Annotated in this window: 390 protein-coding genes, 3 tRNA genes and 7 pseudogenes (1 of these 400 cut by a window edge); 205 read left to right on the top strand and 195 right to left on the bottom strand. The window is 64.2% G+C overall.

Features of this window, described 5'->3' with window-relative positions; translation table 11 throughout:
* Window positions 1-76: 76 nt before the first annotated feature.
* A complete protein-coding gene (gene pssA, locus AC1RCO_RS04460) occupies window positions 77-1,420 on the bottom strand; it encodes a CDP-diacylglycerol--serine O-phosphatidyltransferase (RefSeq protein ID WP_011061543.1) in 1,344 nt (447 codons plus the stop codon).
* Between the two features lie 274 nt (window positions 1,421-1,694).
* Here pssA and AC1RCO_RS04455 point away from each other — a divergent pair, with 274 nt between their 5' ends.
* Together AC1RCO_RS04455 and AC1RCO_RS04450 are read left to right on the top strand one after the other, a co-directional pair.
* On the top strand, window positions 1,695-2,258 hold the full coding sequence (locus tag AC1RCO_RS04455; protein ID WP_183000336.1) for a TetR/AcrR family transcriptional regulator: 564 nt from the start codon (window positions 1,695-1,697) through the stop codon (window positions 2,256-2,258).
* Between the two features lie 58 nt (window positions 2,259-2,316).
* The gene (locus AC1RCO_RS04450) at window positions 2,317-2,796 is read left to right on the top strand and encodes a nuclear transport factor 2 family protein (RefSeq protein WP_011061545.1); all 480 of its coding nucleotides are present in this window, start codon (window positions 2,317-2,319) and stop codon (window positions 2,794-2,796) included.
* Between the two features lie 313 nt (window positions 2,797-3,109).
* Here AC1RCO_RS04450 and sfnG read toward each other — a convergent pair whose 3' ends face one another.
* Window positions 3,110-4,204: a dimethylsulfone monooxygenase SfnG gene (gene sfnG, locus AC1RCO_RS04445; protein ID WP_011061546.1), complete on the bottom strand. Its 1,095-nt coding sequence runs from the start codon at window positions 4,202-4,204 to the stop codon at window positions 3,110-3,112.
* A 334-nt stretch (window positions 4,205-4,538) separates the two neighbouring features.
* Between sfnG and AC1RCO_RS04440 the strand changes: the two genes are divergently transcribed.
* Window positions 4,539-5,774, top strand: coding sequence for an acyl-CoA dehydrogenase family protein (locus AC1RCO_RS04440; protein WP_220222730.1), 1,236 nt, complete (start codon window positions 4,539-4,541; stop codon window positions 5,772-5,774).
* Window positions 5,775-6,062: 288 nt separating this feature from the next.
* Entirely contained in the window at window positions 6,063-6,842 is a 780-nt protein-coding gene (locus AC1RCO_RS04435) for a TSUP family transporter (protein ID WP_011061548.1), read from the top strand.
* On the opposite strand, the gene nudC is transcribed toward AC1RCO_RS04435, so the two are convergent.
* From nudC to AC1RCO_RS04410, 5 genes are all read right to left on the bottom strand, one after another.
* On the bottom strand, window positions 6,810-7,640 hold the full coding sequence (gene nudC / locus AC1RCO_RS04430) for an NAD(+) diphosphatase (protein WP_011061549.1): 831 nt from the start codon (window positions 7,638-7,640) through the stop codon (window positions 6,810-6,812). The two genes, AC1RCO_RS04435 and nudC, sit on opposite strands and share 33 nt — an antisense overlap.
* A gap of 6 nt (window positions 7,641-7,646) precedes the next feature.
* Window positions 7,647-8,459: a crotonase/enoyl-CoA hydratase family protein gene (locus AC1RCO_RS04425; RefSeq protein WP_015635797.1), complete on the bottom strand. Its 813-nt coding sequence runs from the start codon at window positions 8,457-8,459 to the stop codon at window positions 7,647-7,649.
* Window positions 8,460-8,673: 214 nt separating this feature from the next.
* Window positions 8,674-9,450, bottom strand: coding sequence for a class I SAM-dependent methyltransferase (locus AC1RCO_RS04420; protein ID WP_015635798.1), 777 nt, complete (start codon window positions 9,448-9,450; stop codon window positions 8,674-8,676).
* Window positions 9,451-9,726: 276 nt separating this feature from the next.
* Window positions 9,727-11,031 (bottom strand): ATP-binding protein, encoded by a 1,305-nt coding sequence (locus AC1RCO_RS04415; RefSeq protein WP_011061551.1) that lies wholly within the window; start codon window positions 11,029-11,031, stop codon window positions 9,727-9,729.
* Window positions 11,032-11,035: 4 nt separating this feature from the next.
* A complete protein-coding gene (locus AC1RCO_RS04410; protein WP_011061552.1) occupies window positions 11,036-11,737 on the bottom strand; it encodes a response regulator in 702 nt (233 codons plus the stop codon).
* 202 nt (window positions 11,738-11,939) lie between these two features.
* Between AC1RCO_RS04410 and AC1RCO_RS04405 the strand changes: the two genes are divergently transcribed.
* On the top strand, window positions 11,940-13,094 hold the full coding sequence (locus AC1RCO_RS04405) for an efflux RND transporter periplasmic adaptor subunit (RefSeq protein ID WP_011061553.1): 1,155 nt from the start codon (window positions 11,940-11,942) through the stop codon (window positions 13,092-13,094).
* Window positions 13,095-13,103: 9 nt separating this feature from the next.
* The gene (locus tag AC1RCO_RS04400; protein WP_015635799.1) at window positions 13,104-16,202 is read left to right on the top strand and encodes a multidrug efflux RND transporter permease subunit; all 3,099 of its coding nucleotides are present in this window, start codon (window positions 13,104-13,106) and stop codon (window positions 16,200-16,202) included.
* Window positions 16,203-16,262: 60 nt separating this feature from the next.
* Here the strand turns inward: AC1RCO_RS04400 and AC1RCO_RS04395 are convergent, their stop codons facing one another.
* From AC1RCO_RS04395 to AC1RCO_RS04360, 8 genes are all read right to left on the bottom strand, one after another.
* Window positions 16,263-16,523 (bottom strand): hypothetical protein, encoded by a 261-nt coding sequence (locus tag AC1RCO_RS04395; protein ID WP_041118453.1) that lies wholly within the window; start codon window positions 16,521-16,523, stop codon window positions 16,263-16,265.
* Window positions 16,520-16,699 (bottom strand): hypothetical protein, encoded by a 180-nt coding sequence (locus AC1RCO_RS04390; protein WP_041118455.1) that lies wholly within the window; start codon window positions 16,697-16,699, stop codon window positions 16,520-16,522. The genes AC1RCO_RS04395 and AC1RCO_RS04390 overlap by 4 nt, the downstream gene beginning before the upstream one ends.
* A 112-nt stretch (window positions 16,700-16,811) precedes the next feature.
* Window positions 16,812-16,934, bottom strand: coding sequence for a hypothetical protein (locus tag AC1RCO_RS04385; protein WP_492617610.1), 123 nt, complete (start codon window positions 16,932-16,934; stop codon window positions 16,812-16,814).
* A gap of 199 nt (window positions 16,935-17,133) precedes the next feature.
* On the bottom strand, window positions 17,134-17,313 hold the full coding sequence (locus AC1RCO_RS04380; RefSeq protein WP_015635803.1) for a hypothetical protein: 180 nt from the start codon (window positions 17,311-17,313) through the stop codon (window positions 17,134-17,136).
* A 155-nt stretch (window positions 17,314-17,468) separates the two neighbouring features.
* Window positions 17,469-18,647, bottom strand: coding sequence for a lactonase family protein (locus AC1RCO_RS04375; protein WP_019094608.1), 1,179 nt, complete (start codon window positions 18,645-18,647; stop codon window positions 17,469-17,471).
* On the bottom strand, window positions 18,634-18,927 hold the full coding sequence (locus AC1RCO_RS04370; RefSeq protein WP_011061560.1) for a DUF5629 family protein: 294 nt from the start codon (window positions 18,925-18,927) through the stop codon (window positions 18,634-18,636). Before AC1RCO_RS04370 ends, AC1RCO_RS04375 begins: the two co-directional genes overlap by 14 nt.
* Window positions 18,928-19,141: 214 nt before the next feature.
* Window positions 19,142-21,517, bottom strand: a complete 2,376-nt coding sequence (locus tag AC1RCO_RS04365) for an efflux RND transporter permease subunit (RefSeq protein WP_011061561.1) — start codon at window positions 21,515-21,517, stop codon at window positions 19,142-19,144.
* Window positions 21,518-21,549: 32 nt separating this feature from the next.
* A complete protein-coding gene (locus tag AC1RCO_RS04360) occupies window positions 21,550-22,599 on the bottom strand; it encodes a WD40/YVTN/BNR-like repeat-containing protein (RefSeq protein WP_011061562.1) in 1,050 nt (349 codons plus the stop codon).
* 346 nt (window positions 22,600-22,945) lie between these two features.
* Here AC1RCO_RS04360 and AC1RCO_RS04355 point away from each other — a divergent pair, with 346 nt between their 5' ends.
* Window positions 22,946-24,610, top strand: a complete 1,665-nt coding sequence (locus AC1RCO_RS04355; protein ID WP_492617431.1) for a SulP family inorganic anion transporter — start codon at window positions 22,946-22,948, stop codon at window positions 24,608-24,610.
* A gap of 43 nt (window positions 24,611-24,653) precedes the next feature.
* Here the strand turns inward: AC1RCO_RS04355 and pepN are convergent, their stop codons facing one another.
* Genes pepN through AC1RCO_RS04325 form a run of 6 tightly spaced genes read right to left on the bottom strand, consistent with a single transcriptional unit; the run spans window position 24,654 to window position 31,151 of the window.
* Window positions 24,654-27,311 carry an aminopeptidase N gene (gene pepN / locus AC1RCO_RS04350; protein WP_492617430.1) on the bottom strand — a complete coding sequence of 886 codons (2,658 nt, stop codon included), beginning with the start codon at window positions 27,309-27,311 and terminating at the stop codon, window positions 24,654-24,656.
* A 12-nt stretch (window positions 27,312-27,323) separates the two neighbouring features.
* Window positions 27,324-28,154 (bottom strand): DUF2797 domain-containing protein, encoded by an 831-nt coding sequence (locus AC1RCO_RS04345; protein ID WP_401260145.1) that lies wholly within the window; start codon window positions 28,152-28,154, stop codon window positions 27,324-27,326.
* The gene (locus tag AC1RCO_RS04340) at window positions 28,151-28,411 is read right to left on the bottom strand and encodes a YeaC family protein (protein ID WP_011061566.1); all 261 of its coding nucleotides are present in this window, start codon (window positions 28,409-28,411) and stop codon (window positions 28,151-28,153) included. The genes AC1RCO_RS04345 and AC1RCO_RS04340 overlap by 4 nt, the downstream gene beginning before the upstream one ends.
* Window positions 28,412-28,426: 15 nt before the next feature.
* Window positions 28,427-29,293 (bottom strand): rhomboid family intramembrane serine protease, encoded by an 867-nt coding sequence (locus AC1RCO_RS04335; protein WP_041118467.1) that lies wholly within the window; start codon window positions 29,291-29,293, stop codon window positions 28,427-28,429.
* Window positions 29,290-30,264 (bottom strand): metallophosphoesterase, encoded by a 975-nt coding sequence (locus tag AC1RCO_RS04330; protein WP_169891843.1) that lies wholly within the window; start codon window positions 30,262-30,264, stop codon window positions 29,290-29,292. Before AC1RCO_RS04330 ends, AC1RCO_RS04335 begins: the two co-directional genes overlap by 4 nt.
* Window positions 30,261-31,151, bottom strand: coding sequence for an NAD(+) kinase (locus tag AC1RCO_RS04325; RefSeq protein ID WP_007920913.1), 891 nt, complete (start codon window positions 31,149-31,151; stop codon window positions 30,261-30,263). The genes AC1RCO_RS04330 and AC1RCO_RS04325 overlap by 4 nt, the downstream gene beginning before the upstream one ends.
* 162 nt (window positions 31,152-31,313) lie before the next feature.
* Here AC1RCO_RS04325 and AC1RCO_RS04320 point away from each other — a divergent pair, with 162 nt between their 5' ends.
* Window positions 31,314-32,267, top strand: a complete 954-nt coding sequence (locus AC1RCO_RS04320; RefSeq protein WP_492617429.1) for a DUF1853 family protein — start codon at window positions 31,314-31,316, stop codon at window positions 32,265-32,267.
* A gap of 58 nt (window positions 32,268-32,325) precedes the next feature.
* On the opposite strand, the gene AC1RCO_RS04315 is transcribed toward AC1RCO_RS04320, so the two are convergent.
* A complete protein-coding gene (locus AC1RCO_RS04315) occupies window positions 32,326-33,612 on the bottom strand; it encodes an arsenic transporter (RefSeq protein ID WP_011061570.1) in 1,287 nt (428 codons plus the stop codon).
* Between the two features lie 116 nt (window positions 33,613-33,728).
* Entirely contained in the window at window positions 33,729-34,286 is a 558-nt protein-coding gene (locus AC1RCO_RS04310) for an NADPH-dependent FMN reductase (RefSeq protein WP_011061571.1), read from the bottom strand.
* Window positions 34,287-34,514: 228 nt separating this feature from the next.
* On the opposite strand from AC1RCO_RS04310, the gene AC1RCO_RS04305 reads away from it, so the two are divergent.
* Complete coding sequence (locus tag AC1RCO_RS04305; protein WP_011061572.1) at window positions 34,515-34,751, top strand: hypothetical protein; 237 nt, start codon at window positions 34,515-34,517, stop codon at window positions 34,749-34,751.
* A gap of 93 nt (window positions 34,752-34,844) precedes the next feature.
* Complete coding sequence (locus tag AC1RCO_RS04300) at window positions 34,845-35,738, top strand: LysR family transcriptional regulator (RefSeq protein ID WP_011061573.1); 894 nt, start codon at window positions 34,845-34,847, stop codon at window positions 35,736-35,738.
* Here the strand turns inward: AC1RCO_RS04300 and AC1RCO_RS04295 are convergent.
* From AC1RCO_RS04295 to dnaQ, 3 genes are all read right to left on the bottom strand, one after another.
* Window positions 35,735-36,322: a GNAT family N-acetyltransferase gene (locus tag AC1RCO_RS04295; RefSeq protein ID WP_236203159.1), complete on the bottom strand. Its 588-nt coding sequence runs from the start codon at window positions 36,320-36,322 to the stop codon at window positions 35,735-35,737. The genes AC1RCO_RS04300 and AC1RCO_RS04295 overlap by 4 nt on opposite strands.
* 14 nt (window positions 36,323-36,336) lie before the next feature.
* A complete protein-coding gene (locus tag AC1RCO_RS04290; protein ID WP_015635813.1) occupies window positions 36,337-38,592 on the bottom strand; it encodes an Orn/Lys/Arg family decarboxylase in 2,256 nt (751 codons plus the stop codon).
* Window positions 38,593-38,904: 312 nt separating this feature from the next.
* On the bottom strand, window positions 38,905-39,654 hold the full coding sequence (gene dnaQ / locus AC1RCO_RS04285; protein ID WP_011061576.1) for a DNA polymerase III subunit epsilon: 750 nt from the start codon (window positions 39,652-39,654) through the stop codon (window positions 38,905-38,907).
* Window positions 39,655-39,850: 196 nt separating this feature from the next.
* On the opposite strand from dnaQ, the gene AC1RCO_RS04280 reads away from it, so the two are divergent.
* Window positions 39,851-40,174: a DUF2388 domain-containing protein gene (locus AC1RCO_RS04280; protein ID WP_011061577.1), complete on the top strand. Its 324-nt coding sequence runs from the start codon at window positions 39,851-39,853 to the stop codon at window positions 40,172-40,174.
* A gap of 146 nt (window positions 40,175-40,320) precedes the next feature.
* A complete protein-coding gene (locus AC1RCO_RS04275; protein WP_404672609.1) occupies window positions 40,321-41,271 on the top strand; it encodes a glycerophosphodiester phosphodiesterase family protein in 951 nt (316 codons plus the stop codon).
* Window positions 41,272-41,287: 16 nt separating this feature from the next.
* Here the strand turns inward: AC1RCO_RS04275 and rnhA are convergent, their stop codons facing one another.
* Both rnhA and AC1RCO_RS04265 read right to left on the bottom strand, forming a co-directional pair.
* Window positions 41,288-41,740, bottom strand: a complete 453-nt coding sequence (gene rnhA / locus AC1RCO_RS04270; RefSeq protein ID WP_019092917.1) for a ribonuclease HI — start codon at window positions 41,738-41,740, stop codon at window positions 41,288-41,290.
* 109 nt (window positions 41,741-41,849) lie between these two features.
* Window positions 41,850-42,608: a methyltransferase domain-containing protein gene (locus AC1RCO_RS04265; RefSeq protein WP_015635818.1), complete on the bottom strand. Its 759-nt coding sequence runs from the start codon at window positions 42,606-42,608 to the stop codon at window positions 41,850-41,852.
* 65 nt (window positions 42,609-42,673) lie between these two features.
* Between AC1RCO_RS04265 and gloB the strand changes: the two genes are divergently transcribed.
* The 9 genes from gloB to AC1RCO_RS04220 all read left to right on the top strand — a co-directional run bounded on the left by gloB (window position 42,674) and on the right by AC1RCO_RS04220 (window position 54,090).
* Window positions 42,674-43,441, top strand: coding sequence for a hydroxyacylglutathione hydrolase (gloB, locus tag AC1RCO_RS04260; protein ID WP_492617428.1), 768 nt, complete (start codon window positions 42,674-42,676; stop codon window positions 43,439-43,441).
* Window positions 43,442-43,540: 99 nt separating this feature from the next.
* Window positions 43,541-44,968 carry a transglycosylase SLT domain-containing protein gene (locus AC1RCO_RS04255; protein ID WP_011061582.1) on the top strand — a complete coding sequence of 476 codons (1,428 nt, stop codon included), beginning with the start codon at window positions 43,541-43,543 and terminating at the stop codon, window positions 44,966-44,968.
* 171 nt (window positions 44,969-45,139) lie between these two features.
* Window positions 45,140-46,969 (top strand): extracellular solute-binding protein, encoded by a 1,830-nt coding sequence (locus tag AC1RCO_RS04250; protein WP_011061583.1) that lies wholly within the window; start codon window positions 45,140-45,142, stop codon window positions 46,967-46,969.
* Window positions 46,966-48,819, top strand: a complete 1,854-nt coding sequence (locus AC1RCO_RS04245) for an extracellular solute-binding protein (protein WP_492617427.1) — start codon at window positions 46,966-46,968, stop codon at window positions 48,817-48,819. Before AC1RCO_RS04250 ends, AC1RCO_RS04245 begins: the two co-directional genes overlap by 4 nt.
* A gap of 2 nt (window positions 48,820-48,821) precedes the next feature.
* Complete coding sequence (locus AC1RCO_RS04240; protein WP_011061585.1) at window positions 48,822-49,895, top strand: microcin C ABC transporter permease YejB; 1,074 nt, start codon at window positions 48,822-48,824, stop codon at window positions 49,893-49,895.
* 1 nt (window position 49,896) lies between these two features.
* Window positions 49,897-50,916 carry an ABC transporter permease gene (locus AC1RCO_RS04235; RefSeq protein ID WP_011061586.1) on the top strand — a complete coding sequence of 340 codons (1,020 nt, stop codon included), beginning with the start codon at window positions 49,897-49,899 and terminating at the stop codon, window positions 50,914-50,916.
* 1 nt (window position 50,917) lies between these two features.
* Window positions 50,918-52,528 carry an ABC transporter ATP-binding protein gene (locus AC1RCO_RS04230; RefSeq protein ID WP_072441657.1) on the top strand — a complete coding sequence of 537 codons (1,611 nt, stop codon included), beginning with the start codon at window positions 50,918-50,920 and terminating at the stop codon, window positions 52,526-52,528.
* Between the two features lie 22 nt (window positions 52,529-52,550).
* Window positions 52,551-53,345, top strand: a complete 795-nt coding sequence (fabI, locus tag AC1RCO_RS04225; RefSeq protein WP_011061588.1) for an enoyl-ACP reductase FabI — start codon at window positions 52,551-52,553, stop codon at window positions 53,343-53,345.
* Between the two features lie 70 nt (window positions 53,346-53,415).
* On the top strand, window positions 53,416-54,090 hold the full coding sequence (locus AC1RCO_RS04220) for a hypothetical protein (RefSeq protein ID WP_492617426.1): 675 nt from the start codon (window positions 53,416-53,418) through the stop codon (window positions 54,088-54,090).
* 263 nt (window positions 54,091-54,353) lie between these two features.
* Here AC1RCO_RS04220 and AC1RCO_RS04215 read toward each other — a convergent pair whose 3' ends face one another.
* The 3 genes from AC1RCO_RS04215 to AC1RCO_RS04205 form a co-directional block, all read right to left on the bottom strand.
* Window positions 54,354-55,322, bottom strand: a complete 969-nt coding sequence (locus AC1RCO_RS04215; RefSeq protein ID WP_011061590.1) for a sensor domain-containing diguanylate cyclase — start codon at window positions 55,320-55,322, stop codon at window positions 54,354-54,356.
* A gap of 98 nt (window positions 55,323-55,420) precedes the next feature.
* Window positions 55,421-56,593 (bottom strand): NnrS family protein, encoded by a 1,173-nt coding sequence (locus AC1RCO_RS04210; protein WP_492617425.1) that lies wholly within the window; start codon window positions 56,591-56,593, stop codon window positions 55,421-55,423.
* A complete protein-coding gene (locus AC1RCO_RS04205) occupies window positions 56,580-56,837 on the bottom strand; it encodes a hypothetical protein (RefSeq protein WP_041118491.1) in 258 nt (85 codons plus the stop codon). The genes AC1RCO_RS04210 and AC1RCO_RS04205 overlap by 14 nt, the downstream gene beginning before the upstream one ends.
* Before the next feature lie 335 nt (window positions 56,838-57,172).
* Between AC1RCO_RS04205 and AC1RCO_RS04200 the strand changes: the two genes are divergently transcribed.
* Window positions 57,173-59,617: a hypothetical protein gene (locus tag AC1RCO_RS04200; protein ID WP_492617424.1), complete on the top strand. Its 2,445-nt coding sequence runs from the start codon at window positions 57,173-57,175 to the stop codon at window positions 59,615-59,617.
* A 9-nt stretch (window positions 59,618-59,626) separates the two neighbouring features.
* On the opposite strand, the gene AC1RCO_RS04195 is transcribed toward AC1RCO_RS04200, so the two are convergent.
* Window positions 59,627-61,714 carry an EAL domain-containing protein gene (locus AC1RCO_RS04195; protein ID WP_011061594.1) on the bottom strand — a complete coding sequence of 696 codons (2,088 nt, stop codon included), beginning with the start codon at window positions 61,712-61,714 and terminating at the stop codon, window positions 59,627-59,629.
* A gap of 324 nt (window positions 61,715-62,038) precedes the next feature.
* Here AC1RCO_RS04195 and AC1RCO_RS04190 point away from each other — a divergent pair, with 324 nt between their 5' ends.
* The 5 genes from AC1RCO_RS04190 to AC1RCO_RS04170 all read left to right on the top strand — a co-directional run bounded on the left by AC1RCO_RS04190 (window position 62,039) and on the right by AC1RCO_RS04170 (window position 67,614).
* On the top strand, window positions 62,039-62,572 hold the full coding sequence (locus AC1RCO_RS04190) for a sigma-70 family RNA polymerase sigma factor (protein ID WP_065364181.1): 534 nt from the start codon (window positions 62,039-62,041) through the stop codon (window positions 62,570-62,572).
* A gap of 3 nt (window positions 62,573-62,575) precedes the next feature.
* Window positions 62,576-63,547, top strand: coding sequence for a FecR domain-containing protein (locus AC1RCO_RS04185; protein WP_401018367.1), 972 nt, complete (start codon window positions 62,576-62,578; stop codon window positions 63,545-63,547).
* Between the two features lie 99 nt (window positions 63,548-63,646).
* Window positions 63,647-66,121 carry a TonB-dependent siderophore receptor gene (locus AC1RCO_RS04180; RefSeq protein WP_492617423.1) on the top strand — a complete coding sequence of 825 codons (2,475 nt, stop codon included), beginning with the start codon at window positions 63,647-63,649 and terminating at the stop codon, window positions 66,119-66,121.
* Between the two features lie 85 nt (window positions 66,122-66,206).
* The gene (locus AC1RCO_RS04175; protein ID WP_492617422.1) at window positions 66,207-66,710 is read left to right on the top strand and encodes a VOC family protein; all 504 of its coding nucleotides are present in this window, start codon (window positions 66,207-66,209) and stop codon (window positions 66,708-66,710) included.
* A gap of 25 nt (window positions 66,711-66,735) precedes the next feature.
* Window positions 66,736-67,614, top strand: a complete 879-nt coding sequence (locus AC1RCO_RS04170) for an AraC family transcriptional regulator (RefSeq protein ID WP_065364184.1) — start codon at window positions 66,736-66,738, stop codon at window positions 67,612-67,614.
* 13 nt (window positions 67,615-67,627) lie between these two features.
* On the opposite strand, the gene AC1RCO_RS04165 is transcribed toward AC1RCO_RS04170, so the two are convergent.
* The 3 genes and pseudogenes from AC1RCO_RS04165 to AC1RCO_RS04155 all read right to left on the bottom strand — a co-directional run.
* Window positions 67,628-68,212, bottom strand: a complete 585-nt coding sequence (locus AC1RCO_RS04165; RefSeq protein WP_011061600.1) for a LysE family translocator — start codon at window positions 68,210-68,212, stop codon at window positions 67,628-67,630.
* A gap of 143 nt (window positions 68,213-68,355) precedes the next feature.
* Window positions 68,356-69,429, bottom strand: coding sequence for a methyl-accepting chemotaxis protein (locus AC1RCO_RS04160; protein WP_455906609.1), 1,074 nt, complete (start codon window positions 69,427-69,429; stop codon window positions 68,356-68,358).
* A gap of 168 nt (window positions 69,430-69,597) precedes the next feature.
* Window positions 69,598-69,921, bottom strand: a pseudogene (locus AC1RCO_RS04155) (PAS domain-containing protein); the annotation flags it as partial.
* A gap of 348 nt (window positions 69,922-70,269) precedes the next feature.
* Here AC1RCO_RS04155 and AC1RCO_RS04150 point away from each other — a divergent pair.
* Together AC1RCO_RS04150 and dapA are read left to right on the top strand one after the other, a co-directional pair.
* A complete protein-coding gene (locus tag AC1RCO_RS04150) occupies window positions 70,270-70,809 on the top strand; it encodes a GNAT family N-acetyltransferase (RefSeq protein WP_492617421.1) in 540 nt (179 codons plus the stop codon).
* A gap of 343 nt (window positions 70,810-71,152) precedes the next feature.
* Window positions 71,153-72,001, top strand: coding sequence for a 4-hydroxy-tetrahydrodipicolinate synthase (gene dapA / locus AC1RCO_RS04145; RefSeq protein WP_011061603.1), 849 nt, complete (start codon window positions 71,153-71,155; stop codon window positions 71,999-72,001).
* 114 nt (window positions 72,002-72,115) lie between these two features.
* Here dapA and AC1RCO_RS04140 read toward each other — a convergent pair whose 3' ends face one another.
* From AC1RCO_RS04140 to nosR, 3 genes are all read right to left on the bottom strand, one after another.
* Complete coding sequence (locus AC1RCO_RS04140; protein WP_011061604.1) at window positions 72,116-72,772, bottom strand: ribonuclease T2 family protein; 657 nt, start codon at window positions 72,770-72,772, stop codon at window positions 72,116-72,118.
* Window positions 72,773-72,943: 171 nt separating this feature from the next.
* Entirely contained in the window at window positions 72,944-73,579 is a 636-nt protein-coding gene (locus tag AC1RCO_RS04135) for a LysE family translocator (protein ID WP_011061605.1), read from the bottom strand.
* A gap of 129 nt (window positions 73,580-73,708) precedes the next feature.
* Window positions 73,709-75,040 (bottom strand): response regulator c-di-GMP phosphodiesterase, NosR family, encoded by a 1,332-nt coding sequence (gene nosR / locus AC1RCO_RS04130; protein WP_041118501.1) that lies wholly within the window; start codon window positions 75,038-75,040, stop codon window positions 73,709-73,711.
* Window positions 75,041-75,241: 201 nt separating this feature from the next.
* Here nosR and AC1RCO_RS04125 point away from each other — a divergent pair, with 201 nt between their 5' ends.
* The 5 genes from AC1RCO_RS04125 to AC1RCO_RS04105 are packed head-to-tail and all read left to right on the top strand — an operon-like array spanning window position 75,242 to window position 82,829.
* Window positions 75,242-77,167, top strand: coding sequence for a GGDEF/EAL domain-containing response regulator (locus tag AC1RCO_RS04125; RefSeq protein WP_194237737.1), 1,926 nt, complete (start codon window positions 75,242-75,244; stop codon window positions 77,165-77,167).
* Window positions 77,157-78,152, top strand: coding sequence for a cytochrome-c peroxidase (locus AC1RCO_RS04120; protein ID WP_065364187.1), 996 nt, complete (start codon window positions 77,157-77,159; stop codon window positions 78,150-78,152). The genes AC1RCO_RS04125 and AC1RCO_RS04120 overlap by 11 nt, the downstream gene beginning before the upstream one ends.
* Complete coding sequence (locus tag AC1RCO_RS04115) at window positions 78,149-79,954, top strand: DAHL domain-containing protein (protein ID WP_125062379.1); 1,806 nt, start codon at window positions 78,149-78,151, stop codon at window positions 79,952-79,954. The genes AC1RCO_RS04120 and AC1RCO_RS04115 overlap by 4 nt, the downstream gene beginning before the upstream one ends.
* Window positions 79,954-81,372, top strand: a complete 1,419-nt coding sequence (locus AC1RCO_RS04110) for an ATP-binding protein (protein ID WP_011061610.1) — start codon at window positions 79,954-79,956, stop codon at window positions 81,370-81,372. Before AC1RCO_RS04115 ends, AC1RCO_RS04110 begins: the two co-directional genes overlap by 1 nt.
* Before the next feature lie 44 nt (window positions 81,373-81,416).
* Entirely contained in the window at window positions 81,417-82,829 is a 1,413-nt protein-coding gene (locus tag AC1RCO_RS04105) for a DUF2252 domain-containing protein (RefSeq protein ID WP_011061611.1), read from the top strand.
* A 9-nt stretch (window positions 82,830-82,838) separates the two neighbouring features.
* On the opposite strand, the gene AC1RCO_RS04100 is transcribed toward AC1RCO_RS04105, so the two are convergent.
* From AC1RCO_RS04100 to AC1RCO_RS04070, 7 genes are all read right to left on the bottom strand, one after another.
* A complete protein-coding gene (locus AC1RCO_RS04100) occupies window positions 82,839-85,406 on the bottom strand; it encodes a bifunctional diguanylate cyclase/phosphodiesterase (RefSeq protein WP_065364189.1) in 2,568 nt (855 codons plus the stop codon).
* 192 nt (window positions 85,407-85,598) lie between these two features.
* A complete protein-coding gene (nudK, locus tag AC1RCO_RS04095) occupies window positions 85,599-86,552 on the bottom strand; it encodes a GDP-mannose pyrophosphatase NudK (protein ID WP_065364190.1) in 954 nt (317 codons plus the stop codon).
* On the bottom strand, window positions 86,549-87,538 hold the full coding sequence (locus AC1RCO_RS04090) for an SMI1/KNR4 family protein (RefSeq protein WP_492617420.1): 990 nt from the start codon (window positions 87,536-87,538) through the stop codon (window positions 86,549-86,551). Before AC1RCO_RS04090 ends, nudK begins: the two co-directional genes overlap by 4 nt.
* A 67-nt stretch (window positions 87,539-87,605) precedes the next feature.
* Complete coding sequence (locus AC1RCO_RS04085; RefSeq protein WP_011061615.1) at window positions 87,606-87,917, bottom strand: AzlD domain-containing protein; 312 nt, start codon at window positions 87,915-87,917, stop codon at window positions 87,606-87,608.
* Window positions 87,917-88,615 (bottom strand): AzlC family ABC transporter permease, encoded by a 699-nt coding sequence (locus AC1RCO_RS04080; RefSeq protein ID WP_011061616.1) that lies wholly within the window; start codon window positions 88,613-88,615, stop codon window positions 87,917-87,919. The genes AC1RCO_RS04085 and AC1RCO_RS04080 overlap by 1 nt, the downstream gene beginning before the upstream one ends.
* 243 nt (window positions 88,616-88,858) lie before the next feature.
* A complete protein-coding gene (gene fabV, locus AC1RCO_RS04075) occupies window positions 88,859-90,055 on the bottom strand; it encodes an enoyl-ACP reductase FabV (RefSeq protein WP_011061617.1) in 1,197 nt (398 codons plus the stop codon).
* Window positions 90,056-90,331: 276 nt separating this feature from the next.
* Window positions 90,332-91,363, bottom strand: coding sequence for a lysozyme inhibitor LprI family protein (locus AC1RCO_RS04070; protein ID WP_492617419.1), 1,032 nt, complete (start codon window positions 91,361-91,363; stop codon window positions 90,332-90,334).
* Between the two features lie 185 nt (window positions 91,364-91,548).
* Here AC1RCO_RS04070 and AC1RCO_RS04065 point away from each other — a divergent pair, with 185 nt between their 5' ends.
* The 4 genes from AC1RCO_RS04065 (at window position 91,549) to AC1RCO_RS04050 (ending at window position 94,109) form a co-directional block, all read left to right on the top strand.
* Window positions 91,549-92,286 (top strand): substrate-binding periplasmic protein, encoded by a 738-nt coding sequence (locus AC1RCO_RS04065; protein WP_026020254.1) that lies wholly within the window; start codon window positions 91,549-91,551, stop codon window positions 92,284-92,286.
* 7 nt (window positions 92,287-92,293) lie between these two features.
* Complete coding sequence (locus AC1RCO_RS04060; protein WP_019095487.1) at window positions 92,294-92,887, top strand: hypothetical protein; 594 nt, start codon at window positions 92,294-92,296, stop codon at window positions 92,885-92,887.
* A 23-nt stretch (window positions 92,888-92,910) separates the two neighbouring features.
* Window positions 92,911-93,180: a hypothetical protein gene (locus AC1RCO_RS04055; RefSeq protein ID WP_053151940.1), complete on the top strand. Its 270-nt coding sequence runs from the start codon at window positions 92,911-92,913 to the stop codon at window positions 93,178-93,180.
* Between the two features lie 116 nt (window positions 93,181-93,296).
* The gene (locus AC1RCO_RS04050; protein WP_492617418.1) at window positions 93,297-94,109 is read left to right on the top strand and encodes a DeoR/GlpR family DNA-binding transcription regulator; all 813 of its coding nucleotides are present in this window, start codon (window positions 93,297-93,299) and stop codon (window positions 94,107-94,109) included.
* A gap of 76 nt (window positions 94,110-94,185) precedes the next feature.
* On the opposite strand, the gene AC1RCO_RS04045 is transcribed toward AC1RCO_RS04050, so the two are convergent.
* The 6 genes from AC1RCO_RS04045 to ltnD all read right to left on the bottom strand — a co-directional run bounded on the left by AC1RCO_RS04045 (window position 94,186) and on the right by ltnD (window position 100,780).
* On the bottom strand, window positions 94,186-95,253 hold the full coding sequence (locus tag AC1RCO_RS04045; protein ID WP_053158897.1) for an alpha/beta fold hydrolase: 1,068 nt from the start codon (window positions 95,251-95,253) through the stop codon (window positions 94,186-94,188).
* Window positions 95,254-95,482: 229 nt separating this feature from the next.
* A complete protein-coding gene (otnI, locus tag AC1RCO_RS04040; RefSeq protein WP_011061624.1) occupies window positions 95,483-96,265 on the bottom strand; it encodes a 2-oxo-tetronate isomerase in 783 nt (260 codons plus the stop codon).
* Between the two features lie 21 nt (window positions 96,266-96,286).
* Complete coding sequence (locus AC1RCO_RS04035; RefSeq protein ID WP_011061625.1) at window positions 96,287-97,750, bottom strand: GntP family transporter; 1,464 nt, start codon at window positions 97,748-97,750, stop codon at window positions 96,287-96,289.
* A gap of 186 nt (window positions 97,751-97,936) precedes the next feature.
* Window positions 97,937-98,575, bottom strand: a complete 639-nt coding sequence (otnC, locus tag AC1RCO_RS04030; protein ID WP_011061626.1) for a 3-oxo-tetronate 4-phosphate decarboxylase — start codon at window positions 98,573-98,575, stop codon at window positions 97,937-97,939.
* The gene (gene otnK / locus AC1RCO_RS04025) at window positions 98,572-99,864 is read right to left on the bottom strand and encodes a 3-oxo-tetronate kinase (RefSeq protein ID WP_011061627.1); all 1,293 of its coding nucleotides are present in this window, start codon (window positions 99,862-99,864) and stop codon (window positions 98,572-98,574) included. The genes otnC and otnK overlap by 4 nt, the downstream gene beginning before the upstream one ends.
* 10 nt (window positions 99,865-99,874) lie before the next feature.
* Window positions 99,875-100,780, bottom strand: a complete 906-nt coding sequence (gene ltnD / locus AC1RCO_RS04020) for an L-threonate dehydrogenase (RefSeq protein ID WP_011061628.1) — start codon at window positions 100,778-100,780, stop codon at window positions 99,875-99,877.
* A 546-nt stretch (window positions 100,781-101,326) separates the two neighbouring features.
* Between ltnD and AC1RCO_RS04015 the strand changes: the two genes are divergently transcribed.
* The 7 genes from AC1RCO_RS04015 to AC1RCO_RS03985 all read left to right on the top strand — a co-directional run bounded on the left by AC1RCO_RS04015 (window position 101,327) and on the right by AC1RCO_RS03985 (window position 108,630).
* Window positions 101,327-101,677: a hypothetical protein gene (locus tag AC1RCO_RS04015; protein WP_011061629.1), complete on the top strand. Its 351-nt coding sequence runs from the start codon at window positions 101,327-101,329 to the stop codon at window positions 101,675-101,677.
* Between the two features lie 410 nt (window positions 101,678-102,087).
* A complete protein-coding gene (locus AC1RCO_RS04010; RefSeq protein WP_492617417.1) occupies window positions 102,088-102,378 on the top strand; it encodes a hypothetical protein in 291 nt (96 codons plus the stop codon).
* 283 nt (window positions 102,379-102,661) lie between these two features.
* Entirely contained in the window at window positions 102,662-105,373 is a 2,712-nt protein-coding gene (mgtA, locus tag AC1RCO_RS04005; protein ID WP_047287087.1) for a magnesium-translocating P-type ATPase, read from the top strand.
* A 124-nt stretch (window positions 105,374-105,497) separates the two neighbouring features.
* The gene (locus tag AC1RCO_RS04000) at window positions 105,498-105,698 is read left to right on the top strand and encodes a hypothetical protein (protein ID WP_015635857.1); all 201 of its coding nucleotides are present in this window, start codon (window positions 105,498-105,500) and stop codon (window positions 105,696-105,698) included.
* A 28-nt stretch (window positions 105,699-105,726) separates the two neighbouring features.
* Entirely contained in the window at window positions 105,727-107,430 is a 1,704-nt protein-coding gene (locus AC1RCO_RS03995) for a Na/Pi cotransporter family protein (protein ID WP_011061633.1), read from the top strand.
* Window positions 107,418-107,768 (top strand): DUF2493 domain-containing protein, encoded by a 351-nt coding sequence (locus AC1RCO_RS03990; RefSeq protein ID WP_041752297.1) that lies wholly within the window; start codon window positions 107,418-107,420, stop codon window positions 107,766-107,768. The genes AC1RCO_RS03995 and AC1RCO_RS03990 overlap by 13 nt, the downstream gene beginning before the upstream one ends.
* 76 nt (window positions 107,769-107,844) lie before the next feature.
* Window positions 107,845-108,630 (top strand): PA4824 family protein, encoded by a 786-nt coding sequence (locus AC1RCO_RS03985; protein WP_492617416.1) that lies wholly within the window; start codon window positions 107,845-107,847, stop codon window positions 108,628-108,630.
* Between the two features lie 210 nt (window positions 108,631-108,840).
* Here the strand turns inward: AC1RCO_RS03985 and AC1RCO_RS03980 are convergent, their stop codons facing one another.
* The 3 genes and pseudogenes from AC1RCO_RS03980 to AC1RCO_RS03970 all read right to left on the bottom strand — a co-directional run.
* Window positions 108,841-110,019: a pyridoxal phosphate-dependent aminotransferase gene (locus AC1RCO_RS03980; protein WP_492617415.1), complete on the bottom strand. Its 1,179-nt coding sequence runs from the start codon at window positions 110,017-110,019 to the stop codon at window positions 108,841-108,843.
* Window positions 110,020-110,103: 84 nt separating this feature from the next.
* The gene (locus tag AC1RCO_RS03975; RefSeq protein ID WP_370059506.1) at window positions 110,104-110,967 is read right to left on the bottom strand and encodes a methyl-accepting chemotaxis protein; all 864 of its coding nucleotides are present in this window, start codon (window positions 110,965-110,967) and stop codon (window positions 110,104-110,106) included.
* Window positions 110,962-111,729: pseudogene (locus AC1RCO_RS03970) on the bottom strand (MCP four helix bundle domain-containing protein); the annotation flags it as partial. The gene AC1RCO_RS03975 and the pseudogene AC1RCO_RS03970, both read right to left, overlap by 6 nt.
* A 379-nt stretch (window positions 111,730-112,108) precedes the next feature.
* Between AC1RCO_RS03970 and hpaB the strand changes: the two are divergent.
* From hpaB to AC1RCO_RS03940, 6 genes are all read left to right on the top strand, one after another.
* Window positions 112,109-113,671 (top strand): 4-hydroxyphenylacetate 3-monooxygenase, oxygenase component, encoded by a 1,563-nt coding sequence (gene hpaB / locus AC1RCO_RS03965; protein WP_015635861.1) that lies wholly within the window; start codon window positions 112,109-112,111, stop codon window positions 113,669-113,671.
* A 187-nt stretch (window positions 113,672-113,858) separates the two neighbouring features.
* Window positions 113,859-114,371 (top strand): 4-hydroxyphenylacetate 3-monooxygenase, reductase component, encoded by a 513-nt coding sequence (gene hpaC, locus AC1RCO_RS03960; protein WP_011061639.1) that lies wholly within the window; start codon window positions 113,859-113,861, stop codon window positions 114,369-114,371.
* A 203-nt stretch (window positions 114,372-114,574) separates the two neighbouring features.
* On the top strand, window positions 114,575-115,552 hold the full coding sequence (locus AC1RCO_RS03955; RefSeq protein ID WP_011061640.1) for a helix-turn-helix transcriptional regulator: 978 nt from the start codon (window positions 114,575-114,577) through the stop codon (window positions 115,550-115,552).
* A 135-nt stretch (window positions 115,553-115,687) separates the two neighbouring features.
* On the top strand, window positions 115,688-116,560 hold the full coding sequence (locus AC1RCO_RS03950) for a transporter (protein ID WP_015635863.1): 873 nt from the start codon (window positions 115,688-115,690) through the stop codon (window positions 116,558-116,560).
* A gap of 24 nt (window positions 116,561-116,584) precedes the next feature.
* A complete protein-coding gene (locus AC1RCO_RS03945) occupies window positions 116,585-117,748 on the top strand; it encodes an MFS transporter (RefSeq protein ID WP_072450166.1) in 1,164 nt (387 codons plus the stop codon).
* 89 nt (window positions 117,749-117,837) lie between these two features.
* The gene (locus tag AC1RCO_RS03940; RefSeq protein WP_026020252.1) at window positions 117,838-118,959 is read left to right on the top strand and encodes a class II histone deacetylase; all 1,122 of its coding nucleotides are present in this window, start codon (window positions 117,838-117,840) and stop codon (window positions 118,957-118,959) included.
* 168 nt (window positions 118,960-119,127) lie between these two features.
* Here AC1RCO_RS03940 and AC1RCO_RS03935 read toward each other — a convergent pair whose 3' ends face one another.
* Window positions 119,128-120,174, bottom strand: coding sequence for a helix-turn-helix domain-containing protein (locus AC1RCO_RS03935; RefSeq protein ID WP_065364198.1), 1,047 nt, complete (start codon window positions 120,172-120,174; stop codon window positions 119,128-119,130).
* A 326-nt stretch (window positions 120,175-120,500) separates the two neighbouring features.
* Between AC1RCO_RS03935 and AC1RCO_RS03930 the strand changes: the two genes are divergently transcribed.
* From AC1RCO_RS03930 to AC1RCO_RS03910, 5 genes are read left to right on the top strand one after another with little or no spacing between them, the layout of a single operon-like run.
* Complete coding sequence (locus AC1RCO_RS03930; RefSeq protein ID WP_019095476.1) at window positions 120,501-121,034, top strand: 2,4'-dihydroxyacetophenone dioxygenase family protein; 534 nt, start codon at window positions 120,501-120,503, stop codon at window positions 121,032-121,034.
* 34 nt (window positions 121,035-121,068) lie between these two features.
* Window positions 121,069-122,349: an MFS transporter gene (locus AC1RCO_RS03925; RefSeq protein ID WP_015635866.1), complete on the top strand. Its 1,281-nt coding sequence runs from the start codon at window positions 121,069-121,071 to the stop codon at window positions 122,347-122,349.
* Complete coding sequence (locus tag AC1RCO_RS03920; protein WP_492617604.1) at window positions 122,349-123,413, top strand: 2,3-butanediol dehydrogenase; 1,065 nt, start codon at window positions 122,349-122,351, stop codon at window positions 123,411-123,413. Before AC1RCO_RS03925 ends, AC1RCO_RS03920 begins: the two co-directional genes overlap by 1 nt.
* A gap of 56 nt (window positions 123,414-123,469) precedes the next feature.
* Window positions 123,470-124,771, top strand: a complete 1,302-nt coding sequence (locus AC1RCO_RS03915) for a carbohydrate porin (protein ID WP_370059219.1) — start codon at window positions 123,470-123,472, stop codon at window positions 124,769-124,771.
* 35 nt (window positions 124,772-124,806) lie between these two features.
* Complete coding sequence (locus AC1RCO_RS03910; protein WP_492617414.1) at window positions 124,807-126,468, top strand: GMC family oxidoreductase; 1,662 nt, start codon at window positions 124,807-124,809, stop codon at window positions 126,466-126,468.
* A 9-nt stretch (window positions 126,469-126,477) separates the two neighbouring features.
* Here AC1RCO_RS03910 and AC1RCO_RS03905 read toward each other — a convergent pair whose 3' ends face one another.
* Complete coding sequence (locus tag AC1RCO_RS03905) at window positions 126,478-127,569, bottom strand: DUF1176 domain-containing protein (protein ID WP_492617413.1); 1,092 nt, start codon at window positions 127,567-127,569, stop codon at window positions 126,478-126,480.
* Between the two features lie 114 nt (window positions 127,570-127,683).
* Window positions 127,684-128,613: a 4-hydroxyphenylacetate catabolism regulatory protein HpaA gene (gene hpaA, locus AC1RCO_RS03900; protein WP_011061651.1), complete on the bottom strand. Its 930-nt coding sequence runs from the start codon at window positions 128,611-128,613 to the stop codon at window positions 127,684-127,686.
* Window positions 128,614-128,811: 198 nt separating this feature from the next.
* Between hpaA and AC1RCO_RS03895 the strand changes: the two genes are divergently transcribed.
* The 8 genes from AC1RCO_RS03895 to hpaI all read left to right on the top strand — a co-directional run bounded on the left by AC1RCO_RS03895 (window position 128,812) and on the right by hpaI (window position 136,169).
* Window positions 128,812-129,471 (top strand): fumarylacetoacetate hydrolase family protein, encoded by a 660-nt coding sequence (locus tag AC1RCO_RS03895; RefSeq protein WP_053158921.1) that lies wholly within the window; start codon window positions 128,812-128,814, stop codon window positions 129,469-129,471.
* A 9-nt stretch (window positions 129,472-129,480) separates the two neighbouring features.
* The gene (locus tag AC1RCO_RS03890; RefSeq protein ID WP_492617412.1) at window positions 129,481-130,281 is read left to right on the top strand and encodes a fumarylacetoacetate hydrolase family protein; all 801 of its coding nucleotides are present in this window, start codon (window positions 129,481-129,483) and stop codon (window positions 130,279-130,281) included.
* A complete protein-coding gene (gene hpaE / locus AC1RCO_RS03885) occupies window positions 130,282-131,742 on the top strand; it encodes a 5-carboxymethyl-2-hydroxymuconate semialdehyde dehydrogenase (RefSeq protein ID WP_041118525.1) in 1,461 nt (486 codons plus the stop codon).
* Between the two features lie 54 nt (window positions 131,743-131,796).
* Window positions 131,797-132,654, top strand: a complete 858-nt coding sequence (gene hpaD / locus AC1RCO_RS03880) for a 3,4-dihydroxyphenylacetate 2,3-dioxygenase (protein WP_011061655.1) — start codon at window positions 131,797-131,799, stop codon at window positions 132,652-132,654.
* Between the two features lie 65 nt (window positions 132,655-132,719).
* Complete coding sequence (locus AC1RCO_RS03875; RefSeq protein WP_011061656.1) at window positions 132,720-133,109, top strand: 5-carboxymethyl-2-hydroxymuconate Delta-isomerase; 390 nt, start codon at window positions 132,720-132,722, stop codon at window positions 133,107-133,109.
* A 135-nt stretch (window positions 133,110-133,244) separates the two neighbouring features.
* Window positions 133,245-134,552 carry an MFS transporter gene (locus AC1RCO_RS03870; protein WP_011061657.1) on the top strand — a complete coding sequence of 436 codons (1,308 nt, stop codon included), beginning with the start codon at window positions 133,245-133,247 and terminating at the stop codon, window positions 134,550-134,552.
* A gap of 2 nt (window positions 134,553-134,554) precedes the next feature.
* The gene (gene hpaH, locus AC1RCO_RS03865; RefSeq protein ID WP_015635875.1) at window positions 134,555-135,358 is read left to right on the top strand and encodes a 2-oxo-hept-4-ene-1,7-dioate hydratase; all 804 of its coding nucleotides are present in this window, start codon (window positions 134,555-134,557) and stop codon (window positions 135,356-135,358) included.
* A gap of 10 nt (window positions 135,359-135,368) precedes the next feature.
* A complete protein-coding gene (hpaI, locus tag AC1RCO_RS03860) occupies window positions 135,369-136,169 on the top strand; it encodes a 4-hydroxy-2-oxoheptanedioate aldolase (protein ID WP_053158925.1) in 801 nt (266 codons plus the stop codon).
* Between the two features lie 99 nt (window positions 136,170-136,268).
* Here the strand turns inward: hpaI and AC1RCO_RS03855 are convergent, their stop codons facing one another.
* On the bottom strand, window positions 136,269-137,408 hold the full coding sequence (locus AC1RCO_RS03855; RefSeq protein WP_492617411.1) for a glycerate kinase: 1,140 nt from the start codon (window positions 137,406-137,408) through the stop codon (window positions 136,269-136,271).
* Window positions 137,409-137,877: 469 nt separating this feature from the next.
* Window positions 137,878-138,999 (bottom strand): sugar diacid recognition domain-containing protein, encoded by a 1,122-nt coding sequence (locus AC1RCO_RS03850; RefSeq protein WP_011061661.1) that lies wholly within the window; start codon window positions 138,997-138,999, stop codon window positions 137,878-137,880.
* Window positions 139,000-139,190: 191 nt separating this feature from the next.
* On the opposite strand from AC1RCO_RS03850, the gene AC1RCO_RS03845 reads away from it, so the two are divergent.
* A complete protein-coding gene (locus AC1RCO_RS03845; RefSeq protein ID WP_011061662.1) occupies window positions 139,191-140,501 on the top strand; it encodes an MFS transporter in 1,311 nt (436 codons plus the stop codon).
* 78 nt (window positions 140,502-140,579) lie between these two features.
* Here the strand turns inward: AC1RCO_RS03845 and AC1RCO_RS03840 are convergent, their stop codons facing one another.
* Together AC1RCO_RS03840 and AC1RCO_RS03835 are read right to left on the bottom strand one after the other, a co-directional pair.
* Window positions 140,580-140,990: a VOC family protein gene (locus AC1RCO_RS03840; protein ID WP_011061663.1), complete on the bottom strand. Its 411-nt coding sequence runs from the start codon at window positions 140,988-140,990 to the stop codon at window positions 140,580-140,582.
* Entirely contained in the window at window positions 140,987-141,718 is a 732-nt protein-coding gene (locus AC1RCO_RS03835) for an SDR family oxidoreductase (RefSeq protein ID WP_011061664.1), read from the bottom strand. Before AC1RCO_RS03835 ends, AC1RCO_RS03840 begins: the two co-directional genes overlap by 4 nt.
* Before the next feature lie 100 nt (window positions 141,719-141,818).
* On the opposite strand from AC1RCO_RS03835, the gene AC1RCO_RS03830 reads away from it, so the two are divergent.
* The 3 genes from AC1RCO_RS03830 to rarD all read left to right on the top strand — a co-directional run bounded on the left by AC1RCO_RS03830 (window position 141,819) and on the right by rarD (window position 145,045).
* On the top strand, window positions 141,819-142,718 hold the full coding sequence (locus AC1RCO_RS03830) for a LysR family transcriptional regulator (RefSeq protein ID WP_492617410.1): 900 nt from the start codon (window positions 141,819-141,821) through the stop codon (window positions 142,716-142,718).
* Window positions 142,719-142,945: 227 nt separating this feature from the next.
* Window positions 142,946-143,959 carry an aldo/keto reductase gene (locus AC1RCO_RS03825; RefSeq protein ID WP_492617409.1) on the top strand — a complete coding sequence of 338 codons (1,014 nt, stop codon included), beginning with the start codon at window positions 142,946-142,948 and terminating at the stop codon, window positions 143,957-143,959.
* A gap of 204 nt (window positions 143,960-144,163) precedes the next feature.
* Window positions 144,164-145,045, top strand: a complete 882-nt coding sequence (gene rarD / locus AC1RCO_RS03820) for an EamA family transporter RarD (protein ID WP_015635880.1) — start codon at window positions 144,164-144,166, stop codon at window positions 145,043-145,045.
* A gap of 48 nt (window positions 145,046-145,093) precedes the next feature.
* Here the strand turns inward: rarD and hpaR are convergent, their stop codons facing one another.
* The 3 genes from hpaR to AC1RCO_RS03805 form a co-directional block, all read right to left on the bottom strand.
* A complete protein-coding gene (gene hpaR / locus AC1RCO_RS03815) occupies window positions 145,094-145,516 on the bottom strand; it encodes a homoprotocatechuate degradation operon regulator HpaR (protein WP_220222764.1) in 423 nt (140 codons plus the stop codon).
* 128 nt (window positions 145,517-145,644) lie between these two features.
* A complete protein-coding gene (hppD, locus tag AC1RCO_RS03810; protein ID WP_011061669.1) occupies window positions 145,645-146,721 on the bottom strand; it encodes a 4-hydroxyphenylpyruvate dioxygenase in 1,077 nt (358 codons plus the stop codon).
* 251 nt (window positions 146,722-146,972) lie between these two features.
* Entirely contained in the window at window positions 146,973-147,929 is a 957-nt protein-coding gene (locus AC1RCO_RS03805; protein WP_077934244.1) for a DMT family transporter, read from the bottom strand.
* Window positions 147,930-148,014: 85 nt separating this feature from the next.
* On the opposite strand from AC1RCO_RS03805, the gene AC1RCO_RS03800 reads away from it, so the two are divergent.
* From AC1RCO_RS03800 to AC1RCO_RS03790, 3 genes are all read left to right on the top strand, one after another.
* Window positions 148,015-148,887, top strand: coding sequence for a LysR family transcriptional regulator (locus tag AC1RCO_RS03800; protein ID WP_401400329.1), 873 nt, complete (start codon window positions 148,015-148,017; stop codon window positions 148,885-148,887).
* An 89-nt stretch (window positions 148,888-148,976) separates the two neighbouring features.
* On the top strand, window positions 148,977-150,515 hold the full coding sequence (locus AC1RCO_RS03795; protein ID WP_072441587.1) for an EAL domain-containing protein: 1,539 nt from the start codon (window positions 148,977-148,979) through the stop codon (window positions 150,513-150,515).
* 243 nt (window positions 150,516-150,758) lie between these two features.
* Window positions 150,759-151,124 carry a histone-like nucleoid-structuring protein, MvaT/MvaU family gene (locus tag AC1RCO_RS03790; protein ID WP_011061673.1) on the top strand — a complete coding sequence of 122 codons (366 nt, stop codon included), beginning with the start codon at window positions 150,759-150,761 and terminating at the stop codon, window positions 151,122-151,124.
* Between the two features lie 230 nt (window positions 151,125-151,354).
* Here AC1RCO_RS03790 and AC1RCO_RS03785 read toward each other — a convergent pair whose 3' ends face one another.
* On the bottom strand, window positions 151,355-151,882 hold the full coding sequence (locus AC1RCO_RS03785) for a DUF4946 domain-containing protein (RefSeq protein WP_011061674.1): 528 nt from the start codon (window positions 151,880-151,882) through the stop codon (window positions 151,355-151,357).
* Between the two features lie 198 nt (window positions 151,883-152,080).
* On the opposite strand from AC1RCO_RS03785, the gene gloA reads away from it, so the two are divergent.
* Window positions 152,081-152,602 carry a lactoylglutathione lyase gene (gene gloA, locus AC1RCO_RS03780; RefSeq protein WP_011061675.1) on the top strand — a complete coding sequence of 174 codons (522 nt, stop codon included), beginning with the start codon at window positions 152,081-152,083 and terminating at the stop codon, window positions 152,600-152,602.
* A 172-nt stretch (window positions 152,603-152,774) separates the two neighbouring features.
* Here gloA and ahpF read toward each other — a convergent pair whose 3' ends face one another.
* From ahpF to AC1RCO_RS03765, 3 genes are all read right to left on the bottom strand, one after another.
* Window positions 152,775-154,340, bottom strand: coding sequence for an alkyl hydroperoxide reductase subunit F (gene ahpF / locus AC1RCO_RS03775; RefSeq protein ID WP_492617408.1), 1,566 nt, complete (start codon window positions 154,338-154,340; stop codon window positions 152,775-152,777).
* Between the two features lie 124 nt (window positions 154,341-154,464).
* Complete coding sequence (gene ahpC / locus AC1RCO_RS03770) at window positions 154,465-155,028, bottom strand: alkyl hydroperoxide reductase subunit C (RefSeq protein WP_011061677.1); 564 nt, start codon at window positions 155,026-155,028, stop codon at window positions 154,465-154,467.
* A 151-nt stretch (window positions 155,029-155,179) separates the two neighbouring features.
* Complete coding sequence (locus AC1RCO_RS03765; RefSeq protein WP_011061678.1) at window positions 155,180-156,118, bottom strand: site-specific integrase; 939 nt, start codon at window positions 156,116-156,118, stop codon at window positions 155,180-155,182.
* Between the two features lie 180 nt (window positions 156,119-156,298).
* Here AC1RCO_RS03765 and AC1RCO_RS03760 point away from each other — a divergent pair, with 180 nt between their 5' ends.
* Window positions 156,299-157,306 (top strand): DNA-binding protein, encoded by a 1,008-nt coding sequence (locus tag AC1RCO_RS03760; RefSeq protein ID WP_492617407.1) that lies wholly within the window; start codon window positions 156,299-156,301, stop codon window positions 157,304-157,306.
* On the opposite strand, the gene gorA is transcribed toward AC1RCO_RS03760, so the two are convergent.
* On the bottom strand, window positions 157,307-158,665 hold the full coding sequence (gene gorA / locus AC1RCO_RS03755) for a glutathione-disulfide reductase (protein WP_041118540.1): 1,359 nt from the start codon (window positions 158,663-158,665) through the stop codon (window positions 157,307-157,309). It lies immediately after the preceding gene.
* 130 nt (window positions 158,666-158,795) lie between these two features.
* Window positions 158,796-159,635 (bottom strand): UTP--glucose-1-phosphate uridylyltransferase GalU, encoded by an 840-nt coding sequence (gene galU, locus AC1RCO_RS03750; protein WP_011061681.1) that lies wholly within the window; start codon window positions 159,633-159,635, stop codon window positions 158,796-158,798.
* 465 nt (window positions 159,636-160,100) lie between these two features.
* Between galU and AC1RCO_RS03745 the strand changes: the two genes are divergently transcribed.
* Window positions 160,101-160,382: a hypothetical protein gene (locus AC1RCO_RS03745; RefSeq protein WP_011061682.1), complete on the top strand. Its 282-nt coding sequence runs from the start codon at window positions 160,101-160,103 to the stop codon at window positions 160,380-160,382.
* Window positions 160,383-160,396: 14 nt separating this feature from the next.
* On the opposite strand, the gene AC1RCO_RS03740 is transcribed toward AC1RCO_RS03745, so the two are convergent.
* From AC1RCO_RS03740 to AC1RCO_RS03725, 4 genes are all read right to left on the bottom strand, one after another.
* Window positions 160,397-160,627 carry a hypothetical protein gene (locus AC1RCO_RS03740; protein WP_011061683.1) on the bottom strand — a complete coding sequence of 77 codons (231 nt, stop codon included), beginning with the start codon at window positions 160,625-160,627 and terminating at the stop codon, window positions 160,397-160,399.
* Window positions 160,628-160,696: 69 nt separating this feature from the next.
* Window positions 160,697-161,548, bottom strand: coding sequence for a c-type cytochrome (locus AC1RCO_RS03735; protein WP_255313436.1), 852 nt, complete (start codon window positions 161,546-161,548; stop codon window positions 160,697-160,699).
* 65 nt (window positions 161,549-161,613) lie between these two features.
* The gene (locus AC1RCO_RS03730; RefSeq protein WP_492617406.1) at window positions 161,614-162,264 is read right to left on the bottom strand and encodes a c-type cytochrome; all 651 of its coding nucleotides are present in this window, start codon (window positions 162,262-162,264) and stop codon (window positions 161,614-161,616) included.
* Window positions 162,265-162,561: 297 nt separating this feature from the next.
* Complete coding sequence (locus tag AC1RCO_RS03725) at window positions 162,562-162,912, bottom strand: hypothetical protein (RefSeq protein ID WP_011061686.1); 351 nt, start codon at window positions 162,910-162,912, stop codon at window positions 162,562-162,564.
* Window positions 162,913-163,123: 211 nt separating this feature from the next.
* On the opposite strand from AC1RCO_RS03725, the gene AC1RCO_RS03720 reads away from it, so the two are divergent.
* From AC1RCO_RS03720 to ada, 5 genes are all read left to right on the top strand, one after another.
* Complete coding sequence (locus AC1RCO_RS03720; RefSeq protein ID WP_011061687.1) at window positions 163,124-163,426, top strand: DUF1883 domain-containing protein; 303 nt, start codon at window positions 163,124-163,126, stop codon at window positions 163,424-163,426.
* Between the two features lie 29 nt (window positions 163,427-163,455).
* On the top strand, window positions 163,456-163,626 hold the full coding sequence (locus tag AC1RCO_RS03715) for a hypothetical protein (protein ID WP_015635890.1): 171 nt from the start codon (window positions 163,456-163,458) through the stop codon (window positions 163,624-163,626).
* 103 nt (window positions 163,627-163,729) lie between these two features.
* Entirely contained in the window at window positions 163,730-164,446 is a 717-nt protein-coding gene (locus AC1RCO_RS03710; protein ID WP_492617405.1) for a 2OG-Fe(II) oxygenase, read from the top strand.
* Window positions 164,436-165,116: a DNA oxidative demethylase AlkB gene (gene alkB / locus AC1RCO_RS03705; protein WP_492617404.1), complete on the top strand. Its 681-nt coding sequence runs from the start codon at window positions 164,436-164,438 to the stop codon at window positions 165,114-165,116. Before AC1RCO_RS03710 ends, alkB begins: the two co-directional genes overlap by 11 nt.
* A gap of 85 nt (window positions 165,117-165,201) precedes the next feature.
* Window positions 165,202-166,287 carry a bifunctional DNA-binding transcriptional regulator/O6-methylguanine-DNA methyltransferase Ada gene (ada, locus tag AC1RCO_RS03700; protein ID WP_492617403.1) on the top strand — a complete coding sequence of 362 codons (1,086 nt, stop codon included), beginning with the start codon at window positions 165,202-165,204 and terminating at the stop codon, window positions 166,285-166,287.
* Here the strand turns inward: ada and AC1RCO_RS03695 are convergent.
* On the bottom strand, window positions 166,239-166,727 hold the full coding sequence (locus AC1RCO_RS03695) for a GyrI-like domain-containing protein (RefSeq protein WP_011061692.1): 489 nt from the start codon (window positions 166,725-166,727) through the stop codon (window positions 166,239-166,241). The two genes, ada and AC1RCO_RS03695, sit on opposite strands and share 49 nt — an antisense overlap.
* A 214-nt stretch (window positions 166,728-166,941) precedes the next feature.
* Here AC1RCO_RS03695 and AC1RCO_RS03690 point away from each other — a divergent pair, with 214 nt between their 5' ends.
* The 7 genes from AC1RCO_RS03690 (at window position 166,942) to AC1RCO_RS03660 (ending at window position 174,134) form a co-directional block, all read left to right on the top strand.
* Window positions 166,942-168,006 carry an NAD(P)H-dependent flavin oxidoreductase gene (locus AC1RCO_RS03690; RefSeq protein WP_370059226.1) on the top strand — a complete coding sequence of 355 codons (1,065 nt, stop codon included), beginning with the start codon at window positions 166,942-166,944 and terminating at the stop codon, window positions 168,004-168,006.
* 174 nt (window positions 168,007-168,180) lie between these two features.
* Window positions 168,181-168,948, top strand: coding sequence for a molybdate ABC transporter substrate-binding protein (gene modA / locus AC1RCO_RS03685; protein ID WP_011061694.1), 768 nt, complete (start codon window positions 168,181-168,183; stop codon window positions 168,946-168,948).
* Window positions 168,949-169,629, top strand: coding sequence for a molybdate ABC transporter permease subunit (gene modB / locus AC1RCO_RS03680; RefSeq protein WP_015635894.1), 681 nt, complete (start codon window positions 168,949-168,951; stop codon window positions 169,627-169,629). It begins immediately after the preceding gene.
* Window positions 169,630-169,633: 4 nt separating this feature from the next.
* Window positions 169,634-170,716 (top strand): molybdenum ABC transporter ATP-binding protein, encoded by a 1,083-nt coding sequence (gene modC, locus AC1RCO_RS03675; RefSeq protein WP_492617402.1) that lies wholly within the window; start codon window positions 169,634-169,636, stop codon window positions 170,714-170,716.
* An 80-nt stretch (window positions 170,717-170,796) separates the two neighbouring features.
* Window positions 170,797-171,834 (top strand): DNA topoisomerase IB, encoded by a 1,038-nt coding sequence (locus AC1RCO_RS03670; protein ID WP_492617401.1) that lies wholly within the window; start codon window positions 170,797-170,799, stop codon window positions 171,832-171,834.
* A 178-nt stretch (window positions 171,835-172,012) separates the two neighbouring features.
* Window positions 172,013-173,653: an ABC-F family ATP-binding cassette domain-containing protein gene (locus AC1RCO_RS03665; RefSeq protein WP_492617400.1), complete on the top strand. Its 1,641-nt coding sequence runs from the start codon at window positions 172,013-172,015 to the stop codon at window positions 173,651-173,653.
* A gap of 88 nt (window positions 173,654-173,741) precedes the next feature.
* Complete coding sequence (locus AC1RCO_RS03660; protein ID WP_019094154.1) at window positions 173,742-174,134, top strand: VOC family protein; 393 nt, start codon at window positions 173,742-173,744, stop codon at window positions 174,132-174,134.
* A gap of 20 nt (window positions 174,135-174,154) precedes the next feature.
* Here the strand turns inward: AC1RCO_RS03660 and AC1RCO_RS03655 are convergent, their stop codons facing one another.
* Both AC1RCO_RS03655 and AC1RCO_RS03650 read right to left on the bottom strand, forming a co-directional pair.
* Window positions 174,155-174,475 (bottom strand): YbjQ family protein, encoded by a 321-nt coding sequence (locus tag AC1RCO_RS03655; protein ID WP_011061700.1) that lies wholly within the window; start codon window positions 174,473-174,475, stop codon window positions 174,155-174,157.
* Window positions 174,476-174,598: 123 nt separating this feature from the next.
* Window positions 174,599-174,757 (bottom strand): hypothetical protein, encoded by a 159-nt coding sequence (locus AC1RCO_RS03650; protein ID WP_011061701.1) that lies wholly within the window; start codon window positions 174,755-174,757, stop codon window positions 174,599-174,601.
* 179 nt (window positions 174,758-174,936) lie between these two features.
* Here AC1RCO_RS03650 and AC1RCO_RS03645 point away from each other — a divergent pair, with 179 nt between their 5' ends.
* Window positions 174,937-175,221 (top strand): hypothetical protein, encoded by a 285-nt coding sequence (locus AC1RCO_RS03645; protein WP_015635899.1) that lies wholly within the window; start codon window positions 174,937-174,939, stop codon window positions 175,219-175,221.
* Window positions 175,222-175,414: 193 nt separating this feature from the next.
* Here AC1RCO_RS03645 and AC1RCO_RS03640 read toward each other — a convergent pair whose 3' ends face one another.
* Window positions 175,415-175,801, bottom strand: a complete 387-nt coding sequence (locus tag AC1RCO_RS03640) for an MliC family protein (protein ID WP_019094152.1) — start codon at window positions 175,799-175,801, stop codon at window positions 175,415-175,417.
* Between the two features lie 269 nt (window positions 175,802-176,070).
* On the opposite strand from AC1RCO_RS03640, the gene AC1RCO_RS03635 reads away from it, so the two are divergent.
* On the top strand, window positions 176,071-176,745 hold the full coding sequence (locus AC1RCO_RS03635; protein ID WP_053158956.1) for a polysaccharide lyase family 7 protein: 675 nt from the start codon (window positions 176,071-176,073) through the stop codon (window positions 176,743-176,745).
* A gap of 60 nt (window positions 176,746-176,805) precedes the next feature.
* On the opposite strand, the gene AC1RCO_RS03630 is transcribed toward AC1RCO_RS03635, so the two are convergent.
* Window positions 176,806-177,405 carry a GNAT family N-acetyltransferase gene (locus tag AC1RCO_RS03630; RefSeq protein ID WP_220222770.1) on the bottom strand — a complete coding sequence of 200 codons (600 nt, stop codon included), beginning with the start codon at window positions 177,403-177,405 and terminating at the stop codon, window positions 176,806-176,808.
* Window positions 177,406-177,622: 217 nt separating this feature from the next.
* Between AC1RCO_RS03630 and AC1RCO_RS03625 the strand changes: the two genes are divergently transcribed.
* Window positions 177,623-178,570 carry a hypothetical protein gene (locus AC1RCO_RS03625; RefSeq protein ID WP_041774280.1) on the top strand — a complete coding sequence of 316 codons (948 nt, stop codon included), beginning with the start codon at window positions 177,623-177,625 and terminating at the stop codon, window positions 178,568-178,570.
* Window positions 178,571-178,641: 71 nt separating this feature from the next.
* Here AC1RCO_RS03625 and AC1RCO_RS03620 read toward each other — a convergent pair whose 3' ends face one another.
* The 6 genes from AC1RCO_RS03620 to AC1RCO_RS03595 all read right to left on the bottom strand — a co-directional run bounded on the left by AC1RCO_RS03620 (window position 178,642) and on the right by AC1RCO_RS03595 (window position 182,538).
* Complete coding sequence (locus AC1RCO_RS03620; RefSeq protein WP_072441558.1) at window positions 178,642-179,025, bottom strand: c-type cytochrome; 384 nt, start codon at window positions 179,023-179,025, stop codon at window positions 178,642-178,644.
* A 484-nt stretch (window positions 179,026-179,509) separates the two neighbouring features.
* A complete protein-coding gene (locus AC1RCO_RS03615; protein WP_041752305.1) occupies window positions 179,510-179,830 on the bottom strand; it encodes a hypothetical protein in 321 nt (106 codons plus the stop codon).
* Window positions 179,831-180,095: 265 nt separating this feature from the next.
* The gene (locus tag AC1RCO_RS03610; RefSeq protein ID WP_492617399.1) at window positions 180,096-180,728 is read right to left on the bottom strand and encodes a hypothetical protein; all 633 of its coding nucleotides are present in this window, start codon (window positions 180,726-180,728) and stop codon (window positions 180,096-180,098) included.
* A gap of 634 nt (window positions 180,729-181,362) precedes the next feature.
* Window positions 181,363-181,449: transfer RNA gene (locus tag AC1RCO_RS03605), tRNA-Leu, on the bottom strand.
* A 356-nt stretch (window positions 181,450-181,805) separates the two neighbouring features.
* Entirely contained in the window at window positions 181,806-182,006 is a 201-nt protein-coding gene (locus tag AC1RCO_RS03600; RefSeq protein WP_015635906.1) for a hypothetical protein, read from the bottom strand.
* Between the two features lie 268 nt (window positions 182,007-182,274).
* Window positions 182,275-182,538 carry a DUF1652 domain-containing protein gene (locus tag AC1RCO_RS03595; RefSeq protein ID WP_015635907.1) on the bottom strand — a complete coding sequence of 88 codons (264 nt, stop codon included), beginning with the start codon at window positions 182,536-182,538 and terminating at the stop codon, window positions 182,275-182,277.
* Between the two features lie 352 nt (window positions 182,539-182,890).
* Between AC1RCO_RS03595 and AC1RCO_RS03590 the strand changes: the two genes are divergently transcribed.
* A complete protein-coding gene (locus AC1RCO_RS03590; RefSeq protein ID WP_015635908.1) occupies window positions 182,891-183,379 on the top strand; it encodes a P-loop nucleotide/nucleoside kinase family protein in 489 nt (162 codons plus the stop codon).
* 606 nt (window positions 183,380-183,985) lie between these two features.
* Here the strand turns inward: AC1RCO_RS03590 and AC1RCO_RS03585 are convergent.
* A complete protein-coding gene (locus AC1RCO_RS03585; protein WP_077934276.1) occupies window positions 183,986-184,594 on the bottom strand; it encodes an NAD(P)H-dependent oxidoreductase in 609 nt (202 codons plus the stop codon).
* A 93-nt stretch (window positions 184,595-184,687) separates the two neighbouring features.
* On the opposite strand from AC1RCO_RS03585, the gene AC1RCO_RS03580 reads away from it, so the two are divergent.
* From AC1RCO_RS03580 to AC1RCO_RS03570, 3 genes are all read left to right on the top strand, one after another.
* Window positions 184,688-185,329, top strand: a complete 642-nt coding sequence (locus AC1RCO_RS03580; protein WP_492617398.1) for a TetR/AcrR family transcriptional regulator — start codon at window positions 184,688-184,690, stop codon at window positions 185,327-185,329.
* A 54-nt stretch (window positions 185,330-185,383) separates the two neighbouring features.
* A complete protein-coding gene (locus tag AC1RCO_RS03575; protein ID WP_492617397.1) occupies window positions 185,384-185,920 on the top strand; it encodes an HD domain-containing protein in 537 nt (178 codons plus the stop codon).
* A 95-nt stretch (window positions 185,921-186,015) separates the two neighbouring features.
* Window positions 186,016-186,750, top strand: a complete 735-nt coding sequence (locus AC1RCO_RS03570; RefSeq protein WP_093403562.1) for an HAD family hydrolase — start codon at window positions 186,016-186,018, stop codon at window positions 186,748-186,750.
* Between the two features lie 125 nt (window positions 186,751-186,875).
* Here AC1RCO_RS03570 and AC1RCO_RS03565 read toward each other — a convergent pair whose 3' ends face one another.
* A complete protein-coding gene (locus AC1RCO_RS03565; RefSeq protein ID WP_011061714.1) occupies window positions 186,876-187,361 on the bottom strand; it encodes a winged helix-turn-helix transcriptional regulator in 486 nt (161 codons plus the stop codon).
* Window positions 187,362-187,477: 116 nt separating this feature from the next.
* On the opposite strand from AC1RCO_RS03565, the gene fabF reads away from it, so the two are divergent.
* Window positions 187,478-188,746 carry a beta-ketoacyl-ACP synthase II gene (gene fabF, locus AC1RCO_RS03560; RefSeq protein ID WP_011061715.1) on the top strand — a complete coding sequence of 423 codons (1,269 nt, stop codon included), beginning with the start codon at window positions 187,478-187,480 and terminating at the stop codon, window positions 188,744-188,746.
* A 64-nt stretch (window positions 188,747-188,810) separates the two neighbouring features.
* On the opposite strand, the gene AC1RCO_RS03555 is transcribed toward fabF, so the two are convergent.
* From AC1RCO_RS03555 to AC1RCO_RS03545, 3 genes are all read right to left on the bottom strand, one after another.
* A complete protein-coding gene (locus tag AC1RCO_RS03555) occupies window positions 188,811-189,278 on the bottom strand; it encodes an anti-virulence regulator CigR family protein (RefSeq protein ID WP_065364229.1) in 468 nt (155 codons plus the stop codon).
* A 132-nt stretch (window positions 189,279-189,410) separates the two neighbouring features.
* A complete protein-coding gene (locus AC1RCO_RS03550) occupies window positions 189,411-189,644 on the bottom strand; it encodes a YceK/YidQ family lipoprotein (protein WP_011061717.1) in 234 nt (77 codons plus the stop codon).
* Window positions 189,645-189,713: 69 nt separating this feature from the next.
* Window positions 189,714-190,217, bottom strand: coding sequence for a hypothetical protein (locus tag AC1RCO_RS03545; protein WP_053152533.1), 504 nt, complete (start codon window positions 190,215-190,217; stop codon window positions 189,714-189,716).
* 196 nt (window positions 190,218-190,413) lie between these two features.
* Here AC1RCO_RS03545 and AC1RCO_RS03540 point away from each other — a divergent pair, with 196 nt between their 5' ends.
* Both AC1RCO_RS03540 and AC1RCO_RS03535 read left to right on the top strand, forming a co-directional pair.
* The gene (locus AC1RCO_RS03540) at window positions 190,414-190,659 is read left to right on the top strand and encodes a hypothetical protein (RefSeq protein ID WP_011061719.1); all 246 of its coding nucleotides are present in this window, start codon (window positions 190,414-190,416) and stop codon (window positions 190,657-190,659) included.
* A gap of 103 nt (window positions 190,660-190,762) precedes the next feature.
* On the top strand, window positions 190,763-191,404 hold the full coding sequence (locus AC1RCO_RS03535; RefSeq protein ID WP_492617396.1) for a hypothetical protein: 642 nt from the start codon (window positions 190,763-190,765) through the stop codon (window positions 191,402-191,404).
* Window positions 191,405-191,538: 134 nt separating this feature from the next.
* Here AC1RCO_RS03535 and AC1RCO_RS03530 read toward each other — a convergent pair whose 3' ends face one another.
* The gene (locus AC1RCO_RS03530; RefSeq protein WP_492617395.1) at window positions 191,539-192,507 is read right to left on the bottom strand and encodes a threonine ammonia-lyase; all 969 of its coding nucleotides are present in this window, start codon (window positions 192,505-192,507) and stop codon (window positions 191,539-191,541) included.
* Between the two features lie 226 nt (window positions 192,508-192,733).
* Between AC1RCO_RS03530 and AC1RCO_RS03525 the strand changes: the two genes are divergently transcribed.
* Window positions 192,734-193,207, top strand: a complete 474-nt coding sequence (locus tag AC1RCO_RS03525) for a hypothetical protein (RefSeq protein WP_015635917.1) — start codon at window positions 192,734-192,736, stop codon at window positions 193,205-193,207.
* A gap of 90 nt (window positions 193,208-193,297) precedes the next feature.
* Here the strand turns inward: AC1RCO_RS03525 and AC1RCO_RS03520 are convergent, their stop codons facing one another.
* Window positions 193,298-193,435 (bottom strand): PA0050 family protein, encoded by a 138-nt coding sequence (locus tag AC1RCO_RS03520; protein ID WP_011061723.1) that lies wholly within the window; start codon window positions 193,433-193,435, stop codon window positions 193,298-193,300.
* Window positions 193,436-193,496: 61 nt separating this feature from the next.
* A complete protein-coding gene (locus AC1RCO_RS03515) occupies window positions 193,497-193,637 on the bottom strand; it encodes a PA0050 family protein (protein WP_003083582.1) in 141 nt (46 codons plus the stop codon).
* Window positions 193,638-193,928: 291 nt separating this feature from the next.
* Here AC1RCO_RS03515 and AC1RCO_RS03510 point away from each other — a divergent pair, with 291 nt between their 5' ends.
* The 4 genes from AC1RCO_RS03510 to AC1RCO_RS03495 all read left to right on the top strand — a co-directional run bounded on the left by AC1RCO_RS03510 (window position 193,929) and on the right by AC1RCO_RS03495 (window position 196,113).
* The gene (locus AC1RCO_RS03510) at window positions 193,929-194,402 is read left to right on the top strand and encodes a hypothetical protein (RefSeq protein ID WP_015635918.1); all 474 of its coding nucleotides are present in this window, start codon (window positions 193,929-193,931) and stop codon (window positions 194,400-194,402) included.
* A gap of 120 nt (window positions 194,403-194,522) precedes the next feature.
* Window positions 194,523-194,684, top strand: a complete 162-nt coding sequence (locus AC1RCO_RS03505) for a DUF2986 domain-containing protein (protein WP_019093064.1) — start codon at window positions 194,523-194,525, stop codon at window positions 194,682-194,684.
* A gap of 444 nt (window positions 194,685-195,128) precedes the next feature.
* Window positions 195,129-195,692: a hypothetical protein gene (locus tag AC1RCO_RS03500; protein ID WP_011061726.1), complete on the top strand. Its 564-nt coding sequence runs from the start codon at window positions 195,129-195,131 to the stop codon at window positions 195,690-195,692.
* Window positions 195,693-195,717: 25 nt separating this feature from the next.
* Complete coding sequence (locus AC1RCO_RS03495) at window positions 195,718-196,113, top strand: hypothetical protein (RefSeq protein ID WP_011061727.1); 396 nt, start codon at window positions 195,718-195,720, stop codon at window positions 196,111-196,113.
* Between the two features lie 201 nt (window positions 196,114-196,314).
* Here the strand turns inward: AC1RCO_RS03495 and AC1RCO_RS03490 are convergent, their stop codons facing one another.
* On the bottom strand, window positions 196,315-197,808 hold the full coding sequence (locus AC1RCO_RS03490) for a DUF1254 domain-containing protein (protein ID WP_103290130.1): 1,494 nt from the start codon (window positions 197,806-197,808) through the stop codon (window positions 196,315-196,317).
* Between the two features lie 35 nt (window positions 197,809-197,843).
* Window positions 197,844-199,298 (bottom strand): DUF1254 domain-containing protein, encoded by a 1,455-nt coding sequence (locus AC1RCO_RS03485; protein WP_492617394.1) that lies wholly within the window; start codon window positions 199,296-199,298, stop codon window positions 197,844-197,846.
* 327 nt (window positions 199,299-199,625) lie between these two features.
* On the opposite strand from AC1RCO_RS03485, the gene AC1RCO_RS03480 reads away from it, so the two are divergent.
* Both AC1RCO_RS03480 and AC1RCO_RS03475 read left to right on the top strand, forming a co-directional pair.
* Entirely contained in the window at window positions 199,626-200,669 is a 1,044-nt protein-coding gene (locus AC1RCO_RS03480; protein WP_011061732.1) for a hypothetical protein, read from the top strand.
* 154 nt (window positions 200,670-200,823) lie between these two features.
* Window positions 200,824-201,204, top strand: a complete 381-nt coding sequence (locus AC1RCO_RS03475) for a hypothetical protein (protein WP_262212041.1) — start codon at window positions 200,824-200,826, stop codon at window positions 201,202-201,204.
* A 27-nt stretch (window positions 201,205-201,231) separates the two neighbouring features.
* Here the strand turns inward: AC1RCO_RS03475 and AC1RCO_RS03470 are convergent, their stop codons facing one another.
* Both AC1RCO_RS03470 and AC1RCO_RS03465 read right to left on the bottom strand, forming a co-directional pair.
* Window positions 201,232-202,464, bottom strand: coding sequence for an NADH:flavin oxidoreductase/NADH oxidase family protein (locus AC1RCO_RS03470; RefSeq protein WP_262212042.1), 1,233 nt, complete (start codon window positions 202,462-202,464; stop codon window positions 201,232-201,234).
* Window positions 202,465-202,553: 89 nt separating this feature from the next.
* Window positions 202,554-203,633 carry a saccharopine dehydrogenase family protein gene (locus AC1RCO_RS03465; RefSeq protein WP_492617393.1) on the bottom strand — a complete coding sequence of 360 codons (1,080 nt, stop codon included), beginning with the start codon at window positions 203,631-203,633 and terminating at the stop codon, window positions 202,554-202,556.
* Between the two features lie 194 nt (window positions 203,634-203,827).
* Between AC1RCO_RS03465 and AC1RCO_RS03460 the strand changes: the two genes are divergently transcribed.
* Together AC1RCO_RS03460 and AC1RCO_RS03455 are read left to right on the top strand one after the other, a co-directional pair.
* A complete protein-coding gene (locus AC1RCO_RS03460) occupies window positions 203,828-204,658 on the top strand; it encodes a type 1 glutamine amidotransferase domain-containing protein (protein ID WP_019095840.1) in 831 nt (276 codons plus the stop codon).
* An 88-nt stretch (window positions 204,659-204,746) separates the two neighbouring features.
* Window positions 204,747-205,673 (top strand): acetoacetate decarboxylase (ADC), encoded by a 927-nt coding sequence (locus AC1RCO_RS03455; RefSeq protein ID WP_492617392.1) that lies wholly within the window; start codon window positions 204,747-204,749, stop codon window positions 205,671-205,673.
* 15 nt (window positions 205,674-205,688) lie between these two features.
* Here the strand turns inward: AC1RCO_RS03455 and AC1RCO_RS03450 are convergent, their stop codons facing one another.
* A complete protein-coding gene (locus AC1RCO_RS03450) occupies window positions 205,689-206,168 on the bottom strand; it encodes a MerR family transcriptional regulator (protein WP_019092743.1) in 480 nt (159 codons plus the stop codon).
* A gap of 235 nt (window positions 206,169-206,403) precedes the next feature.
* On the opposite strand from AC1RCO_RS03450, the gene AC1RCO_RS03445 reads away from it, so the two are divergent.
* Window positions 206,404-207,234 carry an alpha/beta fold hydrolase gene (locus AC1RCO_RS03445; RefSeq protein ID WP_065364234.1) on the top strand — a complete coding sequence of 277 codons (831 nt, stop codon included), beginning with the start codon at window positions 206,404-206,406 and terminating at the stop codon, window positions 207,232-207,234.
* Window positions 207,235-207,509: 275 nt separating this feature from the next.
* Here the strand turns inward: AC1RCO_RS03445 and AC1RCO_RS03440 are convergent, their stop codons facing one another.
* A complete protein-coding gene (locus AC1RCO_RS03440) occupies window positions 207,510-207,869 on the bottom strand; it encodes a hypothetical protein (RefSeq protein ID WP_401400391.1) in 360 nt (119 codons plus the stop codon).
* 293 nt (window positions 207,870-208,162) lie between these two features.
* Here AC1RCO_RS03440 and AC1RCO_RS03435 point away from each other — a divergent pair, with 293 nt between their 5' ends.
* Complete coding sequence (locus tag AC1RCO_RS03435; RefSeq protein ID WP_342403142.1) at window positions 208,163-208,645, top strand: hypothetical protein; 483 nt, start codon at window positions 208,163-208,165, stop codon at window positions 208,643-208,645.
* A gap of 142 nt (window positions 208,646-208,787) precedes the next feature.
* Window positions 208,788-209,750: a bifunctional GNAT family N-acetyltransferase/nucleoside diphosphate kinase regulator gene (locus AC1RCO_RS03430; protein ID WP_080644459.1), complete on the top strand. Its 963-nt coding sequence runs from the start codon at window positions 208,788-208,790 to the stop codon at window positions 209,748-209,750.
* A gap of 145 nt (window positions 209,751-209,895) precedes the next feature.
* Here AC1RCO_RS03430 and AC1RCO_RS03425 read toward each other — a convergent pair whose 3' ends face one another.
* The 3 genes from AC1RCO_RS03425 to AC1RCO_RS03415 all read right to left on the bottom strand — a co-directional run bounded on the left by AC1RCO_RS03425 (window position 209,896) and on the right by AC1RCO_RS03415 (window position 212,800).
* A complete protein-coding gene (locus AC1RCO_RS03425; protein ID WP_011061741.1) occupies window positions 209,896-210,279 on the bottom strand; it encodes a hypothetical protein in 384 nt (127 codons plus the stop codon).
* Window positions 210,280-210,346: 67 nt separating this feature from the next.
* Window positions 210,347-211,324, bottom strand: a complete 978-nt coding sequence (locus AC1RCO_RS03420; RefSeq protein WP_053152175.1) for a carbon-nitrogen hydrolase family protein — start codon at window positions 211,322-211,324, stop codon at window positions 210,347-210,349.
* A gap of 39 nt (window positions 211,325-211,363) precedes the next feature.
* Window positions 211,364-212,800, bottom strand: a complete 1,437-nt coding sequence (locus AC1RCO_RS03415; RefSeq protein WP_072441521.1) for a purine-cytosine permease family protein — start codon at window positions 212,798-212,800, stop codon at window positions 211,364-211,366.
* Window positions 212,801-213,078: 278 nt separating this feature from the next.
* Here AC1RCO_RS03415 and AC1RCO_RS03410 point away from each other — a divergent pair, with 278 nt between their 5' ends.
* Window positions 213,079-214,008 (top strand): LysR family transcriptional regulator, encoded by a 930-nt coding sequence (locus tag AC1RCO_RS03410; protein WP_210711719.1) that lies wholly within the window; start codon window positions 213,079-213,081, stop codon window positions 214,006-214,008.
* Window positions 214,009-214,448: 440 nt separating this feature from the next.
* On the opposite strand, the pseudogene gpJ reads toward AC1RCO_RS03410, so the two are convergent.
* Both gpJ and AC1RCO_RS03400 read right to left on the bottom strand, forming a co-directional pair.
* Window positions 214,449-214,898 (bottom strand): annotated as a pseudogene (gpJ, locus tag AC1RCO_RS03405) (TipJ family phage tail tip protein); the annotation flags it as partial.
* Window positions 214,899-214,977: 79 nt separating this feature from the next.
* Window positions 214,978-215,505: an NADPH-dependent FMN reductase gene (locus AC1RCO_RS03400; RefSeq protein ID WP_019095841.1), complete on the bottom strand. Its 528-nt coding sequence runs from the start codon at window positions 215,503-215,505 to the stop codon at window positions 214,978-214,980.
* Window positions 215,506-215,622: 117 nt separating this feature from the next.
* Between AC1RCO_RS03400 and AC1RCO_RS03395 the strand changes: the two are divergent.
* The 4 genes and pseudogenes from AC1RCO_RS03395 to AC1RCO_RS03380 form a co-directional block, all read left to right on the top strand.
* A pseudogene (locus AC1RCO_RS03395) lies at window positions 215,623-215,874 on the top strand (DNA cytosine methyltransferase); the annotation flags it as partial.
* A gap of 124 nt (window positions 215,875-215,998) precedes the next feature.
* Window positions 215,999-216,826, top strand: a pseudogene (locus tag AC1RCO_RS03390) (phage integrase); the annotation flags it as partial.
* 723 nt (window positions 216,827-217,549) lie between these two features.
* Window positions 217,550-218,164 carry a hypothetical protein gene (locus AC1RCO_RS03385; protein ID WP_492617391.1) on the top strand — a complete coding sequence of 205 codons (615 nt, stop codon included), beginning with the start codon at window positions 217,550-217,552 and terminating at the stop codon, window positions 218,162-218,164.
* A 230-nt stretch (window positions 218,165-218,394) separates the two neighbouring features.
* The gene (locus AC1RCO_RS03380) at window positions 218,395-220,038 is read left to right on the top strand and encodes a hypothetical protein (protein ID WP_492617390.1); all 1,644 of its coding nucleotides are present in this window, start codon (window positions 218,395-218,397) and stop codon (window positions 220,036-220,038) included.
* Between the two features lie 237 nt (window positions 220,039-220,275).
* Here AC1RCO_RS03380 and umuC read toward each other — a convergent pair whose 3' ends face one another.
* On the bottom strand, window positions 220,276-221,595 hold the full coding sequence (umuC, locus tag AC1RCO_RS03375) for a translesion error-prone DNA polymerase V subunit UmuC (protein ID WP_492617389.1): 1,320 nt from the start codon (window positions 221,593-221,595) through the stop codon (window positions 220,276-220,278).
* Between umuC and AC1RCO_RS03370 the strand changes: the two are divergent.
* Window positions 221,549-221,725, top strand: a pseudogene (locus AC1RCO_RS03370) (tyrosine-type recombinase/integrase); the annotation flags it as partial. The gene umuC and the pseudogene AC1RCO_RS03370 overlap by 47 nt on opposite strands.
* A gap of 18 nt (window positions 221,726-221,743) precedes the next feature.
* Here the strand turns inward: AC1RCO_RS03370 and AC1RCO_RS03365 are convergent.
* The 3 genes from AC1RCO_RS03365 to AC1RCO_RS03355 all read right to left on the bottom strand — a co-directional run bounded on the left by AC1RCO_RS03365 (window position 221,744) and on the right by AC1RCO_RS03355 (window position 223,325).
* On the bottom strand, window positions 221,744-222,352 hold the full coding sequence (locus AC1RCO_RS03365; protein ID WP_492617388.1) for a hypothetical protein: 609 nt from the start codon (window positions 222,350-222,352) through the stop codon (window positions 221,744-221,746).
* Complete coding sequence (locus AC1RCO_RS03360; protein WP_492617387.1) at window positions 222,349-223,023, bottom strand: DUF6610 family protein; 675 nt, start codon at window positions 223,021-223,023, stop codon at window positions 222,349-222,351. The genes AC1RCO_RS03365 and AC1RCO_RS03360 overlap by 4 nt, the downstream gene beginning before the upstream one ends.
* A gap of 228 nt (window positions 223,024-223,251) precedes the next feature.
* Window positions 223,252-223,325, bottom strand: a tRNA-Cys gene (locus AC1RCO_RS03355).
* A gap of 405 nt (window positions 223,326-223,730) precedes the next feature.
* On the opposite strand from AC1RCO_RS03355, the gene AC1RCO_RS03350 reads away from it, so the two are divergent.
* The 3 genes from AC1RCO_RS03350 to AC1RCO_RS03340 all read left to right on the top strand — a co-directional run bounded on the left by AC1RCO_RS03350 (window position 223,731) and on the right by AC1RCO_RS03340 (window position 227,261).
* Window positions 223,731-224,831: a polyamine ABC transporter substrate-binding protein gene (locus AC1RCO_RS03350; protein WP_103408302.1), complete on the top strand. Its 1,101-nt coding sequence runs from the start codon at window positions 223,731-223,733 to the stop codon at window positions 224,829-224,831.
* Window positions 224,832-224,886: 55 nt separating this feature from the next.
* Entirely contained in the window at window positions 224,887-226,305 is a 1,419-nt protein-coding gene (locus AC1RCO_RS03345) for an aminotransferase (RefSeq protein ID WP_011061747.1), read from the top strand.
* Between the two features lie 74 nt (window positions 226,306-226,379).
* The gene (locus tag AC1RCO_RS03340) at window positions 226,380-227,261 is read left to right on the top strand and encodes a helix-turn-helix transcriptional regulator (RefSeq protein ID WP_072450108.1); all 882 of its coding nucleotides are present in this window, start codon (window positions 226,380-226,382) and stop codon (window positions 227,259-227,261) included.
* 105 nt (window positions 227,262-227,366) lie between these two features.
* On the opposite strand, the gene AC1RCO_RS03335 is transcribed toward AC1RCO_RS03340, so the two are convergent.
* On the bottom strand, window positions 227,367-228,407 hold the full coding sequence (locus AC1RCO_RS03335) for an ABC transporter substrate-binding protein (protein ID WP_492617386.1): 1,041 nt from the start codon (window positions 228,405-228,407) through the stop codon (window positions 227,367-227,369).
* A gap of 514 nt (window positions 228,408-228,921) precedes the next feature.
* Here AC1RCO_RS03335 and AC1RCO_RS03330 point away from each other — a divergent pair.
* The 3 genes from AC1RCO_RS03330 to AC1RCO_RS03320 all read left to right on the top strand — a co-directional run bounded on the left by AC1RCO_RS03330 (window position 228,922) and on the right by AC1RCO_RS03320 (window position 232,413).
* Window positions 228,922-230,070, top strand: coding sequence for a MalY/PatB family protein (locus AC1RCO_RS03330; RefSeq protein WP_011061750.1), 1,149 nt, complete (start codon window positions 228,922-228,924; stop codon window positions 230,068-230,070).
* 278 nt (window positions 230,071-230,348) lie between these two features.
* Window positions 230,349-231,407, top strand: a complete 1,059-nt coding sequence (locus AC1RCO_RS03325) for a Rieske 2Fe-2S domain-containing protein (RefSeq protein WP_401332466.1) — start codon at window positions 230,349-230,351, stop codon at window positions 231,405-231,407.
* Between the two features lie 55 nt (window positions 231,408-231,462).
* On the top strand, window positions 231,463-232,413 hold the full coding sequence (locus tag AC1RCO_RS03320; protein ID WP_065364243.1) for a PDR/VanB family oxidoreductase: 951 nt from the start codon (window positions 231,463-231,465) through the stop codon (window positions 232,411-232,413).
* Window positions 232,414-232,417: 4 nt separating this feature from the next.
* Here the strand turns inward: AC1RCO_RS03320 and AC1RCO_RS03315 are convergent, their stop codons facing one another.
* The 6 genes from AC1RCO_RS03315 to mdlC all read right to left on the bottom strand — a co-directional run bounded on the left by AC1RCO_RS03315 (window position 232,418) and on the right by mdlC (window position 240,416).
* The gene (locus AC1RCO_RS03315) at window positions 232,418-233,131 is read right to left on the bottom strand and encodes a GntR family transcriptional regulator (RefSeq protein ID WP_011061753.1); all 714 of its coding nucleotides are present in this window, start codon (window positions 233,129-233,131) and stop codon (window positions 232,418-232,420) included.
* Between the two features lie 267 nt (window positions 233,132-233,398).
* On the bottom strand, window positions 233,399-234,637 hold the full coding sequence (locus tag AC1RCO_RS03310; RefSeq protein WP_405046088.1) for an OprD family porin: 1,239 nt from the start codon (window positions 234,635-234,637) through the stop codon (window positions 233,399-233,401).
* A gap of 138 nt (window positions 234,638-234,775) precedes the next feature.
* Window positions 234,776-236,251: an aldehyde dehydrogenase family protein gene (locus AC1RCO_RS03305; RefSeq protein WP_011061755.1), complete on the bottom strand. Its 1,476-nt coding sequence runs from the start codon at window positions 236,249-236,251 to the stop codon at window positions 234,776-234,778.
* Window positions 236,252-236,389: 138 nt separating this feature from the next.
* Window positions 236,390-237,313, bottom strand: coding sequence for a ketopantoate reductase family protein (locus AC1RCO_RS03300; RefSeq protein ID WP_041118691.1), 924 nt, complete (start codon window positions 237,311-237,313; stop codon window positions 236,390-236,392).
* Between the two features lie 43 nt (window positions 237,314-237,356).
* Window positions 237,357-238,748 (bottom strand): MFS transporter, encoded by a 1,392-nt coding sequence (locus AC1RCO_RS03295; RefSeq protein ID WP_015635941.1) that lies wholly within the window; start codon window positions 238,746-238,748, stop codon window positions 237,357-237,359.
* 81 nt (window positions 238,749-238,829) lie between these two features.
* Window positions 238,830-240,416, bottom strand: coding sequence for a benzoylformate decarboxylase (gene mdlC, locus AC1RCO_RS03290; RefSeq protein WP_125063016.1), 1,587 nt, complete (start codon window positions 240,414-240,416; stop codon window positions 238,830-238,832).
* 115 nt (window positions 240,417-240,531) lie between these two features.
* Between mdlC and AC1RCO_RS03285 the strand changes: the two genes are divergently transcribed.
* Together AC1RCO_RS03285 and AC1RCO_RS03280 are read left to right on the top strand one after the other, a co-directional pair.
* Window positions 240,532-241,428, top strand: coding sequence for a LysR family transcriptional regulator (locus AC1RCO_RS03285; protein WP_401154099.1), 897 nt, complete (start codon window positions 240,532-240,534; stop codon window positions 241,426-241,428).
* 109 nt (window positions 241,429-241,537) lie between these two features.
* Window positions 241,538-242,119: a hypothetical protein gene (locus AC1RCO_RS03280; protein WP_401154097.1), complete on the top strand. Its 582-nt coding sequence runs from the start codon at window positions 241,538-241,540 to the stop codon at window positions 242,117-242,119.
* Window positions 242,120-242,136: 17 nt separating this feature from the next.
* Here the strand turns inward: AC1RCO_RS03280 and AC1RCO_RS03275 are convergent, their stop codons facing one another.
* The 3 genes from AC1RCO_RS03275 to AC1RCO_RS03265 form a co-directional block, all read right to left on the bottom strand.
* Complete coding sequence (locus AC1RCO_RS03275) at window positions 242,137-243,462, bottom strand: MFS transporter (RefSeq protein WP_072441488.1); 1,326 nt, start codon at window positions 243,460-243,462, stop codon at window positions 242,137-242,139.
* Window positions 243,463-243,918: 456 nt separating this feature from the next.
* Window positions 243,919-244,926, bottom strand: coding sequence for a zinc-dependent alcohol dehydrogenase family protein (locus AC1RCO_RS03270; RefSeq protein ID WP_492617385.1), 1,008 nt, complete (start codon window positions 244,924-244,926; stop codon window positions 243,919-243,921).
* 216 nt (window positions 244,927-245,142) lie between these two features.
* Window positions 245,143-246,114 (bottom strand): bifunctional helix-turn-helix transcriptional regulator/GNAT family N-acetyltransferase, encoded by a 972-nt coding sequence (locus AC1RCO_RS03265; RefSeq protein WP_492617384.1) that lies wholly within the window; start codon window positions 246,112-246,114, stop codon window positions 245,143-245,145.
* 200 nt (window positions 246,115-246,314) lie between these two features.
* Here AC1RCO_RS03265 and AC1RCO_RS03260 point away from each other — a divergent pair, with 200 nt between their 5' ends.
* A complete protein-coding gene (locus AC1RCO_RS03260) occupies window positions 246,315-247,256 on the top strand; it encodes an alpha/beta hydrolase (protein WP_047287379.1) in 942 nt (313 codons plus the stop codon).
* Between the two features lie 175 nt (window positions 247,257-247,431).
* Here the strand turns inward: AC1RCO_RS03260 and AC1RCO_RS03255 are convergent, their stop codons facing one another.
* Genes AC1RCO_RS03255 through AC1RCO_RS03215 form a run of 9 tightly spaced genes read right to left on the bottom strand, consistent with a single transcriptional unit; the run spans window position 247,432 to window position 265,141 of the window.
* Complete coding sequence (locus AC1RCO_RS03255) at window positions 247,432-248,865, bottom strand: isochorismate synthase (RefSeq protein ID WP_492617383.1); 1,434 nt, start codon at window positions 248,863-248,865, stop codon at window positions 247,432-247,434.
* Entirely contained in the window at window positions 248,858-249,181 is a 324-nt protein-coding gene (locus tag AC1RCO_RS03250) for an isochorismate lyase (protein WP_026020138.1), read from the bottom strand. The genes AC1RCO_RS03255 and AC1RCO_RS03250 overlap by 8 nt, the downstream gene beginning before the upstream one ends.
* A 23-nt stretch (window positions 249,182-249,204) precedes the next feature.
* The gene (locus AC1RCO_RS03245; protein WP_492617382.1) at window positions 249,205-249,984 is read right to left on the bottom strand and encodes a thioesterase II family protein; all 780 of its coding nucleotides are present in this window, start codon (window positions 249,982-249,984) and stop codon (window positions 249,205-249,207) included.
* Window positions 249,981-251,096: a saccharopine dehydrogenase NADP-binding domain-containing protein gene (locus tag AC1RCO_RS03240; RefSeq protein WP_236203827.1), complete on the bottom strand. Its 1,116-nt coding sequence runs from the start codon at window positions 251,094-251,096 to the stop codon at window positions 249,981-249,983. The genes AC1RCO_RS03245 and AC1RCO_RS03240 overlap by 4 nt, the downstream gene beginning before the upstream one ends.
* Window positions 251,093-256,516, bottom strand: coding sequence for a non-ribosomal peptide synthetase (locus AC1RCO_RS03235; protein WP_492617381.1), 5,424 nt, complete (start codon window positions 256,514-256,516; stop codon window positions 251,093-251,095). Before AC1RCO_RS03235 ends, AC1RCO_RS03240 begins: the two co-directional genes overlap by 4 nt.
* A complete protein-coding gene (locus AC1RCO_RS03230) occupies window positions 256,513-259,983 on the bottom strand; it encodes a non-ribosomal peptide synthetase (protein WP_492617380.1) in 3,471 nt (1,156 codons plus the stop codon). The genes AC1RCO_RS03235 and AC1RCO_RS03230 overlap by 4 nt, the downstream gene beginning before the upstream one ends.
* The gene (locus AC1RCO_RS03225) at window positions 259,973-261,739 is read right to left on the bottom strand and encodes an ABC transporter ATP-binding protein (RefSeq protein ID WP_492617379.1); all 1,767 of its coding nucleotides are present in this window, start codon (window positions 261,737-261,739) and stop codon (window positions 259,973-259,975) included. The genes AC1RCO_RS03230 and AC1RCO_RS03225 overlap by 11 nt, the downstream gene beginning before the upstream one ends.
* Entirely contained in the window at window positions 261,736-263,481 is a 1,746-nt protein-coding gene (locus AC1RCO_RS03220) for an ABC transporter ATP-binding protein (protein ID WP_492617378.1), read from the bottom strand. Before AC1RCO_RS03220 ends, AC1RCO_RS03225 begins: the two co-directional genes overlap by 4 nt.
* Window positions 263,474-265,141 carry a (2,3-dihydroxybenzoyl)adenylate synthase gene (locus tag AC1RCO_RS03215; RefSeq protein ID WP_077934359.1) on the bottom strand — a complete coding sequence of 556 codons (1,668 nt, stop codon included), beginning with the start codon at window positions 265,139-265,141 and terminating at the stop codon, window positions 263,474-263,476. The genes AC1RCO_RS03220 and AC1RCO_RS03215 overlap by 8 nt, the downstream gene beginning before the upstream one ends.
* Before the next feature lie 375 nt (window positions 265,142-265,516).
* On the opposite strand from AC1RCO_RS03215, the gene AC1RCO_RS03210 reads away from it, so the two are divergent.
* The 7 genes from AC1RCO_RS03210 to AC1RCO_RS03180 all read left to right on the top strand — a co-directional run bounded on the left by AC1RCO_RS03210 (window position 265,517) and on the right by AC1RCO_RS03180 (window position 273,946).
* Window positions 265,517-266,419: an AraC family transcriptional regulator gene (locus AC1RCO_RS03210; RefSeq protein ID WP_011061777.1), complete on the top strand. Its 903-nt coding sequence runs from the start codon at window positions 265,517-265,519 to the stop codon at window positions 266,417-266,419.
* 177 nt (window positions 266,420-266,596) lie between these two features.
* Complete coding sequence (locus AC1RCO_RS03205; RefSeq protein ID WP_492617377.1) at window positions 266,597-268,828, top strand: TonB-dependent siderophore receptor; 2,232 nt, start codon at window positions 266,597-266,599, stop codon at window positions 268,826-268,828.
* Between the two features lie 16 nt (window positions 268,829-268,844).
* Window positions 268,845-269,717 carry a PepSY domain-containing protein gene (locus AC1RCO_RS03200; protein WP_492617376.1) on the top strand — a complete coding sequence of 291 codons (873 nt, stop codon included), beginning with the start codon at window positions 268,845-268,847 and terminating at the stop codon, window positions 269,715-269,717.
* A complete protein-coding gene (locus tag AC1RCO_RS03195; protein WP_342403119.1) occupies window positions 269,704-270,837 on the top strand; it encodes an ABC transporter substrate-binding protein in 1,134 nt (377 codons plus the stop codon). Before AC1RCO_RS03200 ends, AC1RCO_RS03195 begins: the two co-directional genes overlap by 14 nt.
* Entirely contained in the window at window positions 270,834-271,901 is a 1,068-nt protein-coding gene (locus AC1RCO_RS03190) for a FecCD family ABC transporter permease (RefSeq protein ID WP_011061781.1), read from the top strand. The genes AC1RCO_RS03195 and AC1RCO_RS03190 overlap by 4 nt, the downstream gene beginning before the upstream one ends.
* Window positions 271,902-271,909: 8 nt before the next feature.
* The gene (locus AC1RCO_RS03185) at window positions 271,910-272,728 is read left to right on the top strand and encodes an ABC transporter ATP-binding protein (RefSeq protein WP_444434560.1); all 819 of its coding nucleotides are present in this window, start codon (window positions 271,910-271,912) and stop codon (window positions 272,726-272,728) included.
* 3 nt (window positions 272,729-272,731) lie between these two features.
* A complete protein-coding gene (locus AC1RCO_RS03180; protein WP_019094505.1) occupies window positions 272,732-273,946 on the top strand; it encodes an MFS transporter in 1,215 nt (404 codons plus the stop codon).
* A gap of 242 nt (window positions 273,947-274,188) precedes the next feature.
* Here the strand turns inward: AC1RCO_RS03180 and AC1RCO_RS03175 are convergent, their stop codons facing one another.
* The 5 genes from AC1RCO_RS03175 to AC1RCO_RS03155 all read right to left on the bottom strand — a co-directional run bounded on the left by AC1RCO_RS03175 (window position 274,189) and on the right by AC1RCO_RS03155 (window position 280,149).
* On the bottom strand, window positions 274,189-275,367 hold the full coding sequence (locus tag AC1RCO_RS03175) for a sugar transporter (protein WP_492617375.1): 1,179 nt from the start codon (window positions 275,365-275,367) through the stop codon (window positions 274,189-274,191).
* Window positions 275,368-275,499: 132 nt separating this feature from the next.
* The gene (locus tag AC1RCO_RS03170; RefSeq protein ID WP_011061785.1) at window positions 275,500-276,099 is read right to left on the bottom strand and encodes a TetR/AcrR family transcriptional regulator; all 600 of its coding nucleotides are present in this window, start codon (window positions 276,097-276,099) and stop codon (window positions 275,500-275,502) included.
* Window positions 276,100-276,243: 144 nt separating this feature from the next.
* Complete coding sequence (locus AC1RCO_RS03165) at window positions 276,244-277,131, bottom strand: alpha/beta fold hydrolase (protein WP_236203819.1); 888 nt, start codon at window positions 277,129-277,131, stop codon at window positions 276,244-276,246.
* A 20-nt stretch (window positions 277,132-277,151) separates the two neighbouring features.
* Window positions 277,152-278,207: a sugar phosphate isomerase/epimerase family protein gene (locus AC1RCO_RS03160; RefSeq protein ID WP_492617374.1), complete on the bottom strand. Its 1,056-nt coding sequence runs from the start codon at window positions 278,205-278,207 to the stop codon at window positions 277,152-277,154.
* A 202-nt stretch (window positions 278,208-278,409) separates the two neighbouring features.
* Window positions 278,410-280,149 carry an amidohydrolase gene (locus tag AC1RCO_RS03155; protein ID WP_262212142.1) on the bottom strand — a complete coding sequence of 580 codons (1,740 nt, stop codon included), beginning with the start codon at window positions 280,147-280,149 and terminating at the stop codon, window positions 278,410-278,412.
* Window positions 280,150-280,255: 106 nt separating this feature from the next.
* On the opposite strand from AC1RCO_RS03155, the gene AC1RCO_RS03150 reads away from it, so the two are divergent.
* The 4 genes from AC1RCO_RS03150 to AC1RCO_RS03135 all read left to right on the top strand — a co-directional run bounded on the left by AC1RCO_RS03150 (window position 280,256) and on the right by AC1RCO_RS03135 (window position 284,185).
* On the top strand, window positions 280,256-281,170 hold the full coding sequence (locus tag AC1RCO_RS03150; protein ID WP_011061789.1) for a LysR family transcriptional regulator: 915 nt from the start codon (window positions 280,256-280,258) through the stop codon (window positions 281,168-281,170).
* Between the two features lie 353 nt (window positions 281,171-281,523).
* Window positions 281,524-282,507, top strand: coding sequence for a DUF1852 domain-containing protein (locus AC1RCO_RS03145; RefSeq protein ID WP_015635975.1), 984 nt, complete (start codon window positions 281,524-281,526; stop codon window positions 282,505-282,507).
* A gap of 27 nt (window positions 282,508-282,534) precedes the next feature.
* Window positions 282,535-283,569 (top strand): methionine synthase, encoded by a 1,035-nt coding sequence (locus tag AC1RCO_RS03140; RefSeq protein WP_026020140.1) that lies wholly within the window; start codon window positions 282,535-282,537, stop codon window positions 283,567-283,569.
* Window positions 283,570-283,675: 106 nt separating this feature from the next.
* Entirely contained in the window at window positions 283,676-284,185 is a 510-nt protein-coding gene (locus tag AC1RCO_RS03135; RefSeq protein WP_011061792.1) for a flavin reductase family protein, read from the top strand.
* A gap of 87 nt (window positions 284,186-284,272) precedes the next feature.
* Here the strand turns inward: AC1RCO_RS03135 and AC1RCO_RS03130 are convergent, their stop codons facing one another.
* Entirely contained in the window at window positions 284,273-284,743 is a 471-nt protein-coding gene (locus tag AC1RCO_RS03130; protein ID WP_011061793.1) for an Lrp/AsnC family transcriptional regulator, read from the bottom strand.
* 124 nt (window positions 284,744-284,867) lie between these two features.
* Here AC1RCO_RS03130 and AC1RCO_RS03125 point away from each other — a divergent pair, with 124 nt between their 5' ends.
* The 7 genes from AC1RCO_RS03125 to AC1RCO_RS03095 all read left to right on the top strand — a co-directional run bounded on the left by AC1RCO_RS03125 (window position 284,868) and on the right by AC1RCO_RS03095 (window position 294,669).
* Window positions 284,868-286,121, top strand: a complete 1,254-nt coding sequence (locus tag AC1RCO_RS03125; RefSeq protein ID WP_015635977.1) for a methionine gamma-lyase — start codon at window positions 284,868-284,870, stop codon at window positions 286,119-286,121.
* A gap of 121 nt (window positions 286,122-286,242) precedes the next feature.
* Window positions 286,243-287,376: a branched-chain amino acid ABC transporter substrate-binding protein gene (locus AC1RCO_RS03120; RefSeq protein WP_011061795.1), complete on the top strand. Its 1,134-nt coding sequence runs from the start codon at window positions 286,243-286,245 to the stop codon at window positions 287,374-287,376.
* Between the two features lie 724 nt (window positions 287,377-288,100).
* Window positions 288,101-288,646 carry a phage tail protein gene (locus tag AC1RCO_RS03115; RefSeq protein WP_492617373.1) on the top strand — a complete coding sequence of 182 codons (546 nt, stop codon included), beginning with the start codon at window positions 288,101-288,103 and terminating at the stop codon, window positions 288,644-288,646.
* Window positions 288,647-288,663: 17 nt separating this feature from the next.
* Entirely contained in the window at window positions 288,664-289,239 is a 576-nt protein-coding gene (locus AC1RCO_RS03110; protein ID WP_492617372.1) for a phage tail protein, read from the top strand.
* Between the two features lie 28 nt (window positions 289,240-289,267).
* Window positions 289,268-289,825 (top strand): phage tail protein, encoded by a 558-nt coding sequence (locus tag AC1RCO_RS03105; RefSeq protein WP_492617371.1) that lies wholly within the window; start codon window positions 289,268-289,270, stop codon window positions 289,823-289,825.
* Entirely contained in the window at window positions 289,822-290,367 is a 546-nt protein-coding gene (locus tag AC1RCO_RS03100; protein ID WP_053152325.1) for a GNAT family N-acetyltransferase, read from the top strand. The genes AC1RCO_RS03105 and AC1RCO_RS03100 overlap by 4 nt, the downstream gene beginning before the upstream one ends.
* Window positions 290,368-290,493: 126 nt before the next feature.
* Window positions 290,494-294,669, top strand: coding sequence for a putative Ig domain-containing protein (locus AC1RCO_RS03095; protein ID WP_492617370.1), 4,176 nt, complete (start codon window positions 290,494-290,496; stop codon window positions 294,667-294,669).
* 139 nt (window positions 294,670-294,808) lie between these two features.
* Here AC1RCO_RS03095 and AC1RCO_RS03090 read toward each other — a convergent pair whose 3' ends face one another.
* The 8 genes from AC1RCO_RS03090 to AC1RCO_RS03055 all read right to left on the bottom strand — a co-directional run bounded on the left by AC1RCO_RS03090 (window position 294,809) and on the right by AC1RCO_RS03055 (window position 305,251).
* A complete protein-coding gene (locus tag AC1RCO_RS03090) occupies window positions 294,809-296,221 on the bottom strand; it encodes an aspartate aminotransferase family protein (protein WP_210711683.1) in 1,413 nt (470 codons plus the stop codon).
* A gap of 2 nt (window positions 296,222-296,223) precedes the next feature.
* Complete coding sequence (locus tag AC1RCO_RS03085; RefSeq protein WP_492617369.1) at window positions 296,224-297,672, bottom strand: APC family permease; 1,449 nt, start codon at window positions 297,670-297,672, stop codon at window positions 296,224-296,226.
* 93 nt (window positions 297,673-297,765) lie between these two features.
* Entirely contained in the window at window positions 297,766-299,256 is a 1,491-nt protein-coding gene (locus AC1RCO_RS03080; protein ID WP_123473560.1) for an aldehyde dehydrogenase, read from the bottom strand.
* A gap of 230 nt (window positions 299,257-299,486) precedes the next feature.
* Window positions 299,487-300,650 carry an acetylornithine deacetylase gene (argE, locus tag AC1RCO_RS03075; protein WP_011061804.1) on the bottom strand — a complete coding sequence of 388 codons (1,164 nt, stop codon included), beginning with the start codon at window positions 300,648-300,650 and terminating at the stop codon, window positions 299,487-299,489.
* The gene (locus AC1RCO_RS03070; protein ID WP_011061805.1) at window positions 300,643-301,320 is read right to left on the bottom strand and encodes a DUF1028 domain-containing protein; all 678 of its coding nucleotides are present in this window, start codon (window positions 301,318-301,320) and stop codon (window positions 300,643-300,645) included. Before AC1RCO_RS03070 ends, argE begins: the two co-directional genes overlap by 8 nt.
* Before the next feature lie 70 nt (window positions 301,321-301,390).
* Entirely contained in the window at window positions 301,391-301,801 is a 411-nt protein-coding gene (locus tag AC1RCO_RS03065; RefSeq protein WP_011061806.1) for a RidA family protein, read from the bottom strand.
* Entirely contained in the window at window positions 301,801-303,117 is a 1,317-nt protein-coding gene (locus tag AC1RCO_RS03060; RefSeq protein ID WP_019094861.1) for a flavin-containing monooxygenase, read from the bottom strand. The genes AC1RCO_RS03065 and AC1RCO_RS03060 overlap by 1 nt, the downstream gene beginning before the upstream one ends.
* A gap of 238 nt (window positions 303,118-303,355) precedes the next feature.
* Window positions 303,356-305,251 (bottom strand): acyl-CoA synthetase, encoded by a 1,896-nt coding sequence (locus AC1RCO_RS03055; RefSeq protein ID WP_125063033.1) that lies wholly within the window; start codon window positions 305,249-305,251, stop codon window positions 303,356-303,358.
* Window positions 305,252-305,354: 103 nt separating this feature from the next.
* Here AC1RCO_RS03055 and AC1RCO_RS03050 point away from each other — a divergent pair, with 103 nt between their 5' ends.
* The gene (locus AC1RCO_RS03050) at window positions 305,355-306,374 is read left to right on the top strand and encodes an AraC family transcriptional regulator (protein ID WP_492617368.1); all 1,020 of its coding nucleotides are present in this window, start codon (window positions 305,355-305,357) and stop codon (window positions 306,372-306,374) included.
* Window positions 306,375-306,549: 175 nt separating this feature from the next.
* Here AC1RCO_RS03050 and AC1RCO_RS03045 read toward each other — a convergent pair whose 3' ends face one another.
* Window positions 306,550-307,506, bottom strand: coding sequence for a LysR family transcriptional regulator (locus tag AC1RCO_RS03045; protein WP_019094857.1), 957 nt, complete (start codon window positions 307,504-307,506; stop codon window positions 306,550-306,552).
* A 126-nt stretch (window positions 307,507-307,632) separates the two neighbouring features.
* On the opposite strand from AC1RCO_RS03045, the gene AC1RCO_RS03040 reads away from it, so the two are divergent.
* The 5 genes from AC1RCO_RS03040 (at window position 307,633) to AC1RCO_RS03020 (ending at window position 314,946) form a co-directional block, all read left to right on the top strand.
* Window positions 307,633-309,384 carry a DUF1302 domain-containing protein gene (locus tag AC1RCO_RS03040; protein WP_169893568.1) on the top strand — a complete coding sequence of 584 codons (1,752 nt, stop codon included), beginning with the start codon at window positions 307,633-307,635 and terminating at the stop codon, window positions 309,382-309,384.
* A 34-nt stretch (window positions 309,385-309,418) separates the two neighbouring features.
* The gene (locus AC1RCO_RS03035) at window positions 309,419-310,780 is read left to right on the top strand and encodes a DUF1329 domain-containing protein (RefSeq protein WP_401018027.1); all 1,362 of its coding nucleotides are present in this window, start codon (window positions 309,419-309,421) and stop codon (window positions 310,778-310,780) included.
* Between the two features lie 110 nt (window positions 310,781-310,890).
* Complete coding sequence (locus tag AC1RCO_RS03030; protein ID WP_015635991.1) at window positions 310,891-312,195, top strand: MFS transporter; 1,305 nt, start codon at window positions 310,891-310,893, stop codon at window positions 312,193-312,195.
* 50 nt (window positions 312,196-312,245) lie between these two features.
* Window positions 312,246-313,418 (top strand): amidohydrolase, encoded by a 1,173-nt coding sequence (locus AC1RCO_RS03025; RefSeq protein WP_492617367.1) that lies wholly within the window; start codon window positions 312,246-312,248, stop codon window positions 313,416-313,418.
* 88 nt (window positions 313,419-313,506) lie between these two features.
* Entirely contained in the window at window positions 313,507-314,946 is a 1,440-nt protein-coding gene (locus AC1RCO_RS03020) for an amidase (RefSeq protein ID WP_492617366.1), read from the top strand.
* 29 nt (window positions 314,947-314,975) lie between these two features.
* On the opposite strand, the gene AC1RCO_RS03015 is transcribed toward AC1RCO_RS03020, so the two are convergent.
* Window positions 314,976-316,904, bottom strand: a complete 1,929-nt coding sequence (locus tag AC1RCO_RS03015) for a hybrid sensor histidine kinase/response regulator (protein ID WP_492617365.1) — start codon at window positions 316,902-316,904, stop codon at window positions 314,976-314,978.
* A gap of 242 nt (window positions 316,905-317,146) precedes the next feature.
* Between AC1RCO_RS03015 and AC1RCO_RS03010 the strand changes: the two genes are divergently transcribed.
* The 3 genes from AC1RCO_RS03010 (at window position 317,147) to AC1RCO_RS03000 (ending at window position 321,459) form a co-directional block, all read left to right on the top strand.
* On the top strand, window positions 317,147-318,244 hold the full coding sequence (locus AC1RCO_RS03010; RefSeq protein ID WP_011061817.1) for a carboxynorspermidine decarboxylase: 1,098 nt from the start codon (window positions 317,147-317,149) through the stop codon (window positions 318,242-318,244).
* A 30-nt stretch (window positions 318,245-318,274) separates the two neighbouring features.
* Entirely contained in the window at window positions 318,275-319,519 is a 1,245-nt protein-coding gene (locus tag AC1RCO_RS03005) for a saccharopine dehydrogenase family protein (protein ID WP_011061818.1), read from the top strand.
* Between the two features lie 200 nt (window positions 319,520-319,719).
* Entirely contained in the window at window positions 319,720-321,459 is a 1,740-nt protein-coding gene (locus AC1RCO_RS03000; protein ID WP_492617364.1) for a dipeptidase, read from the top strand.
* A 55-nt stretch (window positions 321,460-321,514) separates the two neighbouring features.
* On the opposite strand, the gene AC1RCO_RS02995 is transcribed toward AC1RCO_RS03000, so the two are convergent.
* From AC1RCO_RS02995 to AC1RCO_RS02935, 13 genes and pseudogenes are all read right to left on the bottom strand, one after another.
* Window positions 321,515-322,480 (bottom strand): fatty acid desaturase family protein, encoded by a 966-nt coding sequence (locus AC1RCO_RS02995; protein WP_492617363.1) that lies wholly within the window; start codon window positions 322,478-322,480, stop codon window positions 321,515-321,517.
* The gene (locus tag AC1RCO_RS02990) at window positions 322,467-323,090 is read right to left on the bottom strand and encodes a phosphatase PAP2 family protein (RefSeq protein WP_053152341.1); all 624 of its coding nucleotides are present in this window, start codon (window positions 323,088-323,090) and stop codon (window positions 322,467-322,469) included. Before AC1RCO_RS02990 ends, AC1RCO_RS02995 begins: the two co-directional genes overlap by 14 nt.
* Window positions 323,091-323,141: 51 nt before the next feature.
* Window positions 323,142-324,233: a glycosyltransferase family protein gene (locus tag AC1RCO_RS02985; protein ID WP_492617362.1), complete on the bottom strand. Its 1,092-nt coding sequence runs from the start codon at window positions 324,231-324,233 to the stop codon at window positions 323,142-323,144.
* On the bottom strand, window positions 324,230-324,964 hold the full coding sequence (locus tag AC1RCO_RS02980; RefSeq protein ID WP_492617361.1) for a diiron oxygenase: 735 nt from the start codon (window positions 324,962-324,964) through the stop codon (window positions 324,230-324,232). The genes AC1RCO_RS02985 and AC1RCO_RS02980 overlap by 4 nt, the downstream gene beginning before the upstream one ends.
* Window positions 324,961-325,983, bottom strand: coding sequence for a hypothetical protein (locus AC1RCO_RS02975; protein WP_492617360.1), 1,023 nt, complete (start codon window positions 325,981-325,983; stop codon window positions 324,961-324,963). Before AC1RCO_RS02975 ends, AC1RCO_RS02980 begins: the two co-directional genes overlap by 4 nt.
* Window positions 325,984-326,036: 53 nt before the next feature.
* The gene (locus AC1RCO_RS02970) at window positions 326,037-327,098 is read right to left on the bottom strand and encodes a glycosyltransferase family 2 protein (RefSeq protein WP_492617359.1); all 1,062 of its coding nucleotides are present in this window, start codon (window positions 327,096-327,098) and stop codon (window positions 326,037-326,039) included.
* Window positions 327,099-327,330: 232 nt separating this feature from the next.
* A complete protein-coding gene (locus AC1RCO_RS02965) occupies window positions 327,331-328,335 on the bottom strand; it encodes an Ldh family oxidoreductase (protein WP_404672547.1) in 1,005 nt (334 codons plus the stop codon).
* Window positions 328,336-328,393: 58 nt separating this feature from the next.
* On the bottom strand, window positions 328,394-329,245 hold the full coding sequence (locus tag AC1RCO_RS02960; protein WP_220222817.1) for a substrate-binding periplasmic protein: 852 nt from the start codon (window positions 329,243-329,245) through the stop codon (window positions 328,394-328,396).
* Between the two features lie 60 nt (window positions 329,246-329,305).
* Window positions 329,306-329,968 (bottom strand): amino acid ABC transporter permease, encoded by a 663-nt coding sequence (locus AC1RCO_RS02955; protein WP_019094845.1) that lies wholly within the window; start codon window positions 329,966-329,968, stop codon window positions 329,306-329,308.
* Window positions 329,965-330,605 (bottom strand): annotated as a pseudogene (locus tag AC1RCO_RS02950) (amino acid ABC transporter permease). Before AC1RCO_RS02950 ends, AC1RCO_RS02955 begins: the two are co-directional and overlap by 4 nt.
* Window positions 330,605-331,414, bottom strand: a complete 810-nt coding sequence (locus AC1RCO_RS02945) for an amino acid ABC transporter ATP-binding protein (RefSeq protein ID WP_011061830.1) — start codon at window positions 331,412-331,414, stop codon at window positions 330,605-330,607. The pseudogene AC1RCO_RS02950 and the gene AC1RCO_RS02945 overlap by 1 nt, the downstream one beginning before the upstream one ends.
* A 57-nt stretch (window positions 331,415-331,471) precedes the next feature.
* On the bottom strand, window positions 331,472-332,779 hold the full coding sequence (locus AC1RCO_RS02940; RefSeq protein ID WP_210458482.1) for a M24 family metallopeptidase: 1,308 nt from the start codon (window positions 332,777-332,779) through the stop codon (window positions 331,472-331,474).
* 133 nt (window positions 332,780-332,912) lie between these two features.
* Window positions 332,913-334,949: an NADH:flavin oxidoreductase gene (locus tag AC1RCO_RS02935; protein WP_011061832.1), complete on the bottom strand. Its 2,037-nt coding sequence runs from the start codon at window positions 334,947-334,949 to the stop codon at window positions 332,913-332,915.
* A 126-nt stretch (window positions 334,950-335,075) separates the two neighbouring features.
* Here AC1RCO_RS02935 and AC1RCO_RS02930 point away from each other — a divergent pair, with 126 nt between their 5' ends.
* From AC1RCO_RS02930 to AC1RCO_RS02915, 4 genes are all read left to right on the top strand, one after another.
* Window positions 335,076-335,717, top strand: coding sequence for a TetR/AcrR family transcriptional regulator (locus AC1RCO_RS02930; RefSeq protein WP_011061833.1), 642 nt, complete (start codon window positions 335,076-335,078; stop codon window positions 335,715-335,717).
* A gap of 348 nt (window positions 335,718-336,065) precedes the next feature.
* A complete protein-coding gene (locus AC1RCO_RS02925) occupies window positions 336,066-336,875 on the top strand; it encodes an amidohydrolase family protein (RefSeq protein WP_492617358.1) in 810 nt (269 codons plus the stop codon).
* A gap of 47 nt (window positions 336,876-336,922) precedes the next feature.
* Entirely contained in the window at window positions 336,923-338,152 is a 1,230-nt protein-coding gene (locus AC1RCO_RS02920; protein WP_011061835.1) for an MFS transporter, read from the top strand.
* A gap of 98 nt (window positions 338,153-338,250) precedes the next feature.
* Window positions 338,251-339,861, top strand: coding sequence for an amidohydrolase family protein (locus AC1RCO_RS02915; protein WP_015636006.1), 1,611 nt, complete (start codon window positions 338,251-338,253; stop codon window positions 339,859-339,861).
* 103 nt (window positions 339,862-339,964) lie between these two features.
* Here AC1RCO_RS02915 and ydiJ read toward each other — a convergent pair whose 3' ends face one another.
* Complete coding sequence (gene ydiJ / locus AC1RCO_RS02910; protein WP_492617357.1) at window positions 339,965-343,033, bottom strand: D-2-hydroxyglutarate dehydrogenase YdiJ; 3,069 nt, start codon at window positions 343,031-343,033, stop codon at window positions 339,965-339,967.
* A 160-nt stretch (window positions 343,034-343,193) separates the two neighbouring features.
* Between ydiJ and AC1RCO_RS02905 the strand changes: the two genes are divergently transcribed.
* Entirely contained in the window at window positions 343,194-344,099 is a 906-nt protein-coding gene (locus AC1RCO_RS02905) for a LysR substrate-binding domain-containing protein (protein ID WP_015636008.1), read from the top strand.
* A gap of 209 nt (window positions 344,100-344,308) precedes the next feature.
* On the opposite strand, the gene AC1RCO_RS02900 is transcribed toward AC1RCO_RS02905, so the two are convergent.
* From AC1RCO_RS02900 to AC1RCO_RS02880, 5 genes are all read right to left on the bottom strand, one after another.
* A tRNA-Gly gene (locus AC1RCO_RS02900) sits at window positions 344,309-344,384 on the bottom strand.
* A 65-nt stretch (window positions 344,385-344,449) separates the two neighbouring features.
* Window positions 344,450-345,010 (bottom strand): CDP-diacylglycerol--glycerol-3-phosphate 3-phosphatidyltransferase, encoded by a 561-nt coding sequence (gene pgsA, locus AC1RCO_RS02895; RefSeq protein ID WP_011061839.1) that lies wholly within the window; start codon window positions 345,008-345,010, stop codon window positions 344,450-344,452.
* Window positions 345,011-345,042: 32 nt separating this feature from the next.
* Window positions 345,043-346,866, bottom strand: coding sequence for an excinuclease ABC subunit UvrC (uvrC, locus tag AC1RCO_RS02890; protein WP_041118779.1), 1,824 nt, complete (start codon window positions 346,864-346,866; stop codon window positions 345,043-345,045).
* Between the two features lies 1 nt (window position 346,867).
* Window positions 346,868-347,509, bottom strand: coding sequence for a response regulator transcription factor GacA (gene gacA / locus AC1RCO_RS02885; protein ID WP_011061841.1), 642 nt, complete (start codon window positions 347,507-347,509; stop codon window positions 346,868-346,870).
* Between the two features lie 147 nt (window positions 347,510-347,656).
* Window positions 347,657-348,019, bottom strand: a complete 363-nt coding sequence (locus AC1RCO_RS02880) for a helix-turn-helix domain-containing protein (RefSeq protein WP_011061842.1) — start codon at window positions 348,017-348,019, stop codon at window positions 347,657-347,659.
* Window positions 348,020-348,101: 82 nt separating this feature from the next.
* Here AC1RCO_RS02880 and AC1RCO_RS02875 point away from each other — a divergent pair, with 82 nt between their 5' ends.
* Window positions 348,102-348,332 (top strand): DNA-binding protein, encoded by a 231-nt coding sequence (locus tag AC1RCO_RS02875; protein WP_011061843.1) that lies wholly within the window; start codon window positions 348,102-348,104, stop codon window positions 348,330-348,332.
* A 22-nt stretch (window positions 348,333-348,354) separates the two neighbouring features.
* On the opposite strand, the gene AC1RCO_RS02870 is transcribed toward AC1RCO_RS02875, so the two are convergent.
* Together AC1RCO_RS02870 and AC1RCO_RS02865 are read right to left on the bottom strand one after the other, a co-directional pair.
* Window positions 348,355-348,816, bottom strand: coding sequence for a GNAT family N-acetyltransferase (locus AC1RCO_RS02870; protein ID WP_492617356.1), 462 nt, complete (start codon window positions 348,814-348,816; stop codon window positions 348,355-348,357).
* Entirely contained in the window at window positions 348,816-349,571 is a 756-nt protein-coding gene (locus tag AC1RCO_RS02865; RefSeq protein ID WP_492617355.1) for a carbon-nitrogen hydrolase family protein, read from the bottom strand. Before AC1RCO_RS02865 ends, AC1RCO_RS02870 begins: the two co-directional genes overlap by 1 nt.
* Window positions 349,572-350,209: 638 nt before the next feature.
* On the opposite strand from AC1RCO_RS02865, the gene AC1RCO_RS02860 reads away from it, so the two are divergent.
* The 12 genes from AC1RCO_RS02860 to AC1RCO_RS02805 all read left to right on the top strand — a co-directional run bounded on the left by AC1RCO_RS02860 (window position 350,210) and on the right by AC1RCO_RS02805 (window position 366,797).
* Window positions 350,210-351,301 (top strand): 3-deoxy-7-phosphoheptulonate synthase, encoded by a 1,092-nt coding sequence (locus AC1RCO_RS02860; RefSeq protein WP_041118781.1) that lies wholly within the window; start codon window positions 350,210-350,212, stop codon window positions 351,299-351,301.
* 214 nt (window positions 351,302-351,515) lie between these two features.
* Complete coding sequence (locus AC1RCO_RS02855; protein ID WP_007924449.1) at window positions 351,516-351,797, top strand: peptidylprolyl isomerase; 282 nt, start codon at window positions 351,516-351,518, stop codon at window positions 351,795-351,797.
* 152 nt (window positions 351,798-351,949) lie between these two features.
* Window positions 351,950-353,812, top strand: coding sequence for an extracellular solute-binding protein (locus AC1RCO_RS02850; RefSeq protein WP_053152398.1), 1,863 nt, complete (start codon window positions 351,950-351,952; stop codon window positions 353,810-353,812).
* Window positions 353,812-354,876, top strand: a complete 1,065-nt coding sequence (locus tag AC1RCO_RS02845; protein ID WP_011061848.1) for a microcin C ABC transporter permease YejB — start codon at window positions 353,812-353,814, stop codon at window positions 354,874-354,876. Before AC1RCO_RS02850 ends, AC1RCO_RS02845 begins: the two co-directional genes overlap by 1 nt.
* Window positions 354,876-355,898, top strand: coding sequence for an ABC transporter permease (locus AC1RCO_RS02840; protein WP_220222823.1), 1,023 nt, complete (start codon window positions 354,876-354,878; stop codon window positions 355,896-355,898). The genes AC1RCO_RS02845 and AC1RCO_RS02840 overlap by 1 nt, the downstream gene beginning before the upstream one ends.
* A gap of 14 nt (window positions 355,899-355,912) precedes the next feature.
* Window positions 355,913-357,487 (top strand): ABC transporter ATP-binding protein, encoded by a 1,575-nt coding sequence (locus AC1RCO_RS02835; protein ID WP_125063055.1) that lies wholly within the window; start codon window positions 355,913-355,915, stop codon window positions 357,485-357,487.
* A gap of 184 nt (window positions 357,488-357,671) precedes the next feature.
* Window positions 357,672-359,090, top strand: a complete 1,419-nt coding sequence (locus AC1RCO_RS02830) for a sigma-54 interaction domain-containing protein (RefSeq protein ID WP_103407368.1) — start codon at window positions 357,672-357,674, stop codon at window positions 359,088-359,090.
* Window positions 359,091-359,375: 285 nt separating this feature from the next.
* Window positions 359,376-360,767 carry a GntP family permease gene (locus tag AC1RCO_RS02825; protein ID WP_492617354.1) on the top strand — a complete coding sequence of 464 codons (1,392 nt, stop codon included), beginning with the start codon at window positions 359,376-359,378 and terminating at the stop codon, window positions 360,765-360,767.
* Between the two features lie 7 nt (window positions 360,768-360,774).
* Window positions 360,775-361,548: a 3-hydroxybutyrate dehydrogenase gene (hbdH, locus tag AC1RCO_RS02820; protein WP_015636019.1), complete on the top strand. Its 774-nt coding sequence runs from the start codon at window positions 360,775-360,777 to the stop codon at window positions 361,546-361,548.
* A 126-nt stretch (window positions 361,549-361,674) separates the two neighbouring features.
* Window positions 361,675-363,630: an acetoacetate--CoA ligase gene (locus AC1RCO_RS02815; RefSeq protein ID WP_492617353.1), complete on the top strand. Its 1,956-nt coding sequence runs from the start codon at window positions 361,675-361,677 to the stop codon at window positions 363,628-363,630.
* Window positions 363,631-363,929: 299 nt separating this feature from the next.
* The gene (locus AC1RCO_RS02810; RefSeq protein ID WP_492617352.1) at window positions 363,930-366,470 is read left to right on the top strand and encodes a hybrid sensor histidine kinase/response regulator; all 2,541 of its coding nucleotides are present in this window, start codon (window positions 363,930-363,932) and stop codon (window positions 366,468-366,470) included.
* Between the two features lie 51 nt (window positions 366,471-366,521).
* Window positions 366,522-366,797 (top strand): peptidylprolyl isomerase, encoded by a 276-nt coding sequence (locus AC1RCO_RS02805; protein WP_011061856.1) that lies wholly within the window; start codon window positions 366,522-366,524, stop codon window positions 366,795-366,797.
* A gap of 157 nt (window positions 366,798-366,954) precedes the next feature.
* On the opposite strand, the gene AC1RCO_RS02800 is transcribed toward AC1RCO_RS02805, so the two are convergent.
* From AC1RCO_RS02800 to AC1RCO_RS02775, 6 genes are all read right to left on the bottom strand, one after another.
* A complete protein-coding gene (locus AC1RCO_RS02800; protein ID WP_492617351.1) occupies window positions 366,955-367,863 on the bottom strand; it encodes a sugar kinase in 909 nt (302 codons plus the stop codon).
* A 354-nt stretch (window positions 367,864-368,217) separates the two neighbouring features.
* A complete protein-coding gene (locus tag AC1RCO_RS02795) occupies window positions 368,218-369,435 on the bottom strand; it encodes an amino acid deaminase (RefSeq protein WP_492617350.1) in 1,218 nt (405 codons plus the stop codon).
* 47 nt (window positions 369,436-369,482) lie between these two features.
* Window positions 369,483-370,247, bottom strand: a complete 765-nt coding sequence (locus AC1RCO_RS02790) for an IclR family transcriptional regulator (protein ID WP_011061859.1) — start codon at window positions 370,245-370,247, stop codon at window positions 369,483-369,485.
* Between the two features lie 130 nt (window positions 370,248-370,377).
* A complete protein-coding gene (locus AC1RCO_RS02785; protein WP_011061860.1) occupies window positions 370,378-370,767 on the bottom strand; it encodes a RidA family protein in 390 nt (129 codons plus the stop codon).
* A gap of 255 nt (window positions 370,768-371,022) precedes the next feature.
* Entirely contained in the window at window positions 371,023-372,456 is a 1,434-nt protein-coding gene (locus tag AC1RCO_RS02780; RefSeq protein ID WP_019095389.1) for an RtcB family protein, read from the bottom strand.
* Window positions 372,457-372,893: 437 nt separating this feature from the next.
* On the bottom strand, window positions 372,894-373,910 hold the full coding sequence (locus AC1RCO_RS02775; RefSeq protein WP_492617349.1) for a fimbrial protein: 1,017 nt from the start codon (window positions 373,908-373,910) through the stop codon (window positions 372,894-372,896).
* Between the two features lie 305 nt (window positions 373,911-374,215).
* On the opposite strand from AC1RCO_RS02775, the gene AC1RCO_RS02770 reads away from it, so the two are divergent.
* A complete protein-coding gene (locus tag AC1RCO_RS02770) occupies window positions 374,216-374,788 on the top strand; it encodes a type 1 glutamine amidotransferase family protein (protein ID WP_342402972.1) in 573 nt (190 codons plus the stop codon).
* Window positions 374,789-374,904: 116 nt separating this feature from the next.
* Here the strand turns inward: AC1RCO_RS02770 and AC1RCO_RS02765 are convergent, their stop codons facing one another.
* The 5 genes from AC1RCO_RS02765 to AC1RCO_RS02745 all read right to left on the bottom strand — a co-directional run bounded on the left by AC1RCO_RS02765 (window position 374,905) and on the right by AC1RCO_RS02745 (window position 379,766).
* Entirely contained in the window at window positions 374,905-375,372 is a 468-nt protein-coding gene (locus AC1RCO_RS02765; RefSeq protein WP_492617348.1) for a DUF6368 family protein, read from the bottom strand.
* 151 nt (window positions 375,373-375,523) lie between these two features.
* Window positions 375,524-375,919 carry a hypothetical protein gene (locus AC1RCO_RS02760; RefSeq protein ID WP_065364310.1) on the bottom strand — a complete coding sequence of 132 codons (396 nt, stop codon included), beginning with the start codon at window positions 375,917-375,919 and terminating at the stop codon, window positions 375,524-375,526.
* A 132-nt stretch (window positions 375,920-376,051) separates the two neighbouring features.
* Window positions 376,052-377,314 carry an NAD(P)/FAD-dependent oxidoreductase gene (locus AC1RCO_RS02755; protein WP_492617347.1) on the bottom strand — a complete coding sequence of 421 codons (1,263 nt, stop codon included), beginning with the start codon at window positions 377,312-377,314 and terminating at the stop codon, window positions 376,052-376,054.
* 10 nt (window positions 377,315-377,324) lie between these two features.
* Window positions 377,325-378,413 carry a polyamine ABC transporter substrate-binding protein gene (locus AC1RCO_RS02750; protein ID WP_015636031.1) on the bottom strand — a complete coding sequence of 363 codons (1,089 nt, stop codon included), beginning with the start codon at window positions 378,411-378,413 and terminating at the stop codon, window positions 377,325-377,327.
* Window positions 378,414-378,464: 51 nt separating this feature from the next.
* Window positions 378,465-379,766, bottom strand: coding sequence for an NAD(P)/FAD-dependent oxidoreductase (locus AC1RCO_RS02745; protein ID WP_015636032.1), 1,302 nt, complete (start codon window positions 379,764-379,766; stop codon window positions 378,465-378,467).
* Window positions 379,767-379,902: 136 nt separating this feature from the next.
* On the opposite strand from AC1RCO_RS02745, the gene AC1RCO_RS02740 reads away from it, so the two are divergent.
* The 3 genes from AC1RCO_RS02740 (at window position 379,903) to AC1RCO_RS02730 (ending at window position 383,940) form a co-directional block, all read left to right on the top strand.
* Window positions 379,903-380,880, top strand: coding sequence for a LysR substrate-binding domain-containing protein (locus AC1RCO_RS02740; RefSeq protein ID WP_315868954.1), 978 nt, complete (start codon window positions 379,903-379,905; stop codon window positions 380,878-380,880).
* Between the two features lie 567 nt (window positions 380,881-381,447).
* Window positions 381,448-382,599 carry a non-hydrolyzing UDP-N-acetylglucosamine 2-epimerase gene (wecB, locus tag AC1RCO_RS02735; protein ID WP_492617346.1) on the top strand — a complete coding sequence of 384 codons (1,152 nt, stop codon included), beginning with the start codon at window positions 381,448-381,450 and terminating at the stop codon, window positions 382,597-382,599.
* Between the two features lie 240 nt (window positions 382,600-382,839).
* Window positions 382,840-383,940 (top strand): GGDEF domain-containing protein, encoded by a 1,101-nt coding sequence (locus AC1RCO_RS02730; RefSeq protein WP_065364316.1) that lies wholly within the window; start codon window positions 382,840-382,842, stop codon window positions 383,938-383,940.
* Window positions 383,941-383,971: 31 nt separating this feature from the next.
* Here AC1RCO_RS02730 and AC1RCO_RS02725 read toward each other — a convergent pair whose 3' ends face one another.
* From AC1RCO_RS02725 to AC1RCO_RS02715, 3 genes are all read right to left on the bottom strand, one after another.
* Complete coding sequence (locus AC1RCO_RS02725) at window positions 383,972-385,534, bottom strand: TerC family protein (protein ID WP_011061874.1); 1,563 nt, start codon at window positions 385,532-385,534, stop codon at window positions 383,972-383,974.
* A 356-nt stretch (window positions 385,535-385,890) separates the two neighbouring features.
* Window positions 385,891-386,268: a VOC family protein gene (locus AC1RCO_RS02720; RefSeq protein WP_011061875.1), complete on the bottom strand. Its 378-nt coding sequence runs from the start codon at window positions 386,266-386,268 to the stop codon at window positions 385,891-385,893.
* A 75-nt stretch (window positions 386,269-386,343) separates the two neighbouring features.
* Window positions 386,344-387,225: a LysR family transcriptional regulator gene (locus AC1RCO_RS02715; protein ID WP_011061876.1), complete on the bottom strand. Its 882-nt coding sequence runs from the start codon at window positions 387,223-387,225 to the stop codon at window positions 386,344-386,346.
* 104 nt (window positions 387,226-387,329) lie between these two features.
* Between AC1RCO_RS02715 and AC1RCO_RS02710 the strand changes: the two genes are divergently transcribed.
* The 18 genes from AC1RCO_RS02710 to AC1RCO_RS02625 all read left to right on the top strand — a co-directional run bounded on the left by AC1RCO_RS02710 (window position 387,330) and on the right by AC1RCO_RS02625 (window position 413,441).
* Window positions 387,330-387,827, top strand: a complete 498-nt coding sequence (locus AC1RCO_RS02710) for a GlcG/HbpS family heme-binding protein (protein WP_019094372.1) — start codon at window positions 387,330-387,332, stop codon at window positions 387,825-387,827.
* Complete coding sequence (locus AC1RCO_RS02705) at window positions 387,824-389,365, top strand: MFS transporter (RefSeq protein ID WP_492617345.1); 1,542 nt, start codon at window positions 387,824-387,826, stop codon at window positions 389,363-389,365. The genes AC1RCO_RS02710 and AC1RCO_RS02705 overlap by 4 nt, the downstream gene beginning before the upstream one ends.
* Window positions 389,366-389,517: 152 nt before the next feature.
* The gene (locus AC1RCO_RS02700; RefSeq protein ID WP_236204239.1) at window positions 389,518-390,582 is read left to right on the top strand and encodes an NAD(P)/FAD-dependent oxidoreductase; all 1,065 of its coding nucleotides are present in this window, start codon (window positions 389,518-389,520) and stop codon (window positions 390,580-390,582) included.
* A gap of 118 nt (window positions 390,583-390,700) precedes the next feature.
* A complete protein-coding gene (poxB, locus tag AC1RCO_RS02695) occupies window positions 390,701-392,446 on the top strand; it encodes a ubiquinone-dependent pyruvate dehydrogenase (protein WP_019094369.1) in 1,746 nt (581 codons plus the stop codon).
* Window positions 392,447-392,963: 517 nt separating this feature from the next.
* Entirely contained in the window at window positions 392,964-394,577 is a 1,614-nt protein-coding gene (gene prnA / locus AC1RCO_RS02690) for a tryptophan 7-halogenase PrnA (protein ID WP_065364320.1), read from the top strand.
* Window positions 394,577-395,662: a monodechloroaminopyrrolnitrin synthase PrnB gene (gene prnB / locus AC1RCO_RS02685; protein WP_053159249.1), complete on the top strand. Its 1,086-nt coding sequence runs from the start codon at window positions 394,577-394,579 to the stop codon at window positions 395,660-395,662. The genes prnA and prnB overlap by 1 nt, the downstream gene beginning before the upstream one ends.
* Window positions 395,663-395,704: 42 nt before the next feature.
* Window positions 395,705-397,408 (top strand): monodechloroaminopyrrolnitrin halogenase PrnC, encoded by a 1,704-nt coding sequence (gene prnC / locus AC1RCO_RS02680; RefSeq protein ID WP_011061883.1) that lies wholly within the window; start codon window positions 395,705-395,707, stop codon window positions 397,406-397,408.
* A 24-nt stretch (window positions 397,409-397,432) separates the two neighbouring features.
* Complete coding sequence (prnD, locus tag AC1RCO_RS02675; protein WP_492617344.1) at window positions 397,433-398,524, top strand: aminopyrrolnitrin oxygenase PrnD; 1,092 nt, start codon at window positions 397,433-397,435, stop codon at window positions 398,522-398,524.
* Between the two features lie 154 nt (window positions 398,525-398,678).
* A complete protein-coding gene (locus AC1RCO_RS02670) occupies window positions 398,679-399,914 on the top strand; it encodes a cation:proton antiporter (RefSeq protein ID WP_123397347.1) in 1,236 nt (411 codons plus the stop codon).
* Window positions 399,915-399,938: 24 nt separating this feature from the next.
* Window positions 399,939-400,499 (top strand): flavin reductase family protein, encoded by a 561-nt coding sequence (locus AC1RCO_RS02665; RefSeq protein WP_123397346.1) that lies wholly within the window; start codon window positions 399,939-399,941, stop codon window positions 400,497-400,499.
* A gap of 423 nt (window positions 400,500-400,922) precedes the next feature.
* On the top strand, window positions 400,923-401,441 hold the full coding sequence (locus AC1RCO_RS02660) for a sigma-70 family RNA polymerase sigma factor (RefSeq protein ID WP_011061887.1): 519 nt from the start codon (window positions 400,923-400,925) through the stop codon (window positions 401,439-401,441).
* Window positions 401,434-402,432 carry a FecR family protein gene (locus AC1RCO_RS02655; RefSeq protein WP_492617343.1) on the top strand — a complete coding sequence of 333 codons (999 nt, stop codon included), beginning with the start codon at window positions 401,434-401,436 and terminating at the stop codon, window positions 402,430-402,432. Before AC1RCO_RS02660 ends, AC1RCO_RS02655 begins: the two co-directional genes overlap by 8 nt.
* Before the next feature lie 119 nt (window positions 402,433-402,551).
* Entirely contained in the window at window positions 402,552-405,347 is a 2,796-nt protein-coding gene (locus tag AC1RCO_RS02650; RefSeq protein ID WP_011061889.1) for a TonB-dependent receptor, read from the top strand.
* 1 nt (window position 405,348) lies between these two features.
* The gene (locus tag AC1RCO_RS02645; protein WP_492617342.1) at window positions 405,349-406,449 is read left to right on the top strand and encodes a cytochrome-c peroxidase; all 1,101 of its coding nucleotides are present in this window, start codon (window positions 405,349-405,351) and stop codon (window positions 406,447-406,449) included.
* Between the two features lie 252 nt (window positions 406,450-406,701).
* On the top strand, window positions 406,702-407,151 hold the full coding sequence (locus AC1RCO_RS02640) for a PTS sugar transporter subunit IIA (RefSeq protein WP_015636047.1): 450 nt from the start codon (window positions 406,702-406,704) through the stop codon (window positions 407,149-407,151).
* A gap of 246 nt (window positions 407,152-407,397) precedes the next feature.
* Window positions 407,398-409,146: an efflux transporter outer membrane subunit gene (locus AC1RCO_RS02635; protein WP_492617341.1), complete on the top strand. Its 1,749-nt coding sequence runs from the start codon at window positions 407,398-407,400 to the stop codon at window positions 409,144-409,146.
* Between the two features lie 12 nt (window positions 409,147-409,158).
* A complete protein-coding gene (locus tag AC1RCO_RS02630; protein WP_019094356.1) occupies window positions 409,159-410,355 on the top strand; it encodes an efflux RND transporter periplasmic adaptor subunit in 1,197 nt (398 codons plus the stop codon).
* A gap of 8 nt (window positions 410,356-410,363) precedes the next feature.
* The gene (locus tag AC1RCO_RS02625) at window positions 410,364-413,441 is read left to right on the top strand and encodes an efflux RND transporter permease subunit (protein WP_123397342.1); all 3,078 of its coding nucleotides are present in this window, start codon (window positions 410,364-410,366) and stop codon (window positions 413,439-413,441) included.
* Between the two features lie 28 nt (window positions 413,442-413,469).
* On the opposite strand, the gene AC1RCO_RS02620 is transcribed toward AC1RCO_RS02625, so the two are convergent.
* The 3 genes from AC1RCO_RS02620 to AC1RCO_RS02610 form a co-directional block, all read right to left on the bottom strand.
* Entirely contained in the window at window positions 413,470-413,898 is a 429-nt protein-coding gene (locus tag AC1RCO_RS02620) for a TOBE domain-containing protein (RefSeq protein WP_015636050.1), read from the bottom strand.
* 119 nt (window positions 413,899-414,017) lie between these two features.
* A complete protein-coding gene (locus tag AC1RCO_RS02615; RefSeq protein WP_093403948.1) occupies window positions 414,018-415,328 on the bottom strand; it encodes an NtaA/DmoA family FMN-dependent monooxygenase in 1,311 nt (436 codons plus the stop codon).
* Between the two features lie 76 nt (window positions 415,329-415,404).
* The gene (locus tag AC1RCO_RS02610) at window positions 415,405-417,498 is read right to left on the bottom strand and encodes a TonB-dependent receptor (protein ID WP_026020119.1); all 2,094 of its coding nucleotides are present in this window, start codon (window positions 417,496-417,498) and stop codon (window positions 415,405-415,407) included.
* Between the two features lie 270 nt (window positions 417,499-417,768).
* Between AC1RCO_RS02610 and AC1RCO_RS02605 the strand changes: the two genes are divergently transcribed.
* Entirely contained in the window at window positions 417,769-418,554 is a 786-nt protein-coding gene (locus tag AC1RCO_RS02605; RefSeq protein WP_169893601.1) for an IclR family transcriptional regulator, read from the top strand.
* 9 nt (window positions 418,555-418,563) lie between these two features.
* Here AC1RCO_RS02605 and AC1RCO_RS02600 read toward each other — a convergent pair whose 3' ends face one another.
* Window positions 418,564-419,355 carry an ABC transporter ATP-binding protein gene (locus tag AC1RCO_RS02600; RefSeq protein ID WP_011061899.1) on the bottom strand — a complete coding sequence of 264 codons (792 nt, stop codon included), beginning with the start codon at window positions 419,353-419,355 and terminating at the stop codon, window positions 418,564-418,566.
* 147 nt (window positions 419,356-419,502) lie between these two features.
* On the opposite strand from AC1RCO_RS02600, the gene fepB reads away from it, so the two are divergent.
* The 3 genes from fepB to AC1RCO_RS02585 are packed head-to-tail and all read left to right on the top strand — an operon-like array spanning window position 419,503 to window position 422,480.
* Complete coding sequence (gene fepB / locus AC1RCO_RS02595; protein ID WP_011061900.1) at window positions 419,503-420,408, top strand: Fe2+-enterobactin ABC transporter substrate-binding protein; 906 nt, start codon at window positions 419,503-419,505, stop codon at window positions 420,406-420,408.
* A gap of 3 nt (window positions 420,409-420,411) precedes the next feature.
* Complete coding sequence (locus AC1RCO_RS02590; RefSeq protein ID WP_011061901.1) at window positions 420,412-421,452, top strand: FecCD family ABC transporter permease; 1,041 nt, start codon at window positions 420,412-420,414, stop codon at window positions 421,450-421,452.
* Window positions 421,449-422,480 carry a FecCD family ABC transporter permease gene (locus AC1RCO_RS02585; protein ID WP_220222843.1) on the top strand — a complete coding sequence of 344 codons (1,032 nt, stop codon included), beginning with the start codon at window positions 421,449-421,451 and terminating at the stop codon, window positions 422,478-422,480. Before AC1RCO_RS02590 ends, AC1RCO_RS02585 begins: the two co-directional genes overlap by 4 nt.
* A gap of 79 nt (window positions 422,481-422,559) precedes the next feature.
* On the opposite strand, the gene AC1RCO_RS02580 is transcribed toward AC1RCO_RS02585, so the two are convergent.
* Entirely contained in the window at window positions 422,560-423,114 is a 555-nt protein-coding gene (locus AC1RCO_RS02580; RefSeq protein ID WP_019094352.1) for a hypothetical protein, read from the bottom strand.
* Window positions 423,115-423,616: 502 nt separating this feature from the next.
* Between AC1RCO_RS02580 and AC1RCO_RS02575 the strand changes: the two genes are divergently transcribed.
* The gene (locus tag AC1RCO_RS02575; protein WP_492617340.1) at window positions 423,617-424,339 is read left to right on the top strand and encodes a helix-turn-helix transcriptional regulator; all 723 of its coding nucleotides are present in this window, start codon (window positions 423,617-423,619) and stop codon (window positions 424,337-424,339) included.
* A gap of 34 nt (window positions 424,340-424,373) precedes the next feature.
* On the opposite strand, the gene AC1RCO_RS02570 is transcribed toward AC1RCO_RS02575, so the two are convergent.
* Window positions 424,374-425,993, bottom strand: coding sequence for a serine hydrolase domain-containing protein (locus AC1RCO_RS02570; RefSeq protein ID WP_492617339.1), 1,620 nt, complete (start codon window positions 425,991-425,993; stop codon window positions 424,374-424,376).
* A gap of 232 nt (window positions 425,994-426,225) precedes the next feature.
* Between AC1RCO_RS02570 and AC1RCO_RS02565 the strand changes: the two genes are divergently transcribed.
* Entirely contained in the window at window positions 426,226-427,008 is a 783-nt protein-coding gene (locus tag AC1RCO_RS02565; RefSeq protein ID WP_019094349.1) for an ATP-grasp domain-containing protein, read from the top strand.
* An 8-nt stretch (window positions 427,009-427,016) separates the two neighbouring features.
* Here the strand turns inward: AC1RCO_RS02565 and AC1RCO_RS02560 are convergent, their stop codons facing one another.
* From AC1RCO_RS02560 to AC1RCO_RS02550, 3 genes are all read right to left on the bottom strand, one after another.
* The gene (locus AC1RCO_RS02560; RefSeq protein WP_015636058.1) at window positions 427,017-427,559 is read right to left on the bottom strand and encodes a TetR/AcrR family transcriptional regulator; all 543 of its coding nucleotides are present in this window, start codon (window positions 427,557-427,559) and stop codon (window positions 427,017-427,019) included.
* Window positions 427,552-428,100: a dihydrofolate reductase family protein gene (locus AC1RCO_RS02555; RefSeq protein WP_019096132.1), complete on the bottom strand. Its 549-nt coding sequence runs from the start codon at window positions 428,098-428,100 to the stop codon at window positions 427,552-427,554. Before AC1RCO_RS02555 ends, AC1RCO_RS02560 begins: the two co-directional genes overlap by 8 nt.
* An 87-nt stretch (window positions 428,101-428,187) precedes the next feature.
* The gene (locus AC1RCO_RS02550) at window positions 428,188-429,093 is read right to left on the bottom strand and encodes a LysR family transcriptional regulator (protein ID WP_492617338.1); all 906 of its coding nucleotides are present in this window, start codon (window positions 429,091-429,093) and stop codon (window positions 428,188-428,190) included.
* A gap of 92 nt (window positions 429,094-429,185) precedes the next feature.
* Between AC1RCO_RS02550 and AC1RCO_RS02545 the strand changes: the two genes are divergently transcribed.
* On the top strand, window positions 429,186-430,148 hold the full coding sequence (locus tag AC1RCO_RS02545) for an SDR family oxidoreductase (protein WP_492617337.1): 963 nt from the start codon (window positions 429,186-429,188) through the stop codon (window positions 430,146-430,148).
* Here AC1RCO_RS02545 and AC1RCO_RS02540 read toward each other — a convergent pair.
* Entirely contained in the window at window positions 430,130-433,147 is a 3,018-nt protein-coding gene (locus AC1RCO_RS02540; protein WP_207239371.1) for an autotransporter outer membrane beta-barrel domain-containing protein, read from the bottom strand. The genes AC1RCO_RS02545 and AC1RCO_RS02540 overlap by 19 nt on opposite strands.
* A 249-nt stretch (window positions 433,148-433,396) precedes the next feature.
* Between AC1RCO_RS02540 and AC1RCO_RS02535 the strand changes: the two genes are divergently transcribed.
* The 4 genes from AC1RCO_RS02535 to AC1RCO_RS02520 are packed head-to-tail and all read left to right on the top strand — an operon-like array spanning window position 433,397 to window position 441,380.
* Complete coding sequence (locus tag AC1RCO_RS02535; RefSeq protein ID WP_019094345.1) at window positions 433,397-436,234, top strand: hybrid sensor histidine kinase/response regulator; 2,838 nt, start codon at window positions 433,397-433,399, stop codon at window positions 436,232-436,234.
* Window positions 436,235-436,236: 2 nt separating this feature from the next.
* On the top strand, window positions 436,237-437,511 hold the full coding sequence (locus tag AC1RCO_RS02530; protein WP_011061912.1) for an EAL domain-containing response regulator: 1,275 nt from the start codon (window positions 436,237-436,239) through the stop codon (window positions 437,509-437,511).
* Window positions 437,512-437,516: 5 nt separating this feature from the next.
* Window positions 437,517-440,669: a hybrid sensor histidine kinase/response regulator gene (locus AC1RCO_RS02525; RefSeq protein ID WP_258028580.1), complete on the top strand. Its 3,153-nt coding sequence runs from the start codon at window positions 437,517-437,519 to the stop codon at window positions 440,667-440,669.
* A 57-nt stretch (window positions 440,670-440,726) separates the two neighbouring features.
* Window positions 440,727-441,380, top strand: coding sequence for a response regulator (locus AC1RCO_RS02520; protein WP_011061914.1), 654 nt, complete (start codon window positions 440,727-440,729; stop codon window positions 441,378-441,380).
* A gap of 172 nt (window positions 441,381-441,552) precedes the next feature.
* Here AC1RCO_RS02520 and AC1RCO_RS02515 read toward each other — a convergent pair whose 3' ends face one another.
* Window positions 441,553-442,041, bottom strand: a complete 489-nt coding sequence (locus tag AC1RCO_RS02515) for an Lrp/AsnC family transcriptional regulator (RefSeq protein ID WP_202602947.1) — start codon at window positions 442,039-442,041, stop codon at window positions 441,553-441,555.
* A gap of 133 nt (window positions 442,042-442,174) precedes the next feature.
* Here AC1RCO_RS02515 and AC1RCO_RS02510 point away from each other — a divergent pair, with 133 nt between their 5' ends.
* The 4 genes from AC1RCO_RS02510 to AC1RCO_RS02495 all read left to right on the top strand — a co-directional run bounded on the left by AC1RCO_RS02510 (window position 442,175) and on the right by AC1RCO_RS02495 (window position 447,174).
* Complete coding sequence (locus AC1RCO_RS02510; protein ID WP_181000774.1) at window positions 442,175-443,203, top strand: histone deacetylase family protein; 1,029 nt, start codon at window positions 442,175-442,177, stop codon at window positions 443,201-443,203.
* 58 nt (window positions 443,204-443,261) lie between these two features.
* On the top strand, window positions 443,262-444,323 hold the full coding sequence (gene ocd, locus AC1RCO_RS02505) for an ornithine cyclodeaminase (RefSeq protein WP_015636066.1): 1,062 nt from the start codon (window positions 443,262-443,264) through the stop codon (window positions 444,321-444,323).
* Window positions 444,324-444,483: 160 nt separating this feature from the next.
* On the top strand, window positions 444,484-445,896 hold the full coding sequence (locus tag AC1RCO_RS02500; protein WP_015636067.1) for an amino acid permease: 1,413 nt from the start codon (window positions 444,484-444,486) through the stop codon (window positions 445,894-445,896).
* Between the two features lie 117 nt (window positions 445,897-446,013).
* A complete protein-coding gene (locus AC1RCO_RS02495) occupies window positions 446,014-447,174 on the top strand; it encodes a hypothetical protein (protein ID WP_065364338.1) in 1,161 nt (386 codons plus the stop codon).
* A gap of 3 nt (window positions 447,175-447,177) precedes the next feature.
* On the opposite strand, the gene AC1RCO_RS02490 is transcribed toward AC1RCO_RS02495, so the two are convergent.
* The 6 genes from AC1RCO_RS02490 to AC1RCO_RS02465 all read right to left on the bottom strand — a co-directional run.
* On the bottom strand, window positions 447,178-448,353 hold the full coding sequence (locus AC1RCO_RS02490) for an acetyl-CoA acetyltransferase (protein WP_207239374.1): 1,176 nt from the start codon (window positions 448,351-448,353) through the stop codon (window positions 447,178-447,180).
* Window positions 448,354-448,462: 109 nt separating this feature from the next.
* A complete protein-coding gene (locus tag AC1RCO_RS02485) occupies window positions 448,463-448,975 on the bottom strand; it encodes a hypothetical protein (RefSeq protein WP_207239375.1) in 513 nt (170 codons plus the stop codon).
* An 81-nt stretch (window positions 448,976-449,056) separates the two neighbouring features.
* On the bottom strand, window positions 449,057-450,031 hold the full coding sequence (locus AC1RCO_RS02480) for a cyclase family protein (RefSeq protein WP_053159283.1): 975 nt from the start codon (window positions 450,029-450,031) through the stop codon (window positions 449,057-449,059).
* Between the two features lie 193 nt (window positions 450,032-450,224).
* Window positions 450,225-450,983 (bottom strand): SDR family oxidoreductase, encoded by a 759-nt coding sequence (locus AC1RCO_RS02475; RefSeq protein WP_207239376.1) that lies wholly within the window; start codon window positions 450,981-450,983, stop codon window positions 450,225-450,227.
* Window positions 450,984-451,031: 48 nt separating this feature from the next.
* Window positions 451,032-452,480, bottom strand: a complete 1,449-nt coding sequence (locus AC1RCO_RS02470) for an aldehyde dehydrogenase family protein (protein WP_207239383.1) — start codon at window positions 452,478-452,480, stop codon at window positions 451,032-451,034.
* Between the two features lie 4 nt (window positions 452,481-452,484).
* On the bottom strand, window positions 452,485-453,392 hold the 3' portion of the coding sequence (locus tag AC1RCO_RS02465) for a tartrate dehydrogenase (RefSeq protein ID WP_011061925.1). The gene runs 205 nt beyond the window's last position; only the last 908 of its 1,113 coding nucleotides appear in the window; the start codon falls outside the window, past its right edge; it ends in the stop codon at window positions 452,485-452,487.

Raw genomic sequence — 453,392 nt, 5'->3', positions numbered from 1 at the left:
GGCTGCGAATGGCTGCGAAGCAGACGCCGCTCTTGAGATTGCTGAAGGTCCTGTGGACCTCGGCGGCGGCTATGGGTTAAAGCATGCGGTAGAGCAAGCGCTCGATGCGCACGCGGCTGACCCGGCGCAGGAACTTGCCCACGGCCTCGGGATAGTCCACCAGGCTGTCCAGGTACTGAAAGTGCTCGATGCGGCGGGTATGGCGATAGATCTCGGCCTGTTCGGCGTTGCGCGCCTGCAGCAGCTCGCCCTTGGGGTCGTCCAGCAACAGGGCGTTTTCCAGGTCCAGGCGGAAGGCCCGCGGGTTGAGGTTGTTGCCGGTGAGCAAGGTATAGCGCTCATCGACCCACATGCCCTTGAGGTGGTAGGTGTTGTCACCGTCACGCCACAGGTGCAGGTTCAACTGGCCGTTGTCGATCACTTTCTGATGCCGCTTGGCAAAACGCCGCAGGCTGATTTCATACAGATAAGGCAGCGCGGCGATCACCTTGAACGGCTCGCTGGGCGGGATATAGAAGTCGTTGGCGGTCTTGTCGCCGACGATGATGTCGATCTTCACTCCGCGCTCCAGGGCCCGGTTGATCTCCCGGGTCACCGGCAGTGGCAGGTTGAAATACGGGGTGCAGATGGTCAGCTGGCGCTGGGCGCCGGCAATCAGCTCGCAGATCACCCGGTTCAACGGGTTGCCCTTGCCCACCCCGAGCAACGGGCTGACCGACAGCCCGCTCTTGTCCAGGCCACCGGCAGTGGTGTCGTAGGTGGCGTGCTTGAGGCGGCTGCGCAGATCGCCGATGTCGTTGCGCAGGCTGCGGGTGGTGGGCAGGTTCGGCAGGTCCAGGCGGTGCACTGCCCGCGACTCCACCAGGCCGTGCTGCACCAGGTGGTGCATGGAGTCGGCCAGGGCCTGGTTGTGCAGCAGGTGGTAACGGTCGAAGCGGTACTTGTCGAACTTGTGCAGGTACACGTTGTTCAGGCTGGCGCCGCTGTAGAGCACGCAGTCGTCGATGATGAAACCCTTGAGGTGCAGCACCCCGAACAGCTCGCGGGTCTGAACCGGCACGCCGTAGATCGGCACCTCGCTGGCGTGAGTGCGGGTCATTTGCTGGTACCAGGCCGAGTTGCCCGGCTGCTTGCCGGCACCGATCAGGCCGCGCTGGGCCCGCAACCAGTCAACCACGACCACCACTTCCAGCTCGGGGCGGGCGGCCTTGGCGGCGTGCAGGGCATCGAGGATTTCCTGGCCGGCTTCATCCTGTTGCAGGTACAGCGCGACGATGTAGATGCGCCGGCGTGCCTGGGCAATCTGCTCCAGCAGCGTGCGACGAAACTGCGCAGCGCCGGTCAGCGTGGTGAAAGCCTCGGCGGCCAGTGGGAAGCTGCGCAGCTTGGGCAGCAGGGAACGTTTGAAAAGCGACGGCATTAGGGCTCGCAGTGGCTCAAATCCAAAGAGCGCAAGAGCTTACACCATGGACCGGCCGGAGTCCCCTGCCTGGCATGTATAACGCCCTCCCTCAGCAAAGCAACCGCCCGCTGTGCGCAGGAGCCGGCTTGCCGGCGAATGGGCCCCCAGCCCTGCGCAAGGCGCAATGACACCTTCGCTGGCAAGCCAGCTCCTACAAAGGGTAATGGCCAGTTTCGAAGAAAAACAAAAAATATAATTGACCAAGGAGAACGATCGTTCTACTGTTCGCCACATGAACGAAATCATGCACTCTGAAACCCGAGACATCATCCTCGATGTCACCGAGAAACTGATCTACCAGAACGGCATTGCCGCCACCGGCATGGATCTTCTGGTGAAGACCGCCGGCGTCTCGCGCAAGAGCGTCTACCGCTATTTCACCAACAAGGACGAGCTGGTGGTGGCCGCCCTGGAGCGTCGCGATCAGCGCTGGATGCACTGGTTCTGCAGCGCGGTGAACCAGGCCGCGACCCCGGCCCTGCGCCTGCTGGCGCTGTTCGACGTGCTCAAGGACTGGTTCGCAACCCCCGGTTTTCGCGGCTGCGCCTTTATCAACACCAGTGGCGAAACCGGCGACCCGCAAGACCCGGTGCGCCAAGTAGCAAAACGGCACAAGCAGAACCTGCTCGACTACGTGACCGAGCTTTGCCAGGAACATGGCGTGCAACATCCTGAGGAACTGGCAGCGCAACTGCTGATCCTGATCGATGGCGCCATTACCGTTGCCCTTGTGATGGGCAATCACAGTGCTGCTGATAATGCGCAATGCATGGCGCAAAAGTTATTGGACCTCTGATTGTTTTAAACAAGAGCAGCCTCTTTGTTTGAACAGCAACTTTCATTGGAGACAGATCATGTCGTCTAACGCTCAAGTGCGCCCGCCCCTTCCGCCTTTCACTCGCGAGTCGGCGATTGAAAAGATCCGCCTGGCCGAAGATGGCTGGAACTCCCGGGACCCGGAGCGGGTATCCCTGGCCTATACCCTGGATACCCAATGGCGCAACCGCGCCGAGTTCGCCCACAACCGCGAAGAGGCCAAGGCGTTCCTGACCCGCAAATGGGCCAAGGAACTGGATTACCGCCTGATCAAGGAACTGTGGGCCTTTACCGACAACCGTATTGCCGTGCGCTACGCCTACGAATGGCACGACGACTCGGGCAACTGGTTCCGTTCCTACGGCAACGAAAACTGGGAGTTTGACGAACAGGGTTTGATGGCCCGGCGCTTTGCCTGCATCAACGACATGCCGATCAAGGCCCAGGAGCGCAAGTTCCACTGGCCCCTGGGCCGCCGGCCCGACGATCACCCGGGCCTGAGCGAACTGGGCCTGTAATCACCACCGCCTCTGCCCTTGTAGGAGCTGGCTTGCCAGCGAAAGCGCCCTCAAGCCCGGCACAAGGCTCCGAGGCCCGTTCGCCGGCAAGCCGGCTCCTACGAAAAAACACACCTCCTCTGCCCCCGTAGGAGCTGGCTTGCCAGCGAAAGCGCCCCCTAGCCCGGCACAAGGCTGCGAGGCCCATTCGCCGGCAAGCCGGCTCCTACGAAAAAACACACCTCCTCTGCCCCCCGTAGGAGCTGGCTTGCCAGCGAAAGCGCCCTCTAGCCCGGCACAAGGCTCCGAGACCCATTCGCCGGCAAGGGGCGGTTCAGGCGGCGGCTTCCTGTTCCTTGGACCGCGCCCGGGCCTCCAGCTCGCGTACCAGGGGCAGCACGCGCTGGCCGAAATACTCCACCTCTTCCTGGAAATGCAGGAACCCGGCCAGTACCAGGTCCACACCCACCGCCTTCAACTCCACGATGCGCTGGGCAATCTGCTGTGGCGTGCCGATCAGGTTGGTCTTGAACCCGTCGTTGTACTGCACCAGGTCCTCGAAACTCGACTTGGCCCAGTTGCCCTCGCCTTCGGGGGACGCCTTGCCGGCCTGCCGGGCGGCGTCACCGAAGGCATTCACCGCCTCCGGGTCGGCCTGATCGATGATTTGCTGCAACACCGCCCGCGCCTCCTCTTCGGTGTCCCGGGCGATCACGAAGGCGTTCACTCCGATCTTCACCGAGTGCTGGTTGGCCGCGGCCTTGGCGCGGATGTCGTCAACCTGGGCCTTGATCCCCTCGACACTGTTGCCGTTGGTGAAGTACCAGTCCGAAACCCGGGCCGCCATGTCCCGGGCAGCCCGCGAGCTGCCGCCCTGGAAGATCTCCGGCTGGCCCAGGGGCTTGGGCTTGAGGCTGTAGTGGTCGAAGCGATAGAAATCGCCCCTGAAGGTGAAGGCATCCTGGCTCCAGACCCCGCGCAGGCAGCGAATGAATTCCTCGGACCGGCGATAGCGCTCGTCGTGCTCCAGCCAATGCTCGCCAATGGCCTGGAACTCACCCTTGAACCAACCGCTGACGATGTTCACCGCAATACGGCCATTGGTCAGTTGGTCGATGGTCGCCAGTTGCTTGGCCGCCAGGGCCGGCTGCCAGGGCCCGGGCAGGATCGCCGCAATCACCTTGAGCTTGTCGGTGGCCGCCAGCAGTGCGTGGCTGAAAGCCACCGACTCGTGCTGGTACTCGGCGCCATAGCCGGCGGTGAAGCGGATCTGCGTCAGGGCGTATTCGAAGCCGGCCTGCTCGGCGATCTGCGCCAGCTTGCGGTTGTAGTCGATGCCCCAATGGGTGCGTTGCTCGATCTTGCTGACCACCAGCCCACCGCTGACGTTGGGCACCCAGTAGGCAAATTTCACGGCTTGCTGACTCATGGTTCGGTCCTCGGGACTTGGGAAAGTACCCCGGAGCAGAGCAGCAAGCGTGCCAGGGCCTGGAAGCCCTCGGCGCGTAGGCCGCCAGACGCCGTGTGGAGCCTCAAGCACGCCCTCTCCCGGGCAATGGCTGAGGCTCGCTGCCTGCGGCGGCGCGGGGCCGGCCAACCCTGGAAACGGGCTGTTTTGTTGATGAACTGTTGGCGGAGCAACAGTTGCAGGCGCTCTGCCGGAGCCCTTGCCCCGGCAAACCGGCGTTTGCGGCTTCGGCATGGTGTGTGCAATCGGCCTGGACCCTGCAGCGCTTTTTTCTGCCGAACCCAGGAGCTACACCATGACTGAACACCAGGTAATCAATCCGCTGTCCGTGGGGGTCGACTACGAGACCCTGGCCGCAGGCTTTCGCCCGATCTTCCAGCGCATCGCCAGTGGCGCGGTGGAACGGGAACAGCAACGCAAACTGCCCTACGAGCCCATCCAGTGGCTCAAGGAATCCGGATTCGGCGCGGTACGGGTGCCGCTGGAATATGGCGGTGGCGGCGCTTCCCTGCCCCAGCTGTTCCAGCTGCTGATCGAGCTGGCCGAGGCCGACGCCAACGTGCCCCAGGCCCTGCGCGGGCACTTTGCCTTTGTCGAGGATCGGCTCAATGCCACGACCGGACCGGGCCGGGACCTGTGGTTCAAGCGCTTTGTCGAAGGCGATATCGTCGGCTGCGCCTGGACCGAAATCGGCGCCGTGGACATCGGCCAGGTCATCACCAAAGTCTCTCCGGATGGCGAAAAATGGCGCCTCAACGGCGAAAAGTTCTACAGCACCGGGAGCATTTTCTCTGACTGGATTGATGTCTATGCCCAGCGCACGGACACCGGCGGCGACGTGATTGCCGCGGTGCGCACCCGCCAGCCGGGCATCGAGCAGAGCGACGATTGGGACGGCTTCGGCCAGCGCACCACCGGCAGCGGCACCTCGCGCTTCCAGGACGCTGAAGTGGACGCCGAGAACATCATCGACTTCGCAACCCGCTTCAAATACCAGACTGCTTTCTACCAGCTGGTGCTGCTGGCGACCCTGGCCGGCATCGGCCGCGCGGCGCTACGTGATGTGGCCCACGAAGTGCGGGTGCGCAAGCGCATCTATAGCCACGGCAACGCGCCCCAGGCCAGCGCCGATGCCCAGGTGCAGCAGGTGGTGGGCGAGATCGCGGCCCTGGTGTATGCCGCCGAAGCCGCCGCCCTGCGTGCTGCAGCCCCTGCGCAACAGGCCTACCTGGCGCGCTTTGCCGGGGATCCGGCCCAGGAGCGCGCGGCCAATGTGGCGGCGGAAATCGAATCGGCCACGGCCCAGGTGGTGGTCACCGAACTGGTCCAGCGCGCCACCAGCGAGCTGTTCAATGCCCTGGGGGCTTCGGACATTCGCCAGGGCAAGGCCCTGGACCGGCACTGGCGCAATGCGCGCACCGTGTCTTCGCACAACCCGGTGATCTACAAGGCGCGGATCGTCGGCGACTGGAAGATCAACGGCAGCGAGCCACCCTTTGTCTGGCAGATTGGCAACGGCCCCCAGCGCTGACCTCAGGCACCGCCCCCCGTAGGAGCTGGCTTGCCAGCGAAGGCGTCATCCAGGCGAGCGCTCGGCCCAGCGGCCTCTTCGCCGCCAAGCCGGCTCCTGCAGCGAAATCTCGGCGCACCGCCCCGTAGGAGCTGGCTTGCCAGCGAAGGCGTCATCCAGGCGGGCGCTCGGTTCAGGGAGAGGCATCCGACCAAGGTCGAGGCGGTCGCGCGGCGGGCTGGGTTGCAGGTAATATGGCGGACTTTCGCGCAGCCCCCTTTGCGCTTCTCGCCGAAATAAGCCGACCCCATGCCCTTCGAACTCAGCGTAGACCTGACCACCCTCGCCATTCTCGCCCTCGTGGCCTTCATCGCCGGTTTCATCGACGCCATTGCCGGCGGCGGCGGCCTGCTCACCACCCCGGCCCTGCTCACCGCCGGCCTGCCGCCGCATCTGGTGCTGGGCACCAACAAACTCAGCTCGACCTTCGGCTCGGCCACCGCCAGCTTCACCTTCTATCGGCGCAAGCTGTTCCACCCCAGGCAATGGACCCACGCCATTGTCGGCACCCTGGTGGGCGCCCTGACCGGGGCCATCGTCGCTCACTACCTGCCGGCGGAATGGCTGAACAAGATGCTGCCGGTGATCGTCTTCGCCTGCGGCCTGTACCTGCTGTTCGGCGGCACGCCCAAGGCGCCACTGGACAGCGACGCACCGATCAAGAAGAAGTGGCAATCGAGCCAGGGCTTCAGCCTGGGCTTCTATGACGGCGTGGCCGGCCCCGGCACCGGGGCCTTCTGGACCGTGAGCAGCCTGCTGCTCTACCCCATCGACCTGGTCAAGGCCAGCGGCGTGGCCCGCAGCATGAACTTCGTCAGCAACATCGCGGCGCTGTCGGTGTTCGTGTTTTCCGGGCAGGTGGACTGGATCATCGGCCTGTGCATGGGCCTGTCGGTGATGGTCGGGGCCTTCTTCGGCGCACGCACCGCCATCAGCGGTGGTGCCAAGTTCATTCGCCCGGTGTTCATCACCGTGGTCCTTGGGCTGACCGTGCGCCTAGCCTGGCAGCACTGGTTCAGCGTGGCCTAGGCGGCGCGCCACATAGAGATCGATCAGGTAGCGGGCAATCGAGCGCGAGGCCGGCAACGGCGGTAGCGCATGGACGCTGAACCACTGGGCGTCCTCGATCTCGTCTTCCTGGGGAATGATCTCGCCGCCGGCGTATTCGGCGTGAAAGCCCAGCATCATCGAATGGGGGAACGGCCAGCATTGGCTGCCCACGTACTGGATGTTCCTGACTTCAATGCTCACCTCTTCGCGCACCTCGCGAATCAGACAGTCCTCCGCCGACTCGCCCGGCTCGGCAAAGCCTGCCAGGGTGCTGTAGACCCCGGTGACGAAGCGCGGCGAACGAGCCAGGAGGATTTCGTCACCGCGGGTGATCAGCACGATCATGCTCGGTGAAATGCGCGGGTAGCTGCGCAGGTCGCAAGGCTGGCAATACATCGCCCGCTCCCCCGGCACCTGGGCCATGGGCCGCCCGCAACTGCCGCAGTACCGGTGCTCCCGGGCCCAGGTGCCGATCTGCGCGGCATAGCCCAGGACCTTGTACAGGGTGTGATCGCCCTCCAGCATGAAGGCCCGCAGGCCTTTCCAGCCGCAGCCCGGCACTTCGGCGCGGGCGCTCAGTTCCAGCAGGTACACCGGCTCGCCATCGAGATGGCCGATGCCGTGTTCCGCCAGCAGCGGCAGGTCCTGGCCCTTGAGCCAGTGCCGGGGGAACAGCGCGCCGTTGTCGTCGTAGAGAAAGCCGTCCGGGCCGCGGGCCACGGCCCAGCCGCCGGGAAGGTCGGTGTCGAGTACTGCGGTGGTCCAGCGTTCAATCATCGTCAATCAATCCAGAAATTCGGGTTTCTGTTTGCTCATGTGGGCGGCGATGGCCACGCGCAAGTCGTTGGACTGCAACATGGCAGCGTTCCAGGTGGCGACATATTCCAGGCCGTCATCAATACGGTGGTCACGCATGTAGCTGAGCATTTCCTTGGTGCCGCTGACCGCGATCGGCGACTTGGCGGCGATCTCCCGGGCAATTCCCATGACCCCGTCCAGCAGGCTTGCGGCATCGCTGTAGGTCCGGTTGACCAGGCCAATGCTGCGTGCTTCCTCGGCACCGAAGGTGCGCCCAGTGTAGGCCAGCTCGCGCAGGATGCCGTCGCCGATGATACGTGGCAAACGTTGCAGTGTGCCGACATCCGCAGCCATGCCGATATCGATTTCCTTGATCGAGAATTGCGCATCGTCCGCGGCGTAACGCATGTCGCAGGCGCTGATCAGGTCGATGGCGCCCCCCAGGCAATAGCCCTGGATCGCCGCCAGCACCGGCTTGCGGCAGTTGTCCACGGCGTTGAACGAGGCTTGCAGCTGGAAGATCTTGCGCCGCAGCAGGCGCGCGTTGCGGCCCACATCCTTGCCCAGTTCGTTGGCCACCCCGGCCAGCATCATCAGGTCGATGCCCGAAGAGAAATGCTTGCCGGCACCGCTGAGCACCACCACGCGCACTGCGTCGGTGTCGTCGATCCAGCGGAAGATCTCGACGATCTCGCTCCAGAACGCGGCGTTCATGGCGTTGATCTTTTCCGGGCGGTTGATCTGCACATGGGCGATGTTGTCAGCGAGTTCGACGCGAAAGGCTTGGTATTCGGACATGGCAGTGATCCTTTACTGGGCAGAAAATGAGGGCCGAACTATAGCAAGGGCCGGCGGCGGGCCGTAAGGCAGCGCATCGGCCAAAAGCGGGACTGGCCACCGCCCCTGCAGGCGCCGGCTTGCCGGCGAAGAGGCCCCTGAGCCGGGCCCCGTCCGGATAACGCCTTCGCTGGCAAGCCAGCGCCTACATGGGGGCGATGTGGGGGTGATGAGCTCAGCCTTGCCGGGTGCAATAGAAGGCGGCGGTCGTGTAAGGCACGGTGACCTGGGCCTTGCCCCGCAGCTGCGGCTCGCTGTCGATCAGGGCGGCGATCTGCCGGTCCACGGCCTCGCGTTCGGCCTGGGGCAAGGCGGCGATGAAGCTGGTGGAGCGCACACGGTTGAAGATCACGTCCTCCGGCGTGCCGCTGTGGCCCTGGGTGAAATGCTGTTCCTGCAGAGGCCCGAAACCCGGGTGGGGAAAGGCCTGGCGCCAGGCACCGGTGTAATAGCGCGGGGTATCGGCCTGCAAGGCATTGACGATGGCGTCCAGGCGCGCCACCCAGGGCACCCGGGCATCCCGCAGGTTCCACACCAGGGCCAGCTTGCCGCCGGGCTTGAGCACGCGATGGATTTCCTCCAGTGCCGCGCGGTGGGCAAACCAGTGAAAGGCCTGGGCACAGACCAGCACATCCACCGAGGCATCCTTGAGCGGCAGCGCCTCGGCGCTGCCCTCCAGTACCTGGGCCTCGGGCTGGGCCGCCGCCAGCCTGGCGCGCATTTGCTCGACCGGCTCCACCGCGATCACCTGGGCCCCCGTGGCCAGCAAGCGGCCGGTGAACTTGCCGGTGCCGGCGCCCAGGTCCACCACCACCCTGCCCGGCCCGAGGCCCAGCGTCTCCCGCAGCCAGGGCTCAAGGGCTGGCGGATAGTCCGGCCGGCCCCGCACATAGGTATCGGCGGCCTGTTGGTAGCCGTCGGCCGCAGCATGATGAATCGCCTGATCGTTCATGGATGAACCTCCTCATTGCGGGTGAGTACGAACAGGATAAACCGTGCCCGACAACAGACAGCATGAAACTCCTGTCAGTTGCACCCCCGTTGCAGGAGCAGGCTGTAGGAGCTGGCTTGCCAGCGAAGGCGTTATCCGCAGGGGCGCTCGGCTCAGGGGCCTCTTCGCCGCCAAGCCGGCTCCTCCAACGAATCCGCGCCGCACCGCCTGGTAGGCGGCCTTGAGACAAGCGCTGGGCTCTGCGGCCCTTTCACCGCCAAGCCGGCTCCTACGGATTCAGGCCCTGGGCGGGGGCGGCAGGCTCAGGCGAAAACGCGCGCCGCCCAGGGGCGAGGCTTCCACGGTCAGGGTGCCGTCCTGGGCTTCCAGGGCCCGGCGGCTGATGGCCAGGCCCAGACCGAAGCCGCCGGTGGCGCGGTCGCGGCTGCGGTCCAGGCGGTAGAACGGCTCGAACACCCGCTCGCGCTCGTCGTCGGGAATGCCGATGCCGTCATCGTCGACCCAGATCTCGCAGCCGTCGTCGCTGACCAGCACCCCCACCTGGATGCGTTTCTCGCAATAACGGGTGGCATTGCGCAGCAGGTTCTGCAAGGCCCGGGCGGTCAGCCGCGGGTCCAGGGTGAAACGTTCCAGGGCACCGTGCAGCAGGACGTCGATGACGATATCCGACTCCAGCTCATCGTCGACACTGCCCAGGATGCTGTCGATGAACTCGTCCAGGGACACCTCGATCTGCTCCGGCAGGCACGCCGGGTTCTGCAGGCGGCTGTAGGACAGCAGCTCCAGGACCAGTTCATCCAGTTCGCGAATGTGCGCCACCAGCCCTTGCAGGCGCTCGCGGCTGGCCGCCGGCAAATCGTCGGAGAGCGCCAGGGCCAGGCCGAAATCCAGCCGGGTCAGGGGCGTGCGCAGTTCGTGGGACACCGCGTTGAGCAGGTCACGCTGCTGGTTCAGGAGTTTTTCGATATCCCCGGCCATGGTGTCGAAGACATTGGCCAGGCTGCCGATGTTGGAACTGGCGGGCAGCTGGGTGCGCTCGCCCAGATGGCCCTTGCCGAAGCGTTCGGCGGTGCGCTTGAGGCGCTCCAGGTCACGCCAGTGCGGGCGCACCCAGAGCAGCAGGCAGGCCAGCAGCACGGCGACGATCAGGACATTGATGCTCCAGTACAGCAGGTTGACGTCCAGCGGGTCCGGCGGCACCACCAGCTTCACCGCCAGTTGTTCATCCAGCGGCGACACCGCCAGGGTGCGCCAGCCCCAATCGCCCAGGCGCACCACTTTCTCGCCGCGTTGCAGGCGCTCGCGCTCGTAATCGCTGAAATCCGGGTCGTCGATGCGCACCAGGGCCACCTGCAGCGGGTGGAACTCCTCGTCCATCTCCTTGACCAGGGTCGGCCACTGCTGCGCCGGCAAGGCGCGGAACTGCTTGACGATCAGGCTCTGCAGGCCCCGGGACTGGTCCAGGTTGTAGTCCAGGAAACGCTCGTGGAAAACCTTGATCACCAGGTCCGGGATCAGGTAGATCGCGGCGCTGAAGGCAATGATGGTGATCAGGTACAGACGGACCAGGATGCGCAGCATGGAATCAGCATTCCCACTCGGAACGACTGAACAGGTAACCCTTGCCCCACACGGTCTTGATCTTGCGCGCCTCGCCGGCGTGATCGTCGAACTTGCGCCGCAGCTTGGAGATCGCCACGTCCACCGAACGATCGGTGCCGTTGAACTCGATGCCCCGCAGGCGCTGCAGGATCTGGTCGCGGCTCAGCACTTCACCGGCATGCCGGGCCAGCACCACCAGCAGGTTGTACTCGCCGCTGGACAGCTCCACCAACTGCTCGCGCCAGGTCACGGTGCGCTCCGACAGGTCGATGCACAGGTTGCCCATGAGGATCTGGTCGCTGGCGCTCTGCGGCTCGCTGAGGCTGCTGCGGCGCAACAGGGTACGGACCCGGGCCAGTAGCACTCGCGGTTCGCAAGGTTTTGTCACATAGTCGTCGGCGCCCATTTCCAGACCCAGCACCTGATCATGGCTATCATCCCGCGCGGTCAGCATCAGGATCGGCAGGGTCGCCGAGTCGGCGCGCAACAGGCGGCAGACTTGCAGGCCATCCAGGCCCGGCAGCATCAGGTCGAGGATCACCAGGTCCGGGGGGCTGGCCTTGGCCCGCTCCCGCACCTGGTCACCACGGCTGATCACGCTGACCTGATAGCCATTGCGTTCCAGGTAGCTGGCGATCAGTTCGGACAGCGCGGTGTCGTCTTCGACAAGAAGAATATTGGGCATGGAGAGCGATCTTTATTGAAGAAATACAGAATACCGGCGTTCTTTATAAGGCACCGGGCAAAACCAGCAAGGCGCCAAGGATATACAACCCTGGCCGCACCGGTGCGCAGGCTTCACACTTTTTCACACAGCACCTACACAGCTTCACAGCGGGCCTTGACCCATGCCCTTAGCATGCCGAGGTCATTATTGGGGTATCAGCATGTCGAATAAACTCTTTGCGCCATTCTGCCTGGTCGTTCTGGCAGCGGCGCTGAGCGCGTGTGGCAAGACCGAAGGCGAGCAGACGCCGCCACCGGCCAAGGTACGAATCGAAACCGTACAGAGCCAGGCCCTGTCCATCACCAGCGAACTGAGCGGGCGCATCGCCGCGCCACGGATCGCCGAAGTCCGCGCCCGGGTGGCCGGGGTGGTGCTGCAACGGACCTTCCGCGAAGGCTCCGACGTCAAGCAGGGCGAGGTCTTGTTCCGCATCGACCCGGCCCCGTTCAAGGCTGACCTGGACAGCGCCCAGGCCAGCCTGCGCAAGGCCGAGGCCACCGCCTTCCAGGCGCAGTTGCAGGAGCAGCGCTATTCCAAGCTGGTCGCCGACCAGGCCATCAGCGGCCAGGAATACGACAATGCCCGGGCTGCGGCACGCCAGGCCAGCGCCGACGTCGCCGCCAACCAGGCCGCGGTGCAGCGGGCCAAGCTCAACCTCGGCTATGCCACCGTCACCGCGCCGATTTCCGGCCGGGTCGGCCGCGCCCTGGTCACCGAAGGCGCCCTGGTGGGCCAGAACGAGACCACGCCGCTGGCGCTGATCCAGCAACTGGACCCGATCCACGCCGACCTGACCCAGTCCACCCGTGAACTCAACGACCTGCGCCGGGCCTTCCGCGCCGGCCAGTTGCAGCAGGTGGGCAAGGACCAGGCCAAGGCGACCCTGATCCAGGACGACGGCAGCCTCTACCCGTTGCCGGGCAAGCTGTTGTTCGCCGATATCAGCGTTGACCCGAGTACCGGGCAGATCATCCTGCGCAGCGAGTTCCCCAACCCGGACCTCGACCTGCTGCCCGGCAGTTTCGTGCGCGTGCGCCTGGAACAGGCGGTCAACCAGCAAGGCATCAGCGTGCCGCAGCGGGCCATCCAGCGCGACAGCGCCGGCATCGCCCAGGTGCTGCTGGTGGATGCGCAAAACAACGTGGTGCAGCACCCGGTGCAACTGGGTGGAGTGCAGAACGATCGCTGGATCGTCACCGAGGGCCTCAAGCCCGGTGACCGGGTGATTGTCGAAGGCCTGCAACACGCCCGCCCCGGCGAGCCGGTGGAAATCGACGCCAGCCCCCTTGCGCACGTCCAGAACCCTGGCCAGTAGGTAGTACACATGCCGCAATTCTTTATTGACCGCCCGGTATTCGCCTGGGTGGTCGCCTTCTTCATCCTGTTGGCCGGCGCCCTGGCGATCCCCCAACTGCCGGTGGCGCAATACCCCACCGTGGCCCCGCCGCAGATCGAGATCTACGCCGCCTACCCGGGCGCCTCGGCGCAGACCCTAGACGAATCGGTGGTCAGCCTGATCGAGCAGGAGCTCAACGGTGCCGACCACCTGCTGTACTTCTCGTCCCAGAGCAGCCTCGGCAGCGCCACCATCACCGCCACCTTCCAGCCGGGTACCAACCCGGAACTGGCCCAGGTGGACGTGCAGAACCGTCTCAAGGCAGTGGAACCGCGCCTGCCCCAGGCGGTGACCCAGCAGGGCCTGCAGGTGGAGAAAGTCTCCGCCGGCTTCCTCTTGCTGATCACCCTGACCTCCAGTGACGGCCGCCTGAACGATGTCGCCCTCAGCGACTACCTGGCGCGCAACGTGATGAACGAGATCCGCCGCCTCGATGGCGTCGGCAAGGCCCAGTTGTACGGTGCCGAGCGGGCCATGCGGATCTGGCTCGACCCGCAGAAACTGATCGGTTTCAACCTGACCCCGGCCGACGTCAACGCCGCGGTGGCGGCGCAGAACGCCCAGGTTCCGGCCGGCAGCATCGGCGACCTGCCCAACCCCGCCAGCCAAGAAATCACCGCGACCATCCTGGTCAAGGGCCAGCTTTCCAGCCCTGAAGAGTTTGCCGATATCGTCCTGCGGGCCAACCCCGACGGCTCCACGGTACGCATCGGCGATGTGGCTCGGGTGGAAGTCGGTAGCCAGGAATACCAGTACGGCACCCGCCTGAACGGCAAGCCGTCCACCGCGGTGGGCGTGCAGTTGTCCCCCGGGGCCAACGCGTTGAATACCGCGACCTTGATCCGCGCCAAGATGGACGAGCTGTCGCGCTATTTCCCGGCCGGCGTGGAATACAAGATCCCCTACGACACCTCGCCCTTCGTCAAGGTCTCGATCACCAAGGTGCTCTACACCCTGGCCGAAGCCATGGTGCTGGTGTTCCTGGTGATGTTCCTGTTCCTGCAGAACATCCGCTACACCCTGATCCCTACCCTGGTGGTGCCCGTGGCCCTGATGGGCACCTTCGCCACCATGCTGGCCCTGGGGTTCTCGATCAACGTGCTGACCATGTTCGGCATGGTGCTGGCCATCGGCATCCTGGTGGACGATGCCATCGTGGTGGTGGAGAACGTCGAGCGGATCATGGCCTCCGAAGGCCTGTCGCCCAAGGAAGCCACGCGCAAGGCGATGCAGCAGATCACCGGGGCCATCATCGGCATCACCCTGGTGCTGGTGGCGGTGTTCATCCCCATGGCCTTCATGCCCGGCTCGGTGGGGGTGATCTACCAGCAGTTCTCGCTGTCCATGGCCACCTCGATCCTGTTCTCGGCGTTCCTCGCCCTGACCCTGACCCCGGCCCTGTGCGCCACCCTGCTCAAGCCCATCGCGGCGGGCGAACACCATGAACGCACGGGGTTCTTCGGCTGGTTCAACCGGCGCTTCGAACGCCTGAGCGACAGCTATCAGGGCGGCGTGACCTATGCCCTCAAGCGTACCGGCCGCTACCTGCTGATCTACCTGGCGCTGCTGGCGATCATGGCGCTGCTGTTCAGCCGCCTGCCCTCCTCCTTCCTGCCAGTGGAGGACCAGGGCTACACCATCACCGACATCCAGCTGCCACCTGGTGCCAGCCAGAACCGCACGATCAAGGTGGTGGAGCAGATCGAAGCGCACAACGCCAGCGAACCGGGAGTCGGCGACAGCACCATCATTCTCGGCTTCAGCTTCTCGGGTAACGGGCAGAACGCCGCGCTGGCCTTCACCACGCTCAAGGACTGGTCGCAACGGGGCAGCGAGGATTCGGCGATGTCCATCGCCGACCGCGCCAACGCCGCCCTCGGCGCGATCAAGGATGCCGTGGTGTACGCCGTGCTGCCGCCGCCGATCGATGGCCTGGGCACCTCCAGCGGCTTCGAGTTCCGCCTGCAGGACCGTGGCGGCGTCGGCCACGCGGCCCTGATGCAGGCCCGGGACGAGCTGCTCAAGGCCACGGAAAAGAGCCCGATCCTGGCCAACGTCCGGGAAAGTGCCCTGGCCGAAGCGCCGCAGGTGCAACTGGAGGTCGACCGCAAGCAGGCCAACGCCCTGGGCGTGTCCTTTGCCGATATCGGCAGCCTGCTGTCCACCGCCCTGGGGTCGTCCTACGTCAACGACTTCCCCAACCAGGGGCGGATGCAGCGGGTGGTGATCCAGGCCGAAGGCGACCAGCGCAGCCAGGTCGAAGACTTGCTGCGCCTGAACGTGCGCAACAGCGCCGGCAAGATGGTGCCGCTGTCGGCCTTCGTCCGCGCCAGCTGGAGCCTGGGCCCGGCGCAACTGACCCGCTACAACGGCTACCCGGCCATTGCCGTCTCCGGCGAGCCGGCCCCTGGCCACAGTACCGGTGAAGCCATGCAGGAAATCGAACGGCTGGTGGCGCAGTTGCCCACCGGGCTGGGCCTGGAATGGACCGGCCTGTCACTCCAGGAACGGCTGTCCGGCAGCCAGGCGCCGATGCTGCTGGGCCTGTCGCTGCTGATCGTGTTCCTGTGCCTGGCGGCGCTCTACGAGAGCTGGTCGATTCCCACTTCGGTGCTGCTGGTGGTGCCCCTGGGGGTACTGGGCGCAGTGCTGGCGGTGAGCCTGCGCGGCATGCCCAACGACGTGTTCTTCAAGGTCGGCCTGATCACCATCATCGGCCTGTCGGCGAAGAACGCGATCCTGATCATCGAGTTCGCCAAGAGCCTGTACGACGAAGGCCACGACCTGATCGATGCCACGGTGCAGGCTGCACGCCTGCGCCTGCGCCCCATCGTCATGACCTCGCTGGCGTTCATCCTCGGCGTGGTGCCCCTGGCCATCGCCACCGGCGCCAGCTCCGCCAGCCAGCAGGCGATCGGTACCGGGGTGATCGGCGGCATGATCACCGCGACCCTGGCAGTGATCTTCGTGCCGGTGTTCTTCGTGGTGGTGATGAAACTGGTGAAACGCGGTTCGTCCAAGGACTGACATCGCTGCATGGGGCCCCGGTTCCGGGGCCCCTTCTTCTCTTGCCCGCCTCTTCTCGTCTCAGGCCGCCATGGCCGGGCATACCCGTGCCTGTGGGCAATCCAGGGCGAAAGGCCCGGGAAAGGCCGCAGCGGATTTGCCCGGTGGATTGCCCGCCAGCAGCGCCGGAGCCTTGGCCGCCTGGCTGTGATGGGCGATCTGGTGATTGCATTCGATGGCCCGCGCCAATGCTCCGGCCGAGCCCTGGCCCAGCCCCAGCAGGCTGGTGCCATTGGTGAAGAACGCGAGGAAGGCGGTGATCATCAGACGGCGCCCTTTCATGGCCGTCTCCCCGCTTCGGCATGGAGTACCGGGCCCTGGCCGCTTGCCGCGCCGGAATCAATCAACGCAGCGCTCGGCAGGCCCGCAGCCAGGCTGGCCCAGAGCATCAGAAGCAGATAAAGCCCCAGCGCCAGGTAGGCGCCGTGCTTGGCGGAACTGAGGATCGAACGGGCCATGGTGATCTCCTGAGGCGTTTTCGTGCCCAGAGGATCTATCAATCAAACGCCAGTAAAAAGACGTTTATATCCATAGCCATCATCAATTTTCTTGATGCTTTAAACTCGCGTCTCAGTCCTGCAACAGTCTGGTCAGACGCTCGCGGGAAGTCTCCGGCTCGCCTTCGACAGGCTGGGCAGAGGACAGGATGGGAGTGGAGTAGAGCAACAGCAGAACCACGGTCAGACGCATCACCATGCTATCGATCCTTGCTCGGGAAAGAGTCAATAATTCAGCGTCAAATTTAAACACATGGCTATATGACACTACCAAGCAAAATTTGCCTGGCGGGAAGAATAAGTCGCAAACAGGTGATGCAGGAGCGACATCACTGCTTCAGTGACGTCGCTCCTGCATACCTTGGGTTTGCTGCTTGCGGGGTGATCCGGAGCGCTCATTGCTGGGCTTTGTGATCCAGGGCGGCGTAGAAGTTGGCGCTTTGTTGCAGGTACTTCTGGGTGTAGGTGTTGGTGCTGGATTTCTTCTGGCTGATTTCCACGCTGGCGCTGGCAGGCAGTGCCACGGTGGCGGAAATGGCGGAGGCTGCGATCACGGAGAAGAGATTGAAGTTCATGGCGGTAACCCTCGTATTCAGTTGGCTTGCTTGCCCGTGTGGGCCGTGAAGCAAACTTACTCCCGAGGGTTGGCGGGAAAAAATTCTTTGCGGCAGTAGCCATTATCAGCGTCGTTAATAGAAGGAGTCAGGCCCCGGATGCCGGGGCCTGCGGTCTATTGACGCACCAGGAATTTGATATCGCTGGGGGAATCGAACGGCAGTTTCTGCACGGTCTTGCCCAGGAAACCGGTCTTGGCGTCGCGCTCGATCACCACGATCTCGTTGCTTTTCTGGTTGCCGATCAGCACATAGCGGTTGCTCGGGTCGAGGCTGAACTCCCGTGGGTGATCGCCTTCCACCGAACGCCGCTGGATTTCCTTGAGCTGGCCATTGGCCGGGTCGATGGCAAACACCAGCAACTGGTTGGCGGTGCCCCGGTTGCTGACATACAGGTACTGGCCGTCCTTGGAAGCATGCAAGGCCGCGGCGGCCTTTTTCTCCTTGGAGCCGTTGGCCGCCAGGTCGAGCATCTGACGCTGAGTCAGCTTGCCGTCCTGGTAGTCGAACACCGCCAGTTGAGCGCTCATTTCCATGGTCAGGTAGGCATGCTTGCCATCGGCGCTGAACAGCAGGTGCCGCGGGCCGCTGCCCGGCGGCAGCTGGACGAAGGCCGGGTCGGCCGGGCTCAGCGGGTGTTCCGCATTGGCCTTGGGGTCATAGCGATAGACGAAGATCTTGTCCGCACCCAGGTCGTTGGCGAACAGGAACTTGCCGTCCGGGGACGGCACCGACGAATGCACGTGGGCCGATTGTTGGCGCTCGGGGTCGACCCGGCTGGCCGGATGACTGGTGAGCTGCACCACCGGCGACAGATGACCGTCATCGCTGACCGGCACCACCGCCAGGCTGCCGCCCGGATCCACATCCACCGAATAGTTGCTGACGAACAGGTAGTTGCCGTCGGCACTCAGGCTGGAATGGGTGGGCTCGTTACCCTGGCTCTGCACCTGGTTGATCAGGCTCAGTTGATGGGTTTTCGGCGCAAGGCTGTAGCTGCTGACACGACCGATGGGGTCGGCCTGCCCCGGGCTGTTCTCATTCACCGCGAAGACGAACTTGAGGTCCTTGGACAAGGTCAGCCAGGACGGGTTGGAGCTCTTCACCACCTGCAGCGGCTTGGGGTCGATCTGCCCGGTGCGCTCATTGAATTGCAGGCGGTACAGACCCTGGCTCTGGCCCTGGGTATAGGACCCCACCAGCAGCTCATGGGTTTCGGTGGCCGGCGCGGCCTGGACCGCCATGGCACCGACACTGCCGGCCATCAGCAGGGGCCAGAAATTACGCATCTTCATGTTCACCTTCCTCTTCGTCGCGGGCACTGAACGCGCTCATGCACACCAGGCGGTGCTCACCGGAGTCGCCTGCCAGGGTCCAGCTCTGCAAGTCCTGGTCGAAGGTCGCGGCCTGGACCTGGGCCAGGGTAAAGCTCCAGCGCTTGGCCGCGCGGCCGTCCATGCACTCGATCAGCAGGCGCTGCTCGTCGAGGGTGAAATCGAAAGCGTGCAGGCCGTCGATTTCCAGCATGTCGCAGGCTTCAAGGGCGCAGATCAAGGTGTCGGTAGCAGCGGTCATAGCGATCAGTCATCAGATGGAAAGGCGCAATGATAGCTGATTGGCGCTGCCGGGTTGGGCCAGCATTGCGCCGCGCAGGCGACTGTCCCAAGGACACCCTCCGACAGGCTCCGCCAGGGCCGCCCGGTTCTTCAGCACCACCCGCTTTCCCCTCGGAACACCGGGCATGAAAAAGCCGCACCCGAGGGTGCGGCTGAGTACTCATGCAACGGGATCAGTGGGCGAACAGCGAGTTGCCCTTCTGCCCCGCCAGCTTCTCCGGCTTGATCAGGAACCGCGCCAGGGCCGGCAGCAGCCACAGGGCACCGAACATGTTCCACAGCAGCATGAAGGTCAGCATCAGGCCCATGTCGGCCTGGAACTTGATGGCCGAGAAGATCCAGGTGCACACGCCGATGGCCAGGCACAGGCCGGTGAACAGCACGGCCTTGCCGGTGGAGCGCAGGGTCTGGTAGTAGGCCTCCTGCAGCGGCAGGCCGGCCCGCAGGAAGCTCTCCAGGCGGCTGTAGATATAGATGCCGTAGTCCACGCCGATGCCCACCCCCAGCGCCACCACCGGCAGGGTCGCCACCTTGACCCCGATGCCCATGAAGGCCATCAGCGCGTTGCCCAGCACCGACGTCAGCACCAGTGGCAGGACGATGCACAGGGTCGCCGCCCAGGAGCGGAAGGTGATCATGCACATGCCGGCCACGCAGATGTAGACCAGGATCAGGATGGTCAGCTCGGACTCCTTGATCACCTCGTTGGTCGCGGCCTCGATCCCGGCGTTGCCGGCAGCGAGAATGAACTCCAGGCCGTCCTTGTTGTGCTGCGTGGCGAACTCCTGCACCGCATGTACCGCACGGTCCAGGGTCGCGGCCTTGTGGTCGTTGAGGAACACCAGCACCGGCGCCAGGGAGCAGTTGTTGTTGTACAGACCGTCGGCCCGGGCAATGGAGTTGTTCAGCACGTCAGGGTTGCGCGACAGGGTTTCCCACTTCAGGTTGCCCTCGTTCATGCCCTTGATCATCTGCTTGGAGACGGTCACCAGGGAAATCGCCGACTGCACGCCCTCGGTGTTCTGCATCTTCCACATCAACTCGTCGATCGGCGCCATGGCCTCATAGCGCGAGCAGCCTTCGGCCGCGGTCTTGACCATCACCACCAGCACGTCGGAACTGGTGGAGTAGTTGCTGATGATGAAGTTGTTGTCCTTGTTGTAGCGCGAATCGGGACGCAGCTCCGGGGCGCCCTGGTCGAGGTCGCCGATCTTCAGGTTCTGGCTGTACCAGAGGCCGCCGGCAAAGGCCACCAGGGCCAGGGCGATGGAAATCGGCGCGACTTTGGGGCTGGCGAAATTGGACAGCAGGCGCCAGAACGGATGCTCGCGGGAAGCGTCCTTCTTGCTGCGCTCGATGGCGCGCTTGCTGATGCCGACGTAGGAAATCGCCACCGGCAGCAGAATCAGGTTGGTGAACACGATCACCGCCACACCGATGGAGGCACCGATGGCCAGCTCGCGGATCACCCCGATATCGATGATCAGCAAGGTGATGAAGCCCACGGCGTCGGCGAGGATCGCGATCATCCCCGGCAGGAACAGCTGGCGGAAGGTGCGCCGCGCCGCGGTCAGGGCATTGTCGGCATCACTGGACTGCAAGGCGATGCCGTTGATCTTCTGCACTCCGTGGGAAATGCCGATGGCGAAGATCAGGAACGGCACCAGCATCGAATACGGGTCCAGGCCGAAGCCGAAGGCGTGCATCAGGCCCAGTTGCCAGACCACCGCCACCAGGGTGGTGATCAATACCGCGATGGTGCTGCGGATGCACCAGGTGAACCAGTACAGCAGCACCAGGGTGATGATGAAGGCCACGCCGAAGAACATCACCACCATGATCAGGCCGTCGATCAGGTCGCCGACCTTCTTGGCGAAGCCGACGATGTGGATCTTCACATTGGGGTTCTGCGCCTCGAACTTGTCGCGGATCTTCTCTTCCAGCTGGTGGGAGAATTTCTGGTAGTCCAGGGCCAGCAGCTTGCCCTGGTCCTGCGGGTCCGGGTAGGACTCCAACAGCGGGATATCGACGATGCTGGACTTGAAGTCGTTGGCCACCAGGCGCCCGACCTGGCCGGACTTGAGCACGTTGTTGCGCAACTGTTCGAGGCTGTCGGCCGAACCGTTGTAGCTCTGGGGAATCACCTCGCCGCCGGCGAAGCCCTCTTCGGTCACTTCGGTCCAGCGCACGCTGGGGCTCCACAGCGACTTGAGCCCGGAGCGATCGACGCCGGAGATGTAGAACACCTCGTCGTTGATCTGCCGCAGGGTTTCCATGTAGTCCTTGGTGAAGATGTCGCCGTCGCGGGCCTCCACCGAGATGCGCACGGTGTTGCCCAGGTTCGCCAGGTCGTTGCGGTGCTCCATCATCCGCTCGATGAACGGGTGCTTGAGCGGGATCATCTTCTCGAAGCTGGTGGACGGCCGGATCAGGGTCGCCTGCCAGAACAGGAAAGCGCTGACCAGCAAGCAGATGAAGATCACTGCCGGGCGGTTATTGAAAATCAGGCGCTCAAGAAAGTTCGCCTTGTCCTGGTGATGACTGCTCATGGAATTCCCCACCTTCTTATTATGTGCCCGGCTTATTGGCCGAGTTCAGCGCCCGTTGCTGCAGAAACCCGTACACCGCCCTGCCCGGCCAGGATCAGGTCGCCGTTGCCGGCAGCGGTGACCGCCGACAGCGAGATGCGGTCCGCACGGTTGAATACGCTGAAGGTCTGGCCGTGGTCGGTGCTGCGGATCACGCTGCCGCCGTTGCCGACGATCACCAGCGAGCCATCGTCCAGCAGGGTCGCCCCCGACAGGCCGAACTCCAGGGCGCCACGGGCGGCGTTCAACTCCACCTGTTCCCAGGTGCTGCCGAAATCCGTGGAGCGGTAGAGATTGCCGCGCAGGCCATAGACCAGCAGAGTGGCCGGCTGGCCGGTGCCGATCACGCCGAACAACGAGCCTTCATAAGGGCCTTCGAGGCGCTCCCAGGTCTGCCCGTCATCGGCGGAGCGGAACATGCTGCCCTGCTCGCCGACAATGAACAGCCCGGAATCCTTGACCTGGGCAATGGCGTTGAGGTGGAACTGGTCCTCGTTGTCGAGGCGGTCGCTGACGTCCTCCCAATGCTGGCCGCCATCGCTGGTTTCCAGCAGGGCCCCGTAGGCGCCCACGGCGTAGCCGGTCTGGGTGTCCTTGAACCATACATCGAGCAAGGGTGCCTCGCGCTTGAGGTCCTGGAACTGCCGGGTCCAGGTGGCACCGCCGTCGCTGCTGGCCAGGACCTGGGCATCGTGGCCCACCGCCCAGCCGCGCTTGTCATCGACGAAGTACACCGCCGTCAGCAGTTGCCGGGTCGGCACCTTGGCCTGGACCCAGGTCTGGCCCTGGTCGTCGGAATAGAGAATGTGCCCGCGATCGCCCACCGCCACCAGGCGCTTGCCGGCGTGGACCACATCGAGCATCAGGCTTTTCGCCGCCTTGGGCGATTCGATGGAATAGACAGAATCCGCTGCAGTGGCAGCGGCCAGGACTGGCGTCGACAGCGTCACGACGCCCAACAGCGAGAGCGCTGTAGCCAACAGTGCGAACGTGCGCAGCGCCGGCGGGCGGCCAACAACCACACCCATGACAGGCTCACTCATAGACCATTCCCCCATTATTATTGTCAGGTCATTCAACCTCTCAGGGCGCCTTGAGGGGGCTGCGCAGGCCTGGGCGATCATGACGATCGTCCTGGAAACTGCAATCTAGAGCCCCTTCGGCTGCGGGCTATCCTATCGGGCTTTGGAAAGGTCTGACAATCGACGCCACGTTATCTTTTGTTAACCATCAGCCCCTGCCGAAACCCTGCATGATCGGCCATTCGCAAGACTGATGGATGTGTCTAGGCCGCGTCTGCGCGACAGTGGGACAAAGCCTGATCCAGGACAGGGGCCGACACTCCCCGGCCGGGGCTATGATGAGCCGGACAGACTTCAGGACAGAGCCATGATTGCCATACGCGAGGCGTGGAAAGCCGGATTGCTGGGACGTGCGCACTGGGGCCGCAACCTGGTGTCCGGGGTGATTGTCGCAGTGGTGGCGCTGCCCCTGGCCATGGCCTTCGCCATCGCCTCCGGGGTCAAGCCCGAACAGGGCATCTACACCGCCATCGTCGGCGGCCTGCTGGTGTCGCTGTTCGGCGGCAGCCGGGTGCAGATCGCCGGGCCCACCGGGGCCTTTATCGTGATCCTTGCCGGGGTCACCGCCCAATACGGGGTCGGCGGCCTGCAACTGGCGACCCTGATGGCCGGGTTGATCCTGTTCCTGCTGGGCATCAGCCGCCTGGGCGCCCTGATCAAGTTCATCCCGGACCCGGTGATCCTGGGCTTCACCGCCGGTATCGGGGTAATCATCTGGGTCAGCCAGTGGAAGGATTTCTTCGGCCTGCCCGCGGTCGGCGGCGAGCACTTTCATCAGAAACTCTGGCACCTGCTGCAAGCCCTGCCCCAACTGCACCTGACCACCACCCTGCTGGCCCTGCTGAGCCTGGCGCTGCTGCTATGGGTGCCGCGCATCCCCCAGCTCAAGCGTTTGCCGGCCCCCCTGCTGGCCATGACCCTGGCCACGGCCTTGCAGTCGCTGTTCCAGTTCCAGGGCGTGGCCACCATTGGCAGTGCCTTCGGTGGCATTCCCCAGGGCTTGCCGGCGTTGCAGTTTCCAGAGGTCAGCCTGCCGCGGGTCCTGGACCTGATCGGCCCGGCCTTCGCCATCGCCATGCTCGGGGCCATCGAATCGCTGCTGTCGGCGGTGGTGGCCGATGGCATGGCTGGCACCCGCCATGATTCCAACCAGGAACTGATGGGCCAGGGCATCGCCAACCTGGTCACCCCGCTGTTCGGCGGTTTCGCCGCCACCGGCGCCATTGCCCGTACCGCCACCAATATCCGCAACGGCGGCAGCAGCCCGCTGGCGGGTATCGTCCATGCCCTGGTGCTGCTGCTGATCATCCTGTTCCTGGCGCCGCTGGCAGCGAACATTCCGCTGTGCGCCCTGGCGGCGATCCTGTTCGTGGTGGCCTACAACATGAGCGAGCTGCACCACTTCAAGCGCATGCTGCAACGGGCCCCCCGGGCCGATGTGGCGATCCTGCTGTGCACCTTTGTGCTGACCGTGTTCAGCGACCTGGTGATCGCGGTGAACATCGGCGTGGTCCTGGCCATGCTGCATTTTCTGCGGCGCATGGCCTCCTCGGTGGAAGTGCAACAAGTGGTGGAACAGGATCTGCAGCAGGAACTGCACCGCAGTGGCCAGCAGCACCTGCCACCGGGCGTACTGATCTACACCATCGAAGGGCCGTTGTTCTTTGGCGCCGCGGAGACCTTCGAACGGGCCCTGGCCCAGACCCACAGCGACCCGCAAGTGCTGATCATCCGCCTCAAGCATGTGCCGTTCATGGACATTACCGGGCTGCAGACCCTGGAAGAAGTGATAGGCCAGCTGCACAAGCGCGCGATTGTGGTGAAGCTGTGCGAAGCCAACCTCAAGGTGCACGGCAAGCTGGAGCGGGTCGGCATCCTGCACGCCATCGGCGCGCAGAACTATCACCGCGACTTGAGCGAAGCGCTACAGAGCCAAATCCCCCCTGCCTCCCCACCACCACCGCTCGCGTAGGAGCTGGCTTGCCAGCGAAGGGATGCCGGGGGCGATACAAGCCTCAGGCGAGGCTTTTGCTCACCACCTCGAACACATCGCTGGACAGCTCGCCGGAGGCGCGGATGCGCTCCAGTTCGCCTTTCATCAGTGCCTGGCGGGCACTGTCGTATTTGCGCCAGCGGGTCAGCGGCGCCAGTTGCCGCGAGGCAATCTGCGGGTTGAAGCCGTTGAGCTGGATCACCAGGTCCGCCAGGAAGCGATAGCCCGAACCATCGGCGGCGTGGAAGTTGATCAGGTTCTGCCCGGCAAACGCCCCCACCAGCGCCCGCACCTTGTTCGGGTTCTTGATGTTGAACGCCGGGTGCTGCATCAGTGCCTTGACCCGCTCCAGGCCACCGGGCAACGGGCTGCCGGCCTGCACGCTGAACCACTGGTCCATGACCAGGGCGTTGTCCTTGAAGTTCTCGGCGAACACGGCAAGGGCCTTGGCCTTCTCGGCCTCGAACGGCGAATTGACCAGCACTGCCAGGGCGGTCAGGCGCTCGGTCATGTTGTCGGCGCTGTCGAACTGTTCGATGGCCGCAGCCAGTACCTCGGGCTTGTGGGTCAGCATCAGGTACGACAGGGCGATGTTCTGCAGCGCGCGACGGGCAAAATGCTCGGACTCGGCCACGTAGGCGGTGGCCTTGGACACCTGCCGATTGGCCTGATAGCGCTTCCACAGGGCATCGAACAGACTGTCAGCCAGCTGCTGACGGGCAAACTCGCGAGCCGCGTGGATCGCCTCGACATCCGCCACTTCGCTGATCTCGGTGAGGTAGGCCTCGCCCGGCAGGGACAGCATTTCGGCGACCATGGCTTGATCCAGGCTGTCATCGGCGAGCACAGTGCCCAGGGCAGCCACCAGACGTTCGTCCATCACCAGCGCCCTGCCCTGTTGGTGCTGGGCGATCAGTTCCTGCAACACCTGCACCGACAATTGCTGGCCGGCGTCCCAGCGGTTGAAACCGTCGCTGTCGTGCTGCATGAGGAACATCAGCTGGTCACGGTTGTAGGGGAAGCTCAGCTTCACCGGAGCCGAGAACCCCCGCAGCAGCGAGGGCAGCGGATGTTCGGCGATGTCGACGAAGGTAAAGGTCTGCTCGGCCTCGGTCACCGACAACACGCGGGACGAGCCCTGGGCGGCGGCTTCACCCGCCAGGCGCAAGGCCATGTCGGCACCGGTGCTATCGAGCAGGCCCAGGGCCACCGGAATCACGAACGGCAGTTTCTCGACCTTGTCCGGGGTTTGCGGGCAGCTCTGGCGGAAGGTCAGGCTGTAGGTTTTCGCCGCTGCGTCGTAGGACTCGCTCACCGCCAGCCGCGGCGTACCGGCCTGGCTGTACCAGCGCTTGAACTGGGTCAGATCGACGCCGTTGGCGTCTTCCATGGCCTTGACGAAGTCGTCGCAGGTCACGGCCTGGCCGTCATGGCGCTCAAAGTACAGGTCGCTGCCCTTACGGAAGCCTTCGGCGCCGAGCAAGGTGTGGATCATGCCGACAACTTCCGAACCCTTTTCGTACACGGTCAGGGTGTAGAAGTTGGAGATCTCGATAAAGCTTTCCGGACGCACGGCGTGGGCCATGGGGCCGGCGTCTTCGGCGAACTGGTGGGTCCGCAGGTACGCCACGTCCTGGATGCGCTTGACCGTGGCCGAGTTCATGTCCGCGGAGAAACCGGCGTCGCGGAACACTGTGAAACCTTCCTTGAGCGACAGCTGGAACCAGTCGCGGCAGGTCACCCGGTTGCCCGACCAGTTATGGAAGTATTCGTGGGCAACGATGGCCTCGACCCGCTGGTGCGCGGCGTCGGTGGCGGTTTCGGCACGGGCCAGCACGGCGCTGGAGTTGAAGATGTTCAGGCCCTTGTTTTCCATGGCGCCCATGTTGAAGTCGTTGACCGCGACGATCATGAAGATGTCCAGGTCGTACTCGCGGCCATAGGTCTCTTCGTCCCAGCGCATGGACTTCTTCAGGCTGTTCATCGCGTGCTGGCACTTGTCGATGTTTTCCGGCTCGACATAGATGCGCAGCGCCACGTCGCGACCGCTCTGGGTGCGGAAGCTGTCTTCCACGCACCACAGGTCTCCGGCCACCAGGGCGAACAGGTAGGCTGGTTTCATGAACGGGTCTTCCCAGGTCGCCCAGTGCCGGCCGTCTTCTCCCGGGCCGCTGGCGATCGGGTTGCCGTTGGACAGCAGCACCGGGTAGCTGTGCTGCTCGGCGACCACGGTGGTGGTGAACTTGCTCATCACGTCCGGGCGGTCGAGGTAATAGGTGATCTTGCGAAAGCCCTCGGCCTCGCACTGGGTGCAGAACATGCCACTGGACTTGTACAGGCCTTCCAGGGCGGTGTTGCTTTCCGGATGGATGCGCACGCTGGTGTCCAGGGTGAAGCTGGCGCTGGTGGGGTGCAGGGTCAGGTGGCTGTCGTCCAGCTGGTAGTCGTCAACACTCAGCGGCTGATCGGCGAGGCTCACCGACAGCAGTTCCAGTTGCTGGCCGTCCAGCACCAGGGGCGGCAGGCCGGCGCCCCGGGCCGGGTTGCGACGCATCACCAGCTGCGCATGGACCAGGCTGTGGTCCTCGAACAACTCGAAGGTCAGGTGGGTCTCGTCGATCAGGTACTCGGGGGCCTGATAGTCCTTCAGGTAGATCATCTTCGGTTGGTCGGTGCGCATGGCGAATTCCTTCTACTGATGCACGGCGAGCTGGTACGCCGTGTATTTGCGAATGTTGATCACGCCGGTGTCGAAGATCAGGTACTGGCCCTTGATCCCCAGCAACGTACCTTCGGCGATCGGATTCTTGTCCAGGTTGAAGCTGACGATCTTGGTCGGGTACTCCACGACCGGATAGCGGATTTCCAGAGGCTCGATGTCGGTCACCGGCTGGATCGCCTGCAGGCCGAAACGCTCCTGCAGGGCCAACAGGCCCTCGGCGCAGGCGGCGAACAGCTGCTCGCGCACTGCCACCAGGTCCACTGCCTGGGCATCCCCCTTGAGCAAGGCGCGCCAGTTGGTCTTGTCGGCCACCTGGGAACGGAACAGGTCTTCGACGAAGCCCGATTGCTGGCGGGTCGCTACGCGCATGATCGGCAGCGCCTGGCTGGCCCCCTGGTCGAGCCAGCGGGTCGGCAGTTGGGTGGCGCGGGTGATGCCGACCTTGATCCCCGACGAGTTGGCCAGGTAGACCACGTGGTCGGTCATGCAGAACTGCTCGCCCCATGACGGATCGCGGCAAGTACCGGCGTCGTAGTGGCAGCGTTCCGGGCTCATGATGCAGATATCGCACTGGGCCAGCTTGGTCATGCACGGGTAGCAGTAGCCCTGGCTGAAGCTGGTCTTGGTCTTGCGCCCGCAATGGCTGCAATGGATCGCACCCAGGTATTCCAGGCGCACTGTGGTGCCGATCAAGGGGTTGACCGGCACCTCGGTGTCGCCCAGGCGAAAAGCGTACTGAACATTCGGCCCGTCCAGGCGTGCCGACATTTTACTGATGGAACCGCGGCCAATCTCGATCAATGGATGGCATCCGACTTGAACAGGATGTTCGGCACCGGCGCCGACTTCGAGGCGCATTCCTGCGGGCCCATGTAGCCGGTACGTTGATCCTCGGGCAGATTTTGCATTTCCCAGGCGATCATCGCCTGCAGGGACAGTTCACGCTGTTCGGCGGTGAGCTTGCGGCCATCGGACCATTTGCCGATCTCTACCGCCAGTTTCAGGCTCTGGTAGATCTCGGGGGTGATGTTTTCGATCATTTCAACAAAGGACGACATACAAGACTCCAGCGTTTAAAGGGCCCGTCTGCGGCTGTACAAGCCGCCCAACAGGCCGGTGAGGCATCCGATAAGCAACCCGCCAACGTGGGCGGCGTTGGCGATTTCACCGAAACCGATCATCGAGACCAGCCCGGACAGGCACAGCAGCAGCCACACCAGCATCATCACCAGCACGCCCCGGGGCAGGCGGTAGATGGGGTTGGGGGCCAGCAATTGATAGATCCAGCAATGCCCGAGCAGGCCGTAGAGCACCCCGGACAGGCCGCCGAACAGGGTCGGCCCGCTGAAGTAGTACTGCGCGTAATTCGACACCAGGCTGAACAGCAGGGTCAGGCCCAGCAGGTTGATGCCGCCCTGGCGCATTTCGATGCGCCGCCCCAGCTCCCAGTACCACATGCCGTTCATGGCGATATGCAGGAAGCCGAAGTGGATCAGCATCGGCGTCACCAGGCGCCACCACTGCCCCGCTGCCAGGCTGTCGGCCAGGGAGCTGAACTGGATGTAGTCGCCAACCACGCGGAACTCGAGGAAGGTGAACCAGCTCAGGGTCTGCAGGTTGTCGCCGAGCAAGGTGATACCGCATACCGCCAGGCTCAAGAGCAGGATCAGCGCGGTGACCGGGCTGCTGCGCAGTTGCTGGACGAAGCCGGGGCGCGCCGGGGCACTGGCCTGGGGAATGTCCAGTTGCTGATCGGGGTCGCCCTGGGGAAAGCGCTGGTACAGGCCACGCACGTCCTCGCTGATGGATTCCGGCACCCAGAGCACCTGCTCCCCCGCCTCCTCGCTGACCCGGTGAGGCACCTGCATGCGTTGCAGCAGCTTGACAAAGCCGCTCAGGTCCGTCGCCAGGGGCAGGCGCAATACCGCTACCGCACTCATCGCACTACCTCGGGCCGTTCAACGTCGACCCAGACAAATTTATTCGGATCCAGGCGGGTTTCCTGGTCCAGCCGATACGCGGCGAGCTTGCCGTAGAGCACCGCGCTGTAGTCCAGGCACGCCAGGTTGGGACGGATCGGCGCCGGCTTGCCGCTGCGCCAGTAGTGCCCGACGAACAGCATCGGCTCCTCGGCGCCATAACGCAGCAGGCTGTTCTTCTCGGCCGGGGACAACGGCGTGCGGGCCACAGGCTCGGGCAAGGCATCGGGCTGGAACACGATGTCGCCGTAGGTCTGCGGGTCGTCTTCCCAGAACTTGGTACGGAAGAAGGCGCGGGTCAGGCCGTCGCCGCTGGTCATGGTCAGGCCATGGGGCAGGCGCATGTCGGTGCCCCGTAGCAAACGGTCGAAGGCGGTACAGGCAAAGCTGTCGGGAACGGCCGCGGACTGCAGGAACTCGCGGTCGATGCAGCCGTTGGGGTACTGCTGGCGCAGCGGCGCGATCAGGCCGGCATCCCAGCAGGCGTGCACCACGCGAAAGCGCCCGGCGTCGACGAACAGCGGCAACTCATAGAACCACTGCAGGAAATCGTGCCAGTCACCCGGGTGCTGTTCGAACTGGGTCAGGGTCTCGTGGATCAGCCGGGCATGGCGCGGGGTGTGCTCGCGCACGAACTGCTTGCCGCTGCCTTCGGCCGCCGGAGTGCTCCAGCCCAGGGCATTGAACTCGTGGTTGCCCATGATGCACAGGGCCTGACCGGCCTCGACCATGTCGTGGACGATGTGCAGGGACTCACGGATACGCGGGCCGCGGTCGATGATATCGCCGAGGAACACCGCCATGCGCGACGGGTGCCGCCAGACGCCGGCCTGCTTGTGATAACCGAGCCGATCCAGCAAGTGCTCCAGGGTCAGGGCGCAACCGTGCACGTCACCGATCAGGTCGTAGCTACGCGCGGGATCGAGCATCAGTCGCCTCCACCGCCCAGCCGGCTGCCCCAGCCGAGTTTGGTCCGGCAGACCTCGTAGTAGTTGTGGTCCAGCGGGTGGATCAGGCGCAGTTTCTGCGCCTTCTTGCTGACCGTGATGGTGTCGCCCGGGGCACAGGTGAAATGGTTCTGCCCGTCACAGGAAACTTGCGGATAGATCTGCATATCTTTGGACACGACGATTTTCAGCTCGCTGTTGCCATCGACCACGATCGGTCTTCCCGACAAGGTATGGGGGTACATCGGCACAATCACAATGGCATCCAGCTTGGGATGCATGATCGGCCCGCCGGCGGACAGGGCGTAGGCCGTGGAACCGGTGGGCGTGGCGACGATCAGGCCGTCGGCCTTCTGGCTGCAGACGAACTGGCCGTCGATGTAGATCTCGAACTCGATCATCCGCGTCGACTTGCCCGGGTGCAGCACCACATCGTTCAGCGCATCGCCCTGGCCGATGGCCTCGGCATGGCGGCGCACCTCGGCCTGCAGCAGGAAGCGGTTCTCTACCAGGTAGTGGCCGTCCAGCACCTCGGCGACCTTGACCTCCAGCTCGTCGGGGCGGATGTCGGTGAGAAAGCCCAGGCTGCCGCGGTTGATCCCCAGCACCGGGATGTTGTGCCGCGCCAGGGCCCGGGCGGCGCCCAGCAGGCTGCCGTCGCCACCGACCACGATGACCATGTCGCAGACCTCGCCCAGCAACTTGCGCGAGGAAGTCTGCAGGCCGTGGCCGGGCAGCACTTCGGCGATGGTGTCCTCAAGGATCACGTGCAGGTGCCGCGCCAGCAGAAACTTCTTCAGTCGGCGAACTGTGTCCAGCACCTGGGAACTGCCCAGGCGACCGATAATGCCGATATTGCGAAACTGCTCCATGGGGCTCCTGCGGAATTCGGGTACGGGCGAAACGGAGGATTATGGGCGAAACCCGGCGTTAGACAAAATCCTTTCAGCCACACGGGCTTAGCCAGCCCTGCCGCAACTGCGAGTGGCACGCATTTATCGCGATCGGCCCGGGTTTGCGTCTATGCTCGCAAGATGCTCCTGTTCCCTGATCTGCTCGGCCTTCCCCGCCAGTTGCGTCAACCTGAAGTCCGCGACCTCGCCTGGGTCATCCTCGCGCCGCCGATGCTCAGCCACACGCCCTGGCCACAGCGCCACCCGCTCGCCGGCAGCGACTGGGTCCAGGCGCCGCAACTGCTGGCCCACTGGCTGCGCTGCCAGGACCTGGACAGCCGCGCCCTGCGCCAATGGCTGGCCGAGGGCCCGACCCGGCGCCTGGGCCTGTATTACGAACGCCTCTGGCAATTTGCCGTCCGCCACGCCCCCGGGGTCGAGCTGCTGGCGGCCAACCTGCCAATCCGCCGCGGCGGCCACACCCTGGGCGAACTGGACATGCTGCTGCGCGACCGTGACGGCGTGCACCACCTGGAACTGGCGATCAAGCTGTACCTGGGCCCCCAGGCCGGCAATGGCCAGGACAGCGCCCAATGGCTGGGCCCCGGCTGCCATGACCGCCTGGACCGCAAGCTGGCGCACCTGGATGGGCACCAACTGCCGATTTCCGCCCGGGACGAAAGCCGCGAAGCCCTGGCGGCACTGGATATCCACCAGTTCAGCGCGCACCTGTGGCTGGGGGGCTACCTGCTGTACCCCTGGCCGGGTCGCGCCGAACCGCCCCAGGGCGCCCACCCGCAACACCTGTGCGGGCGCTGGCTGCATCAGCGCGACTGGCCGGCATTTTTCGCCCAGAGCGCCCCGGGGCGCTGGCAGCCCCTGCCCCGCCACGCCTGGCTGGCGCCGGCCCACTACCCGGCCGAGCAGGCCTGGACCGCCACGCAACTGCAGCAATGGCTGGCGGAACTTGCCCACCAGGCCCCGGCGCAGTTGCTGGTACGCCTGGAGCAAACCCCTGAAGGCGGCTGGGAAGAAGCCGAACGCCTGTTCCTGGTGGCCGATCTCTGGCCCCACGTCCCCCCGCAGCCCTCCTGACAATCTGCCGCAGGAGCGGACTTGCCGGCGAAGACGCCCCTATGCGGCAAGCCGGCGCCTACATCAGAGACAGGCGCAGCGCCAGGGCCGCCAGGGTCGCCAGCAACACCGGCAGCGTCAGCACGATGCCGACCCGGAAGTAGTACCCCCAGCCAATGTGAATACCCTTGCGCTCCAGTACATGCAGCCAGAGCAGGGTCGCCAGGCTGCCGATGGGGGTGATCTTCGGCCCCAGGTCGCTGCCGATGACGTTGGCGTAGATCATCGCGTCCTTGACCACCCCCGTGGCCTGGCTGGCATCGATGGACAAGGCGCCGATCAGCACTGTCGGCAGATTGTTCATCAGCGATGACAAGCCCGCCGTGAGCAACCCGGTGCCCAGGGCCGCGCCCCAGATCCCGCCGCCGGCAAAGGCATCCAGCCAGCCGGCCAGGTACGCCGTGAGCCCGGCATTGCGCAGGCCGTACACTACCAGGTACATGCCCAGGGAAAAAATCACGATCTGCCAGGGCGCTTCCCTGAGCACCTTGCGCGTGGAGATCCGGTGCCCGCGGGCGGCAATCGCCAGCAGCAGCGCCGCGCACACCGCGGAAATAGCGCTGATGGGAATGCCCAGCGGCTCCAGGGCAAAACAGCCCAGCAGCAGGATCAGCAACACCCACCAGCCGGCCATGAAGGTCGCCCGGTCATGGATGGCGCTGGCGGGCTCGGCCAGTTGTCGGGGGTCGTAATCCAGCGGGATGTCGCGGCGGAAGAACCACAGCAGCACCACCAGGGTGGCGGCCACGCTCACCAGGTTGACCGGCAGCATCACCAGCGCATAACGGTTGAAGCCAATCTTGAAGAAGTCCGCGGAGACGATGTTCACCAGGTTCGAAACCACCAGCGGCAGGCTCGCGGTGTCGGCAATGAACCCCGCGCCCATGACGAAGGCCAGGGTCGTGGCCGGTGAAAAGCGCAAGGCCAGGAGCATGGAAATGACGATGGGGGTCAGGATCAGCGCGGCGCCGTCATTGGCGAACAGCGCCGAGACCAGCGCCCCCAGCAATACCATGAAGGCAAACAGCCGCCTGCCCCGCCCTCGCCCCCAGCGCGCCACATGCAGCGCGGCCCAGGCAAAGAACCCGGCCTCGTCCAGCAGCAGGCTGATGATGATCAGCGCGACAAAGGTACCGGTGGCATTCCAGATGATCTGCCAGACCACCGGGATATCCGCCCATTGCACCACCCCGAACAACAGCGCCAGGGTCGCCCCGAACACGGCGCTCCAGCCAACGCCCAGGCCCTTGGGCTGCCAGATCACCAAGGTAATGGTCAGCAGGAAAATCGATACGGCAATCAACATGAGAGTGGGTCTTGAGTATGCAGGAGCCGGCTTGCCGGCGAAGGTGCCCCACGGGACTCAAGGGCCTCTTCGCCGGCAAGCCGGCTCCTGCGACAGCAGGGAATGATGGTGGGGAATCAGGCCTTGCGTTGCTGCTCGACCCACTGCCCGTAAGCGTTGATGAAGCCCTGCAGGAACGGCCGGGTTGCTTCGGACAGTTTGCCGGCCTCGTCGAATGCCGAGCCGGCGCCACCCAGGTAGGCCTCGGGCTGCTGCATGCAGGGCACATTGAGGAACACCAGGGACTGGCGCAGGTGGTGGTTGGCGCCAAAACCGCCAATGGCCCCCGGAGAAACGCTGATCACCGCCCCCGGCTTGCCGCTCCAGGCACTTTTACCGTAGGGCCGCGAGCCGACGTCGATGGCATTTTTCAGCGCCGCCGGTACCGAGCGGTTGTATTCCGGGGTAACGAACAGCACCGCGTCGGCGCCGCTGATCTGTTCGCGAAAACGGGTGTAGGCCGCCGGTGGCGTGGCATCGATGTCTTCGTTGTAGAGCGGCAGGTCACCGATCTCGACGATGTCCAGCTGGAGGCTGGCAGGCGCCAGCTCGGCCAGGGCCAGGGCGACCTTGCGGTTCAGGGACTGCTTTCTCAGGCTGCCGACCAGTACTGCGACCTTGTAGACATTGCTCATGGGAGTTTCCAACCGTTGGCGTAAAGAAGGTGTTAGTTATAGATGACCCGAGGTGATGTCTGCTACCCCACCCCGATAATTCCCAAGCCATGGCCTGTTGCCAGCGAGCCCGCGATAACGAGGCTGGCACCGGTAGCGGATTATTTTTTTCCCGGGGTAAAACTTCCCCTGGGGACACCGGGTCTACACCACCGAATTTGCGTGTTTTATCTCCAGAGGCTCTAAAGAATGGCAGCAGTACTTGTCGGACAATTCCATGCAAGAGATGCCGAGGGACGGGTGTACTCAGTGCACGAATTCCAGGAATCCATGCCCCCGGAGGACGGCGCGGCCGGATCGGAGCCCGTGACCACCTACCGCCTGGCCATCGGCGACCGGGTCAAGAAACTCGATGACAACCAGTTCCTGCTGGTGCAGTCGGATGTAACCATCGTGCGCGAGCCCGAGACCTATGTAGCTCAGTGATTCTTCGCGAGCATCATCGCCAGCTGTTGTGTCGCCACACTTGGGTTAGGATTCGTTGCTTGACCCCTCGACGGCTGGAGATGGACTTCAAGCATGCGTTTACGTCATATCGAAGTGATTCAGGCGCTCCTGCAAACCGCTCACCTGGGCACTGCCGCCGAACTGCTGCAACTTTCGGTGGCCGAGGTCGAGGCCCTGCTGCGCGACGCCGAGAGCCAATTGGGCTTCATGCTGTTCGCCAGTGTTCGCGGCCGTTTGCAGGCCACCCGTGAAGCCCGGGAGCTGCAGGGAGCCATCACCCGGGTGTATGACGCTTTCGAGCCCGTGCAGCGCCTGGCCGACAGCCTGAGGTTCCACCAGGCGCCACCGCTGCGCCTCGTCGGCACCCCGCCGCTGGTTCAGCAACTGCTACCCCAGTGCATCGCCGCCCTGCGCCGGCGCTTCGCCGACACCCCTTGCAGCCTGCTCGGCCAGAGCACCCGGGACATGGTCCACAGCCTGCTGCTGCGTGACTGCGATCTGGGCCTGAGCCTGCACGATCCGCAGCACCCGGACATCCACAGCCAGGCCCTGGCCCAGGGCAAGCTGTTTCTCCTGGCGCCCCACGGCTGGCTGCAACCCAAGCAGAAATACGTCGCCCTGCAGGATCTGGCCGGCCAGGCCATGGTCGGCCTGGAGGGCCAGGACCCGCTGAGCGTGATGCTTGCCAGCAAATTGCAGAACCTGCGCCCCAGCCCGGTGATCCAGACCCGGGTGCAGACCTATCAGATGATGCGCAGCCTGGTGGAAGCTGGCGAAGGTCTGGCCATCGTCGACCCCTTCACCGCCGTCGGCGCCCGCAGCGCCGGGCTCGATGTGTGCCCGCTGTCGCCCCCCATCAGCGTCACGCTGTACGCCTTGCGGCGCCACGGCAGCGACAGCTCGCCGCTGACCACAGCCCTGCTGGAGCTGCTCACGGAACAGGCCGAGGCCCTGCTGGCAGGTTAAAGCGCCAGCCCCTCCAGCTCATTGGCGAACAGCCGGTACCAGAAGATCGCCACCTCGGCGGTCTGCGGGTCGATACCGCGGTAACGCAGGTGGTCCACGCCCCCTACCACATAGCCGCATTGCTCGTAGAGACGGCAGGCCCCCAGGTTGTTGTTCTGGGTTTCCAGCATCATCCCCGGCAGTTTTTTCCTGCGGCTCCAGAACTGCGCCACATCCAGCAGCGCCCTGGCTACCCCGTGGCGCCGGGCCGGCGCATGCACCGCCAGCTCATCGATATGGGCGTAACCGTTCCAGTTGGTGCTGACCACCACATGGCCCACCGGCTGGTCGTCCAGATAGGCCATGAAGATCTCGCTGTCCGCGGCATTGCGGTAGCTGCTGAACTCCTCCGGGTCGATGCCATAGCATTTGCGATAGGGCACGATCCGTCGCAGGGCCCAGTCCGCCACCGGCACTTCGCGTTCGGCCACGGCATAGGCGCTGACCTCGAAGCTGAAGTCGCTGCCCCAGATATAAGCGGCAAAGCCCTCATCGGCGACTCGCACCGCCAGGCCCGGATAACGGGGATTCACAACAGGTTGCATGGCCGGGAAACTCCTCATGCCTTGATGCAATCGACGGTGTACTGGCGCCCGTCGCCCAGATCGTCATGCTGCAGCCCGTGCACATCGGCGACAAACCCCGGGAAGCTGCTGTCAAAGGCCCGGGCGAAGGCCAGGTAATCGATGATCGAACGGGTGGAATCGGTGAAACGCTCGCCCGGCATGATCAGCGGAATGCCCGGCGGATAGGGCACCAGCATCACCGCAGCGATACGCCCCTGCAACTGATCGATGGAAACCGCCTCGACCTCGCCCCGCACCAGATGGTCATAGGCATCGGCAGGCTTCATGGCCACCTCCGGCAGCACCGTGTACATGCGCTTGAGGTGCTTGGCCGTGGCGTTGCTGCGGTAGCAGGCGTGCAACTGGTCGCACAGGTCCTGCAGGCCCATGCCCTGGTAGCGCTGCGGGTCCTGCCCGGCCACGCTGGGCAGGCAGCTGGCCAGGCTGACATTGGCGTCGTAGTTGCGCTTGAACTCCAGCAGTTCGGTGAGCAGCGTGCTCCACTTGCCCTTGGTGATGCCCATGGAGAACAGCACCAGGAACGAATAGAGCCCGGTCTTTTCCACCACCAGCCCGCGCTCCCAGAGAAACTTGCTGACCACCGCCGCCGGGATCCCGTGCTCGCTCAGGGCGCCGCCCGCGGTCAGGCCGGGCATGACCAGGGTCACCTTGATCGGGTCCAGCAGCACATAGTCATCGGTGACCCCGGCAAAACCGTGCCACTCGCCCTCAGGTTCCAGCAGCCAGTCCTCGGTGCGCACCTGGTCGATGCCCTCGACCCGCTCCGGTTGCCACACCGAGAACCACCAGTCATCGGCGGCGATGTTCTGCCGCAGGTTGGCCAGGGCCCGGCGAAAGCTCAGGGCCTCGTCGAACATTTCCTGCAGCAGCGAGCGCCCTGCCGGCCCTTCCATCATCGCCGAAGCCACGTCCAGCGAGGCGATGATGCTGTACTGCGGCGAGGTGGAGATATGCATCATGAAGGCTTCGTTGAAGCGGTCGCGGTCCAGTTGCCGGGCGCCGCCATCCTGCACGTGAATCATCGAGGCCTGGCTGAAGGCCGCCAGCAGCTTGTGGGTGGAATGGGTGGTGAACACCAGCGGGCTGTCGGCGCTGCGGGACGTGCCCATGCCGTAGCGCCCGGCGAAGAACTCATGAAAGGCCGCATAGGCGTACCAGGCTTCGTCGAAGTGCAGCACCTCGACACTGTTGCCCAGGCTCTGCTTGATCAGCTCGGCGTTGTAGCACAGGCCGTCATAAGTGGAGTTGGTGACCACCGCCAGCTTGACCCTGGGCGGCCGGCCGCGGGTCAGCGGGCTGGCATCGATCTTGGCCTGGATCGACTCGGCGCTGAACTCGCTCAGGGGAATCGGCCCGATGATCCCCAGTTCGTTGCGCTCCGGGCACAGGTACAGGGGAATGGCCCCGGTCATGATGATCGAGTGCAGCACCGACTTGTGGCAGTTGCGGTCCACCAGCACCAGGTCATCGCGACCGACCATGGAATGCCAGACGATCTTGTTGGCGGTGGAGGTGCCATTGATCACGAAAAAAGTGTGATCGGCGCCAAAGTTGCGCGCGGCACGGGCCTCGGCTTCCGCCAGCGGGCCGGTGTGATCCAGCAGCGAACCCAGCTCCGGGACCGACACCGACAGGTCCGAACGCAAGGTATTCTCGCCAAAGAACTGGTGAAACGCCTGCCCCACCGGGCTCTTGCGATAGGCCACGCCACCGCCGTGCCCCGGGGTGTGCCAGGAATAGTTGGAGTCGGCGGTGTGCTGTACCAGGGCCTTGAAGAACGGTGGCAGCAAGCCATCCAGGTAGCCCCGCGCGGCCCGGGCCACTTGCCGGGCCAGGAACGGCACCGTGTCCTCGAACAGGTAGAGAATGCCCCGCAGCTGGTTGAGTTCGCTCATGGCGTCGGCGGGGGCGTTTTCCAGGGTCACCTGCTCGCCCAGGGCAAAGATCGGCAGCAGCGGCGCACGTACCCGCGCCAGGCGGATCAGTTCCACCATGTTCTGCAACAGGTGCTTGTTTTCCCCGGCCCCTTCGGCGGCGATCAACATGCAGGCCAGGCCGTGATGGGTCGAAGCCACCAGCCGCCCTTCGGCATAGTCCACCGCGGAAAAGATGCTGAACCCGTCCTTTTCCAGTTCCCGGGCGATCCCCCTGACCCGGTCCCCCGCGACCGTATCGGCCTTGATGTCGCGATGCACGATCAGGATCGGAAACTGCAGGTCTTTATACATGGGGCTCAGTGTCCTGAAACGGCGGGCAGGCCCCGCCAATCAACTCAGGGTAGAAGCTGCGCACGCTTCGTGTCACCCCAGGCATGGGCTGGGTGTAACAAAACGTCGCTCTGGAACAATTGCCGGTCCATTCCCAGCCACGCCTATAGCCGCTGCTGGGCCCGCGAAGCTGCGAAAAGGAACGAAGGGCCTTGCCTGGCGATCTCCCGCCAGGCCCCTGCGGTCCTCAATATCGCGGCGCCTCCTACGGCGCCGTTCGCCGCCTGCGGCAGCGGCAGCGGCAGCGGCAGCGGCAGCGGCCACAGCAAAGGCTTACTGCTGGGTTTCGAGCAACTGGGTCCAGAGCGCCGGGGCACCGGCGGACTTGGCGATGATTTCCAGGCGCACCTGGTGCTCGGCCAGTTCGGCGTCGCTGGCCTGGATGATCCGCCCGCGCGGGCGATCGGCCGGCAAGCGGCGGATTTCCGAAGCCTGGCCGGCTCCCTCGCCAGAGCCGTTGCCGTCCGAGGCATTGCCGGCCAGCGACAGGCTGGTCTGGCCACCGGTCATGGTCAGGTAGACGTCGGCCAGGATCTCCGAGTCGAGCAAGGCGCCGTGCAGTTCACGGCCGGAGTTGTCGACGCCGTAGCGTTTGCACAGGGCGTCGAGGCTGTTGCGCTGCCCCGGGTGCCGCTCGCGGGCCATCATCAGGGTGTCGAGGATGGTGCAGTGCTGGGTGATGTCGGCCCGTTCGTGCTGGCCCATCAAGGCGAATTCGTTGTTGATGAAGCCAACGTCGAACGCCGCGTTGTGGATGATCAGCTGCGCGCCCTGGATGAAGTCGAAGAACTCGTCGGCGACTTCGGCGAAACGCGGCTTGCCCACCAGGAATTCGTTGGTGATGCCGTGGACGCCGATGGCGCCCTCATCGCTCTCGCGATCCGGTTGCAGGTAAACGTGGAAGTGCCGGCCGGTCAGGCGCCGACCGATCAACTCGACGCAACCGATTTCAATGATCCGGTGGCCGTCGGTCACCGGCATGCCGGTGGTTTCGGTATCGAGTACAACAGATCTGTTGGCCATCAGGGGTCAGTTCTCAACGGTGGAAGTGTTTCAAAGCGCGGGATTTTAGCACGCTCTGGCGGCAGGACACCCATGGCGGATTCATCAGCCCCCAGCCTGTGCAGTTTTTAACAATCCTTAGCAAAGCTGCTGCAGTTCGCTGCAACGCAAAGCGCTAGGGTGCCCGACGATATTTTCCGCCGGACCCAGCCCTGCCATGACCCCCAGCAAAACCCGACTGGCCTGCGCGCTCTGCGCCTGCCTGTTCGCCGACCTCGTCCAGGCCAGCGCCCTGGTGATCAGCACCGACATCAGCATGAGCCTGACCCTGAGCTCAACCGAGGGCAGCTCCAAAGCCAGCAGCTCATTCAAGGACGACAAACTTGTGCTCGCCGCCCAGAGCGATGCCGCGGCCTTCGTGGCCAGCGCCGGCGAGATCCGTGGCGCCCGGTTGGAAGCCGCCCTGATGCACATTCGCCAGGTGCTCGGCGCCCCGCCCTGTAGCGACCTGCAACTGGCCAGCGCCATGCTTGCGCTCTGAGCCCCCAGGCGCATCCGCAGCTAATTCATCGCGCGCCCCAGCCGTTCCTTTATGCGAACAAGGCTATTGCGTTACCGTGCGGCCTCACCCAGGCGCGCGGGTGCTGATACCCGGCGCTGCACTCACTCCACAGGAACCGCCCTCCCATGCTCAAGACTCGACAGATGCTCCCACTGCTGCTGGCCTTGGCCTGCTTCAGTGGCTGCTCTTCCCTTGCGCACACCGACAGCGACAGCCGACAACGGCCGCTGATCGTTGCCCATCGCGGCGGCGCCGCGGACTTTCCCGAGAACACCCTGCTGGCCATCGACAATGCCCTGCGCAATAACGTCGACATGCTCTGGCTGACAGTGCAACTCAGCCGCGATGGCGTACCGGTGCTGTACCGACCGGCCGACCTGAGCGCCAATACCCAGGCCACAGGCGCAGTCAACCAGCACACCCTGGCGCAGTTGCAGGCACTCAATGCCGGGTGGAATTTCAAGCAGACAGCAGCCGATGGCCAGGTGAGCTTTCCCTATCGCGCCCAGCCGGTGAGCCTGCCGTCGTTGCGTCAGGCGCTGATGGCGATCCCCGAGTCGGTGCCGGTGATTCTCGACATGAAGGCCCTGCCGGCTGCCCCCCAGGCCCAGGCCGTCGCCCGCTTGCTGGAACAGCTGCACGCCTGGAACCGGGTGCTGATCTACTCCACCGATGCCGGCTACCAGCAGGCTTTCGCGCCCTATCCCCAGGCCCGGCTGTTCGAATCCAGGGACAGTACCCGGGACCGGCTGGCCAGCGTCGCCCTCGCCCACCACTGCAACGCACCACCTGCACCCGGCAGTTGGGTGGCTTTCGAGTACCGGCGCCCGGTGCAACTGGTCGAGACCTTTACCCTGGGCGAGGCGCGCTCCCAGGTCGATGCCCGGCTGTGGACGCCCGCTGCGGTGGATTGCTTTCAGTCACGGGGCAAGGTGCGGATGCTGGCGATCGGCATCAATACGGCCGAGGACTACCAGGCGGCCACTTGCCTGAAGATGGATGCGGTGCTGGTGGATTCGCCCCGTGCGATGGGGGAAATGAAGCAGCGGCTCGAACGGCCGCTGCCTTGTCGCTGATTGGCCGCTCAGGGCATCAGGACTGCTTGTAGCCGCGGACCTCGTCGACACCGCGGTTGGCCAACTGGTCGGCCCGCTCGTTGCCGTGATGGCCGGTGTGGCCGCGCACCCATTTCCAGGTGACGTTGTGGCGGTTGACCTGTTCGTCGAGCTGCTGCCACAGGTCGGCATTCTTCACCGGCTCCTTGGCGGCGGTCTTCCAGCCGCGCTTCTTCCAGTTGGCCATCCACTCGTTGATGCCCTTCATCACATACTGCGAGTCGGTGACCAGCTGCACATCGCACTGGCGCTTGAGCTCTTCCAGGCCGCGGATCGCCGCCATCAGCTCCATGCGGTTGTTGGTGGTGTTGGCTTCGCCGCCCCAGAGCTCCTTTTCGACGCCCTTGCACACCAGCAGCGCGCCCCAGCCACCGGGGCCGGGATTGCCCTTGCAGGCACCGTCGGTAAAGATTTCTACGCTATCGCTCATTCACGCCTTCCATCAGAAAATTGCCATTGGCCCGCCGACCGCGATCGACCGGGCCCAGGGCCGGGCTACGCCGGCCGGGAGTGTATAAAAAGAGGGTTTCAACAGTTCATCAAGGCTCGCTGTTGCGGCGGTTGACCTTGGCCATGGGCAGCGGTACCAGCTTGCCCATCGGCTCGCGCCGCACCTGGCGCACCGGGCGCAGGCCCACGGCGATCTTGCGCGCCACCAACAGGTAGAAGCCGCCGCCGGACAGTTGCCAGTGCCCGGCCCTGCGCTCCCAGCCGGCCAGCCGCGCCTGCCATGCCGTTGAAGCAAGCGGCGGACGATAGCACCCGAAGCGGCGTTTCTCCAGCGCGAAGCCCAGCAGGTTGAGCCAGTCGCCGACCCGCGACGGGGAGATGCAGCGGGCCAGGCGCAACGCATCATGGGCGAACACATGGCGCAGGCCCCAGGTGCTCCAGGGGTTGATGCCGACAATCAGCAGATGCCCCCCAGGGCGCACGCTGCTGGCCGCCTCGCGCAGCAGGCCATGGGGCGACAGGCAGAAATCCAGGCCGTGCTGCAGCACCACCACATCGGCGGCGTGCTCGCTCAGGGGCCAGGCCTGCTCCTCGCAGACGATCTCCACCCCGGGCAAGGGCGCGCCAAGACGCACGTTGCGTTGCACCTGGGGCGCCGCCGGCGGGGTTTGCGCCGAGGGCCCGTAGTGCACCAGGTAGCCACCGAAGAAACGCCCCAGTTCCTCTTCGAGCATGCGCCGCTCTTCATCCAGCAGAAATTGCCCCAGGGGGCCGGACAGCCACTCCCGGGCCGCACTGATCAGGGCCAGCCAGTCGGGATCTGCCTGAGCGAAGGCTTTATCGGTCATTGCATTCTCCAACACGCCAAGAAGCTCTAAGATGCGCCATTGTTTTCCGCTTGGCGAATCCGAAGATGATACAGATCAGTGCCCTGCCCGCCTTCACCGATAACTACATCTGGTTGTTACAAGATCATCGCAGCCAGCGCTGCGCAGTCGTCGATCCGGGGGATGCGGCGCCGGTACTGGCCTGGCTGGAACAGCACCCGGGCTGGGTGCTCAGCGACATCCTGATCACCCACCATCACCACGATCACGTCGGCGGCGTCGAACGCCTCAAGCAGCACAGCGCGGCCACGGTCTATGGCCCGGCCCGGGAAAAGATCCCGGCCCGCGACATCGGCCTCGAAGACAACCAGCGGGTCAGCATCCTCGGCTGGGAGTTCGAGGTGTTCGCCGTGCCCGGCCACACCCTGGGGCATATCGCCTACTACCACCATGGCCTGCTGTTCTGTGGCGATACCCTGTTCGCGGCCGGTTGTGGCCGGCTGTTCGAGGGCACCCCGGAGCAGATGCACCACTCCCTCGGCCGCCTCGCCGCGCTGCCGGACGACACCCTGGTCTACTGCACCCACGAATACACCCTGAGCAACCTGCGCTTCGCCCAGGCGGTGGAACCGGCCAACCCGGACATCGCCGAACGCCTGGCGAAGGTCACGCAGATGCGTGAGCAAGGGCGCATGACCCTGCCCTCGACCCTGGCCCTGGAGAAATTGACCAACCCGTTCCTGCGTACCGGTGAAACATCCGTTAAACAAAAAGCGGACGAACGGAATGGCCAGGATAACCAGTCGCAGAGTGCGGTCTTTGCGGCTCTGAGGGCTTGGAAAGATAAGTTCTAAGCAGGCTATCGATTGGTACAAAAATTCTGAATGGTTGACCGCACCCCGGGTGCTTTCTAGAATCGCCCGACATTTTTGCCCGGAACTTACTTCCAGCCAATGTCGTCATCTATTCGTTATTCCATCAGTTCAGACGCATTGACGCGCTTGGCCCAGGCCATCGCGGTAGCTGTGTCAGCGACTCTTGCGGGCTGCCAAAGCACCGGCCATGCCCCGCAGAGCGACGCGACACACACACAGAATTTCAACGCCCGCATCAAGCAGAAACCCATCTGGCTGAGCAACCAGCCCAGCCCGCAAGTACCCCAGGACGTCTGGGAACGCATGCGCCAGGGGTTCCAATTGCAAGAAGGCCTGGGCGTCAACCCGCGTATTGAACAGCAGCGCCTGTGGTTCGCCAGCAACCCTTCCTTCCTGGAAAATGCCGGCGAGCGCGGCAGCCTTTATATCCACTACATCGTCGAGCGTCTCGAAGAGCGCAACATGCCGCTGGAACTGGCCCTGCTGCCGGTCATCGAAAGCGCCTACAACCCCCTGGCCTATTCCCGGGCCGATGCGGTGGGGCTGTGGCAGTTCGTCCCGGCCACCGGGCGCTACTTCAACCTGCGCCAGACCCGCTTCTACGATGGCCGCCGCGACATCACCGCGTCCACCACCGCGGCCATGGACTACCTGAGCCGCCTGCACGACATGTTCAACGGCGACTGGCTGCTGGCACTGGCCGCCTACAACGCCGGTGAAGGCACGGTGAGCCGGGCCATCGAGCGCAATGAAAAGCTCGGCCTGCCCACCGACTACTGGAACCTGCCGCTGCCGGCCGAGACCCAAGCCTATGTGCCCAAGCTGCTGGCCCTGTCCCAGGTGGTGCTGGCCCCGCAGGCCTACGGCGTGAACCTCAACCCGATCGCCAACGAACCCTACTTCCAGGTGGTGGAGATCAACCAGCGCATGGACCTGTCCAAGGTCGCGGCGGTGGCCAACATCGACGAGGACGAGCTGTTCCAGCTCAACCCGGCGTTCAAGCAGCGCACCACCATCGACGGCCCCCAGCACCTGCTGGTGCCGACTTCCAAGGCACAGTTGCTGACCACCAGCCTGTCCACCATGAAACCCGAAGAACTGATCAGCAAGCGCTCCCTCAAACCGGTCTTCGACCGCGACGAAGGGCGTGATTCGCTGCGGGCCAAGCGCATCTACCGGGTCAAGAATGGCGACAACCTGACCCTCATTGCCAAGGCCAACAAGGTCGACGTCCAGGACCTGCAGCGCTGGAACAAGCTCAGCGGCAAGAACCTCAAGGTCGGCCAGACGCTGGTGATGCAGGACACCCGCAAGGTGGCCAGCAAGAAAACCAGCCTGGCCAGCAACAAGAAGAAGTCGACTCAGTACAAGGTCAAGCAGGGCGACTCGCTGTACATGGTGGCCAAGCGCTTCAATGTCGAGATGCAGCACCTCAAGCGCTGGAACCCCCGCGCGGCCCAGGCCCTCAAGCCCGGCCAGATGCTGACGGTGTACCTGCCGCACTGAAATCTCCCCTGTAGGAGCCGGCTTGCCGGCGAACAGCCTTCGCCGGCAAGCCGGCTCCTACAGGAAATTTCAATTGCACGAAGCGCGCGCCAGCGAGCTTTTTCCTGCTGATACAAGCTGTTACTGTACGGAGCACAAAGCCCAAGCCGCCTGGATCGGATCTCTGTCTCGATGCGTCCCCTGCTCCTGCTCTTCATCAGCCTGGCCTTGAGCTTTCCCGCAAGCGCGACGATCACCGAAAGTCACGGTTACGCGCAGTTTGGCACGCTCAAATACCCGGCAAAGTTCACCCATTTCGATTGGGTCAACCCCGCTGCGCCCAAAGGCGGCACCTTGCGGGTCATGGCCTTTGGCACCTTCGACACCCTCAACCCCTACACCTTCAAGGGTACCAGCCCGGTCGCCACGCCGAATTTCCTGCAATACGGGGTCAACGAGCTCAACGAACCCTTGATGGTGGGCACCGGCCTGTATGCGCCTTCCGGTGATGAGCCGACTTCCAGCTACGGCCTGATCGCCCGCTCGGTGGAATACGCCGAGGACCGCAGTTGGGTGGTGTTCAACCTGCGCCCCGAAGCACGCTTTCACGATGGCAAGCCGATCACCGCCTACGATGTGGCGTTCTCCTATCGCCTGCTGCTCAAGGAAGGCCACCCGCAATACCGCACCAACCTGCAGGAAGTGCAGCGGGTGGATATCCTCGGCCCGCAGCGCATCCGCTTCGTGTTCAAGCGTGCCGGCAACCCCTTGCTGATCCTGCGCCTGGGCGAACTGCCGGTGCTGCCCCAGCATTACTGGAAGGATCGCGACTTCAAGGCCACCACCTTCACCCCGCCCCTGGGCAGCGGCCCGTACCGCATCACCCAGGTACAGCCCGGGCGCCAGCTGGTGTTCGAACGGGTCAAGGACTACTGGGGCAAGGACCTGCCAGTCAACCGCGGCTTCAACAACTTCGACCGGGTCGAAGTGGAGTTCTACCGGGACAGCGACGTGGCCTTCGAAGCCTTCAAGGCCGGCGAGTTCGACATCTATATCGAGCACCAGGCCAAGAACTGGGCCAACGGCTACAACTTCCCGGCGGTCAACCGCGGTGAGGTGATCAAGGCCCAGGTGGCGCACCAGATCCCGACCCAGACCCAGGGCCTGTTCATGAACACCCGCCGCGCCACTTTCGCCGACGTGCGGGTGCGCGAGGCGCTGGGCATGATGTTCGACTTCGAGTGGACCAACCGCACTCTTTTCAGCGGCGCCTACCAGCGCGCCCTGAGCTACTACCCCAACAGCGAGTTTTCCGCCACCGGGGTACCGCAGGGCCATGAATGGCTGCTGCTCTCGCCCTACCGCGAGCAATTGCCCGCCAGCCTGTTCAGCCAGGCCTTCAGCCTGCCGCGCACCGACGGCCGCGGCATCCCTCGTGACACCCTGCGCAAGGCCCTGGGGCTGCTCGGCGAGGCGGGCTGGAAACTCAATGGCCAGCGCCTGCAGAACAGTGCCGGGCAGCCGCTGCGCTTCGAACTGATGCTGGTCAACCCCAACCTGGAACGGATTCTCCAGCCCTACGTGGAGAACCTCGCGAGCATCGGCATCGACGCCCGCCTGCGCACCGTGGACCGGGCGCAATACAAGCAGCGCCTGGACCAGTTCGACTACGACATGATCCTCATGACCCTCAACCAGACCCTGAGCCCGGGCCTGGAGCAATGGCAGTACTTCCACTCCAGCCAGGTCTCGGTCAAGGGCAGCAAGAACTACGCAGGCATCAACAACCCGGTGGTCGATCACCTGCTGGAACAGCTGCTGGCCGCCCAGACCCGCGACGACCAACTGGCCGCGGGCCGGGCCCTGGACCGGGTGCTGCTGTGGCAGCACTACATGATTCCCAACTGGTACCTCAACTATCACCGCCTGGCCTACCGTAACCGGTTCGCCTTCGTCACCACGCCGCCCTATACCCTGGGCCTCGGCGCCTGGTGGCTGAAGTCCATGGAGAACGCCCAATGATGCCCCTGCGTGCCCTGCTCCTGCGCACTAGCGGCCTGTTGTTCAGCGCCATCGCCTGCTATGCCCAGGCTGCGCCGCAACACGCCGTGACCCTGTACAACGAAGCGCCGAAATACCCGGCGAACTTCCAGCACTTCGACTTCGTCAATCCCGACGCGCCCAAGGGCGGCACCTTCCGCATGGCCGGCTTCGGCAGCTTCGACAGCCTCAACCCGTTCATCAGCAAGGGCGTGCCGGAGCTGAACATCGGCCTGGTCTACGACACCCTGATGGCCCAGAGCCTGGATGAGCCGTTCACCGAGTACGGCCTGGTGGCCAGCAAGATCGAGAAGGCCCCGGACAACAGCTGGGTGCGCTTCTATCTGCGCCCCGAGGCGCGCTTCAACGACGGCCAGCCGATCCACGCCGAAGACGTGGTGTTCAGCTTCCAGACCCTGATGAGCGCCGGCTCGCCGCTGTACCGCGGCTACTACGCTGACGTCGACCAGGTGATCGCCGAAGACCCGCAGCGGGTGCTGTTCAAGTTCAAGCACACCAACAACCGCGAGCTGCCGCTGATCCTCGGCCAGCTGACGATCCTGCCCAAGCACTGGTGGCAAAGCCGCGACTTTGCCAAGAGCAACCTGGAGATTCCCCTGGGCAGCGGCCCTTACAAGGTCACCGAGGTCAAGGCCGGGCGCTCGATCCGCTACGAGCGGGTCAAGGACTATTGGGCCAAGGACCTGCCGGTCAACCGCGGCTTCTACAATTTCGACGTGATCACCAGCGACTACTACCGCGACAACACCGTGGCCCTGGAAGCGCTCAAGGCCGGCCAGTTCGACTACTGGCTGGAAATGAGCGCGAAGAACTGGGCCAACGCCTACAACATTCCGGCCGTGGCCCAGGGCCGCCTGATCAAGGAGCAGATCGCCAACGGCAACCCCACCGGCATGCAGGGTTTTGTCTTCAACACCCGCCGGCCGATGTTCCAGGACGTGCGGGTGCGTCACGCGCTGAGCCTGCTGCTGGACTTCGAGTGGAGCAACAAGCAGCTGTTCAACGGTGCCTACACCCGCACCCGCAGCTACTTCGAGAACTCGGAAATGGCCGCCACCGGCCTGCCGGGGCCCGAGGAACTGGCCATCCTCGAACCGCTGCGGGGCAAGATCCCCCCGCAGGTATTCGACCAGACCTTCTCCCCTTCGGTGTGCGACGGCAGCGGGATGATCCGCGCCCAGCAGCGCCAGGCCTACCAGCTGTTGCAGGAAGCCGGCTGGCGCATCGTCGACGACAAGATGGTCGACGCCCAGGGCAAGCCGGTGGTGATCGAGTTCCTGCTGGCCCAGACCGAGTTCGAGCGCGTGCTGCTGCCGTTCAAGCGCAACCTGGCCGACCTGGGCATCGACCTGGTGATCCGCCGGGTCGACGTGTCCCAGTACATCACCCGGGTGCGCTCGCGGGACTTCGACATGATCGTCGGCAGCTTCCCCCAGTCCAACTCCCCGGGTAACGAGCAACGCGAGTTCTGGATGTCCTCCAGCGCCGACAAGCCCGGCAGCCGCAACTACATCGGCCTCAAGGACCCGGCCATCGACAGCCTGGTGGAAAACCTGATCAACGCCGATTCCCGCGCCAGCCTGGTGGCCCACGCCAAGGCCCTGGACCGGGTCCTGCAATGGGGCTACTACGTGATTCCCAACTGGCACATCAAGACCTGGCGCGTGGCCTACTGGGACCATATCGGCCACCCCAAGGTCGCGCCCAAGTACGACATCGGCGTCAACACCTGGTGGATCAAGCCCGGCGCCAAGCCGGCCGTTGAACCGACCCCGGACAACCAGGCGGCCCCGGCCGAAGCGGTGTACTGACCATGCTGGCCTATATCTTTCGCCGCCTGCTGCTGATCATCCCCACGCTGCTGGGCATCCTGCTGATCAACTTCGTGATCATCCAGGCCGCGCCCGGCGGCCCGGTGGAGCAGATGATCGCCAAGCTCGAAGGCTTCGACGGCGCCACCAGCCGCATCGCCGGCGGCGGCGCCGAAGTCTCGGTGGCCGGTTCCAGCTACCGCGGCGCCCAGGGCCTGGACCCGGCGCTGATCAAGGAAATCGAGCACATGTACGGCTTCGACAAGTCGGCGCCGGAACGCCTGTGGATCATGATCAAGAACTACGCCACCCTGGATTTCGGCAACAGCTTCTTCCGTGACGCCAAGGTGGTGGACCTGATCAAGGAGAAGATGCCGGTGTCCATCTCCCTCGGGTTGTGGAGCACCCTGATCATGTACCTGGTGTCGATCCCCCTGGGGATCGCCAAGGCCACCCGCCACGGCAGCCACTTCGATGTCTGGACCAGTTCGGCGATCATCGTCGGCTACGCGATCCCGGCCTTCCTGTTCGCCATCCTGCTGATCGTGGTGTTCGCAGGCGGCAGCTATTTCAACTGGTTCCCCCTGCGCGGCCTGACCTCCAACGACTTCGACCAGCTGAGCTGGGGCGGCAAGATCCTCGACTACTTCTGGCACCTGGCGCTGCCGGTCACCGCCCTGGTGATCGGCCACTTCGCCACCATGACCCTGCTGACCAAGAACAGCTTCCTCGACGAGATCAACAAGCAGTACGTGGTCACCGCCAAGGCCAAGGGCCTGACCCAGCGCCGGGTGCTCTACGGCCATGTGTTCCGCAACGCCATGCTGCTGGTGATCGCCGGCTTCCCCTCGGCCTTCATCGGCATCTTCTTCACCGGCTCCCTGCTGGTGGAAGTGATCTTCTCCCTCGACGGCCTGGGCCTGATGAGCTTCGAGGCAGCGATCAACCGCGACTACCCGGTGGTGTTCGGCACCCTGTTCATCTTCACCCTGCTGGGGCTGGTGGTGAAACTGATCGGCGACCTGACCTACACCCTGGTCGACCCTCGCATCGACTTCGACAGCCGGGAGCATTGAGATGAACCTGTCCCCCCTCAATCGCCGGCGCTTCGAGCGCTTCAAGGCCAACAAGCGCGGCTGGTGGTCGCTGTGGCTGTTCCTGGTGCTGTTCGTCCTCAGCCTGGGCGCCGAGCTGATCGCCAACGACAAGCCGCTGGTGGTGCACTACGAAGGCGGCTGGTACTTCCCGGCCCTCAAGCGCTACCCGGAAACCACCTTCGGCGGCGAATTCCCCCTGGAAGCCAACTACAAGAGCCCCTACATCCGCGAACTGCTGGCGCAGAAGGATGCCTGGGTACTCTGGGCACCGATCCCCTTCAGCTACCAGAGCATCAACTACGACCTGCGGGTGCCGGCCCCCGCGCCGCCTTCGGCGGACAACCTGCTGGGCACCGACGACCAGGGCCGCGACGTGCTGGCCCGGGTCATCTACGGGTTCCGGGTGTCGGTGCTGTTCGCCCTGACCCTGACCATTCTCAGCTCCATCATCGGCGTCATCGCCGGCGCCCTGCAGGGCTTCTACGGCGGCTGGGTGGACCTGGTGGGCCAGCGCTTCCTGGAGATCTGGTCCGGCCTGCCGGTGCTCTACCTGCTGATCATCCTCGCCAGCTTCGTGCAGCCCAATTTCTGGTGGCTGCTGGGGATCATGCTGCTGTTCTCCTGGATGAGCCTGGTGGACGTGGTGCGGGCCGAGTTCCTGCGCGGGCGCAACCTGGAGTACGTGCGCGCGGCCCGGGCCCTGGGCATGCAGAACGGCGCCATCATGTTCCGCCACATCCTGCCCAACGCCATGGTCTCCACCATGACCTTCATGCCCTTTATCCTCACCGGCGCCATCGGCACCCTCACCGCCCTGGACTTCCTCGGTTTCGGCCTGCCGCCGGGGGCGCCATCCCTCGGCGAGCTGGTGGCCCAGGGCAAGTCCAACCTGCAGGCGCCCTGGCTGGGCATGAGCGCCTTCGCCGTGCTGGCGATCATGCTCAGCCTGCTGGTGTTCATCGGCGAATCCGCCCGCGATGCCTTCGACCCGAGGAAATGACATGACCCAGGACAACCTGATCGAAGTCCGCGACCTGGCGGTGGAGTTCGTTACCGGCGAGCACCGCCAGCGGGTGGTGCAAGGCGTCAGCTTCGACATCAAGCGCGGCGAGACCCTGGCCCTGGTGGGCGAAAGCGGCTCGGGCAAATCGGTCACCGCCCACTCCATCCTGCGGCTGCTGCCCTACCCTCTGGCGCACCACCCCAGCGGCACCATCCAGTATGCCGGGCACGACCTGCTGACCCTGAAAGAGAAGACCATCCGCCATATCCGCGGCAACCGCATCGCGATGATCTTCCAGGAGCCCATGACCTCGCTGAACCCGCTGCACAGCATCGAGAAGCAGATCAACGAAGTGCTGGGCATCCACAAGGGCCTGACCGGCAAGGTCGCCACCCGGCGCACCCTGGAACTGCTGGAGCTGGTGGGCATCCCCGAACCGCACAAGCGTCTCAAGGCCCTGCCCCACGAGCTTTCCGGCGGCCAGCGGCAACGGGTGATGATCGCCATGGCCCTGGCCAACGAGCCGGAACTGCTGATCGCCGACGAGCCCACCACAGCCCTGGATGTCACCGTGCAGCTGAAGATCCTCGAGCTGCTCAAGGAACTGCAGGCGCGCCTGGGCATGGCGCTGCTGCTGATCAGCCACGACCTGAACCTGGTGCGGCGCATTGCCCACCGGGTCTGTGTCATGCAGAAGGGTTGCATCGTCGAACAGGCATCCTGCGAAGATCTGTTCCGCGCGCCGCAGCATCCCTACACCCGGGAACTGCTGGCCGCAGAACCCAGCGGCCTGCCGGCGGCCAACGAGATTGGCCCGCCGCTGCTGGAGGTTGACAACCTCAAGGTCTGGTTCCCGATCAAGAAAGGCCTGCTGCGCAGCACCGTGGATCACGTCAAGGCAGTGGACGGCATCCACTTCAGCCTGCCCCAGGGCCAGACCCTGGGCATCGTTGGGGAAAGCGGCTCGGGCAAGTCGACCCTGGGCCTGGCGATCCTGCGCCTGATTGCCAGCCAGGGCGGCATTCGCTTCGAGGGCCAGCAACTGGACAGCCTGACCCAGCAACAGGTTCGGCCGCTGCGGCGGGAAATGCAGGTGGTGTTCCAGGACCCTTTCGGCAGCCTCAGCCCGCGCATGAGCGTGAGCCAGATCGTCGGCGAGGGCCTGCGCATCCACAAGATAGGCAGTGAGCAGGAGCAGGAACAGGCCATCATCGAAGCCCTCAAGGAGGTCGGCCTGGACCCGGACACGCGGCACCGCTACCCCCATGAGTTCTCCGGCGGGCAGCGCCAGCGCATCGCCATCGCCCGGGCCCTGGTGCTCAAGCCGCGGCTGATCCTGCTGGACGAACCGACTTCGGCCCTGGACCGCACGGTGCAGCGCCAGGTGGTGGAACTGCTGCGCACACTGCAAAGCAAGTACAACCTGACCTACTTGTTCATCAGCCACGACCTGGCGGTGGTCAAGGCCCTGAGCCACCAGTTGATGGTGATCAAGCACGGCCAGGTGGTGGAACAGGGGGACGCCGGGGGCATCTTCGACGCCCCGCAACACCCTTACACACGGCAACTGCTGGAAGCCGCCTTCCTGGCTCCGGCAAGCGCCGAATAACCTGAAACAGGAGTAGCAACATATGGGTTTTCTCGCTGGGAAGCGTGTCCTGATCGTCGGTGTCGCCAGCAAGCTGTCGATCGCCTCCGGCATCGCTGCCGCCATGCATCGTGAAGGCGCCGAGCTGGCCTTCACTTATCAGAACGAAAAACTCAAGGGCCGGGTCGAGGAATTCGCCACAGGCTGGGGCTCCAGCGCCGAGCTGTGCTTCCCTTGCGATGTGGCCAGTGACGAGCAGATCGCCCAGGTCTTCACCGCGCTGGGTAAAAAATGGGACGGACTGGACTGCATCGTCCACTCCGTGGGCTTCGCCCCTGGCGACCAGCTCGAAGGCGACTTCACCGACGCCACCACCCGCGAGGGCTTTCGCATTGCCCACGACATCAGCGCCTACAGCTTCGTGGCCCTGGCCAAGGCCGGTCGGGAAATGATGAAGGGCCGCAACGGCAGCCTGCTGACCCTGTCCTACCTGGGCGCCGAACGCACCATGCCCAACTACAACGTGATGGGCATGGCCAAGGCCTCCCTGGAAGCCGGCGTGCGCTACCTGGCCGGCTCCCTGGGCCCGGAGGGCACCCGGGTCAACGCCGTTTCCGCCGGCCCGATCCGCACCCTGGCAGCCTCGGGGATCAAGAACTTCCGCAAGATGCTGGCGGCCAACGAGGCGCAAACCCCGCTGCGGCGCAACGTCACCATCGAAGAAGTCGGCAACGCCGGCGCCTTCCTCTGCTCGGACCTGGCCTCGGGCATCAGCGGCGAGATCATGTACGTGGACGGGGGTTTCAACACCACCGCCATGGGCAACCTCGACGAGTGATCTGCGGCGGTGGCGAGGGGGCTTGCGCCCTCGCCACCCTGCCCCTTCCTGCTCATTGGAAAGGCCAAACATGAAGCTGTGCTATCTGTTGCTCGTGCTGTTTCTAGCCGGCTGCGACAACACCCAAGATACCGCCTCGAATAAAACCCGGAGCAGCGTCGCACGCCTGCACATCCCCTTGGACACACCGGTTGCCGAGTTCCTGGAAAAGAGCCCGGTGAGCTTTACCGCCGACTGCCTGGATGCGGTCCACCTATGTTGGTATGAGGCGGATCGTCAGGGAGCACTCCTTGACCTGAGCCTGGCACAGCCCGAGGGCACGCTTGAACTGGATCAGGTGGCCGGACTGCTGATTACCGTTGATGGCAATACCTCAAACACCATCCAGGAATTGAACATCGACCTTCGCGGGCTGCCGGACAACAGCACTCACAAGGCCAACAAGGCGCTTGTCTATAACCTTCTCAGGACGTTGAAGAACGCTGGATGGCAAAAATACTACTTCCCTTCCGACCCCCGAATAGCCGCTGGCGAGTTGCACAAGCTGGACTGGAAGGAAAGCCTCCTGGGTACCCAGCCACTCAGCCACCCGCTGTTCGATGCCAACCATGAGATGAGCCTTGAGCAGTGGCTGGGCAACAACATGTTCTATGACTGGTATCTCTATCACGGCAACTACATTGCGCATGTCCGAGCCCTGCGCTACGACTCGAAAATCGCCCCCTGCAAAGCGCTGTCTACCTGATAAGCCTGAACCTGATGTCCCTGGACACGTTCTGGACCCGCGACTTTGCAGAGGCACAAAGAGCCCAATGGAGAACCCTGTTCCCTGCGCATTTGAAAGAACGGCTGCAACGTCGCTCAGAAGTTCAAAGCCGGGCCAGGGCGGCCGGGGTCGACATCGAGGAAAGCTATAGCCCACCGCTGATGGAGCGCGGCCAATAGCGCCCTGCCACTGACGCCCTTCCCTACCCCGCGTCACCGGGCAGGGCTTGGCGGCAGCAACCCTCAGCGAGCCCGCTTGCTCGCCTGCTTGTGCAGGTACATGGCCTTGTCGGCGTCCGCCAGCAACGCCTCGATGTCGGGATGGCGTTCGGCGTCGTATTCGATCTGGCCGACGCTGAAGCGGATGTCATAACCCCGCTTCAAGGTGGCATTGCGCTCGTCGAGAATCTCCCGCAGGCGCGCCATGATCGCCGAAGTCTCGACATGGTCGGCAGCGGTCAGCAGGGCCACGAATTCATCGCCCCCCAGGCGGCCGATCACGTCGCTCTCGCGAAAGGCGATGCGCAGCACGTCGGCGAAGGTCTTCAGGGCGCCGTCGCCTTCGGCATGGCCGTAGGTGTCATTGATCTGCTTGAAGTCGTTGAGGTCGAAGAACAGCAAGGTCGCCGGTTTTTCCAGGCGCTTGCACACCCCCAGGGCATGCCGGGCCAGGGCCTCGAATCCGCGGCGATTGGACAGCAGGGTCAGCTCGTCCATGCTGGCCATCTGCACTGCCGCCAGTTCCTGCTCGGCCATGCGCGCCAGGTCCCGTAGCAGTGCCCGATCCTCGTCGTCCAGGTCGCGGGGCTTGATGTCGATCAGGCACAGAGTGCCGAGCTTGCTGCCATTGGTCACCGTCAGCGGGCAACCGGCATAGAAGCGGATGCCCGGCGCGCCCACCACCAGCGGGTTGTCGTGGAAGCGTTCGTCCAGGCCGGCGTCGGGCACGGTGAGGATCTGGTCACCGAGGATCGCGTGGCCACAGAAGGAAATGTCCCGCGAGGTTTCGCTGACGTCGAGCCCCACGCAGGACTTGAACCATTGGCGGTCGGCATCCACCAGGCTGACCAGGGCAATGGGCACGTTGAACAGACGCTTGGCCAGCCGGGTCAGGCGGTCGAAACGCTCCTCCGGTGAGGTGTCGAGCACATTCAGCTCCCGCAGGGTCTGGATTCTCAAGGCCTCATTGTTGGGTTTGCTGGGATACAACATCGCTGACTCCATTCGCGGCTAAGATTCCAAGCGTAGTCCAGAATAACGACGGCTTATCATCTAAAGCGGCGCGGCAGGAGCCAGTGAACAGGTGGCCCTCACAACCGGGGGGCCAACAGAACCCTCCCGTAGCCAGCCACGAACACGGCAAACGCCAGGCCTGCCAGCAGCGCTGAAAGGCCCAGCCCCAGGCTGCTGAACGGCACCAGCAGGACCCGGCACAGGGCCGCCAGGAACAGCAGCGCAAAGCCACCGGCCATGGCCCGCGAAGCCTGCAGGGGCCGGCCACTGTGGCCGAGGCTGACCCGCGCCACCATGCCCAGCACCAGCCCGCCCAGGCCACCCACCGCCAGGGCATGGGTCACCAGGCTCTGGGGTATCGACCAGCCCAGGTGCCAGAGGGCCATGCCCAGGGTTGCCAGGGCCAGCCACCCGTAGGCCAGGTACAGCGACCAGAGCAGCGGCACCCGCCACAGCCCCGGCCGGTGCCAGCGCCACAAGCGCCAGCCTTGCAGCCCCGCCAGCAGGGCGAACAGCGGCGCCAGCCACCCGCGGGGAGCGTCACCGCCGCCCAGGGCCATGGACAACGCGGCCAGCAGGCTGCCCACCAGCAACACCCGGGTCGGCCAGGGCGATGTCGGCGCCTGGGGGGGCAGTTGCAGCCCGCGCTGGATGAAGAAGGGAATCACCCGGCCGCCGATCACCGTCATCAGGGTCGCCACCAGCCACAAGGCGCCCAGTTCGCCGCGCCGCTGCCAGCTGTCCTGGTGTTCCAACAGGCCCCACAGGGTCAGCCCCTGAAACAGCGCCAGCAGCCCCAGGACCAGGACCATGGGGTAGTTCTCGCGCTTGCCGGCGCACCACAGCTCGCGCCCGATCACCGCCGCCAGCAACGGCATGAACGCCAGTTGCACCACAACGAACAGCGGGCCCGGCAGCGGCAGCCACCAGGCCAGGCGCCCCGCCAGCCACAGCAGCCACAGCAACAGCAACGGCGTACGGCTCAGGCCCGGGCGGCCGGTCCAGTTGGCCACCGCCGTCAGCAGGAAGCCGGCAACGATCGCCACGGCAAAGCCGAAGAGCATTTCGTGACGGTGCCAGGCCAGCATCCCGGCCACCGGTTGCAGGCCCACCAGCGCACCATGCAGCCACAGGCCCCAACCCACCAGGGCAAGGCAGGCAAAGCCGGCGCCGGCGAGGAAGAACGGGCGGAACCCCAGGCTCCAGAGGGGCTGGCCGGTCCAGCGGTGCCAGGCTTCAGGCAAAGACACAGGCAGCCCTCCCCTGGCACTGGGCCATGCGCCGCTGGGCCAGCAGGCGCATGACATAACCGATCTTCAACAGGGTCGGCCCGATAATCACCAGGCTGTGCATCAGCACCAGGGTGGCGATAGGCAAATGGCCGGAATGGACATAGGCGGCGTACACCCCCAGGCCCAGCAACAGGCTGCCCGACCACAGCAGCGCATTGGACAGGTGCAGTACATGCAGCGGCGAATCGAAGTAACGGCTCATGTCGACAACTCCTCGAACACACAATGGCATGACTGGCCTTTCACGTTTCATGCCAGCGCGCAGAGCCCGTAAAACCGGGCCCCTGCCACCTCAAGAGTCTTTATGACCAGATAAAGAAGAAGTCATAAAGACCGCCAACGCAGTCAATATGACTGTATTTTTCCCCGCTGCCCTTTTTCGCCGGCAAGGGCAGATTGCCCCTCTTGAGCCAATCCCCCCTCTGCAGGAGCGAGCTTGCTCGCGATGCATCGGAAAACGCCGCGCACTTCCTGTAGACCCGCGTTATCGTTGACGCCCATCGCGAGCTCGCTCGCTCCCATACAAGGATGTCGCCGATGCCCGAAGCTTCCTCCCCCGCATCCGAAAAGAGCCTGTCACGCCTGTTGCTGGAGTTGCTCTGGCAGTTGGCCGCCCTGCTCATCCCGATCTTCTTCGTCACCCTGCTGCCGCCCCCGGCGGCCCTGGGGGTGTTGCTCGGCTGCGCAGCGGCGATGACCCTGGCGGCGCGCCTGGGCTGGCCTAAAACCGCCCGCGGCCTGGCGCGGCTGATGATCAGCGCCGCGTTCGGCCTGGGCTTCAGCCTGGGCCGGGCCCTGCCGGCCTACTGGGATATCGCCGCCGCCGTCACCAGCATCTTTGCCGGGCTGGCAGCGGTCAGCCACCTGGAGCGCCGCCTGGGGCTGGTGCAGCCGAACCCCACACCGATCAGCGCCTGGGGCGGCAACGAACCGCAACAGACCCCGGAGGGCCAGCCGATCCGGGTGTTCAACCACGGCGAGATCGCCATGGGCGGGCCCACCTATTGCGACTACCTGTTCCCCGATGGGGTGCTGCTGCAAGGGCTGGGGTCCTCGGCGCGGTTTTCCAGTGACGGGCGCTACTTCGCCGCGCCGCTGCCTTCCAGGCAACACTGGGGGCTGGCCATCCTCGACCGTGAACAGCGCCGCCTGTACCGCTGCAACCGGGAACACTTCTGGGAGCTGGATGCCTTCAGCGCCGACACCCTCAGCGGCCGCCACAGCCCGCTGGTGGACAACGGCCAGCACCAGGCCAGCCTGAACAGCCTGCTGCAGGAGGCCGAATGCGTCGAACTGGTAGCGGTAGCCGATCTCTGGCTGGAGCCGGGCCAGTGGCTGGAGGCCCTGGCTCGCCAGGATTTCGAAGAAAGCGCACCCCACGGCAGCCACCGGCTGCACGCCAGCCTGGCGCTGCCGGCCAGCCTCAGGGCCCTGGAGCAACCCCTGGAACCCCTGCGCACGCCGCCCTATCGCATAAGTATCGACGGCCAGCCCAGCGGCTTGCTGCTGCGGGCGGACGCACCCCGCATCTGGCGCGACGACGGCCGGGCCCTGGCCTGCATCGCCCACGAGCAGGCGCAGCCTGAGGCCGCGTGCTGCTGGCTGTGGCAGGCCGACAAGGGCTGGCGGGCATTGCCCGCGCCCTGGGTCGCCAGCCATGCAGAACCATCCTTCTACCCTGGCCCGCTGCTCAGCCTGGACCGCCACTGGCTGGGCTACAGCGCATACCTGGACCTGGCCGAGGCGGACCAGGGGCGCTACGGCTATCGCTTGCACAGTACCCACAGCGACAGCGAAACCGGCGTCGGCCATGACCGGCAAGGCTGCCTGCAAGTGGCGCCACTGCCGCTGACCCGCACCCAGTTGCTGCAGCCCCTGGACGGCAGCGGGGCCCGGGGCGAAAGCCGGATCCAGTCCCAGCCCCTGCTGGGCGAGCAGCGCGCGCTGTTCAGCTGGCTGACGGACAACCCCCGGGGCCTGGGTGCCTACCGATGCCAGATCGGCACCTGGCAACTGCCCGGGTGCTGGTTGCTGGACCATCGGGTTTCCGATTGCCAGCGCTACCTGGCCCTGCTGCCCTGGAGCGAGACCCTGGATCTGGCCCCCCAGGTGGTGGTGGCGGACCTGCAACAGCAGCGCCTGATCTACAGCCCGGCACTGCTGGCGGCGCGCCTGCTGGACTTTCGCCAGGGCCGCCTGAGCCTGGCCGTGCTGGTCGGGCGCCTCGACCCGGACCACGCCAGCAGCCCGTTGCAACGCTTCAACCGGCCGGCGCCCGCACCTGAACACGCCGCGGCATTCTGCACCGAAGGCCCGGCCTCGCAGCCCTGCTATGAGCGCCAGGACTGGCAGGTGATCGATGACCAATTGCAGCCCGTGGCGCCCTGGCGCCTGGTGGATCGGCCTCAGGCCGCGGTCGCCGAGGGTGACTTTATCCAGCCTGCCCCCGCTGGCCGCGACGCCGCGTGGCTGTTTGGCAGCGAAACCGAGTACGCCGACAGCTGGCTGCGGGAAACCAGCCCGCGGCTCGGCGGCAACCTGCTCACCGCCTCCGGCTGTGCAGTAGGCGATCTGGCCCCGTCGCTGATCTGGTCCACCGACGCCCGCTACCTGGCCTTGACCCGGCTCCGGCTCGGCGCCGGCGACCCGCAGCAGGGCTACCGCGCCTGGCAGTTGCTGCTGCTCGATGTGCAGGAACGCAGCCTGCGCATCGCCCCCGACTGGCTGCGCCACCGCCCGCTGTTCCAGCACTTCGATGCCCGGGGCCTGGCGCTGCAGCTGTTCGAGCGGGATTGGCAGGCGGCGGACGATCCCGATCCGGGCCACAGCCTGGAGTGGGCACTGGAGGACCTGTTGCGCCTGCCTGCCGAACCCTTGCGTGAACACCAGGGGCTGTGGCTGAGCGCCACCGACTGGCCCCAGGCCCGGGCGTGGCAGGCGCTGCGCCGCCCGGCGCACCCGGCCTTCCGCGCCGGGGCTTGAGCCCCGGGGTCAATCGGCCTTCAGTGCCTGGGCGTCCCGCGCGCGCTGGCTGACGAAACCGGGGATCTGCTCCCCGGGCAGGGATTTGCTGTAGTACCAGCCCTGGATGGTCAGCTCGGCACTCGATTGCAGGAAATCCAGCTGCTCGCGGGTTTCCACCCCTTCCACCACCACTTTGAGCTTGAGGGTTTCGCAAAAACGCAGCAGGCCGTTCAACACCTGGGCGCCCTTGGGTTCACGCTGGGCGAGGACAAAGCTGCGGTCGATCTTGATCCCGTCCACCGGGAACTGGTGCAGGTAGCTCAGGGCGGAAAAGCCGGTGCCGAAGTCATCGATATAGACCCGGGCGCCCAGCGCATGGAGCTTGCCGATCCATTGCTGGGTCAGCAGCGCATCGCCCACCAGGGCATCCTCGGTAATCTCCACCGACACCTGGCCCTGGGCCCGGGCCAGAATCTCCAGCAGGCGCTGGCCATGTTCCCGGGAAGCCAGGGTGGCGCTGGAGATATTGATGGTGATGGGCAGCTCGAAGCCGACCTTGCGCCACGCCAGGTGCTGGCGCACCGCCTGGGACGCCACCCAGAAATCCACCTCGGGCATCAGCTTGGCCTGGCCCAGCCACTGCAGCAGTTCCCAGGGCGACTGCACCTTGCCCTCGCGGTCACGGGCGCGGATCAGCGCTTCGCAACCGCTGCACAAGCCGCTGTCCTTGATCACCTGGGGCTGATACTCCAGGTGGAAGTCGTAGTCGCTCAACTGCTGGATACGGGCCAGTTGCAAGGACTGCTGGGCGGCCTGCTGGTAGGACGCCACCATCGGGTCCAGCTCGAACAGCCGGCCCCGCTCCTCAAGGCCATGGAAGGTGGTGTCGAAGGTTTTCAGGTAGACCTGGGCACTTTGCTCGCCCTGGCGCTGGATACTGCGCACATAGGGCATGTAGATCAGGATGCCGACCCCCAGCAGCAGCCCTTGCAGCAGCACCGCGCCCCAGTCGCCCTGGGTGCTGAGGTAGGCATTGAGCAGCACCGGCGAGGTAAAGGGCAGGCTCACCAGCGCCGGGCTCACCCACCCCAGTTGCACCACCAGCAGCGCCAGGCAGGCATTGACCATCGGCACCAGCATGAACGGTACCAGCAGGCGCGGGTTGAGGATGATCGGCACACCGAACAGCAGCAGTTCGTTGACGTTGAACAGCGACAGCGCCAGGCTCGCCAAGGCCAGCAGACGCATGGAACGGTTGCGCGAGAAACCGAGGATCGCCAGCACCAGCGCCAGGGAACCGCCAGAGCCGCCAATGAAGGCAAAGCAGCCCAGCAGGCCGCTGTTCAAGGCATAGCGCAATGGCCGGCCAGCGGCCTGATCCGCGGCGTTGAGCGTCACGGCCTGGTCCATCACATCCATCAGCGGCTGCATGGCATGGGCGCCATGAATGCCGAAGAACCACAGCAGCGAATTGGTCGAGGTCAGGAAGATCGCGTTGAGGTAGGGGTTGTCCAGGTCGTCGATATCGATCGGCCGCTCGACGTAGGCAAAATCATGGAACTGCAGCAGCAGTTGCAACACGCAGACCAGCACCAAAGAGGTCACCATCCCCGGCAGCACCATGTTGATGGTGCCCTTGAGGTTGTGCCCCACCAGCCCCTCGTCCACCAGCCGGGTCCAGCGCTGGCGGTGCAGCCGGGCCATCAGCGGCACATTGACCAGGGGCGAGGCGATGGCGATGAACAGCACGAAGGTCGCCGCCGCCCGCGGGTAGTCGCGCAGCAGGTAGATGGCGATCACCACATGGGACAGGCAGAGGAAGGCCACCGGCAGTTGGGGCAGGCGGTATTTGATTGCCAGCATGTAGCCGATGGACGCCGCCACCAGCAGGGGAATGATCGAACTGATGCGGTTGTGCAGGCCGGTCAGCAGCTCCACCAATGCTGGCGGCGCACCCAGCGCCTGGGCGCACTGGCCGAGGATCAGCAGCAGCGCCGAGACCAGCAGGCATGGCAGCAGCCACAACAGGCCTTCGCGGATCGAGCGTAAAGACTCGGCACCCGCCAGGAGTGCCAGACGATGGGTGAAAAACAGCTTGAACCCCACGTTTCGCATAAGCCCCGCCCCTTTGCCGCTGCGCGCCCGATACCCCCCGGACGTTGCCGCCCGCCCCATGGATACGCAATGCAGCGCCAGGCCATGACAAGCGAATACCGGCGAAGATACCACTGAAGAAACCCCATTCAGCAAGCACTGAATGGCCCCGATCCCAGTCTTTTATCGTCCTGTTCACGCCAGGCTTGACTGCCTGCGCGGCCACCCGCTCAAGCACGGTCGATTGCGCCAGGGCGCGGCGATATCGTTTGCAGGGGCCGATGGCTTTTGCTTTAATCGCGATCAATTCCCATTTACAACCAGATCGCCAGCGGACACGCCTCCTTGCCCTCCACGCCTCTCGCCAGCCCGGACTCGGTCCACAGCCTCTACGACGCCCATCACCGCTGGCTCTACGAGTTGTTGCGCCGGCGCCTGAATCACGCCTGGGACGCCGCCGACCTGGCCCACGACATCTTTGTCCGGGTGCTCAAGCGCCCGCCGGTGCTGCTTGACGAGGTCCACCAGCGTTCCTACCTGGCCACCGTGGCCCGGGGCTTGTGCATCGACCACTGGCGGCGCCGGCAACTGGAGCAGGCCTGGCTGCAGGCGCTGGCTGCACGCCCGCAGGCGGTGCAACCCTCGGCGGAGCAGCAGGCAATCATTGTCGAGACCCTGTACGAAGTGGACGCCATGCTCAGCCGCCTGCCGGCCAAGGTGCGCACGGCCTTCATCCTCGCTCAACTGCACGGCCGGCCCTACCAGGCCATCGCCGATGAGCTGGGGGTATCGGAGCGCATGGTGAAGAAGTACCTGGCCCAGGCCCTGCTGCATTGCGCACTGCTGGAGGCCGAACTCGACGGCCTGCTGGTGGACTGAACCATGGACCCTCGACCCGGCGGCCGGCTCAGCCACGCCTGCCTGCAACAGGCCGCGCACTGGTACGTGCAACTGCAGGACCAGGGCAGCAGCGACGAACAGCGTCGCCAGTGGCAGGACTGGTTCGAGCAGAGCGCGGAACACCGCCAGGCCTGGAGCTATGTCGAGCGGGTCAGCCAGCGCCTGCTGCCATTGCAGGAGGCCAACACCCGCCCATCCGCCAGCCGCGCCCTGAGCGCCGCCCGACGTCCGGCCCTGGCACGGCGCCAGGTGCTCGGTGCACTGCTGCTGGCTGGCCTGGGCTGGGGCACCTGGCGCAACAGCCCGTTGCCCCAGGCCCTGAGCCGCTGGCGTGCCGACTACGCCACCGGCACCGGGGAAGTCCGCGACACGCTGCTCAGCGACGGTACGCGCCTGTGGCTCAATGCCCTGAGCGCGGTGGATGTGCGCTACAGCACCGAGCAACGGCTGCTGGCGTTGCACCTGGGGGAAATCCTCATCGACACCGCCAAGGACCCGCGCCGGCCATTCCTGGTGCAGACCGAACACGGCCGCCTGCGTGCCCTGGGCACGCGCTTCAGCGTGCGCTGCGGCGCCAGCGACAGCCTGCTCAACGTCTACGCCGGCGCGGTGGAGGTACGCAGCGCCAGTGGCTTGCAGGTGGTGAATGCCGGCCAGCAGCTGCGCTTCGATGGCCGCACCCTGGGGCCGCTGCAGGCCGCCAGTGCCGCCCGCGAAGCCTGGAGCCACGGCCTGCTGCTGGCCGACAACCTGCCCCTGGAGCAACTGCTGGAGGAACTGGGGCGCTATCGCAACGGCCACCTGGGTTGCGACCCGGCCATCGCCCAACTGCCGGTGATGGGCTCTTTCCCCTTGCACGACTCCGACCAGGCCCTGGCCCTGCTGGAAGCGGCGTTGCCGGTGCGGGTCAAGCGCCTGGCGTCCTGGTGGGTGACCCTGGAGCCACGTACCTGAAGCCGGAAAACTTTTTTTCACCTGGCAGGTTCCCTTTTTCCGACGCCCTTCGGTTAACCCGGTAACAGTCCTCACATTGCCGACCCACAAGGGAACCCCATGCCATCACCCCGTCGTTCGCGCCTGCCCTTTCATACCCTGCCCCTGTGCACCGCACTGCTGTGCGGCGCCGCGCCCTGGGCCCACGCCGCTGCCGATGCGGGCCAGAACCAGCCCCAGGCTGAACGGCGCAGCTACAGCATCGGCCCCGGGCCGCTGGTCACGGTGCTCAACCGCTTCGCCGAGCAGAGCGCGGTGTTCATTGCCGGGCACAACGACCTGGCCGTCGGCAAGCAGAGCCCCGGCCTGAACGGCCGCTACAGCGTCGCAGAGGCTCTGCAACTGCTGCTGGCGAACTCCGGGCTGCAAGCCCAGGCGGTCAGTGGCGGCTATGTGCTCAAGGCACTTCCCGCCACCAGCGGCCCGCTGCAACTGGGCACCACGCAGATTTCCGCCCAGGGCCTGGGCAGCGTCACCGAAGGCAGCCAGAGCTACACCACCGGGGCCAGCGCCTCGGCCACCGGCCTCAACCTGTCGCTGCGCGAAACCCCGCAAACGGTGACGGTGATCACCCGCCAACAGATGGACGACCAGGGCGCCACCAGCATCGCCGACACCCTGCGCCGGGCCCCCGGGGTCAGCGTGCAGAACTACGACAGCGAGCGCTGGGAGTTCTCCAGCCGCGGCTTGCCCATCACCAATTTCCAGTACGACGGGGTCAACGCCACCTACGACGGGGTCTACGACTACGGCACCACCAGCACCGACATGGCGACCTTCGACCGGGTGGAAATCATCAAGGGCGCCACCGGCCTGATGACCGGCTCCGGTGACCCGTCGGCCACCGTCAACCTGATCCGCAAGCGGCCGACCAAGGCGTTCAAGGCCTCGGTCACCGGCACCGTCGGTTCCTGGGACAACTACCGCAGCGAAGGGGACATTTCCGGCCCGCTGACCGAAACCGGCAACCTGCGCGGGCGCTTTGTCGGGGTCTACCAGGACCGCAGCTCCTACCTCGACCACTACCAGAACACCAAGGACATCGCCTACGGCGTGCTGGAGGCCGACCTGACCCCCGACACTCTGCTGACCCTCGGCCTGGACCAGCAGAACACCCGCTCCCGGGGCGCCACCTGGACCGGCTTCCCGATGTACTTCAGCAACGGCTCGCGGACCCACTTCTCCCGCTCGTTCAATCCGGCCACCGACTGGAGCCGCCGCGACTTCAAGAACCAGACCCTGTTCACCTCCCTGGAACAGCAACTGGCCAATGACTGGACCCTGAAGGTCAGCTACGACCACCTGCGCCGCCAGCACGACACCCTGCTGGGCTCGGCCAGCGGCGGCAACCCGGACCAGGCCAGCGGCGACGGCATGTTCATGTACATGGGCAAGTTCAAGGGCGACCAGCGCCAGGACAACCTCGACATCAACCTGCACGGCCCCTTCAGCCTGTTCGGCCGCGAGCACGAGCTGATCGCCGGCTTCATGCTGATGAACGCCAGACAGGACATCCCGGTCCACGGTTCGGTGTACCCGCCAGTGGGCGGCAGCATCTACGACTGGCGCGGCGAGTTCGCCAAGCCGGACATCCCGAAGATCGGCGACAACGACATCCTCCAGCGCCAGACCGGCGCCTACCTGGCCACCCGCCTCAAGCCCACCGACGACCTGGCGGTGATCCTCGGCACCCGGGTCAGCGACTTCAAGGGCATCGACAACACCCGCTACCTCGACCCCAGCAGCCCCGACGCACGCCAGCGCTACCAGCAGACCGGCGTGGTCACCCCCTATGCCGGGCTGGTCTACGACCTCAACGACAGCTACTCGCTGTACACCAGCTACACCAGCATCTACCAGCCGCAGATGAGCAAGGACGTCGACGGCAAGATCCTCGACCCGGTGCAGGGCGACAGCTACGAAGCCGGGATCAAGGCCGAGTACCTGGATGGCCGGGTCAACGCCAGCTTCGCGGTGTTCCACACCGAGCAGGACAACGTCGCGCAACTGGTGGACGGCTGGGGCATCGACGCCATCTACCGCCCGACCAAAGGCGCGACCACCAAGGGTTTCGAGGTGGAGGTGGCTGGCGAGCTTAGCGAAGGCTGGAACCTGTCGGCCGGCTACAGCTACAACCACACCCGCGACGCCAATCACGACTACGTCTACGGCTCGGTGCTGCAGAGCACCGAACCGCAGCAGGTGGCTCGGCTGTTCAGCACCTACCGCCTGCCCGGCGCCTGGGACCGCCTGACGGTGGGCGGCGGGGTCAACTGGCAGAGCCAGTTCTTCGGCAAGGTGTACCAGCCCGACCCGAGCGATACGGTCAATGGCGGGCATGACTCGCGCATCACCCAGGACGGCTACTTCCTGGTAGATGCCATGGCCCGCTACCAGTTCAGCCAGCACCTGAGCTCGACCCTGAACGTGAAGAACCTCTTCGACAAGAAGTACTACACCGGTATCGGCAACTTCAGCACCGGCTTCTACGGCGAGCCGCGCAGCCTGCAACTGGCCACCCGCTGGGACTTCTAGCCCCGCGCCGATCCACGGTAGCCCGCTCCGGCTGCGGGTTGACTACGCTTGTGCGAGCGTGCTCAACCCGCAGAGGAGCGCCCCCATGCAACGCATCCAGACCATCACCCCGTGCCTGTGGTTCGACCATCAGGCCCACGGGGCCGCACAGTTCTACTGCTCGATCTTCGAGCACTCGCGCATCACCCACGTCAGCCACTACGGCAAGGCCGGCTTCGAGTTCCATGGCCGCGCCGAAGGCTCGGTGATGAACGTGGCGTTCGAGCTTGACGGCCAGGGCTTCAGTGCCCTCAACGGCGGCCCGGCGTTTACCTTCAACGAAGCGGTGTCGCTGCAAGTGCACTGCCGCACCCAGGCCGAACTCGACCACTACTGGAATGCCCTGGGGTTTGGCGGCCCGAAACAGGCCCAGCAATGCGGCTGGCTCAAGGACCGCTTCGGGCTGTCCTGGCAGATCGTGCCGCAGACGCTCGCGCAGATGATGTGCGACCCCGACCCGGCCCGTTCCGAGCGAGTGATGCAGGCCCTGCTGGGGATGAAAAAACTCGATATCGCGACGCTGCAACGCGCCTTCGACGCGCGAAGCTAATACACTCGTGGCCGGTCCTTGAGCGATGGATATGGCCTTGACGAAAACCGCCCCGCCCTCTGCAGACGCCCCCCTCTTCTGGCGCGATGCGGCCCTGCCCTTCATCGAGGCCCGCTCCATCGCCGACGGGCGCAAGGTCTGCTATTGCGCTCATGCCCATGAGCAGTTCTCCATCGGCTGCATCACCGCAGGGGTCAGTACCTACGTCAGCGAGCAGACGCAAAGGCAGGTGGGCGCCGGCACCGTGGTGCTGATGAACCCCGGGGTGGTCCACGCCTGCAACCCCATCGACGACCAGCCCTGGTCGTACCGCATGCTGTACGTCGACACGCCCTGGCTGACCCGCCTGCAACATGAACTGGGCGTGAGCCCCGAGTTGCAGTTCCAGCCCTTCGAGGAAACCAGCAGCGACGACCCGCAACTCTTCGCCGACCTCGAGCAGCTGTACCACGCCCTCGTGGACCCACAGGCGGAGACGCTGCACAAGCACAGCTGCGTGGTGGCGTTCTTCAGCGAGCTGCAACAGCGCCTGAACCCGGCCAAGGCCCTACCCCGGGAGAACAACCACAAGCTTGAGCGGGCCGCGCAGTTCATCCGCCAGCACTGTACCGAGCCCCTGGACCTGGAACAGATCTGCCAGGCTGCGCAGCTTTCGGCCTCCTACCTGATCCGCGCCTTCAAGCAGCAGTACGGCATGGCGCCCCATGCCTACCTGGTCAACCGGCGGGTGCAGTTCGCCCAGGCCCGCCTGCGCCAGGGCGCGCCGATCGCCGAGGTGGCGCAGGCCGCGGGCTTCGCCGATCAGGCGCACTTGCAGCGCGCGTTCAAGCAGCATCTGGGGGCCACCCCGGGCCAGTACCAGGGGCCGCGACGGGCCAGGCGCGGCGAACCCCAGGCCCACTGACGCCCAGCTGCATTCAAAGCAGCAGGCAGGCCGCGCTGACTGCCAGCAAGGCGGCCATGGCCCGGTTGAACAGGCGCATGCCCGCCGGGTTGCCCAGGTAATGGCGCAAAAAACTGCCGGCATAGGCCCAACAGGCCACCGACAGGTAGCAGATGACCAGGTACACCGCCGCGAACAGCCACACCAGCCGCGCCTCGCCATCGGCGGCGAAGGCCCCCATGCCGGCCACGCAAGCCAGCCAGGCCTTGGGGTTGAGCCACTGCATCAGGGCGCCATACCAGGCCGACGGCGCCCGAGGCTGGCCCTCGGTATCCAGCCGGCCATCGTCCCGGGCCAGCTTCCAGGCCATGTACAGCAGGAAGGCCACGCCGGACAGGCGGATGCCCTGGGTCAGGGCCGGCCACTGGCGCAGCAGTTCGTGCAGCCCCAGGCCGACCAGCACCAGCAACAGGACAAACCCCAGGGTGGCCCCGGCCACATGGCGCAGGCTGGCCCGGAAGCCGAACCGCGCACCGCTGCCCAGGGCGACGATGTTCACCGGCCCCGGGGTAATGGAGGCCGCCAGGGCAAAGGCCGCCATGGAAAACACTACGCTCATCACTTGCCTCTTTGTCTCTGTGGGTTGGAGCCGCACAGACTACGAGGCCGGGGTGAGGCGGTATTGAACAAAACTACCCTGCCGGTGACGGGCTGTCGTGACACCGCGCAGGCCGCGACGAACTTGTGGATCGCGCCCGGCAATCAACTATTGAATCGGGTCACCAGTGCATTGAGTTCATGGGCGGTGGACTCAAGGTCGCCACCAATGCTGCAGGAGTGCACGGCAATATCGGCATTCTGGTCCGAGACCCGGGCGATATTGCTGATCTGCTCGGAGATTTCCTCGGCCACATGGGCCTGCTGCTCCGACGCCGCGGCCATCTGCTGGCTCATCTGGTGAATGCGCTCCACCGCCGAGTTGATGCCGTCCAGCGCCTGCTGGGTGCTGACTACCTGGGCCACCCCGGAGCGCGCCTCCACGCTGCCCTGGCGCGCCACTTCCACGGCCTGGCCCGCCACCTGCTGCAGGCTCTGGATGATGCGCTGGATGCTCTGGGTCGATTCCCGGGTCTTCGACGCCAGGGCCCGCACCTCATCGGCGACCACGGCGAACCCCCGGCCCTGCTCGCCGGCCCTCGCCGCCTCGATGGCTGCGTTCAAGGCCAGCAGGTTGGTCTGCTCAGCGATCGAATGGATCATGTTCGCCGCCACCTGGATCGACTGGGTTTCCTGCGCCAGGCCTTCCACCGACTGGCTGACCGCATCCACCGTATCCGCCAGTTTCTCGATCACCACCCGGGAACGGCGCGCCTCCTGGGAGCCCACCTGGGTCAGCTCGTTGACCTGGTCGGCCGCGGCGGCGGTGTCATGGATGTGCACTGAAACCTCGGCGATCGACGAAGCCATCTGGTTCATCGCCGTGGCCGCCATGTCGGCTTCGTCGCGCTGCTTGCCCAGGGCCGACTCGGCCTGGCGCGACAGGTTCTGGCTGGTGGAAGCCAGTGACGCCGCCTGGTTGGCGTAGTCCCCCAGGCGGCTGAGGGCGGTACGAATCTTCGCCGCCTCGCTGATCAGGATCATCTGCAGGCGTGCCACCGGGCCTCGCTCATCGGTATAGGTGCGGGCAATCAGCTCGCTGTCGAAACTGCCCAGGGACACCGCGCTGATGCGCCCCAGCAACTGCCCGGTGCGGTAGGCGCCGTGGGCCTGCACGGCAAAGAGCCCGAGCAGCGCCACTCCCAGCCCGGCCCAGGGCCCGGCCAGCCAGCCGACCATGGCGCTGGCCAGTACCGCCAGCAGCGGCGGCAGCACAAACACCCCGGCGCCCAGCAGCCGATGGCGCCAGGGCGTGGCCAGGCGGGTGCTGCGCAGGTGCGAGTACAGGGCGGCGGCGCGCTCCACCTGCTGGCGCTCGGGCTTGACCCGCACCGATTCGTAGCCGGCAATCACGCCCTGGCTGAATATCGGTGTGACATAGGCGTTGACCCAGTAATGATCACCGTTCTGGCAACGGTTCTTGACGATACCCATCCAGCTCTTGCCGTCCTTGAGGTAGGACCACATATGGCCGAACACCGCTTCGGGCATGTCCGGATGGCGCACGATGTTGTGCGGGCTGCCAATCAGCTGTTCGCGGCTGAAACCGCTGACCGCAACGAACTCGTCATTGCAGTAAGTGATCTTGCCATGGGTATCGGTGGCGGAAATAAGCCGTTGTTCGGCAGGAAACACCCGCTCACGCTGAGTCACCGGGAGATTGTTTTTCATTTGAAAAACCTCGCAGGAAGTCTGGTAATTGCTCGTCATGATCAAACAGCAACTGGCGCATCCTGCGATTACCCGAAGACTTCTTCTGCGTACCTGCAGAACTTTCCCGAGCCTGATGAGCAATCCACTACAACAACTGCCCAGCGCCCGACCGAATCGAGTTTAGATAGCACTTTTAATCGCGCTATTGCCTCCAGGGAAATAACTTCCCTGGCAACGGAACTAGATTCAACACTCTTGACCTGGATCAATACTTAGCCTGGCAAGCAATGCCCCGGCCGCCCCTGGTTGAGGACCGATGGCCCATCACCTACCTTCTCCAGGCCCCTAAGCCATAGAGCCGCGCCAATGCCTGCCTCCTGCCAAGAAACTGCCCGCCTGCTACTGCGCGCCCCGACCCTGGACGACCTGCCCCAGGCCTGTGCCATCCATGGCGACCCGCAGACCAACCGCTTCAACCCCAACGGCCCGATCAACGCTGCCGCCTGCGCCGACAAGCTGCACGGCTGGATCGAACACTGGCAGCAGCACGGTTTCGGCTACTGGGCCATTGCCCTGCGCAGCGACCCGCAACGACTGATCGGCTTCGGCGGGATCATGCAGGGCTTCTTCGGCCACGAGCCGGGGCTGAACCTGTACTTTCGCTTGCGCCCCGAGGCCTGGGGCCAGGGCTATGCCGCGGAAATGGCCCGGACCGCCCTGCACCTGGCCTTCAGCGAACTGCATGCACCGCGGGTCACCGGCCTGGTGCGCCCCGACAACCTGCCCTCGCGGCGCGCCCTGGAGCGCCTGGGGCTGAGCCTGGACGGCGAACTGGATGATTTTCCCGGCCAGGCGCCGAGCCTGCTGTACCGCATCAGCGCGCCGGACAACCCAGGCCCGGGCTAAGCCTCAGGGCAGGCACCCTGGCAGCCTGCGCGGCGGATTCAACGGATTCGAGGATTGACAAAGCGGTCGCCGGCTTTTAAAACTGGGCGCCTGATTCTTGAGCCTGCAGCGACCATGTCCCCAGCCACGCCCTTCATCCTTCGCACCATTGGCCTGTCGGCCAAGGTCGAGGCGCGCGTGGCCTGCAGCTCTAAATCGAAGAAACAGTCGCTCATGTGACCGGGGCGCTGTGTCCCGTCAGATGAGCTGACAGGACCTCAAGCGCTACGGACACCCTCCCCCTGCTTACCGCCCTTCTACTCTTCTGACGACGACCCGACGGTCAACCATCAGGAGAACACGCATGTCATCGTTTCAAGGTATCTGGGTCCCTATCGTCACCCCTTTCATCGACGGCGCCGTCGATTTCGCCGCCCTGGGGCGCTTGACCACTCACCTGCTGGAAAGCGGCGTAGCCGGGCTGGTGGTTTGCGGCACCACCGGCGAGGCCGCGGCCCTGGACAAGGACGAGCAGTTGGCGGTGCTCGATGCGGTGCTGGAGCGAGCCCCCGCCGGGAAGGTGATCATGGGGCTGGCGGGCAATAACCTGAAGTCGCTGCTGAGCCTGCAGGAACAGATCCTCGAGCGTGCGGTGGCCGCCTTGCTGGTACCCGCGCCCTACTACATCCGGCCGTCGCAAGCAGCCCTGGAGAGCTTCTTCGCCACCGTGGCCGACGCCTCCAGCGTGCCGCTGATTGTCTACGACATTCCCTACCGCACCGGGGTGAGCCTGGACACCGCTACTTTGCTGAACATCGTGGCCCATCCACGGATCGCGGCAGTCAAGGACTGTGGCGGCAACCTGGAAAAGACCCTGGCGCTACTGGCCTGCGGGCAGATCGAAGTGCTGTGCGGCGAGGACCTGCAACTGTTCAACGCCTTGTGCCTGGGCGCCCATGGGGCCATTGCGGCCTCGGCGCATATCCACCCGCAACGGTTCGTCGCCTTGCTGCAACAGGTCCGGGCACAGCAACTGGACGCGGCCCGGAGCACCTTCATGCAACTGGTGCCGCTGATCAAGGCGCTGTTCGCCGAGCCCAACCCGGCGCCGGTCAAGGCACTGCTGGCCCACCAGGGGTTGATCGGAACGCAGTTGCGAGCACCGATGCACGATTGCAGCGCCGCCCTGCAAACCCTGCTCCGCACCCTGTAGGAGCGGGCTTGCCGGCGAAGAAGCCGCCACGGCTTGCACCCGCCCCAGGTAGGCTTTCGCCGGCAAGCCAGCTCCTACAGCGATGCGACATCGGTGGGGTTCTTGCAGGTGCCTTCAGCGGATGGGCGGAATGCGGATCTGCCCGGCACGGCACTGGTTCTTCACGCCTTTGCCGCAGGCGCCGAACTCCAGGTCCTTGGTCAGGCAAACACGAACTTCGGACAGCTCGGGGCCGCTGCACAGAATGGCGATGCCGTTCTCGGCGATCCCCGGGTTGCTCTGGCGAAACTGCTGGGCAATCTGGCTGGCCTCGAAATAGCGCACCGTGGTCGAAGGCTGCAGCGCCTCGGGAATCTGTACCCTGGCCAGGGCCTTGTCCGCGGCATCCAGGTACCCCATGGCCCCCAGGCCGCTGCAGGTGCCGTGCTTGCTCCATTCATGATTCATCAGCTTGGCGGTGGGAAACAGGGTCAGGCCCTTGGCCCGTTCCTGGGCATTGAGCTGGGTCAGGGGTGGGCAGGACTCGGGCCAGCCACCCTTGGCGTATTGCGGCCACAGGCCGTGCAGGACAAAACCGTAGCCCTTGCCGGTGCACTGCTCGTTTTCCGGGTGCATCAGGCAGAAGGTCGGCGACCAGGACAGGGTCAGCAGGTAGTAGTCGAAGGTACCCGCCACCGAATCGCGCTGCTGCTTGGGCTGACGTGCGTCGCTGATGCCCACCATCCCCAGGGTCAGCACCAGGGCTGCCATCAGGGTAAAAAACTTTCTCATCGTGACCTTCTCCTTGGGAAAGCGCATCGTCCTGGCCCCGCCATCGGGGTGGAACGGATTGAAAACAACCTGATCTTTCTGGCAGGCCGGCGTTGCCGGAACATGACAGCAATTGCCCGGTGTCCCGCAGAAGCCGGTCAGGCAGCGGCCCGGAGAATACCCGCCAATGCCCTAGGCGGCAGCGCCCTCACTGCGCCGATACAGGCCGACACCCAGCGCCAGCACCGCCAGCAGGCCGGCACAACTGCGGTTGATCCAGCCCATGACCCGGGCGGAAAAGCGCGCCATGGCCCGCCGGCCACCCACGGCATAGAGGCTCATCATCAGGCAGTCCACCAGGGCGCTGACCACGGCCAGGATCAGGTACTGCTCGGCCACCGGCTGCTCCGGGCGCACGAACTGCGGCACGAAGGCGGAGAAAAACAGCAGGCCCTTGGGGTTTGACAGCCCCACCAGCAACGCCCGGCGAAACGCCGACCAGCCGCTGGCCGAGGCCCCGCCCACCGTACAGGCCAGGGCACGGGTAGGCGCTCGCCACAAGCCCCAGGCCAGATACAGCAGATAGGCCGCGCCGCAGCTCTTGACCACCACGAACAGCTCTTGCGAGGCCTGCAGCAACGCCCCCAGGCCGCAGCCCACCGCGCCGATCAGCAGCAGGTCGGACAACGCCGCGCCGGCGATGCCCCAGCCAGCCACCCGCATGCCATGCACCGCGCCATTGTTCAAGGCCAGCAACATCGAGGGACCGGGGGTAATCATCACCGCGCTGACGGTGACGATGTACAGCAGCAGGGTTGGTATATCCATGGGTTCGCTCCAGGGTCATCCGCCGCGATCCGAAATCGCCCGGAGCACCTCAGGGCGCCCACTACGCGGGGGGCAAAATATGACGGATCACTGCGGCACCGGGCAAGCACGACGGACCGCACACGCCACTCAGGCGTCGGGAACGCTGACGAAGATGCTGTAGCGGGCCCCTTCCATGGCTTCGAAGGCGATCAGTTTCTGCACCAGCGGTTCGCTGAGCACCTTGCCGGCATTGAGCAGCAACATGCCGTTGTCGGCATTCAGGTTGCGCCGCAGGACCATCCCGGCCTGCAGCTCCCGGGTTCCCAGGACCTTGACCGTCGGATCATCGACGGTGACATCGCTCTGGTAGGCGGCACAGACCTGGACAAAGTCTTCCACCAGATTCGGGTCGTACAGGCGGCCCGCGTACTTGCGAATGAACAGCAGGGCTTCATCGCTGTTCATGTGCCGTTCCAGAATCAGCCCGCACTGCAACTCGATGAAATCCACCGCCAGCTTCAACAGCCGGGAGCCCCAGGGAATCGCCTCGCCCTTGAGGCGCTGGGGAAAGCCGCTGCCGTCCCAGCGCTCCTGGTGATGAAGGATCAGCCGCGCGGCATCCTGCATCGGTTCCAGTGCCATCAGCACCGATTCGCTCTGCTCGGGATAGGCGCGGTAGCGCGCCTGATCGGTATGGCGCAACAAGTCCGCCGGCGCCAGCAGCATGGCATCGCTCCAGCTCAACTTGCCGATGTTGTACAGGGCCGCCGCCATGGTCAGGTCGCGGCTGCTGGCCTCGTCCAGGCCGTGCCTTTTGCAGCAGGCACGCACCAGTTCGATGATCTTGCGGTTGGTTTGCTTGTCCGCGGGCAGCCGCAGGTTGGCCAGCAGCGAAAACACCTCGGTGGCGGTCACATAGCTGTGCTTGAGTTCTTCGTAGGCCAGGTCGAGCATGTCGGCAGTCTGCTGCAGCTCCGCGGTCCGCGAAGCCACATGCCGTTCCAGGCTGGCGTTGCTGGCCTTGAGTTGCTGGTTCTGCTCCAGGACCAACTGCTGCAAACGCTTGAGCTCACGCTCGGCGAGCTGGTGCTCCAGGGTCTGGCGCAGAATCAGCAGCAGCTCTTCGTCATTCCAGGGCTTGCTCAGGTACTGGTGGATCTGCCCATCGTTGACGGCCTTGATGATGGTGTTCAGATCGGCATAACCGGTGAGCAGGATTCGCCGCACCGCCGGGTACTTCTCCCGCACCCGGGCCAGCAGGGCCGCGCCGTCCATGCCGGGCATGCGCGCGTCGCTCATCACCAGGTCGACGGGGCCTTCGGCGAGGATCTCCAGCGCTCTGGCGCCGCTGTTGGCCAGCAGCACTTCATAGGGCTCGGGACGCAGCAGGCGCTTGAGACTGTTGAGAATCGACTCCTCGTCGTCCACCAGCAACACACGTGGACGCCTACCTGGCTCAACCGGCTGCGGATCTTCCATGGGGTTCTCCCTGTGCGGCATAGGCTGCCCCGCTCCGTGCTCACGGACGGCTCGGCAGCGGCGGTTTTTCCCAGACAATCCTAGATGAGTTTTTTATTTTCACGCCATTGCCCCCCGCGAAATAAATTCGTCAGCCGCGGCACTGCGCAATGACTATGCTGACAACGTTGCAAGGCGGGCTCAGGGTACTAGGGAAGGTCTATGGACGCTGGCAGTGACGCACAGACAAAGGCACAAGAAGCCTCGGACCAGCCCCCAGGGCGGGCCAACCGACGGATCCTGATTGTCGATGACAGCCCGGCAATCCATGAGGATTTCCACAAGATCCTGGCCCCGCGCCAGGCCCCGGACCTGAGCCTGGCCGAGCAACAGTTGTTCGGCCACGCCACGATGCCAGCGCAGCAAGCGCCCTTCTGCCTCGATTCGGCGTTCCAGGGCCAAGAGGCCCTGGCCCGGGTCGAAGCGTCCCTGGCCATGGGCCTGCCCTATGCCATGGCGTTCATCGACATGCGCATGCCCCCCGGCTGGGATGGGCTGGAAACCATCGAGCGCTTGTGGAACGCCGACCCGGACCTGCAGATCGCCCTGTGCACCGCCTATTCCGACTATTCCTGGGAAGCCATGGCGCAACGCCTGGCATTCGGCGACCAGTTGCTGATCTTGAAAAAGCCCTTCGACAGCCTGGAAATCCGCCAGATGGCCAGCGCGCTGACCTGGAAGTGGCAGATGGCACAGGACGCCCGGCAGAAACTCGACGACCTGCAACAGACCATCGAAAGACGGGTGGCCGAACTGCTCAAGGTCTCCCACCTGCTGCACTACGACGTGCTCACCGGCCTGCCCTCCAGCACCTTGCTGGGGGACCGCCTGGGCCAGGCCATGGCACGGGCCCGCCGTTATGAGCAGCGGCTGGCGGTGATGTTCCTCGGCCTGGACCGGTTCAAGCGGATCAACCATGCCCTGGGATACCCGGCCGGGGACGAGTTGCTCAAGAGAATCGCCCGGCGCCTGGAACAAGGCATGCGCGAGTCGGACTCGCTGTTTCGCTACGGCTCCGACGAGTTCGTGGTGGTGCTCCATGACCAGCAGCATCCGGCGCAGATACGCGCGCTTGCGCAAAAGCTGCTGGCCACCGTGAGCCAGTTCGATGACATCGCCGGGCACGACCTGCAGGTGACGGCCAGCCTGGGCATCAGCCTGTACCCCGAGGATGGCCAGGATGCCCTGGCGCTGATCAAGAAAGCCGAGATGGCCATGCGCACCAGCAAGGAGCAGGCACCGGGCAGCTACTGTTTCTTCACCGATGACATGACGCACCGGGCCCGGGAGCAGCAATACCTGGAGTCGGGGATTCTCCAGGCCCTGGAACGCCGGGAGTTCCACCTGCATTACCAGCCGAAAATCCACCTGGCCTCGGGCAATGTGGTAGGCGCTGAAGCGCTAATTCGCTGGCAACGCCCGCAACAGGGCTGGATCAGCCCCGAGCTGTTCATTCCAGTGGCCGAAGACAGCGGCTTGATCACCCGCATCAGCCAATGGGTCCTGGGGGAAGCCACTCGCCAGTGCCGGGCCTGGCAGAACGCCGGCCTGCCCCCTGTGCCGTTGTCCATCAACCTGTCGGCGGCTGACTTCAGGCAGCCGCAACTGCTCCAGCAACTGCGCGACGCGCTCAGCGACAACGCCCTGGACCCGGCCTGGCTGGAACTGGAAATCACCGAAGGCGTACTGCTGCAGAACGTCGAGGTCACGCTGGCTACCCTGCTGGCGATCAAGGCCCTGGGCGTGCGCCTGGCCGTCGATGATTTCGGTACCGGCTATTCGAGCCTGAGCTACCTGCGCAAGTTTCCCGTGGATGTGCTCAAGATCGACCAATCCTTCATCCACGGCCTGAGCCACGAACACAAGGACGCCGTACTGGTCAGCGCCATCATCAACCTGGGGCGCAGCCTGAACCTGAAGGTCATCGCCGAAGGGGTGGAGACGCACCAGCAACTGACCTTTCTCCAGCAGCAAGGCTGCGAGGAAGCCCAGGGCTACTACTTCAGCAAGGCGCTGCCCGCCGAAGACTTCGCTCGCCTGCTGGGCAAGCACAGGCCGCAGTTCCAGGTGACGGACCATGACCACTGAACAACCGCGCCAGCCGCCGAGCCGCCGCGCACGGGTACTGCTCCTGCTGCTCTGGGCAGGGCTGGGCGCCAGCAGCCCGAGCGCTTTTGCCGCGCCCCTGGACGAACCGCTCAAGCCGTTGCCCGCACCGCCGGCACTCGACCCCCAGCGGGTCGAGCTCGGGCGCCAGCTGTTCAACGAACCGCGCCTGTCCCAGGACCACAGCCTGTCCTGTGCCAGCTGCCACCGGCTGGACCAGGGCGGGGCCGACTCCCAGGCAAAATCGCCGGGTTTCAAGGGGCAACCCACCCGGGTCAACACCCCCAGCGTGTTCAATGCCGCGCTGAATTTCCGGCAGTTCTGGGACGGGCGCGTCGAATCCCTGGAAGCGCAGATCGACAGCGTCGTGCAAAGCCCCAGCGAGATGGGCAACACCTGGCCGGCGCTGATCCGCACCTTGAGCGATGACAGCGCCTACCAGAAGTCCTTCGGTGCCCTGTACCCGGACGGCATCACCGCAGCCAACGTGCAAAATGCCCTGGCCACCTATGAAAAGACCTTGCTCAGCGCCAACTCGCGGTTCGACCAGTACCTGCAAGGCAATACCGACATCCTCAGCCTGGAAGAAAAATACGGTTACCAGCGCTTCAAGGATTACGGCTGCATCGCCTGCCACCAGGGGGTCAATATCGGCGGCAACATGTTTCAGAAGTTCGGCGTGATGGGCGACTACTTCGCTGCCCGGGGCAACCCCACCGACGCCGACCTGGGGCGCTTCCTGGTCACCGGCGACGAACAGGACCGCAACGTGTTCAAGGTGCCCAGCCTGCGCAATGTCGCAGTGACTGCGCCCTACTTCCACGACGGTTCGGCGCCGACCCTGGAGCAGGCTGTGGAAGTCATGTTCAAGTATCAGCTGGGGCGCCCGCCCAATACCCAGGACATCAGCCTGATCGTCAAGTTTCTCAAGACCCTGACCGGCGAATGGCAGGGCAAGCCCTTATGAAGCTGTCCCGACGCGTGCCGATCATGCTGCTGTCGCTACTGACCCTGAGCCTGGTGCTGGGGCTGGCCTTTCTCTACTTCAAGACGGTGATCGGCCAGCCCTCGAACTACGTACTGGCGCGGGACCTGATCAGCCATATCAAGCAGTTGAATGCCCAATGGGAAACCGAGGTGCTCAAGGCTCGGATCGCCATCACCCACGACTACGATCCACTGGTCATGCCGGTGCAAGAGATCAACCAGCTGTGGAACCGCTTCGATCAGCTTTCACAACAGAACCACAATGACCCGGCCGCCTGGACGGCCGGCCACCAGGCGTTCATCGAGGCCTTCCAGGAAAAGGCCGGCCTGGTGGAGCGTTTCAAGACCCACAACGCGGTGCTGCGCAACTCCCTGGCCTTCCTGCCCACTGCCGAAGACGATATCCAGCGCCGCCTGGCCGGCCTTGACGACCAGGCTCGGCTGTCAGAGCAGACCATTGCCATCGATACCTATGACCTGCTGCTCAGCAGCCTGGAGTTCGCCCAGGTTTCCAGCGACGACCGGGCCGCAGACATCCTGGTGGGGCTGAACAAACTGGCGGTCAACAAGGAGCGCCTGCCCGAACCCATGCATGAGCCGGTGGAGATCCTCAGCAACCACGTCTCGGTGATTCTGCGGGAGCAGCCGGTGGTCAACGACCTGCTGGAGCGCATCACCTCGATCCCCATCGCCCAGCGCCTGGACGACATCACTCATCTGCTCAACGCCGATCAGTTGCAGGCCGACCTGCAGGACCAGAAGGCCCACCAGTACCTGCTGCTCTTTGCCGCCTTGCTGGTGATACTGATTCTCTACCTGGCCGTCAGGCTGGTACGCAGCTACGCGGTCATCCGCCGGGTGAACACGGCCCTGCAGAGCGCCAACGAGCACCTGGAACACCGGGTCGAGGAACGCACCCGGGAGCTCAAGGAAGCCCAGAGCGAACTCATGGACAGCGCCCGCCAGGCGGGCATGGCGGAAATTGCGACCAACGTCCTGCACAACGTGGGCAACGTGCTCAACAGCGTGAATATCTGCAGCGAAATGCTCAGCCGCACCCTGCGCTCCAGCAAGGCACAAGGGCTGGGCAAGGCCATGCAGTTGATCAACCAGCACCAGGATGACCTGGGGCGTTTTTTCACCGAAGACGACAAAGGCAAGCTGCTCCCCGGCTACCTCAATCAATTGGTCGAAGCCATAGCCACCGAACAGCAGGGCATGGGCGAAGAACTGGCTCAGTTGGCCCGCAGCGTCGACCACATCAAGGAAATCGTCGCCACCCAGCAATCCTATGCCGGAGCCTCACGGCTGATAGAACCCCTGCGGGTCGCCGAGCTGATCGAAGACGCCCTGCGCATGAACTCCGGCGCCCTGGCCCGGCATCAGGTCACGGTGGTCAAGGACTATGGCCCGTTGCCCCCGGTGATGGGCGACAAGCACCGCATGCTGCTGATCCTGATCAACCTGATCAGCAACGCCAAGTACGCCATGTCCAACCTCGATGATCATTCGCGGACCCTGACCCTGAGCGCCAGAGTGCTGGACGGCCAGACCCTGAGCATCAGCGTCAAGGATGAAGGCGAAGGCATCCCCGCGGAGAACCTGACGCGGATTTTTTCCCACGGCTTCACCACCCGCAAGGACGGCCATGGCTTCGGCTTGCATAGCTGCGCCCTGGCGGCCATGGAGATGGGTGGACAATTGAATGTGCACAGTGATGGCCCCGGCCTGGGCGCCACCTTCACTCTGGACATCCCGCTGATCAGCGCAGAGGACCCATGATGGACCAGTTGAACAATCGCCGGATCCTGCTGATCGACGATACCCCGTCGATCCACGAGGACTTTCGCAAGATCCTCACCCCGCCCGAGGCAGACGACAACGGCCTGGATGACCTGGAGGCACAGCTGTTCGGCGCCACGGCCAAGCCCCGGCAACAGCCTTTCGAACTGGATTCGGCCTACGGCGGCGAGGAAGGCCTGGCCATGGTCTGCCAGGCCCAGGAGCGGCAGCGTCCCTATGCCCTGGCGTTTGTCGACATGCGCATGCCCCAGGGCTGGGACGGCGCGCAGACCATCGAACGCCTCTGGCAACAGGACCCGCGGCTACAGGTGGTGGTGTGCACCGCCTACTCCGACTATTCCTGGGAAGAGCTGCTGGAGCGCCTGCAGGGTCATCACCGCCTGCTGATCCTGAAGAAGCCCTTTGACAACATCGAAGTCCAGCAGATGGCCAACACCCTGACCAGCAAGTGGGAAATGACCGCCCGCGCGCTTTTGCAAATGCATCACCTGGAGCACCTGGTGCAGCAGCGCACCGAAGACCTGAGGCAGGCCGGGGCGGCGCTGCAACTGGAGATCGACGAACGCAAGCAGTTGGAAAACCAGCTGGTGCAATCGGAAAAACTGGCCTCCCTCGGGCAACTGGCCGCCGGGGTCGCCCACGAAATCAACAACCCCATCGGTTTCGTGTCCTCCAACCTCGGCAGCCTGGCAGGCTACCTGCAGCAGCTCGACCAGATGCTCAGCGCCTATCGCCAGGCCGAAGAAGCCATCGCCGCGCCGGAACTGCGCAAGCACCTGCAGAGCCTGCGCGAGAGCATCGACCTGGACTTCCTCCAGCAGGACATTCCGGTACTGATCAGGGAGTCCAAGGAAGGCATCGGCCGGGTGGCGCAGATCGTCAAGGACCTGAAGAACTTCTCCCGGGTCGACAGCGACCAGCAATGGCAGCTGGCGAGCCTGCAACAGGGCATCGACTCGACCCTGAACATCGTGGCCAACGAACTCAAGTACAAGGCCGACCTGGTCACCGACTACCAGCCGTTGCCGGAAATCGAATGCCTGCCCTCCCAACTCAATCAAGTGGTGATGAACCTGGTGGTCAACGCGGCGCAGGCCATAGGCCCCGAGCGCGGCACCATTACCCTGCGCAACGGCGTGGACGGCGAGCGGGTCTGGCTGGAGGTCAGCGACAGCGGCTGCGGCATCGACCAGGAGCACCTGGCCAAGATCTTCGACCCCTTCTTCACCACCAAGCCGGTGGGCCAGGGGACCGGCCTGGGCCTGTCGCTGTCCTACGGCATCGTCAAGAAGCACGGCGGGCAGATCAGCGTGCAGAGCCAGCCGGGCGTCGGCAGCACCTTTCGCGTGGAACTGCCGATCCGGCAGGCGCGTCAGGAGTTGCCCGCACAACCCTAGCCAAACCTCCCCCCTACCGCTAAGGCCTGGTACAGGAGCTGTCCATGAACCGCCCCGACGATTCGATCAAGCTCGGCAAGCAAGCCCGCAAGGACTGCCCCCGCAGCTCCCATTCCGATCCCGGGCAGATCAAGCGCGACCCCTTGCCGTTGATCGAGGCCTCCAGCCAGGGCCGGGTCCAGTCCCTGGTGGCACTGCGCTACGGGCGCATGCTGGTGTCGCCCTTCACCTTCTACCGTGGCAACGCCCTGCTCCAGGCCCACGACCTGGCCAGCACCCCGGACATGGGCCTGCGCTCGACCATCTGTGGCGACTGCCACCTGATGAACTTCGGCGGCTTTGCCACCCCCGAGCGCAACCTGCTGTTCAGCGTCAACGACTTCGACGAGGTCCATCCCGGCCCCTGGGAGTGGGACCTCAAGCGCCTGGTGGCGAGCTTCCTGATTGCCGCCCGGCACCTGCGCCACGGCCCGGGGGTCGAAGAGGCCCTGTGCCGCGAACTGGTGGGCGCCTATCAGCGCAGCATGGCCACCTGCGCCGGGCAAAGCGCCCTGGAGATCTGGTACGACGCCCTGACCTACGAAGACCTGCTGCACCAGGCGCGCTCCAACAGCGACACCCTGGAGCATGTGCAACGGGCCATCGACAAGGCCGCCCGGCGCACCCATGCCGAGCTCCTGCCCAAGATCAGCGAACGCGACGCCCGGGGCCGCCTGCTGATTCGCGACGACCTGCCGGAAATCTTCCACCTGCACAACACCACCAGCCTGCTGGACCCCGACGATGACTGGATGCGCCTGGAAGACTGGCGGCCGCTGTACGACACCTTTATGCGCGACTACCGCGGCACCCTGCAGGCCGACCGCCGCGACCTGCTGGCACGGTTCCAGCCCAGCGACCTGGCCTTCAAGGTGGTGGGGGTTGGCAGCGTCGGCACCCGCTGCCTGGTGGCGCTGCTCACCGACGCCCAGCAGCGGCCACTGTTCCTGCAATTCAAGGAAGCCCGGCGCTCGGTGCTCGCCGACTATGTGCGCGAACGCTCAAAGCCAAGGCACAACGGCCAGCGGGTGGTGGAAGGCCAGCGCCTGATGCAGTCCGCCAGCGATCTGTTCCTGGGCTGGACCACCGGCCCCAACGGCCGTCATTTCTATGTGCGCCAACTGCGCGACATGAAGGTCTCGGCGGAACTTGAGACCTTCGACGAGGACACCTTCGCCGCCTATGCCAGGATCTGCGGCCGGGCCCTGGCCCGGGCCCACGCCAAGGCCTCGGGCCAGGCCGCGCGGATCAGCGGCTACATCGGCAAGAGCGAAACCCTGGCCGAAGCCCTGTGGCACTACGCCCAGGCCTATGCCACGCAGAACGAACGGGATTTCGAGCGCTTCCAGCAGGCCTGCCGCAAAGGCCGCCTGCAAGCGCGCTCGGAGGCCGACTTCGCCGCCGACCACCTGCCCTGAAACACAGGCTCAGGTGATCGGGCGCGAGGCCCGGGCGGCTTCGCCATAGAGCTTCAGCAGGGCCTCCTGGTCCAGCGGCGGGCTCAGGTGCGGGCCCTGCACCTCATCGCACTGAATGTCGCGCAAGACCCCGAACTGCGCCGCGGTCTGCACCCCCTCGGCGACCACCCGCAAGGACAATGCATGCCCCAGGTCGACAATCGCCTCGACAATGGAGCGCCCGGCATCGTTGTGGTTGAGCCGGGCGATGAAGCTGCTGTCGATCTTCAGGCCATCCAGGGGGAAGGTCTGCAGGTACTGCAGCGCCGAGTAGCCGGTGCCGAAATCGTCGATCAGCAACTGCACCCCCAGCGCCTTGAGCCCCTGCATGATGGTGAGCACGTGGCGGCTGTCATCCAGCAGCACCTTGTCGGTCATTTCCAGCTCTAGGCGTGACGGCTCCAGGCCGCTCTGCTTGAGCACCGCCGCGATCCGCGCCACCAGCTGGCCGCGCAGAAATTCCGCCGGCGACAGCTTGACCGCCAGCAGTCGGCCTTCCGGCCAGGCTCGCGCCGCACGACAGGCTGCGTGCAGTACCCAGTTGCTCAGCGGCAGGATCAACCCGGTGTCCTCGGCAATCGGCACGAACACGTCCGGCCCCAGCAAGCCATGCTGGGGGTGCTGCCAGCGCACCAGGGCCTCGGCGCCCATCAACTGGCCATCGAGCACGCGGTAGCGCGGCTGGAAATGCAGGAGCAGCTGGTCCTGCTCGATGGCATGGCGCAGGTCACGCTCCAGGCGCCGCCGTTCGATGATCCGCACATTCATGTAGGGCGCATAGAAACGCCAGGTGCTGCGCCCCGCCGCTTTCGCCTCGTACAGGGCGATGTCGGCAAAGCGCAGCAGCTCTTCGGCCTGGGAGGCGTCGCCCGGGGCCCGGGCAATGCCGATGCTGGCGCTGATGAAGACCTCGTGCCCGGCGATATAGAACGGTTCCTCGATCCGCTCGATCAGGCGCCGGCACAAGCCTTCGATCTCGTGGCCAGCCACCTGGCCGGTGACCACCAGGACAAACTCGTCGCCGCCGACCCGGGCCACCAGGTCCTCGCTGCGCAGGCATTGGGCCAGGCGCTGGGACACCTCGTGCAGCACCTGGTCGCCAGCGGCGTGCCCCAGCAGGTCGTTCACCGGTTTGAAACGGTCCAGGTCGACGCTGAGCATCAGCAGGGGTTCCTGCAGGGTCGGCGGGGCCTGCAGCCGACCTTCGAGAAACTCCTGCATGCGGGTGCGGTTGGCAAGGCCGGTCAAGGCATCGTGCTGGGACAGGTACTCGACCCGCCTTCGAGCCGCGACCTCCTCGGTGATATCACTGGCGGTGCCGCGAAAGCCCCCGGCGGCCATGGCCCGCACCGACAGGCGACAGACTCGCGACTGCCCCTGGCCATCCCGGTACAGGCACTGCTGGATCGCCTGGGAACGCCGCTCCGGGGCCGCCAGCCACTGGCCCAGCGAACCCTGTTCGCAGCTCAGCAGCTCGGTCATCGGCCGCCCCAGGGTCGACTCCCGGGTCAACCCGGTGACCGCCTCGAAACGTTCGGACAGGTAGGTAAAGCACAGCTGCCCGTCGACTTCCCAGATCCAGTCGGACGCAGCTTCAGCCACATCGCGAAAGCGCTCCTCGCTCGCGGCCAGGGCCCATCGGTTGGCGCGCAGCGCCTGGACCTGCCGGTCCATGACCTGCGCTGCAGCATCGGCGCGGCGCAACAGGAACACCGCCATCAGGCCCACCAGCAGGCCGGCCAGCAGCAACAGCGGCATCACCAGCACCAGCAACTGGTGCCCGGGGCGCGCCGGCCGCCATTGCAGGGTTCCGGCGCCGTCGGGCAAGTCCAGGGTTGGCAAACTCTGGTCCGTGGCGGCACGGGCCACCTGCAGATGCTCGATGTCCATGCCTTGGCCCAGGGCCAGTAACCGCGGCGGGTCGAAACGGGCGACGAAGACCAGCACCGACTGCGGCCCGGCATCAGGGCGCACTTGCGGGTCGTTGCCCGGGCCTATGACAGCGGCGAGCACCAGCGCCGGCGTGCCGGCAATCGACTGGTAACGGTCCACCACCTTGCCGCCGGCCTCGCGCGCTGCGCTGACCAGGGGCGGCAACGCCTCGCCCAGCCAGTCGCGGGCATCCATCTCGCTGAGGTCGCCGGCCACCAGGGAGTACACGGTGTGGCCGGCCGGGTTGATCACGAACACCCCGTCAAAGCCCAGGTCGCGGTACAGCGTGGGGCCGAAATTCTGCCGGTTGAAGGCCCAGTCCAGGTCGACCTTAAGGTGCAGGTGCTGGTAGGCATCGCCCCAGAGGGCGTAGTCCTTGAGGGTGGTGCGGGCATTGCCGGCAAAGGATTGCAGGGCCTTGTCGATGTCCAGGCGGTTGTGCTGCTCGGCCTCGAGGTTCTGGTCGAGGGCGATGTATACCAGCAACACACCGGTGAAGAGAAACAGCGCCAGCAGCAGCCCCGAGCAACCCAGCAAGGTGGCGCGGGTCAGCGCCTGATTGGAGGTGCTGCGCCCTTGAGACGGATCAAGACCGAAGTTTTCCATAGTGCTCCAGGCGCCATAACGACAAACCGACCGGTGCGACCCTGCCTCACGCGGCCTTCGACGAAGCTCCCGCTTGCCTATTGACGATAGACAGTTTTTCCCCGCAGGGCCTGAAGAAAAGCCCCTGGCGGGGCCTGTGCGGGTATTCCCCCGGCGCCGATTGCCGGCGCCGGGGCATCCTGGAGCGGCGCGTCAGCCAATGCCGCCGGGCACCACCGGCAGTTGCTCCACCCGGTGATAGAGGGCCAGGCCCAGGCGCTGGCCAATCTCGACCATGGCATCGCAGCCCGCCGACGGCCCGCCGATGCGCAGCACCGCATCGCAGCGTTCCAGCAGGCGCTCGGCGTAGGCATGAAAGCGCTGGTTGTAGATCTCGTCGCCCACCGCCCGGGAACCCGCCAGCCGGGTCATGGGCAACGCCACCCATTCCCCCAGTACCGGAAAGTGCCCCGCCGCCAGGACCTGCGCCGCGCAGTGCTCCATGGCCTCGACATTGCGCGCCAGCAGCGCCGGGTCATCGTCGGTACCAGAGCGATAAGGGCCGGCCACCAGCACCATCAGGCTGCGGGGCTTGAGCACATGCAGTTGCAGGTATTGCAGGAGCATGATGGTCTTGCCGTCGGCGATCTCCCCGCTCTTGATCATGCCCAGGGCCTGGTCGATATCCAGTTCCAGGACCTCGATGTCCTCGCCCTCGTGCTCCAGCCCGCCGCCTGCGTCGATCCGGTCTTCGGCCTGGTAATGGCCAATGAAGAAATGCACCCGCTCGGTCACCGAACCCGGGCTCATGAAGGCATCGAAGACCTTCTGCACCTCGCCGACCCGGTAGCCGGTTTCCTCCTGGGCTTCCTGGCGGATGCGCACCTCGGGGCTGGCGTTGTCCAGGAGCCCGGCAGCGGTCTCGATCAGGTAGCCGCTGTGGCCGTTGACGAAGGCCGGCATGCGGAACTGCCGGGTCAGCAGCACCGTGCGCCGTTGCAGGTTGTACAGCAGGATGGTTGCGCCATTGCCCCGGTCGTAGACCTCGCGGTCCTGGGCCTGCCAGCTGCCGTCGCGGCGGCGCAGCTCGAAGCTGTACTTCTTCAGCACGTACCAGTTGTCGGAGAGGGTCTGTTCGGCGGTGATGCGGATGGTTTCCTCGCTCATGGCTGCTCCTGGGCGTGAAGGGGTGCGGGGCGAAACCCGGCCAGTTGTTCCAGCAATTGCGCCTGGTAGGCCGGGGCCAGGGCGAACCCGCCCGCCGCCTGCCGCAGCTGGCCGCCTGCCAGGCGGTTACGGAACCAGTCGCGGATGAAATCCGGGGCGTAGCCGCCGGTGCCGAAGCCCCTGGCGAAGGCGATCATGTCCTGATAGACCTGCAGGTACGCCTCTTTGTCGGGGACCGGGTAGCGATTCTGGTACAGCCAGAACTGCAGGTCATAGAGCAGTTGCGACAGTGGATCGGCATGCAGGGCGAAGAAGCGCTTCTCATGGACGATGCGCAAGGCGATCTGGCGGATCAGCGGCCCCAGGTCGGGGACTGCGCTGAAATGGCCGAGCAGTTCCTCCAGCAGGGGCGAGAACGACGCGTGGGCGACCTTGTCCAGATCATCCAGGTAATCCTGTTCCGAGGTGTCGTAGACCTCGGGCGACACCAGCCCGCGGACAAAGGCCTCGAAATCCGCTGCCAGCACTGTCACCGCGTAGTCGGCCTCCTGGTCCACATGCACCACCCGCGGCTCGCCCTCGGGCCCGCACTCGCTGTAGTCCAGGGCAACCATGTCATGGCCGGCGGAGGGGCAATCGCAGATGTACACCCCCAGGTCCGGGTAGCCCCACTCCTCGATCATGAAACGGCTGCCCAGGCCACCGCCCAGGGAATAGTCGCCATCGCAGCCGATGCTCAGAAAGCTGTCGATCGCGCAGTGGTCCTCGGCCCAGGAGGTGCCCTGCTCGGTGGGGAAACAGCTGAGGTGCGGGCGCCCGCCGTTGTAGCGGTTCATGAAGGCCACGTAGGACAGCGGCAGGCGATAGCCCAGTTGCGCCTGCAACTGGGCTATGACGCCAGGGCTGGCGGGGGGCTGGTTGATCTTGCTGCTGGTGGCCCGGTCCCAGAACGCGTCCAGGTCGATATCGTGGGGAAATTCGCTCATCCGATGCATCCGTTGCGGTTGAAGGTCGGCCTGTGCCGAAAGCTGCACAGGCTACCGCAAACGGCCCTCAGAACCACCAGCGCAGGAGGAAAAAGAACCCCATGCTCAACAGCATGCTGAGCAGGGTGTTGCGGGTGTAGATCACCAGCGCAATGGCCACCAGGGAGCTGAGCAGGTAGGGGTTGCTCCAGTGCAGGTTCAGCTCGTGGTCGGGCATGAACACGATGGGGCCGCAGATCGCCGTGAGCATGCCCGGCACCGCAAAACCGAGGAACTGCCGGGCATTGCTGCTCAAGCGCAACGGCAGGCGCGGTTCGAGAAACACATAGCGATTGAGAAAGACCAACAGGCCCATGCCGAAGATGACTGCCCAGACCATCATGCTTGCCCCCGATAGAGTTTGTTGCAGACAAATCCTGCGGTCATGCCCGCCAGCCCCGACAGCACCAGCGCCGATCCCCAGTGCCAGTAGCTGAACAGCACCGAGCAGAACAGCGATACGGCAACGCAGACCACGGTGGGCACATTGCGCACCAGTGGCGTGATCAGGGCGATGAAGGTGGCGGCGATGGAGAAGTCCAGGCCCAGGTGCTCAAGGCCGGGAATGCTCTTGCCCAGCACGATGCCCAGCAGGGTGAAGAGGTTCCAGGCCACGTAGAAGGTCAGGCCCACGCCCAGGGCGTACCAGCGGTCGAACTGCTGCTTGTCGTGGGCGCTGGTCAAGGCGAACAGCTCGTCGGTGAGCAGAAAGCCCAGGCCCACCCGCCAGCGGCCCGGCAAGGGTGAAATCACCGAGCGCATGCTCATGCCGTAGAGCAAATGCTGGGACGTGAGCAGCAAGGTGGTGAGCAGGATCGAGAAGATCCCCGCCCCGCCCTTGAGCATGCCGATGGCCACCAATTGCGCGGCACCGGCGAAAACGATGCTCGACAGGCCCTGGCCCTGCAGCGGCGTGAGATTGGCCTCGATGGCCATGGAACCGGCCAGCAGCCCCCAGGGCGCGGTGGCCAGGGACAGCGGCATGATGGCGATGGCGCCACGGATGAACGCGGCACGGGGTAGGAGAACGCTGGACATAAAACCCTGCACACAAGTAACGGACGCTGACTGTGCCATCTGCCGGCGCCCCTGGCTTGAACGATCTTGCGCAATTGCCCCGCCCCGCCCTCGTAGGAGCTGGCTTGCCAGCGAAGGCGTCTCCAAGACCAGCACAAGACCTGCGGGCCTCTTCGCCAGCAAGCTGGCTCCTACGGGAAATAGGGGGATGCAAACGACAGCGCCCCTCACGAGGGAGGGGCGCTGGCTGATGCTACGAGCGGATTACAGCTGGATCAGGTTGCTGATCTTCACGTCCGGATCGACGTCGGCTTCGTAGTCAACACCTTCGATCTCGAAACCGAACAGGCGCAGGAACTCTTGCTTGTAACCGACGAAATCGGTCATCTCGTAGAGGTTCTCGCTGGTCACCTGGTCCCACAGCTGCTTGACCCGGTCCTGGACCGCCGGTTGCAGTTCCTTGTAGTCGGCACGCAGGCGGCCTTCCTGGTCGATCACCGGCTCGCTGTTGTACAGGCTGTCCTTGTACAGGCCGTAGACCTGTTCGATGCAACCTTCGTGGCTGCCCTGCTCCTTCATCACCTTGAACAGCAGCGACAGGTACAGCGGCATGATCGGGATCGCCGAGCTGGCCTGGGTCACCACGGCCTTGAGCACCGACACCCGGGCGTCGCCGCCCAGGCCGGCCAGTTGCTGGCGCATGCCGATGACTTTCTGGTCCAGGTCCTTCTTGGCTTCGCCAATGGAACCGTTCCAGTAGATGTCGTGGGTCAGCTTCTCGCCCAGGTAGGTGAAGGCGGTGGTCTTGGCGCCTTCGGCCAGGACACCGGCTTCGTGCAGCGCGTCGATCCACATCTGCCAGTCTTCGCCGCCCATCACCGCCACGGTGCCGTCGATCTCTTCCTGGGTCGCCGGCTGCAGGGTGGTTTCCTTGACGATTTCCTTGTCGGTGTCGACACCGCGCAGGGTCACGGACTTGCCCAGGGGCTTGAGGGTCGAGCTCAGCACTTCACCGGTCTTGGGGTGGGTGCGGCGCGGTGCGGCCAGGCTGTAGACCACCAGGTCGATCTTGCCCAGGTCGCGCTTGATGGTCTCGATGGTCTCGGCCTTGACCGCATCGGAGAAGGCATCGCCGTTGATGCTCTTGGCGTACAGGCCCTTTTCTTCGGCGAACTTGTGGAACGCCGCGGTGTTGTACCAGCCGGCGGTGCCCAGCTTGCCGTCAACGCTGCCGCGCTCGAAGAACACCCCGAGGGTGTTGGCGCCACAGCCGAACGCTGCGGTGATCCGCGCTGCCAGGCCGTAGCCGGTGGAAGCGCCGAGTACCAGTACGTTCTTCGGCCCTGCGTCGATGGCGCCCTGCTGGGTGACGTAATCGATCTGTTGCTTGACGTTGGCTTCGCAACCCACCGGGTGGGTCGTCACACAGATAAAGCCGCGAACGCGGGGTTTGATGACCATACATACTCTCCCAATTTCAAAGTGCCAGGCGCCGATGACGGCGGCGGCAGTGTCACTTGCACTAGTCGTAGACGCTCATATTCGCTTCGCGTCACCAACCTGAGGAATTTGCCCGTCAGGCCCCGGTTCCAGGGGGCACGGCGGTGGTGTTGCGCGCCCGCCAAGCGCGATTGCGCACAGCCCGGGGCGAGACTCTAGCAGGTGCGCCGACGCTGTTGCCTGTCCGTCCGGCGAAATCTCTTGCGCGCCCTGCCCCTGGCCGCTCGCCGCGCCGGCTTAGGGCATCATGTCCAGCGGCAGCTGCTTGTCCTTGCTGCGCGCTTCACACCAGCTCTGCACCACATCCGGCAGGCTGTGCTTCCACTCAGGCTCGGTGGTGTAGTAACGCACCCGCACTTCATCCTTGGGCCCTGCCACCACCAACAGCGCGACCCACAACTGGCCCTGGGTACCGCGCACGAAAATCGCCGCATTGGTGGTGGCCAGGCCCGGCAGCCACATATCGGTGACCTCGGCGCCCTTGAGTTCGGCCGAGGTATCCGCGGAGAACGACGAGCCACTGTCGAGCAGGGTCTGATAGTCCTTCTTCAGCAGTTGCCGGGCGCGCCGGTCTTCTTCCTCGGTGCGCACCAGCGCCGTGGACAGCAGGTCGTAATGGCTCTCCAGGGCTTGCTTGGAAGCCACATAGAGCCCGTCGTAATACACCCCTGAACCGGCGCCGCAGGCAAAGGAGTCGCCCTCCTGGCTCACCTGCAACAGGCCGTTGCGCTGCGTGAAGCGCAGGTTGCAGCCCTCGACGCTGTAGCTGGCCTCACCGCCCTTGATCTGCGCCTTGCCCGCGAGCGAGCCGGAGTTGGCGCCGCCCATGGCCGACAGATCGAAGCTCAGGCGATCCTCGCCAGTGCGCCGGATCACCAGATCACCGGCGTAGAACGGGCTGACCGAGACCCGCTGCCAGGTTCCCTGCCACTCGAACGGCACATTCACATAACGCAACGCGACCAGGCGGCTCAGGTATTTGCTGCGCAGGCAACCCAGGTCGGCTGCGCACTGATCCCGCTCCTTGAGCCATTCACGCTGGTCCAGGCGCAGCGCCTTGGGGTCCTTGGCCTTGGCCAGGGTCGCCTTCCAGGCCTTGCCCAGCTGGCTGTCCAGCGAGGCGGTATAGGGGTCGGCACACAGGGCCTTTTCACTGCTGCTGGCGGCCTTGGCGCAGTCGAAACTGCTGGCCTGCACGCCCTGGGAACAGGCCAGGACCGCGAACAGCAAGCCAGTGGCTCGCAAGGGACGAACAAGGGGAGCGAACATGGGTCGATTCCATTCTGAAAAGGCGGCGCAAGAATAACTGCAGTGGAGTGTTTTCAGCGACATCCCGACGAAAAAAGCCCCCGGGCAACCCCCTCTGAAGCCTGGCACGGAGCCGGCAGCTTTTATCGCGACAGGCGGCAACCAGTCGTACTAAGCTCTGCGTTTTCAAACTCCAAGGGCACTGCATGAAATGGATGCTGCAGGCACTGTTGCCGCTATTGAGCCTTGCGGCCCACGCTGGCGAGTTGCGCATGCTGACCGACAACCACCCGCCGCTGCACTTCCAGCAGGGCGAGCGGATGGTGGGGTTTGGTGTCGATGTGGTGCAGGCCCTGGCGCAGCGCAGCGGCGACACGGTGAACGTGCAGCTGCGGCCGATGCTGCGGGCCCTGCGCGATGCCGGAAGCGATGACGACACGGCGGTGTTCACCATACTGCGCACCGCCGAGCGCGAGTCGCGCTACCAGTGGGTAGGCCCGTTGATGCGCACCGAAACCGCCCTCTATACCCGCAATGGCGACAGCACGCCGGTCACCGACCTGCACCAGACCCGGGGCCAGATTGCCGTGCCGCGCAAATGGCTGGTCTACAGCTACCTCAAGCAGCAGGGGCTGGACAACCTGTGGGGCGTCGACAGCCCGGAAATCATGATGCGCCTGCTGCAGGTCGGCCGCGTGCAATACGTGGTGGCCGACACCATGAGCGTCGGCACCTTCGCCGCCGAAGAGGGCCTGGCCCTCGACCAGTTGCGCTACCAGATGCCACTGATGCACCAGGACGCCTACATCGCCTTTTCGCCCAAGGTCGATGCGGCCCAGGTGGCCCGCTGGCAGCAGGCCCTGGACGGCATGAAGCGCGATGGCAGCCTGCAGCAGCTCAAGCAACGCTGGCATATCGACCAGGCCACGCCACAGGTAGATTGATTCACCCATGACCAGCCTTGCCCCCTGGAGCCCCATGCCCCATCAGTTGGCGCTCAGTTGCCCGCAGTGCGCAGGCCAGGCCTGCTTCGACTTCGTCGTGGCCAGGCCCATCGAACGCAAGGCCGATGTGCCGTTCTTCCAGGCCCACCCGCTGCTGGAGTACTGGAAAGAGCAGGACAACTGCGGCCACTATCACCACTACGCCCTGTACTTTCCCGGCCTGCATGGCGACCCGATGCAGAGCCTGGGTCCGTTGCCCGATGGCTACAGCCCCAGCCACTGGCAGCGTTCAGCCTACTGGTACCGCGATCACGGCCTGGACCTGGGGTCGGTACGCTGCGAGCACTGCCACTACGCGGCGCGCCACCATCTGAACTGGCCAGGCGAAGCCTATTTTTCCGTACTCTACAAAGGCCAGATGCTCTGGGCCTTCAACCGCGAATCGGCCCTGGCCCTGCATGATTACCTGGGTTCCGCGGAGCGCAATCCCGGTGGCTACCCCTGGCGCAGTTTCCTGCGGCACATCCCGGGGCCGTTCAAGAGCCGCAAGGCACGCCAGCCGCTGACCCGCTCGCTCAAGCGCCTGTTGACCCCGGGCTGAGGCCCCTGATCTGGAGTTCCCCTATGCCGACCTTTACCCCTGCCCGCCCTTTGTATCGCCTCAATTGCACCGGCTGCGGCTGGGACCTGGCAGTACTCGGCCAGAACGATGCCACCGTGCGCAAATGCCCCTGGTGCGGCTGCAATGAATTCAGCGAGCAACAGCCGAACCGCAGCGGCGCCGGGCAGATCCTGGAATGCAGGCACCATGGCCCGGTGGTGGTACAGGTGCTGGACGCCAACATCGACAGCCAGGACTTTCTCGACAATCTGTATTGCCCCTTCTGCCCCTGACCGATGGCCATGCTTTCCTGACCTGCACACGGCACTAAATCTCGTCCGCGGCGGCTACTTTCGCTACTATGGCGTGCCGATTCCTGCCTTTGCCGACCCGCCAGACCGGAGCTTCAATGCCTACCCCCAAGGACCTTGCCAGTGACAGCGGCGCACCGATGATTCCCGAGCAGCGCCGCGAGCAGATCCTGCGCCAGCTGCGCAAGCACCAGGTGCTCAGCGTGCATCAGTTGATGGAGATGTTCGACTGCTCGCACATGACCGTGCGCCGGGATATCGCCCTGCTGGAGCAGGAAGGCCGCGCCCACTCGGTAACCGGCGGGGTGCGCATCGCCAGCCAGTTGCACAGCGAGCCCAGCCATCAGTCCAAGGCCGTGGTGGAGCTGCCGCAGAAGCAGGCCATAGCCAAGCTGGCGGCGAGCCTGCTGCACGCGGACATGACCGTGTACCTGGACGCCGGCACCAGCACCCTGGAAATCGTGCCCTACATCAAGGCGCTGTCGGGGATGACCGTGGTGACCAACGATTTCGGCGTGGCCCAGGCCCTGATGGACGCGCCCCAGGTGACGGTGATCCATACCGGCGGGCAATTGGACCACTCCAACCACTCCTGTGTCGGCGGGCTGGCGGTGGCCACCCTGCGCCAGGTGGTGACCGACGTGGCCTTTATCTCCACCAGTTCCTGGGACCTACGCCGGGGCATCACCACGCCATCGGCGCTGAAGGTCGAGGTCAAGCAGGTGGCGATGCAGTCGGCGACCCAGGTGGTGCTGGTGGCCAGCAGCTCCAAGTACGGCACCTTCAGCATGTACAAGATCGCCGGGCTGGAACAGTTCGACATCATCATCAGCGACGCCGCACTGGCCCCTGCGGCGGCGGACGGGATCCGCAAGCACGGTGTGGAACTGCTGCTGCCGGCACAATCCTGAGCCAGCGATAGCCCCGGCCCACAGCAGCCCGTGGCGCAGGACTTGCTCCCGGGCGACGAAGAGACCGCAGTAGCCACTAGCGGTTTTTTTCAGTCTCGGCCATGAACTGCCCCAGTTCGCGGGCGTAGAACCGGGCCATGCCGGTGGTGCCGTGGCCACGGGTTTCGGCGCTGGCGGGAATCAGCAGCAGGCGGGCATTTTTCACCTGTTTGAGCGCCGCTTGCAGGGTGCCGGTTTCCGGCGGGTTGCGCTCGTCGTCCGCGGCGTTGATCACCAGCACCGGCGCCTGGATCCTGCCCAGCCCCGGCATGGCGTTGTAGTCCGCCGAGGACTGCCACTGGTAGATGAAGTCATTGGCATCGGCGCCCTGGCTGGCCTTGAGGCGCTCCTGCACCAGCTGATCAGCCTGGGCCCGGGTCGGCGCCAGGGCCTGATAGGCCAGGGTGCCGCCGCTGGTGCCGGTGGCGAACAGCGCGTTGGCCAGGCGCAGCGACGGCGGCTGTTGCCGGTAGTTGCCCTGCTCCCAGGCCGGGTCCTGCTTGATCGACTCCACCAGCAGGCGGCGCATCATCCAGTTGCGCGAAGACATTTCCCCCGGCTGGGAGGCCATGGGCACCAGGGCGTCCATCATCTGCGGCCACTTCTGGCCCCAGATCCAGGCCTGCATGCCGCCCATGGAATTGCCGATGATCAGCCGCAGGTGCTTGACCCCCAGCCCTTCGGTCAGCAGCCGGTACTGGGCCTGGACCATGTCCTCGTAGTTGTACTGGGGGAACCGCGCCCGCAGGCCGTCCGAAGGCTTGCTCGACTGGCCGACGCCGATGCCGTCGGTGGCGATGATGTAGTACTTGCTGGCATCCAGGGGTTGCCCGGGGCCGAACAGTTCACCGCCAAAATCCTTGCTCAACAGGTCGCTGGCCGGCCGATAGGTGCCATGCAGATAGAGGATCGCCGGGTGCTTGGGGTCCCCCAGGGTGATGTAGTGCAGCTTCAGGTTGGCCAGCTGCTCACCGTTGTGGAAGGTGAATTGCGGGGCCACCCAATCGCCCTCGGTGGCCGGCGGCAAGCTCGCGGCCGCGGCCAGGGACATACCGCCCAGGGACAAAATCAGGCCGAGCGCGGCCCGGCAGGCAAAACGCTGCATGGGAAAACTCCTGTGTTTATCGCTACGTATCATCTGTAGCCGCTGCCGCAGGCTGCGCAAGGCACCGCAGGGGCCTCGACGGCCGGGGAGTCGCTGCGAGCCTGCGGCTCGTTCGCAGCCTGCGGCAGCGGCTACATAAAGCGATGCGCGAAGGCCCCCAGGGCCTTGCGCGACGCTCCCCAGATACCTTTTGCTTCGCAACCTGCAGTGGCGGCTGCACCGCCGAGCCTTAGCGCGCCTGCCAGTCCCGCAGCCACTGCAGGCCGGCGGAGGTGTTGCCGCGCGGGCGGTATTCACAACCGACCCAGCCGTCGTAGCCAAGGTCGTCCATCAGCTGGAACAGGTAGGGATAGTTCAGTTCGCCCAGGTCCGGCTCGTGACGATCCGGCACCCCGGCGATCTGGATGTGGCCGATCCCGGCCAGGTCGCGGCGCAGTTTCACCGCCAGGTCACCTTCGACGATCTGGCAGTGATAGCAGTCGAACTGCACCTTGAGGTTGGCCGCGCCGACTTCCTTGCAGATGGCCTGGGCCTGGTCCTGGCGGTTGAGGAAGAACCCCGGCATGTCCCGGGTGTTGATCGGCTCCAGCAGCACCGTGACCCCGACCTTGGCCGCCTGGGCCGTGGCGTGGGCCAGGTTCTCCAGGTAGACGCCGTGGTGCCGCGGGCGATCGTTCTCGGACGGCAACAGGCCGGCCATCACGTGGACCCGCGAGTTGCCCAGCACCGCGGCGTATTCCAGGGCTTTGTCGAACCCCTGGCGGAACTCCTGCTCGCGCCCGGGCAGGGAAACGATGCCCCGCTCCCCCGCCGCCCAGTCGCCGGGCGGAGCGTTGAACAAGGCCTGTTGCAGGCCGTGGTCGTCCAGGCGCTGTTTCAGCTCCTGGGGGCTGTAGTCGTAGGGAAACAGATACTCCACGGCCGTGAAGCCGTCGGCCGCCGCGGCAGCGAAACGTTCGAGAAAGTCATGTTCCGGGTAGAGCATGCTGAGGTTGGCAGCAAAACGAGGCATGGGAACTCCTGGGACAAAGGGTCAGACAAATGGCCAGATCAGCAGGGTAATACAGAACCCCAAGGTGCCGAGCAAGGTGGTGATCACGGTCCAGGTACGCAGGCCGTCCGCGACGTTGAGGCCGGCCAGCTTGGTGAAGATCCAGTACCCGGCGTCATTGATATGGGACATGGCCAGCCCGCCACCGCCCATGGCCAGGCACAGCAGGGCCATGTGGTTGGGGCTCAGGTTGAGGGTGGCGATCAGCGGCGCGATGATCCCGGCGGTGGTCACCAGGGCCACGGTGGTGGAGCCCTGCACCGCACGCAGCAGCATGGTCAGCAGAAAACCCAGGGCCAGCACCGGCAGGCCGGTGGTGCGCAGCAGGTCGGAGACCACCGCACCGATCCCGGTATCCACCAGCACCTTGCCGAACACCCCGCCGGCACCGGCGATCAGGATCACCATGGCCACCCCGGGCAGCGCCGAGCCGATCACGTCGGACACCTGGCTGCGGCTCCAGCCGCGGCGCGAGCCCAGCAGCCAGGCACACAGCAAGGTGTCCAGCAGCAGCGCCACCAGCGGCGCGCCAAGTACCGTCAGCACCCCGCGCAGGGTGGATTCCAGGGGCAGCAAGGAAGTAGCCAGGGTGCCCAGCAGGATCAGCACGATGGGCAGCAGGATCAGGCTGACGATCAGGCCGAACCCCGGTGGCGGCGCCGGTGGCAGTTTCGCCGCCAGGCTGCCGGTGGATTCTTCCAGGCCCATGTGCGCCACAGCGGCCACCGCCTGGGGGCTGGCAGGCTGCTCGGAACCGTTGTTCCAGGCGGCGAGGTCTTCATTGGTGACGTGCGGGCCGTAGACTTCGGCGCGGATGTCATCGGTCATCGGGTAGTTGCGCCGGGTCATGCGCCCCGCCACGCGGTAGCCCACGTAGCACAGCAGCGCGGTCAGCGGCAGGCCGAACATCAGCACCCGGCCCAGGTCCGCGCCCAGCTGGCTGGCCGCGGCCACCGCTCCAGGGTGCGGCGGCAGGAAGGCGTGCACGGTGAGCAGCGCGGCGCACATCGGCAAGGCGAACACCAGCAGCGGCTTGCGCGCACTGCGGGCCACGCCATAGGCCAGGGGCATGAGGATGATCACCCCGACCTCGAAGAACACCGGCACGCCGATGATGAATCCGGCCATGGTCAGCGCCAGGGGCGTGCGCCGGTTGCCAAAGCGCTCGATCAGGGTCTTGGCCAGCGCCTCGGCGCCGCCGGAAAGCTCGATGATGCGGCCGATCATCGCGCCCAGGGCGATGATGATGGCGATGTGGCCGAGGGTCTTGCCCATGCCGCCCTCGATGGTGGCCACCAGCTCCGCCGGTTTCACCCCGGCCACCAGCGCCACCAGGATGCTTACCAGCATCAGCGCGACAAAGGGCTGGAACTTGTACTTGAGCACCAGGAACAGCAACAGGGCGATACCGGCCCCGGCGGTGATCATCAGAATCAGCGGGCTCATTGCACAAGCCCTCCACCCAGTGGCTGGCAGGGGGTGCTGGTGGTGCGGGAACCCGTAAAGCAAATGCAGTCATTCATCTCGGGAAATCCTGTTGTTATTGTTTTTCAACGGCAAGCCGCTCCCCGCGAAAGCCTCATGAAGGCTTCCGTGGACTGGCGTGCATGAAACGCTGGCAGTGTCGCGGGCTTACCAGGTGGCGCCGAAAGCGTCCCGCAGCTCATCCAGGGCGGCCTGATCCAGAGGTGCCGGGCGCGGCTGGCTCATCAGCCACAGGCGCGCGGTTTCCTCCAGCTCTTCCAGGGCGTAGCTGGCCTTGGACACACTGCTTTCCCAGACCACCGGGCCCAGGCGTTCGAGCATCACCCCACGCACCTGGTTGGCCAGTTGCGCCACCTGCTCGGCGACCTTGGGCGAACCCGGACGCTGGTAGCCGATCAGCGGGATATGCCCGACCTTCATCACCTGGTACGGGGTCAGCGGCGGCAGGATGTCGTCCTCGCGCCAGACCCCGGCCAGGGTCAAGGCCACCAGGTGGGTGGAATGGGTATGCACCACCCCGCCCACCCCGGGATTGCGGTCATACACCTGGCGATGCAGGGCCAGGGTCTTGGACGGTTTGTCGCCGCTCACCCACTCCCCCGCCAGGTTGACCTTGGCGATGGCTGCAGGGTCGAGCCGGCCCAGGCAGATATCGGTGGGGGTGATCAGCCAGCCATCATCGAGCCGCGCACTGATGTTGCCGGCGCTGCCCACGGTGTAGCCGCGCTGATAGAGGCTGCGGCCGACATCACAGATTTCTTCGCGCAGAGCGTTTTCCCGGCTCATGCCTGACCTCCCGCCAGTTGACCCAGGGCCTTGCTGAAAAAGTCGCGACCACCGAAGTTGCCGGACTTCAGCGCCAGGGCCAGGGGCTCGCCGCCACTGCTGACGGTGGCCGGGACCCCGGGATCGATCTGCGCGCCGATCTGCAGCAGGCGCACGTCCAGGGCCTTGACCACGGCGCCGGAGGTTTCCCCGCCAGCCACCACAAAGCGCCGCACGCCGCTGTCGCGCAGGCCCCGGGCGATCTCGCCCAGGGCGTTCTCCACCAGCGCTCCGGCACGTTCGGCACCGAGCTGACGCTGCACCGCCTTGACCTCTTCCGGCGTGCTGGTGGCGTAGATCAGCACCGTGCCCTGCTGCTCCCGGGCAAAGGCCAGGGCCTGTTCCACCACCGCCTCGCCGGCCGCCAGGGCCAGCGGGTCGATGCGCCATGCCGGGCGCTCGGCTTCCAGCCAGGCATCGACCTGGGCATTGGTGGCCAGGGAGGCACTGCCGGCCAGCACCACTTCGCCACCGGCTACCTTGGGCAGGCTTGCAGCGTCGAGGTCGCGCAGCTTGCCGGCGCGACGGAAGTTTTCCGGCAGGCCCAGGGCCAGCCCGGAACCGCCAGTGAGCAGCGGCAGGTCGGCGCAGGCGGCGCCGAGGGTATAGAGGTCGGCATCGGACAGCGCGTCGGCAATCGCCAGGGCAACACCCTGCCCGCGCAGTTCGGCGATCCTGCTGCGCACCGCCTCCACGCCCTGGGCGATGCTGTCGTAGCGCAGCAGGCCTACCGGCAGCCGGGTCTGGGATTGCAGGACCCGCACCAGGTTGGCATCGGTCATCGGCGTCAGCGGGTGATGCTGCATGCCCGATTCGCTGAGCAACTGGTCCTGGACGAACAAGTGGCCACGGAAGATGGTCCGGCCGTTCTCCGGGAACGCCGGGCAGGCCAGGGTGAAATCGCTGCCCAGGGCCTCGAGCAAGGCCTCGCTGACCTGACCGATGTTGCCCGCCGCGGTGGAATCGAAGGTCGAGCAGTATTTGAAGAAGATCTGCTCGCAGCCCTGGTCCCGCAGCCATTGCAGGGCGGCCAGGGATTCGGCCACCGCTTCGCTGGCCGCAGTGGTACGCGACTTCAGCGCGATCACCACGGCGTCGGCGTCCAGCCCGGCAGCCACTTCAGCGCTGGGAATGCCGATGCTCTGCACAGTGCGCATGCCACCGCGAACCAGCATGTTGGCCAGGTCCGTGGCCCCGGTGAAATCGTCTGCGATGCAGCCCAGCAACGGGCGTGGATTGGAAATCGTCATCACGGGCTCCTCACTCGGCATCGGGCTTGGCCACGGGCAGGTCGATGCCCGGGAAGATCTTGATCACCGCCGAGTCGTCCTCGCGGCCAAAACCGGCGCTGGAGGCCTGCATGAACATCTGGTGCGCGGTGGCCGACAACGGCAGCGGGAATTTGCTGGCCCGGGCGGTATCCAGCACCAGCCCCAGGTCCTTGACGAAGATGTCCACCGCGGACAGCGGTGTGTAGTCGGCCTTGAGGATATGCGGAACGCGGTTCTCGAACATCCAGGAGTTGCCCGCGCTGTGAGTGATCACCTCATACAGGGCATCGGCGTCCACCCCTTCGCGCAGCCCCAGGGCCATGGCTTCGGCAGAGGCGGCAATGTGCACCCCGGCCAGCAACTGGTTGATGATCTTGACCTTGGAGCCCAGGCCATGGGCATCCCCCAGGCGATAGACCTTGCCGGCCATGCCCCCAAGAATCGCCTCGGCCCTGGCGTAAGCGGTGGCCGGGCCGGAGGTCATCATGGTCATCTCGCCGGCGGCGGCCTTGGCCGCGCCACCGGAGATCGGTGCATCCAGATAGAGCAGGCCCAGGGCCTCCAGGCGCTGGCCCAGGTCCACGGCGTAGGTCGGGGCCACGGTGGCGCAGCCGATCACCAGGCTGCCGGGACGCAGTGCCGCTGCCGCCCCGCCCTCGCCGAACAGCACGCTTTCGGTCTGCTCGGCATTGACCACCACGGTGACAATCACATCGCATTCGCCGGCCAGTTGCGCCGCCGAGGCGCAAGCCACGCCGCCTTCGCTGGCGAACTGCTCGGTGACCGCAGCACGGACGTCACAGGCATGCACCTTGAAACCGCTGCGCAGCAACGACCGGGCGATGCCCAGGCCCATGGCGCCAAGACCGATGACACCGACATTGTTGTTATTCATGGGGGACTCCAGAAATAGACCAGGACTGTGCCGCGCCAGACAGACGCCGGGCAAGAACCGGGCAGGACAGGGAAATCCGGATTGCAGGTCCGGCAAATGCAACACAGGCAGCAACAGGCGCAGCGCCAGACGGCAAGCCCGGAAGGTGCATGGCACCGTGGGCAGGTGCCGAGAGAGGCAGGAGCGAATCGATCATCATGGCCATCCTGTTGCTGTTGTTATCAGGTTGAGCTTTGGCTGTGAACGATCATCCACCAATGAACGGATTATGTGAAGAAGTTTTTCAATCTAACATTTTTTAACATCACCTTGAGCGCCCGGCCCCGGCCAGCCACTGGTCGGAAGCCGACGGCCGGTGCCCCGTGGGCTGCTACAACCCTTCACAGCCCTGATCTGGATCAGCATGGCCCGGGGTGACCTGGCCGAGGCTGAATGAACGAGGGCTGCTGACTGGCGGTAGCACCCTTCATCGCAACCCCGTTGACGCTCCCCCTGGCGGAGAGCTCAATGGCCTGTCTGGTTATGCTTGGATAAGGATGATTCAACATGGCAAAGATTGAGGTTTTATCAGGTGATTTCCTGCAAGGCGCCGGCGAGTACCGGCACGGCACCTTCAGGCTCAAGACGGTATTCAACAGCAACGGCGTCGAGGTCAAGGCATCGGCCTTCAAGACGCTGGAGATCGCCAGCGAAAGCCCCATAACCAACAAGGACGCCCTGGGCTACGGCATTGCCGGCGCCATGCTGTTGGGCCCGGTGGGCGCCCTGGCCGGGTACCTGATGGCGGGTACGGAAAACGAAGTGACCTTCATCGGCACCCTCAAGGATGGCCGGCAGTTGATGGCGGCCACCGATAGCGCGACCTACAAGGATATCTCCCAGCACTTGCTGCACTGATAATCCTCGTCGCTATATTCAGTGCTCATGACATCCCCATCTGTCATGGGCACTTTCTTTATATGAAACTTATATATATCCGCCTCTCGCATCAGCTAATTCCCACCCTTAGCTGAACCTCACCTGAAACTTCGTCACTGATCAATGATTCAGGGCAATTTAACCTTGACTCCAGCACCCCTCCTGAGTAAATTGCGCGGGCCGGTAATTACGGCCCTTTGTTTAACTCACTAAAGAAGCCAATGGACACAGTATCTAGACGCTGTCTGGTCACTGCCGCTGCGCAGAGCCAGGCACTTAACCCTGAAAATGACGGGACTCGACTCCGCGGTCGGGTAAGCTGCGCTAGGGCTTGACGCTCCAACGTAACTTGCCTCCCCCGGAGCCAGTCCGGTCGCGAGGCAAATGTTATGCACTTCACTTCCTCTGTAATGCCAGGCGTTCGCGCCTTCGCCGCCACCATGCGGGTCAAGCTGTGCCGTGAGCCCAAGGTTCTGGCGCGCTCGCCGTTTTCTCGTGCCGCCCCCACCCCCTCGACCGCCCTGCGAGCCAATTGGCGCGTCTGCCCGATGACCGGGCAGTTGCAGCAACGCTGGAGCTTCGACGATAGCCAGGACCCGCAGAGTCGGGGCGCTGCCCTGCTCCTGCAGCAGGCCGGACTGATCTTCGGCCTGTACCTCGGGGCACGCAGCCCAGCCTGAACCAGCGGTAACTTTCCGTTGTTTGCAAACGAACTTTAAAAGTTTAAGTTCGGCGGCGTGCTAGTGCCTGTCAGTTAATAAAGTTACTGGAGAAAGTTATGGAAGAGGCCAGTAGTAGGTTCGCTGCCCATACAACTTCATTGTTTGGGCAGCGAACGTTAAAACCTGAAAAACGCCAAGATCAAAATCGATCGCTAACCTGCGGCTCGACATGTTTTCGCTCGCCTTTAATTAGTTGAGTGTTGCTGTGTCGTGCCGCAAGCAGGCGGCAGGAGCACAGACCATGACTGTAAAAACCCCAACTTCCCGCAACACCAGCGCCACCAGTGACAGCAACAAGCTGTCGATGCGTGCCGCCCGCGAAGCCCAGAACGGCCTGGCCGTCACCCTGGCCAACGTCAACTCCACCACCGCCGGCCTCACTGAACTGGATGCCGAGGGCCGCCTGCAACGGGACGGCCACAACGAGGTCGCCCACGACCGTCCGCCACACGCTCTGGTGCAGCTGCTCCAGGCTTTCAACAACCCTTTCATCTATGTGCTGATGACCCTGACCGGTATCAGTTTCTTCACCGACTTCTGGCTGCCGCTGCAGGCCGGCGAAGAAACCGATCTCACCGGGGTCATCATCGTCCTGGTGATGGTGCTGGCCAGCGGCCTGATGCGTTTCTGGCAGGAACACCGCTCGGCCAAGGCCGCCGAAGCGCTCAAGGCCATGGTACGGACCACCGCCGCCGTACTGCGCCGCGAGCAGATGGGCATGCAGGCCCGGGTGCGTGAAGTGCCGATGCGCGATTTGGTGGTGGGCGACATCATCCAGCTGTCCGCCGGTGACATGATCCCTGCCGATATCCGCCTGATCGAATCCCGCGACCTGTTCATCAGCCAGGCGGTGCTCACCGGCGAAGCCTTGCCGGTTGAAAAGTACGACACCCTGGGCGCCGTCCAGGAAAAGTCCGCCACCGCCCAGGCCGCCGATCAGCAAGACCTGCTGGACCTGCCGAACATCTGCTTCATGGGCACCAACGTGGTCAGCGGCACGGCCACCGCCGTGGTCGTGGCCACCGGCTCGCGCACCTACTTCGGTTCCCTGGCCCGCTCCATCGTCGGCTCCCGCACCCAGACCGCCTTCGACCGCGGGGTCAACAGCGTCAGCTGGCTGCTGATCCGCTTCATGCTGGTGATGGTGCCCATCGTTCTGCTGATCAACGGATTCGCCAAGGGCGACTGGGCCGAAGCCTTCATGTTCGCCCTGGCAGTGGCCGTCGGCCTGACCCCGGAAATGCTGCCGATGATCGTCAGCGCCAACCTGGCCAAGGGCGCCTCGGCCATGGCCAAGCGCAAGGTGGTGGTCAAGCGCCTCAACGCGATCCAGAACTTCGGCGCCATGGACGTGCTCTGCACCGACAAGACCGGCACCCTGACCCAGGACCGGATCATCCTCGAACATCACGTCGACATCAGCGGCAGCCGCTGCGATGAAGTGCTGCAACTGGCCTGGCTCAACAGCTACCACCAGAGCGGCATGAAGAACCTGATGGACCGCGCAGTGGTCAGCTTCGCCGAGGAAAACCCGCACTTCACCCCGCCTGCCGCCTGGCGCAAGGTGGATGAGCTGCCGTTCGACTTCGTCCGGCGCCGCCTGTCGGTCATCCTCGCCGATGCCCGCGGCCACCACCTGCTGGTGTGCAAGGGCGCGGTGGAGGAAATGCTGGAAACCGCCACCCGGGTCCGCAAGAACGGTGTCACCCAGACCATCGACGCCGCCCTGCGTGCCGAGTTGCTGCAACTGGCCGAAGACTATAACCGCGACGGTTTCCGCGTGCTGCTGGTGGGCACCCGTGACATCGCCCGGGACCAGATCAAGAACCAGTACAGCGCCAGCGACGAACGCGAGCTGGTGATCGAAGGCTTCCTGACCTTCCTCGATCCGCCGAAGGAAACCGCCGGCCCGGCGATTGCCGCCCTGCGCGACAACGGCGTCACCGTGAAGGTACTGACCGGTGACAACGCCATCGTCACCGCGAAGATCTGCCGCGAGGTCGGCCTGGAAGTCGGCGAGCCGCTGCTGGGTCGTGACATCGAGCGCATGGACGACGAAGTGCTGGGGCGCCTGGTGGAAGAGCGCACGGTATTTGCCAAGCTCACCCCACTGCAGAAGTCCCGGGTGCTCAAGGCATTGCAGGCCAACGGCCACACCGTGGGCTTTCTCGGCGACGGCATCAACGACGCCCCGGCGCTGCGCGATGCCGACGTCGGCATCTCGGTGGACAGCGGCACCGACATCGCCAAGGAATCGGCGGACATCATCCTCCTGGAAAAGAGCCTGATGGTGCTGGAGGAAGGGGTGATCAAGGGTCGCGAGACCTTCGGCAACATCATGAAGTACCTGAACATGACCGCCAGCTCCAACTTCGGCAACGTGTTCTCGGTGCTGGTGGCCAGTGCCTTCATTCCGTTCCTGCCGATGCTGGCGATCCACCTGCTGCTGCAGAACCTGATGTACGACTTCTCCCAGCTGGCCCTGCCGTGGGACAAGATGGACAAGGAATACCTGAGCAAGCCACGCAAGTGGGACGCCAAGAACATCGGGCGCTTCATGCTGTGGATCGGGCCGACCTCGTCGATCTTCGACATCACCACCTTTGCCCTGATGTGGTACGTGTTTGCCGCCAACAGCGTGGAAATGGCCGCCCTGTTCCAGTCCGGCTGGTTCATCGAAGGCCTGCTCTCCCAGACCCTGGTGGTGCACATGCTGCGCACCCGCAAGATCCCGTTCATCCAGAGCACCGCGGCACTGCCGGTCATGCTCGCCACGGGCCTGGTGATGGCACTGGGTATCTATGTGCCCTTCTCGCCTCTGGGCAGCATGGTCGGCCTGGTGCCGCTGCCATGGGAATACTTCCCTTGGCTGGTGGGTACCCTGCTCAGCTACTGCGTGGTCGCCCAGACCATGAAGACCCTGTACATCCGCCGCTTCAAGCAGTGGTTCTAAGGGCCTGAGCCCGGTGCGACCGCCCCAGGGCGGTCGCACCAGATACAGCAAACCAACGATGCCACCGTCGGCGCGGCCAGCGCCCTGTCGACGGCGACGCTGTTCGCCCGAAAGGAGCATCGCCATGTTTTTCAAAGCTTTTTCGCTGTTGCAACGCGGCCTGAAGGCCTTGCTGGTCTGCGGCCTGTGCGCCTGCGCCAGGCTGCTCGCCCGCCTGAGCATCCGCCTCTATGTGCGGGGCCTGCTGAGCGCCGTTGAAATGCGTTTCCTGCTGGGGTTCAGCGCCGCCATCACCCGCGCCTCGCTGCGCCTGGCGATTGCCTGAAACCTGTCACAGTCCCGGGAGAATACTCATGTCGGGCACTACTCTTCTGATCAACCTGGCCGGCGCCATCGCGCTGTTGCTGTGGGGCTCGCAGATGATCTGCGGCTCACTCCTGCGGGGCTTCGGCAGCCCGCTGCGGCACTGGCTCGGGCAACACCTGAACAACCGCTGGCTGGCGCTGCTGTGCGGCGTCGGCATCACCGGCGTGGTGCAAAGCAGCACTGCGGTGAGCCTGATGGCCAGCTCCTTCACCGCCGCCGGCACCCTGGGCCTGGCCCCGGCGCTGGCGGTGATGCTGGGGGCCAATATCGGCTCGACCCTGGTGGTCCAGCTGCTCAGCCTCGACCTCTCGCTGGCGGCACCCGTGGCATTGCTGGCGGGCTTCCTGTGCTTTCGCCTGCGGGACGATTCGCGCTTTGAAAGCATCGGCTGCGCACTGATCGGCCTGGGCCTGATGCTGCTGGCCCTGGGCATGCTCGGCGCGACCCTGGGGGCGGTGGAAGGCACCCCGGTGTTCCAGCTGGTGATGACCAGCCTCGACGGCGACCTGCTGCTGGCCCTGCTGGTGGCGCTGCTGCTGACCTGGATGTGCCACTCCAGCGTTGCCGTGGTGCTGCTGATTGCCTCGCTGGCCGGCACTGGGCTGCTGTCGCCGGCCACCAGCATGGCCCTGGTGCTGGGGGTCAACCTCGGCAGCACCCTGCCCTCGCTGCTCAGCGCCAGCGGCAACGTGGCCCGGCGCCTGCCCCTGGGCAACCTGCTGGTACGCCTGTCGGGAGCGGCGCTGCTGATGCCCTGGATCGCCACCCTGGGCCAGTGGCACGTCATCGAGCAACTGCCTCCGGCACTGCTGGTGGTGGCCCTGCACACCGCCTTCAGTCTGGTGCTGGCGCTGCTGTTCATCGGTTTCACCGGGCCAATGGCCAAGCTGCTGACCCGGCTGCTGCCGGCCCCGGCCGCGGTGACCGACCCGGGCATGCCGCTGTACCTGGACGAAGCCGGCCTGGAAGTGGCCAATATCGGCCTGTCCAACGCCGCCCGCGAAGCCTTGCGCATGGCCGACATGCTCTCGGGCATGCTCGACCGGGTGCTGCAGCTGTTTCGCACCGCCAACCAGGCCAATGCCGATCAGGTGCGCCATATCGATCAGTCCCTGGACCTGCTCAGCGCGGCGATCCGCGCCTACCTGGCGGATATCGGCAAGGAAGGCATCAGCGACCAGGATGCCGACCGCTCCCAGGAAATCCTGCTGCTGGTGATCAACCTGGAACATGCCGGGGACATTCTCGCCACCAGCCTGGCGCACCTGGCCGCGCGGCGCTTGCGCCGTGGCGAGCCGTTTTCCGAGTTCGAGCTGAGCACCCTGTACCCGCTGCACCAGGAACTGCTGGACAGCCTGAGCCTGGCCATCACCGTGTTCCTGCGCGAAGACCTGCCCACCGCCCACCAACTGGTGGCGCGCAAGGAAAACGTACGGCGCCTGGAAGCCGCCGCCAGCCGCGAGCACTTTCGCAAGTTGCGCGAAGACCGTGGCGCCTGGGCCGAATCCGGGGACATTTTCCAGCGCTTGCTGCGCGACTACCGGCGGGTTCACCACCACATCGCCGCCCTGGCCTACCCGGCCCTGGAGCGCGCCGGTGAACGGGACATCGAGCACGCTTACCTCAACGAACCGCTGCCCGGCGAGACCAGCATCAGCCCGGTAAAGGAGAACAGCCCATGCGCGTCCTGATCTGCGCCGGCCGCTACTACGCCGACGACCGCCGGTGCCGCCAGGTCCTCGACGCCTTTCAGCGCCTGCATGAAACCCGCGTGGTGATTCATGGCGGCAGCCAGTTCCTCGGCGCCCATATCGAGGACTGGGCCCGGGACATCGGTGCCGACATCGTCCGCTACCCGCCCAACTGGCAACGCCATGGCAAGCACGCCGAACGCCTGCGCAACGCCTTCATGCTGGCCGACAGCCGCCCCGACATCGTCCTCGCCCTGCCCGGTGGGGAAGACACCGAAGAACTGCTGGCCCAGGCCCGGGCCCGGCAGATCCAGGTTCTGTCGATGGCCGACCAGTAAGCCTCCCAAGCCGCCACCCTCTGCACCGGCCCGCACGCCAGATGCACCGGTGCCCCAACCCAGAACGAGATCCGCCATGTCCAAGCACACCCCACATCGCCCCTCGCGTTCCAGCGCCTTTGGCCACCCTCTGCCTGCCGCGAAAAGCCGCATGCTCAAGCGCAACCTGCTGTTCCTCGCCCTCACCGCCAGCGCGACCGCCACCCTGGCCCTGTGCTCCAAGGCCCAGGCCACCGGCGGCGCCTACGTGGTGGACGACGGCGCCATCAACGCTCCCGGGGAATGCAATGTCGATGTCTGGTACCAGAGCACCCGCCACCAGGGCTCCAGCCACACCAGCGTGGTGGCCCCGGCCTGCACCTTCAGCCAACTGCCCTGGGTGCAACTGGGGGCCGCGGTGCAGCGCCAGCAGGCCGACGGCCAGGGCGAGACCCAGCTCAGCCCCCAGGTCAAGCTGGCCCTGCTGGACCGTGAGGACCTGGGCCTGCAACTGGCCCTGGCCGGCTCCGCCCACTGGGCCCTGAACCGCAGCCACAGCTTCGATGGTGGCGACCTCGCCCTGCCACTGACCTTCAGCCCTGTTGCCAGCCTGCGCCTGAACCTGAATGCCGGCTGGGCCCACGCCTATGACGACGGCGACCAGAGCCACCGCTGGGCCTGGGGCAGCGGGCTGGAGTACGACCTGGCCCAGAGCCTGACCCTGATTGCCGAGCGCTACGGCCAACGCGGCGGCGAACAGGGCTGGCAGGCCGGCCCGCGCCTGCACCTGGGCCAGCACCTGGACCTGGACCTGATCGTTGGCCAGCACCTGACCGAAGACCGCGATCGCTGGCTGACCACCGGCGCGACCCTGCGCTTCTAACCCCCGAAAGCGCCCCACCTCTGTAGGAGCTGGCTTGCCAGCGAAGGCGTCGGCAAGGGCGATGGAAGACTCAAGGGCCTCTTCGCCGGCAGCCGGCTCCTACGCAAGGTACGCTCGGCGTTGCGTTGCACCGTAGGAGCTGGCTTGCCAGCGAAAGCGTCGGCAAGGGCGATGCAGGGCTCTGGGACCTCTTCGCCAGCAAGCCGGCTCCTACAGGGCCAGGAGTTGCGCGGTGCACTGGGCGATGCGGCGGCAGGCTTCGGCCAGCCGTTCGCGGTCCAGCACCAGGGCAATGCGAATGTGCCCGACCACGCTGGGGCCGAAGGCTTCGCCCGCCAGCACTGAAACCCCATAACCCTCCAGCAGTCGCTCGGCGAACGCCTGGGCGCCCAGCCCGGTGCGGCGTACGTCGACCATGACGAACATGCCGCCATCGGGCAGCACTGGCCGCAAGCCCGGGCACTGCCCGAGCAGGGTGCACACCAGGTCGCGGCGCTGGCGGTACTCCTCGCGCATCCGTGGCAGTTCCGGCAGTTCGCGGGTCAGCGCCACCACTGCCGCATTCTGGATGAAGTCCGGCAGGCCGTAGAGCATGCACAGGGCCAGATTGCTCAGGTGCCCGGCCAGCACCGGCGGAGCGATCACCCAGCCCACCCGCCAGCCGCTCATGGCATGGGACTTGGACAGGCTGTTGATGGTGGCGGTGCGCCCGCCCATTCGCGGCAGACCGCCCGGGCTCAGGTGCTGGCCTTCGTACATCAGGTCGCCGTAGACCTCGTCGGAAACCAGCCACAGGTCATGCTCCATGCACAACCGCGCCAGGACCTGCCAGTCATCCAGGGACAGGCTGGCCCCGGAGGGGTTGTTGGGGCTGTTGATGAGCATGGCCCGGGTCCGCGGGCTGATGCGCGCCGCCACTTCCTGCGGGTCCAGGCGAAAGCCCTGATCGGCCCGTACCGGCACCGGCACCACGGTGGCGCCACAGGCACCGAACACCCCTTCGTAGGTGACATACATGGGCTCGGCCACCAGCACCTCGTCCCCCGGGTCGAGCAGGCACTGGGCCACGGAGAACACCGCACACTGCGCCCCCGGCAGCACCACCACGTGCTCGGCATCGACGATCTGCCCGGTGCGCTGGTGGTGGCAACGGGCGATGCAACTGCGCAACGCCAGGTTGCCGCGCACGTCCGAATAGTGGGTGTCACCGGCCAGCAGGCTGTCGATGGCCGCCTGGACCACCGGCCGGGGGGTGTCGAAATCCGGATCGCCGATGGTCAGCAACAGCACATCGCGCCCCTGCTCGCGCAAGGCCAAAGCTCGGTAATGGATATCCCAGGCGGCGGAACCTTCTCCGGCAATCCGTTGGGTCAGGGCTGAATAGCGCATCGCTTTCTCCATGAAAGATGCTTCAGCCAGAACCCTAGGTGCTGGCGCGGCACTCGTCGAGCGAGCGTCAGCGCCGTTGGACGCTTAGATCACAAAACGCGCCACCAGAGCGTTCAGGTCCACCGCCAGGCGCGACAACTCATGGCTGGCGGCGCTGGTCTGGTTGGCCCCGGCCGCCGACTGGGTGGCCAGGTCGCGGATATTCACCAGGTTGCGGTCCACCTCGCGGGACACCTGCGCCTGCTCTTCGGAGGCGCTGGCGATCACCAGGTTGCGCTCGTTGATCTGGTTGATGGATTCGGCAATCTGCTCCAGGGCCACACCCGCGGCACGGGCCAGTTCCAGGGTGCTCTGGGTACGCTGGTTGCTCTGCTGCATCGACTCCACGGCGTCGCCCGTGCCGTTCTGGATGCCGGCCACCATCTTCTCGATTTCCTGGGTCGACTGGGCGGTGCGATGGGCCAGGGCCCGCACCTCGTCGGCCACCACCGCAAAGCCGCGCCCGGCCTCGCCGGCACGGGCCGCCTCGATGGCCGCGTTGAGGGCCAGCAGGTTGGTCTGCTCGGCGATGGCCCGGATCACGTCCAGCACCTTGCCGATATCCCGGCCCTGGGTCGCCAGGCCTTCGATCATCACCGAGGTGCTCTGCACGTCGTGGGTCATGGTCTGGATCGCGTCCACGGTTTCCACCACCCGGTCGCGACCTTCGCGAGCGGCCTGGGTCGACTGCCGGGAAGCCTCGGAAGTGGACACCGCGTTGCGTGCCACCTCCTCCACCGCGGCGGTCATTTCGTTGACCGCGGTGGCCGCCTGTTCGATCTCGTTGTTCTGCTGCTGCAAGCCGCGGGAAGCCTCTTCAGTGACCGCGCTGAGTTCTTCCGAGGCCGAGGCCAGCTGGGTCGCCGAGCCGGCGATCTGCTCGATGGTGCGGCGCAGGCTGGCCTGCATCTCGGCCAGGGCCTGCAACAGCCGCGCCGGCTCGTCCTTGCCATCGACCTCGATGGCCTGGCGCAGGTTGCCGCCGGCGATCACCTGCGCGGCATTCAGGGCCTTGTTCAGGGGGGTGACGATGCTGCGGGTGAGCAACAGCGCCAGAACAATGGTCAGCAGCGCGGCAAGCACAGCCACCGCCACAATCCCGGCGATGGCGCTGCTGTAGTGCTCGCCGGCAGCCTTGGAAGCGCTCCTGGCATCAGCAGCGTTGATCGCGATCAGTTGGTTCAACTGCTCGCCCATCTGGTCTGTGCCTTCCTTGATCCGCGAATTGATCAGGCTGCGCATTTCATCCAGCTTGTTCTGGCGCGACAGTTCGAGCATCTCGTTCTGCGCCTGCAGGTAGTTGTCCAGGGTCGTAGCGAAGGTCTTGTACAGCGCCGCCTCCTGCGGCCCCGCCGGCAAGGCCGCATAGCTGGCCTGGGCCTTTCTGGCGTTGTCCACCAGTACGCCGATGCGCGTCTGGGCTTCTGCCAGGCCTGCCGGCTCGCGGTTCACCAGCACACGAAAGGAAAGAATCCGCAGGCGCAGCACGTTCTCGGTGAGGTTGCCGAGAAAGCCGACACTGGGCAGCTGGTTGCTTTCCATGTCCACCGAGGCTTCGCGGATCACCGCCATGCGATTGACCGCAAACACCCCCAGCACCACGACCAGCAAGGCAATGAAGGCAAAACCGAGGAAAGCACGAGGGGCGATATTCAGGTTACGCAAGGACATAGGACGACTCTCGAGGGAGAACGGGCGACGGGCATCCATGCCGTTGAGCCGTCGGCGCATCAGGGGCTGTGCCGACGTGGGGCGCCGCGCTGTTGGAAGTCCGCGGGCCTGTCAGAGATATCGGCCGAACTTGAGCTTTCATATGGCTGATTGTTAAAAATATTTCTGAATGTGACCGGTGTATCACTGCTGATACAACACAACGAGAAGTGAATCGATAAAGCGCTCCAGCATCGTCCTCAGCCACCGTTTTCGACCCTCGCTCCGGCCACCCGCCTCCCTATGAAAAGTGCAATTCATTCGCCGGAAAAGCCATTTAGTCCATTCCCGCGGCTGCCCATCATGGCCCCAGTCAATAAAAACAACGCTGAGACTGGATATGAAACCTGAAGACTTTCGTGCCGCAACCGACCGCCCGCTGACCGGTGCCGAATACCTGGCCAGCCTGCGCGACGACCGTGAAATCTACATTTATGGCGACCGGGTCAAGGACGTCACCACCCACCCGGCCTTCCGCAACTCCGCGGCCTCCATGGCCCGCCTGTACGACGCCCTGCACGACCCGGCCACCAAGGAGCAACTGTGCTGGGACACCGACACCGGCAACGGCGGCTACACCCACAAGTTCTTCCGTTCGGCGAAAAGCCCCGATGAACTGCGCCAGCAGCGCGACGCCATCGCCGACTGGTCGCGCCTGACCTATGGCTGGATGGGCCGCAGCCCCGACTACAAGGCCGCCTTCGGCAGCGCCCTGGGGGCCAACCCGGAGTTCTACGGGCGCTTCGCAGACAACGCCCGCACCTGGTACAAGCGCATCCAGGAAGCCTGCCTCTACCTCAACCACGCCATCGTCAACCCACCCATCGACCGCGACAAACCGGTGGATCAGGTCAAGGATGTGTTCATCTCGGTGGACGAGGAAGTCGAAGGCGGGATCATCGTCAGCGGCGCCAAGGTGGTGGCCACCAACTCGGCCCTGACCCACTACAACTTCGTCGGCCAGGGCTCGGCCCAGTTGCTGGGGGACAACACCGATTTCGCCCTGATGTTCATCGCGCCGATGAACACCCGGGGCATGAAGCTGATCTGCCGCCCTTCCTATGAACTGCAGGCCGGCATGACCGGCTCGCCCTTCGACTACCCGCTGTCCAGCCGCTTCGACGAGAACGACGCGATCCTGATCATGGACAAGGTGTTCATCCCCTGGGAAAACGTGCTGATCTACCGCGATTTCGAGCGCTGCCGCCAATGGTTCCCCCAGGGCGGGTTCGGCCGCCTGTTCCCGATGCAGGGCTGCACCCGGCTGGCGGTCAAGCTGGATTTCATCACTGGCCTGCTGGTCAAGGCCCTGCAATGCACCGGTTCCCTGGAGTTTCGCGGGGTCCAGGCGCAGGTTGGCGAAGTGGTGGCCTGGCGCAACCTGTTCTGGTCCCTGACCGACGCCATGCATGGCAACGCCAGTGAATGGATGAACGGCGTCTACCTGCCCAGTACCCAGGCGCTGCAGGCTTACCGGGTCCTGGCGCCCCAGGCCTACACCGACATCAAGAAGATCATCGAGCAGGTGGTGGCCAGCGGCCTGATCTACCTGCCCTCCGGCTCCCGCGACCTCAAGGACCCGGTGCTCAACCAGTACCTCGGTACCTACTGCCGGGGCTCCGGGGGCATGGGCCACGAGGAGCGGATCAAGATCCTCAAGCTACTGTGGGACGCCATCGGCACCGAATTCGGCGGCCGCCACGAGTTGTACGAGATCAACTACGCCGGCAGCCAGGACGAGATCCGCATGCAGTGCCTGCGCCACGCCCAGGCCAGCGGCTCGATGAAAGCCATGACCGACCTGGTGGACAAGTGCCTGGGGGACTACGACCTCGACGGCTGGACCGTGCCGCACCTGAGCAACCCGGATGACATCAACATGCTGGACCGCATCCGCCAATAGCCACGAAGCCAGCGTGTGTAGGAGCTGGCTTGTGTAGGAGCTGGCTTGCCAGCGAAGACGCCCGCCAGAGCACCACAAGCCTCCAGGCCCGCTTCGCCGGCAAGCCGGCTCCTACAGGCCAAGTCCGCCGTCAGCCCCGCGTTGGCAGCCAGACACCCGGCTGCCCTGCGTCCACGAGGAATTCGTCATGTCTGTACTCGATCCCAAGCAACTCGCCTTTCGCAACGCCATGGCGCACATGACCGCAGCGGTCAACGTCATCACCAGCAACGGCCCCGCCGGCCGCTGCGGCATCACCGCCACGGCGGTCTGCTCGGTCACCGACAGCCCGCCGACACTGATGGTCTGCGTCAACCGCAACAGCGCCCTGAACCCGGTGTTCAAGGGCAACGGGCGGTTGTGCGTCAACGTCCTCAGCGGCGAACACGAAGAAGTGGCCCGGCACTTTGCCGGCATGACCGGCGTGGCCATGGACCAGCGCTTCGGCCTGCACCCCTGGCGCGACGGCCTGCAGGCCCTGCCGGTGCTGGAGGGCGCCCTGGCCAGCCTGCAGGGGCGCATCACCGAGGTCCAGGAAATCGGCACACACTCGGTAATGCTGGTGGAACTGGATGAAATCGGCGTGCTGGAGCACGGCGACTCACTGGTGTACTTCAGCCGTTGCTTCCATCGCCTGGCCCACCCTTGCCGGGCGGCCTGAACCCTTCCCTCCTGGCCGTCATTTCCCGCGCCTGGATGCCCGCCGGCATCCGGGCCAAGGGCCACCTCCTGCATCTGTAGGATGGCGCGGCTCTTCCAAGCCATCGATACTCGAACCAGGCCCTGCCCACGTCCCCTGACGTACCGGTCCCAAACCCCTTCCGTGACGAAAACAATAACAACGTCGCACAGAGGTACAGACCCATGAACCACCCCGAGCGTGCCCCGGCCAGCCTGTTGCAGGCCTTCAGCGAACTGACCCTTGAACTGCAGCAACTGGCGCAGAACAGGGACATCGAAAACCTGCACCAGCATGCACTGGCGCGCATCAGCAGGCTCCTGCCCTTCGACAGCGCCTGGTGGGGCCGTGCCGCACTGGTGGATGGCCTGCCGGATGAACACAGCTGCTACCTGTACCGCTTGCCACCGAGCTACCTGCCGGACTGGCAATCGATCCGCCACATCGATGTCACGGTGAGCCGGGTCCACGAGGTGCCGGGCCGGGCGGTGATCGTCGACATGGCCGATCCGGACAACGGCCCCGGCCTCAACTGGCTGGGCCGCCAGTACAACATCGGCGAACTGCTGTGCGTGGTGCACATCGACCCCCACACCCACCTGAACAATCACCTGGCGCTGTACCGCGCCCCGGGAGCGCCGCGCTTCAACCAGGGCGACTGCCACCTGCTGAACAACCTGATGCTGCACCTGGTGGCCGCAGTGTCGGCCAACCAGATCCGCACCCTGGTGGCCATGCGCGAGAAGCTCACCGGCCCGCGCAACCTGGCCCTGGCCGTGTGCGACCAGCGCGGCGTGCTGCAATGCGCCGAACGCGGCTTCGTCGACCTGCTGCTGCATGAATGGCCGCAGTGGAGCGGCCCGCAACTGCCCATGGCGCTGGACCCCGGCGGCTTCGAAGGCAAGTCCCTGCAGGTGGAATCCTCGGCGGTAGGCGACCTCTGCCTCCTGGCGGCCCGCAGCCGCAACCTGCTGCCCCGGCTCAGCCCACGGGAAAATGCCGTCGCCCAGTGCTTCGGCGAAGGCAAGACCTACAAGGAAGTGGCCCGGGACCTGGGCATGTCGCCCAACACCGTGCGCCATCACATTCGGGCCATCTACAGCAAGCTCGGGGTCAAGGACAAGGCCCGCATCGCCCAGTTGCTGCATGCCCCTCCCGGCTGATTCCGCCCCCTGACCACCCTTGACCAGTGCCGTCGAATGTGACGGCCACGGGCAGCCTTTGCCCTTTTTCCAGCCCCTGCCGTGTGCCGGCGAGCCGTTCGCCGAACAACAACTCCAACAAGAGACGCACCGCCCATGACCACGCCCGTGCCCCGCATCACCCTGGCCCTGACGGCTACCCTGGCCAGCCTTTCACTGAACGCCGCCGACCTCAATGCCCGGGACTTCTTCGCCGCCCCAGCGGGCACCAGCCTGGGCGTGCTGTACCTGCCCGCCACCCGCGCCGGTGATTTCCACGGCCCGGCCGACAGCACGGGCAAGGCCGAGCTGCGAGTCAATGCCATGGCCTACCGCCAAGTGTTCTTCAGCGACCTGTGCGGCACCCTCTGTACCCCGCAGTTCATCGTGCCCTTCGCCGATATCGACGCGCGCCTGCCCGGCGCCGAACGCCACACCGGCGAAAGCGGCTTTGGCGACCCCCAGGTGGGCGGCACGCTGTTCTTCATCAACCAGCCGCAAACCCGCACCTACAGCGGCCTGCTGACCCTGATCACGCTGCCCGTGGGCGAGTACCACGGGCGCAACCCCGACGTCTCCCCCGGGGCCAACCGCTGGGGCGCGACCTTTGTCTACAACTACACCCAGGGCCTGGGGGAAAAGTGGGTGCTGGAGGCCAACCTGGAAGCCCAGCTCTATGGCACCAACGACGACTACTTCGGCAGCGACCTCAAGCAGGACCCGCTCTACCGCCTGCAGGCCTTCGCCTCTTACGACTTCACCCCCGCCACCTATGGTGCCCTGCGCCTGATCCACGCCGATGGCGGCGAACTGCGGATCAACGACCGGCGCATCGACGACACCCACAAACGCTACACCCAGGTCGGGTTCGAGCTCGGCCACTGGCTGGACAAGCAGAACCAGCTGATGTTCGGCCTGTCGCAGAACGTCGCCACCCAGAACGGCTTTGCCGGCACCGACGCCCTGCTGCGCCTGGTCCATGTGTTCTGACCCCCTTGCCTTAGGAGCCTGTCCATGAACACCCAGAACCCCGCCTTGAGCCAGAACCCGCCGATCACCCGCCAGCCCCTCGGGCTCCAGGCGGCCATCGTGCTGTTCGCCGCCATCACCCCCGCGGTGCTGCTGACGGCCCCGGCCATTGCCGCGCAACTGGCCAGCCAGTGGCAACTGAGCCCGACCCAGATCGGCGACCTGTTTTCCGCCGAGCTGGGGGCCATGAGCCTGGCCACCCTGCCCGCCATCTGGTGGCTGAAACACATCGACTGGCGCCGCGCGGCGCTGTGCAGCGCCCTGCTGTTCATCCTCGCCAACCTGCTGTCGATGCTCGCCAATGACTATTCGCTGCTGCTGATCGCACGCTCGTGCAGTGCCCTGGCCGGCGGCTCGCTGATGATCATCTGCCTGGCCAGCGCCGCCGCCAGCCCCAACCCCAGTCGCGCCTACGGCTTCTGGGTGATGGGCCAGCTGGTGCTGGGGGCCATCGGCCTGAGCCTGCTGCCCATGCTCTTCGAGCGCTTCGGCCTGGGTGCCTGTTACCTGATCATGGCGCTGCTGATGCTGCTGTGCCTGCCCCTGGCTCGCAGCTTTCCAGCGGGCGCGGCGAAGGCCGCCAGCCATGAAGCCAAGGCCCCGCCGGTTTCCAGGGCCAAGGCCACCCTGGGGATTCTCGGCATCCTGACCTTCTACATCAGCCTCAGCGGGGTCTGGACCTTCATCGGCGCCATCGGTGGCCAGTCCGGCCTTTCGGCACAGACCAGCGGCGACGTGCTGGCCATCGCCACCCTGATGGGCATTGCCGGCGCCCTGTGCGCCACCCTGTTCGGCGATCGCCTGCCCCGTAGCGCCCTGCTCCTGCTGGGCTACGGCCTGATGGCCGGCTCGGTGCTGCTGCTTCTGGGCCAGCCGCAACTGGCGCGTTTTGCCCTGGCGGCGCTGGTGTTCAAGTTCACCTGGACCTTCATCCTGCCGCTGATCCTCGCGCGCATGGCCGAAATGGACCGCAGCGGCCGCCTGATGAACGCCTCCAACCTGGTGATCAGTGCCGGCCTGGCCATAGGCCCGACCATCGCCGGGCGGCTGATCGAAGGCAGCGGCGGCTTCCGCGGGCTGCTCCTGGCGGGCGCCGCAATCACCCTGCTGTCCATGGCCCTGGTACTCAGTTGCCGGCCTGCACGCTAACGCTCTCGGTGCCTTGGTGCCCCTGGCACCGAGGGCCTGGGCCAGCCGCTGCCGCGTTGTAAATTCCACCCTGAAAAATGGATATCACCATGACCTGTAAAAGCGCGTTTTTCTTCGACGAACTCAGCCTGTGGCACAGCGGCGGCCCCCACGTCCTGACCCTGCCGGTGGGGGGCTGGGTACAGCCGCCAGCCGCCGCCGGGCACGCCGAATCACCGGAAACCAAACGCCGTTTGAAAAGCCTGATGGATGTCTCCGGCCTGACCCGACAGTTGCACCTGCGCAGCGCCGCAGCGGCCACCGAAGACGACCTGCTGCGGGTCCACAGTGCTGCCTACCTGCAGCGTTTCAAGGCCTTGAGCGACGCCGGAGGCGGTCACCTCGGCGACGAGGCGCCGGTGGGCCCGGGCAGCTATGAAATCGCCCAGCTGTCCGCCGGGCTGGCCATGGCCGCCGTGGACGCCGTGCTCAGCGGCGAAGCCGATAACGCCTATTCCCTGTCCCGTCCACCGGGACACCACTGCACCCGCGACCAGGCCATGGGCTTCTGTTTCCTGGCCAACATCGCCATCGCCATCGAGGCCGCCAAGGCCCGTCATGGACTGGGCAAGGTAGCGGTCATCGACTGGGACGTGCACCACGGCAACGGCACCCAGTCGATCTTCGAGGAGCGGGCCGACGTGCTGACCCTGTCCCTGCACCAGGACGGTTGCTTCCCCCCGGGCTATGGCGGTGAACAGGACCGCGGGCGCGGCGCCGGCCTGGGCTGCAACATCAATATCCCGCTGCTGCCGGGCAGTGGCCACGACGCCTACCTGTACGCCATGCAGCGCATCGTGATACCGGCCCTGGAGCGCTTCGAGCCGGAACTGATCATTGTCGCCTGTGGCTATGACGCCAACGCCGTGGACCCCCTGGCGCGGATGCTGCTGCACAGTGACTCGTTCCGCGAGATGACCCAGTGCCTGAAGGATGCTGCCGAGCGCCTGTGCCGAGGGCGCCTGGTGCTGGTGCATGAAGGCGGCTACTCCGAGGCCTACGTACCGTTTTGCGGGCTGGCCACCCTGGAGGCGCTGTCGGGAATCCGCACCGCCGTCGCCGACCCGATGCTGGAGTTCGTACGCCTGCAACAGCCCAAGGAGCCATTCGTGACCTTTCAACGCCAGTTGCTCGACCTTCAAGCCCAAGCCATGGAGGCTGCCGGGCGCTGACCCCCGCTCTGGTGCCGGAACGGGCAAGCCCCGCCACCCGAGCGGCGGCATCCACCAACGGCGTTCCCCGGAGCCCGGGCTCCAGCCAGCGGAACACCGCTCTGCCCAACCGGCCATCCTTCCCCCGCTCCCCTGGGCTACTTGCTGCACCAGTGTGGCCCGGGTGGATCAGTTGCCTTGCTCCAGGCCCCGGAGGTTGTCGCCACAGGCGTGACCGACGCTTTCGGCTGTCGGGCTTGCCAGGGTTGCGGCTACCCCAAGGGCGCGTGCCTCACTGGGGGTTTGCTGGAAGCGGCTCTTGAAGGCGCGGGCAAAATGCGCCTGGCTGGCAAAGCCGTGCCGGTAGGCGATCTCGCTGATATCCAGGCCCGCTCCCTGGCTGCTGCACAGCAGTTGACGGGCCTGTTGCAGGCGTTTTTCCAGGATGAAGCGGCTGGGTAGCGTTTCTTCCAGAGCGAACAGCCGGGCCAGGTGCCGGGTGGAAATGCCGGTCTGGGCCGCCACCCGCTCGCAGCTCAGGGTCGGGTCGGCCAGCTGTTCATGGATGCATTGCTTGGCCGCCAGCAGGTAGGAGGCGCTCAGGGCGTTGATTGGCCGTTCCCCCACATGCCCGGCAATGATGCTGGCCAGAAGCTCGAAGGCCTGCTCCTGATAAGCCTCGGCCTCGGCGCACAGGGGCTGCTGGAAAAAGCCCCGGGTACGTTCGCCCAGGGTGCGCAGCAACAGGCGCTGGACCCCGCTTTCGACGCTGATCCGCAAAGGCCGGTCGAAGCGTTTCAGGCAGCGCTCGGCGAACTGCTGCTGGGGAATGTCGAAGATGAACTGGCGCATGGCCCCGGAAAAGCCGAACAGATAGGGCTTATCGGTGCGGTAGACCACCAGCTCCCCCGGCTCCAGCACCTGGCAGGCGCCATCCTGGTAGAAGAACGAACCGCTGCCGGTGACCAGGGACACGAAGATCGACTCCTTGGGCACGCCGCGGATCATCGAGGTGTCGCGCTCCACCACGTGTTCGTTGCCGACGATGCGGGCCAGGCGCATGGCGCTCAATTGCAGGTTGTCCTGGCTGGCGGCGAAACCGCCCTCGGCGTAGGAGTTGCACTTGAGCCCCACCAGGGTGCTGGCGTTGTAGTCCTCCCAGAAGGCCAGGCGTTGGTCCAGGTCGACGGCCTGGGTGCTGGCATGCCGGGTTTCGAGCAAGGCGCATGGAGACATTGTTGTTCTTCTCATGGCGGCGGGATGTTCCCCGGACGGCAAGGCAGTGTCCGGACACCTGGGGCCGCAGGCACTGCGGGCTGCGGCCATTCATTAACATCTGAACTATATAGCCTGTCAACTTGAAACGCAGTGGGGCCCGGTCGCTTTGAGTGCGTCATCAGCTCTCTATCGGCCGTAGGAAAAAAGCCGTCCGAAACAGACAAACAACCAGTCCGATCCGTGCAAACCCTTGCCCCGCTCCCGACCTAAAGTCTGCGCCGTACCCCCATGGCCGCCCTGCCCGGCTGCCCAGGCTCCTCCCATAACAACAACCGAGGCCCACCATGCCCGAAGCCGCCCACCGTGAATTCTGGAAAGACCTGCAACCGATCGCCAACTGCTTCAAGCCCGACGCCAAGCCGGAGGTCTACCTGCCCGATGCCGCCAGCGACGACCTGCGCCTGTACGTGCCCTTCACCGAGACCGTGTCCTCACGGCCACTGTGGATCTCCCCCAGCGAAAACCGCTGGTGCGACATTCTCCTGGCCCGCAGCGCCGGGCTGGTGAACCGCCACTACCACCCCCACGAAGTCTTCGCCTACACCCTGTCCGGCAAATGGGGCTACCTGGAGCACGAGTGGACCGCCACCGCCGGGGACTTCGTCTACGAGACCCCGGGCGAAGGCCACACCCTGGTGGCCTATGAGCATGAGCAGCCGATGCGGGTGTTCTTCATCGTCAAGGGCCCGCTGATCTGGCTCGACGAACAGGGCGAGCCCGACGGCTACTTCGACGTGCACTCCTACATCGCCATGTGCCGCGCCCACTACGAAAAGATCGGCCTGGGCGCCGCCCATATCGACACCCTGTTCCGCTGACCGGCGCTGCCCACGCCTCCTTCGGAGAACCACCATGGCTTATAAAAACAACAAGGCCGGTTACGAGAACACCTTGCTGGGGGTGCTGTTCCTGACCTTCGGTTTCGTCTTTTTCGATCGTCTGGCGCTGTCCTTCCTGTTCCCCTTCATGGCTGACGAGTTGCAACTGAGCAACAGCCACCTGGGCATGCTGTCGTCGATCCTGGCCCTGGCCTGGGCGGTGTCCGGGGCCCTGGTGGGTGCCTGGTCGGACCGCCGGGGCGTGCGCAAGCCGTTGCTGATCGTCGCGGTGATCCTGTTTTCCCTGTGCTCGGCGCTGTCCGGGCTGGTCACCGGCTTTCTCAGCCTTTTGCTGTTCCGCGCCATCATGGGGCTGGCCGAGGGGCCGATCCTGCCGCTCTCCCAATCGCTGATGGTGGAAGCCTCCTCGCCCCATCGCCGGGGCCTGAACATGGGCCTGCTGCAAGGGTCGGCGGCGGGCCTGTTGGGCGCGGTGATCGGCCCGCCGGTGCTGATCGCCCTGGCCGAAGCCTACGGCTGGCGCCACGCCTTCATCATTTCGCTGATTCCCGGGCTACTGATCGCCCTGCTGATCTGGCGCTACGTGCAGCCCGACCCACCGCGACACGAACCGCGAGCGCACACCCCGTCCAGCCCGGGTGGCAGCCATCGCCTGGCCCTGCTCAAGAGCCGCAACATCGTGCTCTGCACCCTCATCAGCTGCGTGTTCCTGACCTGGTTCATCATCCTGATTTCCTTCACCCCGACCTTCCTGGTCAAGGTTCGTGACTACAGCCCGGCCAGCATGGGCACGGTGATGAGCTGCCTGGGAGGCGCCTGGGTGCTCTGGGGCTTCGGCGTGCCGGCAATCTCCGATCGCCTCGGCCGGCGCCCGACCCTGGTGCTGTTCTCGCTGATTGCCGCTTGCTGTCCCATCGCCCTGCTCTACGCCTCGTCGCCCTGGATGCTCGGGGTGCTGATGCTGCTGACCTACACCGGCCTGGGCTGCTTCACCCTGTTCATGGCCACCATCCCCGCGGAAACCGTGCCCCGCGAAGTCATGGCCACGGCCCTGGGCATGATCATGGGCATCGGCGAGCTGGTGGGCGGCTTCATCGCTCCGACCATTGCCGGCTTCGCCGCCGACCGCTTCGGCCTGTCGATCGTCATGTGGATGTCCTGCGGCGGCGCATTGCTGGCCGCCGTGCTGGCCCTGTTCCTCAAGGAAACCGCCCCCGCGGTACTGGCCCGCCAACAACGCCGGCACCCCGGCCCCAACCCTGCACCCAGCCCGAGCCTGGGAGGAAACCCATGATCAAAGCACTGCAATGGCATGCCGCCCGCGACCTGCGCCTGACTCAGCTGGAACCGCGCCAGCCCGGCCCCGGCGAGGTGCTGCTGCAAGTCGCCTACTGCGGCATCTGCGGCAGCGACCTGCATGAGTACGCCGACGGCCCTCACTCCATACCTCAGCAGGTAGTTCACCCACTGTCCGGTTGCCGGGCGCCGCTGACCCTGGGCCACGAGTTCTGCGGCCAGGTAGTAGCCCTGGGCCAGGGCGTGGATGCACGGCTATTGGGCCAGCGGGTGGCGGTGGAACCCGAATACCGCTGCGGCGAGTGCTCGTACTGCCAGATGGGCCAGTACAACCTCTGTGAATCCATGGGCTTTATCGGCCTGATGGGCGACGGCGGCTTTGCCGAACAGGCGGTGGTACCGGCCTACATGCTGCACCTGCTGCCGGACAGCGTCAGCTTTAAGCAGGCGGCCGTGCTGGAGCCGGCAGCGGTGGCCTACCACGCCTTGAACCAGAGCAGCCTGATGGCCGGCGACAGTTGCGCGGTGTTCGGCCTGGGGCCCATCGGCCTGCTGCTGGTGCTACTGGCACGGTTGCGGGGGGTGGAACGGATCTACGCCGTGGACCTGGACCCCGAGCGTCGGCGCCTGGCCCTGGAGTTCGGCGCCTCTGAGGCCCTGGACGGCGCCGACCCGCAACTGCAGGCACGCCTGCGGCAACTGAGCGCCGGTGGTATCGACAGCGCCTTTGAGGCCGCCGGTAGCCAGCAGACCCTGCGCCATGCCCTGCACTGCCTGCGCAAGAGCGGCGAAGCGGTGCTGGTGGGCTTGATGGGCGACGTGCAGTTCGATGCCTTCCACCTGGTGAACAACGAGTTGCGCCTGCTCGGCAGCGTCGGCTACCGCCACGTCTACCCCGAACTGATCCAGCTGCTGGCCAGCGGGCGCCTGGACCTGAGCCGGGCGGTCACCCGCTGCCTGGCCCTGGAACAGGCGGTGGAGCAAGGCTTCCAGGCGCTGTTGCAAGACAAGAGCCAGATCAAGGTGCTGGTCAACCCGACCCCGGCCCTGGCCGATGCCTGAACAAACGATGTGCAACCGACACTCAAGACAAAAACAACAAGAATCGAGTACCCGACATGAATGCAACCTATGCGCTGTGCCCGCTGCTGGCCGCCTTGCTGCTGCCCCTTGATTGCCTTGCCCAGACGCCGCCCACGCCGCGTACCGGCCCGCTGTCCGGCCTGGGGGACTACCTGGCCGACCGTGGCATCACGCCCCATGTGCAGTTCCTCAGCCTGGCCATGAAGAACCTGGACACGGGCCCCCGGCCCCACAGTTTCGGCAACAGCGGCGACCTGTTCGTCGGTGCCGATATCGATCTGGGGACCTTCGCCGGCCTCGACGGCGCAGCCCTGCACTTCGAGCAGACGCTGTTCATCCTCGACCACGAGACCGGCGTGCCCACCTCGCGCAACTGGCAGGGCGCCGCCGGCAGCTACTTCGGCGGCGCGCCGATCCACAACGACCTCACCAGCAACCAGTTGAGCCTGCTGACCTACCAGCAGACCTGGCTCGACGGCCGGGTCGACCTGAGCCTGGGGCGGACCAACGCCCGGCGCTACTTCTATATCTACAACTGCGAAAGCACGGTGACCTGCAACGACCCGATCATCGACTCTTCCACCGGCATCCTGCCGCCGCCCTACGGCAGTTGGGGCGGCTACCTGAAATACCAGCTGACGCCCCAGTGGTACGTGCATGGCGGCGCCTTCGAGTCCAACCCGGTGGACTACCTGAAGGAGCGCAAGGGCCTGGATTTCAGTACCGACGACGCCAGCGGCACCAGCCTGCTGCTGGGCATCGGCAGCCAGAACCGCGATGCCTACAGCTCCCACTACGAGCTCAACGGCTACTACAACACCTCCAAGCAGGTGGACCCGCTGACCGGAGCCATGGACTTCGGCACCGGCGGTGCCTTCTTCAAGTTCCAGCAGGCACTGTGGCGTGCCGACGCCGGTACCGGCAGTGCGCCCCAGGCCCTGCTGCTGTTCGGTTCGCTGTCGGCGGCGGCCGATGACAAGCAGCCCTTCAGCCAGTTCGCCGAGGCCGGGCTGACCTACCTCGCGCCCTTCGACCGGCCCCAGGACAAGCTCAACCTCAAGGCCAGCTACCTGCGCCTCAACGACCACCAGCTGCGCTTCCAGCAGCAGGCCCGCATCGCCAACGGCGGCGACCCGCGCCTGGGCGAACGCAATGTCTACGCACTGGAAGCCAACGCCCATATCGCCCTGACCCGGCAACTGGCCCTGGAGCCCAGCATCCAGTACCTGGTCAACCCGGACAACTTCTACAACCCCGAAGCCCGCGAGCTGAGCGGCAACGGCTTTGTCGTCGGCCTGCAAGTGACTCTCGACGTCGGCTCGCTGCTGGGGCTCTGAGATGGATTTCTGTGACTGCCAACGAGGTACCTCCGATGAGTGAAACAACCACGCAGACCTTCGACTACATCGTGGTGGGCGCCGGTTCCGCCGGTTGCGTGCTGGCCAACCGACTGTCCGCCGATCCCAAGGTCCAGGTGTGCCTGATCGAAGCCGGGCCCAGTGACCGCACCTTGCTGCCCGCCGCCTATGTGCGCACTCCGGCGGGGATCATCCGCCTGATCGCCAACCCGCGCTGGAACTGGATGCACCAGTTCAGCCCACAGGCCAGCAGTGGCGACGTGCCGATCCCCTGCCCCCGGGGCCGGGTCTGGGGCGGCTCCAGCGCGATCAACGGCATGATCTATATCCGCGGCCATCGCCTGGACTTCGACCGCTGGGCCGCCGCCGGCAACCAGGGCTGGAGCCATGACGAACTGCTGCCCTACTTCAAGCGCTCGGAGCATTTCGAACCCGGCACCTCGCCGTGGCACGGCCAGCACGGCGAGCTCAACGTCGCCGAGCAGCGCAGCCCGAGCCCGGTCAATCAGGTGTTCTACCAGGCCGCCACCGAGCTGGGCTGGAGCTACAACCCGGACTTCAATGGCCCGGAGCAGGAAGGCTTCGGGCCCTTCCATGTCACCCAGATCAACGGCGAGCGCTGCAGCGCGGCACGGGCCTTCCTGCACCCGATCCTGCACCGGCAGAACCTGACGGTACTGAGCAGCACCCTGACCCACCGGGTGTTGCTGCAAGGCACTCGTGCCAGCGGTGTGGAAATCAGCCAGGACGGCCGGGTCTGGCAACTGCAGGCACGCCGGGAAGTGATCCTGTGCGCCGGGGCGATCAACTCACCGCAACTGCTGTTGCTCTCCGGCATCGGCCCGGCCGAGGAGCTTGCGCGCCACGGGATCGTTTCCCGCCACCCGCTGCCAGGGGTCGGGCTCAACCTGCAGGATCACCAGGACATCGTGCTGATGTACCGCAGCGACCCCGAGCTGGGCTACGGCATTTCCGCCAAGGGCCTGCTGCCCCTGGCCCGCTCACCCTGGCAGTACCTGACCCGGCGCCAGGGCCCGCTGACCTCCAATACCGTCGAGTCCGGAGCCTTCCTGCGCGTTGCGCCCGAGGACCCGGTGCCGGAACTGGGGCTGATCGTCGCCCCTGCCCTGAAGAACCAGCCCCAGCGCCTGATCCCCGTGGGCCACGGCATCAGCCTGCATGTGGCGGTGATGCACCCGCAGAGCCGAGGCCGGGTGCGCCTGAATTCCGCCGCCCCCCACGACAAGCCGCTGATCGACGCCAACTTCCTCAGCCACCCCGAAGACCTGCGCAAGCTGGTGGCCGGCTTGCGCCTGGTGCGCCAGCTGGCAGCGACCCGGGCCTTCTCCCAACGCCTCAAGGGTGAGCTGGTACCCGGGCCGCAGGTGCAGAGCCAGGAGCAGATCGAGCAATGGATCCGCCAGCACCTGGGCACGGTGTTTCACCCTGTGGGCAGCTGCAAGATGGGCCACGACGAACTGGCGGTGGTGGACGACCAGTTGCGGGTCCACGGCCTCCAGGGGCTGCGGGTGGCGGACGCCTCGATCATGCCGAGCCTGATCACCGGCAACACCAATGCGGCGGCAATCATGATCGGCGAAAAGGCCGCGGACCTGGTGCTGGGCACGGCACCGGCGCAACCGAGCAACGTGCTTCAAGGCGAAGCTTGCACCTGATGCCGGGGCTCAGGGGCGCTTGGGTGCCTCGGCGCTCCAGAGCACCGGCCAGTCTTCGTAGCCCAGGCCGCTGCAGGTGGGCATGCGCCGATAATCGGTGAGCTGGAAGGCCTGGCCATCGAAGTGCCAACTGGCCATTTCACCGCAGTCGCCTATCCCGCGGCCCATGAGGAAACTGCTGAGCTCGCCGGTCTCGGGGTAATAGTTGAGGCCCCCGGCATGGTCGACGCTGCCGGCCGGCAACGCCTGCATCTGCAGGGGCTGCAGCGCATAGGGCGCCGTGCGCGAGCGGCTGCTGATATCGAACAGGCAGATGTAGGCACCGCAATCGGAGAACTCGAAGACCAGCGCCTGCTGCGCGGTCAGCGGATAGACCTCGATCCTCGGTGGCATGACGTAGTCGTCGGCATCTTCGGTCTTTGCCGGCGGCAAGGTTTTGCGCACCGCCGCCAGCAGCCCGGTGCGCTCTCGGGCGCCGAGGGGCTTCACCCCGGGATAGGAGCGCAATGCCGCGGCCGGCTGCAACCCGGGCACCGCGCTGGCGGGCTGTTCGCCGGGCGCCGCCAGGGCGCTGACCGTGCCCTGGCGTTGCTGCACCTGGTCCACCCGTTGCAGCAAATCCGGCAGCCCCTTGAGCAGCACCTGGGCCGGCTCCTCTCCCGGCAGTTCCAGCACCTGCCCGGCCCGCAGCCGCGCCAGCCTTTGCCGGGCCAGGGGCTGGTCATCAACCCGGTAGTACTGTTGTTCACGAGTGCTGTCGGGGGCTTCCACTTCCTGGACCAGCGCCGCCAGCAAGCCGGGCTCCAGCGGCTGGCCATCCAGGCGCAATGCACCGAGTTCCAATGGCGCGCCCTGGTGCTCCAGTTGCAGTTGCAACAGGCCTTCGGGGCCGGCCTGGCTGCGGATTTTCAGGGTCAGGTGGTTGACCCGCTCGGCAAAATCGATGTTCGGCGCGTAGAGCAGTTGGCAGTCGCGGCGGTTGTCGCACGCGCCGATCCAGCCCTCCTGTTGCAACCACAGCGGCGTCAGCTCCGGCAGCTCCCGGGCCAGGCACGGCAAGGCGCCAAGCACCAGCAGGGGCAACACAACGGTACGCAGCATGACGACGCTCCTTGTCGGGCAAAGGCGCGGATTCTGCCACGCCCGCCAGGCGGCGAATACCGCCAGGGTCAGTTGCCTGGGCGCGGCTCCATGGCATCAGCTCTGCCCCAGGGATCAGGCACCCGGCGCATTTGCGCCAGGGGCAGGCGCCTGCCCCTGGCGCAAGCGGTATTCCCCCGGCGCGGTCTTGGCGTAACGCTGGAAAAACCGGCTGAAATAGGCCGGGTCCTTGAAGCCCAGCTGGTAGCAGATTTCGTTGATCGAGCTGCCGGTGAACAGCAGCAGGCGCTTGGACTCCTGCATCACCCGTTCATGCACCAGGCGCTTGGACGGCAGGTCGGCGATGCGCCGGCAGACATCATTGAGGCGCGCCTCGGTCACTCCCAGGCTGCTGGCGTAGCGGCCCAGGGGCCAGTGCTCCAGGTAGCGGGCCTCGATCAGCTCGTTGAAGCGGTGGAAGATCTGCAGGTCTTCATGGCGTGCCGGGCGCGCCGTCAGGGAGTTGGCCGACAACCGCAGCAGGCTGATCATCAGCAGCCGGGTCAGGGCTTCCAGCGCCGGCTCGCGCCCCGGGCCCTGCCCGGCAATCTCCCGCTGCAATTCATGGAACAGGCCCTCCAGGCGTCGTACTTCGCCGGCGAACTGCGGCCCCAGGCGCGCCAGGGCCACGCACACCGGCGGCACCTGGGGCGCCGGGGCCAGTGCCGGGTCGGCGCCGATCAACTCCCACACCAGTTGCTGGCGCACGGTCAGCACATGGCCTTCGCTGTCGGCCTCGGTGACGAAGGCGTGGGGAATGGTCGGCGGGGTCAGGAAGAACATCGGCCCCGACTCCAGATACTGCTGATCGTCGAGGTAGACCCGCACCGCGCCGCTCTGCACGTAATGCACCTGGAAGAAACGGTCGTGACGATGCACCGGCATGTTGCGACCGAAGAAGCCGGCCAGGTTGCTGAGCTTGTCGTAGTGCACCTGGGCATCGGCGTAACGCTGGTCGTAGACCTGGCCGATGTTGATGTTGGGAATCGGTTGGCGTGGGTTCATGGCGCCCTTCTGTTTTTTATTTTGATCCACGCGGACCCTGCGCATCCTGCGTGATTCGCGGCTTGCCCGCCACTGCGGGATGGAAGCGAGCAGTCCATCGCTTGACGATCGTTAACATATTAAATATAACGTTAACACATTAACGAAATCGACCCGCCAGCGGCAAGCCGCTACGGGTACGGACACCAGGAGAGCCCGATGAGCCGTGCACTGAACGATCACGCCGGCGGCACCCTGTTCGGCGTTGCGCTGAACTACCAGGGGCTGCTGCAGAGCCATCTGCAGAGCTTCACCCAGCCGCCCTACCAGAAGCCGCCGGTGAAGCCGGTGCTGTTCATCAAGACCCCCAACACCCGCAACAGCCATGAGGCGCCGGTGGTGTTTCCCCAAGGTGTGGAGCGCCTGCAGCCCGGCCCGGCCCTGGGCGTGGTGATCGGCAAGCGCGCCAGCCGGGTGCGCCTGGAAGACGCCCTGGAACACGTGGCCGGCTACACCATCGTCAACGAATTCAGCCTGCCGGAAGACAGCTACTACCGCCCCGCGGTCAAGGCCAAGTGCCGGGACGGCTTCTGCGCCCTGGGCCCGGAACTGGTACCGGCCGCCGAGGTGGCCGACCCCCATGCCCTGAGCCTGGAGCTGTGGGTCAACGGCGAGCGGGTGCAGCACAACAGCACCGCCAACCTGGTGCGCAGCATTCCCCAGCTGATTGCCGAGATCAGCGAGTTCATGACCCTGCACCCCGGTGACGTGCTGATCACCGGCACTCCGGAAGGCCGGGTCGATGTACGTCCCGGCGATCGGGTCGAAGTGCAGATCAGCGGCCTGGGCCGCCTCGCCAACACCATCGTGGCCGAATAAGGAACCGACATGAAACATGCACGCATTCGTTATCAGGGCCAGGTCCACCAGGCCCTGGTCACCGGCCCCAACACCCTGCAACTGGAAGACGGCCGGGTCCTGGCCGAAGACCAGGTGCAGTGGCTGCCGCCGGCCACCGGGACCATGTTCGCCCTGGGCCTGAACTATGCCGACCACGCCGCCGAGCTGGCCTTCAAGCCGCCCACCGAACCGCTGGTGTTCATCAAGTCTCCCGGCACCTACACCGGCCACAAACAGGTGACCTGGCGCCCGGACAACGTCGCCTACATGCACTACGAGTGCGAGCTGGTGGCGGTGATCGGCAAGACCGCGCGCAACGTCAAGCGCGAGGATGCCCTGGACTACCTGGCCGGCTACACCCTGTGCAACGACTATGCGATCCGCGACTACCTGGAGAACTACTACCGGCCCAACCTGCGGGTGAAGAACCGCGATGCCACCACCCCGGTAGGCCCGTGGATCATCGACGCGGCCCAGGTACCCGAACCCAACAACCTGACCCTGCGCACCTGGGTCAACGGCGAGTTGCGCCAGCAAGGCAGCACCGCCGACATGATCTTCGACATCCCCTACCTCATCGAATACCTGTCCGGCTTCATGCCCCTGCAACCGGGGGACATGATCGCCACCGGCACCCCCGAAGGCCTGTCCGACGTGGTGCCCGGCGATGAGGTGGTGGTGGAAATCGAAGGCATCGGCCGGCTGGTCAACCGCATCGTCAGCGAAAGCGAATTCTTCACCCATCACGCCCACCCGGAGCCCACTGCCGTGGCCAAGGAGCACGCATAAATGATCAAGCACTGGATCAACGGCCGCGAAGTCGAAAGCCGCGAAGTGTTCACCAACTACAACCCCGCCACCGGTGAAGCCATTGGCGAGGTGGCCAGCGGCGGCGCCGAGGAAATCGCCCAGGCGGTAGCGGCGGCCAAGGACGCCTTTCCGAAATGGGCCAATACCCCGGCCAAGGAACGCGCGCGGCTGATGCGCCGCCTGGGTGCGCTGATCGAAGAGAACGTGCCGCACCTCGCGGAGCTGGAAACCCTGGACACCGGCCTGCCGATCCACCAGACCCGCAACGTGCTGATTCCCCGGGCCTCCCACAACTTCGATTTCTTCGCCGAGGTCTGCACCCGCATGGATGGCCACAGCTATCCGGTGGACGACCAGATGCTCAACTACACCCTGTACCAGCCGGTGGGCGTCTGCGCCCTGGTGTCGCCATGGAACGTGCCGTTCATGACCGCCACCTGGAAGACCGCGCCGTGCCTGGCCCTGGGCAATACCGCGGTGCTGAAGATGAGCGAACTGTCGCCGCTGACCGCCAATGAGCTGGGCCGGCTGGCGGTGGAAGCCGGGATTCCCGCCGGGGTGCTGAACATCGTCCAGGGCTACGGTGCCACCGCCGGCGATGCCCTGGTGCGCCACCCGGACGTGCGGGCGATTTCCTTCACCGGCGGCACCGCCACCGGCAAGAAGATCATGCAGACCGCGGGCCTGAAGAAGTACTCCATGGAACTGGGCGGCAAGTCGCCGGTGCTGATCTTCGAGGACGCCGACCTGGAACGGGCCCTGGACGCCGCGCTGTTCACCATCTTTTCCCTGAACGGCGAGCGCTGCACCGCCGGCAGCCGGATCTTCATCCAGGAAAGCGTCTACCCGCAGTTCGTCAAGGAGTTCGCCGCCCGGGCCAGGCGCCTGATCGTCGGTGACCCGCAGGACCCCAAGACCCAGGTCGGCTCGATGATCACCCAGGCCCACTACGACAAGGTCACCGGCTATATCCGCATCGGCCTGGAAGAAGGCGCGACCCTGCTGGCCGGCGGCCTGGAACGCCCCGCCAACCTGCCGGCGCACCTGGCCCGCGGACAGTTCATCCAGCCCACGGTGTTCGCCGACGTGGACAACAAGATGCGCATCGCCCAGGAAGAGATCTTCGGCCCGGTGGTGTGCCTGATCCCGTTCAAGGACGAGGCCCAGGCCCTGCAACTGGCCAACGACACCGAGTACGGCCTGGCCTCCTACATCTGGACCCAGGACATCGGCAAGGCCCATCGCCTGGCCCGTGGCATCGAGGCCGGCATGGTGTTCATCAACAGCCAGAACGTGCGCGACCTGCGCCAGCCCTTCGGCGGCATCAAGGGTTCGGGCACCGGTCGCGAAGGCGGCGAATACAGCTTCGAGGTCTTTGCCGAGATCAAGAACGTCTGCCTCTCCATGGGCAGCCACCACATACCGCGCTGGGGCGTGTAAGGTTCAGAACCGTCCCGGATCACCCCAACAAGAAGATGTTTCAGGAGAAGCACCATGGGCGAAGTCGTCATGGCCGCCAAGGTCTGCCACGTACCATCGATGTACCTGTCCGAACTGCCGGGCAAACACCACGGCTGCCGTGAGGCGGCCATTGCCGGGCACAAGGAGATCGCCCGCCGGGCCCGGGAGCTGGGGGCCGACACCGCGGTGGTATTCGATGTGCACTGGCTGGTCAACAGCGGGTACCACATCAACTGCGGCGAGGCGTTCAACGGCACCTACACCAGCAACGAGCTGCCGCACTTCATCAAGAACATGACCTACGACTACCAGGGCTGCACGGAGCTGGGTGAGCTGATCGCCGCCGAGGCCAATGCCGCCGACGTGCGCACCCTGGCCCACAACATCCCCAGCCTGGAACTGGAGTACGGCACCCTGGTGCCCATGCGCTACATGCACATGGACGTGCCCGCTGCCGAGCACTTGAAGGTGGTGTCCATCGCCGCCTGGTGCGCCTGGCACCGCCTCGAAGACAGCTTCACCTTTGGCGCCGCGGTGCGCCGGGCCATCGAGAAGAGCGATCGCAAGGTCCTGGTGCTGGCGTCGGGCTCCCTCTCCCACCGTTTCTCCAACGACCGCGAGGCCGAGGCCAACATCCACAACTGGACCCGGGAGTTCGACAAGCAGGTGGACCAGCGGGTGGTGGAGCTGTGGCAGCAGGGCCGCTTCCGCGAGTTCTGCGCCATGCTCCCGGACTACGCCAGCAGCTGTCATGGCGAGGGCGGAATGCACGATACGGCCATGCTCCTGGGGCTGTTGGGCGGGCCTGAATACAACCGCCCAGCGGAAATCGTCACTCCGCTGTTCGGCAGCTCCGGCACCGGCCAGATCAACGCCATCTTCCCTGTCTAGGCCCAGCTGCCACCCTGACTCGCAAGCGGCCGGGTTCCCGCCGGCCACTTGCGAAGGAGTTCCCCATGCCGCATTTCATCGCTGAATACACCGACAACATCGAACAGGCCGCCGACCTGCCGGGGCTGTTCGAAAAGGTCCATGACTACCTGGGCGCCACTGGCGTGTTCCCCCTGGGCGGCATCCGCAGCCGCGGGGTGCGCCTGGACACCTGGCGCATGGCCGACGGCAAGCACGACTACGCCTTCGTCCACATGCGCCTGCAAGTGGGAGCCGGCCGCGACCTGGCCACACGACGCCAGGTCGCCGAAGGCCTGTTCGAGATCATCAAGGCGCACTTCGCCGAGCTTCAGGGCCAGCGCCTCTTGGCCCTGTCGTTCGAAATGAGCGAGCTGGATGCCGAGCTGAACTTCAAGCACAACAACGTGCACGAGTTCCTGCGCGGACAAGCCTGAGGGTAGCCGCCGGTAGGAACCGGCTCGCCAGCGAAGCGGCCCTCAGGCCTTGTGCCAGCCCCGGATCCGCCTTCGCCGGCAAGCCGGCTTCTGCAGGCCGGCCACCCACACAAGAACAATAACGAGATCATTGCCATGCCCCACTCAACCCTTGCCACGGCGCCGGTCGCCGAGGTCGATGACTGCTATCGCAAGATCACCTGGCGGCTGATGCCGCTGTTGTTCGTCTGCTACATCTTTGCTCACCTGGACCGCATCAACATCGGTTTCGCCAAGCTGCAGATGACCCAGGACCTGGGCTTCAGCGACAGCGTCTATGGCCTGGGTGCCGGGCTGTTCTTCGTCGCCTACGCGCTGTTCGGGGTGCCCAGCAACCTGGCCCTGGACCGGGTCGGCCCACGGCGCTGGATCGCCTTCCTGATGCTGGTCTGGGGCCTGCTGTCCAGCGCCCTGATGCTGGTGGACAGCGCCTGGGGCTTCTATGTTTTGCGCTTTCTGCTGGGGGTCGCCGAGGCCGGCTTCTTCCCCGGCATCCTAGTGCTGCTCAACCGCTGGTTCCCGGCCAGCCGCCGCGGCCAGGTCACCGCCCTGTTCGCCATCGCCGTGCCCATGGCCGGAGTCATTGGCGGCCCCCTCTCCGGGTGGATCCTGGAAAGCTTCCACGACTTCGGCGGCTTGCGCGGCTGGCAGTGGATGTTCCTCATCGAAGGCCTGCCGGTGGTGCTGCTGGGCCTGGTGGTGCTCAAGGCCCTGCCGGAAAGCATCGAACAGGTGGGCTGGCTGACCCCGGCGCAGAAGACCTGGCTGCTGCAGGCCCTGCAACAGGAAGAACAGCACAAGTCCATCACCCGTTTCAGCGGCATCCTCAGGGACCGCCACGTCTGGCTGCTGGTGTGCATCTACTTCGCGGTGATGCTGGCGGTGAACACCATCGCCTTCTGGATGCCGACCCTGATCCACCACGCCGGCATCGCCCGGGACAGCAATGTCGGCCTGCTCAGTGCCCTGCCCTACCTGGCAGGCTGCCTGTTCATGCTCGGCGTCGGCCGCTCCTCGGACCGCCTGCGCGAACGCCGCTGGCACCTGGGGGTGCCGCTGCTGATGTCCAGCCTGGGGCTGATCCTCACCGGGCTGGCCCCGGACAACCCCTGGCTGGTGATGTTCGGCCTGCTGGTGGCGGGCATGGGCGCCAGCGCCGCCTTGCCGATGTTCTGGCAGTTGCCGCCGGCCTTTCTCGCCAGCAGCACCCAGGCCGCGGGTATCGCCCTGATCAGTTCCTTCGGCAGCGTCGCCGCGTTCCTTGCCCCTTACCTGATCGGCGTGGTGCGCGACGCCACCCAAAGCGCCAGCCTGGCCCTCTACGCCCTGGCCCTGCTGATTGCCTGCGGCGCCTGGCTGGTGCTCCAGGTGCCGGCTCATATCGTCAACCCTCGGGAGAAATAACCATGCTCAGCCCCTCGGATATCCAGGAAGCCGCCGCGCGCCTCAACGCCGCCGAGCGCAGCCGTGAACAGATCGGCCAGCTGTCCCTGCAATACCCCGCTATCAGCATCGAAGATGCCTACGCCATCCAGCGCAGCTGGGTGGAACAGAAAATCCGCGACGGGCGCAAGCTGGTGGGCCACAAGATTGGCCTCACCTCACGGGCCATGCAGGTTTCCTCGAACATCACCGAGCCGGATTTCGGCGCCCTGCTGGACGACATGCTGTTCGATGAAGGCAGCGACATTCCCTTCCAGCGCTTCATCGTGCCCCGGGTCGAGGTGGAACTGGCGTTCATCCTCGGCAAGCCGCTCAAGGGGCCCCACTGCACCCTGTTCGATGTGCTGGACGCCACCGACTGGGTGATCCCGGCGCTGGAGATCATCGATGCGCGCATCCAGCAGGTGGACCCGCAGACCCAGGCCACCCGCAAGGTCTTCGACACCATCTCGGACAATGCCGCCAACGCCGGGGTGGTGATGGGTGGCCGCGCCGTGCGTCCAGGGGATGTGGACTTGCGCAAGGTGCCGGCGGTGCTCTACCGCAATGGCGTGATCGAGGAGTCCGGGGTCTCTGCCGCGGTGCTCAACCACCCGGCCAAGGGCGTGGCCTGGCTGGCCAACAAGCTCGCGGCCTATGACGTCGGCCTGGAGGCCGGGCAGATCATTCTTGGCGGCTCCTTCACTCGCCCGGTGGCCGCCCGTCCCGGGGATGTATTCCACGTGGACTACGACCAGTTGGGCAGCATTGCCTGCCGTTTCGTCTGAGGAGACGGCCATGGACATGCCACTGAACCTGTTCAAGCAACGCCTGCAACAGCGCGAACCGCAGATTGGCCTGTGGCTGGGCCTGGCGGACGGCTACTGTGCCGAGCTGGCGGCCAACGCCGGTTTCGACTGGCTGCTGCTGGACGGCGAACACGCGCCCAACGATCTGCGCAGCCTGCTGGCGCAGTTGCAGGCCATTGCCCCTTACCCAGCCCAAGGCATTATCCGCCCGCCCATTGGCGATACCGCGCTGATCAAGCAATTGCTGGACATCGGCGCCCAGACCCTGTTGATCCCCATGGTGGAAAGCGCCGAGCAGGCACGCCAGCTGGTGCGCGCCATGCGCTATCCTCCACTGGGGGTTCGTGGCGTAGGCAGCGCCCTGGCCCGGGCGTCGCGCTGGAACAGCATCGCCGGCTACCTGGATCAGGCGGACGAGCAGATGTGCCTGCTGGTGCAGATCGAGAACCTCGAAGGCCTGCGCAACCTGGATGAGATTCTCGCGGTGGACGGGGTCGACGGGGTGTTTATCGGCCCGGCGGATCTGTCGGCGGCCATGGGCCAGCGGGGCAACCCCGGGCACCCGGACGTGGTGGCCGCGATTGAAGACGCCATCGTGCGGATTCGTCGGGCGGGCAAGGCCGCAGGGATTCTCAGTGCCGATCAGCGACTGGCGCGGCGTTGCATCGAGTTGGGGGCAAATTTTGTCGCGGTGGGCGTGGATACCACCGTCCTGATGAAGGGCCTGCAGAGCCTGGCCGGCCAGTACAAGACCCTGGACACCCCCACCAGCGAAGGCGGGGTTTACTGACGGGCGATGGCTGTAGGAGCCAGCTTGCCGGCGAAGGCGTTCTTGCGCGCGGCAAGGATTGAGGGCCTATTCGCTGGCAAGCCAGCTCCTACGGGGTGCCTAGTGGTTGCTGGCCAGGCGCCAGAGGCGGGCGATGTCGGCGGCGCGTTCGCGCAGCAGGCGCGGAGCTTCGCGGCAGGCCTGTTCCAGGCTCATGGGGCCTGAGGTCAGGGCGAAGGCCGCATCCACGCCGTGGGCGTACATCTGCTGGTAACCCTCGCCCAGGGTGCCGGCAATGACAATCACCGGAACCCCCTGCTCACGGGCGATGCGCGCCACGCCGAACGGGGTCTTGCCGCGCAAGGTCTGGGCGTCGAAGCGACCTTCACCGGTGATCACCAGATCGGCACCGCGCACGGCCTGTTCCAGGCCCACCAGTTCCGCCACCACTTCCACCCCGGGACGAAATTGCGCGCCGAGAAACGCCTTGGCGGCAAACCCCAGGCCACCGGCCGCGCCGCTGCCGGGTTCATCACGCACATCCTTGGGCAGTACCTGGGCGCACAGGTCGGCAAAGTGTCCCAGGGCCTGGTCCAGTTGCTGCACCTGCTGCGCCGAGGCGCCTTTCTGCGGGCCGAAGATGGCTGAAGCGCCGTGCTCGCCGCACAGCGGGTTGTTGACGTCGGCGGCGATGTCGAAGCGCACCTGGGCCAGGCGCGGGTCCATGGCATCCAGCTCGATATGGTCGAGGTCGGCCAGGGCCAGGCCTCCGCGAGGCAGTATCCGGTCCTGGCGGTCCAGCAGCTTGACCCCCAGCGCCTGCAGGGCCCCCGCGCCGCCGTCGTTGGTGGCGCTGCCGCCGATGGCCAGGATGATGCGCCGGGCACCGGCCTCCAGAGCGGCCTGGATCAGCTCCCCGGTGCCGAAGGTGCTGCTGTTGCACGCATCGCGCTGCTCCAGCGCCAGCAGTTGCAGGCCACTGGCCTCGGCCATTTCGATGATTGCCGTGTGGCTCTGGGGCAGCCAGCCCCAGCGCGCCTCCACGATCGCTCCCAGCGGCCCCTGGACCCGGTTGCTGCGCAGTTGCCCGTCACAGGCGGCGAGAATCGATTCCACCGTCCCTTCGCCACCGTCGGCCATGGGGCATTGGCACAGCTCGGCGTCGGGCCACACATCCGCCAGTCCCTGGGCAATGGCCTGGGCCACGCCTTCGGCACTCAGGCTGTCCTTGAACGAGTCGGGGGCGATGATGATCTTCATGGGTTTTCTCCGGTTCTTGTGCCGCCATGCTGCCATCTGGCGCAGGCGCTGACCCCGGGCCACTGCACAAGTCCGAGGGCGCTTTATTGTTCATTGCTACAACCGCGCAACCTCGCCTAGCGTTGAAACCGCTGCCGCAGGCTGCGAACGGGCGCGTAGCGCTCGCGAAGGTCTTGGAAGCGATACAGGTTTAGCTGGAGATTGCCAGGCAAGGCCCTGCGGGCCTTTGCGCAGCCTCGCTGAAGCTCGGCAGCGGCTACAGACCCGTTAAATCCTCCTGGGCCTGTAGCCGCTGCCGCAGGCTGCGAACGGGCGCGTAGCGCTCGCGAAGGTCTTGGAAGCGATACAGGTTTGGCTGGAGATTGCCAAGCAAGGCCCTGCGGGCCTTTTCGCAGCCTCGCCAAGGCTCGGCAGCGGCTACCACCCCTGTTGGATCGGGATAGGCGATGGTGGAGATCGGCGCGATAAATCAGGCCGGCTCGCTGCGGTGGGGCAGCAGCTGTACGCCAAGATAAAGAGCCAGCATGCCGTCCAGGCGCAAGGGGTCGACGCCGCTGAGCTCGGCTATCCGTTCCATGCGGTAGCGCAGGCTGTTGCGGTGGATGCCCAGGGCATCGGCGCAGGCCTGGCTCTGGCCGTCGTGGTCGCACCAGCTGCGCAGGGTCGCCAGCAACTGGCCGTTGCTGTCCTTGGCCAGGACCTTGCGCAACGGCGTCAGCAGTTCGTCCAGGGCGTCATCGTTGCGGTGGCGCCAGAGCATCACCGGCAGCCGGTAGCGGTTGAGGGTGAGCAATCGCGCGTCCGGCAGGATATCCCGGCCGTAGGCCAGCAGGTCGCCGACCCGGCGGTAGCAGCGGCGCAATCCGGCCAGGCCCTCGGCCTGCCCGCCCACCGCCACCCGCAGGATGTTCCAGCCCTGGCCGTCGAGCTTTTCCAGCAGCCGCGGGTTGTCCAGGCTCAGGCTCGCCGGGCGGCACCAGAGCAGGGAACTCTTCGACGAGCTGACGCACCAGCTGTCCGGATAGCGGCTCAGCAACCAACTGCTGAGGCTATCCACGCCCTGCCCCGAGGCCGGTTCCTGGGCCAGTTCGAACAGATAGGGCGTACGCGCCAGCTGTGGCTTGAGGCCCATCTGCTGGGCTTCATCCACCAGCCGCGGTGAGTCGCCGCCGTCGCTCAGCAGCAGGGCCAGCAGGTCGTCGCAGCGCTGGCGCCGCCATTGCTGCTCGGCCTGCTGGTGGCGCTGGCCCACCAGCATCTCGGCGGTCATGCGCACCAGTTCGGCATAGGTGCGCAACTGCGCCGGGTCGCCGGTAATGCCCAGCACCCCGATCAGCCGCTGGTCATGCAGCAACGGCAGGTTGATGCCCGGCTGCACGCCCTTGAGCTGGCGCGCGGTGGGTTCGTCGATCTCCACCACCCGGCCGTTGGCCAGCACCAGTTGCGCGCCTTCGTGCCGGGTGTTGATACGCTCCGGCTCGCCGCTGCCAAGGATCAGGCCCTGGCTGTCCATGACGTTGACGTTGTAGGGCAGGATCGCCATCGTGCGGTCGACGATATCCTGCGCCAGGTCATGATCCAGTTCGAACATGGGGGGATGATCCTTGACGGCTACAGCTGCGGGGACGGGCCGCGGGGTACGCGGCGTTGTTCAGTGGCACAGGGCCCGGGGCCAATCGCTGTGCGTCGGCACAAAGACAGGCCCGCGCCGGTGACCGAGACTCTCAGGGCGGTCAACGTTACCCTTGCACCGCAAAAAATCATAATAAAGAGAGACACACCATGTCACAGAGCGCCGCTGCCCCACTGGCCCAGGCTGACGACAAGAACGCCGTCTACAAGCGCATCACCCTGCGCCTGATCCCCTTCATCTTCGTCTGCTACCTGTTCAACTACCTCGACCGGGTCAACGTTGGCTTCGCCAAGTTGCAGATGCTCGATGCCCTGAAATTCAGCGAAACGGTCTACGGCCTGGGTGCCGGGATTTTCTTCATCGGCTACGTGCTGTGCGGCGTGCCGAGCAACCTGGCACTGAACCGGTTCGGCCCGCGGCGCTGGATCGCGCTGATGATGATCACCTGGGGCACCTTGTCCACCTGCCTGCTGTTCGTCACCACGCCGACCCAGTTCTACACCCTGCGCCTGTTCACCGGGGCCGCCGAAGCCGGCTTCTTCCCCGGCGTGGTGCTGTACCTCTCGCAGTGGTTCCCGACCTTCCGCCGTGGCCGGATCATGGCCCTGTTCATGTCGGCGATCCCGGTGTCCGGCCTGCTGGGCAGCCCGTTTTCCGGCTGGATCCTCAACCACTTCGCCGCCGGCCAGGGCGGCCTCGCCGGCTGGCAGTGGATGTTCCTGCTGCAGGGCATTCCTACCGTGATCCTCGGCGCCCTGGCGTTCTTCCTGCTCAGCGACAGCTTCGCCCATGCCAAGTGGCTGACCCCGACTGAACGCGCGGTGCTGGAGGCCGACCAGGCCAGCGACCTCGCCAACCAGCCCAAGACCGCCAGCGACTCCCTGGCCGCGGTGTTCAAGAACCCGGCGATCTGGGCCTTCGGCCTGATCTACTTCTGCATCCAGAGCGGGGTCTACGCGATCAACTTCTGGCTGCCGTCGATCATCAAGAACCTGGGGTTTGCCGACAATCTGGTGATCGGCTGGCTGAGCGCCATTCCCTACCTGCTGGCGGCGGTGTTCATGCTGCTGGTGGGGCGCTCGGCGGACCTGCGCAAGGAGCGCCGCTGGCACCTTGTAGTGCCGATGTTGATGGGCGCCGTGGGGCTGCTGATCGCGGTTAACTTCGCCGCCAACCCGGCCATCGCCATTCTCGGCCTGACCCTCGCCACCATGGGTGCCCTCACCGGCCTGCCGATGTTCTGGCCGGTGCCCACTGCCCTGCTCAGCGCCGGTGCAGCTGCCGGTGGCCTGGCGCTGATCAACTCCATGGGCCAGATGGCCGGGTTCCTCAGCCCCTATATCGTCGGCTGGGTCAAGGACAGCACCGGTTCCACCGACGCCGCGCTGTACCTGCTGGCCGGGGTAATTGTTGCCGGCAGCCTGCTGGCGCTGCGCATGACCCGCACCCTGAACCGCTAAGCCGCGGCACTACACGGCCCCGGCCACGACAAAAGCCCGTTCGAACCTCGGCTCCAACGGGCTTTTTCATGGCTGGGCTCAGGCCGGTGCCCCACCTTGTCGGGCGTAGTCGTGATTGATGCTCAACGCCCCCATCGCCGGAGCATCCAACTCCAGCACCAGGCCACCGGGCAAGCGGACGAAGATCTGCCAGATGCCGTCTTCCGGCACCTGCGCCACTTGATGCTCCAGGCCACTGGCCTGCACCCGGCGCAACACGGCTTCGGCTGCCTCCTGGGTACTGAAGGCGATGTGGCTCAGGTGCGGCTCAGGGCAATGGGCCTGTTCGATGACGTGCACCAGCGCCGCATCGCCCTGGTACAACCAGCGCCCGGGAAAGGGAAACGGCGGCCGCCGGCCCGTTTGCAGGCCCAGCAGATCGGCGAAGGCCTGCTGCAACGCCTCGCCCTCGTCGCAGTTGAACGCCAGGTGATCGAAGCGCCAGTTCATAGCAGGCCTCCACCATCGACATCGATCAGGCTCCCGCTGATAAAGCCGTTCTCCATGGCCAGGATAAAGGCCGCCGCCACCTCATCCGGCTGGCCGACGCGGCCCACCGGCAGGTTGGCACCGGTGCGGGCGAACATGGCTTCGCGGGCGTCCTCGGGCATCCCGGCATAGGCTTCGGTGGCGGTGACCCCGGGGCTGATGACATTCACCCGGCGTGGCGCCAGCTCCTTGGCCAGGTGCTTGCCCAGGGCTTCGAGGGCGGCGTTGAGGGTGGTCTTGAGCACTTGCCCGGGGACCATTTTGCGCGACAGCAGGCCCGAGGTCAGGCTGATGCTGCCTTGCGGCGCGAGTGTCGGCAGCGCCGCCTGGACCGCGCGCCACACGCCCCAGAACTTCACCTCGAAAGCCCGCTGGGCATCCAGCAGATCGGTGTCGGCCAGGGGCTTGGCGGCAATGGCCGGACCGGCGCTGATCACCAGGTGATCGAAGGCCCCCACCCTGGCGAACAAGGCCTGGAGACTGGCGGCATCGGTGATGTCCACGGCGATGCTGCAGGCCGATTCCGGCAGCTGTGCCTGCTGGCGCTGCAAGGCCTCGAGGCTGCGCCCCGCCAGTACCACCCGAGCGCCACGGGCCGCGGCCTGGCGCGCCACCGCGGCGCCAATGCCGCTGCCGGCGCCAATCACCACCAAGGTTTGCTGGGCCAGGCTTGAGTTGGAAAGAGTCATTGCGATCACCTGCTGCGATTGAAAGTGATTGCATCTTCCCAGCTTGCCAATCGAGGAAAAATCCAGCTAAAACGCAAAGATCTTTAAAGGGTTTTTATTAATGAGCTCGATACTGGACCTGGAAATCTTCGTACGCACCGCCGATGCCGGGAGCATTTCCGCCGCGGCCCGCTCCCTGGGCCTGACCGCCGCAGCCGCCAGCATCGCCCTCAAGCGCCTGGAAACCCGCCTCGGCAGCCGTCTGCTGGCGCGTTCCACCCGCAGCATGCGGCTCACCGAGGAAGGCCGCCGCTACCTGGAAAGCGTGCGCCTGGCCCTGGCCACCCTGGAGGACGGCGAGCTGGCGCTCAAGCAGCAGAGCCTGGGCCTGGCCGGGGTGCTGCAACTGTCGGCGCCCTCGGACTTCGGGCGCAATGCCCTGCTTCCCTGGCTCGATGAATTCAAGGCCGAGCACCCGCAACTGCGCCTGCAACTGCGGCTCGATGATCGCCACGCCGACCTGTTCCGCGACGCTGTGGATGTGGCCCTGCGCTTTGGCGTGCCCGAGGATTCCAGCCTGGTGGCCTTGCCGATTCTCCCCGGGCACCGGCGCATCGCCTGCGCCAGCCCGGCCTACCTGGCCCGTTGCGGGGTGCCGCAAAACCCCGAGGCGCTGGCCGGGCACAGCGCCCTGCTGTACCTGCGCAATGGCCAGCCCTATGACCGCTGGCGTTTCAGCCGCGACAGCGAAACCCGCGAAGTCCTGGTGCGTGGCGATTACCTGTGCGACGACGGTGAGGTGGCCCGGCGCTGGGCCCTGGCCGGCCACGGCATTGTCTACAAGGCCCGGCTGGATGTGGCCGAGGACATCCGCGCCGGGCGCCTGGTGCCGCTGCTCGGCGACTGGCAAGGGGAACCGTCCCCCTTCAACTTGCTGTGCCCCCATCGCCTGCAGGTTTCCCAGCGGGTGCGCCTGCTGCACAGCTTTGTGTTGCAACGCTGCCGGGCGCTGTGCCCCTGACCCGCAGCGGCTCCGGGACGGCTGGCCGTTGCGCGGTTCGCCGGCAAGCCGGCTCCTACGGAACCTCCTTGCAGGAGCGGGCTTGCCAGCGATAGCGATCTCACGGGCACCTGTGCCGACAAGGAGGCGCCATTCAGGCATTGCAGAGGCCCGGGGTTGTGGTATTTGATGGTCGCCCCCATGGCCGGAAACGCACTGGCCAGCCCTCTAGCACAAGGATTCCGCCCATGAGCTATCGCATCCTCGGCCATTCCGGTCTCAAGGTTTCCAGCCTGACCCTGGGCACCATGATGTTCGGCGAGCAGACCAGTACCGAAGACTCGCTGCGTATCATCGACAAGGCCTGGGACCAGGGGATCAACTTCATCGACACCGCCGACGTCTATACCCAGGGCCGCTCCGAGGAGATCGTCGGCGAAGCCATTGCCAGCCACCGCCATGAGTGGGTGCTGGCGTCCAAGGTCGGCTTCGGTCCGGTGGACGGCGTGCCCAACCGCAGCGGCCTGAGCCGCAAGCACATCTTCAACGGCATCGAGGCCAGCCTGACCCGCCTGGGCATCGATTACCTGGACATCTACTACCTGCACCGCGAAGACCACAACACGCCTCTGGAGGTGAGCATCTCGGCCATCGGCGACCTGTTGCGCCAGGGCAAGATCCGCTACTGGGGCCTGTCCAATTATCGCGGCTGGCGGATTGCCGAGGCGATTCGAGTCGCCGACCAGTTGGGGGTGGACCGCCCGGTGATCAGCCAGCCGCTGTACAACATCGTCAACCGCCAGGCCGAGGGTGAGCAGATCACCGCCGCCCGCGCCTATGGCCTGGGCGTGGTGCCCTACAGCCCCCTGGCCCGTGGTGTGCTCAGCGGCAAGTATGCGCCGGACGTCACCCCGGACGCCGCCAGCCGCGCCGGGCGCCAGGACAAGCGCATCCTGGAGACCGAATGGCGGGTCGAATCCCTGCGCATCGCCCAGCAGATCCAGGAATACGCCCAGGAGCGCGGGGCCGGGATCGTCGAGTTCGCCATTGCCTGGGTACTGAACAACCAGGCGGTGAGCTCGGCCATTGTCGGCCCGCGCACCGAGGCCCAGTGGGACGCCTACACCCGGGCCCTGGAGGTGAAGATCAGCCCTGAGGACGAAGCCTTCATCGACGCGCTGGTGACCCCGGGGCACGCCTCGACACCCGGTTTCAATGATGTCGGCCATTTTGTCTCCGGACGTTTTGCGCACCTGGGCTAAATACGGACCCTGGCCGCGCAAACCCAGCGGCCATCGCAGTCCGGCCTTTCTCTGGAAGGCCGGGCCGCGCCACAAACGAGAAATTTTCCCGCCGGGGTGTCGCAAACAGAGCAAAAATCCCGGGGCAAACCCTCTATATTCCCCCTCGCTCCACTCTCCCCTTCTTTTTGTGCATCCCGAGCGTTCGGGTTCTACGAGGACTGCGTGTCTAAAGGTATTGCGTTATCGGTTCTGGCGTCGGTGCTGTTTGCCGTCATGTATTTCTACACCTCGCTGCTGGCGCCCCTGACCGGGGTGGAGATCTTCGGCTGGCGGATGTTGCTGACACTGCCCTGCATGACCCTGTTCATGCTGCTGGCCGGTGAATGGCATCGGGTCGACGAAGTGCTGCGACGGGTACGCAGCAAGCCCGTGCTGGGCCCGGCGCTGCTGCTGTCGTCGGCGCTGGTCGGGGTGCAGCTCTGGCTGTTCATGTGGGCACCGCTCAATGGCCATAGCCTGGATGTATCCCAGGGCTATTTCCTGCTGCCGCTGACCATGGTCCTGACCGGGCGCATCGTCTATGGCGAACGTCTGTCGCGGCTGCAGAAGCTGGCAGCGGTGCTGGCCTGCATCGGCGTGCTCAACGAGCTGTACCAGGTGGGCAGTTTTTCCTGGGCGACCCTGGTGGTGGCCCTGGGCTACCCGCTGTATTTCGTCTTGCGCAAGCGCCTGGGCACCGACCACCTGGGCGGCCTGTGGGTGGACATGGCCCTGCTGATGCCGGTGGCGCTGTGGGTGGTGCAGAGCGGCGAACAGGGCATTGCCGTGGTCGCGGCCCAACCCTGGCTGTACCTGCTGATTCCCGTGCTGGGGGTGATCAGTGCCTCGGCGCTGGTGTGCTACATCATTGCCAGCCGCTTGCTGGCCTTCAGCCTGTTCGGCCTGCTCAGCTATGTGGAACCGGTACTGCTGCTGTTGGTGGCGCTGCTGCTGGGGGAAAGCATCAAGGCCGGGGAATGGCTGACCTACGTGCCGATCTGGCTGGCGGTGCTGGTCCTGGTGCTCGAAGGCGTACGCCATCTGCTGCGCCAGCGCCGGGGCTGAGCCCGGCTGCGGGGGTATCTCGCGTGCATCAAGGCCTGCGGTACAGGCTCAGGGCTTGATCTGCTTCAGCTCGTTGAGCAGGGCCAGCAAGGCCTGCATCTTGTCTTCGCCGAACTGCTGCTGGATCTTCTGGTAGTTGATTTCCATGTCGCCGCTCATGGATTCGAAACAGGCCTGGCCCTTGTCGGTCAGGGTGATGAACAGGCGGCGCTGGTCTTCCGGAGACTTGCGCCGGCTGACGTACTGGTCGCGCTCCAGGCGGGTCAGCACACCGGTCATGCTCGGCGGCAGGATGCAGGCCATCTTCGCCAGCTGATGGCTCTCCAGCTCGCCGTTCTGGCGCAGGATGCGGATCACCCGCCATTGCTGCTCGGTCAGGTCGTGCTGGTTCAGCGAGGGACGGAAAAACGCCATGGCGGCCTCACGGGCCTGCAACAGGGTCAAGGTCAGGGAAGGTCTGGGTATGTTCATCGAGGCATCGGTCAGGGGCTGGGAATCGGGGGCGAAACATTAACACATTCACAATCGCCAACCGACAGGCAAAATAAAGCCCGACCAGAAACCTCCTGATCGGGCCTTGGACTCAAGCGTGCCGGGGCTTACTCGGTGGCGAGTACGCCACGACGCACCTGGTCGCGTTCGATCGATTCGAACAGTGCCTTGAAGTTGCCCTCGCCGAAGCCATCATCGCCCTTGCGCTGGATGAATTCGAAGAACACCGGGCCCATCAGGGTTTCCGAGAAGATCTGCAGCAGCAGGCGCTTGTCGCCGGCTTCCGAAGAACCGTCCAGCAGGATGCCCCGCGATTGCAGCTCGTTGACCGGCTCGCCGTGGTTCGGCAGGCGCCCTTCGAGCATTTCGTAGTAGGTGTCCGGTGGCGCGGTCATGAAGCGCATGCCGATCTTCTTCAGGGCGTCCCAGGTCTTGACCAGGTCGTCGGTGAGGAAGGCCACGTGCTGGATGCCCTCGCCATTGAACTGCATCAGGAACTCCTCGATCTGCCCGGCGCCCTTGGACGATTCCTCGTTCAGCGGGATGCGGATCATGCCATCCGGAGCGGTCATGGCCTTGGAAGTCAGGCCGGTGTACTCGCCCTTGATGTCGAAGTAGCGGATCTCGCGGAAGTTGAACAGCTTCTCGTAGAAGCCGGCCCAGTAGGCCATGCGCCCGCGGTACACGTTGTGGGTCAGGTGGTCGATGATCTTCAGACCCGCGCCCTTGGGGTTGCGGTCCACGCCTTCGAGGAACACGAAGTCGATGTCGTAGATCGAGCTGCCCTCGCCGAAACGGTCGATCAGGTACAGCGGCGCGCCGCCAATGCCCTTGATCGCCGGCAGGTTCAGTTCCATCGGGCCGGTTTCAATGTGAATCGGCTGGGCGCCCAGTTCCAGGGCGCGGTTGTAGGCCTTTTGCGAATCCTTGACCCGGAACGCCATGCCGCACACCGACGGACCGTGCTCGGCCGCGAAGTAGGAAGCGACGCTATGGGGTTCGTTGTTGAGGATCAGGTTGATCGCACCCTGGCGATACAGATGCACGTCTTTGGAACGATGGGTCGCGACTTTGGTGAAACCCATGATCTCGAAGATCGGTTCGAGGGTGTTGGGGGTAGGCGATGCGAATTCGATGAATTCAAAGCCCATCAGGCCCATTGGGTTTTCGAAGATATCTGCCATGGTTGGCGCCTCATCATATTTTTAGAATTAACGGATCGTTAGTTGCTAGCAATGCTGAGGAGGGACGGTGGCGCACAGGAGATACCGCGCACGCTGCGGGCGAGGAAGTCACCATAGATCAGTTGAAACCCGAGAATCTTCATTTCGACCCTGTCTTGCAGGCTGGGGGGCGAGGCTTCTGCTGCCAGAAGACTTTATTATTGTATGCGTAACCGGATTCTACACAGCGTAAAAGCCTTTGTCCGCATTCTCTATAAAATCGCCTTTTTTGCCCCGCCCGCAAGGGGTTTGTTGCACTGGTAGATACCGCCGAGAATCAGCGCCCCGCCCACCCCCATCACCGGGCTCAACTGTTCTCCCAGCACGAGCGCGCCGAGGATCACCGCAGTCAGCGGATTGAGGGCGATGAATACACCGCAACGGGTGGCACCGATCCGCCGCAAGCCGTCGTAATACCAGATATAGGCCAGCGCCGAACCCAGCACGCCCAGGTACAACAGGCTCAAGCCCTGGGCCAGGTTCAGGCGAGCCACCGCCTGCAGGTCGAACTCGCCACGGATCAGGGTGGCGGCGCAGAGCATCAGGGTGCCCAGGAGGATCGAGCAGGTCACGGTTTGCAATGAGCCCAGGCTGTGGTTCAGCCCCCTGGAGAACAGCGAGTACACGCCCCAGCCCAGCACGCAGCCAAGAATCAGCAGGTCGCCTTGCCAGCTCCCGGCCTGCGCCGCCAGGGCCGAAGGGTCACGGCTGCAGATCACCAGGGCCGCGCCACAGAGGCACAGGGCAATGCCCAACAGCTTGCGCCGGCCCAGGCGCTCCTTGAACAGCGCCCAGGACGCCAGGGCAATCACTGCCGGGTTCAGGGCCACGATCAACGATGCCCGAGAAGCCTTGACCTGCTCCAGGCCGAGGAAGAAACACAGGTTGTAGAAGAAGATCCCGAAGAACCCCAATAGTGCCAGTTGGCCGAACTGCCTGAGGCTGGGCCGCACCAGGGGAATGCGCGCCACGGCCATGAAGCCGAGCAAGGCCAGGCTGGCCAGCAGGAACCGCAGGCTGGCGGCCAGCAAGGGCGAGAGCCCGCCGGCCAGGTAGCGCCCGGCAACGAAGGTTCCGCCCCAGATCATGGTGACTGTCGCCAGGCGGCCATACACCGCCAGGTCCCGGTATTCGCCCGCCAGGGGGCCGCTGATATTGCTTTCACTCATGGTCAAGACGCTCTGAGGCAATGGGTTTGTACTGCACGACCATTTTTTGTCTAATGCCTGATTATCGTAAAATGAGCTTTTACTCATGACCCTGACCCAGCTGGAGATCTTTTCCCTGGTGGCCGAACTCCAGGGCTTTACCAGCGCCGCCACGCGCCTGGGCATCACCCAGTCGGCGGTGTCCCATGCCATCAAGTCACTGGAGCAGGAGCTGCAGGTGGACCTGTTTCGCCGGCACCAGGCCCAGGTCGAACTCACCGACATCGGCACCCAGTTGCTGCTGCGCGCCCGGGCCATGCTCGGCCTGGCGGCGACCCTGGCCCAGGAAGCCGCGGATGCCCGGGGCATGAAGCGCGGCACCTTGCGCATCGGCTCGTTCGGCCCCACCTCGTCGATCCGCCTCCTGCCCCGGATTCTTCACGACTACCGCCGCGAATATCCGGACATCGAAGTGCATATCGACGAAGGCCCCGATCGCCAGGTCCTGCAATGGCTGGAAGAACGACGGGTGGACCTGGGCTTCGTGGTGTTGCCCCAGGAGCGCTTCGACACAGTGCCTGTGGTCGAGGACCAGTTGCTGGCCTTGATTCCAGCCAGCCACGCCCTGGCCAGTGAAGCGCAACTGCGCCTGGACCAACTGTGCCATGACCCCTTCGTGCTCACCGAAGCCGGCTCGGCGGAGCTGGTGTCACGCCTGTTCATCGGTGCCGGCCTGCGGCCCAATATCCGCTACCGCAGCACCCAACTGCTGAGCACCCTGGAAACCGTGGCTCGCGGCGATGCCTTGAGCATCATTGCCGAGTTGTCCCTGCCCCAGGCCGCGGACCCGCGCTACACCAGCCGCCCCCTGGAGCCTGCCGTACGCCGCCAAGTGGGGATCGCGGTGCTCGACCGACGCCAGGCGTCGCCGGCGGCCCTGGCCTTCATCCAGCACGCGCAGCGCCTTTATCGCCGGTAAAAGCCGGCTATCCTGCGATGATCAAGACAGCCGCAGGGGCCATGCCCCCCGGTGCCATCCTACCCCTCGCCCGCCCACAGGTCCGATCCATGCCCCTGACCGCCAAAGGTCCATTGAAGCGCTCTACCCGTACCTTCTGGACATTGCTGGCCATGCTTCTTCCCATCGGGCTCGGCGCCCTCATCCTCTACGCCCAGGCCGAACGAACACTGATGCACAGCAGCCTGGAAACCGCCGAAGAGGCCATCCGCCAGTTCGACCTGATGCTCGACAACACCGACATCGCCGCCAGGGCGCTGCTGCCCCAGGTGGGCCGCGATTGTGATGAAGTCCGGCAACTGGCCCTGCGCGAACAGGTCACCCGCCGACCGTTCGTGCGCTCGACCAACCTGGTGTGGCGCAACAACAACTATTGCAGCTCCCTGCTCGGCAGTTTCGCAGTCCCGCTCAACCCCCTGGACTACGTGGACGGCCGCCTCTGGCTGATGAGCGGCAACCCTGTCACCCCCGACACGGCCCTGCTGGTCTATCGCTGGAGCGAGGGCGATCGCGCCGCCCTGGCCACCATCGACGGCTATCACCTGACCAATGCCCTGCGCCTGATCAGCCGCTTCGCCGACCTGCAATTGCAGGTCGGCGGGCATTGGCTGTCCAGCGACGGCCGTGTCCACGAGGGCAGCCCGCCACTGGCGGCCGTGGCCAGCCAGCAACTGAGCTCATCGCGCTATCCCTACAGCGTCAGCTCGGGGTTTCCCGAGGGCGACGTGTGGAACTACATGAAGAGCCAGTACCCGGCGCTGTTCAGCCTGCTGGTGTTTTTCGGCGCGGCGGCGGGCGTACTTGCCCACTGGCTGCAAAAGCGCTCCGCCTCCCCCACCCACGAGCTGCAACGGGCACTGGGGGCGCAGGAGTTCATTCCGTACTTTCAGCCGGTGGTGCGCGGGGACACCCTGGCGTGGGCCGGCATCGAAGTCCTGATGCGCTGGCAGCATCCGAAAGAGGGGCTGGTGCGCCCGGACCTGTTCATCCCCTTCGCCGAGCATTCGGGGCTGATCGTGCCCATGACCCGCTCGCTGATGCAGCAGACCCAACAAGCCCTGGCGCCCCATGCCGCGCACTTTACCGACGGTTTCCATATAGGTATCAACATCACCGCCAGCCATTGCCATGACCTGCAGTTGCTGGAGGACTGCCGGGAGTTCCTCGCCGGCTTCCCCCCAGGCAAGGTGATCCTGGTGCTGGAGTTGACCGAACGCGAACTGATCGAGCCCACGGCCACCACCCACCAGCTGTTTGCCGCCCTGCACGAACTGGGTGTGATGATCGCCATCGACGACTTCGGTACCGGGCATTCCAGCCTGGGTTATCTGCGCCAGTTCAATGTGGATTATTTGAAGATCGATCAGAGTTTCGTCGCCATGATCGGTGCCGACGCACTGTCCCTGCATATACTCGACAGCATTATCGAACTCTCGGCCAAACTCGATCTGGGCATTGTCGCCGAAGGTATTGAAACTGCAGAACAGCGGGATTATCTAGCAGCAAAAGGGGTGGATTTCCTGCAAGGTTATTTATTCGGACGGCCCATGCCCAGTGCCGAATTTGTTGCAGCCCTGGCGCGCCATTAAATAGCCATACCCGAACAAAAAGTGCTGGATCTAACAACTCGGGGCCTGCACAAATTTGAATCAATTGGTCAATATCGCATTTAACAAGAACAACCTGATTTACTCTCGATGCATTAACTACTACAATTTTTCCCGCCTGTACAAGATTCACAGGTAGGCCACTTAATCGAGCCTTAATCGGCTCATGGCTTATAGCTTTGTTTGTGGTTTGTATCAGCCAAATAGACTAGTGGAGTGAAGATATTGTCCAGACTTGCTGAGTTTCGTGCTGCAGAAAAAGCACTTCAAGAACAGCTCGCGCAGCTTGAATCCCTGAAAAACGACGCCGGGCTCAAGAAGGAAATCGAGTTCGAAGAAAAGCTCCAGGCCCTGATGAAGTCCTACGACAAGAGCCTGCGTGACATCATCGCCATCCTTGATCCCAACCAGGGCAAGGCCGGCCAGCCACAGGCCAACGCCCCCAAGCAGCGCCGTGCCCGCGTGGTCAAGGTCTACCAGAACCCGCACACCGGTGAACTGATCGAAACCAAAGGCGGCAATCACCGCGGCCTGAAGGCCTGGAAAGAACAGTACGGTGCCGCCACTGTGGATTCCTGGCTGCGCGCTTGAACAAGGCCGCACCCCGAAAAAGGCCCTGCATATGTAGGGCCTTTTACATTGATTAAGAAAATTCTTATTACGACTTGCATCTAAGGGAAGAGCCGAGCGGGATCCCACCCCTCCCCCTAGCCGATACATCGCGCAATAACGTCTGATTCCCGAGCAACTTCAGGCTTAATGCCTTTTCGCTAACGAACGGGCAACCTGCAGAAAGCGAACCGATTGGTTCAGATTTTTCCTTAAAGTTTAAGGCCATTTCGTACAGCGAGTATTTCATCCTGGCTCTCGGCAAAAGCCGCAGCCTGGCCAGCGTATGAAAGTACATAAGCCTTATCCCCATTCAGTGCCGCCACCAATGTTTGCGAGAGCACATGCCGGCCATTCTGGGTAATGGTGCAAGTAGTCTCCAGCGCCTCGAGACGACTCAACTGCGCGGCATGAATCTTGTTACAGACACTCTGATAACCACCCTGGGCAAAGTCCTTTTGCACCGACTTGCGCATCTCCAGCAATACCCCCTGCAGATTGACTACATGCCCACTGTCCACCTGAGTCATGGTCAACTCCATGACCATGAGTGGATTGCCAGCGGTATCGCTCTTGACCGCTCTCTGCCGGGACACCTTGGCGGCCTCTTCGCCTTCTGGGGCCGGCAGCGGTTCCACCGTCCAGCCCTGGGGCCAGGTCACTTGCGGCTCGGCCTCTGCAACACCGGCCAGCGCCAGTAGCAACAGAGCTGCGGCGCGGAACTTAAAAGACTCGATCATGCGTTTGCACACTGAGGTAAAGGGGCCTGGAAGTCTGAGCCCGGCGCCAGGAATGGGCAATAGATCAGGAGCTTTGGGTTTGGCGCCAGCCGACCCACTTGCGTATCATTGCCCGATCCCAAGGATGTCCGAACCATTGCCAGCCAAGGCTGCTTGCCCCGGCAAGCAGTCTTGGCCGCACTTTCTTCTGGAGGGCCCATGAGCCTCAACGAACTCAATACCTTTCCCGGCGTGACCGCCCAACCGGATGCGGCCACTGCCCGTTTCGTGTTCAACCACACCATGTTGCGCGTCAAGGACATCACTCGCTCCCTGGACTTCTACACCCGGGTCCTGGGCTTTTCCCTGGTGGAAAAACGCGACTTCCCTGAAGCCGAGTTCAGCCTGTACTTCCTGGCCCTGGTGGACAAGGCACAGATCCCGGCAGACGCTGGCGCGCGAACCGAGTGGATGAAGTCGATTCCCGGCATTCTCGAACTGACCCACAACCACGGCACCGAGAACGATCCAGCCTTCGCCTACCACAACGGCAACAGCGACCCGCGCGGCTTCGGCCACATCTGTATCTCGGTGCCGGACATCGTCGCCGCCTGCGAGCGCTTCGAAGCCCTGGGCTGCGATTTCCAGAAGCGCCTGAACGATGGCCGGATGAAAAGCCTGGCCTTCATCAAGGACCCGGACGGCTACTGGGTCGAGATCATCCAGCCAGCACCGCTGTAAACCTATGCAGGTGCGAAGCCGGCCTGTGTAGAAGCTGGATTGTCAGCACTCCCCTTCTCAAGGGCGGCGCAAGACCCAGCGGCCACTTCAGCGACAAGCCGGTGCCTGCCGGCACAGCAATAAAAAACCCCATGAGCCAGGCTCATGGGGTTTTGTTTTTCTAAGCGACCGATCAAGCCGGTGCTGAGGTACGGATCAAGTGATCGAATGCACTGAGGGAAGCCTTGGCGCCCTCGCCCACGGCTATCACGATCTGCTTGTAGGGCACCGTGGTGACGTCACCTGCAGCAAATACCCCAGGCAGCGAAGTCTCGCCGCGGGCATCGACGATGATCTCGCCACGAGGCGACAGCTCGACGGTGCCCTTGAGCCAATCGGTGTTGGGCAACAGGCCGATCTGCACAAAGATGCCTTCCAGGCCCACCGTGTGGAACTCGCCCGAATCACGGTCCTTGTAGGCCAGGCCGGTGACCTTCTGGCCGTCACCCTTCACTTCGCTGGTCAAGGCGCTGGTGATGACTTTGACGTTGGGCAGGCTGAAGAGCTTGCGCTGCAACACCGCATCCGCCCGCAGCTTGCTGTCGAACTCCAGCAGGGTCACGTGGCTGACGATACCCGCCAGGTCGATGGCCGCTTCGACACCGGAGTTGCCGCCGCCAATCACCGCCACACGCTTGCCCTTGAACAGCGGGCCGTCGCAGTGCGGGCAGAAGCACACGCCCTTGGCCTTGTATTCCTGCTCACCCGGCACGCCCATCTCGCGCCAGCGGGCACCGGTAGCCAGGATCACCGACTTGGCCTTGAGGCTGGCGCCGCTTTCGAACTGGATCTCGTGCAAGCCGCCGACTTCCTTGGCCGGCACCAGGGCACTGGCCCGCTGCAGGTTCATGATGTCCACGTCGTACTGCTTGACGTGCTCTTCCAGGGCGGCGGCCAGCTTCGGCCCTTCAGTTGCCTGCACCGAGATGAAGTTCTCGATCGCCATGGTGTCCAGCACCTGGCCACCGAAACGCTCGGCAGCCACACCGGTACGGATGCCTTTGCGAGCGGCATAGATGGCTGCCGAAGCACCCGCTGGACCACCGCCGACCACCAGCACGTCGAAGGCTTCCTTGGCGTTGAGTTTCTGCGCCTGCTTCTCCACCGCACCGGTGTCGAGCTTGGCGAGGATTTCCTCCAGCCCCATGCGCCCCTGGCCGAAGTTCACGCCATTGAGGTAGACACTGGGCACCGCCATGACCTTGCGTTCATCGACTTCGGCCTGGAACAGCGCGCCATCGATGGCCACGTGACGGATGTTGGGGTTGAGCACCGCCATCAGGTTCAGCGCCTGGACCACGTCCGGGCAGTTCTGGCAGGACAGCGAGAAGTAGGTTTCGAAATTGAACTCGCCCTTGAGCGAGCGGATCTGCTCGATCACCTCGGCACTGGCCTTGGATGGATGGCCACCCACTTGCAGCAAGGCCAGCACCAGGGAAGTGAATTCGTGGCCCATGGGAATACCGGCGAAACGCAGGCTGATATCACTTCCCGGGCGATTCAACGAGAACGAAGGCTTGCGCGCGTCGCTGCCGTTATCGAGCAAGGTAATCTGGTTGGAAAGACTGACAATGTCTTTGAGTAACGCGAGCATTTCCTGGGATTTCGCACCGTCGTCGAGGGAGGCTACGATCTCGATCGGCTGGGTGACCCGTTCCAGGTAAGACTTCAACTGAGCTTTAAGATTGGCGTCCAACATACGGGCGATCTCCTGTTTTGATTCGGTAGAAAAAACAACGCCCGAGCGAATCTCGCCCGGGCGTTGTTTGAGGGCGGTGCAGCTGGCTTAAGTGCGGATCACCGCCCTTGGGTAATGCATGGACTTAGATCTTGCCGACCAGGTCCAGGGACGGAGCCAGGGTGGCCTCGCCTTCTTTCCACTTGGCTGGGCAGACTTCGCCTGGGTGAGCAGCGACGTACTGAGCGGCCTTGATCTTGCGCAGCAGCTCGGAAGCGTCACGGCCTACACCGCCGTCGTTGATTTCAACGATCTTGATCTGCCCTTCAGGGTTGATCACGAAGGTGCCGCGGTCAGCCAGACCGGCTTCTTCGATCAGCACATCGAAGTTGCGGGAGATGGCCAGGGTCGGGTCGCCGATCATGGTGTACTGGATCTTGCCGATGGCTGGCGAAGTGTTGTGCCAGGCAGCGTGGGCGAAGTGGGTGTCGGTGGAAACGCTGTAGATCTCGACGCCCAGCTTCTGGAATTCGGCGTAGTTGTCGGCCAGGTCTTCCAGCTCGGTTGGGCACACGAAGGTGAAGTCAGCCGGGTAGAAGAACACGACAGACCATTTGCCTTTCAGATCGGCGTCCGACACTTCGACGAATGCGCCGTTTTTGAATGCGGTAGCTTTGAAGGGTTTAACTTGGCTGTTGATGATAGGCATCGTTGACTCTCCATCAGTGGTTGAGAACATTGGGTGAAAACTTGATGGGGAGAATCCTAACCAATGAATCGCCCCTTGGCTCATTGGCAAACCTGATGCTGCCGATTGGTTTTGACTATCAGCCAACAGTATTAATAGAAGAAACCTTAATCTACTGCTGTACCGGCTTCTCGCCGATGCGCGCCATGCCCATGAACGGGTTGGCCTCGACGTAGCGCATGGCGGACTGCATGTCCTTCCAGCCGACATAGCTCATCAGTGATTTCAGATCCCAACCGCTGCGGTGCGCCCAGGTGGCGAAGCCCCGGCGCAGGGAATGGCTGGTGTAATGTTCGCCAGCGATACCGGCACGCTCCAGGGCTTGGCGCAGCAACGCGATCACGCTATTGGCATGCAACCCCTGCTCGCTCAGGCGCCCCCAGCGGTTGATGCCGCGAAACACCGGCCCGCGCACCAGCGCCGCGCTGTTGATCCACTCGATATAGGCCTGCACCGGGCACAGGCGCAGCAAGGCCGGGGTGTGAAAGGTCCGCCCAAGGTTGTCACGGTCACTCTTGCTGCGGGGCAGGTAGAGGCTGATGCCCGACCCAGCCACCGCTTGCACATGCTCGATCTGCAAGCGGCACAGCTCATCACTGCGAAAGCCCCGCCAGAAGCCCAGCAAGATCAGCGCCCGATCACGCCGGGCACGTAACAGATCCCCCTGGCGCTGTTCAGCTGCGGCACTCGCCACCTCCTCATCTAGCCAGGCGACGACCTGTTCCAGGTGCTGCAGCTCCAAGGGTTGCGCCTGTTTTTCCTGTACCGGGTGCAGCGCACGGATGCCCTTGAACACCTGGCGCACCACCGGTGCCTTGGTCGGGTCGGCAAAGCCCTGGCTGCTGTGCCACTGGGCCAGGGCCGACAGGCGCAACCGCAGGGTATTGATCGACAGCTCACCGGCATAGGCGGCCAGGTAGCGGGCCACGCTTTCGGCCGTAGCCGGAAGGAAACCGCCCCACTGCACTTCGAAATGCTCGATGGCCGCCCGATAGCTGCGACGGGTGTTGTCGCGGGTGGCGGCTTGCAGATAACGATCCAGCTCGCTCATGGCAGCTCAACTCAGGCAAATGTACGGCGATGGCTGGCGAAAACCGCCCTCAGCGCCTATCACACGGGGTAATACCATAATATCCCATGTCAGTTTCAGGCTTTTGATAATTTCACATCTGCTGTACAATTCAATGTAATTACATACCACGTAACACAGTACTAAATCGTCGGAGGATGCATGGCTCGCGGAGGCATAAACAAGGCGGTGGTGAAGAAAGCGCGTCAGGCGATTCTTGCCCGCGGCGAACACCCCAGCATCGACGCAGTACGCATCGAAATGGGCAATACCGGCTCGAAAACCACCATCCACCGCTATCTCAAGGAGCTGGATGACGGCGCCAGCCGGCGTGACAGCGGCCCTGCGCCCCTGGACCAAGAGCTGGGCGAACTGGTGGGGCGCCTGGCGCAACGTCTGCAGGAGCAGGCCCAGGAACCCCTGGAGCAAGCCCTCGCCCACTTCGAAGAACAGAAGCAGGTGCTGGAACACCAGTTGAACGAAGCCCACCAGCTTCAGGAGCAGTTGCAACAGCAGTTGCAGATTCAGGCCAGCGCCCTGGCCGGGGAAAGCGCCGCCCTGCAAGACACTCGCTCCATGCTGCAGAGCGAACAGACCCGCAACGCCGAACTCAACCAGGCACTCAAGGGCCTTGAGCTGCGGCTGGAGGACAAGGAGCGGCAGATCCACTCCCTGGAGGAAAAGCACCTGCATGCCCGGGACGCCCTGGAGCACTACCGCGCGGCCAGAAAGGAACAGCGCGAACAGGAGCAGCGCCGCCACGAAGGGCAGTTGCAACAAATCCAGATGGAGCTGCGCCAGGCCCAACAGAGCGCGCTGGTACGCCAGGACGAGATCACCCAACTGCATCGCGATAACGAGCGCCTGCTCAGCGAACAGCGCGCCATCCACAAAGAGCTCAAGCAAGCCCAGGATGCCGCCAGCAAGAATTCGGCGCTGCAGGCCCGCCTGAGCGAACAGGTCGCCCGCCAGGACAGCGAAAGCACCCTGCTCCAGGAACGCCTGCGCGTTGCCCAGGAAGAAGTTCAGGCACTCAAGGAACAAACCAGGAAACAGGCTCGATCGAGCAAGGAGATGGAGTTGCGCGCCACCAAGGCCGAGGCCGGCCTGGAGGCGTTGCGCCTGGCTGCTGCCACCAAGGCCCAGCCAGACGCACCTGCGAAGGCTTGATCAGCCCGCGACAGGCGTACGCATGGTGACGAACTCTTCGGCGGCCGTCGGGTGCACGCCGATGGTTTCGTCGAAGTCGCGCTTGGTCGCCCCCGCCTTCAGGGCAATTGCCAGGCCCTGAACGATTTCACCGGCATCCGGGCCGACCATGTGGCACCCCAGGACCTTGTCGCTGTCGGCGTCCACCACCAGCTTCATCAGGGTGCGTTCCTGGCAGTCGGTCAGGGTCAGTTTCATCGGCCGGAAGCGGCTCTCGAAGATCTGCACCTTGTGCCCCGCTTCTCGCGCCTGCTCTTCGGTGAGGCCGACGGTACCGATGTTCGGCAGGCTGAACACCGCCGTAGGAATCATCTGGTAATCCACGGGACGGTACTGCTCGGGCTTGAACAGGCGCCGAGCCACGGCCATGCCCTCGGCCAGGGCCACCGGCGTCAGCTGCACGCGGCCGATGACATCGCCAATCGCCAGGATCGACGGCTCACTGCTCTGATACTGCTCGTCCACTTCAATGAAACCGCGCTTGTCGAGCTTCACGCCGGTATTCTCCAGCCCCAGGTTGTCCAGCATCGGCCGGCGCCCGGTGGCATAGAACACACAATCGGCGGCCAGCTTGCGACCATCCTTGAGGGTGACCTCAAGACTGCCGTCGGCCTGCTTGTCGATGCGCTCGATGTCGGCATTGAACTGCAGGCCCAAACCACGCTTGGTCAGTTCCTCCTGCAAGTGCTTGCGCACTGCGCCGTCGAAACCGCGCAGGAACAGCTCACCGCGATACAACAGCTGGGTATCGGCGCCCAGGCCATGGAAGATCCCGGCAAACTCCACCGCGATGTAGCCACCGCCCACCACCAACACGCGCTTGGGCAGCTCCTTGAGGAAGAAGGCCTCGTTGGAACTGATGGCATGCTCACGCCCCGGGATATCCGGGATCTGTGGCCAGCCGCCGGTGGCAATGAGGATGTGCTTGGCGCTGTAGCGCTGGCCGTTGACCTCTACCTGGTGCGGATCGATCAGCTTGGCGTGGCCTTCATGCAGGGTCACGCCGCTGTTGACCAGCAGATTGCGGTAGATGCCGTTGAGGCGATTGATTTCGCGATCCTTGTTGGCGATCAGGGTCGCCCAATCGAAATTCGCCTCACCCAGGGACCAGCCGAAACCCGAGGCCTGCTCGAAGTCTTCGGCGAAGTGCGCGCCGTACACCAGCAGCTTTTTCGGCACGCAGCCGACGTTGACACAGGTACCGCCCAGATAGCGGCTTTCAGCGACCGCGACCTTCGCGCCAAAACCCGCCGCGAATCGCGCGCAGCGCACACCGCCGGAACCGGCACCAATTACATAAAGATCAAAATCGTAGGCCATTTCACTCTCCCAGGCAGGCTGACAAGCATAACCGCAGATGGCGATCGGGTCAGCGCAGAGGTCTACATAAGGGCGACAAATGAAAAAGCCACCCGAAGGTGGCTTTTCCGAAAAACCCGTGCAACGGCTATCAGTAAGCCTTGCCGGTCTTGTAGAAGTTCTCGAAGCAGAAGTTGGTTGCGTCGATGTAGCCTTCGGCACCACCGCAGTCGAAACGCTTGCCCTTGAACTTGTAGGCCATCACGCAGCCGTTCTGCGCCTGCTTCATCAGGGCGTCGGTGATCTGGATCTCGCCACCCTTGCCCGGCTCGGTCTGCTCGATCAGGTCAAAGATGTCCGGAGTCAGGATGTAACGACCGATGATCGCCAGGTTCGACGGTGCGTCTTCCGGCTTTGGCTTCTCGACCATGCTGTGAACGCGGTAGATGTCGTCACGGATCATCTCGCCAGCAATCACGCCGTACTTGTTGGTTTCCTGCGGATCGACTTCCTGGATGGCCACGATCGAGCAGCGGAACTGCTTGTACAGCTTGACCATCTGGGTCAGTACGCCGTCGCCTTCGAGGTTGACGCACAGGTCGTCCGCCAGCACCACGGCGAAGGGTTCGTCACCGATCAGCGGGCGGCCAGTCAGAATGGCGTGGCCCAGGCCTTTCATTTCGGTCTGGCGAGTGTAGGAGAACGAGCACTCGTCCAGCAGCTTGCGGATACCGACCAGGTATTTCTCCTTGTCGGTGCCCTTGATCTGGTTTTCCAGCTCGTAACTGATGTCGAAGTGGTCTTCGAGGGCGCGCTTGCCGCGGCCGGTCACGATGGAGATTTCATTCAATCCGGCATCCAGCGCTTCTTCAACGCCGTACTGGATCAGTGGCTTGTTCACCACCGGCAGCATTTCTTTAGGCATGGCTTTAGTCGCTGGCAGGAAGCGAGTACCGTAACCGGCTGCTGGGAACAAGCATTTCTTGATCATATGAGTCCTTAAAAAGGCTGTGTGTACGAGTTTCGGCGCAGTCTAATGAGGGCGCGAGCGCCTTACAATGCCCCGCGCTGGCTAACCGCTGCCATCATAGAGAAATAAAGTGCCGGATAGTTCCGCAGCATCCTCCAGATAGCCTGCCAGGTAAACCTCCATCACCGCGCAGCGCTTGTAAACCGGCACCTGCACAGGGTTGCCGGAATGCCCCAGGCATCGACCAGGTACACCCTCGACTCAACAGCCAAGGCGGGCCATCCGGACTCCATGATGGCACCGTTTTCGCCCTGGCGATGTTCACCCGCAGGCACCACAACCCCCTCACCCAGAGGGGCTGCGGCACTTTTGCAGGCCCGCGAAGGACTAAGGTGACGTGCTGTACCGAAATGGCCATTAGCTATAGCATCGCCACTGGCATGCACGGCCACTTCACCCCCTCCCCCTCAGATGACGAAATCCCCCATGAACAGACTTTTCACTGTCACCGCAGTACTGGCCCTGAGTGGATGTGCCACCGCCTCCAATACCTACCTGGCCAATGGCGAACAAGGCCTGAGCATCGATTGCTCTGGCGAGGCCAGCTCCTGGGCCAGCTGTTACGAGAAAGCCGAGGCCTCCTGCGCCGGCACCGGCTATCGGATCGTCAGCACTGTCGGCACGCCCGCCACCAAGGAAAGCGACAAGACCCTCGGCGTCGATGTTGGCAACTATAAGAGCCGCAGCGTGGTGGTGGTCTGCAAGTAGAAGGCGCACGCCCTCTACATATGAATTTCGGCGAACTTGATGCCCAGGCCTCGAATGGTTTCGATCAGGTCGTCGAGACGGCAGAAAGATTCCACCTCGTCGCTGTCGTCCACCAGAAAATAGCTGCGCCCGGCGCTCTTCTTGAAAAACACAATCCATTCCCCTGAATTGGCGGGGTTCTGGATCACGTGGGTGGCAGAGATCAAGCCCTCTGCATGCTTTGCCCTGACATCTTCCCGCTTCATGCTTTCTCCCAAAAAATCGATGCCGCCCAGGCGTGAGCCCGGGCGGCACCGGCAACAATGGGCGCTAGTTTATCGGATGCCCTGGCCTATCAGCACGCCTTCTACCGTCTGACCGTACAAATTCACCCCGTCATTGGCGTGGAACTTGACCCGGGTCTTCTCGATGGAACCCTCCACCAGGCGCGGGTCCTGCGGCCGCTCGTGGCTGTTGACGAACGCCGCCACGTCCCAGGCCTGCTGATCGCTCAGGCTGCCGCCCTTGCCCAGAGGCATGTTGTGCTTGATGAAGGACGCCGCAGTATTGATCCGGTGCATCCCTGCACCCCAGTTGTAGGAATCCTTGCCCCAGAGTGGCGGCATCACGTAATCCGCACCGGCCTTCTGGCCCTGGCCGTTGTCACCGTGGCAAACCGCACACTGCGCCTGATACACCGCCGCACCCTGCTTGAGGTCGTAGCCTTTGGCGGGCTGCGCCACATCGGGATACCCGCGCCCGGGCAGCTCGACGCCCAGCGGCGCCTTGCTCGCCAGCCAGTAGGCATACACCGACAGCGCGGTAATCTGCGGACTGTCCGCCGCCGGCGGCTTGCCACCGTTCATGCTGAACTGAAAACAGCCTTGCAGGCGCTCGGCAAAGGTATTCACCTTGTCGTTCTTCTTGCGATAGGCCGGGTACATCGGGTACGCGCCCCACAGTGGCGCCGAGTTGGCCAGGCGCCCCTGGTCAAGGTGGCAATTGCTGCAATTGAGGCCGTTGCCAACGAACTGCGGCGCCAGGCGCTTGGTATCGACGAACAGGGCGTAGCCTTCGCGTACCAGCTTGCCGTAGGCGTTGTCCGGCAGCTCGCTTTCAGCCGGCGGCTTGAAGTACTCGACATGGGCGGAAGCGCTCGGCGCCGAGATCTGCGACTGGTCCTCCATGGCGATGGTGGCCGCCTGGACCTGGATCGCGAGCAGGCTCAGCAGCGCCCCTGGAATCAATAGTTTCATGGGCGCGCCTCCTGGGAGTTCAAGGTTGCAAAGTAGTCCGCCACGGCAGCCACTTCTTCGGCGCTCAGGGATTTGGCGATGTGCCCCATCAAGTCATTGGGGTCGTTGTGGCGGGTACCTTCACGCCAGGCGTTGAGCTGTGCCACCAGGTAGCTGGCAGGCTGCCCGGCCAGGGGTGGGAAGGCGGTACCGACGCCCACGCCACCCGGTCCGTGGCAACTGACGCACTCGGGCACTTGCCGTTCCCAGGCACCACGCAGGGCCAGGCGCTCACCGACATCGGTGGCCACCTGGCTACGGCTGACAGGAGCCAGCTTGGGCGCAGGCATGGCGGCCAGGGTCGTGGTGACCGCGGTGATTTCCTCTTCACTCAAGGCCTTGGCCAGCGGTTGCATCACAGGGCTGGTGCGGGCGCCGCTGCGAAAGTCGTGCAACTGCTTGCCCAGATATCCCGCTGGCAACCCGGCAAGGCGTGGAAACCCGGCCGGAGCCAGGCCCATGCCATCGGCGCCATGGCAGGCCAGGCAAGCCGTCGCCCCCGGCTGGGCGCCTCCCTGGGTAAAGACTTTCTGCCCCTCCACGGCATGGGCAGTTTGAACCAACAGCAGCATCAGGCCACTCAATAGCATTCGATCCAGTGGGATCATATGGACTCCATTATTCTAGTTATATGCTTAGACCTGCATGGCATAAGCACACAAATAGTAGGTCAATTGATCCACCGGGACAACGCGAAATTGCCCCGCGCCTATCGAATACCGAACAGCAAAACAAGGTTTTACCAGGCGAAAAAAAGCGGCTAATCGCCGCAGTGCAACAAGGCTTCTGCCCACGCAAAAGCAGCCCCGGGCGGCGCTTGGCGGCGCTACCCGGGGCCTGGGGCAAAGTCTGGAGAAGGGATGCAAGCGGGTAACCGGGGCCGGTCACCCGCAGGGAGCAACGGCTTAGCCGGAGATACAGTCTTCACCGGCCTTGCGCACATCCTGAGGGCGCAAGGGGTTGTTGCTCATCTGCTCGTGCAGCTTGATGCTGCTGCCACCGGAACGCGCCTCAATGTAGAACACTGCAGCCGGGGCCGGCGACAGGCTCTGGGGCACTAGTACCCGAAAGCCGTCCTTGTGCGGCTCGACCTGCAGCGCGCCGCGGCTGCCGGAGAGCTTGTCGGCCAGGCACTTGGCGTATTCCTGAGGCTTCTTGCCGGAAATCACGCTCAGGGTTGGCGGTGTCTGGTTGATGTCCGAGACGCTTGCGCAACCGCCGATGGCCAAGACCAGAACCCACACCCAGCGCTTCATATGAAAATCTCCAATAAAGTCCCTCCGACAGCAAAGGCGCCGTTTTTCTCCGGAGGCACGGCTTTATCGCCGATAAAAATCCAAATAACTGTTTTAAATTGTCAAAGCTCGACGCCGGGGCCGAATAATACTCCTTTGGGCCTGATAAACTGCGCCACCGCCCACGCAAACGTTTTTTGCTTTTGTAGCTATAGCCCTTCTGGAGGCGCCCATGAAATTCATCCACCAGCGCGAGCACCTGAACGAAGACGATATCGTCGTCATCGAATGCTCCCAGGTCTGCAACATTCGCCTGATGAGCGACGCCAACTTCCGCAGCTTCAAGAACGGCGGCCGTCATACCTATCACGGCGGCGCCTTCGACAAGTTCCCGGCAAAGATCACCGCCCCCAGCACCGGCTTCTGGAACATCACCATCGACACCGTCAACCGCCGGCCCATCAGCGTGACCCGCAAGCCGAACCTGACGCATTCGATCCGCATCATTCGCCGCTCCAGCTCGAAACTGCGCTAAGCCCTCCCCTCGCGACAACAGGTAGCCCCGTGCCCCAGACCACCAAGTACGTCATCAAATACAAGCTCAACGGTGAGCGCCGCTTCGAATTCGCCCAGTTGCAGACCGGCTCCGAGGAAGAAGCCCGGGCCGCCCTCGAGGCGCTGCATGGCCAGTCCGACGATGTCATCAGCGACGTCAGCGTCAGCAAGGCCTTGTAGAGCGCCGCTGCGAACCACCGATTCAAGCGCAAGCAACGGAGTGTTCGGCGGCCAACCGTGCCGCAGACTGGCCGGGTTCCCTACCGCCCAGGACACTCCCGCCATGCCCGCCCCCTCGCTACACGATCGCCTGCAACAACTGGATTGGGCCCGCATCGAGCAGGCCCTCGACCAGGACGGCTGCGCCCGCCTCGAAGGCCTGTTGACCCCAGCGCAATGCCAGGCCCTGAGCCGGCTTTACCAGAGCCCCGAGTTGTTTCGCTCGAAAGTGATCATGGCCCGCCATGGCTTTGGCCGTGGCCAGTACCAGTATTTTGGCTATCCGCTGCCGGAGCCCGTGGCGCAATTGCGCCAGTTGCTCTACCCGCGCCTGGTGGACCAGGCCAACCGCTGGAACCGCCTGATGAACATCGACGTCCAATACCCGACGCAACACGCCGCCTTCATCCAGCGCTGCCACGACGCCGGGCAGAGGCGCCCGACGCCCTTGCTCTTGCAATACGGCCCCGGGGACTACAACTGCCTGCACCAGGATCTGTACGGCGAGCACGTATTCCCCTTGCAAGTGGCCTTCCTGCTGTCGCAGCCGGGAAGCGACTTCAGCGGCGGTGAACTGGTGCTCACCGAACAGCGCCCACGCATGCAATCACGGCCGCAGGTCATTGGTCTGAAGCAGGGTGATGGGCTGGTTTTCGCCGTGCATCATCGCCCGGTAGCCGGGGCGCGCGGGCACTATCGGGTGACCTTGCGCCACGGTGTCAGTCGCGTTCACAGTGGCCAGCGCCATACCCTTGGAGTGATTTTTCACGATGCACTGTAATGATGGCGGCCCAGCCACCCTCGGGCTGTTCAGTGACAGCGACCTGCAGCAGCCTGCCCGCGTCGAGGTCCTGGGCCCACAATCCGGGGTATTGCGCGGCTTCGCCCTGCCCTGGGTCGAAGCGCTGCTGCCGCAACTCGATGCCGTGCTCGCCGCTGCGCCCTTTCGCCAGATGCAGACGCCCGGCGGCTTCACCATGTCGGTGGGCCTCAGCAGTTGCGGGCAACTGGGCTGGACCACCGACCGCAGCGGCTACCGCTATAGCCCCATCGACCCGCAAAGCCAGCGCCCCTGGCCAGCACTGCCCAAGGTATTCCAGGAGCTGGCCGAAGCCGCGGCCGAGGCTGCCGGCTTTCCCGGGTTCGCCCCGGACTCCTGCCTGATCAACTGCTACCGGCCGGGGGCAAAGATGTCACTGCATCAGGACAAGAACGAGCGCGACTACTCGGCCCCTATCGTGTCCCTGTCCCTGGGCCTGCCGGCGATCTTTCTCTTCGGCGGCCGGCAGCGCAGCGACAAGAGCCAGCGGGTCGCGCTGCTGCATGGCGATGTGGTGGTCTGGGGCGGCGTCGACCGCCTGCGCTATCACGGAGTGCTGGCCCTCAAGGACGGCCACCACCCGCTGTTGGGCCAGCAACGGATCAACCTGACCTTGCGCCGGGCCGGCTGACGTTGAGAATTCAAGCGCAAGACCCGGAGTGCCGAACGACCCCAGCTTGGTTAATCTGGCCGCCATCGCTTACCGAGTACCGACCATGACCGCCTTGTCGCGCAAGCACCGCATCGAACAGGACCCCCGCTGGCAAGCCGTGCTCAAGCGCGATGCCAGCGCCGACGCCAGCTTTGTCTACGCCGTGCGCACCACCGGCGTCTATTGCCGCCCCAGCAGCCTGTCGCGCTTGCCCAAGGCCGAGAATGTCGAATTCTTCGACAGCGCCGAGCAAGCCGAAGCCGCCGGCTACCGCCCGAGCAAGCGCCTGGCCAGTGACCAGACCCAGGTCGCGGCGCACCATGCCTCGCTGGTGGCGCTGGCCTGCCGGCAGATCGAGGGCGCCGATACACCGCCCAGCCTGGGCCAGCTGGCGCAGCAGGCCGGCATGAGCAGCTATCACTTTCACCGAGTGTTCAAGGCCGCCACCGGGCTGACCCCCCGGGCCTATGCCAACGCGCAACGCTCACGCAAGGTACGCTCCCACCTGGAACGCGGCCAGTCGGTCACCGAAGCCCTGTATGACGCCGGCTTCAACTCCAACAGCCGTTTCTACGAAGCGGCCGACCAGTTGCTGGGCATGACGCCCAGCGACTACCGCGCCGGCGGCCCCAACACCGATATCCGCTTCGCCCTCGGCCAGTGTTCCCTGGGGGCAATACTGGTGGCGCAAAGCGCGCGCGGTGTGTGTGCGATTCTCCTGGGGGATGAACCCGGCCCGCTGCTGGAGCAACTGCAGGACAAGTTCCCCCGGGCCAACCTGATCGGTGCCGACCGCGATTTCGAGCGCCTGGTCGCCCAGGTAGTGGGGTTTATCGAGGCCCCGGCCATTGGCCTGGACCTGCCCCTGGATCTGCAGGGCACGGTGTTCCAGGAGCGGGTATGGCAGGCCCTGAGGAGCATTCCTCTGGGCAGCACCGCCAGCTACGCCGAAATTGCCCAGCGCATTGGCGCGCCCAAGTCCATGCGCGCCGTGGCCCAGGCCTGCGCGGCCAACAGCCTGGCGGTGGCCATTCCCTGCCACCGGGTGGTACGCAGCGACGGCAGCCTTTCGGGCTACCGCTGGGGTGTGGAACGCAAGCGTCAGTTGCTGGAGCGCGAAGCGGCCTGCGAGGCCTCGATGCCGATGTAGATCGCCACCGAATCGGCACTGGTGTAGACCTCGAAATCCGTGGCGAAGGCGCGCCGGACCTGGGGGTTGTCCTGGAAGTAGGCCCAGATCAGCCCCCAGGTCTGGATCACGCAATCGGGCATAGCGCCCTTGGCACTGAACACCAGGTAGTCCCCGCCCTGGACAGCCACGCTCGGGTAGTCGGCGCAGGCACCTTCCAGCGCCACGCCGGCGGTCACGTCGAAGTGCCCGCTGGCATCGGACTCGTAGTTGGAATAGACGCCATAGACGAACGAATCAGCCTGGCGAGGGCTGATCTTGTCGAACAGCCCCTCGACATAGAAGCGCTGCCACATCGGCCCGATCCGTGCGCTGTCGGCCTGTTGCTCGGCGGCGTTGAGGGTCCTTACTTGCAGGCCTGCAACGCTGAACGGCAGTACTTCACGCAGTTTTACATCCATGGTCAGCCTTCCTTGAGGGGTGCGATGAGGAAAAATATCCGCCGCAGTCTAGCGCCGGATCGACGCCGCCGACAGCCGTCGGCAGCGGCCGCCGTATCGGTTGCAAAGGCCTGGAATCGAGCCCCGTGGAAAAGTCAGCTGGCCTCGGGGCGCCATCTCCTGATAAAAACCACGGGCTGCATCGTCTAAACCTGCCGACGGAGAATTCCCGCAAATGAGCCAATGGACTGATCGCCGCCTCTTAGACCTGCTGGGTATCGCCCTGCCCATCATCCAAGCGCCCATGGCCGGCCCCTCCGGCTCCGCCATGGTGATCGGCGCCTCCCGGGCCGGTGCTCTGGGCTCCCTGCCCTGCGCCATGCTCGACGCCGGGCAGATCCGCCAGGAAGTACAGGTGATTCGCTCAGCCACGCAGAACCCGTTGAACCTGAATTTCTTCTGCCACCAGGTGCAGCCCGTCGATGCCGAACACGAGCAACGCTGGAAGAACGCCCTGGAGCCCTACTATCGCGAGCTGGGCGCCGACTTCGATGCTCCGACCCCGGTCAGCAACCGCGCGCCCTTCGATGAGAGCACCTGCCAACTGGTGGAAGAGTTGCGCCCTGAAGTCGTGAGTTTCCACTTCGGCCTTCCAGAGCGTTCGTTGCTGGCCCGGGTCAAGGCCACCGGAGCCAAGGTGCTGTCCTCGGCCAGCACCGTCGATGAAGCGCTCTGGCTGGAGGAGCGCGGCTGCGACGCGATCATCGCCATGGGCTACGAAGCCGGCGGCCACCGGGCAATCTTCCTCGGCGACGATCTCAACAGCCAGGTCGGCACCATGGCCCTGGTGCCGCAGATCGTCGACGCGGTGCAACTGCCGGTGATTGCCGCCGGCGGCATCGGCGATGCCCGGGGCATCGTCGCGGCGCTGGCCCTGGGAGCCTCGGCGGTGCAACTGGGCACCGCTTACCTGTTCACTCCGGAAGCCAAGGTCAGCGCCGCCCACCACCATGCCCTGCGCCACGCCAAGGAAAGCGAAACCGCGTTGACCAACCTGTTCACCGGGCGCCCGGCCCGGGGCATCGTCAACCGCGTCATGCGCGAAATCGGCCCCATCAGCCCGTTGGCGCCGGCCTTCCCCCGGGCCGGCGGCGCCTTGATGCCGCTGCGTGCCAAGGACGAGGCGGACTTCGCCAACCTCTGGTCCGGCCAGGCCCTGCGCCTGGGGGTGGAACTGCCCGCCTACGAATTGACCCTGCGCCTGGCCGAACAAACCCTGGCACAACTGCGCAGACGCTGATTCACTAGAGCCGCGATCCACATCGCGGCCCGGGCAACAAGCGCTGGCAACAGAGTTCCGTTCATCGACAAATCGCTATATATTCCGCTATATAGCGATTCCCCCTCGCCTTGGTGCAGGCCCCTTCCAATAACTCACTGCCCAACGCATCCGTCCCCCCAATGGAGCTGTTTGATGAACCTTCGCGCCTCAGGTTTTGCCCCGACTTGCCTCGCCGCCCTGCTCGCTGTCTTCGCCCTGGGTTCGGCCCAGGCCGATGAAGTACAGGTCGCGGTGGCCGCCAACTTCACCGCACCGATCCAGGCGATTGCCGCCGACTTCGAGAAAGACACCGGGCACAAACTGGTGGCCGCCTACGGCGCTACCGGGCAGTTCTATACCCAGATCAAGAACGGCGCGCCTTTTGAAGTCTTCCTCTCGGCCGACGACAGCACCCCGCAAAAGCTCGAAAGCGAAGGCGACATCGTCAAGGGCTCGCGCTTCACCTACGCCATCGGCACCCTGGCCCTGTGGTCGGCCAAGGACGGCTACGTCGACGCCAAGGGCCAGGTGCTCAAGGACAACCAGTACCAGCATCTGTCCATCGCCAACCCGAAAGCCGCACCTTACGGCCTGGCCGCAACCCAGGTACTGGCCAAGCTGGGCCTGACCGACAAGGTCAAGGACAAGATCGTCGAAGGCCAGAACATCACCCAGGCCTATCAGTTCGTTTCCACCGGCAATGCCGAGCTGGGCTTCGTCGCCCTGTCGCAGATCTACAAGGACGGCAAGGTCACCAGCGGTTCGGCCTGGATCGTCCCGGCCCAGATGCATGACCCGATCAAGCAGGACGCGGTCATCCTCAACAAGGGCAAGGACAACCCGGCCGCCAAGGCACTGGTGGACTACCTCAAGGGGCCAAAAGCCGCCGCGGTGATCAAGTCCTACGGCTACCAACTGTAAATGAGCCTGTCGAGTGCCGATTTTTCCGCCATCTGGCTGACCCTCAAGCTGGCGTCCCTGACCACGCTGATCCTGCTGGTGGTCGGCACTCCGATAGCCCTGTGGCTGTCGCGCACCCGCTCCTGGCTGCGGGGGCCGATCGGCGCCGTGGTGGCTCTGCCCCTGGTGCTGCCACCCACGGTGATAGGTTTCTACCTGTTGCTGGCCCTGGGGCCCAACGGTTTCTTCGGCCAGTTCACCCAGTCCCTGGGGCTGGGCACCCTGACGTTCAGTTTTGCCGGCCTGGTGCTGGGCTCGGTGATCTACTCCATGCCCTTCGTGGTACAGCCGTTGCAAAATGCCTTTTCTGCCATTGGCAGCCGTCCCCTGGAAGTGGCCGCAACCCTGCGCGCCAACCCCTGGGACACCTTTTTCACGGTGATCCTGCCCCTGGCGCGGCCAGGCTTCATCACCGCCTCGATCCTCGGCTTTGCCCACACCGTCGGCGAGTTCGGCGTGGTGCTGATGATCGGCGGCAACATCCCCAACAAGACCCGAGTGGTCTCGGTGCAGATCTACGATCACGTCGAGGCCATGGAATACGCCCAGGCCCACTGGCTGGCCGGGGCCATGCTGGTGTTCTCGTTCCTGGTGCTGCTGGCGCTGTACTCCAGCCGCAAGACCAAAGCCGGCTGGAGCTGAGCCGATGAGCATTCACGTCAAGCTGCACCTGGGCTACCACGACTTTGCCCTGGATCTCGACCTGCAATTGCCAGGGCGCGGGGTAACAGCCTTGTATGGACATTCGGGCTCGGGCAAGACCACCTGCCTGCGCTGCATCGCTGGCCTGGAAAAAGCCGGCCGCGGGCGCATCCAGATCAACGACGAAGTCTGGCAGGACAGCCAGCGCAAGCTGTTCGTCCCGCCCCACAAGCGCTCCCTGGGCTATGTGTTCCAGGAGGCCAGCCTGTTCGCCCACCTGTCCGTGCAAGCCAACCTGGAATTCGGCCTGCGGCGCATTGCCAAGGCACAGCGCCGGGTGGACATGGCCCAGGCCACTGAACTGCTGGGCATCGGCCACCTGCTGCAGCGCCACCCGCAGCACCTTTCCGGCGGCGAGCGCCAGCGCATCGGCATTGCCCGGGCGCTGCTCACCAGCCCGCGGCTGCTGCTGATGGACGAGCCCCTGGCGGCCCTGGATTCGAAACGCAAAAGCGAGATCCTGCCCTACCTGGAACGCTTGCACGACGAGCTGGATATCCCGGTGCTGTACGTCAGCCACTCCCAGGATGAAGTGGCGCGCCTGGCCGACCATATCGTCCTGCTCAGCGATGGCCGGGCCCTGGCCAGCGGCCCCGTGGGCGAGACCCTGGCGCGCCTGGACCTGCCCCTGGCCCTGGGTGACGACGCGGGCGTGGTGGTGGAAGGCCGGGTCAGCCATTACGACCCGGACTACCAGTTGCTGACCCTGCAACTGCCCGGCAGCCAGCTGACTATCCGCGTGGCCCACGAGCCTCTGGCACTGGGCAAGGCCTTGCGGTTCAAGGTCCAGGCCCGGGACGTCAGCCTGAGCCTGCAGGACAGCGAGCGCAGCAGCATCCTCAACCGCCTGCCGGTAACGGTGCGCGACGAAATCCCCGCGGACAACGCCGCCCATGTGCTGGTGCGTCTGGACGTGGCGGGCAGCCCGTTGCTGGCGCGCATCACTCGCTTCTCCCGGGACCAGTTGAGCCTGCATCCCGGGCAGCAACTCTGGGCACAGATCAAGGCAGTGGCCGTCCTGGCGTAACCCGCAGAGAAAATCGGCACCCTTGGCCGAGACCGCGGTCCATGGTCTACCGGCCCGCACTTTGCCCAGGACCTGCCGCCATGCCCGACGCTTGCGATACTCCCGCCCTGCCCGCCGACCTGCACTACACCGACGACCGCCAGCCGGGTATCCGGCGGCGCAAGCTGCGGGGCAAGTTCGTCTACTACGACGCCCAGGGCCAGCGCCTTACCCAGGCCGCCGAGGTACAGCGGATCAACGCCCTGGCGATTCCCCCGGCCTACGCTGAGGTGTGGATCTGCCCCGACCCCAAGGGCCATCTGCAGGCCACCGGCCGCGACGCAAGGGGCCGCAAGCAGTACCGCTACCACCCGCGTTGGCGCGAAGTGCGCGACGGTGACAAGTACGCTCGCCTGCTGGCGTTCGGCAACGCCTTGCCCAAGCTGCGCCGGCAGTTGCAGGCGCAATTGGCGGTGCCAGGCTTCAGCCGGGAAAAGGTCATGGCCACCTTGATCCTGCTGCTGGATGAAACCCTCATCCGCGTGGGCAACAGCCAGTATGCCCGGGACAATCGCTCCTACGGCCTGACCACGTTGCGCAACCGCCATGTACAGGTCAGCGGCAGCGCCATCCACTTCCAGTTCCGTGGCAAGAGCGGGGTCGAGCACCAGATCACCGTCAAGGACCCGCGCCTGGCACGGGTGGTCAAGCGCTGCCTGGAGTTGCCTGGGCAGCAGCTGTTCCAGTACCTGGACGAAGACGGTCAACGGCACCACGTCAGCTCGTCGGACATCAACGCCTGCCTGCAGCAACTGACCGGAGCCGACTTCACCGCCAAGGACTACCGCACCTGGGCCGGCAGCGTCCTGGCCCTGGAACGGTTGCGCCAGCAGCCTTGGGAGCCCCACGCCGAGGCGAAGAGACACATAGTGGCAACGGTCAAGGAAGTGGCCCGGGAACTGGGTAACACTCCGGCGGTGTGCCGCAAGTGCTACATCCATCCGGCGCTGCTGGAGCGCTTCGTCCTCGGTGAGTTGGCGCAGTTGCCCAAGGCCCGGGCACGCCAGGGCCTGAAGGCCGAGGAAGCGGGCCTGGCGAACTTTCTGCGGCGCCTGGCGAAGGAGGCCCAACCTGCCTGACGACGGCCACCTTCGAATTTGCGTACTTGTCAGCCAGAGAATTCTGAGGTTAGGCTACGCACCTTCTTTCCCGTCCAAGGACGATTGCCGACGTGAACAACTAAGCCTTCCAAAAATGTATCCGCGATGAGCACTGCTAGCGCTCATTGGCCTGTTGCCACATTTTCCGGAGGTGCTGATGGCTCACGTCACCCGGCTGCCCGCACTGGTTTCCCTGAACCAGCTGACCTATCAATTCGCCAATGGCGAAACCCTGCTTGATGCCCTGAACCTGAGTTTCGATCGCCTGCCCACGGCCATCGTCGGGCGCAATGGCGTGGGCAAGTCCCTGCTGCTGCGCCTGATCGCCGGCGAGCTGCAACCCTCCTCCGGGAGCATCAGCCACACTGCCAGCGTGGCCTATGTGCCCCAGGACCCGCAGGTACAGCCGGGGCAGAGCGTGGCCCAGGTCGCCGGCCTCGCCGAGACGCTGGGCGCCCTGCAGCGCCTGGCCGACGGCAGCGCCAGCCTGGAAGACCTGCACCGGGTGGATGATCGCTGGGACCTGGCCCAGCGCCTGCGCCTGGCCCTGGATGAAGCCGGCCTGGAGCACGTGGAACCGCAGGGCCCGGCGGACGTCCTCAGCGGCGGCCAACTGGCCCGGGTGGTGCTGATCGGCGCCCTGCTGGGCACCGCCGACCTGCTGCTGCTCGACGAGCCCAGCAATCATCTGGACCGCCACGGCCGGCGCTGGCTGACGGAACAACTGCAAGGCTGGCGTGGCGGGCTGATCCTGGTCAGCCATGACCGCCAGTTGCTCATGCAGGTGCAACGCATCGTCGAACTCGGCCCCCAGGGCGCCCAGGTCTATGGCGGCAACTATGCGCTGTACCAGGCGCAGCGCCAGGCCCACAGCGAGGCGGCGCAGGCGGCGCTGGACCATGCGCGTACCCAGCGCAGCCGCGAGCACAAGCGCCTGCAACGGGAACACGACACCATCCAGCGCCACGCCGCGGCTTCGCGCCGGCACGCCAAGACCGCCAACGTCTCAGGCTTCGAACGGGCCAAGCTGCTCGGCGCCGCGCGGGACATCATGGGCCAGGTACGCCACGCCCATCAGGGGCACAAGAGCGAGCTCGACGAGCAGGTGCGCGACGCCTTTGCCCGGGTCGGCGCGCAGTCACCGACCTTGCTCACTCTGCCCGCCACCACCTTGCAGGCCGGCCAGCCGGTATTCAGTCTGCTGCAGGCGCAACTGCCCTGGCTGGACCCGCAAGCCCCGGCCAGCCGCCTCACCTGCAACGTCGTCGGCCCGGCGCGCATCGCCCTGGTCGGCCCCAATGGCTGCGGCAAGTCCACCTTGCTGAAACTGCTGGCCGGCCAGTTGCAGCCACTGAGCGGCGAATGCCGAGTGGCGGTAGCCAGTGCCTATCTGGATCAGCATCTGGCGCAACTCGATCCCGCACACTCACTGCTCGAACAACTGGGCAACGCCGCCACGCCCCTGGAGGAAAGCGCCTTGCGTACCCGCCTGGCACGCCTGCAACTGGATGCCCGGCGGGTGCTGCAACCCTGCGCGCAACTGAGCGGCGGCGAGCGCCTGAAAGCCGCCCTGGCCCTGGCCCTGTGGGGCGGCAACCCAGCCCAACTGCTGTTGCTCGACGAACCCACCAACCACCTGGACCTGGAATCGGTGCAGGCCTTCGAATGCGCCCTGCGGGACTTTCCCGGGGCCCTGGTGGTGGCCTCCCACGATCAGGCCTTTCTCCAGGCCCTGGCGCCGACCCATGAGCTGCAATGCTCGGCCCTGGGCTGGCACCTCAGGGAGCAGCAGCCATGAAACAGCGGCTTACAACGACGGGCCCTGCGCAGCCGCAGGCCCGTGCTAGATTCGCCGCCTCACAATCCATGGACAGGAGCGTCACGCCATGCAGTTCGGATACACCATCATCTACGTACCCGAAGTCGAAGGTTCCTTGCGCTTTTTCGAGCAGGCCTTTGGTTTCAAGCGGCGGTTTCTCCACGAATCCGGCACCTATGGCGAGCTGGAAACCGGCAGCACTACCCTGGCCTTCGCCGACCATGACCTGGCAGAAATGAATTTCCCGGCCGGCCATGTGGCGGCTCACTCCTCGCCCAGGCCCCTGGGCATGGAACTGGGGCTGGTCACCGCAGACGTGCAGGCGGCCCATGCCCGGGCCCTGGAGCACGGTGCCCGGGAACTGGCGCCCCCCACAAGCAAGCCCTGGGGGCAGACGGTGTCCTATGTGCGCTGCCCGGACGGCACTTTAGTGGAGCTGTGCACCCCGGTCGCGCCCTGAACGCCCGGAGGCGTTGAACGCTACTTGAGCCTGACGGCGGTGCCGGTGGCGAAGACCACTACCATGCCACCGCGCCCTGCCGGCATGCTGATCTCGAAATCCACGCCGACCACCGCATCGGCGTTGCATTGCCGGGCGCGCTCCTTGATTTCATTGGTGGCCTGTATCCGCGCTTCCTTCAGGGCGCGCTCCAGGGTCTGGGAGCGGCCGCCGAAAAAGTCGCGCATGCCGGCGAACAGGTCACGGACCACGTTGATGCCGTGGACCGATTCGGCGCTGACGATGTCCAGGTAGCTGGCAATTTCCCGGCCTTCGATATGGGCGGTGGTGGTGACAATCATGTGTTTCTCCCTTGAACGGACCACTCGCCCCGGCGCTTCGGGGCGGCAAAACCGGGGATGGTAACAGAGCCCGCCCAAGGCTTTGCCACAAACGACAGCCCCGCTCTGGAGCGGGGCTGTGGGTCACGGTTTCAAGGGACGTTCTTCATCCAGTTCCGACAGGCTTTTGCCATCATCCGGATGCTTCCAGGTCTGCGGAGGCGGCTCCTTGTGTTCAACCTCGTAGGGTGCCGTCTCATCGCTGCGTTCCTGCTCGTAAGGGCGTTGCTGTTGCGTTGCCATGCCCACCTCTCTTCCTGAAGGGATTTTTCACTCGCCTTAGCAGGTTAGAACAGATCTGCCGCTGGCTCGGGGTTTGCCGACAAAACAACGAACGTCGCCTGTGCCCTGCGGTCGTAAAAGTATGGAGACGCATCGAACACGCGACGCGTGCTCCGTACTCACTCCGAAGGAGAAACGCGATGGTTACTCACTTCAAGGTCGCCGGGCATCTGGCCTGCGGTCATCACGGCACCCAACTGGCCTCCACCGGCGAACTGAACCGGGTCAAATGCCGCAGTTGCCGAAACACCGAGGTCTACAAGGAGGCCCGACGCAACCAGCGCAATGCCGCTCGTCGGGCTGCACGCAAGGCCAAGGCCAGCCATGGCGGCCAACTCTGGCGTAACGCCTGGACCGAACGCCTGACCGCCCTGCCGGGCCTGCAGCGTCTGCCACGGGGCTTTCACGGCCAGCCCTTCGTCTGAAACCGAAGCACGCCAGCGTGCCGGCCGAGTACGGGACTGGGCAAGGCCGGCCCCCTGAGGCGCAAGATGAAACTTCTTTCACCCAGCGGCGAAAAAGCGCTGTGTATAGTCGCCTCGCTCATTCAAGCAACTACGTTCGCCCGCACTCCCCGCGGGCTTTTTTTTGCCCGCGGGAAAGTGCGTTGGCGGTTTTTCAGTCCTGCTCGAGTTCCTTGCAGTCCTTGAGCAGGGTTTGCTCCGTGGCGGTGTGGTCCGCCTCCAGGAACGAGAGCACCCCCATCTTGCCCTTGGTGTGCCAGCGGAAGCTGTTCTGCTCGTCGTCCGCCACGTACAGGGCGCCGGAAGCGGAACGCGCGATGTGCATGGGGATCAACTGGTCCTTGTAATACAGCGTGGCAAACGAGGAGCCGTTGTCGATGTTCAGGTAGGCGGCGTCGATGCGCACCTGCCCTTCACACTGGTAGCGCGCTACCTGGCTCTGGTAGGCCGGCTCGGCGGTAGTGGTCTGGGCAGCCTGTGCCAACAGCGCCTGGCTTGAAGCCAGAACCGCGGCGCAGAGCATTGCAGGATGAGTTTTCATGGTGTTCCCCCAGTCGTTCAAAGATGCCCAATGGGACTGGCAGGGGCGTTTTTAGTTCAGGCTGATCAAGCCCCTCGGACCACGGTGCGGCAAAGCTCGAGGTAGAACTGCGGGTCGGTGAGGAACGGGGGCGACAGTCACATCGGCACCGCGGTCTAGCGGCTCCGGGGGCGCTCCGGGAAACAGCTCCCGCTGATGCCGCGGCCCCGCAGCCGCGAGCATCGCCCTGGACGCTGGCCCACCGACCGCCCCGACAAGGAAACCTCCACATGCCGGTAGACATCAGCACACTCGACATCGCCACCCCACTGCCCACCTCGGCCAGCAACCCGCTGGCACTGGAGCTCAACGGCAACCTCGCCCTGGCCCAATGCCCGAGCGTGATCTCGCGCCTGGCAGATGGCTCGATACAACTGTGCGCGCCGACCCGGGGCGCGGCGAGCAAAAGCACCCATCGAACCCGCTGCGAGTGGAAGGAATCCCGCTACTGGGCCCTGAGCAGCGCCGCCGATCATTGGAATCGCCAGCAGATGACCCTGACCAAGGTCAACTCGGCGCAGAAAGTGGTGGTTGCGCAAATGCATGTACGCGATGACGTGAATCCGGCCGTCAAGGTGTTCTGGGACAAGGGCACCCTGACCTATGCCCTGCGCCAGAGCTTCAACGGCGCCGACCCCAGGCCGCTACCGCTGCTCGGCGGCGTCCCGCTCGACGCGCTGTTCCAGCTCAGCATCCACTGCACCTACGCTGGGCTGATCACCATCGGCGCCAGTTGCAATGGTCAGCAAGCCAGCTCTCCCCCGCACGCCCTGGACTCGACCTGGGATGGCCAGGTATTCGACTTTCATGGCGGGATCTACAACCAGATCGATTTCACCCCCAGCACTCCGGCGGAGGATGGCTCGGCCTGCATCATCAGCCAGCTGTCGCTCAGCCACGCCTAGCACCTGGCTGGGGGGGTTGCCTTGCGGTAGTCACGCCGTCCGGGTGCTCCTGGCACCTTGTCAGGAAGGTACCTGCTCCTCGCTGCGATCACGGGGCATCAGGGCCAGGTAGTCGGCCAGCGCATCCCCGGCCAGGGGCTTGATCATGATCCGCACCTGGTGCTGCAAGCGCCCCAGCTCGATCCCGTCACGGGTACGAACCTGGGCATAACCGCAGGCATTCCAGAAGCCCTGTGCCCGGGCATTGTCCTGGACCACGCTCAAGCGCAGCCAGCGTGCGCCCTCGCCCGCAGCCCAGGCCTCCAGCTCAGCGTGCAACTGCCGGGCAAGGGAGCTGCCGTGGCAGGGGGTAGCCAGCATGAACAGGCCTATGTGCCAGACTCCTTGTGCCAACAGGTCGCTGACAATGCTGACGAACGCCAGCAGGCGCCCTTCACTGTCGAAGTAACCGATTTTCCACTTGTGGGTGTAGGACCAGCCCGCTGGCAGTGCATCATCGATCTCGTCGCGCGCCTCGTCCGGCTGCGGCGCTGCACCGTGGACGATATGGAAATACTCCGGGTTCTCGACAAAGAAACGCTGCAACAGAGCTGCGTCATCCAGGGTGATTTCCCTGGGCGCGAGCCCGGTTGCTGATGACGGCAGTAGCCTTGATTGCATGCTGTGGAGCCCCTGGAAAACACTAGGCCGGCAGGTCGGCGACGGATCCTAGCGTCCGGCCAGGTCCTGACGACAGAGTTTATTTTTTGGAAAAATGTGTACCACCCAGCGCTCGCTTCACAGCGGGCCGCCCTCGCCGCTTTGTTATGATCGGCCCTCACCATGCCCAGCGTTTATCCAGCAGGCCCGCGCCTGCGTTACCCGCGGAATCCAGCCCATGTCCAATCCCTTGTCTTCCCCTGGCTACCAGCGGCTGCTGGCCCTGCAGCAACGCATCCATGAGTTCACTCGGGAGCAGGCCGCCGAGCACGACGACACCGGCGAAGACCCCGCCGGCCCATTGTGGGCCAGCGACTACAACTACCTGGCCCTGGCGCCGATGCGTGACGGCCTGCATCTGGAGTACTACGGCGAGCTATGGGACGAGCCCTTTGCCTGGACCCTGGAATGCCTGGCAGAGCAGAGCGTGGCGGACACCCTCAGCTCGCTGCTGTTTTCCGGTGCCGATGAAGGCGCGAACGGTACCCGCGAGTGGGAGTTCAGCCCCTTGCTGGACAGTGCGGTGCAATTTCCCCGCCTCAGGTCATTGGCGATTCGCCCCACCGAACCTCAGGACCATAACGCTTCGTTGATCCAGAAGGCCGGCACCATCATGGAAGAAGCCGGTGAAATCGCCCGCTGGGTAGCAAAGACCCCGTACCTCAGCGAACTGACCCTGCCCAATGCCCCCAACGCGGACTTCTTCCAGGTCGACCTGCCACACCTTGCGCAACTGCGTATCGGCGCCCATTTCGACACCCAGGGTTTTATCGACAACCTCGCAGGCTCCAGCAACCTGCCGCGGTTGAGCAGCCTGGATTTCAGCGAATCCAGCGCACTTCAGCAGAGCTGGGCAAAAGACCGCGAGGAGCACGCCATCACGTCTTTTGCCAGCTATGAAAGATTGTTTGCCAGCCACGCGTGCGACCCATTGCGGGCGCTGCGCTTGCGCAATACCTGCCTGAGCCTGGAACAACTCGAAGCCCTGCAGCGCCAGCGACCCAAACTGCCGATCATGGTGATCCAGGCCACCACTGGCGGTTACGTGAAGAATTTCGCCCGGCAGGTATTTCCCTGGCAGCACCTGGTGCAGCCCGACCCGGGCAGCGATGAGCCTCAAGGCTAAAGCCAAGATTGATTGGCCACCGTCTCGGAGCAAGTGGCTCTTGGAACGCTATGCCAGCGCATATGAAGAACTCATCGAGTCTTTGAAATCACGTCACTCATGTATTGATTCAAATCGCGAAAATCCTTAACGCTCCAAGCATGCGGGGGCACCTTCACACCGTTCTCCCGCAAAGTTCTGGGAATCAAGTCTCCATTGGGGCGCAGTATTACCGACGACACAATCACACCCGGATACTCATTGAGTCGCTTTTTGAAAGCAGGGGTCGTCAGATCGGGTGTAGGAGGATTGCTCTTATTGGCCAGCGGCCCAGTTCCCTTGATATCGGCGCCGTGACACATGGCACATCGTTGCACATAGAGACTCTTGCCATTGGTATTGTCCGCAAAGGAAAGCGTTGCTTGAATCAGCATGAGCCCTCCCAGCAAAGCGATGAACAATGCGTTTATTTTCATTTTTGCATCTGGCCTTATTGTAGAAATCAAATCCCGGAGGCAGCACAGCAACGCTCTGACTCACATCTGAAACGAGAGTCTTAGTCAGCAATAAACATGTGTTTGCCAGAGGTGAACTTCAGCTCAAACGCAGTTCCGCATTTCCTATGCACCCGCGGGGTCGGAAAACACCCCAAAAAAACTGTGTATGCAACCAGCGTTATGTGTCCGGTGCTCTATCTCTCCTGCCCAGAAGGATCCAGATCCGTGCCAGGAAGAACAGCCTCCCCCATCGCACACGCCGATGCATGGGTTGAAGCGTCCCGCAGGCGAATACATCCGTTAAGTACTACTGGGGGCTTCTCGGAGGTAGTCCTCCATACGCTTAAACCGCTCCGCCAACCTTGATCTCGGCACCTTCGAGCGGGCACTCCCCAACAGCAGACCGCACCAGCCCTGGCCATAAGGGCTGGAGGGGTAATGGAACCGTAAATGCGCTGTAGGATTACTGCCGGAGGTTAGGCTGGGTGGGAATCAGGTCCTGAATTTGAGCACAAGAGTAGGTGTTGGAGTAGTCATGGAAACGTGGCTTTATTTCGGCGCCATAGGTCACGCACTGGAACGCCGACGAACCTTTTTGCAAGATCAGAAAGTGCACCAGGCCGACTCGTGCTGGCGCCTGGTAGGCCGCCTTGACTTCATAGCCGCTACGCAGCAACTCGCTCACCGGAGTGGTGTCGTCCGCCAGTGAAAATGGGCTAGCGCCTACGAGGCCCAGCAGGGAGATGCTCAGGGAGATTTTTGCAAAAGGCTTGGTGATTGGCATGAATCCGTCGTCCATGAATGGAAAATGCCAAGTTACCTAAATTCTGCAACCCCGTCACGATCCCGGCCCGATCGAATTGCAGAGTTTGGCGACCTGTGGAGCAGTTTGAACAGTCCAGCCCCGGATGCGATCAGCACCCTATGAAGCATGCCAATTGGCGCTCGTCCTGGCCGGTGCAGGCCGTTCGAGAATCCGTTTGAAACACCCCGGGCAGTCGAGCGCAGAGCCGCCTCACCTCGATAGTGGCTGGAGAGACGTGCTTCGTTCATTTATCCAGATTCAATGGTTCCTGCATCCGGTCCCCTATCATTCCCCGCAACCACGCAGCATGAAACTCCATCTCCTCCAGAGAAGTGCCCTCGGCCAATCGATATACGAACTCCTTGCCCCTCGGCCCCTGGCACACGACACTAAAAAGGCCATCGCGGTCATAACTGGCGAGCACGTAAGGGCAGATACAAATGATGTCGCTAAATGGCACTTGCACTTCGGCGGGCTTGCGAGCGCGACGGGTGACCATGAGAGTAAGCAGTTGCTGGTTTTCGTCGAACGTGAAGGCCAGCACTCTAGATGCAGAAAAAATCCACGCGAAGACCAGCCCCATGAGCACAACAGACCCACACAGGAGCTGGATGAACAACGACGTTGTGAGGCTAGACCCATCGCTGCTCGGTTCAGCTGGGATCGCTTCGAACCCGAGAAGGAGCAGTATCGTCAGCACCAAGCCCGGCAACAACCCAAGCACCACAAAGCAGAAACCCAAAATGGCCGCACCCGTGCTTCCAATGGTCAGCAAGTCCGGGCCGCGATGCCAAACAGGTGGGTGAACGGCAGGGCTTTCAGCGCTTGACGCAACTAGAGGCGTTGCGATGCGGTGAGGTGGACTTTGACTATCCATCTAGCAGGTTCCAGAGATGTAGCGTAGACGGTACCACTACTGCCAGATAGTTCGGCCTAGAGTTACCAGGCTTTTTTCACCACCTCTACTTGCGAACTTCCCCCAAAGAACCACCGGCAAATACCTGGCGATCAGGGCGCCAACAAATAGACGCACATAGCGGATTCATCGATGCTGAAGGGGCGCAAGCCCTTCTCTGCCGCAAGAGCATGCCAAGTATCCGAGCGCTGAGTTGATTTACCCGCCTACTCGACAACCAGTGACAGTGTGATCTATCAATCAAGATCAAGTTGCCGCCATGCTATCCGGCACACGCTCTTGCTCGCCTGATCAAGTAGTAGGCGATCCCCAAGGCAATGATTGCGGGCCCCACGTTATCGAGCTTTGTAGCACCATCGGCCAAATGTCGCCCGGCCTGCACGAGCATGAGGACAGCACCGACATACAGGATCGCCACCTTAAAACGCTTCCAGCGCATTTAGCCCTCCCGCTTTGGAGATGACCGAACAGTGCACGCGCAATCGCAAGGGCAAGAAGGTCTCACCCACAAAGTGAATTGCGGAGCAGTATTTGAAGTTGCGAGTTGATTCAGAGTAAGGCTCACTCAAAAAACCGTGCAAGCCCTTGAAATAGATGGTGCCCGAAGCCGGAATCGAACCGGCACGCCCTTACGAGCGGGGGATTTTAAGTCCCATGCGTCTACCAGTTTCGCCATTCGGGCGGTAGCGCGATAACGCGGCACTGGAACATTCAATCGGCATCAGGCCGTCCAGTGCTTGAAGCAGGGAGTGGAATATATACATCCAGTCCTTGTGAAGCAAGGTCGAAGCCGGCAAAAAAGCCCGGTTCCCGACTCGCTGTCGAGGGTAAAAAAACACGGTAAATCAGAGATCTACAGCGTCATCCCGAGGTTCAACCAGGGGCCGCACGGCCTCTCGCCAATTCCCTCAGCGGCGGCAAGACTAACATGGCGCCATAAGCCAACCAACTGATTTTTAAAGACTTATCCTGAAATGACAGCCTCGGACGAAGCTCCTGCCAGCAATGTCCAGCAAGAGCTTCCTCCCCGGGCAGCCCTCAAGCTTGCGCGGAAAAACTCAAGGAGAGCTTGAGCGCGTCGTCCTTGGCGACCGCCTGCTCGGCCTCCAGATGCGCTGCGAACTCCTGCTCCACCGGCGCCTCGGGACCTTTGACTTGAGCAACCGAGCGGTTGTGTTCCAGTACTTTCGAGAGTTGGGCGTAGCTGTAGTTGGCGGGAGGCGTATTGCCGATGTTCATGAAGACCTTCCTTGAATGGGTAAAGACCAAGCCAGGTGCAGAAAGCCTCGAGCACCGCCCGAGTTGCGCACCCTTGGGTGAAAATGGCGAGGGAGGTTAACAGCTATAACCAGAAAGACGTACATCAAGCGCCTGTGGAGTTCGCCCAGTACAGATGACCTCGCCATCCATGAACCGGTAAAGAGTCATAGATACTGGGCGAACGCTGTAACGCTATGCCCTCGCAATGACATGTTCAACTGTCAGCAATACGCGCCTCCCCGCCCCCTCAGCCGGCGTAGTGGGTGAAGGCCCCGGCAAAGGCTCGGCGCCCTGCCCGCAATTCGGTACGCAGCTCGCCAATCAGATTGGAGATGTCGCGCACGCTGGTGAGTTCGGCAGTGGAGACACCGGTGAGCAGCAAGTCCACCCGGCCCGACTCTGCATCGTAGATCTTGATGGTCAGGGAGCCGTTGGGGTTCAGGGCGCAGGCGCAGGACAGCGGGAGAAAGCCGGACTCCAATATGTGGCAAAGCTCGCTGGTAGAGAGCATGGCTTCTCGCCTGTATGGGGGAGGTGAAGTTCGCCCGTTCAGGATAGGCCTGTATGCGCTTTTGTGTATCAGAAAAAACACAGAGAAATGTTAACTACCCCGCAGTTATCGAATGCCTGCGCAATGCCTCAGCGCTTCGAAATGATGAAGGCTTGTGCATGGCCGGGCTGTTTTTTTTCGTGGCGACTCTGTAGTTTCCACAACATGAACCCGATCCCCCGGCCTGGCCTCGCAGCGATTATTACCCCCTTCATCAGCAAGGTGGGCTAGCGGCCGTCCAGGCTGTCAAGAACCCGCCTCGGAGGCGGGGTTGACCACCACTCTTCTGAGGCAACTACCCCAGGAGAAAACCATGAAGCACTCATCACCCGCCGTACTGCATTTACTGTGCGGCAAGATCGCCTCGGGCAAGTCCACCCTGGCCAGGCAGCTGGCAGAGGCGCACGGCAGCGTCCTGATCTCTGAAGACCAGTGGCTGGCAGGCCTGTATCCGGAGCAGATTCATTCGATCGCCGACTACCTGCTCCACGCCCAGCGCCTGGCAAGTGTGCTGGAACCGCTGGTGATCGCCATGTTGCGCGCTGGAACCTGCGTCGTCCTGGACTTTCCCGCCAATACCGTCGCCCAGCGAACCTGGCTGCGAGCGCTGGCGGACCAGGCCGGCACCCCTCATCAATTGCATGTACTGGATGTGGATGAAGCCCAGTGCAAGGCAAGGCTGCGCGAGCGCAATCGTCTGGGCGATCACCCGTTTGCCGCCAGCGACGAGCAGTTCGAACGGATTAGCCGCTACTTCGTGCCGCCTCAGGAGGAGGAAGGGCTGCACATCGTCCGGCACTAGGCGTATCGGCAGTCACGGTCGGGTGAGCCAGTTGCCCGATCGTGAATCCTGTGCATCCAGCCCATGGGAAAAAGCGGCCCGTGACAAATTCCAGGCAAAAAAAAGCCCAAGTAGCTGATGGACACTTGGGGCTAAAAATGCATAAACCGTGGTAGGTGAACGCAGGGCTATAGTAACGGAATCGTACATTCTGTAACAACATATTTTGAGAAAAAAACCACAAATAAAATCACCTAAGTCATTAAATATCCACAATTTTTTTGAGTCTTTGGATTTCAGGACAGATTTCTGGAAGGCCTCCATCAGTGTTGGAGCCGCGAAAAAAAGGTGCCAGCCACGCACCTGCAATGCTTCGTGAAGCATTCAACAAAATAGCGTTGAAAATTCACAGAATCGCAACAGACAGATAACAGCAGCCACCTTAAATTGCCGGCACCCGTCCGAATGGAATGTGCCGGTATGAATGAATTTCTTGATGCCCTGCCCTTGCTGCTCTGCCTGACGACCTTCGCCTGGTGCTGCTGGGGCTAGAGCCAGCCCGACCTCCGACCGCGACCACCGCCCGCCCCTTCCCGCCCTGCCCCTCTGGATATGCCTGGCAAAGCCTTACACCGGCTCGGCGAGCCTGTGGGCGCTGAACAAGGCCTGCCCGATAGCCCGGGCCCTTTGCAGATTGGCGGCTTGGGCGCCGGACTCCGACTCGTACAGCAACTGCGACGTCATCACACTGGCCCCGCAGTAATCGAAGATCCCGTGATCAATCTGAGCCTGCATCGCTTCGAGGTAGCGGTGACGCTCATAGGTACCGGCATCAGCCCCAGCCACCCCCACCAGATGCACCCGAAGGCGCCCCAGCTTTTTCACCAACCTGGCATCGGCCTGGAAATCAAACGCCCAGCCATTGCTGAACACCCGGTCGATCCACCCCTTGAGCAGCGCTGGCATGGACCACCAGTAGACCGGATAGACCAGTACCAGAGCATCAGCGCGATCGATCCGGGCCTGCTCGGCGAGAACGTCCACAGGAGGGGTGACCTGGGTTCTGTGTACCGCAATATCTGCAGCGCCGAAGCGCGGCTCGAAGCCTTCGCTCCAGAGATCGGCAAGCTCGAAGGAGTGCTCCGCAGACTCGGCCAGGCCTTCGGCAATCTGCCGGGCAAGGCTGTGGGTCAGGGACCTGGGGTCGTGATGGGCAAAGACAAGAAGTGCGTGCATGGCGACTACTCCCACAAGCGCATTGCGCTGATTGCAGAGGATTTATATACTTTTAGTAAGTTACGACCAATAACCTACCTTTGGTATATAAGCATGTCAAGCCGCCAGAACCCCGATGCCTCACCGCGCCGTCGCCTGACACGGGAACAGCGCCTGCAGCAGTTGATGGGCGTGGCCTGGCAGATAGTTCGCGAACAAGGCACCGAGGCCCTGACACTGGGGCACCTGGCAGAACAGGCCGGTGTCACCAAACCCGTGGTCTACGATCATTTCGACACTCGGGCGGTACTCCTGGCGGCCCTCTACCAGGACTACGATCAGCGTCAGACCGCACTCATGGAGCAGGCGCTGGAGACTGCCAGCCCCACGCTGGCGGCTCGCGCCGATGTGATTGCCGCGTCCTATATGGATTGTGTGCAACGCCAGGGCCGTGAAATCCCTGGGGTGATCGCCGCCCTGGCCAGCTCGCCGGAGCTGGAACAGACCAAGCGTGAATACGAGGCCACCTTCCTGGAAACCTGTCGAGGTGCCCTTGAGCCCTTCGCGAACGGCGCCGTGATAGGCACCGCGGGCCTGCGGGCCATGCTCGGCGCCGCTAAAGCGCTGTCCCATGCCGCCACACTGGGAGAGATCAGCTTCGGCCAAGCCCAGGAAGAGCTCTGCGACACCATCGTGGCCATGATCGAAAGAGCCCGCGCCAGGCAACGCACGCCGGCATCCGGCGCTTCCCGTTAATTGTGAACCGACTCTTGAAAACGCGCCCCGAAGGGGTACCGCAAGGACGCTGCAATGCCATTGACCCAACTGGAACTGCTGGACGAACTGCTGCAACGCTATCGCGGCGAGCTGGGCAAGGATTTCACCGGCTATCGCAACCATGTGTACCGGGTCATCAACTTCTGCCACCTGCTTACAGGCACTGATGCCCTGCAGTTGCAGAAACTCTCCATTGCCGGAGCCTTTCATGATCTGGGGATCTGGACCGCCGGGACCTTCGACTACCTGCCACCCTCGTTACACCTGGCCGAAGCCTATCTGGAGGAAATCGGCAGGCTGGAATGGGCAGCCGAGGTGCTGCCAATGATTGAACTGCACCACAAGATCACCCCTACTGCCGCGCAGCCGGATAGCCTGGTGGAAGGCTTCCGCCGCGCCGACTGGATTGATGTCTCCCTGGGCATGCTGAGCTTCGGTCTACCGCGCCAGGATCGGCGTCGAGTGTTTGCCGCATTTCCCGATGCCGGCTTTCATCTGCGCCTGGTTCAATTGTCCGCCAGACGGCTGTTGACCCGTCCCTGGAACCCCCTTCCCATGCTGCGTCTGTAGACCTGTAGCAGAAGCCTCCACTCGGAACGCGTAGACTGCAGCGATCCCAGGCAAAACCGGCCGCGTATCCACGGCCGCCATCAATGAGAACACCCATGCCGCCCCACCCGCCAACCGGCCCCCTCGCCCCCACGGGCTTGCCATCCCAGGCCCCACAATCCGTAGCCCAGGCGCTTGCCCCGGACACCATCGGGATCAACCCCGATGCCAGCCAGGTGCTCTCGGTGTTCGATTTCGACGGCACCCTGACCCGCCATGACAGCTTCGTACCCTTTCTCAGGTTTGCCTTCGGCCACCGCCAGTTCAACCGGCGGATACTCGGCCTGGCCCTGCCCAGCCTGAGGTTCCTGATACGCCGGGTCGATCGCGACCAGCTCAAGGCGCAACTGATCAGCACCTTCCTCACAGGCGTCGAGGCGGCCTGGCTCCAGCAGCGGGCAGAAGCTTTCTGCCAGCAGGCCTGGAACCGACTGATGCGCCCGGCGGGCCTGCAGGCGGTGGCCCAGGAGCTGCGCTCAGGCGCCCTGGTAACCCTGTGCTCTGCCTCCCCGGCCCTGGTCCTGCAACCTTTCGCCACACGCCTGGGGATCAGCTTGATCGGCACCGAACTGGAGGTGGTCGACGGCATACTGAGCGGGCGTATCACCGGCAACAATTGCCGTTGCCAGAACAAGGTCCTGCGCCTGGAAAGCGTCTACGGTCCGCTGAACCAGTATCGGCTCCGGGCCTGGGGCGATACCCGCGGCGACCGTGAGCTGCTGGCTGCAGCCCAGGACGCCCACTGGCGGCACTTTCACCCTTCCTGGCGGCGCGGGCAGCGAGCACGCTGAGACGCCGGCCAGCCTGCGGGCGATAACGCCCTGGCAGCCACCAGCCAGAATCTGCTGGATACCCCAGAACCTGGCCGCCGCACAGCAACCCGCCGCACCCGCGGCATCGAACCAGGCGCCAGGGCTCAGTCAGCCGTAGCCCCCAGGCGCTGGCGCATGCTGGCACTGGCCGCGGGCCCGGCTTGCACCGTGCACGCCTGCAATGCCACCAACCGGCCGCTGGCGACCTCCGCCATCACAGGCTGTACCGCAAGCCCGGTTTCCCGCTCGACAAGTTGCACGCTCTCACCTTCGGGAGCGTAGTGACGATTGCCCCAGGCCACGAAAGCCATGAGCACCACACGAAAGTCCTCGCCCTTGGCCGTGGGCACATATTGATAGCGCAGAGGGCGCTGGCTGTAGGCCTCACGCACGAGCAACCCATCCTCCACCAGGGAATTGAGACGCCGGGTCAGCATGTTCGGGGCGATCTCCAGGCTGCGGGCAAACTCGTCGAAGCGCCGCAAGCCATGCAAGGCATCGCGCATGATCAAGATGCTCCACCACTCCCCCACCCGCTCCAGGCCTCGGGCGATCGGACACTCGGCTTCAATCAGACTCTTTCGTTGCATGGCTGGCTCCTGCACTGCACCTCGGTAATTATGGATTCGGATGTTACTTTCATGATGATAGTATCGTCCACGTTTCGTTGTTCCCCAATCACGTACGCTGAAGGAGCAGGATCCGCATGAGCAAACGCATCGTAGTCACCGGCATGGGCGCAATCACGCCACTGGGTTGTGGAGTCGAACAGGTATGGCGGCGCCTGCTGGCAGGCCAGTCCGGCATCCGCTCGTTACCGGAAGAACTCATCGGCGAGCTGTCGACCACCATCGGCGGCCAGGTGCCCGACTCGCTCCAGGACCCGGAGGCCGGCTTCGACCCGGACCAACTGCTGGCCCCCAAGGAACAGCGCAAGATGGATCGCTTCATCCTCTTCGCCCTGGCCGCGGCCGAGGAGGCCCTGGCCCAGGCCGGCTGGAAGCCGGATACCGCAGAAGCCCAGGAACGCACGGCCACCATCATCGCCTCCGGGGTGGGCGGCTTCCCGGCCATCGCCGAAGCGGTGCGCACCACCGACAGCAAGGGCCCGCGCCGCCTGTCGCCGTTCACCATTCCCTCGTTCCTGAGCAACATGGCCGCCGGGCACGTGTCGATCCGCCATGGTCTAAAGGGTCCCCTGGGCGCGCCGGTGACCGCCTGTGCCGCCGGGGTCCAGGCGATTGGCGATGCCGCGCGGATGATCCGCGCCGGGGAAATCGACATCGCAGTGTGTGGCGGTGCAGAAGCAGCCATCCACCGGGTCAGCCTGGGCGGCTTCGCCGCAGCCCGCGCCTTGTCCAGCGAATTCAACGACACCCCGGAACGCGCTTCCCGCCCGTTCGACCAGGCTCGGGATGGTTTTGTCATGGGTGAAGGCGCCGGCCTGCTGGTCATCGAGGAACTGGAACATGCCCTGGCCCGCGGCGCCCGGCCCATCGCCGAGCTGGTGGGCTACGGCACCAGCGCCGACGCCTACCACATGACGGCCGGTCCGGAAGACGGCGACGGCGCCCGTCGCGCCATGCAGCAGGCCCTGCGCCAGGCCGGTATCCAGGCATCCCAGGTGCAGCACCTCAATGCCCACGCCACCTCCACCCCCGTGGGTGACAAAGGCGAGCTGGCTGCTATCAGAACGGTGTTCGGCACCGACAGTGGGTTGGCCATCAGCGCCACCAAATCCGCCACTGGCCACCTGCTGGGTGCGGCCGGAGGAATCGAGGCGATCTTCACCATCCTCGCCCTGCGCGATCAGATCGCCCCGGCCACCCTCAACCTGGAAAACCCGGACAGCGCCGCCGCAGGGCTGGACCTGGTCAGGGGGCAGGCTCGCCAGCTGGCCATGCAATACGCACTGTCCAATGGCTTCGGCTTTGGCGGGGTGAATGCCAGCGTGCTGTTCAAGCGCTGGGAATAGCCCTTCGGGCCAGGGCTCCCTGCCGGGGTTTGAGTTGCGATTGGCTGAAACCCCGGCAGCCCCATCAGTTCAACACGTCATTCAGCACTTCGTAGATGACCCCGCTGGCAATGGCCACCAGGATCAGGTCCGTACCGGCCTGCCGCCACTCATACCCCTCATAGCGTGGCAGTTGCCCGAGCAGCCGGCTGTCCAGCTTCTTGGCGATGCCTGGTGGAAGGGGCTTGCCACGGGCCAGGTTCTTCTGGATACCGGGAGGCAACGCCGGTCCCGGGCTCCAGTAATCACGGTGCCCACCCAAGATGCCGAGCACGTTGCCACGATCGATGCTCGGGCCATGGCTCCAATCGTCAGCAGCAGGTTTCTTGCCCTTGCCGTGGCCCTCCCGGTTGCCCTGGCCACGATCATCCTGGGCGTCCTGCTTGGAATGGCCTTGCCCCTTGCCCCCGCCCGGATCGGCCAGAGCCAGGGGGGAAGCCGCAGCCAGGACCAGGCAGGCAAGAACGGTAACAAGCGGACGCGATGTGTGCATGGTGGTTCTCCTCAGGCAGCGATTGCCAGAATCAACTCTAGACGGCCTTTCTATCCTGGGGTCGCCCCCGCCCCTGAGCACGGATCGGCCCGCCCACTCACCTGACCGTTCAGCCCAGCTGAACCTCGAGAATCAAAGGCTGCAACTGTGCTGGTATTCAAAGGGAAACATCAGCGTATCCACCACCCCGGAAAACGGCGCATCCAGCGCCAGAAACGGCCAGAGTACGCCGTTGTTTTCCTTTGCCAGGGCCCAGTCCATGCGCACGCCGATATAGGGACAGGTGTAGGGAGTGGTTCGGGTCATCAATGCCGTGCACCCGCTCAGCCCCAGGGTCAGCACCAGCCACAACAGACTTCGCAACACGTAACGTCCTTATTACTTGCATCGGCAAGCACCATGGGTGCTGCATGACCAACGCTTCAGAGATCGAGATCAAGCCTTGTAGTCGCAATGGATCTGCAGGCTTTCGGTAGGGTTTCGATGAATCTGAAAACCGCACTGCCCCAGGGTGGCCTTGACCTCCTCCACTACCGCCGAGTAGCGCGCCTTGCGCTGTTCCTGGCGGGCCGGCGAGGTAAACACACCCAAGGGCAGAAAGCGCAAGCGCTTGCCATCGAGGACGATGGACACGTCGACATGAGTGCCGTCCACGTCATGGCCATTGGAGCCGAAAATATCCTCCAGTTCCTGCTTTCGCCGCGGGTAACACAGGCAGAAAAGCCGGATGCCCAGCCAGCGCGACAGGGTTCTGAAAAACCCCAGGCAACTGCTGTTGGGTTCGTAACCCCGGGTTACCAGCAGTTGCACGGAGCGAGGCAATCTCGACTGGACCTCAAGCAGTTGGGCAAAGACCCGGGCATCTATCGAGACCTCTGAAGACGGCCAGCGTGGCCCTATCCTCAAGCCCTGGTGATCACCCTTTTTCAAAATCAGCATGCAGATCAAATCTGGTTTCCAGGCGGACCAGAATGGTACACAGAGCGGCCCCTGAGCGCTGGAAAATCGCCGTACAAAAAACCCGCTCACTGGCGCAACTCACCCCTTTTCTCCCCGTGACAGCCCACCGACGGTTTAGTTAAACTGCTAGTGGCTCATAGCCATTACTCTTCATCACAGTGACCGCAGGGGCTGTATGTACGACTTAACGAATCTGGTCATTGTCGATAGCCGCTTCGGCTTGAACGTCTTGCAGGTCACCGCGGACCTGGTTGCCGGCGCACTGGAAGAACTGCTGCAAAATTGCGCAAGCGGCGCGAACATCACCCAGAAACTGGATTACTCCATCCTGAGCATCTACCAGGACAAGCTTGAAGCGGCCATCCGCGATATGAGCCTCCCGGTCCTCCCCATGCTCAGTGCTGCCGACAGCCTTTGCTGACAAGCCGCCAACAGGGGATGGCCGGGCTGAGGTTTCCTGGCAACGCCTGAGCAAACCCTTTACATTGCCCGCCGCCCCCCCTCTTGATTAAGGACAGATCAACATGAAGCTTGTTTACGCCCTCTCACTTGCAGTGCTGGCCCTGGTTGGATGCGACAAGAAACCCGAGCCGGTGGCAACCGGCCAGGCAGGCGCTGCCGCCCAGTGCTTCAAGGACACCGATTGCAAGGGTGATCGGATCTGCGAGACCGGCAAGTGTGTATCGCCACAGGCGGCTCCTGCCCTCGGCGAGCGCCCCGCCCCGACAGTCGCCACCCAACCGGCCCCAGAAGCGCCCCGGGTCAGCTACGTACCACTGATCATCAGCGGCGACGACATCGGTGGCGTATTCACCACCAGCACCCGCGAAATGGGCGGTTCGGCCATCAACTATGTATCCCGCGCCGGTGTCGTCAACGTGATGGACTACGTGGTTGAAGACCCGGACCTCACAGGATACGTCGCCGTCGAGAAAGCCTATGCCTTCGGTGGCAAGTATCTGCTGGTGGTCTCCACCGGAGAAGGTGGCGCCAGCTGCCCCGCCACCACCTACGCCTTCACCTTTGACAGTGCCTCGGAATCGGTGACCGGCAAGATGGAAATCAACAACTGCTCGGAGCTGGTCGAAAGCCTGGCCGATGGCAACAAGCTGATCGTCAAGAAAGAAGACGTACAGCACGTTTTCTACAATGGCGATGTGAAGTAGGACCTGCACGGCTGGCTGGCCAACCTGGTGCGCTGAGAGGGCTGCTCGCCCCCTCTCAGCGCCGGAGCGCGTACGTCAGCCAGCACTCGCTTTCGATAGCGAGCGACCTGTTACAGACATCACCCTGGGAATGTTCAGGAAATTCCCGCATAGGCAGCCCATTTCGTCATGTCTTGAAGGGATATGTTCCCACCACAGACGACAAGGCCAATAACCGCGCCGGCAGGCAGCCTGGGCGCGGTGGCAATGACCGCGGGCACAAGCGCGCCAGAAGCCAGCTCAACCCATTGCCTTGCCCCTTGCGCAAAGGACAGCATGCCCTTGATCGCCTCTTCGTCAGGGACCACAACCATGTCTTCGACATAGTGGCGAGCGTGGGCAAACATCAGCTCGTCGATGATCGGAACGCCAAGGGTGGAGACGATCGAACTGACGTCGATATCCACCGGCCTGCCCGCCTGCAAGGCCTGGCTCATGGAGTGTGCGCCGGCGGTCTCTACGCCCCAGACCCGGATCCCCGGCTTGATCGCCTTCAAGGCCGTGGCCACCCCCGCCAGCATCGCCCCGCCGCCGACCGCGACAAACACGTCGGTCAGGGATGGGCAGTCGGCAATGAACTCAAGGGCCAGTGTTCCATGCCCCTCGGCAATCAGCGTGTCGGCGCAATCGTCGATCACCACATAGCCCTCTGCCTCCAGGGTCTTGGCCCGAGCAAAGGCAGCATGCACATCCGCTTCGACAATGACCGTACTGCCGGAGGCGCGAATGCGCTCGACCGACGAAGACGGCGCGCTCTCGGGCATGATCACCGTCACCCTGGCGCCGAAGCGCTTGGCCGCCTCGCCGATGGCAATGCCGAAGTTACCCCCACTGACGGCGACGAAGTGGCTATCGCTCAGGCCCTCCTGCAACGCCGAGAACTTGTTGAGTACCCCGCGGGCCTTGAATGAACCACCGGCCTGCAGGTTTTCAAGCTTGAGAAAGACAGGTCGTTCAACCATGCCTGCCAGCATTGAGCTTTCCACCGTCGGCGTACGAACTACCGATCCATCTATCCGCTGCGCTGCTGCAACGATGGATTTGAAATCAATCAGCTGAGTCATCTGGGCCAATATCCTTGGTCTGAATGTGTGCAGGACTCCCAACGTCCGTGCCTGGCCAGCTTCGCCAGCCGCGATGAACGCTACAGGACAAACCGGGGAATGCGCCACCTATTCAAGAGTTAGGGACAGCCGATGAGCAACCTGGAGTAGCTCATGGATCATCGCTGCAAAAACAGCGTCGCCCAGTGGTAGGCTAGCGGCCCTCCACCACCAGGAAGCCTTCCCAGTGACGCCCATCATCTGCGCCAACGAGTTCGACATCTGTGTTTCCATGCCCGACTTCGTCACCTGGGCGCAGGACGAGCCTGTTCCCAACGCCGATCTGGCGGCGGCATTGAACACCCTGGGAATCGCTCTCGACATTCGCAAGCTGTACACCAGCTACTTCGACGAAACCCCGGTTGGCGCTGGCGACGTCCACATTTATCCGGGTACCGAAAGTGCAAGCCTGCTGGTCATCGATCTCTACCGAGACCCCACCGACCAACTGGATATCGTCAGTATTTCGTTGAAGATAGAACCTCTGCTGCTGCCCTTGGCCCTGCCTCATCTGCGAGGCTTTTTTGATGCTGCCGAGTGCCAGGTCGCCTTCAGGCAGTCCAGCCATTCACAGCAGTTGCGCGCGCTGATCGATGAAACCCGATACCCCGCCCCAGCCGATGAAAACGGCTATCGGCAGCAGCTGATTGCCCATCTTTGAAGAACCGGCCACAGGCGCTTCGACACCTGCCGATCAGGCCCAAGGCAGAAGCAGGCCCGACCTGGGCCGGGCCTGCCATTGGCAACTAGCTCAAGGGCATTCGCAGGTGGACGGACCGAATACCGGGCCGCTGCACGGATCTTCGGACGGGCCGAACACCGGGCAAGAAGCCTGGGCCGTCAGGGTGAAGCCCCACAGCAGCAATACCGCCAACATCACTTTTTTCATTTGCGACCTCCTGGTCAGTCATCCAGTCACCCATGCCCCGTGACGAGGGCACGGACATTCATCAAGGGCATTCGCAGACCGTAGGCCCGAGCACCGGGCCAGCGCACGGATCCTCTCCCGGCCCCAGCACAGCGCAGTCGGCTTGCGCCGTCAGCGAAAACATCCACAGCAGCAGCGAAGCCGCCAGCATTTTCCTTTTCAACCTGACCTCCTTGGTCGAGACCTCGATAGTGTTCTGTGCCCTGCTCCGTTACCAGAGGCGGACACAGGCCCCCTGTATGGCATGACGCAGGCTCAGTCCGCGCGCCCTGCCGCCGGGCCCGAGACAGCAAAGACCACCGCCGGCGATTGCGCCAGTGTGGCGTGTTGTCGCGCCTGTATGGCCGGCGCAAATCAGCGCACGGCGACTCTTCAGCACAATCTTGCACTGGCCATGCCGATATTTTTCAGATTATCTTTTGCCGAAAATCCAGGAACACAAGGAATCTGTGTCATGCCTTCACTCAAGCTCGTATGCCTTGCCCTCACGGTTCTGACCATCAGCGCCTGTGCCATCCCAACAGCCAAGACCGAACCCAACGACGTCGAGATCGCCGCCCAGAAACTGGTGGGGCAGCCGGCCAAGAATGCGTTTCAACTGTTCGGCAGGCCCGACCAGGGCATGGGGCCTTCTTCCTACGGCAGTGGAGGTTTCTACCTGTGGAACCGGGTGCAGACCCATACCACGCCAGAGAAGGTCTTCGTGCAGACCGGCGTCGAGTACGTCGGCCAGAAGGAGACCTGGGTAGGCATTGGCGGTGGCGGAGTCGGCGGCATGATGCCGGTGGGGAGCGAAGCGGTCTATCGCAAGACCGGGTATGAGGAAAACCGGACAGTGCTCGATTACTTCTGCAGCATCACCCTGTACACCGATAGCCAGAACATCATCACCGATGCCAGCGTAATCGACTGCAACAGCAAGAAGTGATCGGGTGATCCAGCTAAACAGGGCCGCCACCCAGTCTTGTGCAACCAGGGTTCACCCCGGGTGGCCGGCCTGCCCCCCTTAGCTGATATCATTCGGCAACTTACCCGCCGAGTTGCACACATGAATCGCCGCAAGAAAATCAACCAACTGCTGAAGGCCAACGCCAAGAAGGCCAGCGCCAAACTGGCACCGAAGAAGAAGTGCACCTACATCAGCAAGGCCGATCGCTTGAAGCTGGCGGCTGAAGCCGTTCAAGACCCGATCATCGCACCCGAAAGCTGATCCAGCCCCCCCCCAACAGCCTTGGCCGCCGTAGCACACTGCCCCCCTCCCTGAGCGGCCCTGGCCTTTACCTGAATTCACCCTGCCCCCTCGGGCCTGAGCGCTCCATCGACCTCCTGCGGCCTGCCCTGGGAAGCTGCCCGCCGCAGTTTCCGCGGCCCTGCTCGATAGCGGCAATACGCCATTAGCACATTTGCCCTAATCGACCCACGACGCCCGGCGCACCTATATTTCTACCCTTGAGCGGCCCACCTGCTGCCACGAACAAAAAACTCGAGGAGCGCCCTCTGGTCATGGCAGCCACTCACCAGAGTCCGCCCTGCCCATCGCCCGATACAGCCCCTGAGCTTGGCCACTCACCGTCTTGCCAACGGACTGAGTTGATTTTTCTTCACCTGCAAGCACCGCCTCCAGGTGCCCACAACAGCAAAGGATTGTTGCCCTATGCTCACCTCCCTCAGACCCTGGCTGCCCGCCTTGCTGCTGTGCAGCCCGCTGGCTGCACAAGCGGAAAGTGCCCCGGCCGGCGACTTCTGGATGATTCATCACCAGGGCAGCCTCAACAAGAACGAAGCCTTCATCGTCGACGGTGAACCTTCCAACATCTTCCTGCGCAAGGGCGGTGTCCGTTCGCTGGGCGTCTATCAGCTCTACGAAGAAGGCGGCAAGCCAACGATGACCGCGTATGACGTCGAAGTCGACTGCGCGAAGAACCGGGTGCGCCTGAACGGCGCGCAGAACTACAGCAAGTTCTTCAACGACTTGCGCCCGAAGAAGGTTTCCACTCAATGGCAAAAGCAGCCCGAGCCCTGGATAGCCCAGACCCGGGACTTCCTCTGTCATCCGGAGCAGCGCCAGGCGAAGCAGATGTATCCGCTCGGCAAGATGCCTACCTCGCAGATGATTTCGGCCGCTCCGGGGCTGTTCCAGTTAATGAATCACGAGCACACCAAGACGGCCATCCTGAAGATCGTCGACCAGGCATTCGATCAGATGCCCGCCAAATGAACGCACTATTTATGGAGAACGTGCGATGAAAAGACTGCTCGCACTGGGAATAGCCGCCATCTTGCTCAGCGGATGCTCGGCCATTCCGACCCTGCCCGAAGCCCAGGCCCGCAACTACTGGAAGAACCGCCCGGTTGGCGAGGCGATCGAGCACTTTGGCGTCCCCAACCAAGTCGCCACCGCCCCCGAAAAGGACTGGGTGGTACTGATCTATAAACGCGACACCTCGTACACCTCACGCGAAGCGCTCGGCACCTACACCGGCCCACAGAACGGCCAACTGGTACACGCTGAATACTGGGGCGACGTGACCAACTCAGCCAGCTGCGAAATTCGCGTCGCCATCAACCGCGCCAGGCAAGTGGACTACCTGCTGACTCGAGGCCGATGCGCCGGCATAAAGCTCAAGCCAGAAGCCTGACCCTCCATGACCTCGACCCGGGTGGCCAGAGCCACGCCGGGTCAGAGGTCCGGGTTTGACAGAGGCAGCCTCTGAAGTGGAGAGAAGCTGCGGCCACGCCGATAATGACCCAGGCAGGGTCCAACGTACCGCTCACCGGCTACCCTTCGAAAAGCGTTGCTCGCATTGGCCGTCTTATCGGGCACGACACGAGCACACTCATCACTGCTTGAGCAAATCACTCGGTTTCCAGCTCTGGTCAAAGAATGCCTGCTTGGGCCCGTAAAGCCGCACGATCACCAGGAAGCCCTTGTCCGGTACGGTCTTGATCCAGTTCTTGCCCTCGCCCGGAGATTTCGGGCCAAAGTAGATATCGGTGGAGCCGTCGCTGTTCTGCACCGGCTTATCCATCTGATTGAGAGACGGGAACGGCTGGCCGTTGTCCAGGCCCGAGGCGGTCAGGTTGTCGTAGGCGGTCACCGACCAGAACAACGCCGCAGGTACATTTGCCGGCAGGTTGAGCTTGTAGGTCTGGGCACCGTCGAGGAACTTGCCGTCGGCATCACGGGTGGTCGCGGGATACTTGGCACCGGCACCGACCATGTTCATGACCATGCCGGGGCTGTCCGAGTAGGCCGAAGTGAAGAACGCCACCCGCTGCTCAAGATTGGTGAAGCTGCCACTGGACTGAAACTCGGTGTTCTCCCCGGCGAAGGTATTCACGTATTGCCGATCTTTGTAGTACAAGCCGCCCGGTTCCTTGAGCAGCAAATGGCTGGTCACCACCTTGCTCATCTTGAACGCGGTGCGCGCCGCTTCATCGAGCAATTTGCGCCGTTGCGCATCCGGAGCGAAGGGCTTGCCCTTCTCGATGCCCAAGGTGTGCAGGAAGCCACGCATGTCCATGTCTGCCGGGTCCACCGCTTCGGCGTCAATGAAGCGCGACAGCATGTCGAAATAGCGACCATCCTCGGGAAATAGCATGTTGATCGGTGCGCCGGTGGCATCGGGGAATTGCATCGGCAGCGCCGAATCCTTCTTGCCCAGCGGATAGATCTTGGTGCGCTCGACTTCAGCCACCGGCACGCTGAGGTCTTTCGGATCCTTGAAAAAGGTGCGCCAGAACAGGAACACGTTGTTGGTTCGCGAACGATAGACGTATCCCTCGGTCGGCTCCGGCCCCTTGTAGTCCGGCGGCAACAGCACGTAGGTGCCGCCCTTGCCCTTGTCAGGGCCGGCCAGGCCGACGTCACCGCGCCAGGTCTTGCCGTCGATGGTCGGGCCAACGATCGGGCGCTGGAAAAAATCGTCGAACATGCCCTGTACACCGGGAGGTGCTTCAACCACCAGTGGGCCGTACTTCTGCAGGTCCAGATAACTCATGGCGTAGACCAGGTCGGAGTTCGGCGTGGTCACCAGCGTCTTGGCATTGATGCGCTTTTTCCAGGTGGGCAGGATGTTGTAGCCGGCGCCGAACTCTTTCTCCGAAGCCTCCTTCATCGACCAGATGTTGATCGCCGGCAAGGCCCACAGGTACGACTGCACGGCGCGCTGGAACACCAGCTCATCGATCAGGTTGCGTGCAGCTGTCTCAGTCGGGAAGCCCTTTTCAAAGGGCTGGTTGGCCAGTTCCTCATAACGCGTCGCAGCATTGGCCAGGCCGCTCAAGGTAATGGCTGCGGCCAGGGCCGTCAGGGAAGTGCGCAAACGGTTCATGGGCTGTCCTTATGAAACGCAGTTGGAAAATCGGCTCAGTTGACCTTGACCACCGCCGGTGGTGTCCACTGGCCGTTCATTGCAGCGGCTTCCGGCCAGTAGGCGCGTACGTATAGCGAGAAGTCGGCGCCCTGGGGCGCGGGGAGCCAGTTGCTTTCCTTGTCCGCGCCCGGCGAGTCGCTTTGCACATAGAGTGTCAGCGAGCCATCGGCATTGCTCTTGAGCGCTTTGTTCTTGGTGCCGAGGGAATAGCGTCCCAACGGGTTTTCGGCGAAGAAATGCTGTTGGTTGTACAGCGTCAACGACCAGAAGCCCTTGACCGGCGGCAGCGCACCCTTGGGGAAGGTCACGCTGTAGCGCTGGGCGCCATTGAGCCGAGTACCGGCCTCGTCCAGGTCCTGGTAGAAATACTTGGTCTCGATCTGCTTGTTGACGAAGATATTCGACCGGGCGACTGCCGTGCGCAGGAAGTAATCGGTCCCAAACGCCGCGCCGTTGCTGATGGTGCTCCAGTGATGCGGCAATTGCTGGCCGTAGTTGCGAAACTGCAACAGCGGCTTGACCACCTCGCTGTCAGCCTTTTGCGCTTCGTCGATCATGGCTTTTTTCAGCTCGGGGTCGCGCTGGGCGATTTGCGCCAGCACCGCCAATTGCGCATAGCGCGCCTCTTCACCCGGTAGCGGCCTGGCGTCCTTGAGAATCGCCGGCAGTTCATCAAAGAACTTTTCCGGGAGCACCCAGCGGGTCTCCTCGTCTCCCGATGCCTCGGCAGGGAATTTCGGCGACTTGCTCCAGTCACGCTGCTTGAGTTTGCCGTCGTACTTGGACAGCGGGTACATATCGATGCCTGCCAGATAGGGCTGAATGGCCTTGCGATCTTCGGCGGTATCGTCCTGGAATACCCGCGGGATCACGAAACCGGTGTTGGTCTTGGCGCGAAAAACCTGGGCAATGCCTTCCGGTACCTTGCCGTTCCAGTCCGGCCCCACCAGTAGATAGAAGCCCGGCTTGGTACCGTACATTTTGCCCAGTTCGGCGAAGCTGTCGGAGCGCAGGTCCACCAGTTGATACACCCAGAAACGGTCGCCGAAGTCCGGCACCTGAATCACCACAGGCTCGATATCCAGGGCAATGCTGCCCGCACCGTAGACCACATCCTGGTTCGGGCAGGCCACCAGCCGCTCGCCAGGGGAAATGTAATCGGTGAGCATCGACAGATGGTTGATCGGTGCTACGGGCACGATACCGCCCATCAGTCCCGGCTCCGGCAGGTCCTTGAACTTCTGCCGGCGGTTGAAGATATTGGCCATCGGCCAACCCCAGAAATACGCTTCCCGCGCCATCATCCGAACGTAGGTTTGCGTTACCTTCACATCGGCTTCAGGCCCGGAGACCTGCGCCATCGGCGAGGTTTGCGCCTGCACAAGCATCGCGGCGAGCATCACTGACGTAGCAATCAAGCCACTGATGAATACGGGGGCTTTCTTCATGCGGCTGCTTCCTTGCTTGAGTGTTTTTTTGGCGAGCGAATCTTTTGCGGCAAGATTGATCGTTGAAAAAACTAGCAGAGGATCCGGGTTCTGCCAGAGAAACGGACAGCAACTCGCCCTCTCCCTGCCTCTACCTGCGCAGGTCGTTATGGGCCTGCGAAGTCGAATTCGCACAGCGTTCAGAGTTCGATATGTGAGGTGAATCACAGCGTATTCTTGCTCTTTGCGCATGCCATCGGACCGGCCTTCCTAAATATTGCGCTCTACCCTCAAACCATTAATATTGCTGTTCAACATCCCCTGCCAACGCCCATCAAGGATTGATACATGAAACTGTTCCGGCAGCGCTCTGCCCTACCCGCCGCGTTGCTCCTCGCTCTTTCCCTCTCCGGTTGCGTCTCCGATCTCGATTCGGGTGCCTACGGCAGCATGGACGATCCGCGCTACGCGCAGCTGTTGGACCAGGTGGACGCAGCACTCAAGGCGAACATGGCGGTGGTGCTGGTGGCGGACGTGATGCCGCACAAGTCGCTGAGCGATGCACTGACCATGACTCAATGGACGCCGACGGTGATCTGGGAATACGAGAAGGATCCGAAGGTGACCTTCGGCCGCAAGTTCCAGACCAACGCGCTGCAGAGGCCGCCTGGCGAAACCTATCTGTTCAAGGCCTTCGAGGTGCATATCCTGCCACCAGGCAAATACTTGCTGACCGGCGGCGACGATTACCAGATCCACGGCTTGCTCGACCAGGTCGGCGCCCGCAGCGGCCCACCCGGTTCGGGCCATGGCGCCAACGGGACTGCCTACCTGTCCCCCGAGCTGTACCGCGAGTACTACAGGGAAGAGGTCTGGAAGGACGCGACCTATGGCAGCGAGACCAAGACCGAAGGTGTCTGTACCGCCGTGCTCAGGGCCTCGGGTGCCTGCGTGAGCTGGGGTGAACAGCAATATACCCAGACGACGGCGCTCTCCCCGGGCGGCTATTACCAACAGACCGATTCTCGCGACGTTCCCGCGATCAAGGTCCAGGCGCGCCTGCCGGTCGACAAGGCGCTTGCCAGTTTCACCATCCAGGGCGGCCAATTGCTGCTGGCCCCACGCATGCACCTGAAGACCCCTGGCTACAAGTACCAGCAGTCGAAGTGCCGGGCGATCGACCCGAAGAAAATCGAGTGCCCTCTCGACAACCTGACCGTCTATACCTGGCCGGCGCCCATGAGCTTTACGCAGAATCTCATCGAGCAGCGCAACCTGAGCGAGAAGCACCGGCAGTTGCTGTCCAGGCTCCAGCCCATGCAAATCACGCCGCTGGGCAAGCAAGGCATGGAAGATCCCATCTGGGGCGTGCCGTTGTCACTGGCCAAGTAAGACAAGTCCGGGGGTATGGGCGTCTCATCGAATACCGTGTCGAGCATGCGCTCGGGGGCCTGTTTGCCTGAATTCGGCACGCCCCCAGTGCAGGCCCTGCCACCCCGATGGGGCCGACTGCCCACTTGCCCCTCCTGGCAATTGGAACGCTGCTATGAATAAACGTATCCCCGCCCTGATTTTCTCATCCGCCTTGCTGGCCGCATGCGGCCCCAACAAAATTGTCTACGACCTGCCTTCACCCAGCGGGAAATATCATGTGCAAGTACGCCAGTGCCCGCAAAGCGGATCCATCACTTGGAGCGAGAAGCTCCAGGTCTCGGTACTGGAATCCGGCGTATCGGCAGCCTGCCAATCTGCGGTGCAAGCCTTGGCTCAGTTCGACGCCAATGAGGCCGCAAGCCAGCTCCAGCTCGAATGGATTTCAGATACTGAACTCAGGGCCTGGCTGCCAGGCTTCAACCTCGACTACGGGCCATCATCGGCAACCTACAAACACGACAATCCGGTCAAGGTGACTTTCTCGCCCAAATAATGAGCGCTGGGTTTGCCAGGTATCGACTTACATCGAACGCTTCTCTACCCAACGTCGATATTGGCGGGTGCGAAAGGCCATGGCGAGTTGTTGCAGCACCAGCGCACGCAACGGCGACACGCTCGGATCGGTTTTTTTGGCCTGGCTGAGTTTGCGTAATTGATACTTGACCACCGCCATATTGGCCAAGGCCGCAATGGCCTTGTTTTTCCAGGTGATCGGCGGCAGTTGCGGCGTACTGTCTTTGCCCAGCAGCCAATCACGGGGCAGGTGCGGATCGATGGCCAGCGCCGTGCCGATCCCCACCATGTCCACGCCACTCTGGACGACCATTTCAGCGATCGGACGTCGCCGCACTCCCCCGGTGACCATGACCGGCATCCTGGCGACGGTGCGGATGTCACGTGCAAACTCAACGAAATAGGCCTCGCGCGCCAGGGTACGACCGTCACGGGCTTCGCCCTGCATGGCCGGCGCCTCGTAGCTGCCGCCTGACAACTCCACCAGATCCACCCCCAGCTCGTTGAGCAGTTCAACCACCTTCCGGGCATCGTCGGCGGTGAAACCTCCCCGTTGAAAATCGGCAGAGTTGAGTTTGACCGCCACCGCAAAATCGGCAGACACCACGGACCGTACCGCCTTGACGATTTCCAGCAGCAGGCGCGCGCGGTTTTCCAGGGAACCGCCCCATTCATCGGTTCTTTGATTGGTCAGCGGCGAGAGGAACTGACTCAGCAGATAGCCGTGTGCGGCGTGGATCTCCACACCAGTGAACCCGGCCTGTTCACCCAGACGCGCAGTACGGGCGAAACGCTGGATGACATCATCGATCACACTCGCAGTCATCGCGTGAGGCGTTGCGAAACGTTTGGACATCTTGCCCAGGTCCAGCGGTATGGCCGAGGGTGCCCAGGTTTTCTGCCCGAGGTTTGCCTGCATCTGGCGGCCAGGGTGGTTGATCTGCAACCAGAACTGCGCGCCGCCGGAACGGCCAATCCGCGCCCAGCGCTTGAACTTGTCCAGTTGCTGCTCATTTTCCAGCACCACACCGCCGGGCCCGGTCATGGCACGGCCATCGACCATCACGTTGCCGGTGATGATCAGGCCCGCGCCACCCTCGGCCCAGGCCTGATACAGGCGCATCAGTTCTTCGGAAGGTGCCTGGTCGGCATCGGCCATATTCTCTTCCATGGCGGCCTTGGCGATACGGTTCTTGATGGTCGAACCGTTGGGAAGCATCAGGGTATCGAACACATTCATGGGGGTAGCCCTCAGTGGAGATGGAGCCACCTTAAGATTGAAGTGAACTTGAAGGTCAATAGCCTTTTTGCAACTTCACCCAAGAATCTTTACTCGATGTTCAAGGCACCCGAGCCGGGCAGCTTGGTCACCAGATCAGCCCCCAGCAGCTTGGCAGGCGTATAGGCACCGCCCGTCGGACGCACCTGCAACAGATGACTAACCACACTCAAGGCGGCATGAACCGTCAGGCTGTAGACGTTGGTGGTATGCACCCGCGCGACCTTGCGATCGCCTCGAGCGTTACGGGCCTCGCCCCACACATAGGTGCCTTGGTCGGCACGCTTTTGTTCGTCCGGACCCACCACTGTCTTGCCGATGCGTTCCTTGAGCAGCCTCTGTACCCAGGACCACCCCAGCAACGGGCGGATGAGGTTGGCGAATCTGGCACCGCGGATCATGCCGGCAGAGCCCGGTATGAACACTTCGATATTGGGTATGCCGGTGGTGTGATAGGCCGTCGAGATATCGCCCCAGGGAATAGTCATCGAAAGTTTCTCACCGGCGCCGAAGTCGATACGCCGTACCCGATATGCCAGCGGCACCGAGACGATCCTACCGTCACGACGGACCTTGCCGCCCTGCGCCATGCCCTCGATGGAGGTCTTGGCAGTACCGGGCGAAAAGCTGGAACGGGAATCGAAGCCCAATGCCAGATGCGTGGCATCCGGCAGCGCGTCTTTCAGTGCGGCGGCGACACAATCGGTCGGGACTACGTCGAAGCCGACGCCGGGGCAAATGACCACCCCCGCGGCTCGCGCCCGCTCATTCAGGGATTGGGCATGTTCGAATACGGCGATCTCGCCGGTAATGTCCAGGTAGTGCGCACTGGCCCTCAGGCAGGCTTCGATCATCGGTGCCGCGGTGGCTGAAAACGGCCCCGCGCAATGCAGCACCAATCCAAGCCCCTTGACCTGCGCAAGCAAGCGCGCATCGTCATCCAGCCCGAACACCCGGGCTTCAAGGCCCAGCTCCCGGGCCAAGGCTTCGACCTTGTCGCGATTGCGCCCGGCCAGCACCGGCCTGAGCCCGCGCTTGACGGCGTCGCGAGCGATCAACTCGCCGGTATAGCCATTGGCGCCATAGATCATCCATTTCATCTGCGTATCCAGGTTGTCTTGCTGACTCATGCGTTGCTCCAGACTGGGTTGATAACGTGCGTTATTGCCTTGCCCCTTGCGCATCAGACGCTAGCGTTAAAGTCAGGTTGAGGGTCAAGCAGAAGTACGAGCGCATCCGCAAAAATTATTTGCCATCGCGGGGTTGACCTTAAAGCCAGGTTTAAGGTGAGCATGCGCCGAACTGCTCACCTGATGAAGCCGGAATGATGATCAAGCTCCTTGTTTCCTGTGTATTGATATTGATAGGTGGTGCTTTCATGACAAGTGCAAATGCTCAGCCGAACTCCTCGATGGCAGGTTCCAGGGAGCACCAGATACTGGTGATCATGACCAACCACGCCAGCTACCCCTCACGCAGCGATACCACCGGGTTGTGGCTGACGGAGCTGACACACTTCACCGATGTGGTGGAAGCTGCCGGCTACACCACAGTATTTGCCAGCCCCAAAGGGGGCGCGGTGCCTCTGGACGAGCGGAGCCTGGGGTGGTTGTACATGGACAAGGCCGCCCGGCGGCATTTGCAGTCCGCAACCTTTCGCGCTCGACTGCAGAACACGTTGCCGATCGCTGACGTGGACCCTTCCCGCTTCAGCGCCATTTATTTCACCGGGGGCCACGGGGTCATGTGGGATTTTCCCAACAACCCAGATCTGCGGCGCGTGGCCGAAACCATCTACAACCAGGGCGGCATCGTCTCAGCCGTGTGCCATGGCGTAGCGGGTCTCCTGGATCTGAAAGATGACCAGGGCCGGTTGATCATCAAAGGCAGAAACATCACCGGATTCTCCGATCGCGAAGAGTGGCTATCGGGAATGAAAAGCCAGGTGCCCTTCTTCCTTGAGGACCGGCTCGTAAGCCAGGGCGCGCGTTACCACAAGGGCTGGCTGCCGTTCACCTCATTTGCCCTGACTGATGGAAGGCTGGTGACCGGCCAGAACCCGCAATCGCCCCGGGCCGTAGCTGAAGCCGTGACCGCCGCGCTCTGCGCGAGCGACGTAACTCGCTGCCCCCCAGGGTCGATCCCGGCCCCTTGAAAAAGAGCGACTGAAACTTGCAACCGAGCTTTCGACAGCATTGCTGTTCAACCCATTTGCCAACGCAGCGTTGGCGGAGACGCCTGAAATGCCCAGTCCGACCGACACTACCCCCATCGATATCGCCGGCCATCAGGTGCCCGTCGTCAAAGGCGGCCTATACGACCGCTTTCGGTCCAACCCGCCGCTATCGGTAATCGCCGCCGAAATACCAGGCGTTGATCTGAGCTGGTTCAAGAGCCTGGAAAAGAACAAGGTCGAGATAGGCTTCGAGTCGTTTTCGCCCAACTTCTACTACCAGAACAGCCAGGTTACGGCTGTCTACACGGCCGACCTCGACCGGCTCCGGGCGCTGATGCCGTCCGAACTGGCAGCAACGGTGCAACCGCTGCAGATCTGGCCGGGGCGTGGCCTGATCGCGTTCACCGCGTATACCTACGAGCATTGCGATAACGACGCCTACAACGAGGTGGCCGTGTCGATCATCACCAACAAACCCGGCAAAGCCAACCTGGGTCCGCTCACATTGATTGGCCAGTCAATCTCGGGAGACTTCTGGGGTTACGTGCTCAAGTTGCCGGTCAATACAGAGTTGGCACGGGTGCGCGGTGTCGTCGGTTACAACCTGCCGAAGTGGCTGACCGGCATTGACCGCAAAGAGAGTGCGCAATCGGTGGTCTATGACATCACCGACAGCCAGACCGGCAAGCTGGACCTCTCCTTCACCGCGAAAAAGCTCGAGAAGTTATCCCGCAATGTCAAAATCATCACCAACAGTTTCACCAACCTCGATCACCAGGGCCAACTGGCCTACGGGTATGCTGTTTCCCGCCAGCTCAGCCACGGTTCCAGCCGTGACGCCGATGCGGCCATCCTCACATTGGGCGACGGCAGCCTGTCGAACTACATCCGCTCCCTGAAGCTGGGGAAACTGCTGAAGTACGAATACGTACCGCAGTTCCAGAGCGCACTCTATGCGCCAAAACCGCTCGCTACGCTGGTTGGCGAGCGCTGAGAGCCGGGACGCCCGTCAGGCCCCGTACGCCTGGCGGGTGGTTCTCTTCCTGGCGGCCCCTGCCGCACGCTTGCCCGAAGCAGGCGCCACGCCCTCTTCGCGCAAACGATTGATCAGCATTTGCGCATTGTCCGCACACGCCATGCCCTCGGGTTTGCCCTCGATGCCCTTGATGACCAGCAGCAGTTGCTCCTTGTTCTGGGCCAGCCGCTGCTGCAGGACTTCAATTTCCTCGACCTTTTGCTTGAGGCCACCCAGCAACTGATCGTGTTGCCAGCCACTGGCATTCATCGGCATCAACTGGCGGATTTCATCCAACGAAAAGCCCGCTGCCTGGGCGCCGGTAATGATCTCGAGAACCCATTCGGTATCCGGTGCGTAATCGCGATATCCATTTGCCTTGCGCTCGACCGATTTGATCAGGCCACTGGCCTCATAGAAGCGGATGCGAGAAGGCGCCAACCCGCTGATTTTCGCCAATTCACCAATTCTCATACCTCACCCCTAAAAACCGTTGACCTTGAAGTTGACTTTAAACCTAAAGTCATAAAGCGGCCAAGCTGCCCAGGTTCAATGCATTGCTCCACCGTCATGGGCTCATGGGTAGACGCAGATCAATCGACAAACACAGCCTCTGCAACACCTATGGAATGGGCTGCACTTCGTTCATCAGGGCCAGGGCCGAATCTCGAATCGGTCGAGGCCATACCTTCACTCAGGAGATACGAACATGGGATACGTCACTACGCGGGACGGTGTTGAAATCTTTTACAAGGACTGGGGGCCACGTGATGCCCAGGTCATCTTTTTCCATCATGGATGGCCGCTCAGCGCAGACGATTGGGACGCGCAGATGCTCTTTTTCCTGGACCACGGCTATCGGGTCGTTGCCCACGACCGACGGGGGCATGGGCGCTCCAGCCAGGTCTGGGACGGCCACGACATGGATCACTATGCCGACGACGTTGCCGCCGTGGTCGACCACCTCGGCGTACAAGGCGCCGTCCATGTCGGACACTCCACAGGCGGGGGTGAGGTCATCCATTACATCGCGCGCCACGGTGAAGACCGGGTGTCGAAGGCTGCCATCATCAGCGCCGTGCCGCCGCTGATGGTTCAGGCTGCGAACAATCCTGGCGGTTTGCCGAAATCGGTTTTCGACGACCTGCAGAGCCAACTGAAAGCCAACCGCGCACAGTTCTATTACGACGTTCCGGCAGGACCTTTTTACGGCTACAACCGCCCAGGTGCGAAACCGTCCGAGGGCGTCGTGTGGAACTGGTGGCGACAAGGCATGATGGGCTGTGCCAAGGCACACTATGACGGGATCGTGGCGTTTTCTCAGACCGACTTCACCGAGGATTTGAAGAGCATAAAGATCCCCGTACTGGTGATGCACGGGGACGATGACCAGATCGTGCCCTATGAAAATGCCGGAGTTCTGTCCGCCGGACTTCTGCAAAACAGCATCCTGAAAATCTACCCCGGCTTCCCCCATGGAATGCCGACAACTAACGCCGATACGATTAACGCTGATCTACTGGCGTTCGTGCGTAACTAAACCACTGGGGCGGGTAAAGACCCGCCCTTGCTGGCTTAAAGCTTGGGGCAAAGACCGAGTCGTCGCCCTCGCCCGCGAGCCACGCTCAATGAAGTTGCAAGGCAGCTAAATAGCCGCCTCGGAAAACACTAGACTACGAAACACCCGCCGAACGATTTAGCCAATCTGTTGCATCGACCGGTTGAATCCACAGCCAGAAGCGGTCACTGCATAAACTCGGCGCACGCGAACCGGCAAACCGGAACGCCTGCGGTGTCCACGCTCTGGAAAAAGACTCAGGTGCCCAAGCACTTTAACAACAGGGCCAACACCCAATCTTCTTGCGAGGCCAATGCCGTGCTGATCTCCTCGCATCTCCCATTCAGAGACAGCAGGTTGCCAGCCAGTACTTCTCCACTGGACATGCACATATCCAAAACAATACTAAAAACCCCGTTACCTACCTGCTTGCTTTCAAAAACAAGCTCAACCTCTTTAGGGAAGATCGTCACGTAGACGAAGAGTATTCCATTCGCGTATGTGTAGTGGCCATGATTTCTTTTGAGTAAAACATTCTGGCTTTTCGAAGCCTTCACATAAACATTATCTAGAAACCTTTGAAGGATGAGCAAAGGCTCTGGCTTTTCAGGGCTCATTGGGTTTCCTTGCGAGCGATAGACTTCAACACGCCATTCTAACCAACATCGACGGCGCCCGAGCTGCACGATGCGCAAGGGCGGCCATCTGCGGGTCATTGCCCTCTGTGATGAGTAGTTGTTCTTAGCTATCAGCTTACCAGCCCAGGGCCTCGCCCCCCCCCCCCCAACAACCAGCTCGCCAAATGCAACCAAGGTAGCGAGAATAGGACCTCGAACCCCTACCTGAATCTGCACTGACCGCTTTCGGCCGATTGCTGCTGCACGATAAGAGTAAAAGATGGAGCTGTATGATGATTGATAGCCTGGAGGTTCAAGAGTTCGATTACCTTGAACAGGCGTTACTTGAAGCGAGCGTGCCTTTCAGTGAAATAACACGTCAGTACGCACGCTATTTGCTCAGTCTGATCGACGGCGGTGTACTTGCTAGCATTTCCACCCCTAAGTTGAAAGTGCTGATTCCATATATCGAAAAAAGCATCCAGCGAGAACCTATAGAAAGCGATGGGGATCTCCGGAGAAGGCTTGTACTAGAACTCTGGACGGTAGAGCAACAGCACCGTAAATCAGATGAAGACTTTGCGAACCTCATACGCTGTGTACTTTTTTGCTTTGCAACAGAAGAGTGCTGGATAGAGGAAGGCACTGGGGACGCGACGCCTATCTATCTTTATTTTCTGGCTCTAAAAAAAATACTACCTGGCACAAGAAAAGCCTTTATCAAAGGCTTTCAAGATTTTATTGCAGCCAACGGGAAATACACGTTTCACGAATAGATTGGCCCGGCCGGGCATCTTTAGATTCACTGCGCTGAAACGCCGCCAGACGGGCCTTGGCTGGCCGAAACTCTCGAAACCGCCGGGATGTTCGCCATTCCTCGCGGTATATCTTAAAATGCGCGGTTGCCGAAGAACCGTCATGACCATAGCCATGAAAGGCTTCCATTCTTTACAGATAAGTGTGGTCAAGATGAACAAGCCTTTCATTACACTGTGCCCTGAAATTACTCGGGCGCACGCGCTGACATTGATGGATTGGTTGGAGGATGAGCGCGTTACCTGCTTTCTGAGCGATTCGCGTCACGTCTCCCGCTCCATCGAACAAGTCATCGATCGGACTCAATTGCCGATCCTGACCCATCTATTCAACCGGGACGGCCGGTTCTTCATGGCCTATGACCGGCACGACGCCCCGGTGGGCTTTGTCCGTCTGGTCAAGACCGGCTCCAATTGCGAGATAGTCCTGGTCATCGGAGACAGCGACAAATGGGGCCGGAACCTGGGCGCCCGCACCATCCGCGAAGGCATGAAACTGGCCTTCCTCGACATGCGGGCCGAGAAACTCATCGCCAAGATCCACCCGGACAATACGCGCTCGCTGAAAGCCTTTCAGCGCAGCGGCTTTGTGCTTGAAAGCGAAACGCCGACATTGAAATCTTTTTCCATGACGGCCGAGCGCTATCTCCAGTTCTTGCGCGAAGGTACCGTTGTCGACTCCACCGAGATCTACATCACTGAAATCGACAAGGCCAGGCTCGAGAGCCTGATCGTGTTCGAGCAAGGCCCGACGATTGTTGAACTCGAACATGAGCTTGAGCGAGCCATTGTCGTCAAGCCCCAGCAGGTGGCGCGCAACGTCATCACGATGAACTCCAGGGCCTTGCTGCAACTGGACGACGAAGAGATCGAAGTGGCCTTGGTCTACCCTGAAGACGCGGACAGCACCGCAGGGAAGCATTCGGTGTATTCCGATATAGGCGCCGCCATCCTTGGCTATCAGGAGGGGGACACCATCGACTGGCGAATCTCTGATCGCACCCGCCGGATTGAAATCAGGAAAGTGCTTTACCAGCCGGAGGCTGCGGGGGATTTCCACCTGTAAGTGCGCCCTTTGCTTAGTGTTCGACCATCAAGCGCGAGGATTCCCCAAAGGAGAGTGCCGCGCTTTTCGTGCTTGAGCGGCCCGCTGATTTGGTCAAATGCAGGAGGCGGTACAACAGGTCTAGCCGGCTATCGGTGTTGATGACTCAACCAAAGATAAAATAAGCCGCCGCCGCGATCAGTCCTACACTCAACGAAACAAACGACACAAAAGACACCCATTGAAATGCCTTGGTGGTCTCCACCGTAGTGGAGAACGCCATGGGCACAAACGTCAGCGGATTGACCACGCCACCAAACATCACCAACGCAACGACCCAGTCGGGAAGCTGAGGATTAGCAAGCGCGGTGACCGCCATCACCGTCCCCATGATGATCCAGTCCAGATGCGCCTGCCGCACGCGCATCGGGTTGACCACACCTAGGGCACGGAGCTTGGCTGGGTAGTCGACGGAAGCCAGAACGGCAAAGCCGGAGAGCGCACCCAACATGATGGATAAGAGCGCTGTAGCCAAAAGTACATGAACCATGAGTTAGCCTTAATGATTCCGGGCCGGCCTATGCACGGCCACCCGGAATATAGGGTTGAGGAGATATTCAGTCGTCGCGCAGCGTTAAGCCGGTACGTACGCGTCGATCAATCGAGAGCTCGAAGACATCCGGGCGCAAGTAATGACCTGCCACATCGAGGTCATGGTGCTGGGCATCGATCTGCGCAAGGTCGATGGTTGCCAGGACAATTCCAGGTTCCCCAAAGAGCGGTGCCGTCACCCAGGAACCATCTGGAGCGACCACACCAGATCCACCATTGAACAGTAAACGCTCCTCCAGTCCGTTGCCGCCAACCCCAAGGCGGTAAGCCGTCAGTAACTCGGCTGGCACATCAGCAACGTTCAGGTACTGGCCAGCGCAAAGCACAAAACAGCGCCCTTCGAAGGCATAGGAACGGGCAGCAACATGGTGCATTTCCGTCATGTCCGGCCATGCCGCCACATGAATCTGTTCGTCTTGTGCATGCAGGGCCTGGCGCGCCAGCGGGTGCCAGTGCTCCCAGCACACCAGCCCTCCCACGCGACCAACCGCGGTATCGACCACCCGTAGACCTGCGGCATCTCCGTTGGCCCATACCGTGCGTTCGGTGTGGGTCGGCGTCAGTTTGCGGTGCACATTCAAAATGGTCCCCTCCGGGCCAATAGTGACTAGAGAGTTGTAGAGCGAGCCGCCGTGGCGCCGGGAGCGCTCGTTCATACCCATCACCACGGTGACTGCGTTAACACGCGCAGCCTCGCGAAGCACCGCAAGGTCATCGTCCATGTCGTCAGGCTGGCCAATAACCGGGCTGTCCGCCAGTAGCTTGGCGTACCAGAACTTGGCTTGCGCATCGTCCCAGCCCGCCATTCCAAATATCCATGCGGGGTAACAGCTCAACCACGTTTCCGGGAATACCACGAGTTGCGCCTCCTTGAGCGCAGCACTCTTGATATGTTCGGCTGCCAGGCGCATCGATTCGGCTCGATCAAGAAGAGCCGCAGGCATTTGCACAATAGCGACTGTTTTTTCGCATTTGCTGATCATCTAAAAACCTTTTTCTGATGGTCGTTTATCGGTGAGCGTTCAGCCGGCAATACCTTCAAGCACGAGCTGACTTTGGCGTTGCGCTGCGATCTCCGATGAGCGTTCGAGGTTGCGCGCCAACCCGAGATACAGGCCGCCGGAAATCAACAAGCCGGGGATGAATGCGATATCCGCACCGCCCAGTGCCGCAGCTACTGGGCCAACGAAAAACGGAAGCGAGAAGAACGGCACCATTGCGACAAAACCAACCAGATAGGCCAGTACACCTCGCCAGGCCCAACGGCCATATACGCCGTGCGGATTGAATATTTCGGCGATGGCGTATTCGCCTTTGCGAATCGCATAAAAGTCGACGAGGTTGACCGCCGTCCATGGGATGAGGAAGTACAGCATAAGCAGTACAAAGCCATTGAAGCTGGCCATATAGGCATCCGGTAACGCCAAAGCGATCACCAGTGACAGCAGGCCCACTACGCTCAGGCCGATCACTCTCACGCGGACACCGGGGCGTACTGGACGGAAGCCGTCCACCGCGCTGATTCCAGTTAGCATGGCGCCATAGCTATTTATGCCGGTGACCGACAACTGCGCGACGGCCCCCACCAACGCGACGAATATGCCAAAGCCAGGGAAGAAATAATTACCGGTTTGCACCAGCGAAACGATGCCATCGGCGCCCGGTATATAGCTGGACAACACCGCTCCCAGCGACATCAGCCATATCGCCGACGCAGTCGCGCCCAAATACGTCCAGAAGATCAGCCTGGGGCTGGACGAGTCTTGAGGCAGGTAGCGCGAATAATCGGAGACATACACCGAATAGCTGATGTTGTACCCAGCAGCAAGTGACAACTGCACGAGAAACGCAGTAGTGTTCCAACCCGAGTTCACCGGTATTGGAGCTGCCGCTGGCAGTGCAGTAACAGCCATCAACGTCACGATGCCAAACACGGCAATTAGCAGATACGTGAGCCAACGTTGCACAAAGTGCAACAGGTCATATCCCACCAGTGCAATCACGATGCTGATCGCAATCAACATGGGGTACCAGAACCACGTCGAGCCCGGCAGAACCAGCTGTATGGCCTGAGTGACCAAAATGACGCCGAATACTATAAAACCGATGTAAACAAAGATGGTCGCCGCAAACGGCACAATGGCACCGCGGCTACCGAATTGCGCACGAGACTGAATCATCTGCGGCAAGCCCATCTTCGGGCCCTGGTTGGCGTGCAAGGCCATGAACACAGTGCCGAAGCCAGCACCTATTGCAATCGCCAGTACACTCCACATTATGCTGAGCCCCATGCTTGGCCCAACAAAGCCGACCATCATGGTGAGAAACACAAAGTTGCCGGTAAACCAGAACGGGCCTTGGTGCCAGACCTTACCGTGCCGTTCTGCACGAGGCACATAATCGATTGAGCGAGCTTCAATGGCGGGCCTGCTCGATCCGCTACTTCGTTGAGTTGCCATACCGCACTCCGTAATCGTTATTTTTGTTCTGGGTGAAGTTTTGCTTGTGTGGGCCGCGGCAGTGGCTCCCCTCCCCGCAACACTGCCGACCAGCAGCACCGCGAGTATCGGAAGAAAAAAATGGCTGGTAAATCCTGCAGTACGGAACCTGACTTACTCGAAATCGCAACTAAAAAACGGCCTCTTTCGGTGCAGTTCAGTCGCATTGATTCGCAAGGTAAATTTGCTGGTATAAGGGCTGTCCCTATAGCGTTTGTGTCTCTACATCGGAGGTTTTGATGCTCACTAATCTCTCAGACGTGGATCTGCGCAAACTGCGCATCTTTTGCACCATCGTCGAGGCTGGAGGCTTCACTGCCGCGCAGGTACGCTTAAATACCAGCCTGCCTCGCTTGAGCACATTGGTGCGAGATCTGGAAATTCGCCTCGGCTACTCCCTCTGCCGTCGTGGCAAGAGCGGCTTTCAACTTTCCGAACAAGGCGCCCAAACTTATGCAGCGGCGCAGGAACTGTATGCTGATATCGACCGCTTTCATCGGCGGGTAGTCATGCTTAACGAAAAGTATCCAGAGTTCTTGCAGATAGGCAGCGTCGATAACCTGCTTTCGCTAGACCAGGCACCGCTGCCGCAGGCCCTCGCTTCCTTTCGCCTGGTTTCGCCCAGTACCCGCATCGACCTGCAGGTAATGCGTGCCGACGAGCTTGAGCAAGCCGTGCTCGAAGGGCGTCTGCACCTCGCCATCGGTTGTTTTAACCACCAGCTTTCAGGCCTGCATTACCAAGCTCTATTCGAGGAAGAACAAAACCTGTATTGCGGGCGTGGTCATCCTTTCTTTGCACGTCCCGACGAGCATTTTACGGACGAAGAGATCGGTGCCGCAGATTACGTAGACCGTGGCTACATGCTCGAAAGCCGCCGGCCGCACAAATTGCGCTTCGGCAACTCGGTAAGCGCTTTCTCCATGGAAGCCATTGCCACACTGATCGCTTCCGGCACCTGCATCGGCTACCTACCGACCCACTACGCCGATATCTGGGTAGCACGTGGCATGTTGCGTGTAATTGCACCGCAGCGGCTGAGGTATAACGCAGCATTTCACAGCATCACCCGACAAGGGCAAGTCCCGACAGAGTCACTGGCCAAGCTGATGCAAGCGTTGCAGGCCGCAAAGCACTCGGTGACATTGAACTCGAGCACGCGAGCTTGAAAAATGACAAACAAACCCGTCCGTCGAAAGCACTTTTCCATACCCTCGGCAAATGGCTGTCGAATACAGCGCCCTTCATTCGCTCATGATTATTTCCTCCACTTAAGTGGAGGACTACAGAACAGTAATAAGTCCACGCAAAGCGGTACGTTGTGATCGGCTGCTTTTAGCCGAAAGCGGTCGTTCCTAAGAACCTAGCTTGAATTCCGCTTTGACTAGGGCTCAAAGCAGCTCATCGCAAAACGGCAAGTGTATTAGCCAATCTCCACCATCAACTCGTACCCAATGGAGCGAAAGGACTTTGTCAGTTCGATGCTAAAAACAAACGAATTGCGGAAGCGATCGCCCAAATCCCAGGCAATAAAAAACCCCGTAGACGTTAATCTACGGGGTTTTCAAGGGTGGAGGCCGAGGTCGGAATCGAACCGGCGTAGGCGGATTCCGTCCGGTACCAGTTGGTCGCAATACTGGGAGATCCGGTAGAGCTCCCACTTGTCCACCATCCACGGCTTGATGCGGCGGCCTAGACCGAAGCGGTCACTGACAGTGATGTCGTAGGTGATCCAGGTTGGGTTGTCAGTCCAGGCCAACTTGAAGCTACCGTCCCAGATACCGGAGTAGGTCCTAGCCACAGGGTTGTAGTTGGCCGGCACAAGGACCCTCTTCAGCTTGGTCTCCACTGTGACGGCTGGGATGCTACCGAACTGCTCGGCCGAGAACTCGATGTAGAGCAGCGCGGTGTTCGGGTAGCGCAGCTTTGCATCGATGACCTCGGTGAAACCCGCGATCTGCATGATGTCGGCAATTTTGTTGTTGTTCTGGTTCGGGGTGATGCGGGTCACCCTGAGCAGCCAGCCGCTGGTAGCTGCCGGCAGATTGATGCGTAGGGTACCGAAGTCGGACAAATCGGTTAGCTCAAGCAGTGAGAGGGGAGGCACAGGCCTGTTCATTCGCTCACCTTCGCGATTCCTACATGACCTCAATGTGGCTCTTGAATGCAACCAATGCCGAGACGATCTGCTTACTGATCTCTGGGCTCCCTGCGATGTCCGCCTCATTCATTCCTTTTGCGAGCAGATTCACAGTTATCGACGCAGGCTCGACAACTATTGCGGACATGGTGTTCAGCACCAAACGAAGCGCCGCTTGGGCATGACTCGCACGAGGTGAAGCGTTAAACAGTGCAACCGGCTTACCAGGAAATTCATGGCTGGCCACAAGCCAATCTAAGGCATTCTTGAAAGAACCAGGTATTCCACGAGCATACTCAGGGCACGAAATAAGGATGCCATCTACCTTACCCACCAAAGCCCGTAACTCTCTGACGCTCTGCGGCGGATCATCAGCCAGGTCCGGATCGAAGTGCGGCAATTGACCAACCGCCAGATAGTGCTTGATCGACACCCCCTCAGGGCTCAACACCTCAGCCGCACGTAGCAGTGCAGAGTTAGAAGATGCTGCGCGAATGCTTCCGGACACCGCTAACAATTGGACCATTTGTAAACATTCCATTCCCTAGTGAGATAGCACAGTGTCGCATACGTGAATCAGGGCGTTCACAGACATGACTGGAGCCCTCTCCGATACCAGGCCCTGGGCGGTGCGAATACTCCTACCCTACAAGCAGGCGATCACGCACCAGACCCAGGCGGCACACCACATATCCTCGCGAATTCCAGTATTCGGCGCTCCACCCCACGCGAGTGCGAACGCCTCCAAGGCATGCCCGAGGACTACACCCTAATCCCCTGGCGCGGCAAGCCTGCCAGCGAATGCCCAGACGGCCCACGCTACAAGGCGATCGGTAACAGCAAGGCAGTCACCGTCGTCCGCTGGATCGGCCAGCGAATCCTGCAACAACTCTAAACACCCCACTCAACAATCGGAAAGCCTGCCGGCGATGGCGGGCAAAGCAACCCGCCCGCTGAAGTCCCCACCTGGAACTTTGATTTGTCGCGAGTGAGATGAAATGCGCCCAAGGAAGACCCGTAGGTACATGCGCGACATCATCCCGAAAAAGTCGGAGCGCACTCAGAAGGACAACAAGGCCGAATTGAGGCAGCTAAGGCCAGTTTTTGACGAGATACCGGTGGATGCGGTTACGCCATCGATGATTGCTGCCTATCGCGATAAGCGATCCGCGAAAACCAGAGCCAACAGAGAAATCGCCTTACTGTCTCACGTCTTCAATATTGCGCGCGAATGGGGTTTGACCAACAGAGAGAACCCCTGCCAGGGCGTTCGTAAGAACAAGGAAACGCCGCGCGACTATTACGCAAACGACGCGGTATGGAAGGCGGTCTATCAGAAAGGCGAAATTGAACTGCAGGAGGCAATGGATCTGGCCTACCTGACCGGCCAGCGCCCAGCCGATGTCCGACTAATGCGTGTCGATGATGTGGAGGGAGTGTATCTGCGTGTTGACCAAGGCAAGACCTCCAAGAAGATCCGAATCCTCATGGAGGTCGATGGCCAGAAAAATAGCTTGGGCCTGCTCATCGAGAGAATTATTGCCAGACCGAAAAAAATAAACTCTGGCTATTTGATCGTGAACAAGTCGGGGAAGAAGGTCTCCGAGCGCATGCTATGCCAGAGATGGGACGACGCCAGGTCAAAAGCCGTGGCTGAGGCTATCGAACAAGGCGACCAGGGCCTGGCTAAGAAAATCGCAGGGTTTCAGTTCCGTGATATCCGACCGAAGGCGGCATCTGAAATTCTCGACCTGGACGACGCGAGCCGGCTTCTCGGACACTCAAAACAGGAGACCACAAAGAAGATTTACGTTCGAGTTGGCGCCATCGCAAACCCGACGAAATAGGAAAGTTTTGGTACGCCAGCCTTAAAGTTTTGGTACGCCAGCACTTTCATACAGGCAATAAAAAACCCCGTAGACGTTAATCTACGGGGTTTTCAAGGGTGGAGGCCGAGGTCGAAATCGAACCGGCGTAGGCGGATTTGCAATCCATGTAAAACCTCCATGTTTTCAGTAAGTTAATGAGGAATCGGTTCCGCAAGTAACATACTCTAGCAGGACTGGAGCCCACGGCCTATAGGGGGTAGGATTTTGATTGCGGAACTGATTTCTTAGTGGATCCGAGTGGTCAAAAGAGGTCAGTCATGGGCGGCTGCTTTCGGCGGTGAATTCAATCGGTTGATCCTGTGAGGCCGTTCAATCAACTCAACAATGATGATTGTCAGTGGCTAGCGTGCCGAGATAGGCTCCCTCTTCGGTGCTCATCGCCATCGACGGGGTTATCAAATCGAAGAAGGGACGCGAGAATTAATGACTTCAATCATATGCTGGAATAACAAAAGCGAAAAATGGTATCCAGGACTCTGGGCAGTTGCAGACTCTAGAGTCTCAAATAACACAGGGACAATGACAGATAGCTTGCAGAAGTTGTTTGTTCTACCTGTGAATATATATCAGGGCGAATCTACTATAACTCGAAAGCACTCTCGCAAGATTTTGAGTGTTTGTTACGGGTTTGCGGGGAGCACACTCATCGGGACTAGCGTAAAAGACATCTTGGCGTTGTGCTTGGACAATCTGACCGAGATGAATTATTACGACGAGAACGGTGACATATCTAAGTCAATCGAAGAGCGAATGCCAAGCATTGAGGATATTGCTAAATTAGCGCAAAAAATAGCGCAAAAGTATCTGATAGCTATGGGATTTTGTTTTCCGGATAGTGCTCGCTGTGAAATCGTAGTTTTCGGCTTCTGCAAACAACACAACGGTACAAAAATATATATTCTGAAGAATTCTCCGGAACAGCCGGCAAAAATCAGCTTTGAAGAGAGAATTATTTCTGATGAAGAGTACGTAATTTTAGGAGACCGGAAGGAGGATGTTCGAAAGGAAATTGAGCGTAAAAATATTAAATTTGCCGAAGAACAAATTTGGAAAGACAGAACCCCGATTTTAGCATTGCAGCAGATAATTAAAGACTCTTCGTTAGCAACAATTGGTGGGCACGCTCAAATTTGCTTGGCTAATCGGTTTGTTTCTCGCACCATGTATATTTCGGATGTTACTAGCAAAGAGTTTTCGCTTCTTGGCTTTGACATGTTTACTGATTTCGGGAGGCTAGGTGGCTTTTCTATTTGTTTCAACCCATCCCTGGCCATTGAAGAACATCTTATCGAGTAATAATTAATTCGCCTTTAGACTGGGCTGCCGGTACAAATTATTGCCTCGCGCGAATGGCGTCCGACGGCAATTTCTGCCCACCTCTCGACCTACTTCGAAGGGGCGACTGTTGCTCTCAGCAAGAGGCAGCTTTCGGCCAACAGCGGTCATGCGACGTCAACAAAGCCAGGAGCGATTCGATTGGTTGAGATGACGCGCTAAAAAATCAACAACAAAGGAAATTCAGATTGATGAATCATCAAATAGTCGAATTAAAACGTGAATTACTAGACTCCTCCAACCAAGACAAATTAAAACTATCAGCCTGCTGGAATAGCTTTGGCCTGTATCACCAAACCCAATACGTCATCAGATTAAGCTACTCAGTCCACAATTTAGTTGAAAGCGCAGTCAAAAAAAATGGTAAAGACATTACATGGGAAGAGTTTCAAGCTTTTTCAACCTATCTACACGAAACAGTACACTGGTGGCAATTTAAGGGATCCACAATCGGATTTATAATGAGTATGTGTTTTCCTGCACAAGCCCATTCAAACCTTGAGTCCCTACAGCATCTAGCAAAATCAAAACTTGCAAAAAAGCCTTTATTCAACTGGGCTGAGGAAGAGATGCGTCAAGGGAGAGATCATCAAACTCCAGATATCGCTTTTGCAAACAGAGCAGTAAACAACACTTTAGATATAGAGTTCTATAGAAGTCTAATACTAGACCGCAGCCGCCTCAAAGAACTCGCACCTGAACACTATTTCACCTCTACAGCTCATTCATTCTACATAGCATATGACATGAGTATAAACTCTCTAAGAGCAGTATTCGATCCCGAAGCGAAATTCCTACCAAATCCTGACACTTGGCGTCCTGGGCTTGAAGAGCAGGAACATAAAAGAAAAATCGGTCATTTTTATGGCTCCCCCATCCCAATTTACGCTATTAAAGGTCTTGATATAATTGAAGGCCAAGCAAGGTTCATTCAGCTCCAGTTTTTATCCTCAGCGTCAAAAAACAAACTTACAATTCAGCAAGTAAAAGAAGATGGATATCTTCAAGGCGAGTACGGCGACGCCTTTAGATTTTTTTTGGAAAGCACCAATAGCAAAGAGCCCGAGCTCATAGATAGCCCTCTCGTGGGCCTCTTCCTCCTTTTATGTGACATTTCGCTAAACCCTATTGAAGGATTCCCTAAAACCATAGAAAATATTGAAAAATTCCCTGAATCAATCGATTGTAGCTGTAGATTCATATCTTTATGCGCTGCAGTAAAAGAAAACCCTCAAGTTAAAAACCACATAAAAGACTACAGCAAGAAAGAGTATTTTGAGATAGCGCAAATATTAACAAACCACTGCAACTTTGAACATCCTCACGAAATACCATCTTTGATAAAAAGATGGGAAAACGACCACAACTCCATTAAGGAGCTTCTCAACCAACACAAAGACTTTAGCTACGAAAAAGACAATATCGTACTAAAAGTACTTTTCTCTCATTTTCTGTCCTTCAACATCGACAAATACCAAGCCCCTGAATTTTTCTGTTGGGCTGGAATACATCTTAACTTTAAAAGTAAAGATCTAAACGCAGAAGAGCTGTGGCTTAAGAATCTTTCTCTTTATAGTGATAGTGCAAACGATCAAACCATTCTCCCGCGCATGTTACCCGGAAAGCCAGAAAAAAATATAAAAGACACCTTCAACGCATTTTATGCTGCAAACATCCTTTACAGCACAAGCAATCAATGGGTGATGCAAAAGGGACCATTTAAATATGATTTTTCATGGCTAAACGAACAAACAGAACCAGAAACTACAGAAAAGAAAACAAAGGAACTATTTGAGAAACTCTACAGTATCAATCCAGATAAAATCCCATACTAACTCTACACCCTCGTGCATCCTCAACCTTCGTTATCAACTTCACAACCTGATAACGAGGGTTAGATTCCCGCTCCACTATCTTAAGGACTCCAGCCTACCACGCTTCAACTAGGTGTCTGTTAAAGCGTCTATTTTTCGTTTTCTCAGACCGCTTACAAATAGAAACAGACACCTGCGCTAGATCACTCATCAAACTCATCCGCTCCATCGGCATTCCAAAGCACGGCCCCTACAGACCTACTTGCACACTACCTCCCAAAGCTGATCAAGCTTCGTGGTATAGCTTTTGCTCATCATCTCCCGTCGCATCCCCCATTCCGGGTTGGTTGGGACGCTGGCTGACCGCAGCGTTCCCCTGCCCCACCGGCCATTGATCTGATCAAGGACCGCCATGACCTTCGTGGCTTCGGCCGGCTGAGATGTAGCGAAGAGATCGTCGGTGTATTCGCCGGGCTGGCACAGGTTCAGCAGCATCACTTCAGCCTTGCTGTAGTTGAAGCCAGGCCTGAACACCCGATCAAGAGCATCAACCGCCGCCCTGGTCAGCAGCCGAACATCGTCCGTTGGGTATGGCAGATCCACTATCACGCCATTGGCGTACTTGGCCTCCTCCGGATTGAACATGCCCGTGCGGATGCTGACGCGGATCTTTTTGCACAGGGAGTTCTGGGCGCGGAGCTTTTCCGAGGCACGCATCATGTAGGTAGCCACGGCCTCTTTGATCGGCGCCAGTTCCTTGAGCCGTTTGCCGAACATCCGGCTACAGCAGATCTCCTGTTTGGGCGGGTCGGGCTCGTCCAGCTCCAAGCACGGCGTGCCGGCCAGTTCCCGGGCCGTCTTCTCGATCACCACACTGAAGTTCTTGCGCAGCGTCCAGGGGTCGGCCTTGGCCAGGTCCATAGCGGTCTTGATACCCATGGCGTCCAGGTGCGCTTTCATTCGCCGGCCTACGCCCCAAACCTCTGAGACATCGGTGTTGCGCAATACCCAGTCGCGTTTGACCTGGTCGCAGATGTTCACGACTCCACCGGTTTGCGCCTGCAGGCGCTTTGCTGTGTGGTTGGCCAACTTGGCCAGGGTCTTGGTGTGGGCAATACCGACGCCGACCGGGATGCCGGTGCAGCGCAGCACCTGGGCCCGGATCTGCCGGCCGAGCGCGTCCAGGCCATCGATCCCCGTTAGGTCGGCGAAGGCCTCATCGATGCTGTAGACCTCGACCGCCGGCACCATCGACTCAATCAGGGTCATCACTCGCTCGCTCATGTCGCCATAAAGCGCGTAGTTCGATGAGAACGGGATGATGCCGTGCTGGCGCAGTTTTTGTTTGATCTGAAAATACGGCTCGCCCATCTTGATAAAGGGCTTGGCATCGTAGCTGCGGGCGATGACGCAGCCATCATTGTTCGAAAGCACCACAATCGGGACCTTGGCCAGGTCCGGCCGGAATACCCGCTCGCAACTGGCATAGAAGCTGTTGCAGTCGATCAGGGCAAATACAGGCGCGACCTTAGACGGCGCCTCTGACCTGGCAGTGCTGATCCGCCAGTTCCAGTTCAAGGACATCCGTCCGAAAGCGGCCAGCGAAATCGAATTGACTCACGCAAGCCGCCTGCTTGGTCACTCCACTGAAGAGATCACTAAAAAGATTTATAGGCGAGTGGGGGAAATTGTAAATCCAACAAAATAGCCAACTAATTCATAGCATTTAGTGACCATGCCCAACCCCATAATGCGTCCCAGTACTATTAATAGGTTTCCCAGGCGACTCTCTTAAGAACTCCTCATACTTTGTAATATTTAAACGCTTCAACCACAACAAGTAACCCGACGAAACAATTGCTAAAATATAAGGAAGAGATCTGGCTATCGAAAAGCTACTTAAGGGTTGAGAGAATCCAGGTACAACACGATCAAAGAAATGATAACCAAGGACTAACAAAGCCAAAACAAGACCCAGCATCATCTGAATTCTAAGATGGTATATCATTTTATTTGTAGGGCGATGCGACCCAAAATAATAATGAATCTCCTTCAAATCCTTCTCAACCAGAAACTGTCGCTCAATATTTGCAATAATCACTAAATTTCGATTATACCAATAAGCAGCATCAAATAAATGCGCCATCAACCACAGAGACAACAACAAAACAATACAAACTGCAAAATCAAGTGACACAATGTTTTTTTCAACCAGTGCAAATACTGCGAATGCACCAATCAAAACCCCAACACTTTGCCAGACAACTAAAATATGTCGATTTATGTCATTAAACATCTGATCATACATCTTCAAAAGTAAGTCTTCTCTGCTCATGTTGGCTCTCCAATAAGCGCCTTTACGTCTGGATGTACAGAGTAATTCATCCACAAATGGTTAATGTTTTCGATTGAAGCGGTTAGGCATTGCTCGTACCCCCCTACCGGATGCGGTATGAATCGCCTACCGTCAAAATAATCGCCATACCTTGCGTCAAGGGTAAATCTATTACAATCAATCGAAAATACCTTCATAACATCCGCCAAAGAACGCTGCACATCTGGACGCCCCCCAAGAAGATGTACCGGCCTATCAAAGCTTTCGATTGAAACCTTCGTCCCCCCGTATCTTGTCGGCACACTGTATGCAAGAATGAACTCCTTAGGTATTAATTCTTGCAAGCGACCATTCAGACGCACGTCCTTGGGTACAATTGCCACATGCATACTATGTCGACGAAGTTCTTCTGCCTCTCTGATTATCTCATCCAAAGTGTAAATACACTCTACATCTCGAGCTATAGTTATTCTTGGCGTAACTTTAGCAGCTGCATCTAGATGCATTTCAAAATTGTAGCTTTTCCAGTTGATATCTAAGAACCCTTCACACCCAAACTTAAAAGTTTTTACATCCCTTAAATTTGTATATCTCGCACCTGGATACCACCCATACTTCTGCGCAATCGTTATAACTTTCTTGCTATGCGCAACAAACTTCACAATTTCCATATAGTTATATTCCGGCTGAAATTTTAACTCCCCCCTACGACAGAAACATCATACCCACCCGCATCTGATTGCGGAACCCAACGACGAGCCTTAAATGAACTCTTTACGGTTTCAAAATCGCAACGAACGGGAGGGTGTTGCGGAACACATTCTAAAAGTTGCGGAACGATTCCTAAATCGAAGGCAATAAAAAACCCCGTAGATCATTGATCTACGGGGTCTTTAGAGTGGAGGCCGAGGTCGGAATCGAACCGGCGTAGGCGGATTTGCAATCCGCTGCATAACCATTTTGCTACTCGGCCCCAAATGTCCAATGCCTGAAACACAACACTGGACACGTACAAACTGGAACGGCTAACGAGATCAACTTCATCTCGTAACTCTTTGATTTCTAAAGAGTTTTTCCGTTTCCTCGCTGAGGAATGGTCGCAATTATGGACGTGTTTTCCATTCCTGGCAACTCCTATTCGAGATTTTTTCTGCCGGGCTGTTTCTACAGGTTTCCGGGCTGAGCCAATCCGTCGGGCGAACAGCCTGGTGTTCGCCAACGAGGCGGGATGATTGCACAAACCCATCCAGATAGCTGCCCCCTTCTGTGTTTGCCCACCTACCCGATCGGGTTATGGCGTGGGCCGGGGCGCTCGCGGACAGTTACGCCAACGGCTCGACCCGGGCTCCTTCCATCACGTTCAAGGCGGAATTGAAGTATGCGTACAGCTTTCCCTGCGATGTTTGGCGTGGTTCTGGCACTGACGACGGCTTGGGCCCAGGCCGGGGAGCCTGGAGACAAGACCCTGCGTTTGTACAACTGGTCGGACTATATCGGCGAGAACACCCTCGCCGGGTTCGAGAAGGCCACCGGGATCAAGGTGATCTACGACACCTTCGATTCCTATGAAACCGTCCAGGGCAAGCTGCTGCCGGGGCGCTCCGGCTACGACCTGGTGGTGCTCAACGCGGCCCTGGTGCCGCCCTTGATCAAGGCGCGGGTGTTCCAGCCGCTGAACAAGGCCTTGCTGCCCAGTTGGCAGAATCTCGACCCGCAGGTGCTCAAGAGCCTGGAAAGCTACGACCCGGGTGTGCAGTACTCGGCGCCCTACACCTGGGGCAGCAATGGCGTGACCTATAACGTCGACAAGGTCCGCGAGCGCATGCCGGACGCGCCCATCGGTTCTCTGGCCATGCTCTTCGACCCCAAGGTGGTGTCGCGCTTCGCCGATTGCGGGGTGACGCTGCAGGATTCGCCCACCGACATTCTGCCGCTGGTGCTGGCTTACCTGGGGCGCAATCCCAACAGCGCCGCCCCCGAGGATTTGAAAGCGGCGCAGGATGCCTTGATGGCGGTGCGCCCCTATATCCGCAAGTTCGACTCCACCAGCTACCTCAATGGCCTGGCCAATGGCGACCTGTGCGTCAGCGCCACCTGGTCCGGCGACTACGCCACGGCCCAGGCCAGGGCCAACGAGGCCGGGGCACCGGTCAAGCTCGACTATTTCATTCCCAGGGAAGGCTCGCTGATCTGGTTCGACGATTTCTATATCCCCGCCGACGCGCCGAACGTGGCCAGCGCCCATGCCTTTATCCAGTACCTGCTGCAACCTAAGGTCATGGCCGAGGTCAGCGACTACATCCGCTACGCCAACGCCAACCTCAAGTCCACACCACTGTTGAGCGCCGAGGTGCGGGACAACCCGGCGATCTACCCCGATGCCCAGACCCGCGAGCGGCTGTTCACCCAGAAGATCCAGACGCCCGCCAGCACCCGGCTGATCACCCGTACCTGGAACATGGTGAAGATCGGCAAGTGAGCGCCCCCCGAACCCACAGACTTTCCACCCCATATTGCTACCCGAGGTGAAGCCCATGGCTATCCAACCCGACGCCTTCTTCCAGCAGTTCGACGATTCGAAACTGGTGGCCGCCGACAAGGCGCACTACATGCACGGCTTCCATATGTTCGACGAACACCGCGAGCAGGGGTCGTTGAATATCGCTGCCGGCGACGGCGCCTACATCTATGACACCGCCGGCACCCGCTACCTGGATGCCGTAGGCGGCATGTGGTGCACCAATATCGGCCTGGGCCGCGAGGAAATGGCCGAGGCCATCGCCGACCAGGTGCGGCAACTGGCCTACTCCAACCCGTTCTGCGACATGGCCAATGTCAGCGCCATCGAGCTTTGCCAAAAGCTGGCAAGCCTGGCCCCAGGGGACCTGAACCACGTGTTCCTGACCACCGGCGGCTCCACCGCGGTGGACACTGCCTACCGCCTGGTGCAGTTCTATCAGAACAGTCGCGGCAAGCATGAGAAGAAGCACGTGATCTCGCGGCACAACGCGTACCACGGCTCCACCTTCCTGACCATGTCCATCGGTAACAAGGCCGCTGACCGAGCGCCTGAATTCGACTTCATGAGCGACCTGTTTCACCACATCTCCTGCCCCAACTACTACCGGGCGCCGGCCGGCATGAGCGAAGCGGACTTCCTCGAGTTCCTGGTAGCGGAATTCGAAGACAAGATCCTCACCCTCGGCCCGGACAAGGTGGCGGCGTTCTTCGCCGAACCCATCATGGGCTCCGGTGGGGTAATCATTCCTCCCGAGGGTTATCACCGGCGCATGTGGGAAATCTGCCAGCGCTACGACCTGCTGTATGTCGCCGACGAAGTGGTGACCTCCTTCGGCCGCCTGGGTGCTTTCTTCGCCTCCGAGGAAGTGTTCGGCATGCAGCCGGACATCATCACCACTGCCAAGGGCCTGACCTCGGGCTACCTGCCCCTGGGCGCGTGCATTTTCTCCGAGCGCATCTGGCAGGTCATCGGCGAGCCGGGCAAGGGTCGCTGCTTCACCCACGGTTTCACCTACAGCGGGCATCCGGTGAGTTGCGTCGCGGCGTTGAAGAACATCGAGATCATCGAGCGGGAAAACCTGCTGGCCCATGTCGAAGAGGTCGGCGTCTATATGGAGCAGCGCCTGCAGACCCTGGCCGAACTGCCCCTGGTGGGCAGCGTGCGCTGCAAGCGGCTGATGGCCTGCGTCGAATTCGTCGCCGACAAGCGCACCAAGGCGCTGCTGCCCGACGGGCTGAACATCGCCGAGCGCATCCATCTGCGGGCCCAGGCCAAAGGCTTGTTGGTGCGCCCCATCGGCCATCTCAATGTGATGTCGCCCCCCTTGATCATCACTCGCCAGCAGATCGACGAAATAGTCGCCACCTTGCGCGACTGCATCCTCGAAGCCGCCGCCGAACTGCGCCAGAACGGCCAGTACCTGGGCCAATGACCCCTAGCCGCTGGCAGCGCGAATATCGGCCCGGGGTCTTACCGGGCCTGCGCCCGACCGTTAGACTGCCGGGCATGAGCGCACCAGCAAACACTTCTACCGCCCCCCTCAGCCTCCCTGCCCTGCAGGCCTGGCACGCCTGCCTGGCCCAGGCCTTCGGCAGCGTGGACGATGGCACTTTCCTGCAGCACCTGGCGACGGCGCTAAACGCCCTGACGCCCATCGAATCGATGATGATCAGCCTGGAACGCAAGGGCCTGCCACCGCAATTGCTGCATGAACGGGGCATAGTCGGCGCCTACCGCGACGAAATCATCAACCGCTACTTTTCCCGCGGTTATCTGCTGGATCCGTTCTGCCTGGCGGTGGAAAACGGCCTGGCCGAAGGTTTCTATCACCTGTCGGAAATCGCCCCGGACGACTTCTTCAGCAGCGAGTACTACAAGACCTACTACCTCAAGACCGGGGGCGCGGAAGACAGTTACTACATCGTCGACCTCGATCCCCAGAGCAAGATTTCCCTGTGCATGTTCCAGGGCCTGAGCGGCGAGCGCTTCGCCAGCGAACCCCTGGCGCTGCTGCGGGCGGTGGAACCGCTGGTGCGCGAGCTGATCCGCCGTTTCGGCAGTGGCGGCCTGCAATCGCTGTTGCGCCAGGCCAGTCAGGACGAACTGCCCGCCCCGGCACCGGCCAACTTCAACCAGCAGATCGAAGCGGCATTCATGAGCTTTGGCCAGCCACTGCTGACGGTTCGCGAGCGCGAAATTGCCCACCTGATCCTGCGGGGGCACTCGGTAAAATCCACGGCCAAGGTGCTGGAGATTTCCCCGGAAACCGTGCGCATGCACCGCAAGAACCTCTACACCAAGCTGACCATCAACTCCCAGGCCGAGCTGTTCGCGCTATTCATCGACTGGCTGACCCAGCCCCCACCGACCAGCCAAAGCCCCCTGTAGGAGCGAGCGTGCTCGCGCTGCACTCAAAAACGCCGCGGTCACTGAGTGAACGCGGCGTTTTCGTTGACGATCTTCGCGAGCAAGCTCGCTCCTATGGCCTTTCCATCAGCGAGCGGCCCAGGCGTTGAAACGCTGCTCCAGCTCCTCGCCATGATCGACCCAGAACCCCGCATCCACCGCCCTGGCGCCCTTCAAATTGGCCTCGAAGGTCGGCAGTTGCCGCTGCACCGCCTCAGGCAGCAACGGCAGCGCCTGACGATGCACCGGCCCGTAGGGGATGTTTTCAGAGAACACTTTCTGCGCCTGGGGCTGGCTGGCGAACAGAATGAAGGCTTCGGCCAGGGCCTTGTTCGGCGAGCCCTTGACCACCGCCCAGTACTCCGGGTCGTACAGGCTCTGGGGCCAGAGGATACTCAGCTGCATGCCCTCCTTCTGGGCCATGGCAATGCGCCCGTTGTAGGCTGCGCTCATCACCACGTCACCGGCCACCAGCCACTGCGGCGGCTGAGCCCCGGCTTCCCACCACTGGATATAGGGCTTGATCTGGTCGAGCTTGGCAAAGGCCCGGGTCACGCCCTCGGGGGTGTTGAGCACCTGATACAACTGGGCAGGCGCCACACCGCCGGCCAGCAAGGCAATTTCCAGGGTGTACTTGGCGCTCTTGCGCAAGCCGCGCTTGCCGGGGAAGTCCTTGAGGTTCCAGAAATCCGCCCAGGACTGCGGCGCCTTCGCCAGCTTCTGCGGGGCAAAGGCCATGACCATCGACCACACATAAGTGGCGACCCCGCATTCGGTCAACGTGCCGGGCACGTACTGCGCCGGGTCCCCGAAACGGGCCAGGTCCAGGGGTTCGAACAGGCCCTCGTCACAGCCACGCAGCAGCTCCGGGCTCTCCACTTCGACCACATCCCAGCTGGTCTTGCCGACATCGACCATGGCCTTGATCTTCGACAGCTCGCCATTGTATTCGCCGGCCACTACCCGGGCCGCCCCGCTCTGGTTGAAGGGCTGGAAGTAGGCCTGCTCCTGAGCCTGTTTGGTGGCTCCGCCAAAGGAAATGACCGTGAGGTTCTGCGGCTGGGCGTAAGCCCCGGTGCACAGCAAGACCCACGACAACGCAACGCCGCAACGCAAGGTGTTGGACATGAAACCCATCCTCAAGAAAGCCGGCTCGCCCGCACGAACCCGCACAACAAGAGCCTGGAAGCGACCGTATGCAACGGGCGGTACAGCACCAGGCACTACGAGTCTTGGTCAGCGGCGCAAGGGCTCGCGCGGCGCAGGCCGCGTAGCCGGATCATCACCGTTGCGGGCTCTGCGGCCCTGATCGTTTGGTGTAGTGGCGACCCGTCCGGAGCAACCGGCCGTGGTCATGCGCGAATGGCAGTTCATCGCTTGCTCCCTGTTGTTTTTGTAGGAAGAACAAATCGATCGGCAGTGCATCGCAGGAGCGCCCGTGGCAGTCGGGCAGGCGGATGCAGGGGTTCATTGTTTCCATAACCCGGGGCGTTGCGAAACGAGGTTTTTGTGAGGCACAGGCAAGGGAAAAGCTGCCTAGAGGACAGCCGGGGTAAAAAAGCCGCAACTGGGCCGGCCGGTTCAGCGCCAGGTGAGGCTAGAATCAGTTCCTTTCTCCCCCGCGACCCGACGAGATCCGTTCATGAGCTTCGATTTCGATACCCTGCACCCCCGTCATGGCACCGGCAGCACCAAATGGAGCCGCTACCCCGAGGATGTCCTGCCGATGTGGGTGGCGGACATGGATTTCGCCGTGGCCGATGGCATCCTTCAGGCCCTGCGTCAGCGTCTGGAGCACCCGCTGCTGGGCTATAGCGTGGCCCGGGACGAATTGCGCGAGGCTGTGGTCGCCGACCTGTGGGACAAATACGCCTGGCGCGTCAGGCCCGACGAGCTGATTTTCCTCCCCGGGGTCGAGCCCGGGTTCAACATGGCCCTGCACGCCTTCGTCCAGCCGCAGCAGAAGGTGGTGCTGCAAACCCCCAACTATCGCCCCCTGCGCCTGGCCCCGGGCAACTGGGGCCTGGACAAGGTCGAAGTGCCGTTCCAGCTCACCGTCGACGGCACCTACGACACCCCCATGGATGCCCTGCGCCAGGCCTTGCAAGGCGCCGGCGCGATGCTCCTGAGCAACCCGCACAACCCCCTGGGCAAGGTCTTCCCCCGGGACGAACTGCTGGCGGTGGCCACTGCCTGCCTGGACCAGGGCGCGTTGATCATTTCCGACGAGATCCATGCCGAGTTGTGCTTCGACGGCCGCCGGCACATCCCCACCGCCTCCCTGAGCCCGGAAATCGCCCGGCGTACCATCACCCTGATGTCGGCCAGCAAGGCCTACAACATCGCCGGGATGAAGACCTGCTTCGCCATCATCCAGGACCCTGCCACCCGCCTGGCCTTCAACAATGCCCGCGCCGGCATGGTAGACAGCGTCAGCCCCCTGGGCCTGGAAGCCACCCTGGCCGCCCTGACCCACGGCGGCCCCTGGCTCCAGGCCCTGCTGGGCTACCTGCAGGCCAACCGCGACTACCTGCTGCACGCGGTGCAGACCCGCCTGCCCGGCATCCGCATGCACGCGCCCCAGGGCACCTACCTGGCCTGGCTCGACTGCAGCGCCCTGGGTCTCGACGACCCCCACGCCTTCTTCCTCGAGCAAGCCAAGGTCGGCCTCAGCGCCGGCCTGGAATTCGGAGACGACTGCGGGCAGTTCGTGCGCCTGAATTTCGGCTGCCCGCGGGCCTTGCTGGAAGACGGCATCCAGCGCCTGCAGGACAGCCTGCAACGGCGCTGATTCTGCAACCCCCACTTCGTCCCCGACACCGCAGCCGCCAGATCCCCCCTGGCGCTGCGGCCCGCCCCCCAGCCTCGCCCCGCAACTGCCCACCGGCCCTTCGGCGCGCCGCGCCTTGACGCGCGAACAATGGATCCATAAATCCCCTTCACTGGTTCCAAAACCCCTATAGCAGCCGATTATCGAACACTAAATCAGCATATTTGTTTGACACCCCCAGAGCGCCAACCATTTAATGGATCCATTAAATAAAAACAACAAACGCCTGGAGAGACGTCATGTACCCCAAGAATGCCTGGTACGTTGCCTGCACCCCCGATGAATTGCAGGGCAAGCCCCTGGGCCGGCAGATCTGCGGCGAACACATGGTGTTCTACCGCGCCCATGAAGGTCGGGTAGCCGCCGTCGAGGATTTCTGCCCCCATCGCGGCGCGCCGCTGTCCCTGGGCTATGTCGAGAACGGCAACCTGGTATGCGGCTATCACGGCCTGGTGATGGGCTGCGACGGCAAGACCGTGGAAATGCCCGGCCAGCGGGTGCGCGGCTTCCCCTGCAACAAGACCTTCGCCGCGGTGGAGCGCTACGGTTTCATCTGGGTCTGGCCCGGCGACCAGGCCCTGGCCGACCCGGCGCTGATCCATCACCTGGAATGGGCCGACAACGATCAATGGGCCTATGGCGGCGGGTTGTTCCACATCCAGTGCGACTACCGGCTGATGATCGATAACCTGATGGACCTGACCCACGAAACCTACGTGCATGCCTCCAGCATCGGCCAGAAGGAAATCGACGAGGCGCCACCGCAGACCACGGTAGACGGCGATCAGGTGGTCACCGCCCGGCACATGCACAACGTCATGCCGCCGCCCTTCTGGCGCATGGCCCTGCGCGGCAACCAGCTGGCCGACAACGTGCCGGTGGACCGCTGGCAGATCTGCCGCTTCAGCCCGCCCAGCCATGTGCTGATCGAAGTCGGCGTGGCCCATGCCGGCCACGGTGGCTACGATGCCCCTGCGCAGTACAAGGCGTCGAGCATCGTGGTGGATTTCATCACCCCAGAAAGCGACACCTCGATCTGGTACTTCTGGGGCATGGCGCGCAACTTCAACCCCCAGGACCAGGCGCTCACCGAGAGCATCCGCGAAGGCCAGGGCAAGATCTTCAGCGAGGACCTGGAGATGCTTGAGCGCCAGCAGCAGAACCTTCTCGCCCATCCCCAGCGCAACCTGCTCAAGCTCAATATCGACGCCGGCGGCGTGCAGTCGCGCCGGGTCCTGGAGCGGCTGATCGCCCGGGAGCGCGAGCCCCGGGAACCCTTGATCGCCACAAGCCGTTAACCCCCCGAACCCGACAGGCTGGCGGCCCGGATGCGGCCACCGGCGAGGACCGATGATGATCGACGTACTGGTGGCCGCGCGCCACGACGAAGCCCTGGACATCTGCAGCTTCGAACTGGCCGCGGCCGACGCAAGCCCCCTGCCCGCCTTCAGCGCCGGCGCCCATATCGACGTGCATCTGGCCAACGGCCTGGTGCGCCAATACTCCCTGTGCAACCACCCCGCAGAGCGCCACCGCTACCTGATCGGTGTGCTCAAGGACCCTGCCTCCCGCGGCGGCTCCAGCAGCCTGCACCAGCAACTGGAGGTGGGCACGCGCCTGCGCATCAGCGAGCCACGCAATCTCTTTGCCCTGGAGCACGCAGCACGGCGCAGCCTGCTGTTCGCCGGCGGCATCGGCATTACCCCGCTCCTCAGCATGGCCGAACAGCTGGCCCACAGCGGCGCGGATTTCCAGCTGCACTACTGCGCTCGTTCGGCCCAGCGCGCGGCCTTCGTCCAGCGCTTGCAGGCCTCGCCCTTTGCCGAGCGGGTGAGCCTGCATTTCGACGAACAACCGGACACCGCCCTGGATATCGCCCAGGCCCTGGCCGGGCCCCGGGACGACGTGCACTTGTATGTCTGCGGCCCCGGTGGCTTCATGCAACACGTGCTGGACAACGCCCGGGCCCAGGGCTGGAAGGAGCAATGCCTGCACCGCGAATATTTCAGCGCTGCGCCCATCGACCACAGCGCCGACGCCAGCTTTGCGGTGAAGCTGGCCAGCAGCGGCCAGGTGTTCCAGGTACCGGCCGATCGCAGCGTGGTCCAGGTGCTGCAGGACCAGGGCATCGAAGTGCCGATTTCCTGCGAGCAAGGGATCTGCGGCACCTGCCTGACCCGGGTGCTGGAAGGGGTGCCGGAGCACCGCGACCTGTTCCTCACCGAGGACGAGCAGGCGCGCAACGATCAGTTCACGCCCTGCTGTTCCCGGGCCAGGAGCCCGCTGCTGGTGCTGGATCTGTAGAGCCTCACTGCGGGCGCAGGATCAGCCTCATGCGCTCGTCGGCCACGGCCGAGCCGAAGATCTCGGCATAGCGCAAGGTGGCGTTGGCATGCTCGCGCATCAGGGCCTCGGCCCGCGCACCCTGGCCATTGACCAGGGCATCGAATATCGAGTGATGCTGCATGTGGGCATAGTTGAAGCGCCGGTATTCCCGGGCCATGTCCTGGCGGTCTACTGCCAGGGCGGTGACCGAGGCGAACGGCAGGTGGTCGTTGCGTGCCAGGGCATCGGCGATCGCCGGGTTGCCGCTGCCCGCCACGATCACCTGGTGAAAACGCATGTTGAGGTCGTGATAGAGCTCCAGATCCTCTTCGTTGACATAGCCCTTGTCGAACAGCGCATCGCCCTCGACCAGGCAGCGTTCGAGAATCGCCCGGCCCTCGGCCGACAGCCCGCGCTCGGCGGTCTGGCGCGCCGCCAGGCCTTCCAGCACCCCGCGCACCTCCACCGCCCCGGCGATGTCTTCGGCGCTTACCGAACGCACCTGAAACCCGCGACCGCCGAACCGCACCAGCAGGCCTTCCTGCTCCAGGGTGCGAAAGGCCATGCGCACCGGCATGCGTGACACCCCGAACAGCTCGGCGGTGGGCACTTCCATCAAGCGCTCGCCTGCCGCCAACTCGCCCGAGGCGATCATCTTGCGCAGCGCGACCAGCACCGTTTGACCGGGTTTGCTCATCCGGGCAGCTTCCTGAAAACGTGGGCGGCCATAGTAACGCAAGCCCCCCCGCAACACGCACCCCGAGATTGCCATAGCCATACGAAGCAGCACGAAGCGGCGGCTACCTTGTAGCCGCTGCCGAGCCTCGGCGAGGCTGCGCAAAGGTCCGCAGGACCTTGCCTGGCGATCTGCCACCGGACCTCCAGCGCTCGTGGAATCGCTGCGTCTGCTGCGTCGGAATGCCGCCCAAGCCGTTCGCAGCCTTCGGCAGCGGCTACAGGGTTTTCAGAGCGACAGCGGGTAGCTGACAATCAGCCGGGTCTGGTCGAAGTCGCTGTTGAAGCTGCGTCGGTTGGTGGCGTTGTTCAGCCGCAGGCTGAGGTTCTTCAAGGTGCCGCTCTGCAGGGTGTAGCCGATCTCGGTATCGCGCTCCCACTCATGGCCGTCATTGCCCACCTTGGTGGTGGCGCTGTCGCCACGACCGTAGCGCACCATGGCCAGCAGCCCGGGAACCCCCGAGGCGGCGAAGTCATAGTCATAACGCACCTGCCACGAACGCTCGCCGGCGTTGCTGAAGTTGCCGTTGAACATGTCGTTGCCCAGGGTCCGGCCGCTGCTGCCGTAGACCGACATCCAGGGGCTGTCGCCGCTGACTTTCTGCAACCCCAGGTACAGCGTGTGCCCGGCCCGGGAGGCGGAGAACAGGCCATAGGCGGTGTGGCTGTCGACCCGGCCGATACGCGCGCTGCCATCGTCGCGGTCGATGAAGTAGCCCAGGTTCGCCCCCAGGGTCCAGTCCCCCAGCAGTTGCTTGTGCAGCAGGTTGAAGTAGCTCTGGCGGTAGATGTCTTCCAACTGCGAATGCCAGACCCCGAGCAAGGTGCGCTGCTGGTTGAAGCGGTATTCGGCACCGGCGTAGTTGAAGCCGTCGGACTTGACCCCGGGCGCGGCCCAGGCCGAAAGATCCTGCATGTCCGAGGAGTTGCGCAGGCTGACGGCACGGTACTGCCCGGCCTGCAGCCCCAGGCCGCTGATCTCTCGGGAGACCAGCATGGCCCCGCGGAAGGTCTGCGGCAGCAGGCGGCCATCGTCATAACGCAGCAGTGGAATGTCCGGCAGCAGCTCGCCGACCTTGAACTCGGTGGCGGAAATCCGCGCCTTGAGGGCCGCTCCGGCGCGACCGAAATTGTCCGCCGCGCGCCCGTCGTCGTGCACCGGCAGCAACTCCGAACCGCTGGCCTGGCGGCTGCTGTCGAGCTTGAGGCCGAACAGGCCGATGGCGTCCAGGCCAAAGCCCACGGTGCCCGGGGTGTAGCCGGAGCTGAACTTGAGGATAAAGCCCTGGGCCCACTCCTCGACCTGGCCCTTGGGCGCGTCATGGTCACGAAAATCCCGGTTGAAGTAGTAGTTGCGCAGCAGCAGGTCGGTCTTGCTCCCCTCGAAAAAACCGCTGTCGTCGGCGGCCCAGGCGGGCACGCACAGGCCCACGGACAAGCAAGCCCCCACCAGGGAACGGCACTGCATCGGATGACGGGTGTTCATTATTATTGTTCTCCGCTTTTCATAGGCGCAGCCGTGCCCGACAGGCCGACAAGGGCCCGCGCGCTCACGGATGCTCAAAAGCCCGGCCAGGGGGGCCGGGCGTTATTCAAAGGTGCCGGGTCAGAAGGGATACTGACGCGGCCGGTGCTGCAGGCTGATCCAGTGGTCCCGGGTGAATTCATCGATCGCCCAGTCGCCGTTGAAGCGCCCAAGGCCGGAGTTCTTCTCGCCACCGAAGGGCGCGTTGGCCTCGTCGTTCACCGGCACATCGTTGATGTGGGTCATGCCGGCGCGCACCTGCCGGGCGAAGTTCACCCCGCGCTCCAGGTTGCCGGTGAACACCGCGCTGGCCAGGCCGAATTCGCTGTCGTTGGCCAGCTCCAGGGCATGGGCTTCGTCCCGGGCGCGCAGCAGCCCCACCAGCGGGCCGAAGATTTCATTGCGCGCCAGGTCCATGTCGGCACGCACTTCGCCGTACACATGGGGCGCCAGCAGGTTGCCGTTCTGCCCGCCCTCGTACAGTGGCTCGGCGCCCTGCTCGCGGGCCAGGGCGATCTTGTCCTGCAGGCCCTGCAACTGGCGGGCGTTGATCACCGGGCCGATCACTGTGTCCAGCGATTGCGGATCCCCCACCTTGAGCTGCTTGACCCGGGCCACGAAGCGCTGGGCGAAGGCGTCATAGAGGCGCTCGTCGACGATGATGCGGTTGATCGCCATGCAGATCTGCCCCTGGTGCAGGAACTTGCCGAACACCGCGGCGTTCACCGCCTGTTCCAGGTCGGCATCGTCCAGTACCACGAACGGGCTGTTGCCCCCCAATTCAAGCGCCACGTGCTTGAGGTGCTCGCCGCCACTGGCGATGCGGCCGATGCCGCGCCCCACCGGGGTCGAGCCGGTGAAGGTGATCAGCGCCGGCACCGGGTGCTCGACAAAGGCATCGCCGATCTCGCTACCGGCCCCCACCACCACGCTGAACACCCCGGCGGGCAGGCCCGCTTCCTCGAAGATCCTGGCCAGCAGCAGGCCGCCGCACACCGGCGTATCGCTGGCGGGCTTGACCACCACCGCGTTGCCCAGGGCCAGGGCCGGGGCGATGGAGCGCTGGGTCAGGTGCAGCGGGAAGTTCCACGGGCTGATCACTCCGACCACCCCCAGGGCGCTGCGGTACACCCGGCTTTCCTTGCCCGGCACATCGGATTCGACAATCCGCCCGTGGACCCGCGCCGGGAAGGACGCCGCCTCCAGGGTGATGGCCCGCGCCGCGCCCCACTCGGCCAGGGCCTTGATCCGCGTGCTGCCGGATTCGCGAATGATCCAGTCGACAATTTCCTCCTGGCGCCGGTCGAAGATCGCCACCGCCTGGTGCAGCACCGCCGCGCGCTGGGACGGGCCCAGGGCCGCCCATTGCGGCTGCACCTGGGCGGCCTTGGCGTAGGCCGCGTCCAGGTCGCTGCGGTTGGCCTGGGCCAGTTCCAGCAGCTGTGCACCGTCGAATGGATTGCTCACCACCAGGGTCTTGCCGGAGGCGCCGGCGCGCCACTGTCCGGCGATGGGTTGCAGGTGCAGATCGCGATAGACCGCGTTGGAATCACTCATGGAAAATCTCCTCATGGAACAGCATTCATAAACCGATGTGTCACACAAAAGCCGGCGTATGCAGGAGCTGGCTTGCCAGCGAAGGCGCCCGCCAGCGCCACACAAGCCCCAAGGCCCTCTTCGCCGGCAAGCCGGCTCCTACGAGGCGGCGCGTTTTTCGATCAGGCGCAGCAGGCCCAGCAGGGTTTCGGTGTGGGGCACAGGCACCCCCGCCTGCCGCGCCCGCTCCAGCACCTGGCCATTGATGGAGCCGATCTCCGTGGGCCGCCCTGCCAGCACGTCCTGCAACATCGAAGGCTTGTGGGTGCGGTGATGGGCAATGGCGAACGCCACACTGTCCAGGCAGCCCTGGGCATCCAGTTCTATTCCCTGGGACCTGGCCACCGCCACCACCTCCAGCACAATGGACCGGGCCAGGGCCACGCCTTCCGGCGCTGCGTCCAGCTGGCCCACGGTGCAGCCGGTGGCGGCGCACAGGCTGTTCAAGGCGGCGTTGAAGGCCACCTTCTCCCAGATAGAGGTCCAGACCTGCGGGTCCACCGCACAGTTCAACCCGGCAGCGTCCAGCACCGCCGCCACCTCCTGGCTGGCGTTGCGCTCGCGGCTGCCTGGGGCCAGCACCCGCACCATGCCCTGGCCGTGGGAATGCACCTGCCCCGGCCCGACCATGTCGGCGGGCCAGTTGGTCATGCCGATCAGCACCTGCTGCGGGGCCACATGCCGGGACAGCGCCTCGGCATTGCCCAGGCCGTTCTGCAGGGTCAGTACGAGGGTGTGGCCGGCGATATGCCCGGCGACACTGCGCAAGGCACTGTCGGTGTGCAGGGTCTTGGTGAAGACCAGCAACAGGTCGGGGTGCCCCGTGGCCTGCTCCGGACGGCAGGCGTGCAGGCCGGTAATGCGCCGCTCGCCGCTGTCGGTGGCCAGCAGCAGGCCGTCGCTGCGGATCGCCGCAAGGTGCCCGTCGTTGATGTCCAGCAGGGTTACCTGCTGGCCGCTTTGCGCCAGCAGGCCGCCAAACAGCGAACCCATGGCGCCCGCGCCAAGAATGGTGATGTTCATCGAACCTCCTGTTTGAGTGGCCGGTTCATGCACCGAGCCGCGTTCATGACTGGCCCGGCAGGCGCCGGGGAATGTGCCGGCCCACGATCAGCAGCGCCAGCAGTGCCATGACCATCACCGACCCCAGCAGCGTGAGGTAGCCGTTGGCGCCGCCCTGGGTAATCACCAGGGCTCCGGCGAAGGCACTGAGGATCGCCCCCAGGCGCCCGAAGGCCAGGGCCGATGCGGTGCCGGTGGCGCGCACACTGGTGGGGTAGATAAAGGCGCACAGGGCAAACATGGTGGACTGCACGGCGTTGACGAACAGGCCGTGCACGCCGAAGCCGAAGATCAGCAGCCCGGTGTCCTGGTGGATGTCCACCACCTGCAACAGGAAGGCGCTGGCCGCGCCGCCGGCGCAGCAGATCAGCAGCGGCCAGAACGAACCCCAGCGAGTGATGGCCACCGCGCACACCAGTGCCCCGATCACCCCGCCCAGGTTGTAGGCGGTCAGCCCGGAACCGGCCACCGACAGCTCCAGGCCTTCGGACAGCAGCATGGTGGGCAGCCAGCTGAAGGCGCTGTAGACCGCGGTCAGGCACATGAAGAACGCCACCCAGAGGGCCAGGGTGTCACGCCCGTAGCCCAGGGCGAACAAGGCGCGGAAACCACCCTGCTTCTCGCTCTTCTGTTCCAGGGCATCGGTGTAGACCACCCCCGCCGCCATCGGCCGGCCCATGCGCCCGAGCAAGGTACCCAGCTCGTTCCAGCGCTGGGGCCGGCGCGCCAGAAAGCGCGGCGACTCCGGCAGCGTCGCCAGCAAGGCAAAGCCCAGGACGATGGGCAGGCTGCCGCCGATGAAAAACAGGGTGCGCCAGCCGTACAGCGGCAACACATGGGAGGCGAACAACCCCGCCAGCATCCCGCCCAGGGGCACGCAGACAATGGTGGCCGTCACCGCCAGGGTACGCCGCCGCGCCGGGGTGAACTCGGCCGTCACCGTGGTGGCGCTGGGCAGCGCACCACCGATGCCCAGCCCGGCGATAAAACGCAGGGCCGCCACCGCCAGCGCATTGGGCGCCAGGCCAATGGCGCAAGTGGCCGCACCGAACACGAAGACACTGGCAATGATCGCCATGCGCCGGCCGAACCGGTCGGCAAACAGACCGGCACAGGCACTGCCGATGCCCATGCCTATCAGCCCGGCCGCCACCGCCGGAGCGAACGCCTCGCGGGTGATGCCCCACTCCTTGATCATCAGCGGAATGGCAAAGCCGATCAGTTGGCCGTCGAAGCCGTCCATGACGATGGACAGCGCCGCCAGCAACACCACCAGCTTCTGCATGCCGGTGAAGGGGCCATGGTCGAGCAAGGTGCCGATGTCGGCGTGGGTGGAACCGGAACGCGCCGGCTGGGGCGCGTCATCTATCACAGCAGTGACCGAAGTCGTGTTCATAACCACCTCTTTTTATTCTTCTGGTGAGTCCGCAGGTTGCGGTTGGCAAGGCCGGGCTCGCGCCCGGCGACAAGGCAGCCCTCAGGGTTCGATGGTCAGGGTCGGCACCTCGATCAGTACCGGGCGGTCGCCTGCCAGGGCTTCACTCAGGGCCTGGGCGAACGCCTCGCGGGTGTTGGCCTGCACCGAGTGCACGCCATAGCCGCGCCCGATGGCGCAGAAGTCCAGGCCGGGCACGTCCAGGCCCGGGGCGTCGCTGACCTGCAGCACACCGGCGAACCAGCGCAGGGCGCCATAGGTGCCGTTCTTGAGGATGATGAACACCACCGGGATCTGGTACTGGGCGGCCGTCCACAGCGCGGTGATACCGTAGTTGGCCGAGCCGTCGCCAATGACTCCGATCACCCGCCGGTCCGGCCGGGCCAGTTGCACCCCCACCGCCGCTGGCAGGCCGAAGCCCAGGCCACCGGCGGCCGGGAAGTAGTAGCTGCCGGGTTCGCGCATTTCCACCCGCTGCCAGAAGGCGCCTACGGTGGAGGTGGACTCCTTGACGTAGATCGCGTCCTTGGGCGCCAGCTCATCGATCACGTCGAACACGGTTTCCGGGCGCAGCAGGCCGCCCAGCTCCTCGACCGGAGCAGCCGGCGGCAAGGCCTGGGGCTGCGGCCGGTCGCAATCCGGCAGCGCCCAGACCAGGGCCTGCAGGGTCTCGGCGATGTCCCCCACCAGCGCATCGCCCATGGGCGCACGCGCCGCTTCGCCGGGGTCGCAGGTGATGTGCAGCAGCTCGGTGCCCGCGGGCAGGTAGTCCCCCGGGGCGAACTGGTGATAGCGGAATACCGGGGCCCCCACCACCAGGATCAGGTCATGGTCCGCCAGGCAGCGGCTGATGCCGGCAATGGCTGCCGGCAGCACCCCGCGAAAGCTCGGGTGACGGGTGGGAAACGGGCAGCGCGAAGCGGACGGCGCGACCCAGGCCGGCATGCGCAGTTTCTCCGCCAGTTGCACGGCCAGGTGGTTGCTCTGGCTGCCATCCACATCCGGCCCCAGCACCAGCACCGGGTTGCGCGCTGCCGCCAGGCGCTGCACCAGCGAACGCAATTGCGCCGCCGAGGGCAGCCCGGCAGTGGCCACCTGGCGCCGGGCCAGATGCTCGACCCCGGCCGGCGCCGGGCGGGCCCAGTCGTCGTAGGGAATGGACAGGTACACCGGGCCCTTGGGCGCCTGGTTGGCCATGTGGATCGCCTGGCTCAGGGCCCGCGGCACGTCCTCGGCGCAGGCCGGCTCGGCGCTCCACTTGACCAGGGGCTTGGGCAGCTGCGGTGCATCGACGTTGGCCAGCATCGCCTCGACGCCGATCATCGAGCGCACCTGCTGGCCGGCGGTGATCACCAACGGGCTGTGGGAGTACCAGGCATTGGTCAGGGCGCCCATGCCATTGCCGGTGCCGGCCGCGGCGTGCAGGTTGACGAAGGCCGGCTGGCCGCTGGCCAGGGCGAAGCCGTCGGCCATGCCCACCACCGCGCCTTCATGCAGGCCGAGGATGTAGCGGAAGTCTTCGGGGAAGCCCTTGAGAAAGGGCAGCTCGTTGGAACCCGGATTGCCGAACACGGTGGTCAGGCCTTGTTGCCGCAGGATGTCGTAGGAGGCGCTATGGACGGTTTTCATATGGACCTTTGCCGCTGTTTTTTAGAATTTGAGTTACTCTTGCAGCCGCCACGAAATTGATCAAATCGATACTATCTCTATTAAAAATAAGACCCGTCTATATCCATGAGGCAGCATGAGCCACATCGATCTGAACCTGATCCGCACCTTCGTCACCCTCTACGAAGCCCGCAGCGTGACCCTGGCCGCCGAGCGCCTGTTCGTCACCCAGCCCTCGGTCAGCTACGGCCTGGCGCGGCTGCGCGAGCTGTTCGACGACGGCCTGTTCAGCCGCACCCGGGACGGCATCCAGCCCAGCCAGTTGGCCGATGAGCTGTACCCGGCCTTTCGCGAATCCCTGACGCGGATCGAGAACACCGTGCACAGCACCCGGCGCTTCGACCCGGCGACCACCGAACGGCGCTTTCGCATCGCCCTCTCCGACCTTGGCGAAATGGGCTTCCTGCCGCTGATCCTGGCGCGCCTGAACCAGCAGGCCCCCGAGGCCGAAGTCGAAGTCCTGCCGCTGCAGGTGGACCAGGCCGGCGAGTGGCTCAGCAGCGCCAAGGTCGACGCGCTGATCTGCCGCAAACCCTTGACCGGCACCCGCAGCCAGGTGCTGATCCGCGAGCGCTACGTGTGCCTGCTCAGCGACCGTCATCCGCGCATCGGCACCCAGCTGAGCCTGGAGCAGTTCCTCGCCGAGCGGCACATCGCCGTGACCCGCACCACCGGCCACGGCAGCGTCGAGGACGTGCTCAAGCAGATGGGCGCCCGGCGCCGCATCAGCCTGCACGTGCCGCACTTCTCGGTGCTGCCCAAAGTGCTGCCCGGCACCGACCTGCTGACCGTGCTGCCAGCGCAGATCGCCCGCCTGTTCACCCTCGAAGGCGGCCTGCGGCAACTGGAACTGCCGTTTTCCGTGGGGGAGTTCGAAGTCTCGCTGCACTGGCACCCCAACAGCGACAGCTCCGCCGCCCTGAGCTGGTTCCGCCAGGCCGTGGCCGCGGCGATCATCGACGGCCAGTGTTGAAACAGCGCCCGCACTTTGCCGGGCCGTGCTGACAACCGCCCATCCCTTGGGCGACCATGGCCGGCCTGGGCCACAACCAGGCACCTCTCTTGAAAGGACTCTGACCACCATGAGCACCCGCTCCCTGCCTTTAGTTTTCCTGACCATTTGCATCAGCTTGCTGCTGAGCGCCTGTGGCCCCAACGTGCGCTGGATGCACCCGGACCCGTCGAAGGAACTGCTGCTGCGCGCCATGACCGAGCTCAACGGTTTTCATGCCTACGGCTTCAGCGGTGAAGACAACAGCCTGATCAGCGCCGCCGAAGCCAGGGCGCTGCTGGAAGACAGCACCCGGATCACCGAGCGCACGCCGACCTTCATGTTCGTCGAGATCAAGGGCCGCACCCTGAGCATCGTCGGTTACTCCTCCACCTATCGCCCGCGCACCCAGGACTACACCACGCCGATGATCTTCAGCTATGTCGGCGAGCTGAAAAGCGCCCGCTATGCCCTGCCCCACATGGCGCCGAACATCGCCGACCTGAAGTTCACCTCGATCCCCGTGGAAAAGCTCAAGGTGGCGCTGCTGCCGCTGTCCAGCGGGCGCGTGAGCTATCCCGACTTCAATGGCAACCTGAACGTCGAATCGGTCAACGGGCGCTACACCCGGATCAGTGCCTTTACCCGCAAGGACCGGGACTCGATCTTTTAACCCCCACCCTGGCCACACTAGGCCAGGGCCGGCTGCGGTTGCGCCGATACCGGCCGCAGCAGCAACAGGCAAGCGGCCGCCAGCACGAAGACCACGGCAAACACTGCGTACAGGTGCAGCGGCTGCCAGCCGGCATCCAGCAACACCCCGGCCACCGTGGGCGAGACAATCGCGCCCATGCGCCCGATGCCGATCCCCCAACCGACCCCGGTGGCCCGTACCGAAGCGTCGTAGACCACCGGTGACAGGGCGTAGAGCCCGGCCACGCAGCCGTTGGCGAACAGCCCGATCAGCAGCCCCAGGCCCAGGGCCGCGGCAATCGAGGAGGCCGAGCCGACGAACAGCACCAGCAGCCCGGCGGTCACCAGCATGAACAGCGACAGCACCCGGGTCAGCGGCCAGCGCGAGGACAAGCCACCGACCAGCGCCGCGCCGAAGATCCCGCCGACACTCAGCAGCACCCCGCCGGTGATCCCCTGCTGCGCCGAGAGCCCGGCGGCCACCAGCAGTTTCGGGGTCCAGCTCATGACGAAGTAGAAACCGAACATCACCAGGAAAAACAGCAGCCAGATCAGCAGCGTGGTGCGCCGCATCGGCCCGGCGAACAGTTGGCCAAAACCGCTGCCGGCGCCCTGCTCGCGTACCGCTGCCGCGGGCATTTGCAGCAGTTGCGGATGGCCCAGGCGCCCGGCCAGGCGATTGATTCGCGCCAGGGCATCGGCCGGCCGCCGGGCCAGGAGAAAGTCCAGGGATTCGGGGAGCCAGAGCAGCACCAGGGGGATCACCAGCAAGGTGACGATGCCGCCGAACAGGAACACCGAGCGCCAGCCCCAATGAGTCAATAGCCACACCGCCAGCAGCCCGCCCAGGGTCGCGCCCAGGGCATAGCCGGTGGATTGCAGGCTGACCGCCAGGCCGCGCCAGCGGCGGCTGGAATACTCGGCGGCGATCACGTTGCTGCTGGCCAGGATGCCGCCGATGCCCAGGCCGGTCAGGCCGCGCAACAGCGCCAGTTGCAAAGGGCTCTGGCTGCCGGCCGAAAGCAGCATGCCGACACCCGACAGCAGCAGGCAGAACAGGATCAGCGGCCGGCGCCCGAAGCGGTCGGCCCAGGGCGCGATAAACAGCGAACCGGCGGCCATGCCGAACAGACCGGCACTGAGCAGCAGACCGATCTGCGCCCCGTTGAGTTGCCACTCGGCGGACACCGAAGCGGCGGTGAAGGCCATCACCAGCACATCGAAGCCGTCGATCATGTTGAGGACGATGCAGATACCGATCGCCAGGCACTGGAAGGAGCCCATCGGGCCTTGGTCGACCCGTTGCTTGAGATCGTGGTTCATGGCCGTCCTCCCATGCTCGGGCTGGACGCGCAAAGCGCGGGGACGGACAGGCACACAGGCAGGTGGCACGCAGGACCGAGAACGGCCCGTGCCCTTGGGAGAACGCGCATGACGAAACCCTTTTCTTGTAATTGTTATGCGGGGACGGCCAGGAAGGTTCCTGCCATCGCCAGGGGCCTAATCAATCAATTAATGGATCCACAAACAATAGAGAGACACGCGAATAGTGCTTTTTATGGGCGATTATCGCGCACTATCGACTTTTCACGCTGTAAACGATGAAGCCTTTAGATAATGGCTTTATTTTTGGATCCATTAGCATGGATCAACTGTTTGTGAGTGGCTGGCTGGGGCAGGCAGGCGCTGCGCCTTCTGTCGCCACCTGCAGCAGCGGCGACGGAGATCGGATCCCCAGGGGATCCGATCAGTAGGCTGGGCCCGGGTTGCGGCATCGCTTCAGAGGCTCAGGCAGATTTTCCCCAGGTGCGCGCCCGAGGCTTCATGGGCGAAGGCCTTGGCGATATCCGCCAGGGGGAAGGTGCTGTCGATGATCGGCTTGATGCCGGTGGCTTCCAGGCCCCGGACCATTTCGATCTGCTGCTGGCGGCTGCCGACGATCAGCCCCTGCAGGCGCTGTTGCCTGGCCATCAGCGCCGCGGTCGGCACCGGTCCGGCCCAGCCGGTGAGCACGCCGATCAGGGCGATGTGCCCGCCAATGCGGCACGCGTTGATCGACTGCGGCAAGGTGCCCGGGCCACCGACTTCCACCACGTGATCGACGCCGCGGCCGCCGGTGAGCTCGAGCACTTCAGCGCCCCACTCGGGGTGGGTACGGTAGTTGAGGGTATGGTCGGCCCCCAGCTCGCGCACCTTGGCCAGCTTGGCGTCCGAGGAGGAGGTGGCGATCACCGTGGCGCCCATGGCCTTGGCCAGTTGCAGGGCGAAGATCGACACCCCGCCGGTGCCCAGCACCAGCACGGTTTCCCCGGCCTTGAGCGCGCCGTCCACCACCAGTGCGCGCCAGGCAGTCAGGCCGGCGGTGGTCAGGGTCGCCGCCTCGGCATGGCTGTAGCCCTTGGGCGCATGGGTGAACCAGTGGCTGGGCTGGATCACCACTTCACGGGCGTAACCGTCGACGCCATCGCCCGGGGTGGTGCTGAAATCGGCGATCGCCGGGCCGCCATCGTGCCAATGGGGAAAGAAGCAGGACACCACCGCATCGCCCACCTTGAACTCGCTGACGCCCTCGCCCACCGCTTCCACGACCCCGGCGCCATCGGCCATGGGAATCCGCCCGTCGGCGGTAGGCAGCGCGCCGGTCACCACGGCGTAATCGTGGAAGTTCAAGGAACAGGCATGGATACGCACGCGGATCTGCCCGGCGCCGGGCTGGCCGGGGTCTGCCAGCTCCACGCGCTTCAGGTTGTCCAGGGATGCCGGCAGGCTGAGCTTGATGGCTTGCATGGGATGCTTCTCCACAGATCGATAATCATCAGGGGGCTAACCCTACCACCAGTACCGGCTATCTGTAGCCGCTGCACAAGGCTGCGAACGGCTTGGGCGGCATTCCGACGCAGCAGACGCAGGTTTTCAGGGCCGCCAAAGGCTCGGCTCGGGACCGCCAGGCAAGGCCCTGCGGGCCTTTGCGCAGCTTCGCAGGCTCAGCAGCGGCTACAGCGCTCAGCGGATTGTGTCGCGCTGCGCCACCCTTGCTCGCACAAAACACTGCTCGGTCACTGGCGCGCCCCATTGCTCGCCCTCTTGCTCCTGCACCAGCACAAAGCCCTGTTCCTCATACAACGCGCGCGCCGCATCCAGGCCCTTGAAGGTCCACAGCCGGGTGGCGGCAAAACCCCACTGGTCACAAAAGCCCAGGGCCTCGACCAGCAGCCGCCGGCCCAGCCCCTGGCCGCGGGCGGCCTCATCGAGAATGAAGCAACGCAGGAGCGCCTCGCCGCCCTCGCCCTCCCCATCAATGGCGATGGAACCGACAATCCGTTCCCCCTGCAGCGCCACCCAGACTTCATTGCGCGGGTTGTGCAAACGCCCCATCAATTCGGCCATGTCCCGCGCCACCAGGCTTTCGAAAGGCTGGCCGAAACCCGCCAGATCCGCGTAGTAACGGGCGTGCATTTCGGCGATGCGGCCAATCACTCCGGGCCGGTAGCCACGGGCGATGGAGCAGCGCTCCGGCTGTTCGGGCACGTCTCCCAGCCGCACCGCACGCAATGCCCGGGCGTAGTCGGCGATGCCCGCACAGGCGCTGCGCTGCTGTGCCGGGCTCAGGTGGGCCAGGGCCGCGGCCACCTGGGCCTGGGCGAAACGGTCGATGCCGGCCAGGGTCTGGCGCCCCCGGGCGCTGAGCTGCAGCTTCTTAGAGCGGGCGTCCTGGTCATGGGCCTGCTCGCTGATCTCGCCGGCGTCCACCAGCTTGCGCACCAGGCGGCTGACGCTGGATTTCTCCAGGCCCAGCAGGGTCACCAGGTCACCGGCGGTCAGGGCATTGCCCTGGCCGATCTCCAGCAGTGCGTGCACCGCCGAGGGCGGGTAGTCGGTGGCGGCCAGGGTGGCCTGCATGAAGCCCAGCTCGCGGACCATCTGCCGGGAGGCCTGGCGCAGTTGCGGGATGAGTTCGGAAGATTCGACGGGCATGGCGCAGCACCTCGACAGGGACCGATTTAGTTGTACCATGCAACCATATAGCCTACCCATCGCCTGTTTCAATCACTACTTGCGCCACGCCTGTGAAACATCGGCTAACCCATCCCTGCTGCCGCTGCGCCGAAATGTCTACAGCCGTACCGGCACATCTGTTAAAACGCGTTTTCGACTGTCCTGCGGTGAAGCCTTCCATGTCCCCAACCCTGCCCCAGCGCCTGCGCCGTCGCTGGTTTTCCCTGCTGTGCATGGCCGCGCTGGTGGTCGGCCTGCCGGTGAGCTGCGCGGTGCTCGAACACAAGGAACGCCAACTGGTGTTTCGCATCGAGCCCGGCACCGCCGGCTGGTATCGCGGCCTGCCGAGCACGGTGCAGGAATTCGAACTCAAGCCGAAAAGCTTCAAGGCCGGGCAGAACATCCACGCCTGGTGGTGGCCGGCGCAACGCGCCGATGCCCCGGCGATCCTCTACCTGCACGGGGTCCGCTGGAACCTCACTGGCCAGCTGTTTCGCATCGAGCAGTTGCATGCCCTGGGTTACTCGGTGCTGGCCATCGACTACCGCGGCTTTGGCCAGAGCCACGGCGACCTGCCCTCGGAAAGCAGCGTGTATGAAGACGCGCGCATCGCCTGGGAGCGGCTCAAGGTCTTGCAGCCCGACGCCAGCAAGCGCCTGATCTACGGCCATTCCCTGGGCGGCGCGGTGGCCATCGACCTGGCCGCCGAACTGGGACGCCAGGCCGCCAGCGCCAAGGCGCCGACCGCCGCTCGCGGGCTGATCGTCGAATCCACCTTCACTACCCTGGCCGACGCTGCCGCGGCGGTGACCAAGACCTCCCTGCCGGTGCGCTGGGTGATGTCGCAGAAGTTCGACTCCATCGACAAGATCCGCGAGATCGGCATGCCGCTGCTGGTGGTGCACGGCCTGAAGGACGACTACGTGCCGCCGCGCCTGAGCAAGGAATTGTTCCAGGCCGCCCTGGAGCCGAAGAAACTGCTGCTGGTGCCCGGCGGCACCCACAACAACAGCATGAGCCTGGCGGGCAAGGGCTACGGCCAGGCCATCAACGCCCTGCTGCGGGCCAAGCCCGGCCACAACCTCGCCGGCCCGACAGCCAACGCCATCCCCACCAGCTGACGCGAGCTTGCGTAGGTGCTGGCTTGCCAGCGAAGAGGCCCACATGAGCGCCCCATTGCTTCGCCATGAACCTCGTCCGCTGGCCGCTGCGCGGTTCGCTGGCAAGCCGGCTCCTACAGGTGCACACCGTTCATCCGTAGGAGCTGGCTTGCCTGCGAAGAGGTCCGCACGAGGGCTACGAGGCGCTCTGGCCGCCGCTCGCTGCCACGCTCGGCGCGGCCGGTGGCGGGCGCAGGGCTTCGCCGATGGTGCGCAACTTCAGGCAGGTTTCCTGGTATTCGCTCGCCGGGTCCGACTCGCCGACGATGCCGCAACCGGCAAACAGGTGCGCCTGGTTGCCGCGGATCAGGGCGGAACGCAAGGCCACGGCAAACTCGCCATCGCCCTCGGCGTTCAGCCAGCCCACCGGGGCGGCGTACCAGCCGCGGTCCAGTTGCTCATGCTCGCGGATATAGCCCAGGGCCTTGCCCCGAGGCAGGCCGCCCACCGCCGGGGTCGGGTGCAGGGCATCCACCACTTGCAGCAGATCGACCTGGGGCCGCAACCGCCCCAGCACCGGGGTCAGCAGGTGCTGGACGTGGGCCAGGCGGTGCAGTTGCGGCTGCGGGGGAATCTCCAGCATCGCGCAGTAGGGCTGCAGGGCTTCGCGCAGGGTCTGCACCACCAGGGCGTGTTCATGGCGGTCCTTGGCGCTGTCCATCAGGGCCTGGCCCAGTTCCGCGTCCTGCTGCTCATGCTGGCCGCGCGCGCAGGTGCCCGCCAGGGCCACGGTGTTGAGGGTGCCGCGGGCCAGGCGTACCAGGCGTTCCGGCGTGGCGCCGAGAAAGCAGCTGTCGCCACGGCTGAAGGCGAACAGGAAGGCCTGGGGATAGGCCGCCCTGAGGTTTTCCAGCAGCGGCCCGCAAGGAATGCTGCGGCTCGCCCGCAGGCAGACTTCCCGGGCCAGTACTACCTTGCTCAGCTCGCCGCCCTGGATTCGCGCGATGGCTCGGGCCACGCAGTCCTGCCAGCGGCCGGCGGCCTGGGTGTCGTCCTCGGCCTGGGTGCCAACGGGCATCTGTGCCAAGGGGGCGTGGGTATAGCGCGCCTGCAACAGGGCCCACTCCGCCTCCAGGGCACTGGCGCACTGGGCCACGTCGGCGCCGGGCTCGACCCACAGGCTGAACAGCCAGTGCTGCTGCTCGCCTTCGCGCAGCAGCAGGATCCGCGGCAGCACCAGGGACGTGGCGGCGAACGACTGCCACTGGGCACTGCGCGGGCCCTGGGGGTCGAAGGCAAAGCCGCCGCACAGGTAGGCCCGCTTGGGCCCGACCTGATGGGCCTGCAGCAGCAACTGGCGCCAGGCCTGGGTACTGGCGGCAAAACGCTCGGCGGCCGGCGGGCTGATTTCTTCGGTGCAGCCGAACCCGGCCAGGGCCAGGGCGCCCTGGTCGCTGGACCAGAACAGGCTCTGGCCGAACACCTGGCGGTTGGCGGCAAACAGCCGCAGCGGCTCCAGGCGCTCGGCGGCCAGGCTGTACACCACCAGCACCGCCCGACCTCTGCGCCGGGCCAGGGATTCGCCCTTGCGCAGGGCCCAGGTCAAGCCGGACAGGCAGGATTCACTCATCTTGGGCTCCTTGATCCAGCCCGTGCTGACGGCGCCAGTGGCGCACTTGCTGGGCAATGTTCCAGTGGATGATCTGGGCAAACAGCGGCACCACGAACATCGGGTCCAGGCTCGCCTGCTCGGCCCATTGCCGACGTTGCGGGAGCATCGCCGCAACCCGCTCCGGGGCGGCGATGCTGTCCTCGGTCGGCTTGAACTGCGCCGCCGCCTTGACGTAGGCCAGGCGCCGGCCCAGGGCCTGGATGATCTGCTGGTCCATGGCGTCGATACCGCAGCGGACGTCGTCCAGGCCGCTGCACTGCTCGGGTGTCTTCATGTCGGGGTCTACCAAGGGAAAATTCATGGGGTCGACGGCCAGCACTGCCACGGCTGCTCGCCATGGCCGGCCAGCAGCCGGGTCAGGTGGCGCAGCAGTTCGGCCTGTTGCTCGCGCAGGTAGAAGTGCCCGCCGGGGAAGGCCTGGAAGTCGGTGACCTGGGCGCTGACCTCGGCCCAGGCATAGGCTTCGTCCTGGTCCACCTCGGTGTCCCGGGCCCCCAGGCACACGCTCAGGGGCAGGTCCAGGGCGCGGCCGGGCGCACCGCGGTAGCACTCGATCAGCCGGTAGTCGTTGCGCAACGCCGGCAGGTACAGGTCGCGCAGCGCCGGGTCATCCAGGGGCGACGGCGCACCGTCCGACAGGCGCCGCACATCCGCCAGCAGGTCCTCGTCCCGGCCCAGGTGCAGTTCGCCGCTGCGCTGGCGATGGGGCGCGGGGTGCGCGGACACGATCAACCGTTGTGGCGCCGAGCCCTGCTGCTGCATGCGCGCCGCCACCTCATAGGCCAGGGCCGCGCCCATGCTGTGGCCGAACAGCACCAGGGGCCGGTCCACCAGGTCCGACAGGGCCCGGGTGATAGTGCCCGCCATCCACTCCAGGCTGCCGGGCCAGCTTTCGCTCAGGCGCTCTTCGCGCCCCGGGTACTGCACGCTGACCAGCTCGACATCCGCCGGCAACTGGCCACGCCAGTCGTTGAAAAAGCTCGCGCTGCCACCGGCATGGGGCAGGCACACCAGGCGGCAGCGCGGCGGTTGCGGCTGCGGATAACGACGCAGCCAGGCACTGGGAACCTTTCTCACAGCACGCCCTCCTCTGGCTCGGCCAGCGCCACAGCGGCGAAGTCGGGCAGGTGCACCCGCGTATCCGGCAGCCAGCGCAGCAGTTGTTCCAGGCAGGCCGTCGCGTCCAGCACCTGGGCGGCGTAGTGCAGCCCCTCAGGCAGATGCGCCCACTGCAATGCACAGAAGGCTGCGACGCTGCCGGTCAGGCGCGAGCCGTCGCTGGCCCGCAGCCAGGCGCTGGCCTGCTGCTGGCGGCCCTCGCGCAGGCCGTCGATTTCCACCGCCAGCAGTTGATAGGGCCGGCGCCCGGCCACATCCAGGGCGCTGGCCTGCACCAGCGCAGCGATGTTCTGCGCGCTGCTCCGCGCCTCTGGCGCCGAGCCCTGGATACGTTGCAGGGCCGCCGCCAGTTGGCCGCCCTCGAACAGGTTGAAACCCTGACCGTGGCGCACCGGCACATCACCGAACAGGCGCTGCTGCTCGGTGCTCAGGTACGGATAGGCCTGCACCCCGGCCGGTGGCAGCCAGTCGCGTTGCAATGCCTGTTCGGCACTTGCCGTGCTGCGCACCACCTGCCCTTCGCACCAGCCGCACTGTGCCTGGCCGAAGCCGTTGCCCAGGCTCAGCAGGAAATCCTCGGCAGCCGTGGCGGACAAGCGCCCCAGCCCACCGGCATAGCAGCGCAAGGCATCGACCCGCTGGAAGGACTGCGCCAGCAGTTGCGGAAACAGCCCCGAGAGCCCCGGCAGCATGCCCGCCGACAACAGCACCCGGTGCCCCGCCGGCAGCTGTCCCACCAGCCGCTCATGGAGTGGATCGTCGCCCCCCACATCCAGGTAGTCGGCGCCTGCGGCCAGGGCGGCCCGGGCCACCCGATCGAGAATCCGGTAGCTGGGCCCGGCGCAGTTGATCACCAGCGAACAACCAGCGCAGAAGTCCGCCAGGCTCTGTGGCTCCCACAGGTCCAGGGCGCGCACCTCGGCGCGCGCCCCCAACTGCTGGTTCAGTTGCTCGGCCTGCCGCGGATCGCGTCCACCCAGGCGCAGTGCCACCTTGCCGGCCAGCAACTGCGCGACCTGACGGCCGACGCTGCCGTAAGCGCCGACCAGCCCCATCACCCCTGCCCTCATGCCGCCACCTCGGTGGGTGCATCGAAGGCCTGGGCCACGGCTTGCACCTGGGGCTGCTGCATGCAACTGAAATGATCCCCGGGCACATCCACTACCCGCAGCTCACCCAGGCACAGGGCCTGCCAGTAGGCGCTCATGTCGCGGTGCATGCCGGGCAGCACCTGCACCTCGCCGCTCTGGCGAATGAACAGCATGTCGCCCTGGTACGGCGTGGCCTCGTGCAGGGCTACCGCGGCCAGGCTGTGGCGCAATACCTGCAACTGCTCGCGCAGCCAGTGCAGGTCGCTCAGTTGCGAACCGGCGTGGCGCATGGCCTCGGCAATGGCCTGCAGGCGCTGCTCCGGGGTCTTGTGTGCCAGACGCCGCAGGCAGGCCAGGGCCGGGGCGCACTGGGCATCCTCGCTCAAGGCCAGCAGCGAACCCTGGGGCACGCGCCCCGGAGTCTGCGCCAGCACCCGGGCGATGGTGCGCTCCATGGCCTGTTCATCCTCGGGGTAACCCAGGGCCAACGGATCGGCCTGCATCACCCGGGCGAACACGTACTCGGCCAAGAGGTCGTCCTCGATCATGAACGGCACCCGGTAGCTGCTGATCACGCTCAGTTGCAGCACCTCGATGGAGCGCGCCGCCAGGCACGCCGCCAGCTCGGTGGCCAGCAGCCCGCCCAGGCAGTAGCCGACGATGCTCACCTGGCGCCGGCCTTCGGCCTGCAGAGTGTCGGCATAACGCTCGGCCAACTGGCGGATCGCCGTGGCCGGCTCCAGGGCCAGGTAGGCCGGCACATCGTTGAGCACCAGCCCTTCCAGGGGCGCTTCTTCCCCCAGGGCGGCAAACAGGGCTCGGTACGGCGCCAGGGTGCCGCTGCCGTCGTGGACGAAGATCCGCGTCGGGCCCTGGGCCTTGTCGCTGATGCGCACCAGCGGCGAATCGCCCTCCACGCCCTGGCCTCGCAGGTAATCGGCCAGGGCCGCCACCGTGGGCTGGTTGATCAACTGGCGCAGCAGGTCACTCCAGGGCAACTGCCGGGCCTGGGGCAAGGCTTCACGCAGGCGGCCCACCACCTGGGCCACCAGCAGCGAGTCGCCGCCAAGCTCGAAGAAGCCCTGGTCACGGCCCACCGCCGGCACCCGCAACAGGGTCTGCCAGACCTCGGCAATGCTGCGTTCCAGCTCATCCACGGGCGCCGCGCCGCTGCTGGCCTGCTGCTCGGGGCCGGCCACGCCGATCCGCGCCAGTGCCTGGCGGTCGACCTTGCCGTTGGCGGTCAGGGGCATTTCATCGAGGATCTGCCAGTGGCTCGGGATCATGTACTCCGGCAGGTGCCGGGCCAGATCGGCCCGCATCTGCTCGGGCTCCAGGGCCTGGCGCTCGCTCTTGAAGCGGGTGATGAACAGGTGCTGGCCGATCTGCGACATGGCGTCATCGGCCCCGGGCAGGCACAGCGGGGTCTCGCCTCCGGCCTCCAGCAGCAACTGCTGCCACTGCTCGCGGCGGATGAAGGTGGTATCCAGTTCGGCCCGGAAATCCTCGAAGGCGGTGAGGCCCTCCTTGAACTCCATGGACGCCATGATCTGGTAGGTGTCGCGAGTGGCCTCGATGAAGATCAGCCAGCCGCCCGGGGCCAGCATCTCCCGCAGCCGCGCCAGCACCCGGCTGGCGTGCCGCGAGTTGTGCAGCACGTTGGCGCAGAGGATCACGTCCAGGGAGTTGGCGGCCACGCCCTGGGCCCAATGGTCCTGGTTGAGGTCGAACAGCCCGTAGCTGACCCAGGGGTAAGCGGCGAAATGTTCCCGGGCCTCGTTGAGGAAGAACTGCGACAGGTCGGTGAACTGGTAGTCCACCGCCAGCCCGTCCAGGGCCGGGATCAGGTCGGCGCTGGTGCCGCCGACCCCGGCGCCGATTTCCAGCAGGCGCAGGCGCTGGCCGGCCGGACGCTGGCGGATGATCTCCTGCACCGCGGCGCACACCGCCTGGTTCAGGTACTGGCTGATCAGGTTCTTGCGGTAGGCGCCTTCGGCGGTGTCGGTGCGGCCCTGGGGAAACAGCAGGTGCAGCGGGTCCAGTTGGTCGCTCATCAGCGCCGGCAGTTGCTCCTGGCTTTCGCGCAGGTAGCGCAGCACTTCGCCGCCCCAGCCCACGGACGGTTCCAGGGCATCGATGCGCTGCCATTGCTGGCGGTATTCCTCGGCCGATACCTGCAGGCCCGAATAACGCCCGGTGTGCAGGTCCCGGTGCACCAGGCCTTCCCGGGCCAGGGCTTGCAGCCAACGGCGGATCAAGCGCTGGTTGCGCGGCGCCACCTCACAAGCCGCGACAATCTCGTCCAGGGCATGGCTCTGCCCGGCGCTCTCGAACAAGCCGGGGCGTTGCAGGGCCAGGCCCATGGACAGCAGTGCGGCGCGCTCGACACAGGCCGACATCTCGCTCACCAGGGCATCGCTCAAGCCGCCGCGCACGGCTTCGGCCGCCGCCTGGGTGCGCGCCTGCAACTGCGCCGGCCAGGCGATCGGCGTGTCCCGCAGGCTGGCCCGCAGGCAGGCTTGCAAGTGCCGCTCGAAGGCACCCTCGCCCGCTGCCACCACCACCGCGGACTCCACATGGGGATGGCTGAGCAGCGCGCTTTCCACCTCCGCCAGTTCAATGCGGTGGCCACGGACCTTGACCTGGAAATCTTCGCGGCCGAGGAACTCGATCAGGCCGTCGTCCAGGTAGCGCCCCAGGTCGCCGGTGCGGTACAGGCGCTCGCCGCTGCGCGGATGGTCGACAAAGCGCTCGGCGGTTTTCTCGGCATCCCCCAGGTAACCCAGGGCCAGACCGCTACCGGCGATGTACAGCTCGCCGGCCACCCCTTGCGGGCGATCCCGGCCCTGCTCGTCGAGCACCATGAAGCGCTGATTGGCCAGGGGCATGCCGTAGGGAATGCTGCGCCACTGGGGGTTGACCTGGGTAATCGGATAGTAGATCGACCAGATCGCCGCTTCGGTGGCGCCGCCGAGGCTGATCAGCCGCAGCCCGGGCAGTAGCTGGGCGGCCTCCGCCGGCAGGTTCAGGGGGATCCAGTCTCCAGACAGCAGCGCCAGGCGCAGGGAACCGGGGGCCATGGATGGCACGGCCTGCAGGTAGTGGGTGAGCATCTGCAATTGCGCCGGTACCGAGTTCCACAGGGTCACCCCGTGTTCCCGGACGCACTCGGCCCAATGCGAAGGGTCGGCGCGGCGTTGCGGGTCCGGCAGCACCAGGGCGCCGCCCACGGCCAGCAGGCCGAAGATGTCGTACACCGACAGATCGAAGCCCAGGCTGGCCAGGGCCAGTACCCGGTCTTGGGCCTCGATGGCAAAGCGCTGGTTGATGTCGACGATGGTATTGAGGGCCGCCTGATGGTTGATCATCACGCCCTTGGGCACCCCGGTGGAGCCCGAGGTGTAGATCACGTAGGCCAGTTGCTGCGGGTCGATGTCCAGGCTCGGCAACGCCCGTTGTGCCGCCCGCGGGCCCTGGTCCACCGCGATCACCTGGGTCACCCGCGCCGGCCAGCTCAGGCTGTCGTTCAGCCAGGACTGGCTGAGCACCCGGGCGACCTCGGCGTTGTCCAGGATCAACTGGCGCCGGGCCTCGGGCTGGTTGGTGTCCAGGGGCAGGTAGGCGGCCCCGGCCCGCAGGATGCCGAGCACCGCGATCACCTGTTCCAGGCCCTTGTCCATGCACACCGCGACCCGCTCTCCAGGCTGGCAGCCGGCGTCGAGCAAGGCTTCGGCCACGGCTTCGGCGCGCCCGGCCAGTTCGCCGTAGCTCAGTTGCGCGGCGCCCTGGATCAGCGCCACACGCTCGGGTGCAGCCGCGGCCTGGCGCCAGAACGGCTCATGCAGCAGGCCGGAGGGCAAAGGCGCGGCAGTCTGGTTCACCAGCTCGCGCTGCAGACGCTGGGCCGCCGGCAACTCCAGGCAGTCATCCAGGGTCCAGGCCGAGGGCTCCCGGGCCAGGCGCTTGAGCAGGCGTTCGAAGGTGTCGAACAGCGCATCCAGCAGGGTCTCGCTGAACACCCCTTCGCGGATGTCCCAGTTGATCGCCAAGCCGTCGTCACGCTCGCTGACCTGGCAGTCGATCAGCACCTGGGGCGTCTGGCTGATGCCGAACACCAGTTCGGCACCGGGCATGAAGGCCCCGCCGCCGCTCTCGCCGCCGGCCCCCAGGGTGCTGGTGAAGGCGTAGGGCATCAGCGCCGCGTCCTGGCCCTTGCGCCGCGCCAGCTCGCGCAGCACTTCGATGCCCGAACACAGGCGATGGTCCATGTCCTGCCACAGGCGCTCCTGCAGCTGCTGGCTGCGCTGGCCGAAGCTGCCGCCTTGCAGGGTCTGCACTTCCAGCAGTTCCACCGAGCTGAAGTCCCCCACCAGGCGATCCACCTGGGGGTGCAGGGACAGGCGATTGAGCAGGGTCAGGCTCAGGCAGAAGTGCCCGCGCCGGCTCCAGCGGCCCAGGGTTTCGGCATAGGCCGAGAGGATTGCCGCCGACACACCGACCCCGGCCGCCGCCGCGTTCAGGCGCAAGGCATTGCAGTCCCGGGCCTCCAGGCCCATGGCCCGGCGCTGGAAGCGCGGCCCGCTGGGCGGCCCCAGCAATGGCAGTTCCGGCGCACCCGGCAGGCTGTCGACCCGCGCCCACCAGTAGTCGCGATCACGCTGGTAGCGCGGCTGCTCGCGCAGGCGGCGCTCACCCAGCACATAGTCGCGAAAGCTGATCTGCGTCGGCGCCGGCAGGCTCTCGCCGCGGTACAGCTGCTGCAGTTCGGCCAGCAGCATGCGCACGCTCTGGTAGTCGCACACCAAGAGGTCCACTGACAGGTGCAAGCGCGAGGTGTCGCGGCCCTGGCTCACGCACAGCTCGATCAGCGGCCATTGCTGGGGCGGTGCACGGCGCAATTCCATGCGCTCGCGCAAGGCCTGCAAGGCGCTGCCGTCGTCCCGGCTCAGGTCGTGGCGGGCGATGGAGTAATGCGGCACCTGGGGCAGGATGCGCTGGTAGCCCTCCTCCAGGACCACGGCCCGCAGCATCTCGTGACGCGCGATCAACTGGTTCCAGGCCTGCTCCAGGCGCACCGGGTCCAGGTCCTTCTGGGCGAACTCCAGGTAGCCGTGGCAGGCCACGCCGCCGTAGCTGAAAGCCGTGGTGCGGCCCAGCAGGTAGGCGGCCTGCACGTCGGTCAGCGGGAAGGGTTCTTCCCGGGCCGAATGGTCGGCCTCCAGGGTCGGCATCTGCGCCGCTTGCAGCTGTTGCAGCAGCGCCTCCTTGTGTTCGCGTAGCTGTTGCAGGCGCGCCTCGTCCATGACCCCGGCCGGGGCCCGATAGCGCAAGCGGCCCTGTTCTTCCCAGAGCTCCACACCCAGTTGTTGCAGATCCTGTTGCAGTTGCTGCAGCGTCATAACACGCCCTCCACCATTGCGTTCTGATTGACGGGCCGCTGTTCCCGGCGCGAGGCAAGCAACTGCCCCTGCAGGGCCACGGTGGCCGCGTTGAAAAAATCCTTGAGCGACAGTTCCAGCTGGAACTGCCGGGCGATGCGTTCGATCAACCGGGCCGCCAGCAGGCTGTTGCCGCCCAGGGCAAAAAAGCCCTGGTGCCGGCCCACCTGCGGCACCTCCAGCAGCTCCTGCCAGAGCGCGGCCACGGCCTCTTCCCATTCCCCTTCCGGCGGCTCGGCACTCTGCGGCTGGATGCCCCGGCGTTGCTCCTGCAGCAGCCACAGCAAAGCCGCGCGATCGACCTTGCCGTTAGTGCTCAGGGGCAGTTCCGGCAGGCTCAGCCAGAGGTCCGGAAGCATGTGTTCGGGCAGCCATTGCCCCAGCCACTGGCGCAGGGCCTGGGGCTCGGGCAGCGGCTCCCGGGCCAGCAGCACCGCCGCCAGCTGGGCTTCGCTGCCGGGCAGCACCAGGCTCAGCGCGCGGTCGATGGCCGGGTGGCGCTCCAGGGCCACATCGATTTCTGCCAGCTCGATGCGAAAGCCGCGGACCTTGACCTGATGGTCCAGGCGCCCGAGAAACTCCAGGCTGGCGTCGGCCCAGTAGCGGCCCTGGTCGCCGGTGCGATACCAGCGCCGGCCCTCGTGCTCGACAAAGCGCTGGGCGCTGAGGGTCGGCAGGCCGCGATAGCCGGCGGCCACCCCGGCACCGCCGATCCACAGCTCGCCGGGCACCCAGTCCGGGCAGTCCCGGCCCTGGCTGTCCACCACCCGGAAGCACTGGTTGTCCAGGGGCCGCCCGTAGGGGATCGAACGCCAGTGCCCGGGCACCTGCGCCACGTCCTGGTAGTTGGACCAGATCGCCGCCTCGGTGGCGCCGCCCAGGGCCACGAACGGCACGCGGTGGCCCGCCGCCCGCTCCAGGCGCCGTGGCAGGTCGAGGCCGACCCAGTCACCGGAGACCATGGCCAGGCGCAAGGCTCCCAGGCCGCCGTCGTCGCGCACTTGCAGGGTCAGCATGTCCAGCAGCGCCGGCACCGAGTTCCACACACTCACCCGCTGCTCGCGGATCAGCCGCAGCCATTCCCGGGGCTCCTTGCGCAGCCCGTCCGCCGGCAGCACCAGGGCGCCGCCGACACTCAGCAGGCCGAACAGGTCGTACACCGACAGGTCGAAATCCAGGGCCGAGACCCCCAGCACCCGATCCTCGGCGCTCACCTGGTAGCGCCGGTTGATGGCGCTGATGGTGTTCATCGCCGCCTGGTGGGACAGTTCCACGCCCTTGGGTTCGCCGGTGGTGCCCGAGGTGAAGATCACGTAGGCCAGGGCATCCGCCGCCATCTCCAGGGATTGCCCCAGCGCCGGTGCGACAAGCGCCTGGGCCAGGGTCACCACCCGCAGTTCGGCGAGCCAGATACCGCCCTCGCGGTGGGCCTGATCGGTGATCACCACCCGCGCCCCGGCGCGCTGGTAGATCATGTCGCGGCGCGCCGGCGGCTGCTCGATGCCCACCGGCACATAGACCGCCCCGGCGGCAAGGGTCCCCAGCACCGCGACCACCTGGTCGCGGCCCTTGGGCAAGGTGATCGCCACCGCGTCACCCGGCTGCACGCCCCACTCGCCCAAGGCCCCGGCCAGTTGCAGGGCCTGCCGGGCGAGCTCGGCGTAGCTCAGGCTGCCCTGCTCGCAGATCAGCGCCACGGCCTCGGGGTTCAGGCGCGCCTGCTGGAAAAAGCCCTGGTGCAACAGCTGCGCCGGGGTCGCGTGTGCGGTGGCATTGACCTGCTGGCGGCGCTGCTGTTGCGCCGCCGGCAGCGGCAAGGGCGCCACCTGCTGCCAGTCGTTGGCGCACAGCCACAACAGCAAGGCGCGGTAGGCGTCGAACATCTCGTCCAGCAGGCCTTCGGGGAACAGCGCGTCCACCGCGTCCCAGTTCAGCAGCAGGCCGTCGGCCAGCGGGTAGCTCTGGTGGTCGAGCCAGACCTGGGGCGTCTGCGACAGCGCCCAGCCCGGTTCGCCCAGTTGCTCGCGGCAGGTGGCGTCGACAAAGGCCGGGCCCAGGTTGCAGGCGAACACCACCGGCGCGCCCTGGCCACCGCCCTGGCGCAGCCGCGCCCGCTCGCGCAGCACCTCGACCCCGGGCCAGGCGCTGTGGGCGATGTCGCGGTGCAATTGAGCCTGCAACGCCAGGGCCTGCTGGCTGAAGGGCGCGGGCTGGCGCTGGTCGACCTCCAGCAGCACCAGGTTGGAAAAGTCCGCCAGCAGATGAGGCACGCACGGGTGCAGTTCCTGGCGATTGAACAGCGGCACGTTGAGCAGGAAATGCTGGCTGGCGCTCCAGCGCCCCAGCACCTGGGCATAGGCGCAGGCCAGCACGCTAGCCAGGGTCAGCCCGTGCTGCCGGGCGCGCTGCTCCAGGGCCTGCAACTGGCCCTGGTCCAGACGCATGGCCAGGCGGCGAAAACGCGCAGTACCGGCGTTCTGCGGCTCCTGGGCCAGGGGCAGTTGCGGGCCGTCCGGCAGCTCTTCCAGGCGCTCCAGCCAATAGTCCCGGGCCGCCGCCAGCAGTGGCGCGCGCGCCGCCTGTTCGGCCCGCAGGTAGTCGGCGAAGTTCCAGTCCAGGGCCGGCAGGCTGTGCTCCTGGCCGGCATGGATCAGCGCCAGGTCGCGCAGCAGGATGCCAATGCTGAGCACGTCGGCCACCAGCAGGTCGATGTTCAGGTGCAGGCGGCTGCGACCTTCGGGCAGCAGGCTCAACTGCACATCGAACACCTGCCCGCGGCTGACCTCCAGGCACCGGTGCGAGAGGTTTTCGCGGATCTGCTCCAGGGCCTCGGCAGCCCCGACGCAGGAAGCCTGGCGCAGGTCGTGGACGGTCAGCCCGGGCCAGGGGCTCTGGGGCAGGATGCGCTGGCAGGTGTCGCTGATAAAGCACGCCCGCAGCATCGGATGGCGCTGGCACAGGCGGCGCAGGGCCTGCTCCAGGCGCTGGGGCTCCAGGCCATGGCCGTCCAGTTCCTGGTACAGGTGGCAGCCGACGCCGCCCAGGGGCATGCCCGGATCGCGGCCGAACCAGTAGGCCTGTTGCAGTGGGGTCAGGGCGAAATCGCTGTTGGCAGGAGCGCGGGCCACAGCCTGCAGGCGCGGCGCCGCGAGGCCACGGCGAGCCTCGATCAGCGCCCACCAGGCGTCCAGGGTCGGTTGCTGGATCAGTTCGGCGAAGCTCAGGGCCACGCCTTCGGCGGCCAGCAGCGCCGGCAGGCGCATGATGCTCACCGAGTCGAGCCCCTGCTCGATCAGGGAGGCCTGGGGTTCAAGATCCTCGGCGCTGTAGCCGAGCAGCCGGGCAATGCCTTCGCAGAGTCCTTGGGGTGAATGACTCAGGCCGGCGTCCGCTGGATGAGCGCGTGCCAGTGCTGGGTTATCGGTCATGGTGGACGTTCCTTTGGGGTACGGAAGGGGGTTGGCGCAGGCGCCAGCGGTTGATCGCCTCGCGCTCGTGGAACAGCTCGCGATAACGGCCCGGGGCCGCCATCAGTTGGGCGTGGGTACCGCGCTGGGCCAGGTGGCCCTGGTCCAGTAGGAGAATCTGTCCGGCGCTGGGGGCCAGGGTCGGTTTGTGAGTCACCAGCAGCACCGTGTGCTTGCGCGCCAGCTGCAGCAGGCAACGGTTGACCCGGGCCTCGCTGATGGCATCCAGGGCCGCGGTGGGTTCGTCCAGCAGGATCAGGCTGGCGTCCTTGAGCAGCACCCGGGCCAGGGCCAGGCACTGGCGCTCGCCCCCGGAAAGGCTGACGCCGCCCTCGCCGACCCGGGTCTGCCAGCCCTGGGGCAGGCGCTGGGCCACAAGGTCCAGGCCGGTGGCGCGGGCGGCGTCCATCAGTTGGCTGTCGCTGGCCTCGGGGCCGCCCAGACGCAGGTTGTCCAGCAGGCTCGCAGCCAGCGGCGGACAGTCCTGGAACATCAGGGCGATGGAACGATCGCGCTGCGCGGCGGACAGTTGGCGCAGGTCGACACCACCCAACAAAATGGCGCCGCTATCAACATCGCTGAACCGCGCCAGCAGGCGCAGCAGGCTCGACTTGCCGGAGCCGGAGGCGCCCACCAGCAGGTTCAGCGAGGCCGGCGCCAGCTCGAAGCTGATGCCCTGCAGGATCACCTGCTCCTGGCGCACCAGCCCCAGGTCGCGCACCTGCACCTGATGCCCCCGGGGTTCCTCGGGCTGGCTCGGCTCCGGCAGCGCCGGCAGGCGCAACAAGTGGCGCAAACGGTTCAGGCCATGGCGGGTCTGGCGCAAGGTCGTGCCGAGGTTGACCAGGGTGCCCATGGGCTCCACCAGGCAGGTGGCGAGCACCGCCAGCGCCAGGTACTGGGCCACTCCCAGGCTGCCACCGAGCACTGCATACAGGCCGCACAGCAGCATCGCGGTGTAGCCGGCCTGGAGCACCACCGCCAGCCCCAGGGCCGCCGGAAAGGTCCGCCAGTGGGCCCGACGCTGGGCCCGGCGCTGTTGCTGCAAGGCCTCGATGAGCAGGCTGAAGCCTTCGCCGGTGCGGCCACTGGCACGCAGCAGCGGCTGCTGGCGCAGGAACTCCAGGACCCGCGCCGCCGCCTCGTTGGCCGCCGCCTCACTGCGGCTTTCGGCCTGGCCGCCCCAGCGTACGCCCCAGTGGTAGAACACTAGCAGCAGGGGCACGCTGGCCAAGGCCGCCAGGGCCATGGTGCGGTCATAGAAGAACAGCGCCACAAGCAGCGCCAGGGGCGTCAGCAAGGCGTTGGCCATGGGCTGCAACAGGTGCGCCGGGGTGCTCATGATCTGCAGTACGGTGTGGGTCACCAGCCGATTGAGCTCGGCGCTGCGGCGCTCGACGAACCACTCCAGGGGCAGGCGCACCAGTTGTTCGCCGATGCGCAGGTTCAACGACTGGGCCGCCGCGGCGCCCGCGCGGTAGCCCGCCAGTTGCGCATGCCGGCGCAACCCCAGGCACAGCAGCGCGAAACCGGCAAAGGCCCCGGCCCATCGCCACGGCGCCTGCCCGGCAGCGGCATCGAACAGGCTGGCAAAGGCCATGGGCAACAGGGCCAGCGCCGCGCCCTGGGCCAGGGCACTGGCGGCCATGGCCAGCAAGGCCCGGCGCAGCAGGCTGGCTTCGGCCGGCTGCAAACTGCGTAACAGTGCGCCAATCATGCCTGCTCCCCCGCCGTTTCCACGGCGCAGAACTGCTGCGCCGCCCACAGTCCGGCATACACCCCCTGCTGCTCCAGCAGGGCCTGGTGCCGGCCGCATTCCACCAGTCGCCCGGCCTGCAGCACGGCAATCTGGTCGGCATCCTGGATACTGCTCAGGCGATGGGCGATCACCAGCACCGTGCGCCCCGCCGCCAGCCGCGACAACGCCTGCTGGATCGCCGCTTCGGACTCCGGGTCGCTGGCGGCGGTGGCTTCGTCCAGCACCAGGATCGGTGCCTGGCTGAGCATCGCCCGGGCAATGCCCAGGCGCTGCACTTCACCACCGGAGAGCTGCACGCCACTGCCCAGCTGGGTGTGATAACCCTGGGGCAAGGCGGTGATACGACTGTGGATCTGCGCCGCCCGGGCCGCCTCCTCGACCTCGGCCAGCGTGGCCTCGGGACGCCCCAGGCGCAGGTTGTCCAGAACGCTGCTGCGCAGCAGGCGCACGTCCTGGAAGACAAAGGCCACCTGGCGATAGAGGGTCGCGCTGTCCATGTCCCGCAGGTCGACGCCGCCGATGCGGATGGCCCCGCCGCTGACGTCGGCAAAGCGCGCCAGCAAGGTGGCCAGGGTCGACTTGCCAGCGCCCGAATCCCCCACCAGGGCGGTCAGGGTCCCCGGTTGCAGGCACAGGTCGATGCCGTGCAGCACCTGGGTGCCGTCGGGGTAGCTGAAAGCCACTTCATCAAAGATCACCTGATGCCCCTCGGGCTCCCGGGAGAACGCCGGCTGCGCCTGCACCGGGATACTCAGCACGGTGCTGATGCGCTGCGCCGCCGCCCGGCCCTGGACCAGGGAATCGGCGCCATGCCCCAATGCCGCCACCGGCGCCGCCAGGGCCGGGCCAAGCAGGGCGAACGGCAACAGTTGCACCGGGTGCAGCCAGCCGGCCGCCGTCAGCGCCACCCCGGCCACCAGCACCAGGGCCAGCACCATCAAGGGCGACAGCAGCACCTCGACACTCGCCCCCAGGCCCGCCCAGCGCTCCACCCACTGGGAGAAAAAACGCCCGAAACCCTGCACCGCGCTGACGAAATCCGCCTGCACCCGCTCGGCACGGCCGAAGGACTTGACCATGGCGATGCTCTGCACAAAGTTCAGGGTCGCGGTGGACAGGTCGCCCAGGGCCGCCCCCAGGCGCTGGCGCTCGGCCTGATAGGCCGGGGTGCGCATGACCCGCAAGCGCCACAGCGCCAGCAATGGCGGCAGCAGCACCACCAGGGTCATGGGCAGGCTCACCGTGAGCAGGTAGACCAGGCTGGCCAGGGGCACCACCAGCGCCGCCACCAGGTTGTTGGGCAGGTGCGCCACCAACTGGTGCAGGGCGCCGACATCATCCAGCAAGGCCCGTTCGGCGGTCTCCCGCTGCTGGCCGAACCAGGCCAGGGGCACCCGTGCCAGGTGTGCGGCGATGCGCTGGCGCAGTTGGCGTTGCAGGTCGCTGTCGGCCAGGTGGGTGATCTGCAATGCCGCCGCCAGCCCCAGCAGGCGCAGGAGCAACGCGGCGGCGCCGGCCAGCAGCCAGAACTGCGCACGCTGCGCATCCAGCTCGCCGGCGAGCAGCAGCGGCGCCAGTTCGGCCACGGCAATGAACGGCAACAGCCCCACCAGCGCCGCCAGGGCCTGCAGCAGCATGGCCGCCAGCAGGCGCCCGCGCACCGGGTGCAACAGGTCGCAAAGTCCTTGTCGTTCAGCCACGGGCGCCACTTCCCTCCAGGGGTTCGGCCTGGGCGCCGAAGTACAGGGCCTGGATCGCCTCGCGCAGGTGCTTGCGGCTGACCTTGCCGACCCCGGTCTGGGGGAAGGCCGGGATGAACTCGAAGCGGTCCGGCAGCTTGAACGCCGCCAGGCCCTGGGCCCTTAGGTGACGCAGCAGTTCCGGGGCCCGGGGCGCGGTGCCGCGAGGGATGACGAAGGCGCAGGTGCGTTCGCCGAGGAAGGCATCAGGCATCGCCACCAGGGCGATGTCGGCCACCGCCGGGTGGCTGAGCAGCAGGTTTTCCACTTCTTCGGCAGCGATCTTTTCGCCCCCGCGGTTGATCAGGTCCTTGTCGCGCCCTTCCACCATCAGGTAGCCGTCGGCGGTGAGCATGACCCGGTCGCCGGTGCGGTAGAAACCATCGGCCGTGAAGGCCTGGGCGTTGTGCTCGGGGTAACGGTAGTAACCGCGGATGGTGTAGGGGCCGCGGGTCAGCAACTGCCCCACCTGCCCCACCGGCACCGGCTGGTCGTGCTCGTCCACCACACGAATTTCGTCCGCCGGCGACAGCGGCCGGCCCTGGGTGTGCAGCACCCGCTGTGGCGGGTCCTCGGGGTCGGTGTAGCAGATCAGCCCCTCGGCCATGCCGAACACCTGCTGCAGGCGGCAGCCGAGCACCGGTTCGATGCGCCTTGCGGCCTCGTAGCTGAGTTTGGCGCCGCCCACTTGCAGCAGTTGCAACGGCGCCAGGCCACGCCCGCGGGCCTGGGCCGCTTCCAGCCAGACCAGGGCCAGGGGCGGCACCAGCGCGGTGTGGGTCACCCCCTGGCGCTCGATCAGTTCGAAGCAGACTTCCGGGCTCGGCGAGGGGCTCAGCACCACCCGCCCGCCCACCGAAAAGGTGCCGATGAACCCTGGGCAGCACATGGGAAAGTTGTGCGCCATGGGCAGCGCCACCAGGTACACGCTGGCCTCGGACAGGCCGCAGCGCTCGGCGCTGGCCCGCAGGTTGTAGAGGTATTCGTGGTGCCGGCGCGGGATCAGCTTGGGCACCCCGGTGGAGCCGCCGGAGAGCTGGAAACAGGCCACCGCGTCGGCGCTGGGGGACGGGAAGGTACGCGCAGGCGCCGGCTCATACAGGCTGTGCAAGGCAGTGAATTCCTCGGCTTCGCCGGCGACCACCACCCACTCCAGCTGCGGGTTGCGGTCCTTGAGGTCGCGGGCCATGGCCCGATAGTCGAAGCTGGCGTCCCGGTCGGCGCAGAAGTAGGCCCGGGCCCGGGCGAACTCGCAGAAGCGGCCGATTTCCAGGTGCCGGTGGGCCGGCAGCGCGAAGATCGGCCGCACCCCGAGGCGGTATAGGGCAAAGCAGACTTCGACGAAGGCCGCACTGTTGGGCAGTTGCAGCACCACGTTGTCGCCGGCCCGCAGCCCCAGCCGGTACAGGCCGGCGGCCAGTTGGTCGACCCGCAGGTCCAGTTGCCGGTAGCTCAGGTGCTGCTCGCCCTCGGTCAGTGCTTCACGCTCGGCAAAGGCCTGGGCGGCGCTGCGCAGCAGGTCGCCAAAGGTTTCGTCGCGCCAGTAGCCGGCCTGGCGGTAGCGCTGGGCGAAGTCTTCGGGCCAAGAGGGGCAATCCTTGAGGTCATCGAAAGTGGACATGCTGTCTCCTGATGTTTTTTACGCAAAAAGCGGCCCTGGACCTGAGAGATCAGGCCCCTGGAATGAGCTGGGAATCCGCCGTCAGGGTTGGCGGGAATGAAGAGTCGCCGGCGGTCCTGCGGCGCTGTCGAGCAAGGGGTCGTCCATGGGAGGCTGCCGTGCCTGGAAATGAGAGTGATTATTAATAGGCAATTTGCCGGACCCGGCAATCGGCAGGACATTCGTTTGCGCGGCTTTTTCTTTTGATTGCGCGGCGCGCCCCGGAAAGAGCCCGGCAGGACGGTGCTCGAAGGCTAAAGGATAATCATTCTTAATTACAGAAAGGCAATTTCCTGCTAGCGTATGGCCTCTTTTCAGGTCCACAGGGAGTTCGCCATGCTCAGCCCCAACGCTGCGCCGCAGCCTGTCAAAAGGGATTCCACCCTGCACTTTCCCAACCCGCAGCACACCGGGTCGGCCGCTGTAGTCCCGGAGGTCACCCTCTCCACCGGGACCGTGCTGATGGACAGCCAGATGTGGATGCAGGAGCCGCTCTGGGAAGGCCTGAAAATCATCCTGGTGCTCAGCGGCCAGCTCAATTGCCGGGTCGAAGGCCAGCCCGAAGTGGAGATCCGCGGGCCGACCCTGTGCGCCGTGGCAAACCAGGGCGAGCACTGCGGCGACCACCTGTTCGCCAGCGGCGTGCCGGTGCGCTACACCACGGTGCAGCTCGACTTCCCCTCGATCCGCAATGTCGGCCTGGAACCAGAGCGCCTGCTCGATCAGCGCGGCGGCGGCCCGATGCTGTTCTGCCAGCCGGCGAGCAAACCGCTGCTGGCCCTGGCGCAACAGATCTTCACCTGCCCGCTGCAGGGCCCGACCCGCTCCTTCTACCTGGGTGGCAAGGCCCTGGAACTCACCGCCCTGGGGGTCGAGGGGATTCTCGCCCAGGCCGAATCCAGGCCACTGCAGGACAGCCCATGCAGCTCGGCGGACATCGAGCGCATCCATGCCGCCCGTGACCTGCTGCTCAACTCATTGCAGGATTCGCCTTCGCTGTCGGAGCTGTCGCGCCAGGTGGGCCTGAACCCGCGCAAGCTCACCGCCGGTTTCCGTCAGGTGTTTGGCACCAGCGTCTATGCCTACCTGCAGGAGCAGCGCCTGGGCGAAGCCTATCGCTTGCTGGCCAGTGGCGAGACCAATGTCTCCAGCGCGGCTTATCGGGTCGGCTACAGCCCGGCGCATTTCTCCACGGCCTTTCGCAAGCGCTTCGGGGTGTCGCCCAAGTCCTTGCGTTGAGCCCGCTCCTGCTCGAGCCTGCTCCATCCAAAGCTGCGCCTGGTGATCCGGGCGCCCTCCCCGCGCCGTACCGCAAACGAAAGAAATGGTCGCTCAAGCCAAAGTTTTAGCCCGCAACCCAAGCTCACAAATGAGATACGTTTGCATTCTCATTTAATCCCCATCACGGAGTGAAGCATGGGTAGCCGCGTTGCGCACCGAAACACCTCAGGTTGTCCCGTCAATTGTGTGGTCTCGCGTCCGGCTCTGGGCCGCAACCCGCTGGCGTGCCTGATCCACGGCCTGGCCCTGGGCCTCTCGCTGACCCAGGCCGGCGCCGCGCTGGCCGCCGATGGCGATACCGACCAGGACCACGCCCTGACCCTGGACACCAGCGTGATCAGCGCCACCCAGCCCGACTCCGCCACCGGGCCGCAGGCCGGTTACGTGGCCAAGCGCAGCCTCAGCGGAACCAAGACCGATGCCAGCCTGAGCGAAATTCCCCAGTCGATCTCCGTGATCACCCGCGACCAGATGGATGCCCAGCAGGTGCAGTCGGTGAACGAGGCGCTGCGCTACACCGCCGGGGTCCAGGCCAATACCACCGCCGCCAGCCAGCGCTTCGACACCCTCTCGATCCGCGGTTTCGACGTCACCACCGGCATGCTCCGCGATGGCCTCAAGGGCAATACCGCCCAGGCCTGGCCCAAGGTCGAAGCCTATGGCCTGGAGCGCATCGATGTGCTCAAGGGCCCGGCCTCGGTGCTGTTCGGGCAGAACTCGCCGGGGGGCGTGGTCAACCAGATCAGCAAGCGCCCGCTGGACAAGCCCTTCCATGAAGTGCAGATCCAGGGGGGCAGCTTCGACCGAGCCCAGGGCCAGTTCGACTTCAGCGGGCCGCTGGACGATGAAGGGCAATTCCTCTATCGCCTGGTGGGCCTGGAGCGCGACAGCGGCACCCAGTTCGATCACATCAAGGACGACAAACAGTACTTCGCGCCCTCCTTCACCTGGAAGCCCAACGACGACACCAGCCTGACCCTCCTGGCCGACTACACCCAGGACACGTTCGGCGCGCCGCGGGTGTTCCTGCCGGCCCAGGGCACCCTGCTTGGCAACCCCAATGGCAAGGTCAGGCACAACGTCTTCCTCGATGAACCGGGGCTGGACAACGACCGCACCCAGTACTCCCTGGGCTACCTGCTGGAGCACCGCCTGAATGACGTCTGGAGCCTCAATTCCAGCGCCCGCTACGGCCACGTCAACCTGCTGACCAACACCGCCAGCGGCATGTCCCTGGCTCCGGACCTGCGCACCCTGAACCGCGCTGCCTATCGCTTTCGCATCGTCGGCGACACCTACTCCCTGGACAACAATGCCCAGGCCCGCTGGAACCTGGGCAGCACGCAAATGGTGTCGCTTTTGGGGATCGACTACCGGCGCACCCGCGAGGACTACTACCTGCGCGGCGGCTCGGCTTCGCCCATCGACATCTACAACCCGGTGCATGGCGGCGTGTTCAACCCCACCACCCCCTTCACCAACACCGTGCAGCGCGCCGATCAGGTCGGGGTCTACGCCCAGCAGCAGTTCACCTTCGATGAGCATTGGGTGCTCACCGTCGGCGGACGCCAGGACCGCTCCAGCGCCCGTACCGATAACCGCATGAACGACAGCGGCAGCAAGCAGAACGACGAAAAGTTCACCTACCGCACCGGCCTGGTGTACCTGGCGGACAACGGCCTGGCGCCCTACATCAGCTACTCCACGTCCTTCGACCCGGTACTGGGCACCAACTTCTACGGCACGCCGTACAAGCCCACCAGCGCCAAGCAATCGGAAGTGGGGGTCAAGTACCAGCCGCCGGGCATCGACAGCTACATCACCCTGTCGCTGTTCGACCTGACCCAGGAAAACGTCCTGACCACCGACCCGGCCGAACGCCTGAACAAGATCCAGACCGGCGAGATCAACGTGCGCGGCATCGAGCTCGAAGGCAAGGCCAGCCTGGCCCGGGGCCTGGACCTGCTGGCGGCGCTGACCTACAACGACGCCGAGGTGAGCAAGAGCAACAACCCGCTGGAGAAGGGCAAACGCCCCACCGACACCCCGGAAAAAATGGCCTCGCTGTGGGCCGACTACACCTTGCCCGAAGGCCCCCTGAGCGGCCTGGGCTTCGGCGCCGGGGTGCGTTACATCGGCTCCACCGAGGCCGATGCCGCCAACACCCAGCGCGTGCCTTCCTACACCTTGCTGGACGCGGCGGTGCACTACGACTTCGACAAGCTGATCCCGGCGGCCAAGGGCCTGCGCCTGGCGGTGAATGCCACCAACCTCACCGACAAGCACTATTACGAAGGCTGCTCACTGACCAATTGCAGCGCCGGTTATGACCGCAGTGTCATCGCCAGCCTGCGCTATCGCTGGTAAGCCGCCGATGCTGTCCATGCGTGATATCTGGCTCAGGCTGCACCGCTGGCTGGCCCTGTGCCTGGGGCTGTTCCTCGCGCTGCTGGGCCTCAGTGGTTCGCTGCTGGAGCTCAAGGGGCCGATCCTGCGCTGGGAGGTCGGTGCGCAGATGCTGCAACTGGCTCCTGGCGAGCATGGCACGTGGCTGCAACAGGACGCCTGGATCAGGGCCGCCTCCGACGCCTACCCGCAATTGCACAAGGTCTTCGGCGCAGCCCCACCGCGCCAGGGCTTTCTCGAATCGGACAATGTGATCGTCTTCGGGGCCCTCAAGGAGCGTCCCGGCACCGGCATCGCCATGATCGATCCTTATAGCGGCGAACCCCGGGGCTTCTTCGTCTTCGAGGACCTGTGGCTGGCCAAGCTGGTGGCGCTGCACCGCAGCCTGCTGCTGCCGCCAGCCTGGGGGTCGAACCTGGTGCTGCTCTGTGGCCTGGCGCTGCTGGGCTCCCTGGGCAGTGGCCTGTACCTGTGGTGGCCGGGCCGGCGCAGCTGGTGGAAGGCCGCCAGCCTGCGTCCCGGCAGCCGGGGCAACCGACGCCTGCGGGAATGGCACAACGTGGCGGCGGCCTGGCTGTGCCTGCCGCTGCTGCTGATTGCCGGCAGCGGTGCCTGGCTGGCACGCCCCGACCTCTTCACCTGGCCCGGCGCCCAGCCGATGGCGATCAAGCCGCTGTTTTCCGCGGCCCATGGCCACTTGCTGCTGGGCACCCCCGGCGCCTGGCTGGCTTTTCTCTGCGGCATTTCGTTACCCCTTCTGTACCTCACCGGCCTGCTGCTGTGGTGGCGCAAGCGCGCTGCCCGCCGGGCCGTCCAATCGTTCAAGGAAACTAGCCATGACACACCGTGATTTCTTGCGCCGCGCCCAGCGCGGGCTCTTGCTCGGCCTGTTGCCCCTGGGCCTGCTATGGGCCGCCACGGCCAGCGCCGCGACCCTCACCGATCTGGCCGGACGCCAGGTCCAGGTGCCGGAGAAGGTCGAGCACATCCTCCTGGGTGAAGGCCGGATGATCTATTCCCTGTCGCTGCTCGAAGGCCAGAACCCGTTCGCCCGTCTCGCCGGTTGGCAAGGGGACTTTCGCGGCCTCGACGTGCAGGGCTACGAGGCCTATCACAAGGTCTTCCCCCAGGCCGACAAGGTGCCGCTGGTGGGCGGCACCTCGGCCGAGACCTTCAGCGTCGAAAAGGCCCTGGCGGTGCACCCGGACCTGGCGATCATGGCCCTGAGCGGCGGCCATGGGCCCGGCCCCGACAGCGAGGCGGTGAAACAGCTGGAGGCCGCCGGGGTGGCGGTGATTTTCGTCGACTTCAGCGACCATCCCCTGAGCAACACCGTGCCCAGCATGCGCCTGCTGGGCCAGGCCCTGGGCCGTGAGCAGCGGGCCGAGGAATTCATTGCCTTCTATCAGCACTCCCTGGCCAAGGTCACCCAGACCCTGGCCAAGGCCGGCACCGTCAAGCAGCCGAAGATCTTCATCGACATGCTCGCCGGGCTGCAGGACTGCTGCGGCTCCCCGGGCACCGGCAACTTCGGCGAAATGATCAAGCTGGCCGGCGGGCGCAACATTGCCGACGGGCGCATACCCGGCCCCATTGGTGTGCTCAACGTGGAGTACATCCTCTCCAGCGACCCGGACGTTTACGTGGCCACCGGGGTCTTTGCCGCCGGCCAGGGCGGCGTGACCCTGGGTTATTCCGCCACCTTGCAACAGGCCCGGGACAGCCTGCGCCAGGCCGCCAACCGCCCGCCGCTGAATGAACTGCGGGCGGTGCGCGAAGGCAATGTGCACGGCTTGTGGCACATCTTCTATGACTCGCCGGAACACCTGATCGCGGTCCAGGCCCTGGCCAAGTGGCTGCACCCGGAGCTGTTCAAGGACCTGGACCCGGACCAGACCCGCCGCGAGCTGTACCAGCGCTTCATGCCGATTCCCGCCAGCGGCGTGTTCGCCACGAGCCTGAAACCATGACCCAGGCTGCCACCGACGTGGCGGACAACCTTGCCGCCGGCCATTACCAGCGACGCCACGGGCGCCGAGTGCTGCTGTTGGGCGGGCTGGCCCTGGCCCTGCTGCTGTCCCTGGCCCTGGACATCACCACCGGGCCTTCGGGGATGAGCCTGTCGCGCCTGCTGCAGGTGCTCTGGGACCCGGGCTCGATGCCCCGGGTGGAAGCGGTGATCGTGTGGAACGTGCGCCTGCCCTACGCGCTGATGGCGGTGCTGGTGGGGGCCGCCCTGGCCCTGGCCGGGGCGGAGATGCAGACCGTGCTCGATAACCCCCTGGCCAGCCCCTTCACCCTCGGTGTATCCGCCGCCGCGGCGTTTGGTGCAGCCCTGGCCATCGTCCTCGGCCTGGGCCTTCCCGGGGTGCCGGCGCAGTACCTGATCTCGGCCAACGCCTTCCTCTTCGCCCTGGCCTCGGTGGCCTTGCTGTACCTGCTGGCACGCTGGCGCGGCTTCGGCGTGGAAAGCCTGGTGCTGTTCGGCATCGCCCTGGTGTTCGCCTTCAATGCCCTGGTGGCGCTGCTGCAATTCGTCGCCACCCAGGACAGCCTGCAGCAACTGGTGTTCTGGACCCTGGGCAGCCTGGCCCGGGCCTCCTGGGAAAAGCTCGCGGTACTGGCCCTGGCGCTGTTGCTGTGCCTGCCCTTCTCCCTGCGCCAGAGCTGGGCCCTTACCGCCCTGACCCTGGGCGAGGAACGGGCCCGCAGCTTCGGCATCGACGTTGGCCGCCTGCGCCTGCTGTCACTGTTGCGCATCAGCCTGCTGTCGGCCCTGGCGGTGTCCTTTGTCGGCACCATCGGCTTTATCGGCCTGATCGCCCCGCACATCGCCCGCCTGCTGGTGGGCGAGGACCATCGGCTGTTCCTGCCGGCCAGCGTACTCAGCGGCGGGCTGATCCTGTCCATGGCCTCCATCGCCAGCAAGGCCCTGATCCCCGGGGTGCTAATTCCGGTGGGTATCGTCACCGCCCTGGTGGGCATTCCCTTCTTCATGGCCATCGTCATGCGCAACCGTCGAGGTGTCCTGTGAAGCCGCCTGTGTCCTCCAACGCCGGCCTGTGCACCGCCGGCCTGAACATGCACTACGGCAACCGCCAGGTGCTGTGCGACGTGGCCCTGCCGCCCCTGGCCGGGGGCAGCGTGACCGCGCTGATCGGCCCCAACGCGGCGGGCAAGTCGACCCTGCTGCGGGGCATCGCCGGGTTGCACAAGACCTCGGGCCAGGTACTGCTGGACGGCGTAGACCTCAACCGCCTGCCCCAGGTGGAACGGGCGCAGCACATCGTCTACCTGCCCCAGAGCCTGCCGGAACGTACCCGCCTGTGCGCCTTCGAAGCAGTGCTCAGCGCTGCCATGGCCGGGCATCGCACTGGCGGTTTCGCCCCTGGCCGGCCCAGCGCGGCGGTGTTGCACGGGGTCGAACAAGTGCTGCAGGACCTGGACCTCACCGCCCTGGCCGACCGCCCGATCGACGCCCTCTCCGGTGGCCAGCGCCAACTGGTGGGCCTGGCCCAGGCCCTGGTGCGCCAGCCCCGGGTGCTGCTGCTGGACGAACCCACCAGCGCCCTGGACCTGTACCACCAGTGCCAGGTAGTGGACGCCATCACCCGGGCCACCCACGAGCGCCAGCTGATCACCCTGGTGGTGGTCCACGACATCAACCTGGCCCTGGGTTTCAGCCAGCAGGTGGTGGTGCTGCACCATGGCCGCCTGGCCGCCGCCGGGCCGGCCCTGGAGGTGATCAACCCACAACTGCTGCGCGACGTCTACGGCGTCGACGCCAGCCTGGAACAGGTACGCGGTCGACCGCTGGTGATGGTCGACGGCCGCCTGCCCTCTCACTCAGCCCTGGGATAAACCATGACCAACGCTCAACAGCTGCCCCTCGACACCCTGGACACGCCCCAGGCCGCCCCGGCCTTCGACCTGCGCCCGCTGCTGGTGGCCAACCTGGCCTGCACCATGGCGATGATGGCGTTCGTTTCGCTGATCGGCCCCATTGCGCGGATTCTCGGCCTGGCCACCTGGCAGGCAGGGATGGCGGTGACCGTCTCCGGGGTGATCTGGATGCTCCTGGCCCGGCCCTGGGGCCGGGCCAGTGACCGCCTCGGTCGGCGGCGCATCCTGCTGCTGGGCACCGGCGGCTTCACCCTGGCCTTTCTCGCCCTCAGCCTGTTTATCGACGTGGCGCTGCACGCCCTGCCTTCGGCGCTGCTGGCGTTTGCCGGGTTGCTGCTGGGCCGCGGCCTGATCGGGGTGTTCTATGCGGCAATCCCGGTGGGCGGCTATGCGCTGATCGCCGACAACATCGAACCCGAGCATCGCGCCCGGGCCATGGCGTCCCTGGGGGCGGCCAACGCCTGCGGGCTGGTCCTGGGGCCGGCGCTTGCCGCGCTGCTGGCGCGCCACAGCCTGAGCCTGCCGTTCTATGCGCTGGCGGTGCTGCCGCTACTGGGCTTCGCCTTCCTCAAGGCACGGCTGCCGCGCCAGGAACTGCACCTCAAGCAGCCGCCCAAGCCAGTGAGCCTGGGCGACCCGCGCCTGCGCCGGCCGCTGGTGGTGGCGTTCGTCTCGATGCTGTGCGTGGCCATGGCGCAGATCACCGTGGGCTTCTTCGCCCTCGACCGCCTGGGCATGAGCCCGGCCGATGCGGCGCAGACCGCCGGCATTTCCCTGACCCTGGTGGGGGTGGCGCTGATCGCCTCGCAACTGGTGGTGCGCAAACTGGAATGGCCGCCGCTGCGGATGATCCGCATCGGCGCCCTGGTGGCGGCGCTGGGCTTTGTCACCAGCATTCTCGCGGCCCACGCCTGGGTGCTGTGGCTGGGGTTCTTTGTTTCGGCCGCCGGCATGGGCTGGATCTTCCCCTCCTTCGCCGCCCTGGCCAGCAACTCGGTGGACGCCGCCGAACAAGGCGCCACAGCCGGCTCCATCGGCGCGGCCCAGGGCCTGGGGGTAGTGGTCGGGCCCCTGGCCGGGACCCTGATCTACGGGCTGGAGCCACGCCTGCCCTACCTGCTGGCGGCGCTGCTGCTCGTACTGGTGGCCTGCTGGCCCGTAGCCCGACGCCGGTAACCTTCGGGCGAACGACGCGCATTATCGAAACCCTGCGGCCCTGTCGCCGCTGCCGGCCTGCGGCAGCGGCTCCACAAATCCCCGATCGGCACTGGCCCTGTAGCCGCTGCTGAGCCCGCGAAGCTGCGCAAAGGTCCGCAGGACCTTGCTTGACGATCGACCGCCGAACACGCAACGGCCTTGAGAGCGCCGCGTCCCTGCGACGGAGTGCCGCCCAGACCGTTCGCAGCCTGCGGCAGCGTCTACACGCTGGTGCGGCTCATGCGGCCCAGGGCCACGCTGTACAACAGCAAGGCCAGGGTCGCCAGGGCGCCACCCGCCAGGCCGACATAGGCAAAGCCCAGCTGCCCGCCGACCCAACTGCCCAGCAGCGCACCGCCGCCAATGCCGATGTTGTAGATGCCGGAGAACATCGCCATGGCCACGTCGGTGGCGTCCGGCGCCAGTACCAGCACCTTGGATTGCAGGGCCAGGCCGAAGCCCATGATCGCCATGCCCCAGAACACACTCAGGGCCACCAGCGACCAGACGTGGCCATTGAGCGGCAACAGCAGGCTCAGGCATAGCGCCAGCAGCGCCACCGCGGTCAGTAGAAACCCCTGGGGGCTGTGGCGGTGCAGCCAGCTGAACAGCAGCGAGCCGATGATCCCGGCGCCGCCGAACACCAGCAGGACCAGGGTCACCACCTCGCCCCCCAGGCCCGCCGCCACCTTGATGAAGGGCTCGATGTAGCTGTAGGCGGTGAACTGCGCCGTCACCACCAGGGCGGTAAGCACATAGATCGCCACCAGCGCCGGGCGCTTGAACAGCAGCGGCAGGCTGCGCAGGGAACCGGAGTTCTGGCTCGGCAGCAGCGGCAAGGTGCGGATCAGCCACAGCACCAGCAGGCCGGCCATGGCCGCGATCACGCTGAACGTGGTGCGCCAGCCCAGGGCCTCGCCCAGCAAGCGGCCCAGGGGAATGCCCAGGACCATGGCCAGTGAGGTGCCGGTGGCCAGCAGCCCGAGGGCCTGCACCTGCTTGCCCGGCGGCGCCAGGCGCACCGCCAGGGACGCGGTGATGGACCAGAACAGTGCATGGGCCAGGGCCACGCCGATGCGGCTGAGCATCAGTAGGCCGAAGTTGCTGGCCAGGCTGGAGAACACATGGCTGACGATAAACAGCCCGAACAGCACCGTGAGCAGCTTGCGTCGTTCGATGTTGCGGGTCAGCAGCATCACCGGCAGCGAGGTCAGGGACACGATCCAGGCGTAGATGGTGAGCATCAGACCGACCCGCTCGGTGGGCAGGTCGAAGCTGGCGCCAATGGCGCTGAGCAGGCCCACCGGCACGAACTCGGTGGTGTTGAAGACAAAGGCCGCCAGCGCCAGCGCGATGACCGGCTGCCAGTTGCCTTGGGGTGTCGCCGCGGAATCACTCATGGGGGGGCGTCATACTCTTTCGATGATGGAACGGGTCCGGGACCCGCTGGAAAAATGCACAACCCGGGCCAGCATCGCTGCTCCCGGATTGCGGGCAAAGGCTCCCAGGCGGAGCCAGGGTGCAGCGCCGCTTCAATTCCCTTGGGCGGTTCGCGCAAAGACCTGCATGGCCAGCGCCACGCCCTGCAGCAGGCGCGCCGCACTGACGCCGTCGCGGGCTTGCACCGACAGCCCGTGGAGCACCGTAGAGTAATAATCGCCCAGGGAAGTTGCATCGCTGTGGCCGGGCAATTCACCCGCCTGCTGCGCGGCTTCCAGGCGCTGGATAATGCTTGCGGTACGCGCCCGGCGATGTTCGGCCAGCCATTCGCGCACGCTGTCGTTGTCGCTTGAGCAGTTCACCGCCGAGGCCACCACCATGCAGCCACGGGGGCCGTCAGCCCGGGTGTAGAGTGCCACCGCCTCTTGCAGCATGCGCTCGATGGCGACGTAGGCGCAGGGCTCTTGCAGGGCCAGGTCGGCGAAACCGCCTTCCTGGCTTTCGTACAGCTCGATGGCCTCGCGAAACAACGCCTCCTTGGAGCCGAAGGCGGCATAGATGCGCGCCGAGGCGATGCCCAGGGCCGCCACCAGGTCGGCCATGGAGGTGGTTTCGAAACCACGGCGCCAGAACAGTTCGAGCGCCTGGCGCAGTGCCTGGTGACGGTCGAATTCGCGGGGTCTTCCAGCCATGGGGGTCGGGTATCTCGTCGGGACAGGGAAGGCGTTCGGTTGAGCCCGAACAGCCGGTTGGCGCAGGGCGCCGGGACGAAATGATATTAGATTTGCGCCGGCCGCGGCCAATTTCCGTGGCCGCGGCCTTGCCTGTGCCCTGCTTCAGTCACGGCCCTCCTGCAGAAACGGCAGCAGCAGCGCGAGAAATTCCTCCGGTGCCTCTTCCATGATGAAGTGCCCGCAGTCCTCGACAATGGCCCCGCGCAGGTCATTGGCATGGCCCTGCAGGGTCAGCAGAGGTGCATCGTTGGTGGCGTGCTCGGCACCAATGGCCAGCACCGGCATGGTCAGCGGCTGCTGCGCGCGCAGCTGATTCTGGCGCACCGTCTCGGGGATCGCCCGGTAATAGGCGAAGCCTGCGCGCAAACCGCCCGGGGCAGCGTAGGCCTCGATGTAGACTTCGGCGGCCACCGCCTCGCGGCGATGGGACCAGTGGTCGAAGATGTAATTCAGGTAGGCCCGCTCGCGCCCGGCGATCAAGGCTTCCGGCAAATCCCGCAGCTGGTTGAACATGAAGTGCCAGAGAAAGATGTTCTGCTCCGGCGCGACGAAAATCGGTGGTGCATCCGCCAGCCCGGGGATCACCGCCTCGGTCAGCGCCAGGCGCTCCACCGCCTGCGGATGGTCGCTGGCCAAGGCGTAGGCGATCCACATGCCGACGTCGTGGCCGACCACGCTGTAGCGCTCGAAACCCAACTGCCCCATCACCTGGTGCAGCACCCCGGCCACATGGCCGGTGTCGTAGCCGTGCTCAGGGCGGTCGGACTGGCCGCTGCCCGGCGGGTCCACGGCAATGGCCTGGAAGCCTTGGGCAGCCAGGGCCTGGATCACCTGACGCCAGGCGTACCAGGTCTGCGGCCAGCCGGGAATCAGCAGCACCGGCCGGCCCGTGCCGGCGGTGACACAGTGGATGCGCTGGCCATCGACGCGCACATAGCGGTGAACCAGGTCGAGGCTGTCGGCCTGGAGGGTGTCAGTCAAAGCGTTCATGGTGTGTTCTCGCTGAGGGGTCAGGCAATGCCGAGCATGGCGTTGATCTGTTGGCGGTCGATCTGCGCGCCGGCGAAGTCGTCGAAGATGCGCTGGGTGACCTGGATCATGTGCCGGTTGATGAACTCGACACCTTCCCGGGCGCCATCCTCCTGATCCTTGAGGCAGCACTCCCATTCCAGGGTCGCCCAGCCCGGGTAGTCGTATTGCGTCAGTTTGGAAAAGATCCCCTTGAAGTCCACCTGGCCATCGCCCAGGGAGCGGAAGCGCCCGGCGCGCTCGACCCAGGCGCTGTAGCCGCCGTAGATGCCCTGGCGGCCGCTGGGATTGAACTCGGCATCCTTGACATGAAACATGCGGATGCGCTCGTGGTAGATGTCCAGGTAACTCAGGTAGTCCAGCTGTTGCAGCACGAAGTGGCTGGGGTCGAAGAGAATGTTGCAACGCGGGTGATGGTCCACCAATTCATAGAAGCGTTCGAAGCTGGTGCCGTCGTGCAGGTCCTCGCTGGGGTGGATCTCGTAGCACAGGTTGACCCCCTGCTCGTCGCAGGCATCGAGGATCGGCCGCCAGCGCCGCGCCAGCTCGTCGAACGCCGTCTCGATCAGGCCTTCGGGGCGCTGGGGAAAGGGAAACAGATAAGGCCAGGCCAGGGACCCGGAAAAGGTCCCCAGCTCACTCAGCCCCAGGCGGCGCGAAGCCTTGGCCGCCAGCTTCATCTGCTCCATGGCCCAGGCCGTTCTGGCTTGCGGATTGCCCCGCAGCGCTGGCGGCGCGAAGTTGTCGCACATCGCGTCGTAGGCCGGGTGCACCGCCACCAGCTGGCCGAAGATATGGCTGGTCAGCTCGCTGATCTGCAGGCCCTTCTGCGCCAGCTGGCCCTTGAGTTCATCGCAGTAGTCCTGGCTCTCGGCCGCCGTGGCGACGTCGAACAACCGCGCATCCCAGGCAGGGATCTGCAGCGCCTTGAAACCCAGGTCGGCGGCCCATTGGGCAATCGCCGGCAAATTGTGGAACGGCGCCGTCTCGGCGCTGAATTGCGCCAGATGCAGGCTGGGCCCCTTGAGGGTTTTCATCGAACTGCTCCCTATTCTTTGTCGGTCGACAAAGAATAGGGATACGCTCTGGCCACGTCAATCATCGCCGTGCAGAAAAGTGTTTGGCCGTGAGGCCGTTCGCCCGTAGGCGCTGGCTTGCCAGCGAAGGCGTCGCAGTGGTCGACAAGGCAAAAAAAAGCCCGCGATGAAGATCGCGGGCCCGGCCGGTATCCATGCAGCATCACGGCCGGCTATACACCTCACGCCCGGCAAAGTAGGTCTTGAGCACCTGGGTTTGCGCCAGTTGCTCCTGGGGCACCTGGAACACATCGCGGTCAAGAACGATCAGGTCGGCCTGCTTGCCCGGGGCCAGGCTGCCGATCTGCTGCTCCAGGCCAATGGCCCGCGCGGCGTTGCGGGTGTAGGCGTAGAACATGGTTTCCCGGTCGATGCCTTCGTCCTTGTTCAACACGCCCTTGGGCCCCTTGCGGCTGATGGCCTGGGCGATGGCCTTCCAGGGTTCCGGGGTGCTTACCGGCCAGTCGCTGGCCCCGGCGATGGTGGCGCCGTTCTTCAGCAGCGAGCGGGCCGGGTACATGAACTGGAACTGCATGGCGCTGATGTAGGGCTGGAGCAAATCGATGCTCAGCTCATCGGCGGCGGCCCAGTACAGCTGCATGGAGGCGATCACGTCCAGTGGCTTGAAGCGGGCGAACTCCTTGGGGTTGACCATCTGCAAGTGGGTGATGGAGTGCACCACCCCACTCTGGCGATCACGCCGCGCCTGCTCGATGCCGTTGAGGGATTCGCGCACCGCGCGGTCGCCAATGGCATGTACATGCACCAGCCAGCCACGGGCATCGGCGGCGCTGACCAGCTCGCCGAAATGCGCCGGGTCGATCAGCAGTTCGCCGTCCTTCTTCGAGTTCTTGTAGGGGGTCAGCAGGGAAGCGGTCTGCGCCGGAAACTCGGCGACACCGTCGGCGAAGATCTTGATCCCCGGCAGGCTCAGGTTCGGCACCCCGAGGAACTGCTGGCGCACCTGCTCCAGCACCTCCAGGTCCGCCGGGCGGCTCTTGGGATTGGCCACCATCAGGGCCGCGACCCGCAGGGTCAGCTCGCCCTTCTGCGCCAGCGCCTTGTACACCGGCAGCACACCGACGGTCTGGGCCGTGGGATGCATGGCGAACAGCGCGTCGCCCGGGGTGGCGTTGGCCGCCGGGTCCATCAGCGCGGTGATGCCCAGGCTCAGGTTGAGGTCGCGGGCGGCGCGCCCGGCGTCGAGCAACTGCTCGAAGCTCGGCGGCGGCAGCTGCGAGGTCAGGGCCGAGAGCCCGGCATCGGCGACAAAACCGTTGGGGCTGCTGTCCGGGTGATGGCCGATGGTGGCCTGGGCCTCGCCCTGTAGCGCCTTGACCCGCGCGGCGTCTATGCCGCCGCGCTTGAGCATGGCGCGGTTGGCCCAGCCGGTGTGGTAGTCCCAGCCAACGAACAGAATCGGTACATCGGCCCATTCGCCCTGGTTGAAGCGCTGTTCCAGGGCGTCCACCTGGCTCCAGTAGGTCGAGGGAAAACCGCTGACGCTGAGGATCTCGCCATGCCGCGCCTTGCCGTCATCGCGCCAGCCGCGCAGGCGCTGTTCCAGCTCGTCCAGGGGCAGCTGCTGGCTTTCCAGGTCGGCGGCCTTGAGCTTCAGGCCCCCGAAGATGGCATGACTGTGGCTGTCGATGAACCCCGGCATCAGCACCTTGCCCTGCAGGTCGATGACCTGGGTGCCCGGGGCCTTCAGCGCCAGCACCTGGACATCGCTGCCGACCATGACGATGCGCCCCTGCTCCACCGCCACCGCCTGTTGCAGGGGCTGGCCCTGCTCGGCGGTGAACACCTTGGCGTTGTGCAGCACCAGGTCCACCGCGGCCTGGCTGTGCAGCGAGACCAGGGCCAGGGCCGAGGCCAGCGTGATATTCAGCGTCTTTTTCATTGTTGTTCGCACCCTTGGCTCAGAATGCGCCAGAGACTAGCCAAGTCACCGGTGCTTAAGAATACTGCTTCGCGCAACCCATCCTTTCCAAAGAGGCAAGACTGCAATGGACCAGCTGGGCGCCATCACCATGTTCGTGACCACGGTCGATCAGGGCAGCTTCACCCGCGCCGCCGCGTGCCTGGGCAAGACCACCTCGGCCCTGACCAAGGCAGTGAGCCACCTGGAGAGCCAGCTCGGCACCCGCTTGCTGGAGCGCTCCACACGCCGGATCGCCCTCACCGAGGCCGGGCATATCTACCTGGCCAGCGCCCGGCAGGTATTGCGCCAGCTGCAACAGGCCGGGGAAGACATCGAGCGCCTGCAGCAGGAAATGTGCGGCACCCTGCGCCTGGTGGCGCCGCCCTCCTTCGCCCCGGCCTTTCTCAATGGCGCCTGCTACGGCTTTCTTGAGCAGTACCCGCAGATGCGCCTGGACGTGGAGCTCACCGACGAATTCGTCGACCTGCAAAGTGGCGGCTATGACCTGGCCGTGCGCGACGGGCCGGTGGAACTGCCGGACCTGATCGCCCGCCCGTTGACGGCCAACCGCATCCTGCTCTGCGCCAGCCCGCGCTATCTGCAGCGCCAGCCCTTGCCGGTGACCCCGGCGCATTTTGCCGAGCATGACTGGCTGATCTTCCGTCACCCGGCACTGAACCCGCATTTCTGGCGCTTCACCTTGAATGGCGAGCAGCAGCGTGTGCCCCAGCCGGTGCCGCGGCTGGCCAGTGACAATTACGATTTCCTGTTCGGTGCCCTACTGGCCGGGCTGGGCCTGCAACTGTGCCCGCAGTGGAGCGCCGCGCCCTACCTGCGTCGCGGCGAGCTGGTGCAACTGCTGCCCGAGGCGCAGCTGGACCCGGAGCAGTTCGGCCCGAGGATCCATGTGATCTACCCCGCCCACCGGCGCCAGACGCGCAAGCACCAGGCGTTCATCGAATGCCTGAACCGCTACCTGGACGAGCAGCAATTGCATTGATGGGCCAGCTCCCGGCCCATCTGGCACTGGCAGCCCCGTCGAGTGCTGCCGCAGCCACCACGGGTCGGATTGCGCCAGAGCCCAGGCACACCCTCAACCAGTGGTTTGGCCGGGCAATGAATACTGGGGCAAATAGGCTTTTGCGATTGAGTGAATATCTCATCATGAATGTGACTAAAGACCTGGTGAAATCAATTCATTAGTACTCAATTAATAGCTCGACATAAGATGCGCCTCAATAATAGACAACATAAAGACTACCGAGCAAAAGCAACCAGGCACAAAACTGGAAAGCACTGAAAGCCAATAAACAAGTTCAGGACTTATCTCGGAAATCAGGATGCCAGATCACAATGAACAACGATTTCACATTCACCATCAAGAGCATTTGCTTCGACGAAGATTATCACCCGTCCGAGAATACGCGCATCACCACCAACTTTGCCAACCTGGCCAGGGGCAAGAGTCGCCAAGAGAACTTGCGCAATACCTTGAGGATGATTGACAACCGCTTCAATGCCTTGGCGCATTGGGATAACCCCAAGGGCGATCGTTATGCAGTCGAGCTTGAAATCATCTCCGTGGAGATGGACATCGACACTCGAAGCAGTGGCCATGCCATCCCCCTGATTGAAATATTGAAAACCAATATTTTCGATCGAAAGACCAACGAACGCTTTGAGGGCGTTGTAGGAAACAACTTTTCCTCTTACGTACGGGACTACGACTTCAGCGTGCTGTTGCCGGAGCACAACAGGGAGCGACCAAAGTTCAGCATTCCGGAAAACTTCGGAGAGCTGCATGGAAAGCTATTCAAGCACTTCATCAACTCCAGCACTTACAAGGAAAACTTCAACAAGCCACCGGTGATCTGCCTGAGCGTTTCGAGCAGCAAGACCTACCATCGGACTGAAAACCAGCACCCTGTACTGGGCATTGAATACCAGCAGGACGAATACTCTCTAACAGATGAGTACTTCAACAAGATGGGGTTGAAAGTTCGTTACTTCATGCCGTCCAACAGCGTTGCGCCTTTGGCTTTCTACTTTGCCGGCGATTTGCTCAGTGATTACACCAACCTGGAACTGATCAGCACCATCAGCACGATGGACACCTTCCAGAAGATTTACCGGCCAGAGATCTACAATGCCAACTCTGCAGCAGGCAAATCCTATCAACCGAGCCTGAAGCACCAGGACTATTCATTGACTCGAATTGTCTATGACCGAGAAGAACGTAGCCGCCTGGCGATTGAGCAAGGGCAGTTTGTCGAGAACAACTTCATCAAGCCATACCAGACCATTCTTGAGCAGTGGTCCGCCAATTACGCTCTTTGACTCATCAAAAATACAAGGTCACCCATGATGAAAAAGTTGTTACCCACTTCAACTGCCGGCAGCTTGCCTAAACCTTCCTGGCTTGCACAACCTGAAACACTCTGGTCGCCCTGGAAGTTGCAAGAGGAAGAACTGGTTGAAGGCAAGCAGGACGCCTTGCGCTTGTCACTGCAAGAACAACAGCAAGCAGGCATTGATATCGTCAGTGATGGCGAGCAGACACGTCAGCACTTTGTCACGACGTTCATCGAACACCTCAGCGGCGTTGATTTTGCAAAACGTGAAACCGTCAGGATTCGTGATCGCTATGATGCGAGCGTCCCCACGGTGGTGGGGGCTGTCAGTCGCCAGAAGCCGGTTTTCGTGGAAGATGCCAAGTTTCTGCGCCAGCAGACCGAGCAACCCATAAAGTGGGCGCTGCCAGGCCCGATGACGATGATCGACACGCTTTATGACAGCCATTACAAAAGCCGCGAGAAACTGGCCTGGGAATTCGCCAAGATCCTCAACCAGGAAGCCAGGGAGCTGGAGGCGGCCGGCGTGGATATCATCCAGTTTGATGAGCCCGCCTTTAACGTCTTCTTCGATGAAGTGAATGACTGGGGTGTGGCCACCCTGGAAAGGGCCATTGAAGGTCTTAAATGCGAAACGGCGGTGCACATTTGCTATGGCTATGGCATCAAGGCCAATACGGACTGGAAAAAGACCCTGGGCTCAGAGTGGCGGCAATATGAAGAGGCGTTCCCCAAGCTGCAGAAATCCAGTATCGATATCGTCTCGCTGGAATGTCACAACTCTCATGTCCCAATGGATCTCATTGAACTCATCAGAGGCAAGAAGGTGATGGTCGGGGCCATTGATGTGGCCTCCAACACCATTGAAACACCCGAGGAAGTGGCCGACACCTTGCGCAAGGCATTGCAGTTCGTGGATGCCGACAAGCTCTATCCCTGCACCAACTGTGGCATGGCGCCCTTATCCCGTGGCGTGGCAAGGGGCAAGCTGAAGGCTTTGAGTGCCGGCGCAGAAATCATCCGAAGAGAACTCTCGAACCTGCGCTGAGCTAAAGCCGCAAGTGGTGTGCCAGAGGGGTGAGGCAGTGGATTGAAAAGCCGCCGCTTCACCCCTCTGCGCGCTGTCGGACAGTACCCAATATTCAGGACCCGCCATGTCACTTCCCAGTACGGCTATCGAGCCAATGCGCTTTCGCGAAGCGCTCGGGCACTACGCATCCGGCATCACGGTGATTACCTCACAGGTTGATGGCGAGCCGCTCGGCTTTACGTGCCAGTCGTTCTATAGCGTGTCGATGAGCCCGCCGCTGGTGTCATTCAGCGTCATGTCCAGCTCGGCCAGCTACCCCAAGATTCGTCAGGCGGGCCGATTCATGGTCAATATCCTCTCAGGCGAGCAGGTCAGGATTTCCAACCAGTTCGCAAGCAAAGGCACGGACAAGTGGCAGGGAGTTCAATGGCAGGAATCGCCGCTGGGCAACCCGATCATTGCCGGCAGCCTGCACTGGCTCGATTGTGAAATTCATGCCGAACACGTCGCCGGTGACCACCTGATCGTGATCGGTGAAGTCAAGGCGCTGAACCTGCAGCAAGCGGCGGCTGCGCAGCCATTGCTGTATTTCAAAGGACAATATTGCAACCTCGCGGCCCCGGGCGCGGTGTGAACCCTGGCCGGCGCTCCTTCGCTGAGGGCCTGTTTCAGACAGCAAGGTTGCTTGTGAATCGCAGGGACGCTGGCGCCCCGCCTGCGCTCACTCTTGTACCGGAATCTGCCGCAACGGCTTGACCGACTTGAAGGAAAAGCTCGAATAGATCTCCTTCACCGCCGGCAGGGTCTGCAACACTTCACGGGCGAATTCGCCGAAGGATTCCAGGTCCTTGGCCAGTACTTCGAGGAGAAAGTCGTAGCGCCCGGAGACGTTGTGGCAGGCGATGATTTCCGGGATCTCCAGCAGCCTCTGCTCGAAGGCCCGGGCGGTGTCCTGGGAGTGGGATTCCATCATCACGCTGACAAAGGCGGTGACCCCATAGCCCAGCGCCTTGGGCGAGAGGATCGCCTGGTAACCGGTAATCACCCCGCTCTCTTCGAGAATCTTCACCCGGCGCCAGCACGGCGAGGTGGTCAAGGCGACGCTGTCCGCCAGCTCGGCATTGGTCAGCCGGGCGTTGTCTTGCAGGGCGATCAGCAGGGCTTTGTCGATACGGTCCAGATCGAGAGGCATGTCTTACCTTTTTATCTTATTTTTATGGTTAATTATTCCAATTATTCGGTTTTAAAGGGCCGATATTGGAAATTATTGCGCCGGATTTGAGCATAGCATTAGAGCAAATCCGGGAGCGTTCACCATGAACAATAAAAACAGTGACCTTGGTTTTTCCACCCGTGCCATCCATCACGGCTACAACCCCCAGGAGCATCAGGGCGCGCTGATCCCGCCGATCTACCTGACCTCCACCTTCACCTTCGCCACCGCCGAATACGGCGCCGGCTGTTTTGCCGGTGAAGAACCCGGCTACTTCTATACCCGCATCGGCAACCCGACCCTGGCGTTGCTGGAAGCGCGCATGGCCGCCCTGGAAAACGGCGAAGCGGCCGTGGCGTTCGGCTCCGGCATGGGGGCGATTGCCGCGACCTTGTGGACCCTGCTGCGCCCGGGCGACGAGGTCATCGTCGGCCAGACTTTGTACGGCTGCACCTTTGCCCTGCTGCACCACGGCCTTGGCGAATTCGGCGTCAAGGTACGCCATGTCGACCTGACCGACCTGGGCGAGCTGCGGGCGGCCATCGGCCCGGCCACGCGGATGATCTATTTCGAAACCCCGGCCAACCCCAACATGCAACTGGTGGACATCGCCGCCGTGGCCCAGGTGGCCCGCCAGCATCCCGGCCTGCTCGTGGCGGTGGACAACACCTACTGCACACCTTACCTGCAGCGCCCGCTGGAACTGGGCGCCGACCTGGTGCTGCACTCGGCCACCAAGTACCTCAGCGGCCATGGCGACATCACCGCCGGCATCGTGGTCACCGGCCAGGCCCTGGCCGAACGCATCCGCCTGCAGGGCCTGAAGGACCTGACCGGCGCGGTGCTCTCGCCCCAGGACGCTTTTCTCCTGATGCGCGGCCTCAAGACCCTGGCCCTGCGCATGGATCGCCATTGCGCCAACGCCCAGGCCGTCGCCCAGTTCCTCCAGGACCACCCCGCCGTGGCCTGGGTCGCCTACCCGGGGCTGGCATCCTTTGCCCAACACGCCCTGGCCGCAAGACAGATGAAGCTGCCCGGCGGCATGATCGCCTTCGAACTCAAGGGCGGGCTGGCCAGCGGGCGACGCTTCATGAACGCCCTGGGGCTGTTCAGCCGCGCGGTCAGCCTGGGGGATGCCGAATCCCTGGCCCAGCACCCGGCGAGCATGACCCATTCCACCTACACCCAGGAGGAACGGGCCGAACACGGCATCGCCGAGGGCCTGGTACGGCTGTCGGTGGGGCTGGAAGACATCGCCGACCTGCTGGCCGACATCGCCCAGGCCCTGGACGCCAGCGCCGAACCCGCGCGCCCCACCCTGGAGGCCGTGGGCCGGATCGGCAAGGCCCTGCCTTGAGCAGGATCAGCACATCTGGCGGCAAAGCCGACTACAACACCCTGCCGGCGCCCGAGCGCCGGCAGTCCAGGCAACACCCGCAACACCCTTAGAACCGTAACCCACAGGAGTGGAACAACCCATGAGTCGTATCAATAACAAAGCCACCCAACTGCTCAGCGCCATGATCCTTGCCGGCCTGGCCTGCCATTCCATGGCAGCCGACAGCATCCGGATCGGCATCGCCGGGGCCAAGACCGGCCCGGTGGCGCAATACGGTGACATGCAGTTCAGCGGCGCGCGCATGGCCATCGAGCAGATCAACGCCAAGGGTGGCGTCGACGGCAAGCAACTGGTGGCCGTGGAATACGACGATGCCTGCGACCCCAAGCAAGCGGTCGCCGTGGCCAACAAGGTGGTCAACGACGGCGTCAAGTTCGTGGTCGGACACCTGTGCTCCAGCTCCACCCAACCCGCGTCGGACATCTACGAAGACGAAGGCATCGTGATGATCACCCCGGCCGCCACCAGCCCAGAGCTCACCGCCCGTGGCTACAAGATGGTGTTCCGCACCATCGGCCTGGACAACGCCCAGGGCCCGGCGGCGGCACGCTACATCGCCCAGCTCAAGCCGACCAATGTGGCGGTGCTGCACGACAAGCAACAGTACGGCGAAGGCATTGCCAGCTCGGTCAAGGACATCCTCGGCAAGGAAGGCATCAAGGTGGCGATGTTCGAAGGCATCAACGTCGGCGAACGCGACTACTCCTCGATCCTGGCCAAGCTCAAGCAGGCCAATGTGGATTTCGTCTACTTCGGCGGCTACCACCCGGAAATGGGCCTGCTGTTGCGCCAGGCCAAGGAAAAGGGCCTGACCGCACGCTTCATGGGGCCTGAAGGCGTGGGCAACGACTCGATCTCGCAGATCGCCAAGGACGCTTCCGAAGGCATGCTGGTGACCCTGCCCAAGTCCTTCGACCAGGACCCGGCCAACAAGGCCCTGGTGGAGGCCTTCGAAGCCAAGAAGGAAAACCCCAGCGGCCCGTTCGTGCTGCCGTCCTACTCGGCCGTGGAAGTGATTGCCGGAGGCATCGCCGCAGCCAAGAGCGAAGACCCGGAAAAAGTCGCCGAGGCGATCCACAAGGGCACCTTCAAGACCCCCACCGGCGACCTGAGCTTCGACGAGAAAGGCGATCTCAAGGACTTCAAGTTCGTGGTCTATGAGTGGCACTACGGCAAGCCGAAAAGCGTAGCGGCGGAAAACGCCGGGCTCTAAGCCGGGCACCGGGTGCCGCCTGCCAGGGCAGCGGCGCCCTACCCGTTTCAGGTGCAAGGCCTGAAAGAAACTCTGCACACCGCTTGAACAACGCCTTTCAAGCCAGACTTAAAGCACTAATTCCCGAGTATTCTAGTTGGGAACAACTTAAAGAACGGGTAACAACAAGGATCGCTTCGGGTAACACTTTCCAAAGCCTCTGCTTATACTCCAGAACCCTCCCCGTGGAAGCGGCCCATGCTTCCCGCCCAGGAAGATCGTTAGCCTGCTTTGTTTTCTTCTGAACTTTTCACTGCCGTCTCCCGCTCAACTAGAGCTCGTGATGAAAGGGCCTGAAAAGCCCGAACTAGAGGACTTTCGCGAGCAGCGCAATAACCCCCGCCCACCCGCCGCAAGCCAGCATTCGATATGCCTCAAGGCCTGTATCTTTAGTGCCAAGCCGCCAGGCATGAGGCTTACCGCGCTGCGCTTATGCAGCAACTAAAACGTTAAAGCACAAGACTGTGACGCGCATCGAATGTTACCGATCAAGATGAACTTAATGTTACCGACCAAGTAAAAAAAGATAAGCCGCAAACCCACTAACACCGGGAAGTAGTTCCTCTTTTTTCATGGATAGAAATACTGTTTGCTAACTAAATTCGATTTTGTATATCGTGCGCAACATCAAATTGCCAGCTGCGGAAAGTACTTCTGCCAGGCCTCTTTTCAAGGAGCGAAGAACATGGAACCCTTTCTCGGCGAGATTCGTCTGTTCCCCTGGTCCTGGGCCCCACAAGGCTGGCTTTTGTGCCAGGGGCAGATCCTCGACGTCGCGAACTATACGGCGCTGGCCAGCCTGCTCGGCGATCGCTACGGCGGCGACGGTAGAACCACCTTCGGCCTGCCAGACCTTCGAGGCCGCGCAGCCCTGGGGGAAAACCCTGTCGTGTCGACCAGCCCTGTGCTGGGGGTACATGAACTGGGCAGCATGGACGGCGCCGAGTGGGTCGCACTGACCCTCAACAACCTGCCCGCCCACAACCATGTCGCCAATGTCGCGGTCACCGCCGGCACCGGCGGGCCGGCGGGAAATATTCCCGCCATCAGTTCGACGTCCAAAGGCGCCGTATCCAAGCCCACCTATGTCGCTTATGCCGACAAAGATCGCGTGACGATCAACCCGACCACAGTGGTGACCACCCTCGGCTATCCACTGCCGAACATGCAGCCGTCGATCGTCGGCAACTTCTGCATTGCCGTCACCGGCACCTACCCACCCCGGGCCTAACGACTAAGGATAGTGATATGTCTGATGCATACCTCGGAGAAATCCGCATGTTTGCCGGCAACTTTGCCCCCAGGGGCTGGGCCCTGTGTAACGGTGCGCAACTGTTGATCCGGAACTTTGAAGCCCTTTACTCCCTGATCGGCACGACCTACGGCGGTGATGGCAGCAACACCTTCTACCTGCCTGACTACCGCGGCCGTACCCCCATCGGCCAGGGCAATGGACCCGGCTTCACACCCCGGGCCCTGGGCCAGGCCGTAGGGACCGAGCAAGTCACCATGAGTGCGCTCAATACCCCACCGCACATCCATGGCTTCCAGGTCAGTTCCAGCGAGGTCACATCCGCCAACCCGCTCCCCGCCAACCAACCGGCCAATAGCTACACCTTTGGCAAGTTCAAGCTTGAAGGCAGCTTTACCGGCCTTTACAGCAAGGGCGACAGCACATCGGCGGTGGTCAGCATGAGCCCCAACTTTCTTAGCCCGGCTCTGGGTATCCCCAATAAAGCAGTCGAGCCACACAGCAACATGATGGGGTCCCTGGCGATCACCTACATCATCTGCCTGAACGGCTACTACCCACAAAAGCCCTAGTTTCTCTTAACTTCAGGAATGCTCGACCATGGACGCTTTTACTGGTGAAATCAGGCTCTTTCCCTTCAACTTCGCTCCCGATAACTGGGCCGTCTGCGACGGCAGCACGTTGCTCGTGCAGAATTACCCCGCACTGTACTCCGTGATCGGCCTCACTTATGGCGGTACTGCCGGGACCAGTTTCAATCTGCCCAACCTCAAAAGTCGCGTCACCATCGGCACCGGCCAGGGCGCCAACCTGACCAATCGATCCCTGGGCCAGGCCGTGGGCGGCGATACAACGACCTTGTTGCCAGCACACTTTGCGCCCCATACCCATCACGTACTGGCCAAGGACGGCACCGACACCACTGGCGCCCTGGACCTGGCCAATGGCACTGCCTACCTGGCACAACCACGGGGTGTGCGCTTGTACAACGGCACAGTGCCGCCCGCCGCTGCTCCGGGACCAAGCCTGCATCCAAGTACGGTGACCACGAACGGTACGGAGGCGGCGAAGACAGGTTCGACGCGCGATGTGATGCAGCCTTTCCTGACCCTGCGCTATTGCATCTGCCTGAACGGCGAGTACCCACAGCAATCGTGACCAGATCATGCCTTGACTCTCTCCTGCAGGTCACGCTGCCGGCCGGCGCCAGGCTGCGTCCGCAGAGCGCTGACGACCTGGCCTTCCTGCGGGAGCTGTTCGTGTCCCGCCGTTGGGACGAGGTCAGTGCCGTTCCTGGCTGGAGCGACGCCCAACGACGGGCGTTCCTGCACAACCAGGCCGAGTTGCAACGCCAGCACTATGAGCGGCACTACCCCGAGGCGCAGTGGCTGATTGTCGAGCAGGCCGGCCAGCCCATCGGCCGCCTGTGCCTGCATCGGCACGCCACTGAGCAGCGCATCATCGATATCGCCCTGCTGCCCGCCTGGCATGGCCAAGGCCTGGGTACCCGACTGTTGCGGGCGATCCTGGCGCAGGCCGACGCCCAGGGGCACAACAGCAGCCTGAGCGTCGAAACCGCCAGCCGGGCCCGGCGCCTGTATCAACGGCTGGGCTTTGAGCCCATTGAAGAGAATGGCCTATACCTGCAAATGCAGCGGCCGGCACAACGACCGGTCCGTGAGGATCTGGACAACCCCTGAAGCCTGAATGCGTATTACTGCCAGGACGCCCGAATCAGGCAGCCTGCGTATTTTCCACCTTCGTCCTTGACTCCCTTACACGCTGGATGCGACTCAACCAAGCAGGTCGCATGGCAGGAAGCCTTTATGAAAACATCACGCAGTTGTTTCCACGCTTGGCTGGCACGTCCGCTGGCCTTTCTCTTCCTGCTGTTGAACCTGGCCCTGGCTGCCCAGGCCCAGGCCGCAGCGCCAGTGATCACCAGCCCGGTATCGGGCACTACCCTGCCGTCAGTTGCGGTGGGCCAGTCGATGAGCATCCCGATCCTTTCCGTGGGCGGCGCAACACCCCTGGATCAATGGTTCCAGTGCGACATCGACGATCCGGGCTACGATGGCATTACCCCCTGCCTGCCGCCGGGGTTGATCCTCGACTCCTCGCCCCACAGTTCAGCCACCACCCTGCACGGCACACCGACCACCGCCGGCAACTATACCTTCAGCATTTCCCTGAATGACGGCGTTGGCCAGGCTGGAGTCGCCACCTACAACCTGGTGGTCACCAGTTCTGCGGTCCCAACCCTGACGTCGGTCAGCCCAAACAGCGGCAGCATCGCAGGCGCCACCGCCGTCACCCTCACCGGCAGCAATTTTACCGGCGCCACCTCGGTCAGCTTCGGCGGCACGGCGGCCCCCAGTTATACCGTCAACAACGCCACGACCATCACGGCCACCACACCGGCTCATGCCGCGGGCGCAGTGAACGTAACGATCATCACCCCTGGCGGCAGCGCGACCCTGACCAATGGCTATACCTACGCCGTGCCCGCCCCCACAGTCGGCCCGGTCAGCGCCACGGTGGCCGCCAACAGCAGCGCCAACTCGATCACTCTGAGCCTCAGTGGCGGCTCCGCCACCAGCGTCGCCGTGGCCAGCGCCGCCAGCCATGGGACTGCCACGGCCAGCGGCACCAGCATCAGCTACACCCCCACCGCCGGTTTCTCCGGCACCGACAGCTTCACCTATACCGCCACCAACGCCAGCGGCACTTCCAGCCCGGCTACGGTGACCATCACCGTCACCCCGCCCACCCTGGCGATAACACCGACAACTCTGCCCAACGGCACTCAAAGCACGGCCTACAGCCAGACCCTGAGCACCTCCGCGGGCACCGCCCCCTACAGCTACGCGATCACTGCCGGCAGCCTGCCGGCCGGCATGAGCCTGAACACCGGCACCGGTACCCTCAGCGGCACCCCCACTGCCGGTGGTGCCTTCAACCTGACCATCACCGCCACCGACGCCTACAGCGCCACCGGCTCTCGCGCCTACACCTTGTTGATCAACGGCCTGCCACCAGTTGCCAACGCACTGAGCACCGCGGTCGCGGCCAACAGCAGCGCCAACACGATTCCCTTGAACATCACCGGTGGTGCCGCCACCAGCGTCGCCGTGGCCAGCGCCCCCAGCCATGGCAGCGCCACGGCCAGCGGCACCAGCATCAGCTACACGCCGGCCGCCGGTTTCTCCGGTGCCGACAGTTTCACCTACACCGCCACCAACGCCAGCGGCACTTCCAGCCCGGCCACGGTGAGCATTACCGTTGGTGCCCCGAGCATCACCCTGAGCCCCGGTTCCCTGAGCAACGGCACCGCCGGCACGCCCTATAGCGCAACCCTCAACGCCACCGGCGGCGCTGTGCCCTACAGCTACAGCATCACATCCGGCAGCCTGCCGACCGGCCTCAGCCTGAACACCGGCACCGGTGCGATCAGCGGCATACCAAGCGCCGCTGGCACCTCCAACCTGACCATCACCGCCACCGATAACAACGGCGCCACCGGGTCCCAGGCCTACTCGATCACCATCAATATTCAGGCACCGGTTGCCAGCGCCGTCAGCGCCACGGTCGCGGCCAACAGCAGCGCCAACCCGATCCCTCTGAGCCTCAGTGGCGGCGCCGCCACCAGCGTCGCCGTGGCCAGCGCCGCCAGCCACGGGACTGCCACGGCCAGCGGCACCAGCATCAGCTACACCCCCACCGCCGGTTTCTCCGGCGCCGACAGTTTCACCTACACCGCCACCAACGCCAGCGGCACTTCCAGCCCGGCCACGGTGAGCATTACCGTCAGTGCCCCGAGCATCACCCTGAGCCCCGGCTCCCTGAGCAACGGCACCGCCGGCACGCCCTATAGCGCAACCCTCAACGCCACCGGCGGCGCTGTGCCCTACAGCTACAGCATCACATCCGGCAGCCTGCCGACCGGCCTCAGCCTGAACACCGGCACCGGTGCGATCAGCGGCATACCAAGCGCCGCTGGCACCTCCAACCTGACCATCACCGCCACCGATAACAACGGCGCCACCGGGTCCCAGGCCTACTCGATCACCATCAATATTCAGGCACCGGTTGCCAGCGCCGTCAGCGCCACGGTCGCGGCCAACAGCAGCGCCAACCCGATCCCTCTGAGCCTCAGTGGCGGCGCCGCCACCAGCGTCGCCGTGGCCAGCGCCGCCAGCCACGGGACTGCCACGGCCAGCGGCACCAGCATCAGCTACACGCCCACCGCCGGTTTCTCCGGCGCCGACAGTTTCACCTACACCGCCACCAACGCCAGCGGCACTTCCAGCCCGGCCACGGTGACCATCACCGTCAGCGCGCCCAGCCTGGTACTGACCCCGGCGTCCCTGGGGGCCGGCACGGCAGGCAGCCCCTACGGCGCAACCCTCAGCGCCACCGGCGGCACCGTTCCCTACAGCTACAGCATCACCAGCGGTAGCCTGCCGACGGGCCTGAGCCTGAACACCGCCAACGGCCTGATCAGCGGTACGCCGACTACCAGCGGCAGCAGCAACCTGGTCATCACCGCCACCGATGCCAACGGTGCCACGGGCTCACAGGCCTATTCGATCACCATCGCTGCCGTGGCGATCACCGTGCCCGCCTCCAGCCAGATCCTCGCAGCGGGCCAGTCGGCCACCGTCGACCTGACCCAGGGCGCCACCGGCGGCCCGTTCACCCACGCCACCCTGGGCACGGTGACCCCGGCCTCGGCCGGCCGGGCGATGATGATGGGCCCCTTCTCGATGCGCTTCGTGCCATCGGCGGCCTTCGCCGGTACGGCGGTCGTCAGCTTCGGCCTGCACAACCTCAGCGGCTCCAGCGCCTCCAGCACCATGAGCTTCATCATCCAGACCCGTGCGGACCCGACCAGGGACGCCGAGGTCATCGGCCTGCTCAACGCCCAGACCCGCGCCGCGGAACGCTTTGCCAGTACCCAGATGGACAACTTCAACCAGCGTATGGAGCAGTTGCACCAGATGCGCTGCGACCGCAATTCGTTCAACGCCAGTTTGCGCAAGGACGGCAGCAACGTACCGCTGGGCGAGGTCGCCAAGGTGATCAAGGAACAACTGGGAGATTCGGCCAACCAGACCGAGCAGGAAAAACGCGAGGCCGCCGCTGCCGCGCAGGACAACTGCAAGCAGGATGACCTGGCGTTCTGGAGCGACGGTTTCGTCAACACCGGCTCGACCCACGCCCGTGGCGCCCAGGGCAACAGTTTCACCACCCTGGGCCTGAGCGCCGGCGTCGACTATCGGCTGTCGCCCACGCTGATCGCCGGGGTCGGGATCGGCTACGGCAACGACCGCAGCGAGATCGGCAGCAACAAGACCCGCAGCGATGCGGACGCCATCGGCATCGCCACCTACCTGAGCCTGAACCTGGCGCCCCAGGTGTTTGTCGACGGCCTGCTGGGCTACAACCGCATCAGCTTCGACTCGCGTCGCTACATCACGGGCAGCAACGACGACTATGCCCGAGGCTCGCGCGATGCCGACCAGTTGTTCGCCTCGCTGACCGCCAGCTACGAGTACCGCCAGGGGCCATTGTCGCTGACCCCCTACAGCCGCTTGAACGCCAGCGCCACACGCCTGGACGCCTTCAGTGAAAAGGGCGGAGGCATCTACGGGCTTTCCTATGACGAACAAAACCAGCAGAACTTCACCTCCTACCTGGGCTTGCGCACCGGTTACGACCTGATGACCCGGGTCGGCGTGGTTACCCCCAAGGTTGGCCTGGCCTGGGGTCACAACTTCAGTAGCAGCAGCGACTACAAGATGCGCTACACCGACCAGGGCGATGAAGGCCTTCTCTACCGGCTCAAGCCCGATGCCCTGGACCGCGACTTCGCCAGCCTGGACATGGGTGTTGACTTCAACCTCGGGCGTGCCTGGCAAATGGGCTTCTCCTATAAGACCGCGCTGGGTTCGGATGAACGCAACGACAGCCTGCGCATCGGTTTGAACGGGAAGTTCTAGAGGCTGACCACAGGCTAACGCCCCATCACCGGGGCACGCAGAAGGAAATGCTTCCCCTGCCGAGTGACAGGCAAAAAAAACCGCCGCAGCCAGGCTGCGGCGGGTGATGCCACTCAAGGGGGACGGGTCTGCGTTGCGCTTAGCTCTTCGGCAGAGTGCCCGCCTCGATTTCCCCGGCGGTGCGTTCCACTGCGCGGCGGGTCTTGTCCACCAACTCGTCAATGTCGCCACGGCTGGCCACCAGGGCCGGAGCCATGATCATCCGCCCGAGGGTCGAGCGAATGATCACCCCCTCTTCGAAACCCAGGGTGCGGCAGCGCCAGGCGATGTCGTTCTCGTTGGCGAAACGCTTGCGGCTGGCCTTGTCCTCGGCGAACTGCAACGCCGCCACCAGCCCGGTGCCCTGGATCTCGCCGATCAGCGGGTGGTTGCCGAACACTTCCCGCAGGCACTGCTGCAGGTAGGGGCCGGTATCGTTCTTGACCTGGCTCACCACCCCTTCATCGCGCAGGGCCTTGAGGTTGGCGATGGCCACGGCCGCTGCCACCGGGTGCCCGGAATAGGTCAGGCCGTGGGCGAACACCCCGCCCTGCTCCACCAGTACCTGGGCAATGCGCTTGCTCAGCACCAGGCCGCCCATGGGGATGTAGCCGGAGGTCAGGCCCTTGGCGATGGACAGGGTGTCGGGCTCGAAACCGAAATGCTGGTGGGCGAACCATTCGCCGGTGCGACCGAAACCACCGATCACTTCGTCGGCACACAGCAGCACGTCGTACTGGCGGCAGATGCGCTGGATTTGTGGCCAGTAGCTTTCCGGCGGGAAGATCATGCCGCCCGCGCCCTGGAACGGCTCGGCGATGAAACCGGCGACGTTCTCGGCCCCCAGTTCGAGGATCTTCTCCTCCAGCTGGCGGGCGCAGCGCAAGCCGAACTCGGCGGGTGTCAGGTTGCCTTCGTGGGCGAACCAGTAAGGCTCGTCGATATGCGCCACGTCCGGGATCAACCCGCCCATGTCATGCATGAACTTCATTCCGCCCAGGGCCGTGGCCGCCAGGGTCGAGCCGTGGTAACCGTTCCAGCGGCCGATCATCACCTTCTTCTGCGGCTGGCCGAGGATCTGCCAGTAGCGGCGCACGCTGCGGATCAGCACCTCGTTGGCCTCGGAACCGGAGTTGGTGTAGATGGCGTGGCTGTAGTGCCCGGGCAGCAGGCTGAACAGCAACTCGGACAGCTCCACCACCGCCGGGTGGGTGGTGTGGAAGAACATGTTGTAGTACGGCAATTGCTCCAGCTGGGCGCTGGCGGCAGCGGCCAGGTCCTTGCGGCCATAGCCCAGGTTGGTGCACCACAGGCCGGACATGCCGTCCAGGTAGCGCTTGCCGTCGTTGTCCCACAGGTGCAGGCCCTCACCACGGACGATCACCCGCGGGCCCTCGGCGTTCAGCGCCTTCTGGTCGAGGAAGGCATGGATATGGTGCGCGGCGTCGGCGGCCTGGTAATCCTGGGTGCTGCGGGGCGCGGCCGGCTGCGGCTGTTGGTTGGAGGTACTCATGGTCATTCTCCTGCACGGTAGGCGGGTTCAAGGGAAGGTTGGGTTGCCAGGGTCGGTTCGCCGGGCAGCAGCGGTTCGGGAACGAACAGCGGCTTGCGCATCACCAGCTTGATCCAGACCACGGCGATCAGCGAAATCACCCCCAGCACCACGCCGGCACTGCCGAAGATCCGCGCGGTCATCTCGGGGGATGGGGAAACGTGGTAGATCGCAAACAGCATGCCGACGATACCCAGCACCTGGGGCCAGGGGTAGAACGGCGAGCGGAACGGCCGTGGCGCATCGGGGTAGCGGCGGCGCAGGGCGATCACGTCGATGTGCACGACGATATAGGCCAGCAGCCACGCCAGGGCGGCGGCCAACAACAGCAGGCTGATGGAATCCGGGTCCTGGCCCAGCAGCAGGATCGGCAGCCCGGTCAGCGCCGCCACGAACAGCACCGCCACCCAGGGCGTACGGCCACGGGGGCTCAAGCGCTTGAACTGGGGAAAGGCCTGGCCGTTCTGGGCCATGCCGTAGAGCATCCGCGGCAGCGCCGCTAGGGACGAGTTGACCGTGCTGCAGGTGGCGGTGATCACCGCCCCCACCAGGAACAGCTTGCCGGCCTCGCCGAACACCGTGGTGGCGAACAGGAAATGCGGCAGCGGATCGCTGGCCAGTTGCGCCCGCGGCACACAGAGCAAGGCGCCCAGGCAATAGAGGGTAATCACCAGGAAGATCACGCTCAGGCCGATGATCATCGAACGCGGGATATTGCGCTCCGGGTTGCAGGTTTCCTCCACCAGCGGGCAGACGAACTCGGCACCGACAAAGCCCCAGATGGCCATGGCCGCCAGCGCCAGGGCGCCGACTTGCAAGGGGTTCCAGCCCTGGTCCAGGGGCAGTTGCAGGTCGGCCTGGGCACTGCTCACGGCGCCCAGGCCCAGGGTCAGCAGGATCACCACCATCACCACCGCCAGCACCGTCTGCAGCTTGGCGAAGACGTCGATGCCCAACAGGTTGAGCAAGGTGAACACCCCGAGTACCCCATAGGCCACCAGCATCGGCGGCAACGCGCCGGGGTAGACCTTGCCGATGATCAGGTCCAGAAGCAGCAGCTCCGCGGACAGGGCGAACATCGCCACCACCATGTAGCCGGAGAAGGTCGCGAGGATCGCCGGGAAATGCCCGATGGCCACCTCGGTGTAGCTGCTCAGGCTGCCGGCCCGGGGCACCATCAGCGCCAGTTCGGAAAACGACAGGGCATAGGTCAGGGCCAGCAGGTAGGCCAGCAGCAGCGGGATGAAGAAGCCCAGCCCGGCCATCCCCGCCCCTTGCAGCATCAGCACCATCACCCCCTGGGACACCACCAGGCCAACAGCCACCGAGACCAGTGAACCCAGGCCCAGGACCCGGCGCAGGCCGCCCTTGTTGGTGGGGCTCAAGGCCCCCGTCGAGAGATTTGCAGTCATGGCACGCACTCCGTTCTTATTGTTGTTGTGGGCCTGCCGCCGGGGCGGCAGGTGCAGCGGCGCCAGCCCGGCGCCGCAGAGGGTTCACAGCGCTCAGCGCAGCTGGAACCAGGTGGTTTTCAGTTGGGTGTACTTGTCGAAGGCATGCAGCGACAGGTCGCGACCGAACCCCGACTGCCGGCCACCGCCAAACGGCACGGTGACGTCCAGGGCATCCACGGTATTGACCGACACCGTGCCGGCCCGCAAGCGCCCGGCGACCCGGTGGGCGCGGTTGAGGTCGTCGCTCCACAGCGAGGCGGCCAGGCCGTAGACGCTGTCATTGGCCAGCGCAATGGCCTGCTCCTCGTCGTCGAACGGCGTCACCGCCAGCACCGGGCCGAACACTTCTTCCCGGGCGATGGCCATCGCCGGGCCCACGCCGGTGAGGATGGTCGGCTCGATGTAGTTGTCGCTGCCATCGATGCTCAGTTGCCGGCCGCCACAGGCCAGCTGCGCGCCCTGCTCCAGGGCCACCGCGATATGCCCCACGACGCTGGCGGTCTGGCGCGCGTCGACCATGGCCCCGGCACGGCTGGCCGGGTCCAGCGGGTTGCCCGGCCGCCAGTCCCGGGCCTTGGCCTTGAGGCGTTCCACGAACTGTTCATGGATGCTGCGCTGCACCAGCAGCCGCGAGTTGGCGGAACACACCTCGCCCTGGTTGAAGAAAATGCCGAAGGCGGCCTTCTCTGCGGCCAGGTCCAGGTCCTGGCAGTCGTCGAACACCAGGTTCGGGCTCTTGCCACCGCATTCGAGCCAGACCTGCTTGAGGTTGGACTGCGCCGAATACTGCATGAAGAACTTGCCCACCTCGGTGGAGCCGGTGAACACCAGGCAATCCACGTCCGGGTGCAGGCCCAGGGCCCGTCCGGCTTCGCTGCCCAGGCCCGGCACCACGTTGAGCACGCCTTCCGGCAAACCGGCCTCCAGGGCCAGTTCGGCCAGGCGCAGCGCCGAGAACGGCGACTGCTCGGCGGGCTTGAGCACCACCGAGTTGCCCACCGCCAGGGCCGGCGCCAGCTTCCAGGCGGCCATGTCCAGGGGGAAGTTCCAGGGCACCACCGCGCCGATCACCCCCAGGGGCACGCGGCTGATGCTGGCGTGGCTGTTGCGGGCGCCGGGGGCCACCTGATCGTAGAGCTTGTCGATGCTTTCGGCGTACCAGGCGAAGACATTGGCCGCGCCGGGCACGTCGATGTTCCAGGCGTCCATCACCGGCTTGCCCATGTTCAGGCTGTCCAGCAGGGCCAGTTCCTCGCGGTGGGCCAGCATCAGTTCGGCCAGGCGCAGCAGGACCTTCTTGCGCTCCACCGGGGCCATGCGCGCCCAGGGCCCGTGCTCGAAGGCCCGGCGCGCGGCGGCCACCGCCAGGTCCACTTCGGCTGCGCCACAGGCGCTGACCCGGGCCAGCACCTGGCGGGTGGCCGGGTTGATGGCATCGAAGGTAGCGCCGGATTCGGCGGACAACCGCTGGCCGCCGATCAGCGCCTGGTCAATGAATGTTTGTCGGGCAGCCCGCTGCTGCCAGTAACCGAGATCGAACACGCTGCATTCCCTCGTCGGCCGTTGCGACGGCCTGCTGGTTATTGGGTCCAGAGCGATGGTGCGTCACAGCGGGCCGGAGGAAAAATACTAAAAATATGTTCGAGTCCCATGAAAAAGCTCTGCAACCAGACGGCCTGGCGCCCCACGCAAAACGCCGCCATCCGGAGGTCCGGATGGCGGCGAATGGGCACTGCCCCATGGCGAGGGAGCCTGGGTTGAGCACATCCGGTTCAGGCCGGGTGCTCCAGCCAGTCGCCCAGGCGCAGCAACAGGGCGTCGCAGGCGTGCAGTTGCTCAAGGCTGATGAACTCGTCGGGCTTGTGGCCCTGGTCCATGCTGCCCGGGCCGCAGACCACCGTGGGAATCCCGGCCTGGTGGAACAGCCCGCCCTCGGTGCCGAAAGCCACGGTGCCGAACTCCCGCGAGCCGCTGAGCAGCGCCAGCAGTTCGGCGGCCTCGCTGTCGGCAGCGGTGGCCAGCCCCGGGTAGGCACTCAGAGGTTGCAGGGCGATCCCGGTGTCGGCCTGCACCGCCTGCATCTGCGGCAGCAGCTGGTCCCGGGCATAGCCTTGCAACTGGTCCACCACCGCCTGGGCGTCATAGCCCGGCAGGGTGCGCACCTCGAAATCGAACTGGCACTCGGCCGGCACAATGTTCAGGGCCCGACCGCCCTGGATGGTGCCGGTCTGCACCGTGGAGAACGGCGGATCGAAACGTGGGTCGTGGTGCTCGGGTTGCGCCAAGCGGCTGCCGATCTCCCCCAGCTTGCCGATCAGCCGCGCCGCGTACTCGATGGCATTGACCCCATAGGGCGCATAGGCGGAATGGCAGGCCGCGCCGCGCACCTGGCAGCGCATGGCCAGCTTGCCCTTGTGGCCGAGCACCGGGCGCAGCTCGGTGGGCTCGCCGATCAGGCACAGCAGCGGTTTGTGCGGCCGCTGCTGCATTCGCTCAAGCATCGGCCGCACCCCCAGGCACCCCACCTCCTCGTCATAGGAAAAGGCCAGGTGCACCGGCAGCCGCAAGCGGCGCCGGGTCAGGCCCGGCACCGCAGCCAGCACCGAGGCGATGAAACCTTTCATGTCGGCGGTACCGCGGCCGTACAGGCGCCCTTCGCGCTCGCTGAGGACAAAGGGCTCGACACTCCAGGCCTGGCCGTCCACTGGCACCACGTCGGTGTGGCCGGACAGCACCACACCGCCACGATCCTCGGGGCCGATGCTGGCAAACAGGTTGGCCTTGGTCCGCTCCGGGTTGTAGATCAGCTCGCTGTGCACGCCATGGCTGGCCAGGTAATCGCGGATGAAGCCGATCAGCTCCAGGTTGGAGTCGCGGCTGACCGTGGCAAAGCCCACCAGCCGCGCCAACAACTCGCGGCTCGATTGTTCACTCATTGCCCGGCACTCCGTAGCTGGGCGCCGCCGTCGGGTCCAGGGCGCGGGTCAGGTAGTCCTGCATCTGCGGCCGGTAGGCCTGCCACAGGCCGGCGAGCTGGCCGATGGGGTCGGCGTCGGCCCAGTCCACCCGCAAGTCGACGATGGGCCAGGTCAGGTCGTCCACCACGCTCAGCGCCGCCGAATGCACCGGCCCCGCCTCGCCCCCCGCCGCCATCGCTGCCTGCATCGCCGCCAGCAGGCGCTCCACCAGCATGCCCGGGGTGTTTTCAAAGGCCTGAACCATGGCCTCGATCACCTGCGGGCCTGCCAGCAGGTTGCCGGCCGCCACGCACTGCTCCCCCGCCACCGCGTTGTGCTGACCCAGGGCTTCCTGGCCGCTGAACAACGCGGTGCGGCCCTGGCTGTCGATCACCGTGACCTGGCGATACTGGCTCCAGCCGTTGCTGCCCAGGGCCCGGTCCAGGGCGCTGGCCGGGTCGAGCTTCTGGCCCTCCAGCAGGTCGAGGATCTGCGGGCCCAGGGCCGGCAAGGTGACGTTCTGGGTCGCCACCGCGCCCACTCCGGCCCGCACCCAGGGGCAGCGCGCGCCCACGGCGATGCTGGAAGAACTGATGGCGATGCCCAGCTGGCCGGTTTCGGCGCAGCGTCCAACGATGGAAAAAGTCATGCAAACTCCCTGGCCCACAGGGCCTTGTGGCAAGCGCGGCACAAGGCCGCCGGAACCTTCGGCAACCCCCTCACTCGGGGATCACCGCGATCACGTCGATCTCCATCAGCCACTGCGGCTGGCCGAGGGCCGAGACCACCAGCCCGGTGGAGATCGGGAACACCCCCTTGAGCCACTTGCCTACCTCCTGGTAGACCGGCTCGCGGTAGCGCGGGTCGGTGAGGTAGGTGGTGGTCTTGACGATGTGGCTCAGATCGCTGCCGGCCTCTTCCAGCAGTTGCTTGACGTTTTTCATCGCCTGCTCGGCCTGGGCCCGCGGGTCGCCGAGGCCGACCAGCCGGCCGTCGAAGTCGGTGCCGACCTGGCCGCGCACATACACCGTGTTGCCGGCGCGCACGGCCTGGCACAGGTCGTTGTCCAGTGACTGGTTGGGGTAGGTGTCCTTGGTGTTGAACATGCGGATGCGAGTATGAGTAGGCATCAGTGGGCTCCCACGGGGCTGAGGTTGAGGGCCGGTGCTTCGGCGGTAGCCGCCGGCGGCCGGGCATCGCTGTAGGCCTGGTACTTGCGCTGGGTGGCGATGTGATCGGCGACATGCTTGGCGTCGTGCCACACCCCCCAGATAAACGACGAGCCACGGCGCGACAGCCAGGGCAGGCCGAGGAAGTAGACCCCCGGCTCGCGGGACACGCCGCGCTGGTGCAGGGGCTTGCCCTGTTCGCTGAAGGTGTCGACCTGCAGCCAGGAAAAGTCCACGGCGTAGCCGGTGGCCCAGATGATCGAGGTGATGCCGGCCTGTTGCAGGTCGAGTTCGAGGATCGGCTGCTTGACGCAGTCCGGGTCCGGCAGGCGCCGGCGGGCTTCGGGCTCCAGGGGTAGGTCGAGGCCGTTGCGGGCGATGTAGGCATCCGCCGCGTCCAGCAATGCCAGGTAGTTCTCGTCGCCCCGGGCCAGGTTGTCCAGCAGGTCGGCCTGGAAGGTCACGTGCTCGCCGGCAAAGGCCTTGGTCAGCCCCACCAGGGTGATGCCCTGGTGCGCCAGGGCGCGGAAGTCGATGGTCTGGCCGCCGCGGGCGCCGCTGACGGCAATGGTCACGTGCTCGCGCCCCGGCTTGGCGATCTCGGCGTCCCACTCTCCCAGCACCCCGAGCCACCAGCAGAAATCCCGGTTGCGATAGGAGCGCGGTGGCCGGTCGTGGGCCCCCACCGACAGGTAGACCCGGCGCCCCGCACGCTGCAGCTCATCGGCGATCTGCACCCCGGACGACCCCGCGCCCACCACCAGCACCGCGCCCTCGGGCAGTTGCTGCGGGTTGCGGTATTCGGCGGAGTGGATCTGCGTCAGTCGGTCATTGGCCGGGGCAATCGGCGGGATCACCGGACGCTGGAACGGCCCGGTGGCGGCCACCACCCGTTGGGCCTGGATCAGCCCCTCGGAGGTTTCCACGGTGAAGCCCGGGCGGCCGACATTGCGCACTACCTTGCGCACTTCCACGCCGGTGCGGATCGGCGCATTGAACTTGCGCGCATAGGCTTCGAAATAGTCCGCCACCTGGTCCTTGGCCGGGAAGGCATCGGCGGCGACATCGAATTCCATCCCGGGAAAGCGGTCGTGCCAGGCCGGCCCGTTGGCCACCAGGGAATCCCAGCGCCCGGTGCGCCAGGCCTCGGCCACCCGGCTGCGCTCCAGCACCAGGTGCGGCACCCCGAGCTTGCTCAGGTGCTCGCTCATGGCCACGCCGGCCTGGCCTGCGCCCACCACCAGGGTGTCCACTTGTATGGGTTGTTCTACGGTCATGTCTGTGTCCTTCTGCGAGACGAATGGCGCCGGCCGGAAGGCTGGGCGCACGCTGTTCAGAACCCGGGGGTAAGTCGGATGCCACAGATGGTGCGACAGACGCCTGCGAAGGAAAAATATTAAAAATGTGCTCGCTGGATAAGAAAAAGCGAGGCAGCGCGCGAGCATGCGAAGCGTGCAACTTCACAGCACCGGCGCTGCATCGCAAGCACTCGGGCCCGCGGCCTGGAGCCCAGGCTCAGCTTCGCTCACTGACAAAGGTGTAGCGGCTCAGAGCCTCGGCCAGTCGCGAGGTTTCATCTGCGCAGCGATAGCTCGCCACCAGGCCTTGCCTGGCGCTCTGCACCACCCTCACCTCTTGCAGCTCGATGGCCAGCAAGGCGGCTTCCTGGCGTATGACTGTCTCGATTTCAGCCATGACCAGCGCGGGCTTGAAAATCTTGCCCACTCCGGTGACGGGAAGTGCGTCGGCCAGGATGATCGCCTTGGGCACCGCTGCGCGCTCGCTGATATGCCGCGTCGCGTAGTCCAGCAACTGGGCGCTGCTGATGGCACTCCCGGCGCGCACCTGCACATAGGCCACCGGTACTTCCCCGGCATGCGCGTCGGGCCGGCCCACCGCTGCACACAACGCCACATCGGGGTGCGTGGCCAGCACCTCCTCGATGTATTTGGGCTCAATGTTGTGCCCCCCGCGGATGATCAGTTCCTTCTTGCGCCCGGTGAGCCAGAAGTAACCTTCGCCATCGCAGCGCCCAAGGTCCCCGGTGTTGAACCAGCGCTGTTCGGACACACCGTCGAGGGCGACAGTATCGAACCACGCCCCCTGATCATGGGCGCTGTCCAGATAGCCGATGAAGACATTGGGACCGCTGATGCAGATCGCCCCCACCTCATCGACTTGCGCATCACGCAACCAGGCACCTCGCTCATCGAGGATCATCACCCGCATGTCCTGCCAGGGTAGGCGCAGGCCGACCGAGCCAATGCGCGACTCACCACGCGCCGGATTGACCGACGACGCGCAAGTGCCCTCGGTCAAGCCATAGCCTTCGAGAATGCGCTGGCCTGTCTGTTGCTCGAACTTGCGCAGCAAGTCCCTGGGCATCGGCGCCGCGCCGCAGATCGCCACCGTCAGCGAGCTTGTGTCATGCCCCGCGCAGGGCACCTGCAACAGGCCGGCGTAGACCGTGGGCACAGCTGAATAGCTGCTGACCTGATGGGTTTCGACTATCTCCCAGAACCGTGGCATGAATCCCGGCGTGCGAAACCCCGCCGGTGGTGCCAGCAGCACATGACCGCCCTGGGCAAATGCCGCCAGGCCACAACCGATCAGCGCATTGACGTGAAACAGCGGTAACGCGGTCAGCACGGTGCGTCCTGGCCGCAGGACCGGCGCGCCGATCACCGCATCCAGTTGCCCGCAGAAGATCACTTCATTGCGCTGGCTGTGACGGGCAATTTTCGGCAAGCCGGTGGTGCCGCCGGTGCAATAGTAGGCCGCCACGTCGTTCAGGCCCGGCGGGGCAAACCGCAGGCGCTCGCCTGGCTCGAGGGCCAGTTCGGCGAAAAAATCCAGGACCGGCACCCCGGCCACTTCAGCGGGCAGCGGCGCGCTCTGCCCATGGCCCGGCAGGTGCCGCATCGGGTCGACAGCCAATACGCCTTGCAGGCCGGGCAAGCGGGCAATCGCGCCCTCGACCCGCTGCCAGATCTGCGCATCCGGCTCGGGGCCTACCGTGACTATCCAGCGGACCTTGGCCGTCGCCAGCAGCTCGGCCATCTGCGTGCCGTCCAGCAAGACGTTGACCGCAAAGGCGATACCCGCGGTCTGCGCACCCCACATGGCGATATGGGTTTGCGGCAAGTTCGGCAGGATCAGCGCAACCACGTCGCCCCGCCGTACCCCCAAGCGCTCGAACAGGTTGGCTGCGCGAGTGATGTCCGCCAGCAGTTGGGCGTATGTCCAGCGCACCGGCCGCGCATGATCCTCGACCCGCAGAAAGAAGCTCAGGGCCGGGGCCTGTGGCCATTGGCTCGCGCTGCGTTCGATCAACGCATAGGTGTTGTTGATATCGGCAAAGGGCTGAGGACCCGCCTCGATCTGCAGAACGTCCTGATAGTCGCAAAGCATTTCCAAGACCTCCAATCATGAATTTTCTTGACTTGAGATGCTGGCATGAGGCGAATTAGGTTACTTGGCATTTGATAACAAGAATTTGGCATTCGGGAACAAAATGAACCGTCCCCCCTTGTTTGTCAGGGCCCCTGCCCTGACCGGCTTCACCCGACTGGTCAGCGAGCATGGCGGTGACGCCCAGGCCCTGCTGGCCCGTGTCGGCATGACCCAGGCCCAGCTCGACGACGCCCATTTCAGCCTGCCCCTGGAGAAGGTCGCGCAGTTGCTGGAGATCACCTCGCAGGCCTTGTCGCTGGCGGATTTCGGCGCTCGCCTGGCGAACCTGCAGGACGTCTCCATCCTCGGGCCGCTGGCCCTCATCGTGCTCCACGCCAGCCACCTGGCCGATGCCCTGGAACGGGTCGCTCGCTACATGCCCTACCACTCCCCCGGGCTGAACCTGCGCCTGAGCGTCGAGGGCCAATATGCCGCCTGGCACCTGCAGCATGACCTGAGTGTAAGCAGGCTGGGCGACCGGCAATTGAGCGAGCTGGTCCATGGCATTGCCCTGGCTTTCCTGCGCCGGGTTACCCACCACACCGGCAAGCAATGGCAAATCAATTTCAGGCATGACAGCCCCCTCGACGCCAAGGCCTATCGCGCCCTGTATGGCTGCCGGGTACGCACCAACCAGGCTGAAAACGCCCTGCTCTTTCCCGCCAGCTTGCTCAGTACCCCGCTGGCCAGCGCCAGCCCGGCAATGCTTGAGACCACCGAGCGCATTGTCCGCCGCCTGATCCAGAGCCACCCCCTGGACCTGGGGCGCCAGGTGGAAATACTGGTGGAGCGCCTGCTGGTGACGGGCAACTGCACGCTGCCGGTCCTGGCCGGACAACTGGGCATGCCCCGGCATATGCTCCAGCGCCGCCTGCTAGCCCAAGGCTTGCGCGTGGAGGAAATCATCGATGACTTGCGCCGCAAGCGCCTTGAGTCGCTGCTGCCCCACCCGCAGATCGCCCTGACCGAAGTGGCGTTCCTGTTGGGCTACGGCGACCCCAGCTCGCTGACCCGCGCCTGCTATCGCTGGTTCGGCCAGAGCCCCAGCGCATGTCGCCAAAGGCACCTGGCGCAACCTTAGGCTCTGTACGAAAACTACCTGTGCTTCGATCAGACTGCGTTGAAGACAGGCTCGGCATGCTCATTCAGGCCGCTGGACTCGGCTTCCTCGCCTGCTTTTGCCTAGCCTGATCTTTGCTCGGCGAGTTTTCGTACAGACCTTTGCGGCGGCCGGTTGAGCCCCCGGCACCCGCGGTTCAAGCACCCGGGAATGTCGACAGCCCGGCACTTCCCGGGGCTTCTCTGACGATCATGTCCACGGCTTGCTGGGCAATCGGTGAAAGCGTGCGCCCGGCATGGGTCACCACGGCGTAGCGGATGGTCAGCACATCCGCCGGCCAGGGCGGCTGTATGAACGGTGCCAGGTCCACCAGCAGCCCGTTGTGCAGGTCCTGGTCGAGCCACGAGCGCCAGGTCAGGAGCAACGAGTCGCTGCTCAGGGTGGTTTCGCGCAACAGGTTCAGATCGTTGGAGCTCAGGGTCCAGGGCAGCAAGGTGCCCGGCGCCAGATCGAACAGGGCATACAGCGAAGCTTCGTTGGACGGCGACACGCCACTCCACTGGTAGTCGAGGATCTGGGCACGGGCAATCGGGCCTGCCTGGCGGGCCAGCGGGTGATCGCGGCGACAGAATACCGAGGCCGGCTGAGGCGGCAGATGGGTCACGGAAAAGCGCGGGTCGATTTCCTCGCCCGACTTGAGGCTGGCGACCACGAAATCCAGTTGCTCGGTTTCCAGCAGGTGGCACAACTGATTCCAGTACCCGACCTGGACATTGAGCACCAGCCTGGGGACCTGTTTGCGCAACCTGATGAGAATATCGACGGTGTTGAGCGTGGCCGCCATCGGGTTGATGCCCAGGCGCAGTTCCCCACCTTCGGCGCCGGCAATATCGATGGCTTGCGCCACCAGCTTCCTGGCGCAACCGAGCAGCTCATGAGCACGCCCGATCAACTGCTGCCCGGCAGCGGTGAGCATCACCGTGCGCGTATCACGATCGAAGAGCCGAACGCCCAGGTCCGCTTCCAGCGACTGGATGCTGCGGCTGAACGCCGTCTGCGACAGGTTGGCCCGAGCCGCAGCGCGGGAAAAATGCAGTTCCTCGCTCAGATAGACCAGATGGCGCACACGTTTCAGATCGATTAAGTCGTTCACTGCATTAATCCAGCCCTATCTTTGCATTGGACACTCTTAACACGCTCCCAGAAGATTCTCCACCACCAGCATCGCCCGGCAGACAACACGTACTGCCTCCAATAAAAAAAACGATGGGGAAGTTCTGTGGCGCACCAATTCCAGCTTGATCCATTCCGCTTACTGGGCCTGCCAACGCTGCTTGCACTGAGCATCAGCGCACCTGGCCAGGCCGCTACCTTCGACATCGGCGAGATCCAGGGGCAATTCGATTCTTCGTTGTCCATTGGCGCCAGCTGGGCACTGCGCAACCCGGACCGGGCCTTCATCGGCACGTGGAACGCAGGGCACGCCTCAAGCCAATCCTCCGACGACGGCCGGCTGAACTTTCGCAAGGGCGAAACCTTCTCGAAGATCTTCAAGGGCGTACACGACCTGCAGCTCAGCTACGGCGACAGCGGAGTATTCCTGCGGGGCAAGTACTGGTACGACTTCGAGCTCAAGGACGAGAGCCGGCGCTATGTGCAGATCAGCGATGAGCATCGCAAGGAAGCCGCCAAGTCCTCGGGCGCGCAGCTGCTGGACGCCTTTGTCTATCACAACTATTTCATCGCCGATCAGCCCGGCAATGCGCGCCTGGGCAAACAGGTGGTCAGTTGGGGGGAAAGTACCTTCATCGGCAATGGCATCAACGTGATCAACCCGACGGATGTCGCTGCCTTCCGGCGCCCGGGAGCCGAAATCAAGGAAGGCCTGATTCCGGTCAACATGCTGTTTTTGTCCCAGGGGCTGAGCGAAAACCTCTCTGCCGAATTTTTCTATCAACTGGAATGGGACCAGACCGTCGTCGACAATTGCGGGACCTTTTTCGGCTCCGACGTGATGGCCGATGGATGCAATACCCGCATGGGTTTCTCGCCCCCCTGGGACCCCAATGGCCAGTATCACTTCACCCGGGGTGGCGACCGCGACGCGCGGGACAGTGGCCAGTTCGGGATGGCCCTGCGCTGGCAGGTCGAGGCGCTGAACAACACCGAGTTCGGCCTGTATGCCCTGAACTACCACAGCCGCGCGCCTTTCCTCGGTGGCACGGTCGGCACGGCCCCCTTCGCGGTTAAGCCTGGGACCAGGGCATCGAGCGCCGAGTACTTCATCGAGTACCCGGAAGACATCCGCCTCTATGGCCTGAGCTTTGCCACCACCCTGGGCACCACTGCGGTTTCCGGCGAACTGAGCTACCGGCCGAACATGCCGCTGTCACTCAACGGCAGCGACGTGACCATTGCCGCGCTCGCCGGCCCGATGGCGGCCGATCTCGGTGCGCCGATCTTCACCAGCGGCTTTGCGCAGCCAGTGCCAGGCGAGAGCTTCCACGGTTATGTGCGCAAGCCGGTGACCCAGGCGCAAATCACCCTCACCCATTTCATCGACCAGGTCTGGGCCGCCGAGCGCCTGAGCCTGATTACCGAGATCGGCTACAACCACCTGGGGGATATCAACAGCAACGCCTTGCGCTTCGGCCGGGACAGTATCTTCGGCAACGGCGAACTGCCCGACAACCGCAATTGCGCGCTGATGGCCAACCCGGTCAACCCGCAGAACTGCAACAACAAGGGCTTCTACACCGCCAATTCCTGGGGTTATCGCGGCCGCGCCATCCTCGACTATCAGAACGTGATCGCCGGGGTGAACCTCAAGCCCAGCCTGTCCTGGTCCCATGACGTGCAAGGCTACGGCCCCAACTTCAACCAAGGCAGCAAGGCCATCAGCCTCGCCCTGGATGCCGACCTTCGCAATACCTACTCGGCGAGTCTTTCCTACACCGATTTCTTCGGTGGCGCCTACAACACTTCGACTGATCGCGACTTCGTCGCCCTCAGCTTCGGCGTGAGCTTTTGAATCCGCAATCAGCAATCGAACAGGACAGGGTGCGATGAACATTTCGAAGTCGGTTTTTCACGGCAGTGCGTTGTCGCTGCTGCTTTGCACGTCGGCCATGGCCGCAGTGTCGCCCGAAGAGGCGGCCAAGCTCGAGACCACGCTGACCCCGGTGGGTGCCGAGCGCGCCGGCAATGCCGACGGCACCATTCCGGCCTGGACCGGCGGCCTGGCGAAGAATGCCGGGGCGATCGACAGCGCAGGTTTTCTCGCCGACCCCTATGGCAGCGAGCAAGCGCTGTTCAGCATTACCTCGCAGAACCTCGAGCAGTACAAAAGCCGCCTGTCTCCGGGCCAGGTCGCGATGTTCAAGCGCTACCCCGATTACCGGATGAACGTCTACCCCACTCACCGCAGCGCCAACGTACCGCCGAGCATCGTCGAGGCGGCCCGCAAGAACGCCCTGAACACCACCCTGGTTGCCGGCGGTAACGGGCTGGAGCACTTCACCAAGGCCTATCCGTTTCCGATTCCCAAGAATGGGCTGGAGGTGATCTGGAACCACATCACCCGTTATCGCGGTGACAGCGTGAAGCGCCAGATGGTGCAGATCGTGCCGGATGTCCAGGGCAACGGCACACCCGTGACCTTTGCCCACCAGTACGTGTTGCGCGAGAGCCTCGCCGACTACGATCCGGCCAAGCCGAGCAACGTGCTGTTCTACAACAAGCAGACCGTGGTCGCGCCAGCGCGCCTGGCCGGCAACGTGGAACTGGTTCACGAGACCCTCGATCAGGTCAAGGAACCTCGCCAGGCCTGGATCTACAACGCCGGCCAGCGCCGTGTGCGGCGGGCCCCGCAGGTGGCCTACGACGGGCCGGCCGCCAGTACCGACGGCCAGCGCGTGGTGGACAACTACGACATGTTCAACGGCGCGCCGGATCGCTATGACTGGCAACTGGTGGGCAAGCAGGAACTGTACATCCCCTACAACAGTTACAAGCTCGATTCGCCCACGCTCAAGTACGCCGAGATCACCAAGGCCGGGCACATCAACCAGGATCTGGCGCGCTATGAACTGCACCGTGTGTGGCACGTGGTCGCGACCTTGAAACCCGGCCAGCGCCATGTGTATGCCAAGCGCGATTTCTACATCGACGAGGACTCCTGGCAGGCCGCGGTCATCGATCACTACGACGGGCGCAATACCCTGTGGCGGGTTGCCGAAGCCCACCAGCTTTCCTACTACAACAGCCAGGTGCCCTGGTACACCGCCGAGACCCTGAATGACATGGTCAGCGGCCGCTACCTGGTGCTGGGCCTGAAGAACGAAGAGAAGAGCAACTATCAGTTCGGCGTCAAGGCGCTGGAGGCCGAGTTCACGCCCAACGCCTTGCGCCAGAGTGGGGTGCGCTGAACTCGGGTCACGACGGCTCGAACAACAGCGCCTTCGCCGAGGGGGCGCCAGGACCTCGTACTGGCGGTGGGCACAGCCTCTGTGCCAACCGCCACTCTTTGGAAAATGCCATGAAAAGCACCCCCGCTCCTTCGCTACCGCTTCAATACGCGCCGAGCACAGCACCGGCAATACCCCGCGGCAACATGCGCCGGGTGGTCGTCGCCTCCTCCCTGGGCAATGCGCTGGAGATGTACGACTTCACCGTCTACAGCTTTTTCGCGGTGATCATCGGCCAGCTGTTCTTCCCCTCCGACTCCCCATTGGCATCGCTGATGATGTCGCTGGTGACCTTCGCCCTGGGTTTTGTCGTCCGCCCGCTAGGGGCGGTACTGATTGGCCGGGTGGCCGACCGCTACGGCCGCAAGCAGGCGCTGTCGCTGACCATTGCCTTGATGACCATCGGCACGGGCATCATTGCCTTTACCCCCACCTATTCCAGCATCGGGATCTTCGCCACCATCATGCTGGTGCTGGGGCGGATGCTGCAGGGCTTTTCCGCGGGCGGTGAAGTCGGTGCCGCGTCGGCCTTCCTGATGGAGTCCGGGCGCACCGACAACCGCTGCTTCATGGTCTGCTGGCAAGGCGCGAGCCAGGGCGCTGCCGCCCTGCTCGGGGCACTTTCCGGGCTGGCGCTGACCAGTGTTCTGTCGGAGCAGGCGCTGCACAGCTGGGGCTGGCGCGTTCCGTTCATCATCGGCCTGCTGATAGGCCCGGTGGGCTGGTACATCCGCAAGCACCTGGATGAAACCCACCAGAACCCGGAGAACCCGACGCCGTTTCGCGACCTGTTGCGCAAGCACGCGCGCACCCTGGGGCTGGGAATACTGCTCATGGCCAGTTCGACGGTCACCTCCTACATGGTGGTGTTCTACATGCCGACCTACCTCACCCGGACCTTGCACTACTCCAGCAGCTTCGCCTTTTCGCTGGTGGCCTTCGCTTGCGTCCTGCTGACGGTCGTTCCCCCGCTGGCCTCGCGATGGGCTGACCGCATGCCACGGCGCAAGCCCTTGCTGTACTGGCTGTGCGGGCTGCAGATCATCCTGACCTACCCGGCCTTCATGCTGCTGGGCCTGCAAAGCACCCTGCTCTGCCTGGTGGCGGTGTCGATGCTGATCCTGCCGATGGCCATCAGCGGCGGTGCCGGCCTGGCGCTGCTGATGGAAGCCTTCGCCCGTGACGAGCGAGTCACCGGGCTGTCGATCGTCTACAGCTTCGGGGTCACCCTGTTCGGGGGGTTCTCGCCGCTGATCGTGACCTGGCTGATCGCCGTGACCGCAAGCCCGCTGGTACCTGCCTGGTATCTGTGCAGCGCCATCGTGCTCAGTGGCGTGGCCCTGCGTTTCTACCCGGAATATCCCGGCCGTCCCTGAATTCGACCTGCAACTGCCCCTCTACCTGGAACAAGGAATCCGTTGTGAACATGACCTCTCTGCAAGACCGACTGCAAGCCAGCACCGAGCGCTTCCTGAAGATCAGGCGCAACATCCACGCCCATCCGGAGCTGGGTGAAGACACCCTGGACACCGCAGCCCTGGTCACCGGCCTGCTCGAAGGCTGGGGTTATGAAGTCCACACCGGGGTGGGCGGCCATGGCGTGGTCGGCGTCCTGCGTCGCGGCTCGGGCACCAGGACCCTGGGCCTGCGGGCGGACATGGATGCCCTGCCGATCATCGAGCGCAACGGCTTGCCCTGGGCCAGCCAACGCGCCGGGGTGATGCACGCCTGTGGTCATGACGGCCACACCGCCACCCTGCTGGCGGCGGCCGAACAACTGGCCCTGCACGGCGAGTTCGACGGCACGCTGAACCTGATCTTCCAACCGGATGAAGAAGGCCTGACCGGCGCCAGGAGCATGATGGCCGACGGGCTGTTCCGGCGCTTCCCCTGCGATGCGGTGTACGCCTTCCACAACATGCCGGGGTTTCCCGTGGGCTACGCGATCATCAAGAGCGGCGGGGTCATGGCCTCGTCCGAGCGGGTCGGCATTACCCTGACCGGCAAAGGCGGACACGGCGCCGTGCCGGAGCGCGCCGTCGATCCGATCCCGGCCCTGGCCGGCATCATCAGTGCCCTGCAAACCGTGGTCTCGCGCAACATCAGCGCCAACGATGCGGTGGTGATCAGCATCGGCAAGGTACACGCCGGAACCGCCACCAACATCATTCCCGAATCGGCCATGCTGGAGCTCAGCGTGCGCACGGTTGACCCGGCGATCCGCCAACAGGTCGAGCAGCGGATCCGCACCATCGTCGAGGGCCAGGCCGCAGCATTCGGGGTCACCGCCGAGATCGACTATCAGTTGCTGGCCCCGGTCCTGGTGAACACCGTCGCCGAGACGCGACAGATGCTCGACGCCGCGCGCAAGGCCCTGGGCGACGAGAACGTGGTGGAGCAAGTGTCATTCAGGGCAATGGGCAGCGAGGATTTTGCCTGGATGCTGGACGAAGTGCCCGGCTGCTATTTCGGCCTGGGCAATGGCACCGGGGAGTTCAACGGCTGCTCGGTGCACAACGATCACTACGACTTCAACGATCAATTGATTCCCCTGGGCGCAGCGTGCTGGGTGGAACTGGTCGAAGGCTACTTGCGCTGAGGCGCTTGGTTCTCGGGGTGCCCCGAACTGGGCGCCCACACACTGTCTTGTGCAGGCCAGCCCTGCACCCGCCTATCAGGACACTGCCATGCCAAACGCCACCGCCATCGCCGACATGAGCGCCATCGAGCTGCTCGGTCATTACCGTGACCAGCAGCTGTCTCCCGTGGAGGTCACCCAGGACGCACTGGCCCGCATCGAGCGCTTCAACCCGCGGGTCAATGCCTTTTGCTACACCGATCCCGAAGGCGCGCTGAACACCGCACGCGAAGCTGAAAAGCGCTGGATGAAGGGCCAGCCCTGCGGCGCCCTCGACGGCTTGCCCACATCGATCAAGGAGCTGACCCCGACCCGGGGCATGCCCACGCGCAAAGCATCGATGACCATTTCGGCCGAAGGCCCCTGGGACATCGACGCGCCCGTCACCACTTTCATGCGGGAGGCCGGCGCCGTGGTGCTGGGCAAGACCACCAGCCCGGAGTTCGGCTGGAAAGGCGTGACCGACAGCCCGCTCTACGGCATCACCCGCAACCCCTGGGACACCCGCATGACCAGTGGCGGCTCCTCCGGCGGCGCAGCGGTGGCCGCGGCGCTCAATCTGGGCGTGCTGCATCAGGGCAGCGATGCCGGAGGCTCGATCCGCATCCCCGCCAGCTTTACCGGCACTTTCGGCTTCAAGCCCACCTTTGGCTACATCCCCCAGTACCCGGCCAGCGCGACGACCCTGGTGTCTCACCTGGGCCCCATGACCCGCACCGTGGAAGACGCCGTGCTGCTCCTGCAGGCCATCGCCCGCCCCGACCCGCGGGACGCGCTGATGGGAGCCCCGCGACACACCCCGTGGCTGCCCGACAGCACCCACCTCAACGGCCTGCGCATCGCCTACAGCGCAGACTTCGGCTATGTGCAGGTTGATCCGCAGGTCGCTCGCCAGGTGGCGCAGGCCGTGGCGCGGCTGGAACAACTGGGGGCGATCGTCGAAGCGGCCGACCCGGGATTCGACGACCCCCTGCAACTGTTCAAGAGCGTGATCTACGCCGGCGCACAGACGCTGGCCCGGCAACTGAGCACGGCCCAGAAAGACATGCTCGATCCGGGCCTGTTGCGCTTTACCGAAGAATGCCGCCACACCACCCTCGCCGACTTCACCGCGGCCCAGGAAGCCCGAGCGGCCTTGATGGCCCACATGAACATGTTTCACAGCCGCTACGACCTGCTGGTCTGCCCGATGCTGCCGATCACCGCGTTCGAGGCCGGCCACGACACCCCGCCCGGCAGCGCAATCGATGACTGGATGAAGTGGTCGCCTTTCAGCTACCCCTTCAACCTGACCCAGCAACCTGCTGCCTCATTGCCCTGCGGGTTCTCGGAGGCGGGATTGCCCATCGGCCTGCAGGTGGTTGGCGCGCGATTTGCCGACGATCAGGTGCTGCGGGTATGCCGGGCTTACGAGCGTGCATTTCCCGCGCCCTTTCCACAGGCCCCCATGACCGGCGCGGCCATGGCCCAGCAGGTGTCGCCGGTGTAGGGTTCGCACCCTCTTGCCGTGCGCCGCAGTCAGCCCGCCGCAGACTGCGCCAGGACCTGGGCCAGGGCGTCCCTCAACTGCGCCTGGCTGAAGGGCTTGAAGATCCGTGGCAGCTCCGGCACCGGGCCGTCCTGGCGCTGGGCATAACCGCTGGCCAGGATGATCGGCAACTGCGGGTGCAGGCGCCGCACCGCTTCGGCCAACTGGCGGCCATCCATGTGTGGCATGGCCATGTCGCTGATCATCAGCTGGATGTCCCGGTGCTGCTCAAGACACTGCAGCGCCTGGGCCCCGCTGGCGGCGCGGATGACTCGATGGCCCAGGTCCTCCAGCAGCAGCGTGGTGCTGTCCAGGACCAGGCTGTCGTCATCCACCAGCAGCACGCACAGCGGCGGGTGGTCCGGGCCCGGGACAGGCATGGCCTCACTGCCCGGCGAACCCTTGGCCGCGCTCGCCAGGGGCAGCCACAGCTCGGCGCGGGTGCCCTGGCCCAGGCGGCTCTGGAGCACCAGGCGCCCGCCCAGTTGCTCGGCCAGGCCGTGGACCATCGACAGGCCCAGGCCGGTGCCCTTGCCCAGGCCCTTGGTGGTGAAGAACGGATCGGCGGCGCAGGCCAGGGTCTGTTCGTCCATGCCCTGGCCATCGTCGATCACCGCCAGGCAGACGTACTGCCCCCGGGCCAGGTTGCCCGTGGCCCCGCGCAATTGCGCCTCGATCAGGATCGAACCGCCCTCGGGCATGGCATCCCGGGCATTGCTCACCAGGTTCAGCAGCGCCAGTTCCAGCTGGTTGAGATCAGCCTGCACCGCCGGCAGGTCCGGCGCCATCTCCACCCGCAGGGCAATCCTGGGCCCCACCGAACTGCACAACAGGCCGCTGAGGCTGGCCACCAGTTGGCCCAGGTCCAGGGCCTGGGATTTCAACTCCTGGCGCCGGGCGAAGGCCAGCATGCGCTGGGTCAGGGTCACGCCGCGCTCGGTGCCCTGCAGCGCGTTGTCCAGCAGGCGCCGCAGCCTGGGGTCATCGCCGACCCGTTTGTGCAGCAGCTCCAGGTTGCCGCGGATCACCGTCAGCAGGTTGTTGAAGTCATGGGCGATGCCGCCGCTGAGCTGGCCGATGGCCTGGAGCTTCTGCGACTGGAACAGCGCTTCGCGGGCGACCTCCAGTTCCTTCTGCGCCTGGACCACCTCGGTGATGTCGCGGGTGATCTTGGCGAAACCGATGATGGCCCCGGAGTCGGCGCGGATCGGGTCGACAATCACATGGGCCAGGAACCGCGTACCGTCCTTGCGCAGGCGCCAGCCCTGCTTCTCGAAACGGCCTTCGCGGGCGGCGGCTTCCAGGGCCTTGCGCGGCTCGTCGCTGGCCCGGTCCTCGGCGGTATAGAACAGTGAAAAGTGCTGGCCGATGACTTCCTCTGGGGCATAGCCCTTGATCCGTTGCGCCCCCAGGTTCCAGCTGCTGACCCGGCCCTGGGCATCGAGCATGTAGATCGCGTAGTCGGTCACGCTCTGCACCAGCAGGCGGAACTGCTGTTCGCTCTGTTTCAGGGTCTGCTCGGCGGCCCGCTGCTCGGTCATGTCCCGGGTGACCTTGGCAAAGCCGATCAGCCCGCCGGCGCTGTCGCGGACCGGGTCGATCACCACATGGCACCAGAACCGCGTGCCATCCTTGCGCAGGCGCCAGCCCTCGCCTTCGAAACGCCCGCACTGCGCGGCACTGTCCAGCGCCCTCTGGGGCAAACCGGCCTGGCGATCCTCGGGGGTATAGAAGCAGGAAAAGTGCCGGCCCAGCACTTCCTCCTCCCGGTAGCCCTTGAAGCGCCGGGCACCGCTGTTCCAACTGGCGACCCGGCCCTGTGCGTCGAGCATGTAGATCGCGTAGTCCACCACCGCATCGACCAGCAGGCGGAAGCGATCGTCAGTGAGGGGGTGGTACGGCTCGGGCAGATCAGGCATGGCAGTTTCCGTCGGGTATTTTTTTCATCGAATCGGCGAAACGTTGCAGCGCCGCAGCATTCATCGACCGGGGCTCGGGCCAGTGTGCACCGCCTGCAGCTGTCTGTGTGGAATCGCATGCCTGGCTCGACAACGCAAGGGACAGACGGTTGACCGTGGAAAATATATTTCCGAGCTTTCGATCTAGTGGCACTGCGGGCACAATGCGTACCTTTTTGGCTGGCCCTGCCGGAGACCCTGAAATGATCAAGACGCCGTACTACCTCATCGACAAGCAGAAGCTTTTGAGCAACATGCAGAAGATCGCCTACGTGCGCGAGCAGTCCGGCGCCAAGGCCCTGCTGGCCCTCAAGTGCTTCGCCACCTGGTCGGTGTTCGACCTGATGCAGCAGTACATGGACGGCACCACCTCCTCGTCGCTCTACGAGCTCAAGCTCGGCCGGCAGAAGTTCGAAGGCGAGACCCACGCCTACAGCGTGGCCTGGGCCGACGACGAGATCGAGGAGATGCTCGCCAACTGCGACAAGATCATCTTCAACTCCATCAGCCAGCTGCAGCGCTTTGCCGACGCCAGCGCGGGCAAGGTGCGCGGCCTGCGGGTCAACCCCCAGGTGAGCAGCTCGGACTACCTGCTGGCCGACCCGGCGCGCCCGTTCAGCCGCCTGGGCGAGTGGGACCCGGCCAAGATCGAGCAGGTCATCGAGCAGATCTCCGGCTTCATGTTCCACAACAACTGCGAGAACGGCGACTTCGGCCTGTTCGACCAGATGCTGACCACCATCGAGGAACGCTTCGGCCACCTGCTGCACAAGGTCGAGTGGGTCAGCCTCGGCGGCGGCATCCACTTCACCGGCGAGGACTACGCCCTGGACGCCTTCTGCGCGCGCCTCAAGGCCTTCTCCCAGAAGTACGGCGTGCAGGTCTACCTGGAGCCGGGCGAAGCGGCGATCACCCAGAGCGCCTCCCTGGAAGTGACCGTGCTCGACACCCTGTACAACGGCAAGCACCTGGCCGTGGTGGACAGCTCCATCGAAGCCCACATGCTCGACCTGCTGATCTATCGCCTGAACGCCAAGCTGTCACCAAGCGCGGGCGAACATACCTACATGGTGTGCGGCAAGTCCTGCCTGGCCGGGGATATCTTCGGCGAATACCAATTTGATCGTCCGCTGGCCATCGGCGATCGACTGTCGTTCATTGATGCGGCGGGTTACACCATGGTCAAGAAAAACTGGTTCAACGGTCTGAAAATGCCGTCCATTGTCGTGAAACAACTCGATGGCAGCATCGAGGTGGTACGCGAGTTTGGTTTCGAAGACTACCTGTCCAGCCTTTCCTGAGCGGACAGGTCACGAGGAGAAGTAAATAAATTGAAGAAGAATGTTCTTATCATTGGTGCAGGAGGTGTCGCCAAGGTGGTGGCCCACAAGTGCGCGCAGCACAACGACGAACTCGGTCGTATTGCTATCGCGTCGCGCAACATCTCCAAATGCCAGGCCATCATCGACAGCGTCAAGGCCAAGGGCAGCCTCAAACAGCCCGCTGAAATAAAAGCCTATGCGCTCAACGCGCTGGACATCGAGGCAACCAAGGCGCTGATCCGCGAGACCGAGTCGCAGATCGTCATCAACGTCGGTTCCGCCTTCCTCAACATGTCGGTGCTGCGTGCCTGCATCGATACCGGTGTGGCCTACCTGGACACCGCGATCCACGAAGAACCGGGCAAGATCTGCGAGACCCCGCCCTGGTACGGCAACTACGAGTGGAAGCATCTCGAAGAGTGCCAGCAGAAGAACATCACCGCGATCCTCGGCGTCGGCTTCGACCCGGGCGTGGTCAACGCCTATGCGGCCCTGGCCCAGCAGGAACATTTCGACCGCATCGACTCGATCGACATTCTCGACGTCAATGCCGGTTCCCACGGCAAATATTTCGCCACCAATTTCGACCCGGAAATCAACTTCCGCGAATTCACCGGGCAGGTGTGGAGCTGGCAGGACAGCCAGTGGACCAGCAACACCATGTTCGAAGTCAAGCGTACCGACGACCTGCCTGTGGTCGGCTCGCAAAACCTGTACCTGACCGGCCACGATGAAGTGCACTCGCTGTCGAAGAACCTCGACGTGCCCAACGTGCGGTTCTGGATGAGCTTCGGCGAGCACTACATCAATGTGTTCACCGTGCTGCGCAACCTGGGCCTGCTCTCCGAGCAACCGGTGAAGACCGCCGAAGGCCTGGAAGTGGTGCCGCTCAAAGTGGTCAAGGCCGTGCTGCCTGACCCGGCCTCCCTGGCCCCGGGCTACACCGGCAAGACCTGCATCGGTGACCTGGTCAAGGGCAGCAAGAATGGCCAGCCGCGCGAAGTCTTCATCTACAACGTGGCCGACCACGAAGAAGCCTACGCCGAGACCGACAGCCAGGGCATTTCCTACACCGCCGGCGTACCGCCCGTGGCCGCCGCCCTGCTGGTGGCCCGTGGCGAGTGGGACGTGCAGCGCATGGCCAACGTCGAGGAACTGCCGGCCAAGCCGTTCCTCAAGGCGCTGGACCTGATGGGCCTGCCGACCCGCATCAAGGACGAACAGGGCGACCGCCCATGGGACGCCAAGGCTTGATGCACTAGCCACGACAGGAGGCGCCGATGCAGGCGCCTCCTGCCTGGATGAATGTTTCGTTTGTGCGTCGCTTTTGCGTTTCTGTGCGACAGATCCCACTTCAGGGGCTCCCGCCCTGCTCCTTCGCAGTGTTAGCTTGGCAAGGTTTCTGACTAACAGCTCAGATAATCCTTACCCCCTGCAAAGGAATGCCCTCCGCAATGGATTTTTCTCTCAAGCACCTGGCTGCGGCCACCCTGATGCTCGCCAGCCTGTCGTCCTACACCTCGATCGCCCAGGCCAACATTACCCCGCAACAAAGCGCGGCCATCCTCAAGACCTTCAATGACGCCACGGTCACGGATTTCCGCCAATTCCTCGGCACCCTGGCCAAGAGCCCGCTGGCCAAGAGCGACCAGCTCGCCCCGACCATCGAGGCCTTCCTGGCCAACAAGACCCTGAACGCCGAACAGCAGAACGAGATCCACCGCCTGCTGGGCCTCTACGCCCGGATCAAGTACGGCAAGGCCGCCACCGAAACCCTGCGCGAACTGGTGGCCATCCCCACCTTCAACATCGACGGCGTGCCGCAGTACAAGAACCCCGAGTTCCTCAAGATCGCCGCCAAGATCCAGGACCTGGCCAAGGCCTTCAACCTGAACTTTCGCAACATCGACAACCGGGTCTACGAGATCTCCCTGGAAGGCAGCGGCGATGAAGTCGTCGGCATCCACGCCCACGCCGACGTGGTGCCGGTGACCCCGGAAAACTGGGTGCTCGAAGACGGCACCCGCCTCGACCCGTTCAAGGTCACCCTGATCGGCGACCGCATGTATGGCCGCGGCACCGAGGACGACAAGAACGGCATCGTGGTAGCGCTCTACGCGATGAAGATCATCAAGGAAGAGAAGCTGCCCCTGGCGCGCAACTTCAAGCTGCTGGTGGACACCACCGAGGAAACCAGCGGCGATGCCATTCCCTACTACTTCGAACACAACCCGACGCCCAACTACAACCTGGCGCTGGACGGCGGCTACCCGGTGGTGATCGCCGAGAAAGGCTACGGCACGGTGATGGCCAGCTTCGCCCGGCGCGCCGCCGAGGGCAAAGGGGCGGAGATCACCCACCTCACCGGTGGCCTGGCCACCAACCAGATCCCCTCGACCTCGGTAGCCACCCTGGTCACCGAGCAGCCCGCGGAACTGGCCGCCAGCCTGCAAAAGGCCGGCGCCGAATATGCCAAGCAGCACGGCGGCAACTTCCAGGTCGCGGCCAAGGTGGTGGGCAAGGATGTGCAACTGGCGGTCACCGGCGTCTCGGCCCACTCCTCCGAGCCCGAGTCCGGGGTCAACCCGGTGGCGCGGATGCTGGACTTCATCAACAGCCAGGACGGCAAGATCGCCTTCAAGCACAACGCCTTCACCGATGGTGCCCGCTACGCCGCCGACAACTGGGGCCTGGACTACCTGGGCAACAAGCTGGGCATCGGCTTCTCCGACGACTTCATGGGGCCGCTGACCACCTCCCTGACCCAGGTCAGCGTGGATGACAAGACCTTCAAGCTGGCGGTCAACCTGCGGGTGCCCAAGGGCAAGACCCCGCAAGTGCTGAAGGGCGAAATCACCGACAAGCTGGCGGCCTGGAGCAAGAAGACCCAAGTGGCGGTGAACATCGACACCAAGATCGCCGAACCTATGTACCGCAACCCCGAGGGTGAATGGGTCAAGGCACTGCTGGCGGTGGCCAGCGAGAACCTGGGCATGGCGCACAAGTTCGGCACCTCCGCCGGCGCCACTTCGGTGCACGAGTTGCCCAACGGCGTGCAGTTCGGCCTGGCGCGGCCCGAGGTCAAGTACACCGGCCACACCGACAACGAGTTCAAGACCGTGGAGCAGTTCCTCCTGGACCTGCAGATCGTCACCGAGATGGTCGGCCGCATCGGCCAGTTGCCCAAGCTCTGACCGCCCTCACGGGCCCGCCACCCATGGCGGGCCCGTTCTCCCCTTCCTCCACGCCTCAGCGCGCCGCTGACGTCCAGTCGGGGTCGCTGACATCTCGCAGTACCCCGCCATACCCCTGGTGGAGGTTGCCCTCGGGCAGCAACTGCGCCGTGGCCAGTTGCCGGTGCAGGCCGCCCAGGTGGTAGAACGGCACACGCACATAGAGGTGATGCTCGATGTGGTAGTGGATGGCGTGGGGGCCGAACAGGAAGGTCTGCACGCTGGGCCGTACGATGCTGCGGGCGTTGCGGCTCTGGTCGGCGGCAACCGGCAGGCCGGCATGCTCCATGATGGCTCGTACCCGGCCCAGCAAGGGCAGCAGGGTAATCGCCGGCAACAGCCACAACCCCAGGTACAGCCAGGGGTGGCCGCTCCAGGCCAGCAGGCCGAACAGCAGGCCGTTGCTGACCAGCATGGACAGCACTTCCTCCAGGGCCTGGCGCGGCGACTTGTCGACCCGGGGCATGATCGCGCGGTAGTCACCCCGGGCGAACCTCAAGGCGCTGATGAAGTAGCCCACCCCGCACAGGTCCGCCAGCAGGCGCAGGGCCAGCTTGCCCCGGGGCAAGGGGTAATCCCCCAGGCCGAAGACCGCCACCACCGGGTCGTCATGCTCCATCGGATGCAGGTGATGCTTGAGGTGGCCGGCGCGGTAGGTGCAGAGGGACAGGAACAGCGGGCCGGCGGCCAGCCACTGGCCCAGCCGATCATTGGCTTTCTGCCCGCGCAGCAGCAGGCCGTGGGCGCTCTCGTGCATCAGCACCGCCAGCGCCAACTGGCTGCGGGCGATCAGCAGCGCGGCCAGCAGGTAGATGACGGGGTGCGGCCAGAGCGCAGCGCAGGCGAATGCGGCGGCGATCAGCCCCCAGTCGGCCAGCAGCGCCAGGCCACCGATCCAGGGCTTGAGCAGGAACAGCCCGGCGTCGGGGGCAAAGGCACGCAGGGCCCGATTCTCTCCGGCACGGGGTTCAGGCTGGGACACGGGCAGGGTTTCCTTGTCGTTGGGTGGCCAGGGCACAGGCCAGGGCCAGGAACAGGCCGCCCGCCACATCGATCAGCGTGTGCTGCTTGAGGGTCAGGGTCGAGAGGCAGATCAGCAGGCCGATGACAGCGCTCAGCTCTTTGCAAGGGCGGCGCCAGAGCGCGCGACAGGCCAGGCAGGTCACGGCCACATGCAGGCTGGGAAAACCGTTGCAGGCCAGGTCCAGCTGCCACATCCGGCCCAGCCGCTGTTGCAGGAAGCCATTGTCGAGGGCGGCGATATCCGGCCTCGGCACATATTCGGGGAACAGCCAGAAGCACAGCAGCCCAACGGCGAAGGCCATGCCGGTGGCGTTGCGCAGGGCCCTGAAGCCCTCCTGGCTGGCATAGGCCGCCGCCAGCAGCACAAAGGGAAAGAACAGCACATAGACGAACCAGGACTGGGCGATAAAGGGGATCAGCTCATCCAATGGCGTGACCCAGTTGTAGCGCGGCGTCACCAGGCGCTGCAGACCCATGAACGCGCCCAGCCCCAACAGCAGGGCGAACACCGCAGCCAGGGCCTGCCGAAGGTTGGCGGCGGCTATCAGGCGCTGCAAGGTGCCGGTCATGGCTGCTGGCCCGGTGCGGGCATGGAGCGGTGACGACTCACGGCCGCGCCCTCACAAGCCGAGCAAGCGGCTGGCCCAGGCATCGATCCGTGCCTGGGCCCGCTGGTTGCCCGAGATCACGTCGGGCGCTGGCGCCGCCGCGCTCAACTGCCGCGCCGCCTCGGCCACCTGACGGCGAAAATCGGCAGGGTCGCCGCGCCAGGTCACCACCCGGTGCAGCAACTGCAATTGCCGGGCCCGGGCGGCGTTGCTGGTCTGTTCCGGCTGGTCGCTCACCACCAGGATGATCGGCCGCTGGTAGACCCGGGCGATGGACAGCGCCGCCATGCCCGGTGCCGAGACCAGGAGTTGCGCCCGGGCAGCGCGGCTGGCCCAGAGCGGATCGACCTGCAGCCAGCCGCTGCGCCCGGCATACCCCTCGCCCACGCGGTGAGCGTCCAGGCCCGCATCTTCCAGGCCAAGGCTCAAGGCATCGGCCAGGTCGGGCTCACGAAAATGCGGGTTGAGGTACACCGCGGCGCCCACGGCGGCCTGTTCCGGCAAGGCTTCGGCCAGGGCCACCGGGGTCGGCAGGCGATACAGTGCCGGGGCCCGGGTATCGTCGACTTCATAGGCGAAATCGTGCTCGATGCGCGCCCGCGCCGTATCGATCTGGCGCCCGACAATCCAGCCGAACAGGCGCCCGAACTGGCGCGGCCACATGCCGGCAAAGTTGTTCAGCAGCGCCACCTTGAGGCTGGCCCCGTACACGTGCACCACCTGGCGCCGCCAGCCCGGGAGCATGCCCATGTAGAGCAGCGCCGGGTGGAAGGAATCGTTGATCACCAGGTCCACGCCGCGCAGCCGGCGCCGCAGTTGGAGGATGTCCCGCAGCATGCGCCCGGGGCGGAACAGGTAGTGGGCGACATTGCGGTTGGTGGCCTGGCGCAGCATGTTCTGCTGGCTGTCGAACTGCACCGCGTAATGCAGCGAGAGAATCTGCGCCGCAATGCCGAAGCGCTGCAGGAAGTCCTGCCCCTGCTGCGAGGTGGTCAGCACCTCGACCTCGGCCCCGGCCGCACGCAAGGCATGTACCAGCAGTTGGGCACGCATCAAGTGCCCACGGGCATCGGCGGTCGCCAGGTAAAGAATCCGTGCACTCATCGCCCCACTCGGCCCCGACCACCGAGCAGCCAGCCGGCACCATACATCGCCAGGGCACCGGTCACGCCAAAGCTCGCATCGACGCGGCGAATGTCCTTGAGCAGGCGCGCCAGATGGCCCGCCTCATGGGGCGCCACGATGCGCCGCAGGGTGTTCTGGCACAGGCGCACGTGGGCTTTCTCGTCGGCCAGCACCCGCGCCAGCAGCGGATACAAGCCATGCCCGGCATCCAGCACCGCACAATGGCGGGTCAATACCCGCTCGGCCATCTGCTCGGCACACAGCCCGGTGGCGTAGGCCGGCACCAGCAGGCCCTGTTCGAAAAGCCCCGCATAACGACGGGCCAGGCGCTGCCAGCGCTGGATCTTGCGCCGGCTCAGCCAGTCCGGCTCCAGGCGGGCTTGAGCGTCGTCGCCCCGCTCGCGCAGGGCCTCGGCAAACAGGGTCACGTGGCGCTGCTCATCGGCCAGGTGCTGTGCTACCTGCCGTTCGAGCCAGGGTGGCGACTGCGGCAACAACTCATCGAGCAACGCACGCTCGGTGGCGTCTTCACCAGCCAGGTACATGCGCAACAGCAGGCGTTCGCCTCGCGGGCTGCGGTGCAGGCGCAACAAGGCGGCGCGCTTGATGCGGTCCACCAGCCGCGCCTGCAGCACCCCCAGGCCCTGGGGCCGGGGCATGCTCAGGCAGTCGAAGTTGGCCTCGCCGGCAACCGCTGGCCCCGCACTCATTGCACGGGCTGCGCGGCGCTGGCGGTGGCCGTCCTGGCCCCGTGCGAATGGCGCTGCCAGGCCAGGATCAGGCCGATAAAGCTGTCACGCATGAAGGCCGTGCCGCTGGCCGCAGCGCCGGGAAAGCTCTTCTCCTGGCCGTTGTAGCGCAGGTAACCCTGGCCGTTGACCGCACCCAGCTCCAGGCTGTCGCCCTTGTTCAAGCCCCGCTGACGCACCTCCCTGAGCAACGGGCTGTCCTCCAGCGCAAAGACAAACAGCTGGCGCTGTACCACCCACAGCGGGATCTGCCCGCTCAGGGCCTGCAGGTCGAGGTTCCAGGTGCCCTGCTGCAGCACCTGCTCCAGCGCTTCGCTGCCCGGCTGCCTGGTACTGAAGCTGGCACGCATCAGCGACTTCGACACTCGGCCGACGCCCAGGCCGATGGTGATGTCGCCCGCTGTCGGGTGCTGCGCATCGCTGGGGCGCACCACCACGAAATAACTGGCCAGGCGCGCCGCGATCGACGGCTGGGCCAATACGTTGCGCGCCTGTTCGGGGCTGAACAGCACGCGCTCACGGGTGCCTTCACGGACGCTGATCTGATAGGGATCGAGGCTGATGTCACGGAACTTGCCACGCACCGGTGCGTGCACATAGGTATCGGATTTCCACACCTTGCCCGAACGGCGCAGCAGCACCTGCAGGCTCAGGGGTACACGCTGGCCGTCGCTGGCGATGCCGCTGCCGTGCAGCAGAATGTCGCCGATCACGGTCTTGCTTTCGTGGTTGCTGTCGGCGTCGATGACGATGGCATGGGTTTGCCGGTCGACACTGGCCCGCGCATCACTCACGTCCAGGGCGATGCGGTTGCAGTCGAGGTTGCTGGAGGCGAACGTGGCGCAGCCACTGTCCGAAGCGAAGTGGTACACCCCGCGACCGGCGAACTCGCTGGGAGCGGCCTGGGCCTGGCCACCGAGTGCCAGCAAGGCCAGGCACGCCAGGGAACGGCCGAATGAGGCAAGAGAAGGGTTCTGCATGGGGACTTCCTCTGGGCACGCGAACGGCGTGCGACGATACGGCGCGACGCGGATCAATCCAGGTTGCGGTGGTAGGACAACGCTTCACTGTGCCGGGCACTGGAGCGGCCGATGGACAGCCCGCAGCCACGCACCACGGCGCCGGCAGTGTCGAGCAACGAGATGGCAGTGACCATGGCCATGGCCCCCAGGCGCCGGGCTCCGTGCAGGGGCGGCAGGTCCTGGTGGTTGAGGGCCCGCAGGCTGTAGCCCAGGCGCCCGACCATCACGCACAAAGGCCCCAGCGGCCCACTGCGCCCGAGCCATTGCAGCCAGCCCGGCAGGTAGGCGCGCACCAGGTACGGGGTCAGGCCGACGCTGTCGCCGCCCCTGAGCCAGCGCAGCTTGAACACCTCGCCCTGGCTGTCGGGCAGCCGGTGCTCGGTGTGTGCCGCCGGCGCATAGACCACCGCCACCCCCGCCGCTTGCAGGCGCAGGCCCATAACCTGGCAATGGGCACGATAGATGCCAGCCAGGGGCTCGTAGCGATACTGCTCGAAGGTGGCACAGCGAAAAGCCACGTTGTTGGCGTAGAAGTTACGCGTGGCGCCGTGGCGCAAGGGGCTGGGGAAATACATGAAGTCGATGGCGGTCAGCGCACTGCCGGCGACGCTCGGCGCGTAGCTGGTGCGCCCGGCCACCGCCACGGGCGCCTCGGGTTGCACAAAGGGCAGCAGCAACTCTTCCAGCCAACGGTCATCGGGCAGGCAGTCGGCATCGGCGAATACCACGTACTGGCAGCGCGCCTGGTCGACGCCATCGAAACCGACATTCTTGGCATCGTAGTAACCGGTGCCGGCATCGATCTCGATGAACTCCAGCGCACAGCCGGCCAGGCTGCACAGCGCCTGGCGTGCCTCAAGGTCGAGGCCGTCATGGGTGATGATCCACTGGGCAAAAGCCTGGGGCGCCAGACTTTGCAGGGCCAGCCGGGCAATCAGCCGCTGGAGGCTGCTCAAGGCTTCGCCTGCATTCTTGCCGCCGCGCAGATTGTTGGTTTCCAACACCAGTGCGGTCTGGGCAGCAATCCCTTGCAGGCGCGTGGACAGGTCATCGCCGGGAGGCAACTGCGACATCCTGGCTGTCGTTTCTTGGCTATCCATTTCGCAGTGTCTCTGAAAAAAGCAGGGCCGCCCGGGGGCGTGACGCGCGCAATCACAGCATTATTCCGGGGATTATTCAAACACCGGCTGCGCCGGTTGTGATGCCCCGCGCAATCGCTTCTGGCCACCCATGTCATCCGCCAGGTAAGCCGCTCCCTGGCATCGCTGCAACGATTGAGGCTCTGACGGCAGAACTCGCTCCCCCCTAGAAGCGCGCCGCCAGCTGCTGATACAGCGCCATGGGCAAGCTGATTCCTTCTATTTGCGCCCGGGCCCAGGCCTGCTGCTTGGCCTGCCCCGGAGGGTGAACCCCCAGGGTGGCCAGGCGCTGCATCTGCCGCGCCAGTCGAGCCTCGAACTGCTCGTCGAGCAGGTGCGGGGCGATGGCGATCACCAGCAGGCCCGAACCCGGCGATTGTGCGCCGCTTCGAAAATCGGGCGCATCCAGCGACCAGTTGCCCCCGGCGACACCGCCGGCGAGCACTTCGACCAGCAACGCGATGTTGGCCCCGCGACTGCCGCCGAACGCCAGCAAGGCACCGTGCATGGCCTCCCGGGCACTCAGGGTGGCTGCGCCCTGGGCATCCACTGCCCAGCCTTCGGGGATCGCCTCCCCGGCCTCGGCCGCCTTGAGGAGGTTGACGAAGGCCGTGGCGCTGCTGGCCTGGTCGATCAGCAGCAAGCGCCCGTCGCCGCAGGGAGCGGCGAAGGCCAGGGGGTTGGTGGAATAGATCGGCTGGCGCTGGCCGGCCACGGTCAACAGCGCCGGGCCGTTGCAGAACGCCAATGCCACCAGGCCTTCGGCGGCCAGGCGCCGGGTGTAGTAGCCCAGCTCGCCACAGGTAAACCCGTTGTGCAGGGCAAACAGGCTGATTCCCAACTGCCGGGTGCTGTCACACACAGCGCCAAAGGCCTGATCGAACCCCAGTTGCGCAATGCCCGCGCGCGCATCGCAACGGATCATTGCCGGGGCCAGTTGGGTGATCAGTGGCTTGGCCAAGCCCGCTATGCGCCCGCTGGCAAACCCGTGCAGGTAATCGGCCAGATGCTCGAAACCCACACTGGCCAGGCCATGACCCTGGGCCGATACCGTGGCCTCGGCCAGAGCCTGGGCCACTTCCTGGCTGCTGCCGGCCTGCAGGCAGCAGCGCTGGGCAAAATCCCTGGCCTCTGCCAGCGACAGATACTTGAACGCTGCACTCTCTTGCATCGATTGCTCCCTGACGCTGCTGCACAACCGCCCTGGCCACCGGGCCCGGGGCTGCGGGTCATTCCACCAGGCGTGGCGCCCCCACGTTGGCGGCTTGTTTATCCAGGCCGAACGAGCCGAGTATCTCGGCAATTTCGCCAGAAGCATGCAAGGCCTGAATGTTTTCATTGAGCGCCTCACTCAGCGCCGTATTGGCCTTGGTGTGGGGAAAACTGGTCTGCCCCGGCTCCAGGGTAGCCTTAACCCGCGGGTCGGGCTCCGAGACCTTGATGCTCATGCCCCGGTAGGCACCCTTCTGCTGCGAAGCCACGCCCACCGCGAAGCTGTCGATGCCCAGCGCAATCCGCTTGGCCGCCAGGTCCTGGGCCATGGCCACCGGGTTGGGATAGAGCACCAGATTGTCGCCAAAGGCCTTTTTCAAGTCGTCGACCCACAGGTAACCCTGCACCGTGCCGATGCGCTGACCTTCGAGCTCGGAGATTTTCGAATAGCCCTCGCTGGAAATGATCCCCATCACGTCCAGGTACAGCGGCGCGGTCAGACCCAGGACCTTGCTGCGCTCGGCGGTACGGTACCAGTCGCCGATGCCGACGTCGGCCCGCCGTGCGATCACCGACTGGACCACCGCCGCCGGGTCCACCACTGTCAGCTTGATATCCAGGCACTCCCTGGCAGCGATGCGCTTGATGATTTCACCATCGACCCCGCTCAACTGGTTGCCCGGCCCGGGAATCGAGTACGGCGGGAAGACCCAGGCCGCGACGCTCAACACCCCCGGAGTCAGGGTTTCAAACGTGTGGGCCGGCTTGCAGTCGGCCAGAGCCTGGGGGGCACCAAGCAGCACCGAACCTCCCACCAGGGAGGAACAAAGGAACGCCCAACGAACAATGCGTTTGAATGAACGGATCATGGCTTCACCTGTGCATGGGTTGCATTAAGAGAATGGCAGCCGAAAGACGGCTCAAGCAGGTCATGCGTGCTGGCTGGGGGCCAGTTTTTTCTCCAGCGCCGCCACACCCAGGGTCGCGGGCGCACACACAGCGGCATACATCAGGCCGGCCAGGGTCAGCACCGGCATGTACTCGAAGGTGGATGAACCGATGGCCGAGGCGCGGCTGACGATCTCCGGGAGCGCGATGGTGAAACACAACGACGCGGCCTGGAACATCATGATCGAGAACCCCAGCAACGACGGCAGAGCCACCCGCATCGCCTGGGGCAAGATGATGAAACGCAGTGCATCGAAGCGGTTCAGGCCGATCACCTCGGCCGCCTCGTTCTGCCCCTGGGCCACCGCCTCGATGCCGCCACGGATGATCTCGCTGGTGTAGGCCGCAGTGCAGTAGGCCAGCGCCAGGGCTGCCGCCCAGAAAGAACTCAGGGTCAGGCCCGCCGAAGGCAGGCCGAAATAGAAGTACTGCAACAGGATCAACGCCGGCGCGCCACGCCCAAGCTCGACAATCAGCAACGAGGGGTAGCGCACTGCCCGGCGGGGCGCCGACACACCCAGCGCCAGCAACAACCCAAGGACCACCCCCAGTGCCAGGCTGGCGGCGGTTACCTGAATTGACAGCACAAAACCCTTCCACAGCTCGGGAAACCAGGCCAGCCACATCGTCAGGATCTCGTTCATCGGGCAATCCTCTGCTTCAGGGTGGCCGACAGCCAGCGCGAGAACAGCGCCACCGGTACGCTGAGAATCAGGTAGACCAGCGCCGCCACGCTGTACACCTCCAGCCCTTGAAAGGTTTGCTGGGACATCTGGTACGCCTGGAAGCTGACGTCACCGACACCGATGGTCGAGGCCACGGCCGAGTCCTTGAGCAACCCATTGCATAGGTGGCCGAGGTGGGAATGGCGATGCGCACCAGTTGCGGCAGCATCACATCGAAAAAGCGCTGGGGCGCCGACAGATTGAGCACCTGCGCCGCCTCGTACTGCCCCTGGGGGATCGCCGCAAAGGCACCGCGATATACCTCCGACATATGCGCCGCGGTGATCAGCCCCAGGCCCAGCACCGCGGCAGCGAACGGCGACAAGGCGATGTAGCCGCCTCCGATGCCGAAGAAGATGAAGAACAGCCAGACGATGGGCGGTATCGAACGCAGGGTCAGCACCAGCATCGCCGCCATCCAGCGACACAGCTTCAGGTTCGACAGACGCAGGGCACAGAGTGGAAAGCCCAGCACCACGCCGATGCAGAAAGCGCCCAGGGTCACGCTCAGGGTCCCGGGCACGCCGCGCAACAGGACCAGCAGAATATCCGCCATCAGCGATTCCTCACGGCCTGGAGAAACTGCGCCACCCGCGCGTGCTGCGGCTCGCGCATCACCTGGGCGCTGGGCCCCTGCTCGATGATCCGCCCTTCGGCCATCACCACCACCCGGTCGGACACCGTCTCGGCAAAGTGCATCTCGTGGGTCACCACCAGCATCGACATGCCCTCGCGCGCCAGCTCCTTCATCACCGCCAGCACTTCCAGGCCCAGCTCGGGGTCCAGGGCCGAGGTCGGCTCATCGAACAGCATCAGCTCCGGATCCAGCGCCAGGGCCCGGGCGATGGCGATGCGTTGCTGCTGGCCGCCGGAGCAGCGCGCCGGATAGGCGTTGGCCTTGTCCGCGAGCCCCACCCGGTCCAGCAACTGCAAAGAGCGGGCGTCAGCTTCCTCGGCGCTGCGGCCGAGGGTGCGGACCTGCGCCAGGCTGACGTTGCGCAGCACCGTAAGGTGCGGAAACAGGTTGAACGACTGGAACACCATGCCGATGCGCCGGCGCAGATTGAGCAGCTCGCTCCGGGGCAGCGGGCGCCCGGCTTCGATAGCCACCCCGCCCATGCTGACCCGTCCCCGGGTCGCGGGCTCCAGTTGGTTGATGCAACGCAGCAAGGTGCTTTTACCCGAGCCGCTGGGGCCGATGATCGCCACCACCTCACCCTTGGCCATCTCGAAACACACGTCGTGCAATACGGGGTAAGGCCCGAATTGCTTATGGATCGCCTCCAGTCGCAGGAAAGGTTCGGCGCTGGGTACCGGGGGCGGTGCCAGGGGGCTGGCGTTTTCGATCACGGTCATGCTGCTCATTGTTTTTCTCCGGACAGGGTAGACGCCGTGCCTGCAAGAATCAGGCAACAACCACTGCTATCGATCGCCGTCGACTAACGGGGTACGGGAAAGCTTGACCGCTCCAGCAGCGGTAATCAGCACCTGCTCTTCGAGCTTCACGCCTTCATGGCCGCCCCGCTCGCCGATGTAGCTCTCCACCGAGAGCACCATGTTTTCCTCGAAGTGGCCGTCATAGCCCCACTCGGCAAAGTCCACCGCGTAGGCCACGCTGGGGTACTCATCGACCAGGCCCACACCGTGCAGCATCATCATGTAGCGGTTGTGCTCGAACTGCCTGGGCACCGGCCAGCAGCCCTCGGCGAACTCGCGAAACGACAGCCCCGGGCGCAGCAGGTCGAGATTGAAACTGATTTGCTGCGAGGCGATGTCCAGCAGGTCGCGCTGGGCCGCCGTCGGCGCCTTGCCGGGGCAGATGAAGCTGCGGGAGATGTCCGAGAGATAACCGCCCGGGCCCACCATGTCGGTGTCGAAACAGACCATCTCCCCGGCCGCGATGAGCTTGTCCGAGGCGTCCTGGAACCAGGGGTTGGTGCGCGGCCCGGAGTTCAGCAGGCGGCTCTCGGCCCACTCCCCGCCCTGGGCCACGTTGGTCCCGTGCATGATGCTCCACAGCTGGTTTTCGGTGATGCCCGGCACCAGGCTGGCGCGCATGCGGGCAATCGCCAAGTCGCACACATCCATCGACACCCGGTGGCTGGCAATCTCCTGCACCGACTTGATCAGCCGCGCCTGCTCCATCAGCGGCTGGGCATCGAACAGCTGAATGCCCCTGGCCTTGAGCTTTTCCGCGCCCCAGGGGTCGCAGCGGTCCACCGCCAGGCGACGATTGCCGGCGCCATGCCGGGTCAACAGGTCGGCCACCTCCAGGGCCCAGCGTTCGGCCTTCTCCTCGACCCGTGGGCCGGCCAGGAAATACAGCCAGGGGATCGCCGGGCGAATTTCATCGATGGTCTCGATGTGCTCACTGTTGTGCCGGCTGCTGTCGAACTCGAACAGCACCACCGGGCCATCGGTGGCCACGAATACGTAACGGCTAGGGGAATGCATCACCCACAGGCCGAGGTTATTGGTATCGGTGGCGTAGCGGATATTGATCGGGTCGGCCAGCAGCACGCCGGCGTAATCCTGCTTGCGCAGTTGCTGGCGAATGCGCTCCAGGCGGTACTGGCGCAGCGCCGGCCGGTCGATCGCGGCATAGGCCGCCAGCAGGCCGTTGTCCACCGGGGCCAGGGCATGGCCGGTGACGCTGGCATCACTGCGATAGTGCAGAGGGCTTGGGGGAACGACATTGAGCAGCTCGGTGAAATCGGTATCCGTGTGCATGCAACAACCTCCGCTGGGAAGAGTTTGAGGTTTATCAAAACCAGTCAGACCAACGTTCGGGGCAGTGACTTGACGCTAGGGAAACGGATGACGGCTGTCTTTCTTATTGTGCAAAACAGGGCGCAAGCAGTGGCTAGAGGTCCTTGACCAGGCGCAGTGCGTCGTAAATGGCCGCGTGGGTATTGCGCGATGACACTGCATCGCCGATCCGGAACAACTGGAAACGCCCCTGAGGGTTGGTCACCAGGTTTTGCGCGGTGCCGGCAATCAGGTCCTTGTACTCCACGGCGCCTTCGTTGGTGGCCATGGGCTGCAGTTCGAAATACAGCTCGTCCAGGGGCCGGGTGCCGTGGTTGACCACGATCTGGTCCACCAGTCGGGTTTTCTCCAGGTCGCTGTAGTCGGTGCCGATGGTCGCCAGCAACTGCTCGCCCTGGCGCTCCACGGCCTTGAGCCGGTAAGTGACGGTAAAGGTGGTGTCCAACTGCTGCAGCGAGCGCATGTAAGGCACCAGGTTCATGCCCATCACCTCCGGCGCGAACGAGCGATCGGGGGTCATGATCTCGGTCCTGGCGCCGCTGCGGGCAATGAACTCGGCAGCCTGCAAACCTGCGTGATCGCCGGCATCGTCGTACACCAACACATTGCGCCCAGGCTTCACGTCGCCGGAAATGATGTCCCAGCTCGACACCAGCCACTGGTTGCCGCTGTGCAGGACTTCGGTATGGGGCAAACCGCCGGTGGCGACGATCACCACGTCGGGGTTTTCATCGAGGACCATCGCCGCATCGGCCCAGGTGTTGAAACGAAACTTCACCCCCAGGCGCTCGCACTGCGCCATGCGCCAATCGATGATGCTGATCATCTCCTTGCGCCGCTCGGACTGCGCGGTCAGGCGCACCTGCCCGCCGGGCTGGTCGGCCACCTCCAGCACCAGCACTTCATGCCCGCGCTCGCCGGCGACCCGCGCCGCCTCCAGGCCACCGGGGCCGGCGCCGATGATCAGGACCTTGCGCGGGTGCGCGGCCTTCGGCACCTCGTGGGGCATGCTGGTTTCGCGGCCAGTGGCGGCATTGTGAATGCAGTAGGCGGCGCCGGCGTTGTAGATCCGGTCCAGGCAATAATTGGCGCCGACACAGGGGCGGATTTCATCTTCACGGTTCTCGATGATCTTGCGCACGATGTGCGGGTCGGTCATGTGCGCACGGGTCATGCCCACCATGTCCACCAGGCCCGAGGCAATCGCGTGGCGGGCGGTGGCGACATCGGGGATCTTCGCCGCATGGAAGGTGGGGAAACCGGTCAGGGCACGAATCTCCCCGGCAAAGTCCAGGTGCGGTGCATTGCGCATGCCCTGGATCGGGATGATGTCGGTCAACCCGGCATCGGTGGCGATATTGCCGCGAATCACGTTGAGAAAATCGACCATGCCGCTGTCTTTCAACAGCTGCGAGATGTGCAGCCCCTCCTCTTTCTCAAGGCCGCCGGCCAGCACCTCATCGCCGGTGTAGCGGATGCCGACGATAAACTCCGGGCCCACCCGCTGGCGAATCGCACTCAGCACCTCGAAGGTAAACCGCAGGCGGTTGTGCAATGAACCGCCGTAGGCGCCCTCCAGCTCGTTGGTCAATGGCGACCAGAACTGGTCCATCAGGTGGCCGTAGGCCTGCAGTTCGATACCATCCAGGCCGGCGGCCTGCATGCGTTCGGCGGCGTCGGCGTAATCGCGGATGATGCGTTCGATATCCCAGATTTCCAGCTTCTTGGGAAAGGCTCGGTGTGCCGGCTCCTGATTGTGCGAGGGCGACACCACCGGCAGCCAATCGCCCTTGTCCCAGCGGGTGCGGCGCCCCAGGTGGGTGAGCTGGATCATCACCGCCGCGCCATGCTCGTGGCATTCGTCGGTGAGGTCTTTCATCCAGCCGACCACTTCGTCCTTGTACGCCAGGATGTTGTTGAACACCGGTGGGCTATCGCGGGAGATCGCCGCCGAGCCTGCAGTCATGGTCATGGCCACGCCGGCCTTGGCGCGCTCGACGTGGTAGGCCCGGTACAATTTCTTCGGCATGCCCTCTTCGGGGTACGCCGGCTCGTGGGAGGTGGTGATAATGCGGTTGCGAAGTGTCAGGTGCTTGAGGCGATAGGGCTGAAGAAGCGGATCGTTATTCATATCGGTCTCGCATACTGGTCATCAGGCAAGGCAGACGATAGACCTCAATGTACACCAGTGTCAACGACACTGACAGTAGTGTACATTCGCCCCGTCAAGGTTAAACGGACAAGGAAAAAATGCCCCATGAAAGCAACCAGCAACAATGTGGAAGCTGCCGGCCGCGGCTCTCTGGAAAGCTGGCTCAACGCGGCCTATGAGAGCCTCAAGGAATCGGGAGTGGATGCGGTGCGGGTGATGCCGCTGGCGAAGAAACTCAACCTGTCGCGCACCAGTTTCTACTGGTATTTCCAGGACCGCGAAGCCCTGCTCGAAGCCCTGGTTAATCTGTGGAAGAACAAGAACACCTTGAGCCTGGTGTCACAGTCCGAGGCCTATGCCGAATCCATCACCGAGGCGATTCTCAACGTCTTCGACTGCTGGCTGAACAGCGAATTGTTCGATTCACAGTTCGAGTTCGCCATGCGCAGCTGGGCCCTGCAATCCCCCGAAGTGGCGCACGAGATCCGCCAGGCCGATGCACAGCGGGTGCAGGCCCTGGCACAGATGTTCGACCGTTTCGGTTTCGCCCATGACGCCGCCGTCACCCGCGCGCGCTCGATCTACCTGACCCAGATCGGCTACATCAGCATGAACACCCAGGAACCGATGGCGCAGCGCATGCGCTACATCCCCGAGTACTTGAAGATCTTCACCGGCGTGGAGCCCCTGCCCCGGGAGCTGGACCGGTTCTTCCAGCGCAACGGTTTTTCAGCGGCCGAGCTTTAGAACTGAGGCGGGCCGCCGCTTGGCCCGCCGGCGTTGCTCAATACCCTGTTCAGCCTGTGCCGGTTCGGCCGGGGGCTGAGCAATCTCGACCAGGCATCCCGAGACGCCCCCCCACCCCCGTGTAAAAAACCACGCCTGCACGCATTGACAAGGCAGAGGCAAAAACTCAACATGCCTGCACTTGTAGGACAACCAACAACCAACAACTAACAAGTGCCGCTTTTCAACCGTGATGACGCGCGAAAGGCTGTCGAGGGGATGAAATCCATGTCTCACTTGCGACCCGCCACCGACTCGCCGCCTTTGTGCGCGCCCCCTGGAGCAGAGGTCCGGGCCCCGAGCTTCGTAATGCCGGCCGGGGCATGCGACACCCATGCACACGTAATCTCCGGCGATCTTGAGCGCTATCCACTGGTAACCGACCGTAGCTACACCCCGCCTCCGGCACCTGAGGCGCTGTATCTGGAGGTGTTGCGGGCGATGGGAATGCAGCGAGGGGTTTTGGTGCAGCCGAGCGTCTATGGCACCGACAACCGGTACATGCTCGAAGTGTTGCAACGTCATCAGGAGCAACTGAGAGGGGTCGCGGTAGTAGACGAACACGTTGGCGACGACGAACTGGCGCATATGCATGCCTTGGGTGTGCGTGGTGTTCGCATCAACGTTCTGTTTCGAGGCGGAGTGAATCTGGACTTGATGGAGCACCTTGCCCATCGAATTGCCGACCTTGGCTGGCATATGCAGTTTCTGATTGATGTTCGGCTTCTAAGTGAGATTGAGGCTCGGATGGCCAAGTTGCCTTGCGCTGTCGTGATTGATCACTTCGGGCACTTCCCGGCCCATCTGGGCATTAAGGAACCGGGGTTTGAGTTGCTGCTGAGGAACGTGGCGGAGCACGGTTGGTGGGTCAAGTTGTCGGGCGCTTACCGCCTGAGTGATCAGCGTCCGGACTATGCCGATACAGATGCGCTCGCCCATGCCTTGCTGGCCGTTGCCCCGGAACGAATGGTGTGGGGCAGCGACTGGCCTCACGTAGCACTCGAAAGTACACCCGACACAAGTTCATTGCTGGATCGCTTGCTTTCATGGGCGCCCAGCGAACGCCAACGACAGAGCATTCTGGTTGATAACCCTGGCGCCCTGTACGACTTCAAATAACAAAAACAATAACCAAGCAGAACTGCGGTGCTGCCCGGAGAATAATAATGAGTTGGTTTAGCGAACTTAATACCGTTGAAAAACGCACCTTCTATTCCGCATTTGGTGGCTGGGCCTTGGACGCCCTGGATTTCATGGTGTTCACCTTTGTCATCGCCTCGCTGATGACCCTTTGGCACATTGACAAGGGTTCAGTGGGGCTACTGAGTACCGTGACGTTACTTTTCTCGTCCATTGGCGGATGGGGAGCGGGCATTCTGGCAGACCGATACGGTCGTGTGCGGTTGCTGCAGATCAGTATTCTGTGGTTCTCGATCTGCACCGTATTGATCGGCTTTGCGCAAAACTTCGAACAGTTATTTGTCCTTCGGGCACTGCAGGGGCTCGGGTTCGGAGGTGAGTGGGCCGTGGGATCGGTACTGATCGGCGAAATGGTTCGAGCACAACATCGCGGCAAAGCCGTGGGTATCGTGCAAAGCGGATGGGCCATTGGCTGGGGCGCCGCCGCACTGCTCTACACACTGTCTTTCAGCTTGCTTCCCGAAGATATTGCCTGGCGGTCGCTGTTTTGGATCGGCATCGTTCCGGCACTTCTGGTCCTCTACATTCGTAAATATGTACCAGAGCCCGAGGTATTCCTGCGGACTAAAAAGCACCAGAGCGAAACAGGCAACTCGGTTCCTTTCTGGCACATTTTCTCACCCTCGCTCCTGCGCACCACGCTGCTATCCGCCCTGCTCTGCATGGGCGTTCAAGGTGGCTACTACGCAATCACCACGTGGTTGCCGGCCTATCTGAAACTGGAAAAGGGCCTGTCGGTCTTTGGCACCGGTAGCTATCTGATGGTGGTCATCATCGGTTCATTCTTTGGCTATGTCTGCGGCGCCTTCCTGTCTGACCGCCTGGGGCGGCGCCCCAACTTCATCATCTTCGCCGTTCTGTCGGCCATCAGTGTGGTCTGCTACATGCAACTGAACTTGACCAACACTCAAATGCTGTTTCTCGGCTTTCCACTGGGCTTCGCAGCTTCAGGTATCTACAGCGGCATGGGCGCCTTTTTGACTGAGCTTTATCCTTCAGCAGTGAGGGCCAATGGCCAGGCATTCTCCTATAACTTTGGGCGAGCGGTAGGCGCTCTGTTTCCCGGACTCGTAGGCTTTATAAGCGCCAAATACAGCCTCGGCACCGCCATCGCGATCTTCGCGGGAGGAGCCTACTGCCTTGTCCTGGTGGTGACCTTCTTCCTCCCGGAAACCAAGGGCAAGCAATTACACTGAGCCAGCCATCATTTGTTAGAGTAACGCCCACGCAATGTTCGTTACGTGGGCGTTTGACGTTTCAAGCTTTTGAAACTGACATTTGATGACTGAGTAAAATGACTATAAAAGCAATTGGCCGACGCGATCACTTCTCGGTTGAAATTTTTCGTCACCTGGAAAGCGAAATACGTGAAGGTCGACTCCGCCCAGGTGATCGCATCCCCACGGAAAGCCGGTTGGCAGAGGCCTTTGCCGTTAGCCGAAATGTAGTGCGTGAAGCTGTCGCTCGGCTCAATTCGGCCGGCCTCGTCGTCAGTCGCCAGGGGCTTGGGGTATTTGTTGCAACCGAAGCCAACCAAAGCAGCTTCCGGATTACTCAAGAGGAGCTCACCGATAGCACCAAGCTGCGTCAACTGTATGAGCTGCGCCTGGACCTCGAAGTCGCCGCGGCCGCCATGGCCGCCAGGCGCCGGTCACTCAGTCAGTTGAACAAGATTGAAGCGGCACTGGACACCCTGCGCGCCAGTATCCAAAACCGTCAGGACATGGTGGAACACAGCCTGCAGTTCAAGCGCGCAATTGCCGATGCCACAGGCAATGAATACTTTCGCAACTTCATCATTTTTCTGTGCAGCCACGTCTACGAAGCGGCGTTACTGGAGAACCACCTGGTTCGCTCCAGCGACCTTGGCGAGACGCTACTGGCTGAGCATCAGGCGATCTTCGAAGCGATCAGGCTCGGCGACCCCGACCTTGCCAGACGAGTCACCTGGCAACAAATCATCAACTCCGCCGAACGCAACGGATTGCGAGGATTGCAAGGTTGGGAAATCACTCGGATGAGTTCGCTGGGAGAGACCTACGCACCGCAATGCGCAGGCCCGGACCCTGAACCTCGTACATTGCCACGCACCTTGCCTGACGGCGCGTGCGACTGCCACTTCCACGTTTTTGGTGACGAGAATGGCCAACCCTTCTCTCCTCACCGCTCCTACACGCCGCCGCCCGCTCCACTGGAGGCATTTCAACGCGTCCAAAAAACCCTGGGGCTAAGTCGCGGGGTCATCGTCCAACCCAGCGTCTATGGGGCGGACAACAGCACAACGCTCGCGGCCCTGAAAGAAGCGGGCAGCGCATTCCGCGGCGTTGTGGTGATCGATGCCGATACCGATACAGAAACCTTGTGGGCAATGCATCGCCTCGGGGTGCGCGGCGTGCGCGTCAACCTGATCTTCAAAAGCGGTGTCGAGGTATCGGATGTTGCAGCGCTGGCAGAAAAAGTCGCGCCACTTGGCTGGCACCTACAGCTACTGATCGATATCACCGAGTTCGCCGACTTGTACGAGACCGTGGCCAGCCTGCCCGTCGCAGTCGTCATCGACCACATGGGGCACATGCCCACCAGTTGCGGGCTGGGCCATCCAGGATTCACCGACCTGCTGCGGCTGTTAAAAGAAGGTCGTGTGTGGGTCAAGCTTTCGGGGGCTTATCGCTTTACAGCATCGAAGGACTTCCCTTACGACGACGTAACGCCCTACGCTCGGGCGTTGATCGAAGCGAATCCAAACCGCTTACTGTGGGCGAGCGACTGGCCACATCCTTGTATACCGGTACCCATGCCCAACGATGCCAGTCTCCTGGAGATGCTGTTTAACTGGGTTGAAAACGATGACGCGCTCATCAAGCAGATTTTGGTTGATAACCCTGCAAAGCTCTATGGGTTCTGATACCGCTCGACGATCTGCGCACATCGGTTTTCGCTGGACCGATGGCCTCCAATCAATACCTGGAGAAACGCGAGGCGGCCAAGCCGCCTCAGGCTCGCGCCAATCAGCATCCTGAAGATGGGGTGGCAGTGTCGCGCAGGAACCTCAGCAACGCCTGGAGCGGGTGCAGGACAAGCTGCCCGTCCTTGCGCTTGACCTGGCTTCGACACGAGTACCCATCCGCCAGCAGGCGCCCTGCCCCATTAAGACGGGCCACCAATGGCCCCCAGGACTGTCGGTAAATAACCTCGGACGTCTCGGCATTTTGTGTTTCGTGCCCGTAGGTTCCGGACATTCCACAACACCCACTGGCTTGCACCTGCAACCTCAAGCCGACTCGCGCATAGATCGTCTGCCACAGGCTCACACTGCCCGGCTCGTTGGTCTTCTCGGTGCAGTGCGGCAGGAAGTAGTAAGTACCTTCGTCGGCGCTCACCGCTGATTGCACAAGCACCTCCACAAGCCATTCCTGCGGCAGCAGGACCGCTGGGGCCTGGTCCTCACCCAGGGTCTTGACGTACTCCTGGCGGTAAACCAAGGTCATCGCGGGATCAAGCCCCACCAACGGAATCTGATATTGATGCAGTTCGCGAAGCGATCGGGCGTTGAAATGCGCGGCTTGTTCGAATGCCTTTAGAAAGCCCTGAACCTGCAGCGGCTTGCCATTGGCCGCGAACGGCGCGATGTACACCTCAAACCCGAGCCTGGAAATCAACTCGATCCAGTCCGCGAGCAGCGGTGTCTCGAAATAACGGGTGAAGGCGTCCAGCACGAGAATAACGCTGCGTTTACGCTGCGCCTCGTCCAGCCCTTCAAGAAGCGCTGGCGACGCCACGCGTACCTTCCAGAGGCGGCAAACGTCATCAAACTTCAGCAAGCTCAGCACCGGGCTGTCGACCATACCGGCAACGCGCCGAAGAAACGCCCCCACCATCCCAGAACCGATGATCCCGTTGTACAAGCGCGGCACACGGGCCAAGTAGGGAATCGTGTACTCCAGAGAACCGATGAGGTAATCCTTCAACGGGCGCAGATATCGGCTGTGGTATAGCTCGAGGAATCGCGAGCGAAAGTCGGGCACATTGACTTTCACCGGGCACTGACCCGCACAGGACTTGCAGGCGAGGCACCCTGCCATCGCCTCGTAGACCTCATGGGAAAAGTCTTTCTGGCCCATCTTGTGCGCAACCGTATTGGCAGCACGCCTGGCGAAGCTGATCACCGTCGCCGCTAAAGGGCGAGCCCCTTGTGAAACCAACACATCGACACCTTGCTGCCCCTGCAAGCGCAGCCACTCCCGGATCAGAGAAGCGCGCCCCTTGGGCGAGTGAATTCTATTTCGAGTGCCCTTCCAGGAAGGGCACATGGCGTCATCGGGGTCGAAGTTGTAGCAGGCGCCGTTGCCGTTGCAATGGACCGCGGCGTCGTAATGCAACCACACCCGCTCATCAATCGTACGATCCAGCTCGCCGCGCAACGTGACCTCATCAACTCGAGTCAACCGAGCGTCAGGTAGCGTGTGTGGCGTGGCGATTTTTCCCGGGTTGAGTTGGTTGTACGGGTCAAAAGCCGACTTGAGTTCCTGCAGCGCCGGATAGAGTTCGCCGAAGTAGTCCGGCACATATTGCGACCTCAACCCTTTGCCATGCTCCCCCCAGAGCAAGCCACCGTGCTTTTGCGTCAGCTCGGCGACGGCATCGGAAATGGGCTGGATCAAGGCCGACTGGGCGGGGTCTTTCATATCCAGAATCGGCCGCACATGCAGGACCCCGGCGTCAACGTGGCCGAACATGCCATATTCCAAACCATGGCTATCCAAAAGCGCCCGAAATTGCGCAATGAAATCAGCCAGGTTCTCGGGAGGAACCGCAGTATCTTCAACGAACGGCTGGGGCCTGGCAGAACCTTTGACATTCCCCAGCAGCCCCACCGCACGCTTGCGCATCGCGTAAACCCGCTTCAATGCCTCTGCACCGATGGCAAGGGTGTGCCCCAATCGCACCACACTGGTGTCCTGCTGAAGGTGCCGGACAAACTCATGAACACGCAGCTGAACCACTTCCTCATCGTCGCCACTGAACTCCACCAGGTTGATTCCCAGGGTTGGCACATCGGGGTCTTGGGGAAAGTACTCGGCGACTCCGTGCCAGACGATGTCGTTCATGGCCAGCCCGAGGACCTTGGAGTCGACCGTCTCGATGGACAATGGCTCGAGCTGCATCAACGCCTTGGCATCGCGCAATGCATCCATGAAGCCCGCGTAACGTACGTTGACAAGGATCGAGTACTTGGGAATGGGCAACACATTCAGCGTGGCTTCAACAATGAAACCCAGTGAGCCTTCGGACCCACACAGGACACTGTTCAGATTGAATCGGTCATTCGGCTCACGCAGATGCGCCAGGTCATATCCCGTCAAGCAACGGTTCAACTTGGGAAAGGTATGCTCGATGAGTTCGGCGTAATCATGGGCGATCTGCGAAGCACATCGATAAATTGCCCCAACCTTGTCGTCGCGATGTGCTTGCGCCTGCCAGCAATCTCGCTCCAGGACTGCACTATCGAGCCGCTCCCCGCCTATCAGAATGGTAGAAAGCGCCAGGACGTGGTCACGGGTTTTTCCGTAGGTACAGCTTCCCTGACCGCTTGCGTCGGTATTTATCATCCCGCCGATCGTGGCCCGATTCGACGTCGACAACTCCGGTGCAAAAAACAGTCCGTGCGGTTTCAACGCCGCATTGAGCTGGTCCTTGACCACACCGCTTTGCACACGCACCCAGCGCTCCTCGACGTTGATCTCAAGGATGCCGTGCATATGACGCGACAGATCCACCACAACGCCGCTCGTCAACGATTGGCCATTGGTTCCGGTTCCGCCGCCACGCGGCGTGAGTACCACCGAACTGAACGACGCCAGCGCCGCAAGGCGGGCCAAGAGCTCGACATCTTGCACATTTCTGGGAAACACCGCGGCTTGAGGCAGACGCTGATAGATCGAGTTGTCGGTTGCCAGCACTGTCCTCACAGCATGATCGCGAGCAATTTCTCCCTGGAATCCTTCTTTCTCAAGGCGAGCCAGGAACAACTCACAGGGTTCGTTTTTAGTTTCGTGGGGAGGCAACCTGGCAATCATGGTGGAATTCCTAGCGGCGATACGGCTAATCTGAGCATTCTCGTTATGTATGCTTCCTAGCCCGAGGCCTGGCTCAGGACAAAGGCCTTTCCACCGATTTTGTGGGGACAAGACAATTCACACAAACGTAAAACCTGCAGCATTTCCATGAGCTTTATGAATGAACCCACGAAGACTGACCCCCTCGATGTCCCTGCTGATCGCTTTCGAGGCAGCAGCCCGACATTGCAGCTTTACCAAAGCGGCAGACGAACTTGCCCTGACTCAAAGCGCTGTCAGCCGGCAAGTGCAGGCTCTGGAATCACAGCTTGAGGTCTCGCTGTTCAAACGTGAGGGAAGAAGAATCGAACTCACCGCTGCCGGCGCGCTTTACCAGCATGAACTCACTGCCGCACTGGGCCGAATTCGAAGCGCTACCCTGCAGACAATTGCCTTCAAGGAGGAAGAAGGCCCATTGAACCTCGCGGTACTGCCGACCTTCGGTTCAAAATGGCTGCTGCCCAAAATGCATGAATTTTATGCGCGTCATCCCAGGAGCCTGGTGCACGTCCACTCGAGGATCATTCACGCCGACAACCCATCCAGCGTGAGCGACATGCAGGCCATCATCTACGCGGGAAAAGGCGACTGGCCGGGCTACGTATCGCACCTTTTGCTACAAGAAAAACTGGTGGTTGTCGCCAGCCCCAAAGCGCTGCCGGACAGCCTTGAGATGTCGCTCAACGATGTCACCAATCATTTGTTGTTGAATGTCGTTTCTCGACCCAATAGCTGGTCTGATTGGTTTGACCTCAACAAACTGGACCACCAGAAAATGCGGACAGGCCCAAGCTTTGAGCTCACGGCTCACCTTATACAGGCGGTATCCGCTGGCGTCGGCATTGGGCTGGTTCCCGATATTCTGGTGCAAGACGAAATCAAATCCGGGGCACTGGTAAAACTGTTTGGCCCTATGGAAAGCGGTCGCAATTACTATCTGACCTGCGCGGCGCGCTATCAGCATTATCCGGCGCTTGAAACATTCAGCGCCTGGCTGTTATCCGAGAGTGCCATCGTGAGCGCCTGAACAGGCCAGGGGCCGGATGTTCATCACCGCTCCAGCAACGAACCGATTCAGCGCTGCCCGGATTCAAGCCTTTTGAGAAGGACTCAATTCCTGGATTTGAAGGCGCTGGATGGTGCTGGATTTCAGTTAAGCCCGCAGAAACGAAAAAAGGACCCGAAGGTCCTTTTTTCGATCGCTGCAGAATTCGTGGAACTCTGCAGCGCTATGTTTGGAGCGGGAAACGAGACTCGAACTCGCGACCCCGACCTTGGCAAGGTCGTGCTCTACCAACTGAGCTATTCCCGCAACGTCTTGGTGTTGCGCATTCTATAGAAATCCGAATGCGCGTCAAGCCTTTGATTCAAAAAAACTTATTTTTTCTCGTTGTCAGTTTTCAGGTGCGGCCAGGCGGCTCGCAGATACTGCAGCATGGACCACAGGGTCAGGCCTGCTGCGGCCAACAGCAAGGCGTAACCTACCAGCACCCAGAAACTGAAGTCCGAGGGATTGGCCAGCAAAATCACCAGCGCCAGCATTTGCGCCGCCGTTTTCCACTTGCCCATGTTCGACACCGCCACCTGCGCGCGGGCGCCGAGCTCGGCCATCCACTCGCGCAGCGCCGAGATGACGATTTCACGACCGATGATCACCGCGGCGGGCAAGGTCAGCCACAGGTTGTGATGCTCCTGCACCAGCAGCACCAGGGCCACCGCCACCATCAGCTTGTCGGCCACCGGGTCGAGGAACGCACCGAACGGCGTGCTCTGCTGCAGGCGCCGCGCCAGGTAGCCGTCCAGCCAGTCGGTGGCGGCCGCGAAGGCAAACACCGAACTGGCGGCCATGTAGCTCCAGCTATAGGGCAAATAGAACAGCAAAATGAAAATCGGGATGAGCAGGACGCGTAGAACGGTGATCAGATTAGGGATATTCATCGGCACAACTGGCTACGAGGTGATTGGGCATTCTACTCGCTGTGCAGGTTTGCATAAATCAACTCTGCGAGCTTTTTACTGATTCCCGGTGCTTTGGCAATCTCGTCGATGCTTGCACGGGACAGTTCCTGCAATCCACCAAAATGTTTGAGAAGGTCCCGCCGACGCTTCGGCCCGACGCCCGCCACCCCTTCCAGGGTCGAGGTACGCCGGGTCTTGCCACGCCGTGCGCGGTGACCGGTGATCGCGAAGCGGTGAGCCTCATCGCGGATTTGCTGGATCAGGTGCAGCGCCGGCGAGTCACCCTTGAGGGTGAATTCATGGGCTGCGTCGTTCAGGTACAGGGTTTCGAAACCGGCCTTGCGGGTCGCGCCCTTGGCCACGCCGAGCAGGATCAGGTCCGGCACCGCCAGCTCATTGAGCACATCCCGAGCCATGGACAGCTGGCCCTTGCCGCCGTCCACCAGAAGGATGTCCGGCAGCTTGCCCTCGCCGTCCTTGAGCTTGCTGAAGCGTCGGGTCAGGGCCTGGTGCATGGCGGCGTAGTCGTCGCCGGCGGTCACGCCTTCGATGTTGTAGCGCCGGTAGTCGGACTTCAGCGGCCCTTCCGGCCCGAATACCACGCAGGAGGCTACAGTGGCCTCGCCGCTGGAATGGCTGATGTCGTAGCACTCCAGGCGCTGCGGCGGCTCGTCCAGGTTCAGCACCTCGGCCAGGGCTTCGAAACGTGCGGCCACGTGCTGGCGGTTGGCCAGGCGCGCGCTCAGGGCCTGCTCGGCGTTGGTTACCGCCAGTTGCTGCCAGCGGGCGCGAGTACCGCGTACCCGGTGGCTGATGGTCAACTCGCGCCCGCGCAGCTCGTCGATGGCGGCGATCAGGGTCGGGAAGTCCTCATGGACCACGTTGACGATCAACTCGGAAGGCAGGTCGCGTTCCGGGCTGCTGACAAAATACTGGCCGAGGAACGCCGACATGACTTCGGCCACGTCCTCCTCGATACCCACCTGGGGAAAGAAGTTCTTGCTGCCCAGTACCCGGCCGCCGCGCACGCTGATCAGGTGCACACAGGCGCCGCCAGGGTTGACGAAGGCCGCCACCACATCCACATCGCCCGTGCCACCTTCCATGCTCTGCTGGTCCTGGACCCGACGCAGCAGGGAGATCTGGTCCCGCAGTTCGGCGGCCTTTTCGAAATCCAGGGTGCTGGCGGCGGCTTCCATGGCGGTGGAGAGTTCGTCGGTCAGGGCATTGCTGCGCCCTTCCAGGAACATCACCGAGTGGCGCACGTCCTCGGCATAGACCTCAGGCTCCACCAGGCCGACGCAGGGCGCCTTGCAGCGTTTGATCTGGTACTGCAGGCAGGGCCGCGTACGGTTCTTGTAGTAGCTGTCCTCGCACTGGCGGACCATGAAGGTCTTCTGCAACAGGCTGAGGCTTTCGCGGATGGCGCCGGCGCTGGGATAAGGGCCGAAATACTTGCCCTTCTGCTTCTTCGCCCCGCGATGGATGCTGAAACGCGGAAAGTCGCCGTCCGAAAGAAACACGTAGGGGTAGGACTTATCGTCGCGCAGGAGAATGTTGTACGGCGGCCGCCACTCCTTGATCAGCGTCTGCTCCAGCAGCAGCGCTTCGGTTTCATTGGCGGTGATGGTGGTTTCGATCTGCGCGATGCGCGCCACCAGGGCGGCGGTCTTCGGCGCCTGGCCGGTCTTGCGGAAATAGCTGGAGAGCCGGTTCTTCAGGTTCTTGGCTTTACCGACGTAAAGCAGGCGTGCATCGCTGTCGAACATGCGATACACACCGGGGCGGCCACTGCAGGTAGAAAGAAAGGCACTGGGATCAAACTGGTCGGTCATTTCAGAGGCTGGCATCAACCATGCCGTGACGAACCGCCAATAGCGTCAACTCGACATCGCTGCTGATCGAGAGCTTCTCGAAAATGCGATAGCGGTAGGTATTCACGGTTTTCGGCGACAGGCACAGCTTGTCGGAGATGATCTGCACCTTCTGGCAGCCGACAATCATCAGCGCAATCTGGATCTCCCGTTCCGACAGGGCGTCGAACGGTGAATCACTGGAAGGCTGGAATGACTTGAACACCAATTGCTGAGCGATCTGCGGGCTGATATAGCGCTGGCCGGCAAATACCAGGCGGATGGCCTGGACCATTTCGTTCAGACCGGCGCCCTTGGTCAGATAGCCCGCCGCACCCGCTTGCAGCAAGCGGGTAGGAAAGGGATCTTCCTCGCAGACGGTGACCGCCACGACCTTGATGTCCGGATGACTGCGCAGCAGTTTGCGCGTGGCTTCGAGGCCGCCGATGCCTGGCATCTTGACGTCCATCAGGACCACATCGGGCTTCAGCTCCCGCGCCTTGAGCAGGGATTCTTCCCCTGACTCCGCCTGCCCGACTACTTGCAGGCCATCGATGTCAGCCAACATTCGTGTAATGCCCGTACGAACGAGATCATGGTCATCGACTACTAGCACCCTTATCAAGCAGACACCTCGCGATATGGTCTTTACAGGTTGCCCGACACCTTAGCAAAAAAGCGGCGTACAAACCTAATCACAAGCGCTATATAAAAAACATCCGGGCGCAATAACGGTCCTACCCCCGTGCACATCGAAAGAGGCCAGCGCCCCTCACTCTCGTACCTGGGCCTTGCGCCTCTCGCCCTGGCTTGCCGAAAGCTCGGCCAGGGTACTGGTCAGGCGGCAGATAGCATCCTGATCCTCCTTGAACAGCGCCCGATAGCAATCCAGGACCTTTTCCTCGGTCTGACTCAACCCGCCGCTCTGGATCGGGATCCGGCTGCCGGTCAGCACATACAGCACATCCACCCCTTTTGCCGCCACCCGGGACAGATAATCCGCCTTGGGTGCACGATCACCACTTTCATATTTACCCTGGGCGTTGGCTTCAACCCCGCCTATTTCACCAAAAACTTTCTGCGACAGTCCCAGGCGTTCTCGCTCCTGCCTCAACCGCGAACCGATTCCACTCATTTGGATGTATGATCCCATCTGATACACCCCAAGGGGGTGTCATACTCTTCAAGCATTGAACAAATTTGAACGGTTTTGAACTATGCCCGGTATCCGCACTGCCGCACAAGCCAAGGCCTGGCTGGAACATCAAGGTAAATCGGTTCAACAATTTGCTCGTGAACACGGGGTTGACCCGGCCACTACCTATCAGGTGCTGGCAGGCCGCAAGAAAGGCAAACGAGGGGAAGCGCACAAGGTCGCGGTGCTACTGGGAATGAAGGACGGCATCATCCTCGAGGATGCGCCCGCGATAGATCCCAACGCACAGTAAAGCCTGCGGAAGGGCGTTGCGCTCAGGCGTCGCCAAGCCTTCCGGCAAGCGAATCAGACAAGCGCTCCATGCGCCAGAAGCAATCATCCTCTCCCACCACCCGCAACCCCATCCGCTCATACAGCCGCTGTGCGGGATTGCCCTTGAACACGGTCAGGCGCAACAACACTCGGCGCTCCTGGCGAGCCAGCTCCAGCACCTGCTCCAGCGTCCAGGCACCGGCGCCCTGCCCCCGGAAAGCCTCCAGCACATGCAATTCGCGGACATACAGCGCCTGCGCATCCCGGCTCAGGCTGACAAACCCCAGCACCCGGGCACCCTGGCAGATCAGCAGGTTCCTGCGGCCGGCCCAGGCCACATCGAAGGCTTTGTCCTGCCACAGCAAGTCGTTGCGAATGTAATAGCCGAGCATGGTGGAACGGGTCAGGTCGCGGGCGAACGCCAGGTCCGAATCAACCGCCGGGCGTAATGAAAAGCCGTCCATCAATGGCTCACCTCCAGCACCTGCGCCTGCCATTGCCCAGTACCACCCCGGACAATCAACAAAGCCTCGCCCACACCCTCGACGGCGCCCAGCAACCGGCCCCGGGCATCCCAGGCCGCGCTGCGTCCGGCGCAGGCCCAACCACCGCTGGGGCCGCCGTGGTTGGCCATCAGCACCAGCATCCCGTGTTCCTGGGCGTATCCCTGGAGCTGCGCGCTATCGGCAGCGTAGCCACCTTCGCTGATCAAGACCCCGGCAGCATAGATCCCGGCGCCGGCATCGGCCGCCGCCTGCACATGGCTGGCGTGGCAGAAGTCCGCGCAGACCGCCAAAGCCACGGTTTCGCCACCGATAGGCAAAGGGGTGCCGCCCTGGCCTGCGACAAAAGCGCGCTCCTCTCCTGCATGCAGGTGCTGCTTGGTGTAGACCGCCAGCGAACCGTCGCCGCCCAGCACCAGAGCGCCAATCAGCACCGGCCCGTCAACAGACAGGCGGATCGGCATCCCCACCACCGCCGTCAGTTCCAGCTCCCGGGCCAGATCCCGCAGCGGCCGCAATTGCGGTGCATCCGGCATCAGCGCCAGTTCGGCCGCCAGTTGCGGTTCGTAGCCAGTCAGCGACAGCTCGGGAAACACCAGCAACCGCACGCCCTGCGCCGCTGCCAATTGCATCAACTGCTGATGCCGGGCCAGGTTGGCCGGTAGATCGCCCGCGATGGACACCGTTTGGGCAGCAGCGAGGGTCAGCACGGACATGAACATTCCTTGGAGGGCGAACAGGCGGGAGCAGCGAGTGTGGCATAAATCCCCTGCAGGCTTAATCCATAGCCGCCGCGGGCTGCGCCGATAGAAATTACTGATTGAATCCCGGCACCAGCCTCTAGTAAGCTCGCCCCACTTTACGGAGAAACCCATGTTGTCCAAGACCCCTTCCCTGCACCGCCACACTGCCAGCGCACTGCGCTCGGTCGCGGCTGCCTGGGTCAACGGCACTCGGGCTCCGGCCAGCTTTTATTTTGGGTATTGGTTTAGCCACTGGCGCGCCTGATACCCAACCGGCGCCCACTTCAACGGGTCGCCTACCAGAGAAATCTCAACCCCCGGTCGGCCTCCCGACCGGGGGTTTTGTTTTTTCCGGCACTGCATTTTCAACCACGACTTTCAGCGACACACCGAACTTACTGAGGATTGCTCCATGAACTACTCCACCTATTACCGCTACGACATGTTTTGCGCCTGGCGATTTAGCAGCCTCCGCTCGGGACAGCCTGCCGCCTCCGATCGGTCACCTACCGGTGGCAATTGCACACTTATGGCCAGTACGGCCAATTGTCGAACACCCCAGTAGGGCCGCGCGCGGGACATAACCCGCCGCCCGCCCAGGAAGACCGCACATGAACTCGTCCGTATCCGCCCTGCCCCTGTCCGCCCACGTCAGCGCCAATGAAACCCTGACCCAGCGCCTGCCCAGCTCCCTGGAACTCAAGCAGCAACTGCCGCTGTCCCTGGCCTTGAACCAACAGGTCGCCGCTCACCGCCAGGCGGTGCGCGCCATCCTCGAAGGTCGCGACCCACGCCTGCTGGTAGTCGTCGGCCCCTGCTCCATCCACGACCCGCAATCGGCCCTGGAATACGCCGCCAACCTGGCCCGCCTGGCCGATGAAGTGCGCGACCAGATGCTGCTGGTGATGCGCGCCTACGTGGAAAAGCCCCGTACCACCGTCGGCTGGAAAGGCCTGGCCTACGACCCCCGCCTGGATGGCAGTGACGACATGGCCGGCGGCCTGACCCTGTCCCGTGAACTGATGCGCGAGATGCTGCGCCTGGGCCTGCCGATTGCCACCGAACTGTTGCAGCCCATGGCCGCCGGCTACTTCGATGACCTGCTGAGCTGGGTCGCCATTGGTGCGCGCACCACCGAATCACAGATCCACCGCGAGATGGCCAGCGGCCTGGACATGCCCGTGGGTTTCAAGAACGGCACCGACGGCGGCGTCGCTATCGCCTGTGACGCCATGCGCTCGGCGGCCCACCCGCACCGCCACTTCGGCGTCGACAGCCAGGGCCACCCGGCGGTCATCCAGACCCCAGGCAACCCCGACACCCATCTGGTACTGCGCGGCGGCCATCGCGGGCCCAACTACGACCGCCAGAGCGTGGCCCAGGTCCAGCAGGACCTGCAGAAGCTGAAGATCCCGGCGCGGATCATGGTTGATTGCAGCCATGCCAACAGCGGCAAGGATCCGCTGCGTCAGCCGGCGGTGTTCAACGAGGTACTGGAGCAGCGCTTGCAGGGCGATACCTCGCTGATGGGGGTGATGCTGGAAAGCCACCTGTTCGAAGGCTGCCAGCCCCTGAGCGCGAACCTGCGCTACGGCGTTTCGGTGACCGACGGCTGCCTGGGCTGGGATGCCACCGAACAATTGCTGCGCAATGGCGCGCAACAACTGCGACACGCAGACAAGGCCGCAGCCGTCCCCGCCTGAGCAGCACCGCCCCCGCAGGCGCTGGCTTGCCAGCGAAGGCGTCCTCAAGAGCAGCGTCTCCTCCAAGGACCTCTTCGCCGGCAAGCCGGCCCCTACAGGACCCTCACCACTCATCCCCCGCAGGCGCCAGGCGGCAATGCCTTGAAGGAACTTTGAGAAGAAATAGCCACCTGAATCCGGTAGGCTCTCAACTTTCTTGAAAGGAGCAACATCCATGGCCAAAGCCACTGCCCGTCACATCCTGGTTGCCAGCGAAGCCAAGTGCAACGAACTCAAAGCCGAAATCGAAGCCGGCGCCGACTTTGCCGAAGTCGCGAAAAAGAACTCCACCTGCCCTTCCAGCCGTGACGGCGGCAACCTGGGCTCCTTCGGCCCAGGCCAGATGGTCAAGGAATTCGACACCGTGGTGTTCAGCGCTCCGGTAAACGTGGTGCAAGGCCCGGTGAAAACCCAGTTCGGCTACCACCTGCTGGAAGTCACCAGCCGCCAGGACTGATCCCCAAGCGCCTGCGTCTGCTCAACGGCCCGCCTTTTGGTGGGCCGTTGCGCATGGGCGCCAGGCTCTGCCCAAAGCGGATGCGGCTGGCCAGTCACGCGCCGCTAGCGTACAAATCGTGGTCATCGATCACCCGGCTCCTAAGGCTGACAATGCGACTGCTTTCCTCCACCGTGCTTTTCACCGCCCTGCTGTTGGGCGCCGCGGGTGCCCAAGCCGCACCGCAACACGCCATGACCGTCTATGGCGAACCGGCCAAGTACCCCCAGGGTTTCAGCCACTTCGACTACGTCAACCCCCAGGCCCCCAAAGGCGGGACGTTGCGCCGCTCCGCCATCGAAATCGGCCGCTTCGACCACGTACTGCCCTATATCGACAAGGGCATCGGTGTCTCCCAGCTCGACGGCCTGGTCTATTCGCCCCTGGCCCAGCGCTCCCTGGACGAGCCCTACACCGTCTACGGCCTGGTGGCCGAAAAGATGGAGCGTGCCGAAGACGGCCTGTGGCTGCGCTTCTACCTCAACCCCAAGGCGCGCTTTGCCGACAACACGCCGATCACCGCCGAAGACGTGCGCTACAGCTACGACCTGCTGATGACCCAGGGCAGCATGCGCTACCGCACCCAGTTCGACGACGTCAAAGGCGTCACCGTGGAATCACCACGAGTGGTGCGCTTCGACTTCAAAAGCAACGAAAACCGCACCCTGCCCCTGGATATCGCGACCCTGCCGGTGTTCCCCGAACACTGGTGGAAGAGTCGCGACTTCGCCAATGGCGGCGGCTATGAAGCGCCCCTGGGCAGCGGCCCCTACCGCGTGGCCAAGGTCGACTCGGGCAACAGCATCACCTTCGCCCGCAACCCCGACTGGTGGGGCAAGGACCTGCCGGTGAGCCGCGGCCTGTACAACTTCGATCATTTCAGCGTCGAGTATTTCGGCGATATCGACGTCGCCCGCCAGGTGCTGCGTGGCGGCGCCTACGACTACAACCGCGAGTTTTCCGCCACCGGCTATTCCATCGGCTACGACAGCCCGGCGCTGAACGACGGCCGCCTGCAAAAGGCCCACCTGGCGCAATCGGCGCCGCAACCGGCCCAGGGCTATGTGTTCAACCTCGACCGGCCGGTGTTCCAGGACCGCCGGGTGCGCCAGGCCCTGGCCATGCTCTGGGATTTCGAATGGAGCAACCGGCAGATGATGCGCAACCTCTACATCCGCCAGCAGAGTTTCTTCTCCAACACCGCCCTGGCGGCCCGCAGCCTGCCGGATGCCGAGGAACTGAAGATCCTCGAACCGCTGCGCGGGCAGATCCCCGACGAGGTCTTCACCCAGGTTTTCGAGGCGCCGAAAACCGACGGCAGCGGCGTGATCCGCGACAAGCAACTGCAAGCCCTGGCCCTGCTGGAACAGGCCGGCTGGAAGCCCGAGGGCGACAAGCTGGTGAACGCCCAGGGCGAGCCCCTGAGCTTCACTTTCCTGATCACCCAGGGCTCCATCGAACGCCTGCTGCTGCCCTACAAGCGCAACCTGGCGCAGATCGGCATCAGCCTGAACATTCGCCGCATCGACTCCGCCCAGTACGTCAACCGCCTGATGGCCCGGGACTACGACATGATCGTCACCGGCTACCCGGTGACCACCTCGCCGGGCATGGAGCTGTACAACTACTTCGGCTCCGCCGCGGCCAACGACCCCGGTTCCAACAACTACATGGTGCTCAAGAACCCGGCCGTGGACAGCCTGGTCAACGGCCTGGTGAAGGCCACCAGCCAGCCGGAGATGCTGCGCTACGCCCATGCCCTGGATCGGGTGCTGCAGTGGAACTACTACTGGATAGCCAACTACTACCCGCCCGGCACCTCCACGGTGTGGTGGAACCGCTTCGGCATCCCCAAGGTGCCTGCGAGCAACGATGAAGCCATCGAAAGCTGGTGGGAAGTCAGCAGCAGCGCGCTGACCGACGAACAAATGGCCGCCGAGCTGATCCGCCGTGGCAAACCCGGAGGGCGCCACTGATGCTGGCCTACATTCTGCGGCGCCTGCTGCTGATCATCCCGACCCTATTGATCATCCTCCTGGTGAACTTCGTCATCGTCCAGGCCGCCCCCGGCGGCCCGGTGGAACAGGCCATCGCCCGCCTGCAGGGCATCGGTGGCGGCGCCGCTGTCGGCGGTTCCGCCGATGCCATGAGCAGCAGCGGCTCCCGGGCCAGCCGCGGCCTGGACCCCAAGCTGATCCAGGACATCGAGAAACAGTACGGCTTCGACAAGCCGGCCCATGAACGCCTGTGGCTGATGCTCAAGAACTACGCCCAGCTGGACTTCGGCAAGAGCTTCTTTCGCGGCGCCACGGTCACCGACCTGATCCTGGAAAAGATGCCGGTGACCATTTCCCTGGGGCTCTGGGCGACCCTGATCACCTACCTGGTGTCGATCCCCCTGGGGATCCGCAAGGCGGTGCACCACGGCAGCCATTTCGACATCTGGAGCAGCACCGCGATCATCATCGGCTACGCCATGCCGGCCTTCCTGTTCGCCATGTTCCTGATCGTGCTGTTCGCCGGCGGCACCTCGCTGAACTGGTTTCCGGTGCGCGGCCTGGTCTCGGACAACTTCGAGCAGTTGAGCACCCTGGGCAAGGTCGCCGACTACTTCTGGCACCTGGTACTGCCGGTCAGCTCCCTGGTGATCGGCGGCTTCGCCACCCTGACCATCCTCACCAAGAACTCCTTCCTCAACGAGATCACCCGCCAGTACGTGGTCACCGCCCGGGCCAAGGGCCTGAGCGAGCGCCGGGTGCTGTATGGGCATGTGTTCCGCAACGCCATGCTGCTGGTGGTCTCGGGCATTCCCCAGGCCTTTATCAGCGTGTTCTTCGCCGGCTCCCTGCTGATCGAGGTGATCTTCTCCCTCGACGGCCTGGGGCGCATGAGCTATGAGGCCGCGGTGTCCAGGGACTACCCGGTGGTGTTCGGCTCGCTGTTCATCTTCACCCTGTTCGGCCTCTTGATAAAACTCATCGGCGACCTGTGCTACACCCTGGTCGACCCGCGCATCGACTTCGCCGCGAGGAACGCCTGATGCTCACGCTTTCTCCTCTGGCGCGCCGGCGCTTCGACCGTTTCAAGAAAAACCGCCGCGGCTGGTGGTCGCTGTGGCTGTTCATCGGCCTGTTCATCCTGACCCTGGGCGGCGAGCTGATCGCCAACGACAAGCCGCTGGTGGTCAGTTACCAGGGCTCGCTGTATTTCCCGGTGCTCAAGCGCTACACCGAACAGGAATTCGGCGGCCAGTTGCCGTTCCAGGCCGACTACCGCAGCGACTACGTGCAGCAACTTATACGCAAGGACGGTGGCTGGCTGCTGTTCCCGCCGGTGCCCTTCAGCGAAGACACCCCCAACTACGACCTGACCCAGCCGGCCCCCAGCCCGCCGAGCAAGGTCAACTGGCTGGGCACTGACGACCAGGCCCGGGATGTGCTGGCACGGGTGATCTACGGCGCCCGGGTGTCAATCCTGTTCGCCCTGGCCCTGACCGCCATCAGCGCCCTGATCGGCGTCGCCGCCGGCGCCCTGCAGGGCTACTACGGCGGCTGGGTCGACCTCCTGGGCCAGCGCTTGCTGGAGGTCTGGTCCGGGTTGCCGGTGCTCTACCTGCTGATCATCCTCTCGGGCTTTGTCGAGCCGAACTTCTGGTGGCTGCTGGGGATCATGGCGCTGTTTTCCTGGCTGGCCCTGGTGGACGTGGTGCGCGCCGAGTTCCTGCGCGGGCGCAACCTGGAGTACGTCAAGGCTGCCCGGGCCCTGGGCCTGAGCGACCGCAAGGTGATCCTGCGGCACATCCTGCCCAACGCCATGAACGCCACCCTGAGCTACCTGCCGTTCATTCTCACCGGGGCCATCTCGACCCTCACCGCCCTGGACTTCCTCGGCTTCGGCATGCCCGCCGGCAGCGCCTCCCTGGGCGAATTGATCGGCCAGGGCAAGCAGAACCTGCAGGCGCCGTGGCTCGGGCTGACGGCGTTTTTCACCCTGGCGCTGATCCTCTCGCTGCTGGTGTTCATCGGCGAGGCGTTGCGCGATGCCTTTGATCCTCGATCTTGAAGCGGACTGTAGAAATGACTGAAAACCTGATCGAAATCCGCCAGCTCAATGTCGCCTTCGGCGCGCAGACCGTGGTCCGCGACCTGAGCCTGGATATCCGCCCCGGCGAATGCCTGGCCCTGGTGGGGGAATCCGGCTCGGGCAAGTCGGTGACCGCCCATTCGATCCTGCAACTGCTGCCGCAGACCGGCTGCAGCGCCACCGGCAGCGTGCGCTATCGCGGCCAGGAACTGATCGGTGCCAGCCCGGCGACCCTGCAACAGCTGAGGGGCAACCGCATCGCCATGATCTTCCAGGAGCCCATGACCTCCCTCAACCCGCTGCACAGCGTGGAAAAACAGATCGGCGAAACCCTGCTGCTGCATCGCGGCCTGGGGGGCAAGGAGGCCCAGGCGCGGATCCTCGAACTGCTGGAGCTGGTGGGCATCCAGAAGCCCCGGGAGCGGCTCAAGGCCTACCCGCACCAGCTTTCCGGCGGCCAGCGCCAGCGGGTGATGATCGCCATGGCCCTGGCCTGCGAACCGGAACTGCTGATTGCCGACGAACCCACCACCGCCCTGGACGTGACCGTGCAGCGCAAGATCCTGCTGCTGCTCAAATCCCTGCAACAGCGCCTGGGCATGTCCCTGCTGCTGATCAGCCACGACCTCAACCTGGTGCGGCGCATCGCCCAGCGGGTGTGCGTGATGAAAGCCGGGGAAATCGTCGAGCAGGCCGACTGCGACACCCTGTTCAACGCGCCAAGGCATCCCTACAGCTGCGAACTGTTGCACGCCGAACCCGAAGGCGAGCCGCTGTGCCGCGACAGCCGGGAAACCGTGCTGGAGGTGGACCACCTGCGCGTCGAATTCCAGATCGGCGGCGGCCTGTTCCGGCGCAAGGAGTACCTGCGGGCAGTGGACGGCATCAGCCTCAGCGTGCAGCAAGGCAAGACCCTGGGGATCGTCGGCGAGTCCGGTTCGGGCAAGTCCACCCTGGGCCAGGCGATCCTGCGCCTGCTGGATTCCGAAGGTGGCATCCGCTTCCAGGGCCAGGCCCTGGACGGCCTCAACCAGAAACAGCTACGGCCCTGGCGCAAACAGATGCAGGTGGTATTCCAGGACCCCTTCGGCAGCCTCAGCCCACGCATGTCGGTGGCGCAGATCATCAGCGAAGGCCTGGAAGTGCACAGCCAGTACGATGCCCGCCAGTGCGACGAACAGGTCATCCGCGCCCTGGAGGAGGTCGGCCTCGACCCCGACAGCCGCCACCGCTACCCCCACGAGTTCTCCGGCGGCCAGCGCCAGCGCATCGCCATTGCCCGGGCCCTGGTGCTGAAGCCGGCGCTGATTTTGCTGGACGAACCCACCTCGGCCCTGGACCGCACCGTGCAGAAGCAAGTGGTGGCCCTGCTGCGTCAGTTGCAGGAAAAGTACGGCCTGACCTACCTGTTCATCAGCCATGACCTGGCGGTGGTGCGAGCCCTGGCCCACGACATGATCGTGATCAAGGACGGCAAGGTGGTTGAGCGCGGCGCCAGCCACGACGTATTCGAAGCTCCACAGCATCCCTACACCCAGGAACTGCTGGCTGCCGCCCATCCCGGCTGACCCAAGGGCCCCTTCGCCGGCAAGCCGACTCCTACACGGGCGAACACATTCACCGCCACCGTAGGAGCTGGCTTGCCAGCGAAGACGCCCGCAAGATCACCACCCCGCCCAAGACCCCATTCGCCGGCAAGCCGGCTCCTACAAATCGGGCATAATCCCTGGCGCCCATTTTCAGGATGCCCCCATGAACGACAGCGAAAGCCTCAAGGATTACCAGCGCGTGCGCCAACTGGCGATCCGCTCGCTGTTCGAGATCATCGAGCAATCCAGCGAAGGCACGGTGATCGTCGACCGCGACGCCAATATCGTCTGGATGAACGAGCGTTATGCCCGGCGCTTCGGCCTGGAATCGGCAGCCTTCGCCATCGGCAAGCCCTGTGAAAGCGTGATCCCCGGCAGCCTGCTGCGGGAGGTAGTGCGCACCGGCCGCCCCATCCTGCTGGACATGCAGGACACCCCCAAGGAACCCCTGGTGGTGATGCGCCTGCCGATCCACGACGACGCCGGCACGGTGATCGGCGCCATCGGTTTTGCCCTGTTCGACGAACTGCGCAGCCTGTCGCCGATGCTCAAGCGCTACCTGAGCATGCAGGAAGAACTGGCCTCTACCCGCTCCCTGCTGCGGGCCCGGCAGACCAAGTACAACTTCGCTCACTTCATCGGCACCAGTGCCGCCAGCCTGGAGGTCAAGCGCCGCGCCCGGCGCGGGGCCAGCGCCGAGTCGCCGATCCTGCTGCAAGGCGAAACCGGTACCGGCAAGGAGCTGCTGGCCCAGGCCATCCACGCCGCCTCGCCACGAGCGCACAAGCCCTTTGTCAGCATCAACAGCGCGGCCATTCCCGAGGCCCTGCTGGAGGCGGAATTCTTTGGCACCGCCCCTGGCGCCTTTACCGGCGCCGACCGCAAGGGCCGCCCGGGCAAGTTGCAGATCGCCCAGGGCGGCAGCCTGTTCCTCGATGAAATCGGCGACATGCCGCTGCCCCTGCAGAGCAAGCTGCTGCGGGTGCTGCAGGAAAAAGAGTTCGAGCCGGTGGGCTCCAACGAGGTGATCCACAGCGATGTGCGGATCATCGCCGCCACCTCCACAGACCTTGAGGCGGCGATCAAGCGCGGCGAGTTTCGCGCCGACCTGTACTACCGGCTGAATGTGCTGCCGATCCAGGTGCCAGCCTTGCGCGAACGCCTGGACGACCTGCCAGCCCTGAGCGAAGGGATTCTCGAAGAACTGCGCAGCCAGCATGAACTGGACCGCGATGCCCTGGCCCTGCTGGCGCAACATGCCTGGCCGGGGAACATCCGCGAGTTGCGCAACGTGCTGGAACGAGCGGCGCTGCTCAGCGACGACCTGATACTCAACGCCTCGGATATTCGCGCGGCGATTGGCAGCTTCAGCCCGGTGCAGCGTAACGAAGCCCTGGTGCCTGGCGATTCGCCAAACCAGGAAACCTTCGCCGCGGCCCGAGAGCGTTTCGACCGGCAACTGATCGGCGCCACCCTGGCCCAATGTGCCGGCAAGGTGGACGAAGCGGCCCGGCGCCTGGGGCTGGGGCGCTCCACGCTGTACAAGAAGATGGCGGCCTTGGGGATTGACGAGTCTCCATAACGAGACATAAATCTCCGTTTTGAGAATTTACCGGCGCGCTGCGCGCTTTTCGCTGGCAAGCCAGCTCCTACGGCAGGCTGAACGATCTCTGTAGGAGCTGGCTTGCCAGCGAAGAGGCCGGTAAACCCAAAAAATTCTCCAAACAGAGACAATCAACGTCAATTCGCCCCCAGAAAAATAAAAATATCTATATATTTCAATAGCTTAATTAGATGGCACAGTTCTCGCTATAACGCTCTCCACACGCAACACCCGACAACAATAACAATCCTGGAGAGACACACCATGAGTGTGATCATTGCCTTGGCAGCCCTGGCGCTGCTGATGCTCGCTGCCTACCGTGGCTACAGCGTCATCCTCTTTGCCCCCATCGCCGCCCTCGGCGCGGTGCTGCTCACCGACCCGTCCGCCGTGGCGCCCGCCTTCACCGGCGTGTTCATGGAGAAGATGGTCGGCTTCATCAAGTTGTATTTCCCGGTGTTCCTGCTGGGCGCGGTGTTCGGCAAGCTGATCGAGCTGTCGGGCTTTTCCCGCTCCATCGTCGCAGCCGCCATCCGCCTGCTGGGCACCCGCCAGGCCATGCTGGTGATCGTGCTGGTCTGCGCGCTGCTGACCTACGGCGGGGTCTCGCTGTTCGTGGTGGTGTTCGCGGTCTACCCCTTTGCCGCCGAGATGTTCCGCCAGAGCAACATCCCCAAGCGCCTGATCCCGGCGACCATCGCCCTGGGGGCGTTTTCCTTCACCATGGACGCCCTGCCCGGCACCCCGCAGATCCAGAACATCATCCCCAGCACCTTCTTCAACACCACCGCCTGGGCCGCGCCGTGGCTGGGGGTGATCGGCACCATCTTCGTGTTCTGCGCCGGCATGCTGTTCCTCCAGCGTCAGCGCAACAAGGCGCAAAAGGCCGGTGAAGGTTACGGCACCGAACTGCGCAACGAGCCAGAAACCGCCGAAGACCTGACGCTGCCCAACCCCTGGCTGGCGCTGTCGCCGTTGCTGCTGGTGGGCATCATGAACCTGCTGTTCACCCACTGGATTCCCCAGTGGTACGGCAAGACCCACAGCCTCAGCCTGCCGGGCATGGCGGCGCCGGTAACCAGCGAAATCGCCAAGCTCACCGCCATCTGGGCGGTGCAGGCGGCGTTGCTGGTAGGCATCCTGATGGTGCTGGTGTTCGGTTTCTCGGCGATTCGCAGCAAGCTCGCCGAGGGCAGCAAGAGCGCGGTCAGCGGCGCCCTGCTGGCGGCCATGAACACCGCCTCGGAATACGGCTTCGGTGCGGTGATCGCTTCCCTGCCAGGCTTCCTGGTGCTGGCCGACTGGCTCAAAAGCATCCCCAACCCGCTGGTCAACGAAGCCATTACCGTGACCCTGCTGGCGGGCATCACAGGTTCGGCCTCGGGCGGCATGAGCATCGCCCTGGCGGCCATGTCCGAAAGTTTCATCAGCGCCGCCCACGCTGCCAACATTCCCCTGGAAGTGCTGCACCGGGTGGCCGCCATGGCCAGCGGCGGCATGGACACCCTGCCCCACAACGGCGCGGTGATCACCCTGCTGGCGGTCACCGGGCTGACCCATCGCGAGGCCTACAAGGACATTTTCTGCATTACCCTGATCAAGACCCTGGCGGTCTTCGTCGTCATCGCCACTTTCTACGCCACCGGCATTGTGTGAGGTATTCATGACCACTCTTTCTGGCAAGACCGCACTGGTCACCGGCTCCACCAGCGGCATCGGCCTGGGCATCGCCCTGGTGCTGGCCAAGGCCGGGGCCAAGCTGATTCTCAACGGCTTTGGCGATGCCTCGAAGGCGATCGCCGAGGTCGCACAATTCGGCGGCCAGGTCGGCCATCACCCGGCGGACGTCAGCGACCCTGCGCAGATCGCCGAGATGTTCGCCTACGCCGAACGGGAGTTCGGCGGCGTCGATATCCTGGTCAACAACGCCGGCATCCAGCATGTGGCGGCGGTGGAGGAGTTCCCCGTGGAGCGCTGGGATTCGATCATCGCCATCAACCTGTCGTCGGTGTTCCACAGCACCCGCCTGGGGCTGCCGGGGATGCGCGCCAAGGGCTGGGGGCGGATCGTCAACATCGCCTCGGTGCACGGCCAGGTGGGCTCGGTGGGCAAGGCCGCCTATGTGGCGGCCAAGCACGGGGTGATCGGCCTGACCAAGGTGGTAGGCCTGGAAACCGCCACCAGCAACGTCACCTGCAACGCCATCTGCCCGGGCTGGGTGCTGACCCCGCTGGTGCAGAAGCAGATCGATGATCGCGTCGCGGCCGGCACCGACCCGCAACAGGCCCAGCATGATCTGCTGGCGGAAAAGCAACCGTCCCTGGCGTTCGTCACCCCGTCGCAACTGGGTGAGCTGGTGCTATTTTTGTGCAGCGAAGCCGGCGCCCAGGTGCGCGGCGCGGCGTGGAACATCGATGGCGGGTGGTTGGCGCAATGACGCGCGTCTCTGGCTGACGTCTTCGCCGGCAAGCCGGCTCCTACACGGCTGTGCTGGCCTGTGTAGGAGCTGGCTTGCCAGCGAACACCCCCCCAAAAAAACAACAATAAGAACACGAGGCCTTGCATGTCCGACATTCTCTGGCAACCCAGCGCCGAGCGCATCGGCAAGACGCGGATGGATGCCTTTCGCCGCTTCGTCAATCAGCGCCACGGGTTGAATCTTCACGACTACCCCGCCCTGCACCAGTGGAGCATCGACCAGCGAGAAAGCTTCTGGCAGGCCATCGTCGACGTCTTCGACGTCAGCTTCCACCAGCCTGCTGAATGCGTGCTGCGCGAAGGGCCGCAGATGCCCAGCGCACAGTGGTTTCCCGGCGCCACCCTGAACTTCGCCGAGCACCTGCTCAAGCGTCGGGATGACAGCGTCGCGGTGGTGGCGATCAACGAAAACGGCCAGCGCGAACAATTGACCCACGCCGAACTGGCGGCCCAGGTCGCCGGCCTGCAACGCAGCCTGCGGGACGCTGGAGTCGGCCTCGGTGACCGGGTTGCCGCTTGCATGCCCAACACCTGGCAGACCCTGGTGGGCATGCTCGCCAGCACCAGCCTCGGGGCCGTGTGGTCCAGCTGCTCGCCGGATTTCGGCACCCAGGGGGTGGTCGACCGCTTCGGCCAGATCGAGCCCAAGGTGCTGATCACCTGCGCCGGCTACCGCTACGCCGGCAAGGACATCGACCAGACGGCCAAGGTCAACCAGATCCTCGAGCGCCTGCCGTCCCTGGAGCAGTTGCTGATCGTGCCCTACGCCCGCTCGCAGGCCCGGGCCGAGGACTACCGCACCCCGGCCAGCGTCAGCCTGTGGGACGACTTCTACCGCCCCGGCGGCGAGCCCGAATTCGTTCCGGTGTCCTTCGCCCATCCGCTGTACATCCTCTACTCCAGCGGTACTACCGGGGTGCCCAAGTGCATCGTCCACGGCACCGGCGGGGTGCTGCTGCAACACCTCAAGGAACACGGCCTGCACGCTGACCTGGGCCCCGGCGAGCGCCTGTTCTACTACACCACCTGCGGCTGGATGATGTGGAACTGGCTGGTCTCGGCCCTGGCCACCGGGGCCAGCCTGGTGCTCTACGATGGCTCGCCGTTCCATCCCAGCAACGAGCACCTGATGGACCTGATCGACCGCGAAGCCATCAGCGTCTTCGGCACCAGCCCCAAGTACCTGGCGGCTCTGGAAAAGGCCGGCAGCCGGCCGCGCCAGAGCCACCGCCTGGAGAGCCTGAAGACCCTGCTGTGCACCGGCTCGCCGCTGTCGCCGCAGAGCTACGACTACGTGTACCGCGAGATCAAGAGCGAGCTGTGCCTGGCCTCGATGTCCGGCGGCACCGATATCGTCGCCTGCTTCGTCGCCGGCAATCCGATACAACCGGTGCGCCGCGGCGAGATGCAAGGCAAGGGCCTGGGCATGGCCATCGAAGTGTGGAACGACCAGGGCCAGCCGGTGATCGGCGAGAAAGGCGAGCTGGTGTGCACCCGGCACTTCCCCAGCATTCCCGTGGGCCTGTGGCACGACCCGGACCAGAGCAAGCTCAAGGCCTCGTACTTCAGCCTGTTCCCCGGCGTCTGGGCCCAGGGCGACTACGCCGAACAACTGGCCGAGGGTGGCTGGCTGATCCATGGGCGTTCAGACGCCGTGCTCAACCCCGGCGGGGTGCGTATCGGCACCGCGGAAATCTACCGCCAGGTGGAAAAGCTGGAGCAGGTCCTGGAAAGCCTGGCCATCGGCCAGAGCTGGGAGCAGGACGTGCGGGTGGTGCTGTTCGTGCGCCTGCAAGACGGCGTGGAGCTCGATGAAGCCTTGCAGGAACACATTCGCCAGGTGATTCGCAGCAACACCACGCCGCGCCATGTGCCGGCGAAGATCCTCGCGGTCACGGACATTCCCCGCACCATCAGCGGCAAGATCGTCGAACTGGCGGTACGCAACGTGGTGCACGGCCTGCCGGTGAAGAACACCGACGCCCTGGCCAACCCCGAGGCCCTGGAGCAGTTTCGCGACCGCGAGGAACTGCGCAGCTGACCCCGCTCCTTGCAGGAGCCGGCTTGCCGGCGAAGGCGTCGCCCAGGTCGGCGCGCTAGGCAATGGCCACTTCGCTGGCAAGCCGGCTCCTACGGGCTACCGCATCCCCAACGCATCACTCTGATAACCGTTCAGCCCCTCTAGACTGGTCATCCGCCGCAAAAGCGGGTGAAAATGTGCGCGCCGAAAACGCCTACAATCCATCCGTTTGAATATGCACCGCATGTCCATGCGACTTTTCGAGTGCGCGAGCCTGTGGCGTCGCCGCGTAATACCGCACCACCCAGGACACCTTCGACATGAATGGCCCCCACTCCGGCAGCGAAGCCGCCAACCTGATTGCCCGCCTGGACTGGTCGGCCACTCCCCTCGGAGAATCCGGCCACTGGCCCCAGAGCCTGCGCACCGCCGTGGACATCGTGATCCATTCGCCGATGCCGATGCTGCTGCTGTGGGGCGCCGAGCTGACGCAGATCTACAACGACGGCTTCGCCCTGCTGGCGGGCAACAAGCACCCCAGTGCCTTCGGCCACCCGGCGCACCTGACCTGGCCGGAACTGATGGACTTCACCGACCCGATCTACCGCGCCGTGCTCAACGGCCAGGTGCGCACCTTCAGCGAACAGCGCTTCAGCCTGCAACGCACCAACGGCAGCGAATACGACCTGTGGCTGGACCTGACCTACAGCCCGATCCGCAACGAACGCGGCGACGTCGCCGGAATCCTGGTCACCGCCATCGAGACCAACGAGCGCCGGCGCATCGCCCTGGAACTGCAGCAGCGCTCCGACGACAGCCTGCGCGCCCAGCACGAGACCGAAGAGCGCCTGCAACTGGCCCTGGCCGCCACCGACGCGGTGGGCACCTGGGATTGGGACATCGGCGAAGACCGCTTCATCGCCGACGCGCATTTCGCCCAGTTGCACAGCGTCGATCCGCAGCAGTCCCGGCAACTGCCCATCAGCGAATACCTCAAGGGCGTGCACCCGGAGGACCGCGGCATGGTGGCCCGGGGCATCAAGCATTGCATCACCCACGGCACCGAATACGCCGAGGAGTACCGCCTGCAACTGGCCGACGGCCAGCTGCGCTGGGTGTTCGCCCGAGGCCGCTGCTACAAGGACCACCATGGCCGGCCGACGCGTTTTCTCGGCGCGGCCCTGGACCTCACCGAACGCAAGCAGATGGAACAGGCGCTGCGCCAGAGCCAGACCGAGCTGCAACTGATCATCAATGCCATGCCCGTGCTGATCGGCTATGTCGACCACGAGGAACGCTTTCGCCTGAACAACAGCGCCTACCTGGACTGGTACGGCCTGACCCCGCAAGAGCTGTACGGCAAGAGCATCCGCGAAGTGGTCGGCGACGAGATCTACGCCACTCGCGCCGAGAACATCAAGGCCGCACTGGCCGGCAAGCCGTGCAGCTTCGAGGCCAACTCGCCGCACCGCGACGGCCGGCCGCGCCATGCCCTGATGAAGTACCTGCCGCGTTACGGCGCCGACGGCGCGATCAATGGTTTCTACATCTTTGTCATCGACGAAACCGAGCGCCGGCAGACCGAAGAAGCCCTGCGCAATCTCAACGAAACCCTGGAGGAACGGGTCAACCAGCGGACCGAGGCCCTGGCCACTGCCAACCAGCGCCTGCAGAACGAAATGTTCGAGCGCGAACGCGCCGAAGATGCCCTGCGCCATGCGCAGAAGATGGAAGCCGTGGGCCAGCTCACCGGCGGCATCGCCCACGACTTCAACAACATGCTCACCGGCATCATCGGCAGCCTGGACCTGATGCAGCGCTATATCGACAACGGCCGCGGCGCCGAGATCGGCCGCTTCACCGAAGCGGCCATGTCCTCGGCCAAACGCGCGGCGTCCCTGACCCACCGCCTGCTGGCGTTCTCCCGGCGCCAGTCCCTGGACCGCCAGCCCCTGGACCCAAACCAGCTGGTGCGCTCGCTGCAAGAGCTGTTCAACCACACCAAGGGCGAGCACATCGAGCTGCAGATGCAATTGGCGGACGGCGTGTGGCCGGTGAACACCGACGCCAGCCAGTTGGAAAATGCCCTGCTCAACCTGGTGATCAACGCCCGCGACGCCATGCCCGACGGCGGCAGGCTGCTGATCGAAACCGCCAACAGCTACCTCGACGGCAGCGACATCAGCACCCTGGAACCGGTCCAGGCCGGAGACTACGTGATGCTCGGCGTCAGCGACAACGGCGCCGGCATGAGCCCGCGGATCCTGGCCAAGGCCTTCGACCCGTTCTTCACCACCAAGCCCATCGGCCAGGGCACGGGCCTGGGGCTGTCGATGATCTACGGCTTCGCCCAGCAGTCCGGCGGCCACGTGACCATCAGCAGCGAACCGGACCAGGGCACCTGCGTGCGCCTGTACCTGCCAAGGCTGTTCGCCGCACCACTGGACAGCGCCGAACCCGCCACCCTCAACCAGGCGCCCCAGGCCATCGCCGGGGAAACCGTGGTGGTGGTGGAAGACGACCCGGCAGTGCGCATGCTGGTGCTCAATGTCCTCGCCGAACTGGGCTACCGCGCCTTCGAGGCCGAAGATGCGCGCAGCGCCCTGCCCTTGCTGGAATCGCCGATGCGCGTCGATCTGCTGGTGACCGATGTCGGCCTGCCGGGCATGAATGGCCGGCAACTGGCGGAGATCGCACGCCAGCAGCGGCCCGGGCTCAAGGTGCTGTTCATGACCGGCTACGCGGAAAAGGCGGCCGAGCGCCAGGGCTTCCTGGAGCCGGGCATGGACCTGATGGCCAAGCCGTTTTCCATTGAAGAAATGGCCCAGAAGATTCGTCAGATGATCGGCCACGCGCCCTGAATTCAGGCATAATCCGCGGCCGCCGATTTCCCGCTACAAGGTCACCCGCCCATGAAAGCCCAAGCCCGCCACATCCTGGTGAAAACCGCCGAAGAGGCTGAACAGCTCAAGCAGCGCATCGCCAAGGGTGAAGCCTTCGACGTACTGGCGAAGAAATACTCCACCTGCCCATCCGGCAAGCGCGGCGGCGACCTGGGGGAAGTGCGCCCGGGGCAGATGGTCGGTGCCATCGACCAGGTCATTTTCAAGAAGCCCCTGCGCACCGTGCATGGCCCGATCAAGAGCAAGTTCGGCTATCACCTGGTGCAAGTCTTCTTCCGCGACTGACTCCGGGCCCTGCAGGAACTGGCTTGCCAGCGAAGGCGCCCGCAAGGTCAACGCACGGTTCAATGGCTTCTTCGCCGGCAAGCCGGCTCCTACAACCTCTCCCTGCCCTGTAGGAGCTGGCTTGCCAGCGAAGGCGCACGCAAGGTCAACGCACGGTTCAATGGCGGGGTATCAGGGCGCCGGGATGCTGGATGACCTGGCTCGCCAGCCGGTGCCCGGCCTCTGCCGCTTGCACCGGGCTGCCGCCCAGCAGGCGCCGGGCCAGATAGGCTGCGCTGAACGAATCCCCGGCCGCCGTGGTGTCCACTACCTGCTCCACCCGCTGGGCCGGCACCTCGAAAGCACCGCCCGCCACGCGAATCAGGCAGGGCTCGGCGCCCCGCTTGAGCACCACTTCCGGAATGCCCTGATACGCCGCGAACACCGCTTCGGCATCCGCATAGGCAAACAGCGCTTGCTCATCCTCCAGGGTCAGCAATGCCAGATCCACCTGGGGCAATACTTCGCGGTACGCCGCCCGGGCCTGTTCGACCGACGCCCACAGGCGCGGCCGGTAGTTGTTGTCGAAGACTATCAGCGCCTGGCGCTGGCGCGCCTCGGCCAGGGTCTGCAACAACTTCCCGCGCCCCACCTCCCCCAGCACCGCCAGGGTGATGCCGCTGAAATACAGCACATCGTAATGCTTCAGCGCTTCAAGGATCGGCCCGGCCGCCGCCGTGGTAAAGCAGTCGCGCACTGCCGCCTCGTTGCGCCAGTAGAGAAAGCGCCGCTCGCCCCGGGCGTCAGTCTGGATGCAATACAGCCCAGGCAGGCGCCCCGGCAAGCGCTGCACCCGCTCCAGGCCGATGCCCTCCGCCGCCCACCCCTGGCACATGGCATCACTGAAGCTGTCATCGCCCAGGGCGGTGACGTAATCCACCCGCCCGGCCTCGCCCAATTCCCGCGCGAGGTACACCGCGGCGTTCAGGGTGTCGCCGCCAAAGCTCTGTTGCAGGCTGCCGTCATGATGCTGCTGCAGCTCGATCATGCATTCGCCGATGGCCGCGATGCGTTTCTTCCTGTCCATGTTCCTGACCTCCCCTCAAAGCACATTCCACCGGGTAGGAGCTGGCTTGCCAGCGAAGGCGCCCGCACGGCCTGCACCTCATCCAGAGGCCTCTTCGCCGGCGAGCCGGCTCCTACAAAACCTGCATACCTCCTGCCCCGTAGGAGCTGGCTTGCCAGCGAAGGCGTCCGCACGGCCTGCGCACCATCCAGAGGCCTCTTCGCCGGCAAGCCGGCTCCTACAGACCCAACATCTCCCCAGCCCCGTAGGAGCTGGCTTGCCAGAGAAGACGTCCGCACGGCCTGCGCACCATCCAGAGGCCTCTTCGCCGGCGAGCCGGCTCCTGCAGACCCTGCATATCCCCGGCTCCGGCGATCAGAAACAGGTTTCCAGGTTCTCGATCACCTGCAGGCGCTCATCCACCAGCAACCCGGTGCGCCATTTGTCGAAGGTCAGGCAGGGGTGCGAAGTACCGAAGGAAATGATGTCGCCAATGCGCAACTCCACTCCCGGCGCCACCGTGAGAAACGCATGCTGGTCCATCACCGCAGTGACCTTGCACGCCCCCACGTCATCCCCGGCACAGGCCTGGGCCCCGGCGCGATAACGCCGCAGCGGCACCGGCAAGCCGGCGTCATAGGCCACATCGCGCTTGCCCAGGGCCACCACGGCAAAGCCCGGCTCCGGCAGCGACTGCACATGGGCCCAGACCTCCATGGCCGGGCGCAGGCCCTCCTCCAGGTCGGCGCGGCGATCCAGCACGCAGCACTGCGCCTCTTTATAGATGCCATGGTCATGAGCCACGTAACTGCCCGGGCGCAGCACACTGAGGAAGCGGCCCTTGGCGTTGTGGGTCTCGAAGGATTCGGCAATCAGGTCATACCAGGCTGACCCCGAGGCAGTGATAATCGGCCGCTCGATGGCGAACAGCCCGTCGTTGTGCAGGTCCACCGCCAGGCGCACCAGGGAGTCGGCGAACTGGCGGATGCCGCTGATGGCCTGATCGCCATGGATCACCCCTTCATAACCTTCGATACCGCACAGCGCCAGGGCCGGCTGCGCCTGGATCGCCTTGGCCAGGGCCAGCACCTCTTGCTCGGTGCGGCAACCGCAACGCCCACCGACCACGCCGTACTCGATCATCACCTTGAGCGTGACCCCACGCTGGGCGAAAAACGCCCCCAGGTCGGCGACGCTGTCCGGGTGATCGACCATGCAATAGAAATCGAAATCCGGGTCCGCCAGCAGCTCGGCGATCAGCGCCATGTTCGGCGCCCCCACCAACTGGTTGGCCATCAACACCCGGCGCACGCCATGGGCATAGGCAGCGCGAGTCTGTACCGCAGTGGCCAGGGTGATGCCCCAGGCGCCGGCGTCCAACTGCCGCTGAAACAGCGCGGGCATCATGCTGGTCTTGCCGTGGGGCGCCAGCTCGGCACCGCTGTCACTGACGAACTTCTGCATCCAGCGGATGTTGTGTTCCAGGGCCTCGCGGTGCAGCACCAGGGCCGGCAGGCTGACGTCTTGCAACAGGCTCGCGCCCTGGGCAGCGGCGCCCTTTTCCACCAGTGGCAGGTTCAATACGGAAGACATCTTGGCACTCCTTATCAAGGCAGCTGCGCACAGCCGCGAAACAGTCATCAATCGTTGATACGCCGGGCCAGACGGTTGGCGCTGTCGATCAGCACCCGGCGATATTGCTGGTAATTGCGCTGGGCATCGGCCCTGGGCGCGACGATGCAGAGCGTGCAGATGCACACGCCGTGCTCATCGCGCACCGGTGCGGCAAAACAATGGGTAAAGGTGTCGGCCACGCTGTCGAAGGAAAAGAACCCATCCTCGGTGGCCTGGCGGATTTGCTTGAGAAACGTCTCCAAGGGCAGACGCTCACCGTCGGGCAGAACGAAGTCCCGTTCATCGATCAGGTCGACAATCTGCCCATCGCTCAAATGCCCCAATAGCAACCGCCCGGAAGCGGTCCAGGGAATCGGCGCGTTCTCGCCGATATTCGAGGAAATGCGGAAGTGCCGCTCGCCCTCCTTCATCAGCGCCACCGTGTATTTGCGCCCGTTGAGCAGGCACATCTGCGCGGTTTCCTGGGTCTGGCGGACGATTTCCTGCAAGGCCTGATCGGCCTCGCGGCTCAGGTCGAAATGACGCAAATGGGCCTGACCGAGAAAGTACAACTGGCGGCCCAGGTACACATGCCCCTCCTGGCCCACCGGTTCCAGTACCCGCCGCTCCAGCAGGGAAGCCACCAACTCATAGACCGTGGACTTGGGGCCGCCAATGCCCTTGGCGATATCGTTGGGCCGCAACGGCTGGCCGACCTCCTTGAGGAAATCGAGAATATCGAACGCCCGATCCAGGCCCTTGGCCCGACGCTTGATGTTGTCTTCGCTCATCTACCTGCGCCCCCTCTATCGACCCGTAGGAGCCGGCTTGCCGGCGAGGAGGCCCTCAAGCCTTGTGCCACCCTCAGGGGCGCCTTCGCTGGCAAGCCAGCTCCTACAGGCCAGCGCCTACACGTGGCCATCAGGCCTTCTTCTTGTAGGCCACACAATCGATCTCGACCTTGCAATCCACCATCATGCTGGCCTGCACACAGGCCCGGGCCGGCGCGTGTTCGGGCTTGAAGTACTCACCGAACACCTTGTTGAAACTCCAGAAATCCCGCGGGTCTTCCAGCCACACGCCAACCCGCACCACATCCTCCAGGCCATACCCGGCCTCTTCGAGAATGGCCACCAGATTGCGCAGCGTCTGATGCGTCTGCTCGACGATCCCACCGTGAATGATCTCGCCATCCAGCGCCGGCACCTGGCCGGACACATGCAGCCAGCCATCGGCCTCGACCGCGCGAGCGAAAGGACGCGGCTGGCCACCGCCTGCGGTGCTACCGGTGCCGTAACGGGTGATGCTCATGAGAGGTTCTCCTGGTTGAAGGCTGAGCAGACAAGACCACCCTCGGGAAAACAAAGGCGGCCTGGGCCACACAGCAATAATTCCGCTACAACGGAATTAAATATCAAATAACGGAATAAATTCCGCAGGAGTGTGCCATGGGGAGCACGGAACATGACAGGGGGGTCAGAACGATCGGGCCGGGAGCGACCATGGATCGGCCGTCCAGTTGCACGGCAAACCCGAAAACCATCCCACCCCCACAGCCCCTCGTGCTTACGCCTTGAACGTCAGGATCGGCGAAAACCGCGCAATCACCGACACCGTGCCCTCTTCCACCTGGGACTGGATCACCTGGCCAATTTCCTTGTAGGCCCCCGGTGCTTCTTCGATCATCCGCTCTTCCTTGGTGGTGATGCACTCCACGCCCTGCAGGCCGAGGAAGGCCTTGTCCTTCTTGGCCTTGAACACCACCTCGCTGCGCGACATGGAGCGCCCGGCGCCGTGGCTGGCCGAGCGCAACCAGCGTTCGTTGCCCAGCCCGGTGAGCAGGTAGGAGTCATGCCCCATGCTCCCCGGAATCAGCAGCGGCTGCCCGGCATAGGCTGGTGTGGCGCCTTTGCGGTGGACGTTGCCGCCTTCCTCGCGCAGTACGATGTTGTGCGGTACATCGACAATCAGCGGCGCTTCGATGCCCGCGCCGAACACCTGCCGAGTGCGCTGGCGCACCATTTCGGCGATCAGTGCGCGGTTGGCGTCGGCGTAGTGCGCGGCGCTGTGCATGGCCAGCAGGTACTCATCGGCCATCTCGCCAAACAGGGCGAATATCTTCGAATCGGGATGCTTGATCCCGGCCGGCCACAGGGCCTTGGCCTTGTCCATCCAGCGTCGGCCTACATAGAAGCCCACGTCGCGAGAGCCGGTGTGGATCATCATCACCACCTGCCCCACGGACAGGCCCTGGGCGAAGCAGGCCTGGCGATCCACCAGTTCGGTGACCACCTGGATCTCGACAAAGTGATTACCACCGCCCAGGGAACCCAGGCCCGGGTCGCGAAGGATCTTGCGCGAAAGGTCCTGCAGGGCCTCCGGTGCATAGTCGGCGCTGCCGCGGGCAAAGGACGACTCATGCAGGCCCGAAAGCTCACGCTGCAACTGGGCGAAATCCGCCCCGGCAAACAGCCCGATCGGGTCCTGTTGCTGTACCTGAGCCCAGAAATCCCCCAGCCCCGAAGCAAACAGCGCGCTCATGGCCGTGGGGCTGGTGGGAATATTGCGCGTGCCTTCCAGCAGATCGCCACGCACCAGGGCGGTCCACTTGGCCTTTTGCGCCATGAACTGCTCGTAGTTCAGCCCCAGCTTGTGCAGGCGCATGCCGCAATTGATGTCGGTGCCGATGGCTTGCGGCACCACCATGTCGTGGCTGGTGACGATCACGCTGCCCACCGGAATCGGGCTGCCGGTATGGAAATCCGGCGTGGCGCAGGCGCACTTCACTTCGCCGCCATGGGGGTGGGCGACCTTGGCGAAATCCATCAGTTGCAGGATGGCTTTCTCTTCGATGGCAAAACTGTCGGGCAGCAGCAGATCCACCTTGAGGCCGGCGTCATTGGTGGACGAGATAGAGAGGGAATTGGAATTCAGGCGTTCGATGGCCACCCCGGAACGGGCGAGCTTGTGCTGAATTCTTTTCAGAGGAGTCTTGGTCATTTTTCAACTGCTTTTCTTGGACGCAACAAAACAACCACCCTTTTGGTGGCTGGAATTGTCTGGTCAGCAGCGAAACTTAGACGGCGCGGATAATGGGGGAATGACGCTGTGGATGTAAATAGCCGGGGAGAAATTATTTAAGGAGGCGCCTGGCGAGACGCCTTCGCCAGCAAGCGGGCTCCTACAGAGCTGCGTGGGGTCAGAAGTTGAAGCGCACGCCCTTGATCTGCACCTTCTGCGCCTGGCAGTTGGCGGCCTGTTCGGCATGTGCGCCTTGCGCCAGCAACCGTCTTCGCGAGCAAGCTCGCGCCTGCAACGGCGGCAGGCGGGCCAGGGTCTGCTGCCAGAGGAAGCGGCCCTGGGCATAGCTCTGGGTCTTGAGCCGTAGTAACTGCTAAGGCCCCGGCGCATGCCGAGACCCTGAACGATGAAACCGCTCAACGATAACTCATCGTCAAGGTCGCCATCCCACGGACCGTTCCTGGGGTGACTCGCGAAGCGGTCTGGACATAACGCGCGGTCAGGGGAATGTCGTAGCTCGAGACCCCTGCGGAGATATTCCCCGCCCACCATCGATTGACAGAGCCCGAACCGTAGCCGAGAACAGTCGCTCCCTTGAGGATCTGCAAACCCACTCCCGAGGCAGTCGACCCGGCGCTCAGCGACAAGGTGCTGCCCTGGTTAGCCCCGTTGTTCACATCTATGAACGAGACATAAGCCCCGATCGAAGCCCCGGCATCCCCTCCCGAACATGACAGGTTGATTTTGAAGGGCACCGCTTTGGAGGTACTCCCCACTCCGGAAAAGGTCATGTTCGATGTTCGCCCCAGGGGCACTGAAATCTGCGAGCTGGACACACTGCAGGTGGGCACCCTGAGCTGCACCGTCACTGCGCTTTTACCGCTGGTGTAGACCGTCCAGCCTTTGGAGTTGCAGATACCAACGCAGTTGAACGCAACGTTCACCAACCCGTTACCAGCCAAGGTCCCACTCTGGATGTCGCCGATCTTTATGATTTCCAGCCACATCGATTGCTTGTAGACATCACCCTTGACCCATCTGAGTTTTACGGATGACTTTCCGCTCCCCACCAGATACTGGCTGGACCCGGACTGATTTTCACGCCATCTCCATTTGGCGTTCCACCTGAATCCGACTCCAGGCACGTTGCTCGAGTAGACGTTGTAGTAACCGGGGGCCAGCGTAGCGCCTTGAAGCTTGTAGACCATGGGCTCGGAACTGAATATTTGCGGCCATGGATCCCTCATCATCGAGTCCACCTCTGCGGTGGTCGCAATGACGTCGCCATTCATGGTTCCTGCACTGATGTAAATGCTGGCAGGCAACTGAATGATCGATGACTCGGGAGAGAACTCCCCGCCGGCATACGCCGGCCCCTCACCCCATAGCGACAACACCAGGACAAGAGCCGAGAGCAGAAGGTTGCGCTTCATGAAAGTACGGTGCCTGTTCAAATGTCCACGACGTTTGGCGCTCTTTCCACTGAGGACGAGGCGACCCAAACTTCGACTTTAAGCCCCCCCCATCACGGCACCTATCAGCCCGAACACAGAACGTTGTCGATAAATCCTCAGAAGCCAAGGACTTATCCTACAAAGCGCTGTTGCAGGGGTCAGCCCCACGCCAACGACAGCAGCCCTCCCCCTTGCCCAGCAACGAGATGTTCCATTGAGTCGCTGAAATCGGGCTATTCTGCGCGCCCTCCAATACTCATTCGCCTCAGCAAGGACAGCTGCCCATGACCCGCGCCATTACCCTTGTCTGCGACAATTTCGCCGACTGGGAAACCGCCCTGATCAACGCCACCGGCCGTGGCTACTATGGCTTCGACTGCCGTTACGCTTCCCCCAAGGGCGCCATCGTGACCTCCATGGGCGGCCTGCGGGTGACCCCGGACCTGGCGTTGGAAGATATTCGTCTGGATGAGGTGGACCTCTTGATGGTCTGCGGCGGGACGGTCTGGCAAAGCCCCCAGGCGCCGGATATCCGCGAACTGCTACGCGCGGCCAAGGAACGCAAGGTGGTCCTCGCCGGCATCTGCGACGGCACCCGCGAACTGGCCCGGGCCGGGGTGCTGGACCAGCTCAAGCACACCTCCAATTCGGCGGACAACCTGCTGGCGGTGGGTTATGCCGGCGCCGCGCACTACCAGGATGTGCCCCATGCGGTAGCGGACCAGCGCGTGATCACCGCCCCGGGCAGCGCTCCAGTGAGTTTCATGGCACAGATTCTCGGCACCCTGGGCATCAGCGACGACAACCTGACCTTCTACCTGGGCCTGCACGCCGCCGAGCACCGCCAGCAAGCCTGACCCTCCCCTGTAGGAGCCGGCTTGCCGGCGAAGGCGATCTCCCGGCCGCCTTGGCTGGCAAGCCAGCGCCTACGCAAGGTAGTGGGTGGGCGGCAGTGCGGGCGTGTAGCCGTGGATTATTTCACCAGTCGAAAATCCCGGTGGCCCAACCAGGCCGCAAAGTCCGCAGCGCTGAAAATGCTCTCGCCCTCATGCTCGATGATCGCCAGCCCCGCCAGAAATTCGCTGTCCCGGGTGTAGGCACGGATGCTGGCGCCGAAGGCCAGTACGCCATCCAGGTGACGGGCCAAGGCCAGCGCCGCCTGCCCTAGGCGCTGGTGATCCGCCTGGTCTTTATCCATGGCCGCCAGGCTCAGAATGTCTTCAGGGAGCCATCCCAGTTGCCCGGCCAGCCCGGCATATTCCGCCAGTTCCCCTGGATATTCGGCCCCCACCCCAAACAGCATGGGGCTACCGCCAATGAAGAACGAGCTCGTACCGGCCCAGGGTTGATCCGCAATTGCGGCCAGACAGGCCCGCACCCGGTTTTCGAGCAAGCCATCGATCTGGCGCGCTAAAAGCACCCTGACAGTCGGCCCGGCCATTGAGTCACCTCCTCCAGCGCACCGCATCCGCATCAGGGATAACAGGCGAGCCCTTGTTCGCTGCATCAGCAGGCATCAATGCTCAAGCCCCCTGCCGGTCAGTGCATTCACCGGACCGGGAGGATAAAAGCCCGTGGTGCAATAGCCAAGCTCAGCGCCTGGAACCATTGACCCCCAACACCTCTTCCAACCGCTTCGCCTCGCCCTCCGTCAACAAGGGCGCAGGCGGTTGGACAAGGCGCTGGCTGGACAGGGCGGGCACCGGGGCCGTTGGTTGGGCCGCCTTCGCAGTACGGGTGCGGCTCGCGCTGCTTTGCGGGTACAGCGCTTCATCCAGGCATTTGTCGCGCATGCCCTGGCTGGACAGGCCGTGGCAACCGGTGCCGTTGGACAGGGCGCGGGCGCCGCAGGTGGCCTTGCTGTCGGGGTCCTTGAGGTCGATGCAGCCCAGGGAACCAAAGCCATGGCCCAGTACCGAGGCGGGATCTTCGGCGCAAGCTGCGCCGGCACACAGGAACAGGGAGGTCAGCACAAGTGCATTTCGCATAGGGGCGCGTCCATGGCTAGCGTAGGTCCCCCGGCGCCTTTCCGGCCGCCGGGCAGGTCTGTCGAGGGAAAAAGCCGTTGTAGCAGATGAACATGACCGTTTCCCTTCCCCATAACCACCGCTGTTGCGTGACTAGCGGAAACGCCCCGCCAGGAAGGGTTGCAGGTTCACGCTCGGGGTCAGCCCGCTGGCCTGTTCCGCCACCAGTTGCCCACTGATGGCGGCCAAGGTCAGGCCAACGTGACCGTGGCCGAAGTTGTAGTGCACCTGGGGCAGCAGCCGCGACTGGCCGAGCACCGGCTTGCTGTCCGGCAGCGAGGGACGAAAGCCCATCCACCGGGAAACCGGTTCGTGGTGCAGGGTCAGGAAGCGTCGCGCCGCCCGGGACAGGTAGTGATAGCGGCGCGGGTCCGGCGCGGCGTCGAGGCCGCCGAATTCCACCGTGCCCGCCACCCGCAGCCCTTGGGCCATGGGCGTCAGGTAGAAACCGCCGGCGCCCCAGCACACCGGGCGGCTGAGCAAGCCGCCGGCCTGATCGAACAGCACGTGATAACCGCGTTCGGTGTCCAGGGGAATCTCGTCCCCCAGGCTCTGCGCCAGGCGGCGGGACCAGGCGCCGCTGCACAACACCAGGCGTTCGGCGGGCAGTTGCTCGCCACTGCCGAGGCGGGCAAGCACCCGCTCGCCGTCCTGGACGCTGCGCTCGACCCCCTGCAACTCATCGCGGCGAAACACTCCACCGCGCTCGATGAAGCACCGCAGCAAGCGCTGGCTCAATGCGAAGGGATCGAGGGTGCGGCTGACCTGGGGCAGTTCCAGCGCCAGGGCCGCACGGGCGTTGAGGGCCGGCTCCATGGCCCGTAGCTCCGGCCCTTCCACCAGGCGCATGGGCACCTCGAACCCCTGGTGATAGGCCAGCATGTCGATAGCGCTCTGCCGCTCGTGGGCCTCGAAGATGTACAGCGAGCCGTCATGGCGCACCAGGTCGTTGGCCCCGGCATCGTCGAACAACGCCTGCCAGGCGCCCATGCAGGGCTTGAGCAGGCTGTGCAGGTCATGGCTGATGGCCTTGACCCGCGGCTCGCTGGAGCTTTGCAAAAAGCGCCATAGCCAGGGGGCGATCCGTGGCAGGTAACCCGGGCGGATCGCCAGCGGGCTGTCGCGCCGCAACAGCATGCCCGGGGCCTGGCGCCAGATGCCGGGGGTTGCCACTGGCTCCACGGCATAGGTGGCGAAGGTACAGGCATTGCCGAAGGAAGTGCCGCTGCCCGGCGGCTGGCGGTCCAGCAGGGTCACCCGCCAGCCCAGGCGCTGCAGCCACAGGGCGCTGGCCAGGCCCACCACCCCGGCCCCCACCACCACGGCGTGGCCGCGTTGTTGCTGACTTGCAATCATGCCGGGCTCCTCATGTGCCACTGACGACCCGGGTCCACAGGCGAGTGCTCAGGCGCATGCCGGCCGGGGTCATGGTCTTGATCGGGAACAGCGTATCGAGCACCGACTGCGGCGGGTAGGCCGCCGGGTTGCTGCGCAACTGCGGTTCGATGTAGGGCAAGGACGCCGCATTGCCGTTGGCGTACTGCACGAAGTTGCTGATGTTGGCGATCACCTTTGGGTCCAGCAGGTAGTTCAGGTAGGCGTAGGCGTTGTCCAGGTGCGGGGCGTTCCTGGGAATCACCACCATGTCCATGGCCACGGTGGAGCCTTCCCTGGGGATGCTGTAGCCGAGGTTCACGCCGTTTTTTGCCTGCTGCGCGGTGGCCATGGCTTGCAGCACGTCGCCGCTGAAACCCACGGCCACGCAGATGTTGCCGTTGGCCAGGTCGCTGACGTACTTGGCCTGGTGGAAGTAGAGGATCGAGGGGCGGATCGCCTGCAGCGCCGCTTCGGCCTTTTTCAGGTCCGCCGGCTGTTCGCTGTGGGGGTCCAGGCCCAGGGCATTGAGGGTGATGGGCACCATCTGTGTCGGGTTGTCGAGAAAGGCCACGCCGCACTGCTTGAGCTTCTGGATGTTCTCCGGCTTGAACAGCAGCTGCCAGGACTGGGTGACATCGGTGTCGCCGAAGATCGCCTTGATCTTGTCGACGTTGTAGCCGATGCCCACGGTCACCCACATATAGGGAATGCCGTACCTATTGCCCGGGTCGCTGGTTTCCAGCAGCTTCATCAGCTTGGGATCGAGGTTGTTCCAGTTGGGCAGCTTGCTGCGATCCAGGGGCTGGATCGCCCCGGCCTGGATCAGCCGCGGCAGAAAGTGGTTGGACGGGCTGGCCAGGTCATAGCCGCTGCCGCCGGTCATCAGCTTGGCCTCGGTGGTCTCGTTGCTGTCGATCACGTCGTAGGTAGTCTGGATTGCGGTGCGCTGGGTGAACTGGGCCAGGGTGTCCGGAGCGATATAGCCGCTCCAGTTGGCGATGCTCACGGTCTCGGCCGCCTGGACGCTTGCGGCGCACAAGGCCAGGGATAAAAGTGCCGTAGTGGTGCGATTGATCATGTTGCCGCCCTCTGTGCTCTTATTATTGCGGCGTTTCATTCGCCGCGACGGTTAACGTTCGTGTCGCGCGCGCTGCACTTCCCAGCCCATGCGCAAGCTTGCTCCAATGTCGAAAAACGGTCGGGGTGGCAGGTAGCCGGGCCGGGCCTGGGACAGCACGTCCCGCAGCAGCGAGGAGTCGCAGCCGGCGGCCATTTCCACCAGCAGCCGGCCCCACAGGGTGCCCCGGGCCACCCCCGAGCCGTTGCAGCCGGCCACCGCGTGCAGGCCTTCGGCGACCCGGCTGAAGTACGGCTCGCCGGAACGGGTGCCGCTCAGGTGCCCGGTCCAGGTGTATTGCAGGTCGGTATCGGTAATGCCGGGAAAGCGCTTTTGCAGGCCCCGCAGGTGTTCCTGGCGGCGCACCGCCAACTGCGCCGGGCCGAGATCGCGCTGGCGATACTCGACGGTGTTGCGCATCAGCAGGCGGCGCCCGGGCAACAGGCGCACCGTGGCCGCCCCGGGCAAGGTGGAGAGCACGCCCCAGCCCTGCTCATCCAGCAGCCTCTGCCAGTGATCTTCCTGCAGGGGCCGGGTGATGCTGGCGCTCAGCTCCAGGGGGAAGGTGCGGCTGTGCCGGACTCCGAGCCGGGGCAGAAAGGCACCGACACAGGCCAGCACCTGGGGCGCCTGGATCTCGCCCTCCCCGGTCACCGCCCGCCAGCCCCGGCCCGGCAGAGGCTGCAGGTCCTGCACCGGGCTGTTCTCGAACACCTCCACCCGCTCCGGCAGGCGCTCCAGCAGGCCCTTGACGTATTTGGCCGGCTGCAGCAGCGCGTTGCCACCGGCGCAGTGGATGGCCCGCTGGTAGAAGCCGCTGCCCAGGCGCTGCTGCAAGGCCGCGCCTTCCAGGTACTGGGCCTGGGCGCCCGCGGCATTCAGGGTAGCGACTCGGGCGCCGCTGTCCTGCAAGTGCTGCCCCTGGTGCACGGCGAAGTGATAGCCGCCAGCGTCGAACTCGCACTCGATGCCCAACTCGTCAATGCGCCGGCGCACCTCTTCACCGGCAGCGATGCCGATGCCGCAGGCAAGCTGATAGGCCGAGTGGCCGGGCCGGCCCAGCAACTCATCGGCGCCGGGCAATTCATGGCTGACCACAAACCCCGAGTTGCGCGCCGAAGCCCCCTGGGCCGCCCGCTGGCGATCCAGCAGGACGATGCGTTGCTGGGGCAACATCCGCGCCAGGGCATGGGCCGCCGAGAGGCCGGTGATGCCACCGCCAATGATCAGCCAGTCGGCTTTCTGTAGGCCCTTGAGGGTTGGCCGCTGGGAAGTCTGCCCTGCCAGGGCGATCCAGCCACATACATTGTTCAAAGCCTGTCACTCCTGCACAATCCATGCGCCCGGAGCATTCAACAGAACACTCAACCCGGCGCCACATGCCCACAATCTATGGATATGACGGCTTTATTTCGAACGTTATTAATTCATCCATCTATTCGGAAAACGCATGGATAACCCTCTTCGACTGCCCTCGTTGCAGGCCCTGCAGACCCTGGTCAGCGTGGCCCAGACCCACAGCTTCACCGAGTCCGCGGCGCGCCTGCACCTGACCCAAAGCGCGGTGAGCCGGCAGATCCAGCAACTGGAGGAGCACTATGGGGTCAGCCTGTTCGAGCGCAGCAGCCGAAGGGTCTCGCTGACCGAACAGGGGCGCGATGTCTGCACGGTGGCCACCCAAGTCCTGAGGTCCCTCGGCTCCCTGCAGGAACGCCTGGCCCCGGCGCCCCTGGACCGGCCGTTTCGCATCCGCATCTTTGTCTCCCTGGCGGTGCGCTGGTTGCTGCCGCGGCTCAGCGGTTTCTACGCCGCCAACCCCGGGCTGTGCCTGTCGATCGAGACCGTGGGCGGGGCCACGGTAGACCCCGGCGGCGATTGCGACGCCTATGTGCTGTACCTGCCGGAAGGCCTGGACGAGCGGCCGCTGACCCCGCTGTTCGACGAATACCTGGTACCGGTGTGTGCCCCAACGCTCAGTGACGGGCAATTGCCGCCGCGCTCCCTGGAGGAACTGGCCGGGCACGCGCTGATCCACGGTTCTACCAGCCGCCAGGAATGGACCGCCTGGCTGCAGGCCCAGGACGACCAGACGCCCCACAGCTACAAGCATCTGCTGTTCAACCTCGACGACCTGGCCCTGGACGCCGCAGCCCGGGGGCTGGGGGTGGCCATGACGGACCTGATCCTGGCCCAGGACTCGATTGCCCGGGGCAGCCTGCTGATCCCCTTTGGCCAGGCGCTCAAGACCGGCGGGGTCTATGCCCTGTGGCTACGCGACAGCGGCGCCGCGCATCCGGCCTGCGAAACCGTATTGAACTGGTTCCAGGCTCAGGCAGCCGAACGGGATCTGCCCGCGGCACGAGGCCTGGCTGGGGCGATTGCAGCAGCCCTGCCCACCCTGGGTGGCAGTAAATCCCAGGCTGAATGACTGGACCAGGCCCTGCTGCTCATGGGCCGAAAAAAAACACTGAAGGGCCGATGAACACAGCCCGGGAAAGCTCGAGCGCCGCCGGCGCTCAGCTGTAGAGCGTCACCATTGCCCAGGCAAAACACGCCAGCACCAGGGCCATCCCCACTACATACACCGCTAAAGCACGACCCACAGCATCACTCCACGAACCAGGCAGTCATCAACACACTCACTCTCGGGGTGAGTCATGGCGCGCATTCTAGCAGCGCGCGACGTCATTTTGACACGAGCCTCTAAGCCTGATTAAAAGCCTCCCGACAAATGGTATTAGCGTCAATTTAATGGCTTAAATCAGCCTGACTCTTCTTAACGGGCAGCCGAACTGCGCAACATCATCTTGCATTGCGCCCAGTGTTTTCTTTCCGCCGAGAAACCTGCTGCCTCCGGAATCAATGCAATCCCCCTTTTCCCGCTAAACCGCGAACCTGAGCGCTATCAGCGCCTGCACTCCTGGTTGGACAAGAGTGATCCTGACTGCTTTGATCTCAACGCCAGGTCCGGTTTTCACAATCCCAGGGAGGGTCCATGTCGTTCAAGGTCATGATGGTTTTCGGTACACGTCCTGAGGCGATCAAGATGGCACCACTGGCTCGGGTTCTAAGGCACTGGCCAGGTATCGAGCTGCACATCTGTTCCACCGGCCAGCACCGGGAAATGCTCAAACAGGTACTCGACGCCTTTGAGCTCGAGGTCGATGTGGACCTGCAATTGATGACCCAGGGCCAGACCCTCAACGGCTTGTCGCAGCAACTGCTGATCCACCTGGACACCAGCTACGAGCGCCTGAAACCGAACATCGTGCTGGTCCATGGCGACACCACCACCAGTTTTATCGCCGCCCTCGCCGCCTTCAACCGGCAGTTGCCCATTGGCCACGTCGAGGCCGGCCTGCGCACTGGCAACCTCCAGGCACCCTGGCCCGAAGAAGCCAACCGGCGCCTGACCGGGGTCATCGCCGACCTGCACTTCACCCCGACCGCCAGGTCCGCAACCAACCTGCTGCGGGAAAACGTGCCCGCTGAAAACATCGAGGTCACCGGCAACACGGTGATCGACGCGCTACTGTGGATGCGCAACCGGCAGAAGCACACCCACTGGCGCCCCGCGGCCAACTCGCCCCTGGCGGTGCTCGACGACAGCCGGCGCATGGTGCTGATCACCGGCCACCGCCGGGAGAACTTCGGTGACGGTTTCCGCGATATCTGCAAAGCCCTGGCAACCCTGGCCGAGCGCTACCCGGACGTGCAGTTCGTGTACCCGGTACACCTCAACCCCCAGGTGCAGAACGCGGTGTACGGCCTGCTCTCGAACAAGCCGAACATCTACCTGGTAGCGCCCCAGGACTATCAGCATTTTGTCTGGCTGATGGGACGTTCGCACTTCATCCTCAGCGACTCCGGCGGCGTCCAGGAAGAGGCCCCGGCCATCGGCAAGCCCTTGCTGGTGCTGCGCGAGGTCACCGAGCGGCCGTCGGTGCTGGAAGGCGGCACCGTGCTGCTGGTGGGCACCGATCGCGAGCGCATCGTGCACCACGCCAGCGAACTGCTGGACGATGCACAGCTGCATGCCCGCATGAGCCGCGTTTACAGCCCCTACGGTGACGGCCGCGCCAGCGAACACATCGCCCGCCGCCTGTGCACCTGGCTGGAGGCCCAAGCCCCCCGTACTCCGGCATGAGCCCGGGCATCCCCCGCAGCCCGCAGTCGCAAAACGTCCAGTTGGCCATATGGCTCCACACTCTGTGCGAGAACTGGAAGCTACCGGTCACTGGCAGGTACCTGCCGATTGAACTGGACGACCTACACTTTCAAGCAGCGGATCGTCGCGCCCCCTCCAACCCCGGCGCGGTGTTCTCCCTGCGCTATCGCCCCTGGGGCAAGCCGCTGCTGGATCATCAGCTCACATCCAAGGCCCGCGATGTTCAGAACCCTTGAAGAACAAGTGCTCAAACAGGCCGCTCCAGCGGCCTTGAAGCTTGAATTCGCGCAACATGATTTCGAACGCCTGCGCAGCTTCTGCGTCCTGATCTACACCGCCAGCATCCTGATCTGGCTGATCTTCGACCTGATCGTCAGCTTTCCCGGGCAGCAGGGCTTTACCGCCTATTCGATGGTCTTTCTGAGCATTCTGTCCTTCACCACCATCATCCTCGGCTTCACCCGCCAGGACCGGCACTTCCAGTGGGTCAACCTGCTGTTCGTGCTGACCATAACCATCGGCGTGCGCCTGGTGATCGAGGGGCTGCCCATCGACCAGCGCCCGGTCTGGCTGATTCTCGGGGCGTCGAGCATGCTCTACGGCGCCTCGGTGATGCCTCTGCGACGCTGGTCGTTCGTCAGCGCCATCTTCATCACCTGGCTGGTGCTCAATCCGTTCTGGCGCACCAGCACCACCCTGCAGGAACTCAAGGGGCTGCTGGTGCTGGTGTACGCATTGTTCCTCAGCGCATTGACCCTCTACAGCTTCATCACCCTGCGCCGGGCCCGGCTGCACAACTACATCATGTCCAAGTTGCTGCTGGACCAGGCCTACCTCGACACCCTCACCGAGATCCCCAACCGCCGCTCGTTCATGGCCCGCGCCGGCCAGCGCCTGCAGGCTCTGCCCCGGGAGCACGACCATTACCTGGCGATGGTCGACATCGACAACTTCAAGAAGGTCAACGATGTGCACGGGCATGACATCGGCGACGAAGTGCTCAAACGCATCGCCGCCGATATCAAGGGAGTGATGAGGGATTTCGACTATGCCCGCCTGGGCGGCGAGGAGTTCGCCATCTACCTGGCCGACGTGCCCCGCGCGGATGTGGAGGCGCTGGCCGCGCGACTGTGCCAGGTGGTGCGCGACCAGCCGACCCGGCACCCGGTGACCATCAGCATGGGCCTGGCCCGGGTCGAGCCTGGCGAAACCCTGAACCAGGCCCTGATCAAGGCCGACCAGGCGCTGTACGAATCCAAGCACGGCGGCAAGGATCGCTACACCTTCCATCCAGCCGCCAGGCCCGCACCACCCGCGTAGGAGCTGGCTTGCCAGCGAAGAGGCCCCAGTGTCAGTCCACGCTCCTGCGCGACAGCAGCACCTGGGTTACCCGGCGCTCTTCCACTGCCCTGACCTGCAGGCTCCAGCCTGCCCACTCCACCCGATCGCCCTTGACCGGCAGGCGGTCCAGCAGGCTCATCACCAGACCGGCCAGGGTCTGGTAGTCCTCGGTGGGTTCAGCGCCGAAGCCGGTCCGCTGGCGTACCTGAGGCAGGTTCAGCGCACCATTGACCAGGAACCCGCCCTCTTCTTCGATCACATCCGGGCCTTCGATCTCGCTGGCATCCGGCAGCTCGCCGGCAATGGATTCGAGAATGTCGGTCATGGTCAGGATGCCCATGAAGTCACCGAATTCGTTGATCACAAAGGCAATGTGGGTGGACGCCTGGCGCATCTGTTCCAGGGCGTTGAGGATCGAAAAGCTGTCCAGCAGGTTGATGGTCTTGCGCGCCAGATGCTCAAGGTTCGGCTCGCTGCCCGCCAGGTACTCCTTGAGCAGTTCCTTCTTGTGCACGAAGCCCAAAGGCTCATCCACCGCGCCATCGCGAATCAGCGGCAGGCGCGAGTACGAAGAATGCATCAGCTTGGTACGAATACTCTCCGGGCTGTCCGTAAGGTCGATGCAGTCGACCTCGGCACGCACCGTCATCAGGCTGCGGATCGGCCGCTCCGCCAGTTGCAGTACACCACTGATCATCACCCGCTCACGGCGGTCGAACAGCTCGCTGCTGGGGGCCTCATCAGTTTCCAGCAAGTCGGCAATTTCCTCGCCCACTTCTTCCGCCGCCAGCCTGCGCCCACCCAGCAGGCGCATCACCGCATAGGCCGTGCGCTCGCGCATCGGCCGCAGGCCCTGCATGGATTTCTTGCGCCGGGCCCGGGCGATCTGGTTGAACACCTCGATCAGGATCGAGAAGCCGATGGCCGCATACAGGTAACCCTTGGGAATATGGAAACCCAAGCCTTCGGCGGTCAGGCTGAAGCCGATCATCATCAAGAAGCCCAGGCACAGCATGATCACCGTCGGGTGCGCGTTGACGAAACGAGTCAGCGGCTTGCTGGCGACGATCATCACGCCGATGGACACCACCACCGCGATCATCATCACCGACAGGTGCTCGACCATGCCCACCGCGGTGATCACCGCGTCCAGGGAGAACACCGCATCGAGCACCACGATCTGCGCCACGATCGGCCAGAACAAGGCGTAAGTGGTACTGCCGGCGCGCTGGCTGACATGGCCCTCCAGGCGTTCATGCAACTCCATGGTGGCCTTGAACAGCAGGAACACACCACCGAACAGCATGATCAGGTCACGCCCCGAGAAGCTGTGCTCGAAGACCTCGAACAGCGGCTGGGTCAGGGTCACCATCCACGAGATGCTGGCCAGCAGGCCCAGGCGCATCAACAACGCCAGGGACAGGCCGATGATCCGCGCACGGTCGCGCTGCTCGGGCGGCAGCTTGTCCGCGAGGATGGCGATAAACACCAGGTTGTCGATGCCCAGCACCAGCTCCAGGACGATCAGGGTCAAAAGGCCAAGCCAGGCCGTGGGGTCTGCGATCCATTCCATAACGACGACTCAAGTGCTCCGGAAAATTCAAACGGCCAGGCGCGACGCAGCGCCAAGGTGCAGGGGCTGCAAAACCTCGGGTACGGGCGAATAAAGGCAGGAAGTGGCAAGTGCCAGGCAAGTGCAACCGGGAGAATGGCTGCCTGAGCGTCTGGGGCTCAGGGCCGCCGGATGGCGCGAGAAGTCATGGGGCAAAGCGAGGAAAGAGCGCCGACTGGGGGGCTCCGAGAGCGTGTTCATGCAAGTCCTGAAGGAAAAAACGGACTTGGAGATTACAGGGAGGGCGAGCCGATTCCCCAGCGGGAAATCATTACAAGATTTTATCCGGCCCGCGTCTCTGACGCAGGCCGGCACCGCTACAACTGCTCGGAAATCTCGATCAGGTTCAGGTCCGGGTCCCGCAGGTACACCGAACGGATCGGGCCGGTGGCGCCGGTGCGCGGCACCGGCCCTTCGATGATCGGCCAGTTGGCCTGTTGCAGATGGGCAATCACCTGTTCCAGGGGCACGCTGGCGATGAAGCACAAATCCAGCGCCCCCGGCACCGGCAGGTGGGCCTTGGGTTCGAACTCCTGGCCGCGCACATGCAGGTTGATCTTCTGGTTGCCGTACTTGAAGGCCTTGCGCCCGCCGGCAAAGGTTTCCAGTTGCATGCCCAGCACGCGGACGTAGAAATCCTCGGCGGCAATCGGGTCGATGGTGGTCAGTACCAGGTGGTCAAGGTGGTCGATCATCGAAGACGCAGCTCCTGAAGCGAAAGGAATGGCCCGGGGATTATGCGACCCGGGCCGCCGCTTGAACATGCCCCATCAGGCTTTGCCGCGGTACTCGCGCCGTACCTGCTCGATGTAGCGCACCACCGCCGGTGCCTGCTCGAAACGCCGGTGGATCAGCGACAGCCAGGACGTCGCCGAGCTGCCGCCAATCGGCCGGTACAGCACATGGGGCAGGCTGATGTGGCCCACCACCGACTCCGGCACCACTGCCACGCCCTGCCCCAGGGACACCAGGGCCAGTACCGCCACCAGGCCGCCGGGCTGGGGGCCCAGCTTGGGGGCGTAGGCACCCTGGGCCGCCACCTGCAAGGTGCCGCTGATCTGCTCCGGAAGAATGAAGGTTTCATTGAGCAGGTGTTCGGAGGCGATCTGCGGCAGGCGGCACAGCCAGGATTCATCGGACAGCGCCAGGACAAAGCCCTCGGCGTCCAGGCGAATGGCCTCGACCCCTTCCGGCAACGTCATGGGCGAGCGAATGTAGCCCACGTCCAGGCGACCATCGGCAATCCGCGCCGGCAGCGTCGCCATCGGGCACTCCCGCACGTTGAGGCTGACGTCCGGGCAGTCGCGGCCAAAGCCCTGCACCTGTTTCTGCAACAGCCCGCAATACACCGCCGAGGCCACATAGCCCAGTTCGATATGGCCGATCTCGCCGCGCCCGGCACGCTGGGCATTGCGCTGGGCAAACTCGAACTGGCGCACCGTGGCCTCGGCTTCCAGCAGCAGGGTGGCGCCGGCCTCGGTCAGGCTGACCTCGCGTTGCTGGCGCAGGAACAGCCGGGTGCCAAGGGTGTTCTCCATGTCCTGGATCTGCCGGCTCAGGGTGGGCGGGGCAATCCCCAATTGCTCGGCGGCGCGGGTGAAATTGCGCTGCCGGGCCACCGCCAGGAAGTAGCGAAAGTGACGAATTTCCATGATGGGCATTAGCTCAAAGGTAATGAACTGGTCGCCAGCAGCTAACAAAGACCGCGAAAGGCCGGGATAAGCTGAGCGAACCTTCACAGTAGAGAGCTTCTGCCATGCGCGTCAAACCCCTGTTTCTGGCAATGATCACCTGCTGCGTGCTGCAGACCGCGGCCGCCGAGGACAGCCGCCCCGTCATTGCCCACAAGGCAATCCTTACCCTGGACAACGCCCAGCGCCTGCTCAGGGCCGCCCAGCAAACCGCCCAGGCCAAGGGCTGGCCCTGCGCCGTGGCAATCGTCGACGACGGCGGCTGGCCGATACTGGGCGCGCGCATGGACGGCGCCCCAGTGGTGGCCGGAGTCGAGCTGGCCCAGGGCAAGGCACGCACCTCGGCATTGTTCAAGCGGCCCTCCGGGGATCTGGAAAACGCCGTCAATGGCGGCCGCCCCGCCGCCCTCAGCGCCGGCCTGGTGATGATGAAAGGCGCCCAGCCGATCATCGTCGACGGCCAGGTGATCGGCGCCATCGGGGTCAGTGCCGACACCCCGGCCCACGACGATGAAATCGCCCTGGCCGCCCTCGCCACCCTCAGTCGGCAGGCCACGCAATGAACCGCTCCGTCAACCCGCGCCTGACCCTGCTCACCGCATCCGGGGTCTGTTCGCTGATCGTTCTGGACACCAACATCGTCGCCGTGGCGCTGCCGAGCATCGCCCGTGACCTGGGGGCCAACTTCGCCGATATCGAGTGGGTGGTCAGCGCCTACATGCTGGCCTTCGCCGCCCTGCTGCTGCCCGCCGGCAGCCTGGCCGACCGCTTCGGCCGCAAGCGCACCCTGCTCTGCGGCCTGGGCCTGTTCATCCTCGCCTCCCTGGGCTGCGGCGCGGCGCCCAACGCCCTGCTGCTGGACATCGCCCGGGCGCTCAAGGGGGTGGGCGCGGCGCTGCTGCTGACCTCGGCCCTGGCCTCCATCGGCCATACCTTCCACGACGAAGTGGAACGGGCCAAGGCCTGGGCCTTCTGGGGCGCCTGCATGGGCATGGCCATGACTGCCGCGCCCACGGTCGGCGGGCTGATCACCGAGTACTTCGGCTGGCGCTGGATCTTCTACTTCAACCTGCCGGTGGGTGCGTTGCTGCTGTGGAGTGTGCTACGCAACGTGCCGGAATCCCGGGATACCCAGGCGGCGCGCCTCGACCCCTGGGGCAGCCTGGCCTTCAGCGCCAGCCTGCTGTGCCTGATCTGGGGCCTGATCGAGGCCAACCGCATCGGCTGGAGCCACCCGGCGACCACCACCCGCCTGCTGGCAGGCGTGGCGCTGCTGGGGCTGTTCGTGCTGATCGAGCGGCTGCAAAGCCGGCCCATGGTGGACCTGCAACTGTTCCGCCACCCGCGCTTCATCGGCGCCCTGCTGGGCATGTTCGCCTACGCCGGCTGTGCCCAGGTGATGATGACGCTGCTGCCCTTCTACCTGCAGAACGGCCTGGGCTTCTCGGCCATCGCCTCGGGCCTGGGCATGCTGCCCTTCGCCCTGACCATGCTCATCTGCCCGCGGATCGGCGCACGCCTGGCCGGGCGCTATGCGCCGGCCACGCTGATGGCCGCAGGGCTGACCCTGGTGGGCTGCGGCAACCTGCTCAGCGCCTGGGCGGTACACGCCGGGGGCTACCTGAACTTCGCCCTGGCAATCGCCGTGACCGGCGCCGGGGCCGGATTGCTCAATGGCGACACGCAGAAAAACATCATGGCCTGCGTGCCGCGGGAACGCACCGGCATGGCCTCGGGCATGAGCACCACCATGCGCTTTAGCGCCATCATGCTGGCCATCGGGGTGTTCGGTGCGCTGCTGGCCAGCCATACCCAGCAGCTCTTGCAGGGCAGCCTGCACACCGTGCCCGGGCACTGGCTGGAGCAGGCACCGGAGATTGCCTCACGGGTGGTGGCCGGGGATATGCAGGGCGCGATGGCCGGCTTGCCGCCCGATGCCCGGGCCCTGGTCGAGCCCCTGGCCCGGCAGGCCTTTGTCGGTGGTTTCGGCCTGGTGCTGACGGTGGCCGGGATGCTCGCCCTGCTCGGCGCCCTGGTGGTGGGCCGGCTGATGCGCAATCCACTGCCCCAGGCGTCGGGGCTGACGCTGAAGCTGCAATAGCCCAGGCACTGCACAAACCGCTGCCGCGCCTGCGGCAGCGGTCCTGGCCCGCCCGCTTGCAATTTCACAACACTCGTTCAATTGCTGGGGCAATCCGCCACGGTTAAGGTGCGCCCTTCGCAACGCCCCATTGAATGGATAACGAGGTGAGCGTGAAGCCTTCAAGCGTGATCGTGGTGGGCGCCGGGATTGTCGGCGCCGCCATTGCCTACCACCTGGCCCGCCAGGGCGCGCAGGTGACCGTGCTGGAACAGGACAGCCCGGGCTCGGGCGTCACCCGCCACTCCTTTGCCTGGATCAACCCCCACGGCGAGTTCCCGGCAGCCGCCCGCGCCCTGCGGGCCCAGGCGCTGGCAGACTACCGCCGCCTGCAGCACGAACTGCCGGCCTTGCAGATCCGCTGGTCCGGCGCGCTGACCTACGGCGCGGCCGACCAGCAAGCGCCAGATACCGACGAGCCAACCGCCGAGGCCTCGACCCGGTGGCTGGACCGGGCCGGCGTTGCCCAACTGGAACCCCACCTGCAAGTGCTGCCGGAGCGTGCCCGCTATGCATCCGGCGAAGGCAGCCTGGACCCGGTGGCCGCCACCCGCACCCTGCTCGATGCGGCCTGCACCCACGGCGCCCGGGTGTTCGACCAGACCCGGGTACTTGGCTTGCGGGTCGAAGGCCAGCGGGTACTCGGGGTAAACACCGCCGCCGGGCTCCACCGTGCCGACCAGGTGCTGCTCGCCAGCGGCTGCGCCACCCCGGCCCTGCTCGCGCCCCTGGGTATTCAGTTGCCGGTGCAGGCCTCGCCGTCGATCCTGATCCGCGTCAATGCGCCACCGGGCCTGGTCAAGACCCTGGTCTCCAACAGCCAGCTGGAAATCCGCGAAGCGGCGGACGGCAGCCTGCTGCTGGCCGAGGACTATATCGATGCCCAGGGTCCACTGGGGCCCGAGGCCATCGCGCAACAGGCCCTGGCCAGCATCCGCCAGCTGTTCCGTGGCGCCCAGGCCATCACCTTGCGCAGCGTGGAAGTTGGCCTGCGGCCGATGCCCGGGGACCAACTGCCGATCATCGGCCCCAGCACCCGCTACCAGGGCCTGTACCTGGCGGTGATGCACGCCGGAGTGACCCTGGCCCCCACGGTGGCGCGCCTGATCAGCCAGGAACTGCTGCACGGGCAAACCTGCGCCGAACTGGCCGCCTGCCGACCGGCACGCTTCGCCTGAACACCAGCCCCTGTCGCCACACCGCGGCAGGGCCTGCAAGATTTCACGGAATCATCCGCCCTCGCCTGTTGTCCTCTTTTGATTGCACGACTTCTTAAGCGGACCGCAGGAGCTCTTCATGGCGAACATCACCATCGCCCAGCAACTGGCAACCACCCTTGAACAGGCCGGGGTCAAGCGTATCTGGGGGCTGACCGGCGACAGCCTCAACGGCCTCACCGACGCTCTGCACAGCATGCAGACCATCGAGTGGATGCATGTGCGCCACGAAGAGGTGGCCGCCTTTGCCGCCGGCGCCGAAGCCGCCACCACCGGGCAACTGGCGGTGTGCGCCGGCAGCTGCGGGCCGGGCAACCTGCACCTGATCAATGGCCTGTTCGACTGTCACCGCAACCATGTGCCGGTACTGGCCATCGCCGCACAGATCCCCTCCTCGGAGATCGGCCTCGACTATTTTCAGGAAACCCACCCTCAGGAGCTGTTCAAGGAGTGCAGCCACTTCGTCGAACTGGTGAGCAACCCGGCGCAGATGCCCGAGGTGCTGCACCGGGCCATGCGCAGCGCGATCCTCAACCGCGGCGTGGCGGTGGTGGTGATCCCCGGCGACGTGGCCCTGCAGCAGGTACCCGCCGCCAGCAAGCCATGGCCGGCCCTGCACGCACCGCGCACCCTGCCCGCCCCCCACGACCTGGACAAACTGGTGGAGTTGCTGAGCCAGAGCAAGGCCGTGACCCTGCTCTGCGGCAGCGGCTGCGCCGGCGCCCACGATCAGGTGGTGGCCCTGGCCGATGCCCTCGGCGCACCGGTGGTGCATGCCTTGCGCGGCAAAGAGCATGTGGAATGGGACAACCCCTTCGACGTCGGCATGACCGGCCTGATCGGCTTCAGCTCCGGCTACCACGCCATGCTCAACTGCGACACCCTGGTGATGCTCGGCACCGACTTTCCCTATCGCCAGTTCTACCCCAGCGACGCCTGCGTCATACAGATCGACCGCAACCCCCAGGCCCTGGGCCGGCGAGTGCCGCTGGACCTGGGGATCGCCGCCGACGTCGGCGAAACCCTCGCCGCACTGCTGCCGCGCCTGCCCTATAAGGGCGACCGCCGCTTTCTCGAAGAATCCCTCAAGCACTACGCCAAGGCGCGCCAGGGCCTGGACGACCTGGCCCAGCCCTCGCCCGCTGGCCGGCCGATCCACCCGCAGTACCTGACCCGGCTGCTCAGCGAACTGGCAGACGAAGACGCCATCTTCACTGCCGACGTCGGCACCCCCACGGTGTGGGCCGCGCGCTACCTGAAAATGAACGGCCAGCGGCGCCTGCTGGGCTCTTTCAACCACGGCTCCATGGCCAACGCCATGCCCCAGGCCATGGGCGCCCAGGCCGCCTTCCCCCAGCGCCAGGTGATCTCGCTGTCCGGCGATGGCGGCTTCAGCATGCTGATGGGCGACTTCATCTCCCTGGCCCAGCTCAAGCTGCCGGTGAAGATCGTGGTCTACGACAACGCCTCCCTGGGTTTTGTCGCCATGGAAATGAAATCCGCCGGCTACCTGGACACCGGCACCGACCTGCACAACCCGGACTTTGCCGCCATGGCCAACGCCATGGGCATTCTCGGCCTGCGGGTGGAAAACTCCGAAGAACTGGAAGGCGCCCTGCGCACCGCCCTGGCCCATGACGGCCCGGTGCTGGTGGACGTGGTCACCGCCACCCAGGAACTGGCCATGCCGCCGGCCATCAAGCTGGAACAGGCCAAGGGCTTCAGCCTGTACATGCTCAAGGCGGTGATGAGCGGGCGTGGCGACGAGGTGATCGAACTGGCCAAGACCAATTGGCTCAAGGACAGTTGGTTCAAGATCACCTAGAAAGGCTCTACCCCCGGGCATGCCATCGCAGCCTCTAATGCACCCACATTAGAGGCCTGTGTCCATGAAAAGGGTGGCAGTAGCATCCATCGAGGGTGGCATTGGGAAAACCACCTCCGCAAGCGTCGCTTCTCATCCATCAAGACGTTTCGACTGCATGCCAACGGATTGGCCGTAAGCACAAGCGGGACAAGGAAGCCGTCAGGCTCTGTCAGTGATCCGATCATTTTTGAGCGGCTCGCCTCTCTCAAGATCGGCAGCGGATGAAGGCATGCCCAAACTTCAGCCCCCCCCTCAGCGGCCGACTGATCAGGCGCAAAAAACCTACGCAATATTTTCCTTTAGACCAAATGCCTTTGCTTTTTTGAATGCTAATTCGGAAACGGAAGGTGCATCGCTTTTCCGGCAGGCTAGAGTCTAAATCCGACAAGCACATTGATGTGCCTCTTGCACGGATGCACAGAGACTGGCGGCCTTCCCCTCCTCACAGACAGCCCGCCTCGAAACAGGGAGTGTTATGAACAAGCCGATCAAGAATATCGTCATCGTGGGCGGCGGCACCGCGGGCTGGATGGCCGCTTCGTACCTCGTCCGGGCGCTCCAACAGCAGGTAAACATCACGCTCATCGAGTCTGCGGCGATCCCCCGGATCGGCGTGGGCGAGGCGACCATCCCGAGTTTGCAGAAGGTGTTCTTCGACTTCCTCGGGATACCGGAGCGGGAGTGGATGCCCCAAGTGAACGGCGCCTTCAAGGCCGCGATCAAGTTCGTGAACTGGAGAAAATCTCCCGACCCATCGCGCGAAGATTACTTCTACCATTTGTTCGGCAGCGTGCCGAACTGCGACGGCGTGCCGCTTACCCACTACTGGCTGCGCAAGCACGAACAGGGCTTCCAGCAGCCGATGGCGTACGCGTGCTATCCGCAGCCCGGGGCCCTCGACGGCAAGCTGGCACCCTGCCTGGCCGACGGCACCCGCCAGATGTCCCACGCGTGGCACTTCGACGCGCACCTGGTGGCCGACTTCTTGAAGCGCTGGGCCGTCGAGCGCGGGGTGAATCGCGTGGTCGACGAGGTCGTGGAGGTTCAACTGAACGACCGCGGCTACATCTCCACCCTGTTAACCAAGGAAGGGCGGACGCTGGAGGCGGACCTGTTCATCGACTGCTCCGGCATGCGAGGGCTCCTGATCAATCAGGCCCTGAAGGAACCCTTCATCGACATGTCCGACTACCTGCTGTGCGACAGCGCGGTCGCCAGCGCCGTGCCCAACGACGACGCGCGCGAGGGGGTCGAGCCTTACACCTCCGCGATTGCCATGAACTCGGGATGGACCTGGAAGATTCCGATGCTGGGCCGGTTCGGCAGCGGCTACGTCTTCTCGAGCAAGTTCACCTCGCGCGATCAGGCCACCGCCGACTTCCTCAAACTCTGGGGCCTCTCGGACAATCAGCAGCTCAACCAGATCAAGTTCCGGGTCGGGCGCAACAAGCGGGCGTGGGTCAACAACTGCGTCTCGATCGGGCTGTCGTCGTGCTTTCTGGAGCCCCTGGAATCGACGGGAATCTACTTCATCTACGCGGCGCTTTACCAACTCGTGAAGCACTTCCCCGACACCTCGTTCGACCCGCGGTTGCGCGACGCATTCAACGCCGAGATCGTCTACATGTTCGACGACTGCCGAGACTTCGTCCAGGCGCACTATTTCACTACGTCGCGCGAAGACACGCCGTTCTGGCTCGCGAACCGGCACGAACTGCGGCTCTCGGACGCCATCCAGGAGAAGGTTGAGCGCTACAAGGCCGGGCTGCCACTGACCACCACCTCGTTCGACGATTCCACGTACTACGAGACCTTCGACTACGAATTCAAGAACTTCTGGTTGAACGGCAACTACTACTGCATCTTTGCCGGCCTGGGCATGCTGCCCGACCGGTCGCTGCCGCTCCTGCAGCACCGACCGGAGTCGATCCAGAAGGCCGAAGCGATGTTCGCCAGCATCCGGCGCGAAGCCGAGCGCCTGCGCACGAGCCTGCCGACGAACTACGACTACCTGCGGTCACTGCGTGACGGCGCGCAGCTGTCGCGCAACCAGCACGGGCCGACGCTCGCGGCTCAGGAACGCCAGTAGTGGAACGCACCTTGAACCGGGTATCCGCATTCGCGGCCACGCACGCTGCCGTGGCGGCCTGCGATCCACTGCAGGCGCGCGCGCTGGTTCTGCAGCTGCCGGCCCTGAACCGTGACAAGGACGTGCCCGGCATCGTCGGCCTGCTGCGCGAATTCCTCCCGGTGCGCGGCGTGCCCTCCAGCTGGGGCTTCGTCGAAGCCGCCGCCGCGATGCGGGACATCGGTTTCTTCCTGGGGTCGCTCAAGCGGCACGGACATGAGCCCGTGGACCTGGTGCCCGGGCTTGAACGGGTGCTGCTCGACCTGGCACGGGTGACCGACTTGCCGCCGCGCGAGACACTCCTGCATGTGACGGTCTGGAACCCGGCGGCGGCCGATGCGCAGCGGAGCTACACCGGGCTGCCCGACGAAGCGCACCTGCTCGAGAGCGTGCGCATCTCGATGGCGGCCCTCGAGGCGGCCATCGCGTTGACCGTCGAGCTGTCCGATGTATCCCTGCGCTCGCCCGCATTCGCGCAAGGGTGCGATGAGCTGGAAGCCTACCTGCAGAAAATGGTCGAATCGATCGTCTACGCGTACCGCTTCATCTCGCCCCAGGTCTTCTACGATGAGCTGCGCCCCTTCTACGAACCGATTCGAGTCGGGGGCCAGAGCTACCTCGGCCCCGGCGCCGTAGAAATGCCCCTCTTCGTGCTGGAGCACGTCCTGTGGGGCTCGCAATCGGACGACCCAGCTTATCGAGAATTCAAAGAGACGTACCTGCCCTACGTGCTTCCCGCGTACAGGGCGGTCTACGCTCGGTTCGCCACAGAGCCGGCGCTCATCGACCGCGCGCTCGACGAGGCGCGAGCGGTGGGTACGCAGGGCGAGCACGTCCGGGCTGGGCTGACAGCCCTCGAGCGGGTCTTCAAGGTCCTGCTGCGCTTCCGGGCGCCTCACCTCAAATTGGCGGAGCGGGCATACGAAGCCGGGCGCAGCGGCCCCACAACCGGCAGCGGGGGCTACGCGCCCAGCATGCTCGGCGACCTACTCACGCTCACCTGTGCCGCGCGGTCCCGCATCCGCGCCGCGCTCGATGAATCCTGATGCGCGCGACCCAGTGTTATTTCACAAGGAGAGTTTGCCCCCATGACTCAGAAGAGCCCCGCGAACGGACACGATAGCAACCACTTCGACGTAATCATCCTCGGTTCGGGCATGTCCGGTACCCAGATGGGGGCCATCCTGGCCAAACAACAGTTTCGCGTGCTGATCATCGAGCAGTCGTCGCACCCGCGGTTCACGATCGGCGAATCGTCGATCCCCGAAACGTCTCTCATGAACCGCATCATCGCTGATCGCTACGACATTCCGGAGCTCGGCCACATCACCTCGTTCTACTCGACGCAGCGTTACGTTTCGTCGAGCACGGGCATCAAGCGCAACTTCGGCTTCGTGTTCCACAAACCTGGCCAGGAGCACGACCCGAAGGAGTTCACCCAGTGCGTCATTCCCGAGCTGCCGTGGGGGCCGGAGAGCCATTATTACCGGCAGGACGTCGACGCCTATCTGTTGCAAGCGGCCATCAAATATGGCTGCACGGTCCGCCAGAAGACGAGCGTGACCGAATATCACGCGGACAAGGACGGCGTCGCGGTGACCACCGCCGAGGGCGAGCGGTTCACCGGCCGGTACATGATCGACTGCGGAGGACCCGGCGCGCCGCTGGCGACCAAGTTCGGGCTCCGCGAAGAGCCGTGTCGCTTCAAGACGCACTCGCGCAGCCTCTACACGCACATGCTCGGGGTCAAGCCGTTCGACGACATCTTCAAGGTCAAGGGGCAGCGCTGGCGCTGGCACGAAGGAACCTTGCACCACATGTTCACCGGCGGCTGGCTCTGGGTGATTCCGTTCAACAACCACCCGCGTTCGACCAATAACCTGGTGAGCGTCGGCCTGCAGCTCGACCCGCGTGTCTACCCGAAAACCGACATTCCCGCGCAGCAGGAATTCGACGAGTTCCTCGCGCGGTTCCCGAGCATCGGCGCTCAGTTCCGGGACGCCGTGCCAGTGCGCGACTGGGTCAAGACCGACCGCCTGCAGTTCTCGTCGAACGCCTGCGTCGGCGACCGCTACTGCCTGATGCTGCACGCGAACGGGTTCATCGACCCGCTCTTCTCCCGGGGGCTCGAAAACACCGCGGTGACCATCCACGCGCTCGCGGCGCGCCTCATCAAGGCGCTACGCGACGACGACTTCTCCCCCGAGCGCTTCGAGTACATCGAGCGCCTGCAGCAAAAGCTTTTGGACCACAACGACGACTTCGTCAGCTGCTGCTACACGGCGTTCTCGGACTTCCGCCTATGGGACGCGTTCCACCGGCTGTGGGCGGTCGGCACTATCCTCGGGCAGTTCCGGCTGGTGCAAGCCCACGCGAGGTTTCGCGCGTCGCGCGACGAGGGCGACCTCGATCACCTCGACAACGACCCGCCGTACCTCGGGTACCTGTGCGCGGACATGGAGCAGTACTACCAGTTGTTCAACGACGCCAAAGCCGAGGTCGAGGCCGTGAGCGCCGGGCACAAGTCGGCCGAGGAGGCCGCGTTGCGGATTCACGCCCTCATCGACGAACGAGACTTCGCCAAGCCGATGTTCGGCTTCGGGTACTGCATCACCGGGGACAAGCCGCAGCTCAACAACTCGAAGTACAGCCTGATACCGGCGATGAAGCTGATGTACTGGACGCAAACCCGCGCGCCGGCAGAGGTGAAGAAGTACTTCGACTACAACCCGATGTTCGCGCTGCTCAAGGCGTACATCACCACCCGCATCGGCTTGGCTCTGAAGAAGTAGTCGGCCAAGGACGGCACACACGCGATGAACAACATTCAATTGGATCAAGCGAACGTCAAGAAGCATCCCCCGGGGGCGTACGACGCGACCACACGTGTGGCCGCGAGCTGGTACGTCGCGATGCGCTCGAACGACCTCAGGGACAAGCCGAAGGAGTTGACGCTCTTTGGCCGTCCGTACGTGGCGTGGCGCGCAGCGACGGGGCAGGCCGTGGTGATGGACCGCCACTGCTCGCACCTGGGCGCGAACCTGGCTGACGGGCGGATCAAGGACGGGTGCATCCAGTGCCCGTTTCACCACTGGCGCTACGACGAGCAAGGCAAGTGCGTTCACATCCCCGGCCACAGCGAGGTGGTGCGCCAGCTGGAGCCGGTGCCACGCGCGGCGCGCCAGCCGACGTTGGTCACCACCGAGCGATACGGCTACTTGTGGGTCTGGTACGGCTCCCCGCAGCCGCTGCACCCGCTGCCCGAAATCACCGCAGCCGACGTCGACAACGGCGACTTCATGCACCTGCACTTCGCGTTCGAGACGACGACGGCGGTCTTGCGGATCGTCGAGAACTTCTACGACGCACAGCACGCAACCCCCGTGCACGCGCTCCCGATCTCGGCCTTCGAGCTCAAGCTCTTCGACGACTGGAGCCGGTGGCCGGAGGTTGAGTCGCTGGCCCGGGCGGGCGCGTGGTTCGGTGCCGGGATCGACTTCCACGTGAACCGCTACTTCGGCCCCCTCGGCATGCTGTCGCGCGCGCTCGGCCTGAACATGTCGCAGATGAACCTGCACTTCGATGGCTACCCCGGCGGGTGCGTCATGACCGTTGCCCTGGACGCAGACGTCAAATACAAACTGCTCCAGTGTGTGACACCGGTGAGCGACGGCAAGAACATCATGCACATGCTCATCTCGATCAAGAAGGTGGGCGGCGTCCTGCGCCGTGCGACCGACTTCGTGCTGTTCGGGCTGCAGACCAGACAGGCAGCGGGGTACGACGTCAAAATCTGGAACGGGATGAAGCCCGACGGCGGCGGCGCGTACAGCAAGTACGACAAGCTCGTGCTCAAGTACCGTGCGTTCTACCGCGGCTGGGTCGACCGTGTCGCGAGTGAGCAGTAATGCGTGAGGCCGAGCCGGTAGCGGTCGCGTCGCGCTGCCCGGCGCTTGCGAACCTTTCGAGCTGCGTCACGGAGATCACGGCGTACGGCGCGGCGGGCCCGCTTGGGCTCGCGGCCACCCGCTTGGTGTCGGTGTCGCTCTTTGCGAGGTATTCATGACCATCTGGCTGTTGCAACTCGTGCTGGTGATCGCGCTCTGCAACCTCTGCGGCCGCCTTGCCGAACGGCTCGGCCAGTGCGCGGTGGTCGGCGAGATCGCGGCCGGCCTGCTGTTGGGGCCTTCGCTGTTCGGCGTGATCGCACCGAGTTTCTACGACCTGTTGTTCGGCCCACGTACGCTGTCAGCCATGGCGCAAGTCGGCGAAGTCGGCCTGATACTGCTGATGTTTCAGATCGGTCTGCATATGGAGTTGAGCGAGACGCTGCGCGGCAAGCGCTGGCGCATACCTGTCGCGATCGCGGCGGGCGGGCTCATCGCGCCGGCCGCGATCGGCATGATCGTCGCCATCGTCTCGAAAGATACGCTCGCCAGCGACGTGCCGGCGCTGCCCTACATACTCTTTTGCGGTGTCGCACTTGCGGTATCAGCGGTGCCGGTGATGGCGCGCATCATCGACGACCTGGCGCTCGGCGCCATGGTCGGCGCACAGCACGCAATGTCTGCCGCGATGCTGACGGATGCGCTCGGCTGGATGCTGCTGGCAACGATTGCCTCGCTATCGAGCGGGCCTGGCTGGGCATTTGCGCACATGCTCGTCAGCCTGCTCGTGTACCTGGTGCTATGCGCGCTCCTGGTGCGCTTCGTGGTGCGACCGGTGCTTGCGCGGCTCGCCTCGACTGCGCATGCGACGCGCGACCGCTTGGCCGTGTTGCTCTGCTTTGTAATAGCCTCGGCACTCGCGACGTCGCTGATCGGATTCCATAGTGCATTTGGCGCACTTGCGGCGGCGCTATTCGTGCGGCGCGTGCCCGGCGTCGCGAAGGAGTGGCGCGATAACGTCGAAGGTTTCGTCAAGCTTGTACTGATGCCGGTGTTCTTCGCGTGTGCGGGGCTGCATGCGTCGGTCGGCACGATAGACGACGCGGCATCATGGATGTGGTGCGGGGTATTCCTCGTGGGCGGATTCATCGGCAAGTTCGGCGGCAGCTATCTGGGCGCGCGTGGCACTGGGCTGGCGCCACACGATGCGATGCTGGTGAGCTCGTTGATGAATACGCGCGGGTTGATGGAGCTAATCGTCCTGTCAATCGGCCTGCAGATGCAGATTCTTCCGCCAAAGGTCTACACGATCCTCGTGGTGTTCGCGCTGGTGACGACGGCGCTGACCGCACCGCTGGTTCGATTCACGCTGCGCATGCAAACACGCGCAATGAGCCAACAGGCCGCCTGAGCCAGCTTGAGGGGAGAGCTCACCATGATTGCTGCCACCGAAACCAAAGTTCACGATTTGCTCGATGCCGAGGGCCGCGATGTCCGCGATGCCCGTGAACTGCGCAACGTGCTGGGGCAGTTTGCTACCGGTGTGACCGTGATCACCACCCGCACCGCAGACGGCCGCAACGTCGGTGTGACGGCCAACTCGTTCTCCTCACTGTCGCTGTCACCGGCGCTGGTGCTCTGGAGCCTGGCACGCACGGCACCGAGCCTGAAGGCCTTTTGCTCGGCGAGCCACTTCGCCATCAACGTACTGGGCGCGCACCAGCACCACCTGTCGGAGCAGTTCGCACGGGCAGCAGCCGACAAGTTCGCCGGTGTAGCTCATTCCTATGGCAAGTCGGGAGCCCCGGTGCTGGACGATGTGGTGGCAGTGCTGGTGTGCCGCAACGTCACCCAGTACGAGGGCGGTGACCACCTGATCTTCATTGGCGAGATCGAACAATACCGCTACAGCGGCGCAGAACCGCTGGTCTTCCATGCAGGCCAGTACCGGGGTCTAGGGAGCAATAGAGCAGAAAGCGTCCTCAAGCACGAATAGCCCGGCTCATGTGATCTTTTGCCGGGAAGGATCACTGATCCAGGTGCCCCTTGATGTGGCAGCAGCTCGACCTCAGTGGCTCGCTGCGCAGCGCCCCAGCGAACAACCAGCCCGATCGGCCAAGCGCCCGCGACAGCTATTTGTAGTTTCCCTCCTCCTCCTCCTCCTCCTCCTCCTCCTCCTCCTCCTCCTCCTCTGAAGTCGATCCGACACCCACGCCAGGAAATAAATAATCACTATTGGGTTTGTGCCCAATGGAAAAGCCCTTTTAGTACGTTTTTTTCGAATGCCTTAGGCCCTTGAAGCCTGGCCATCCCAGCGCAAGGCTTACCCAGGCGCAGCTGATTGAGGCTCACAAAATGCATTTGATAATCATTTGCAATCAAGGATAGAATCCCGCCCCCTCGTCTGATCCCGCCTTGAATGATCGCCGCCGTGTCTTATCTCAGTGATAAACTCGAGCTCTACCTTTCCCACCGTACCGCGCTGGTCGACTATTCGGCGCCCATTGTCGGTTGTCGGGCTCAAGCCGAAGAAGTGGTCCAGGAGGCCTGGCTGCGCTTCTGCGGCCAGGCCGATAGCGCCGCCCAGCCGAGCAACCCGGTGGGCTACCTGTACCGCATCGTGCGCAACCTGTCCTTTGACCTGCTGCGGCGCTCGACCCTGGAAAATCGTCATCCCGATGGCGCCGATCTGCTGAACGAGCTGCCCTCGAGTACGCCATCACCGGAGCATCAGGCGCTGCACAGCGACCAGTTGCGCCTGCTGCAAGATGCGCTGGCACTGCTGCCGGAGCGCACGCGCCGAGCCTTCCACATGCACCGCCTGCAACACCTGACCTTCCAGGAAATTGCCGCTGAGCTGAAGATCTCCTCCAGCTTGGCGCACCAGCTGGTGCGTGACGCACTGACCCACTGTGCGGAGCACCTGGCCGATGACTGATACCCCCTTGCCTCAACCTGTATCCGGTTCACTGAAGGACGACCCCGTGTGGCAGGCGGCGATGGATTGGCTGCTGCAATGCCACGCGGCGCCGGATGACGCCTTGCTGCAACAGGCCCATGCGCGCTGGCTGGCCGCTGACGAGCGCCATGCTGTCGCCTGGCGCAAGGCCGAGAAAGTCTGGTTGCTCAGTGGCGGCCTGGCGCCGCTGGAACCACCCGTGCCCCAGCCTTTGCCCACCCCGCTCCGGGCTCGGCGCAACAGGCCGCGGCGGGCAATGAAGGCGCTTGCACTGGCGGCCTGCCTGCTGTTGCTGGCCGGGCCGACACCACCGACCGCCCATACCAGCCCAGCCGGCGAGCACCGACAAGTGCTCTTGAGTGACGGCAGCCGTATTGAACTGGGCAGCGACAGCGCTATTCGAGTGGACTTCGAACCGGGTACGCGGGCGGTCACCCTGCTCAGGGGGCAGGCGTTCTTCGAGGTCAGCCACGATGCCTCGCGCCCGTTCACGGTGCAGGCTGCGGACGTCAAGGTCAGGGTCATAGGGACCGCGTTCGACGTGGACCTCAGCCGCACCGCCGTGGTGGTAGCCGTACAGAGCGGCGCTGTCCAGGTTCGCGATGGGCGCGGCGAACTCGCGGTGCCGGCCCTGGGCCCGGGCGATAGCCTTCGCCTTGGCCTGGACCAGGGCCCGCCGCAGCGCGGTCGGCTATTGCCTGGCCAGGTTGCCCCCTGGCGCCAGTGGCAGTTGCTGGTCAATGACCGGCCACTCTCCGAAGTGGTTGAAGCGCTGCAGGACTATTACCCCGGTGTACTGCTATTGACGGACCCTGCTCTGGGCGAGCGGCGCATCACCGCTTCGCTGAACCTGCGCTCGCCAGTCAGCGCACTGCAACTGGCGATCGCTCCGTTGGGTGGGCATCTGCGGCAATGGGGCCCCTACCTCACGCTGATCCGCAAAGAGCCGCAAGTGCCGGCAAAACAATAAATTTCAAAATTTTCTGGAAGTTCTCGATCGCCGTTCGTTTATTGCCCCGCTGAGTTAATCATAATTATTCTCATTAGCATGTGCGTATTGTTCGCACTGAACGGGGAGTTCACCAGAGCATGTCCATTTTCCCCCAACAGGGACTTCAGGGTTGCCGACGCAGTGCGCGGCTGTTGTGGCTGTCAGTGGGGCTGGCGGTGTCCCTGCCGGCCTTGGCCAGTGACCATCGGACACGGCATAGCATCGACATCGCACGCCAGCCGTTAAGCACGGCGCTGATGGCGCTGGCACAGCAGACCGGCCTGCAGATCAGCGTCGAGAGCCAACTGCTGCTCAACCTGAACGCTCCGGCGGTGCAGGGCGAACTGAGCGCCGAGCAGGCGCTGGCGAAGCTGCTCAAAGGCAGCCAGCTGGAGTGGATCTACATCGGTGACGACGCGCTGATGGTACAACGGGCGACTCGCCCGCGTACCGACCCGGTCCGCCTGGGCAATACCAAGGTGCCTGGCGAGTTGTCGCTGCCCCAGGGTGAAACCCGAGTGGACCGCGCGACGATCGAAGCAATGCCGGCGGGCAATGGCGACATCACCAGCCTGTTGCGCAGCCATCCCAACGTGCAGTTCGACGACGCTCAGCTGAGCAGCAAGACCCCTGGCGAAATCGGCCCGGCCAACATCAGCATCAACGGGGCGCAGTTCTACCAGAATGCCTTCCTGGTCGATGGCATCAACATGAACAATGACATCGATCCGGCCGAATACCGGGTGCAATTGCTGGACGCGGTACCGGGGCGCAGCCAGGGCCTGGCACTGGACACCGACCTGCTGGAGAACATCACGGTCCTGGACAGCAACGTGCCAGCGGCCTATGGCGGCTTCAACGGTGGCGTCATCGATGCACAGACCCGTGCACCGACCCAGGCGCTGCACGGCAAATTCTCGGTGCAGACCACCCGCTCCGCCTGGACCCAATATCACGTCGACGAAAGCGAAGAACAACGCATGGAAAACTCGGGCTCTCCCGACGAGCAGCCCAAGTTCGACAAGGTCACCGTTCGTGGCACGCTGCAGGGCCACCTGACCGACAATTTCGGCCTGCTTGGCAGCTTCAGCCAGAAGCGCTCGACCATCCCCCTGGGTTTCTACTCCTACAACAATGTCGAGGAGATGGGCTTTCACGAGGAGAAGCAGCAACGGCGCATCGACAACTACTTCCTCAAGTCGGTATGGAAAGCCAGCGATCAACTCACTGTTGAGACCAGCGTGACCCATGCCCCCGAGGAGAGTCACTACTTCCGTGCCAACGTGGCCAACTCGGGTTATGACAACAAGGCCGGCGGCACCCAAGTGAACCTGCGCACCGTCTGGGATGGCGACCTGGCGCGCGTCGAACAGAACCTGGCGTGGAGCGGCCAGGAACAGAGCCGCCAATCCGACTCCGCCGATTACTGGACCTGGCGCAAGTCGGCCACCAAGGATTGGGGCATCGGCAACAAGGCCACCTCCAATACCCTTGAAGGCGGTTGGGGTGATATCGAGCAGCAGCAACGTACCTGGCAGTACAAGCTCAATGCCGACTGGCGCAGCGTCGACTGGCTGGGCATGACTCACCGCCCGCAGACCGGCCTGGAGTTCTCCCGCCAGTACGTGCGCTACGAGCGCCTGACCGACAGCAGCACCTATGTCACCCCCGCGGCCACCACCACCTGCACCAACGGCGCCGGGGTTACCGACAGCGTCGCCTGCAACATCGGCCAGACCCTGAACGGCTGGGCGGGCCAGTACATGAAAAGCCGTACCCGCTATGCCACTGGCGAATTCGACTTCACCACCACCTCCTGGGGCAGCTGGCTGCAGGACGAGATCACCCTCGGCCAACTGACCTTGCGCCCGGGCGTGCGCGTGGACAGCGACGACTACATGGACAAGACCACCTGGGCGCCGCGCTTCTCCCTGGAATATGACCTGTTCGGTGACCGCACCACCTTGCTCAATGCCGGCGTCAACCGTTACTACGGGCGCAGCGTCAGCAGCTGGCAGCTGCAGGACGGGCGCAACCGCCTGCGCTTCAACGAAACCCGCGACAGCCTGGACAAACCCTGGGTGGTCAAATCCAACGCGGCCAACCAGGTGCGCTTCAATCAGCTGGACATCCCCTACGACGACGAGCTGATGCTGGGCGTGGTGCAGCAATGGGCCGGGGTCGAATATGCCCTCAAGTATGTCAATCGCAAGGGGCGCGACCAGGTGGTTCAGGTGTCCGGCAAGACCTTGGGCGAGCCCTCCACGGACCCGACGCTGGCGAGCAACTACACCACCTACACCAACGACGGCAAGAGCGAGACCGACACCTACACCCTGACGGTGACACCGTTGCAGCGCTGGACACTGCTGGGCACCCAGACCGGCGGGCAACTGGCGCTCAACTGGACCGACAGCAAGGCCTCCGCACCGACCTACGTCGCCGCCGAGAACCTGTACTACCAGAACAGCGTCATCCAGTACCAGGGCAGCTTCATCAATTATGACGACCGCCCGGCCAGCAACTTCAACCGGCCCTGGACGGCCCGCCTGACGACCATCACCGAGATCCCCCAGGCCAATCTGCAGTGGAGCAACTTCTGGCGCTACCGCGCCGGCTACAAGCGCATTGGCGACACGGGGCGCAATGTGGACTACATGGGCACCTCGGTGGATGTCTGGGAGGAACAGAAATTCCAGGCGGCGCTGACCTGGGACACGCGCCTGGGCTGGCGTATTCCCACCGCCAGGGACCAGAACGTGTTCATCAATGTCGACGTGTTCAACGTGCTCGACAAGAAGTCGGTCAATGCCAACCAGACGGTCAACAGCAACTCGGTCTCGACCTATGAGGTGGGCCGCCAGTACTGGCTCGAAGTCGGATACGCGTTCTGAAATGCGCCGGTCCCTGAAGAGCCTGCAGGTCATGCTCGGCATGGTGCTGGTGATTGGCCCGCAGCACGTGCTGGCCTGCGCCACGAGCGAACCGTCTTGCCTGCGCGAGTTGTACAGCCGGCCCCCCGCGCAGTGGCCGGCGCCGCAGGTGGATGCCGGCGTGGCCTGGCAAGAGCTGGGCCCCTTGCCCGAGCGGGCGCCGTCCCCGGCGTACAACCCCTACACGCAGCAGAAGGCCGATCTGGGCCGCCGGCTGTTCTTCGACCCGCGCCTGTCGCGTTCGGGGCAGATTGCCTGCGCCTCCTGCCATGAACCGGACCTGGGGTTCGCCGATGGGCGTCGGGTTTCGTTCGGGCATGACCGTGCCGCGGGCCGGCGCAATGCACCGAGCCTGGTGGCCAGCGGCCTGGCCAAGAAGCTGTTCTGGGACGGGCGCGCCGACAGCCTGGAGATGCAGGCCCTGATGCCGGTCGTCGACCCCAAGGAGATGGCCTTCAGTGTCGCGGAACTGGTGGCCCGGCTGCGTGACACCACGGACTACCCGGCACAGTTCGCCCAGGTATTTCCCGGACAGGCGCTGGGTGCCGAGCAAGTGGCGGCGGCATTGGCGACTTATCAGCGTGGCCTGCTGCGGGTTGCCCAACGCACCCCCTTCGAGCGTTTTCTACGGGGGCAGGCGAAGGCGCTCAGCGACCAGCAATTGCAGGGGCTGCACCTGTTTCGCACCAAGGCACGCTGCATGAACTGCCACTTCGGCCCGGGGATGCAGGACGACCGCTTCCACAATGTAGGCCTGACCTTCTATGGGCGCCTGCGCGAGGACCTCGGGCGCTATGAAGTCACCGGGCTGGCGCAGGATGTCGGGCGCATGCGCACACCTTCACTGCGGCTGGTGAGCCATACCGGCCCCTGGTTTCACAACGGGCTGGCCAGCAGCCTCGATCAGGTGCTGTTGTTCTACAACGCAGGCATGCCCAGGCCCGAACCCAAGGAGGGGCAGCTGCAAGACCCGCTGTTTCCCGTGACGTCGGCGCAATTGAAGGTATTGGAGCTGGACCGGACCGAACTGAAGGCACTGAAGGCTTTCCTGGAGGCCCTATGAGAGGTTGGCCGCGGCGGCTGCACATCGGTGTGCCCACACAGGGCCAGCGCCAGGGACTTGATCACCTCCTGCCCGCTGCGGATACCGCTGTCGAGCCAGACTTCGAGGCGCTGGGCAACAGGCGCCTGGCGGCAGCGGGCCGGCGGCTGGCGATCTAAAGAGTTCGTAAAGTCTGCCCGCCCGCCCCTCCCGGCACCTGGCAAATGCGCTTCAATAGCCTGCAAGCCAAGCCTGAAGCTCCCGGAGAAGCCCATGAGCAAAGTCGCCCGCTATCTGCAGGTCGAAGACATCCTCCTGGCGGTCAATGTCACGAACAAGCAGCGCCTGTTCGAGCAGGTCGGCCAGCACCTGCAAGAGACCCGGCAACTGCCGGCGGATTGGGTGGCCGCCAGCCTGTGGCGCCGGGAGCTGGCCGCCAGTACCGCCATCGGTGAAGGGGTCGCGGTGCCCCACGCGCGGCTCGCCGAGCTCGATCGCATTCATGCGTTGTACCTGCGGCCGCAGACCGCCATGGCCTTTGCCGCCCCGGACCAGCAGCCGGTCAGCGATATCCTGGTGCTGCTGGTGCCCGCTCCCGCCGATCAGCAGCACCTGGACCTGCTGGCCGACACCGCCCGGCTGTTTACCAACCCGCGGTTTCGCCAGGCCCTGCTGCGCTGTACTGCACCGATGCAGGTCAAACAGCTGTTCGATCACTGGTAGCTTGACCCAGACACCTGCTCCAGCACGCAATACCCATTTGCCGCTCCCCCGCGGCAAATGGGATAGCTCAAGCCCCACCGATCACCTTCCGGCACAAGATTTCATCTATTGGCGGTTAGCCGACTCATCCATTAACGTTCATTACACCTCGCGCAGCCGAGCGCTTGAGGGGGTGCCTGCCCTGCCGTCGCGCCGCTCTCCATATTCCTGTTGAACTCACTCACTGATTGCTCAATTAGAGAGAATATGAACAAGCCACAGCTGCTGCCTGTAGCCACTGGCGGCCGGCGTCCTCACAGGGACGAAGGTACCGGTCGAAAATCCTCTGGGCACCTGTCTCTTCTGTCGCTTGCCCGCTCGTCCCTGAACCTGATCTGCATCGCAGCCCTCGCCAGCTGCGCCGTGGGGCCGGATTTCAGCCGCCCGGAACTGAGCCGGGACGCCGGCTACAGCGCCACGCCCCTGCCGCCCGGCACTGTCACGGCGGGGACCGCCGCCGGTGGCGCGGCGCAGCGACTGGTGAACGGCATGGACATTCCCGGGCAGTGGTGGACGCTGTTCCGCTCGCCGCAACTCGATGCCCTGGTGCAGGAAGCGCTGCAGGCCAACCCGGATATCGACGCCGCCCAGGCCGCGCTGCGCCAGGCCAATGAACTGCTGTACGCCGAACAGGCGTCGCTGTTTCCCTCCCTCAGCGCCTCGGCCTCGAAAACCCGCGAGAAGGTGTCCGCCGCCAGCGCCCTGGGCTCCAGCGGCGGTGCGGCAGCGGCCGGGGGCTCTGCGGCGCAGATCTTCACGGTCAACTCGGCGTCCCTGAGTGTGTCCTACGCCCCCGACGTGTTTGGCGGTACCCGCCGGCAGATCGAGGCCAGCGGTGCCCAGGCCGACTACCAGCGCTACCAGCTGGAGGCGACCTACCTGACCCTCACCGCCAACCTGGTGAACACCGCCATCAGCCTGGCCTCGATCCGTGACCAGATCGCCGCCACCGAAACCGTGATTCGCCTGCAGAGCGACCAGCTCGACCTGCTGCAGGCCCAGCGTCGACTGGGTGCCATCGGCGACAGCGATCTGCTGACCCAGCAAGCGACCCTGGCCCAGACCCGCGCCACCCTGCCGCCCTTGCAGAAACAGCTGGCCCAGGCCCGCAACCAGTTGCAGGCCTACCTGGGTCGCTTCCCCAGCCAGGACCGTGGCGAACACTTCCAGCTGGCCTCCCTGCACCTGCCCGAGGAACTGCCCCTGAGCCTGCCTTCGGCCATCGTCGAGCAGCGGCCCGACGTGCGTTCCGCCGAGGCCCAGTTGCATCAGGCCAGCGCCGATATCGGCGTGGCCATCGCCAACCAGTTGCCGCAGTTCAGCATTACCGGTTCCCTGGGCTCCACGGCGCTGGCGGGCACCAAACTGTTTTCCTCCGGCACCGGGGTCTGGAGCCTGGCCGGCTCCATCGCCCAGCCGCTGTTCGACGCCGGCGCCCTGGAGCATCGCAAGCGCGCCGCGGTGGCCGCCTATGAGCAGGCCGCAGCGCGCTATCGCGGCACGGTGATCACCGCCTTCCAGGACGTAGCCAATGCCCTGCGTGCCCTGCAGGCCGACGCCGAGGCCCTGCAACAGCAAGTGCTGGCCGAGACCGCCGCGCGCCAGAGCCTGGACCTGGCCCAGGCCCAGTACCGCCTGGGCGCGGTGGGCTACCTGAACCTGCTGACCGCGCAGCAGACCTACCAGAACGCGATTGTCAGCCGGGTGCGGGCCCAGGCCGCCCGCTACAGCGACACCACGGCGCTGTTCCAGGCCCTGGGGGGCGGCTGGTGGCAGCGCCAGGATGTCGACCCCGACAGCCTCGGCAGCCCCGATCGTTTCGGCTGGCCGTCGCTCAAGGAGATGTACCCGCCGCCCGCGGCCCAGCACCGCGAACAGGCTCAAGCCGGCCAGCCGGGCCGGCTCCAGGGGCCGGCAGCCGCCGCGCCGTCCACTCGACCTGCACCCTTGCCTTAAGTGAGATCCGCCATGGCCGATGTCCACTCCAGCCCCTCCCCTGCGCACCCCGGCGCGGCCCCCCAGGCGCCGCGCAAGCGCCGGCTGCTGCGGCCGATGCTGATCATGCTCGGCGTGGTGCTGCTGATCGTCGCGGTGATCGGCGGGGTCAAGTTCGCGCAGATCTCCAAGCTGATCGCCCAGGCCAAGGTGCCCCTGCCGCCCGCGGTGGTTACCGCCCTCAAGGCCCAGTACGAAGAGTGGCAGCCCAGCGTCTCCGCGGTGGGCTCGATGAAGACCGTGCGCGGGGTGGACGTGACCACCGAGGTCGGCGGCATCGTGCGCAGCATCGGCTTCAAGCCCGGCCAGGAAGTGGCCGCCGGCGACCTGCTGGTGCAGTTGAATGCCGACTCCGACATCGCCCAGCTGCACTCCCTGGAAGCCACCGCGGCCCTGGCCGGCACGGTGCTCAAGCGCGACCGGGCGCAACTGAAGGTGAGCGCGGTGTCCCAGGCCCTGGTCGAGGCCGACGAAGCCGACCTCAAGGCCAAGCTGGCCGCTGCCGAACAGCAGCGCGCGCTGGTGGCGAAGAAGAGCATCCGCGCGCCCTTTGCCGGGCGCATCGGCATCACCGCGGTCAACCCCGGGCAATACCTCAACCCGGGGGACAAGATCGCCAACCTGCAGACCTTCGACCCGATCTACATCGACTTCAACGTGCCCCAGGCCCAGGTGCAGCAGGTGGCCCTGGGCCAGAGCGTCACGGTCAGCGCCGACGGCCTGCCCAAACAGACGTTCACCGGCCGGGTCAGCTCCATCGACACCCAGTTCGACCCCAACACCCGCAACGTCACAGTGGAAGCCACCATCGACAACCCCAAGCGCAGCCTGGTGCCCGGCATGTTCGCCCGGGCCGTGGTGGCCTCCGGCGGCACCCAGCGTTACCTGACCCTGCCCCAGACCGCGGTCACCTATAACCCCTACGGCACCACGGTGTTCATCGCCAGCCAGAAGAACAACGACCAGGGCGACGCAGTGCTCACCGCGCAGCAGACCTTCATCGAAACCGGCCCCAACCGTGGCGACCAGGTGGCGGTGCTGTCAGGGGTCAAGGAAGGCGACCTGGTGATCACCAGCGGCCAGATGAAACTCAAGAACGGCTCGCCGGTGAAAGTCGACAACAGCCACGCGCCGCGCAACGATCCTTCGCCGACGCCGCAAGAGCACTAGGGCCCGCCATGAACTTCACCGATACCTTTATCAAGCGTCCGGTCTGGGCCGTGGTGGTCTCGCTGTTCATCCTGATCCTGGGCCTGCGCTCGATCTTCGAGCTGCCGGTGAACCAGTGGCCGCGCACGGAAAACACCGTGGTCACCATCAGCACCTATTACTACGGGGCCGACGCCGCCACCGTGGCCGGTTTCATTACCCAGCCCCTGGAGGCCGCCATCGCCCAGGCCCAGGGCATCGACTATCTGTCGTCCACCAGCATCACCGGGCTCTCCACCATTACCGCGACCCTGCGCCTGAACTACGACTCCAGCAAGGCGCTGACCGAGATCAACACCCAGGTCAACTCGGTGAAGAACCAGTTGCCGGCCCAGTCCCAGGAACCGGTGCTGACGGTAGCGGTGGGCCAGACCACCGACGCCATGTACCTGGGGTTCTACAGCGACACCCTGGCCACCAACAACATCACCGACTACCTGGTGCGGGTGGTCAAGCCCAAGCTCGATTCCCTGGAAGGCGTGCAGACCGCAGAGATCCTCGGCGGCCGCCAGTTCGCCCTGCGGGCCTGGCTCGACCCGAACAAGCTGGCGGCCCACAACGTCACCGCCCAGGACGTGGCCACGGCCCTGGGCAACAACAACTACCTGTCCGCCGTGGGCTCCACCAAGGGGCAGATGATCACCGTGGACCTCACCGCCGGCACCGACCTGCACACGGTGGACGAATTCAAGCGCCTGGTGGTCAAGCACAACGGCGACGCCCTGGTGTACCTGGAGGACCTGGGCAACGTCACCCTGGGGGCGGAAAACTACGACAGCAGCGTGGCTTTCTCCGGCAAGCGCTCGGTGTTCATCGGCATCAAGGCAGCGCCCACCGCCAACATCCTCAACGTCGCCGACAACGTGCGCAAAGCCTTCCCCGAACTGCAATCGCAACTGCCGGCCGGGGTGCGCGGCGAGATCGTCTACGACTCCACGGCCTTCATCAACACCTCGATCTTCGAGGTGGTGAAGACCCTGGTGGAAGCCATGATCATCGTCTCGGTGGTGATCTACCTGTTCCTCGGCTCGTTCCGTGCGGTGATCGTGCCGCTGGTGGCGATCCCGCTGTCGCTGGTGGGCACCTTCTTCGTCATGTACCTGCTGGGTTATTCCATCAACCTGCTGACCCTGCTGGCCCTGGTGCTGGCCATCGGTCTTGTGGTGGACGACGCCATCATCGTGGTGGAAAACGTCGACCGGCATATCAAGGAGCAAGGCCGCGGCGTACTGGAGGCGGCGCTGCTGGCGGCCCGCGAGCTGGGCGGCCCGATCATCGCCATGACCGTGGTGCTGATCGCCGCCTACGTGCCCATCGGCCTGCGCAGCGGCCTGACCGGGGCGCTGTTCAAGGAGTTCTGTTTTTCCCTGGCCGGCGCAGTGACGGTGTCGGCGGTGATCGCCCTGACCCTGTCGCCAATGATGACCTCGCGGCTGTTCAAGAGCGGCCAGGAGGAAGGCCGGTTCGCCAAGCGCCTGGACCGCTACTTCGACTGGCTGCGGGGGCGCTACCACCGGGTGCTGGCGGCCGGGCTGGATAGCTGGCCGGTGCTGGTGACCTTCGGCTTCCTGCTGTTCGTGCTGGTGGCCGCCAGTGGCCTGACCGCCAAGAGCGAGCTGTCGCCCACCGAGGACCAGGGCCTGGTGTTCATGCAGATCAAGGGCGCGCCCACCGCCTCGCCGCAGCAGATGGAGTGGATTGCCGACCAGGCGTTCCAGATCGCCAACAAGGAGCCCGAGTACCTGCAGATGTTCCAGCTCACCGGCCTGCCCTCGCTGAACCAGGGCCTGGGCGGGGTGCTGCTCAAGTCCTGGGAGGATCGTGACCGCTCCCAGGCGCAGTTGATCCTCGACCTGCAACAGAAGTGGAACCAGGTGCCCGGCGCCACCATCGCCGCCTTCCCCCTGCCCTCGCTGCCCGGCGCCCAGGGCCTGCCGGTGCAGTTCGTGATCAGCACCACCGAGTCGGTGGCCAACCTCAACGAGGTGGCCCAGGCGGTACTGGCCGAGGCCACCAAGCAGCAGCTGTTCTGGTTTTCCGACCTGGACCTCAAGCTCGACAAGCCCCAGGCCAAGCTGGTGGTGGACCGGGAAAAGATCGCCGCCCTGGGCATGACCCAGGCCGACGTCGGCGCCGCGCTCTCGGCGGCCCTGGGGGGCAACTACGTGAACTACTTTTCCACCGCCGGGCGCTCCTACAAGGTGATCCCCCAGGTGCTGCAGGTAGACCGGCTGAACCCCGAACAGATCCTCGACTACTACATCCGTACCCCGTCGGGGGCGATGATTGCAGCGCGCACCGTGGCCCATATCGAAACCTCCACCGAGCCTGAGTCGGTCAACCACTTCCAGCAGCTCAACTCGGCGACCCTGTCCGGGGTCAGCGGCGTGTCCCAGGGCGAGTTGCTGGCCCGGCTCAAGGGCATTCTGGAACAGGTGGCGCCGTCCGGTTACTCCAGCGACTACGCCGGCGAATCACGGCAGTTCATCCAGGAGTCGGGGGGGTTCGTCGGCCTGCTGCTGTTCTCGATCCTGATCGTCTACCTGGCCCTGGCGTTCCAGTTCGAGAGCTATCGCGACCCGGTGGTGATCCTGTTCTCGGTGCCGCCGGCGCTGTTCGGCGCCCTGGCCTTCATCACCATGGGGTTCGCCTCGATCAACGTCTACACCCAGGTCGGGCTGGTGACGCTGCTGGGGCTGATCACCAAGCACGGGATCCTCATCGTGCAGTTCGCCAACCAATTGCAGCGCGCCGGCCACAATAAGCGCGAAGCCATCGAAGAAGCCGCCGCAGTGCGCCTGCGGCCGATCCTGATGACCACCGCGGCCATGGTCCTGGGGGTGGTGCCGCTGGTCTGGGCTTCCGGCGCCGGCGCGGCGGGCCGCCACGACATGGGCCTGGTGATCTTCGCCGGGCTGTCCATCGGCACCCTGCTGACCCTGTTCATGGTGCCGGCCATGTACCTGTTCATTGGCAGTACGCACTCTGCCGCAAGCATCGAGAACCCGGGGGCGCAGGCGGATGCCGGAGCTTCCGACAGCGCCTGAACCCCTGCTCGATCGAAACCGCCGGGTATCAGGCCGGCACGCCCAGGATGATGTGGGAAGCCTTGATCACCGCCGTGGCGCTGACGCCCGGAGCCAGGCCCAGTTCGGTCACCGCATCGCGGGTGACGATGGAATACACCTGGCTGCCGCCGCTGAGCTCCAGCACCACTTCGGCGTTGACCGCACCATCGGTGACGCTGATCACCTTGCCCTGCAGGCAGTTGCGAGCGGACAGGCGGATGCCCTCGGCATCGGTCATGAGCATCACCCAGGGTGCCTTGACCAGGGCCAGGGCCTCGGTGCCCGGGGCGATGCCCAGGCTACGCAGGCTTTGCAGGGTCACCACCGCCACAAGTTGCTCGCCGCCCTCCAGGGACAGCACCACCTCGGCGTTGACCGAACCCTCTTCCACCTGGCTGACCCGGCCTTTGAACACGTTGCGTGCACTGACTTTCATGTTGCATTCCTTTTATTGACTGCGGGGTTAGGATCGCCCGGCATGATCCGGGCGCACGTTGTGGAGAAACAACCATAGCGCCCGCCACTCAAAGCCGGATATTTCTCGCAGGCCCCGGGTCAATCCTGCTCTTGCAGGTGTTCGATAAAGGTCGTGCCGCTATAGCGCTCGCGAAACAGCCCCGCCTCCACCAGCATCGGTATCACCTGTTCCAGGAAAATGTGCATCGAACGAATCGAGCCCCCCGGCGCGGCGATAAAGCCGTCCATGGCGCCGGCCTCGGCCCATTCCACGATCTGTGCAAATGCATCTTCGGCGGTGCCTATCACTTGCCAGTGGGCCGCGGAAATCACTTCCGGGCGCAGCAGCAGTTCGTCCAGGCGCAGGGTTTCGCGCTCGATCAACCGCCGCAGCAGGTTGGTGTGGGTACGGCTGCCGGGGTTGTGCACCGGGGCCGGCAGGTCGGCGGCGCTCACCGGGCGGTCCAGGGGCCAGTCGCTTAAATCGAGGCCGATCATCTGCTGGATCGAGGCGAACTTGCGCGCGTTGTCCGGGCGCCCGTGGGTTTGCATGAACAGCTCGCGGGCCTGTTCCCGGGTCGGCGCCAGGTACAGGCTCAGGCCCGGCAGCAGGCGGATGTCCTCGGGGCGGCGGCCGTGGCGCCGGGCCCGTTGCGAGAGGTCGCGACGCAGTTCCAGGGCCGCATCCTTGTCCGGGGTCGGAGCGAACACCAGGTCGGCCACCGAGGCGGCAAAGTCGCGACCGGTGTCCGAGGCGCCGGCCTGGACCAGGGGAATCCGTGCCTTGCCGAACGCCGGCAGGTTGAGCGGGCCGCGCACCCGGAAGTGCTCGCCGGCATGGTCCACCGGGTGCACCTGGCTGCGGTCGGCGTAACGGCCGTTCTCCCGGTCCAGTAGCAGCGCCTGGTTGGGGTAGCTGGCCCACAGGTCGTGCACCAGGCGGGTGAACTCCGCCGCCCGGGCATAGCGCTCATCCGCGCCGGGCATGGCCTCCAGGCCGAAGTTCTCGTGGCCCTGCAAGGCGGTGACGATGTTCCAGCCGGCGCGGCCGTTGCTCACCCAATGCAGCGACTGCAACTGGCGCGCCACCACATAGGGCGGGAAGAAGGTGGTGGAAACGGTGGACACCAGGCCGATGCGGGACGTCTCCCGGGCGATGCACGCCAGCAGCACCGTGGGATCGAGGCTGGCGAAACCCGAGCCGCTTTCCAGGCCGTCCATGTTCAGGCAACTGACGTCGGGGCGGAACACGAAATCCAGGTGCGCGGCCTCGGAACGCTTGGCGATGTCCACGGCGAAGTCGGCGCTGTAGATGCCTTCGATATTGCTGTCGGGCTGGCGCCAGGCATCGCCACTGAGCCAGGTGGGGGCCAGGGACATGCCGATATGCAGGCGTTTGCGGTTACTCATCTGTTGCCAATCTCCTGTGTACGAATGAACGCCGGCAGCCCCTCGGAGGGCGGCCGGCGACGGGTTCCCGGGGGCCTCAGAACGCCCCTTTGACGCCGATGCCCAGGGTCCGTGGCTGGGTCATGCTGGCCTCGATGCCGCCGATGCCGCGGTTCTGCTGCATGTAGGTGGGCGAGCGGTCGTCGAAGACGTTCTTGACGTAGCCATAGAGCTGCACCTGGTCGTTGAAGCGGTAGCTCATGCGCGCATCGGTCAGGGTGTAGGGCTTGATCGAATAGGCCGAGGTGTTGGCGGTATCCGAGTAGTAGCCGTCCAGGTAGCGCACCTGGGCATTGAGGTTCAGGCGCTCGGTGATGTCCCAGCTGGGGCCGACGCTCAGGGTGTAGCCCGGCGAGCGGGCAAACTCGTTGTGGGCGTAGTCGGCGTTGCTGGAAATCTTGTCGATGCGGGTGCGCAAGGTACCGGCGCTGGCCTTGAGCCGCAGGTTGTCCAGCAGGCGATAGTCCAGATCCAGCTCCAGGCCATAGGCGTGGGCCTTCTCGGCGTTGATGGTGTAGGACTGTGCCACCCCCGGGGAAATCACCACCGGGATGTTGTACTGGGCGTCCTTGAAATCCATGTAGAACAGGTTGGTGTTGATCAGCAGGCGGTCGTCGAGAAAGCTCGCGCGGCTGAACAGCTCATAGTTCCAGATCGACTCTTCCTTGAAATAGGCCCATTGCCGGGTCGTCAGGTTCAGCGACACACCGCCCGGGTTGTAGCCCCGGCTGACCAGGCCACCGACGGTCCAGTGCGGGGTGGCGGCGTAGGCCAGGGAAACCTTGGGCAGCACGGTGGAGAAGGTCTTGTCGTAGTTCAGCGCGCCGGGAGCCAGCACCGAGTTGCCCGTGCGCTCGATGTGGTCCTGCTGGTAGCGCAGGCCGGTGCTCAGGGTCCACAGGTCGGTGAGCCGGTAGTTGAGCTCGCCGAAGATTCCCAGGTTGGTCTTGGTGTCGTCGAAGGCCGAACGGCCCCGCAGGTTGAGGGTTTCGTCGGTGCGGGTGCGGGCGTAGTAGATCCCGCCCATGCCACTGAGCAGGTCCTCTTTCTCACCGAAGGTCAGGCGCGACTCGTTGGAGGCGTTCTTCTGGTGGATGTCGGCATCGCCCTCGCCCGCCGCCCCGGTCACCCGGTGCACCGACGACAGCGAATACTGCGCCTGGTTGAACAGCTTGAGGCCATTACCCAGCTCATAGGAGACGTCGAGGATGCTGGTGTTGGTGTCCTGTTCCCAGGACGGCATGGTGGTGGAGCTGTGCTCCAGCTTGTGGAACGGCGCCGAGGCGGCTTCCTGGGTCGGGCGGTTGCTGTCGTTGTGGGCGAAGGTGAACTGGCTTTCCAGCCCTGGAATGTCGGTGGGCAACCACAGCAGCTTGGCCCGGGCATTGAGGTTGCGGAAATCCTGGTCGGTCTTGCCGCCCTGGAACTTCGGGTTGTCGTAGTCGATGAAGGTGTCGCGGGCCGAATAGTCCACTGCCAGGCGCCCGGCAAAGTCCTGGGCCAGGGGCCCGGACACCGCCACCGAACTGCGCCGCGAGTGGTAGCTGCCGATCTCCGCCTGGTAGGCCGCCTCGGGGGTGAAGGTCGGGTTCTTGGTGTTGACGATGATCGCCCCGGCAATCGCATTGGCGCCCTGGGAGGTGGTCTGCGGGCCGCGGAACACCTCGATGCTGTCCAGGTCCCAGACCGAGGTCGCGCCGAAGAACATCTCGTTGTAGTTCAGGTAGTGGCCGTCCAGGTTGATGGTGGCCCGCGGCACCGTACCGCCCCAGAACACGTTCTGCCCGTTGTTCGGGCCCTGGGTGTCCTGGCCGCGGATGATCGGCGCGCCCACCGAATCGGTGTAGATCACGTTGGGGCTGCCGTTGATGACCTCCGACACCGACGCATCGCCGGTCTTGTTCTGGTCGATATCGCGGTCGGTGATGATCGACACCGAGGAGGCAGTGTCCTTCAGCTCGCGGTCGAGTTTCTCACCGGTGACCACCAGCGATTCCAGGGCCAGGCTGCCTTTCCCCGGCTTGTCCGGCTGCCTGCTGTCCTCGGCCATCAGCGGCGGGCTCGCCAGCAGGGTGGACAAGGTGAGAACGCCAATACCGTGACTGAATGTGCGGTGCGTAAGGGCCATCAAAACTTCCTTCCAAATGAGAATGATCCTCTTTCACGATTAGGCTATCACGCTGCCATGACATTCCTCAATACGGAATACATTCTGCAAATTGGAATGATCTACACTTTTGGCCCGGGCGCATTCCCCCGTCCCAGGCAGGCGGTGGAACCGGTATCATGGCCGCCGCTAGCGCCAGCGCCGCGCAGGCCGTAGCCTGCGTACCCCACGCGGCCAGACATTGGTGAGGAGACCCAGCCGTTGAACAGTTCGCAGCCCCCGTTGGACGAGACCCTGGATGCACCGCCGGAAAAACGTTCCGGGGTGATCCAGTCGGTGTCGATCGCCGCGCGTTTTCTCAACACCCTGGCCAATGCCGAGGGCGAGCTGGCCCTGGGAGAAGTGGCCCGGCGCACCGGCACGGGTGGCTCCACCGCCCACCGCTACCTGCAAAGCCTGGTCAAGGAAGGGCTGGCCAAGCAGGACCCGCTCAGTGGCCTGTACGACCTGGGCCCGGCGGCCCTGAGCATCGGCATTGGCGCGCTCAAGCGCATCGATGCGGTGGACATCGCCGCCCAGCGCATGAAAGCCCTGGCCCAGCGGCATGCCGCCAGCGGGGGCGTGGCGATCTGGACCGACCGCGGGCCGACTCTGGTGCGCTGGTACCGCAGCGCCTATTTCTCCATCAACCCCCTGGCCCTGGGGGACATCCTGCCCATCGACAACACCGCCTGCGGCCTGGTGTTCCAGGCCTTTCTGCCCAAGGCCGTGATCGACGCGGCGCGCAAGCAGCAGCCGGCGCATTTTCGCGGCACCCCGCCCAGTGCCGCGGTGCTCGACGAGGTGCGACGCCGGCATTGGGCCGAACTCACCAGCCACCTGCTGTCCAACGTCACCGGGCAGGCCGCGCCGGTATTCGACGCCCAGCAGGAGATCGTCTGCGTGATGACCACGGTCACTGACCTGGGGCAATTGCAGGCCCCGCAAGACCGCGATGCGCTGTTCCATGAAGCGGCCCAGGTCAACCAGGCCACCGGTGGCCAGCGCGTGCCCCAGGAAGCGTTGCCGGCGCGCCCCTGAACCGTGGCTTCAGGCCGGGTCGATCCGGCCCTTGGGCACCATCAACGGCGTGCCGCTGACCGGATCGCGGATGATCACCGAGGCCAGGCCGAACACCTGCTCCACCAGGGCCTCGGTGAAGATCGCCGCCGGCGCGCCCTGGGCGACGATGGCGCCGTCGCGCAGGGCGATCAGGTGGCTGGCATAGCGGCAGGCCTGGTTCAAGTCATGCAGCACCGCGACGATGGTCCGGCCCTGGCGGTTGAGCTCGGCCAAAAGCTCCAGCAGCTCGATCTGATGGACGATATCCAGGTAGGTGGTGGGCTCGTCCAGCAGCAGGATCGGCGTTTCCTGGGCCAGCACCATGGCGATCCACACCCGCTGGCGCTGGCCGCCGGACAACTCGTCCAGCAAGCGTTCGGCCAGCGCCTCGACCCGGGTCGCGGCCATCGCCCCGCGCACCGCCTGCTCATCCTCCTTCGACCACTGGCGCAGCAACGACTGGTGCGGATAGCGCCCGCGCGCCACCAGTTCGGCAACGCTGATGCCATCCGGCGCCATGGCGCTTTGCGGCAGCAGGCCCAGGCGCCGGGCCACTTCCCGGGCCGGCAGTTGGCGGATGTCCTTGCCATCGAGCACCACCCGCCCTTCAGCCGGTGCCAGTAGCCGGGACAACGCCGCCAGCAAGGTGGATTTGCCACAGGCGTTGGGCCCGACAATGACCGTGAACGAGCCGTCGGGAATGCTCAGGGACAGGCCCTGGGAAATGATTCGCGCGTCGTGGCGCAAGGTCACGGCATCGGCGTGCAAACGGTGAGTCATGGCGGGGTTTTCCTTGGGAGACAAGCGCTTGCAGTATTGCAATTGCGGAATGGATTCTACAATATGGAACGCATTGCATGAGAAGCATTATCATATGGTTCTGCTGTTCAGGCCCCTGCGCCCCACCCTTTACCGTCCGATGGATCGATGATGAACCCACGTCTTTGCGCCCGGCTGCTCAGTGCAGCGGTCCTGGCCCTGAGTTGCCAGCTGGCCCTCGGGGCAAGCACCACCCCCACCCGCATCGTCTCCACCAGCCCCAGCGTCACCGGGATCCTGCTGGCCATGGATGCGCCGTTGGTGGCCAGCGCCGCCACCACCCCCAGCCGCCTCACCGATGAGCGCGGGTTCTTTTCCCAGTGGGCAGAAGTGGCCAGGCAGCGCGGCGTAGCGGTGCTGTACCGCAACCTGCAATTCGATATCGAAGCGGTGATCGCCGCTGACCCGGACCTGCTGGTGGTGTCCGCCACCGGCGCCGACAGCGTGGTCGCCCACCGCAGCGAGCTGCAGGCCCAGGGCCTGGAGACCCTGGTGGTGGACTACTCGAACCAGAGCTGGCAAGACATCGCCACCGCCCTGGGCCAGCGCACCGGCCTGGAGCAACAGGCCCGGGCGGCGATCCAGCGCTTCGACCAGTACACCGCGCAAACCGCCGCCCGCATCACCCCGCCCCCGGGGCCGGTGAGCGTGGTGGGCTACAACATTGCCGGCAGCTATTCCATCGGCCGCCTGAACAGCCCCCAGGCCCGGCTGCTCGGCGCTCTTGGCTTCAAGGTCGCGGAGCTGCCCGAGGCGCTGGCGGGCAAGGTCACCCGGGCGTCGGACTTCCAGTTCATCTCCCGGGAAAACCTGCCGGCGGCGATCACCGGTGACAGCGTGTTCCTGCTCAGCGCCACCGACGGCGACGTGCAGGCGTTCCTCGCCGACCCGGTGCTGGCCAACCTGCCAGCGGTGATCAACCGGCGGGTGTATGCCCTGGGCCCGAGTTCGTTTCGCATCGACTATTACTCGGGACGGCAGATGATCGATGCCGTCGCCGCGCACTTTCGCTAAGCCATGAACCTCGTTGCCCAGCCCCTGGCCCGACCGCTGTCGCGCCCTCACCACCGCACCTGGGGCCTGCTGGCCGGGCTGGCGCTGTTGCTGGTGCTGGCCCTGCTGAGCCTGGCCATCGGCTCCCGGGCGATCCCCCTGAGCGTGACCTGGCAGGCGTTGCAGGCACCCGACCTGCACAACGACCAGCACCTGATCCTGCGTGAACTGCGCCTGCCCCGGACCCTGATCGCCCTGCTGGCCGGCCTCGCCCTGGGGGTGGCCGGCGCGGTGATGCAGGCGGTGACTCGCAACCCGCTGGCCGAACCGGGCCTGTTGGGCATCAATGCCGGCGCCGCCGTGGCGGTGATCGGCGGCGTGGCGCTGCTGCACTTGACCAGCCTGGCCGAGTACCTGTGGCTGGCGTTCGGCGGCGCCGGGCTGGCGGGAGTGGTGGTGTTCCTGCTGGGGCAGGCCCATGAGACCGGGACCAACCCGGTGCGCCTGGTGCTGGCCGGCGCCGGGCTGTCAGTGATGCTGACTTCACTGACCGGGATCATCGTGCTCAACAGCCCGCCCGAGGTCTTCGATCACTTTCGCCACTGGGCCGCGGGCTCGCTGTCCGGCAGCGGCTTCGCCCTGCTGCAGGTTCCGGCCCTGGCCATCGCGCTGGGCCTGGCCCTGGCCCTGGGGATCGCCGCCCAGCTCAACGCCCTGGCCCTGGGCCAGGACCTGGGGCGCGCCCTGGGAGTGAACCTGCGCCTGACCTGGCTACTGGCCTGCCTGGCGGTGATGCTGCTGGCCGGTGCCGCCACCGCCGTGGCCGGGCCGATCGGTTTTGTCGGGCTGGTGGCGCCCCATCTGGCGCGGATGCTGGTGGGCACCGACTACCGCTGGATCCTGCCCTACTCGGCGCTGCTGGCCGCCGGCCTGCTGCTGGGGGCGGACGTGCTCGGCCGGGTGGTGGCAGCGCCGGAAGAAATCGCCGCCGGCATCATCACCCTGCTGCTGGGTGGGCCGTGCTTCATCGTACTGGTCAGGCGCTTTCGCCTGAGCCGCCTGTGAAGGGGCTCAAGGCCCTGCGCCTGGGCTCGCTCTCGCTGCGCTGGCAACCGCGCACGGCCCTGGTCTGCGCCGTGCTGCTGGTGGCGATGCTGCTGCTCTGGGCGCTGCTGCTGGGTACCGGCAGCCTGTCACTGGGCCCGGAACAGGTGCTAGCCAACCTGCTGGGCCAGGGCCAGGACCCCACCGCCCAGCGGGTGCTGCAACGCGTGCGCCTGCCCCGGGCCCTGACCGCGACCCTGGTGGGCGCGGCACTGGGCATGGCCGGGGCGATCTTCCAGTCGATCTCGCGCAATGCCCTGGGCTCGCCGGACGTGATCGGCTTCACCACCGGCGCCGCCAGCGGCGCCATCGTGCAGATCATGCTGTTCGATGCCGGCCCCCTGGCCACGTCCCTGGCGGCAGTGGCGGCCGGCCTGGGCACCGCCCTGCTGGTGTTGCTGCTGGCGCGAAACGGCCACAGCAGCGGGGGTTATCGCCTGGTGCTGGTGGGCATCGGCGTGGGCGCCAGCCTGTCCGGCCTGAACAGCATCCTGCTGGTCAGCGGCAACCTCGACCAGGCGATGTTCGCCCAACTGTGGCTGGCCGGATCGCTGAACACCCGCACCTGGTCCCATGTACTGCCGGCGGCCCTGGGCCTGCTGCTGATCGCCCCGATCGCCCTGTACCACGCCCGGCGCATCAACCTGCTGGAAATGGGCGACGCCACCGCCAGCCAACTGGGGGTCGCGGTGGAGCGCACCCGATTGATCATGGTCCTGGCCGCCGTCGGCCTCACTGCCATCGCCACCGCCGCTGCCGGGCCCATCGCCTTTATCGCCCTGGCCGGCCCGCAACTGGCCCGGCGCCTGACCCGCAGCGCCGAAGTGCCGCTGGGGTCGGGCGCGCTGATGGGCGCGGTATTGCTCCTGGCCGCAGACCTGCTGAGCCAGCGCCTGGCGTTCCACGCCAACCTGCCCATCGGCCTGATGACCGGCCTGCTGGGAGGTTTCTACCTGTTGTGGTTGCTGGGCCGTAGCCGGCGGGTTTGAGCCTCGGCGTGTACCGCATAAAAAGACGCAGGCGAGCAATAGGCTCGCCTGCCCCAGGTGGTCCACCAGGCTCCAGCCATCAGGCCAGAGTGAAGGTCCCGGTGCCACTACCATGGAAATAGCCGTTGTAGTAGTGCCCCGGCAGCGAGTGCATCACCCCCAGCACCCGCCCCTGGTCGTAAAACGTCATGGTGACCGCCCCCGAAGAAATCTCCAGGTTGAATGGCAACGTGTGGTTGACCACGCTGTTGACATCCGGGAACACCCCACTCATGTAGACATCTGACAGGTTGATGCCGGCGTTCATCGGCCCGTTCGCGCTGCCGTTGAAATGCGCGGGCATGCCCTGGCTTTGCGTCGGGCCGATGGTGGTCAGGTTCGAGCTGATGTAAAGGTAGCTGCTGCATCCACAGCCCTGGGTACTGAAGCAGTAGTAGCCGCACACATACTCCTGGCAGCCACAACCGCACAGCGACTGGGGATGCGGCTGCTGGCTCAGCGAGGAGGCCAGGCCGGGTTTGCCTGCGGCCATCTCGACACGTTGGGCGACGGCGGCGTCATAGGCGACCTTGGACAGCACGAACAAGGCATTTTTTTGTTCTTCAGTCACTTTGTTGGCAGGGTTCGAGTTCATTTCAAAGTCCTTTTTTCCAGAGTTGGGTCACGGTTTTCTTGCCAGCTAAGTCGCTATGGCAACTTGCTGAAAACGACTATAAAGCGACCCAATCAAGCTGAAATTGGTACTTTTACCAAATCTTCCCCCCGCACTTTTCGAGACGGCCTACCGGTCCTCTTTTCGATAATCTTTCTGCATATCCAGAATGGCGTCTATTGCCAAACAAGTTGACTCCTTGCGCCCTCTTCACGGGGCTCATTCGGCCCCGCTCAACGGTGCCCGCAAAATTCATCAGTACCCACTTCATAGAACCTGACAGAACAGTTCCGGCACTGATTCCAAGGAGTATGCAGCGTCCCTTCGCAGCATTTTCAAACGCTCGCCAGCAACTACACTGGAACCTCCAAGGCAACTTGATCAAACACCACGAGGTGCGGATCAAGTCCCGGCTTGAGTTCGGAAAAGCGCACTTCTGGCCTTTCCCCACGCATTTTTCAGGCCGATTCTAAAGGAGTAGAAAATGGGACGTTATACGAGAAGATCGCCCGAGATAGAGTTCAAGAGAGTCAATATCCCGAGCAAGTTATGTGATGAGATCAGGACCGAGCTGGAACGAGAAACCAACCACACCGAGTTCTCTTTCATACTGCGCTCGGATCTGAAGTCCCACAGCAAAGTTGTCTACAACATCGATAGCTACAGCTACGCCTGGCGCCGGGACTACGAAGCGGAAAAATTCTGGACAGTGGACCCGATCCTGAAGATCCATTCTCCGCCCCCCTACTTCCCGACAATATGGAGCGACGACTTCATCGAGAGCAAACTGTTTCTCCAGGCGGGCAAGGACTATGGCTTTCTTTCCGGGATGAGCATCGGCCTGCCCTGCAGCTTCGGCAACTACGGGGTGCTGTCGATCGCCTCGTTGAAGCAGGGTTCCCTGCAAGGCGTCGACCCCCTCGACTGGTCGGCTTGCGTCCTCAAGGTCTACGCCAAGCTGATCGACTACATCAACCGCCAACACTCCCTGCAGCGCATCTTCAACGATCATCAGCAAGCCCTGAATGATCGCGAGATCGATATCTTGCGCTACACCGCCGATGGCATGTCCTCCACCGATATCGCCATGCGCATGCACCTGAGCAAAAGCTCGATCGACTACCACATCGCCAAGATCCTGCAAAAACTCGATAGCCCCAACAAGCACCAGGCCCTGGCCCTGGCCATCAAGAAAGGCAAGATATGAAGCGCGTACAGACACCTGCGGCCTGCGTATCGTGCTATGGCGCAAAGACTTTCCCGAACCGCAAATTGCGCGCCACGCTGCTGGTCAGCACCGCGCCTTGCTCGGCAAAGCTGAGCACCCCCAGTTCCCCGGCGCTGAAACGCTCAGCGGTCAGGGGCTGCATCGGGTAGGTGTACAGGCCGATGCGTACATAAAGCTTGCCTTGCCGGGCATGGACCTTGAGCTGTCCGGGGCTGGTTTGCAGGGTATAGAGGCCGACGTAGGGGCGGATATCATCGGGCTTCCAGGGCGGGGCCAGGGCATAGGTCGAGGCCGGGTTGTTGAGCGCGATCCGCCCTCCCGGGGCCGCCGCGAGGTAGATCGGGGTGCCGTCGTTGTCCGCCACCAGCACCTCATCGCTCTGCCGGGTCAGCGGCAGGACGTCGGGGAAGGTTTCCAGGCTCCAACCCTTGCCGCTGCGCCGCAGCTGCAACTGATGGCCGCCATCGTCCAGGTAGGTGCCGGCCACCAGCGTTTTCAGCGAGGCCTTGGGCAGCGCCCGGATGCTCGGGGGTGGCGGCGGAATGTCCGCTTCCCCGGACGGCGCCGGCGAGCCCAGCAGGGTATCGAGCAACTGGCGGCCGCGCTCCGAGGCACGGCCGTCATCGCTGTTGCACAGCACCACCGTGGCCACATCGAGCTTGGGGTACCAGGCCACGTCGGTGTTGAAACCGGCCCAGCCGCCGCTGTGGGACAGCTCTTGCAGCCCGCGGTAGCTGCGGTTGGCAAGGCCCATGCCGTAATAGCCGGGATCACCGTCGTTCAGGGGCTCGGTCTGGCGCATGTTCTCCACCAGCGCCTTGCCCCCGACCCGCCCGGTGGATAGGTTGCGCAACCACCGCATCAGGTCCGCCACATTGCTGTGCAGCTGGCCGTCGCCGGTCTGCTCCCAGCGCGCATCCACCGCCACCTGGGCCTTGCCCTGCCCGCCCGGTTCATAGCCCCGGGCCAGGTTCGGCAACTGCACCGGGTACTGATCGACGATGCTTGAGTGATCCATGCCCAGGGGCAAAAAGATGTTCGCCCGGGAGTAGTGTTTCAGCGACAGGCCGCTGGCTCGCTCGACGATGCTCGACAGCAGGACGTAGCCGCTGTTGCTGTAGCTGAATTCGCTGCCGGGCGGGAACATCAGGCTGTTCTGGCGCACCAGCAGGTCCAGGGCCTGTTGCTGGGTAAAGCGCTGGCTCAGGGGAATCCCCGCCAGTTCGGCCAGCAGCATGTAGTCCTGCAGCCCTGAGGTGTGGTGCAACAGGTGACGGATCCTGATGCCCTGGGCATAGGCCGGCAGCTCCGGCAGAAAGCGCCGCACCGGGTCCTCCAGGCTCAGGCGCCCCTGGGCTTGCAGTTGGAGGATGGCAAAGCCGGTGAACTGCTTGGACACCGACGCCAGGTTGAACAGGGTATCGGCCTGGATCGCCGCTCCGGTGGCCAGGTCGGCGGCGCCATAGCCTGCGCTCCAGATCACTTTGCCGCCGCGCATCACCCCGGCGGCGCAGCCGGGCTGGTCGGCCGAAATATCCTCGAACACCTTGGAAAATGGCGCTGGTCCATCGGCACGAACCAGAGAGGCCGCCCCCAGGGTCGAGATCAGCACGGCGGTCAACAGTCTACGCATGGGGTTCTCCAGTCACGTCGGTCCTTGGCGCTCCGGCGGAGCAGGCGCCAGTATCCCCAGCAGCGGTGTTGGAATCTGTCGTGGGTCGGTGATTTTCTGTGAACAAAGGTGCAGGGATGTAATGAACGCCCGGGCCGGGAGGATTGCCCTGGAAAATCCCGTTATCATCGGCCGCCATCTCACTTCACCGGCGCCCATGGGCCCGGGCAAACCCTCACTGGCAGGATTCGCCATGCACCTTCTCTACCCCAGCGACCCCTTCGACCCGAAGCGCCCGGACGAGCAGTACCTCGACGAATACCAGGCGATTCTGGCCGCCGGCCTGAGCGCTTCGCTATTTTCCTTCGAGGATTTCGAGAGCGGCAATTTCCGGGCGCGGCCAGCCCTCGAAGGAGGCACCCCGGTGCTGTACCGCGGCTGGATGCTGACGCCCGAAGGCTACCGCGAACTGGTGGAGCATCTGCAACGCCTGGGCGCCGTTGCCTTCACCAGCGTTGCCGACTACCGGGACTGCCATCACTTGCCCCAGTGGTATCCGCGGCTGGCCCGCTTCACTTGCGAAACCCGGGTGCTGGCGGCCGACGCCAACTTCACCCAGGCCCTGGCGGACCTCCACTGGCCGGGGTATTTCATCAAGGACTACGTCAAATCGCTGAACACCGGCAGCGGTAGCCTGGTGCACTCCCCCGCGGATATCGCGCCACTGATCGAACGCATGCGCCAGTATCGTGGCCAGATCGAAGGTGGTGTCTGCGTCAGGCGTCGCGAGGACTACCTGGATGACACCGAGCGCCGCTACTTCGTCCTCAACGGCCAGGCTTACGGTGCTAGCGGTGAAGTACCGGCGCTGGTGCACGAATGCGCGGCACTGATCGACAGTCGGTTCTTCTCGGTGGATGTGGTGTTGCGGGCCGACGGCGTACTGCGCCTCGTGGAGGTGGGCGACGGCCAGGTGTCGGACCGCAAGGAGTGGCCAGCCCGGCGCTTTGCCGCGATGCTCGCCGGCGCCCTGTAGAAAGCCGCTTAGCGCAGCAAGCGGCGCAGCCCCGCTTCGAAAGCGCCCTCCAGCGCCTGCGCGCCCTCCCCGGCCAGGGCCAACGCCAGGGCGTGGCCGTGGCTGTAGTCCACCAGCAGGTCGAACAGCGCCGGGTCTGCATCGAAGGCCCGTACTTCCTCGCGCAAGCGCTGGCTGAAGGTGGCCAGGGAGCCGCCGAACAGTTGCGGGTCACCGAGGACGCACAGGGTCAGCGCCGGATGGCGGCGGACCCGGGCCATGTACTCCCCCAGCAGCGCCTGGATTCTTGCCTCGGGTGGCCACTGCGCTGCCGGCTCGGCCAGCGGCTCGGCGTGCACCCGCTCCACCAGCAGGCGCATCAGGTTGCGCTGGTCGCCCACGTGGTAGGCCACCGACATCGGGGTAATCCCCAGCTGCCGCGCCAGGGCCCGGCCACCGAACCCCTGGGGCCCCAGCTCTTCCAGCAGCTCCAGGCCCACGTCGAGGACCTGGTCCAGGCTCAGTTCACGCCCTGCGGCAGGGCGGCCGCTGCGCTTGGGCCGGTCAGTCATGGACGGCGCCCCGTTCCACCCGGTAGCGGGTGCTCACCAGCCCATCCCGATACCGCCGGGAATCGACGCAGCGCAGATGCAGGTCCCGGGGCAGTGCGCCGAACAGGGGGCGGCCCGTGCCCAGCAGCACCGGCACCCGGGTCAGGGTCATTTCATCGATCAGCCCGGCCTGGAGAAAGGCTTGAATCAGGGTGCCGCCATCGATGTAGGCGGTTCTCCAGCCCTCGGCCCGCAACTGCGCCACCAGCTCCACCGGTTGCAGCGCGCTGATGCGTACTTTGCCCTCCAGGCGCTGCGGCACGTCCTGCGTACTGAGGGTGCGGCTGAGCACCACCACCGGCTTGTCGAAAGGCCAGGGGGTGAAACCCAGCACGCTGTCGTAGGTAGCACGGCCCATGACAATTCCGTCCACCGACGCCATGAAGGCGCCGTAGCCGTAGTCCTCACCGGACTCGCCACTGGGCAGCCAGTCGATGGCACCGTCGTTGCGGGCGATGAAACCATCGACCGAGGTGGCGATGAATACCTTGCCAAATGCCATGGGCGTTGCCTCCTGGGGGCCTAAACATACAGCGTATGATAAGCCACTGCCGGGGCCACCTGGCAACCCTTGCCGACACCCTGGCGGTCAATCGCCCCCGGCATAGGCCGCCAGCCCCTGCACCAGCGCGGCGAAGGTCACCGCGCAGCGCGGGCTGTTGCGCAGGTCTTCATGCATCGCCACCCAGGCTTCCAGGCTCGGTGCGAACTGCTCCGCCAGGACCCGTACCAGGCGTGGATCAGCTTCGGCCAGGCGTACCTGGCAGGCACCAATGCCAAACCCCGCGCGCAATGCCGCCAACTGCGCCAGGTCACTGTCACTGCGCCAGGCGAAGGCGCCCCGGGCCAGCATCGGGTACTGCTGTTGCAGGCGGCGGATAAACGCGGTTTCACGGTCGAAGCCAATCAGGGCGTGCCCGGCCAACTGCTCCAGCGAGAGCGGCGTGCCCTGCTGCTGCAGATAGTCCCGGTGGGCATGCAGGCCCAGTTCGATGTCGGCGACCCGGCGCACCAGCAGCGCTTCCTGGGTCGGGCGGAACATCCGCACGGCAATATCGGCCTGGCGTTGCAGCAGGTCGTCGGCACGGTTGGACAGCACCAGCTCCACCACCAACTGCGGATGCTGCTGGCGCAAGGTGGCGAGAATCGGCGGCAACACCTCCACCCCGATGATTTCGCTGGCCGAGATCCGCACACTGCCCTGCACCCCGGCGCCATGGCTGCTGGCCACCCGGCGCAAGGCCGCCTCTCCCGCCGCCAGCTGCAGCAGGTAGGGCTTGAGCTCCAGCGCCGCTTCGGTGGCGGCGAATCCGTCGAAGGAACGGGTGAACAGCTTCAGGCCCAGGGCCGCTTCCAACTGGTCGATATGACGGCCCACCGTGGGCTGGGTCAAACCCATGGCACGGCCGGCGGCAGACAGGGAGCCACTGTCCAGCACTGCGAGAAAGGTGCGGTACCAGTCCCAGTGGGGGGAAGTATTCGTGGGGCTATGCATTTTTTTATAGAAACCATCGAAGTCTGGGCAATTTCCATTTAGCCGAGGAACTCGCACTCTGCAAGCTCTGTTCATCCACGAGGAACCCCGTCATGCCCCAAGTAGCCTTGTTCGGCGCCGTCGGCGCCATTGGCCAGAGCATTGCCCGAACCCTGCGCAGCCAGGGCCAGCCCTACCGCGTGGTGGGCCGCAGCCAGAGCAGCCTGCTAAAGGCCTATGGCGCCGACCCGTTGGCCGAGCCGGTCACCTGGGACCCCGACCAGCCCGCCTCGGTCGAGGCCGCAGCAGCCGGCATCGACACCTTGATCTATCTGGTAGGGGTGGACTATTGGCGCTTCGAACTGCACCCGCAACTGATGCGCCAGACCCTGGACGGCGCCATCGCCGCCGGGGTGCGCCGGATCCTGCTGATCGGCACCGTCTATCCCTACGGCATGGCTCGCAGCAACCCGGTGGCGGAGCAGCATCCGCGCCAGCCCAACAGCTTCAAGGGCCGCATGCGCAAGGCCCAGGAAGACCTGCTATGGAAGGCCCATGCCGATGGCAAGATCCAGGCCACGGTGCTGCGCCTGCCGGACTTCTACGGGCCCGGGGTCGATAAAAGCCTGCTGCACGGCGCGTTCCAGGCCGCGGTCCAGGGCGGCACGGCGAACCTGGTAGGCCCCCTGGACCGGCCCCATGAGTTTGTCTTCGTTCCCGACGTGGGGCCGGTGGTCTGCCGCTTGATCCAGCAGCCCGAAGCCTTCGGCAAGACCTGGCACCTGGGCGGCGTCGGGATCACCAGCCAGCGCGAGCTGCTGGAGCTGATCCGGCAGCACGGCGGTGCCCGCTTCAAGCAGCGGGTGATCGGCAAGCCCCTGCTGCGCCTGCTGGGGCTGTTCGACCCGCTGCTGCGCGAGATGGTGGAGATGCATTACCTGATCAGCTCGCCGCTGATCCTCGACGACTCGGCCCTGCAAGCTCTGATCGGGCCGATCGCCAAGACGTCCTATGCCCAAGGGGTGCGCCAGACGCTCGCGGCGAGCGCCAGTGCCCCTCAGAACGTGAAGCGGTAACCGAGGTTGGCGGCCCAGGGCCGGTCGATGTTCGAGCCTTCGCTGGTCTCGACCTCGGCATACACCTGATGCTGGCGGCTCAGCTCACCGGTCACGCCAACCCCGGCATACCAGCCACCGCCGTTGCCATCGGGACGGCTGGCGATGCCGTTGGTGCGGACCTTGTTCTGCGCCGACAGATCCTCGACCCAGCCAGCCTTGAGATAGGGCTGCAAGCGTGTGCCATCTTGCAGCTGCAGGTTACGCCCGGCCCGGGCACCGGTGCGAATCTGGGTCGACAGCCCATCGCCGGGCTGCACCTGCAAGCCGTTGTCCAGGCGGTAGTTGTCGGAGCGGGCATAGAGCATGGAAACCTGCGCCTGGGGCTCGACGAACCAGCGGTTGCCCAGATCGATCTGCTTGCCGGCTTCCACCGACAGGCCCGCGCCCTTGCTGCGTGAATGCCCGGAGACCTTGGCGCCGTCGGTGCCCCATACATCCAGGCGGGTGGACCAGCGGTTCAGGGTCAGCAATGTATCGGTATACCAGCCCGAGTCATCCAGGTAGGTGGCATAGCCGCCCAGGTGGTAGCTGTCGAGCTTGCCGCTGCCCTCGCCCTTGAAGTTGCGATCGGTCTGGCTGTAGCCGGCCAGCGCGCCAAGCACCAGGGTGCCACCGGCGGTGTCGAGCCGGGTGTCCATGCCCAGTTGCGTGCCCTGTACCTGTTGGGAAAACGTCCGGCCAACGCCGTTGTCCAGGGATTGCTGCTGACCGAAACCACGGATCCACAGACCCTGGCGATCGGCCCCCTGGCGCAGGTCGCCGAGGCGCTGTACCAGGGTCGCCCGCTCGGCATCCCAGGTGGCCCGCAAGGTGGCAATGGCGCTGCTGTTGACCGCCGCGCTGGCGCCGGTGGAAAGATTGTCCGGCCCCGGCGCCGGCTGGATACGGCCGACGTTCACCAGGTTCCAGTTGCCCTGGGCATCGGCCGCAAGACCGTAGCGATAGGTCCCGGCATCCACCACGCCACCGCGGTTGGCCAGGCTGAACGAACCCGGGCCGCCGGCGCTTTGCACCAGGGTCAGGCTCTGGCCCTCGGCCCCCGGTTCGCTGCCGGAGTTGCGCACCAGAATGTCGTTGTTGCCGGTGACCTGGCCGCCGACGATCAACCGGTCACCCTGCTGCAGGCCCAGGTCGGTGTTCATGATGTAGTGGCCGTCGCCCTCGAGGTCGCCACTGACCTGCAACTGCTTGAAGGCCCCCGCCAGGCCGGGATCGGCGAACTCCACCACGCCGTTGTTGGCCAGGCGGGTGAGCTGGGAGTCGCCGCGCAGGGTCCAGACACTGCTGTCGTCCAGGCTCAGTTGGGTATCACGGCTGCCGCCCTTGATCGCCCCGTCCAGGCTGGAGTGGTCGGCCAGGGACAGTTGCAGGCTGCCACCGTCCACCAGCACATCACCGAACAGGTTCGAGCGCACGGCGTCCAGTTGCACCGCACCGGCCAGCACCCCGCTGGCGCGGTCGGTGATCCACAGCGCGGTGCCCTGCTCGCCACCGCTGCGGCCCACCAGGCTACTGTCGGTAAAGCGCGTGGTCAGGCCTCCGCCGTTGACCAGGATGCCGGCGCCGTCTTCAGCCTGGATATGGCTGGACGTGACCTCCACATCGTTCACCACCCCGGCGCCAGTGGCGAAACTGACGATGCCATGGGCGTTGCTGCCGTTGGTGACCACGGTCGAGCCTTGGAAGCGGGTCGTGGCGTTGTTGCTGATGGCCAGGCCGTGAGCCTGCTCGCCGGCGGTCTGCACGTCGCTGTCCTGCAGCTCCACGCTGGCACCGCGGCCCGAGGCGAACAGGCCATAGCCCAGGTCGCCGTGGGTGACGATGCTGCTGTTGCTCAGGCTGATGCTCGCCCCCGCCATGCGGGCCAGCGCCCCCACGGAGCCCCGGCCGCTGGTTTCGATCAGCACGCGGCTGACGTTGAACACCGCACCGGGGCTGTTTGTGGTGTCCGGCGAGGCGTACAGGGCATGGGAGTTGTCGCCAAGGGTGCTGATGGAACCGCCGTCCATGGTGAACACGCCGCCACGGTTGTCGATGGCCACCGCACTCTGGCCACGGGTTTGCAGAATGCTGTCCTTGACGTCCACCCGGGTGTTGCTGCCCGGCATCCAGATCGCCACGCCATAGTCGCCCAGGGCGGTGACCTGCACGCTGTCCAGATCGGCCGCGGCCTGGTCGGCGTTGACGTTGATACCGTTGCCATTCTGCGAGGTGATCCGGCTGTGGCTGACCACCGCCGTGCCACCCGGTTTCTGGTACAGGCTGCTCAAGGTGATGCCGTCGCCCTTGGCATTGATGCTGCCGTTGCGAAAGGTCAGGGCGGCGCTGGTCACACCGATGCCACGGCCATTCTCGGCGGTGATGTCGACGCCATCGGCGCTGAGGGAGGAGCCGACCCCTTCCACGGCCACCGCGCCAATGAAGCCGCTGGACTGGATGCTGACGCGCTGCAGTTCGATGGCCGCACCATCGGCGGCGCGGACCGCATTGACCGAGCCGGTCGAAGTGGCGGTCAGGGTCAGGTCCGAGGCCAGGATGCTGGAGCCCATGCCGGAGGCGGACAAGACATCGGCCTGGTTGCCCGAGGTGGTGATGGAGCCACCGGCCACCTGCACCTGGCCACCAGCGCTGGCCACCACGCCGCGGCTCTGGTTGCCGCTGGTGGTGATCTGCACATCGTTCAGGGTCAACTGGCTGCCGGCGCCGGTGGCCTGGGCCCCGGTGGCGAAATCCGAGCCGCCGGTGCTGATGGTCACGCCGCTCAGTTCGGCCTTGCCGCCGGCGTCCACCTGCACGCCCACCACCGCGCTGTTGGGGCTGTCCGCCGTGGCCCGGATATCGTAGCCCTGGCCCTGCAACTGGTTCTGAGCGCCGCTGACCCGCACTGCCGGCCCACGGCCGGTGTAATCGACAGACGCCTCATCCAGGGTCAGGGATTCACCTTCGGGCGAGGACAAATCGATTTTTTCATAATCAGCAGCGGTTGCAGACTGAGTAACAAGCGTCATCAACGACAGCGCGGAGCTAACGGCGAGGCTTATCGTTTTCTTAACCAGAACCATAACTTTCAAACCTTTGCGTTAGAGCACAAGAGGGTCGAAAGCCTGAAGTCAATAGGTGAACTAAAAAATGAGAATCTTCTTAAAGCCCCTGGCATTAAGAATATTCTGAAGAGGGATATAGATAGTTCTCCTTACTATGGGCCGATGCATACACAAGCCCACTTCCCAGCGTTTACCAGCCACTTCTCCGGGGCCTATATCCCGGTGGTCCTGCTGCGCCTTTTCATGTACAGCCTGCTGTCCTGCATCCTGATCATTGCCGGTTTCGTGGTCCACTGGTCACTTAATGAAACCCTCTCCAACTACCGCCGGCAAATGAACGCAGCGGCATTTAACGCACAACAATTCTTCAATCAACGGGAAAGCCTGTTGAAGGCCATTTCTTCTTCGGCCGTGCGCACTAGCGATGAGCGCCTTAGTTCAACGGCGCGCAACTTTCTGGCAAGTAACGAGCAACTGCGGGTACTGCCCTTCGGCAGTACTCCCTCCCGGCGCTGGGCCCTGGTGCTGACTGCCCGCGACCTGGTGGAAGTGGACAGTACCCACAGCCAGCTGCTGTACCTGGTGCCGGAACAGGGCCTGGTCAGCACTCTCTACGAGCCAGCGGCCACCGGCACCGGCCAGCCCCCCAGCAAGGCCGTGGACGCACCCTGGCTGCGCCAGCTCGACCAGCGTGCGGTACAGGACCTGCTGGCCCGACACCCCGAGGCCCGGACCCTGTGGTACTGGGCCGGCATCGATGGCAACAAGCAGGTGTACCTGTTGCGCCCGGTGGACGAGCATCACGCCAGCGAGGGCTGGCTGGGCCTGGAGCTCACCGAGATCGACCTGGCCCTGGACCCCCTGGGCCTGCACCAGGGCAAATACCTGCTGTATGACGCCGACGGCGCACTGGTGCTGCACAGCGCCAACTGGCAAGTGCCCGGCAGCCTGTCGCGCCTGCAGGCCGACGAGGACTCCTTCGGCCTGCACCGCCTGGGCGGGCTGCCCGACTACATCGTGCTCAATAAATCCGTGGGCAACGCCGGCTGGCGCCTGGTGTACTACGCACCGGTCAGCCAACTGCTGCGCGACAGCCGTGGCCCGCTGTACACCACCCTGCTGGTGACCCTGCTTCTGTTCGCGGTGATCTTTCTCGGCGCGCGCTACATCCGCCTGCGCCTGGTGGAACCCGCAGTGCGCCACTACAGCGCCCTGGCAGACAGCGTGTCCCTCAACCGGCGCTTCATCGAGGTGGCGCCGGTGGGCCTGTGCCTGATGCGGCGCGACAACGGCCGGCTGATCCTGTGCAATGAATCCGGGCGCCGCTGGCTGGCCTCGGTGCCCGGCCTGCGCGAGCGCATCCTCGACGAGCCGCCTGCCCGGGTGCATGCCATCGAACATGCCCTGGACGACGGCACCTTCATTCAGCTGACCTGTGCCCCCACCGGCTACAACGGCGTGGCGGCGGTGCTGTGCTGCATCAGCGACGTGACCGACTTCAAGGTGGCCGAACAGTCGCTGCTGCAGGCCAAGCTGCTGTCGGACCAGGCCAACCACGAGAAGACCCTGTTCCTCAGCACCCTGAGCCACGAGATCCGCACGCCCATGTACGGCATCCTCGGCTCTCTGGAAATGCTCCGCACCACCGCCCTCAGCGCCCAGCAGGGCGACTACCTGGAAGCCACCCAGCAAGCATCCTCGGCGCTGATGCGAACCATCAACGACACCCTCGACATGTCACTGATCGAGTCCGGCCGCCTGAGCCTCACCAGCGCCCCCTTCTCCCCGGTGCGGCTGGTGGAAGAAGTGGCCTTCAGTTACTCGGCCCGGGCCCGCAGCAAGGGCCTGCGCCTGTACGTGACCCTGGACCCGAATGTCGCCGAGCGAGTGGTGGGCGACGGCGAACGCATTCGCCAGATCCTCAACAACCTGGTGAGCAACGCCATCAAGTTCACCGAGTCCGGCCATGTGGTGCTGCGCCTGCATGCCGAGGCGGGCCCGAGCCAGGCGCCCCGCCTGCGCTTTCAGGTGGTGGACAGCGGCCCGGGGATCGCCCCGGAGTTCCAGGCCAACCTGTTCGAACCCTATTACCGGGTGCCCAGCTGGCTGGGCCAGAAGGCGCCGGGCACCGGCCTGGGCCTGGCCATCTGCCAACGGCTGGCGACGATGATGCAGGGTCAGTTGAGCGCCATCAGCGAACCGGGCCTGGGCTCCAGCTTCAGCTTCAGCCTGGCCCTGGAACCCTGCACCGCCGCCCCGGCGCCGGACCTGCCGCGCCTGGGGGTGACCCCGGTGTATGTGCGCGGGGATATCCAGGAAGTGAATCTCAACCTCTGCCACTGGTTGCGCCGCTGGGGCGCCCTGGCCATTCCCTATGTGGCCGAACGCGACCCGCCGACCCGCAAGGCGGTGCTGGTGGAAGCCTTTCTCGGCCCCTCGCGGCCAGTGGCCTGGAGCGGCCCGCGGGTGCTCATGCACGCCCCCGGCATGGGCCCGCCGCAGCGCCAGGCCGGCGACAGCTGGGTGGCCCGCACCTTCAGCCTCGACAGCCTGCGCAACGCCGTGGCCCAGGCCCAGTCCGGCATCGTTGCCGAACGGTGCTTCGCCTCCCCCGAAGCCCTGGCCCCGAGCCTGGACCTCAAGCTGCTGGCGGTGGACGACAGCCCCCTGTCGCTGCAGGTGATCTTTCAGCAGGGCCGCTACCTGGGCAACCGGATGGTGGCCTGCGCCAGCGCCGTCGATGCCTTGAAACGCACCGACCTGCTGTCCTTCGACGGCGTGCTGACCGACTTGCAGATGGAACACATGGACGGTCTGTCGTTTGCCCGCACCCTGCGCGAGCGGGGGTATTGCGGCCCCATCATCGGTATCACCGGTGAGCTCTCCCCGGCGCTGCGCAGCCACTGCGAGTCGGCCGGAATCCGTCATTTGCTGATCAAGCCGGTACCCCTGGACGCCTTGAGCGAGGTACTGCAATCCATCAAGAGGAAAGTCATTTGAGCATGCTCAAGCCCCTGCGAGTCCTGGTGCTGGACGACCATCCGATCCACTGCCTGCAGGCCCGGCACCTGTTGCAGGCGGCCGGGTTCGGCCGGGTGGACAGCGCCCTCGATGCGCGCCAGGCCCTGGCCATGCTGCACCGGCAGGTCTACGACCTGGTGCTGGTGGACCTGCACATGCCGGAAATGGATGGAGTGCAGTTCATCCATGCCCTGACCGGTGTCGACCAGGTGCCGATCCTGGCCATCGTCTCGTCCTGCTCGCGGCGGTTGATGAACAGCGTCAGCCTGATGGCCAAGGAGAAGGGCCTGGCGGTACTCGGCACCTTCCCCAAGCCCCTGGAAGCGATCCACGTCGAGCAGATCAGCGCCATCATCGGCAATAGCCAGGACCCGGTGCTGGCAGCCCGGCCCGAGCACGAGGCGGTGTTCGACCGCCAGGTCCTGGAGCGGGCCATCGAACGCCGCGAGCTCAAGGCCCGGTTCCAGCCCCGGCGCTCGCTGAGCACTGGCCGGATCGTCGGCGCCGAGGCCCTGGTGCGCTGGAACAGTCCGTCCTTCGGGCTGCTGATGCCGGACTCGTTCCTTGCCTCCATCAGCCGCTGCCAGCTGGACCATGCGCTGTTGCTGCTGATGCTCGACGACGCCCTCCAGGCGCAGCAGCACTGGCAACGCCTGGGCCACCGCCTCAGCGTATCGGTGAACCTGCCCACCGGACTGCTGGACGACCCCGGCCTGCCCGACCAGTTGCAGCAGATCACCCTCGCCTCGGGGCTGGCCACCAGCGATATCTGCTTCGAGCTGCTGGAAACCGAGCGGCCACTGTCCCCCGGGCAGTATCATATGGGCGCCAGCCGCCTGCGCCTCAAAGGCTTCGGCCTGGCACAGGACGACTTCGGCATGGGCTACAGTTCCATGTACAGCCTGATCTCCACGCCCTTCACCGAGATGAAGATCGACCGCCACTTCGTGCATGGCGCCGCAGCCGACGATGCCCGCGCCGCAGCCCTGGTGGCGGCGGTGCAACTGGGCCGGCAACTGGGCCTGGAAGTGGTGGCCGAGGGCGTGGAATCGGCCCGTGACCTGGAATTTCTGCGCCAGATTGGCTGCGACAGTGCCCAGGGGTATCTTATTTCCGCCGCATTGGAGCTGGACGCCTTCACACAACTGCTGGGATGCACTGTTACTCCACCCTTTTCGTCACCTACCCGGCCTGCCTCCTCTCTCCCATGCCAGACATCCCGCTACGCCGCATCGCGAAAAACTTCCGACGATTGAATCTCGTGCTGTTCCTCATTCTGCCGTTGCTGCTGGTCATGGGCGGCGCGCTGTTCTGGGGCGGCCAGCGGATCATCCGCCAGGAACAGGAACGGATTGCCGTGGACTTCCAACTGCTGACCCGCTACATGAGCGAGCAGCAAGCCCTGCTCCAGCGGCTGGCCGGCGAGAAGCGCCTGCAATACAAGGACGCGGACCAGGATCCGGCGCAGCTCTTCCACCTCATGGAGCAACAGGAGGCGGTGGGCGCGACCCTGTTCCAGGGTAACCCCTCCTCGGTGGAAACCCCCTTCACCCTGGTCTGCCAGGACCTGGCCCAATGCCCCCACCAGAGCGCCGCAGCAGCCGGCCTTGGGCGCTACCTGGCCGATCTCTACTCCAGCTTCTGGGTGCGCTCGAGCTTTCCCGCTTCGGCCCTGCTGGTGGTGGACGCCGGTGCCGGCAGCAGCTTTACCGTGCCCACCATCGGCAGCCGCTGGCCGCGGCTGACCACCCCCCTGGTCCTGGCAGGCCTGCATGCGGTGCGCGCCAGCGCTACCAGCAGCGACAGCGACGCGATCCGCTGGATCCGTCTCAAGGACTTTCCCCAGCACATGATCGCCTTCACCGCCCTGCACAACCTTGCCCCCGGCAGCGGCCTGCAGAGTTCCGGCACCTATGCTGCCTGCCTCACCTACAGGGACCGCATCAACGTCTTCACCACGCCGCAGCGGCGGCACTTCTACGACAAGTTCTGGCTGCAGGGCCGGCTCGACGGCCTGCTGCTGGGGGATGAACCGGCGCCCCTGGCGCTGCACGAGGGGGCCAACGTGCGCAGCGACGGCCTGCTGTTCCGGATCAACGACGCCAGTGGCCACTGGAGCGGTTACTACCTGTTGAGCTACCGCACCCTGTTCCTCGGCCACTCCTGGTCCCTGGCGGCGATCTTCCTGCTGCTGTTGCTCAGCCCCCTGGCCGCCAGGGTCTATGCGCGCTGGTACCAGCGCCGGGTCATAGCGCCGGCGCAACAGGCTCACGCCGAGCTGGTGGAAAACCATCAGTTCAGCCGCACCTTGCTGGAGACCACGCCAGTGGCCCTGTGCGTGCTCAGCCGCGAAGACCGGCGGATCGTCTTCGCCAACAACCTGGCCCTCAAATGGTTCACCACCCAGGTCGGCCAGAGCCTGGACGCCAGCGGTCTGGACCCGGCATTGCTGGAGCGCATCGCCCGGGCCCGGGAGCCGGGGGAGATCGAAAACTTCCAGAGCTTCGACGGACGCTCGTTCTACATCGCCTTCGCCCCCACCCGCTACCGCAACCAGGATGTGCTGATCTGCGCCTTTGCCGACCTCAGTGCGCGGGCCCAGATGGAGCAGCAACTGACCCAGGCGAAACAGGCGGCCGACAAGGCCAACGGCGCCAAGTCGGTGTTCCTCGCCACCATGAGCCACGAGATCCGCACGCCGCTGTACGGGGTGCTCGGTTCCCTGGAACTGATGGGCCTGACCGACCTGGACCGCGAACAGCGCCAGTTGCTCGAACGCATCCAGGTGTCGTCCGGGCTTCTACTGCAGATCATCAGCGACATCCTCGACATCACCCGCATCGAATCCGGCCAGCTGTCCCTGGGGGATCAGCTGTTCGATCCCAGGGCCCTGGTCCAGCGCTGCACCGCAAGCTTTGTCGACAGTGCCCGGAACAAGGGCCTGCTGCTGTTTTCCTGGGTCGATCCAGAACTGCCTCCAGCCCTGCTCGGCGATCCGGGGCGGATCAGCCAGATCCTCACCAACCTGATCAGCAACGCGGTCAAGTTCACCCACTCGGGCCAGGTGATAGTGCGCGCCCGGGCCGAGCCCGGCAGCCAGGGACGGGTGCTGCTGTCGCTGCAGGTGGCGGACACCGGTATCGGTATCGGCAAGGAAGAACAGCAGCAGCTGTTCATTCCCTTCTATCAGATCGACGCCCACTCCCACACAGTGCACGGCGCGGGGCTGGGCCTGTCGATCTGCGCCAAGCTGGCGGCGCTGATGGGCAGCCAGATCCACCTCACCAGCGAGCTGGGCCTGGGCAGCAGTTTCTCCATGCAGCTGGAACTGCCGGTGGCCAGCGACCCCGACGCCGAGCGCCAGCCCGACCTGGGCGGCGCGCGGATCTACGTGCAAAGCCCGCACCACGAACTCACCGACAACCTCTGCCAGTGGCTGCAGAAGTGGCACGCCCAGGCCACCCCCGTGGACGCTACGGCCCCACCTCCCCAGGGCCAGGGCGTTCTCCTGCGGCTGTTCGATGACCGCCCCGAAGCGTCCGAGGCCCTGCCCCCCGGGCTGCTGCGCATCGACCTGGGCGGCCAGCAACGCACCCCCGGTGCGGGCCTGGCCGAGGCCGGCGACTACTATGCCATCGGCCGCTTGCTGGAACGCACCCTGGGCGGCGCGCCCGACGCTCCTGCCGAACCGGAACTGCCGGCCCGGGACATCGCCACTCTGGCCCCCCTGGGCCTGAACGTGCTGGTGGCCGAGGACAACCCGATCAACCAGGCGACCCTGAGCCATCAGCTGCAGCAACTGGGCTGCCGCAATACCCTGGCCGCCGATGGTGCGGAAGCCCTGGACCTGTGGCGCATCGGCGACTACGACCTGTTGCTGACCGACGTCAACATGCCGCGCATGAACGGCTACGAACTCACCTGCATCCTGCGCGCCGCCGGGGACGACCGGCCGATCATCGGCATCACCGCCAATGCCATGTGCGACGAAGAGGCCCGCTGCCAGGCCTGCGGGATGGACGCCTGGCTGGTCAAGCCAGTGCCGTTGCAGACCCTGCGGGCCAGCCTGGCACGGCTCACCAGCCTCGCCCCGGAGCCGCCCGCCGAGCCTGCAGCCGCGCCTGGCAACGCGCCAGTTGATGGCCTGCCGCCGAACCTGCGGGAACTGTTTGCCCGCACCATGGGCCAGGACGTGGAACACCTGCGCCAGGCCCTGGACGAGGAGGATTACGAGCGCATCTTCCAGTTGCTGCACCGGGTGCGCGGGTCGCTGGCGGTGGCTGGCCAGGAAGCGCTGATCCTGCAGGTCCACGACTTGGGGCAGAGCCTGCGCCAGAGCGGTTTGACGGCTACCACGCGCACGCATAGCCTGATGCTGCTGCACGCCTTGCAAGACATCAGCCAGCTCGAATGAACGCTCCTAGTACCCGCATTTCTGCGCATTCCCTTTTGACAATGGATCGTGTCCACCATGAAAAAAATACGCGTTGCCCTGGCCGACGATCATCCCCTGGTGCTCGCTGCCGTCAGCGACCTGTTGAAAAAGACCCGCCAGTACGAGGTGGTGGCGGCTGTCACCACCCCCAGTGCCCTGGTCCAGCAACTTTCGGATGACCCGCGGATCGACGTGGTCATCACCGACTACTTCATGGAGGGCGACCCGACCTTCGGCGATGGCATACGCCTGGTGACCTACCTGATCCGGCACTTCCCCAGGGTCCAGGTGCTGGTGCTGACCATGATGTCCAACCCGATGATCGTGGCCGCGCTGTATGACATCGGCGTGCGCTCGGTACTGCCCAAGCGCCATGACATGAGCGAGCTGCTCAGCGCCCTGGAGAACGTCCGCCAGGGGCGCATCCACCACCCGCCGAGCCTGGTGCAGAACGAGCTCAACAGCAGCCCGCTGCGCTCCATGGCCGACGGCCTGAGCAGCCTTACGCCCAAGGAATACGAAGTGCTGCGGCATTTCGTGCGCGGCGAATCAATGATGCAGATCGCCGCCAACCTCAAGCGCAGCGTGAAGACCGTCAGTGCGCAGAAGATCTCGGCGATCCGCAAGCTCAACCTGGACAGCGACCAGGCCCTGGTCGCCTTCTGCCTGGAGTCCGGCGAATTTCAGTAGGCCCTGGGGCCGGGGCAGCGCCGCGGCCAGGCGCTGCTGCTTCTGCATCCATGGCCTGCTCAACACTGCTGTTGCCTGCCTCGCTGGAACGCGAGCGCACGACCGCGCCGAAAGTACCTGCAGGGCAATCATTGAATAGCCCGGCACAAAAAATCGGAAATCTGATGCCGCCCTACCTGGGTAGCGGCTGGGGAATCGCCAGGCGGCTGGTGGCCTTGACCTCGCGCAGCGCCAGGCTGGACTGGATCGAGGCAATGCCCGGCTGGCGCCTGAGCACGTGCTCGACAAAGTCGCTGTAGCTGTCCAGGTCACGGGCCAGCACCTGCAGCAGGTAGTCGGCGTCGCCGGTGATCTTGTGGCAGGCCTGGACCTCGGGCAGGCGCATGATCACCGTCTCGAAATCGTCCGGGGTCTGGTCGGAGTGGGTGGCGAACCGCACATGGACGAAGGCCAGGATGTCCAGCCCCAGCAGGCGCCGGTCGAGGTTGGCCTGGTAGTCCCTGATCACCCCCTCCTCCTCCAGGCGCTTGCGCCGCCGCCAGCAGGGGGTAAGGCTCAGGGACAGGCGCTCGCTGAGCTCGGCGTTGGAAATGCTCGCGTCCTGCTGCAACAGCGCAAGAATCGCCAGGTCGGTGTCGTCGAGGTTAACGCTGCGAGTCATTTTTTTCACAATCAGCCACCAACGGGGAAAATATTACCCAAAACTCTAATTGCACCCGAACAAAAAGCAAAGAATTCGCAGCCATGCCGGAACAAACTATTTGCACCGGACAATAACAATGGATGCGTTCAGCATGCTTACCGTCTTCAGCGAATCCCACCGCCTGCACCATGGCACCGAATTGAAGGATGGCGTGCTCAAGCCCTCCTTCGAGCAACCCAGCCGCGCCGACACGGTGCGAGACCGGGTGCGCCACGTGGGGCTTGGCGAGATCATCGGCCCGCGGCGCTTCGACCGCGCCTGCTACGTGGCCGCCCACAGCGAACGTTACGTCAGCTTCCTGGAAAACGCCTGGAGCGAATGGACCGCCACCGGCCGCAGCCACGACGCCCTGCCCCTGGTGTGGCCGGTGCGCGACCTGGCCAACCAGCAGGTGCCCGAATTCATCGACGGCAAGCTGGGTTTCTTCGCCATGGACGCCGGCTCGCCGATCACCGCCACCACCTGGGATGCGGTGCGCACCAGCGCCGATATCGCCCTCACTGCCCTGGCCCTGATCGATGAAGGCCAGGACAGCGCCTTCGCCCTGTGCCGCCCGCCGGGGCATCACGCCGCACGGGAATACATGGGCGGCTACTGCTACCTGAACAACGCCGCCATCGCCGCGCAGCACGCCATCACCCAGGGCGCCAGGCGGGTGGCGGTGCTGGACGTGGACTTCCACCACGGCAATGGCACCCAGAACATTTTCTATGACCGTGGCGACGTGCTCTTCGTCTCGCTGCACGGCGACCCGGCCGTGTCCTACCCCTACTTCTCGGGCCATTCCAGCGAGCGCGGCAGCGGGGCCGGCGAAGGCTGCAACCTGAACCTGCCCCTGCCGAAGAACACCACCTGGCAGCACTACCGCCAAGCGCTGGAGCTGGCCTGCAAACAGTTGCGGGCCTTCGCTCCCGAACTGCTGGTGGTGTCCCTGGGCGTGGACACATTCAAGGACGACCCCATCAGCCACTTCCTCCTGGAAAGCGAAGACTTTCTCGGCATGGGCCAGATCATCGCCACGGTGGGCACGCCCACTCTGTTCGTGATGGAAGGCGGCTACATGGTGGATGAGATCGGCATCAATGCGGTCAATGTGCTGCACGGCCATGCCAACCGCTAGCGCGCGCCAGGCGCGCTCTCCCGCAGTGTTCAACGTTCCGACCGAGAGGGAAATCACCATGACCTTGTTTATCGATGTGGATCAGGCAGCGGCGCTGTACAAGCGCCTGGGTGTCGCCAGGGCGATCCGTGAAATGGCCGGTTATATCCAGGCCGACTACCTGCGCTGGCAAGCCTTCGAAAAGTCCCCGCGCACCGCCAACCACTCGCCCACCGGAGTCATCGAACTGATGCCCGCCGACGATGGCCAGCAGTACGCCTTCAAGTACGTCAACGGCCACCCTGGCAATCCGGCCCGGCAGTTGCTCACGGTCATGGCCTTCGGCGTGCTGGCCGAGGTGGACAGCGGCTACCCGGTGCTGCTCAGCGAACTGACCCTGACCACCGCGGTACGCACCGCCGCCACCTCGGCCCTGGTGGCCCGTGCCCTGGCGCGCCCGGACAGCCGAACCATGGCGCTGATCGGCAATGGCGCCCAGAGCGAGTTCCAGGCCATCGCCTTCCACGACATGCTCGGCATCGACGAGCTGCGGATCTTCGACATCGACCCGGCCGCCTCCCGCAAGCTCAAGCACAACCTGCAAGCCTGGCCGAGCCTGAAGGTGCGCATCGCCGAGTCGGTGGCCGATGCGGTCAAGGGCGCCGACATCGTCACCACGGTGACCGCGGACAAGGCCTACGCCACCATCCTCACCCCGGAGCTGATCGAGCCCGGCATGCACCTCAATGCGGTGGGCGGCGACTGCCCGGGCAAGACCGAACTACACGCAGAGATCCTGCGCAATGCCCGGGTGATCGTCGAGTTCGAGCCGCAAACGCGCATCGAGGGTGATATCCAGCAGTTGCCGGCGGACTTTGCGGTGACCGAATACTTCCGCATCGCCCAGGGCCTGGAACCGGGCCGCGAGCATGCCCGGCAGGTCACGGTGTTCGACTCGGTGGGCTTTGCCCTGGAGGACTTCTCGTCCCTGCGCTACCTGCACGACCAGGCGCGCGAACACGGCATTGGCGAGCAGATCCACCTGGTGCCGACCCCGGCCAACATCAAGGACCTGTACCAACTGATCGGCCAGGGCCCCGACGCCGCCACAGGCGCCCCGCGCCGCCTGGCCAGCGGCTGAGGCAATACCCCCATGGCCGCTGCACGGGAAAACGCCCCGTGCCCCTGTGCAGCGGCCCAACCCGAACCGGTTGCGCCACCCCGACCTACAACCACAGCGCGCAGCCCCAGCCACCCTGCACTGCCAAAACTCGACAACTATAAAATCAAGAGGTTTTGTGATGACTCCAGATACCCTCGGGGCCCCTGCGCGCCCCGTGCTGCAACGCACCCTGCATAACCGTCATATCCAGCTCATGGCCATGGGCGGCGCCATCGGCACCGGGCTGTTCATGGGCTCGGGCAAGATCATCGCCATGTCCGGTACCTCGATCATCCTGATCTACATGATCATCGGCCTGTTCGTGTACCTGGTGATGCGCGCCATGGGCGAGCTGCTGCTGTCGAACCTGCAATTCAAGAGCTTCGCCGACTTTGCCGGCGCCTACCTGGGGCCGCGCGCGGCGTTTTTTCTCGGCTGGTCCTACTGGCTGAGCTGGAGCGTGGCGGTGGTGGGCGACGCCGTGGTGGTGGGCGGTTTCTTCCAGTACTGGTTCCCCGGGGTGCCGGCCTGGATGCCCGCGGTCAGCATGATGCTGACGCTGTTCGCCCTCAACGTGCTCACGGTGCGGCTGTTCGGCGAAGTGGAGTTCTGGTTCGCCATCATCAAGATCATCGCCGTGGTCACCCTGATCGGCGTCAGCCTGGTGCTGATCGCCAGTTCGTTCGTCTCGCCCTCGGGCGTGACCGCCTCGCTGGGCCACCTGCTGGACCGACAAGCGGCCTTTCCCCACGGCCTGCTGGGCTTCTTCGCCGGGTTCCAGATGGCGATCTTCTCCTTCGCCGGCACCGAGCTGATCGGCACCGCCGCCGCGGAAACCCGCGATCCTCACAGCACCCTGCCCAAGGCCATCAACGCCATACCGCTGCGGATCATCCTGTTCTACGTGCTGGCCCTGGCCTGCATCATCGCCGTGACCTCCTGGCAGCAGGTGTCGCCGAACAAGAGCCCGTTCGTCGAGCTGTTCCTGATTGCCGGCTTCCCGGCGGCGGCGGGCATCGTCAACTTCGTGGTGCTGACCTCCGCCGCTTCCTCGGCCAACAGCGGCGTGTTCTCGGCCAGCCGCATGCTCTTCGGCCTCGCCGACCAGGGCAATGCGCCGCGCCTATTCAAGCGCCTGTCGGGCCAGAGCGTGCCGGTCATCAGCCTGAGCTTCACCACCCTGCTGATGCTGCTGGGGGTGTTGCTGCTGTACGTGGTTCCCGAGGTGATGACCGCCTTCACCCTGGTGTCCACGGTGTCGGCGATCCTGGTGATCTTCACCTGGTCGACCATCCTCGCGTCCTACATCGCCTACCGCAAAAAGCACCCGCAACTGCACGCCCGTTCGCGCTACAAGATGCCCGGCGGCGTGCCCATGGCCTGGTTTGCCCTGGCCTTCCTGCTGTTTGTCCTGTGCCTGCTGGCCCTGCGCCCGGACACCCGCCTGGCGCTGTGCGTGATGCCGGCGTGGTTTGTCTGGCTGGGTATCGCCTATCGCCTGACGGCGGGGCGCAAGGGGCGGGTTCATGGCCGGGCGGCATACCCGCGCTGAAGCGCAACAGTGCCAGGGATGGCACTCCCGGCTGCGGCTCAAAACGTAAAAACATCGACACACCCCCTGCGGTCTTGGTCTACTCGCGCGCCATCAACGTAGCCAGGGAGTGCTCACATGCAAGTCGCAGGCCCCACCTTTGAAGAGGTGTTAAGGAAGAATTTCAAGCGCGTGCTGACCTATTGGAGCCAGATCGGCACGGTCATGGGCTTGAGCGCCGTCGGGTTGGGGTTGATCAGCCTGTACATGTACACCCGGGCGATTGGCCGCACCGACCTGTTCATGGCTTCGATCGATGCAAAGTCGGCGCTGATGATCTGGCTGGTCATAGTGCTGGTGCTCATGAGCGCGTTTCTGTTTCTGCTGACCGTCACCACTCTGCTGTTCTGGCTGTCCGCCAGCCTGTTTCACAGAACCCCGGGGCGCCTGAAGGATGTAGTGGTGTGGCTGACACTCCCGTTCCTGGTGGGGTTCCTGGGATATGTCGTTGTCATTTACTACACCTCAGGCTGGCTGCCGGTAGGGCAATCCCTGCTTGGGCTGCTAGTGCTGTTTCTGCTCAGTTGCTGGGGGGTACTGTCACGCCCGGCGTTCAAAAAGGTAATTGAGGAAAACCTGACACCCACCAGGGACAAAATGGACTTTCTGCTTGTGTTGCTGACCTGCCTGCTTGGCACGCTCTGCGCAGCGCTCTTCCCCAGCCTGGTGACACTCAATGCCTATGTGAGTGAAGTCAGCAGCGACTCCCCGCACTATGTGGCGGCATTGAATCTGCTGATCCTGATCCTTACGTTGCTACCGGTCGTGATTTTCTACCACAAGGCCGGAAGCCTCAATAAACGCATCCTGTATTCGATATTGTCGGTGGCACTGTTTGCCCTGGCGTTTCTGTTTGTACTGCCCGGGGCCATGAGCAAGGTCACCTACAAGGCCGCAGGAGGGCTGGATGTACGCCAGGACGAAATCGAACGCTTCGTCCTGCTGGACGATCTCGAACTGCATGACCTGGACCCGCTGATGTGGAATACCCGCCTGACCTCGCAGCGCCACCTGGAGGTCCAGGGTTTTCAGCTGTTCTCTTTCGGTGAAACGCTGTTGATCTGTCCCAAGGGGCTACGCAACTTGCGGCTCAACCAGATGCACACCTATACCCGCCACTGCATCAAGACCCGCAACAGCTCGGTGACCCGTAAACCGCCAGGACCGCTGTACATCTCTCAACCGGCCTGTGCCAGCCTGGCGCCCCCTGCGACATGCTGGAAGCCGCAGGGTTCCTGACGCTTACACCCTGACGGCCTGCAACACCGAGGCGTAGTTGGCCACCGCCATGCCGCCCATGTTGAACAGCAGGCCGAACTCCGGCGAGCGCGCGGCGAGGCCAATGGGCTCGCCGGTCAACTGGCGAAAGCCCAGGGCATGCATCGACACACCGGTGGCGCCCACCGGATGTCCCTTGGCCTTGAGCCCGCCGGAGAGGTTCACCGGCAGGCGTCCGTCGGCATTCACCCAGCCTTCGTCCAGGGCTCGATGGCCTTCACCCTTGGGCGCCAGGCCCATGGCTTCGTAGATCAGCAGTTCGGCGATGGTGAAGCAGTCGTGGACTTCGGCGAACGCCAGGTCGTCCAGGCCCAGGCCGGCTTCGTGCAAGGCGCCCTGGATCGCCAGTTGCGGGCCTTCGAAGGCCAGCACGTCGCGGCGCGCCATGGGCAGGAAGTCGTTCACCTGGCTCAGGGCGCGGATCGCCACTTCACGGCGGAACTCCCGGGCCCGGCGCGGCGACGCGAGGAGGATCGCCGCCGCGCCATCGCTGATCAGCGAACAGTCGGTCAGGCGCAGGGGCTCGGCGATCAGCGGGTTGCCGGGCGAGACGCTGTTGCAGTCGGCAAAATCCATGGCCCGATGCATCTGCGCCAGGGGGTTGGCCATGGCGTTGGCGTGGTTCTTCACGGCAATCGCCGCCATGGCAGCCAGGGGGCTCTGGTAGCGCTCGGTGTAGCGCTGGGCCACTTGGCCGAACAGTTGGGCAAAGCTCAGGCCGGCCTCTTGCGGGTCGTTCTGGTAGCCGGCCCCGGCCAGGGCCCGGGTGACCTCGGCGGTGCTGTTGCCGGTCATCTTTTCCGCCCCCACCACCAGCACCAGTTCGGCGGCGCCGCTGCGGATCGCGTTGATCCCGGCCTGGATCGCCGCCGAGCCGGAAGCACAGGCGTTTTCGCAGCGGGTGGCCGGCTTGAAGCGCAGCTGCGGGTCGGCCTGGAGCATCAGGGACGCGGGAAAACCATCAGGCACCAACCCGGAGTTGAACTGGCCGAGAAACAGCGCATCGATCGCCCCGGCGTCAATGGCGGCGTCCACCAGCACGTCGCGGGTGACCTGGACAATCAGGTCTTCCAGGCTGCCATCGAGGCGGCCAAAGCGGGTGTGGGCCGCCGCGACGATGCAAACGGATTCATGGTTCATGGGGGTTCTCCTGTACTGAAGGCGGGTGGTCCCGGCCAGCGGCCTGCGTGCGCAAGGGCCCGCGGCCGGGGTGACTGCCCATCAGTGTAGGTAGTGTTGCGCCAGGTGCTCAGGTCAGCGCGGCCTGGGCATCCAGGCGCAGCAGTTGCAAGGGTTCCAGAGTGGAGCCCTGCAAAGACTCCCCGGCATACAGCGCCTCGTTGGCCATGGCCATTTCAGCGCTGCGGCCGGCAACCATTTCGTAGGTCTTGCGCGGCAGGACCTCGCTCCAGCCGTTTTCAAAGGTGTTGTAGGCCAGGGTCAGCGCGGCGGTGAAATAGTGCTGGCCGGCCACTGGAATCCGGACCTCCTGGCCCGCCTCATCCAGGGCGATGAAGTGATTGGGCAAGTGTTCCACCCCCAGGCGCTTGAGCACTATCCAGGAGAAGGCCGACGGCACGAAGACGTTGAGTTTTTCTGCGGCGATGGCCGAGTAGCCACGCTCCTGCAGCAGTTGGACGATGTCGTCTTCACTGGCCTCGGGGTGGCCGGCCATCAATTCCAGGGTATCGAGCACACCCTGATGGGCACTGGCATGATCCAGGCAGCAACTGCAGTCCGGCGAATGTGAATCGTCAGGCATGATCGGTCGATGATCCCTATCGGTCTTGGTGAGGGGGCGCAGGATAAACCCTGCGCCCGCCTCGCCACCAGCAAACAGCGGTTACTTGATGACGATGGGGTTCACCGGCGCTCCGCTGCCGCCGACGATCTTCAGCGGCGCGGCGGTGTAGAGGAAGGTCCACTGGCCATCGGCGGCGCAATCCTCGGCCAGTTCTTCAAGCAGCACGATCTCGGTGAAGGCGATCCCCAGGTTGCGCATCAGCGCGCAATGCAGGGGAATCTGCACCCCGGACACCGGGTCGGTGATCACCTCGTTGGCGATGGTGTCGGTGACCAGATTGGGGATCTCCATCTGGTTGAACCAGTCCACCAGTTCCCGGCTGTAGGTCAGCCCGGGTTCCACCAGGTCCTTGAAGAACTCGGTCTTGCCGTACTCGTAGAAGGCGCCCATGGAACCGGTGCGGATGATGAGGATGTCGCGCTTCTCGATGGCCACGCCCTGGGCCTGGGCAGCGGCCAGCAGGTCCAGGTGGTTGAAGGTCTCGCCGCGCCCCAGGTACTTCTTGCCGCGGTGCCGGGCCATGTCGATCAGCACCGCACGGCCCACCACGCCGCGCTCGGCAATCGGCAACACACTGGCCTTGGCCATGCCGCCGACAGTGCTGCTGGCGTCGTAGCCGTTCCACAGCTGGTTGTCGTACCAGGCATGGCCCAGGGCGTCGTACTGGGTCGAGCCCTGCAGCTGCATGAAGATCACGTCGTCGCAGTACTCGGCGCCACCGGTCATGGAGGGCTGCTTGCCGGCCTGATAGTGGCTGCGGTCCAGGGTATTGAAACGCATCGACGGGTTGCGTGCCGGCCACATCGGGTCGCCGCCGGGATGGCCGATCTGCACTTGCAGGGTGAAGGTCTTGCCCTGGCGCACGGCGGCCACGCCCCGCAGTACCTCGGCCTGTTGCAGGTAGTTGAGGGCACCGACTTCGTCGTCCGGGCCCCACTTGCCCCAGTTCTTGGGCAGGCCTTCAAGCAGTTGCCGGGTATTGGGGTGGTTCTTGTCGTTCTCGATCCCACACATGTCGAATGCACTCCATTGATTGGGTTGAAACGGGCGAAAATGCTCGCGTGGCCTTGCCTGGCGATCAACCGTCAAGCCCCGGCGCCCCCTGGAACCTTGCGGCCCTGCGGGCCGTTCGCAGCCTGCGGCAGCGGCTACACGAAGCGCGGATCACACGCGCCGGGGGCTCTGGCCTCGAGGGTTTTACAGATCATCAGACGCAACGTCCACCATCCACTTCCAGACAGGTGCCGGTGATGAAGGCCGCCTCGTCAGAGGCCAGGTACAGGCAGGCGTTGGCCACATCCTGGGGGGTGGAGAAGCGCCCCAGGGGAATGGTGGCCATGAACTTCTGGCGGTTTTCCGGGGTGTCCGGCACCCCCATGAACTCACTGAGCAGGGCTGTGGCGCCCACCACCGGGTTGACGCAGTTGACGCGGATGTTGTCCGGCCCCAGCTCGGCGGCCATGGTCTTGCTCATCACCACCACCGCGCCCTTGCTGCCGTTGTACCAGACCAGCCCCGGACGCGGCCGGATCGCCGCCGTGGAGGCGATGTTGATGAACACCCCGCCGCCCTGGCCACGAAAATGCGGCACGAAGTGCTTGGCGCTGAGGAAGATGCTTTTGACGTTGACCGCGAACACCCGGTCGAACTCGGCCTCGTCCACTTCCAGCATCGGCCGGTTGCGGTGGGTGGTGCCGGCGTTGTTGACCACGATGTCCAGGCCGCCGAATTGCTCCAGGGTGTTGCGCAGCAGCGCGGCAACGCTGGCGTCCTGGGCCACGTTGACCTCGATGAAGTGGGCCTGGCCGCCGGCATCGCGGATTTCCTGCACCACCCGCTGGCCGCCCGTGGCGTTCATGTCGGCGATTACAACCCGGGCGCCCTGCTGGGCGAAGGTCTTGGCGATGCCTTCACCAAAGCCGGAACCGGCGCCGGTGACGATGGCAGTTTTATGGGCTAGACGCATGCTAGTGACTCCTGTTTTTGTTGTTATTGGCCGCCGTAGTGGCGGCCCTCAGTCGTGACGAATGGCGATGGTCTTCAAGGCGGTAAAACCCAGCAGCGCCTCGAAGCCCTTCTCCCGGCCATAACCGCTGGCCTTGACCCCGCCAAAGGGCAGTTCGACGCCGCCACCGGCGCCGTAGTTGTTGATGAACACCTGGCCACAGCGCAGCTTGTGAGCCATGCGCAACTGACGCGCACCGTCCCGGGTCCAGACCCCGGCCACCAGGCCGAAAGCGCTGTCGTTGGCCAGGCCAATGGCCTCGACCTCGTCCTCGAAGGGCATCACCGCCAGCACCGGGCCGAACACTTCCTCCCGGGCCAGGCGACTGTCTGGCGGCACATCGCGAAACAGCACCGCTTCGTGGAAGTAGCCGCCGCTGCCGGCCTCGGCCACCACCTGCCCACGCGCCGCCACCGGGATACCGGCGGCCTCGGCCTCGCGGACGAACTCCCGGACCTGGCGCAGCTGTTTCTGGTTGATCAGCGGGCCCATGTCCAGGTCCAGCTCCGAGGGCCCGGCGCGCAGTTGGCCAAAGCACTGGGCCAGGCGTTCCAGCAGCGGTTCATACAGGCTGCGCTGCACCAGCAGGCGGCTGCCGGCGGAACAGGTCTGGCCGCAGTTTTGCACGATGGCGTTGATCAGCACGGGCAGCGCCCGCTCCACATCGGCATCGGCGAAGACGATCTGCGGCGACTTGCCGCCCAGCTCCAGGGTTACCGGGCAATGCCGTTCGGCCGCCGCCTTGGCCACCAGGGCGCCGGTGCCGGTGGAACCGGTGAACGAGATATGCGCGACGCCAGGATGGGCGCACAACGCGGCACCGGCTTCGTGGCCATAGCCGCTGACCACATTCAGGCTGCCCGCCGGGAAGCCGACCTGGGCCGCCAGCTCCGCCAGCCGCAGCAGCGACAGGCTGGCGTCCTCGGCGGGCTTGACCACGCAGGCATTGCCCGCCGCCAGGGCGGCGCCGACGCTGCGGCCGAAGATCTGCATCGGGTAGTTCCAGGGAATGATGTGCCCGGTAACGCCATGGGGCTCGCGCACCGTGAGCACGGTGTAGCCGGCCTGATAGGGCAAGGTCTCGCCGTGGAGCTTGTCGGCGGCCCCGGCGTAGTACTCGAAATAGCGCGCCAGGGCGGTAGCGTCGGCGCGGGCCACCTTGAGTGCCTTGCCGGTGTCCCGGGCTTCGATCTGCGCCAGCTCTTCGTGGTGCTCCAGCACTGCATGACTCAGGCGCGCCAGCAGACGCCCGCGCTCCAGGGCCGAGAGGCTGCCCCAGGGGCCGTCGAAATTGTCCCCCAGGGCCCGTTGCGCGGCCTGCACCGCCAGGTCGATATCGTCGGCAGTGCCCCGGGCGATCCGCGCGTAGCTGATGCCGGTGCTGGGGTCCTGCACCGGAATGTCCTCGGCCCAGGACGAGGCTTGCCATTGGTTGTCGATGTAGTGTTCCAGACTCATCAGCTCAGCTCCTGTTTCCAGCCAGACACTCGGCAATCGCCCGCCCCACTTCCACGGTACTGGCATTGCCGCCCATTTCCCGGGTGCGCGGCCCTTCGGCGAGCACCGTCTCGATGCTTTCGACAATCGCCGCCGCGGCTCGCTGGTAAAGTTCGTCGCCCTGCCCCAGGTGTTCGATCATCAGGGCCGCCGACCAGATCTGGCCGATCGGATTGGCCACGCCGAGACCGGCGATATCCGGCGCCGAACCATGCACCGGCTCGAACAGCGAGGGGTACAGGCGCTCCGGGTTGAGGTTGGCCGAGGGCGCAATGCCGATGGTGCCGGTGCAAGCCGGGCCCAGGTCGGAGAGGATGTCGCCGAACAGGTTGGAGGCCACCACCACGTCGAACCAGTCCGGGTGCTGGACGAAGTGCGCGCAGAGAATGTCGATGTGGAACTTGCGGGTCGCGACCTGAGGGTAGGCCTGGGCCAGCGCCTCCACCCGTTCGTCCCAGAACGGCATGGTGATGGCGATGCCGTTGGACTTGGTGGCCGCCACCAGGTTGCGCCGGGGCCGGCGGCTGGCGAGTTCGAAGGCGTAGTTCACCACCCGGTCCACACCATGGCGGGAAAACACCGACTCCTGCAGGGCAATCTCCCGCGGGGTGCCCTCCCACATGCGCCCGCCGACGCTGGAATACTCGCCCTCGGTGTTTTCCCGCACCACGATGAAATCGATGTCCCCGGGCGCCCGGCCGGCCAGCGGGCACGGCACCCCGGGCATCAGCCGCACCGGGCGGATGTTCACGTACTGGTCGAACTGGCGGCGGATCTTCAGCAGCGAATCCCAGACCGCAATATGGTCGGGCACGATGTCCGGCGCGCCCACGGCGCCGAAGAAGATCGCCTCGTGGCCACCGATCTGCTGCG

The sequence above is a fragment of the Pseudomonas sp. GW823-FHT03E05 genome, assembly GCF_058796855.1.
This window is presented reverse-complemented; position numbering and strand designations above follow the sequence as displayed.

Coding starts and splice junctions, on each gene's coding strand:
- AC1RCO_RS02915 (WP_015636006.1), top strand. CDS start 338,251: ATGACTATAAAAGCAATTGGCCGACGCGATCACTTCTCGGTTGAAATT.
- AC1RCO_RS03145 (WP_015635975.1), top strand. CDS start 281,524: ATGAACAACGATTTCACATTCACCATCAAGAGCATTTGCTTCGACGAA.
- AC1RCO_RS03410 (WP_210711719.1), top strand. CDS start 213,079: ATGCTCACTAATCTCTCAGACGTGGATCTGCGCAAACTGCGCATCTTT.
- AC1RCO_RS03090 (WP_210711683.1), bottom strand. CDS start 296,221: ATGAGTACCTCCAACCAACAGCCGCAGCCGGCCGCGCCCCGCAGCACC.
- AC1RCO_RS02520 (WP_011061914.1), top strand. CDS start 440,727: ATGAAAAAAATACGCGTTGCCCTGGCCGACGATCATCCCCTGGTGCTC.
- AC1RCO_RS03930 (WP_019095476.1), top strand. CDS start 120,501: ATGCCCGAAGCCGCCCACCGTGAATTCTGGAAAGACCTGCAACCGATC.
- AC1RCO_RS03580 (WP_492617398.1), top strand. CDS start 184,688: ATGTCAAGCCGCCAGAACCCCGATGCCTCACCGCGCCGTCGCCTGACA.
- AC1RCO_RS03175 (WP_492617375.1), bottom strand. CDS start 275,367: ATGAGTGATTCCGCGGCGACACCCCAAGGCAACTGGCAGCCGGTCATC.
- ada (WP_492617403.1), top strand. CDS start 165,202: ATGACCGCCTTGTCGCGCAAGCACCGCATCGAACAGGACCCCCGCTGG.
- AC1RCO_RS03895 (WP_053158921.1), top strand. CDS start 128,812: ATGAGCCGTGCACTGAACGATCACGCCGGCGGCACCCTGTTCGGCGTT.
- AC1RCO_RS04205 (WP_041118491.1), bottom strand. CDS start 56,837: ATGAGCCGTTACTTCGATTCGCCGCTGCATGTACTGCACCTGTCCAAT.
- AC1RCO_RS03910 (WP_492617414.1), top strand. CDS start 124,807: ATGAGTGAAACAACCACGCAGACCTTCGACTACATCGTGGTGGGCGCC.
- AC1RCO_RS02495 (WP_065364338.1), top strand. CDS start 446,014: ATGCAAGTCGCAGGCCCCACCTTTGAAGAGGTGTTAAGGAAGAATTTC.
- AC1RCO_RS03440 (WP_401400391.1), bottom strand. CDS start 207,869: ATGAGCCCTGAAAAGCCAGAGCCTTTGCTCATCCTTCAAAGGTTTCTA.
- AC1RCO_RS03260 (WP_047287379.1), top strand. CDS start 246,315: ATGTCCCCAACCCTGCCCCAGCGCCTGCGCCGTCGCTGGTTTTCCCTG.
- AC1RCO_RS02650 (WP_011061889.1), top strand. CDS start 402,552: ATGTCCATTTTCCCCCAACAGGGACTTCAGGGTTGCCGACGCAGTGCG.
- AC1RCO_RS02470 (WP_207239383.1), bottom strand. CDS start 452,480: ATGAGTCTGGAACACTACATCGACAACCAATGGCAAGCCTCGTCCTGG.
- AC1RCO_RS02725 (WP_011061874.1), bottom strand. CDS start 385,534: ATGGAATGGATCGCAGACCCCACGGCCTGGCTTGGCCTTTTGACCCTG.
- AC1RCO_RS02775 (WP_492617349.1), bottom strand. CDS start 373,910: ATGAAGCGCAACCTTCTGCTCTCGGCTCTTGTCCTGGTGTTGTCGCTA.
- AC1RCO_RS03740 (WP_011061683.1), bottom strand. CDS start 160,627: ATGAAGCGGGAAGATGTCAGGGCAAAGCATGCAGAGGGCTTGATCTCT.
- AC1RCO_RS03725 (WP_011061686.1), bottom strand. CDS start 162,912: ATGAAGCGCTGGGTGTGGGTTCTGGTCTTGGCCATCGGCGGTTGCGCA.
- AC1RCO_RS02620 (WP_015636050.1), bottom strand. CDS start 413,898: ATGAAAGTCAGTGCACGCAACGTGTTCAAAGGCCGGGTCAGCCAGGTG.
- AC1RCO_RS03905 (WP_492617413.1), bottom strand. CDS start 127,569: ATGCTGCGTACCGTTGTGTTGCCCCTGCTGGTGCTTGGCGCCTTGCCG.
- AC1RCO_RS02920 (WP_011061835.1), top strand. CDS start 336,923: ATGAGTTGGTTTAGCGAACTTAATACCGTTGAAAAACGCACCTTCTAT.
- AC1RCO_RS02975 (WP_492617360.1), bottom strand. CDS start 325,983: ATGCAGAACCCTTCTCTTGCCTCATTCGGCCGTTCCCTGGCGTGCCTG.
- AC1RCO_RS04125 (WP_194237737.1), top strand. CDS start 75,242: ATGGACGCTGGCAGTGACGCACAGACAAAGGCACAAGAAGCCTCGGAC.
- AC1RCO_RS02855 (WP_007924449.1), top strand. CDS start 351,516: ATGGCCAAAGCCACTGCCCGTCACATCCTGGTTGCCAGCGAAGCCAAG.
- AC1RCO_RS02870 (WP_492617356.1), bottom strand. CDS start 348,816: ATGGACGGCTTTTCATTACGCCCGGCGGTTGATTCGGACCTGGCGTTC.
- AC1RCO_RS03340 (WP_072450108.1), top strand. CDS start 226,380: ATGAGCGCACCAGCAAACACTTCTACCGCCCCCCTCAGCCTCCCTGCC.
- AC1RCO_RS03935 (WP_065364198.1), bottom strand. CDS start 120,174: ATGTCTCCATGCGCCTTGCTCGAAACCCGGCATGCCAGCACCCAGGCC.
- AC1RCO_RS03315 (WP_011061753.1), bottom strand. CDS start 233,131: ATGAGCAAACCCGGTCAAACGGTGCTGGTCGCGCTGCGCAAGATGATC.
- hbdH (WP_015636019.1), top strand. CDS start 360,775: ATGACCACTCTTTCTGGCAAGACCGCACTGGTCACCGGCTCCACCAGC.
- AC1RCO_RS04455 (WP_183000336.1), top strand. CDS start 1,695: ATGAACGAAATCATGCACTCTGAAACCCGAGACATCATCCTCGATGTC.
- AC1RCO_RS03235 (WP_492617381.1), bottom strand. CDS start 256,516: ATGACGCTGCAGCAACTGCAACAGGATCTGCAACAACTGGGTGTGGAG.
- AC1RCO_RS03590 (WP_015635908.1), top strand. CDS start 182,891: ATGAAGCACTCATCACCCGCCGTACTGCATTTACTGTGCGGCAAGATC.
- AC1RCO_RS03415 (WP_072441521.1), bottom strand. CDS start 212,800: ATGGCAACTCAACGAAGTAGCGGATCGAGCAGGCCCGCCATTGAAGCT.
- nosR (WP_041118501.1), bottom strand. CDS start 75,040: ATGGAAGATCCGCAGCCGGTTGAGCCAGGTAGGCGTCCACGTGTGTTG.
- AC1RCO_RS04085 (WP_011061615.1), bottom strand. CDS start 87,917: ATGGTCTGGGCAGTCATCTTCGGCATGGGCCTGTTGGTCTTTCTCAAT.
- AC1RCO_RS04010 (WP_492617417.1), top strand. CDS start 102,088: ATGCACTTCACTTCCTCTGTAATGCCAGGCGTTCGCGCCTTCGCCGCC.
- AC1RCO_RS03485 (WP_492617394.1), bottom strand. CDS start 199,298: ATGAAGAAAGCCCCCGTATTCATCAGTGGCTTGATTGCTACGTCAGTG.
- AC1RCO_RS02515 (WP_202602947.1), bottom strand. CDS start 442,041: ATGACTCGCAGCGTTAACCTCGACGACACCGACCTGGCGATTCTTGCG.
- AC1RCO_RS03520 (WP_011061723.1), bottom strand. CDS start 193,435: ATGAAAAAAGTGATGTTGGCGGTATTGCTGCTGTGGGGCTTCACCCTG.
- AC1RCO_RS03530 (WP_492617395.1), bottom strand. CDS start 192,507: ATGACTCAGCTGATTGATTTCAAATCCATCGTTGCAGCAGCGCAGCGG.
- prnC (WP_011061883.1), top strand. CDS start 395,705: ATGACTCAGAAGAGCCCCGCGAACGGACACGATAGCAACCACTTCGAC.
- AC1RCO_RS02830 (WP_103407368.1), top strand. CDS start 357,672: ATGAACGACAGCGAAAGCCTCAAGGATTACCAGCGCGTGCGCCAACTG.
- AC1RCO_RS03295 (WP_015635941.1), bottom strand. CDS start 238,748: ATGAACACGACTTCGGTCACTGCTGTGATAGATGACGCGCCCCAGCCG.
- AC1RCO_RS02825 (WP_492617354.1), top strand. CDS start 359,376: ATGAGTGTGATCATTGCCTTGGCAGCCCTGGCGCTGCTGATGCTCGCT.
- AC1RCO_RS03460 (WP_019095840.1), top strand. CDS start 203,828: ATGATGATCAAGCTCCTTGTTTCCTGTGTATTGATATTGATAGGTGGT.
- AC1RCO_RS02780 (WP_019095389.1), bottom strand. CDS start 372,456: ATGACCAAGACTCCTCTGAAAAGAATTCAGCACAAGCTCGCCCGTTCC.
- AC1RCO_RS02545 (WP_492617337.1), top strand. CDS start 429,186: ATGCCCCAAGTAGCCTTGTTCGGCGCCGTCGGCGCCATTGGCCAGAGC.
- AC1RCO_RS02965 (WP_404672547.1), bottom strand. CDS start 328,335: ATGCAAGAGAGTGCAGCGTTCAAGTATCTGTCGCTGGCAGAGGCCAGG.
- gorA (WP_041118540.1), bottom strand. CDS start 158,665: ATGGCCTACGATTTTGATCTTTATGTAATTGGTGCCGGTTCCGGCGGT.
- AC1RCO_RS03445 (WP_065364234.1), top strand. CDS start 206,404: ATGGGATACGTCACTACGCGGGACGGTGTTGAAATCTTTTACAAGGAC.
- nudK (WP_065364190.1), bottom strand. CDS start 86,552: ATGAGCGAGGAAACCATCCGCATCACCGCCGAACAGACCCTCTCCGAC.
- AC1RCO_RS03225 (WP_492617379.1), bottom strand. CDS start 261,739: ATGATTGGCGCACTGTTACGCAGTTTGCAGCCGGCCGAAGCCAGCCTG.
- AC1RCO_RS02980 (WP_492617361.1), bottom strand. CDS start 324,964: ATGAGTGCGGGGCCAGCGGTTGCCGGCGAGGCCAACTTCGACTGCCTG.
- AC1RCO_RS04355 (WP_492617431.1), top strand. CDS start 22,946: ATGATTGCCATACGCGAGGCGTGGAAAGCCGGATTGCTGGGACGTGCG.
- AC1RCO_RS03360 (WP_492617387.1), bottom strand. CDS start 223,023: ATGGAAATTGTGAAGTTTGTTGCGCATAGCAAGAAAGTTATAACGATT.
- AC1RCO_RS03335 (WP_492617386.1), bottom strand. CDS start 228,407: ATGTCCAACACCTTGCGTTGCGGCGTTGCGTTGTCGTGGGTCTTGCTG.
- AC1RCO_RS03380 (WP_492617390.1), top strand. CDS start 218,395: ATGAATCATCAAATAGTCGAATTAAAACGTGAATTACTAGACTCCTCC.
- AC1RCO_RS02570 (WP_492617339.1), bottom strand. CDS start 425,993: ATGCGTAGACTGTTGACCGCCGTGCTGATCTCGACCCTGGGGGCGGCC.
- AC1RCO_RS03760 (WP_492617407.1), top strand. CDS start 156,299: ATGGCTCGCGGAGGCATAAACAAGGCGGTGGTGAAGAAAGCGCGTCAG.
- argE (WP_011061804.1), bottom strand. CDS start 300,650: ATGAGTGAACAATCGAGCCGCGAGTTGTTGGCGCGGCTGGTGGGCTTT.
- AC1RCO_RS04395 (WP_041118453.1), bottom strand. CDS start 16,523: ATGAAAGGGCGCCGTCTGATGATCACCGCCTTCCTCGCGTTCTTCACC.
- AC1RCO_RS03745 (WP_011061682.1), top strand. CDS start 160,101: ATGAACAGACTTTTCACTGTCACCGCAGTACTGGCCCTGAGTGGATGT.
- AC1RCO_RS03095 (WP_492617370.1), top strand. CDS start 290,494: ATGAAAACATCACGCAGTTGTTTCCACGCTTGGCTGGCACGTCCGCTG.
- AC1RCO_RS03855 (WP_492617411.1), bottom strand. CDS start 137,408: ATGAAGATCATCATCGCCCCCGACTCGTTCAAGGACAGCCTGAGTGCC.
- AC1RCO_RS03180 (WP_019094505.1), top strand. CDS start 272,732: ATGACCAACGCTCAACAGCTGCCCCTCGACACCCTGGACACGCCCCAG.
- AC1RCO_RS03475 (WP_262212041.1), top strand. CDS start 200,824: ATGAATAAACGTATCCCCGCCCTGATTTTCTCATCCGCCTTGCTGGCC.
- AC1RCO_RS03345 (WP_011061747.1), top strand. CDS start 224,887: ATGGCTATCCAACCCGACGCCTTCTTCCAGCAGTTCGACGATTCGAAA.
- AC1RCO_RS03945 (WP_072450166.1), top strand. CDS start 116,585: ATGAACACCCAGAACCCCGCCTTGAGCCAGAACCCGCCGATCACCCGC.
- AC1RCO_RS03210 (WP_011061777.1), top strand. CDS start 265,517: ATGCTCAGCCCCAACGCTGCGCCGCAGCCTGTCAAAAGGGATTCCACC.
- AC1RCO_RS04215 (WP_011061590.1), bottom strand. CDS start 55,322: ATGTTGTATCCCAGCAAACCCAACAATGAGGCCTTGAGAATCCAGACC.
- AC1RCO_RS04295 (WP_236203159.1), bottom strand. CDS start 36,322: ATGCAACCTGTTGTGAATCCCCGTTATCCGGGCCTGGCGGTGCGAGTC.
- AC1RCO_RS03155 (WP_262212142.1), bottom strand. CDS start 280,149: ATGAAAAAGACGCTGAATATCACGCTGGCCTCGGCCCTGGCCCTGGTC.
- AC1RCO_RS04410 (WP_011061552.1), bottom strand. CDS start 11,737: ATGCCCAATATTCTTCTTGTCGAAGACGACACCGCGCTGTCCGAACTG.
- AC1RCO_RS02635 (WP_492617341.1), top strand. CDS start 407,398: ATGAACAAGCCACAGCTGCTGCCTGTAGCCACTGGCGGCCGGCGTCCT.
- AC1RCO_RS04150 (WP_492617421.1), top strand. CDS start 70,270: ATGCCTGCCTCCTGCCAAGAAACTGCCCGCCTGCTACTGCGCGCCCCG.
- AC1RCO_RS02740 (WP_315868954.1), top strand. CDS start 379,903: ATGGATAACCCTCTTCGACTGCCCTCGTTGCAGGCCCTGCAGACCCTG.
- AC1RCO_RS02575 (WP_492617340.1), top strand. CDS start 423,617: ATGGGACGTTATACGAGAAGATCGCCCGAGATAGAGTTCAAGAGAGTC.
- AC1RCO_RS02550 (WP_492617338.1), bottom strand. CDS start 429,093: ATGCATAGCCCCACGAATACTTCCCCCCACTGGGACTGGTACCGCACC.
- AC1RCO_RS02615 (WP_093403948.1), bottom strand. CDS start 415,328: ATGAGTAACCGCAAACGCCTGCATATCGGCATGTCCCTGGCCCCCACC.
- AC1RCO_RS04405 (WP_011061553.1), top strand. CDS start 11,940: ATGTCGAATAAACTCTTTGCGCCATTCTGCCTGGTCGTTCTGGCAGCG.
- dapA (WP_011061603.1), top strand. CDS start 71,153: ATGTCATCGTTTCAAGGTATCTGGGTCCCTATCGTCACCCCTTTCATC.
- AC1RCO_RS02580 (WP_019094352.1), bottom strand. CDS start 423,114: ATGAACTCGAACCCTGCCAACAAAGTGACTGAAGAACAAAAAAATGCC.
- AC1RCO_RS04400 (WP_015635799.1), top strand. CDS start 13,104: ATGCCGCAATTCTTTATTGACCGCCCGGTATTCGCCTGGGTGGTCGCC.
- AC1RCO_RS04240 (WP_011061585.1), top strand. CDS start 48,822: ATGCTGGCCTATATCTTTCGCCGCCTGCTGCTGATCATCCCCACGCTG.
- AC1RCO_RS03050 (WP_492617368.1), top strand. CDS start 305,355: ATGAACCGTCCCCCCTTGTTTGTCAGGGCCCCTGCCCTGACCGGCTTC.
- AC1RCO_RS02565 (WP_019094349.1), top strand. CDS start 426,226: ATGCACCTTCTCTACCCCAGCGACCCCTTCGACCCGAAGCGCCCGGAC.
- AC1RCO_RS03205 (WP_492617377.1), top strand. CDS start 266,597: ATGGGTAGCCGCGTTGCGCACCGAAACACCTCAGGTTGTCCCGTCAAT.
- AC1RCO_RS03660 (WP_019094154.1), top strand. CDS start 173,742: ATGCAGTTCGGATACACCATCATCTACGTACCCGAAGTCGAAGGTTCC.
- AC1RCO_RS03030 (WP_015635991.1), top strand. CDS start 310,891: ATGAAAAGCACCCCCGCTCCTTCGCTACCGCTTCAATACGCGCCGAGC.
- AC1RCO_RS03490 (WP_103290130.1), bottom strand. CDS start 197,808: ATGAACCGTTTGCGCACTTCCCTGACGGCCCTGGCCGCAGCCATTACC.
- AC1RCO_RS03300 (WP_041118691.1), bottom strand. CDS start 237,313: ATGAACATCACCATTCTTGGCGCGGGCGCCATGGGTTCGCTGTTTGGC.
- AC1RCO_RS02805 (WP_011061856.1), top strand. CDS start 366,522: ATGAAAGCCCAAGCCCGCCACATCCTGGTGAAAACCGCCGAAGAGGCT.
- AC1RCO_RS04080 (WP_011061616.1), bottom strand. CDS start 88,615: ATGTCCAGCGTTCTCCTACCCCGTGCCGCGTTCATCCGTGGCGCCATC.
- dnaQ (WP_011061576.1), bottom strand. CDS start 39,654: ATGGCCAACAGATCTGTTGTACTCGATACCGAAACCACCGGCATGCCG.
- AC1RCO_RS02590 (WP_011061901.1), top strand. CDS start 420,412: ATGAACCTCGTTGCCCAGCCCCTGGCCCGACCGCTGTCGCGCCCTCAC.
- AC1RCO_RS04320 (WP_492617429.1), top strand. CDS start 31,314: ATGCTCCTGTTCCCTGATCTGCTCGGCCTTCCCCGCCAGTTGCGTCAA.
- AC1RCO_RS03655 (WP_011061700.1), bottom strand. CDS start 174,475: ATGATTGTCACCACCACCGCCCATATCGAAGGCCGGGAAATTGCCAGC.
- uvrC (WP_041118779.1), bottom strand. CDS start 346,866: ATGACCGACCAGTTTGATCCCAGTGCCTTTCTTTCTACCTGCAGTGGC.
- AC1RCO_RS04325 (WP_007920913.1), bottom strand. CDS start 31,151: ATGGAGCAGTTTCGCAATATCGGCATTATCGGTCGCCTGGGCAGTTCC.
- AC1RCO_RS02480 (WP_053159283.1), bottom strand. CDS start 450,031: ATGTGTGGGATCGAGAACGACAAGAACCACCCCAATACCCGGCAACTG.
- alkB (WP_492617404.1), top strand. CDS start 164,436: ATGCACTGTAATGATGGCGGCCCAGCCACCCTCGGGCTGTTCAGTGAC.
- AC1RCO_RS04365 (WP_011061561.1), bottom strand. CDS start 21,517: ATGAGCAGTCATCACCAGGACAAGGCGAACTTTCTTGAGCGCCTGATT.
- fepB (WP_011061900.1), top strand. CDS start 419,503: ATGATGAACCCACGTCTTTGCGCCCGGCTGCTCAGTGCAGCGGTCCTG.
- AC1RCO_RS02845 (WP_011061848.1), top strand. CDS start 353,812: ATGCTGGCCTACATTCTGCGGCGCCTGCTGCTGATCATCCCGACCCTA.
- AC1RCO_RS03365 (WP_492617388.1), bottom strand. CDS start 222,352: ATGAGCAGAGAAGACTTACTTTTGAAGATGTATGATCAGATGTTTAAT.
- AC1RCO_RS03470 (WP_262212042.1), bottom strand. CDS start 202,464: ATGAATGTGTTCGATACCCTGATGCTTCCCAACGGTTCGACCATCAAG.
- rnhA (WP_019092917.1), bottom strand. CDS start 41,740: ATGAGCGATAGCGTAGAAATCTTTACCGACGGTGCCTGCAAGGGCAAT.
- AC1RCO_RS03840 (WP_011061663.1), bottom strand. CDS start 140,990: ATGAACTGGCGCTTCGATCACCTGGCGTTCAACTGCGACGAGGGCGAG.
- wecB (WP_492617346.1), top strand. CDS start 381,448: ATGTCGTTCAAGGTCATGATGGTTTTCGGTACACGTCCTGAGGCGATC.
- mdlC (WP_125063016.1), bottom strand. CDS start 240,416: ATGAAAACCGTCCATAGCGCCTCCTACGACATCCTGCGGCAACAAGGC.
- AC1RCO_RS02850 (WP_053152398.1), top strand. CDS start 351,950: ATGCGACTGCTTTCCTCCACCGTGCTTTTCACCGCCCTGCTGTTGGGC.
- AC1RCO_RS04195 (WP_011061594.1), bottom strand. CDS start 61,714: ATGCGAAACGTGGGGTTCAAGCTGTTTTTCACCCATCGTCTGGCACTC.
- hpaC (WP_011061639.1), top strand. CDS start 113,859: ATGTCTGTACTCGATCCCAAGCAACTCGCCTTTCGCAACGCCATGGCG.
- hpaI (WP_053158925.1), top strand. CDS start 135,369: ATGGACATGCCACTGAACCTGTTCAAGCAACGCCTGCAACAGCGCGAA.
- AC1RCO_RS04170 (WP_065364184.1), top strand. CDS start 66,736: ATGGATATGGCCTTGACGAAAACCGCCCCGCCCTCTGCAGACGCCCCC.
- AC1RCO_RS03000 (WP_492617364.1), top strand. CDS start 319,720: ATGGATTTTTCTCTCAAGCACCTGGCTGCGGCCACCCTGATGCTCGCC.
- AC1RCO_RS02880 (WP_011061842.1), bottom strand. CDS start 348,019: ATGAGTGGAATCGGTTCGCGGTTGAGGCAGGAGCGAGAACGCCTGGGA.
- hpaB (WP_015635861.1), top strand. CDS start 112,109: ATGAAACCTGAAGACTTTCGTGCCGCAACCGACCGCCCGCTGACCGGT.
- AC1RCO_RS03610 (WP_492617399.1), bottom strand. CDS start 180,728: ATGGATAGTCAAAGTCCACCTCACCGCATCGCAACGCCTCTAGTTGCG.
- AC1RCO_RS03105 (WP_492617371.1), top strand. CDS start 289,268: ATGGACGCTTTTACTGGTGAAATCAGGCTCTTTCCCTTCAACTTCGCT.
- AC1RCO_RS03630 (WP_220222770.1), bottom strand. CDS start 177,405: ATGCAATCAAGGCTACTGCCGTCATCAGCAACCGGGCTCGCGCCCAGG.
- AC1RCO_RS04275 (WP_404672609.1), top strand. CDS start 40,321: ATGCTCAAGACTCGACAGATGCTCCCACTGCTGCTGGCCTTGGCCTGC.
- AC1RCO_RS04180 (WP_492617423.1), top strand. CDS start 63,647: ATGCCATCACCCCGTCGTTCGCGCCTGCCCTTTCATACCCTGCCCCTG.
- AC1RCO_RS03995 (WP_011061633.1), top strand. CDS start 105,727: ATGTCGGGCACTACTCTTCTGATCAACCTGGCCGGCGCCATCGCGCTG.
- AC1RCO_RS02835 (WP_125063055.1), top strand. CDS start 355,913: ATGACTGAAAACCTGATCGAAATCCGCCAGCTCAATGTCGCCTTCGGC.
- AC1RCO_RS02840 (WP_220222823.1), top strand. CDS start 354,876: ATGCTCACGCTTTCTCCTCTGGCGCGCCGGCGCTTCGACCGTTTCAAG.
- AC1RCO_RS03625 (WP_041774280.1), top strand. CDS start 177,623: ATGTCCAATCCCTTGTCTTCCCCTGGCTACCAGCGGCTGCTGGCCCTG.
- AC1RCO_RS02665 (WP_123397346.1), top strand. CDS start 399,939: ATGATTGCTGCCACCGAAACCAAAGTTCACGATTTGCTCGATGCCGAG.
- AC1RCO_RS04340 (WP_011061566.1), bottom strand. CDS start 28,411: ATGTCGTCCTTTGTTGAAATGATCGAAAACATCACCCCCGAGATCTAC.
- AC1RCO_RS03215 (WP_077934359.1), bottom strand. CDS start 265,141: ATGTCCACTTTCGATGACCTCAAGGATTGCCCCTCTTGGCCCGAAGAC.
- AC1RCO_RS03230 (WP_492617380.1), bottom strand. CDS start 259,983: ATGACCGATAACCCAGCACTGGCACGCGCTCATCCAGCGGACGCCGGC.
- AC1RCO_RS02765 (WP_492617348.1), bottom strand. CDS start 375,372: ATGGCCGGGCCGACTGTCAGGGTGCTTTTAGCGCGCCAGATCGATGGC.
- AC1RCO_RS04265 (WP_015635818.1), bottom strand. CDS start 42,608: ATGACCGATAAAGCCTTCGCTCAGGCAGATCCCGACTGGCTGGCCCTG.
- AC1RCO_RS03600 (WP_015635906.1), bottom strand. CDS start 182,006: ATGAACATCGGCAATACGCCTCCCGCCAACTACAGCTACGCCCAACTC.
- AC1RCO_RS04375 (WP_019094608.1), bottom strand. CDS start 18,647: ATGAAGATGCGTAATTTCTGGCCCCTGCTGATGGCCGGCAGTGTCGGT.
- AC1RCO_RS03265 (WP_492617384.1), bottom strand. CDS start 246,114: ATGCCCGTCGAATCTTCCGAACTCATCCCGCAACTGCGCCAGGCCTCC.
- AC1RCO_RS04175 (WP_492617422.1), top strand. CDS start 66,207: ATGCAACGCATCCAGACCATCACCCCGTGCCTGTGGTTCGACCATCAG.
- AC1RCO_RS02810 (WP_492617352.1), top strand. CDS start 363,930: ATGAATGGCCCCCACTCCGGCAGCGAAGCCGCCAACCTGATTGCCCGC.
- AC1RCO_RS04255 (WP_011061582.1), top strand. CDS start 43,541: ATGTCGTCATCTATTCGTTATTCCATCAGTTCAGACGCATTGACGCGC.
- AC1RCO_RS03690 (WP_370059226.1), top strand. CDS start 166,942: ATGAGCCAATGGACTGATCGCCGCCTCTTAGACCTGCTGGGTATCGCC.
- AC1RCO_RS04115 (WP_125062379.1), top strand. CDS start 78,149: ATGAAGCTGTCCCGACGCGTGCCGATCATGCTGCTGTCGCTACTGACC.
- AC1RCO_RS02645 (WP_492617342.1), top strand. CDS start 405,349: ATGCGCCGGTCCCTGAAGAGCCTGCAGGTCATGCTCGGCATGGTGCTG.
- AC1RCO_RS04250 (WP_011061583.1), top strand. CDS start 45,140: ATGCGTCCCCTGCTCCTGCTCTTCATCAGCCTGGCCTTGAGCTTTCCC.
- AC1RCO_RS04135 (WP_011061605.1), bottom strand. CDS start 73,579: ATGGATATACCAACCCTGCTGCTGTACATCGTCACCGTCAGCGCGGTG.
- AC1RCO_RS02790 (WP_011061859.1), bottom strand. CDS start 370,247: ATGAGCGAAGACAACATCAAGCGTCGGGCCAAGGGCCTGGATCGGGCG.
- AC1RCO_RS03275 (WP_072441488.1), bottom strand. CDS start 243,462: ATGAACCACGATCTCAAGCAACGGGTCGACCAAGGCCCGATGGGCTCC.
- AC1RCO_RS04245 (WP_492617427.1), top strand. CDS start 46,966: ATGATGCCCCTGCGTGCCCTGCTCCTGCGCACTAGCGGCCTGTTGTTC.
- AC1RCO_RS03980 (WP_492617415.1), bottom strand. CDS start 110,019: ATGCGCTATTCAGCCCTGACCCAACGGATTGCCGGAGAAGGTTCCGCC.
- AC1RCO_RS03425 (WP_011061741.1), bottom strand. CDS start 210,279: ATGGTTCATGTACTTTTGGCTACAGCGCTCTTATCCATCATGTTGGGT.
- AC1RCO_RS02670 (WP_123397347.1), top strand. CDS start 398,679: ATGACCATCTGGCTGTTGCAACTCGTGCTGGTGATCGCGCTCTGCAAC.
- mgtA (WP_047287087.1), top strand. CDS start 102,662: ATGACTGTAAAAACCCCAACTTCCCGCAACACCAGCGCCACCAGTGAC.
- AC1RCO_RS02475 (WP_207239376.1), bottom strand. CDS start 450,983: ATGCGTCTAGCCCATAAAACTGCCATCGTCACCGGCGCCGGTTCCGGC.
- AC1RCO_RS03500 (WP_011061726.1), top strand. CDS start 195,129: ATGCTCACCTCCCTCAGACCCTGGCTGCCCGCCTTGCTGCTGTGCAGC.
- hpaH (WP_015635875.1), top strand. CDS start 134,555: ATGCTCAGCCCCTCGGATATCCAGGAAGCCGCCGCGCGCCTCAACGCC.
- pssA (WP_011061543.1), bottom strand. CDS start 1,420: ATGCCGTCGCTTTTCAAACGTTCCCTGCTGCCCAAGCTGCGCAGCTTC.
- AC1RCO_RS04440 (WP_220222730.1), top strand. CDS start 4,539: ATGACTGAACACCAGGTAATCAATCCGCTGTCCGTGGGGGTCGACTAC.
- AC1RCO_RS03020 (WP_492617366.1), top strand. CDS start 313,507: ATGCCAAACGCCACCGCCATCGCCGACATGAGCGCCATCGAGCTGCTC.
- AC1RCO_RS03830 (WP_492617410.1), top strand. CDS start 141,819: ATGAGCTCGATACTGGACCTGGAAATCTTCGTACGCACCGCCGATGCC.
- AC1RCO_RS04045 (WP_053158897.1), bottom strand. CDS start 95,253: ATGCAGCGTTTTGCCTGCCGGGCCGCGCTCGGCCTGATTTTGTCCCTG.
- AC1RCO_RS02760 (WP_065364310.1), bottom strand. CDS start 375,919: ATGCGAAATGCACTTGTGCTGACCTCCCTGTTCCTGTGTGCCGGCGCA.
- AC1RCO_RS02970 (WP_492617359.1), bottom strand. CDS start 327,098: ATGTCGCAGTTGCCTCCCGGCGATGACCTGTCCACGCGCCTGCAAGGG.
- AC1RCO_RS04220 (WP_492617426.1), top strand. CDS start 53,416: ATGAAGCTGTGCTATCTGTTGCTCGTGCTGTTTCTAGCCGGCTGCGAC.
- AC1RCO_RS04335 (WP_041118467.1), bottom strand. CDS start 29,293: ATGAGTGCGGTAGCGGTATTGCGCCTGCCCCTGGCGACGGACCTGAGC.
- AC1RCO_RS04315 (WP_011061570.1), bottom strand. CDS start 33,612: ATGTTGATTGCCGTATCGATTTTCCTGCTGACCATTACCTTGGTGATC.
- AC1RCO_RS02985 (WP_492617362.1), bottom strand. CDS start 324,233: ATGAGTGCACGGATTCTTTACCTGGCGACCGCCGATGCCCGTGGGCAC.
- AC1RCO_RS03255 (WP_492617383.1), bottom strand. CDS start 248,865: ATGAGTGAATCCTGCCTGTCCGGCTTGACCTGGGCCCTGCGCAAGGGC.
- AC1RCO_RS03070 (WP_011061805.1), bottom strand. CDS start 301,320: ATGACTTTTTCCATCGTTGGACGCTGCGCCGAAACCGGCCAGCTGGGC.
- fabF (WP_011061715.1), top strand. CDS start 187,478: ATGAGCAAACGCATCGTAGTCACCGGCATGGGCGCAATCACGCCACTG.
- AC1RCO_RS02955 (WP_019094845.1), bottom strand. CDS start 329,968: ATGAACGAGATCCTGACGATGTGGCTGGCCTGGTTTCCCGAGCTGTGG.
- AC1RCO_RS03635 (WP_053158956.1), top strand. CDS start 176,071: ATGCCGGTAGACATCAGCACACTCGACATCGCCACCCCACTGCCCACC.
- AC1RCO_RS04185 (WP_401018367.1), top strand. CDS start 62,576: ATGGACCCTCGACCCGGCGGCCGGCTCAGCCACGCCTGCCTGCAACAG.
- AC1RCO_RS03120 (WP_011061795.1), top strand. CDS start 286,243: ATGAGTCGTATCAATAACAAAGCCACCCAACTGCTCAGCGCCATGATC.
- poxB (WP_019094369.1), top strand. CDS start 390,701: ATGGCGAACATCACCATCGCCCAGCAACTGGCAACCACCCTTGAACAG.
- fabV (WP_011061617.1), bottom strand. CDS start 90,055: ATGGTCATCAAACCCCGCGTTCGCGGCTTTATCTGTGTGACGACCCAC.
- AC1RCO_RS03730 (WP_492617406.1), bottom strand. CDS start 162,264: ATGATCCCACTGGATCGAATGCTATTGAGTGGCCTGATGCTGCTGTTG.
- hpaR (WP_220222764.1), bottom strand. CDS start 145,516: ATGAACATACCCAGACCTTCCCTGACCTTGACCCTGTTGCAGGCCCGT.
- AC1RCO_RS03015 (WP_492617365.1), bottom strand. CDS start 316,904: ATGCCTGATCTGCCCGAGCCGTACCACCCCCTCACTGACGATCGCTTC.
- sfnG (WP_011061546.1), bottom strand. CDS start 4,204: ATGAGTCAGCAAGCCGTGAAATTTGCCTACTGGGTGCCCAACGTCAGC.
- AC1RCO_RS04230 (WP_072441657.1), top strand. CDS start 50,918: ATGACCCAGGACAACCTGATCGAAGTCCGCGACCTGGCGGTGGAGTTC.
- AC1RCO_RS03915 (WP_370059219.1), top strand. CDS start 123,470: ATGAATGCAACCTATGCGCTGTGCCCGCTGCTGGCCGCCTTGCTGCTG.
- ydiJ (WP_492617357.1), bottom strand. CDS start 343,033: ATGATTGCCAGGTTGCCTCCCCACGAAACTAAAAACGAACCCTGTGAG.
- AC1RCO_RS02555 (WP_019096132.1), bottom strand. CDS start 428,100: ATGGCATTTGGCAAGGTATTCATCGCCACCTCGGTCGATGGTTTCATC.
- AC1RCO_RS02875 (WP_011061843.1), top strand. CDS start 348,102: ATGCCCGGTATCCGCACTGCCGCACAAGCCAAGGCCTGGCTGGAACAT.
- AC1RCO_RS04450 (WP_011061545.1), top strand. CDS start 2,317: ATGTCGTCTAACGCTCAAGTGCGCCCGCCCCTTCCGCCTTTCACTCGC.
- AC1RCO_RS03835 (WP_011061664.1), bottom strand. CDS start 141,718: ATGACTCTTTCCAACTCAAGCCTGGCCCAGCAAACCTTGGTGGTGATT.
- AC1RCO_RS04280 (WP_011061577.1), top strand. CDS start 39,851: ATGACCCCCAGCAAAACCCGACTGGCCTGCGCGCTCTGCGCCTGCCTG.
- hpaD (WP_011061655.1), top strand. CDS start 131,797: ATGGGCGAAGTCGTCATGGCCGCCAAGGTCTGCCACGTACCATCGATG.
- AC1RCO_RS04380 (WP_015635803.1), bottom strand. CDS start 17,313: ATGAACTTCAATCTCTTCTCCGTGATCGCAGCCTCCGCCATTTCCGCC.
- AC1RCO_RS02660 (WP_011061887.1), top strand. CDS start 400,923: ATGATCGCCGCCGTGTCTTATCTCAGTGATAAACTCGAGCTCTACCTT.
- AC1RCO_RS04425 (WP_015635797.1), bottom strand. CDS start 8,459: ATGTCCGAATACCAAGCCTTTCGCGTCGAACTCGCTGACAACATCGCC.
- AC1RCO_RS02750 (WP_015636031.1), bottom strand. CDS start 378,413: ATGATCAATCGCACCACTACGGCACTTTTATCCCTGGCCTTGTGCGCC.
- AC1RCO_RS02625 (WP_123397342.1), top strand. CDS start 410,364: ATGAACTTCACCGATACCTTTATCAAGCGTCCGGTCTGGGCCGTGGTG.
- AC1RCO_RS03430 (WP_080644459.1), top strand. CDS start 208,788: ATGACCATAGCCATGAAAGGCTTCCATTCTTTACAGATAAGTGTGGTC.
- AC1RCO_RS03330 (WP_011061750.1), top strand. CDS start 228,922: ATGAGCTTCGATTTCGATACCCTGCACCCCCGTCATGGCACCGGCAGC.
- AC1RCO_RS03940 (WP_026020252.1), top strand. CDS start 117,838: ATGACCTGTAAAAGCGCGTTTTTCTTCGACGAACTCAGCCTGTGGCAC.
- AC1RCO_RS02785 (WP_011061860.1), bottom strand. CDS start 370,767: ATGAGCATCACCCGTTACGGCACCGGTAGCACCGCAGGCGGTGGCCAG.
- AC1RCO_RS03250 (WP_026020138.1), bottom strand. CDS start 249,181: ATGAAGACACCCGAGCAGTGCAGCGGCCTGGACGACGTCCGCTGCGGT.
- AC1RCO_RS04000 (WP_015635857.1), top strand. CDS start 105,498: ATGTTTTTCAAAGCTTTTTCGCTGTTGCAACGCGGCCTGAAGGCCTTG.
- AC1RCO_RS03060 (WP_019094861.1), bottom strand. CDS start 303,117: ATGACCGTAGAACAACCCATACAAGTGGACACCCTGGTGGTGGGCGCA.
- AC1RCO_RS02815 (WP_492617353.1), top strand. CDS start 361,675: ATGTCCGACATTCTCTGGCAACCCAGCGCCGAGCGCATCGGCAAGACG.
- AC1RCO_RS03665 (WP_492617400.1), top strand. CDS start 172,013: ATGGCTCACGTCACCCGGCTGCCCGCACTGGTTTCCCTGAACCAGCTG.
- AC1RCO_RS03165 (WP_236203819.1), bottom strand. CDS start 277,131: ATGAACGCTTTGACTGACACCCTCCAGGCCGACAGCCTCGACCTGGTT.
- AC1RCO_RS02640 (WP_015636047.1), top strand. CDS start 406,702: ATGAGCAAAGTCGCCCGCTATCTGCAGGTCGAAGACATCCTCCTGGCG.
- AC1RCO_RS03845 (WP_011061662.1), top strand. CDS start 139,191: ATGTCACAGAGCGCCGCTGCCCCACTGGCCCAGGCTGACGACAAGAAC.
- AC1RCO_RS03125 (WP_015635977.1), top strand. CDS start 284,868: ATGAACAATAAAAACAGTGACCTTGGTTTTTCCACCCGTGCCATCCAT.
- ltnD (WP_011061628.1), bottom strand. CDS start 100,780: ATGAATAACAACAATGTCGGTGTCATCGGTCTTGGCGCCATGGGCCTG.
- AC1RCO_RS04290 (WP_015635813.1), bottom strand. CDS start 38,592: ATGTATAAAGACCTGCAGTTTCCGATCCTGATCGTGCATCGCGACATC.
- AC1RCO_RS02905 (WP_015636008.1), top strand. CDS start 343,194: ATGAACCCACGAAGACTGACCCCCTCGATGTCCCTGCTGATCGCTTTC.
- AC1RCO_RS03465 (WP_492617393.1), bottom strand. CDS start 203,633: ATGAGTCAGCAAGACAACCTGGATACGCAGATGAAATGGATGATCTAT.
- AC1RCO_RS02755 (WP_492617347.1), bottom strand. CDS start 377,314: ATGATTGCAAGTCAGCAACAACGCGGCCACGCCGTGGTGGTGGGGGCC.
- modB (WP_015635894.1), top strand. CDS start 168,949: ATGAGCCTGTCGAGTGCCGATTTTTCCGCCATCTGGCTGACCCTCAAG.
- AC1RCO_RS02960 (WP_220222817.1), bottom strand. CDS start 329,245: ATGATCCGTTCATTCAAACGCATTGTTCGTTGGGCGTTCCTTTGTTCC.
- AC1RCO_RS03575 (WP_492617397.1), top strand. CDS start 185,384: ATGCCATTGACCCAACTGGAACTGCTGGACGAACTGCTGCAACGCTAT.
- AC1RCO_RS03170 (WP_011061785.1), bottom strand. CDS start 276,099: ATGGCTGGAAGACCCCGCGAATTCGACCGTCACCAGGCACTGCGCCAG.
- AC1RCO_RS04305 (WP_011061572.1), top strand. CDS start 34,515: ATGGCAGCAGTACTTGTCGGACAATTCCATGCAAGAGATGCCGAGGGA.
- AC1RCO_RS02500 (WP_015636067.1), top strand. CDS start 444,484: ATGACTCCAGATACCCTCGGGGCCCCTGCGCGCCCCGTGCTGCAACGC.
- AC1RCO_RS03825 (WP_492617409.1), top strand. CDS start 142,946: ATGAGCTATCGCATCCTCGGCCATTCCGGTCTCAAGGTTTCCAGCCTG.
- AC1RCO_RS03870 (WP_011061657.1), top strand. CDS start 133,245: ATGCCCCACTCAACCCTTGCCACGGCGCCGGTCGCCGAGGTCGATGAC.
- AC1RCO_RS02795 (WP_492617350.1), bottom strand. CDS start 369,435: ATGTCTTCCGTATTGAACCTGCCACTGGTGGAAAAGGGCGCCGCTGCC.
- AC1RCO_RS03800 (WP_401400329.1), top strand. CDS start 148,015: ATGACCCTGACCCAGCTGGAGATCTTTTCCCTGGTGGCCGAACTCCAG.
- gloA (WP_011061675.1), top strand. CDS start 152,081: ATGAGCCTCAACGAACTCAATACCTTTCCCGGCGTGACCGCCCAACCG.
- AC1RCO_RS02535 (WP_019094345.1), top strand. CDS start 433,397: ATGCATACACAAGCCCACTTCCCAGCGTTTACCAGCCACTTCTCCGGG.
- AC1RCO_RS04360 (WP_011061562.1), bottom strand. CDS start 22,599: ATGAGTGAGCCTGTCATGGGTGTGGTTGTTGGCCGCCCGCCGGCGCTG.
- AC1RCO_RS03595 (WP_015635907.1), bottom strand. CDS start 182,538: ATGCTCTCTACCAGCGAGCTTTGCCACATATTGGAGTCCGGCTTTCTC.
- AC1RCO_RS03565 (WP_011061714.1), bottom strand. CDS start 187,361: ATGCAACGAAAGAGTCTGATTGAAGCCGAGTGTCCGATCGCCCGAGGC.
- AC1RCO_RS04370 (WP_011061560.1), bottom strand. CDS start 18,927: ATGACCGCTGCTACCGACACCTTGATCTGCGCCCTTGAAGCCTGCGAC.
- AC1RCO_RS03480 (WP_011061732.1), top strand. CDS start 199,626: ATGAAACTGTTCCGGCAGCGCTCTGCCCTACCCGCCGCGTTGCTCCTC.
- AC1RCO_RS04420 (WP_015635798.1), bottom strand. CDS start 9,450: ATGAACGATCAGGCGATTCATCATGCTGCGGCCGACGGCTACCAACAG.
- AC1RCO_RS03925 (WP_015635866.1), top strand. CDS start 121,069: ATGGCTTATAAAAACAACAAGGCCGGTTACGAGAACACCTTGCTGGGG.
- AC1RCO_RS02485 (WP_207239375.1), bottom strand. CDS start 448,975: ATGCCTGACGATTCACATTCGCCGGACTGCAGTTGCTGCCTGGATCAT.
- AC1RCO_RS03400 (WP_019095841.1), bottom strand. CDS start 215,505: ATGGTCCAATTGTTAGCGGTGTCCGGAAGCATTCGCGCAGCATCTTCT.
- AC1RCO_RS02560 (WP_015636058.1), bottom strand. CDS start 427,559: ATGACTGACCGGCCCAAGCGCAGCGGCCGCCCTGCCGCAGGGCGTGAA.
- AC1RCO_RS03545 (WP_053152533.1), bottom strand. CDS start 190,217: ATGCTGATTTTGAAAAAGGGTGATCACCAGGGCTTGAGGATAGGGCCA.
- AC1RCO_RS04235 (WP_011061586.1), top strand. CDS start 49,897: ATGAACCTGTCCCCCCTCAATCGCCGGCGCTTCGAGCGCTTCAAGGCC.
- AC1RCO_RS03890 (WP_492617412.1), top strand. CDS start 129,481: ATGAAACATGCACGCATTCGTTATCAGGGCCAGGTCCACCAGGCCCTG.
- AC1RCO_RS03640 (WP_019094152.1), bottom strand. CDS start 175,801: ATGAAAACTCATCCTGCAATGCTCTGCGCCGCGGTTCTGGCTTCAAGC.
- pgsA (WP_011061839.1), bottom strand. CDS start 345,010: ATGAATATCCCTAATCTGATCACCGTTCTACGCGTCCTGCTCATCCCG.
- AC1RCO_RS03420 (WP_053152175.1), bottom strand. CDS start 211,324: ATGATCAGCAAATGCGAAAAAACAGTCGCTATTGTGCAAATGCCTGCG.
- prnA (WP_065364320.1), top strand. CDS start 392,964: ATGAACAAGCCGATCAAGAATATCGTCATCGTGGGCGGCGGCACCGCG.
- modC (WP_492617402.1), top strand. CDS start 169,634: ATGAGCATTCACGTCAAGCTGCACCTGGGCTACCACGACTTTGCCCTG.
- AC1RCO_RS03305 (WP_011061755.1), bottom strand. CDS start 236,251: ATGAGTGATTCCAACGCGGTCTATCGCGATCTGCACCTGCAACCCATC.
- AC1RCO_RS04435 (WP_011061548.1), top strand. CDS start 6,063: ATGCCCTTCGAACTCAGCGTAGACCTGACCACCCTCGCCATTCTCGCC.
- AC1RCO_RS02865 (WP_492617355.1), bottom strand. CDS start 349,571: ATGTCCGTGCTGACCCTCGCTGCTGCCCAAACGGTGTCCATCGCGGGC.
- hpaE (WP_041118525.1), top strand. CDS start 130,282: ATGATCAAGCACTGGATCAACGGCCGCGAAGTCGAAAGCCGCGAAGTG.
- AC1RCO_RS03325 (WP_401332466.1), top strand. CDS start 230,349: ATGTACCCCAAGAATGCCTGGTACGTTGCCTGCACCCCCGATGAATTG.
- AC1RCO_RS03985 (WP_492617416.1), top strand. CDS start 107,845: ATGTCCAAGCACACCCCACATCGCCCCTCGCGTTCCAGCGCCTTTGGC.
- AC1RCO_RS03285 (WP_401154099.1), top strand. CDS start 240,532: ATGAGCCACATCGATCTGAACCTGATCCGCACCTTCGTCACCCTCTAC.
- AC1RCO_RS03240 (WP_236203827.1), bottom strand. CDS start 251,096: ATGAGGGCAGGGGTGATGGGGCTGGTCGGCGCTTACGGCAGCGTCGGC.
- ocd (WP_015636066.1), top strand. CDS start 443,262: ATGACCTTGTTTATCGATGTGGATCAGGCAGCGGCGCTGTACAAGCGC.
- AC1RCO_RS02630 (WP_019094356.1), top strand. CDS start 409,159: ATGGCCGATGTCCACTCCAGCCCCTCCCCTGCGCACCCCGGCGCGGCC.
- AC1RCO_RS03130 (WP_011061793.1), bottom strand. CDS start 284,743: ATGCCTCTCGATCTGGACCGTATCGACAAAGCCCTGCTGATCGCCCTG.
- AC1RCO_RS02945 (WP_011061830.1), bottom strand. CDS start 331,414: ATGAGCAGCATGACCGTGATCGAAAACGCCAGCCCCCTGGCACCGCCC.
- otnK (WP_011061627.1), bottom strand. CDS start 99,864: ATGACGATTTCCAATCCACGCCCGTTGCTGGGCTGCATCGCAGACGAT.
- ahpF (WP_492617408.1), bottom strand. CDS start 154,340: ATGTTGGACGCCAATCTTAAAGCTCAGTTGAAGTCTTACCTGGAACGG.
- AC1RCO_RS03195 (WP_342403119.1), top strand. CDS start 269,704: ATGACACACCGTGATTTCTTGCGCCGCGCCCAGCGCGGGCTCTTGCTC.
- AC1RCO_RS04100 (WP_065364189.1), bottom strand. CDS start 85,406: ATGGAAAACTTCGGTCTTGATCCGTCTCAAGGGCGCAGCACCTCCAAT.
- AC1RCO_RS03720 (WP_011061687.1), top strand. CDS start 163,124: ATGAAATTCATCCACCAGCGCGAGCACCTGAACGAAGACGATATCGTC.
- AC1RCO_RS02510 (WP_181000774.1), top strand. CDS start 442,175: ATGCTTACCGTCTTCAGCGAATCCCACCGCCTGCACCATGGCACCGAA.
- AC1RCO_RS03510 (WP_015635918.1), top strand. CDS start 193,929: ATGCCTTCACTCAAGCTCGTATGCCTTGCCCTCACGGTTCTGACCATC.
- AC1RCO_RS02720 (WP_011061875.1), bottom strand. CDS start 386,268: ATGATCGACCACCTTGACCACCTGGTACTGACCACCATCGACCCGATT.
- AC1RCO_RS03270 (WP_492617385.1), bottom strand. CDS start 244,926: ATGCAAGCCATCAAGCTCAGCCTGCCGGCATCCCTGGACAACCTGAAG.
- AC1RCO_RS03065 (WP_011061806.1), bottom strand. CDS start 301,801: ATGCCTACTCATACTCGCATCCGCATGTTCAACACCAAGGACACCTAC.
- AC1RCO_RS02800 (WP_492617351.1), bottom strand. CDS start 367,863: ATGGACAGGAAGAAACGCATCGCGGCCATCGGCGAATGCATGATCGAG.
- AC1RCO_RS03645 (WP_015635899.1), top strand. CDS start 174,937: ATGGTTACTCACTTCAAGGTCGCCGGGCATCTGGCCTGCGGTCATCAC.
- AC1RCO_RS03115 (WP_492617373.1), top strand. CDS start 288,101: ATGGAACCCTTTCTCGGCGAGATTCGTCTGTTCCCCTGGTCCTGGGCC.
- AC1RCO_RS03765 (WP_011061678.1), bottom strand. CDS start 156,118: ATGAGCGAGCTGGATCGTTATCTGCAAGCCGCCACCCGCGACAACACC.
- AC1RCO_RS04310 (WP_011061571.1), bottom strand. CDS start 34,286: ATGAGCAATGTCTACAAGGTCGCAGTACTGGTCGGCAGCCTGAGAAAG.
- AC1RCO_RS03085 (WP_492617369.1), bottom strand. CDS start 297,672: ATGACTGCAAATCTCTCGACGGGGGCCTTGAGCCCCACCAACAAGGGC.
- AC1RCO_RS03585 (WP_077934276.1), bottom strand. CDS start 184,594: ATGCACGCACTTCTTGTCTTTGCCCATCACGACCCCAGGTCCCTGACC.
- AC1RCO_RS03570 (WP_093403562.1), top strand. CDS start 186,016: ATGCCGCCCCACCCGCCAACCGGCCCCCTCGCCCCCACGGGCTTGCCA.
- AC1RCO_RS03805 (WP_077934244.1), bottom strand. CDS start 147,929: ATGAGTGAAAGCAATATCAGCGGCCCCCTGGCGGGCGAATACCGGGAC.
- AC1RCO_RS03950 (WP_015635863.1), top strand. CDS start 115,688: ATGACCACGCCCGTGCCCCGCATCACCCTGGCCCTGACGGCTACCCTG.
- hppD (WP_011061669.1), bottom strand. CDS start 146,721: ATGGCAGATATCTTCGAAAACCCAATGGGCCTGATGGGCTTTGAATTC.
- AC1RCO_RS04065 (WP_026020254.1), top strand. CDS start 91,549: ATGAAATGGATGCTGCAGGCACTGTTGCCGCTATTGAGCCTTGCGGCC.
- gloB (WP_492617428.1), top strand. CDS start 42,674: ATGATACAGATCAGTGCCCTGCCCGCCTTCACCGATAACTACATCTGG.
- AC1RCO_RS03025 (WP_492617367.1), top strand. CDS start 312,246: ATGACCTCTCTGCAAGACCGACTGCAAGCCAGCACCGAGCGCTTCCTG.
- modA (WP_011061694.1), top strand. CDS start 168,181: ATGAACCTTCGCGCCTCAGGTTTTGCCCCGACTTGCCTCGCCGCCCTG.
- AC1RCO_RS03055 (WP_125063033.1), bottom strand. CDS start 305,251: ATGCTTTGCGACTATCAGGACGTTCTGCAGATCGAGGCGGGTCCTCAG.
- nudC (WP_011061549.1), bottom strand. CDS start 7,640: ATGATTGAACGCTGGACCACCGCAGTACTCGACACCGACCTTCCCGGC.
- hpaA (WP_011061651.1), bottom strand. CDS start 128,613: ATGAACCCACGCCAACCGATTCCCAACATCAACATCGGCCAGGTCTAC.
- AC1RCO_RS02705 (WP_492617345.1), top strand. CDS start 387,824: ATGAACCGCTCCGTCAACCCGCGCCTGACCCTGCTCACCGCATCCGGG.
- AC1RCO_RS03670 (WP_492617401.1), top strand. CDS start 170,797: ATGCCCGACGCTTGCGATACTCCCGCCCTGCCCGCCGACCTGCACTAC.
- AC1RCO_RS03035 (WP_401018027.1), top strand. CDS start 309,419: ATGAACATTTCGAAGTCGGTTTTTCACGGCAGTGCGTTGTCGCTGCTG.
- AC1RCO_RS02710 (WP_019094372.1), top strand. CDS start 387,330: ATGCGCGTCAAACCCCTGTTTCTGGCAATGATCACCTGCTGCGTGCTG.
- AC1RCO_RS03990 (WP_041752297.1), top strand. CDS start 107,418: ATGCGCGTCCTGATCTGCGCCGGCCGCTACTACGCCGACGACCGCCGG.
- AC1RCO_RS03495 (WP_011061727.1), top strand. CDS start 195,718: ATGAAAAGACTGCTCGCACTGGGAATAGCCGCCATCTTGCTCAGCGGA.
- AC1RCO_RS02490 (WP_207239374.1), bottom strand. CDS start 448,353: ATGAACCATGAATCCGTTTGCATCGTCGCGGCGGCCCACACCCGCTTT.
- AC1RCO_RS02860 (WP_041118781.1), top strand. CDS start 350,210: ATGAACTCGTCCGTATCCGCCCTGCCCCTGTCCGCCCACGTCAGCGCC.
- pepN (WP_492617430.1), bottom strand. CDS start 27,311: ATGCGCACCGACCAACCGAAGATGATCTACCTGAAGGACTATCAGGCC.
- AC1RCO_RS03695 (WP_011061692.1), bottom strand. CDS start 166,727: ATGGATGTAAAACTGCGTGAAGTACTGCCGTTCAGCGTTGCAGGCCTG.
- AC1RCO_RS03650 (WP_011061701.1), bottom strand. CDS start 174,757: ATGGCAACGCAACAGCAACGCCCTTACGAGCAGGAACGCAGCGATGAG.
- AC1RCO_RS03620 (WP_072441558.1), bottom strand. CDS start 179,025: ATGAAAATAAACGCATTGTTCATCGCTTTGCTGGGAGGGCTCATGCTG.
- AC1RCO_RS02940 (WP_210458482.1), bottom strand. CDS start 332,779: ATGCACACGGATACCGATTTCACCGAGCTGCTCAATGTCGTTCCCCCA.
- AC1RCO_RS04050 (WP_492617418.1), top strand. CDS start 93,297: ATGCCTACCCCCAAGGACCTTGCCAGTGACAGCGGCGCACCGATGATT.
- ahpC (WP_011061677.1), bottom strand. CDS start 155,028: ATGCCTATCATCAACAGCCAAGTTAAACCCTTCAAAGCTACCGCATTC.
- AC1RCO_RS02730 (WP_065364316.1), top strand. CDS start 382,840: ATGTTCAGAACCCTTGAAGAACAAGTGCTCAAACAGGCCGCTCCAGCG.
- AC1RCO_RS02930 (WP_011061833.1), top strand. CDS start 335,076: ATGAAAGCAACCAGCAACAATGTGGAAGCTGCCGGCCGCGGCTCTCTG.
- AC1RCO_RS04070 (WP_492617419.1), bottom strand. CDS start 91,363: ATGTTCGCTCCCCTTGTTCGTCCCTTGCGAGCCACTGGCTTGCTGTTC.
- AC1RCO_RS04300 (WP_011061573.1), top strand. CDS start 34,845: ATGCGTTTACGTCATATCGAAGTGATTCAGGCGCTCCTGCAAACCGCT.
- AC1RCO_RS04120 (WP_065364187.1), top strand. CDS start 77,157: ATGACCACTGAACAACCGCGCCAGCCGCCGAGCCGCCGCGCACGGGTA.
- AC1RCO_RS04165 (WP_011061600.1), bottom strand. CDS start 68,212: ATGAGCGTAGTGTTTTCCATGGCGGCCTTTGCCCTGGCGGCCTCCATT.
- AC1RCO_RS03160 (WP_492617374.1), bottom strand. CDS start 278,207: ATGAAAACCCTCAAGGGGCCCAGCCTGCATCTGGCGCAATTCAGCGCC.
- AC1RCO_RS03280 (WP_401154097.1), top strand. CDS start 241,538: ATGAGCACCCGCTCCCTGCCTTTAGTTTTCCTGACCATTTGCATCAGC.
- AC1RCO_RS03455 (WP_492617392.1), top strand. CDS start 204,747: ATGCCCAGTCCGACCGACACTACCCCCATCGATATCGCCGGCCATCAG.
- AC1RCO_RS04105 (WP_011061611.1), top strand. CDS start 81,417: ATGAACCGCCCCGACGATTCGATCAAGCTCGGCAAGCAAGCCCGCAAG.
- AC1RCO_RS03735 (WP_255313436.1), bottom strand. CDS start 161,548: ATGGAGGACCAGTCGCAGATCTCGGCGCCGAGCGCTTCCGCCCATGTC.
- AC1RCO_RS04035 (WP_011061625.1), bottom strand. CDS start 97,750: ATGAGCCCGCTGATTCTGATGATCACCGCCGGGGCCGGTATCGCCCTG.
- AC1RCO_RS03850 (WP_011061661.1), bottom strand. CDS start 138,999: ATGTTCGAACTGGATCATGACCTGGCGCAGGATATCGTCGACCGCACG.
- galU (WP_011061681.1), bottom strand. CDS start 159,635: ATGATCAAGAAATGCTTGTTCCCAGCAGCCGGTTACGGTACTCGCTTC.
- AC1RCO_RS03795 (WP_072441587.1), top strand. CDS start 148,977: ATGCCCCTGACCGCCAAAGGTCCATTGAAGCGCTCTACCCGTACCTTC.
- AC1RCO_RS02600 (WP_011061899.1), bottom strand. CDS start 419,355: ATGACTCACCGTTTGCACGCCGATGCCGTGACCTTGCGCCACGACGCG.
- AC1RCO_RS03200 (WP_492617376.1), top strand. CDS start 268,845: ATGCGTGATATCTGGCTCAGGCTGCACCGCTGGCTGGCCCTGTGCCTG.
- AC1RCO_RS02770 (WP_342402972.1), top strand. CDS start 374,216: ATGACCCGCGCCATTACCCTTGTCTGCGACAATTTCGCCGACTGGGAA.
- AC1RCO_RS04055 (WP_053151940.1), top strand. CDS start 92,911: ATGCCGACCTTTACCCCTGCCCGCCCTTTGTATCGCCTCAATTGCACC.
- AC1RCO_RS02935 (WP_011061832.1), bottom strand. CDS start 334,949: ATGAATAACGATCCGCTTCTTCAGCCCTATCGCCTCAAGCACCTGACA.
- AC1RCO_RS03435 (WP_342403142.1), top strand. CDS start 208,163: ATGATTGATAGCCTGGAGGTTCAAGAGTTCGATTACCTTGAACAGGCG.
- AC1RCO_RS03785 (WP_011061674.1), bottom strand. CDS start 151,882: ATGATCGAGTCTTTTAAGTTCCGCGCCGCAGCTCTGTTGCTACTGGCG.
- AC1RCO_RS04015 (WP_011061629.1), top strand. CDS start 101,327: ATGGCAAAGATTGAGGTTTTATCAGGTGATTTCCTGCAAGGCGCCGGC.
- AC1RCO_RS03535 (WP_492617396.1), top strand. CDS start 190,763: ATGAAGCTTGTTTACGCCCTCTCACTTGCAGTGCTGGCCCTGGTTGGA.
- AC1RCO_RS03190 (WP_011061781.1), top strand. CDS start 270,834: ATGACCCAGGCTGCCACCGACGTGGCGGACAACCTTGCCGCCGGCCAT.
- AC1RCO_RS04110 (WP_011061610.1), top strand. CDS start 79,954: ATGGACCAGTTGAACAATCGCCGGATCCTGCTGATCGACGATACCCCG.
- AC1RCO_RS04390 (WP_041118455.1), bottom strand. CDS start 16,699: ATGGCCCGTTCGATCCTCAGTTCCGCCAAGCACGGCGCCTACCTGGCG.
- AC1RCO_RS02655 (WP_492617343.1), top strand. CDS start 401,434: ATGACTGATACCCCCTTGCCTCAACCTGTATCCGGTTCACTGAAGGAC.
- AC1RCO_RS03710 (WP_492617405.1), top strand. CDS start 163,730: ATGCCCGCCCCCTCGCTACACGATCGCCTGCAACAACTGGATTGGGCC.
- AC1RCO_RS03110 (WP_492617372.1), top strand. CDS start 288,664: ATGTCTGATGCATACCTCGGAGAAATCCGCATGTTTGCCGGCAACTTT.
- AC1RCO_RS03450 (WP_019092743.1), bottom strand. CDS start 206,168: ATGAGAATTGGTGAATTGGCGAAAATCAGCGGGTTGGCGCCTTCTCGC.
- AC1RCO_RS03875 (WP_011061656.1), top strand. CDS start 132,720: ATGCCGCATTTCATCGCTGAATACACCGACAACATCGAACAGGCCGCC.
- AC1RCO_RS03350 (WP_103408302.1), top strand. CDS start 223,731: ATGCGTACAGCTTTCCCTGCGATGTTTGGCGTGGTTCTGGCACTGACG.
- AC1RCO_RS03540 (WP_011061719.1), top strand. CDS start 190,414: ATGTACGACTTAACGAATCTGGTCATTGTCGATAGCCGCTTCGGCTTG.
- AC1RCO_RS02925 (WP_492617358.1), top strand. CDS start 336,066: ATGCCGGCCGGGGCATGCGACACCCATGCACACGTAATCTCCGGCGAT.
- AC1RCO_RS04160 (WP_455906609.1), bottom strand. CDS start 69,429: ATGGTCGGCTGGCTGGCCGGGCCCTGGGCCGGGCTGGGAGTGGCGCTG.
- AC1RCO_RS03975 (WP_370059506.1), bottom strand. CDS start 110,967: ATGCAGGCCAGCCTGCGCCGCACCATCGAGCAGATCGCCGGCTCGGCG.
- AC1RCO_RS02530 (WP_011061912.1), top strand. CDS start 436,237: ATGCTCAAGCCCCTGCGAGTCCTGGTGCTGGACGACCATCCGATCCAC.
- AC1RCO_RS03140 (WP_026020140.1), top strand. CDS start 282,535: ATGAAAAAGTTGTTACCCACTTCAACTGCCGGCAGCTTGCCTAAACCT.
- AC1RCO_RS03135 (WP_011061792.1), top strand. CDS start 283,676: ATGTCACTTCCCAGTACGGCTATCGAGCCAATGCGCTTTCGCGAAGCG.
- AC1RCO_RS03955 (WP_011061640.1), top strand. CDS start 114,575: ATGAACCACCCCGAGCGTGCCCCGGCCAGCCTGTTGCAGGCCTTCAGC.
- prnD (WP_492617344.1), top strand. CDS start 397,433: ATGAACAACATTCAATTGGATCAAGCGAACGTCAAGAAGCATCCCCCG.
- AC1RCO_RS04415 (WP_011061551.1), bottom strand. CDS start 11,031: ATGCTGCGCATCCTGGTCCGTCTGTACCTGATCACCATCATTGCCTTC.
- AC1RCO_RS04060 (WP_019095487.1), top strand. CDS start 92,294: ATGACCAGCCTTGCCCCCTGGAGCCCCATGCCCCATCAGTTGGCGCTC.
- AC1RCO_RS03555 (WP_065364229.1), bottom strand. CDS start 189,278: ATGCACACATCGCGTCCGCTTGTTACCGTTCTTGCCTGCCTGGTCCTG.
- AC1RCO_RS03310 (WP_405046088.1), bottom strand. CDS start 234,637: ATGCAGTGCCGTTCCCTGGTGGGGGCTTGCTTGTCCGTGGGCCTGTGC.
- AC1RCO_RS02990 (WP_053152341.1), bottom strand. CDS start 323,090: ATGACCGGCACCTTGCAGCGCCTGATAGCCGCCGCCAACCTTCGGCAG.
- AC1RCO_RS04200 (WP_492617424.1), top strand. CDS start 57,173: ATGCCCGAAGCTTCCTCCCCCGCATCCGAAAAGAGCCTGTCACGCCTG.
- otnC (WP_011061626.1), bottom strand. CDS start 98,575: ATGAGCCGGGAAAACGCTCTGCGCGAAGAAATCTGTGATGTCGGCCGC.
- AC1RCO_RS03320 (WP_065364243.1), top strand. CDS start 231,463: ATGATCGACGTACTGGTGGCCGCGCGCCACGACGAAGCCCTGGACATC.
- otnI (WP_011061624.1), bottom strand. CDS start 96,265: ATGCCTCGTTTTGCTGCCAACCTCAGCATGCTCTACCCGGAACATGAC.
- AC1RCO_RS03150 (WP_011061789.1), top strand. CDS start 280,256: ATGGACCAGCTGGGCGCCATCACCATGTTCGTGACCACGGTCGATCAG.
- AC1RCO_RS04140 (WP_011061604.1), bottom strand. CDS start 72,772: ATGAGAAAGTTTTTTACCCTGATGGCAGCCCTGGTGCTGACCCTGGGG.
- AC1RCO_RS03505 (WP_019093064.1), top strand. CDS start 194,523: ATGAATCGCCGCAAGAAAATCAACCAACTGCTGAAGGCCAACGCCAAG.
- AC1RCO_RS02715 (WP_011061876.1), bottom strand. CDS start 387,225: ATGGAAATTCGTCACTTTCGCTACTTCCTGGCGGTGGCCCGGCAGCGC.
- AC1RCO_RS03615 (WP_041752305.1), bottom strand. CDS start 179,830: ATGCCAATCACCAAGCCTTTTGCAAAAATCTCCCTGAGCATCTCCCTG.
- AC1RCO_RS03010 (WP_011061817.1), top strand. CDS start 317,147: ATGATCAAGACGCCGTACTACCTCATCGACAAGCAGAAGCTTTTGAGC.
- fabI (WP_011061588.1), top strand. CDS start 52,551: ATGGGTTTTCTCGCTGGGAAGCGTGTCCTGATCGTCGGTGTCGCCAGC.
- AC1RCO_RS04090 (WP_492617420.1), bottom strand. CDS start 87,538: ATGAGCGAATTTCCCCACGATATCGACCTGGACGCGTTCTGGGACCGG.